This is a genomic window from Sphingobacterium sp. UDSM-2020, from assembly GCF_016132525.1.
Classification (GTDB): Bacteria; Bacteroidota; Bacteroidia; order Sphingobacteriales; family Sphingobacteriaceae; genus Sphingobacterium; species Sphingobacterium anhuiense.
In genome coordinates, this window is sequence record NZ_CP066166.1 from 5,400,427 (window position 1) to 5,861,799 (window position 461,373).

A 461,373-nucleotide genomic window follows, 5' to 3' on the forward strand; every position below is an offset into this window, starting at 1 on the left:
ACTAATAAATGTATTTAGGGGGTCAACATGAGCCAGTATGGCAGTTGAATATGGGCATTAAACGCAATATACCTCCCTAAAATTAATTCGAGTTTGAGGGGTCACTATGCTCCAGTATATCCAACTTATACTTCTCCTTAAATTCCTCAATTTCTTGCTTTTCTTCCGGAGCTTGAAATTCTTTCTTATCACATGCAAATAATGTTACTAGCACGATTGACATTAAAATTATTTTTTTCATTTTATATATTCATGTTTATAATTTGATTTACCACAATTTGATTTACAAAATCTATGATGCTGTTAAATATATCTGATTACTGTTTGACTTTTTTAAATGCTAATCACTGATTTTTTTACTGTTCACTATGTAGTGTGGCCTTTTTTTTGACTCCGAAAACGTCTTTCCGAGATACTCTCCAATAAGACCAATAAGTAGAAATTGAATTCCAGCGATAAATAACACACTAAAAACAATAGAAGTCCACCCTATCAAAGTTTTATTATTAAATAGGTACTGATAAATAGCATAGCCGGCATATGTAAAAGAAAGAGTTGAAAAAAAAAGCCCAAATAGCATTGAAAACCTAAGTGGATTTATAGTTGTGGAAGTCACACCTCGCAGGAATAATGATACCTGTTTCTTTAAGGTATATTTTGAAGAACCAATTTTTCTTGAAGGGCATTCAAATAAAATATTGTGATGATTATATCCTATCCATGGAAGAATAAATCTTAAAAAATAAGCTTGTTCATTCATTTGTCTTAAAGAAGTTAATACATTGTATGAAATTAATCTAAAATCGGGACTGTTTGGAATAATTTTTACATCAGAAATTTTATTAATCAAGTTATAGAAAATTATTGAAAAATTTTTCTTTATAAAATTAGATGGATCATTGATTCGAATTGCATTAACTACATCAGCACCATTTTTCCATTTATCAATCATTATTGGAATATATTTCGGTGGATGCTGTAAATCTACATCCATAATAATCACAAAATCACATTCTGCTACCACATCTAATCCCGCTTTAATAGCTGCTTGATGTCCAAAATTTCTTGATAACCTAATATAATCTACTCTATTATCTATAATTGAAAGTCTAAGTATTTCAGATTGTGTATCATCATCACTTCCATCATTGACGAACGTTACTGTATAATCATACGAAGCTATCCAAGTCATTAACTCCATATAAAATATTTTAATATTTTGTACTTCATTATAACAGGGAGTAATTATATTTATTTTTAAAGATTTCATGAAAAGCTGAATTTTGCTAATTTCCTAATTATATTAATGCGTCTTTAATAGTTTTGTCATGAGAAAAAACAACATTAAAATTTTTCAATAAGTTTTAATGTAGCTATAAATATTTTTTAGATAGAAAGTTGTGAAATTATTATAGGACTTTTCAGGAACAAAAATATTTGAAATAGAATAATTTTCATCAATTACAAAATAGTATAATGGATTTACATTCTCAACTAGGTTATTTATAAGACTTTTGCTATCAATAGAATAGATAGGAAATAATATTTGATATTTTTCTTTTACAGCTTTTATTTGCCTATAATTATCAACAGTAACTAATATCATTACATTTTTTTTCCCCCTTAAAATGAATGACTTGTTTAAATTTTCGACTTCCTTTTCAATACACTGTTCGCAATGATCGCCGATTCTCAAAACTAAAGTCTTTGACTCTATTAAATTTTTAATACTATCTATTTTACCAACATCATTTACTATTAAAGAATTAGATTTGATATATAGGGAATTTAATTTAATTTGAAGCTTCAATAAATTAGAAATTCTCAACTTATCATTTTTAATAGTTTTAATTTCATTATAATAATTTATTGAAATTATTATAAATATAACTAAGGTAACTAAGGTAACTATCCATGTAAACTTAAATACTAAATTTGCTTTCATTTGTAATCAATAATTAAAGCGAAATCAATAAGATATTCTTATATAGAATAATCTTTAAACGATTTTCATAATATGGGACAAAAAATTGTTGAAAATTTAAATAATATGTTATTATTTAAGAATCTCAAAACTCATTTAAGATACAATTTCACAATAACAGGATTCTCAATATTTTTAATATTCTTATAAATATTTAATAGTGATTCTGCAGGTTTCCCTGTATTTTTTTTATTTAAATTTATCATTTCTTCTACAATATAACCGGGAAGAACTGTTGTAATAAATTCTTTATTAACATCCATAAAATTACTTATTGGTATCTCATCAATATCATTCAAATATGAAGAAAAAAGAGATAACCATTGGGAATCAATAAAGTAAATTCCTTTTACAACTTTTCCTTTATTAATTAAGTTAAAAAAAAGCTTTTTTTTCAATTCTACTGGAGTTTCAATCAGAAAAGTTTGATCTTCAATAATTTCAGCAAAAGCTCCGTAATCATCTGACTTTCTAGCATCTAACAAAAAAGAAGTATCTGTGTTAAAATAATATTTACTAAAAATTTTATTGTCACTATGAATCTCAAAAATTTCTGGCGTATATATTCTATTAAATAAAATATTAGTTGTGTTATTGTTAAAACAATTAGAATTTTCGAATGATAATTTTTTATTAAAAACCTCAGAAAAATAACAAGTATTAAAAGTAAAGTTCTCGTTCAAAATCACTAATTCAGCATTATTAAATATATCTCTTGGCGAGTAAGAAGATGATCTGTATAACATATACTTTCCATCATTAAAATTTTCAATTTTAGTGAATCCAGAGGGAATATTATGGGATGAAATAAACTGACCTTCCATCGAATATTTGAAAACCCTATTTTTTTTTGTACAAAGAATGTTAATTTGTTTAAGCTTTGAATTAATTGAAAAGTCGTCAATTGATAATAAACCATGTTTATTTTTTGTATCAATTTTAAATAAAAAATGTCCTTTAGAGGAAAAAGCAAAAAATGTTTTTGATAGATTGAAATCTGCAATAAAATATTTTCCCTCAAAATATTTAATCTTATCAACTTGATAAACAGGATTATATTGGTTTCCTTCAAGAATTAAATACTCAATTTTATTAAATAGTTTAGAAATTTTAAAATCTTTTTTGATATTAAATAGTGCTGTATCAATATTAATGATGTTAATAGAATCTCTATTAACATCATTAATCGGTTCATATCTTTGTTCTGATAATTTATGTTTACAGCTAAAAAAAAATGAGATAATAATGAAAAATATAAGGTTCTTGAGCATAAATTTAAATTACTGTACTAAACTTTTATTATCATTTAACTCTGTTAGATATTAATTACAGCTAGTTTGTTTACTAATATCACAAGAATCTGGAGCCGAAGATCTGCATGAAAATTTATTGCCTAATGAAGCAGTAAATGTGGATTTCTTTATGGGAAATGAAATATTAGCTCCAATTTTTATGCAAATTACTTGTTTTAGCTTATACTTAGCTTTTACAGTGCTAATATCATTTGATCCAGCTGTCAGATCTCCCTCCATATCTACATCGCTTGGCATTTCATCTAACCATGGATCGTCGTCTGGTAATGTTTCAGCAGTTTGAGCCATTAGCTTAGACCCTAAGCTTATTTCTGACAAACCATAGTTTAAAAATGAGTTTTGCATATTTAACATTAGTCCTAAGGTTAATGCTGAAATTCCACATGTTTTAATTAGTTTTTTCATAATTATATTTAAATTGTTTATTATTATTTATTTATATTCATAATATCTTTATAATCAGATCTTTTGTTAATAATTTCAATTAATTCTTTCTTTAGTGATTTGGTATTATACCAGTCTTTACTTCTGTTAAATGTGTAATATGAAAAATAAAATAAGTATACCGATAGAGAAATCATTAGTAAAAATTTATTTATACGGTTCTTTTTTGTTAAAAAATAAAATACCAGATAAGAGATAGAAAAACTTGATGCTATTAAAGATAAATATAAATATCTATCTGCTGTTATAGCGAATCGCTTCATTGGAAAAATATGTAATGTCAATATTAGGTTACAAACGAAGAATCCAACTAAAAAAAATACCCAAGGATTTTTTAAGTAACTTATAAAATAAAAAATTGAAATAATTAAAAGTATTGGATAAATCCATAATTTAAGTGGAATTACGTCGCCAATTACATAAGGAAATGGATATATATATGATAAATTAAACGGCAGGAAAGATTTGGCTATATATTCAAACGTTGAATAGGAGAAAAAGATCAATCGTTCTATAATTGTGTAATCTGATTTACCAAAAACATTATTAAAAGCATTTGGATCAGTTGCATAAATTGTTATTATACCAAATATAATTGAAAGTAAAATAAATGGTATTTTATTAACAGCCTTAAATTTAACTTTTTCTTTTGTATAATATAAAAAATCAATAAGTATTAAGCTTAATGGAAAAATGAGAGCTTGTTCTTTAGATCCAAATGATAATAAGAAGCATATTAATGTTAAGACATAAAATCTATTTTTTTTAGTTATAATAAATTCTATATACATTAACATTCCAATTAAATAGAAAAATGAAAATAATAATATTTTTGAAGCAGAAATCCAAGCCACCACCTCAACTGAACACGGGTGTATTAAAAATATTACTGAAGCTAGTAAACTAATTTTGTTAGAGTTGTCAAAGATTGAAAACTTATAAATTGTTGTTTTTATTAGTTTTTTTAACAGTAGAAAAACTAACACGCTATTAAATAGATGAAGAAATAAATTTGAAAAGTGAAATATTGTAGGATTATACTTATCAATACTATATAATGCAATATAATATAACTGATTAATAGGTGAATATTGACCTTTATAGTAATATGAAAATATTTCAAAAATATTTTCATAGTTAAAACCGCTTTCTGTGTAAATATTTCTCACCTGCCATTGATCATCCCATGCTATTTGAAACTGATGATAACCAACAGGAAAATAAATCAAGATTCCGAAGAATAACAAGATTATAATACAAATATTGTTAATGTTAGTAACGTATTTTATCATAACTGAAAAATGTGATATTATTAGCTAACTGTTAGGTTTTGTAAATTAAAATTGGCTCTGTTAGCAATTTTAATAAAAAAAATGTAGAAAACAAGAAAAACGCATAAATTTTTATACATTTATAGAAAATCTATTATCTTAATAATTTTAACCAGTTTTAACCGAGCATATCTAATACTAGAATTCATGAAGATTCATTTAACCATATTTATTTCTATTTTACTTTTTCAAAAAGTTTATAGCCAAAGAATAGAATTTTCAAACTCGATTCCAACACAAACTATCCGAATTATACCTAACCAGTTATATGGAGGTACTGTTTCAGATAATGTAAGCTCCATAGAATATTTCGAACTAGAAGGCAATAACGATAATATTTTGGGACAAATTATTTCTAGAGTATTTAATAAGAATAGAATTATATTAATTCACAATATAGATGGCAATTTATTCATTTTTAATAAAAATGGGAAAATTATTAAAAGGATTAGTAAAGTAGAAGGATTCAAGCAACCAAAGAAGAATCTATTTTACAGAGCACAGATAGAAAATGACAATATAGTGGCATATGGTCCAAGCATTAGAGCTGTTTATGACAATGATGGCAACTTACTAGAAAAACAATTGAATTATAATTTTAATTATGAAAATTCCACGATGTTGATTGGATCTACATTTTTTGAATATGGTAATCCTCAGACGTATGGTGAAAATTATAAAAATAATTTTGCATTAAAAATGAATGATAAGGTTTTAATAAATTACAATGCTCAGGATACTGTTCATTCATTATTTTATCAAAATCTACCAATAGTTAGTAATTCTAATAATTCGGCATATGCTATATATCCCTCTACTTATAATATTTTCGAATTGAATTCCGGAGGAATCGTAAAAAATATAAATTTTTTATTTCCTCTTCAAAACACAATTGATACGAGTGAATTTTACATATTTAAGAATCCTATTTTATTAAGTAACTATCTAAATAAAAAGCCAGAAAAAATTTATGGAATTGGAGATCCAATAATCTATAAGAACTATTTAATTGTAAAATTAGGCTCATTTAAAATCCCCAGTTGGATTGCTATAAATCTAGACAATAATAAAGTTATAGCTCTAAATAAAATTATGCCTGACAAATCTAATGATTTCTTACCTTTTATTGATTTAACTGACTTAAATACAGATGGAGATTATTTATATAGTATTATTTACCCAAATGACATTTCAAAAGCTATTACTTATTGTAAAGAAGAAGGTCATAAAATGCGTAAAGAATATCAAAATTTAGAAAAATCTAAAAATCCTATTGTAGTCAGATTTAAGATTAAATAGTTAATGGTAAAAGAAGCAGTCCTTGGTTTTTATTTATTTCTTTTTATATCAATTTCAGCTAATTGTCAAGTGAAGTTGAAAGGTACAGTCATTGATTCCACTTATAAGAGAGCAATTGAATACGTAACAGTTTCCTCATTTGAGGAAGAAAAGACATTAGTAAATAAAATTACACTAACTAATAATTCTGGAAAATTTGAATTAGATGGACTCCCTATCAATAAAAGATTATTACTAAAATTTTCCGTTGTTGGTTATAAACCTGCTACAGTTGACTTAAAACTTACTTCAACTGTTGCATACGACCTTGGAAATGTTCTTATGGTACAATCTCCAAATTATATTGATACAATCAATATAATACCCCCCATAACTTTGAAAGGCGATACAATTGAATTTAATGCCGATGCTTTTGATTTAGATTCAAATGCTGTTGTTGAAGATTTGCTACATAAATTACCGGGAATAGTTGTTTGGGGAGACAAATCTATTACATATAATGGTATTCCTATTCCAAATATTTTAGTTAATGGAAAACAGTTTTTTGGCAATGATTTATCAATAGCTCTACAGAATATAGATAAAAAAGCTGTTAATAAGCTTCAATTATATGATAAGAGAAGGTTTGAGGAAAAAATAAAAGATCCGGAGAAAAAAGATTTAGAAATTAATATTCTATTAAAAGAAGGGAGAGAGAATATGTTGTTTGGCAATATTGGAGGCGGAATAGGATCAAAAAATAGATTACAATCTCAATTAAATCTTAATAAGGCAAATAAAATATGGCAAAACACTATTGCCTTTTCCGGTAACTCTGTGAATATTACAGTAAATAGTTTAGATCAATTATTGAAAAACACTACGTATAAAGGTATTGGAGTAAATTCAGATTTCTCACCAGATTTTCAAAGGCAAGGAATTACAAAACAAATGGTTTTGGCATCGCGTTCTCAATATGACTTTAATCCTGATGCTAATCAAACTAATAAAAACTTAATAACTGCTAATTTTTTTTCCAATTGGGCTCTAAAAAAAATCAAAGATACAAATACCACTATATTGTTAAACAATAACTATTTAGATCAGAATCTTAAGGAAAACTCTACTTTAAATGTTCAAGATGGAGCAAGTCAATTGTTAGATATAGTTTATACTCGACAACTTAATCCCCCAATTATTGAACAAAAGAAAACAAAAAATTATGGATTTAATTTAAACGTGGAAAATTCAAATAATGAAGTCCATAATACGCAAAACACAATTTATAATTATTCAGGAAATAAATCTCAAAATAATATTACTTCTCTTTTTAATACAAATAACAAATCTTTAGGATTGTACACATATTATCACTCATATCCACTTCTCAGCTCTATCTCAAAAAGAGAAGATAAATCAGCTTTCATAAATAATCTGGAAACTAATGTTAGTCTTAATGTAAAATATTTAGAAAATAGATTCGATGGAATAAATAATGGAATATACAATAATGTTGATAATCCAACCTTAAATCAAAATCAGGAAAGACTTTATGATAATTTTAACTCTATCTCTAATTTTGTATCAAATATCGGGATTAGGTATAAAAAATGGAATTTAGAACAAGAATTTCAATTTAAAGAAGCAAATTGGAATGATAATGTTTATGATAATTCAAAGAAAAATAGCAACTTAACACACATATCAGAATTATTTCAGTATAAATATTCCATAAAAACTAAATTCAACAAAGACTTAATTTTACAGAAATTTCCTGGAAGGTACAGTAAAAATTTATTTTTAAATGCGGCTTTAGGATATAATGTTGTCAGCGACAATAATAGATCAAGTATTAATTACAGAAACTTTTATCAAAGTTTCTCAAATTTTACGCCTTTATTATCATTGAATTATAATAAAAACAAAATTGATAAAGTTGATTACAATTTGTCATTACAATATGCTTATAATCAACTTTATCCCAATGTCAACGATTATAAACCATTTTATGATGATATTAATATAGGATATCGAAATTATGGATATCAGCATCAACTCCGCTCATCAGGTACTCATCAATTAGTCTTAGCTGGCAGCATTAATTCATTAAAAAAATATGGATCCAATTTAAGTGTTGAGGTATCCTTTAAAATTATTGATAATCCTATTTTAGATAGTATTGAACTATTGAATAACCAGTATGCATTATATAAGATTCAAACTGAAAATAATATTAAGGCCTTTAACTCTAAATTATCTTTTAACATAGCCTTTTTATTGGCAAATAATAATACGCTAACTTTAAAATTATTCGGAAATTATGAAAGGGGGAATACCTTCTTATATTTTAATTCTGATCTTCAAGATATGATTCAAGAAAATTATATAATAAATACAGATGTTTTTTTCACTCTTATCAATACACTTCAAGTAGGTTTTAAAAGTAATTTATCCTTATATAGAAGAATAGAAAGCAAGTTCGGTATCATGAGTAACAGTTATAATAGCACATTTTTTAATAATGCAATTGCAGTTGCTTATAATATAAATAAAAGAATAATTTTAAATTCAAATATTGATTATCGCAGTAATTATTTTCGTAAAAACAATTTGACTTCTACAGTATGGAATGCTAGTCTTTCTTATCGGGGTTTAAAGACAAATAATTTAGAAATTAAAATTGCAGTTTTTGATTTATTAAAACAAAACAAGGGTTTTTATTTCATAGAAAACCCATATGAATTTACTTCTGGAAGTAGGAATGTTTTAACAAATTATTTGATGTTTTCTATTTCATATTTCCCGAGAAAGTTTGGGAAACATTAATTTCGGCTGAAGACTTACCATTTTTCAAACAGTGAATAAATATAAAAATATGCTTTATTGATCTCCTCCCAATTTTAGGAGCATTGTAAAGTAGAAAAATTTGCTGTTTTGACCTGATTTTCAATAAACATTTCAGGCGTTAAATCCCCTAAACAGCTATGGGGTCTGAAGGTATTATATTCGTGTCTCCAGTCTTCAATTTTCTGCTTGGCATCCTCCAATGAAAGGAACCAATTGGTATTTAAACATTCGTCTCGGAAGCTTCCGTTGAACGACTCAATATACGCATTATCCGTTGGTTTTCCAGGTCTGGAGAAAACGAGTTCAACTTTTTGTTCGTAGGCCCACCTGTCCATTTCTTTTGAGATAAATTATTCACTTTTTTTTATTTTTTATTGGTGTTCATGATTACTTTGCAATTCTGATCCATTATCCACTTGAATTTTCTTTGGCTTAGCTCCTTTAAACAACCTCAGTTCTTCAAGAACTTCTACAACCTGATAGCCCTTTATACCCTGTCCAACATGGATTGCAATACATTTACGGCTATAATTATCCACTATAGTTAAGCAAGGGATTTTCTTCCCATCAAACAGTGCGTCGGAGACAAAGTCCATGCTCCAGCAGTCATGTAAATTGGAAAATGAAGGTCTTTCAGAGCGATGCGAAGCAGCCCGACAGCGTCTGGGCCGTTTACTTCTCAAGTTCAACCCTTCTTCTTTATAGATGCGATAAATCCTTTTATGATTATCTGGCCATCCCTCACGCCGTAAAAGTATATAAATCCGCCAAAGCCCATAACGTACTCGAGTCTCAGCAATATCTCGTATTCTTAAACGTAGGGAAGTATCTGCACGCTTACAACTTTTGTAATACCACATGGATCTGTTCAAAAGTGAGATATGGCAGGCCCTGCTTAAGGAGACTCGATGATCGGAAATCAAGCCTTTGACTATTTTACGACGCTGGAAAGGCTTCAATACTTTTATTCATCATTGTCTGTTTTCAATGGGATTCATGAGACGCTACGCTTAGTTTTTTTAATACATCCTGCAACATCTGCTTATCCAAGCTCAGATCTGCAACAAGTTTCTTAAGTTGTGCGTTCTCCTCTTCTAACTGACGTAACTTTCGTAGTTCAGAAACCCCTAAACCACCGTATTTCTTCTTCCAATTGTAGAATGTTGCCTCGCTGATACCCAGCTTGCGACATACTTCCTCCACTCGGGTCCCGGTCTCGGACTGCTTGATAGCAAAAGCAATCTGTGCCTCGGTAAACTTCGATCTTTTCATCGTTTTTCCTCCTATTTAAAATTAGTAATTCTGGTCCGAATTCTATACTTTTAAAATGTCCAGTTTTTTGGGAGGAGGTCATTCAAATATAGTAGTTCATTACTTAGCCGACATAACTTCTCTGATTCTTTTTGCAGAAAGATATGGTCTTCGCAAAAAACCAGAAAATATTGCAGTAAGAATTGCGGCCATAAATGTAAATAACATCCCAATAACTAACGTCAAATTTTTAGGATCATTAAAGATGAGTTCAATCAATAAAACTAAGCTTAGCAATAGGAATAATACAAAAGGTATAAAAAAGATTACTTTCGTTAAAATATCCAGCATGTGTACTCGTTTTGTAATATCTACAGTAATGATATCATTTTTAATTTCTATAAGTGGCATGGCATTTCTAATAATTCGATAGTTGATTTTAGTTGAACTATTTTCAAGCGCAATTAAAGAGTCAATTTTAGAAACATCTGTAGTAATACCTGATAATTTTTTAAATACTTCTTGCCGTTTAGCATCATCGATCAATTGATGAAGCTTATCCCCTTCCTTTAATTCAATTGTTGTATCCCATTTTGGATTTTTAGGTTTGAAAATCATTTGATTTAACGGACCATCTGTATTGAGTAATTTATAAATGTAAATAGCTCCAACCACTAAAATTATAAATACTGCTACAGGAATGGTAACTTCTTTTAGGATGTCCATAAGACTTTCAATGTTTTTTATGTTCATTTTCTTAAATTAAAAAGTCAAAATTTGTTGGTGTTCATTATTTTTTTGATAATCGTCATCCCACATTATTTTTAAAAGCATTGAATCAGGAGATCCCATGGAAAGGTGAATATAAAATTCGGCGCTTTCTTGTGGGTTCATAAATGCTAAAGGAAATGCAGTATTAGATATCAAAAAATCTTGATCATCCATTATTAAACGAACTTGATGTGCTCTTGCTTTTCCCTTGTTATAGATCTTAACAGTACACTTCCCCCGATCACCTTTGATAAGACTAGCCCTAACTTCTGCTTTTTTAAGCTCCAATTGTTCGCTTTCAATCTTAAGCAAATTATAAGTATTAATTTTGAGCTCTTGCGCTTTTAACCTTCTATCGTGTAATAAATATCCCATTAAGGAGCCAACTATGGCTAAAATTGATAATATCAAACTTACATTTTCCATTTCCTGATTTATTTAAATCCTTTTAATCCCTTTTTAAAATCGGATATAATATCCTCCAGCAATTTATTTCCATAATCTTTCACAGCTGATTGTATACGATTTTGGTTGAATTCTTGCAATTCTGCAAAACCACCGCTGTATTCACGATTACAATTATTAAATTTTACCCAACTCTTGTCATCATTATGATCAAAGTCTGATTGACCACATGTATCACATAAGAGTGTTACTGTTATTTTTTCTTTCATGGTACTGTTTTTATTTTTGAAGTAATACTGCGTCAGCAACTAAATACTAACGCAGTAAGTGATTTACAAATCGATTAAGTTAAATCAACTAGGTCTGCTCCTGGAGCATAGTTTTTAACTGCAGTGACTCCATTCTCTCTATTTGCCGAGGAAGTGTAACTTTCACTCCTTCCAATAATTTCACCATTCGATGATTTTAAATTGAAAGTATAGTTTAAATAACCATCCTTCCGTTCGTAACGTGAATCGTATGGAGCATTAGTTCGAACAGATGCTACGCCATTTAAACACCCTTGTTTTGAAACATAACTTTCGCTACCTAAAATGATTTGTCCATTAGCAGCTTTTAACCGAAAGTAGTATTGCGAATTCCTTGAACTCACGAATACCTCAAATTTTCCCTTTGACATATTGACACAAAGTTCTATAACAACTATGCAGTATAACTGCACAGTAGAAAAATAAATGAAAAAAAGTTTATTTTCAGCCTTTAAAGCTAAATGAGATAGGTTTTTAAATGAAAAATTGGAGACTTAAATTTTAACTACGCAGGTAGGTCGCGTACTAAAGAATTCGTTTGTATTTTTTACTAACAGAAGCAGACTGACGCAAGCAGTCCAAGATCATTTCATGCTCTTGGGGGAGCAATTGATCGACAATAACATAATCAACTCCTTCAACTGGATACTGTTGCTGAATAATTGCTTTTTCATACATATCAATCTGCTGTCCATAGAGTGCAGTTAATAATGGGAATGAAAACCCGCCTACACCGATGACTCGACCTCGTGTAAACAGATAACAGTTAATACAGCCTTCTGGAACTTCAATACAACCGTGGTCTTCAGCAATGCGATGAGGGAGGAAAATTTGACTAGAGGGTAATGAGGCTAATATAATACGGTCTTCAATCTCTTTAAGCACAATAAAATACTTGTCTTTGCTGGCTGCACCATTTTTAAAATAAAAAGGTGTGAAATATAGAATGGTACCGGCAGTAAGCATAATGAGAGGATTATTTTAACGACTTGGATGCTGCTAAATACTCCAGATGCTGTTGATAGATCCTTTGCTGATCTTCATCCAACTGCGTATTGAAATCTACTTTATAATCAGTAGTAAATACACGTTCCTTTAAAAGATCTTCTAAAACTTCATAATGCTGTGCAGTCATAGTCCAAGGTGAATGTGGTCGATGGGTTACTTCAACAAGCTCTTTGGCGGTGAGATTTCCAAATTGTCGAACCACCTTATCTAGAAATTCAATCTCGATATCGGAGAACTCATCATCATCAAATTTAGCCTTAGCTGAAATAAAAATTTTTCCTTCTTGATCAGGATGAGTACTAATATATTCTTTGAAAATATGCGGTTGTGCTGAATTGACGTCAACATAAATATCTTTGGCAACAGGTCCAAATTTCCAAACCTCAAAATCAAGATTTAAAAATGGCCTCGCACAGTGCTTAATGAATGTCTCTTCCAAAAGGTAAACCATCTTCAACAGTTTGGTTTTTGAAAGATCGCCAATATGTTCAGCGAAATACACTAGTGTATTGCCGATTTTTGCGATCTCATCTGCTGTATAAATATGCGGTTGACTCATGTGAGATTGTTCAATAGTTGTTATTAAATACAAAGTAACTAATTTTAAAGGAAATAACAATAAAAAATGAAGATAAAGCCCCTCCTCTTCGAAGGGGCAATCAGTATGTTTTCATGAAATAGAGTCTTTTTAATGACTATGATGTATGACAGTTTTCACTACAATATTTACAACCGTTTGATTGACGGTAAATAGTTTTTGCTTTTGTCACTGCCGATCTACAACCTGTATGGTATCCTAAATCTGATTTGCTCTTGACTAACGATAGCCAATAGCACCCGTCTTCATGTACCTCATGATCGCCATTATCTTGTGCCCGATCGTTTACGTAATATCTGCTCATCTTTTACTTCTCCTTAGTAACACCTTTGAAAGGCTTACCATCCTGTTTAACATCCATAAATCTTCCTGTTTCTGCATCACGTTTGACCCATTGGTCTGTTCTTGGGTTGTGTACCTGACTGCGGCTTCGCACTGCTCCGTTGCGATGACCATCACCTTTTGGTGGATTTGTTGCCATATTGTTTTTTATTTATTGATAACCTTCATTGATTATCTAAAACAAATTTATTAACCTACTATGCAACCTATCTGCACAGTTTATGTATATTTATATAAATCATCTTAATTTGTGTTATGGCAACCAATAAACAAGCATCTATACGGTATCGAATCATTGACAACTGCCTATCTAATCCGCAGAGAAGATTCTCTTTTGAGGATCTACGTGATTGTTTAAACAGAGAGCTTGCTGAAATCAATGCAAACCATAAAGAAATTAGCATTCGCACACTACGGGAAGATCTAAAACATATGAGAAGCCGTGAAGGTGGAGAAGCGCCAATTGAAACTTATAAAAAAGAAGGCAGATCATACTATCGTTATGCGGACAAAGATTTTAAACTTTATAATCAGGGATTAAATACAGCGGAACTGCAACAACTTAAGAATGCAATAGATACTTTATCTAAAATTGAGGGTCTTCCGCAAATGGGATGGGTGCAGGAACTAAGCACGAAATTGGAAGAAAGGTTTTTCTTAGAAAATTCCGATCAACTTATCATGAGTCATGATCATAACCGGTATCTAAAAGGGATTGAGTATTTAGGTGAATTATTTCATGCTATATTGTATAAAAAGTGCTTAACGATACGATATCAATCTTATAAGACTAAAAAGGAAAGTTGCTTTGAATTATCTCCTTATCACCTACGAGAATATAATAATCGCTGGTTTCTTTTTGGACGAAATCAAAGTTTTAAGAATTTAACAAACTTAGCTTTAGACCGGATAGTCTCAATTGAAGAAAGTAATCATTCATTTATTGAGAATGAAAAATGGAACTTTAATGAATTGTTTGAAGATATAATTGGTGTTTCGTTTTCGGAGAAAGAAACCGAATCTGTTCACATTTGGTGTAGTCCGGAAGCAACTCCATACATTACCTCTAAACCTCTTCACGGATCGCAAACTAAGGTCTACCAAGATGATAATGGCTTAACCATTAGAATTGAAGTGATACCAAACTTTGAATTGGAAACTTTGATTCTTTCTTTTGGTGAAAGAATTAAAGTACTATCGCCCGAAGGGGTAAAAAAAAGGATAGCTGAAAGGGTCAAACAGCTTTATTCAAATTATTTTGATATCACTAATTCAAAATAAAGATTATCCTTCTTTAAACACCTCGCTCCTATGCCATCCTAGATTTTCTTGTGATGGATGGTACTGTTCTATTTTTGGTAATATAAGCTTGGTCCCCTCCAATTTTTTGAGACTATAGGGATGCTCCCCAAGCTCTCGGATATGTTTTGAAACCAGAATACGATAATCTTGATCTACAGCAACTAAGCCACGATCAAAAGCGCGGTGCAGATTTGGACATAATGCAAGTCCATTGGTGACCTTATCATCGTGCGAAATTGAAAAGGGTACAATATGACAAGCATCAATAAAATTGTGATTGTAAGTGGACCGCAGCTGCATACCTGTCATCGCACAGGTATCTTGATACAACTGTGGTATATATCTTTTGAAAAGGTGCGATCTTACAAAAACATCTTCCTCTGTATGAATCGCCAAATGTTTATACTTGACTTCGGGGTCATTAAGAACTAATGCCTGAAGATCGTGATAATACCCATCTCCTATCTGTTTATGCTCGAAATAAGACTGCAATTGGTTAGGGAAATAATGCGCCAAAATAGCATTGCGGATTAACTGTCTTGTTTCAACAGACTGCAGCAAGACGTATAGTTCACTTGAAAGACTTCCATAGGCAACAATGCATGCTAATGTACTAACACTTTTAATATGCGCTTGCATAGGAGCTCCTGTATACGTATGGATATACCAAAAGGAATGTCCATCGACTTGATCGCTCTGTAGATAAAAAAATGGCTGTGTAAAATCCGGCTGATTTGCTGTGGTCACCAACAACCGCCAATTCTCCTGAAAAAGACCAACCAAGTCTGCATTAACAAGAAAATGATTGTCATGATCCAAGCCCAGCCCAATTAACTCAATCAAGGTCAATAGGAAAACTGGTTTATGCGGTGCTTTACCGTATTTGGTAATCCCTTGTTTTAATCTTGTGAATGCTTTTAAATAAATGGATAGGTCGTTCATGTAGGTCAAAGATAGGAAATGGAAAGTAAAATATTGATAGAGTTTCATTACCTTTAAACCACGATGCTGCAAGTAACCTGTGCTATAATTGAACACAATAATAAAGTGTTGATCTGTCAACGTTCTGCGACGATGAAACTACCAATGAAATGGGAATTTCCGGGAGGCAAGATAGAACAAGATGAGTCAAAAGAAGATTGTTTACAAAGGGAAATTAAAGAAGAACTGGGTATGATCATTACCATTGACCGTGCACTGAAGCCTGTAGAGTATCAATATCCAGATTTTTCCATATGCCTCTATCCTTTTATCTGCAGATGGGAATCTGGCCAAGTAGTGCCCACAGAACATAAACAGGCAATATGGGTAGATGCATCTGAATTATTAAACTACGACTGGGCGGAAGCTGATTTGCCGATAGTACGTGAATATTTGAGCTTATGACTTTTGGAATATACGAATCGCTGATAACACAATCCTTAGCAAATAAATTGAAAGAATTGCCTGAAAAGGAATTCTATATAAACAGAACTTCACTTGATAAGGAAGAGGCGATAAGAACATTGTCAATGCATCTGCAAGAGGTAATTGGTAAGGCTTTTCAATCCATTAAATCAAACAATGATCTTTTACTTGAGAAACAAATTGAGATCAGTAATCGCTTGATCTTGTTCTTACATGCGGAGATCACGCAATACGAATTTGAAGAAGATCTTATCGAAGTGAATGGCGGTATACTCAAAGCTGTTTTTGACAAGATGGATTCGCATTATGCCAATTTGGATCTTAGGCTAAAAGAGATTACGCCCGCTAGTCGGTTGACGCAAAGTGAGCTGTTCACTGGTGGCAATATGGGTCTTTCTTTAGATAGTGAATTGAAAAAAGAAATTCGATCAGCAGACCGCATCGACCTATTAGTTTCCTTTATAAAATGGAAAGCAATCGTGATCTTAAAAGATGCTTTCCAAGAATTCACAGCAAGAGGTGGACAATTACGCATCATTACCACCACTTATATGGGTGCGACTGATGCGAAGGCGATACAAGAATTGTCGCTTTTGCCCAACACGCAGATTAAAGTATCCTACAATACAGGGAATGAACGCTTGCATGCTAAAGCGTATCTTTTTTATCGAAATACTGGTTTTCACACGGGATATATCGGCTCTTCCAATTTTTCGAGATCAGCACTTACGGATGGCCTTGAATGGAATGTTAAGGTAACGACAAAGGAGATACCACATATCATTGATAAATTTCAAAAAACTTTTGAATCTTACTGGGAGAATGCGGAATTTGAACTTTACGATGATCAAAAGCACTTTGTACAATTGGACCGTGCGCTGAAAAGAAATAAGCTGGGTAAATCGGATCAGAATGTCTTCACCCTGTTTGATCTTAAACCTTATCATTATCAAAATGAGATCTTAGAGAAACTAAAGGTTGAGCGTAAAGTACACAATAGGTATCGAAACTTGGTTGTTGCTGCTACGGGAACTGGAAAGACGGTGATCTCAGCATTTGATTTTAAAAATTACTTAAAGGATAACCCACACAGTAATTTTCTGTTTATTGCGCATCGTATCGAAATTTTAACGCATGCTCAAAATACATTTCGTAATGTTTTGGTTGACCCAAACTTTGGAGAACTATTGGGTGGTGGCCTCGAAGTCGCTGACAAGAAAAATGTATTTGCATTAATACAAACTTTAGCAAATAGAATAAAAGAGGGCGATTTTTCTGCAGAGTATTATGATTATGTGATCATGGATGAAGTACACCATGTACAGGCGGATAGTTATCAACAGGTGATCAAATTCTTAAATCCAAAGATAATCCTCGGACTGACGGCTACTCCTGAACGAGCGGACGGGAAAAGTATACTAGGTGATTTTGACCAACATATTGCGGCAGAAATTCGCTTACCTGATGCACTGAATAACAAACTGCTTTGCCCGTTTCAATATTTTGCTGTATCTGATTCAGTAGATTTGGATAACGCGAAATGGATTAAGGGAAAGTATGATACGGGAGATTTGACTCGAATCTATACGCAGAGCGATGATCGGGTAAGAGAAATCTTGCACAACCTAAACAAATACTGCAAAGATATACATGAGGTAAAGGCAATCGGGTTTTGTATCAGTATCGAGCATGCACAATACATGCGTGAGAAATTTATAAGCGCGGGTTTACTTGCTGAATCATTAACGAGTGTAAATACAGACAGGCGTCAGGAAATCATGCATCAGTTTAGAAAAGGTGAGATCAACTACCTCTTTGTGGTGGACATCTTCAATGAAGGCATCGATATCCCTGAAATAGATACGGTAATCTTTTTAAGACCTACGGAAAGCTTAACGATATTCTTACAACAGCTGGGTCGTGGTCTTAGACTACATGATCATAAAGACTCCTTAACTGTGCTGGACTTTGTAGGCAATGCAAATCCTAATTATGACTTTGAGTCTAAGTTTAGAGCCTTAATCGGTAAAACGAATACAACGGTACAGAAGGAAATTGAAAACGATTTTATTCACCTACCCTTAGGATGCTCTATAATTTTGGAGAAAAAGGCGAAGGAAGTCATCTTAACTAACATCCGAAAAGCAACTTCTTTAAATAAGCGAGATCTGGTTAGACGATTAGAAAACTATATCAATCAAACGGAACTTCCGTTGACATTGGAAAACTTTCTGTTTATCAACAATATTTCATTTGAACGTTTGTACCTACGCCATACTTGGACATCGCTATGCGAAGAGGCGCGGATTGTTAAAAATGTAGATCGTACGAATGATAAAAACTATCGTGCGATGCTGTCTAAAAAATGGGCGGCGACAAATTCGCTTTCCTACTTTCGGTTTTTACTCGATTTAGCGGAAAAGGATTTTGTGTTAAACGAACTTTCATTTTCAAAAATCGATACGTTATTCCTGACGATGCTGCACTATGATTTTTGGCAAGATGCTTCAAATGAAATATCGCTGTTCAAATCCATTGCAATAATAGGTAGTAACAAAAGTTATGTAGATGAGATGAAAGTCTATTTAAAAATGCGCATCAACCTGATCGATTTTGAAGAACTTGATTGTACGGAATTGGGATATGAACAACCGCTTAAATTGCATGCTCGATATACGCGCGACCAAATATTAGTTGCTTTTGGACTGAGCACGCTAACAAAGAAAAATCCCAATCGTGAAGGTTCAGCTGAAAACAAAGAACTGAATACCGAGTTGTTATTTATAAACCTACAGAAATCTGAACAGGACTTCTCTCCTACCACGATGTATGAGGATTATGCGATCAATGAAACACTGTTCCATTGGCAATCTCAAAATGAAGCTGGTCCTCATACCACAAAAGGAATAGCTTATATCAATCAAAGGGAACTTAATAAGAAGATATTGCTGTTCGTACGTGAGTCTCCAAAAGATAGTTTGGGTAATACTGCAGGTTATGTATTTGTGGGGCTGGGTAATTTTGTCAAACACGTTGGCTCAAAGCCAATGTCGATCACTTGGAAATTGGAAGAACCGATTCCCGAGTACTTATGGACAGCTTCTGCTAAAATGGCTGTTGGTTGATATTAACATGAAAGGTTAAGGATAATAGCAACAAAATAGGCACAATTTTATTAAGACTGTGCCTTATTTTATTTATAAAAACATAGAAATTATATTTTATATTTCAGAATGTCATTGGGATTGATCACGGGTAAAACAAAACCATTCAAGTTCGTTTCACTCATCTTACCGTATATCAAACCACGCAACGTAGAATAAGAAATTCCGACCAAAGTACCTACGATCTGCTTTGTAAAGACCTTTTTGTGTTCTACTTCCACCAAAAAATCCAACATATTTTCGACTTCAAAGATGAAATCATATAAGTATTCAGCAAATCTTATTTCCTCGCAACTAAAAGACACAAGAAGACTTATTTTAAAAGACTTCTTTTCTAAACTATGCTGAACTGTTTGTGCAACATGCATTTCAAAATCTTTATCTCTTAAATCACAATGATTGTCAAAATATTGATTTTGTGGAGTAATTCTCCTCAAATGAATTTTTTCTGATACAACTTCTCCGCTACCCATTTGCAATTTAAAATTAGGCTGATTTAAATTCTCCAGTGTAAGCTGAGTCCTCAAACACATAATCATCTTCCACTTTAGACATCGATTCACGACGAACATAAGTGGTGAAATAAACATTATGTACCCTAGGTTCTACATGGATAATATCACAATTAAGGGCATTTTCTATAGCTGTTATGGTGCGCATAGTAAATGTATGCTGACCGGATAACCATTTAGATACTTCAGATTTTTGCTTATTCATTAAATCCGCTAAGTCTACTGCCTTCAACTGTTTACTAGTCAAAATTTCTTGAATTTTATTAGCGATAGCTAAATTCTTCTTCACTAGTCTGTCAATTGCATCATCTCCATGCTCCGCTAACCAACTATTGATAATTCCATTATCCGATTTAGCTTTCTCTTCTAAATTAGATTTTCTTCTTGAAATCTTCATATTAATAGTATAGTTTATAGTTTTCTTCAAATTTTATATCCATTAAATCATCTTCCCATTCGATGTCACCGACACGAATACTGTCATCAACTAGTTTAGACAATTTATTTGCCAAAATAAATGGCATTCTAACATTTGCACAATCTTGTACAGCAGCAGCTGTCTTTATACCTCCACTGAACAATAGTACTACGTGATCATTCAATCGATGACAATATAGTCGAAGTGGATTTCCCGTTGTAACATCATCTTCCGCATAAGTTGGCTTCTTATTTATACCTGAAGGCGGAAGAGCACTTGCATAATTCTCCTCTCTAAATAAAGAACGCTGTGCACCATACTTTTCTCCAATTTCTCGAAGCCAAGATAAAATATGATTCAATTTTTCAGTTTCTATCGGTGTAAATTTTTTAATAAAAGCCTCAAACAATGATTCCTCATCTTCTTCTCCATTTATCACTAATGAATAATAAGTGACTTTGTCAAATACGTTAATAAACTTTATAGAGGCAAAATTAGACATAATTAGTTAGTTTTCAAACACAAGTTCACTAATAAATGAACTTTTATGGTTTTTTAACATTTATTTATTGAATTACATATATCAAAGATAAGTAAATATAAAATTTCTAAGTAATCGCATGTGAAACAATAAAGTATTATTGCAAAATATTCATTTTCAGATTAAATCTCCTTTGATAAAGCCTGTCTAAAAGACCGCTAACATGGGTTTAAAACATAGATTTCAACCAGGTTCGTAAATAGCAATATTGATATCAAGATAGTGAAGTGCCTCGATAATCATAGCCTTTACAACATTCCAATCCAATCCACCAAGTCCAGAGCCTAAAGGAGGAATAGCGATACTTTGAATATCCTGTTCTTGTATAGCCTTTTTTAAGGCTACTAATCCATCTTGGATATATGAAATCTCCGATGGAGATCTCCAATGCTGTTTAGTTGGAAAATTGACAATAAATTTTTGATTTATTAAATCGCCTTCCTTCAAAACTAGAATCTTCCCGATACTTAACTCACCTTTTTTACAAGCCTCCTTATATATTTTATAGTTTGTAGGATATCGATTTTTAATGTTGAATATCGGACATGATGAAATTTTTTAACTGCTAAGGGTTCTACCCAAATATCTGAAATAATGTTCACTAATAAAAAGAAACCTTTTTTTTAGGAAATTGAAATGACCCACATAATAACACATTGTGATTAATGACAACAAACCAAAACGGGATGGTATATACCATTTAATATATTTAACGAAAATTTTTAGGAATATGAATTATGTCTTTTCAAGTAAAGAATGTTCGAATTAAACAGTTCAAAAGATCTAAATTTTATAACATCGAATATTTTGTTCTATTTGTTTCATAATATCTTCAACATAAGCACCAGTCTCAGGATGATTTTTATTATCATTGAATTCATACAACCCTACATACTTATTCTTCCATTCAGGTTCAACTTTTTCAAAGAAATTCCAAAAAGCAATAACACCAAAATAGGCACCATCCGACGCATCCTTAACTTTTTTTTCTCTCTCTTCCAAATGTGCTTTAATCTCTTTCTTTTTCCAGCCATTATTAACTTTCAACTCTATCGAAGCTAATAACTTAACCTCGTTTTTGCTCCAAATTGTTATATCAGGTTTAACAAGCTTTTTGCCAGGTACAATACTTTTTTCTGAACAGACTAAAACTTCATAGCGTTGCTCGAAATATACTTTAAAAAATAGCATACAAGTCTGCGTAAAAAAATCTGATGCTGGCGGAGTAATATTAGCCCTCAATAATTCCTTCGTATTGTGCACATTGAAGTACCAAAAAGCTGACATTCTATTATGAATGGCTCGTGTTATTTCAGTCTTATCTAGATCAAACTCGTAGCTTTTATATTTTTCAATCAGCTCGCGTTGAATTTCAAATAATTGTTTGAAATGGTTAGAAAATTTATGATCCAATTCAGTCAAGTTTTGCTTCATCTTTTACAATTTATATTCTAATAATTTTATGTTTTATCCTTTAAACAAAAACAGGTTTATTATTCACTAATATCAAAGTTAGATTATATAAAAATACAGATGAAAAACACAGCTTTAATTATCACACAATTATAAGCAATAAAAATATATTGATTTTACAGAAAACCGTAAAGAAATGAAAACAAATATTCTAATAACGCAAAATGACACTGTAAAATACTGTAAAACAAAACTTAGCAAAAACAAACACCCAATAATAAATAAATTAAAACACTGTAAAACAATGATTTATGAGTTATTTAAAAAATAAATTATAAAAATTATTTAATTCATTTAAAAATATATTACATTTGAACATAACTAATTATCAATACTTTACTATGAAGTATATTTTCTTAAACATTCTTATTCTACTCACTATTTTAGGCTGCAGTAGAAATGATTTACAACTAAAAGATGAATCTAACTTAAGTGACATAGAGCTATTAAAAGCAGATTTTCAATCCGACAGCACCGCTTTTTCAAAATCTGCAAACCGGCCTAAGCTCAATTACAGGCAGTCACTTCAAAGAGTATTATACTGGGAGTATGCTACAAAAAAAGGAAAAAGCACCTATATTCCAATTCAACAATATTTACCTAAAGGAAGTATTACAACTTCGGGTCAAAATTTTCTTCCCCATCGTGCATGGCTGGTAATAGAAAGAGATTCTATTGCCAAAAGCAATAATTATAAAATTTTAACACTAATATCAGATAAAAGTGTTGTTAATTATACGAATTTTGAAGGTATATCGTTGCTTGAAGATTATTTCACTGGAACAAGGATAGATGCAATTAAATATGGCGTAGATGAAAATCCTATATCACAGGAGAAGCGTGCAAAATTATATGCACTCGGAGGATGGGGTTCTGTCTGTTCTCCCGAACCCAATAGTAGCATGAGATGTGGTCCTAATTTATCCTGTGAATATATAAAGATTGCTACTGTATGTCCTGGAATGACGGATACTTATTGTGCTCCTCGCTATGAATGGAATTGTGTAAGAAGACTGGGGCCAATAGATCCAGATAATCCTGATCCTACTGGTCCTCCAGATCCCGGCACTTGGCCAAATCTACCTGGTAATGGAAGTGGAAATTCACCTATTAGCCCTTCTGACAAAGAAATCATTGATGCTCTTGATGGGTACCCTTGTGCTCAAGCAGTATTGGCGAAAATACCTAACTTAGAGAATAAAATTTCCTTGTGGCTGAACAAAATGTTTAAAAATAATGTTGACTATAATATAATATTTAGGGTCAGTACTGCATTAGATAATAATGTTGATGCAGTCTGGAACAATAACAATGCTGTTGGAACAACACAAACCATCAGTTTAAACTCGAAAATGCTTAACACAGCTTCGCAGGAATACATTGCTGCGACTATGTTTCATGAAGTCTTGCATAGCTTTTTATTCAATGAAGAAAATAGACTTAAGCAAGAAGGTAAGCTATCACAATTTGGGATTTTATATCCAGGTTGGTCATCTACGGATATAGGTATGCAAAATAAATATGTGAATGAGCATTCAACTATTGCAACTACTCTACAAGATCTTGCTAATGCAATAAAATCATTTAATCCATCAATGAGCAGTTCACATGCCTTAACCCTTGCTAAAGGAGGTATTGTCTCCAATATGATACAACTGGAACAAGATATTAATCAAAATTATAGACATGGTGGCCTTGGTACAAAATGTAATTAAAAAGACGATTTTCTGGCTTATATTGCCTTTAGTATTTATTCCGATCATTGTGTCTGCGCAAGTAAAATACTATATCATACCTGATAAGACAGATGGTTATATTATAAATCAGTATAAGTTATCGACTGAAAAATTATATGGTATCAAAAAAAATGTGGAACTATTCTGCTTGACTTTCCCCATAATGGATACGATTAGAAATGGTGACTTACAAAATCCAAATATTGAATTTAATATTGTGTTGCTATCTGTTCTGCCCGATTTAACAAGTAACAGTGATTGGACAGAAATTAACATAGATAGTTTGAAAAATGATCTGATAACACATTCGCATCTAAAAAGACTTTTCTCTTTAAATACCTATTCTGAATTTGATAAACAATATGGAGATAAGAACAAGTATTTTGATGAATACCAGATTATAAAAAAAATAGACAAAAAATATTATAAATCTAAGCATTGTCTGTTACAGTTTTTTGCTGTCCGCAATAGACCTTCTGTTTTTCAGAATAGTTTTGGTACCATTAATATTAAACAGGAACCTGTCACAATTCTTGAAATGGAGCATATTTTTAAGAAAACATATCCGAAAGATACTTTTCCACTTTATACAATAGGTGAATCACCATACTCGTATTCATCATTCGATTATTTGAGGGATAGGAAAGAGTATTTATCAAAGGTGATTAAATTAAGTAATAATGATCTTGCCTATCAGTTCTGGACTTATACAAATTGGCATAAACACAGGCATGAATTTGAAATCGACCGTGGTATAGACCGCTTTGTATATCTGCCGGGTAATGGTATTATTGGTGGCTCTTTTGATTTCTATTTCTACTTCCATAGAAAGAAGTTACCGATTCAATACAGTGACTTCGTCCAGAATATAAAGGACGAAAAAGTTATGATGGCCGATCAGTTTAAATAAATATATCCTTCACTTGAAATCTTCTGAGTTTCTAGTGAAGGAAAAAAGATGTATATGAAAATGATCAGTATTATAATTAGTGTTTTCAGATTTTGTGTTCACTGTTAAATTACTTTATATGATTATTTCTTAATGTAGAATGGCGATTTCTCCTATTGTATCTCATTTCGATATATTCGGACAGCTATCCGAAAATACAAAATAGCTAGTATTAAACTGGCTATCTTTTTAAATCAGCATCCCCCCTAAAAACCAATTGATTCCAAAAAACTCTTAGTCTTTTTGTTTTAGGTATAACACGGAACCTTTCTTAAGCTTTACTTTTGACACGCACTAGTTCTTTGATGATTCTTTTAGAACCATCTGGAAACTTTCCGACCACATAGCCGTTCTCAACTATTTGAATAGACACCGCTAAAGCTCTATTTTCTCTATTGGCAACTATTGAAGCTTCTCTAGCTATTTTACTTAATAGTACACGATAAAGTCTTTCATGTGTTCGTTTTAAAACTGCTGATTCCATAAATAACCTCCTATTCTCAAGTATACAAAAAAATAGACATAATAATTGAACTATGTGACACAAATAGCCATTATAACAGCACTTTTTTGAAACGTTGATACTTATTATAGTTTTCTTCAGTTTTATTAACACTAATCTTAAAAGAAAATATAGGTATTCTTAAGCTTACTTTTCTAACAAAAAAGCTCCGATAATAAAACACTGTAGCTAACACATAAGTAATAGGCTGATTTAGTACAACTTAAGTTTATTCTTTTTTTATTTCTAATTTGTAAAACACTAAATGTAAGCTTATCTTCGCAGTAACAGTGCACACCACGCTACCCACAGGAGCAGCGTCGCCAGGCGTTTCTTTTGTTTTATAGACCTTTTTTAAACCACCTAATATGTTTGAAAAGAAAGTTTTTACAATAGATGAATAAGATTTTAAATTTTGACCAATTATACTGCTAATAGTTACAATAGGATTAGTTGTATTTTTGCGTCCAGTGATTAAAGGTTATCTGGGTGAATTGACAATTCGATTTATTCTTTCATTCTTAAACAAGAAAGAATATAAAGTAATCAACAATGTTCGCGTATTTCACAATGGTATAATGGCTCAGATAGACCATCTTATCGTATCTAGATTCGGCTTATTTGTTATTGACACCAAAACCTATAAGGGATGGATATTTGGAAATGAAAATGCTTACCAATGGAAGCAGGTCATATTTAATAATACTTTCCGATTATATAATCCGATACGTCAAAATCTAGGTTATACTAAAGCTTTACAGGCTAACCTAAATGAATATCCAGATCTTGATTATTTTCCAATTGTAGTTTTTACCCACGGATCTAAACTAAAGGTCAATAGCTCCTTCCCCGTTATAAAATATTATAACCTGCTCAAGATTATAAAAAGCGTTAAAGATGAAAATGTAAGCCAGGAGATTAGAGTTAATATATGACTTATTGCTCAAAATAAACTGAGACAGACCTCTTATAACACCAAAAAAGGCAACTGATGAAGACTATATTTCTAAAAATAAAAATATCTGCCCTTATTGTGGTAACAGAATAATTTCAAAAAACGGCAAATATGGAAAATTTCTAGGTTGAGCAGATTACCCAAAATGTACTTATACCAAGAAGATTGGACAGAATAATTAGTGACTTAGTCAATTTTTTTTTGTCTATTTTTATAAAATATTTTTATTAAGGTGAACCAGTAATCAGTTTACTTTCTTAGATCCTTATCCACTGGAAAACGATAAATATACTTTTCACTATCAAATATGAAAATCATCTTTTTTTTATCTAAGTAATATATTTAAAATAAGATTTTATCCAAAAGTCCTAAAATTAAAAACATATCCGCTTGCAACCTAAAAAATAAATTAAATTTTGCTTTCTTATTGTTTTAATAAAATTTTTAATATAAATTTAATTAACCAATATAACCTTATAGCCATGATAAAAAAACTACTAACCATTTTAGCGCTGGGTGTTTGTATGAGTGCAAATGCTCAGAGCGATAGTAAAACTCCTAAAGACAACGATAAAGATATAAAAAACTTCATTGGCAAAATAATAGGAACAAAAACTGAAGTTCCAAAAGCCAGTTTTATTTTTGACATTTCAAAAAGTCCAGAATTAAAATTAAATGTACCAGTACCGTTAAAGAACACCATTTATAATCAATTATACTTTGATGGAAAGGTTGCTTCATCAAATGATTTCACACCATTATTCAAAAGTGGCACATGGCTACCTGATCTAGGAATTAACTTAAACTATACTAAATTTCTTTCCACAACCACAAAGTATTATACCTCGGAAATAGAGGAGCAATATAATGGGGACATTTCAAAAGTACCAATAGATTCTGCATCTCAACTATTTTGGCTTTGGTCCAATATAAAAGCAGGTTACAATTACGCTACTTTGGAGACCTACAATAATAATATTTCATTATTAAATAAGGAGAAATTTTCGAGTAAAAGCTTAAATAGTTTAATAGTAAAAGCTGATATGAATTTTTTCTTTTATCCATCAAAAAGAAAATTAAAATTTCTTTCTTTTAATGGTAAAGTTGGCTATGAATACAAAACTAACGACAACAATTATTCTTCTTTAAGATCGGTAAATATTAAAGAATATAAAACAGTGTCTGATGGCAGTGGTAATACAATGGAAGTATCGTCGGATGCTAAAAAAGTTAAAGAGGGAACACTAATTATTAGAAATACGTCAAGTATTAATTATAATATAATGGCCCTAATTTCAACTTCGAAAAGTTTTTACATCGGATTTAGCACATATGGTAAGCAGACTTTAAGAAAAGATCTAAAATCTTTAGATGCTGGCTTCGGAATTACAGTACCAATAACCAAAAATGACAACACGCTAGCAAGTTTCACATTAAAATATGAAATTCCAGACATCAATGATGACATAAGTGATATTGCAATCAAAGAAAAAGGGATACTTGGTTTTTCTATAGGTCTACCACTTAATGTATTTGGCAGGAACTAACAAATAAAGTGAAACAGTTGATTGACCTTTTGTTTATTCAAAAGCGTACTGAAATCCACTTTAGAATTTGGAAATACCGGTTTGTCTGTATCCAGCCTACGAACAGTCAAACACGTAGTTCGTAGGCTGGATACGTATGTTATAGATAGCCCTTGATTTAACAGTTCTATTCTGGCGGGCTTAAATATGCATGCAGTCCAAAAATACAAAGGGATAAACAGTTTCCAGGGACCTGCTACGCCATTCATTTACTGCTGGAAGAACACTTTCGGTAATACGGGATATTTCAGTGGCAGAGATCTCCATGGCATACATTTCGCGGATAAACTCATTTATTTCAGGTGTGCTCATTCCTTTGGCATACATGCTCAGCACGTGTCCCTCAAGCTGTTCAGTGCAGATGAGTTGTCTCTTAGGTACTACTTTAGGCTCGAACGTTCCCGATCTGTCCCAGCCTGTTTCCAATTCAAAAGTGCCGGTATTGAGACCTCGGACTGCCTTTTTTGTCTTGCCATTTCGACGGTTGCTATTACCCGAAGCGTTCTCTTCGTTCAGGTAGTTCTCCAGCTCGCCCTCCACAATCGATTCCAAAAGATGCTCCATTAACGGCGCTAGAACGCCATCATTGGGAGACAAACTTTTACCTTAGTAAAGACCTTGTAAGTGTCCCAAAAAATCAAACAGCTTAAAACTGCACATAAATGTTTAGATTTAAATAATAAGATGAAAAAGACACGTTTTACAGAAACACAGATTGTAAGAGCTCTCAAAGAGGGAGAAGAAGGTAGAAAGACGGATGATATCTGCCGGGAGCTTGAGATTAGCAAAGCGACCTTTTATAACTGGAAAAGTCGTTACGGTGGCATGGAAGCATCTGATGTCAAGCGCCTGAAGGAACTTGAAGAAGAAAATGCACGCCTAAAAAAGATGTTTGCCGAGCTGAGTATGAACCATGATATCCTAAAAGAAGTCATCACAAAAAAAGGTTGGGGCTCCGGCAACAAAAACAGTTAACTCAGGAAATTGTCCTAGATCACGGTTTGAGTGTCGCCGGAGCCTGTAAATTGACAGGTATGTGCCGTTCACAATATTACTATGTTAGCAAGAAAGACGACAGTGCCGTGATGGCAGCATTAGATGATCTGTCCTCCAAACATCCTGTATATGGATTTCGAAAACTATATGCCTACTTGCGCAGAGAAGGTAAGTCCTGGAACCATAAGAAAGTATACAGGGTATATAAGCTACTCAATATGAATAAGAAGAGACGTGTCAAACGTCGGCTTCCCGTTCGGGAGAAACAACCTTTGGAACAACAGGTCAGCATTAATCAAAAATGGAGCATGGACTTTATGAGCGATAGCTTGGCAAGCGGAAATAGATTTAGAACCTTTAATGTAATGGATGACTGTTCCCGTGAAATATTGTGTATCGAAGTAGCTACCTCTATTTCTTCTGTACGGGTCACCCGGGCACTGGAACAAATCATAGACTGGCGAGGTAAGCCGCTCTGTCTGCGTGTAGATAATGGACCCGAATTCACCAGTCATCATTTTGATCTCTGGTGTAAAAATCAAGGCATCGCGATTCAATTTATTCAGCCCGGCAAGCCTATGCAAAACGGTTATATCGAACGTTTTAATCGAAGTTATCGAAAAGAAATTTTGGATGCTTATTTATTTTTCAACCTGGCAGAAGTCAGAGAACATACCCAAATATGGATGCATGAATATAATAACAACAGGCCTCACGAAGGACTTGGCAATCTTACACCAACGGAATTATCAAAAAATATTAGACACAAACAACAAATAAATAAATTAGTAACGTTAATTAGAAAAGTCCAATTCTAGCTGTAGGAAAAATGGGGTACTTACACCTGATCCTAATTAACTTTTACTGTTTTACTATCCTGCACAAACAAAAAAATAGGACACAATAAAAATAACTTGATAATAATGCTTTTCACTATTCTCATAATCTTCATTTTTTAGGTTAGTTAGTATAAAATGACAGTAAAAATTAAAAAAAGATTCTGTCATCTTAAAAATATATCGTTTAGAAAAGTTGACATTAAAAATTAAAGTATGTTTAATTACATTATAATTGCGATTTTTGAATAACAATCCTTATGAAGAAAAAATTCTTGAAAAGTTAAATTATGTTGAATACTAATATTTGATTTACTTCGTGTCAACTCAAATCGTGGTTACAATAGTATTTTATAAATTAGAACCCAATTTAATAGTGGATGAGGGATAAATCCAACAATACAGTTATGAGAATAGAATCCATTTATATCAATGGATCTGACAAGACGAGTGAAATACAATCTTTTTCATTTGTAGCAGATAAGTGTCTTGTTATTTTTAAAAATAGTAATAAGCAATATAGTTATGAGCGCAGTAAAGTACAAATCGTAAAATCGGCTATACAAAGTAAGCGTGCTGAAGATGTTTTTGTGTATTTAACAGAAATTGCGGCTACGATAGGTATCAAGTTGCAAGAGGGCAAAAACATTCTTGCGGAAAGCTATCATCGCATATCTTTTATCCCTGAGTATACCATACTTTCCAATTATTTGAATGGCAAACAGCCTAATAATGGTCCTGTACCCTCCCCGATCGAAATCTTTCCTTTTGGTTTTAATCTCAGCCAAAAGGAAAGTGTAAACAATGCTTTTACAAATCCACTGAGCGTAATCGAAGGTCCTCCGGGAACAGGAAAAACGCAAACAATTCTTAATATTATAGCCAATGCTGTGATGAACGAGCAAAGTGTAGCGGTGGTATCAAGCAATAATGCGGCAACGAAAAACGTGTATGAGAAACTGGAAAACAATGGTCTTCATTTTTTAGCTGCATTACTGGGAAGTAGTCAAAATAAACGGGAATTTATAGAATCTCAGTTGGAAATACCTGATCTATCGACATACAGATTATCGAATGAAAAGCTATTAGATCTACAGCAGAAAAATAGTAATCTTTTTGCACAGTTAACGGAAAACCTGGCTAAAAAGAATGAACTGGCAACGCTGAAGCTGGAAAAGGAGGGCATAGAAACAGAATATCAACATTTTCTCAATAATGTTCGTACAGCAGCGACTTTTACATTGCGGAGCAATATTTCATCCGATAGACTATTAGTTCTTTGGAATTCTATCGTAAATCAAGAACAATCGGGTAAGCAATTTAGCTGGTGGAAAAAATTGGGTTATTTAATACGATATAGAATCACAAATGCAGATTTTTATAAATGCGCTTACGTTGACATGATCAAGATTGTTCAAGAGGCGTACTATCGTACCAGACTCATAGAATTAGAACTTCGAATAGGCTCCATAGAAAATGTGTTGCACCGATTTTCTTTCGACAGTAAGATGAAAGAATACACCGAGATCTCTATGCGCCTTTTTAAAAGCAAACTGTACAAGAGATACAAGGGGACAGAGCGTACACGATATACAGAATCTGAACTTCGTTCTAGATCGGAGAAGTTCATCAACGATTATCCTGTCATCATGAGCACAACCTACTCTTTGAGACGCTGTTTAGCTGAACAGACTGTCTATGATTTTGTCATTATTGATGAATCCTCGCAGGTAGATCTTGCTACTGGAGTATTGGTGCTATCCTGTGCTAAAAGAGCTGTGATTGTCGGTGATCTCAAGCAGTTGCCCAATGTGGTAGATGATAAGATGGCACAAAAGACGGATGCTGTCTTTCAATCTTTTAAATTACCGGAACAATACCGTTATTCTAATCACAGTTTGCTTTTGTCGATAACAGAGCTTTTTCCAGATGTCCACAAAACGCTTTTAAAGGAGCATTATCGCTGCCATCCAAAAATTATTGATTTTTGTAATAAAAAGTTTTACAACAATCAGCTCATCATACTTTCTGATCCTAAAAGTACGCGTGAGCCACTGCTAGTCTATAAAACTGTAGCGGGTAATCATGCTCGAGAAAGAATGAATCAACGGCAGATCGATGTCATCGCGGAAGAAATAATCCCGCAACTCCAACTCGAGTCAGTAAACCTAGGCATCGTAACACCTTATCGAAAGCAAACAGAGGCACTGCAAAGTGCTTTTGAAAGTGAAATGATAAAGGCCGATACAGTAGACAAATTTCAAGGCAGGGAAAATGATGTCATTATCATCTCTACTGTGGATAATGAAATAACTGAATTCACTGACAATGCCAACCGGATGAACGTCGCTATTTCACGGGCTATTGACCAGCTTATCGTACTGGTACATGGAAACGAAAGTGAAAAAGACTCTAATATTTCGGATCTGTTGCGCTATATTGAATACAATAATTTCGTAACAGTAAACAGCAGTTTGCATTCGATATTCGACTACCTGTACAAAGGATATGAAGAGAAAAGAAAAAAAATCTTGTCGCAAAAGAACATAAAATCTGTATTTGATAGTGAAAATCTGATGTATACTCTAGTTAGGGATATTCTCTCTCAGGACAGATTTTCAAAATATGATGTGATCTTGCATTTCCCGTTAAGAAGTCTAATCATGGATTTCTCGCTTTTGACGGATGATGAAGCAAAATATGCCGGTCACCATTTAACACATGTGGATTTTCTGATCTACAATAGCCTTGGAAAAAAGCCAGTCTTGGCCATAGAGGTCGATGGTTATGCATACCACAGCAATGAAGAGAAGCAAATGAGGCGTGATAATATGAAAAACATAATCCTAAAAAAGTATAATCTACCGCTATTGCGTTTTTCGACGACAGGAAGTGGTGAACGTGAACAACTAGTACAAAAACTGAGCGATATAACGAAATAAGGGTATGTTCCTAAGAGATTCGCTATGGGTGAAGCTATCAAGACACGAAGACTAGTAACAACTGTTGAAAAGGCTATCTTGTAGTTTTACAAAATTAGAAGCCTCAACAACAGGTGCCAATACCAGAATTCATACAAAGGAAATCATACCTATAATTCCCTTTTATAATTTTTGCGGTCTTGGGTTTTCTTTATCACCATCATTAGGAACGCCATCATCTGTTGTTTGCATCATTGTCGGATTTCCTTGCGTTGGTTGCGAACTAGAAGGTTGACCAATTCCGAATAAAAAATATAAAATTAAACTCCAAATAATTTAAAAAATTAAAATGTAAATATTTGTTAGCTCCATATGCTCGGACATAAGATTGCTACATGTGCTTTCAGAAATTCTTCTGAATTTTTCAAAAAATAGAAGTGTCACTATCGTTAATCCCTCCCAATTTGGCTAATCGCTATCGTGAATTTTTCTAAACATCAAATCTATTTATTCTCACCAACTACTTGATCTATTATCTGATTTGGAAAACAAAAGTTGTCTTCACCAACTCCTTAAAGTATTATGGCCGAGTGGGTAATGGTGGTACTGTACTTCCCTTATCCCCACCATCACCATCATTAGGATCTCCATCATCTGCTGTTTGAATCGTTGCCGGATTTCCTTGTGTTGGTTGCGAACTAGAAGGTTGGCCAATTCCGAATAAAAAATATAAAATTAAACTCCACATAATTTAAAAATTAAAATGTAAATATTTGGTAGATCCATATGCTCCGTACATAGGATTGCTACATGTGCTTTCAGAAGTCCTACTGAATTTTTCGAGAAGTAAAAGTGTCACTCAAGTTACTCTTTGCTCCTTACCAATTTGGCTAATCACTACCGTAAATTTTTCTCAATTTCAAATCTATTTATTTTCACCAACGACTTGATCTATTATCTGATTTAGAAAACCAAAGTTGTTTTCGCCGACTCCTTTAAGTATTATGGTCGCCTATGTTTTGGTGGAACTGTATTACCTTTATCTCCCCCGTCACCATCGTTAGGATCATTAGGATCACCGTCATCTGTTGATTGCATCATTGTCGGATTTCCTTGCTTTGGTTGCGAACTAGAAGGTTGACCAATTCCGAATAAAAAATATAAAATTAAACTCCACATAATTTAAAAATTAAAATGTAAATATTTGTTAGCTACATATGCTCCTTGCATAGGATTATTCAATCGATATCCATTAAATTCTAGGATATGCGAATCGATAGATAAGGCTTCCTTATAACGTTTAAATGCTTAGATCAAAACTTACATGACTTCATTAGGATCTCCAAATAAAAGACCAATGATAACAAAAAACCATAAAATCCCTCCCGCAATTAATAAGATTAACTGTTTCGCCGAAAAAGATGACTGGTATCCACAGTTGAAACTGCTATCTTGAAATTTCGCAAAATTGGAAGCCTCAACAACAGGTACCAACACAAAAAAAAATATAATGGAAATAAAGCCATACGGATCTGGAAATATTGACGCAATATTGCTAAAAATAACTACAAATAGAATTAATAACGGATCGTAGGTTTTTGTGTACCCCAAGGATTTGGCATAATCTAGAATCCTTTGAGCAAGAGAATAAATAAAGAATACTGAAAATATTGCCCGTACGGCAGGATAGATATCAAGATATTCTTTTTCCCGGAAAAAACGCCATTCTTTGTACATCCACCAAACGGTATAAAGGCCAAAAGTGGCAATACTGAGTAACATATACTGCGTGATGGTCACTAATTTTTGATCTTCTATCGGATAGTTCAATGACAGGCTTTCATTTTCTAAATTTTCATTCATATTGTCTATAAGTCTGGTTAATTATTTTAAACCGTAAATATAATTAATATTTATGATGATGAAATAACATAAAATAAGTTGACAAGAAAGGATGCCATTGTTAAACAGGACTCTTTCTTTTCAGGGTCTCTAACAATTGTTTATCTTGGCTACGAAATGAAAAAAAACAAATTTTGGAATTGGAAAAGCATTCTGTGTTTCATAGTTCTAGGTGCTATAATTTACCATAGTTATTTTAGAGAGGAAAATAAATATTATCAAGTACAACACAGTGAAATCAAAGATTGGGAAAAGGGTAAGCGGGGAGATTGGTCGAATAAAGATAGCTCAGTGCTCGTTTATAGCCTTTTTAAAGATCTTAGATTTATGAATGATTATCTCATGTATTCTTGTATTGAAGTAAGAAATAAACAAGATACCCTATTTTATATCCGAGAAATGCATTATGGTATTGATGAGGTTTTGACAGGCGACAGCTTAATGATCGCCCATCAAAATAATCAAAGTATTCATGGCTGGTGGAAAATAACACCCGGGTTACAGCACCGATTAGATGGTGATAGTCTAGAATGGAGTCAAACTTTAAAGGAAAGGAAAGATATTGCAGCGCAACTGGGCAATGCCAGTAAGTTGAAACATGCGGTCTATAAACTGGAAAAATCTGGCCTAGTAAAAGTCTTTAATAGTGATAATCCTTTAAACCGTCAGAACAAGAAATCTTACGATAACGAGGGAATATACTATGTTAGTCCATTTAGCTTTGCTCCTGTGAGCTTGTACAAGCTAGATTCGATCAGCAAGCTGTTATTAACGGATAATCCACCAAAGACTTTAAAAGCTATCGCGATTCTGGATTAGCATTCGCTATTTTATTTACAAATTGAAGCATTTATTAAAATAATGACAATTCATATTACTACAAGATTTAGATCAAATTTTCACCAATTTTATTTTTAAATTTACCCTAGCTCAATATGAATAAAACCATTCAGGATTACGGATCAATCACAGCTCATATTAACACAAGATTTAAATCAAATTTTCACAAATTAATGAAGACTTTTTTACTGACAATTACGTTCTTAATACTCTTTTCTATAAATAATTACAGCTGGTCCCAGCTATTAAATGATTCCAGAGACTTCAATAACTTATTGTCAATAGGTCAATTATATTCATCTGGTGGAGAGAATTACGAAGATTCTCTCCAAAAATTAAGTACTCCAAGACTTGAACCGATTATTTCTGCATTAAAAGTAATAAATGCAAAAACTGCTGATATTCTTCAAATTGAAATGCTCAAGAAACCTAGTCATGAGATACTTTTATATTGGTATATTATACGAGAGATTCATTATAATCATAATAACGAACAACCCATTGCAGATTCTTTGGTAGTTAAAAAAATATTGTCATCTAAGATTGATCCTAGAAATCTACTGGATAATTATTATAGCAGGATATTATCTGGACTTTCATTTTACTTCAATGAGGGCAATCTTTCCAACTTTAATATTAATTTAGAAAAACTTGAATTAGACAATCCGGAAGAAAAGGCTATCCTATATTTTTGTTTAATAGACAACTTGATTGGCTCGAGGATAAAAGTACTGCAGTATGTCAAGAAAGATAAAGACATCATGAAATTTATCAAAAAAATGCCGAAGATAAATAATAATGAATATTACTGTTATAATAATTTTGATTTTGAAGATTTTGAATGGATGGGATATGACAAATCCAAATCCTATAAAATGACACACTTATCTAATTTTTATAATACTCTCTTGGTTCACTTTTCGTCTTTAATTAAAATTAAGGCATCGAATAAAACAATTGATGTATACCGCAAATCAATCTTATCGGAACCAAAATATTTTCAATTCTCTGAATCGAGTGAAGATCTAAAAAGATGGTACAATAAGAATCAAGTAAAATAGGCAAGGAATCTTCTGAAAAGGAATTGTCTAAGCCAATGTCGATCACTTGGAAATAATTCCCACGTCCTTAAATTTTTACTTGTCATTTTGTTCAAAAAATGATTTCGCCATATTTCGTATTAAATCTCTATTTTCCTGAGAATTATCGATTGCACTTCGAATATGGGATTCTGGGCCATATATTTCTTCATAAATTGTTGTTTTTTTGAATTTAGCATAATCCCCTTTCCTCATTAATAACATGAGCAAAGTATATAAATCATTATTCTCTTTTTTATCCAATTGATCCAATACAATAGGAATCCCTTCTCTAACATTCAGGGATTCCATCGTAAGTAGAGCATTAGTTCCTATAAATCCATCCTTACTTATAACATTGTCCAAAAGATGAAATATGGTATCTCTATGCTGCTTTAAAGCATTCAATTGCCTATCGCTCCACACAAATTCCCTATACTTTCTATAAAAAGTGCCATATAATTGTGGTTCATCTTCCTTTGTTATTCTAAACACCTTATTTATATGTAGATATGAGTTTAAATACACTTTCAGCAGATACATAATCAATCATATAACATAAGCTCAAATTTACGAATGTTGTATAACAAGAAAATTCAATCTGATTAAGATTGAACACAATAGCTGTTAAACTCACCACTAGTTGCATCTGAACTCTCTTCCCTAGCTTTTCCTCCATGTAACTAGTCCATTTTAATTGAAATAATCTTGATATATGGCACCATTTTTATAAATGCCCTCAAATAATGAAGCATAATTTCTATTAACTTTACGACTATAAGCAAATAATAGATGCCCAAAATTGAAATTATTACTATAATCAATGCACCTATAGCGTTGTGTTTTGATCTTGCCAGGAGTATTGATTTACATACTATTTCAACTTCAAAAACAAATGAAAAAGCTATTGGTGGTAGAACACAAGGATTAATAGAGCTACATGAATATGTTACTTGGCAAGCCACACATTTTGGTATTAGACAGATACTCACTTCAAAAATAACAGCTTTTGAAAGACCTTATTACTTTGTTGATGAGCAAATAAGTGGTGCATTCAAATCGCTATACCACGAACATGTATTTGAACAGGATGGTGAAAAAGTAATCATGAAAGATATCTTTACATTTCAATCGCCTATGGGGATATTTGGAAAATTATTTAACAAACTGATTCTAACAGCATATCTTCGCAAATTTCTCATGACGAGAAATAATATGATTAAAGAATTCGCTGAAACGGACAAGTGGAAAAGACTGATCTGATTATTGCACAAAAGACGAAGATGCCTGGTTACATGCTACCAACAAAGAAGCTATCATTTCAATAATGAAACCTTATGATGGAGAACTAGGTAGTCATCAAGTTTTATGAGTAACAGATCCCAAGATGACAAAAACCTAGGCGAGCACCTAGGTTTGAAAATTTACTAAATTTCTGACTTTGGGAGCCCATTAAAGTTTTTATTATGATATACATAAAAATAAATAAATAATTTATAATTCCAAGATATTAAATAAAAAAGCCTTTGGCCCGCAAAACCAAAGGCTTCAATATTCATAAAATGATAAGGTAAATTATTGATCTAAAAATAATATGATTTTTTATATTTTAAATGTGTGAAACAAAAAAAGCTCCAAATGATTATCTGGAGCTTGAATTTTCAGCATTGGGTACTGACTAAATGTATTTGATTTGATTGGAAGCTTCCGACGGCTTCTAAATAAAGGTAATGAATTAATTTTCAGCTGGCAATAGGATTTAAGAATTTATTTTCAAGAGTTCAAAAGCCTTTATTCACAATGAATAGGGATTTTAAATTAATACAAATCTAGTTGATTCAGATCTCCAAAATATTAATCCTGTGATAACGATATACCAATAAGCAATGTCTAAAATCATAAGTCAAGATTATCCATACTAAGGCAACACGCAGGATAATGATGGATATAGGGGATGTCAGGTTGAAATGCATATACAAGAATAAGAGTAAAACAGAACTATAGCTCCTTCTGTACCCTCACGATTTGATGTAACAGGTTAAATAATTTCAGAAAAGTAAGTCTAGGACCTATCATAAAAGAGGCTCTTTTTAGTTTTATTTCAGAAAACAGCATCATTGACAATGTGTTGTAAAGCTATATAATTTCATTTTGAAATAACCTTATATTTATATATATTTAATATCAGTTTCGTTACTTTAACCAAAATAACCTAGGGGTCATATTATAATGGATGTGAAAGGATTTTCATGTAGTTTAGATGAGTTTAATCGCTTTAAATTAGGGGATGAACGTGCTTTCTATAAGATTTTCGAATATTATAAGCCAATCCTGTTCCAACGGTTATGTAGACTATGCCCTTCTCAGGTTGATGCTGAAGAGATCTTGCAAGAAATCTTTATCCAGTTATTTATGAAGCGTCATGATATTCCTGATGTTGAAGCAATTTATCCTTTCTTATATATTGTTGCAAAACGAATGGCTGTTTCTGCATTTAGAAAGGAAGCCGTTCGTCAACGCTTTCAATTAACTCATAATTCCCAATGGCACGAAGCGCATGATCGGTTGGGAAAACAGATTGAAGATAAGGATTTGATTGTGTTTCTAAATGCGGTAGTGGATCAATTACCTAAACAACAGCAAGTCATTTTTCGAATGAGTAAGATCGATGAAATGAGTTATTCGGAAATATCAGATCAAATCGGGATCTCAAAAAATACGGTCAGAAATCATCTTGTGGCTGCCTATCATTTTGTCCGTTTAAGGTTAGAGAATATCTTATTTCTTATATTTTTCATAAAAAATATCTTTTAACTAGTCCATCTTTCTTTTTGGTGCGATTAATCTAATAGCGCACAATAAATATAAGATGTCTAAAGTAGAAGCATATAAAAAACTTATCCGCCAGTTCTATGCAGGTTCCCTTCAGGGAACTGCGAAAGATAATTTTATCAAGTATTTTGAAGATCCAGAGTTTCTGGAAGCTTGGGAAGAGTTGATGAAACAAGATACGGATGAAAATACTTCGCTTAAAGAACCTGATTCATCACAATTATTTGCTCGAATAAAAAACGATGACCGTGTTAAAGATTATCTTACCGATGTCCCTGCAGGTTCATCATTTAAAATAAAAATCTTCAAAAGAATAGCGGCCGCTGCACTAGTGTTATCGGTTGGCATAGTGGCTTTTCTAATCTGGAACCAGAATGAGACAAAGATCGGCCAAATAGCACAGCTCCAACATAGAGATGCCGACTTCAAGGTTTTGCCCGGAACTAATAAAGCTCAAATTATTTTAGAGAATGGATCACGCATTGATCTAGAAAAAATTAAAGGCGATACTGTAATCGCTCACGGTGATTTTGAAATTGTGAAAACAGCGGATGGCTCGATATCTTATCGACCAAAATACCCTGGTAAAGGATCCTCAAAACTGGTGTATAATACTATTGTGACGCCGGGAGGTGGAGAGTATAAATTAATCTTGCCAGATGGAACAAAGGTTTGGCTGAATGCCATGACAACTCTTCGGTATCCGATTCAATTTAATAAAGCTATTCGAGAGATTGAAATGACAGGCGAAGCCTATTTTGAAGTTGCGAAAGTATTGAATGAAGGTAAACGTGTTCCATTTATTATCCATACAGGATCTCAAAAACTGGAGGTATTAGGAACGGTCTTCAATCTGCAGCATTACGGACAAAAGATTATCACCACGCTACTGGAAGGTAAAGTGAAATTAGACTTTAAGGAAAGTGGTCTAGAAGGGCAATATTTAACTCCTGATGAACAGGCTACATTTGATATGGCTAATAATCGGGTAAAGAAAATACAGGTAGATCCTTTTTATTTTTCGGCTTGGAAAGATGGAAAATTTGCTTTTGAAAAGACAGCAATTGAAGAGGTAATGGAAACAATAAGCCGATGGTATGATGTGGAAGTTATCTTTAAGAATCAATTGACAGATTTTCAGTTTTCAGGAACAATTTCCAAATATGAAGATATTAATAAACTGCTTCAAACGATTGAACTTGTCGGAGGCATACATTTCCAATTAAAAGGAAGGAGAATTTATGTAATGAAATAATATCTACACATGTGAAAAATTTCAGGAGCGTTGCGACCGCCCCTGAAGTTTTGTCTTTAAGAAAGACAGGAGGCCGAACAAATCTTAACTTATAAAATCATTATCAACCGTATGCAAAAGTACAAAAAAAATCGGTGTGGGATGCCTATGAATTTTAGGCAGACCTACACCATTAACCCATTGACTATGAAATTGTCAATCGCACTACCCTTATTATTTGCCACAGCTTTACAGGTAAGCGCCCTCACCTATGGTCAGGGTATAAATTTGAAGAAACAAAATGTTAAACTGGAGACAGTGATAAAGGATTTACAAAAGCAAAGTGGTTTCAATATTTTGTATAAAGAATCGCTTGTTTCCAATACAAAAAGAATAAATATCAATTATAATAATGTTCCATTTGAAACTGTACTGAAGGATATTCTTGCTCCATATGAGATCAATTATAGAATTGTTGATAATAACGTTGTGCTGAGCAAAGCATTGCCAAAAACGGCCTCTATGACTGAAATCCAAACTCCTGTAGCACCTATACAACAACGGAAAATTAAGGGGAAAATTTTAGATGCGGCAGGTCTGCCGCTAAGTAATGTTACGGTCACGGAAAAGGGGACGTCAAATAAAACGGGTAGCGCTGAAAATGGGCAGTTTGAAATCCAATTATCTGGTAATCACACAACGTTGCAATTTTCAATAGTCGGTTTCCAGACGCAGGAACTCTCGGTAGAGGGTCAGTCAGATGTGACTGTTTATATGAAACCCGCTATAACCGCAATGGATGAAGTGGTGGTGGTTGGTTATGGAGAGCAAAAACGTGTCAATCTGACCGGGGCGGTTAGTCAGATCTCCGGTAAAGAATTTGAGGACAGACCTGTTACTCAATTAACGCAGGCCTTGCAGGGAACGATTCCCAATTTAAATATTGTATTTGGATCTGGAAAACCTGGAAACAGCGGTACTGTCAATATACGTGGTAACACGTCCATTAATGGCGGGGGCCCACTGATCCTGATCGATGGTATATTGGGTACATTAGATCGTGTCAATCCGAACGATGTTGAATCTGTGACGGTCTTAAAGGATGCTTCTGCAGCTGCCGTATATGGAGCTCGCGGGGCATTTGGAGTGGTGTTAGTAACCACTAAGAAAGGAAGTAAAAATGGTAAATCGATTATTGATTATAGTAATAATATCGGGTTCACCAAACATGCAACTAATACAGATTTCATAACAACTGGGTATTGGAACGCAAAACTTAATGATGATGCGATGTACAATGCACTGGGATATCGCACCACCCGTTATACCGATGAGGATTATGAAGAGCTATTGTCTAGGGTCAATGATCAGGTTGAAAATCCTGACCGCCCTTGGGTAGTTGTCAAAAAAGATGCTAGTGGTCGGGATATATACCGCTACTATGGCAATTTTGATTGGTTCAATTATCTGTATGACGACAGCAGACCTAAGAGCGAGCATAACCTTTCGTTCTCTGGATCTTCAGGAAATACCAGATATGCACTCTCGGGATCGAAGGCTAGCGAACAGGGAATATTTAATATTGATCCTGATCAGTTCGGGAGATACAATTTAAGGGCTAACATCGCCAGTGATGTTAAAAAATGGTTAACGGTAAGCAATAGTACGCACTTTTTCAAATCATCTTATGATTGGGCTGGACTGGAAAATAATTTTAGCACGGTTGCTAATAACGTCAGTAACAGTCCAACTTATCATTATCATGCCATGTATGTACCCCGTAATCCGGATGGGACATTAACTGGATATTCAGGCATCAACAGTTATCCAATTGGCTACGGCTTGCACAATGCTCTTGAAAGTGGCAATATGAGAGGTTATACACGTGGTACTGAGTTTACCAATATGACAGAAGCTGTTGTTAATCTTGGTAAAGGTTTGAGTGTTACGGGTAACTATTCATACCGGGAGTATAGATCTGATTATTCCTACAGACAGACGAAACAATTCTACTCCAAGTATCCGGGCGTAATGGAACTGTCTTCTCTTTCGCAGTTAAATCAGGACAAGCTTCGAGAAAGTATGAGTAAATATGTCTGGCATTTTATCAATGTATTTGCAACCTACAAAAAAGATTTTGCTGATCATCATTTCACAGCAATGGCTGGTTTCAATCAAGAAGATCGTATGTACAAAAGGATTGGCGGAATCGGACAGGATTTACTTTCTGAAAGCTTAAACGATCTAGACTTGGTCATTGGAGAAAAGCAATTCGAGGGCGGAGCAGATGAATGGGCTCTCCGGGGTGGGTTTTATAGATTAAATTATGATTATTTAGGGAAATATCTGTTTGAAATGAGTGGCCGATATGATGGTACTTCACGTTTTCCTAAACATAGTCGTTTTGGATTTTTCCCTTCTTTTTCTGCGGGTTGGCGTATCAGTGAGGAAAAGTTTTTCCAACCATTGAAGAATACGGTCAATAATTTAAAATTACGCTATTCTTACGGATCTTTAGGAAACCAGGAGGTAAGTACTTATGCTTATATTTCATCAATGGGTACTGGTCAGATCTCATACCTTGTCAATGGACAAAAATTGAATGTGGCCAATAACCCTGCTCCTGTTGCTCCAACTTTAACCTGGGAAGAGATTACAACAAGTAATATTGGTTTAGACTTCAGTATGTTTAACAATCGTTTGGATTTTCAGTCAGATTTATACGTAAGGCAGACAAAGGGTATGCTGAGCAGAGGAAAAACGCAACCTGCAGTTTTTGGTGCGGCTGAACCTCAAGAAAATGCTGCCGATCTTAAAACGAAAGGATTTGAGGTTTCTTTACTATGGAAAGATCAATTTGCTGTAGCAGGTAAAACCTTTAATTATTCTATTCGCGGTATGCTATCCGATTACCAAGCTGAGATCACAAAATTTGCCAATGATGCAGGTCTGTTAAATAACTATTATACAGGACAAAAACTGGGTGAAATTTGGGGATACAAATACGATGGTCTTTTCAAAACGACCGAGGAGGCTCAGGCATATGCTCAGATTGTCAATCAAGATCAAATCAACAGAAGACGTGTACAAGCACCTACAGCTGATCTTCGGATGTTGCAAGCTGGAGATATCAAGATTTTGGATCTGAATGGCGACGGAATTATTAACGCGGGCGATAATACCTTGAACAATCCTGGAGATCGCACGATCATCGGTAATGATCAACCTCGATATTCCTATGGGCTCAATTTGTCTGCCAACTGGAATGGTATTGATGCTTCGATATTCCTTCAGGGAGTGGGACGCCAAAATTGGTACCCTAACCTTGAAGCGCAAGCATTTTGGTCCGTGTATGCAAGACCTTATGATTCCTTTATCCCGGCTAATTTTCAAGAAAAAATCTGGTCTCCTGAAAACCCGAATTCCTATTTTCCTTTCTTGAGAGGTTACACTGCCCAGAATTCAGAACTATCTGTTGCTAATGATAGGTATATTCAGGATATCGCGTATCTGAAACTAAGAAACCTGACCATAGGATATACGCTTCCGGTATCGCTGACAGAGCGCGTTCACATCAATAAATTGCGTGTATTTTTTAGCGGAGAAAACCTGCATACTTGGACCAAATTAAAAACCGATTACATCGATCCGGAACAAGTGATGACAGATAATACCGGAAGAAGTTATCCTGTAGGACGAGTATTTTCATTTGGAGTACAAGTTTCATTGTAAATCGTATAAATCAGTTAAATAATGAAAACGAATAACACGTATATAAAAGTTGCTGCATTCGCAGCAGTTCTTCTCTTTAATTCCTGTAACGATAAATATCTTGAGCGTTACCCTTTATCGGAATTAGCTCCCGAGAATTATTTTCGTACAGCATCGGAATTACAAACCTATACCAATGCTTTTTATAATGATTTGCCAGATGCATTAGCGATTCACTATAACAATCCTAATCAAGGTGATGATGAGGCACGAAATACTTTAGCCGCCGAGTTTCAGGGCACACGAACTACGCCATCTAGTGGCGGCGGATGGAGTTGGACCGTGCTGCGCAAAATCAATTTCTATTTAGCCAATTCACATAAATGTGCTGATGAAGGAGCACGTCTGCAATATGATGGAGTAGCTCGATTTTTTAGAGCATACTTCTATTTTGACAAGATTCAGCGATTTGGCGATGTACCGTTGTACGAAACAGTAAACGAGCTAGATGATCCTGCCATGTTTAAAGCAAGGGATTCACGAAAAGTTGTTTTTGCGAAAGTTCTAGAAGATCTAGATTACGCTATTGCACACTGTAGTGACACGAAAAGCGCTCAGCTTATTACCAAATGGACAGCATTGGCCTATAAGTCCAGAATGTGTCTCTTCGAAGGTACATTTCGTAAATATCATGGTTTAGGAGATTGGGAAGCTATTTTGGAAGAGGGAATAAAGGCCTCAGATGAGTTGATGAAATCGAATACCTATAGTATTTATAAAAGCGATGTAAAAACAGCCTATCACGAACTTTTTATTGCTGAAGACGCCATTGCATCTGAGATGATCTTAGCCAGACAATATAATGCTGCGGTACCTTATGTGCATTCGGCCAATTTTTATATCCTGTCAGCATCTTATGGCCGACCAGGAATGGTAAAACAATTGGTAAACAGCTATTTGATGCAAGATGGCTCCCGCTTTACCGATAAGCCCAATTTTGAAAAGATAGGTTTCTACGAAGAGACGCAAAATAGGGATCCGCGTTTATCTCAGACTATCCGTACCCCTGGTTATAAAAGGATCGGTGCTACAACGACATCAGTCCCTGATTTTGCAACATCAGTTACAGGATATCAATATATTAAATACATACTTGCTCCTGCGTTTGATGCAGGTCAGTCGACCAATGACATGCCTATCATTAGATATGCTGAAATATTATTGAATTATGCAGAAGCGAAAGCTGAATTAGGAAACTTGACACAGTCTGATATCGATCGCAGTATCAAACTACTGCGCGACCGTGTTGCAATGCCGAATCTTTTATTAAGTGCTGCTAATGCAACGCCTGACCCCTATTTATTGGCAAGCTATCCTAATGTAACTAAAAACGGACAGACAGGTGCTATATTAGAGATTCGTCGGGAACGTCGCATCGAACTGGTGAAAGAAGGTTTACGCTATCAAGATTTATTACGCTGGAAGGAAGGGGCAAAGCTCGCTCAACCATTTTATGGCATGTATTTTTCAGGAGCAGGCGAATATGATCTGGACCAAGATGGTAAGTTGGACTTAGTTATTTATCAAGGAACTGCGCCAACAAAAAAACCGGGTGTCCAATATCAAAAACTGGGAGAACTGGTATTAGAAAATGGCAGTAATGGTGGTCGCATTGTCAATTTACCTGACATTGATAAGAAATGGATAGAATCAAAAGATTATTACTATCCTATTCCTACCCAAGAGCTTCAACTGAATAATAAACTGGAACAAAACGAGGGCTGGGATAAATTGGGCACTTAGTATTTCTTAATCAATATTTTATGAGTAAGGCCGTTGAGCCTTACTCATACCTTTAATATCAACAAAAAAACAAATATTATGAAAAAAAATATATCATCTCATCTATTACTGATCCTTTGTACAGTGATCAGTACCCAAATTGCAATTGCCCAGGAGCATTTAAACATCGTTTCCTATAATGTGCTTTATGGACTCAAAAAAGATTCGGTCAATATTAATCGATTTATCGATTTTACGAAAGATTGGAATCCCGACGTGATTGCATTGGAAGAAATGAATGGATTCACGCAAAAGACATTGGAACAATTGGGACAACAAATAAAACATGATTATGTACTCCAATCCAAAGAAGAAGGTTTTCCAGTTGCAATAACATCAAAATATCCTTTGGTAAATTTTCGTAAGGTCACGGAAAATATGTGGCATAGTTACCTATATGCTAAAATAAAAGGCGTTCATTTTTTTGTCATCCATTTTTCACCTTTTAATTATCAAAAAAGATTAAAAGAAGTGACGGATGTGTTGGCTCAAGCAAAGGAAATTCCTGCCGGTGAACCGATTTTAATCATGGGCGACTTCAATTCCTTAGACGCATCTGATCAAGAGAAATACGATCATAAAGTTTTGGCAGGTATGCTGGAAAATGAAAAAAAGCACGAGCATATTCGTAATCTCAATAATGGGCAGATTGATTATAGCGTACTCGGTAAATTAAAAGAAGGAGGATTTCAGGATACTTACCGTTTATTGCATCAAAATTTTGAAAGTACTGTACCGACATTTAAAGATGGAAATGGTCAAATGAAACAAAGTGCAACAGGAATACCGAAACGGATTGATTTTATCTGGGCTAACGCACGTGCTGCTAAGATGGTGATTAAAAGTGGCGTTATAAAGAATGAATTTACCCATTATATATCTGATCATTACCCTACTTATGTTGAGCTGGATCTGATGAAATAACATAAAATAAGTTTAAAAGAAAGAATCCCGTGGTTAAACAATTTCGGGACTCTTTCTTTTTAGGGTGTCTTAACACGACGATCTACACATCTTTAAACAACCCCTCCTATGCCATGCCACATTTCCTTGTAACGGATGCTATTTAAGTTTTTGGTAAAAAAAGTTTAATCCCTTCTAATTTTTGAAGATTGTCGGAATCATTAAATACAAAAGCTTGCAGATCGGGATAAGACTGACGTTGGGTCGGAAAGTAATGCACATTAATCGTCCATAAAAATTTTCAATATTTAAATGAAGGAGGTGCATCTTTCATTTTCGCTCCCCATTCTTTATTAGGGTATGGCCCCATTACAAATTCTATTAAGCCACCGTTTACAATATCATCGTGTGCAAACCAAGCCTTATTCCAGTCCTTTCCATTGATCTTAGCAGACTGGATATACTTATTTTGTTTCGACAGATTTTGGGCTTTAATCGTCAATTTATTACCATCTGATAATGTAATCTGAGATTCGTTAAAAAATGGGGTTCCAATGACATATATAGGCATTCCGGGAGTAACGGGGTAAAACCCTAACATAGTAAACACAACAAATGCCGACATACCACCGCCGTCTTCATCGCCAGGCATACCCATCAGATCATTTCTAAACCATTGATGTACCAATTGATGAATTCTTTTTTGAGATTTCCAAGGCTGACCGGCATAATTGTACAAGTAAGGAACATGTAGACTGGGCTCATTTGCCATCGAAAATTGCCCTACGTTACCGGTATGATCGGGTAATTGACTGTAAAACTCAAACTTACTTTTCCCTAGAGGTTCTCTGAACGTCTGATCCAGATTTTCAATAAATTTATCACGGCCTCCCATCAAATCGATCAAATCTGCAATATGATGTGGAACATCCCATCGGTATACCCAACCATTATTTTCCCCATAATACTCACGTGCACCCTGTCCGCCATCATACCGGTAATCAAACGGTTCTATAAAATTCCCATCCTTATCTTTAGGATGAAAAAAGCTTGTTTTGCTATTAAAAACATTTCTATAGTTGAGCGCATGTTTACCATACTTTTCGTGATCTTCTTTTTTTCCTAATTGCGATGCCAGCTGGGCCAGACACCACTCATCGTAAGATGTCCCCAGGGTCACAGCAATGGGTTGACGCTTCTCAAAATGATGTACTTCAGGTACTGTCTCTACCTCTCCAGGTTTCAATGCAGGTATATATCCATGAGTTTTATAAAAGTCATCCAACCAACCCGCGGGCTTTGCCGACCAGGGTGCCAGTGTCTTGTCTTCAATTGCTCCTTTAGCACTTTGATATGCTTTTTCTACATCAAATGAACGAAGTCCTTTGGCATAAGCATCAGCGATCGTAGCCACACCATGGTTAGAATTCATACGTCGCGAATCGCCGGTAATCTCTGGAAAAGTAGGTAACCAAAACTGATCCATCTGCTCGGCCATCCTAACATAGGATTGAATTATATCAGATTCTACCTCCTGATCGATCAATAACCGTAACGGATGGGTAGCTCGGTAGGTATCCCAAATCCAGTCATCGGTATAAAATGGTCGTTCGTCTGTATGCACCTGACCATCAAATGCACTAAAATAACGACCATCTTCTGAGATATTAACGGGTCTTTCATAGCAACGATACACCGAGCTATAAAACAAAGCTTCATCATCTTTGGACAATCCTTTCACTTGAATTTTACCTAAAGCATAATTCCATAGATCACGTCCTTTATTCGCTAGCAATTCCAAATTATAATCCTTTATCTCGCGTCTTAGATTTAACTCCGCTTGTTCAACGCTTATAAATGATATACCATATCGTATTTTTAATAACTCCAATCCGGGTTCAAAATGAAGAATGGCAGCTACCTGATCTCCTGATTTGGAAGTTACCTGGTCATCCAACTGCCCTTGGTCATTTCGTGTTCCTACTTGAAGTGGTTGTTGGTTTACCTCAGCATATAGATAAACTATTGTCTTATTATCCAAGTTCTGAGAAGCTTTAATCTTATTTCCACTCACTGATATTGTTCCAGATTGGGTATTTAAGATGAGTGAAGGTGCATAGCGTTCCCTAAATCTAATTTCATACAATGCCGACTGATGGGATGGTGCATATTTGACATCCATATCCCCGTTCTGCAGATTGGATGTATATAAATAGGGTTTGATGACTTCATTGTCATAGTCTAAGGAATATACATTATTAAAATGTGTTTTGTCAGTTCTGTCTACTGGACTTAGATTAAAAGCAGACCGTCCCCGATGACTGGTCACAATCATAGGTAAGCCATAGAGTTGATCTGTGGTAAAATCTTGTCTTTCAGGATACACCCGAAGCATACTATTGGGTAGATGTATAGTAGGATACGTAGGTACTAGCAAGTGGCTGATATTACCCATGTAAGGATTGACCTGATCAACTGGCGAATCAATTTTATTTCTTGTTGCGCAGCCCATACAAAGCATCGCCAATATATACAGGCGTCCTTTTTTTAATATTGCTATCATATATTTGCTCAAAATGAGGTTGCACAAAGTATATATACTTTGGCAACCTCCATTAAATCATTATAAAACATCTAGGCACTACAGGACAGTCAATTGAATCGTAGAGGCATAATTATACTTGGCTTCGCTCGCATCAATCAGTGCACCTACTCTAAAATAATACGATTTTCCTTTGACGAGTTTGCTATTGTTTGCCACTAAATCGATCTCCAATTGATAGGTTTGATTTTCATCTACTTTCACATTAATATCTTCTTGCTTATTTACGATATTTAATGGCTCTCCAACATTAATCTCTTGATGCGCAAACAGTCCGATACGCTTAACCGGGTTTTCTACCGTTTGTTGCACCTTAAATGTGGCCACCACCTTATCTCCTATTTGCTTAATGACAGCATTTTTGATCCGGATATAAGGCTGTACTTTAAAATCCTTAACCGTACTGCCCGATACCTCAATCTCCTGTTTTTCGACAGGTACAAAATTTCCTCTTACAGGCTGTATCGTATACCGGTTTGCAAACATGAGGTTGTTACGATAAGTGCCCTCGTTTTTAACAACAATGTACTGCGTCTGTGGATTTTTAAATCCGAGTTCAATATATTCGATCTGCGAGCCTCTAATGACATCTTGCTGGATAAGCTCACCAGTCTCCACATCATATAGGCCACCTGATATCGTGGCATTTGGCCCTTCATAATTGTCAATATCACTGAGACCGCAAGCTGTAAACAAAGCAAGTTGCAGTGAGACGAAGGATAAATATAATATTCTTTTCATAGCTTTCATTTTAGATGTTATTGTTGTGGATTTTGGATTACACCATTTCCAGCGACATTTGGAATGTGTCTATAATAGTCCTTTTCTGGAAAATTCTGACTATTGGATCCTGCCACATTTTTGCGGACAAAAATATACTGTGGTTTATTACCTCTCAAATCGATTAAAGGAACCAGTGCCTCTTTTATCTTATTTTTAAACGTGGTATGGAATGTTCTCCTACGTATCAGATCCCAATAGTTTTTATTCTCAAATGCGAGTTCCACCGTACGTTCTCGAAGCACATTTTCTAAATTAAGTGCTATCGCCACCGTATGGCCGGCACGAAATCGGATATCATTTATCGCTTTGGTTGCCAAACTAACGGCATTTTCTTGGGTATATCCGCTTTCCACTACCGCTTCGGCAAAATTGAGCAATACTTCTGCATAGCGCATATCCATGTAATCCGTTGTGGACTGTAGCCAAGTGGTAAACCGCATATTTTCATTCAAGAACTTACGCATCAAGAATCCAGTTCTTGTCATATCCGCAGAGCCATCAAAACCCGAATACTGGTTAGGTTGTTCTTTACCATATGTAAAATAAGTAATGCCTTTATGTTCAAAAGAAGTCCGACTATCGATCAAAGAACCATCTGGTTTCACTATTCCACCATTGATCACAATGGTCTGGCCTTTCCAAGAGGCATTCGGATAGATAATCGAGGCAAAGAATCGCGCATCTTTATTCTTGAAAATTTCATCTGGCGAATCAAAATGGCGATAAGCAACTCCTTCTTTGTACCCCTCAGCCGATGAAACTTGACCATCAGCTCTCGTCACAACCGGTGAAGCATGGCCCGGGTTATCATAACTTTCGTACAAATCGACCATTTCAAGGATTGGATTGGTACGTCCACGATGTGGAAAACCTTCTCCAGTCTGATTCGGTCCATTCCAACCATCAAGATCGTGCGATAGATCGTTACCAACATTCGCATAGCCTTTAATTAGTATCGCTTCTGATGAAGCCACACTAGGATTTACAAACATCTCCTGATAGTTTTTGATGGCTTCAGCTGGGGTAGCAGGAGTTGCTTTATATAGGCTGAATCTACCTGAACTCATCAACGCCATTGATGCGTCTATACAAGCTTTATAATAAGCTGCTGCTTGCGAAGCCTCCATGCCTACAAATTTTAATGAGACCGCTTCTCCAGACAAAGGAGCACTATTCCAATACTTAGCTACTGATGCTGCATGTAGTGCTGCGCGCGACTTAAGGGCATAAGCAGCCCATTTGGTTGCTCGACGCTTACTTTCATCACCATTAGCATGCTCCTCAGGAAGCAACTCGATCGCGCGGTCACATTCACTTAAAACCAGATCCCATGTTTCTTTTTCAGTACTACGGGGTACTTTTAACATCTCGAAGTCATTCGTGAAATCCTGGTTATCCAGTATCAAAGGAACTCCCCCATAACGTTTAGCAAGTGCAAAATAAGTGTATGCTCTTAAAAAAGCTGCCTCTCCTGCCAATACCTGCTTTTCTTTATCGGCCATATTTAAGGTCGGTATTGATTGGATAAGAATATTGATACTCCTATTCAGCTTATAGCCCTTCTCCCACCAGTCATTTCTATATTCATTCCAATTTGGCCACTCTGAGTGTATAGCCTCCATACTATACTGTGCAAGAGAAAGAAAACCCGTATTACCCCGAGCATTGAAACCTTCTCTAGGGAAATAAACGTGATCTTCAATAGGTGCCTGATAATATAAATTGGCTAAGAAAGCTTTAACTCCGTTAGGATCCGATAAAACCGCATCTCCGGGTATCTTATTACGCGGTGTAACATCCAAAAAATCGGAACAGGAAGTCGAAAAAACCAATAATGCTCCACAAAGTATGCTGGATATATGATGATATTTCATAATTCTAAATATTAAAATGTAAGATTAACCCCTAAGTTGTAACTCTTGATTAACGGATAGTTATAACCTGCATTGTAGTCGCCCTCAAAGCGCTCTGGATCAAACTGCTTGATGAATGCGTCGGCAAAAGTGAATAAATTGTGTGCATTTCCATAAACCCTTATCTTTTTGATCAAGCGTTTATTCGCTTCGCTTAAAGGGACGGTATAACCGAGCTCTATACTTTTCATACGGAGATAATTGGCCTTCATACGCCACGCATCGCTCTCCCTATAAGATGAACCCATATATTCAGAGAATCGGTTTGCTGGCCATTTTCCTGCTATCCATTCACTATTTGCATCATAGGGGTCAGCCAGATGCCATCGGTCATAGAAATATTCTGGAAGATTTCCATTATTGAAAAACATTTGTGAAAATACTTCATTATAGCGCATGGTATATAATGATGCTCCTTGCATGACCATATTCAGATCTATATTCTTCCATGCCGCATTCAAGGTAAGTCCATAGAACATCTTCGGGTCACGATTTCTGAAAATAGGCATGAGATCTTTATCGTCGATAACACCATCTCCATTAACATCTTCATAGGTAAAATCACCTGGTAAAATTTGTGAATTACCACGATCTCCGCCATAGACAATAGCCTGATTAATCTGCTCCATGTTTTGAAATTGGCCCGTGTTATTAAATCCCCACTCCAAATCATTCCAACGGTCAGCATATCCATTTCTCCAACGCTCATAACTACTATTAGCCTCCGGTTTATCTACAATCAAGTGTTTAGTACGGGCTAGATTCATATTAATACTCATGCCATACTTAAAATCATTGACCTGATTTTGATGGGAGATGACTAAATCAAATCCACGGGTAAGCTCACTTTCAAAATTTTCGATAGGCATATCGCCTCCAAATGTATTGGGTAGTCCCCCACTTCTCTGAATTAATTTCCCAGTTTTTTCACGTTGATAATAATCGGCTTCAAAAGCTATTTTCCCACCAAACAACGCTCCTTCTATACCGACATCTGTAATCTTAGATTTGATCCAGGTAAAATTCGGATTGATTACTCCTGGAGCTCCCAGCCCACCTACATAGGAACCATTCACAAATTCAGCCCCCTCCTTTGGTCGTGGAGAAAAACCTAAAATATGTTGAAATGCATTTCCTTGGTTCTCACCAATCATCCCATGGGAAGCTCTAATCTTTAGATTATTGACGAAAGGGAGATTATCTTTCATAAATGCTTCTTCAGACAATCGCCATCCGGCCGAAATATTGGGAAAGAAACCCCATCTTTCGCCTGGAGCATAACGATAAGAACCATCGTATCGAAAAGATGCTCCCAATAAATACTTCCCTTTGAAATCATAATTAACACGACCTATGTAGGACATGTTTCGTTCCTCGATTTCATCACCATTATTGGTCTGCCTTCCCGAAGCATAATCCATGACATCAGTGGTATAAAAATCATACTCACGCCACAGGTAACTATGTTTTTTGGTATACTGCTTCATTTCAAATACAGCAGTTGCGCTTAGGTTATGGTGCTCTGCAAAAGTACGGTCATAATTAAGTTGCCCCTGAAACACAAGACGTTCGGCATCATCAATATTATTAGCAATCCTTGGATTATTAAAGACCATGGAAGTGAGGTCTTTATTATAGATTCTATAGTTCTTCCATACGTTCTTATTGTAAACGTTATAACTATCGTAAGAAACAGTACCAATAGCTTTCAAACCTTCAATTCCAGGCACATCATAAGTAAGTGCAATGGACGATTGGAAACTTTTATTCCGATCTTCTGTGTAGCCAGCATAGTCCTTCTGCGACATGATGACTGCATTTTGCTGATTATAAATATTTGCAGGATAATTTGGGTCTCCATTGATAAAAGGGCTTTCGGTTGGATGGCTGATAATTGTTCCTTTATACATCCAGATAAAACCATCTCCTCCAGGGAATTCACGCTTAGATCGACGTCCAGATACCATCACATCGGCCTTAAGTCGCTCACTAAGTTTAGCTGAAAGATTACTTCTGAACGTATAACGATCATAACCCATATCGCCACTTTTGAAGAGTCCACTTTCATTAAAATAACCAACACTTGTAAAATAATTAATAGCATCGGTACCACCTCTTACCGAAAAATCATGTTGATGCTGTGATGCTGTCTTCTTAAAAGTATCGTTATACCAGTTTGTACTCTCATATCCGGGTGCACCTTGACGCCATTTATCCAGTTCCTCCTTAGTTATATGATGAACACCATCTCTAAAAAATATCGCATTATCGTACATTTCTAAATACTGGGCCGCATTTGCCATCTTCGGCACATTGGTCGGTTGCTGTAATCCTACAGTTCCGATATAATTAAATGTTGGTTTTCCACTAACACCTTTTTTGGTCGTCACCAGAATTACGCCATTTGCGGCATTCAAACCGTAAATGGCTGCCGACGCATCCTTTAATATCGATATATTTTCGATGTCATTCGGGTTTAGCTGCTGGAACTCAACTCCTCCATCACGCACAATACCATCAATGACATACAGCGGTTCACCAAAACCTCTGATATTGATACTTGATCTAAATGCTCCCGGTTCAGAACTTTGTTGCCTTATTTGTAATCCCGGTATTTTCCCTTGTAAACTTTGTGCTAAACTTGAGCTGGTCGTGGTATTAATATCTTTGGCCTGTATTGTGGAGATCGCAGCTGTAACATTCCCCTTTTTCTGAGTTCCAAAACCAACTACGACAACTTCCTCCAATCCCATTTGATTCGCTTCCAATTGAATATCGATATATTCACCGTTGATGACCGTACTTTTTGTTGCATAACCGACATTGGTTACCTCCACAATATCTCCTTTGTTTGCTTGGATACTAAATGCTCCTTTTGCATCGGCAGCCACCTGTCGGTTTGTTCCAACAACTTTAATAGTAGCTCCACCAATGGGCGCACCGCTACTATCTGTTACCGTTCCACGTACCTGTTGTTGCATGATAATAAGTCGACTGATTCTATTTAATGGTAAGGAAGATCCTTCAAGTGGCATAACCACCGTTCCGATGAGCAAAGCATATCCCGACATCTGCTTTGTCCACCTGAATATTACATCCCTCGAAGTCCATAACTTTCGATTATTTTCCAAATTGTTCATAAGATTTATAGGTTTTACTCTGGTTAAAGATTGGTGTCCAGTCTGATTAATTCTCATCAATAAACCAGACCAAAGGACTATTAATCCTGCATTTTCCACTTCTAATAAGCGGTTATCAAGACGTAATAAAATAGGTCATCATATCATAAGCCCCTCCTGTTTTTAATTGGTAGCACAAATAAAACAGAAGGGGCTTAATTTTGACTTAATTTTATATTAATTTGAAAAACAAGTAGAAATTAACAAATTAACACACTGACTGTCAGAGAAATATTTTTTTTAAAAAAACACCTAACTTATGGCATTAATAAACATTTTGGGAATGTTTTAAAATTTCTTTAAGTGTTATGGGATAGACTTCCCCATAAAGTTTAAGGTATTCTTGTGCAAAGCTCTCATAAGTTATTCGAGCTTCCTGATGCATACCCGATTTAGACATCAATAGACAAGATATATACATGGCATCTTCATTCATCGAATTAAATTGCATGATCTTATTAGCAATCATAAGCTGCACATCTTCCTTCTCATTTCCTAAAGAAATAGCTTCCAGGTAACCAGTGTAAACCTCTCCCACGATTGTTGAGATCTTACTCTTATATTCATCCATCCATTCATAATTCATATCCTCTAAAAAACTTCCTTTTTGAACGATGTCTGCGATTATCATCATTTTTTTTCGATAGTCTAAACCTGTATTTTTTGATATCTTTTTAAAATAGGCGTAATCGATATGTGCATGCTCCTCATCCAGTTTTATCGCCCAATAACCTGTTTCCTTAGAGATTTCAAGTCCAGCCACATCCGAAAGAATTACTTTTAACTTGCCCATATTGACCAATAGATTATTACGCGCACTCTTTATAGATTTGTCCGACCACAGCAATTCATATAAACGCTCGGAGCTAATGCCCTTTTTGGATGAAAAAGTAAATAGACACATACTAAGAAACAATTGTCTAAGAACTGGGGTAAATTGACGCGTTACTTCCACTCCTTTGTTATCAAATACTCGAAATGACCCGAATAAATAGATATGATTGACCACCTGCTGTTCTACATTTAATTCTTGTTCTATTTTTAAAGATGAGCTCATTTCTTTCTTAACAGGCACGTTCAAGCGACCTGAAATCGTTTTCCTAGCTCTCCACACGAAAAAAATTAAAATTATTACTCCACTGAAAAACAAAAGAAGCCAAATCATACCTTTATTCGTGACGAAACCATTACTAATAGTGGCAGGATCTAAAAACTGCGGTGGAAAATTAAGACTATATATTTTCACCTCCGTTTGTTCGCCATTATCAAATAAAGTAACCGCCAAGAGTTTTTTAGAGCGAGTAGCATAAAAAAGATCTGAATAGGATTTAATATCGCTAAATTTATACGGGATACTATCCGACAATACTTTAACCTCTGTACCATCTAGCCTACCAGACAGCAGTCGAATACTTGTGTCGAATACGTTTTTAGTATGCGTTAAGGTATAATATTGTGATCCAACGATGACCATAGAATTACCAAAAATATATTCTTGATCAATTATGGGAAGGTTGGCAATTTTGCGGATTGTTACATTTACAGGATCAAAAAAAAGCAAATCATAATAATAGTGCGGATTCAACTCTTGCTTACCTGATTTATTTCCATATCCCCCCAAGATATAAGCACCTTTGTCAGTTACTCCAAGACTAGACAAATATCGAGGTGTATAAGCAGTCTCCGTCAATACTACATCCTGCCATTGACCATTTTTCATCGAAATCTTGGATAGCTGATTCTTATATGTAAAGTAGCCGTAACCACCTAAAACATAAATTGAGGAATCGCTCTTACTGAAAAATTTATTAGAATGCCAGTAAGCAGTTGTTTGTCCAGTTGAATATCTTTTACTCCAGGTACGGGTTTCTTCATTAAAAGATGTCAATAACTGTTGGTCTGGAAAATAATTAAAGATGCTGTTTTCCTGATCCACATAAAGAGATTGATTCCCTTGCAAAAGACCCAATGGTCCATCGGCATATACAATACGCTCCTGTTTACCTGTCGCTATAGCATATTTAATAATGTATTCATTGCCAACAATGTAAAGAATTTCTTTTTCTTGATCAAAACACACACTTGCAGCTGGGCTTGTATGTACTAAATTTGACACTAACCATTTGCGATGTAAAGACTGTACCCATATGGGATTAATCGCAATTGCCCTTTCATTGCGGAAAGTATCAGAGAGATGTCCTTCTTCCTGTAAAGCCCATTTATACTGCTCTTTTCCCCCTTGATAAAGTTGAATATCTTTGACATATATGGGGGGTACATCAGTAGTAGAGTATCGTGGCATATTGTTCGCTCCAAAGGAAATCCGCGCTGAAACCTGTTTTGGAAATGATAGAGGCATTTTAAGTTGCTGTCCAGCAATGCTAAAGTGCAAATTCCCTGATTTCAAATCCAACATGATATGCACATCCAGCCATTGATATGCATCGACTATATTATTTTTTAATGCAATTGTATATTCCTGATCACCAACCACTAGACTTAACTTTCTATTTTGCGGACTATAGTCACGGGTGATTAAATCTATATTATATTGATCGTTAAGAATGAGTCGAAATACATAACCAAAATAGGTTTCCTGCCCCGGACGGTACTTCAATGCAAACTTCATATCAAACTTATCCTTTATGGAAAGCATATTTTCGCCAAATAATTCGAGTCCAGTCCGTCTGTTTTGTACCTCTTCGTGGCTAACAAAATACAAACCCTGAGCATAACTCGGTAGTGAACTAGCAGTCAGTATACAAATACATAACAATTTTAATAATATACTATTCATATTTTAATACTCCCATTCCAACTTCGTTCAGCACTTCCTTTAAATCATTCTGCCTCATCTACTCTAACTTTTACAGCTACTTTTTTCACATAAAACTTCAAATAGGTAATCTTAATATTAAATTACACTACTATACCTGATTATAAAAAACTGCTTTTGATTATAATTGGTTTGATTACAGAATTTCCTTTTGTATTGATACCAATTTTTATTTCCCTTTTATAGTAGTTAAACTTAGATAAATTTGCTTGGATACACAATAAAATTATCAAGATCATTAGCTCCTTCATCTTTCAGATATTTCTTATAACATATGAAATTCAAGCGCTTTGATCTCCAATAAGAACTTGTCTCTATAGTCAGAACTAATTGTAGTTAAGTTATAAAATCGATATAGCCATCATAAGAATTTATGATAGTCTTCTAACAGATTTCGCTAGGTCTATACTTTTTAGTTCTTTTTGCCCCCCATTTTAGAATCCTTTCCTACTTCAGTCTTCAATAGTCGGGTTACAGGGGCTAAGTAAGGAGTCCTCAGCTATATCAACCCTACCTCTAGCTAGTTTTATAGCTCGAAAATTAACATTTTCAAGTGATTCATCATCCCTCACGTAAACTATGCCATAACATCCTTTTGACAGTAAGCCTATATTCTTAATTAATTGCTCTACCGATTCTATAATTCCATTATTGTGATTATGATTAATACCAATTAATAAATAATTACTTCCATTCAATTCTTTTACTTTTATAAATTGATTAATGGATTGAAAAGAACCAGTCAATTTTAAAACTTTTTTTAGGAGATCTTCAGTTTGATTAATAGCATGTTCTCGGTCTGTGCTCGGACTTAATGAAATCCAACCCATTGCTTCCATCATATTCTTTCTAAGATTTAATTATAAAAGTCGTGATTATTACCAAACTTTCATACGGCAATTCAACATGCTCATCCACCATGAAGTATATATTTATATAATTGCTCACATTACTCTGTATATTGCTTTAAAACGCTTTTCGCTGACATTACCTTTTCATTCCATATGCTCAATCTATAATAATCTACACCTGAATAGTGAGATGCAACTGTCGAAAGATTTGCAGAGGATACTCTAATCCTGTAAATCCCTTCAGGTAGTATTATATCTTTAACAAGTTCAAAATCTGGACAATTTTTTATCATTAAATGGCCTGATTTAATTTCAAAACTGCATTCTACAATATGATCGTATTCATCCTGAGATTCAAAATCTGGCTTTTTATCAAACACCTCTACTATAACTTTTATTTTACCGCTTCTTTCTGTCCTAATACCCATTACACTTCCTGAAACTTCAATCCTCGAATTAAAGTCGTCTTCATTGATCCAAAGACTATTAGCAATCTCAGTTTCATTTCCATCAACCAAATAAAACTGATCATAATCAGTATTGAGCCAAAACTCAATTTTGTTTTGAAGCTTGCTTACCATACTTGAACTTAACATCAAAATAAATAATATAACCGTTTTCATTTAACAACAACATTCAATTTATCAAAACCTTTTAACATATTCACCTTAAGTTTATTCATTTCAAGCAAGCATTTTAGTTTTATTTAAATGAAGGACCTAAGCTGTTCTTCGTCAGAATTAGAAATATCAGCGGACTGTATTAGGTTCACCATCATAACGGTATTCAAGGCTATCTAACGACACTATATTTCCTTTATTATCTTCACTGTAAAAGATCACCATTTTTCGTTTAAAATATAAGGTTCTCCTATTTTCCCAAGCCGCTGTCCAAACGCAGGAATGCTGTTTAATGGCCTGTAGAAACTTTGCATGAACTGGTTTTTGCGAGCCAATTGATTCAAGTCCAGTAATTGCTCCGTTATGAAGAACAATAAACTGCACCAGGATCGAATCACGTGTGGTTTCTGCCTGAGGTTGCTCTGCAACCAGGCCCATATGGGCAGACAGCTTTTTCAGATAAGCCTCTTCTCCCAGAGATGGTTCAGGTTCCCCTTGTGCACGGTTGCGGATATCTTTGCCAGCAATATCAAAATCAGCTATATAACAAGGTGCTTTAGGATCAAAATCCCTAGGTTTAAAGAAGACCACAAAATTCTTTTGGGGTGTCTCCCAACCCTTTTCAGTCAAATTACTATACCGATATCCTTGGTCTACCAGATGTACAAAATAGCGTTCGCCCTCGGCAAACCGAATACGGTCAACCTTAACTTCCTCTAGACCTTTGGGATTGATATAATACAAAGGAAAGTGATCCTGGACAATAACGCCAGGGTTAAGTGCATCCCAATAGCGATCGCGCCAATGTACAATGACATTTTCGAGCGGTAAACCGGTATACTTCTTGACGATCTCGGGTATAGTCATGCGGTTGGCAAAAAAATCTTCATCGGTATCCACATGTATTGAACCTTGGTACACAATCACGTCAATAAGAGTATCCTGTTCCGATCGCCTAATAGCAGTATACTCTTCTACTACTGTAGAACGGATGGCATAGGGGCTTACCTGTATATTATTGATAAAATAAGCAGGATCATCGGCATGCTGATCGGCTGGTGAAGGCGGATACCACGGCGTGTGGAAATACAGAACGCCTTGATATTTACTCTTCGGATCTCGGCTATAATCAAATACCCGCCCAAACGTAGCCTCCGGGTAATTGAGTAGCTCGTCTTTCTCAATGTGTGCGCCATTTAAGATAAACTCATAATTTTCAAATGTTCCATATTGCTTCGGGTATAACAGCGTGTTGTCCAAGATCCTGTCTCTCAGTCGCTGTGATTGCGCATTAAGGCAACAAACCAGCATGAGCAATAATATTTGGTAATACTTCATATAGGCTGTGATCATGGTTTATTGTTTGTTTGAACAAAGTTATAGCGATATTTAAGACCATCTATCGATTGGATATTTCCCTTTTGATCCTTACTGTAGAAGATCACCATTTTTCGTCTAAACAACACTGGTCTGCCCCCCTGCACGGAAGGCCACCAGATGCAGGCATTTTTTTTGATCGCAGTAAGTATGTCTTCATGGTCAGATTTATCGGGTTCTACGCTCTTTAAATTGGCTATCATACCATCCTTGAGTATGATAAACTGAACGGTGATTGAGTCGGCCTGAGTAGCTGTACTCGGTTTAACTGCAGGAAGCCCCATCGTCGATGATAATTTCTTTAGGTAAAAATCTATTCCGTTCCTAGGCCTTGGCTCAACCTCTACATAATTAAAAATACCATCTTCTTGCACATCAAAATCTGGTACATAACAAGGAAAAACCGTATCAATAGCTAAAAGATCTCCCGTGAATAATCCGGTCTTAGGCATACTCGATTTATAGCTATTGTCGCTAAGATGAACGACGTAGCGATCGCCTTGGGCAAAATGCACACGGTCGACACTCACTCCTTTAAGCGATAAATTACTAATTGTAAATGAATAAAGCGGAAAATTATTTTTGATGATCATACCAATATCGCCTTCGTAAATATACCTGTATTGGGTGTTATGCCAATGGATGATGACCTCTTCAGGTGCTAAACCAGTGTACTTTACGATAAGATCTGGCAAGGAAATGCGGTCAGCAAAATAATCCTCATCGGTATCAACATATATGGAGCCCCGGTACAGGATGCCATTTATAGTGGTATCCTGTGTTGACTTTGCGATCCGCTTATACAATTCCATCTTGATCATGCGAATCTGATAAGGGCTAACCTGAGTCCCATTGATGAAATAAGCTGGTAGATTAGCATCCCGAACTGGAGGCGCATAGCGTTCTTCAGTATGAAAATATACGGCTCCAAGATAACGCCTCCCTTCCAACCTAATCGGATAAGGGAAAATATTATTCAGTTTTGCTTCCGGATTATTAACCAACGCTTGATGCCCAATAACCTTTCCGTTAAGCACAAAGGCATAGTGTTCAAATGCGCCATATTTTTTAGGGAACATGGCTGCGCTATCTGGAGTATTAGTGTATACGGACTGAGAAAAAACCTTTAATCCAGATAGAACTAAAATGAAAAGGAATATATATTTGTTCATTGAATACATTTTATTACCTGTTCGATTTTTATTGCACTGCACTAGCAATCAAATAAGGGTTAAATAATATCTTGTTGGTTAGTTGCATAATGGTCTATCATTAATCTACACCTAAAACAACATTAAAAAGTTATTGATGATTATATTTAAGAAATAAAAACCATTCTTGGCAGAATGGCTTTTCATGATCTTGATAAAAGGTGATGTTTCTTATAGTCAGTTAAAAATGAAAAGATTACCAATTTAGTTCATAATTTGTGCTTCTGCCACCCGAATCTGCTTTAATTAGAATACCTTTATTAACTAAATCTGTAAGATCTCGTAATGCGGTATCAGCCGATACCTTGGTCATCTTTGCCCATTTTGATGAAGTCAGATTTCCTTCAAAATTATCCATTAATTTATTCAACATCATACGTTGCCTATCATTACTGATATGAACATTGTTTTGCATCCAAAAGTGATGTTTTCCCACGACTTTATCTATTATCGTATTCGAAGCAATAATAGCTTCTTTAAGGCAGTTTAAAAACCAAACTACCCAATTGGTAATATCAGAATCTCCTTTTTGCGTTTTCTCTAGAATCGTATAATATTCCTTACGTTCTTGCTTCATTTGCGCAGACATACTATAAAAGCGTTGATTGACACCATCCGCTTTCGATAGTTGCATATCTGTTAATGCACGAGCAATACGTCCATTTCCATCATCAAATGGATGTACAGTCACAAACCATAAATGTACAATAACAGCTTTTAAGACTGGATCTATACTAGAATCCATATTAAACCAGCCTATGAATCTCTTCATTTCCTCTTCGAGACGTTCAGCTTTAGGTCCTTCAAAGTGTACAACTTCTTTTCCCATTCCTCCCGAAACCACTTGCATATCTCCACTTCTCCATTTTGCTACAGCAATCTTGTACAAGCCACTTCTACCGATTGGAAATAATGCGCCATGCCAGCCAAATAATCTTTCTATACTTATGGTCTTATCTGTATTCTGCGTAGCATCTAACATCATCTCTACCACACCATCAATATGTCGGTCAGATTGGATCAAGCCTGAATTATCTAACCCTAATCGAGTAGCTATTGAAGAGCGCACTTGTTCTGGATTAAGTATTTCACCCTCTATTTCTGATGATTTCACGACATCTTGTATAAGTGTTTCTAAGTTTGCTTCGTCTTGTAATTCAAATCCTAGCAACTCTACTTTTCCAATAAGTTTTCCTTGCAGATGTCGAACTTCACTTAATAAATTAAGTATCTTATGGTCTTCCCATTGGAAATCTGTCCAATTATGTCGTTCGTGTATATAGACTGCCATCGCTTCTAAAATATATGCGGTAAATATAAGCATTATTCACCGCAATAAAAGCGGAGATAAACTATTTAATATCCGCACAAAATAAACAGTACAGCTATGTTGAAGTTAGATTTGACTGAACTGACGATGCAATTCCACTTTATCCTTAATTATGTATTAGCTTTTTTAAAGCGACTATAAGTATCTATTTTTAAGCATTTTATTATTAAAATATTCAGTACCGGGTCTTAGTCGTTTAATTAATATTATCTGTTTTCGTTGGTTGGTTATTTGGAAAGTAAAACGACAACAAATCCATTCATTCCATAAGCAAATCAATTACTTTTTCTGGATTAGAATCGTTGTTAATCCAAATGTCTTCTATTGTGGTAGCTTCTTCAATTGATAATCCATTTTCTTTCAGTTTTTCAGATGCTTTTTCATAATTGACATCTAACGCCCTAAAAGCATCATTGATAGGTGCTTTTACCATTTTATTGAAAATGATTAAGTCTACGGGAGGTGATATCCTTTCTGAGATTATTAGTGTAACAGATAGGGCTAATACACCTAATAGAGCTGGAAAAAAGAAACCTTTTTTGAAGTGTATTCTTAATGCTTTCCAATTGAGTATGATGTGGAAAATGGCACATATAATGAAAAATAAACCTAAAATTTCGTGTACAACTTCTGTATAACCATCAAATAAATGAAAAAACATCAATAAGCCAGATATTCCGACTACAAGGAAAACTAAGGAAATAAATGGTGTAATATAGTTTCTGTGCAGTTTCATGATATAAAGGTTTTATTAATTAAATTTGAAATCCTGATTTCAATATCAGTTAACCATTTCACCCTTTTTTCCTGACCGACTGATTTTACCATATTATAGCTAATCCATTTAAGATTTCTATAACCCATCGTTTTGAAAACGCTTTTTATCATTGCTTTCTTAATTAAGTTGCCAATAAGTAGGGAGTACATTATCTTGGGCTTATTCATGGTTGTAATTACTGTCACACCTTTTAAGTTTTTTAAAAGTGGCACTAAACCAAAACCCCTTGGATGGTGGTCGTACACAACTCCTGGAGTAAGAACTCTATCAATAAATCCTTTGGTCATTGCAGGCATCAGATCCCACCAAATGGGAAAAACAAAAATCAGGTGGTCTGCTTTTTCCAGACGTACATTATAGTCTATTACTTGTGGATCCACAGGTTTGTGATCCACAAATGCTTTCAAATCTGCCTTTGACATTACCGGATTAAATCCATCATTATCAAGATGCATCAGATCAACTTCGTGATTTGCATCCGTAAGCCCTTTGGTTACGGCAATTAAAATTGCGTTTCCAAAGCTTCCTTCATAGGGATGATTAAATACTATTACTACTCTCATTTTTTTCTTTGTCAAATTTTACTCTGCAAAGTTGAGAAGTAGCAAATTGTTGGACGATAACAATTGTTAAGAAATGAGCTTATCCTCTGTTTCGTATCCTGCTTAATGAAACAGAAGTTATACCTAAATAGGATGCGATATAATGTTGCGGAATACGTTGAATAATGTGTGGATGTTGCTTAATAAGTTCTTCGTACCTTTTTTGAGGTGAATTTTTCAAATAGGAAAAAAAGAGATTTTGACTTTGTAGAAGTCGTTGAAATAGATGTTCTAGTATATTATCTTTAATATCCGGCAAACTCATTAATGCTTCGTGAAATTCTTTCTGAGTAATAGTTTGTAGCACACAGGGTTCAATAGTTTCTATACTATATTGACTAGGTTTGTTTATCATAAAACTTTCAATAGACGACACACCACTACCTTCAAAGAAAAATTGAGTTGTTATATCTTTTCCGTTATTATTAATCCAAGTTCGTAAACAACCTTTTTCCACGAAAAACATTCTTCTGGAAATTTCACCTTCTTGAAGAAGAGTAGCTTTAGCAGGAATCTCTATTTGTTTAAAAAGATGACTAAGCATACTCCACTTTTCGGTATTTTTTTTAGTTTCGTTCATGATATTTAGTTTTAATAACACTTTAATAGTTCGAAATTTTTACAAATATTTTAACTCATTATAAGTATTCGACTATTTTTATAGGCTTAATACTGAATAATATATGGATGTTCTAAAATAAATTACTCATGGTGTTTATAAGTATTATATTTAAGATAGGAATAAAAGATTTTAAGCATTTAAAGTCGTCTGAATAGTCATTGTTTATTTCTTCACTGAGTTCTGCCAAGCGCTCTAAAATATTTTGAAAATCCATTTGGGAAATAGTTTATAAATATACGCTCTGAACTTTCGATGCTGAATAAGCTCGAATTTCTGTGCTGACAATTTTAACCAAGTCCGCAAATCATGTTTCCATGAGAATAGTTTCAGAGTTTACATTCTCTTGTCTCTTGTAAAAATCATTCATAAAATTACTCCCCCAGTTTTCCATCATATCAACAAGAGGTAAAAGCGATTCGCCTACTTCTGTTAAAAAATATTCAACCTTAGGAGGAAGTACCGGATAAATAATTTTACTTACAACACCATATGCTTCCAACTCTTTTAGCTGTAAGTTCAAAACCCTTTTGCTCGCAAGCGGATGTTTCTTCGCGAGTTCACTCGGTCTTCGTATTCCTCGATTGATGGAATCAATTAAGCATGGCTTCCATTTACCTCCAATAATCTCAAAAGTAATGCTCATGCCACAGCTAAAATCTTTCGGTATTTTTTTCTCGTACATTGCTATTCTATTTTAGGGAATAAATTTACGACATATTTCGTTCTCAGTGACATAGGGATAAAATTATCCCTATAACAATATTTTTTCACTTATTTTTCTGCATGTATAAGGTCAGTACATTTGCTCATAATTAATCATTAAAATTAAAAAAAAATGGAATTATCAAATAGAGACAAAGCTGAAGCTATACAAAATAGCATTGAAACTGAAACTTTGGCAGAAATAGGGTTGATCAGTCCTACCTCCTATAAACAACACAATCCAAATGTAGCAACGGGCTTAAAAGCAATTTTGGGATTGCATGATCAAATGCCAATGGATAAAGTTTACACAAATGTAGTCCGTAAGTTTCAAGATGGAGATTATGGATTTGTTCACGTAGACTATTTCCTTTTTGAACCCACCGTCGCTTTTGATATTCACCGGTTTGAAAATGGAATAAGTGTTGAACATTGGGATAATCTTCAAACAAATCCAAAAAAACTGAATAAAAGCGAAAGAACAATGACAGACGGAAAGACCAAGGCAAAAGATCATCATAAAACGGAGGTTAACAAAGCGCTTGTTAAAGACTTTGTTCAAAACGTTCTTATTAACGGACAAATCGATTTGGTGTCAAATTATTTCAAGGGAGATGAATTGATTCAACATAATCCACATATGGCTGACGGGGTACAAGAATTTTTAAATATGCTGAATCAATGGCAGGAAGATGGGAAACCTCAAATTTATAAGAAAATACATAAAGTGCTTGGGGAAGGAAATTTTGTCCTAGTATTAAGTGAAGGTACTTTTAAAGGAGAACACGTTGCTTTCTATGATCTTTATAGAATTGAAGAAGATAAAATTGTAGAACATTGGGATGTTGTTGAAGCAATACCTGAAACTGGAAAACGAAAAAATGATAATGGTAAATTCTAAGAAACATAGACGCTATAGAATAATTAGTACCTTTTTTGTAGTTCTGCCGACAACTTTTGTAATGTCCGTTTTATCAAGTGTTACTGATGAGGTTTTAGATGAAAATTGGATTGGTGAACTTTTTAAATCATGGTTTTTTTCAATGCCTATAGTTTACGCTTGCGTACTCCTTCTATTGCCACTTGCTCATAAAATTACGAGCAAGATTTTAGATAGAAAAGTAAATTTATAAAATATAGAGTGTTCCTAAAAATTTGTATCGTTTTGGGAACACTCTATTTTGTTTTTAATTATATAAAATTTTTATATTGATTGATGACGATATTTTGCGCTTTCAGATCGTGCATCATATTGTACAATCCAAAAAATGTGCGGTTCAGATAAATAAAATGTTTCGACCCCCTGTTGGTGTTCATCCCTTTTATATTACTCAGTTTCGCATACCGCTGACCTAAATCTGCAATTTCCTGAAAGAAAGTTTCATCAGAAAAATCAAAATTCACGACATTGAAAGGTCTTGTAAATAATTCCAGTAATTCGTAGAATAATTTAGTAAAAAATTCCTGTTCCTCTGCAGTATCCTGATCACTCAAGATCTCAAGCTCATATAATTTTTCTTTGTAAAACTCAGGATTATCCAGATTCTTACGTTCAGCCAATTCAAAGTAAGGTTTGTAAAAGTCATTCGGAATTTCCTTGATGCAACCAAAGTCAATGACAAGTAACTTATTATCTGCGGAAACCAAAAAATTTCCGGGATGCGGGTCGGCGTGCACCTGCTTCAGAACATGCATCTGGTACATATAAAAATCCCAAAGTGTCTGTCCGATCTTGTTCAAATCATCCTGAGAATTATCTAGTTTTGTAAATTCTGAGAAATGCTTTCCGTTCATCCAATCCATCGTGATGATTCTTTCACAGGAAAATTCTGGATAATATGTAGGAAAAGCGAGATTAGGAAGATGAGCACATTTTTCAGAAATTTCCTGACTTCTTTTCAGTTCCAGATCATAATCTGTCTCCTCAAACAATTTATTTTCCACTTCCTGAAAATACGATTCCGACCCCTCTTTTTTGATGTTAAACATCTTCATCGCAATCGGTTTAACCATTTTCAGATCACTTGAAATACTTTCCCTCACGCCAGGATATTGAATTTTGACTGCAAGGTCTTGACCATCTTTCTTGGCTTTATGAACTTGTCCAATGCTTGCTGCATTAACAGATTCATCTGTAAACTCATCAAATAAGTCTTCCGGATTTTTCCCGAAATACTTTCTGAAAGTTTTTTTTACTAAAGCTCCGGAAAGCGGCGGAACAGAAAATTGAGATAAAGAAAATTTTTCTACATAGGCTTGCGGAAGAATATTTTTTTCCATGCTTAGCATCTGAGCAACTTTCAAAGCAGAACCTTTCAATTCTTTTAAAGAATCGTAAATATCGGTCGCATTATCTTCATTTAAAGTTTTTCGAGCTTCGTCTTCATCTTTATCCTTTGTAATTTTATTTCCGTAATATTTGATGTAATTAACGCCAACTTTGGCGCCTGCTTTCAGCAAACTGCTCGTTCTTTCTAACTTTCCTGTCGGTATTTTATGGAGTGTTTTCATTTTTAAAATTTCATTGCTAATAGACGTCAAGAATTTCCATCATGTTGATTGAAAAATAGTAGGATTTTAATGCAGATGTGTCATTTAACTTTTTCTAAATTTCTCTTTGAATAAAAACTTCCCAAGGTCAACTACTTTTCGCAATGGTTCATTATCCATCAATTCAAAACCTGTATCAATTGTTTTTTCAATGAAAATATCTGTTTTTTCGAATGATGGCGAGGTATCTTTTTTCCAAAACTCGATGGCAGAAACCAAATGAAGCCAAAATGCTTCTTCTCTAGCCTTGTCATGAAAATTTTTCACATCATCTTTTGATTCTTTAATTATGCTCCAATCGTTAAAATCGAGTGTTTTGATGAAATTTCGATGCGTTTCTTTGAGTTGATCTGAAATTTTTGCAGCATGTAATTTGTCATTCCCCAGAATCATCAAAACCAACGAACGGTTCATCGTCATGTTTTCAAAAAAGATAAAATATACGTTCAAAAGCTTTTCTTTCGACGTAATCTTACCAGAAATATTAACTTCTGAGGCCAATGCTACGGACTTTTCAAAAAGATTGACCAACATTGATTTTTCAATCTGCTCGAAACTTGTAAAATAATCGTAGAAGTCTTTTTCTTCAAAATCATTGTCCTTTGCAAAAAGGTAAATATTTTTTGGTCGCTCGCCGTGATTCAAAATGTACTCTCCGTACAATTCAAATATTTTATCTGCTGTAATTTGATTTTCCTTTTCCATCTTTGTATGTATATCTTACCATACACAATTTAGTTATATTTTAAACCAACTTAGTAAAATAAGGTGTAATTTTACACTATATAAATGATCCAATAGATGAATAATGGTAAAATATAGGTTTAATCCAATTTAAGGCCGATTTTGGAATTTTAACGGTTTACTCATTATTTGAGCATGAGCAGATCCAACATATGGGTTAGATTGCCGAAAATGTATATTTAATCTATTTATACTTATACATTTCTTTATCGAATCTCGTATGTTGTGTGCCGTAGTTTATCAATAACTACCTCATTGCTGACCGATAGCTTTTTCAAATAAGTTATTTCTCCCCGAGATAGACAGGTTCTCTTTCTACACATTTGAACGGATATCTTTAGCTACGATATCAAAGTCTGCCTCATAGCTATACTGGAGGGGGATGAACATTTCTATATCAGGATTGTTATAATCTTATAATATCATTTGAGCATTTTATCGATATAAATAGATACTCCGTCAATATGCAGAAAACTCGTAAAATACTTAAGATCTTTCCATCGCAGAAGATGTTGCTACCTCTGATCATTTTATGTGTTGTTATTGCATGTACAGATCGAGCAGGTTCTGATAAAAGCAAAACAAATACAACTATGCATAAAGTTGAAACACTGTCACCCACAAGATCAGCAGAAGAGCATACACCTCTTCTTAATATCGATGCTATAAAAAAGGCTTATGCAGCTGTCAATAAAGAACTCGAAGATGGTCAATTGGATTCCACAACATTTAAATATTCGTGCAAAGATGAAAAAAATGGGACGGTGAGTTACTTTACAAAAAATGGTAACCTGAAACTAATTGTCCACAGTTATAATGAGTATGATCATTATGAAGCTGTAGATCGTTATTTTGTACAGGACAGTACTTTATTTTTCACTTACAGTACCAGTACCGCGTGGTCATTTGATGATGGTCCAGAAGGCTCAACAAAGGATAACATCAAAGAAAATCGAACTTATCTCATAGCGGAGAAGCCGGTTAAATGTTTGGAGAAAAATTTCACAATACGATCAAAAGCATCCACTAATCCTGATCCGGAATCAGTTCCTAACCGAGATGTTAATTGCCAATCTGCGGCAATGGTATTAAAACCGTATCACATATTGACAAAATACAGATTTAAATCTACTGCAAATTGCTTGGAATGATCATAAATCTCTTTTATTTAGATATAACAGGCAAAACCAAATCCACTAACTGCTATTCAGTAATTACCCAAAATTAAATATATACATATGATTCGCACCTTCTCTTTCTTAATTCTTGCAGCTATATTAATTACGGGCTGTCAAAATCAAAAAAATGTTTCTGACACAGCTGAAGTTAAACGTGATACGTCAACGTTAATTCCTCTGGAGACTCAACTACAGGCGATTGACACTAATTTTTCCACAGATTCCGTACTATTATCGTTCTCTGTGTTCAACCATTCAGACACGGTACAGCAGTTTTGTAAATGGGAAACACCCTTTGAACCGATGTTAGGAAAATATATGGAGATTGTCGATGAACAGGGAATAGAAACGCAGTTTACTGGTCCTATGGCAAGAAGGGTGATGCCACCTCCTGCAGAAAGTTATATTCTAGTGCAACCACATGATTGCGTCAGTACCGTATATAACCTTGCAAAAAACTATACGATCAAACCAGGAAAATATACTGTTAAATATACTGGCGGAGGTGTGAGTGGTCTACAAGAGGGAAATGAAGTGAAAATTACAGTAAATAGAAAATAATGGGTGGCTATGTCGATTGTGAGGATCAAAACTTATAATACTACGCCCCTCTTTCTTAAATCTTTAAAGCATATTTATTGATCGCATTCATAATATGGCAATCGATGGATTTTTGAATCATGATGACTAGATATCACTTTTAACATAAACAAGCAGTACTTTTTCGCACTGCTTGTCTTGTGATTAGGTCTAATAGAAAAACGATAACAACGTGATCACTAAAATAATTTTGAGAATAAACCTGGTTTTTTCCAAGTCTTTTTGTACTCATCTGCCAAAGCAACATGATCACTATAGCCCAATACAATGTCAAGATGTTGATGCGCTTGCTTCAAATCGCCACTGACATACAAAGCTTTTGCCACTAACAGATGAACTTCTTCGGAGGTATCATCATATGCCCGATCTTCGGTCTCATAAATATGCTTTAATTTATTGGAGTACCTAAGCAAGGGTTCCAGTTGATTGTCAGCTGCAAATAATTTGATACCATATAACAGCCATTGTAGATATTCCGGCGCGTCAAATGTTTCGTCACAATAAGCATCCTGTGCTGTGAAAAAGTCAATTACTGCTGAATACTCCTCCATGAAATAATGACTTTTCATAATCATATACAACGTTTTTGCTTTATCAAAGGCATTAATAATAAATTCCTTCTTATTGGCTAAGTATAATCGAGCGTTATGGTTGACGTTTTTGTAGTCTTCCAGTTCATTGTAAATTTGCATCAGCACATAGGGCGCATGTGCTTCATGGGGATACTGCTCAATAATATGCGTATAATAAGCGATCTTAACATCATATGGTTCGTCGCCATAAATATCGTACAGCAGTCCTTCAACAGTATTTTTCGCGGCTTCATAATCTCTAAAATCATAATCGGAAATATCAGGATTCTCGATATAGTGTTGATAGATTTTAGATAGCAATTCCTGTGCTTCATCAGCAATATGTTCAGTCTCCCCTAAGCCATTCTTGACAACTAAATAATCGGCTTGGTGTTTTAGATATAAATAAAAGTTTGAATCTTCTGCCGTATAAGTATTAAAGAATTTAGTTAACGCAGCTTTTGCATCGACATAATTTTCTTGTTTTATTAACGCATCTAATAAAGTATGATGGAGTTCCTCAAATTCACTATTTTGCAGGCCAATATGGATCACATCGACTGCAGTCCCATAACATCCATTTTTAATAAGTTCTATACTATAGTTATTGCAGCACATGGCCCAATTGTGTCTGCTACCGAGATAGTCACTTTCATAACTACCTTCTTCATAATATGCCTGGAAAGCATGAAAAGATTGTTCATAAAGACCCGATAACATCGCTTGAAACAACGCAAGATCTTCCGGATCTGTAATTTCTTCCGTGATAAATTCGCTAAGTTCAACGCCGTCATTGTACAGGTCCCGAGGCAAATCTTCAAATGTTGGAAGTTCCAGATCGATTGCTCCTGTTACTAAATATTTGGATATAAAATAGCGTCTCCAGGTTATGGAGGCGGATTTAATTTCTAGGGCTTTGCTCAGCAGTGGTAATGCCTCTGCGTGCCGTGCTGCTTCATGTAAATAGGTGCCTGCAAAATGATACAGCGAAAATTTATCGGAATGCGTATCCAACAGCCTCAGTGCGTGATGATAATAAAAATCGGCCTTTATATGCATCCTCTCAAAATGATTACGCTCCACGATTAACTGGAAATAAAACACGTCATCATCGACAAGTCCATTCTTAATCAGCTTATCGAAACGTTGGTGCCATTTCACTAGCCCATCTAAAACATCCTCTTTACTATTTACACCTCTGATCAATTTCAATAAGATGGCCTTTGTCAAGGCCATATCTTCATTTTCAAAAGCTATTTCTGCAAGATACAGGTAGTCGCTATCATTATCGCTGGCAAATTGTTGTATGTGATCTGCTATAACCTGAATGATTGCATCGGGAGATATTAATTTATCTTCCTGTAGCAGATAAATCTTCTTCATCAGAAAGATCGCATTATACTGATCCCGCTGTTCTCTATCTGCTGTAAAATATGTGGTAAAGAAAACCATTGCTTCATCCAATGTTTTCAAAACAGCCGCTTTTTCTCCGACAGATTCATAAATCCTAATTAAGAAATCATAACCAGATGTTGCATAGCTAGTATCTTGAATTAAACATTGTGCATAACCGATATAATCGTTCCTATTTTCGGGCGTGATGTGTCTTTTGGAAAGATGAATATAAGCTAAATTATAATCGTTATTCAATGCATAACTTAGTATATGCTGTAATGCTTCTGAATTTTGGGGCTCAAGGCTTATAATTTTCTTAAGATAAGGAACCGTAAATTGATTCATCGTGTCATAGACAAGTTCCGGGTGACCAGGATATACATAATCGTAATGTGCAATGGCCATTAAAAACAATACCGCTGTATCGTCAGGATGATTTTTAAGATGCTGCTCTCCTTCTTCTATACATAGTGCGAGATCACCTGAATAAAATAAATTTTCTAACTCCTCGATGTTCATCTATATAATTATTTTGTCGTGTTGTTTACTTTTTAAATATCTAATCAAAGTTAGTGTATGAACAACCTTCAAAAAATCCCCGGTTTCAGCTACTATGTAAAAAAGTGAACCAGCCTATCTGTGATACATCGCATAGTTTTCATCTGAATAAATTGTTTTTTAAAGGTGATTGAGCTATCATGAGTGATTTGATCCATTGCAGTTCTGCTTCTAGAAAGAACTTCTTTGAAGCTGAGTTACTTTATGATCGCGATATCATCGAAACGGACATTCTTATTTGTGATTGAAAAATTGCTGGAAAACAAAGAAGGGGCTTTCCAACTTTTTGGAAAACCAGTTCTTTAATTAATTTGGGGATTCTCACACTCAAAAGTAAATTTAATACTTATGACTATATAGTCTTTATTTTAGATGGATTGCAAAATCTTTATATATTTGTGAAAACAGATCATTTTTACTTATAAATAACATCTACTTTATAATATAAAAAAGGTTTTACCTCCTCTAACTTTTTTCGTAAATATTGATGTGTTTTAAAATAATTCTTACTTCCGTTTAATTCTACAAGATCTTTTTCATTAAAATATGTGTAATAATCAATAAAACTTCTAATCTTATCTCCAAATTCCGTATCATTAAATCTAATGATAGAATCATTTTTACTATAATAAACTTCATTTTTATTATTAATAAGTAAAATTCTGTTATCTGGACTAATGAGAAATATTTTATAATGGCCGTAACTTTGGTTATACCCCTTTTTACTTGATATGATTTCACCTTTCTTTTCGAACTTTGATAGAATTTCTTCGTGAAAATTATTCCATTTCTCTTTAGTGAAGACTTTATTAGTACCTCCCCTTATCACTTCATATCTTGGATCAAATATTTTTTCTTGAAAAGTTGAAAAATTAAATAAGTCATCTTGCAATATCTCATCTTCAAATACAATTTTTATATTTTGATGTACTTCTGCTTTTCCTCCTTCTTTAACATTAGAACAACTGTTTAATGATATATTTAAAATAATCAACACCAGGTAAATTCTCATTTTTGAATTTTTAGTTTTTTTCATGCTTTGGATCGTAAATTTAAAAAGGAATTATAGGATTCTTTGATAATTCGATCTATCCAGGTAGTGATCCGAATTTACAAACTAGCCAGTATTAAACCGGCTACTAATCTGCTTAAATAATATTGATTTTCCAGAACTAATAGATCTTGCAAAAACTCTCAGCTTTTTTGTTTTAGACATAGCACTGATCCTTTTTTAAGACTAACTTTGCTTTTCACCTTTTCGAGCTTTTTTATCGTTCGTTTAGAACCATCTGCAAATTTTTCGATGACATAACCATCCTCGACTAGTTGAATATGTAAACCTAAAGCTCTATTTTCTCTATTGGCCCCTATTGAAGCTTCTCGTGCAATTTTACTTAATAGTTGACTGTTCTCTAGTTCTTCCATATTTTTTATGATTGTTGGTTTCATGATAACCTCCTCTTCGCTATCAAATATACCAAAAGCGATCTCCGTAAATAAATAGTTGATGCAACATGGACTACTTAAAAAGCATAGTTTGTTAAATATATTCAACTTTATTGTTAATGTCATCAACAGCAGATAAATGGCCTTTATACATCTATTCATTCAAAAGAAAAAAATAGTAAGGATATTAAAAGCATTATAACGATTGATTATTTAGTAAGTCTACTCATTTTCTAGAAAGTCTGGATTATTATTAAAATTCTTCTGACATCTACTATATTGGTTTATAATAATTAACCTTTTATTTTATTTTTGTAAAATAGAGAATCGATGTTTACCTTTGAACGAACAGTACACGCCACGCTACACATCAGAACAGCGTCCCAGGGCGTGTCTTTTGCTTTATAGACCTTTTTTTAAACACATTCCATGTATGAAAAGAAAGCATTCACGATAGAGGAGCAAGCTCAACAATTAAAAGATCGCGGATTATTTATCTCTGAATCAGATAAAATGAAGTCGGTAGCAAATGCCATAAAGGGATGGTATGAAGCTGATATTAACCTGTAAAGAGTTAGCATTTTTTATATTAAGTCTGGCTTCACATCGTGCTTTCCCGAATTGAGTGTAACCTACATAAGCAGAGGTTCAATAAAGAGCAATATAATTAAATAAATAGTCCAGCTAGAATTACAAAATAGATATCAAAAATGACAGAATTAAATTTTAATACTGAAAGATTATATTTAAGACCAATTTCAGAAAAAGATATAGAAAATATTCACCGTTTACACAGTTTAGCTGAAACCGATGAATTCAATACGCTAGGAATTCCTAAAGATATAGAGGTAACAAGGGAAATTGTTGCGGGCTGGACTTTAGAAAACAAAAGATACGTATTTGCTATTGAACAAAAACAAGGAAACGAATTTATCGGGTTAATCGGAATTACTTTAGGTAAAGAGAAATATAAAAATGCGGAAGTCTGGTTCAAATTGGATCCCAGATTTTGGAATAAAGGTTACGCAACAGAAAGTTTAAAAAGAATAATAACTTTTGGCTTTGACGATTTAAACCTTCACAGAATAGAAGCTGGTTGTGCTGTGGCAAATACGGATTCTATTCATGTATTAGAAAAGGTTGGAATGTTACGAGAAGCGCACACACGAAAATTATTACCCTTAAAATCCGGCTGGTCTGATAATTATGGCTACGCCATTTTATCAACCGATTAATGATTGTTCTGAATGCTGAAAGCAACCATACTACTTGGATGCTTACTGTGAAAAGCAACGGGTGTCGCTATTGTTGCATTTGCAGTGTACTTTTTAATTAGTTCAGTGATCTGGGGGGCGATCACCCCCTAATATTTAGCAAATCGCTCATACTCCGAAGGAATATCATTTCGAAAATAAAAAAGACATGATGCTAATACAGGTAAAAAAAGAAGATTAATATTGGAATAACAAATAAACTCATGGGTATAACTAAAGTATTATGCGGTCTTATTATAAAGGATCAACAAATTTTGATTTGCCGTAGAAAACCCGAGAAATCTCTAGGTGGATACTGGGAGTTTCCTGGTGGGAAATTGGAGGAAGGTGAAACTTATGAGGAATGCTTAGCGAGAGAACTTCAAGAAGAACTAAATTTGAGGGTGACAGTTAAAAATCATTTTAAAACAGTCATCCATCAGTACGATCTAAAGACACTTGAACTGATATCCTATCGCTGCGAAACTGAAGATGCTGTAATCAAATTAGTGGATCATGATCAAATAGAATGGATCAAAGTTCCAGATTTATTAAAATGGAATCTAGCCCCTGCTGATGTTCCTATCGCAGAAGCATTAATAGAGACGTATAAGTTGTCTGAATAATTCATTCTTAGAGACGTACCCAAGTTTATGAACTTAAATTTTAAAGTTAAGCGAAGAGTTTGTAATGCTTTCTTTGACTAAAAAAGATGTTTAGTGCGAATGACGATGATCCCAAAGATGATCATGATGATGCTTATGATAGAAAAGATAACATAGGTAACGGTGAAACCATCACTAACACCAATGTCTTCTGCATAATATATTTCCATATGAGCAGGTACATTTTGGGGATCAACACTCTTTAAATCCTTTACTAAACGAACTTGTTGTTGCTTATAATTAAATTGGAGGATCGGATAATGTACGTATCCGAATCGCTTGTTTTTTACACTGTCTATCCCAATGACATCGGCTTTAATTTTGCTACCAAAGAGCATCAATCTGCTATCTTTAAGTAGACCGAATGCAAGAAACAAACCTAGTAAGAGCAAAATAACACCGAAAGTTTTTTTGATGATCATGCTTGCACATCGTTTATATTGATTGTCTAATAAAACGAAGATAGTATTTTTATTTTAGGTATACTTTAGTTCATGTGTCTGAAAATGGTCGCGACTATAGTAGCCTTAAAAATTTCATTTATTATCTAAAATAGTTCATGATCACAACTGCCTTAAATTATGTCCAAAGCAATGTGTATTAAAATTACTTTAAGTATTGATGCAGTACTAGATCTTCTATCTTTTGTACAGACTTAAGCGAACCGCCTGTTAGTAAAAGTAATCTGTCACTGACATCCATCACATGTGTATAATAATGATCTGAAATGAGTATTCCTTTTAGAGATTTTACAGCTAAAATATGTTGTTTAATCATGTCAATATAGAGTGGACTGAGTCCTGAAAAAGGCTCATCAAGAAGGCAATAATTAGCCTTAGAATAAAGGACCAACAAACACTCAAACAAACGAACAAGGCCGGTGGAAAGATCACCTATTTTAGATAATAATCTCTCCTTTACAATATCGATATCCATAATTGGTGAATCTTCCAAATCAAAATATTGAATAGCACGTAATAAAGTCAAGTGCTTTGGAATAAAACTATACTGAGTTAGATAAGTAATATTCTTGGTTTTATATCCTTGATTAAAGATCTGCCCATCACATTTCATATACGCAAAATCAGGTTTGCAGTTACCAAAAATGCAATTCATCAAGGTTGATTTACCAGTACCATTACGCCCCAGTAAACCAACTATAGTTGACGGTTCAAGTTCAAGAAACAGACCGCTTAGTATCATGCGTCCTCCTCTACTGTAAGAGAGACTATCTAAATATAAAGAACGATCAAGAGGCATAGCAATAAGAAAAGTATAAAATCTAATGAATAAATACTGATAAGCAGCAGTTTTGGAGATTGTTTGATGTTTCTCAAAAACACTTCTTTTGATTTGAAATTAAAAATGTATTCTCCGATAAAAGATAAAACGCTACCAATAGTTTTAAACCAAAAAAAATAAACGAGGACTTGTGGACCATATCGCTCCACTAATTCGCCCATTTGTAAGGTCAGTATTAAAGTTACAAAAAGATTAAAAAGGATTAAAAACCAGAAAAACGATAAGGATAATTTCAGTTTATTGCAATGCATGTTTATTAATTGGTCTTTTAGAAATATATAATCTAAAAATACAGATTAATAATTATAGCATAATGATAAAAAAAGTTAAAATATTAGCTTTTGATCTTCAATTAGATAGTTCAATGACATGTCCTCATTTTCTAGATTTCATTCACATTATCTAATAAACCCGATCAACTATTTTTCAAATGGCAAATGGGCTAACAATTACAATGATTTAGCTTCTACTATTGTCGCAATACACATTAATTAAAGGGAATTTTCTCCATTTGTTAGATTATAATACTTCCTAAAATTTAAGATCAATTGGAGAAGTTGTTCAACTATAAGCAATTCTAATTGCTTATTTTAGCAATGCTAAAAACTAAAAAAGGATCAGATATTATTCCGTGAAAGGTAAATGAGCAATAGTCATATTTATATATTAAGTGGTTTAGGTGTTGACCGAAAAGTATTTTCAAAAATAAACTTTGAGGGTCTTCAGGTAATCCATATCGATTGGATCGCGCCGCTAAAAAAAGAAACTATGGCAGCATATGCTAAACGACTGTCATTGCAGATCAATGATGAACAACCGATACTAGTCGGGCTCTCTTTTGGGGGAATAATGGCTATGGAAATAGCTAAAATAATCAAAGTGCAGAAGATTGTACTGCTTGCCTCTGCTAAAGGTGAATCAGAACTTCCTTTTCTTTACAAAATAATAGGTGCTCTAAAACTTAATTATATTCTACCGAATGCTTTTCTAAAGCAGCACAATAGGTTGGTCGATTATTTCTTTGGTATCAGCTCAATAGAAGATAAACGGATGCTCAAACAGATATTGCAGGATACTGATGTCAAATTTTTAAAGTGGGCGATCAATCAAATCTTAAACTGGAAAAATAACGTGGTCCCTTCCTCTGTTATCCATATTCATGGTAACCAAGATCGTATCATCCCCATTCGTAACATTAAACCAACTTATGTGATTGAAAATGCAGGTCATTTTATGACCATAACTCATGCTCAAGAAATTGAGTTGTTGCTTAAAAAAATATTATAATTTAATGGAATTATAGTCCGAGACTCATACTCTTAATTAATACAAATTTTAAAACCAGCACAGTAACAACCTATTATTAGGCAGACTATAGCCATAAATATGCGACAATTTAAAATATTTTTCTATCTGGTCATTGGACTTTCTGTATTGATTATGATACTCCCCACTTTCTTATTAGAGTTTACTGAGTTTTCTCTGGCCATAAAATGGACCGTTAATTTTTTTGTATTACCGATATTAATCGTGATGATCCCTAGTTGTTCCTTCATTTATTTGAAATTTATGAAGCAACACGAAACCAAAAATTATACAACACAAATACAGACAACCTTAAGGTCAATTTTTAGAGTATTTTTTATGACACTAGGTATGACATTTATTTTTAGTGGCACAGTTGTTTCCTTTATAATTCTTAGCAACGCTTATTTTGAGGGCAGTAAGAGCATAGATATAAGTGGAAAGATTATCGACTACTCGTTAGGTAGCAGGAATAATAAGCATTATATTGAAATTAAAGAAAATCAGTTTGAAAGAATAATTAAACTGCAGGTTCAACAACCATATGAAATCGGTCAAACATTTGAAAAAAGAATGTATATCGGAAAATGGGGACTGTTATTTCTAAAGAAATAGCAAAGCAATGGGTAATCACTAATGTAAAGATAAATCACTCCGTAATTACAGCTGAAATTTAAGACCTGTCAACTACTTATCTTAGATATTTAGGAGATGTATACATATTGAAATTACGTTTCATTCAAGCGTGCTACTACAAAGAAAAAGATAATACCTCATTATAAAGGTACTATCTTCTATAAATCATGAATATGTTTTTTTATGCTTGCTTCTGATCGAGGTTTTGATACACAGCTCGTCCACCGACCCAGGTTTCGAGAACCGGTATATTCCGTAGTTTCATAAACGGATCGGTTACAGAAAGTGGATCTTGCGCTAAGATTACAAAATCGGCAAATTTATCCGCTTCTAACGAACCTAGCCACTTGTCTGCGTAGCATTGCCATGCCGCATCGTAGGTAATGGCTACCAAGGCTTGTTCGGCACCGATACATTCTTTACTGTTTAGCACTTCATGATTCGGATCTTTTTCCATTTTCCGTGTAATGGATTGCTCCATCATACGTAGTGGCCCAAGTGGACTCACCTGATTATCACTGTGCAAGGTGATTCGCATGCCACGGTTTAAAGCAGATTTACAGCGGTCTAGCAGTTGTGTTTTCTGATCTCCAAAAATAACCTGCTGAAAAGCGTAGCCCCAATAGCCCACATGACCGATTAGAAAACTTGGTGATACTTCCAATTGCTGCATCACATCTAGCTGGTCATCGGTAATCAAGGAACAGTGCTCAATACGATGACGTTTACCTTTGATTTTATCTACAGGAATTGCTTGAAATGTCTGAATAGCGTAGTCAACAGCCTGGTTACCGTTGGCATGTACCATCAGTGGCCATTCATTGGTGTCGATAACTGTTGTTATTAATTTTTGATAGGCATTAGGAGCATTGACCGGCGGCTGTTTATCAGACAGGAATGTGCCATTATCTACATAATCATCATCGGGGTAATTATAAATGCCATAATCTACATCGCTAACACAAATATACGGATCGGACTGATAGCCTGTCAACCCTTGATTTGAACCATCAGAAACGACTTTAACATGACCGTAGTAGATGTCTTTATACTCTTGCGGTTGCTGATAGGGTTGAAGATCCCCAATATTACTGTCATCACAAATGAATGCCGCTCCCACACGCACTTTACGACGATGTGTTAGCAAATAAGCGTTCAATAAAAGTTTGAGATGACTGTTCATGCCAGCATCGTAAAGCATGGTAATTCCTCTTTCATTTGCATGACTAAATAGTTCGCCGAAATGCGTGAAGGACTGCTTTAGCATGTCTGCTAATTGATTTTTGGGGATCGTTTTTAGCGCTGGCCCCATTCCCTCCGCTTCCTGGAGCTGTCCTTGTGTTTGCGAAATATAACCTGCCGCATCTCCGTATATGGGTTGGAGTTTTGCCTCATTTTCTGCATAGACAGCATTCATCGCCAGCGTATTTAGATATAGGGTATGCATAGATGCACTCAATACCATCAGCGGATATTGGTCGTTAACCTGGTCCAACCATTCATTGGTAATCGTAACCAATGCTTTTCCATCTACATCAAATGCCATCAATGCAGGATCAAGACCAAAACCTAAATACCAATCTCCACTTTCCGCGGGTTTATTTATAGGTTTGTTTACTTCTAGCTTTATATAATCCTGTCCATACTGATCAATGAGGTCTTGTCCTTTAAAGGGACTTAAGTCTATCCAGCTTGCCATCAGTGCGGTAGGAACAATATGTACATGGGGTTCTATTAAACCGGGCAACAAAGTTTGTCCATCGCCAAGAACCTTTTGAATGAAACCTGGATAATGTTGGCTCATATAATCCTTGACTTCTTGTACTGTGCCTGTGACCTTGACTTGACCAGAGGCAATTCCTATGGCATCAACTGTTGCAACAGAACCATTGATCATGGGCCGTATAATACCGCCACTGATCATCAGCTCCTGTCGGATTTCCTCCTTCTTTTCTGCTTTAGGGAGAGCTTCGTAATTTTTCTGATGAAAAATATCCTCTTTGAGGATTTTTAATACTGGATTGTTACAGGCACAATGCGTGCACGAATACGGGTGAGAATGATGATGTTCCATGAATTTAAGCGTTTTGGTTATATAATGTGTATTTTCCTAAAACACTTGTTAGATTATTTTGTTTTTAAATAATCTAACAATAAAACAAAATCACAAACCTAAAACGAAACAGAACCAATTATTCATTAATCTAAATCAACGCTTTCATATGGACTATTTTGATTTCAAAAAAAAATATTTCTGATAACAGAATTATTATTGAGGATAGCACACTACATATAATGCCAAAAGCGCATGCAATGGAAAAATTAGTTTCCCTACTTGTTTATTTCTTCCACCTTAATTCCTGGTTTCGCATAGGATAAGCGACCTACAAATTCTGGAAGAAAATAACGGTCCAATCCGGCTACAGCCATTGATCCCGCCTTTACATGATCGACAGTACCATCCTCTTCAATAATCAAATCATCCAGTAAAATCTGGACGATTTCGCCGATGACAATCGTTGTTCCATTGAGCGGTACATCCATGATTTCTCGTAACTCCAAGCCTATCCTGACAGTTGATTCTTTGACAAAAGGGGCCCGGAACCCGTCGGTATACAACTCCTTAAAGTTGCACTTTTCAAATTCGGATATCCCTGAAGCATAACTGGCGCTAGTTTGGTGAGCCTGTTTAAACCAATCTGGCAGTACATTGTTCAAGGTATATTGGCCTGTAGCCTGGATATTTTTAAGGGTATCGTTATGCTCGCGTTGGGGTCTCATAACGAGTCCTATCAAGGGCGGGTTGGCTCCTAAGTGAAATGCTGAACTGATAATACTTAAATTAGGTGCCCCATCTATGTTACAGCTGCCCAAAAGATTGACTGGTTTAAAACCGATCAGACTATTGATCAGGCTGATCCGATAGAATTTTTCCATCTCATCGATCTGATTTCTTTTTATTGTTATCATCTTATTTTTTATTAATAATCACTTTCTTATAATACGGACCGGTATCAATCAGTCTTGCTAGAAGATAAGGAATAAACTTATTAAGTTAAAATAATTCAAACAATCAAAATAAAATAGAACACATTAATTCTATGTCAGAGATATGTTTTAATATAATTAATCATTGTATTTCCGGAAGAGATAATTAAGAACAATTGCAGGTTAATTACTTTGTGCAACGACAGGAATAGTTTCGGCATTTTTGTTTAATTCAAGTACAATCACTGTATTATCAGCGTTCGGTAATCGTGCAGGTAAATTTAGCGCTATACTTCCCGTAGCACTTTGTGAAAAAGTTATGGCATCTCCATTTAATATATGGGCTTTTTTGACTTTTACGCCCTTTAAAGCAGGAAGTGTCAGTACATCCTCTTTTCGATTGAAAACATGCACATATAAGATATTACCTTTACGTGTGGAAGCATAGGTATTGTTCGGAATAAATGGACCTCCTTTAGTGCCATAGATACTCTCGCCATAGGTGTTTAACCAATCGCCCATCTCTTTCAATCTATTAATCTGTCTGGCTTCAATACGACCATCCAGCATCGGGCCGACATTAAAAAGGAGATTCCCGTTTCCTGCAGCTGTTTTTGCCAAGGTCTGGATACATTCTTTAGTGGATTTTAGTGCATCATTGGGTTTCCATGCCCACTGGTTCGCAATAGTCATGCAGGATTCCCATGGATAATCCATGTTTAATGCACCTATCTTCTGTTCAGGTGTCGCATAATCTCCGATAGCATCCGAAGACAAGCGTGTATGGTCTTCTCTTGTCCTATCGAAATCACTTATACCTTTTAAACGATTGTTAATGATGACATCGGGTTTCAACTGTTTTAACAAAGCATATACTTCGTGTGCATGTGCATCGGTCCATTCTTTGTCCCAGTTACCGTCGAACCAAAGCATATATGGGTCGTAATTGGTCAAGATCTCCGTTAACTCATCTTTCATAGTTGCAACAAATTTTGCCATGTCGGTCGTTGCGTTGATCTCCTTTGTACCCGCACGTGCATAAGGGTAATGTGGATCGTGCCAATCCAGTACGGTGAAATATACGCAGAATTTTAGACCATGCTTTTTACAGGCTGCAGCCAGTTCGCCCACAACATCACGCTTGAAAGGTGTCTCCATAATATTCAAATCTGAAAATTTGGTTGGCCATAAGCAAAAGCCATCATGATGCTTGGCTGTAATGGTTAAATATTTCATACCTGAATTTTTTGCAGTCTTTACCCACTCTTCGGCATTGAATAATACGGGATTGAATTCTTTATGCAATTGGTCATAGTCCTCAAAGGGAACTTGATTTCCTCGACTCCATCCAATTTCAGTACCACGCAGGGCAACTGGCCCCCAATGGATAAACATGCCAAAACGTAAATCCATGAACTGGTCTATAACGACTTTCGATGTTTTCACAATGGGTGTTACTTTTTCAACTTGAGCAGAGAGCGGTCCGCTAATGGTCAATAACAAAAGAAGGTTTAAAAAATATTTCATATCATCACTTTATTAAGTTCTTTCCAAGGCATGCTTAAACACCGAAAATTAGGTTGAAAAAACAGTTACTCAGCTATTGCGTCATATCAATGGAACAGTGCAAAAGGTTTATATTTCAAAATTAACCCGATATAAACCTGGGCATTGCATCTATATTACCCTGATTTGACTCAATGTTATCCTGACAGATTGATGCAGCAAATCTTTGTCTTGTTTTAGATATTAACAACGACTTTATCGACGTCACGATTTGTTTATAATTTTAAATGCGCCTTTCCTATTTCTTCAAATGAAAAGGCTTTATGGATACTCGTTTTCAAAAGGTTTTCTTTTAATAATAAAATAATTACAATATGCTTATATTCGGAAATTGCACAGATTAAAAAAATACACATCAACACGATGATCAATGGGAATCGATAATTTAATAGCTTTAATTTCAACTTACGCGAGGTTTTCTGAGGCTGATATTGCGATTATCAAGTCAAAATTTACACAACATAAGTTTAAGCAAAAAGAATATATTCTTCAAGAAGGTCAGGTCTCTACGCACCTACATTTTATTGCGATTGGCCTGGTACGCATCTTTTACGTAAAAGATGGCAAAGAAATAACGAGCTACTTATCGAGTGACAATGGTTTTGTTTCCTCCTATTCAAGTTTTATAAACCAGTCAAAGTCTTATGAATACATCCAGTGCCTGGAAAAATCGCAAACGCTGGCCATCACTTACAAGGATATGCAGGAACTTTATGAAATTGTTCCCCAATGGGAAAGAATAGGAAGATTTTTCTCAGAACAGAATGTGTTATGTTTAGCAGATCGGCTGTTAAAACTCCAATCTATTCCAGCCAAAGAAAAGTATCTTGAATTTTTAAAAACATCTTCTGAAAAAATAGTGCAACGGACACCCCTTATCCATATTGCATCGTATCTCGGTATTACTCCTGAATCGTTAAGTAGAATCAGAAGCGAGATTTCTTAACATTTATCAAGGAGAAACAATAAGCGATTAGACATTTTTGTATAAAAAAATACAAAAATGAAAGAGATCGCTAAAAATGTATACCAAATTCCGGTGCTACCAAGAAACAGTATCAACTGCTATATCATTGACGATGTACTGATTGATGCAGGAATAAGAAGTTCAAGCAAAACCATACTACAGGCACTTAAATATAAAAAAATCACCACCCATGCCTTAACTCATGCCCATGCTGACCATCAGGGAAGTTCTGCTGTGCTATGCAACACGTTAAAGATTCCACTCTGGACTTCTGAATTTGAAAAAAATAATGCGGAATCAGGAAATGTCACGAATGAATATCCGGATAAAAGGCATTTTATTGCTCGGTTTCAACAACATTATTGGGCAGGAGAAGGTCATCATGTATCCCGCATTTTAAAGGAGGGCGACACGATTGGTAGTTTTATTGTTATCGAAACTCCTGGACATTCACCGGGGCATATTTCATTTTTTAGAGAGGAAGATCGGGTTTTAATCCTTGGTGATGTGCTTGTGAATATGAATTTAGTAACCACTGTTTCCGGATTAAGCCAACCGCCCGATCTATTTACTAAGGATAGGAAATTGAACCTAACATCTATTCGAAAAATTTATAACCTAAAGCCCAAGATTATTTGTTTTGGACACGGACCTGTTTTATATGATAAGGGAGAATTAGAACAGTTTATGACGAATCATTATTCCTAACAGAAAGTGTCTAATAAACTTATTATCAATAAGCATTGAATGCGTATAGCGAACGGAATTATTAATCATAAACTTAGTCATCGTTCACACTAACCCTCTTCGGTTCGCCAGTCTCGTTTAAAATCATAAACATACAACTATCAACCCCATAAGTACAATGCATATTGTTAAACTTAGTGGATCCTGGAAAATTGTTCATGTGTTTTGGCAATTTAACAACGCAGAACAGCATTAAATATCCATTTGAAATGAATGGTTGTTAAAAGGGTCGGACAGTAAAAGCAGCCTATCGGCGAGATCTCAAATCCCACTGCTTTTCATCTGCTCTAAAAAGGCTCTAGAAGGTGCTCTAGAGCCTTTAATGATCGGAATGGGGTACCGAATTAAAGTTTTTATATTGTGTTACGCTAAATTATACATTTTTTTTACAGATTAAAAGAAACATCATAAATAAATGTCTCTTATACATAAATAAAAAAAATAGTTATAAAGAACCATTGAGACATGAGCTACTGCTTCTACTGCCTAAGGATAAAAGAAAGAGAAGCTTCCGACGTCTTCAAATTAAAAAAATTAATTAGCCCCAATCATAAAAGCGCTAACAAGCCTCGCTCAGACAGCTAGCTAAAAGCTACTTACGACACACCCTCGCAAGTCTATCGTTATAAAAGACAAAATTTAACGATCCTCATACACGAATAGAAATAATCAAAATAGCAATTACATTGCGTCGGGGTTTTGAATCCACGTTCAAGCTATAGCTACGCGATCGCCAGGTTTTTAAAGAGCATTTAAGCCTTGTGCGTATAACTACCTAGCCATGCAGCATCCTACTAACGTATTTTGGTCCAGCGACAGCGAATATCACACACTTTATAACGAATATAGCTTAGCAGTAGGCTCCCCCTTTTCCCCTATTTATATTTGATTGTAGGAACTATACTTAATAACCTTTAAAAACAAGAAGATGAAAAAGATTTTAATGACTCTTTGCGCTATCGGACTAGTGTCCTCTGCTGCATTTGCGGGATCGGGTAAAATGCCGAAAAAAGTTAAAGATGCGGGAATATTCTGTGAGTATACGCTAAATATCTACGACTCCAACGGAAATTTTTTAGACTCGGAAGTCACATTATCCTACCAAGGTAGTGGATCTTGCGGCCGATTTTTCAAAACTATGCGATCGTATTACACATCGCAAGGATATCAACTTAATTAAAAGAACAACTGATTTTACACTAAAAATTACACAAGATGAAAAAGCTATTATTTGCACTTATCGCCACATTTGGACTTTGTGCTTCGAGCATGGCTGCTGAAAAAAGTACTAAACTTGTTTCTAAAGAAACTGCAGTAAAGATCGAAAAGGCATGGAAATGCACAATGTCAGTAACCGTTTATGTGAACGGTGATGCTGTAGGTTACGATGTTTACCATACAACGACCAATGGCTCGTGCCACACGTTCTTTAAAGCCATAAAAAAAATGTACACTGATCAAGGTTTTTCGATGAACTAGAATAACCTTAATTAAAAAGCTTTTCTAATCTGAGCCATAGTGTTATTTTTTCTATGGCTCAGATCATATTTATAGTGCTCTTCGTACGCGCTATAACCGAATCTACAATTAAAATATAATACCCATGATACGTAATGTAATTTTACTGCTTTTAGCGGTAAGCGGAAGTCTAACTTCGAAAGCCCAACAGCTGATGGCGAGTTACGAATATATTCCTTCGCCCGTCGCCACCTTTAAAGAGGATGTCTATTATGACGGAACGGTAAAGATTGCGGTCCGCGACTCGATTTCGCTAAAAAAAGAAACAACCACAGGCCAGTCTGAAGATGAAATGGAGTCGAGTGAGCTTTCTGTTGTGCTGGACGCTGGCAAAATATTCCGTAAAATTGTTATCCAGGATCCTAAACAAAAGGGACTGATAGAAACCCGATCACTGGATAGTAAAAACTATCTGGTAGAAGATCACACCTTTAAAGCGATCAACTGGAATACCGATTACCCGGAAGAGGAGAAATTCGGAAATAAAATGTGTAAAAAAGCGACCGCAGACTATCGTGGTACAAAAGTAGTAGCCTATTATGACCCGTCTATCCCTGTACCGGCCGGACCGTACAAATTTGGAGGGCTTCCTGGTCTTATTGTGATGCTATACACCGAAAGTGCTCATCCGCACTATTGGTTGCTAAAAAAAGTTTCCTATCCTTTCGAAGGTCAGATTCCTGTAGACCGTAACTATATACAAACGTTGCCTAAGATGTCACTGAAAAAATATGTGGAGCAACATGAAAGGAAGATTGCAGAGCAGATGCGCATTATGCGATCCAAGCTTCCTGAAGGCGTAGAATTCAGTACCGAAAATAAAACGAAGACCCGAGGCACAGTAGAGCAGGTGTATGAATGGGAGCATGGTTCGAATTAGCTTGTTGCTGTTATTTTTAATACAGTTTTCACAAAGTTACTGCCAAACCTTGATACGGGGTAAGGTAACTGCACCATCGTCTATCCCAGCTGGTATTCGCGTCAATCTCGTTGCTGAAAATGGTTCTGGAGGCTCGCATTACTCCTTTACAGATGCTAAAGGCATGTTCCTCTTTTCAGGGGTAAGTCATGGAAATTATACACTTCTTTTTCAGTCGCTGGCCTACAAGTCCCTCAGCAGATCCATTCATCTCAATTCAGATACGCTGGAACTTTCAATCGAGCTGGAAGAAAGCAGTATACAGTTGCAGGAGGTATATGTAGCACCAAAAAAATTTATAAGGGCCGGGCGCGATACTATTGAACTTGATGCCAAAAACTATCTGCAGGGCGAAGAACGTACTGTTGAAGACCTGTTGCGCAAGATTCCGGGTATGCAGATCAGTGAAAACGGTACGATCAAAGTGGGTAACAAAGAGATTGAAAAGGTTATGGTGGAAGGAGATGATTTATTTGGAAAAGGCTACAAACTGCTCACGCAGAACCTCACCGTACATCCGATAGAAAAGGTACAGGTGCTGCAGCGATACTCAAACAATAAGCACCTGAAAGGAGTTGAACATTCTGAAAAGATAGCCCTCAACCTGACCCTCAAAAGTGAAAGTAAATCACAATGGGTAGGCAGTATCGATGCGGCAGCAAGTGTAATCCCTACTGAATTTTACAATGCACAGGTTAATCTGATGAATTTTGGAAAAAAAACAAAATATTATCTACTGGGATCGGCCAACAATAATGGTCTGGAGACTCTACGTGGTATAGACCATCTGATCTTGAGCCAGGATCCAAATGAACCTGGTCAGGTAGGTCTCCAGGTTTCAACTCCTTCCCTACTGGAGAACAAACCGAGCTTAAATGAATTTGACCCGCAACGTTCAAACTTCAACAACGACAAGCTCCTCTCCTTCAACGGTATCTTTTCGCCAAGAAAAGACCTAAAGATCAAATGGCTGGGTTTTGGCAATAGTAAGAAAAATATTTTTGTCAGGCGGAGCTTATCCGAATACGCAATTGAAGATGTAAAATTCACAAATCACGAAGATCTTCACTACACCAATTCGGATATTAATTATTTCAGCAAAATTGAGATGCAATATGATCCGAGTAAAAATTCGACCATTACATATATAGGTACATTGGGCAATATCAAAGCTAATGATATCGGCGAACTGACCTTCAATGGTATCGGATCATTGGAAACCATCAAAAAACGAAGCCTCCTTTCAAACCATTTACTGAGCTACACGCAGAAATTAGCCGAACGTGCCGTACTGGTCTCTTCATTCCGCTGGATCAGGCAACGTTCCCCCATCAACTATGCGGTAGACCAGTACCTGTATGGCGATCTATTCGAAGCTGAAGGTATAAAGGCTGATAGTATCAAAAACGTTTGGCAGGATACTGAAAATAATGTGGATTATTATGGAATGATCACCGAGTTAGTAAAGCGCGATGCGAAAGGCAACCCGTTCAGTGCTTCGATAGCGCATGAAATTACGCTTCGTGGCTTCAATTCAGCATTCTATCTGATGAATGGTTCTGGAGAAACTTATCGTCCAAAGGATTTTTTTAATCGGTTGAATTTTGAAGAACACAATACAGCATTATCTGCACAATATACCTGGAAATCCCGAAGGCTGGAGTTGACACCGAGCATCACAGCACGCCTGCTTCACTCTACCTTACAGGACAAGCTTGCTCCACAGGCCCAGTCCAGCATAAATAAATTATGGTCTCCAAAAACGACTATTCTATGGAAAACACATAGCAAGGGGGAACTGCGCAGTGAAGTTTCCTACCAAATGAATATGTCGCAAAATGTTCTTGATGTACTACCCAACTTTGTTTATAAAGGAAACCGGACTTTTTCAAGCGGTTTAAAAGAAAATCCCATCCTGGATATATTTAGTGTCAATGCTGTCTATACTTTAGGTAAAATGACGGATAAACTGTATATAATTTTATCGGGTGGATATAGTCAGCAGTTCGATTACATCGGACAACAGCAAGAACTGAATCCTGACTACAACCGCAACAATCTTGTTCTTTTTAAAAACAGAACGCTGACTTATTTTAATGCGCAGCTGAACTATTTCGTCGCTGGAATAAAAGGTAATATACGACTTACCGGGGATGGTCAGCTGGCGAATTACAAGACGCAGGTCAAAGGACTTCCACCCCTACCGATACAAACGGCAGTTTACCAGGTTAGTCTTGATTACCGAAGCGTCTGGGAGAGTCCGATCAATATTTTTACTGGACTGCAGTTCTATAATTCAATACTTCGAAATGGATCAACAAGAAGCGTTGTCCAGTCTAAGTTTGAAGCGAACATCAATGCCCGCTTGAGTAAAAAAATACGTACATCACTGAAAAACGAATTGTACCGATTCGAAAAAGGGCAGTACAGCTCAGGCCAGTATTATCTGTTCTCGGACTTTTCTCTACAGTATTTTATCCTAAAAAAAATGCAATTGGAACTTACAGCAAAAAACATCTTCAATGTAGATACATTTACGCAATCTGTGCTTTCGGACAGCCATCAGTCCACCCAATCTTATGCGCTACGTCCAAGACAGGTTATGCTTGGTCTAAACCTGAGTTTTTAGCTAGCCTCGGAAAGTATGTACCATACAACCCTATACCAGCGAGATGGGCGAGCGACAGATTGAGCTAATTTTTCGATAGTACGGGTACTTTCCATTATCTTTAAATATAATTATATTCATCTAGTATGCCTTCTTCCAAAATAAATGATATAACTGTCTTTTTACTTACACTGCTGCTGTTTTCCTGCGGTAAAAATAATCGTTCTTCTAGTGTAACAGAAAAGGAAAACAACATTTCAAAAAAAGATTATATCGCCTTTCTTATAAGCACGGATACTTTACCTTTAGTGGCAAAAATAAACGCCATAACATCAGAAGACCGTATCCTTTCAAGAAGTAAAGATAGCGTCGCAATAGCGATGCATTATTTCTTTCAAGCAAAGCTTAACTATTGGGATAACAACTTTCAAAATGCGTCTATCTTGCTGGATAGTATGAAAGTAGGACATCAATCTGGCGATCTCTATTTTTTAAAAAAATGGGCTTCGCTGGAACAACAGACAAGAGGAAGTAATGTCGTAGATGCTGCAGTGATGAGAAAAATACAAGAGCTCCTGCAAAAAGCAGAAAATGCATCCAGTAGGATCACTTACCTTTTTTATGACCTCACCGCTAAGTCATTTTATCAGAATAAAAACGAAAAGGCGGCGGCAATATATGTGGACAAATATTATCACGCTCACCCCTATAAGCAGCACCCTGTTGTCAAACGACGCTACTACGATATGATATTCTTGCTAGCATCCCGACTGGATGATTATGAAAAAATGGCAAAATACAACAAACTGGCAAAACAGCTGGCATTAGCCTCTAACGATAACCTCGCTCTGGCACGTACCTACGACAACGAAGCGCAAATCTACGCCCGCATGGGATTCTATGATGAAAGTCTAAAGATGAGCAGAGCGGTTGTTTCCATTTTAGAAAAAAACAACGATATTCATGATGTAGCTTACAACAATTTAGCCAAAAGCTTTATAAATATCGGTCAATTAGATTCGGCAGTATATTATTATAAAAAAGCGATTGCAATGAATAAGAAGAATATGTCAGATAAACCTAGATATCTTCTTTACAAAGGCTTGTCCGAGGCCTATGTACTACAAGGTGATTACAGAAAAGCATATGAAACCTTAGATATGGCTAGCCAACTCGAAGTAAAAACGATTAAAGAGATCGAAGCGGCTAATATTGCGGAAATAGAAGAGAAATACGAAGCAGAAAAAAAAGACCGTAATATTTTGACTTTAAAGAGTAAAAATCAGCATAGTGAAGACATCATTAGGCAACAGAAATATATGCTGTTCTCAGGTCTAGCTTTGGCAGCTGGATTACTGGCACTTATCTATAACGTATATCAGCAAAAAAGTCTAAAGCAAAAAAACAAATTACTTCACAGTGATAACAGTAGGCTAAAACTGGAGCATAAGCTTTTGCAGACCCAGCTCAATCCACATTTTGTTTTTAACTCCATCGCCAACCTGCAAGGTCTCATCGCAACAGGAGACAGCACAGAATCTGTACGTTACCTCTCTTCGTTTTCCCAATTGCTACGGGATATATTGGAACAGAGCCGGATGGATTTTATAGATCTAAATGAAGAAATTATCTCGCTCGAAAATTATATCCATTTGCAACAGATGCGCTATCCCAACCTTTTCGGCTACCGCATAGATATTGATGAACAACTGGATACCGAAGAGGTGTTTATACCACCTATGTTATTGCAACCCTTTGTAGAAAATGCGATCGAACATGGGTTTAGGAATATTGCTTATAAGGGCGAACTTATTATCCGGGTTGAATTAGAGAAAAATGAAATTATCATAACGATAGATGATAATGGAAGCGGTCTAACACACCAAAAAACATCAAGTCAGAAAAAGAAATCATTGGCGCAAGATATATTGAGAGAACGTCTGCAGTTATTATATAGACTCAACAATCAGCAAGCACGTTTTTTGCTCATTGAAAAAAAAGCCTTTGGCGAACAAGGCATTTGCATTAAAATAAATTTACCCATTATCAAAAATATATAAGGAAACTATGATAAAGGTCTACGTTTTAGAAGACGAAAAAATTATTCTGCGCCATCTGCTGCAGATACTGAATGAAATGCCGGACATCAAGGTGCTTGGCTATACCGAAGGGATCGCTGAAGCGAAAGTGGAAATACCTCTTTTAAAACCAGATGTGATCCTTGCTGACATCAGACTGAAGGATGGCAATAGCTTTCAATTGTTTGATGAAATCGGAACAGAAAATTTTCAGATCGTTTTTTTAACAGCATACGATCAGTACGCCATTGAGGCGCTGAACCTTGGAGCACTTGGTTATCTTTTAAAACCTGTAAACAAAGAGTCCCTACATGATATGCTGGATAAATGCCGACAGCACCGTGGGCAAATGACAATGGATCCGGAACGTGTTACTCTAGCTAAAGATCACTACCTCTCTCCGGAAACCCCATTGAACCGAAGGATCGCACTCAAAAGTCAAGAGTATATCGAAATCGTATCGATGGACGATATCCTTTACTGTAAAAGCGATAAAAGTTACACTTCGTTTTTTCTCACAGATAAAAGAGAGGTGCTGGTCTCTAAAGGGCTCAAGCTTTATGAGAACATGTTGGCCAGATGTGGTTTTCTCCGTTGCCATCAGTCTTATTTAGTAAACTTCTTATATGTAAAAAAATACTATCGGGAGGGTTTTCTCGAAATGACCAATAAAGAAATGATACCGGTATCAATTAGAAAAAAGGAAGAGGTCTTATTGTATCTTGAAAATTTAGCCTGATAGCTGTCTTGCTTCACCTTCTTATGCATTAAAATTAAATGGTACAGGATGCAAAACTGCTATAAGCTATAGGAGTTTTGCATCTGATTGATAATAAATCGTATTAAAATATTTAATACGATTCGATCATGAATGCACGAAATCACCAAGAAATGGATAATACTCAAAAGATTTGAAAGCTCTTCAGATCCTTGATTAGCAATTTATAGTTGCTTTGTTTTATAGATGTAAATATTAATTTGATTATAAGAAAGTATATATCGAGCTACTAACGCTGAAGCTGATAATTATATCTTACAGATTAAGAAATTTAGATTATTTATACATTTTTCACAATAGTGAGATAATTATTATTAATATTGAAAACGTTAAGTTTTAAAGTTATTTCTTTGTATTGGAGATACATAGTTTGATGTTTAATAAGGTTTTAAAAATTCCCTCTTCTAATCAGGAAAGATAATGATCATTAGTCGTAATTGTAATTCATTTTTGATAATAGCTTTAGCTTCTATCGTAGGCTGGGGTCTGGTTGGCGTTTTTATAAGACTTTCCTCTTTGCAGTCTCCATTGCTGATCATATCCATGAGATTTATGATCACTTTTTCTGTTTTATTAATAGTTTTATTGGCCCAAGGAAAAACTAAACAGGTTTTCAAAGATCTTTTCTCTAATAACACAATAATTGTATTAAGTTTAGTATTATTTCTAACTTATCTTTTTGGAACGATTGCCTTTATGCTAGCTCCCATTGGAGAAGTTACATTATTGATTAGCAGCTCTCCTTTTTTTGTTATATTATCTAAGAAATTAAAGGGAATTGTAATTTCAAAAAATGAATATATAGGAACTATCATTGCTATTCTGGGAGTTGCTGTTATTTTTTACCCGCACTTAAGCACCAAATTATCGCTATCGGGATCTTCACTTCTGGGACAAGTTTTTGCTTTATCCGGCGCGCTATTATTTGCTATTTTTGTGATGATTTCCAACACTCAGAATGTTTTAAATAAACAAATAAATACTTTAAGTGTAACTTTGGGAACGTGTCTTTTTGGTGCTTTAATCTTCCTATATATCTTATTATTTGACAAAACGGTTTTCCCTTTGGGAGAGTTAAACGGAGTGAATATTTTGAGTATATTTTCTCTAGGGATATTTTCGACTGCCATCCCCACTTTTGGCTTTGCATATGCGTCTAAAAAATTGCCTCCGTTACTATTATCCAACCTACTATTGATGGAGCCTGTTTTTGCTATTGTTTTTGCCTATTTATTTTTATCCGAAATTCCCAATATCTACATTTACCCAGGTATTTTATTAATACTTCTGGGCCTTTTAAAAGTATCAAGAAAAACGAGTGCAGATAATATTGCTTAAGAAGCAGCATGATTATAAGGAACACCCTTTTGGACTTACAAAGAAGATAGCGATCAAGGATAATGATCATGTTAATGGTTTTTGAGCAATCTACACTCAAAATAACATAAAAAGCCATTGATTCGCATTATGTTTTACTCAGTTTATGCATTTTTGAACAAAATTTAGATCAAGTCTTGAAGTTGCTCCACATGATGACTGGGAATCTGAACAGGCCTGATGCGATCAAAATAGGAGTCGGAAATTAACATCTGAACCGTTTTCTCTATAAAATCCAATTTTACTTCCTTAACCAATATCAAATTTGGTTCTACAGAGAAATAACCATAATCTTTAAATTCACAGTCAAAATCTTGTCTTAGACGAATGATATTATAGAAGTACAAATGATAATATTCTCCATTTAATAAGACATAAATATCGCTTCTGTAACCTTTGCTATACGCTTCATATTGTGCTAATTCACTATTATCTAAACAAAATATTTTATAATTATTCATTTCAATATCTGATTTAACTGCGGCAGTTTTTATTAGCCATCGATCACATACTATAATATTTTTATATGCAGAGTACCATAAAATTAAAAAAACAGTATTTCATTAAATAAGTTTTTAAAATCATCCCATTTCATATTCTTTTTAATGACATTATAAAACAACTTACGGAAATAGAATTGTTATTTTTTTTAAGTAAATAAAAAGTTACATAGACATAAGAAAACCTTCACGATTTAAAAGATAACAATCTGTATATTTATAAATTACGGTTACAGATAAGTAATCCATTGTTTTATTATTACTCCAATCATTATGCGAAAATTTTATAGTTTAGCTTCTTGCGGTTACTTAATTTTCACGCTAACTTCATGTTTTTCGTCTCATTTGACAACTCAAAATCAAATAAGACAAGCAATACCTCAAAGCCGATTTGCAGATGCGCAATCAGTTGGTATGAAAAAAGAAGATATTATAAAAAAATTTGGCCTTCCATTATCAACTTCTGCTGAAGTGAAAAAGGATGTGGGAAACGAAGATTTACACTACGTAGAAGTTTTGGGCGATATAAAATTATTTACTACTATTACTTTCCAGAACGGGATTGCAATAAAACAGAAGGTCGATCAAATAACGTCCAACTATGACGATCGTTTAAAAAAACTTGAAAAAGACCTAAAAATTCTGCAGACACCGAGACTCTATAACTAATAGCCTGATTTATTTTTTCAGAAATATAGATCTATAGTTTATAGTCTATATTACAAAGTTGAAATAACCATTGGTTTAGGTGTACTTTATTGCCTTTTATTTCCATCTTAAGGAATATAAAAATTAATTTAAGTAATTTGAACTTTAAATGTAGAACGCATTTTCATAAAAGTTGCTATTCATTAATCTCATATATTCTATTTAGAAATCTTAATTCTTGTTTTTCAACTTTCTCTTTCAAAAATGCTTTACACATTGCTTCTGTTATCTCTGAATTATGCCCATCCACGAATAAATAAAAACTCCAATCTGTAAATCCAATATTATCGTTTTCAAATTCAATATCCACATCTTCATTTTTAAATCTAAAATCGCAACCATAACCATGAAAAACATATCCTTTAATCTGAGAATTTTTGATGCCAAAATTTCGATTTTGAATAAGTCCTTGGTTTTTTCGCATCAAGATTTCTTTCTCCCCAAAATTTTCCAATATATATCGCAATACTAATTTTAACTTTTCAATAAATTTGGAATAGATGACATCTAGATCTCGCATGTTTATTAGAAAAAAATTACTGTAATTACTTTGTTCCTTTCACAAGTAAAAGTAATAATCTTCTGGCCTTATTCCTAAAAATTAAAGTATTTAAGATTCAGTGATCTGTTAATACTTTTTTCGAATAATCAATCTTATCTGGTCCAAATGAGGGACATGATTAGTGAAGATTATTAAAATGATCCGATTTTAGCGACATCTGAAAATTTCGGGTAAAATATTGCGAAAATCTCCTTATGATTGTAAAATGGAAACCCTAATAGTCTTGGATCTAGACGAAACCCTGCTTTATGCTGTGCAAAATAAACTCGAAAGAGATGAAGACTTCAAGATGGGTTCATATTTCATTTATAAAAGACCTTATTTAGATCACTTCCTTACGTTATTAGCAAGGGATTTCAAATTAGCGATATGGAGTTCGGCAGACGATGTTTATGTAAAACAATTGGTTGAAAGAATCAAACCTGCGCATATTACATTTGAATTTGTCTGGGGAAGATCGCGAACGACAAAAAAACGTAAAAGTGTGACTGATGACTACTACTTTGTAAAAAGATTATCTAAAATCAAGCAAAAAGGATTTAAGTTGGAAAGGACGCTTATAATCGATGATACAGCTGAAAAATCAATGCTAAACTATGGTAATGCAGTCCAGGTAGCTGAATTCACCGGAGACCCTGTGGATGATGAATTGCTACAGTTATCGAATTATCTTCAAACACTGAAAGACGCCGAAAATGTTCGCATAATTGAAAAAAGATTTTGGAGAAATGGATAATTTAAATGGTTTTTCTTCACCGCGTAATAACTCCATTACTGATCATTTAGGCATTGTTCTCCATTCTTCTTGAAGAATACTGTAAACATACGTTCCTTACTTTCACCATAAGACTGAATATTGTAATTTCTTAAAAGCCCTTCTTTAACCGCCCCGATCTTTTCTATTGCTCTTTGTGATTTGAGATTGTTGATATCTATTTTAAATTCTACTCGACGTAGATCTAAGATGTCAAAGGAATAGTCAAGGAGAAGTCTTTTACAAATTGCATTTATACCTGTTCCTTGATATTTTTCGCCAATCCATGTCCATCCGATTTCTAATCTTTTATGCTGAAAACTGATATTTCCAAACATCGTTAATCCGATTGGATCACCGTCTTCCTTCCTGATAATGATGAGTGGGTATAATTCCTTTTCCTGTTTTGCATGAAGACAGAAATTAAAATAATCTGTTAGATCATTTCTGTTTTTTACTCTTGCTCAAAATTCGCCTAGTGCTGTACTATAGCTAATAGATTCTATTGTATCAATATCATGAATGGTCAAAGGGCGCATAAAAATTGACTCGTTTTCAAGAATCAATATAGATGAGAAAAATGTTTCTATATTCATTTTTGTGCTTGTGGCTTATAGTTGCTTATACTAGCCTAATATACATAAGTTCCGCAATACTATTTATAACAGTAGTTTGATTCTTTTAAGTTGGAGTTTTTTTTAAATGGACGGGTTGTTCGTACTTCCTTAAATAGTTAAATGATAAATTCAATATCAAGGAGTACCATCATTGTGAAAACATAATACAAACTGAATGTATTATTTCCAAAAGTGCGATACTTTTAGAAACAATACACTTAGTTTGTGTTGACGGCTATAAAATTAATAGCATGATAAAAATGCAATAATGACTGCCCTAGTCCCAGAAAGGATTTTGAACTAAATTTTTATTCTTATCAATTTCCGACTGAGGTACTGGAAACCAATAATTTTTTTCTGAGAAAAGACGTTTCTGATATACTGACCTTTTGAAAAACGCTTTCGGATTAGCATCGTTATCATCTTTTTCTGTACCAGAAAAATTCATCCCATAAAAATTACCATTAATAGTCTGCTCTCCTATTTTCCATCTACGAATATCGCGATAACGAATTCCCTCATTGTTGAGCTCTACACGTCTTTCTTGACGAATAGCCTGACGTACTTGCTCTTGACTGCTTGGAACGGGTAATGCGGACGGCCCTGTTCCATATTGTGGAATACCTCCCCGCTCCCGAATTAAATTTAAATATTTCAATATGTCGGCGTGACCAGGGTTACTTTCATTTAATGCTTCTGCATAATTGAGATACGCTTCTCCTAAACGATAGAGAATACCTGGCCGATAAGGATTCGTACCGTTGCGAGGGTCATAATCGGGGTGTACTTTTTTTCGTACCAGGTACCCGTTCTGTGGCGCATCATGTGTCGGTCCACCATCCCAGCTTCCTAAATAAAATTCAGTTGTTCGATTTTCTCTCCTAAACCAAGCGCCGTTATACAGCACAGAAATATAAAACCGTGGCTCTCGATGGGTGTACATGTTAAAAGTTCCTTGTAGAGTTACAATACCTCCTCCTTTGGATTCTGCCCATTGTGTATTCCGAATTTCATTGGCAGTTGAAAATCCTTTCTCCCGATACCCTGAGAGGGGATCATTGATGGTACGCCCATTTTCCATATAAAATGCATCAACCAATGATTGGGTGATTCCTAAACCTCCATTGCCTCCTGTCCCACGAGGCTGGGCATGTCGATCGTACTCACCAAAATCTGAATTAGGTCTTGCGAATAGTATTTCTTTATTGCCATCTTGCGGTCTTCTGAACATCATATTCAGATACGACATAAATGGATCTATGCTTCCATCTGCATTATATTCATAATAGAGCTTATGTCCTGAAGCTTCAGCACGATCGATAAGCAATTTACTGGCTTGGGTGGCAATGGCCCACTTATTTGCATCGAATGTTGCATTATAAATGGCCTCTCCTTTATTATTTACAAAAGATTTGTAGGCGCTATTGCCATTAACTAAGGGGCTTGCCGCAAATAAAAGTAATCTTGCTCTAACAGCTAAGCACATAATGGAAGTAGCTCTTCCATATTTTTGTGTATTGGTGTAGCTTGCAGGCAGCACCGCAGACAGGTCTAATAGCTCCTGATCGATCCATTTGACGACATTATCAAATGGCGTTTGACCTAGCATTAACTCTTCTTCACTGCCATTGGGATCTGCCATACCGAGTTGAAAAGGTATTGCTCCGTATGTTTCCAGCAACAGCGAATAATAATAAGCAATCATAAAACGAGCTTCCGCCTTCATCAGGTTTACTTCGTCTTCGGTTACCAATTGTGCGGCATTGGGTTTGACATGTTCTAAAAAGATATAGGCAGAGCGGATTCTTTTAGGTAGCTCGCTCCAATAATTAGGATCCCAATCACTAGTTGGATTCCAATTGCCGGTTTGTTTTGCAAGCAAGGTCCAACCAAACTGTTCCCATCCTGTAGATGGCGCCATATCGTCTGATAGTGGATCCCAGCCGATCGAACGGGTATAGCCCCAATAGGGATCGGGAATATTACTATATATACCGGCAAGCCAATCCTCAGTACGCGTTTTATCATTGAACACCATTTCTAATGTCAATTGATCATCTGGCATCTTATCCAAATATTTTGTACACGAGGTTAGGGCAAAGGTTATAAAAATGATGGATATTAATATCTTAGATTTTTTCATTACAGTATTTTTATAGTAATCAGGCTGTTATTTAAAATTCAATTCCATACCTATTGACATAGACTTCATAATTGGATAGCGCATACCATTATTGACGCCTAGCTCCGGATCCCAAAGCTTAAAATCTGAAATAGTCAATAAATTATTCCCTCTTAAGAAAATACGTAGGTTTTTTATTTGAATGGGATTTATCCAGTTGGAAGGCATATTAAAACCCAGTTCAACATTTCGCAATCTCAAAAAACTCATATCTCGCAACCACCAGGTTGAGGCCATATTATTATTGGAACTTTGATAATCTGACAAACGAGGATAAAAAACATCTTGTCTGGGATCGGCTACTGTCCAACGGTCGGATACGTTATCAAACATGTTTCCCATAGCACCATTGGAACTACCTGGAATAAAATTAGATCCTCCGATAATACGGTCCGTCTTTGAAAGTCCTTGCATAAAGAAGCCAAAGTCAAAAGATTTATAGCGCACATTTGCTCCAAAACCGTATACAATCTGAGGATCTTCTGTACCTCCTATTGCAGTTCTGTCAAATGCATCAATCACACCATCATGGTTTAGGTCCACGTATTTAATATCTCCAGGACGAACAGGGCCAAAAGTATGTTTAGGAATATCACTTTTTAATTGTCCATTAGCGACATCGGCAAAATCCTGTTCCTCAAAAAGACCATCTGCCACTAAACCAAATAACTGTCCGATTGACTTCCCTGTCGAAGAACGGGATGTGCCAATTACTGCTGATGGCTCATCTTGCTCAATGATTTTGTTATGTGCGTAAGTGAATGTACCCCTTACTGATAGAAATAAATCCGGATTTAATGCTTTACTAAATTCAACTGATGCATCTACTCCTTGATTATTCACTTTACCATAGTTTGCCCACGGCGCATTTGTAAATCCACTGGAGCCGGGTATAGACCGACGTTGCATAAAAATATTGCTGCGCTTTTCTGTAAAATAATCGATTTGAAAGTCAAGTGCATTCCACAGTCCCAGTTCAAAACCTAGATTGGTCTTGTTTACCGTCTCCCACGTCAAATCGAGATTTCCCTGATCACCTTCAATTCTGCCCGATCGTCTGAAATCATTATTGATACCCCACGAATAACCCGTGGACTCATTAATCGTGGTAATGTAAGCGAAGCGTCGACCATCCAGCTTGTCATTTCCGACTAAACCGTAGGAACCTCTGAACTTAAGTTTATTGACCGTACTTCTCAAATGTTGCATCCAAGTTTCTTCTGATAGATACCATCCCAATGCAAAAGAGGGGAAGAAACCAAACCTTTTACCCGGAGCAAAATTTTCAGATCCATTATAACCAAAATTGAACTCACCTATGTAGCGGTTAGCGTAGTTGTAGGAAAAACGACCTGCAATACCTTGATTACGGTAAGGCAACAGATCGCCATTATCGTAGTTTCGCTGATTATAGAGTACCATCCCCTCGATGTTATGGTTTCCGAAATTTTGAGCATAGTTGATTGCTCCTTCTAAATACATACTCTTATCTCCCCAATCTGATCCTTTGCTGTAACCTAAGAACTCCTGCCCATAGCTATCTATAACAAGTTTCAAACGTCCCTCTTCATCTCTTCCTATGGCCGGATTGTAATAATCTGGATCTTTACTTCGTACTACGGAAGTACTAGAATAACGATCGAAAGAAAAAAGACCTCTTGCTTTTAACCCTTTTAAAAAAAAGGATAAATCTTGCTCTATGGAAAACAAGGATTCAATTTTGCTATCACTTAATCTTTCATACCCGCGTTGCGTAGCTAGCGCCCAGGGATTGGTACGTCCCGAGGTACGTGGTATTTCTCCGCTAGAGTAAATGGTTGGATGGACGTAAGGGGGAATTGTAAATGCCTCCTGAAAAAGAGCATCAACACTTTGAGGTGCACGATTGCGATCTTGAAGATAACCGCCAATATTCAACCGAAATAAGGTAGTCGGGCTGACATTTATATCTACATTGGAACGTACGTTGTACCGATTTAATTTGGAAGAAGAATCCCAGTCCTGCTTCTTATCTCTTTCTATGATTCCACCTTCTCTATAAAATGAAGTAACTAAGGAATAACGCAGAATATCTGAACCGCCGTTGACACTTAAATTGCCTCGGCTGTTTCCAGCTCTATCTTTTAAGATCTCATCCAACCAGTTAACATCTGGATACAGGTCTTTATCCACACCTTTGCGGATATTATCAATTCGCTCCTGTGAATACAACCCTGTTTCACCACGTTCTTCACGGATACTGTTCATGACCTCTAGGTATTCTGCTGCTCCGACAAATTTTGGTAACTGAATGGGAGAAGTTAATCCCTCTTCAAATCGAAACGAAACATTAGGCTTACCCACTTTTCCTCTTTTTGTATTGACTAAGATGACACCATTTGCTCCCCGAACACCGTAAACGGCACTAGCTGCAGCATCTTTAAGGACTGAGAATGATTCGATCTCTTCGGGATCCATATTATCCAATGATCGTTCGACGCCATCTACTAAAATTAGAGGATTCCGATTCCCGCCAAAGGTACTGATGCCTCTGATCCAAAAATTAGAATTATCATATCCTGGTTCTCCAGAACGTTGAACAGCAATCACTCCGGACAGCTGGCCTGCAAGATTATTGCTTAAAGAACGTGTTGTACCACTTTGTAAACGCTTTGGCTGTATGGTGGTAATGGCTCCTACTACTGAAGCTTTACGTTGGGTACCGAAACCAACAACAACAACTTCATCCAGCGCACTTACACTATCCTTTAAAACAATTCTGTACGAATTTCTATCTGTTAATTCAATCTGTTCAGGTGCATAACCGACCAAACGAACGGAAATATAACGATCTGTAGGTAAAACACTTAAACTAAAGCGTCCGTTATCATCAGTAGATGTACTGCGGTTACTCACATTTCCAGTAACGGTAGCATTTGATAAGCGATTACCACTTTCGGTCAATACCTGCCCTTCAATAATCCTATTCTGAATAACTTGTTCAACTTTTGCTGATTTCTTTAGAATAATGGTGTAGTCTTTCATAACAAAAGATACATTCATCCCGGTAAACAATTTGTTCAGAATACTTTCTAACTTTTCATTATGAAATGATAGTTTTATTTTTTTATTTTCATCAATATCATTAGGTGAATAAACAAATTTAACACCCATCTTTCCATGAAGATCATGCAACGCCTGCTTAATCGTTACATTATTAAATTCAATGGAAATTTCTTTTTGCAACGTTGCTTTCAGACTAGAACTCGTCGTAGTGATGCAGATAGTCAATAAGACCAGATACATCAGGAGTCTGACACCCCGAATATTTTGTTTTGTTTGTTTTGGTTTCAATTGATTCATAAATTAGTTTATTAAAAAAATTGGTGATTTTAATTGTTGACTGTTTATTTGACTGTTACATAGATGACTCCTTTCTTTTCTTTAAAATCAACACTATTTGTGAGTGCGATCATGTGCAGCACATCTTCGATAGTATTGTATCTTGTAAATATTCCGGTAAGTGTTTTAGCACCTGTGTCATCACTCATTTCAATCGATTTGCCGTACCAGGTACCGATTTCGTCCATAACCTGTCTCAGTTTTTCATTTTCAAAATAAAATTCGCCTCTTCTCCATGAATCTATTTTAGCTTTGCTGCTTTGCGAAGAAATCATAATTTTAGGTTGTATTTCTTGAAGAAATGCTTTATCTCCAGGTTTAAGGATAACCGTACCGTCCGAATGATTATGTGCCAACCTGATGCTACCTTCTTTCAACAGTACATTTTCTTCACCTGGTATAGTCGTTGAAACATGAAATTGTGTCCCCAAGACTTCAATGGTTTGTAGCTTAGTTCGGACTGTAAAAGGAACCCACTTATCTTGAGATTGCTGCTTAGAAACGTCAAAATCAACTTCCCCTACCGCCATCACTTCCCTTGAGTGTATCCCAAAATTGGACTGGAATGAAACGGAAGAATGTTTATTGAGGCTAACTTTTGTTTGATCCTTTAAAACAACGGTAAAAGGGGTTTCGGATGGATTATTGATTTCTATAAGTTCGACTTTTTGTGATCGCTCCATATGTGTTAGATCTAAAATATGCCCCTCTCCTTTTTTGTGAAGTGTACTGCCTACTGGTAGTGAGTCGAGAAGATTAATGCGGTGCTCTCTGTTGAAGGTTAATTGAGGAAAATCACGAGCAGTATGTTTACTTCTACTTAAAGACATAATGGTGTCCTTTCCTTGGTACAAGAATAAAGCACCTAATGAAAGAACAAACAATACGCTTGCCGCAACCGCTATCTGATAATGCTTTTTTCGATTGGAAATTTTAATTTTCCGGGTTATGGCAGCGTCAACTTGCTGTTTAATATCTTTATTAATGGATTCATAATCGATATGATCGAGATCGTGAATATCGAGACGGTCATATATTTTTTCAATTAGTTGATCCTCATTTTCTGAGGTTTTACCGGATAAATACTTATTAAAAATATTTATAATAAATACTCTAATTCTAGTTTTACTAGTGGACATATATAAAGTTTATAAGTTGGTCTTTATTATATGTCGTGATTTATAGCAAAACTCCCAAAAAATTAAAAAAATAAAAATAATATTTCCTTCAACTGGTTTTTCAACCATTTGGAGGCTGTTAATAATTGGTTTTGAACAGTTTTTGGAGAAACATTTAATATTTCGCCAATCTCCTTATTGTTCAAGTCATCAAAATATTTGAGTTTAAAAATTTCTCTTCTTTTCTTCGGCAGTTTATCAATCCAGTAATTTAGATGAACTTGAAGTTCCTCTTCTCTAAAATTATGATCTGCCTGATCCACACTTGCCATGTACTCAACAATCGTTTCTAGACTTTCTAGCTTTTTAGTCGATTTCCTAAACTGATCAATAATCTTGTACCGTATAGCTGTATACAGATAGTTACTTACCTGTTGAATTTCTTTTTCATGGCGCTTGACCCATAAATCAATATATACATCCTGCACAATCTCTTTACTGATCAATTCATCATTTAACCTTGAAAAAGCGTGCTGATATAAACCTTTCCAAGTTCTTTCATACAATACATTATAAGCATCCACGTCAGATCTTTTCACCAAAAGATATAATTCTTCTAAAGAATAGAGATTCTCCGTGTACATGATATGAATAAAATAATGGGCCCTTAGTTTATAGTTGTTGCGGGCAAGATAACAAAATCCTATATCACTACAAGTGCTGGATAGTTTTTTATTTAATTTTTAATCCTTCATAAAAAAGGAACATTATTTTTTTATTTGCCTCTCAATTCATGATAAAGCCCTTAATAAACAGATGCTGAAATTCAAAGACCGTAGCATATAATAATTCATTTTTAGGTCATTCAGAGGAAAATGATTTAAAACCAACAGGAAAAAAGGATCATATAAAAAAACCGTTTGGAACGACCAAACGGGTTTAAAAGATATTCGATTGATAACTTTTGCTTATGAACGCAGACGCCCCTGGCCCCTCTTCGAGATCAGCACCAAAAAAAATCTAATTCTCAAATTATGTTTTTCGTTCTTTTCTCTTCTTTGGAATGTAATTACAAGCGCTATGCTCGACATATTCAATTTTATATTCGAATAGAAGTTGAACAGTAATCATTAATTATCCTCCAAAATCGCCACAATCATGTTCTTTAAAAAGTGGTGAAGCTTCTTTAACTGTAAAAAACTTTGATATTCTTTTGTTTTTTAGTTCCAGTTTCTTCCCTTCTAATACCAGCTCATAAACAGGTGCTTTATCTATTTTTGTTAAAATATACGTACGTTCTGATGTTTTTAAAGTTGTTTTATTTCCTTCGATAGAAGCAACGAAATCATCAATTTCAAAAGTGTCTTTTTCATCACAGACATTGGTCCATATCATTTTATTCTTTGTAATGGATAAACTAGCTAAGTCGCATGAATAACAGTTCCCGGAGAATTCTATACCGTATTTCACATACACATTTGTACTTGTGCTATCCAATACATCAATAGGGATTAAGGTTGAAAGATCAGTCGGAAGATCCACTTTAGCTACCGTACTTTTTCGAAGAACAGGCGCACCGGCTGTATCTACTTTTGGAACTATATCAGTAGATTTATCCCCTTTCTTTTCGGCAACTGGTGAGCAAGAAGCGAGTAGAGCCATCGCAAAAGAGAAGTTAATGATTACATTTTTCATGTGTATTGAATAATTTTAAAGTCTTTCATTTATCTTTTTTAAAATTGTCTAAAATATGCCCTTCAATAAATCCCTGCTTTCGGCCATATTAAGCCAATTTGAATAGTAATATCTTTGCTAAAAGACACAAAAAATGAAAACATTATATCCATTCGTCATATCCACCCTAGTTGTTACTTTTGTGGGATGTAATCCGTCTCCTAAAGCAACTGACACGAGTAAAGAGACCACTGAAGTTACGAAGAAAATCATTACACTAACCGATTTCAAAAAGATAAAAGGTGTAGATAATATACAGGATGTACCCTTTCAATTATTTACTAAACTAGATTCTGTTCATTTTTTTATGGCTCCAAGCAAAGATGCTGATCACCTAAAAGTAGCTAAAAATAAACTCGATAATTACTATGGATTTGAGGAGTTTGATGATTTTTACGCGATCCATTTTAGCATTGATAATAACATTTCGAATAGCATTGAAGCTTTTGTTTTGAAGTCAGAATTCACAGCCTCTTTTGATTTGACCTTAGAAGGTAAAGATCTTTATGAGATCAGAAGCAGCTTATTGAAGAAAACTCAAGATTTTAAAAATAAATCATTCCGTAAATTCGGTACGATAGCAGAGGTTTCAGCACAAGAATTTAAAACAGCTTCTAAAAATCGAATTGATGAAGTCTTAGTGAAAAATCCGAAAGTAAAACTGAAAGATGGCAACTGGGTATATACGGAAAATGGAAAAGAAACCACGATTGTGCAGCATGAGAATGTCCATACAGAAGACGGCATGTTATCCAATGAATATATCGGGCAGTCTCCTACACTAAATTTAGAGATCTTCAAAGAAGAATCGCCTGAAGTATACGATATGTACTACTCGTTTTATACGATAAAACCTGAAGTTAATTTTAGAACGTTTACCGGTGGTTATCCACAAATTATTCCAGGTAAAAATTGGATTTCTTATGTCAATTCAAACAATGACGTAGGAAGTGATTTTACCATTAACAAATACGCGGAGCAAGTTTCTGATCAAGAAAACCTGCTGTATATTAATTTTACGAACTTCAAAATTGCAGATCATAAAAAAGCTTTTTGGGCGGATAACGACACTTTTTATGCTGAAGTATTCCCGACAAATTCAGCGCCGGCGAAGGGTAAAAACCAAAAGACAGCTTACATAAAAATTCAGTTGAAGCCGAATCTATTTTAGTTAAGAATATATAACTGCTATTTTCTGATCAGCTGCAGTTGATCCCCTTTTTTCACCATATTAAAGGACATGACTTTTGATATGGTGAAAACCTGGGTTGGGGCTTCACATGTTCCAGATCGGGCAATGCTATCAACCTGCATTTCAATTTGATCTGCTTTGGTGAAATAATATCTTCCAAATATTTGTGTGAAACAATCATTGCCACATTCCCAACTATCATAACTTGTAAATCTTTCTTGATCGAGAAAGTCTACTGCGTAAAAATTGAAAATAAATGCCGTATCTATTCTTTTTGATAAGCGATAGGTTGTATCACCATCTATCGTGACAAGCCCTCCTTCCTGAATGATCCATTTGCTATTTTTTAGATCGTTAGGGAAATTGTTTTTCTTTCTTTCAGCATCTGCACAACTTAGAATCGTTATTGTCAGCAAGAAGCTAAAAAATGTAAAGGAAGCAGTTTTTTTCATTGTCGCTTTATTTTTTTAATATGCAAGCCTTTTCAAGTACAATCATTTCTAAAATTTGTTTGACCATTTTATGATCTTTAAAACAAATCCAGGTATTCTTTCTTTAATGATCTCTTTTGGATCGCTTCAATGAAAGCACTAAAACTGTCCGACACAAGTTCTGTTTCTTCAAACTCAGGTTCTTGACCATAATAGATTTTCCCAAAATTTTCTACTGAAACATGAAGAGCAAAATAGGCATAACCGTTTTTAACAGATAGAATAATAGGTACATGTTGATTCCAAAAATTCTTTACCAATTGTTGATTTTCAACATCTCCATCAAAAGCGTCTAAGGACAGAATTTCAAATTCATTCCATTTGAAATCATTTTCTTCATTTGTCTCATTAAAATCTGTAATGCTGTTAAACCATGTTGTATCGGAGTGGTTCGTGAGCAAGGAGTATGTTTTCAAAAAAGCAAGATAATCATCCGGCAGGTTCGAATATCGTGTCTGAAATCTTTTATTTAAAGTTTCATGATCAGAGTCCTTCGTAATAAAATGTAAGTATTCACTTAATACGTTCATCGTTTCGTTTTCATATTACTAGATTTTTGCAAAGAAATTAAAAGGTCTGCTCAGCTATAAGTTTTGGATTGGCAGCTGCTATACCATCGATCCGGTCTTCATACAATTGGATATTTATTAATTTAACATCATTAAGTATTTTATAAATTTCATCTTTGGTATAATTATATCCCTTCACATCAGCGCTTTCCTTGCCTGGATATTTTTTAATCTCTACGTAATACCGCAATGTGATGGTATTCCCCTTTTGTTCTCCTCTTTCAAAACGAATTTTTCTAACCTGATGAACAGCATGGCCACTGGAACTGATGTTGCCCTGCATCCGAAATTTAAGAGTTTCAGCATTTTTATAGAGCATGTAAATACGAGGAACTAGGCGTTCTGTAACTTCCTTACGGCTCACATAAGTTTGTATTGCACCAGTTTCTGGAATTTCTTTTAATACCCGCTTTGGTTCGGTGTAAATAGTAGAAATCTGCAATTTTTGAACATTTGTTTTACAGCCAAATAACGCTAAAAATGAAGTTACAACTGCCAAATATCTCACGGTCTTATTTCTAATAAATCTATGAATTAAAGATAACAAAAGATACCATTTGAAAATATCCCCGATACTGGTAGTTTTTAGCGTTTTTACTTTTTTCCCAACAACCTATTTATACATCCACTTTAATGATCACTGTATAACGATTGCTACCTGAGCACCTAAATTCTCTAATTCTTGAACGCAGCTATGTATCCATTTTTTAGGACCTTTGTGATACAATATACGTGCTTCCTTACTCATTTGCAGCGCTTCAGCACCCGACAATCGGTACTTCGCTTTTAATAAGGAGACTATTTTCATTTTATTTGGACCGATATCTGTGATATACACCTCAGCCTCCTGCCAATCCGATTCGCTGATCATTTCATTTTGCTCATCTTCTGCCATCTCTGGCATCTCCAGCACATTTTGATAAACTTCGTCCCAAAAATCATTTCCTGAAATACTCAATTCCGTTAATAATGAAAGTAGGCCATTTTTATCATACCTTAGCTCGAAAATGGTTCGTAAAACATTTTGAAAAGTATCAATGTTATCTGCCACTTTAATGGGTTTCCATTTTCCTGCACCATGAAAAGCAAAATAAACGGGAAAATTTTCTTCTGAATCGTTAAAATCGATAAAAAAGGGGTCTGCAAAATAATTACTGGCAATGACTAGCCAGCTTTCCTTAAAATCTCCTTCTTTTTCGCCAATCAAGCTTTTGGATGCAACCGTATTAAAAGCGTATCCATCTTGGAATGCCAGCAGTTGATCTACTACTGGAAAGTTTTCCGGGAGACAGAAATTTTCAATCGAATACGTTTGATTCCAAAAATTTAATAAGGAAGGAAACTGACCAACTTGCTCTAAGAGGCGCTTATTTTCACTTTCAAAAGATGCCTGCTGTTCCGCTGTTAATTCGTTTTCATGTTTATCTTCATTATCAAAAGGAAATTTTCGTTGCATCCAATGCAGTAAATCTCGATCTAATATTTTAAAATACTTTTCTTCCAAGGTGCCATAAGAAGTAAGATATACCTTTTTGTCCTCGTCATTTCTAGAAATTACAGCCACATGCCCACCAGAATCATCGGCCACAGGAATATAATAGGGCAAATACGTCTCAAACTGATGGGTTGTAAAGCGTTCTTTAATAGCTTCCTCATCTTGAAAAACACGTATGCTATCAGACACAATTTCAGAATTAAATTTCTTCTGAAATATTTTAATAAAGCTCTGCCAGTGATTGGGTAATTTCATAGGTATGTTAATTCAGTTGACTTTTCGCATCTTGCAGTATTTTTTCAGCGTTCCGCCTTATCTCTTTGGGTAATAACTTAAAATTTGCATCCTTTTCTTCCCTGTACTGATCTTCTTCCTGAAAAGGAATCCAACCGGTAATCTTTGATTTTAAGAATGTTTTTCCGCCCCCATTTGTGTAAACGATAACTTTCAGCGGTTTAGCATCTAAACCATCTGATTCTTGAAAATAAGTAAGGTAAAACTCAGGAAAACCATCCTTATTTGCATCTCCCACTTCACAGTAGTTAATGAGATAGATCGGTTGTGCCAATCCTACAGCAAAATCTTTAAAGGTAATTTTTGGAATTAATCCGCCATGATCTTCCAGAAAAATTCCTGCGTGCAGATCCTTGGGGTTATCGTTAAGATAAGCGTCCTGTGCAGCTTTGCTTTCGTTTAAAAACCAAACATAACTTCCGCGGTTGGGAACAAATGATTGAACAACCATTACCGGATTTCCGGGCAATGGATTTCCAAAATCTTCAATTATTTCATTGAATTTTTGATCAGAAGGAAAATATACTCCTGTACGTATCTGCGCAAAAGAGGATAAACTTAAAACACAAGCAACAAGTGCTAACAGCATTCTGAAAATCATAAATATCGTATTTGGAGTTTATTATTAATTTTCTTTGTATTCTTTTCCAGAACAAATGTCAATATAGTAATAAATAGTTTGCTCTTCATTCAATTTAACCGTGACCAGTCCATCCGAATTAATGGATTGATAGGCTTTTGATCCAATGTATTGTTTATTTTTATTATCGTAAAGCGCATACAATCCACCCTGTTCTTTTTGAAGCGCATAGATCTGATTTTCAGTACTCAAAACTGATATTTCATGATATTCGGGCTTTATCTCCCAGATATGTTCGTGCCGATTCCACAAGCCTTTAGTGCGAAATTGTTTTTCGTCTTCAATCGGAATAATATATAAATCACCCATGCCTTCGTATGAATTTATTTTCCCAAATTTCCAATTTTTATCCATGTATCTATTTGGTAAAATCATCTTTCTATCGGGCCAGACCAAATTTCCTACTTGATCCATGACCTTAAAATTATACGTATCAATGGTATCAACGACAGTTCCTTTGGTATCAATATATAGCCAATCGAACGCCCAAATAGCATGATCATAATTAAAAATACCCAATAGAAAATAAGGTGAATTAGTTATTGAATACACTAGGGTAGTTTTTCTTATGAAATCGATCTGTTTAGCTGTTGCCTTTGTGATTTCCTTTGGAAATACCTTTTCATATTGTGGAAACGGATAAACAGCATTGGTTTCGCTATCTAATAGTAGTTTAGGAACTTCAGGTGTATAACGTTCTTTATTAATTTCATTGAGCACGATTGTTTCTTTCTCAAATTGCATTGAAAGTGTTTCGACACCTTCCAATCCGTTGTGAATTGGTTTTTTATGGTTGAGTTCATAAAGGGAAAAACCTGCATTAGAAGCTTTAATAAAGCGTTTATTTTCAAGCAATTCAGTGATATTATGTTCAATTTTATTCAAGCGATTTTTTTTGATTTCATACAGGGTACCATTCCAAAAGATGTGGTTTTCATCTACTGGGATAAAATTTAAATAGTAACTGTCGTCCAAATATGGAACATCCTTATGAAGTAAAATTTGCTTAGTTTCTACTACTCCTATTTCAATGTTGTGGTAGTTTTTTTCTTTTTGGATTCCACCCCCCAGAATATTCCATTCCCATTTCCAGATCGGCACCTTCTTGACATATTCCAGGTCTCTTTTGTAAAAAGTTAAACCATTTATAACGTTTAAGTTGATTTCGCTGGCTGAAAAATCCAAAACTATTTTTCCATTTTCGTCTATGGCCGCATATTCATTCTTGTCATTTTCAACAATTGCAAAACCTGTCGGTGTCAATAGGGAGGCCGTACGGAATTTTTGATTTGTGACAGCTTTCAAACTTGTTTTATCTACATAGATAAAATCATTTTGCTTCGTTAAAAAAGGAACACTATTTATGGTCTTCTTTTTTAAAAGAACATCAGGAGAATTGTCCTTTTTTTCTTGTGTACAAGCTGTGATTGAAGTCAACATAAATAGGATACTAAAAGCTATAGTTTTCATGCTTAATAATTTTATTCATCTTATCCATCAATATTAGAAAGAATATAAGATGAATACTATCCCAGTTATCAGCTATATTTTAGCCCAATATATTGTTTCCAACTGGATTTTGAAAAGACAAAGAGCTTAGGCACTCTCCAATTCTTGAAGTTGATCTTTAGAAATTCATCTAAAATATAAATGCCGTTATTTTAAAATAACGGCATTTTGGTTTGAATGTAAATCAGCTTTGAAAATACCCTAGCTTCTTGCAGGCTATTCTTCTATATTTTACATTGACCATTCAAATGGCTTAGTACAAGGATCACACTCAAATTTTAAAACCTTACCTAAACTTTGTGCTTTTCTACCTTTTTTTACGAACACATAGGCCAGATCTAAATATTCTTCCACTTCCTTTCCACTTTCATCCCTTCCTTTTAATATGACAGAATAGTATTTTCCATCGCTATCTTTTTTATAAAAAACTTCATTAACAGTAACTTTTTTAGGTGTTTCATTATCACAGCAACTGCACCATAAAATCACGATTGGTTCTTTTTTAAGGTAGACGACTGCAGCTTCTGCTTGCTTCTGTGTTAAAGCCTGAAGTTGATCTGCTCGCGAAAAAAAAGCAGTACATAACAATACAAAAAGTAAAATGGTCTTTTTCATATGGATTAATTTTATGGAATTCGATAAGCAAATACTATGCCTTTTGAAACTTTAATGTGGGAATAACACGGAAATTGCGATTATATCTAACCCGATATTTTTTAACATGTAACTTTAATTTTTAGCTAACCGACGGCCTCCTTAATTAGTAAGCTCATTGCTTTTCCAGAGGATTTTCAGTAGTCAATAACATACCTTAGAGATGAACAATGATATTCCTCTATCTCACAGTATCATCACATACACCTACTCCGGTATTTTTTCTGTTAAAATTTCATTATCTGCCATGTCATAATATGTGCATGTCATAGAATGCAGTGAAACAGTCCATTTTTCCACACCGGTCTCCGCACAATGTTTGCAAAAAGTGAAGTAATCAGTCTCCCCTTTTTGGTGTATCTTTAAGTAATCCCTAAATTTTAATGGATCACAGACTGCTTTAATTTCTAAGTTCGCATACGAGGGTTTTGAAACGGTCTTAAATTCATTTTCACCGAAATATTCGGTGTGACTATCTCGTACCCAAGTTTCGAATGCTATTACACCTAACTTTTTTATTTCTCGAATATAGTTAGGAAAGTCTGTTCCTGATTTGACTTTGCTATGCGCCTCCTCGATCTGTTCTACTGTAAACATCTTTTTTGTATGTTATTTTCTGTTCTTACTATTCATTTATATCCAAATTCATAATTTAAAGTTATAAACTACTTTTTCAGAGGGCCTATGTGTTTGTAAGTGTTGATAAGCAGTCCTGTAGGAGTTGCTTTAGAGCTTACGAATGCAAGTTCTCGCGCGGTTATACCGTCTCCTAACAATCGTTTACCGTGACCAAGCAAAACAGGATAGGTTATCAATACAACCTCATCTACAAGTCCGGAATCTAACAATGTTGATGTTAACGTGGAGCTTCCGACAATAATCAGATCAGGTCCAGCTGTTGCCTTAAGTGCTGTAATTGCCTGAAGCACATCCGTGCCCAAGCCTTCCACCGGACCCCAGCTTAAACTCTTTGGACTGTGTGTTGCAATATATTTAGTAGCTGCATTGATCGCATTAGCCATTGGAAAATCTCCAGCATTGGGCCAAAATTCACTGAATATGTCATAAGTAGTACGTCCAAGGAGAAGGTCAAAATTTGGTCCATATGCTTCAAAAAGAAGTGCTGCACCAGCTGCGCTTCGATATGCAGTCGTCCACGCTCCATATTCATAATCGCCGTCATGTTCAATCACACCATCAAGCGAAATATGTTCAAAAATTCGAATCTTTCTCATGTCTTTTCAATTTGGTCAATGATTAATCAAAATTAACGTATACGAATTACGCGATCAGGGTGTATTTGCGACAATACAAGGGGGCTTTTAGCCATTCCTTTTGTATTTTTCCATAAGAAACTGATCAGTTGTCTATAACAACCTACTTACAAACTCTTTATCCAATTCTTCATGATATTTAACACCTCAGGAGAAATCGTTTCTTCAATAGTAACATATTCACTCACTTGACCTGTTTTTGCATGCTGAAACAGGTGATTCAATCCGGGCATCGCAATCACTTTAAAATTTTTATTTCCTGCTTTGGTAAGCAACGTTTTAAAACCAGAAAGGTTTTCCTGAGCCGATACCTGTACATCTTTTTCTCCGTTCAAAGCTAAGACAGGTATCTTAATTTTTGTTAAAGTGGTTGCTGGATCATATTTCAAAAAAGAGCGCATCCAAGGCAGAAAGAATCTTGCTGCAAATTCATCAATATTATTATAAGCCTGCGGTCCTGTATAACCAAGCTTAGCCAGGAATGGCTCAGGCTGGCTATTGAGCCATTCTTTCATTTTCTTTGCAAATATTGGCTTGAGTTCCTCATTGTCTGAATAAGTCGCCGAAAGATCAAATAACATATTCAACAGACTGTCAAATCTACTAACCTCTTCCGTATTTAATCCGAGCTGTTCATAATTATTCTTTAACTGCATCGCCATTAATTCCCGGCCTTTAATACCTACTCCTGCCAAACTAACGATGAAGGCTACATCTTTAGACTGCACAGCTGCCATAGGGCCAATAATACCACCTTCGCTATGTCCTATAAGGCCTATTTTTTTGCTATCAATCCCCTGATGTGCCTTCAAGTATTCCATACCGACCAGCACGTCTCCCGCAAAATCCCATGATGTCGCATCCATCACCTCACCTGTCGTTTCTCCAACACCGCGATCATCAACACGTAATACAGCAATACCATTTCTACTCAGATAATCAGCAATGACCCAAAAAGGTTTATGTCCAAACAAAGTTTCATCGCGATCTTGCTGCCCAGATCCTGTAATTAAAATTACAGCGGGTACTTGCTTATTCGTATCAGGTAAAGTCAGAGTAGCACCGTATTGAATTGATTTATCGGTATTGTAATAAATAACTTTTTCTTCCTTGTAAGGGAAAGGAGCCTTGGGCATCTGTGGCCGCTTAATCTCAACTTCCTTTTCAACTCTTTTTAAAACCAATGGTAGTGCGCCTCCTTGCTTCCACTCGCCAACCAATTCAGTTCTACCTGATTTAAATGCACCATAGAAACCTCCGCCTATTTGAGCTGAAAAAGCAGTCACACTGTCATTTGTGACCTTTAACTCAGAAACCTTCAATCCCATAGCACCTTGATCTGGGCTATCAAAAACGGCAACGTACTGATTTTTTAAGCTATCTTTCGATATCCTTAGAAATATACGGATATTTTCTATTTTGCCCTCCCATACTGTTTTAGATGGTAGATCTTGTGCTGCCAATTGATTTATAAAGCACGTAGCTGTTAAGAGAGTGAGAAGTAATTTTAATTTCATAAAGTGGGTGATTGGTATTATAATCAAATATAATTATTTAATTTAAGGGATACTGTCTTTATAATAGCCAATTTATGTCTCGGTATTTATTATGTCTGTAGACTTAGACGGATAAGTATCCCATAGGACACGATTAAAATAAAAGATTGCTAAAGCATTTCCTTGTGTTCCATAAGATAAGCTAATGCTTCTTTAACTGCCTGTTGGCTACTTTTGGGATTAAATCCTAATTCATTTCTTGCTTTGGAAATATCAAAATCTTGCTGCAATCCAGAGAACATGGCGATTTCTTTAGTTGTAATTAAGGGAGGTCTTCCACTTAGCTTTGCTGCAAACTGCATCAATCCGGCAATACCATATAGTATGAACTTCGGGACAGAAACGGGAATACGCAGGTTAAGTTCGGGATAGAGCTTTTGTGCAAGTTTTGTCGTTTCGGTAATGCTCATGCATCTTTCATTAGTGAGGATATACCGTTCTCCAGACCTACCTTTCTCTGCAGCCAGATAACAACCTTCGGCGACATCTTTTACATCGACCCAATTGAGTGCGATATGGGTATCTACAGGAATCCGTTTTTTTAAGATTAACGTCAATACAGCATAGGATACATTCAGCGGAAATAGGGCTTCGCTGCCTATCATCGCTCCAGGCATAACGGAAACCAACTCAATTCCTAACTCCTTTGCCAGCTTGAAAGCAAGCTTTTCGCCGTCATTTTTAGAGTTGTAATAGGCATCTCTCCGGTCGGGATTGTAACCGTTACTTTCTTTTGTTGGCGTATGTGTATAGTTCAAAGCAGCTATGGAACTTACATACACAATTTTCGAAACACCTGCGTCTGCAGCAGCTTCGATGGTATTGCGGGTCCCCTGCAAATTTACATCGTAGATATCTTTCTGTGGATCTTTAGCCCATAGTTTAAATGCGGCCCCCACGGCATAGAAAGTATCAACACCTTGCAATGCGTTTTTAAATGATTGCTTGTCTGTAATATCTGCCTGCACGACTTCACAATCCAGATCGTTGAAGTAATCTAGATTTCTAATATTACGGACGGACGCTCTAACGCGAAAACCTTTATTTATTAATAATCTTACTAAGTTGTTTCCCAAATGCCCGTTTGCTCCGGATACCAATACCAAATCTTTAGTTTTCATGTTCATTGATTTTAAATGATAAAGCAAAGTTCTGCCTTATTCATTTTAAACCACTTCACAAATGTTACTTAATGATCTTTTTACGGATTCGGCTCAAACTTTTAGGATTCATTCCTAAAAAAGAAGCGATATATTGAATCGGAACGTGATGAAGTATTTCTGGTTGTTCGTTCATTAGTTTTAAATACCGTTGCTCTGCCATTAGTGTCGCCAACTCCCTGGATCTTTTTTCATTGTACGATAACGATTGCTGAAACACATAGATGCTAAAGTCTTTGAATGATGGTGTCTGTTGTATTAAAAGATCCAGATCAGATCTGGTAATACGCAAAAGCTCGCATTCGGTGATGCATTCAAGATTTTCGTCTGATCGCGTCTGATTGCTAAAATTTATATAGGACGTGATAAACCCAGGAGGACAGTTGATATGAGTCGTCACTTCATCACCCTTTTCATTATAATGAAACAAACGTACAAAGCCTGATACCACAAAATATAGATAAGCCGGAACCTTCCCTTGCTCTTCGATGATCTGATTTTTAGGATAAAAAACAGGTTCCATAAAACGCCGGCATAATTCTTTTTCCTGATCGGAAAGGATAACATGCTTGGTGATAAGATCAATAAACTTTGCGTGCATGGATTGAAATTTAATAATGATCTGTTTTTTTACGGAAATAGTTTTTACAAGAGAATTGTTTTACTAAGTTATTAATAAGCCAACAGGTTTTCCAATACTTTTTCAGATAACCTTATTTTCGCCTCAGCTGTAAAACCCGCAAATTTATCAGAACTGATAACCCGGTTCTTTTTAGACAATTCGTCAGCATATGGAGCCATTCCATCTGCATCAAAAATTGCATAAGAAGATTCATCAGTAAGCAACCATTGACTAAAAGCTACTTTATCAAAGGTCAATCCTAATGATGTATTGATCAATATTGAATTCTTTTTCTTGATACTAAACTCGGACTCTCCAAGAAGAATTGTATTTTTAGGAAGATGGGTCGTAACAACATCACAAATAGCAAGAAGCTCATGCAGCGGTAAATAAGTAATTCCTTTTTGTTCGGCTTCTGTTTTTCTATTTCTGTTATAATAAAACACTTTCATTCCAAAATGTCCAGCCATTGTTGCGACCATACTCCCGAGGGTTCCCAAACCTATAATACCTATACTTTTCCCCTTCAATTCGGTTGAGTCAGCTTTCCATTGGTATTTTCCTAATCCCTGAAATAAATAGATCAATTGAGCAAAGATAAATTCGGCAGCTCCTTCATCTCCGTAATCTCTTACACCTTTAACCGTTATTCCTAGTTTTCGCGCGGCTGCTATATCAACATTTGCAGCACTCTCATCATACAAACTGCAACAAAGTCCAATAAATTTCAAGGACGGACAAGCTTCTAAAATTTCAGCAGAAATAATTGTCTTCCAACTTAGAAGAATACAATCACTATCACCAATTCTTTGAATAATTTCCTCTTTAGAAACGGGTGTATTATTAAATATGATGATGGACGACTTCGACAATTCGGCTATCTTTTGTACAATAGATTCTTGAATGCCACAATCATCTATAATCGTAATTTGATTAAATTTCATTCATCAAATATAGCGAAATAATACACCAGCAAATTCTTTTAAACAGAATTGTGCAAAAGAGACAGACACTTTGCTTTGACATAGGTTTCTCGTACAACCGATCTTCTTAAGACTAACGGCGGCTGAAATAATATCCACGCACCTTGTTTCCCCGTACTATTTTGCGAAACAGCACCAATCGTCTTTGATTGAATCTGCCAAAGTGATGCAACAGTACCAATAGAAGCACCGGAATACTGATCCAGCACAATACACCGAAGACGATCTTCAAAGCCGCCAGCATGGCATTGAGCAGCGAGGCCGGATACATCGCTATCCCATTAGAAAAATCACCGATATCCATATACAGTGCACTGTCATACAGACTCTGCCATTGCCCTTGATAGGAAGCCCAATTTAAAATAGCGGCGCCAAGTGCTGTTGCTACAAATGTTCTGACTATGATCAAAACCCCTACAATACCGAGAAGCTCATCCATATTCAGACCAGAACCGGCATAAAACCAGATTCCAATATAGAGTATTCCCATCCCTAGCCCCTTTAAGAACATCGGAAAATAAAGATATTCCATATTCATCTGTGGCTGTATGAGCAGATACATCATTAGGCTATAAATAAAGAACACCAGAAATCCAGAAGCAATAAAATACTTCAGTAACCATTTATGCTTAAAACTGATATACCCATATATACCTGCCAATATGATTCCAGGAATCATCCATAGATTCAGCTCCGAATTTAAGAGATTATTGTAGCCGAGTGCTCCTACTGTATATTGCGAAAGCAAAGTAGAAGTTGCCAGATATATCCCCAGCAGCAACAGCAGCAACATACTGTACCAGATGTTGACTCTTGCGGTGAACAGTTCAAATTTGACTAATTTACGTTTTGCCCCCTTTTGCCTAGAAATTACGATTGCTATAAGTAGTAGACATAGCAGAATAGACACTATTATATAAGGAGAATTAAACCATCCCTGTTGCTTCATAAAGGTAAGTGCAAAATCCAAACTCAAGGCTGCAATAGCAAGTAAACCTAAAGAAAGCCAATCAATCTGTGATAAGGGCATCCGAAAGGAGAACCGTTGATTGTGCTGAAAGATCAATGAAAGCGCCGCAATCACCAGCATAACAGCAGACATCAGAAAATAAGGTGCCTGCCAGTTTCCGTCAAACACGACGTCGGCCATGAGGTAAGCTGATAACTGAGACAGACAGATCGAAAGCGGATAAAACATCGCGTAGAATTTGCCGCGATCTCCAGTAGGCGTCAGGATGACCATCATGACCAATAAAAGCTCTATAAAAGGAAAAGTTTTAAAAAAACCAATAAAGAAACCTGCAATAATAACGACCAAAGGATTGTCAGTCGTACCAATACAGTACGATAACAGAGCAAGAACTATCGAACAGAACACAATGATTTCCTTTGAGCGGAAACGCATTTTCACCCGCAGACTAAAGATAATAGCTACTCCCATTCCGATTGTAGTAGCATTACTTGCCATCGCCATATATTCCGTATAGGTCGCAAGCGCCCCTGAGATATCGTTAATACTATTGCTGTAAACGCTATTGATACTGAGTACCGGGATCAGAAAAATAAAAATGAGCAATAACATGAGCGGTTTGGGCACCCAAGCTGCAAACAATCCTTTATTATACATTATCTTAAAGTAACCTCCACATTCATTCCTGCACGCAACAGTTTTAAGTCCTCGGTTTTATTTTCCGAAGTAAATTCTATTCTTACAGGTATTCTTTGCTGTACCTTTACAAAATTACCGGTGGAGTTATCCAAAGGTACTGCCGCATACCGCGCGCCTGTCGCGCCTGAGATCGCCGTGATTTTCCCAACAAACTCCTTTCCCCCCAAAGCGTCTACCTGAATGGTCGCTAAAGCTCCGATCATAACATTTTCCATCTGCTTTTCACGATAATTGGCCGTGATCCAAATGTTATTACTGTCTACGATAGTGGCTACCTGCTGACTTGGACTCAACAGCTGTCCAATATTGATCGTCCTTCTTCCCATGATACCATCATGAGGCGCTGTGATTACGGTATATGAAAGATTGAGCTTAGCCATATTTAATGCATTTTCAGCACGTTTGATCTCTGCATCGTTCATTCCTAATCGGGACTGTACCTCAGTCACCGTGAGCACAGAAGTACTCCGGGAATTCGCAATCGCCTCATATTGCGAAGATACCGCCTCCAGAGCAGCACTGCTCGCTTCATATTCCGTTTTCACCTGGTCGAACTGTTGACGGGTTACCGCCTCGTCTTTCAAAAGATTTTTATAACGGTTAAAATTCTGTTCCGCATTCCACAATCTTGCTTTTGCCGAAGCAATGTTAGCCTGAGCGGCATCGCTGTTGGATTGTGCTGTACCGATATTATTAGTTGCCGTTCTGACCGAATTAGCCGTAACATGCTTAGATGCAAGTGCCGACAAATAGGCTGCTTCCGCCTGCCCCAGTTGAGTCTGAATCTCACTATCATCCAATATAAGCAAAGTATCTCCCTTTTTTACGTACTGATGCTCGATAAAACGAATATCTTTGATATAGGCCGATACCCGGGTATTGATCGGGTTAATATACGATTCGACCTGTGCCGCATTGGTAAAACGGTTATTACCGATATTGAAATAGGCGTGGATCACCCAATAGAGTCCTGCCAATACCAATAATAGCACCAACATGCTGACGATCGTTCCTCTGTTCTTTTTTTTAGGCATTCTCTGTTTTACTTTACTTGATTTAACACCTGTATTTTCTACCGAATCTGTTCCTTGATTCTGATCTTGATTTTGTGACATATTTTTTATCTACTTCGATGGAGTTAGCTTCCAGTTCTTACATTTTCCCGCTTTCTTTCAATAATTTGTAATACGCAAACACAATATTGATTTCCGAGTTGGTGTACTGCAGTTCAGCATCCAACTTCGCATTGCTTGCATCGATCATATCAAGCAGAATGGCCAGCTGGTTATTGTATTTACTTTCCATGATTCTGTAATTCTCCTCTGTTAGATCTTTATTTTTTGCCAATGTTGAGTTCTGGCTACGTGTTTCATTATATTTTATGTAGGCGGCATTAACCGCAACTTCGATCATTTTTTCTGTTTCATTTTCCTGGGCTTTAGCTTTCTCTAATGCATATCTGTTAGCCTGTATCTTTTTCGAAGATTTATAGAGCGAACTGATATCATAGCTTAATGACAAACCTACATTCCAACCATTTGAGTACATATCCAGGGCGGGCGATGTCGTCGTAATTGGTCTTTGCAATTTATTACCTGCAAAAGCGGCTAAAGTGGGCATACGTTCGGTCTTTGTTATCTTCGTTGCCGTTTCGGATAGTTCAACCCCCTTTTTACTCATGAGAACTGAGGGGTGCTGATCAATGTCGTTTTGATAGAACGCTAAAGGAGATGCTTCCAAATTGGTTTGCAATAGCTTTTCATCTGCCAGGAGCTGTATTCCTTCAGGAAGACCCAAGGCAACCAAGAGCTGTTTATTCAAGATCTGCACATTATTCTCGATCACCTGTAAAGCCAGGTTTAGATTAGAGATCTGCAGTTCACCACGGATCACATCATTTCGAGTGACCATACCTTCTTTATAAAACCGGCTGATATTCTGTAACCGTTGCTCGGCCAATTGAATATTTTTACGGTATACGGAAGCCTGATTTTGCAACTTATACAAGTCCAAATAGTAGCCCAAGGCTAGCAACTTGATATTCTGCTCGTTAAACTGATAATTCAGGGTTGCGAGATCTTCTTGTAGCGATTTGGCTTCAATAGTATGTTTGACCATACCACCCTTCCAGATTAACTGAGTCGCTTCCAAGGCATAGTTATTGCCAAAATGTGGCATCTTGACCGTCGTCGAATTGGAAAAATCTTTATCAAGTAGGACACCGTCACCGATATAAAGGGCGCTGGCGCTTAGATTAAGATCAGGAAGCTGTAAATTTTTAGCGACCTCTACGTTCTGTTTTGCTATTTTTATACCTGCTTTGGAAACTGATAAAGTTGGATTGTTTTCCAGAACCAAAGAAAAGAGTTCTTCAACGCTGAGCTTTTTTTGAGTAGCTTCCTGAGCAAATAGTAAGGAGTCTGAAAAAAGCAATCCGATTACCAAAAACAGATAACTGAATGGTTTTATTTTCATTGTGTGCGATACATTTTAGAATTTCACAGCACAAAAGTCGTAAAAAACAACCCTAACAAAAAGGTTGAAAGCGGGGCAAAAGAAGTCCAAATAGTATCAAAACAAGGTAACCTCGTGTTTATTCCGGTAATTTTTGGGACTTAATCCCGTATGCTTTTTAAAAAATTTACCAAAAGCATACTGATCTGAGAAGTTTAATTCCTCGGCAATCCTAGTAATGGTATCCTTTGAACTGAACAGTAAAGTTTTAGCCTCATTGAGTAAGGCTGTAGCAATGAATACGGAAGGTGCTATATCGGTAATTTCCTTGACACAAATCGATAGATACTTGATCGAGATATTGAGTTTTTTGGCATAAAAATCTAACTCCTTTTCCGTTTTATAATAATCTGTAGCCAATTCAAGAAACTGCAAGGTGATTTCCTCTTTTCGTGCATTTCGTTTTCGGTCAAATTGAAGCTGGATTTCTAATGAATCCATCAATTTATAGGTTATGGTGGAAAATATGGAGAGGATGATCTGTTCGTGAAAGAAAGATTGTCTATTCTCCATATCAGTCTGATAAATCATAAGTTCCACCAAACCGGTTAACTGGTCAAAAATCACTTTATCTGGATTGAAGATATTTTGATTTTTCTCCGCATTGATGATCCGGTACACATCGTACCGGCTAAAGTTAAAATGAATCTTTTCCCTGATAGTCTCCCGATTATAGATCAGCATGTATATTTTAAGGTCATCGGTATAATGGCTCAATTTATAGCTGTTATGCGAGGATATCAGTAAAACGTGATCCTCCACATAAGAAACAGATTGGTTATTGATCTCCAAATGAATGGATCCACTTCTGATAAAAATCATGCTAAAATTAGCGGGTCTCAGGATATGGCCCATCTTAGCATTTTCAAAAAAGTCTTTTTCATTTAGTATTCTTATCAATGACATCAGCAAACTCTTTAAGTACTAAGGGACAAACTAAGATAAAATTATTTTATATGCAATATTATCTTTTGACGTTGTCTATCGAATGACCCGTTTACTTTCATTACAGGTATGTTGCAGAAACTATAGCGTAATTTTTAGCTATTTCATATATATGATCAGCATCAGTCACACAGAACTATGATTTACCCAATTATTATTGTACTTTTAAATAGATCAATCCATTATGAAGAATAACACCAAGATCACCAATACAAGTATAGAATCGGCAGGTTTACCAAAAGACGCCAAACATGTTATGGCAGAATATATCTGGAATGGATTTGATGCTAAGGCTACAGAAGTCTCTATCGACATCGAAAGTAATACCCTCGGATTTATAACAAGTATCTGCATTCGTGATAATGGAGAAGGAATTCCCAGGGAAACACTGAACCTTTCATTTGGAAATTTTTTAGATTCACTCAAGAAAAATACCTTAAAACGGAGCTCCTATACGCGTGGAAAAAAGGGAAAAGGCCGTTTTTCTTTCTCACTCTTTGCCACACGAGCAACTTGGAATACCACTGTTAAGACAGATGATGAGCTGATTTCCTATAGCATACGGATAGATCGTGACGCTAAAGAACAGTATGATATCGGGGATATCAAATCAGCGGCTAAACCTGAGGGAACTGGTACAACTGTCAAACTGGAAGGTATCTTTGGACTAACAGCTACTACACTGGAGTCTGAAGAATTTACAGATTTTCTTGCGCAGGAATTTGGTTGGTATCTGCTTCTCAACCGGGATTGGGGGTACCGCATCCTCCTCAATGGGACTGCACTTCATTATCATAACCTGATACAGGAGACCGACAGTACGATATTCACTCTTTATAGTATAGCGGAAAACTCGTACAGCTTCCGTGTAAACTATATCCGATGGAAAGAACAGATCGGAGACCGTTACTATTACTATTTTTTAAACAGCAACAAAACTGAAGTAGCAAAACTGCTCAGTAGTTTTAATAATAATGCGATCGACTTCCACCACTCGGTATATATAGAATCTGACTTCTTTGATCAATTCGAGCAAGCTGATATCGCGATTTCTTCGGAAAGCAATCTCTTCAGTGAAAAAGAACAGCAGGTTATTTATCGTAAATTACTGGCTGAATTACGTGATTTTCTGGAGCGTAAACAGAAAAAATATATTCGCGAGCAGGCCGTCACAGTCAAACTTGAAGAACTGGAGAAGAAAAACCTACTGCCGCGTTACAGCTCGTCGGATATCGATGTAAACCGAAAAAGGATTTTACTATCTCTGATTCAGGAACTGTATATTGCCGATCCACGTGCCTTTGTTGGCATCAAAGCTGACCTCATACGCACTTATCTCGGTCTTCTGGACTTGCTCTTGCAAACAGACCGTAAACAGGATATAGTACCACTTTTTGAAAATGCTATTGCGCTTTCGGAAAAAGAGCGTGATACGATCAGAAAGATACTGGAAAGGTAGATCTGCTGTATTCAATGGGTGAACTTAAAATTTAAGCATTTTCCGTATCCAAATCTGAAATTAAATTCATTTGGACGTTAGACAAGGCTGCGAAATAATTGAAAAATGCTTTTGACTTTCTGTATAATTGTCTTAAACATAAAAAATATTTAAGACAATTATATTTCTATACGAACGATCATATTCAGTATCTATTGATATAACGATTCGCGTATTTGAAGAAGACTTTTTTCTAAATAAGTGGTATCCACTGATTTAGGGAATGAACTCTCGAAATACATTTCATCAATTTCACATTGTATCACTTCCACCTTTCTACATAATTCGTCATATGTCCATCTGCCTGATTTTATTTCGAGCAGTGCTTCACGATTAGGCCGCTTAAGAATGAGTTCTCCCTTTAATAACAGATCTCGCGCAACCTCCATCAGACGTATAGTATGCATCATATTTTTAGCATCATATCCTTGTCCATGTGCGACAGTTCCAGCATAACGCATAACATTACGCTTCTTTTCCCACTCCTTGTATGCCTTAAAATCTTTACAATATGAAGAATAGGCTTCATGATTAACAAAGAGCAATGCTAGGGTCTCCTCTCCTTTCGCAATGGAACTCAAGGTAACTTCATGGCTATCTGCTTTTGCCATTATACCGCGATATAATCCTTGCTCATTCTTATCATAATATAATGCAAACACATTTTTACAATGATTCAATTTAATCAATCCGCAAAAGTGAGACTTTAACTTATGATCCTGTAACCATGATTCTACAGGATAACTTTTTCCGCTACTCATTATGTAAGCAAAATCTAATAAACTTTTCCGCGCTCCTACATGTGGATTATTGATCTTTTTGTTCAAGCCTTTGGCTTTTTTCACCTGCTGCATCGCATATTGAACAAAACTATCTATCAATCCCATATTAAGGAGTTTTTTAAATTGAAAATTTGCCATTAATGGATGGTTTATCAATATGGATGCTGAAGCACTAGCCAGTAGTTCCATTGCTCCCGGATTATTTTTACTGAGTAATTCGACAAATCTGCCTAATTCATAATATACCTCATCATGACTATCGTTATTAATTTGAGCGATATAGCTTAAACCATAGAACATATTTTTTGGTAAGTAAAACACGCCTTTAATATCTGTATCAGATGCCGCTGTATCTAAACCGTAAGCCCTGCTTCCTGTTATTGCTTTAAACAGAATCAGATTTTGATCATGCAGATCTTTAATTGTCATCATCTTCTTTACGAATTAAGTCTATAAAATAACTATTGACCGGTTCTACTGACATTTTTAAAGCAGGTATTGTCATAACAGTATCTTTAAGTTTTTTGAATGTATTTTTCATATAGATACACAGCTTCTCATCCGGAGAGAATATAAAATCTTCTCTAACTGATGCTTTTATCATAATAATCGACTCCAGACTTTTAATAAGATCGGATGGAAGCAATTGCATTAAATCTTTCATTTCCATTGGCGCATAAGATCTGTTTGTTTCAATCCATAGAGCTGATAAAAGACTTCTAGCAATGTAAAGAAATTCTTTCAGCAAGATGTTTGACTGATCAAGCCCTTCCATTTTCCTATGACATAAACCTAAATAATGGTGCATATGCGCACGCAAGTTAGGTGCATAATCCAGTAGTGTTATAAAATCATTTTTAAAAAAACTATAATCTCCATAACAAATTGGGGATTGCAACCATTCATATAATGTACAGTTACTTTTGTAAAGTAGCTTCAGTACTTTGCGAATATCCCAACCATAAATATCAAGATCACCAACAATTGGGTACTTAATATCCTCTTCTATAGAAAATACTGATAGATAATCGTTCTTTCGTCTTTGATAGATAAACCGAATATCGTAGTCACTGTCTAAAGATGGAAAACCCCATGCACGACTTCCTGACTCACATGCATAAAGTATCTTTATATTTTCCTTAATTTCAATCTCTTGAATGATTCCGCATAAATAATGATGATCCATTTTCAATTTTATTTTCCACAAAGGAACATTCCTTTGTACTACATGACAAAGATGAGATCTACCTACTGCAGCTTAACTGCGCAATAAAAATTAACAATATAAAAAACTGAAAATCAAAATAATAAAATATTTAAGATCAAAATAAACCAAGTCGAATCGCAGTAGCTACGCAACTTGATTGCGCAGGAATATAAATCATTTATTCTCTATCAAGCTACTGTATAAGAAAAATTAGAGATAAAGTTCCAAACTATAGTTTAGAGTACGGTTATTACCATAATTATGAGCAATTGTGAAATTGTTGCCAAGCGCACTATTCACTTCATAATAAGTAAAAAGTTGCTACATTTGTCTCAGTGAAAAATTTTTCAATCTTATTGATATTATCAATTTATTTGTTTTCAACAACTGAACTGATTCAATTGTTGAAAATTCCTGTATTAATTTCTCATTGTATAGAACATAAAAATAACAACAGTAAACTGACGTTTGTACAATTCTTAAATGATCATTATAATATTCCTGTAAAAGATAATGACCGGGATACAGATGAAAAACTTCCTTTTGTGAAACATGTCAATTTTTTAAACATCACAGCAATTTCTTCTACCGTGTCATCGGAAGTACCATTAATGACATCAAGCATATTCTTTGAGAAAAAGCTGTTATTTTACCCTGATCAGTATTACTTAAATACTTATACCAGCCATATTTGGCAACCTCCAAAAATTTCTTAATTATTTTCATTTTTTTTATCCTTTATCTGTATTCATTTGTTGTTAGTTAAAACAGCATTTGGTAACGGTCTGGATTTCTTTAATAACCTTTGCTGATCATGCAAATTCGAGGTTATTGGGGAAACATTTCTATATTCTCATTAAATTGACGCTTAAAAAAACAATAAAATGTCAAATGAACAAACGGCTATAAAAGCAACCTACTTTAGTATAATTGGAAATTTTTTACTCGCTCTCTTAAAATGGTTAGCTGGTTATTTTGGAAATTCATACGCGCTTATTGCAGATGCAATAGAATCTACAGCAGATATATTTTCCTCTTTTTTGGTTTTACTTGGATTAAAATATGCAAAGAGGCCGGCAGATGAGAACCATCCTTACGGACATGGGCGCATTGAACCACTTGTAACATTTGCAGTAGTGGGCTTTTTAATTATTTCAGCGACAATCATTGCTTACGAAAGCATTCAAAATATTCGCACCCCTCATGAGTTGCCCAAACCATGGACTTTATTCGTGCTATTGGCGATCATTATCTGGAAGGAAGTTTCTTTTAGGGTTGTCATTAAAAAAAGTAAAGAAACTGGAAGCTCTTCATTACGAGCCGACGCATGGCACCACCGAAGTGATGCGATCACTTCGGTAGCAGCCTTTATCGGCATATCAATCGCTTTGATTTTAGGAAAGGGCTATGAGAGTGCCGATGACTTTGCAGCGCTATTTGCTTCGGGATTTATACTTTACAACTGCTATCTTATCTTTCGTCCTGCCTTGGGAGAGATCATGGATGAAAACCTTTACGATGATATAATCGCTGAGATACGTATCAACGCCGTAAAGGTAGATGGTATCTTGGGTACAGAAAAATGCTTTGTTCGTAAATTAGGCACAAAACATCTGGTTGATTTACATGCAATTGTAAGTGGTGATATCTCAGTAAAAGAGGGCCATCAATTAGCGCATAGGCTTCAGGACTATCTGCAAAAAAAAATGCCCCAACTGGGAAACATTTTAATACATATTGAACCAGATTAACGCTGGCAGTCTGAAAGAAAAATCCAAAGGTCCTATGAATTCATTAAAAACTAGAAACAACTGGATTGAGCCACACGTAAATCAAAGATGATATGTAATATCTTAAACGAAGATTTAAAGGTTTCCTACACTGGTGTTTCGCCACTACTTTCACCTCATTAACAGTAGATTAATAGATGAAATCATTAATTTATAAAACTGTTCATGTTGTTCCTATCATATATTTTGATTCATTTATTATTCTTAAATTTAGGTTATGGAACTAAATAAAGCATTTCAACAAATTACAGAAGATTTCATCTCGCTACTTGATTCTTTAGATGAAAATGAACTGAATACGAAACATAAAGCTGACGATTGGTCGCCTGGACAAATCGGCGATCATATATTGAAGTCTTATGCTTCAGCAGAAGTCATGAACGGGCGTACCGAATCGACTCATCGGAAACCAGATGAAAAGGTAACAACCATTAAAGATACATTTACGGACTTTACAATACGCATGAAATCTCCTCAAGCGATATTGCCTTCTGAAAAACGACTCGACAAACAGCGTTTACTACAAAATCTTCGTGATCGCATTGCCCAGATCGAAACCATAATTAAGGAGAAAAATCTTTCAGATACCTGTATCGATTTTGCCATCCCGGAATATGGTCCATTTACAGTTTTGGAGTGGGCTTGGTTCAATACCTATCATACACAGCGACATGTACATCAGTTAAAAAATGTAATTCAATCAATTAAATCTTAAAATATGACTAATAAAGATCTCATTTTAGCTTATTTTAATTGCTATGAAATAGGTGACCGGAATAGGCTACAAAGCCTGCTGAATGAAGATTTTCAATTCAGTAGTCCTCACGATCCAATGCTTACTAAAGAAGACTATTTCCGAAAGTGCTGGCCATTTCATAAAGAAGCAACTGCATATCACATCGATACCTTCCTGGAAGACAAAAACAGTATTTTTGTCATTTATACCTGCACGACTGATGATGAAAATAAGTTTGAAAATGCCGAATACTTTCAGATCGAAAATGCAAAAATAAAAAAGGTCAGGGTATTCTACGGAACGCTGAATTAGTTAATATTTCTATTAATTTCATCACCCATTACAGTATTCGTTAGCTATACCCTCCTCGCTTAAAATCACCCGCTGATTTTAATCATTGTAAACAGAATATTTTACCCTGTAGCATAAATAAATGCGCAGTGCCATAAGCTTCCATAAATAGTTTTCCTGTCTCATCAGAAGGTTTATCATAACACAGTAAAGTGATACCCCAATATTAAAAGCATATATGTTAATGGAGCCGTTATCCCTATAACTCCTTTCCGCATCAGCTGATGATTAAACAATAATTTTTCCTTTTTTGACTTAAGTCAAAGGTTAAGGTGTGCAATACTTGCAGCTTTGCACTGTAAATAATAATTAAAACAGAAAATTATGAGTGTAACATTAGAAAATGGACTGATCATTACAACGGTTATAAATTGCACTGCTCTTCCTTATGATTAAAGTAGCCGCTCACGTAAAAATATAGCTAGTCCTCTATCCGGGTTAATAGCTGCTGGTTCGATTACCAGACTGTCTATCTTTTTGAAGGAATAAGTTGCATCCTCTCGATGATAACATTAATGATCAATAAAAAATAAGTATAACAATGGAAAATACATTAAAAATGTTTGGTAAAGATGCCAACGAAAGAGTTGAGAATGCTTTAGAGGAACTAAAATCTGGTAAAGGCGTTATCCTCTTAGACGATGAAGATAGAGAAAATGAAGGTGATCTTATTTTCTCGGCAGAAAATATGGACATTCAGGATATGGTGCAGATGATAAGACACTGTAGCGGAGTTGTCTGTCTGTGTCTTACAAATGAAAAGGCTGATGAACTCGATTTACCTTATATGGTCAATGCCAATTCCAGTCTCTTTCAGACTCCTTTTACCGTTTCGATTGATGCTCGCGAAGGTGCAACAACTGGTCTTTCGGCATCTGATAGAATTGCCGCTATTAAAGCGGCATGTGCTGAAAATGCGCAACCTGGAGATTTGGTTCGACCGGGGCATATCTTCCCATTGCGTGCTCACGATTATGGTGTCTTAGGAAGAAATGGTCACACTGAAGGCAGTATCGACCTCATGAAGCTTGCTGGTCTAAAACCAATGTCCGTATTATGTGAACTAATGGAAGATGATGGAACCATGTCGCGTCTGCCACAGATGATCGCCTTTGCTCTAGATCATCATCTAACGATATTATCCATCGCCGATATTATCGAATACCGAAAATTGCAGTTAGTAGCGAATGAATTATAAAGTCTTTTAATACATCAAAAAATCAGCATTAAACAATACCATAATGAGAAAAATACGTTTCGTATTTACCGTTAAACGCAAAGAATTCCTGACACCACATATGATTCGTGTGGTGTTTGGAATCAGTAATGAACAAGCGGTACTTTTAACGCATATAAAGTCCGAATCTAATAATAAAATTTTCATACCGCCTGCCGATAGAAATGTCATTTATTTCCCTGAAAAAGAATCAGAAACAAGACCTGAATTGCTGGCATCAATAAGAACATACACCAATCGCAAAATTGATCTGAAGAAAAAGGAACTGACCATTGATTTTGTCTCCCACGGAGATAATGGACCTGCATCTGCATGGGCATTAAAAGCTAAGCCGGGCGATGCTTTAGGTATCGGTATGAAAGAAAGTATGAAACCCTTAGTGCCCGAAGCCGATTCCTATCTACTTATAGGTGACGCAACAGCATTGCCCGTAATCAGTGCAATTTTAGAAAAATTAAAAACCGGGATTGATGTTAAGGTTATTTTGGAGGTATCTGCTAAAGAAGATCGAATAAATATTCCATCTTCGGCAAATGTAGATATTGACTGGTTATACAACCCGCATCCTGAAAAAGGAAGCAAATTAGCGACTACAGTAAAGACTTTTAAATTCGCAAAGGCAGACCTGCGTAATTATGTGTATTTAGCCGCTGAATATGCTACTGTCAAAGAATTAAGAAACTATTTTAAAACTGACCTAGAGTGGGATCCACAGATGATATACAGCTGCAGCTATTGGAAGTCTGGTGAATCTGAAAGCGCATATCTTTAAAGATACAACACGACAAATAAACAGCGCTACGATCGAGCTTTTATTGGTAAATTTGTCTATCACTGATTTCAAATACATGCAAGAACTATTAGCTTCATATATTAAAAGTAAAATATCCTTAACGGATAAAGATCTAGAGATCATTTTGTCCCATTTTAAGCCGATGAAGCTCAAAAAGAATGAACTCGTACTAACAAATGGACAATCCAGTCAACGGACATTTTTTGTTACACAGGGATGTCTGCGCATTTTCTTTATCAATGAAGAAGGAACCGACTCCACCCGATATTTTGCTTTTGAGAATCAGTTTGCAACAGCATTAGTAAGTTTTATTACTTCCGAACCTTCAGAAGAATTTATTCAGGCTGTTGAAGATTCGGAAGTATATTACATCACACATAAAAGCTTTTATCATCTTCTGGATATCATACCCCTATGGGAAAAATTTTACCGCATATATCTTGAAATTGCTTACGTAACCAATACCAAAAGGTTAATGTCTTTTCTAATGCAGGACGCTTTGGAAAAATATCGGCAGCTCTTAGACGAAAATCCGATTATTGTCCGAAGATTGTCGAATAAGCTTGTCGCTTCCTATCTCAATATTTCCCAGGAGACGCTAAGTAGACTAAAATCAAAAATCTGATCTTCTTTTTTTGACTCAGGTCAATGTTTTAATATATGCTATTGACCAACTTTGTATCACTAATACAAAGACAATGAGCAACCAGGCCCGTACCTTCGAAATATTTTCAGGAATTATTCTTCAGAAGAATAAAATAGCTGAGCATACGTATCATATCAAAATTCAGAGTATGGATTTTTCGCGCATCCACTATATTCCGGGTTTTTCTATTGATATATTTTTATCCAATCCTTATTACAATCCACTGAGCGAAGTGCGAAGATATTCATTCTGGAATTATGAACCGGTCTATCATGTTGCAGACTTTGCCATTAATACCTTTTCCAATGGCAAGGGGGCACAATGGGTTCAAACCGTACAGGAAGGCGATACCATATTTTTCAAAGAACCGTCCAGTGAAATAAGTATGAATGACACAGCAGACCACTACTTTTTAATTGGGGATATTATTGCTTTATCTCATCTATATGAAATAAACAGAGCCTTATCGGTAAGTAAACAAGTAAGTAGTTTTATTTTTGCAGAACATCAAGAAGATATTTTTCCAGATCTCGATCATAGTTTTCCTTTAGAAACGCACATAATTGAATCATTAAATCCGCAGAAAATTATTGAATTGATTTCCCTTAATTTTCCTGAACATAAAACAAATACCATTGCTTACATACTTGGTGATTCTAAAACAGTATCCTATATTTATAATTATTTAAAAGATAATCCAATGTATGACATCAGTACGATTTACATCAAAAGCTTTTGGAACAAAACAATCATTTAACATGTAATAAAGATGATTATAGCAGGTATAAAGAGAGATTTATCAAAATAACAAAATTACCCTACGAAGCTCTGCGACTAGAAGAATAGATTTGAATAGCGAAAGAACTACGATGGCAATGTTACGCGCATATTTAAATTAGATCACAATAAAACTAAAAAAAATCAAGTCAAAATAGCTTTCAAAAGAAAGTAAATAAGCTCAGATGCCACCAATCGACATTTTTTTGTATTTGGACAGAAAAATTAATCAGCTTGAAATGCAATGACTTAATGTTTTTGAGTAAAAAAAAAGTACATAAGTTTTGGAAATATAGATCATTTAAGTACTTTTGCATCACCGAAAGGGAAACGCGCTCATAGCTCAGCTGGATAGAGCATCGGTTTTCTAAACCGACGGTCTCAGGTTCGAATCCTGATGGGCGTACTTAAAATCCTCTTTACTTTTGTAAAGAGGATTTTTTGCTTTATGACTTTTTCACTTGAACATTTCTTTCGATCCACATTTCAAATTTCTCAACAAAGGAGGTTAGAAAATCATGTGTAGAAGTATCTATAAGTTCTCCACTGGCATCAAACAACTTTGCGGCATGGCTGATATACGCTTCCGGTTGTTGTAAAGTGGGCATATTTAAGAATACCAAGGATTGGCGAAGATGATGATTGGCACCGAATGCACCTAATCCTCCCGGGGTACAGCTTATAATGGCCGCAGGCTTACCATCCCACACACTCTTTCCGTATGGTCGTGAACCTACATCCAGTGCATTCTTAAGTACTGCAGGAACCGATCGATTGTATTCGGGAGTGATAAATAATACCGCGTCATAAGGGTTGATTATTTCTCTAAAATTTTGCCAGGCTACAGGTACGTCTTTTTCTAAATCCTCATTGTACAATGGCAATTCTCCAATTTCAATGTCATCAAACTGCATACTGGCTATTTTAAATTGGCCAATAGCTCTTCCTATCTTTTTATTGAAAGATTCCTTTCTTAAACTTCCAACGATGAGTGCAACTTTAAATGGTTTCATAAATGATCATTTGTTTCTTTAATAACGTACAACAGTAGCTTTTGGTTTGCATATAATTCGCTGATTTGTCATGACACAACATGATTTCTAAGTTTAAAAATCATTACATTAGCGAACCATTAAACCAAATATTTTAAGCATTATGATGTCAGATATCTATAGAGAAAAATCACCTTTATCAGAGCAGGATTGTTTCGTAGTATTCGACCGCAGAAAATCATCTTTTACCTTTCCTGTACATATACATCCGGAGTATGAACTGAATTATGTAGAAGGAGCATCTGGAGCACAACGGATCATTGGAGATTCCATTGAAACCATCGGTCACAAAGATTTAGTTCTTATTGCCAATCCGGAATTAAAACACGCATGGAAGGATGGGGAATGCACATCAACAGACATTCACGAAATCACCTTACAATTTCACCCCTCGCTGGTTGAACAGATCTTAGACAAAAAGCAATTTCAAAGCATACAGGAATTATTTAACAGGGCATCCAAAGGAGTTCACTTTGGCACCGCAACTATTGAGAAGGTGCTTCCCTTACTACGCATTTTGACCATGGAAAAAGATGGCTTTTACGCGGTAATGAAACTCTTTATCCTGCTATATGAATTATCCAAAGGAGAAGACCTCAGAGAACTTTCTAGTTCCACAAAAATGGGTATGACCCCAAATGAAATACTCCTACAAAGACTACAGAATTACATTTCTAACAATGTTAGTCACATGATTCGACTACCGGAAGCTGCCAATACGCTTAATATGAGCCGGTCTACATTTGCTAGATTTATAAAATGCCACACGGACATGAATTTCACAGATTACCTGCTCGATTTCCGAATTAATCTGGCCACACGAAAGCTAAAAGAACAAACATCCATCGCAGACGTTGTGAATCTCTGCGGATTTAATAGCATTTCCTATTTTTATAGAGTCTTTAAAAAAGCTAAAGGGGTTACACCCGCAGAATTTAGGGACAACTGTAAAAATCATCAGCTCATTATCTAACAACAACCTAGAAACATAGTTCTGATCATCGAACGATCATCTCCCACATTCCATTGCATACCTGATTCAAAATAGGGTTTATTATGATATAAGCCCTATTAAATAGCCTCCCCCCTTCCGCGCCTTTCCACCAAAGAGCTTAAAATTCAAATAATTTGAGTGTAGAGTGCAAGAGTCAAAAAGACAAAAAGCACATAACCGACTAAATATTAACTCATTAATACTTTTCAAACTCTTAGAAGAATAGTTTTAAAAATGAAGCATAAATAGACCAAAACCCGTTCTATTCGGTTATTTATTCCTCCTTTCTCCCCAATTTATATAAACAAAGAATAAATAGTTCAATCAACTTGAATCTATTGTACAATTTACCAATTGTGTTTTACCGTAGTTTAGCCCCCACTGATTACTAATAAACCAATTAGCAGCTTAAGGATAAATCATTTTACCCTTAAATCCGCCAACATGACAAACAACTAATTATCAACAAGAATATGAGAAAAACCATATTACTATCACTACTTTGCAGCTCTAGCCTATTTGCATGGGCACAGCAGGCTATTCCAGTTAAAGGAACAGTAAAAGACAAAGAAAATAATCCAATTGTCGGAGCAACAATTGTTGTGAAAGGAACCACAGATGGCACAAAGACCGATCAAAACGGTAATTTTTCGATCAGTGTTCCTACTGGAAAACTTCTCCTCATTACCTATGTAGGTATGCAGCGTGCAGAAGTACCGATTAAAGACAATTCGTTTATCAATCTAAGCCTCGTAAGTGACAGCCAACTGGATGAAGTAGTCGTTATCGGCTACGGAACGGTAAAAAAACGAGATCTAACGGGAGCCGTAGCCACTGTTACGGGTAAAGATTTACAGTCTAACCTTGCAAAAAGTGCTTCAGGTGCTTTGCAGGGCCGTATAGCCGGCGTAAGTGTTTCCAATGCTGGTGGCACACCTGGAGCGGGCATGAGTATCAATATTCGCGGTCTAAGCTCCATGGGAAACAATACACCATTATATGTCGTAGACGGTGTATTCAGTGATATTAACCTGGTAGACCCTAACGATATTGCATCATTAGATGTGTTAAAAGATGCTTCTGCTGCTGCAATCTACGGTTCTCGTGCTGCAAATGGTGTGGTAATAATCACAACTAAAGGTGGAAAAAGAGCTTCACCTGCTACACTTGGAATAAACGCCTACACAGGTATACAGAGTCTTCCAAAAAAAATGGACCTGATGGATGGACCACAATGGAAAAAATTTCAAAAAGAAAATAAATATCTCCCAACACAAGCTGAAAGTTTCAATGCCAATACCGACTGGCAGGATGAGGTATTTGACACTGCTCCTATTAATAAGATCAATGTCGATATTTCTGGAGGTGGCGAACGATCGACATATAGTGTATCTGCGGGCTACCTGAATCAAGAAGGGATCCTAAAAACAACGGGTTACAAAGCATTCAATGTTCGTTCAAAGAATACATTTAATTTTTTTAATGATCACCTCCGCATCGGAAATACGTTTCTATTAAAATCAGGTGATCGGAAATATTCGGATTTGACCATTACTGATATCCTTCGCCAAAATCCTTTGCTACCGATCTATGATGAAAATACGCTGGGTGGTTATGCGACCTATGCACCCTGGATGAAAAATTTAGAAAATCCTGTAGGCTATCTAAATCTATACAATAAACATGTTTATCAAACAGATATCATGCTTAATGGTTATGCTGAAGCAGATCTGTTTATAAAGGGCTTAAAATATAGGTTAAACGTTGGGATCAATAGAACTTCTGGAAGAAATTACAACAAGAATGAAGCTTACACCTATGGTACAGCCAAGAATCAATCTTCACTCAATGAAAACGCTTTCTTCAACAATCAATGGTTGATCGAAAATACCATTCACTATGACAATACTTTTGATAAGCATACGATTTCCGCATTAGCGGGTTATTCATCACAGGAAAACTCCAATCGGGGGTTTGGTGCTGGCCGAAAGGATATTCCGATAGGAACTGACGTAATTGGTGCAGGTTCACCAGCCGAACAGTCCACCTCCGGAAATTTAAATGAAGCCGCTTTAATATCTCAATTTGGCCGATTAATGTATAGCTACGATAGCCGGTACCTGTTCACAGCCACAGTACGTCGAGATGGTTCATCCAAATTTGCCAGCGGACAGCGATACGGCGTATTTCCTTCTGTTGCCCTTGGCTGGAATATCATGAACGAAGGTTTCTTTGAAAGCGCTAAAAATACAGTGAATGATTTCAAACTGAGAGCGAGTTATGGCCGATTGGGGAATCAGGAAATCGGTGATTATACAACACAAAATGTAACTACCTACGGTATCAATTATATACAGGGTGGTATGTGGTGGCAGGGTGCTATCCCCGGTAACAGCTGGGTATCGCCTCGGAATTTAACCTGGGAAGAGACTGAAACCAGCAATATCGGTTTAGATCTAGCCTTTTTGCAAAGCAAATTGAACATCAGTGCCGACTATTATATCCGGGATACAAAAAATATTCTTTTAGGAATTAATCAGCCACCTTCTACAGGACTTAGTGGTACACCCACCATGAATGCGGGTACAATCAGAAACAAGGGTTTTGAGTTTTCGGCAACGTTTAAAGATGCTATTGGAGATGTAAATTATAACATCGGCATCAATGCATCTACCGTGAAAAATGAAGTAAAAGCTGTCACAGTGGGTGGCAAACAAGAATTTGAAGGTTATAACCCACAGGGCGAAGGTACTGTATCATGGGCAAAAGTTGGTTATCCTATTGGCGGATTTTGGGCGATAGAAACCAACGGACTCTTCCAGTCGGATACCGAAGCACAAAATTACAAAACCGCAAACGGCACAGTAATCCAGCCCAATGCAATGGCAGGGGATATTAAATTTGTCGATTTTAATGGAGATGGACACATTGATAATAATGACCGCCAATACATGGGCAGTCCTTTCCCTAAGCTTGCGTATGGTATTCGAGGAGGCCTAGATTTTAAAGGAGTTGATTTTGCTTTTTTCTTTGATGGCATGTATGGCAACAAGATCTATAATTACACGCGCGCCCGTATGGAGCAAACCAATGAGGTAAACAACCACTCGGCACGCATCTTAGATTCCTGGACCCCAACAAATACGGATACCGATATTCCGCGCTATACAAGAGAAGATCCTAATGACAATAAGCGTCGAGTTAGTGACCGTTGGATAGAGAGTGGTGCTTTCTTCCGTCTTAAAACCATCGAATTGGGTTACACATTGCCTACACACTGGCTGAGCAAAGCTACATTGAAAAACGGTCGTATATTTTTGGCTGCAGACAACCTGTTTACCGTAACAAAATATAAAGGTTATACACCCGATCTTGGACAAAGTAATGGTGACAATGGAGCTCCGTCGGGTGTACTAACAGCTGGTACAGATCATGGACGTTTTCCGCTGGCACGTACCATTATGTTCGGTATACAAGCTAACTTTTAATGGATAGACGACTTTTAAACAACAACCTTTAATTTCCTAAATACGATATACATGAAAATTTCAATCATAAAATGTTCGATCGTGGCAACCCTTCTTCTGTCGCTAGGGGGCTGTAAATCTGACTTTCTAGACCGCATCAATCCCAACAAACCAGTTGAAGATATCTTCTGGGTCAATGAGGGAGATGCCCAGGCAGCCATGGCTACCATCTACTCACCTATTCGCTCGCAGATGAGCGGATATTATGGTGCCTATAGTGGCTATCAAACGATGAACAGAGCAGATGATGTATGGTTCCTCGCTGGTGAAGAACCATTTACCTGGGAATATATTAACTTCTTAAACTCTGCTGGGACCTCTGCGAGTGACTTTGGCAGTTTGTATAGTGGTATAAACCGGGCTAATGTGTTTTTTCAAAACATATCCAAGGTTCCAATGGATGAAAATAAAAAGAAAGAACTAAGTGCTGAAGCAAGCTTCTTGCGGGGAATGTATTACTTTTTATTGGCGGCTAATTATGGCGATGTACCTCTGTTGCTAATTCCAGCTGGTGATGATCCAGAAGGAACTAATAAACCGGCTTCTCCAGAAGCTGAAGTATGGAAACAGGTCATAACTGATTTTAAAGCAGCCAAAGACAATCTTCCTGTAACCAGACCTGCCGCCGAAGCGGGACGAGTAACAAAAGGTGCGGCAATTGCTTATCTTGGTAAAGCCCTTGTTTACACCAAGCAATATGCACAGGCTGAAACAGAGTTAAAAGCCTTGCTAACCGCACCATACACGTATGATCTGGTTGAAAATTTTGAAGATAACTTTAAAGATAATACCAAGTTAAATAAAGAATCAATCTGGGAACTGGTATATGACAGCAAATTTGGATCAGATGGTCCTTGGGGACAAGAATCGCCAAACAGCCCACAAGGATTTGTTCTGCCAAATTTTGCCGGACCTGATGGCACCGGAGCTTGGTTCAAATTAATGCCAGGTGCTTCTGTCGTGTCAAGCTTTATTGCAGAAGAGCGTCCGGCGGGATCAGACACACGTTTTGACAAAAGGATGTATACCAGCTTTTTTTGGAAATATTCCGATTATGAAACCGGTCTGACAGATGGTGCCTGGTTCGGAAATCAACCTTTTGATCTGATGTGGAGCAATGCAAGCAGCAAAAGACAACGTGGCGAACCGGTGTATCCAACGATTAGCAATAAACCGGGGCGCTTTCTAATCAAAAAATACACGAACTTTTTCTTAAATGCAGCTGGCTCGAACAGCATGTATGATGCAACAAATCGAAATAACAATTTTCGCGTATTCCGATTTGCTGAAGTATTATTATTGCATGCAGAGGCCTGTGCAAAGAATGGGAACTTGATCGATGCAGCCAAGTCGCTGACACGCGTCCGTAGTAGAGCTGGTTTGGGGACAAAAAACTGGACCGGTGAAAACGAACTGATGAAGGAGATCATCAAACAAAATGAACTCGAGTTTTTCTTTGAAGGCCATCGTTTCTTTGACTTAAAACGCTTGTATACTCCAGCCGAAATGAAACAGATCCTGATAACAAATAAAAAACAAGGAGCCAATAATTTTCAACCAAAACATTATTACCTGCCTATTCCGGAATCGGAGATGAATACAAATACAAAAATACAGCAACATCCATTATGGAGATAAGATAGTCAAAAGTAGCTCACAATAAAGTAACCACAGTTTTCTAGCGAACACAGGAACGTCTTCGCTAGAAAACTTAAAAAAAATTCTTCCAGCTTGAAAAATACGATACATGATGGTAACAGGTAGAACACAAAATAACATAGCAAATAAGATCCTAATAATAATCCTCCTGGTCATACTGCTCCCCTCTTGTGCTAAAGATAAAGCTACACCTATAATAATAGCGTCACAGCAGTCACTAAGTTCTAAAATCGATGCCGGTGAGTTACTGATCAATATTTCTAAAAATGAAGATTATATCTTCACTTTTGAAAAGGAGACACTACGGATTCCATTGCAGGATATTTCCAAGATTGAAGCTGAACTTGATCGCTGGCGCACCAAGATTATCTTCCGCGACGGTTCAGAGCTTATTGTACCGACCAAAGGTACTGAACTTGATTATATCGTTGAAAAGATAAAACTCAACCCCTCTGGATACAATCCTTTAGCGGCTTTAGTCGATGTATGGTTGCCAACCTACGGTAGAATAAAAGTAACGGTAAAGGGCAAAAACAGCTCAATCGGAACAATAACACATTTATGTCAGGAAAATGCAATCCGCCAAAGCGTACCTATTCTGGGTCTTTATCCTGACCATGACAATCTGGTTGATCTTACTTATACCGATATGGAAGGTAAGGAACGAGGCAGTACCCAGATACATATACGTACAGCAGCGATTTCACTTGCTGACTTTCCGAAATGGAAAAAAATGAAAGCACTACCCGAAAAAATGGAACCTGGAATGAATTTAATTAACTATCCGGGTATGAGTGAAGCGGATGTATCCCTACCTTATATGTTAGATAGCGAAGGAGAATTACGCTGGCTATTGCTTCTTAAATCATCTCCAGATTTACAGAAACTTTCGACCTCTATCGGGCTCAAACGGACTAAAAAAGGAACTTTTATTGCAGGTGATCAAGCACAGGCACGTGTGGTGGAAATCGATATGTTTGGTAATTTAAAGCGTCAGTGGGATCTTCAAAAACTAGGATATGGATTTCATCATGAAATTACGGAATCGAACAACGGGAACTTCTTAATTACAGTGACAAAAACTGGTGCGCGCCTGCGAAATGGTGAACCACGCGTCAATGACCACATTATCGAGTTAAATCCCGAAAGTGGTACGCTAGTAACCGAATGGGATCTTGCTCATCAGCTCGATACTTCCCGCTACATAAAACCAGATGGTATTACTCCGCCCCTTTTCTCGCAGACACCCAACAACTGGGCCCACAATAATGCTATAGGCGAAATAGGCAATGATTTATTAGCCACGCTACGCTACCAGGGAATTGTAAGTTTTAATCATTCCGGAAGTCTTCGCTGGATCATATCACCTCACAAATTATGGAAAAGCCAATATCAAGCTCTGTTATTAAATCCTATTGCTGAAGACGGCACTCCGGTTACAGACCCCGCAGTTATCAATGGCGACGCACAAATCGACGGCTTTGACTGGCCATGGGGGCCTCATACTCCGGTAGCTATTGCCAATGACCGCATACTGGTATTTGACAATGGTTATGACCGTAATTGGATATCAAACTCCATCCCCTCTAGAACGAATTATAGTCGTATAGTGGAGTACAAAATTGATGTTGCCAACAAAACTGTGCAGCAACTTTGGTCCTATGGTAAGGAACGCGGTGCTAAGGGATTTTCTCTTGCCGTGTCAGGAGTACAATACCTGAAACAAACCGGAAATGTCCTGTTCTGTCCCGGCATGGGTGTGTCCACCTCATTGGGAACAGGGGGCCGCATCATGGAAATAAACCCAAAGACTAAAGAAATACTATTTGAACTTGAAATCGCGGCCAACAGTGGCTTCGCCTTCCACCGTGTAACCCGCATGCCTTTATACCCGGAGAACTACTAAATTGAAAATACTTCTAGATTTTACTGCCTGATGTCGACTATATTTGAAAACCAAAAGAAACAAGTAGCTGAATACCATGAATCTTTACTTAACCGACCCAATTATTGCATTCCTTCATCAAATGGTATTATACAGCGTTGTGAAAATCCAGTAATTACAAAAGATCATATTCCTTTGCATTGGCGTTATGATTTTAATCCACAGACGAATCCCTTTTTTTTAGAACGCATAGGTTTTAACTCGACTATGAATGCGGGTGCACTCTACTGGAAAGAAAAATATCTCCTTTTTATCCGTGTCGAGGGCACAGATAGAAAATCTTTTTTTGCAATTGCTGAAAGTAAAAATGGTCTTGACAACTTTCGCTTCTGGGATCGTCCGATCGCTGTGCCAGATACCGATCCTGACGAAACAAATATTTATGATATACGACTCACTGTTCATGAAGATGGCTGGGTTTACGGAGTCTTCTGCAGTGAAAAATTAGACCCTAACGCAACACCAGGTGATCTCTCAAGTGCTCTTGCTTCTGCAGGCATTATACGTTCAAAAGACCTGATCCACTGGGAACGTCTCCCCAATCTGAGTGCTTCCAGTCAGCAACGTAATGTTGTGCTTCATCCGGAGTTTATCGATGGAAAATATGCACTTTACACAAGACCTCAAGATGATTTTATCCTGGCCAAAAGTGGTGGCGGAATTGGATGGACATTGATAGATGATATCGCTAATGCTATAATACAAGAAGAAAAGATCGTCAATTTCAGACATTACCATACGATCAAGGAAGTTAAAAATGGAGAAGGTCCACCTCCTATTAAAACGACTAAAGGCTGGTTGCATTTAGCCCATGGTGTGCGTAAAACCGCAGCGGGTCTAAGATACGTTTTATACCTCTACCTCACCGACCTGCAAGACCCCAGTCTATTGATTGCGGAGCCAGGTGGATATCTGCTAGCCCCTCAAAAAGATGAAAGAATTGGAGATGTGTCCAATGTTTTATTTTCAAATGGATGGATTGCAAAAGATGATGGAACTGTTTATATATACTATGCATCCAGTGATACACGGATGCATGTTGCCATATCAGATATTGACAGACTACTGGATTACTGTCTTCATACACCAAAAGATGATTTTAGATCATTGGAATCTGTAAAAAAAATAAATCAGCTGATCGACAAAAACCACGCTTACCTCGCTAAAATGATCTAAAAGAAATTTCAAGCCATCGGCCAGGAAACATCAATTTTTTCTTAAAGCCGTCATGAGTTCTCATAATTTTAGGAATTCATGATGGCTTTATCTCAAGGATACACTCATTAATTTCTTTAAAGTCCTCATCTGCTTATACTAAATTGTCCTGATAACGATGTATATGTTAACATCCCTATCGCTGAAAACGGGATAAGGAATAGTAGAAAAAAAATGTATATTTGGTTACCGAAGAAACCAATTTACAAATCAATCACTAGAAAGGAATAGTTAATATTCAATGAAGCTCCAACTCATAGATATACTTATAATAGTCGTCTATCTCATCGCTATGATCGTTATCGGCTTATTATTAAAAAAAAGAGCCTCAAAAAATCTGGACTCCTATTTTCTTGGAGGCAAAAAACTTCCTTTCTACATGCTTGGTCTATCGGATGCCTCTGGCATGTTTGATATTTCGGGAACCATGTGGATGGTCTATCTTGCATTTGTTTATGGTTTTAAAAGCCTTTGGATCCCTTGGCTATGGCCCGTTTTCAATCAGGTATTTTTAATGATATACCTTTCAGTATGGTTACGGCGTTCCAATGTACTAACGGGAGCTGAATGGATCCGAACACGCTTCGGCTATGGACGAGGAGCCAACCTGTCCCATACAATAGTAATCTTATATGCAATAATTGGGGTGCTTGGATTTCTTAGCTATGGTTTCATCGGAATCGGAAAATTCATGGAAGTATTTTTTCCTTGGGAGTATATCTCTCCCTATGTTCCCATTCATCTGGAACCAGAATCTGTCGCCAAAGTTTACGGCATATTTTTTACGACTATTGCAACCTCTTATGTGATGCTTGGAGGCATGCATAGCATTGTTTGGGCCGACGTTGTCCAATTCAGCATCATGACCATTTCAGGAATCATCATTGCGTCAATAGCCATGAATAAAGTAAGTCCGGAAATGCTTGCAGCACATACACCCAAAGGGTGGGACTCTCCTTTTTTTGGATGGAAATTGGATCTTGATTGGGAGGATTTAATACCCTCTATCATGACTAAAATTCAAGAAGATCAATATAGCTTGTTTACGATATTTGTTATGATGATGCTTTTCAAGGGAGTATTTATGAGTATGGCAGGACCAGCAGCTAACTATGATATGCAAAAAATACTTGCCTGTCGCAGTCCAAGAGAAGCCGCACTCATGAGTGGCTCGGTATCGGTCATTTTATTAATTCCCAGATACTTGATGATCATGGGTTTTACAGTACTTGCACTTGTATTTTTTAGTGACGAATTTAAGACAATGGGAAATAATATTGACTTTGAAACCATTCTTCCTAAAGCGATCAATGAATTTGCATACGTAGGGCTCGTAGGTATTTTGCTAGCAGGATTGCTCGCTGCTTTTATGTCTACATTTGCCTCCACTGTAAATGCTGCTCAAGCATATCTGGTAAATGATGTTTTTCTAAAATACATCCACACAAAAGCATCCTCCAAAACTCAAATTAGAGCAAGCTATATCATATCCGTACTGGTTGTTGTTGTCAGCACCATAATTGGCCTTTATCTGCACAATATCAATTCTATTTTACAATGGATCGTCTCTGCATTGTATGGCGGATACATCGCTGCTAATGTTTTAAAATGGCATTGGTGGAGATTTAATGGCAATGGCTTCTTTTCAGGTATGTTTACAGGAATTGTAGCTGCAATGGTGGCGCCCTTGTTTTTTCCAGACATATTGCCTTTGTATTATTTTCCGATATTAATGTGTATTTCGTTGATTGGCTGTATAGCAGGCACATTACTATCCAAACCTACAGAAGATAAAACGCTCATAGACTTCTACATTAAAGTACGTCCGTGGGGTTTCTGGGATCCAATTATAAAAAAAGCACAAGCCCAATATCCCGATTTAAAGCAAAACAAAAATTTCAAACGTGATATGTTCAATATTGTTATCGGTATTGTCTGGCAGTGTTCTTTGACATTAATACCGATGTATATTGTTGTTCAACAAGGATTTCCATTAATAACTAGTATATTGGTTCTAAGTATTACCTCGTTAATATTAAAGAAAAATTGGTACGACAAAATGAATATAGAAGAGAAAGAATACGATGCATTTATGAAAAAGAATTTCACACCATAAAAAACTGAAGATTTTGCCCTCCATACAACTCCTTTTTCATAATAGATCCAATATGAAATATAGTTCAAAACGGAAAATGTATATCTAAAACAATCGAAATATGGCTTCTGGAACACGGTATTATCAGATTTTGGAAATACAAGTGATGTTTGTTTTATCGAAAACATCGATCTCTTTATCATAAAACAAAAAACTAATAAAAATTAAGACACTTAAAATCAGCAAAATCACTGTTCAAAATCTATTTTTACCTTTATTTTTTTAAAATAAATTTGGTAGGAATGTTAAAATTCGTACTTTTGTCGCGGAGAGCTGGCAGAGTGGTCGAATGCGGCAGTCTTGAAAACTGTTGACTGTCATAGGTCCGGGGGTTCGAATCCCTCGCTCTCCGCCAAAAAACAAAAGCCCAAAGTAATTTGGGCTTTTGTTTTTTATGATATTTTGCAAGCTTTTTTATATTACTATATTCTATAGGGATGCCTCTTCCTGGGATCATAAAATAATCCGCCACACTTTCCAAATATTAAAAACGATCGGTATCGAAAGAACAAGCATACTTTATTCTATCAAAGATTCTTTAAATTGCAAGATAAAGAAATCTAGGATTTCAACTTTTTTATTTTTTGGAAAATGGAATTAAAGACAATTTGAAATTGTTTTAATTTCCACTGATAATTTAAACAAACCGATGATATTAGAATTAGCGATATTACATGTAAAAGCAGGTAAGCAGCTTGCATTTGAAAATGATTTCATCACAGCCAGCCAATATATTGCAGCTATTGACGGCTATATAAGGCATTCACTAAAAAAATGTATCGAGGTAGAAAACCAGTATGTACTTCTAGTGGAGTGGAGTTCTTTAGAAGCACATGAAATTGGATTCCACCAGTCTCCGCAATATTTAAAATGGAAAGAGCTGCTTCACGACTATTATGATCCCTTTCCTCAAGTTTTTCATTACGGAGATTTACCTCAAAAAATATGATAAATTATAATAACAAACGTTTTTCTGCTGTAAACAATAGCAATAATGGAGAAACATCCCATGAAACAGTTTTCCACTATAAACAGCTTGACTCTATTGTAACAGCTCAATATAACGGAGGTAAAATCATCCATGGTCAATTGATTGGTCTCGTGAATGAGCAGGGGGAAATTGATATGCGCTATCAACAGGTGAATAAAGAAGGAAAATTAATGACTGGAATCTGTAAATCTAAACCTGAAATCTTACCGAATGGAAAGATAAGATTACATGAACGCTGGCAATGGACTTCGGGAGACCTATCTTTAGGGCAGTCTATTATTGAAGAATTGTAAACCATATCTTGAATACCAATACTAAAACAATAAATAATGAATTTCACGTTCCACCAGATCAATCACATTAAAGTAGCAGAATTAATTTCCGAGGCTGTAGTCATAAAAACGGCAGATGATGCCGTAGATTTAATAGGAAATCTATATTATGAGGATCTCTCTAAAGTAATCGTACACGAAAAAAATTTGATATCAGATTTTTTTGATCTCAAAAATAAAATCGCAGGAGAGGTATTGCAAAAGTTTTCTAATTACCGCATGCAAATCATTATCGTAGGTGATTTTTCAAAATTCACTTCCAAAAGCATAATTGATTTCATATATGAAAGTAATAAAGGAAGACAGGTTAATTTTGTAAAAACACTAGAGGAGGCACTATCACTTCTTGCAAAATAAAAAGCATGAAGGAGTGATTTCGAACTTTCACTGGCAATGCAAGTATTATTCATAAGCTTGAATGAAGCATAAAATTTAAATTTTCTGTTTTTTTAAAAAAAACTGCTTCAGCAACAAAACTGTTAGATATGAAAAAAACACCACCTAATATTTGCGGGCTCGCATAAAAAGCCCTAGCTTTACCTCTATATGAACCGCTTTAGACTACATATCGCAAGAAAATCGCAACGAATCTTATTTGTCGTTGCAACGATTTTTTGTGTACTGTTGACTTCCTGTGCAATAAAAAGTAGCATCAAAAGCTGGGCAGATATAACAAGTAATACAACAAAAGCTCCGATAAAAAATGGAAATCTATTTTCCAGCAACGTAGCTGAAAAATGTATCAATAGTGAAAGCACAAATACACAGATATCACAAGCTGTTTCTTTTCATGTTGGTGATTTTGCTCCACTTGTATTATTTACCCTTGCGTTTATGTTGCTGCTTAACATTGTTATCCGCAGTCAACAAGTACACCCCAATTATGACAATCTGAAACTATCAGGCTCCATTCCTATTTTTATAAGAGATCGCAATCTCCAAATTTAGTACTTCTTTTTACCTTCCTATAATCCTATTGATCATTACTTTTCAATAGGCTAAAACTTCTATTTTATTCTAGACAGCTTGTTGTTATTTCAACGGCTTTTCAAAAACATAATATCATTATGATAAAAGACATAGTGGCAGCTATATGTATGTGGCTTGCCCTTGCATCCGTGCTACCCTTATACGGACAGCAAAAAAAAGAAAACACACTGGGCAGTTTATGGTCTCAGGTGGAAGAAAACTACCCTGGAATAGGTGTTAAAAAAATTGCTATAAATGCGGCCGAGCTAAATGCCAAAGCTGTAAAAAGTACTCATCTTCCACAAGTAAAAACACAATTTCAAAACACCTATGGCACTTATGAAGGAAGTGCCGGAGCTTTCTTTCCGCAGCCCGGTTTTTTTAATGTAAGCGGTAATCCTGGAGCATTAGAAGGAAGCAGTTTAGCAGCAAATAGCTTTGCTTCGGCTACTGTTGAATGGGAATTGTTCACCTTTGGTAGACTTAAAAAAGAAAATGAAGTGGCAGAAACGCTAGTTCAGAAAAAAGTTAGTGAACAGGATGCTTACATCCTAAATCTCAAAAAAGTACTTTCTGAACGCTACATCACATTGCTTTATAATCATGCAAAATTAGAATGGTCTAAAAAAAATACGGAACGCTTAGATGATATCCGTAAAATCAGTTCAGGTTTAGCGGCTTCGGGTCTTAAACCTGCGGCAGATAGTCTTTTGGCTACTTCTTCTTATGTGCAGGCCATGGGTGAGCATGATAAATGGAACGGTAATAAGTATGCTTCCTATATCAAACTCCAAGAACTATATGGTCAAGATACTGTTATGTACAGTTCATCCATTCGGCATTTTTCAGCTCCCATGGAAAGTCAGGATGTAAATGCTAGTCAGGGCATCAACGACAGTCATCCAATATTAGCTGCATTAGGCAAACAGGTGCAATACTATACGCAAAGCGGAGAAGCCCAAAAGAGAGCAGCGATGCCATCATTAAAGCTACTAGGTGGCTATGCTTACCGAGGAACAGGTGTTAACTCCAATGGTAAAAGTTCAAGTGCATGGCAAGACGGTTTTAGAAATAACACGAATAATATGCTTGTCGGTATAGGCATAACATGGAATATAACAAGTTTATATACAAACCGATTAAAAGGTAAAGGATTAAATGAAGAGGCCAACAGCGCTAAATTATTGCAAACGCAATATCACGATGCGATGGAAGCAGATCTATCAGCATCTCAAACAAAAAGCCACTGGCAATATAAGCAGTTACAAAAATCTCAAATCGCCGTTAAACAGGCACAAGATGCTTATGGTATGTACCTAGCCCGTTATAAAAGTGGACTGATCACGCTTAGTGAATTATTACAGATCCGCATTTTACTTGAACAGGCCGAGAATAATCATATCGAAGCCTCCCGTTCGTATTGGCTGTTACTGGCATATGAGTCAGAGCTAACGGCCAATTTCGATTATCTGTTTAATAACCTTTAATATATAGATATGAATCTAATAAGATTTGCGCTCAGGAAACCCATTGCTATCATGGTAGCGGTCATTACGATTGCCTTTTTTTCTTATAGCACAATAAAAAAAATCAATGTAGACATCTTTCCTGAAGTTGAATTACCGGCTATGTATATCGCTATGCCTTATGGCGGATTATCCCCGGCCTATATGGACGGATTTATGGCAAATGAATTTCAGAAGGTGCTCCTATTTGTCAGCGGTGTTAAAAATATAGACTTTAAAAGTGTTCAGGGGCTCAGCCTGATGAAGCTTACCTTTTATCCAGGTACCAACATGGCACAAGTAGCCGGAGAAGTATCTACTTCAGTTTCAAGAGCGATGGGCTTTCTACCTGCTGGTGCAGTACCGCCGATGGTAGTCCGTTTTGATGGAAGTTCATTACCGGTAGGTCAGTTGGTCTTTGAAAGTGACAAACTCTCGATCAATGAAATACAGACACTTGTATTAACCAAAATCAGACCGATGTTTGTCGAAATCCCCGGGATCACCGCACCCGCACCTTTTGGAGGTAATGCGCGTTCAATTGTCGTCGATATTGATCCCGAAGCGATGCAGGCCAGCGGACTAAGTGCCGAAGACATTACAATTGCCATCACCAAAAGCAGTGTTCCTTCTCCTGCCGGAAATATCCGTATAGGCGATGAAAATTTAATGGCTCCAATTAACTCAATCGCTAAAAATCCGGAGGAGTTTTTAAATACACCGATCAAAACCACTGACAACCGTACCATCTATGTCAGAGATGTCGCTTCTGTGTCAGATGGCGCAGATCAAACAGTGGGATATGCATTGGTCAACGGGAAACGCTCCGTATACCTGCCTATCATCAAAAAAGCAGATGCTTCTACACTAGATGCTGTAAATAATTTAAAGTCCTCCATGGATAAATTAAAGAATCAACTTCCGGAAGATGTGGATGTCCGTTACGAATTTGATCAATCCAAATACATTGAGCGCTCACTTTCTAATCTGATACATGAAGGCATACTCGGTGCTGTTTTTACGGGATTGATGATTTTCTTATTTCTAGGAGATACGCGGGGGGCTTTTATCGTAGTACTGACAATACCGATCGCTATACTCTCGGCTGTTATGGTTCTTTACCTATTTGGACAAACCATCAACATCATGACACTAAGCGGCTTAGCCCTATCGATCGGTATTCTTGTCGATGAAGCTACAGTGACGATCGAAAACATCCATCAACATATGGAAATGAAAAAAGGAAAACAGCGCGCTATTTTAGATGCGTTGCTTGAAATATCTGTTCCAAAGCTTTTAATTCTACTTTGCATTTTAGCAGTGTTAACTCCTGCTTTCATTATGACCGGTATTCCTAAGGACATGTTTATTCCTTTATCAATGGCAGTAGCATTTGCAATGATAGCATCCTTTATTGCCTCTCAAACATTCGTACCTATTTTGGCGAATTGGTTAATGAAAAATAAACAGGAAATTGTAAGTAAAACGAATAGAAAAAAAGCTTTTTTTGAGAAATTCAGAGTAAATTATTCTTACAGAATGCGCAAGTGGTCCGCAAAATCACTTGGTCTTTTTTTACTCTATATTGTACTTTCTGGGGGAACAATCGGTTTATTATTAAATTTCGTCGGAACCGATGTCATGCCTGTATCAAATAGCGGTGACTTCCAATTACGTATACAAGCCCCACAAGGAAGCAGAATCGAAAAAACAGAACAGATCGTCAACTCCATTACTGATGCTATCAAAACACAGCTTCCTGAAGATGGCATAGCGATAACTTCTGCTTTCGTGGGCATGCAACCTGCAACATCCCCGATCAATCCTATTTTTCTGTTCACAAGTTCTTCACATGAAGCGGTACTGCAAGTATCCGTAGATCAAAATTTGTATGCTGGATCTATGGAGGACCTGAAAGAAAAAATAAGAACTTCAATAACTCAGAATCATCCACAGATAAAGTTCAATTTTGAACCGATGGAACTGACAGAAAAAATAATGGGACAGGGAGCTATGACGCCCATTGAAATTAAAGTTGGTGCCGGACAGCTTAAAGCAGCAAATACACATGCTTCGAAAATTGAATCGAATTTGAAAGAAATACCTTATTTAAGAGATGTACGAATTGCTGAACCAATCGCCTACCCTACTCTTGAAATTGAAGTTAACCGTGACTTGGCCGGACAGTTTGGATTAACCATGCAGGAAATCACGAAGAGCTTAGTGACCGCCACCTCTTCTACCCGTTTTACAGATAAAAATCTTTGGGTAGATCCGAAATCGGGGCTTGTTTTTCAAGTTCAGGTTCAGATCCCCGAGCATATCATGTCATCAGAAGAAAGGCTTAAATCGCTTCCTTTAAAGAAAGGAAACCTCCGTCCGGTACTTGAAGATATTGCCACTGTTCGCCGAGTAACCGCTCCTGCACAAGTAAACCGCAAAGGTCCTAACCGATATGTCACGATCATAGCAAATGTCTACAATCAAGATTTGGGAACAGCTTCTACAGCCGTAAAAAAAGCTATAAAAGATGCGGGCGAACCTCCACGTGGTGTTAGTATATGGACTGAAGGTACAATGCAACTTCTTGACGACACATTAGGCAATCTTTTGACAGGATTAGCTGTAGCTATTATTGCTATTTTCTTGATGTTATCTGCGTACTACCAGTCTTTTAAAGTTCCTTTAATTATCCTATCAGTCATTCCTGCTGTAATTACGGGGAGCTTAATTGTATTATTTCTTACGAACAGTACTCTTAATTTACAATCATATATGGGTATTATCATGTCCATTGGTGTATCGGTATCCAATGCCGTATTGCTCATTAATCAAGCTGAATATTACAGAAGAAATATGGCCTTAAAACCTACAAACGCGGCAAGATTAGCTGCTTCGTCAAGATTACGTCCGATATTAATGACTGCCGCGGCCATGCTTGCCGGTATGTTGCCTATGGCAATAGGTATTGGAGATGGCGCCGAACAAGTAGCACCTCTCGGTAGAGCTGTTATTGGCGGTCTTATTGCATCTACAATTGTTATTTTACTGCTTCTACCGCATTTCTTTTCTTCGCTCATGTCCAGAACATCAGTTAGTAGCCCATCTCTAGATCCTGATGATGAGACAAGTCAGTATTATTCTAATAAAAAAACATCATCCATATAAAATATCACATCATGAATACGACAATCTCTAAATATAAAATATCAAGTTTAACGGGCTTTGCTTTGCTCCTCCTTACATGTATGTCATGCGGTCAGCAAGAACAAAAAACTAAAAAAGAGAATAAAAAAGCGGACAAACAAATAAATTATAGTACTGTGGCGGTGCAGTTCATAAATCCGGAATATGAGATTTCAGTTCCAGCAGAACTGAAACCTTATGAACAGGTGGCTGTTTTTGCAAAAGTATCAGGATTTGTAAAACAGTTATATGTAGACCGTGGTGATCATGTACGTAAAGGACAGCTATTGGCAATACTAGAGGCCCCAGAAATGGATCAACGATATCTTTCTGACAAAGCTACTGAGCAAAAGATATATAACGATTACCTCTTTGCACAACAAGCATACGATCGTTTGAAAGATGCATCAGCGACAGCCGGTGCTGTAGCGGCAATTGAATTAGACAGAGCAAAGAGTTCTGTTGAAAGTGCACGTGCAGCTTACGAAGCTTCTAAAGCTGGTACGACCCATACATCACAATTACAGCAATATCTGCGTATCACTGCCCCTTTCGATGGCGTCATTACAGAGCGAAATGTTTCCGTAGGAGCATTGGCAGGAACTTCATCCAACCAATCGCTGTTCATGATGGCACAAGGTAATAAATTACGCTTAACTTTGTCACTTCCAGAAAAACATGCGGCTTCTGTTCAGCAAGGTGTCCAAGCGAATTTCACCGTAAGTTCACAGCCTGGAAAAACATTTGCGACAACATTATCCCGTACTTCAGGATTACTGAATCAGCAAGATCGGTCACTTACACTAGAATTTGATGTCGACAATCCATCACGCGAATTACAAGGAGGCGACTATGCGCAAGTTAAATTAAAATTAAAACGTAAGACCCCATCTAGTTGGGTACCTAAAAAAAGTGTTCTAACGACACAGGCTGGCACTTTTATACTTATATTAGACGATCAAGAAATTAAACGCATTCCTGTCAAGGAAGGCGTACATTTGGATACGTTAACGGAAGTATTTGGCCAAATTTCGACAGAAAGTCAGATCATATTAAAGCCATCAGAAGAAATTAAAGAAGGAAAAATAAACAAATAGAAATAAATATGAAAATCCAATTCAATAGGAAAATGATCGGCATGCTCTTGATTGCATGCAGCATTACAGCTATATCCTGCAATTCAAAAACTAAAGACACGCAAAATTCAAAGTCGGACGAAACAGCAGAGGATAGTACAGTGGCTACTACAGCTATCCAAGCAAACGAGGTTAGCTTTAAAGATGAAAATGGAAAAGATATCACCCTAAGCTCACTAAAAGGTAAAGTGGTATTCATTAACTTTTGGGCGACGTGGTGCCCTCCCTGTATTCATGAAATGCCTTCTATCAACACTTTAAAACAATCCTTCAAGGGTAATGATGACATCGTATTTTTAATGGTAGATGTAGATGGCACGATGGAAAAATCAAAAGCATTTATGACCGAAAATAAATATGATTTACAAGTGTATATTCCAAATGGCGATATTCCGCAAGATTTCTTAGGAAATGCAATACCAACTACGGTAATCATTAACAAAAAGGGAGAGATGGTAGATCGTATGGAAGGTGGGCGTGATTACGCAGATCCTGAAATAGCAAAATCTTTGAATGAGCTTATTCAAAGCAATTAATACCTTATTGTAAAAAATGTAGCTCATTATTAATACAGTGAGACCAAAAGCCTTCATCTGTCCACGATGAAGGCTTTTTTTATACTCATTAATTTACTTCTCCCGAAGTGAGCAATCAAAAGAATCCAATGCTCAAGCATAGCAAAGAAATGTTACTTCTATATTAAACAATAAGAAAGCACTTTTGCTAGACTTTTTTACAAAACAGCATGAAATAATCTTTGAACTTAAAAAAATATTGAATTATTATATTTTTTCCTTCATTATATAGATTTATCTCCTTATTTTTATATATGAGCAAAGCAAGTTGTGCTCATTAGTAACCAAATAGACTATAAAATACGCGATATAGATTAAAATTTATAGCTCATAATTTCCTGTTCTTTTACATTAACTATTTTATATGAAAAAAAACTTACCTTTTGCAACATGCACTTTAATTGGATTTTTACTTTTATACAGTATATCGGCTCGCGCCCAAGTGCCCGATAGTACGCAAGGAGAAATTTTAGAAAGTTACCCCAAATTTCAGTTCAAGGGGCTTTTTCAAGGAAGGTTTACAACAAGTCTTAAAAAAAATGTTGATGTAGAAGGCCTTCACCATACAGATGATAAGGGCACCAATAATTCCTTTGCGCTCAAATACATGCGCGCGCAACTCAAAGGACAAATTAGCAGAAGAGTAGAAGTTGTTGCTTTAGCAAATTTTGCTGATTTTAAAAATGATCCCAAGACCCGAGTTTTAGAGAACGCTTACCTACGGTACAGTTTTAATCCCAAAGTTGCCATTACCGTTGGGCAGTTCAGACCTTGGTTTGGATTAGAAGAAACTTATCCCGTGGATATCATCAAATCATTGGAATGGTCTAACCAATATACCGAATTTGGAAAAAATGGTTGGACAAGTTTTCAAATTGGGGCTTCCGTAGGCGGTACATTACCGTTAGGAACCATACCAATGCGTTATGCCGTTTCTGTTGTGAATGGAAATGGAAAAAATCAGGTTTCGGATAAAGATAATGGAAAACAATTTTTAACAAGGATCGTATTTGATCTGGCAAAAAAATATGATTTCAGTATTGGTTTAAACGGTGGTACGGGTACCGTGTTTAAAAGAAATGTACATGCTTTAGCATTTGATGTATCGTCTAAATTTCAGCTTGCACATAAATGGAATATAGATTTTCAGATCGAAGCTAAGCAGGCGATTAATCACAATCTATACTTCAGTCTCGAAGAAACAGAGCGACTACAAGATATTTATCAATACCAAATGCGAGGAGCTTACTTCTTACCGAATATGCGTTATGAAATTGATTATAAAAACCTGAAAGCTATTGAGTTTTCTTGTAGATATGAATACTTAGATACTGATTTCAGACAAAAATCTAATCCCAGACAGTCTTTAGTTCCTATGGTAAGCTTGGAATTTCTCAAAAACTACGGGGCTAGAATACAAATGGGTATGCAGATGGATTATTATAAACATCAAATTGAAAGTACAAACAAATACAATGGTAATTTGTTCATTTTACAAGTACAAAGTCGATTATAACCTTAAACAGAAAATATGAAAGAAGTGGACATTAAAAAGATGGGTATAACCTTTGCTTTCGCATTGATTATTTGGTTTATACCTATACCAAAGGGTGTGTCACCCGAGGCTTGGCACCTATTTGCTATATTTGCGGCAACTATCCTGGGTATCATACTAAAAGCTGCTCCTATGGGTACCATGTGTATGTTGGCCATTGGGTTCACCGCTTTTACACAGGTTCTAGCACCTGGTAATGCCTCTCTATCCATTACCAAATCATTAAGTGGTTTTGGTGATAAAGTAATCTGGCTTATAGGAATCTCATTTTTTATAGCAAGAGGGTTTATTAAAACCGGCTTAGGAAACAGAATAGCATTTATATTTATCAAAATATTCGGAAAAAGTTCTTTGGGATTAGCTTATGGATTGGGGCTTGCAGACGTTTGTCTTGCTCCTGCTATTCCTAGTAATACTGCCCGTGGTGGAGGTATCATCTACCCTATTATGAAATCAATGGCTATTAGTTTTGGATCTCTGCCAGAAGATCCGAGCACTCATAAAAAAATCGGTTCATATCTAACACTTAATAGTTATTACATGAACCTCATTGCCTCATCAATGTTTCTTACCGGAACAGCGAGTAATCCCATGTGTCAGAAATTCGCTGCAGATTTGGGAATAAATATCACTTGGATGTCATGGGCTGCGGCTGGATTTGTACCCGGAATTGTTGCATTTTTTATTGTTCCATTAGTTTTATACAAATTATACCCACCAGAACTAAAAAAAACTGCTGATGCACCTAAAATGGCTACTGAAAAATTAAAAGAAATGGGTGCTATTAAAACAAATGAATGGCTGATGTTACTTGCTTTTTTTATACTGTTGGGATTATGGATTTTCGGAGGATCACTATCCATAGATGCCACAACTACAGCATTTATTGGACTGACACTGTTATTGCTCACATCTGTCCTGACTTGGGAAGATGTAAAATCAGAGAAAGGAGCATGGGACACCATTGTGTGGTTTGCAGTACTTGTCATGATGGCCAGCTCTTTAAATGAACTTGGTTTTATTGGCTGGTTCAGTGATTTGATCAAAACGGAGATCGGCGGATTAAATTGGATTGTTGCCTTTCCTGTCATCATTTTAGTCTATTTCTACAGCCATTATATTTTTGCCAGTGCTACTGCACATGTCGCGGCAATGTACGCCGCTATGCTCGGAGTAGGAGTTTCCTTAGGTATACCAGGTATGCTATTGGCGATGATGCTTGGTTTCGTAGGATCTATATATGGTGTCCTTACACATTATGGACATGGTCCTGCTCCTGTTTATTTCGGTAGTGGCTATGTCGATCTCAAGTCATGGTGGGTAAAGGGTTTTGAAATTGGAGTGCTGTTACTCGTGATCTACATGGCAGTTGGTGGTCTGTGGATGAAAATAATCGGTTATTATTAATTCTTTGCTTATGTTATCAACCCTATCTCGAAAATTAGTAATGTGTTTGACAGGTTTATTCCTATGTTTTTTCCTTATCATTCACTTTTTAGGAAATTTGCAACTGTTTTTACCTTCCGAACAGGCCCATACACAGTTCAATGCCTATTCTCAATTTCTATCTGGTAATATTTTAATAAAAATAGTTTCATATGTACTTTATGCAAGCATTCTGATACATGCCCTGGATGCTTTGGTCATTACCCTTAAAAATAGAAAATCCGGAAAACAGTATCAACGTGATCAAAGACAAAGGGCGAGTAAATGGTATAGTCGCAACATGGGTATTCTAGGTACCATTATTTTAATATTTCTAGTCATTCATTTTCAAAATTTTTGGTACGTCTATAAATTCGGGAGTCCACCAATAGATAGCAATGGTAATAAAGATCTTTATATTTTGGTAGTAACCACATTTAAAGAATGGTGGTATGTGCTCATTTACGTCTTATCTATGGTTGCATTATGCTACCACCTCATTCATGGTGTACATAGTGCCATTCGTACTTTAGGTCTCTTTCATCCAAAATATGTAAAGTGGATCAAAACCTGTGGCATAGCTTACTCCATTATTATAAGTGTAGGGTTTGCTATGATGCCCATCTACATTTACTTTACACAATAGCTAAACCTTTATATGTTAAGAATATGAATTTAGATGCAAAAATCCCCGAAGGTTCTTTAGAGAAAAAATGGGAAAACTATAAAAAAACTGCAAAATTAGTCAATCCGGCAAATCGTAAAAAACTAGATGTCATCGTAATAGGAACTGGGCTAGCGGGAAGCTCTCTTGCTGCATCATTGGGTGAAATGGGTTATAATGTAAAATCATTTTGTTTTCAAGACAGTCCAAGACGCGCCCATTCTGTCGCGGCGCAGGGCGGTGTCAATGCCGCAAAAAATTATAAGAATGATGGCGATAGCATCTACCGGATGTTTGTTGATACTTTAAAAGGAGGAGATTTTCGTGCGCGAGAGGCTAATGTATACAGAATGGCTGAATGTTCCCTCAATCTCATCGATCAAGCCGTTGCTCAAGGTGTCCCATTTGGTCGAGAATATGGAGGCTATCTCAACAATCGTTCTTTCGGTGGTGTTCAAGTAAGCCGGACATTTTATTCAAGAGGACAGACCGGACAGCAATTGCTACTTGGATCTTATCAAGCACTTATGCGTCAAGTCGGAAAAAAAACAGTCAAATTACATGCCCGTCATGAAATGTTAGATCTAGTGATTATAGAAGGAAAAGCGCGTGGTGTAATTATCAGAAATCTCGATACTGGCGAGATTGAACGCCATGCCGCACATGCTGTTGTACTGGCTACTGGAGGTTATGGGAAAATCTATTATCTTTCCACTTTAGCGATGGGTTGCAATGGTTCTGCGATATGGAGGGCGCATAAAAAAGGTGCATTAATGGCCAGCCCAAGCTGGATTCAGATTCATCCGACATCATTACCGCAGTCTGGAGATTATCAATCTAAATTAACACTCATGTCCGAGTCTTTAAGAAATGATGGACGCATATGGGTACCACTTAAAGAAAATGAACAGCGCTCTGCTAATGACATTCCCGAACAAGAAAGAGATTACTATCTGGAAAGAAGATACCCCGCATTTGGAAATCTAGCCCCTAGAGATATTTCTTCACGCGCTGCAAAAGAAAGAATTGATGCCGGATTTGGAATCGGTCCCTTAAAAAATGCCGTTTATCTGGATTTTTCTAAAGCCATTAAAGAACAAGGAATAGACAAAATAAAAGAAAAGTACGGTAATTTATTCGACATGTATGAAAAAATTACCGGTTATAATGCTTATCAAGTACCAATGATGATTTCTCCATCGGCCCACTTTTCAATGGGAGGACTTTGGGTAGATTACGAATTAATGACGACAATTCCTGGGTTATTTGCTTTAGGAGAAGCTAATTTTGCAGACCACGGAGCTAATCGATTAGGAGCAAATTCTCTCCTTCAAGCCTCCGTGGATGGCTATTTTATTGCTCCTTATACCATAGCAAATTATCTCTCAGGTGATATCCACACGGGAAAAATATCAACAGATCATACGGAATTTGAGAAAGCAGAGCAAGAAGTCAGAACACAATTGCAACAATTCAGCAAAAGCAAAGGAACAAAAACTGTGGATTATTACCATAAGACTCTTGGTAAAATACTATATGATTACTGTGGCCTTGCACGAAATGAAGCCGGATTAAAATTCGCAATCTTGGAGATTCAGAAATTACGGGAAGAGTTTTATAGAAATGTTCATATTCCGGGAAATGAGGAAACAATGAATACAGAAATAGAGAAAGCTGGAAGAGTCGCTGATTACCTCGAAATCGGAGAATTAATGTGCTATGACGCCCTGACTAGAAATGAATCTTGTGGTGCACATTTCCGTGAAGAATATCAGACAGCTGAAGGCGAAGCAAAAAGAAATGATGCCGAATATCAATTCATTTCGGCATGGGAATGGAACAACAGATCTGTTCCTATTCTTCATAAAGAACCACTATCATTTGAAGTCATTCAACCTATTGTACGTAGTTATAAATAATTAAAATTCAAGCTATGAAATTACATCTAAAAATATGGAGACAAGAGAATAAAAATGCTGATGGCAAACTTGTAGACTATACTTTGGAAAACCTCAATCCGCATATGTCCTTTTTAGAGATGCTAGATACATTAAATGAAAAGCTCATATTGGCCAATGACACACCTGTTGAATTTGATCACGACTGTCGTGAAGGAATCTGTGGACAATGTGGTATGATGATAAATGGTATTGCGCATGGACCGCTGAAAAATACGACTACCTGTCAATTACATTTAAGGTCCTTCAAAGATGGGGAGGTGGTATTTATCGAACCATTTAGATCTGAAGCGTTTCCCGTAAAAAAAGATTTAAAAGTAGATCGTTCGGCATTTGACCGCATTATCTCTTCAGGTGGATTTGTATCAATCAATACAGGACAAGCGCCGGAAGCACTGACCATTCCCGTAACACATCAAGTGACAGAAGCGGCATTTGATGCTGCTGCCTGTATCGGATGCGGAGCCTGTGTTGCCACCTGTAAAAATGGAAGCGCGGCCCTTTTTACATCAGCAAAAATCAACCATATGGTATTACTCCCACAAGGTAAAGAAGAAAGACTTACAAGGGTCATTGATATGGTAAATCAAATGGATGAAGAACTCTTTGGCCATTGCTCCAATACAGAAGCCTGTGAAGTTGAATGTCCACAAGGTATTTCAGTACTCAATATTGCACGAATGAATTATGAATATAATCGAGCACATCTATTAAAAAAATAAAGAGTGTAAATTCAAATACCAATATTCTGAACTACAGTTAATAAAAAAAATTGACCTAAGAATCGAAAATGGATCAAATAGCAAAACAGCATTTAAATCATTTTATAGGAACCTGGGATACCGACGGTATTATTCTAGAAACCAATAATGCTCCAGAAGTTAAAATCAAAGGGACTGATACATATTGTTGGATTCTAGACAAATCTTTTCTTTTGCACCAGGCAAATGTCATGATAGGAACGTCAAATAGCCTTACCCATGAAATTATAGGATATGACGTCGTACGTCAACATTACAGCATGCAATATTATAACAATCAAGGTCAATCTGGCTTTATGAATGCTATATTAGACAATCACCTTTGGACATTTACCGGAACTAACTTAAAGTTTAAAGGTGGGTTCAGTAAGGAGAACAATGAATTTTCAGGTATTTGGAAACAGCTGACTGATCATAATATCTGGAGCGATTTTATACACATAAAACTGACAAAAAGATAAAGTTGGTATACGGTAAAACATAAAAATATTTTACAAAAAACATCAACTCTCCCCTTTTTTTCTATATTTAAATAAATTATAAAACTCTAAAATATGAAAAAGTACTTTTATACAGATGGCTACACAAACTTTGGACCCTTTACTCTCGAAGAGCTCAAATATAAAAACATTACACCAGAAACAAATGTATGGTATGAAGGAATGGGTGATTGGAGAAAAGCCAGTGAAGTTCCTGAGCTTGCTGCTTTATTTTCTTCAAACATAGCCTCCCCTCCTAATCCTCCTAATCCATTTCAAGCAACTGGACAATCTCCCTTCAACCAGTCAGCCGATCCTCAAAATAAAGCCTATGACCCATTTTTAAATACCGTACCTAAAACATGGTTAGTTGAATCTATTTTAGTTACAATTTTATGTTGTCTTCCTTTTGGAATAGCGGGAATAATAAATGCAGCAAAAGTTGAATCCAGATTCTATGCAGGAGATCTACAAGGTGCACAAAGAGCATCAGATGAAGCTAAAAAATGGACTAAAATTGGTTTTATTGTTTCCATTGTGATGACAGTATTATATGTACTATTGATGATCTTAGGTGTAGTTGGATCTATATTTAATTATGGTAATTAAGAAATATTATCTATGGTCCATAGGGATTATACTTCTATTCATCTTAATTCTTACATATAAGTTCTTTAATCCGATACAGTATGACATTTTTCCTAAATGCCCATTTTATGTCATTACAGGCTACAAATGTCCCGGATGTGGATCACAACGCGCCATACATTATCTTTTAAATTTTGACCTCCAGAACGCATGGAGGCAAAATTTTTTACTGATCATCGCTATCCCCTATATCATCACAGGATTAATCTTTGAATATCAAAAATCACCTACGCCAAAAATGCTTAAATGGCGAAAGATACTATTTGGTTATAAAGCAATTGTAATCGTTTTTATCATTGTAATTGGTTTTTGGATAGTAAGAAACTTATAAAGTAGAAACAGTTACTGTAAGTCGCTTTAATATAAAAAAACATTACGGTAAAAAATACTCATTTCAGATCATCCGTTCTATTTGCATGATTTTAATGAAATCATCTTACTTTAGGAATATGGATAAGATCTTATAATTAACTCCCACTTCCTATCAAGAACTATCTGTGTGTTTTAAAACTCATAAAAAAAGGAGCGTTTTATTAAAAACGCTCCTTTTATGTATGATAATTGTTTAATTACAACTTACGTTTTACTTCAACTTGTTCGTATGCTTCAACGATATCACCTTCTTGAATATCATTATATCCTTGAATATTCAAACCACACTCATAACCGAATGAAACTTCTTTCACATCGTCTTTGAAACGTTTCAATGAAGCTAATTTACCTGTGAAAACAACAACACCATCACGGACGATACGAATATCATTATTGCGGTTAATTTTACCATCCAAGACCATACAACCTGCAATTGTACCGACCTTAGAGATTTTAAATGTCTCACGGATCTCAACGTTAGCAACGATTTTTTCTTCAAATTTCGGAGCCAACATACCTTCCATTGCCGATTTAAGTTCTGCAATAGCATCGTAAATGATTGAGTAAAGACGAATATCAATTTGCTCTTGTTCAGCCAATTTACGTGCACCTATAGATGGACGAACTTGGAAACCGATGATAATTGCATCAGAAGCAGAAGCTAATAAAACATCTGACTCTGAGATAGCACCCACAGATTTGTGAATTACATTCACTTGAATCTCTTGTGTTGATAATTTCAATAATGAATCAGATAATGCCTCGATCGAACCATCCACGTCACCTTTTACGATCACGTTCAACTCTTTAAAGTTACCGATTGCCAAACGACGACCGATCTCATCCAAAGTAATATGTTTCGTAGCACGCATACCTTGCTCACGTTGTAATTGAAGACGTTTATTCGCCACATTACGAGCTTCAGATTCACTCTCCATAGTATAGAACTTATCACCTGCAGTAGGTGCCCCTGCCATACCTAAGATTTGAACCGGTACAGAAGGACCTGCTTCTTTCACACGCTCACCACGTTCATTTGTTAAAGCTTTCACTTTACCACTATGAGAACCTGCTAAAATAGGATCTCCCACACGTAAAGTACCTCCTAATATCAGCACTGTTGTCACAATTCCTCTACCTTTATCCAAAGCAGCTTCAATTACAGAACCAACAGCACGTTTGTTCGGATCAGCTTTTAAGTCAAGCATCTCTGCTTCTAATAATACTTTTTCTAATAAAAGATCTACATTCAATCCAGTTTTTGCTGAAATCTCCTGTGCTTGGTATTTACCACCCCAATCCTCTACTAGTATATTCATTTGAGACAACTGCTCTTTAATACGATCTGTATTAGCACCTGGCTTGTCAATTTTTGTAAATGCAAATACGATTGGCACACCAGCAGCTTGTGCGTGGTTGATTGCTTCTTTCGTTTGTGGCATCACAGCATCATCCGCTGCAATAACAATAATCACGATATCTGTTACTTTTGCACCACGAGCACGCATCGCTGTAAAGGCTTCGTGACCTGGAGTATCTAAGAAAGTGATCTTACGTCCACCGTCCAATTGTACCGCATAAGCACCAATATGCTGCGTAATACCTCCTGCTTCACCACCTGTTACATTTGCTTTACGCACGTAATCTAATAAAGATGTTTTACCGTGATCGACGTGACCCATTACCGTAACAATCGGAGCACGAGAAATCAATGCATCTTCATTGTCAGCTTCTTCAAGATCAGCAATCTCTTCATCTTCAGGTTTGATAAATTCAATTTGGTAACCAAATTCATCAGCAACAATGGTTAAAGTTTCTGCATCTAGACGTTGGTTAATGGAAACAAACATACCTAAACTCATACAAGTCGCGATAATTTGTGTAACAGCCACATCCATTAAGTTAGCAAGTTCGTTTGCCGTTACAAATTCTGTAACACGCAACACTTTTGCTTGCATTTCTCTTTCTAATGCTTCCTCCTCCGCGTTAGTTGCGACATCGTCACGTTTTTGACGTCTCAATTTCGCACGTTGAGCAAATTTACCTGACTTACCAGCACCACTTAAGCGCGCTAATGTAGCCTTGATTTGATCTTGGATTTCCTTTTCAGTAGGCTCTTCTTTTGGTACATTAGGTCCATTACTTCTATTATTGAAGGCTGGACGACCTTTATTTGCACCTGGACCTCCTGGACGGTTATGATGTCCTCCTGGACCTCCCGCTGGACGGTTTTGATTATTTCCTCCTGGACCTCCTGCTGGGCGGTTTTGATTATTCCCCGCTGGATGATTTCCACCAGTACGATTTGGATGATTTCCACCACCTTGGTTTGGACCTCCAGTACGATTTGGATGGGTACCACCACCCTGAGGCGGAGTTCCTGTATTATTCGTACGTTTACGTTTACGCTTATGATCATTACCAGTAGCACTTGAAGAAGATGCTACAGGCTTATCACGATGAGAAGGTCTTGCCGTAGGCAATTCAATCTTACCAATTACTTTTGGACCTGTTAATCTCTCTGCTTTAGCACTAATAACCTCATCTGCAGGATTAACTTTTTTCACTTCCTTTACAGGAGTTTCAACCGGTGCTTTCACAGCAGGTTTTTCATTTTTTGGCTTTTCTTCTACCACTTTCTTCTCTTGAACTTTAGGAGCTTCAGTTTTAACTTCAACTTTTTGAGGTGCAGCAATGACAACCTTAGGTGCTTCTGGCGCTTTCTCTTCTATTTTTTGTGCTTCCACTATCGGAGCTTTAGGAACTTCTACTTTAGGCTCTTCTTTTACGATAGGTTTTGGAGCTGTAGGAGTTGCTTCTTTAACTACCTCAGGCTTCTTCTCCACTTCCTTTGGAGTTTCAGCTTTCACTTCTGGAGTTTCCTCTTTCTTAGGTTTAGATCCTCTTTTCAAAGCATCTAAATCAATTTTACCCACAACCTTCATACCTCCAGTGTGTGTATTTGATGAATTTTCCTTTGCCTCAGAACCCGTTACCTTTTCAACTGGATTCTCTTTTTTATCTGCATTAGATTCTTCTCTTGTATTTACCGCAGCATTTTTTATCAAAATATCTTTTGAAGCTACAGTTTCTTCATAATCGTCATTTTTAGATGATTCTTTAGGAGAAGCGACTGGCGACTCATCACGACGAATTTTGCCAATCACAATTTGTTTAGCTTCATCTTTCACGATCTTGTCACCTTGAAACTCTTTCAACAGCACATTGTACATCTCTCCGGATAGCTTAGTACCAGGTTTGGCGTCGACGTCATACCCTTTTTTCACTAAACAATCTACGGCAGTAGATATGCCAATATTGAGTTCCTTTGCTGCTTTAAGCAGGTTTGTACCTTTTCCTTCAGTCATCTATTATTTTAACTAATTAAATATTTAATACAAAAATATGTTTTTTTTACATCTCTATAACAATTAAATTCGAAATAGAGATGAAAATAAATTATGTGGCTTCATTTTATTCAAATTCAGCCTGTAAAATACGTAAAATGTCTTTTACCGTATCTTCTTCCAAGTCAGTCCTTCTAGACAACTCTTCTTCTGTCAATGCCAATACTGAACGTGCTGAATCTAAACCTACACGTTTCAATGCATCAATTACCCAGCTTTCGATTTCATCGCTGAATTCTTCGATATCCACATCTTCATCAAACTCGTCATTCTCACGATAAACATCGATCTCATAACCGGTCAATTTACCTGCCAATTTGATATTGTGTCCACCACGACCAATTGCCAAAGAAACTTGATCAGATTTTAAATACACTGCAGCCGTCTTATTTTCTTCATCAATCTTGATTGAGCTAATACGAGCTGGGCTTAATGCACGTGTAATGTAAAGTGAATGATTCGTTGTAAAGTTGATTACATCGATATTCTCATTACGCAATTCACGAACGATACCATGAATACGAGATCCTTTCATACCCACACAAGCACCAACAGGATCAATACGATCATCATAAGATTCTACTGCCACTTTAGCACGCTCTCCTGGTTCGCGAACGATTTTCTTAATCGTAATCAAACCATCAAAAATCTCAGGAACTTCCAGTTCAAATAAACGTTGTAAAAATTCTGGAGCAGTACGAGAAATAAGAATCTTAGGATTATTATTCATCATATCCACTTTATAAACGACTGCACGAATGCTATCACCTTTCTTAAAATAATCTGCAGGAATTTGTTCTGTCTTCGGTAAAATTAATTCATTACCGTCATCATCTAACACAAGCAATTCTTTTTTCCAGATTTGATAAACCTCGCCGATCACCAACTCCCCTTCACGGTCTTTATACTTTTTGAAAACTTCGTCTTTCTCCAATTCCAAAACTTTTGAAACCAAAGTTTGACGGGCTGCTAAAATAGCACGACGACCAAAACTCTCTAACGTTATCTGTTCAATATAATCATCGCCAACTTCTAAATCAGCATCAAATTTCTTCGCTTCTGTTAATTCAATTTCAAGATCATCATCTTCCGAAAATTCATCTTCAACAACAACGCGTGTTCTCCATATCTCTAAATCTCCATTATCAGGATTTACGATAACATCACAGTTTTCATCTGTACCAAAACGTCTACGGATCATACTACGAAATACTTCTTCTAAGACAGAAATAACCGTAGGTCGGTCAATGTTTTTAAACTCTTTAAACTCTTGGAAAGAGTCAATCAAATTGATATTGCTGCTCATTTTTATTTAAATGAAATTAACACCTTAGTTGCTTTTATTTGTTCAAAAGGTATAATGCGAGCAACCTGCTCCGCTTTTTTACCTTTTTCTTTTATTGTTTCTTCAATTGTTATCTGTGCATCCTCAACGGCTAACAATGTACCTTCCGTTTTTGTACCATCATTTAACTTCACTTGCACATTGCGTCCAATATTTTTCTCATATTGCCTTTGATTAACAAAATTAGCATCTAGACCCGGAGAAGAAACTTCAAGACGATAAGCTTTCTCTACTGTCCCCTCTTCTTCCAACTGAAATCCGACAAATTTACTAACCTGTACACAATCATCGATACTAATTCCCTGATCACCATCTAGCAAAACTTCCAACACGCTGTTCGGATGAAATTTAACACTTACAATAAACAAATCATCGCGATCTGCTAATTTTTCTTGGACGAGTTCGATAACTCTTTTCTCTACATTTTGCATATTCTTTCGAAAACGAATAAAAATACTGAAATCAATGAATTAAAAAAGGGGGCATACGTTGCCCCCTTCCTCTCAGATAAGACAAAGGTAAATATTTTTTTTCAACTATCAAAATATAGATAAAAAAGATCCATCAAAAATGATCCTCTAACCCTTATCCACAACCGAATTAATTGTTTTTTGCATTTCTGCCATCATGCTTGTCAAAGTCTCCATAGAAGGTTCATTACTAGGTTCCGGAAGCGTTGTACTAATAAACGCTTTTGCTTTCCAAACTTCCATAATATCACTCGCTTCTACCCAATATGGATCGTAGCTCTTATTATCAGAAACTAACTTCAGACCTTTATCTTCTTTAAATTTAAATGCTATTCGCTTGTAGACAACCCCCTCATCTTTTGAAACGACAATATAGGTCTGCCCTGGCTTAATATCATTCCAGTTCTCCACATATTCTGCGACGACAATAGAACCACTAGCCAAAGGACGCATCGAATCACCCTTGATTTCAAAAGCCCGATAGGTTCCTTGATTGAACATCGGTAACGAAAATTTCGGTAACGTTGCAACATATTCCGGATCAGCATAACCATTCATATAGCCAGCGCTCGCTTTTACTGGAACCAACTCGATATTTTCGCGGTCAAGCCCGTCAACGGTAACACTAAGTACCCGCAAATTAGAAGCATTACTTTTAGGAGCCCGTTTCCATTTTTCATTTATCTCATCATTAGCAAGCTCATCCATTGAAAGGTCATAAAACTCTGCTATTTTTTTTAGTAATTCATATTTTGGCTCTGCCCGATCTTCTTCATACGCCCCTACAGAAGCACGTTTTATCTCCATTAAGTCAGCAAACTGCTGTTGTGTAAGCCTTTTCGTTTTTCTTAAAAACTTAAGATTGGAAGCTATGTTTGGCATATTTTTTTAATTTTAATTTTTAATATCTAAAAATATTAGTATTATTGTGCCAATAAAATTAGTAAAAATTATACAAATAACCAAATTTATTAGCTCAAAACATGAAATCACACACATTATACATCATTACGGACAGCAACAGACAGTTCTTAAATGTAGATATCACATCAGACTTTAACCGGGCGATGAACGAAATAAAAAGCAGCTGCAACATTTTCTTTCCCAATGGCCCACACTTAACTCGTGTCGTTTATATGGAAAAATTTGATTGTCAGGAACACGCTGAAAAAAGACAATTTGAATTAAATCACTTTACACGGATGCAGAAGGAGAAGCTCATCAGAAAACAAAATGCGAATTGGAACAACCTATGTCCAACTAATATGGATACTTCCAAAAAAAAATCGGTTGTTTATACTTCATAAACAACCGATTTAAAATTTTTAAGAGAACGTATTAATCACCAAAACCTAGTGAATCACGCGGTCTTATTGCCGCTGCATCATTATGGGTAGATAACACATCAGAAGCATCATCATCTCCAGAAGTTGATAACCCTTCTTCTTGAGTTGTACCACCATTTTGCAGATCTTCCAGACCATCGATTAACATCTCATCATCTACAGCGGTTGAATCTGAGACAACCTCTTCACGAGGCGGACGAGGAGTTTCACACTTATACTTCTTTGTAATTTCCACAGTTGGAGCAGGAAATTTACCCTGCGTATAGCCTAACTGCTTATCCTTATAAACAGATTCCATAAATAAACCAAAAATTGGTAGCGCGGTTTTAGAACCCTCACCGGTCTGCGAATTTTTAAAATGGATATTTCGATCGTCACAACCGACCCACACCGCAGTTACCAGATCTTTGGTAACACCCATGTACCACCCATCTACATACTCCGAAGAAGTACCCGTTTTTCCACCAATCTCATTTTCCTTATCAAAAAGATCATACTCCCATAATGCCTGTGAAGTTCCTCCCGGTTCTTCCATTCCTCCGCGAAGCATATAGGTCATCAGCCATGCATCTTGTTTATCCACTACCTGCTTACGTTCAGGTTTAAAAGTTGCAATCACTTTTCCGTCATAATCTTCTATTCGAGAAACAAGAATAGGTGTTACACGTTCACCGTGATTCATCATTGTAGCATAACCATTTACCATTTCAAAAACTGAAACATCATTTGGTCCCAAACCGATCGACGCCACAGGACTCAATTTACTTTCAATTCCAACTCGATGTGCCGCTTCAACAATTTTATCAGCCCCTACTTTCTCTGTCAGTTGAACTGTAATCGAATTTACCGAACGCGCCATGGCCCAACGCAATGACATATCCCGATAGCTAAAATTCCAGTCAGCATTTTTAGGCTCCCAGACTTCAATTGAATCTCCTTTATCAATCTTAATGGTTACGGGCTTATCTTGAATCTGATCACAAGGTGTCATACCGGATTCCAATGCTGCTAAATAAACAAAAGGTTTGAATGTAGAACCTGCCTGTCTTTTAGATTGATTAACATGATCATATTTAAAAAACTGATGATCGATACCTCCTACCCACACTTTAATTTCAGCAGAATATGGATCCATACTCATCACACCCGTATTTAACATTGTTACATAGTATTTGATCGAATCAACAGTGGACATCTGTACTTTCTCACGCATCCGCTCTCCTTTCCAAGAAAATACTTCCATTTCTTTTTTACGGTTCAAGTAGAAATCAATACTGTCAGTACGTTGATCATATTTTTTTACCAAAAATTTATAATAGTCTGTCTTTTTTACCAAGTTTTCAATAAATCCAGGAATTACCTTACCTGACAAATCACGCCACGGCTCTTCACTACCCCATGCATTCTTCAATCTCCGTTGCAATACCTGCATCTGCTTCGCAACAGCTTCCTCGGCATGTTTTTGAAGCTTTGAGTTGATTGTAGTATAAATCTTTAGACCATCCTTATAGATATCCATATCATTTTCATCAGCCCACTTCTCCAGCCAACGCTCTACCGCTGCCCGTAAATAAGAATCTTCACCCGCATGTATATCTTTGTTCTCCGTACGTAATACCAATGGCTCCTTTGACAACTGATCAACCTGAGTTTGATCAATATACTTTGCCTTCTCCATTTGAGTTAAAACGACATTTCGGCGCTCACGCGATTTGTCTAGATTACGCATAGGATTATAAATTGTTGTTCCCTTCAGCATACCCACTAATACCGCAGCTTCATTGATGCTAAGTTCACTTGCATTTTTACTAAAATAACGTCGTGCAGCCGTTTGGATACCATATGAATTATTACTGAATGAAACGGTATTTAAATACATCGTTATAATTTCATTTTTTTCATATCGTGACTCCAATTTATAAGCGGTCATCCATTCCTTAAACTTGGTTACAATTAAACCAACACCAGGTATTTTACCAAGAAGACCACCCGATTTATTATAGCGTGTACGATATAAGTTTTTTGCCAATTGTTGCGTAATTGTACTAGCCCCTCTTCTATCTCCAGATAAAGTAGAAACAATACCAGATCCGAGACCTAAAAAATCAACTCCGCTATGTTTATAAAAGCGAACATCCTCTGTAGCCACCAGCGCATTGATCACGTTTTTAGATATGCTGTCAAAAGCCACTGGATTACGGTCTTCATCAAAATAACGACCGATCAAAACACTATCTGCAGTATACAATTCGGTCGAGATATTAACACTGGGCATCGTAATATCCTTTTTTGTAGGCGAGTAGCCAAATAGCCCCAAAAAGTTAAGCTGTATAGCACAAACAAGGACGATTAAAAAATATATAGCAATTGCTATATAGCGTATATATTTATTCTTAATACGTTTAAACATATGGTAAAGGTCTAAAAATGTTTTGTGAAAACAAGCAAAAAAAATAGCTTTTACATGTCATAAAGAAGAATTAACGAAATTTAACATTTCATTATTCCAATTCTGATAATTAGGAGTATAAGATTATAGATAGCTACAAAAATTATACCCAAATACCTTTTCCATGTATTTTTGTTTCTTAAATCAATATAATTTATATAAATTTATATTCGAATTAGTCATAGAAAAACATGTTAAAGCAAACCTTACAACAAAAGTTATTACAAAAACTATCTCCACAGCAGATTCAGTTTATTAAACTTTTACAGGTTCCTACAGTCTCTTTGGACGCACGCATTAAAGAAGAATTAGAGGAGAATCCAGCACTTGAGGACGGCAGTTTAGCAAACATGGCCGAACCGAACGAAGAATACCCAGATCGCGATCCAGATGAGAGTTTTGATAGTGAAGAAAGCTTCGACAGCGATGAGTTCAACGTAGATGAATATATCCAGGAAGATGATTATACTGATTACTCCAACAACTATAATTATACTGACGAAGATGATGATAAAAAAGAGATTCCCATTGCTGTACAAGATTCATTTTTTGAGAAATTACAACAACAGCTCGATTTACTAGCCTTAGATGACCGTGATTTCTTAATCGGTCAGCAAATTATTGGAAGTTTAGATGATGACGGATACTTACGTCGTCCAATATTAAGTCTCATTGATGACCTTGCGTTTTCTCAAAATGTTATCGCTACTGAAAGCGAAGTATTAGAAATGTTAAAGGTTATTCAAGATTTTGAACCGGCAGGTATCGGAGCTCGTGATTTACAAGAATGCTTGCTGATACAATTACAAAAGAAAGATCAAAATAATCCAACCATCATTCAGGCAACTAAAGTTGTAAAAAATTATTTGGACGAATTTACCAAGAAGCATTATGATAAACTTGAAAAATCGCTAGGGTTAACCTCAGATGATCTTAAAAATATTGTAAATGAAATTCTAAAATTAAATCCAAAACCAGGTGATTCAGGAGCTGTTGCAGGTAAACAGTTACATGTCATTCCCGATTTTCACATCATTAACAACGATGGAGTACTGCATCTAACATTAAACGGACGAAATGCACCAGAACTACGTGTGAGTCGTTCTTACCAGAACATGTTCGAACATTATGAGAAATCCGATCAAAAGGATAAAAAAATGAAAGAAGCTGTTCAGTTTGTAAAACAGAAACTCGATTCTGCGAAATGGTTTATTGATGCGATAAAACAAAGACAGCAGACATTGCTAAAAACAATGAATGCCATCATGGAGTATCAGTATGACTACTTTTTAACAGGTGATGATGTTAAGCTTAGACCGATGATATTAAAAGATATTGCCGATCGCATAGGTATGGATATCTCGACTGTATCCCGTGTTGCCAACTCAAAATATGTACAAACAGAATTTGGGACATTTCTTCTTAAATCATTTTTCTCCGAAGCTATTCAAACAGAATCTGGAGAAGAAGTATCCAATAAAGAAGTTAAAAAGATCTTAGAAGAATGCATCGCAAATGAAGATAAACGCAAACCTCTTGCTGATGAAAAGCTGACCGAAATCTTAAAAGATAAAGGTTACAATATCGCTAGACGTACCGTTGCAAAATATCGCGAAGCACTCAATATACCTGTTGCACGTTTACGTAAAGAATTATGATAAGTAAAAGGCCACCTATAAAGTAGCCTTTTACTTATCATTTCATCTCATTTTTCTCCTCTATTCAATTAGATTATTATCTTTGTGTTTGAAAATAAAAAAAACAGCAGCAAATCACTTTGTTTTATACTTAGTTTCTTGTCAAGAATAGAATCACTGACATTGGATTTAGCTAAAATGACTGTCGCACGCATATAATATATAAAGTTCTATCCGTAAGAATCATGATTAATCCGTATCTTTTATAGATAGATGCTAAAAATATTATTTTATTAATACGCTATTTTTTACAAGCAAATTAAACTGTTATAATTTAAGTACACACAACCCTTACTATAATATTTTTTTAAAAGACGAATGAGAGCAACAAAAATTGTTACCCTTACAGCCTTACTAGCGACCTTAACCTGTGCCACAAAAGCGCAAGAACGAGATGATAGAGCTACTATCTTAAATTTCAAAGGAATTCAATTCCATAGCAAAGATTCCCTTTTCTACACAAACTTCAGATTTAGAATGCAAAACCGTGCCGGTTTCACAGAAAAATTAGACGGAGAAAAGAACGGCGAATGGGATGCGCGTGTACGTAGACTAAGAATGCGGGTCGATGGTTACATCTACACGCCTAAGATTAGCTACTCATTACAATTAGCCTTTACAAGAAGTGATCAAGATTTCGATGAAACCGGTATTCCAAATATTGTACGTGATGCTGTTGTATTCTATAACTTTACTGACGATTTCTACATCAGTTTCGGTCAAAACAAATTACCAGGAAATAGGCAACGCGTCAATTCATCTGGACAGCTCCAGTTTGCAGATCGCTCCTTAGTGAATACCAGGTTTACCTTAGATCGTGATTTCGGTATGAGTGCCAATCTGAGTAAAAAAATTGGCGAAGTACCTATTAATGCAAAAGTTGCTATATCAACAGGTGAAGGCAGAGCTGCAAGCGGAACAGATGGAGGCTTATCTTACACAGGTAGGGTAGAATTTTTACCATTCGGCAATTTTGAAAATGGAGGCGATTATTCCGAAGGGGACATAGAGCGTGAAGAAACACCAAAACTATCTATTGGGGGAGGTTACAGCTTTAACGACAGAACAACCCGTATAGGCGGTCAAACGGGTAAATATGTTGAAAATCCTTTTACTTTAAAGACCAGCTTTATAGATGCAATTTTTAAATATCAGGGTTTTGCTTATCAAGCCGAGTATATGCGTCGTGATGTCGACAATCCAATGAACATCGATTTACAGGGAAATACCGCCTATGCTTATAAAGGTTTTGGAGTTAATCAACAGATGTCTTACCTGATGAATCATGGATACGAGGTCGTAAGCCGCTATACCTTTGTCCAACCTCACAAAGATATTCGGGCATATGAAAAACAAACAGAAATTATTGAAGCTGGTATTAACAAATATATGAAAGCACATCGCTTAAAATTCAATTTGAGTGGTAATTATACTTTTAAAGATGGTCAATTTGACAATGCCGATCAAAAGAACTCCTGGGGGTTTCTATTTCAGGTTGAGTTAGGAATTTAACGATAAAAAAGGTTCAGTTTTAAACAACTGAACCTTTTTTATCTTTTATTACTCTTCATCCAACTCTTCGAATTTTTGTAAATCAGATTCAGCGCCTACTTTATCACCTAAAGATTCCCGTATTGCAGCACGATACTGATAAAGATCTGAATAGTAAGGATTCAAGTCTATAGCACGATTATAATCCAACAAAGCCTCTTCCTGCTTTCCTATACGTTCGAACATATCTGCGCGAAGTACATAAGGATAAAAGTCATCCTTCATTAAGGCGATCAATTTAGAATAATCGACGATAGCATCTTCAAATTTCCCTAATCTTTCAAAAAGCGAAGCCCGCTCCTCATATATGGCAGTATGTTCAGGATTCAGAGAGGCTGCTTTTCTATAATCCTCAAGTGCGGCGTCATGTTCGTGTAGACATTCCAATAACTTTGCTCGTAAAATATAAGCAGAAACACAATTTTCATCAATTGATAAAGCTTGATTACAATCCTCAAGAGCTTCTATATACAACGTTAATTTGCTGTAGATTGCCGCACGGTAAACATACCATTCTGCTTGATTATCCGCCATATTGATTCCTTGAGAATATAAACGAATAGCTTTTTGATAATCATAAATGTGTACATACTCCAAAGCGAGCTTCGTTAAGACATCTAATCGTTCTGGATCTTGTTCCCAAGTGCTTTCCAATTCCTGAAGTTCCAGCTGATCCATTTTAAGGGTTTCCAAATAGGAAAGATGCTCATGCCACTCTAGCAGACTGTGATAATTGAAATCGAGACGTTTTGCGACCTGATAATCATAAAAAGCTCCCTCATCATCATCTAAACATCGATTCAGTACACAGCGACAGGCATAAAAATAAGGTTCTTTGGGGAAATCGGTAATCGCATTTGAATAAATCTGAATAGACTTATCAAAATCTCCTTTCATAAAATAGCATAATGCCAAATAACTATATCCTAATGCTGTTACCTGGACTTTTTGAGCTTCATATAGATATTTTGTTGCATCATCATGACCGGCTTGCATACTTAGCATACCTTTTAACAAAAGTGACGCAACAGGTTCCAATTCCTTAGCAACGTCCAATTCACTCAAAATATCTCGATACTCTTCTTTTATGTTAATATTAAAATTTAAAAGCTCCCGGATCGGTAAATATGCAAAACTAGCGAGTAAAGTAGTAGTCCCTCCCTTTACATTAAAATCTACTCTAATCCGCTCCTCACTAAATAATTTTCGAAGTATATGTTGAATCTGTTGCATATACAAAGGTACAAGGATGTATAGCAAAACAGAAATATATTTCGCTATTCCATTTATTCTGCAAATGAAAAACAAATATTCCTACAAAACGAAAAGGCTTAAACTATCAGTAGTTTAAGCCAGTTCTATTTTCATAGGGTAGTTTTAGACTAATTCGTCACTATATACATAGCGAATCTCCTCTCTGAGATTATAGCGTGAAGACATTACTTCACCATATGCACCAGCGGTACGTATAGCAACAAGATCTCCTCTTTTCGATAATGGCAATGTGACCTCTTTTCCAAAGCAATCGGAGCTTTCGCAGATAGGTCCTACAACATCATAATTGATAAGTTCTGTTGCATTTGCATCTCCAAGCTTTTCTATTTTATGAAAAGCCTGATATAATGCAGGTCGCATCAATTCAGTCATACCTGCATCTAATATTAAAAAGTTCTTCTTAACACCATTCTTTACATAAAGTACTTTACTGATTAAAGAACCACATTGCGCAACTAATGCACGCCCTAACTCAAAATGGACTTCCTGTTGTGGAGTTCTTTCTAAGAATTTATCAAAAATATCAAAATATGCTTCAAAATCAGGAATTGCATTCGTATCTGGGTTATGATAATCCACTCCCAGTCCACCTCCAACATTTAAAACTTTGATGAAGACACCACGTTCTTCAAACCAATTTTTCCATTCATTCACTTTCACACATAGGCTCTTGAATACATTCATATCTGTTATTTGAGAACCGATATGAAAATGTAAACCAATAAGTTCGATATTCTCACACTTCCGTATCACAGCTGCAGCTCTTTCAAGTTCCGCATTTGTAACACCAAATTTATTCTCATCTAATCCCGTTGTGATATAATGATGGGTATGTGCATCTACATTAGGATTAATACGTAATGCTACTTTAGCTTTTCTTCCCTGAACAGCAGCCAACTCATTGATCACCTCCAATTCCTGAATAGACTCGACATTGAAAGCAAAAATATCGTGCGCTAAAGCAAGATTAATTTCCTTATCAGACTTACCTACACCAGCAAAAGTGATCATTTTTGCATCAAACCCCGCATTAATAGCCTGTTGCACCTCATTTCCACTTACACAATCTGCTCCAAAACCTTTACTTTGGATCATTTCAAGCAAACGGCTGTTGAAATTTGATTTCAAAGCAAAATGCACATGGAATCCACGCTTACTGGAAGCGGCATAAGCCGCATCCAACGTTTCTTCCAAAACGTTCAGGTCGTAGTAATAAAAAGGAGTTTCCTTTCCTACGAACTGACTCTCTATATTTTCGTTTTTCATTTTGGTTATTTCAATTAAAATAAACGGTTGTGTAACGAGCGTAATGCTTCCACTTTATGATCCGTGTCCAACAGAACTGATACATTATAATCCGAACCTCCATATGAAATCATTCGGACCGGTAAGTGTTTTACAGCATCCAATACTCGGGCCGCATACCCATGTGTATTCAAGTCAAAATCCCCTACCACACACACGATGGTTTGATGTTCATCCACCGACACAGTCCCAAAATCTTCGACTTCTTTAATAATATCCTGTAGATTTTTCGTATCGTCTATCGTTACAGAAACAGCAACCTCCGATGTTGTAATCATATCAATTGGTGTCTTATAACGTTCAAATATTTCAAATACACGACGTAAAAAACCATAGGCCAAAAGCATACGTGAAGAATGAATATGAATAGCTGTGATTCCATCTTTAGCGGCTATTGCACGAATACTCCCCTTTTGACCACCTTCTTTACTAATAAGCGTACCTTTAGCCTGAGGATCCATCGTATTCAACAAGCGAACGGGTACATTATATTTTTGAGCAGGAAATACCGATTGCGGATGTAAAATTTTTGCACCGAAATAAGCTAATTCTGCCGCTTCGTCAAAACTCAAATGCGCAATTGGGGTTGTATTTTTTACGATTCTTGGATCATTATTATGCATTCCATCGATATCGGTCCAGATCTGAACCTCTTCAGCTCCAATCGCAGCACCGATTAATGATGCAGTATAATCCGATCCTCCACGACGTAGATTATCTACCTCACCAAAAGAATTACGGCAAATAAAGCCCTGCGTTATAAACAGCGTATTATCAGGATAATTGTCAAGCAAAGGAGTCAATTTCTCTGTTATATAGTCTACCACAGGCTCATTATCCTCGTCAATCTTCATAAAATCTAATGCCGGTAATAATACGGATGGAACATTTATTTCTGTTAGATGAAAATGGAATAAAGCAGTTGACATCAATTCCCCCTGTGCTAGAATGATCTTATCTTCTACAGGAGTAAAAATCTCATGTGCAAAACTTTCAATAAAATTAAAATGCGAATCGATTAAGCTCTTGCCGTTTTTATATCCAGCTTCAGTTTTGAACAATTCCTTAATGAGGTCTTCGTACTTGTCTTTATGCTTCTTTATTAATTCCTTCGCCAAGTTCTTATCATCTGCAAGATATGCTTGACCAATTTCTACTAAAGCATTTGTTGTCCCAGACACAGCTGACAACACCACAACTTGACGCTCAGAAGGGTTTACAATATCTAACAACCCTTTGATGCGCTCTGCACTACCGACAGATGTACCACCAAATTTTAAAATTTTCATACTGAATTACATTATATTTAAATTTTGCCGTGAATATAGGCAATTACTTAGTTTTTTTGCAAAAAAATGCGGCACAAATACATAATGTTTTTGTGCCGCATCATTTTATTATGCGGAAGATTACTTCTTAAGATTCTCGATAATCAATTGTGCCAATTCAACACCGATACGTTCTTGCGCTTCATTTGTTGCGGCACCAATATGTGGTGTCAAAGAAATTTTTGGATGTTTCAAAATCTCCAATCTCGGAGTAGGCTCATTGTCAAAGACATCTAATCCCGCAAAAGCTACCTTACCAGAATCCAAGGCTTCAATTAAAGCAAGTTCATCAATTACACCACCACGGGCAGCATTAACTAAACCAACTTGATCTTTCAACAATGCAAATTCAGCTTTACCTATTGCTGGCTTATCTAAGAAAGGAACATGTAAAGTAATAAAGTCAGAAGTTTTCAATAAATCTTCCATTGACACTTGATCTACTGGTAATTCCACTTCAAATCCTTGAGTCAGGGATAAAGTTAAAGTTTTAGGCCCATCAGCTAGATCATAATACACAATATCCATCCCAAGACCTAATCCAATCTTCGCTGTCTCACGTCCAATACGTCCAAAACCAACCACACCCAATGTTTTCCCTCTCAGTTCAGTTCCGCCTGCATACGCTTTTTTCAAAGCACCAAACTTACTCTCCCCAGATAAAGGCATTTGACGGTTTGAATCATAAAGGAAACGTACTCCATTTAATAAATGAGCAAATACCAATTCTGCAACTGATAAGGAAGAAGCAGCTGGTGTATTCAACACCGCTATTCCTTTGGAGCGTGCGTAGTCGACATCAATATTATCCATGCCGACGCCACCACGTCCGATCACTTTTAGGTTTGGACAAACATCAATTAGGGCTTGTCTAACTTTCGTTGCACTACGTACCGTAATGGCATCGTAAGCTTGTAATTTTTCCGCTAATTCTTCCTGCGGAATATGATTTGTATCTACTTCAAATCCGGCATCCTCCAAAAGTTGTTTTCCAGCTGGATCGATACCATCATTTGCTAATATTCTCATGATATAATTTCGATTTTATTTTTTCAATTCTTCAAACTCTTTCATTGCATCTACCATAGCATTGATGCTTGTTATCGACAATGCATTATAGATTGATGCTCTAAAACCACCAACTGAACGATGACCTTTAATACCGATCAGTTCACGTTCTTTAGCTAAAGCCAAGAACTCAGCCTCTAATTCTGCAGAATCCATGACAAAAGTAACATTCATACGAGAACGATCTTCTACGGCAGCAGTTCCTTTGAAGAATGGGTTACGATCGATTTCATCATACAACGTACGTGCCTTAATAATATTCTCTTGTTCAATAACCGCTACACCACCTTTTGCTTTCAACCAGCGTAGGTTAAGAAGAGATACAAAGATGGAGAAAACAGGCGGCGTATTGTACATTGAATCTGCCGAAATATGTGCAGTGTAATCCAAAATAGATGGAATAACACGTCCCGTTTTACCTAAAATCTCATCTTTAACGATTACTAAAGTAGCGCCTGCAGGACCCATATTTTTTTGTGCTCCCGCATAGATAAGATCAAAATCACTCACATTAATCTCACGGCTCAAAATATCCGAAGACATATCAACGACAATTGGCGCACTTGATGCTGGAACATCAAATACTTCAGTTCCGTAAATTGTATTATTTGACGTATAATGAAAATAAGCTGCATCAGCAGGAACAGTATATTGCTTTGGAATATAGGTGTAATTTTTATCGCTCGATGATGCAACTACCTCTACATTTCCAATCTTCTTTGCTTCTTTAATTGCTTTTGAAGCCCATACACCAGTATCCAAGTAAGCTGCTTTACCATTTTCAGGCAACAAGTTTAACGCTACCATTGCAAATTGTAAACTTGCACCTCCCTGTAGGAACAAAATAGAATATCCTTGCGGCACATTTAACAGTTCGCGAACCAATTTAGTTGCTTCATCCAAAACTGCTTCGAATTCTTTGGATCGATGCGAAATTTCTAAGATGGATAAACCAGTATTATTAAAATCAATTACAGCTTGTGAAGCTTCTTGAAAAACTTCCTTTGGCAGAATGCAAGGACCTGCTCCAAAATTATGTTTCATCGATATATAGTTTGTTTTTTTTATACTTTTCTACGGTTCGACTAAGCAATCGTTTGCTTTCCGAAGATCAAAGGTACAAGTTTTCTTACTTAAATTTCAACAAAAAATCAATATTAATGAAATTTAGAAAAAAGTAACACCGAAATGATAAAAAGATAACATAAAATACTTGAAAAAACATTAAAAATGATATTATGTCTAACCTATAATAAGATCACTTTCCACGCTTGCTCAACCTCTCCTCTTTTTAATAACATCTGTGCATAAAGCTGTAAATGTATCAAACGACTATTTTCATCACCAATAAATGCATTAAGGAGATCGAAAATCTCTGGTTCGTCACGGATAGTATCAATCTCAATATCATCTGGTAATTGTTCAACACGAAGTAACTGCTGTAATTCTTCCTCTGTAAATACAGAAGAAACTTTAACAAACGGTGGTAAATCTGAAAATTGCATATAAAAAAAGCTGACCTTTAAATAAAATTCAAAGGTCAGCTTTATCTAGCATATTCAAAATAGCTATTATAACTTTTCGATCATACGATCCGCAAATTCACTTGTTTTCACAAGCGTTGCATCTTCCATTAAATTATAAAAATCAACTGTTACAGTTTTGGCTTTAATTGTTTCGCTCAATGCTTTAACTATAGCATCCGCCACTTCTTGCCATCCCATATATTCGAACATCATCACACCACTTAAAATTACCGAAGAAGGATTCATTGTATCGGTATTTGCAAACCGGGGTGCGGTTCCATGCGTCGCCTCAAAAACAGCATGCCCAATATTATAATTGATATTTGCCCCAGGAGCAATACCAATACCCCCAACAATAGCAGCAAGGGCATCTGAAATATAATCGCCATTCAAATTCAATGTAGCAATAACAGAATAATCACGCGGATTTAGTAAAATCTGTTGCAGAAAATTATCTGCAATGACATCTTTGATCAACAGTTTACCAGCAGCCAGGGCTTCCTGTTGCTCAGCATTAGCTGCAGCATCCCCTTTCTCCGCTTTAGTCCGTTCCCATTGACCCCAGGTATATGTTTCTTTAGCAAATTCTGTCTCGGCTAATTCATAACCCCAATTTTTAAAAGCCCCCTCTGTAAACTTCATAATATTGCCTTTATGAACCAAAGTCACGGAAGGTAATTTATGCGCTAAAGCATGTTCAATAGCTGCACGTACAAGCCGTTTAGAACCTCTTTCCGAAACCAATTTAATTCCCACCCCCGTATCATTCGAAAAATTATAATCGACATGAAGTTGAGTACGAAGAAAATCTTGAATTTTAGTCGCATCTGCTGTACCCGACGCAAATTCAATACCTGCATAAATATCTTCCGTGTTTTCACGAAAAATAACCATATTAACATATTCCGGATGCTTAACAGGTGATGGAACACCCTCATACCACTTTGTAGGACGTTGGCAAACGAACAAATCTAATTCCTTACGCAAGGCCACATTTAGAGAACGGATACCACCCCCTATCGGCGTTGTTAACGGTCCTTTAATACCCACTAGATATTCTTTCAGTACATCAAGTGTCTCTTCTGGCAACCATGCTCCAGTTTCATCAAATGCCTTCTCTCCAGCCAGTACCTCTTTCCATTCAATTTTCCTTTTACCACCATACGCAACTTCTACCGCACGATCAAAAACCCGAACCGAAGCACGCCAAATGTCAGGGCCTATACCGTCGCCAATAATAAATGGAATGATAGGCTGATCAGGCACCTGTAGCGGTCCATCCAGAGACTTTGTTATTTTACTTGCCATAGTTCAGTTTATTTATCTTTATTGAACATGTTTCCAATTTCTTTACTAATCTTTCTGAAGATCGGAGCCGCTTGCACATCTTCATATTCATCAATATGTTGATTGTCCACCCGACTCGGAAATACAAGGACCACATTTTCATTCTGATGAATACGTTCCAATTTCTTTGCCAAACCGTCTAAAGAATCACGGTAAGATACCTCACCATAACGCGATGAAACATAAAATAAAAATGCATTATCCTCTCTAAATGACTTTAACCCCTGCATATGATCCCAATCATCATAGATCTTATAATTAACAGGAACTGAATTTTTAATTTCTTCCAGAAATATTTTAGTGGCCTCTTCAGTACGTTTATCACACACAAAAGTGACCGAAATTGTAAGCTCCTGTCCTAATTTAAGCACTTTCTCTACCCAATATTCAAATCCGAATTCGGATTGGGCCAAAGGTGGTACGAATACAATAATTTTATTATGTGTAATAAAAGGCTTCTTAAATTGGCACATCATAACATTTGCAGAAGTACGGTTTAAAATACTTTCAGACTTCTCACCAACAATTTTATCTACAAAATTACTTGCACTTGGCCATCCTAATAGAATACAGTCAGCCATCACCTCTTTTGCACTACGGCTAATTCCACTAGGAATATTATAATCAATCGTAGTAGCAATACTTACTTCGGTTTCACTACCAGAGGCATATTTTACAATATTATCCAAATTTTTACGCGCTATTGCCATATTCTTTTCCGCTTGCTCATTATCTTTAACGACGGAAACAATACTTATTGGATAATGTGATTTTTTGCTTCGCATCAATGTAGCAAAATCCAAAAGCGGTTTCATGTTCTCCATATTTGCTAATGGTATCAGAATATGTTCATCATGTTCCTTCACAATATTGATATGGCTTTCGTCCTGATCTCCATCCATTACTATTTTTTTCGATGCCCCTTCTGTCACAATAGTTGCAACAATACAGGTGACCAAAATCAATAAGATTGTACCATTCAACACATTTTCATCGATAATCTCATTTTTATACCCGACCATGATCACAGCAAGAGTTGCTGCGGCGTGTGAACTACTCAAACCAAAAATAACATTTCGCTGTCCTGAGCTATACTTAAAAACCAATTGGGTCATCCATGCGGCTCCCCATTTACCCAAGATGGCAACAACTGTTAATGTTGCCGCAACAATTAAAGCTTCCGGTCCGCGCAGCAGCACACTGACATCCACGATCATACCTACGCTTATTAAGAAAAACGGAATAAAGATCGCGTTTCCAATAAACTCAATACGATTCATCAGGGCGGACGAATGCGGAATTAACTTATTCAACGCTAATCCTGCAACGAAAGCACCAATAATTGGTTCAAGCCCCGCGATTTCAGACAAGAATGCGGCAAAGAAAACAATTGATAAAATAAAAATATAATGCGAAGTTTTTTCACTTTCAATACGTTCGAAAAACCATTTCGCAATGCGAGGAATGACACCAAACATGATAAAAAGGAAAATTGCGAAAGATACACCTAAAGTAACCCAAAATTCCTGTCCGATATTCCCTTGAGAAGCTCCGGTGATTACTGCCAAAATAATCAGAACAGCAGTGTCCGTTAATATAGTTCCACCTATAGTAATAGCTACAGCTTCATTTTTAGAAATACCATAACTATTTACAATCGGATAAGAAACCAATGTATGAGTAGCAAACATACTGGAAATCAAAATACTGGCTAAAATACCATAATCCAAAAGATAAAAACAGACCGGGAAACCGATAGCAATAGGAATAATAAACGTGAAAAAACCGAACCATAAACTCTTATGCTTGGTTTTTTTAAACTCATTCATATCTAGTTCCAGACCAGCTATAAACATAATATAAAGCAAACCTATCGTAGAGAAAAGGTCCACTGCAGAGTTTTTCTCCAACCAGTTCAGTCCATGCGGACCAATGACAACACCAGAAATAATCAAACCTATAATGCCCGGAACTTTAATTGAACGTAATAAAATGGGCGATAATAAAATGATAAATAAGACGAGCGCGAAAATGAGTACTGGACTTTTTAAAGGTGCTTCGAAAGCATGCGATAAGTGATCTAATACGTTTCTATTCATAAATATATAAGCTAAATCTAGTATACATTTGAGTAAGATTTCTGGCAGAAATCCCCTTATCAAACTTCTAAAAGTAAAATATTTATTTCGGAACTACAATTAAAGCACTTATTTATTTGAAAGAAATCGCGCGAATTGGGCTGATCTTAGTGATCAATAGAGAAGGGATAAACAAAGCTAACATTCCAATAATTAGTAGCGAAACATTGATTAAAATGATATCCGTCCAAAACAACTTGACAGCTACATAAGAGATGTAATAGGTTTGCTCATCTAATTTGAAAAAATGAGTATAATCTTGAAAGAAATATAAACCCAATCCTATAAAGTTACCCAACAATAAACCTAAACCAATTAAATAGAGCGCATTATACATAAAAACACGACGAACTCCATTATTATGAAAACCAAGTGCTTTTAAAATACCGATCATAGAGGTACGCTCTAAAATAGTAATCAGCAAAGCCGAGACCATATTGATGATAGCAACTAAAGTCACTAATATAAAAATAATAGTAGTATTCATGTCCAGAAGATCTAACCATTGAAAGATATCTGGCACCTGTTCACGGATGCTTATAGCATGCATATCCATTGGGACCAGATCATCAAGCTCATCAGTTGTTTGTTGTAGCTTTGAAAAATCTTGAATACGAACCTCATAGCCCCCCACAGCTGTACTATCTAAATTATTAAGTTTACGAATTAAATCTAAAGACCCTATTACATAAACCTTATCCAATTCTTCAGAACCTGAGTTATAAATTCCTTTAATCTCAAATTTTCGCTTACGAATAGGCTGTTGAACGAAATACATAATAAAATCATCACCAACCTTTAGCATCAACCTATTGGCAAGATACTTAGATATCAAAATTTGTTCTCCAGGTCCATCTTTTTGTTTTAGATTTAATGTATCACCCTCGACCAATATCTTTTTTAAATAATTTTGATCATAGCTGATATCAACCCCCTTTAATAAAACTCCCTCCACCTCATCGTTAACATTGATAATCCCAGGTTTTGTAGCAAAAGAATTTACACTAACTACATTTGGATGATTTTTAACCGAATCCCACTGTATAGAATCTAAAGCAATGGGTGAGTTTTCATAGGAATTGTTCAGATCGTATCGCAAGACCATGATATCACCAAAAAAACCACGCTGTTTAGCTGTAATTTCCGATTTGAATCCTCGCAATACACCAACAGAGAGAATAATTGCAGCAATTGCCAGAGCTATTGCTCCTATAGTAATGCGCACAATCAATTTGGAAAAAGTTCTTTTTCCTAAAAAAGTGATTCTCTTGGCTAAAAAGTATGGAAAATTCAAGCTTTTAAATTATTTATGTAACTTCGCAAAGTTAAAAAAAAATGTGAAGCAGCCTATTTTATTCCTGTTGTTTCCATCATCTCAGTATTAAAACAACAAAACATAGTCTATTATGCGCATCATATTCATGGGAACCCCGGACTTTGCCGTCGCTTCATTAGATGCACTTGTGCAATCTGGTGAAAATATTGTAGCTGTCATAACAGCACCTGACAAACCAGCAGGTCGAGGACAAAAACTTCATCAATCTGCAGTCAAAGTATATGCTGAGGCTCATAATATACCCGTATTACAACCTGTCAAATTAAAGGATGCTGATTTTCTAGAAGAATTGCGATCTTACCAAGCAGATTTACAAGTAGTCGTAGCATTCCGAATGCTACCAGAAGCTGTCTGGAAAATGCCTCCTTACGGCACGATCAATGTCCATGCATCGTTATTACCTCAGTATCGTGGCGCGGCACCAATTAACCATGCGATCATCAACGGGGAAGAAGTTACTGGAGTATCCACATTTTTATTGCAACATGAAATTGATACAGGAAGTATTTTACTATCTAAAGAAGTTACAATTGCACCAGATGACAATGCCGGAATTTTGCATGATAAACTGATGCATACAGGAGCTGAAATACTGCTCAAAACTATAGCAGGTTTAAAAAACAATACACTTACACCAAAAGCACAGAGCAACTTATTAGCGGAAAGTGAATTAAAACATGCGCCTAAAATATTTAAAGAAAACTGCCAAATTGACTGGAAAAAGGATGTCGACAGCATTTATAACTTGATTCGTGGCCTAAGCCCCTATCCAGCAGCCTTTACCAGCCTAGATAATAAAGTATTAAAACTATATACAGTATCCAAAGAATATGCAACCCCAGATATTGCACATGGAGATTATAAAACGGATGGAAAAACTTATCTTAAATTTGCAGGCAATAACGGCTATATCAGCGTAAAGCAATTACAGATTGAAGGTAAGAAAAAAATGGAAATCATTGACTTCTTAAGAGGGTACCGCTTTTAGTCGCTTTGCTCCTCCTCTTTTGTTACCTCAGCCGTATCCGCGACATATTCCATGATATCTGCTGGCTGGCAATGCAATGCATGACAGATAGAAGCCAAAGTATCCAAACGCAATGCTTTGGCTTTTTGATTTTTAATAATCGAAAGGTTTGACAGTGTGATGCCTACCCTAGCACTAAGCTCATTCAATGACATTTTGCGATCGCGCATTACTTTGTCTAAATGTATAATAATTGGCATAATCAAAATTATATGTTTATTGAAAAACATGTATTTCATAAAAAAGTTTTGGTCATCGAAAATTTAATTTCTTGTAGAATCAAATGTATCATTTTTTTTTAGAAATTTAGTTTTTCAATACTATTCTTAGTCGCAATTCCGTTACACAAGCAAAGCGCATTCATTACCAAATGATTACATATTTATTTAGAAGTTCAAACACTATTATGACCGAATTCAGTCATTTTGGAATAATTTTTGTTGCGTTATAAAGTAAATAAAATTCCTCATAATCAACAAGATATAATCACATATCAACAACAAATATTAAAATAATTCGTTTTTATTTTGTATTTTTGCAAACATTTCAGAGAAGAAAGGTATTAATATAATTAATGAGACAGCTCAAAATTACACAATCGATTACCAATCGTGAGTCACAGTCGTTAGACAAGTACTTACACGAAATTGGTAAAGTAGACTTAATTACAGCAGAAGAAGAAGTTGAATTAGCACAACGTATTCGCGAAGGTGACCAAGTTGCCTTGGAGAAATTGACTAAAACCAACTTGCGTTTCGTCGTATCTGTAGCAAAACAATATCAGAATCAAGGATTAACCTTAGGTGATTTAATCAACGAAGGTAACTTGGGCTTAATAAAAGCAGCTAAGCGTTTTGACGAAACAAAAGGTTTTAAATTTATCTCGTATGCGGTATGGTGGATTCGTCAATCAATCCTTCAAGCTATTGCAGAGCAATCTCGTATTGTGCGTTTACCTTTGAACCAGGTCGGTTCATTAAGTAAAATTAGTAAAGCATTCTCTAAATTAGAACAAGAGTATGAACGCGAGCCTTCACCAGAAGAATTAGCAGACATCCTTGAAACAACAGTCGATAAAGTTTCGGATACATTAAGTAACTCTGGAAGACATGTCTCTATGGACGCACCATTCGTGCAAGGGGAAGAAAATACCCTATTAGACGTATTAGAGAATCATGATCCAGATACAGATAGTTCCCTTATCGATGAATCTTTATCTGAGGAAATCAGACGTTCACTGTCAACGCTGACAGAGCGTGAAAGAGAAATAATTGTATTATTTTTCGGACTTGGATCAAACCACCAGTTATCCTTAGAAGAAATCGGTGAAAAATTCAATCTTACCCGCGAACGTGTCCGCCAGATCAAAGACAAAGCTTTACAACGCTTACGTCATACATCTCGTAGCAAGATCTTAAAATCTTATTTAGGTTAATAGTATTAACAGTATTTCTTAGATGCGCAGCCAAAAACTGCGCATTTTTTGTTCTATTAGACTAACACAGTCATTGCTACTCACTGTAAACGTACTGAACACCATCATTTAATTATATCCTATTTACTTATTTCTTTGACCAGGTGCAAATGGTTTCGCAGATTTGGCTCCAACAGCTTTCTTGGCTTGTCCGGGAGGTACTTTACCGCTATTTCCAGCGGTTCTTGTCGTGTAACAAGAAGTCAAAAATACCATACAAATAAGGGGCAATACTAAACAAATCTTTCTCATAATAATTACGTTTTCTTATAAAAGACTAATAACGTGCCAAATATACTTTTGCAGACATCCCAGCCCATAGAACACGATATAGTAATTTAAAAAATTATCCGATTAAAGATAATTCTCCCAACTTTTTAAATTGATCGATATGATCAAATTCATATTGCATTATTTTACTTGCTATTATTTATAAATTCTTTAAGAAATAGATAGCATATATAACTGAAATCAGGGATTTTGAAAATTATAAATTAGCACGATCTTTATAAAATATAAAACAGACAATTTTAACAATAAAAGCAAATATGCAACAAGCAGTTATCCTTTTTATAGTATCTATTTTTTTATACAGTTGTTCAAAGGAAACTACCGCATCTAAGATAATAACCATTAAAAAAGATTGGTCTGTATTAGACCTTGAATTTGAGAAATCCACAATTGAAGATTTTATTGTATTTGCATCATCAAAAAACATAGAATTTGAAAGAGATTCTTTATTCTCTTATAGTGAATACGATAGTATAGAATTTTCTAAAGATGACGATTATGAACAGAAAATTTGTTTTACAAACGAACAGCTTGGTTTAAAATTTATTTTCTCTCAACAAAATGAAGGTGAGGATAAGCAGAACGCTAATCATACTTTCGAAAAATATGAAATTTCAAATTTTTCAAAAGTTAAATTTGCAAATGGCCTATTACCAAAATTTCCATCAAAGGAACGTGATCGAATTTTCGTCAAAGATTCTTTATTAAACAGCATAGATTTGTATGAAGCCTACAGCAAGAATAATTACATTACTGCTGGAGTACAAAAAATAAATGACTCTATTTCTGAACTAAAAATAATTATTGGATCACAAAAAATAAATTAAACGAATAAAAACAGGAAAGAATCAAACCTAATTTTGTTCTTTAAAACCATTCATAAAGTTGCTATTTTCTTTATTTATAATTTCATCATCAAGAGCAGTAATCGTATGTATTGGAAAAGAAATAAAAACAATCGTCCCAACATTACTGATGTTTTCAAAATAAATTTTACCTCCTACCCGTTGGAGAAGATCCTTACATAATGAAACCCCAAGTCCTGCCCCTGTACCATTAACAGCTTTTCTATGATCCCAACTGTTTCTATTATTAAGCTTTTCAACAGTCGATTCTGGCATATTTATTCCTTCATTTTCTATATATAACAACAATTCATCTCCTTTGATCTCCGAAACCCCTAAAGTAATTTTACCGGCATATTTACAAAACTTGACGGCATTACTAACAATGTTCCTAATGACAAAAGAAAATATATCCCTGCTCATATACAAATAAACATCTTTAGGAAGACGCTCTTCTAAAGAAATATTATTTGACATTAAATCTTTTTGAAATAACAACAAGACATGCTGAATCTGTTGAGAAATATTAAACGTTTCCTTGTTTTCTAAGTTATCACGGAGCTGAGATTCTGCCCATAAAAGCACCTCATCCAACATATTTTGTGAATGAGAGAGTTCTGATCCTAATTGCATTAAAACTTGTTCCATATCAAGTTTTGACATAAGTGATAAGTCAACGGCATTCAACAACATACTCATTGAAACAAAAGGAGTTCTTAAATCGTGTGAAGCAATAGACAATACCTTGATCTTAAAAAGTTCGGAAGCCTTCAATTCTTCATTATACTTTTTAATTTGATCAGCCTGCTCTTCAAGTGCTATATTAGTACCTAAAAGTTTGACTTTTTCCCGCTTTAAAATGCGATTTTTCCGAATCAATTCATAGAGTAAAAATCCGATAATAATTTTACTCACAATAATCCCGGTTATCAGAATTGTAATAATTGTTTGACTTTCCATAATTTCTCACACCCTAATATCTTTCATGATCAAATAATTGATCAATAAAAATACCATTACATGAAGCACTTTTACAAAAAAAGATGTTTTGTGGTTTTTTAAAAAAATCTAAAAATACCTAACAAGTAAATATAAGTATTTTTGAGTTCCAAGTATGCTTCAATATCTATAACAATTTCTTAAATAGCATGAATTCAATAAAAAATACGAAAGGTCTTCTGTATTTATACAGAAGACCTTTGAGATGGTACATTAATAAATTCGAGTTCTCGACAGTAATTACTTTTTTTAAAGTACTATAATGAATATTTATTTTTACTATCGCTAAGCATATGATAAGACTTCATATTATTCTAGAGTAGGATTAAAAGTTCCACCCCAATCTTTATTCTGTGATATTTTAGGATTTTTATCAATCACAGATTGAGCTAATGGAAAAAAGTAATAAGTATCGGGTACAAGATTTACTTTATTTCCCGTATTTGGAACTTGTAAAACACTGTATTTAAACTGATTTTCCTTAAGCTGATAAGTTTTGGCAAGATTTGCGGCCTCATCCAAATCCATTTCAGCTCCATTACTAAGAATAGCAATAGCCTCTACACCATATTTGGTCGTATTATTAAGTATATTCAATTTTCGAGTTCTTCTCAGATCCCAGAAACGGTGTCCTTCAAAACAAAACTCAATATTCCGTTCTGCCAAAATTGCATCTCTCATCTGAGTACGGTCAATAGCGGTAATACCGTAATTTCCGTCACTTCCTGCTTCAATACCTGCACGCATCCTGATCTGTTTTAGAATTGTTAATGCGGTATTAAAATCCCCGGTTTCGTTTGCAGTTTCAGCATAGTTGATCATAACCTCCGCAAATCTCATCAGTACAAAATCCACATCATATTGAGTTTCTACTTCTGTTTGCTTCAGCGATAACTTTGAATTTTTAAGTATAAAAAATCCACTATATCGATTCAGATTTTCTGATGGTGTTTTAGCCTTAGGATTAATACCAAAGTTATCCAGATCTGCGGCTATACCCACAGAGGTATATTGACGTTTCCCTGATTTCCCAGAAACTTCGTAAATCTTGCCATTCCATACAATAGATTTGTCGAACCGAGGATCTCTATTTTCCCAATAAGATTGTAAAAACTGCTCATTCGTTTTAAAATACTTACCTGTCGGATCTGAGAAAGCCTTACCATCTTTCATGGGAAATGACTTGACAAAATCCCATGTTGGAACTGCACCTGCTGCGCCTCTACTTTCAGAACCCGGACGCACTCCATTATCCCAACTCGCCACTTTATTCGGATACGAATTGATTACAGCAAAAACAACTTCAGATCCCTTCTCCTGCAAAGCAATGTTAGCATAGTCTGGAGTCAAATTATATCCATCAGCCTTTAACTTATCATAGGCAGCTTTATTTGCAGCATGCGCTTCTGCCCAATACACATTATTATAAGGGTTAGTTGGATTAAATTGAGGGGAAGCCTTGTACAATAAAACCTTAGCTTTAAAAGATAGTGCAAAATTCCCATCGATTCTACCATAATCTCCTGAACTTTTGGCAATCATAGGCGGCAATAAGGCAATTGCCTGATCTAGATCTTTTATCATTAAATCAAAACATTCCTTCGTTGTGTTACGAGGTGTTTCTAAATCATCTTTCTCCAAATCCTGCGGTACAGTAATATAGGGTACACCACCATGATATCGAACCATATTAAAATACATATATGCTCTCATAAATAAAGCTTGCCCAAGAACAGCATTTTTTACATCTGCATTTAATCCTGCACTTTCGGTTACTTTTTGAATTGCAGTATTAATTCTACGGATAGTGGTATAATCCCAAGATTTATAAGCGGCATTGTTAACTGTGATAGCATCCAAAGGAAAAGATATGCCCATTAACTGCTCTGAATTGGCATCCGCTGAAGCATTCCAATTTCCAAACATGGGATAAAGATTCGTTATATAGGCATTCACAAGATTCGGATCGTTCCATACCTTGCTTTCGTCAAGTGAATTAAGATCTTCAATATCTAACACATTTTTACAAGACGCTACTGTAACTAAAAGTGTTATTAGGGTATAAAATATCGTTTTCATAGTTTTTTCAATTAAAATTTAACATCCAAACCCAAGGTAAATGTTTTCATAACAGGATAGGAATCATACATTTTCTGTTCCGGGTCATGAAACTCGGTCATAGGAGAAAGCACAAATAGGTTTGTTCCATTAAAGAATACATTCACACTGTTTATTTTCATCGACTTTGTAATTGACTGCGGTAAACTATAGGATATATTTAAATCTCTTAGGCGCAAATATGCACCATTACGAATCCAAAAACTCGAAGCACCTGTTCCCGACTCCTGCCAGTTGGAACCCACTACTCTCGGATAATCTGCCTGTGGATTATCTGCTGTCCAAACATCGCCTGCCCAGATAGGATAATACGGTCGAAAAGTACCGCCATGCTGACGAATTCCCCCACCTTCCAAATTACTTATAACACGATCATATGCCAGTACACCTTGCAATAAAGCTGAAACAGAAAAACCTTTCCAGTTTGCATTTAGCCCAAAACCGTAATTGATGCGTGGAGTATTATTTTCGGAAAGCAACGTCAGATCATTATCATCGATCTTACCATCTGGGCTTTCAGAATAATTAGCTCCACGAATATCTTTGTACAAAATCATACCTAAGTATGGATCACGACCATATGTTTTAAACCCACTGCTCTTCAGTGCATCTAATTGCTCCTGTGTTCTAACAAGATCCACAGCTTCAAAGCCGATGATTCGATTTTCAGGTCTTCCTATTCGAGATTCGAAATTGCGCGTTCCCCCCACAGCAAATGCAGGCTCTTCATCATAGACATCCCAACGATCTTTTGCATACCCCATATTAGCTGTGATTCCATAACCTACTTCACCCACACGATCATTCCAATTAACAGATACCTCTCCACCTTTATAACTTCGAGCAGCATAGTTTTCCGGAGCCAATGACCGTCCATAATTATCAGGAATTTTCAAAGTACGCCGTCCTAAAATATCTGTTTCCTTACGATTAAACACATCTATTGAGCCACTTAGTTTATTATTTACAAAACCAAAATCCAAACCGATATTAACACTTTTGGATGTCGTCCAAGTCAGGTTCTGTGTAGGTGTATCACCATAGGCAATACCATTATAGTAACGATCACCAAACATGTAGCCACCCGCAGGCCTATATTTTTCCTGATACAAAAATTGCCCGATCCTTTGCGCATTAACATCAAGATCATTCCCTGTTGTTCCATATGAAGCTCTTAACTTTAGATCACTCACCGTATTTTTAATATCTAAGAAAAACTGTTCTTCCGACACACGCCAAGCAGCTGACATGGATGGAAAAAATCCCCACCGTTTATCACCGGGGAATAAGGGCGAACCATCATATCTAAATGAAAATTCAGCGATATATTTATCTGCGTAGTTATAATTTGCACGTCCGATAAATCCCCTTCTAGAATTAATAGTTTCATACGCATCAGTAGCTCTAAAATTACGATCCGTCGGGTAAATAAACATTTGATCAATACTAACAATTGGATTTTCAGCACGGGATGTTACATAGGTTCCACCAGCTTTAAATTGTTCATAGACCAACAACGCATCAATGGCATGTTTATTAAATTTACGGTTATAATTCAAAAACCAGTTGACCTGATATTCCCACTCCCGCTGAGGAGAATAATCCATAAAAGGCTGTGCCTGACTAAAAGTAAAAATATTCACTTTGTCTTCGGAAGGTGGTGCAGGTATAAACCTATTTCCATCCGGATTCAGAGAAGTAAATGTATAGTTCTTTTGGAAGGTCATAAATCTTTTACGCATATAATCTTCAGCGAGATAGCTACCTACAACTTTTGTAGACAAGCCCTCTATGAGTTTATCCAACTTATAATTCAACGTCATGATTGGGTTTACCTGACGAACTTTACGATCGATATATCGATTCCCAACTACTTGGTCAATCACATTCCAGGCTTGCCAGCTCCCCATGGGTGTCTGAACAGGATATGCTGTTGGAGAATTACTTGGAGATCCATCTGCGTTTAAATAAAACGGATACATTTTAGGCCAATTGAATGTTACGCGATAAAAATCTGACACATCAAAATCATCATCATTAGCGGAAGTACTAAATGGCCAATAAAAACGTTTCGAATTGATTTGATTGGCCGAGATATTAACATCAATCGTAAAATCATCCGTAATCTTGGCACTCACATTACTCCTTAAATTGAATTTTTCATGATCCAATGATTTGTAAGATCCATTTTCTTTACGATAACTGACTAAATTATAATAAGTAATTCGGTCTCCACCACCCGACACTGAGATCGATTGTCTGTGACTAAAAGGGTTTCTCCAGATATTATCATTAACACTATAGTCCTTATCCTTGAAATAATCAAACTCAGCCTGTCCATTAGGTGCTACCCATGGTTCTGTTCTAGAGCCATTTTCCCAAAGAAATTGAGATACCCGATTTTGATAAGTCAGTTCATCAGCCGCAGTCGTAATATCTGCTAAAAGCGTTTGAGTAGGAGCACCAAAACTATAATTACTTTGCACATTAAATACAGGCTCCTGAGCTGATCCCTTTTTAGTTGTGACAACCACAACACCGTTACCCGCTCTTGTCCCGTAGACCGCAGCTGTTGCGGCATCTTTCAAAAAACTCATCTGATCCACTTCATTGGCTTCCAAAGCATCGAATGCCGCTTTATCCCGTACAATTCCGTCAATCACATATAAAGGTTCTGCAAAACTACCACGAATGCGTAGACTTGAGGAAGCTCCCGCCATACCCGAAGTATTCGTAACATTTATACCTGCGGCACGTCCAGCTAAGGCATTAGAAAGGTTAGAAGGCGAAATATTCTTTAATTGTTCGGCATTGACCGAAGCCACTGAACCTGTAATATTTGCTTTTTTTTGCTTTCCATAACCAACTACTACAACCTCTTCTAAACTTTCCTGTTCTTGCTCTAGAGCAACAGTAATAGCAACTTTATCTTTTGAATCAATATTATAGTTACTAAGTACTTTGGTCTTGAAGCCTACAAAACTGATTTTAATTTCGTATCCCTGCCCCTCTGGAATACGGTCAAACGAAAAAGTTCCTGCTGCATTCGTCGTATTCATCTGTTTATACTTCGTAGACAGATTTTCAATACTTACAGTAGCGCCACTGATGGGATTATTACTTCCATCCCTGACAACTCCACTTACAGAAGCTGTTGACTGCCCGTACCCCACATGAAATCCCATACTCAGTAATCCCAACATTCCGAGTCGAAGGGGCCAGTTAGTACGTGGACTTTTAAATCGAAGTAGCAGCACAGTTTGAAACTGATGCTTTTTAGATAAAAAGTTGCTCATAATTTGTTTGGTTTAATTGTTTATTATTGTGGATTGATGTAATTTATACCGGCATGATGTAGGTAGTTAATTTCTCTGATAATTTCTTCAAAGACATTCGTTTTATTCGTAAAAGTTCCGCTGTAAAATTTATTACTGATCAATGATTTATCGTATTGCAACTTGATGTCATAGTTTTGCATCAGAATTGTCAAAACATCCTCTAGGGCTATATTTTTAAACTGTATGATCTGGTTATTTTGAAGAAAATGACCACCTCGATCTGTTCCTATTGTATGAGTCTTTATCTCTTCGACAACCTTTAATTCACGATGATCCAAGGTAATCTCTTCGTGTGGCAAAAAGGTCCGCACTAATTCTTTCCCTCTCTGATGATCCACAGCTTTCACCTCTATTTTACCTTCCATCAATTTGATCTGCGTTTGAGTAGATCGCAATTCATCAACACTAAAAACCGTTCCTAAAGCTGTAGTGACGACACCGGTGGAATGTACACGAAATGGCTTGGATTTATCTTTGGCAACCTCAAATTTTGCTTTCCCCTTCAGGTACAGCACTCTCTCCTGCTGGATACTAAAATCTTCAGCATATTTGATTTCAGACTGCGGATAAAGTGTAATAACAGATCCGTCACTAGCCGTTAATAACATATTGTCATTGCCTGAATTTATGTAATATAGATTACTTATCTCTTCAGTCTGATCTTCAATAACAGCTATTTTCCTAACCTCTGGCGCAGGCTGATTTAAAAATGGATTTAAGCTCACATAAAACCCAAGAATAAAAACAATTACAGCAGCCGCAGCAGATACAATGCGAACTAATTTCCTGTTATATTTTAAAACATTTTGCTTTTTAGCAAAAGCGAATATTTTATCCTTGATTTCCTGCTGATTGGGATAATCTAAATTTTCGTCGGTAAGATCCCATTCTTCTTTAGACAATAGCTGATCAAGAGATTCTCCCAAATGTGCTATGTAATCTTCCAGATAAGCAGCCTCTTCAGCCGAACATTGATTCTTTAGGTATCGATTGATAAGTTCTCTCGTAATCTTCATATAATAAGAATACGGTAGAAACGTCACTTACCCCCAAGCCGATTTTTAAAAAAATAAATGAACGATAAACACAAACATCTTTTTCAAAACTTTTAATGCCAAAGCGATATGATTTTCAACGGTTTTGGGTGTAATCGACAATCTTTCTGCGATCTCTTTATAAGTCAAATTTTCGAACCTGCTCATCATGAACACCTTTCTTCTAGATTCTGGCATTCTTGACACGATGTCCTCATACCGTTCATTCAGTTCCTTTAAGCGATATAACTCTGACGGTGTGGGAACTTGATCAGTTTCAACTTTTATATGCAATAGATCCTGCCTCTTCCTTTCTTCCTTCACAATATCCAAAAGTGTGGTACGAGCGATGCAAAATAGTTGAGCTTCTATTTCTACATGCACTTTCTTTTGAAAAATATTATTCCAAAGCTTGATAAATACACGTTGTACAGTTTCTTCGGCAATATAAGTGGAAGAAGTCTTGCTTAAAGCATATTGATAGACTTTTCGGTTCCATTTTTCATAAATACGCTCAAATTCTGCGGTAGAGATCAAGGTTTGGTTAGACATATCTTAGGTTAGTGCCGAAACTAAGATAGCTATTAATACCAATTATTCATAATTATGTTACAATTGATTAAAAACAAATAAAATCATACACTAAACAGAGTTGTAACGGCTAATAAATTTTATTCAAACCATTATTTAAAGAATTTAGAACCATAAAACATCTAAATGAATCAATTTAATCGCCTTTTAGAATAAAATAAAGATCAATAATTGAATATATATGTATCCATAGAAAAAAATATTCAAATTACATTTTCAATAACAAAGAAACGTAAACATATACTTACGAATTTTTAAAAAGTATCGATTGAAAAGGAAATTGATAGTAGTAGTGACATTTAACTTAATGAAATCATTGTAGATACTAGCAAATTTACTTAAGTTTATATAAAATATATGTTATGAAAATAGCCTTCTTTTCAACCAAGCCATACGATCGAGAATTCTTCGAAAAAGAAAATGAAAAATATGGTTTTGAACTTCATTTTTTTGAAACACATCTAGGACCTCATATCGTAAATGCAATTGAAAATGAAGATGCAGTATGCGTTTTTGTAAATGACAAACTAAATAGAAATGTCATTGAAACTCTTGCAAAAAAAGGAGTTAAGTACATTGCTTTGAGATGCGCGGGATTCAATAATGTTGATTTACAAGCTGCTAAAGATTTTGATATTCAAGTTTGCCGTGTCCCTGCTTATTCACCAGAAGCTGTAGCAGAACACGCAATGGCTATGCTATTGACCTTAAACAGAAAAACTCATAAGGCTTATAATCGTGTGCGTGAACAAAACTTTGCATTAAACGGTTTATTGGGATTCAATCTCTACCAAAAGAAAATTGGTGTGGTCGGAACCGGTAAAATAGGAAAAGCATTTGTTAAAATAGCGCTGGGATTCGGAGCAGAGGTTATTGCGTATGATTTATACCCTGATGAAACGTTGATTAACCTAGGTGTAAAATATGTCGCATTGGAAACACTCTTTATGGAATCTGATATCATATCGCTGCACTGCCCTCTTACAGCAGACAACCATTATCTAATTAACAAAGAATCTATTGATAAAATGAAATATGGTGTCACAATAATCAATACTAGCAGAGGTAATCTGATTAATACCAATGATGCAATACAAGCATTAAAAACTAAAAAGATAGGCCTTCTTGGTATTGATGTATATGAGCAGGAAGAGAAACTTTTCTTTAAAGATTTATCGGCAACAATTATTGACGATGACACCATTCAATTGTTATTGAGCTTCCCTAATGTTTTGGTTACTGCCCATCAGGCTTTTTTCACAGAGGAGGCATTAGAACAAATATCTCAAAGAACACTGAAAAGTATTGATGATCTGATAAAAAAAGGAACAACTGATCCAGAAGTATTACTATAATTGATTAGCTCCTGTAAAAAAATCCCAAGCCGCTTTAGCTATATCTGAAATAATACGTTCGTTCGTTTCCTGATTTTCTTTCGAATGGGTTACAAAGACACTGATCACAAAGTACTCACCGCTTGGAAGTAAAACAACTCCAACATCATTGAGTGCAGCCGTTATTCCAGTTTTCTTATTAGTTCCAGATGAGCCAGTCTTATGTGCTACAACTGTTTGATCAGGAAGTTGTCCTTTCAATTGTTTAAGACCTGTATTAGTAGACTTCATAGTTGTCCACAAAAAATCATACATCGGCATCGAAAGCAAATTATTCTTATTCACATAATAGGTCTGCAAAATTCGATTCATTTCTTTGGGTGTTGACCAGTTCAAAAACTGTTTATCCCAATTACTTTGCATCGTCTTTTCATTAATTTTAATCGATATATCCTTAAATCCTTTTTTTGCGAAATAGCTTTCTACAACCTGAGGTCCGCCGAGAAGTTTTAAAAGAACATCACATCCTACATTGTCACTTAAAGTGATTGTATATTCCAGAATTTCCTTTATCGTAAGCGTTGTTCCGGTAGGATATTTTTCCCGAATTGGACTCCAAATTTCTGGTGTAAGATCACGCTTTGTAATTTCTATCTTTTGATCAAGTTTAAAATTACCCTTATCGATTTCTGTTAACATGACAATCGCCAATGGAAATTTAAAAACACTTTGCATAGGAAGTCGTCTATCGGCATTTACACCCAATGTATCACTATGATTAATGCCGTTTATTGCTACACCAACAACAGCATCTTTGTTCTGCATGATCTGCTGAATATTTTTTCTTAACCCCTCTATACTTTGTGCATGAGCAGTTATAGTAAATAGTAATGAAAAGAATGCAATTTGTAAGAGTTTTCCCATGAGATTTAAATCATTTATGTTCTGATATTTTAGGAAGAATAGATAACAGTTAACCTATCTATATATCCTCATTCATTTTGATTGCTTACTATTAATAATAGTAAGCAATCACAGTCGGTCGACCAACTGTAAAGTTAAAATTATTTTTTACTAATCACTGTTAACATCAAGTCAGGTTATTAAAAAAAATAAGCCGTCTACACGAATGCAAACGGCTTTACTTATTATATATTGAGTTAGCTTCAATAAAATAAAGAAACAACCATCATTTACAACAATCTAATATACAAATAATTAACAAACTCATCGCAAAATTTTCTCCATTTTTTTTCCTTTTGCTAATTCATCTATGATCTTATCAAGATATCTAGCTTTCTGTGTTAGAGGATTTATAATTTCCTCTACACGATAACCACAGATTACACCAGTAATAAGACTGGCATTAACGTTAAGATGTGCATTTTCAAAGAATGTTTCAAAATTTACTTTCTGATCAATTTGATCCTGCAATTGTTGTTCATCAAAACCGGTTAACCATTTTATAACCTGATGCAGCTCCTCTTTTGTCCTGCCTTTCTTTTCAACTTTTTCGAGATAATGAGGATAAACCGATGCAAATATCATTTTTGCTATTCGTTCATCATGTCCAGCGGTACTTTTCATACTATTATTTTATTTGACGATGCTATTCCAGATCCCCAATTGGTTCCCAGAGTTCAATGATATTACCTTCAGGATCTAATACATGAATAAATTTTCCATAATCATACTCCGAAATTTCATCTACGATAGTGACATTATCTTTTTTTAATTCCTCAACCAGCGCAACAAGGTTTTCGACACGGTAATTGATCATAAAGGGCTTTACAGAAGGATTAAAATATTCAGATTCATGAGGAAATGTACACCATGCTGTTGACCCCTTAACCGATGGATCATCAAGGTCGCGCCATTTAAAAGTTGCTCCATATTCACCAGCTTCCAAACCTAGATTTTTGGCATACCAGTCGTTCATCTTTTGAGGATCCTTGCATTTAAAAAACACACCTCCAAGCCCAGTTACTTTTTTCATATTTAGGATTTCAATTAGTGATAAAATGCTAGAAATTATCCCTCATTTTATTAGAATAAATATACGAAAAAATAGGTCCAATAATTATGTTTCGTACTATTTCTTTACTTAGATTGATCTCCGTAATTTATTGCAAGTTGCATACTGCTAGCTCATATTCGTAATTATAAACATTTTTCCATTCTTAAAATATATCCAATAAGTTCTATACTTCAATTTTGAGCAATATAAAGATGAGCACCTAGAAGTTTTATTTAATGCTATCACCAACTATAACCACTTGTTGCAAGAGAATCATTTTTTTAAGAAAAATGAATTCTTACAAATTATGTTAACGCTACAAGAAAATAACCTCAAAAAAAACAAATAATCTATAATTTCTCAAATTATTTTTAAACTACATATCACAGGGAGGCTTCATATTTGCATGCTTCCTCTATCAATCGTTCTATATCGTTTCCACATATAAATGACTGTAAATGTTTAAATTTCGCCTCATCCCAATCATAAATTTTTAAATCAAGCAATGAAGTAATCGTATCCGATTGAAATCTAAACTTAATATGCTTTGCCGGATTGCCAGCAACCACACTATAAGGCGCAACATCTTTTGTAACAACAGCTCCTGAAGCAATAATAGCACCCTCTCCAATCTGAATACCCGGAAGAATCATAGCACGCATCCCTATCCAAACACCATCACCAATTACAGTATCTCCTTTACTTTGATACGATTCTACGATAGATTCAACAAAAGGATATAAACTAAACCAATCAGAACGATGAGTATTATTTCCCCCCATCAATATTACAGCTTCAGCTGCAATACACACATACGAACCAATATATAACTGATCTATTACCCAGGCAGGTTCCCATTGATTTAGACTGTACACATCTCCATACAAATAACGAACTACACATTCTTCAAAATTTCCAGTCCAGGCGTTACTGTAATAACTTGTGTTGCCCTTAATATGAATATTGGGATTGGTATGAGTTTCGTGCAAATATTCAACACGGGACCAATGCTTAATCTGATCTTGTTTTGTACTCATTCTAGAATCTTTTTATGCAATTTATAAAATATTCTCAAATAGGGTACGATATGAATATGATATAGGAAGTAGTTCTCAAAAAAAAGGAGTATCAATAATGATACTCCTTTTAAAGAAATATGTTAAATTTTATCCTGCTAAAGCTGCTTTGACAGCAGTAGTCAGCGAAGTTGTTGGACGACCGATCAAAGTAGATAACTGTTTTTCATCATCATACAAATCACCATTTGCAGCTCCTTTATCAAAACTTGCGATAGCAGTTGCTAATCCTTCAGGTAAACCTGCTTCTATTAAAGCTTTCGCATAATCGGACTCACTTAAATTTTTATATGGAATAACTTTCCCGGTTTGAATTGAAATCTCTTCAGCTAACTCCGCTAAGGTGTAAGCATAGTCACCTGCTAACTCGTATATCTTATTTTGTTGATCTGCACTGGTTAAAATAACCGCTGCCGCTTCAGCATAATCAGCTCTCGTTGCAGATGATATTTTCCCCTCTCCTGCACTACCAAATAATGCACCATTTTGTAAGGCTGTAGGAACAGAAGCGGTATAGTTTTCAGTATACCATCCATTACGCAAAATAGTGAATGGCACACCCGATGATTTCAGAGTTTCCTCCGTTAATAGATGTTCATTTGCCAACACCAATGAAGATGTATCAGCATGTAGAAGGCTGGTATAAACAATCCATTCTACTCCCGCCTCTTTGGCCGCCTTGATAACGTTTTCATGTTGCGCCTGACGTTGTCCAATTTCATTTCCTGATATCAATAATAAATAATTAATTCCTTTCAATGACTCAACCAAAGTATCCGGTTTATTATAATCAAATAAGCGTGCTTCGACACCTAAGTCACCAGCTTTTTGAGTGTCACGCGCTAATGCAACTAAATTGTTGCTTGCAGTCTTTTCTTTTAATTTTCCCACTACCAGACGTCCTAGATGTCCAGTAGCACCTGTAATTCCTATTTTCATAAATCCTATATTGTAATAAATTTTGTTACATTTAAAAGCAAAAAAAACTAACGAAATTTCTTCGCGAAATTTTCCAATGTCAGCCCTTTTAAAGAATTAATCACCAACTGATCGGTATCAGAATAAAGCTGATCTAACTCCTTATTAATCTGTTTACCAACTGGACATTGCGGATTCGTATTCAAATTCTTTTTACCTAGCACTTCCGTATTCTTCACTGCCACATAGATATCTGCCAATGAAATTTGGCTACTTGGCTTATTTAATCGAGAACCTCCCTCTTTGCCCTTACGTCCTATGACAAACCCTGCATCTTGCAATGCACTTAGTTCTTTCCGCACCATCGCAGCATTCGTGTTAATACTACCTGCAATCCAATCCGAGTTCACCCAATTTTCTCCACTATCAGCCAGCAATGTTAATATATGTATAGCTGTTGAAAATCTTGTATTATTCATATCACCAACAAAGTTAGGAATATTTTTTATATTGTAACAAATTTTATTACAATTGAATTTGAAATGACAATTCCACGGAAAAAATCATAAAAATAGCATGAGATCCACAACAAGACTTAGGCCTAGATTATCGTAATGAAATATTATTAGAGATAACCCGTTGTGCATTTTAAATAGTGCTAATTTTTAAATTATTGATATTACTCTTAAAACTCCCAATATTCTTTCGTAATTTGCGAATAGGTTGTTCATTCTAAATCGTTTTGTCGTAAAAACAATTTACTGATTATCAGAGTAATGAATAACTTCTTTATAGCCCTAAATCATAATGCACAACGGGTTTCTTTAATTTATTAAATCTGTTTCAAAGGTCGTACCTCCAGTTTACATTCACCCTGGAATAATGACACCTGATACCGCTCAAACCTTTATCTTACCCAAGTGCATACTGTCTGTATTACCACCACCATAGCTCTCTACAAAAAAGATAAACACTTCATACGTCACTTCCTTTTTATGTTTCGGAATTTTAACATTTTGTTTGCCAGATATTAAGCTGTCTTTCGAGTCGTTCATCAAAAGTGGATATTCCCCCCCATTATCTTCTGCATTATACAGGATTAAAAAGGAATCGTAAGACCTGGTGTTAAACTTCTTCTCCAGATAGACATCATATTCCCAAGTAACCCGAATCACTTGATTTTCTTGATCGAAATCCATCGTATAGGAAGTGATGGGATTCGGGCTTCCTTTGGCAATCATAAATTTCTGCCAGTCAACTACAAAATCGTCTTCTTTCTGAATAAGTGCTTCGTTCAAATTATAAGACATCGCCACATCATATGCCCGCTTAGGATAGCTGTATGCTTTATAACCAATATTGATAATGGGATTTAACATACTAATATGCGACCTCACAATTTTGAAGCGTGTTCTACTGAGCAGTTGCTCAGGTGTAGGTGCCCGTTTTTTAACGCGAGGGAGAGAACGCACATAATTTCCTGTTTTCGTTAAGACAAACACAACAGAACCTGCTTTCCCGGAAACAGTCCCATTAACGCCATTTTTGATGATTGCCATAATTACATGATTAGTTTATAGATAATTAAGATAAATATTAAAACGGAAACATCCTAATACCAGATTTTAATTAATAGCAATTTTTAATCAATTTTTAGACAGTAATCAGTCAATATTTATACAGTCTACACTGAGTGATCACTGAGCAAGTACTGAACAAACACTGAACAAATAATGTTAAAAGTTATAATTTGGTAATCATCTGATCTTCGTTTGCTGCACCTAAAATTAAAGAGAGGAACCTCCGGTTGTGTAACAAAAATATTCTGGCTGAAACTCATTGCACTTAGTAAAACTGATGAAATGGAAGAAATAGGCATGAGCCTGCTCCGGCTCGCATAAAAAAAAAGTTTACTGATTATCAGAGTAATGAGCAACTTATTTATCTTATTTATAGCCCTATATCATAATGCACAACGGGTTAGCGATATATTAAATCAAACTATTTATATTTTTTTATCAAGAATTTTGGCAAAATTACCCAGTTGTTTCAGTTTAAATTGCAATTCGTTGTTCCAAGGAAGTCCATAACAAAGCCTCATACAGTTATTATATTGATCTTGGAGGGTAAACATCCGGCCTGGTGCAATACTTATATTGTGTTTAAGTGCAAATTCGTACAGTTCGGCCGTATCTATATTTTCATTAAACTCAACCCATAATGCAAGTCCTCCCTGTGGACGACTTATTTTAGTTCCTTCCGGAAAATATGAAGCGATAGTATGGGCATAATGCTGAAAGTTGTCGGATAGTGTACTTCGAAGATGTCTAAGATGATTGTCGTACCGTCCAGATTTTAAAAAGTTTCCTACAGCTTCGTGAACCACAGATGTTGAAGATATAGCATGTACGAGTTTTAACTTTAAAATCTGCTCTTTATACTTGCCCGGAGCAATCCAACCTACCCGATAACCTGGTGCCAAAGTCTTTGAAATAGAACTGCACCAAAGCACATTTCCTTCTGTATCATAAGATTTACAGCATTTTGGTCTTGTAGAACCAAAATACAAATCTCCATATACATCATCCTCTATTATTGGAATATGATGCTTTGCTAATAAATGAACAATTTCATTTTTATTACTATCGGGAATACAGCTTCCCAACGGGGTATTATAATTTGGTACTAAGAGACATACATGAATAACTGGTATTATTTTTTTTAAAGATTCGATATCAATTCCTGTAATCGGATGGGTTGCCACTTCAATAACTTGTAATCCTAGACTTATAGCAAGCTGTAAAATACCAGGATAACAGGGGCTTTCTAATGCTAAAGTATCACCCGGTTTAGTTAATGCCATTAAACATAAAGATAAAGCATGCATACCTCCATTAGTCGTTACCAAATCACTTTCTTCTAACTTCCCTCCCCATGCTAATGATCGGACAGCAATCATTCTTCGTAATTTTGAATTTCCTTCTATTGGTTCATATTCAGTTCCACCTTCCTTTAACGCCCTTGTAGCGAGAATAAGTTCTTTTTTCAATTTTGCTAATGGCAACAAATTACCAGAAGGAATACCAATAGAGAATAGTGTCAGATCTGATTTTCCCATATTTGCATATACACGACTAATAAGTTCCTTTGGCTCGACATTGCCAATGCCTAGTGAAGTTTTACTTACTTCCGTTAATGGAATCTTTAGGTAAGGCGCCGGATTAACAAAATAACCCGACTGAGGCTTGGATTGAATAAGAGACTGTGCTTCTAATTCAAGAAATACACGTTTGACAGTATTCACACTTACTCCTTGCTCTTGACTGAATGTTCGGATTGATGGCAGGCGATCACCAGGTTGCAATAAGCCACTTTTAATTTGACTACTGATTTTACGAGCAATTTCATCGTATAAAAAATCTCTTTTCATAATATAAATATAACTGTATCCATTAAATAAATCAAAACTGATACTGTGCTCATAAATAATGTTCATGTACTTTTGATCAAATAAAAATTTAATGAGAAAAACAGCTATAAATTATGAAACAAAGATTCGATCTAACGGTTGGATTAATGGCATTATAGGCGTATTATTATTCAGTGGCTCTCTGCCTGCAACAAGAATTGCGGTATTAGATTTAAATCCTATATTTCTAACAGTTTCCCGTGCCACAATTGCTGGGTTACTTGCTTTAGGCGCATTAATAATTTTTAAAGAGAGAAAACCTACACAAAAACAAATTATTCCTTTGTTTATAGTTGCAATCGGTGTTGTAATTGGTTTCCCTCTTTTAAGCGCTTTAGCACTACAATATCTTACATCCGCAGATTCACTTGTATTTTTAGGACTACTTCCACTTGCAACCGCTAGTTTTGGCGTGCTTCGAGGTGGTGAAAGGCCGAAACCTTTATTCTGGTTATTCTCAATAATAGGTAGCCTTTTTATCATAGGTTATGCTATTGCACAAGGAATAACAACCTCACCACTTGGTAATTCACTGATGTTAGTTGCCGTGATACTGTGTGGATTAGGATATGCAGAAGGGGCGAAACTCTCAAAAACATTGGGGGGCTGGCAAGTAATTTCCTGGGCGCTAGTCTTATCACTGCCATTTATGATACCCCTAGTATTTTTTTACAGACCACTATCATTTGCAAACGTAGATATAAAGGCATGGTTCGGGCTAGCATACGTCTCTATTTTTAGCATGTTTATAGCTTTCATATTTTGGTATAAAGGATTAGCTCAAGGAGGAATTGCATCTATTGGACAGTTACAATTACTTCAACCGTTTCTTGGACTAGCGGTAGCATCAATTTTTTTGAATGAAAAAGTAAGTCTTAATATGATAGGAATAACGATGGCTGTCATACTCTGCGTTGCAGGATCAAAAAAATATGCTAAATAATAAATCCTATTTAAAATAAAATTATGTTTATACCCAATAATTTTAAAATTGAGCATGAAGCTGAGCAGATTGCTTTCATGAAAAAATATAGCTTTGCCACTATAATTACAGTAAAGAATAATATTCCAATTGCCACACAGCTACCTTTTGTTGTAAACGACAATTCAGATAAACTTATTCTTACTGCCCATTTTGCAAAAAATAATGAACAGGTCGCGTATATTTCAAAAAATACTTCGCTAGTTATCTTTACCGAACCCCATGCTTATATATCTCCTCAACATTATGATAAAGTAGAAAGCGTACCTACTTGGGATTATATTGCTGTTCATGCTTATGGAACTGCAAAAATTATAACTGATGAAGAGGCTAAAATCAATGCTTTAGAGCAAATGATTTTATTTTATGAAAAAGATTACTTACAACAGTGGAATAATCTTTCCGAAAAATTCAAAAAGGGAATGATGCAAGGTATAGTGATCTTCGAGTTAGAGGTAAACGAGTTACAAGGGCAGAAGAAATTAAGTCAAAATAAAACAAAAGAAGAACGTCAACGAATTATACATCAACTAAAAAGTAGTCCAAGTAAAATAGATAACGATCTTGCTTCATACATACAGGATACTTTATAATTGATTAATAGATAAATCGACAGGTCGTTACTATGAGCAGTTAGTTTTAAGAAACTAAATAATGAACTCAATTATTAGATTTCTTACATTTTATTAAAAAAAAGGGTTGACTTTCATCAATTTCTTCAATTTCAAATAGCCCAACATGCTTAAACTCGGATTCAATAGCATGCTCATCATAGAAAAAAAGCTTTACTCCTTCGAATACTTCATAACGATCCTTATCAATATATCTTCCTTTTTTGTAACTATTAGCCTTCTTAGAAATTGCCGTAAAAAACATATATCCGTTGACTTTGAGTTGATCATAACAATCCTGAATTAGTTTAATCCTTTCTTGGCTGTCCAATAAATGAATTAAAGCATAACAAAATATACCATCATATTTATTTTGATCAAAAGGCATATCAGTAACAGATCCATTAAAAATCGGCATATCCGATCCATAATGAGCCCTCGCCATCTTGATTGCTGTCTTCGATATTTCTATTCCCGTAACACCCATACCCTTATCTTTAAAAACCTGAGCATTACGACCATACCCTATTCCCGGGATAAGTACATTTTTAACAAGCTCTTTGATAAAAAAATCAGCCGTTAAAACCGCTGCTTTTGCTGGTTCGAAACCCCACATTTCATTTTTTTCAACAAAAGCAGATTCCCAAAATTCTGCTTTTTCTTCTTTATTTTTCATTTCTATAATCTAAATACCTCCGTCACTTGAAAAATAATACGCAATCCCCAAGTGACCAAAAGTAAAGTAAGAAAATTCTGTTAAAACATTACTGTTTAGTGAATTTTGGATTAATAAACTCCCATTCTTTGATATGTGCTGGTTGATGTTGATGATCGACTATAGTATCAAATTTTTTAATTAGTTCTGGATGCTGAGCAGCTAAATCTTGTTCTTCCTTTCTATCATTTTCAAGATCAAAAATCATCCAAGGTGTCTTACCGTAGCCTTTCTTACGGACATCTAATTTAACAGCTTTCCATTTCCCTAAACGGATTGCGATCTGTCCTCCGTTTTCAGGATATTCCCAATATATAAAATCATGATCTTGTTGTTCATCTGTTTTTCCCAAAAGTGTTGGCAATAATGAAATACCATCGGTATTATCAAGTTTTTGACCAGTGACTGCAGCTATTGTGGCCATAATATCATACTGTGCTGATGCAAAATCAGATTTCACTCCCGCCGAAATATTTCCTGGCCAAGATGCAATAAAAGGCACACGGATCCCTCCTTCGAATACATCCATTTTTAGACCTCTTAAGTCACCTACGCTTTTAAAGAATTTTGGATTTACACCGCCATTAAATGTCGTGCCATTATCACTAGAAAACATAATGATTGTATTCTCATCAAGACCTAGCTCCGAGATTCGGTTCATTATTTTACCGACCTGAGCATCCAAATAAGTAATCATTGCAGCATATGTTGCATAAGGATATTTAGTAGCTGCATATCCTTGCTGTCCATAGTAAGGTTTTTCATCAAAAACACCTTTGTACATATCAATATATTCTTGAGGTGCCTGCAATGACACATGTGGTTGCGTAAATGGCAGATAAAGAAAAAATGGCTGTTCCTTATTCTCTGAAATAAATTTGAGTGCTTTTTCAGCCATTATATCAGTTGCATATTCCTTCCCTATATAATAATCAAAATCTGCGTCTGTCGCTGTAGCTGGATTAAGTGCCTTATGCACATCCATTACAGGGTTGTTCAATGTTAATCGCACATCATTTTCCCATAAGTGAGTTGGATAAAAATTGTGAGCTTGTTTCTGATCTAAAACCGAGATATAATAATCAAATCCCTGTCTCAAGGGGCTGCCTGGTGTATTATTCATACCTAATCCCCACTTACCCGCCATAGCTGTACGATATCCAATCTGCTTCAGCATCTTAGGAATGGTTAATGTGCCTTCCGGCAGGGGCATCTGCCCACCTTCAAGACTATCAGGAAATCCACCAAGTTCATAATTACCACGAATATAAGCATGCCCACCATGTTTACCGGTCATAAGCATAGCACGGGATGGTGCACAAACCGGAGTACTAGCATAATGTTGTGTAAAAGTCATCCCCTTCTCAGCCAATTTTAATAGATTAGGAGTTTTTATTTTCTGCTGCCCATAAGGTTCAATCTCACCATACCCCAAATCATCTGCATAAATATATATGATATTAGGTTTAGTACTCCTTTGTGCGTAAATGTTTCCAATAGCAAAAAATAGACTTACTAAGGTGCATATGTTTAAATTTCTAATCATCTTTATGGTTATTTTTTTTTACAAAAACTACACGTGTAATATGTCGTTAAGTATTTAATATAAAAGGTATAATTCAAATTTATTATTATAGTCACAAAATAATAAAAAATGAATGCTTCCACCTAAAATACTTTTACTTTATCAGATATGGTCATCAATAAAAAAATATCAACTTCAATAGTTATTAAAAAAATTAAGAATGAAGCTAAGGAAAAGATGCAAATTATTAAAAGAATAAAGATTATCGAACTAAGTTGGAATATTCAGATCAAAAAAAAATAGCCCTAAGGCTATTTTTTTTTAAATGATTCACTGTTAAAAACATGAATTAGCGATTTCCAGTAGTAATTACAATTTCATTACTATTAACAAGATCATGGTGAGAAATTTTAAAGCCCTTTACTTTTTTCCCATCAATTGAAATACCGTTAATATACCCTGCATCACCTTTACGATCCCTTTTGATAATCAACTTATCTTTACCATGATGATATTTTGAATCTAAATGTATCGTCACCTTATCAAATACGGGGGTCACAACCGTATACTCCGGCCTCCCTGGACATAACGGATATATCCCCATCATATTCATAGATGCCCAAGTAGACATTGTGCCTGTATCGTCATTACCAGGTATTCCTCCTGGCGCATTCTTAAAATGAGTTTCTAAAATCTCCGTTACTAATTTTTGAGTACGCCATTCCTCACCTTCGATTTCCGAAAAGATATGCGGATAAAGCATATCAGGTTCATTAGTTACGTCAAAATATCCTTTATCAAAAGTAGCTTGAAGTTTTTCCACAAAATGACGCTTACCACCCATTAATTTCACTAATCCAGGAATATCATGTGGAATAGCAAAAGTATAATTCCAAGCATTTCCTTCATGGAAACCAGGATTTGGTTCGAAATTAGCACCTTGCAAAGGATCAAAAGGGGTTAGAAATTTACCATCAGGAAGTATAGGTCTAAAAGTTCCATACTCTTTTGAATAATAGTGCTTATAACCTTTTGCCCGCTCAGCAAACATTTTAGAATCCTCTTTCTTACCTAGTGAAGCCGCGAACTGTGAAAGGTTCCAGTCTGCAAGGAAATACTCAATTGAATGAGACACTGAATTATCAAATTTGGCACGTAGTGGTACGTAACCGTATTTTACATAATCAGCATTATCAGGACGAATTTTATTGGTACTATCTATAGTTGTTGCTGATTTATAAAACGCCTCATATGCAGCTTCATGATCATAATCTCGAATACCTTTCATCCATGCATCAACGATAACGGGAATTGCGGGATCTCCATCCATGGTATAAGATTCGCGACCATACAGCTCCCATTTAGGCATCCATCCGCTTTCTTTATAAATATCGATCATAGAACGGATCATCTCTGTTTGTCGGTCAGGAAACAATAGACTCATTAACGGCTGGACATTGCGGTAAGTATCCCATAGAGAAAATACAGTATAACGATTTCCTGACGTTTTTAATGTTTGACGGGTCTCCATAGCGGGATATTGTCCATTAACATCCTGAAGAATATTTGGATGAATTAAAGCATGGTACAATGCTGTATAGAAGACTGTTTTCTGATCTTCAGTACCACCTTCAACTTCGATTTTCGACAAATCTTCATTCCATCTCTTAGAAGCTGCTAATCTTATTTGATCAAATCCGCCTTTGGGTTGTTCTTGATCTAAATTTTGTCTTGCATTTTCAACACTTACGAAGGAGACTCCCACCTGAACTTCAACCTGCTCGTTTTCAGAAGTTTCAAAGCTTAAATAAGCACCAATATCATCCCCGGACATTTCGTTATGATATGCTGTAAAAACTTTATACTTTCCAGCATCCTTATTCCAATCGTTTTCCCAAACTTCTCCTTGCTTCTGAAATTTCCAGTATCCCTTTTCCGAAGGTTTCTTACTCAACCTTAAGACAAAATAAATCGGATATACAGCTTGATTATTAACATAACAAAATGATCCCAATAACTTTGAACCTTCAATCTCTCGATCGTTAACAAATCGCATCGTAGCTCCCGTTTCATTCGTTAACCCTTCACCTAAATTAAGTAAAATATGGCTTTTACCCTTCGGAAAGGTAAATCTGGAAATTCCTGTTCGTAGTGTCGCTGTAGCTTCAGTTTTCACACCATATTTATCTAAATAATTGGTATAATAACCCGGTGCGGCACTTTCATTTTTGTAAGTACTTCCATAATTCCGATAATCGACATCAAGACGGCCGGTTGTTGGCATCAGCAAAAGACTCCCCATATCTGGACATCCTACACCGCTCAGGTTAACATGAGAAAATCCCGTAAAAAACTTATTATTATATTCATAGGGAGTAGACCACCATTGTGCATCCTTATTAAATTTGTTCAAAGATGACCCCATGACATTAAAAGGCGAAACGTTCATCAGCCCCTGCGGAACCTGTGCACCCGGATTAGTCGTACCATAGTTAGTTGTTCCAATAAATGGATTAACATATTCTACTGGTTTTTTTTGCGCCAATGTCGCATGCGAAAGAAAGAGAAAAATAAAACTATGACCGAGACTACGCCAATTTATAGTTTTATTTAAAATAAGTACTGTTTGTCGTTTTGGTAGAGACTCTGTACAAATACGACCAAACTTAAAGGTTTTATATGTACTATTTAACCATGATTTGACAATTCTAAAATCTTTCAAAGTAACTAAGGTTTTTATTTTCATTTATTTTAATAAATTATTATTGCGCCATTTAAATAGGAATGCCACAATCTTTTTTAGCATTTAAATTATCGATCTACGTTATTAATTTGAGAATTACCCTAATCTATCTCCCTCTCACGGCTTACATTTTCATTCAGCTTTCAGATAATTATATCAATTTTAATAATCTACATTTCAAGAAAAGATGACCTTGAACTCTATTCTAATAGGAGTGATAGTAGCATTAGAATAATTTCGTAAAAAACCCACATCAGACGTGTAGACTTACCTGTGAAATATGGATGCGCTCCCATCAAAGATTAAGATTGCACCTATTCTCGTCAAATAAAAAATAAGGATTATCCTAGCTACAATAATACATATAATTAGATGATCATACAATACAGAGTCATCCTTAAACAAAATTCAGCGCATCCTTCATTTTATTTAAGATGGAGCAATATTGTTTTAATCTTTTCTCAAATTTAAATCTTCATTTTTATTAATCAATACGCGTATTTTTATTTCTTGTCTTATGGCAAGCAGTGCTAAACAAAATAAGGTTATAATTGTTAAAACTAAATTGTTTGAAATAGAAACAAGTATAAACGGTCTACCGTTAGGATTTAAAAAATTTATACTAGAAAACAATGGAATTTGCACACTTCACCAATTAAAAAAAAATGAAAATACTAATAAAATTTATGCTTACACTAGGTGTCAGTATAACTCTTCCCTGTATCACGGCCAAAGCTGCTGATAAAATTGCTGTAATAAATAACGTTACGCGAATAATTGAAAAAAATGTCCCTCCTGTCATTTTAAATCAGCACGGAAATATTGATTCATTAATCCAATATTTTCAATACACAACCAAATCATTAAAAGATGACATATCAGGATTAAGTGAAGCACAACTACAATTTAGTCCTGGAGAAGGAAAATGGTCAATAGGTCAATGTCTAGAGCATATCATACGCTCAGAAAGTCTGTTATTTGAAATGGCAAAAAAAGAATTGGGAAAAGCGCCACAGCCTAACCGGAAAAATGAAGTCAAATCAACTGATCAAGGTCTCATAAACATGATGACTGATCGAAGTCAAAAATTTCAGGCACCAAAAGAACTGCAACCCACAGGAAAATATAAAGATAGCAAAGTAGCAATAAAGGACTTTCTAGCAGCTAGAGAGCCTGTTTTATTATACATCAAAAATGCAAATATAGATGACCTTCGCAATCACATCAGTGACTACCCAACAGGCGTAGTTGATGGTTATCAAAACCTACTTTTTATCGCCGCTCACTGTGCTAGACACACTAAACAGATTGAAGAAGTATTAGCAGATCCAAATTTTCCAAAAAAATAAATTATGAAAAACCAAACATATCAAATCGACATTCAAGCACCAGCTTCAGTAGTATTTCACAAAATGCTAGATAAAGAAACCTATAAATTATGGACTTCCGAATTCAACCCTACATCAGATTATGAAGGAGGATGGAATAAAGGTGATAAAATTTACTTTATTGGACAAAATAAAGATGGTAAACGTGAAGGTATGGTAGCTAAAATTTTAGAAAATATCCCTAATGAATTTGTTTCCATTTATCATTACGGAATATTGGATGGAGATATAGAAATCACAGAGGGACCTGCAGTCGAAAGCTGGGCAGGAGGTACAGAGAACTATCATTTTAAAGAAAATAATGGAATAACAAATGTAACTGTTAAAGTAGATACCACAGAAGAATACCTATCTTACTTTGATGAAACTTGGCCCAAAGCCTTATCAAGATTAAAAGAAATTTGCGAATAATACCTATAACTATTCATTATGTTTGAAACAGTTGAGAATTACTATCACAGTAAAAAAGAACCAATAAAAAGTTGTTTACTAGCATTAAAAGAAATTATTCTCAGACTGGATCCGCTTATAACAGAAACGCAGAAATGGGGCATGCCCTGTTTCTGCTATAAAAATAGAATATTTTGTTATCTGTCAATAGATTCAAAAAAAGATATTCCCTATATCATGATGGTAGAAGGCAGACATTTAGATATTCCAGCTCTTCAATCGGGAAATCGTTCTAAAATGAAAGTTTTTTATGTTGATCCCAACGCAGACTTCGATTTAGTTACGATCAATCACATCATGCAAGAAGCACTGAATCTTTATAGAAATGGCTTACTGAAAACAAGTACAAAAAATACATAAACAAAAATCCTCAACAATGTAGCTACCCTATTATAAAGAATAACAATAGGTTAATCTAGGATCATACACTATCAATTCTATGATCACACCCCTCCACCCAAGTACAACCCTAGGATCATACAACACGAAGTATACGATGATACTAGATCCACTAAACATACAGGCCTTCTGTACCTTTTCTATGCACAATATGCCCACATCAAATAACCAATGTAGCTTATTATATACTTATACGTTAAGCTATGATACATCACATAAAATCGTAATGAAATAAAAATTTTACATATATATAGTAATTGTTGGTCTATAAATTGATTGTATTAAGTTATGGCAAGATTTTTAAAAGTAATATTCTTATTAGCTATTATTGCGGTCTTCGGATGGTTGCTATGGTCTAAGTTTGAAAACAAAACTACAAAAGTTACTACACATCAACTTTTGATCGAGCGAATAGAAGCAATGGGCAAGCTTGAATTGGTCAAATATAGATTTAGCGATGTTGTTGAACATAAAAATATTACAACATTCTTACCCGACGCAAGTGTACTACTTATCATAAAAGCAGATGCCGTTGGATGTATCGATTTAACAAAAGTCAAACAAGAAGATATTGAAGTTTTTGGAGACTCTGTTTCTATGCGTTTACCTTTACCTGAAATTTGCTACATAAAGATAGATCATAAATCTTCCCGAGTTTACGACACCAAAATGGCATTCTTTCGAGAAGCTGACCTTGTAGATGAAGCCTATAAAAATGCGGAAAAGGAGATTGCAACCGAGGTAAAAAAATCAGACATATTGCAACAAACCCGAGCAAATGCGCTAAATGTTTTCACCCCTTTACTTAAAGGACTAGGTTTTAATAAAATTAGTTTGTCTTTCGAATAATACATCGATTAACATATTTTAATTGCAATCAATAAACGCGCAAATCGGAAGTTATGATTAAATCATAACTTCATAATTAGATCAAAATTTCACATCAAAAAAAATCGAACGAATTATTTTTTTTAGGAATCAACTTCATAAATAGTCATGATTATTTGACAGTATAGCTATACTGTCAAATAATATACAATTATTAAAGTCGATCAACATTTCTAAAACTTAAAATGAAATCAATCTATTGATATGAACGATCTAAATGCAACGCCATTTGTATATTACAACGTTTATAAGGCGTATTTCGTCCTGCTATTTTTTTAAATCCTAATTTATGATATAAATTAATTGCTGGCTTTAAAATCGTATTACTTTCTAAATACAAATTTTGCGCTCCTAATTCCTTTGCCTGCTTTAATACCGCCTGCCCCAGTAGAAATCCAATATTTTTCCCTTGTGCGCTCGGTGAAACTGCCATTTTAGCCATTTCATAATCATAATCTTCTTGATGCATTTTAATCAAAGCACAAACCCCTACAGGCTTATTGTTATAAAGTGCGACCAATATTACCCCCCCCTTATCCAAAATATAATCTTGAGGATTATTTAACGCTTTATAATCAGCCTCTTCCATTTCAAAATAAGTAGAAATCCATTCTTCATTGAGCGACCTAAAGGCCTCCTGATATTCCGGTTTATACGGAACAATTTCTACAGCTTGACTTTCCCGTATTTTTTTTTGTTCATTTACTCGCTTAAGCAGTGATTTTTGTTCCAAAAGAAACTCCCATTCTTCTATTGCTTCCCAAAGATTATGTGTAGCTTCCTCGATTATCATTTCAATTGCCGCATCGACATCTTGACATGAAACCCGTATCTTATCGTTCAACTTCTTTCCTTTTTCAGTCAAACCTACAACATTTCTACGCTTATCATGTGTTAATAAGTTATCTTCAACCAATCCCGCAGAAGTCATTTCTCTTATTATTTTCGTAACGGAAGGTTGAGAATGTCCAATTTCATTTGCTATTTCAGTTATTGTTTTTTCGCCTTCTTCAGCCAAAATAAAGAAAACAGGAAACCATTTCGGTAAAAATTCCACGTGGTAAAGTTCGTATATCTGTGCAGCATCTTCTGTTACTTTATTGGTCAGCAATCGAAGCCTGCTACCTAAAGCCATTTTACCTGTCTTGTTAAAGAAATCCATTCTATTTGTTTGATTTATAATTTTATACTTGCTTATCGCTAATAACTTTCGCTTTGATTGGGAAAAGAAACTGATTTGACGTCCTCAATATAATGACGGGTAGCTTCAGACATTACCGTATGTAAATCTGCGTATCGACGTAAAAACTTGGGCGAAAATTCATCATTCATTCCCATAACATCCTGTATGACCAGAACCTGTCCATCCACTCCAGAGCCAGCACCAATTCCAATTGTTGGTATTTTTAGCATATCTGAAATCTTTGTTGCAGTATATGATGGAATTTTTTCCAGTAAAATACCAAAAACACCAAGACTTTCCACCAGTAGGCAATCAGAAATCAATTTTTCAGATTCTTTCTCATTACGAGCACGAATAGCATAATTACCATAATTATGAATAGATTGAGGCATTAATCCTAAATGTGACATTACTGGAATTCCAGCTGCTAAAATCTTTTTAATATCTTCTGAAACCTCTTGCCCACCTTCAATTTTTATCGCGTCGGCACCAGTTTCCTGCATCACTCTTACAGCTGCATCTAATGATTTCATAGGATTACCACAACAGGCTCCAAAAGGCATATCAACAATAACCATCGCAGATTTCACTGCCCGAACTACGGATTGCGCATGATAAATCATCTGATCTAAAGTAATTGACAATGTTGTTCTATTTCCGGCCATTACATTCGAAGCCGAATCTCCTACCAAAATAACATCAATACCTGCTTTATCAATTATGGAAGCCATAGTGTAATCATAAGCAGTTAGCATCGATATTTTTTCACCACGATCTTTCATCTCTTGTAGCGTTCTTTTTGTGTTTTTAGATGTTTTCTTTAAATAGTTTGACATATTGATAAAATAAATACTAAACATTATAACCAATTACATAACTGATTATGCAAATGTATTAAAATATTTATTTTTCCAAAATATTTTTTATTTGGCACCTCTTAAATTTTCCATTTCAAAACCTACATATTTAATGATTTACTTAACTTTACAAATCCCCTTCTATCCGTTACGATATTACTCAAACAAAAAACTATAATCAGTACGAGAACTTACCTTCAAAAAATAACAATTATTAATACACAAAAACAAAATGAATACACGTAAAAATAACTTTTATGTCATCACAGGAGGGCCTGGAGTGGGCAAAACCACCTTGATTGATGCTTTAAAGTCTAAAGGATATTCTACGGTTGCAGAAGATGCCCGATCAATCATTAAACAGCAGATACTAAAAAGAGGAGATGCTTTACCCTGGAAAAATAAAGATTTATATGCTTTATTACTGCTTAATGCATCAGTAAAAAGCTATCATGCAATATCCAATAAGAACGATAGCATTTACTTCTTTGATCGCGGTATAGTAGACACCATTTGTTATGCAGAAATGATTAACTTCAAAATTCCTACTGAAATGCTTCAAAATGCCAAAAACCATAAATACAATAGCACTGTATTTATACTTCCTCCTTGGGCACAGATCTATACAACTGACGATGAAAGAAAACAAACATGGGAAGAAGCTTTCTATACATTTGAAATTATGAAAAAAACTTATTTTGATAATGGTTATAATGTAATAGAAGTACCTATAGGAGCTGTTGAACTAAGGGTAGATTTTATATTGAAGCATATATAAACTTTTCCAGATCTCAATATTTCTGAGCAGTTGCTCAAAATAAAAAAATTGATCTCGATCATTTCTCAAAATGAAAAACAATTTCAACGATCAAAATTCATAATAATAAAGCATAATAATAAAGCAGTTACATGTGACCAATCCTTGATACCTATCCAAATTTTGGTTATCTTAGCCATATTGACAACATACAGATATTTTTTTTGAAAAATAGTTTCTAGTCATTTACTTATCGCAACAAAGTATAAGTTGTGTATCTTATTGGCTTTTGCCATCTATTTTAGAGATTATAAAAAATCTCTTCATCTGCATACTCATTTGGAAGTATGGTCTAGAATTAAAAATTCGATTTTAAAGACGAATTATTGCACTCATCTATTTTAGATGAGTATACATGTTAATTATATTATATGACAAATTTTAAAGTTGGAATTATTGGTGCTGGCCCCAGCGGGCTAGCTATGCTACGAGCATTTGAATCGGAACAGAAAAAAGGTAATCCCATCCCAGAAATTAAATGCTACGAAAAACAGGACAATTGGGGTGGAATGTGGAACTTTACCTGGCGGACAGGTGTTGGTAAATACGGAGAACCCCTACATGGTAGCATGTACAAATACTTATGGTCTAATGGTCCAAAAGAATGTCTTGAATTTGCTGATTATACATTCACAGAACATTTCGGTCAAACAATATCCTCCTACCCTCCGCGAGAAGTACTTTTTGACTATATCCAGGGACGTATCAATCAAAGCAACGCCAGAGATTACATCCAATTTAATACCGTTGCAAGATGGGTGGATTATATTGAAGACAAAAAACAGTTTAGAGTTATTTTTGATAATCTAAAAAAGAATGAAACTTTTGAAGAATTTTTCGATTATTTAGTTGTTGGTACTGGTCATTTTTCCACCCCTAATCTCCCTTACTTTAAAGGAATAGAGAATTTCCCTGGCGCAGTTATGCATGCACATGATTTTAGAGGTGCTGACCAATTTAAAGATCAGCGCTTACTCCTTATCGGAAGTAGTTATTCCGCTGAAGATATTGGCGTACAATGCTACAAGCACGGAAGTAAATCTGTGACAATAGCTTATAGAACAAGTCCGATTGGGTGCAACTGGCCTGATGGCATAAAGGAGAAAGCAAAATTATCTCATTTCGAAGATAGTATAGCGCACTTCGAAGATGGCAGTCAAGAAGAGTTTGATGCGGTCATATTATGTACTGGTTATCAACATAAATTCCCATTTTTACCTGATAATATGCGATTAAAAACCAATAATTGTCTATATCCAGATGACTTGTTTAAAGGAGTAATCTTTAATCATAATGAACGTTTAATATTTTTAGGAATGCAAGATCAATATTATACTTTTAATATGTTTGATACCCAAGCTTGGTTTGCACGTGATTACATGTTAGGAAAAATCCCGCTACCACCTAAAAAAGAACGCATTAAAGAAATCAAAAAATGGATGGATGATGAAGCACTTACAAAAACAGGAGAAGATCATGTTGATTTTCAAACAAATTACATCAAAGATCTAATGAGTTATACAAATTACCCAAACTTTAATGTTGACAAAGTGGGCAGCATGTTTAAAAATTGGTTAAAGGACAAGGAAAATAATATTTTAAATTATCGAGATCAAATTTATACATCGGTCATAGATGGAACTCAAGCAGAAACTCATCATACAGCATGGATGGATGAACTTGATGATAGCCTGGAGAAATATCTTGAAGAAAGTAAAGAACCTACTATATAATAAAATTTCTAAACTGATATTTAAATACATTATAATAAAAGGAGGAAGCTAAAACTTCCTCCTTTTATTATAATCAATAGTTATTAAGACTAACATATACGCGTATCAATCCAAAAATTATCACGCATTTTCAAAATTGATTCTGGAGTGACCCGATTTAAAATATAGGATTGTTCTGCGTTTAAAAGGTCCTTTTGATCCTGTTCATCTTCAACAAAAAGCATTCGCAAAATAGCATCATTTTCCAATGCTTCTATATCAGACTCCACTACTTTTGTATCATTCGATAGAAACCAATTTTTAGCTTCTTCCTTATTTAAAAATTTTAAATACATTAAACAAGAATCAAACTCTCCTAATTCTTTTACTACTTTTTCTGGATATTGATTTCGAATGTATTCTTCATATAGTTCACGTCTATTATTACGTAAAGCATAATTTCTTATTACCAATCGATGTGGATCACTCTCTATGCTAAATTTTTGAGGATTTTCTAAAAATCCGTAATGCTTATTGTATCGAACAACACGCGCATTCAAACTTTTTTTATCATTCTCCATAAAAATCTCTTCATTACTTATATACATAACAATCAAATGCTTATAGTGTTTAATTATTGTATACAGGAATTGAAAACAAAGAAATCTGCGAATAAATAATATAATTTAAAAACGATTGTCAATACCACTTACAAGGCTCATCAGTAAGGAAAATTACATCTTTTACAAAAAAGTAAATTCACCTTTAAAAACTATTTCTTTATCTACTAAACTATAATTTTCATCATATTCAGCTTGATAAAAAATGACGTAAATTGGTTGTGTTAAATCTGTAACTGACATCAATTTATCTGCTTCCAAAATATCGATTTTGTCAATAGTACGATTCCCTGTCCAACTTTTAGCAGTACCTTTTGCATTCGGATCAAACCGATGATCTTGAGCTGATGTAAAATACCAGTAACTTGGTACATCATTACTCAACGTTAAAGTTTGATTTGGATTAAATTGCTCATCTGCCATTCCAGTATTTTCAAACCATGAAACTTCATGATCGATAATTCCCAATGCTGCGAGATAAACGTCCTTATCCAATGTTGCCCCTACTAAAAAGCCTTCCATCCCTTCTGACTTTAGTTGAAAAGTGAATGGAGATTTAGCAAGTTTATACTGATCAAAAGTGCTGGAGATTATTTCCCCTCCTTGGATGATACTAACTTCCAGTTGTTGACAAAAACTCATTATCGAAGTAAATAATAAGCCCAAAGTCATAATCAATCTAGTCATGTAAAACGTGTATAATAAAATTTTAAATTAATAACACAAAGTAAAGTAAATCCTTAAAGACTAAAACCCCTGTTTTCCGCTAATTTTGAACGACTAATTAGATTAAAATAAAAAAACACGATTATCATTTAAAAGCTATTTTATAATCTCGTAATTTTAACAATCTTTTTATACACTTACTTCTGTCGTTGCAAAAACCAAAAATAAGTGTCTTTAACACAACACAGCTATTGATGAAATACATTCAACTATTCATTGCGTTCATGTTTACGGCAAATAACCTATCTGCTCAAAAAAAAATTACGATCGGGCAAACTGATCAGATATACTCTACAATACTCAAAGAAAATAGGAAAATAAACATATATCTACCAGAAGGATATAATGTTGCTGATACAATTAAATATCCAATAATTTACATATTAGATGGTGGCATAGAAGAAGATTTTATTCATATAGTTGGAATCGTTCGCTATTATACACAACCCTGGATTGCGCAGTTTCCAAAATCAATTGTTGTCGGTATCGAAAATACGAATAGAAAGAGAGATTTCACATTTGCAGTGTCCAACTTGGACTTCCTGGAAAAAGAAGGTTTTAAAAAAGAGAATTTTCCACAATACGGAAAATCTGAAGCTTACATTTCATTTCTTCAAAAGGAACTACAGCCCTACATGGAAAATAAATATAACGCTAATAAAGACCGTACTGTTATTGGAGAATCATTAGCTGGTCTATTAGCGTCTGAAATACTCTTAAAACAACCTGATTTATTTACTAAATATATTATTATTGCGCCTAGTTTATGGTGGGGAGAGCAAAAGCTCTTATTTGAAACAGCAAATTTATTAAATGCTAACATCAAAAAAACACTTAACGTATATTTAGGAGTTCCAAATAAAGATGAAGATATAAAAATGTATAATGAATCAATAAAGTTTTCACAATCATTAAAGCAAAACAATAATATCAATTTGTTATTTGATTACTTACCAACCGAATTACATGCAACGATCGTACACCAGGCAGTATACAATGCTTTCAAAAAATTATACCCTAAAAACTAAATAATATTAAAATCAATTTGTAATTTTTAGACAGTGCTAGTTCGGTTAACTTTCAATTTTTTATAGCAAGTAATATCCTGAAAATATGTTAAATTTACTAGACTTGCAACATCAATACGATAATTGAGAAAGCGTCAATTATAAATTTCATCTCCTAAAAATCGATTTATGAATACTATTTTGAGAAATTTATTAGCGATAGTGGCGGGTGTGGTCATTGGCAGTATAGTTAATATGATATTTATTACAATCAGTAGTTCTATCATACCTCCACCAGATGGTGCAGATGTAACCACGACAGAAGGACTAAAAGCATCAATGCATATGTTTGAACCAAAACATTTTGTCTTTCCTTTTTTAGCACATGCCATCGGAACTTTAGTCGGAGCATGTATAACAACCTGGTTAGTCAAAGGGAAAAAACTTAGCTTTGCGTTTATAATAGCTGTCTTTTTCTTAGCAGGTGGTGTAGCAAGTGTCTTTATGCTGCCCTCTCCAATGTGGTACACAATACTAGATTTGACTATAGCTTATATCCCAATGGCATACTTGGGGGGAAAATTAGGATTAAGACTAAAATTGCAAAGAAACCACTCCTGAAACTTTTATTATAACTTTTTTATCAGAAAGAAGTGAGCCTTCCTTTATAAACAACTTATGAAAATACGCTATAACAGCATTTCGAATAATGTGAAAGAATTATTTTGATAATGAGCAGGCATATCAATAGCTTCTTTAATACGAACTACATCGACAATTGTAAAACCACATTTCTCGTAATATTGATTCAATCGCTCATTTCCCGCCGTAGTATCCATTCTAATAAAGAATTTACTTCGCTCTCTGGCCAGATCCTTAACAAATGCTATAATCTTAATAACGAAATTCTGACCTCTAAAAAGTGGGTTTGTAGCGATACGGTGAATATAAATTGCCGGATCTTTGTCTTTCTCTTGCCATATAATAGGATCTGAAGTTGTTAACAAAAAGACACAAGCGATCTGATTATTCAGAACAATCTTATAATGTTGTCCATTTTTTATCTCTTCAAGTACAGCTCGAGCTTCAAATCCTTTCCAATTCACTTTTCCTAAAGCATGTTGATAGGCAATTGCCTGCTCATACAATTCCATATGTGCAGACAAATCGTGAGGAGTACTTTTTTCTATAAGCATGCAGTTAAAATACAGTATTCTTTATAAATATAGATGATTAAACTACAATATTGTCCATTCATAAATTTTTTCTGTCACATTATAGTTTTATCTTTGATGCATGACTATTGAAGAACTAAAAGAATATTTTAATACGGTTTCATTACCAAATGAAATACAAATTACCGTGGATATGCATATCTTTGATTTACCTAAATTTCTGCAGGCAAACTTAGCGGCACTTGATCGCTGGAACAGAGAGTTAGAAAAATGTCCTTCCTATGTGCGTTTAATAAACTTAAAGAAAGCTATTGAAAATCAATAACCACAATTACAACATTTTAAGAATTACAAATCGTCTTATTGCTGCAACAAGCTATGTTGAGTTGCAGTAAAAATATTTCTAAAGACAATGTTCATTTCCTGTTCGCGCTGCGCGGCACCTATTCCGCAGCCAGGAAATAATTCCACAGTATTATTTTTAATAGCTGATACAAAACTGCGGCTTGTAACTGCGATTTTCTCATAAATCTCAACGTTTTCAATCCCCAGCAATATATTACCCCAAGATTCTTCTGTCAAACAATAAATTTGACGCTTACGTTCATTAAAATCACATTGCATCTCATCCAAACGTTTAAACAGATTTTTACCTTTGTCCTTTAACCAATCTGCATCTTGAGATTTTAAAATATAATATTTTTCAACAAGATCAATAAATCTATTATACATCCCAATAAAATTGCTCAGCAAGGTTAATTCCGCAAAAGGAATAAACGGATACTGATAAAGAAAATCAGGCCAGGTACTTTCAGATTCATTAATCAAAAAACTGCGAGAGTTTCCCACAAAATGATTTTCAACAGAAAAACTATGGCTAGCCGTGCATTCTAATCCAAAAGTATCCCAATCATAATGAATCAATACATCATCCCGATCAAAAAAGAACGAATGGATCACTTGCTGACCGTTTTTATCGAGCACAGGTTTACCATCTTCCGTAATGATACAATTGGCGGTAAAATGACTTAAATGCGGAGCACCAGTGGCATATTTCCAATGACCATGAATACGATATCCCCCATCCGCTCTTTCTGCATATCCAGATGCTCGTCCACTTCCTCCCAGACAAACTTCCGGATTTTGAAAAATTTCTTTTCCTATTTGCGGATCAATAAAACCGACAAATAAATTAGCTCCCGAACATAAAGTTATTGTCCATGCCAAACCACCATCATGATAGGCCAATTCTTCTAAAAATTTCATTCCATCTAAAAGAGTTAATCCCAGTCCCCCAAGAGATTTCGGAACCCAAATTTTAAACCACTTTTCACGAAATGCTAAATCTAACTGCTTTGCAGTCATCCTTTTTAAAGAAATTGCCTCTTGTTGTTGGTCTTTTATCAGATTAATTTGATCTTGAGTAAGTATCATATGTTAGTTCATGTTTAAGAATTCTCTTCCAGTTAAAATAACCAAAGAAAGCCATCACAAATAAAAATACAGTCAGTGCTGCGAATAGTAGTAAATCTTTATGATAAAGCAAAGGGATCGCCATGAGATTACTAATATTTAATAATATCCAATTTTCTATTTTCCGCTTTGCCAGCAACCACATGCCTGCCCATGCAGTACAAGATACCAAGGCATCCCATAGCGGAACATCTGAATCTGTAGCATGTAACAATCCGAAATAGAAGATGGTAAATCCTATAATACATATCAATAAGACAATAATCCAATCCTTACGTGATGCAGTGGATATGATATGTTGATGGTTACTATTTTGCTGCCAGTAAATCCAACCATAAATACTCATTAATAAGTAATACATGTTCAAGGCAATTTCACCGTATAGTTTTGCGAAATATAAAACGTAAATGGATATCACAATACCAGAAATACCAAAAAGGTAATTAATAGGTTTATTGGACTTTGCAAACCAAACCTGCAATATACCAAAGCCTACTGCTAGCCATTCTGCGAGGGATGTAGCTTTAACCTGCTGAAAAAAATCGTTTAAAATTTGATTTAACTGCATTTAATATGTGTGTAAAATAAAAACAATACACACTTAGGGAGTCGCTATAAATGCACGATTTGTGAAATTAAAATCCCTACGCCAGCATTATCCGGATCAGGTATATAACAACAATTGCTCACTGTGATGAGCAATTGTTGTTATTGGGTATAATCTCAGCCTGTAACAGTAAATAATACTTCAAGCACCCCATAAGTATGGTGAAAAGAAATTAATCTTTAAAATTCTCTAATTTTAATGCTGTATGTGTACGCTTTCTAGTGGCTTCACACAGTTCAACATTATCATTTAATGATTGCCCATGTGAAGGAATCATTTCACGCAATTTCTTGCGATATTCGTCTGCTTTTGCACGTTCAGGAAAACATCTTTTCAGTAATTTAATCATGATAGCGACAGAAGTCGATGCTCCTGGTGAAGCTCCTAGTAAGGCTGCAATAGAACCATCTGCTGCGGATACAACTTCTGTTCCAAATTCAAGAACACCACCATGTTTAGCATCTTTTTTGATTACTTGAACACGTTGACCAGCAACCTCAATTTTCCAGTCTTCTAATTTTGCCGTAGGCATAAACTGCTTCAAAGCATCCAATTTATCTTTTGGACTCTTCATCACCTCAGAAATCAAATATTTAGTCAAATCCATATTATCCCGACCTACGGATAACATCGGTTTAATATTCGACAACTTAATCGATGCAGGTAAATCAAAGTAAGAACCTTGTTTTAAGAATTTAGTAGAAAAACCAGCATATGGACCAAATAATAAGGCCTGCTTGCCATCAATATAGCGGGTATCAAGATGTGGAACAGACATCGGAGGAGCACCGATAGATGCTTTACCATATACTTTAGCGTTATGATCTTTAATAACATCCTCATTCACACAACGTAACCACTGTCCGCCAACTGGAAAACCACCATATCCTTTTGATTCTGGAATTCCAGATTTTTCTAACAGCAATAAAGAATGTCCACCAGCACCAATGAATACAAATTTGGCATTAATTGTTCTTTTCTCTCCAGTTTTCAAATCCTTAACTTCCAACTCCCAAGTGCCATTGTCATTCCGTTCAATGTCGCGGACTTCTTGTGTAAGATGTAATGTAATATTATCTTTTGCATCTAGATGTTGTACCAAATCACGCGTTAGAGCGCCAAAGTTCACATCAGTTCCTAAGATCATTTTCGTTGCCGCAATTTTATCATCAGCAGGACGACCTTTCATCATAAGTGGAATCCACTCATTCAAAACAGCTTTATCTTCGGTATATTCCATGCCTTTAAACAAGTTATTCTTGGATAGTGCATCATATCTTTTACGAAGAAAATCAATATCTTTTTCGCCAAAAACAGCACTCATATGAGGTACTGAGCGAATAAAATCTTCAGGTTTTGTTATGACCCCTTTATCAACTAAATAGGTCCAAAATTGCTTGGAAACCTCAAATTGTTCTGCAATGCTGATTGCTTTATCAATTTTTACAGAACCATCCGCTTGTTGTGGGGTATAATTCAACTCACATAATGCAGAGTGACCAGTTCCAGCATTATTCCATGCATCCGAACTCTCTGCTGCAACAACATCCAAGCGCTCTAAAATCTCCATTTTAATATCTGGGCTTAACTCATTGATAAGTGTGCCCAAAGTTGCGCTCATGATACCTGCGCCAATTAAAACGACGTCTACCTCTTTGGTATTTTTTGTTTTTTTACTCATGTCTTCGTGATTGATGCAAATTTAATATAGATTTTTATATTAACGCAATCCTTTTGTCAAAAAACTGTACTTTTTAAAATCACTTATTCAAAAATACCATACTATTATTAAGAATTCCCTAACACAGCCATTTTTATGAATAGCTGCTAGCATGACAATAGTAGTATTATAAAGACCCTGGGTAATGTTAATTCAAATTATTATTTAGAATTAACGAATTAAATTGATCCGAGTGTTGCGATTGTAGTATACTTTTAACATTTTTGCAAGCACCCTTATTACATATAATACATAAGAATGAAACTACTTGAAGGAAAAACAGCTCTAATTACTGGAGCATCAAAAGGAATAGGAAGAAAAATTGCTGAAGTATTTGCCCAAAACGGTGCAAATGTAGCATTCACATATTTATCATCTGTGGAAAAAGGCCAAGCTTTAGAACAAGAACTTCAGGCTTTTGGAACTACTGTAAAAGGTTATCGTTCAGATGCATCAAAATTTGATGAGGCTGAAAAACTCATCAATGATATTGTTTCAGATTTTGGAACTATTGATGTGGTTGTCAATAATGCTGGAATAACAAAAGATGGTTTGTTAATGCGTATGACTGAGGAAAACTGGGATGATGTGATCAATGTAAATTTAAAGTCAGTATTCAATGTCACTAAAGCAGCTTCTAAAATCATGATGAAAAACCGTAAAGGATCTTTCATCAATATGAGTTCAGTAGTAGGTGTACAAGGAAACGCTGGTCAAGCTAATTATGCTGCTTCGAAAGCTGGTATTATAGGTTTTTCTAAATCAGTGGCGAAAGAATTAGGTTCAAGAAATATTAGATCAAACGTTGTTGCTCCAGGTTTTATACGCACAGAAATGACGGATATTTTAGATCCTAAAATTGTTGCTGGGTGGGAAGCTGGTATTCCTATGAAACGCGCCGGTCAAGCAGAAGATGTTGCAAATGCATGTCTATTTCTTGCATCGGACCTTTCAACATATGTCACAGGACAAGTATTGCCTGTAGATGGTGGTATGGTATAAAAAATATATATAATACAATAAAAAAAGGTTCTTGAAGTGATCAAGGACCTTTTTTTATTGTAAAAGCTTTTATATGTCTATATTTGCACTGAAATTTTAATCGTATGAACTGGGATCGGGTATTTGCTATTCAAAATGAAACAGAATTTAATGAAATTTGCTTGGAAACTTTTCATTTTCAAGTGGAAAAAACAAGCATTTACAGACAGTATGTGCAATATTTAAATAAGAAAATTCATACAATTGATCATTACACGAAAATTCCGTTTCTGCCAATCGAACTGTTCAAATCTCAAAAAATTATAGCTGACAACTTCAGTCCTGAGATGGTATTCACAAGCTCAGGTACAACAGGAATCACCACAAGTAAGCATCTTGTGGCTAAAAAAGAAGTATATGAAAAAAGCTTTCGCACTGCTTTTGAACAGTTTTATGGAAAAATAGACGACATTGCCATTTTGGCGCTACTTCCATCCTATTTAGAACGAACAGGTTCTTCATTGATCTACATGATCAATGATTTAATGCAACATAGTCAACAACCCGAAAGTGACTATTTCTTATACAATCATGAAGAACTTTATCAAACCCTGATAAAATTAAAAGCTAAAGGCACGAAAACCTTGCTATTCGGTGTGACATTTGCACTGCTTGATTTTATTGAAAAATATGAATTGACATTTCCGGAGTTAATCATTATGGAAACTGGGGGAATGAAAGGAAAACGTAAAGAAATGGTCCGTGAGGAAATTCATGATTTATTATGTAAAAGCTTTCAAGTTCCAGGAATACATTCGGAATATGGAATGACTGAATTGCTATCACAGGGCTATTCATATGGTAACGGGATATTCAGACACCCCAACTGGATGAAGATCTTAATTCGGGAAACAAATGATCCGCTAACTCTTGCTGAAAATAAAAAAACAGGTGCTATCAATGTTATTGACTTAGCAAATCGATATTCGTGTTCTTTTATTGCAACCCAAGACCTCGGAAAAATCTATGATGATGGATCTTTTGAAGTCTTAGGTCGCTTTGATCAAAGTGATATACGTGGTTGTAATCTTCTCGTCCAATAAGTTTTATTTTAAGCTGGGATCTTGAAAGGTATTTCCAGCTTGCATATCACCAGAATCATAACCTTTCTTAAACCAAGCTCGTCTCTGAGCTGAGGTACCATGTGTAAAAGAATCGGGTACCGCATAACCTTGAGCTTGTGTTTGTAATTTATCATCTCCAACTGCTTCAGCTGCCGCCATACCATCTAAAATATCATTATAGTCAATCTCGATATCAGATAATTTATTAACATGATGTGCCCAAACTCCTGCATAAAAATCAGCTTGCAATTCGGTCATGACAGAAATTTTATTATTTTCAACTTCACTTAGTTTTCCCCTCATGCTGTTTGTCTGAGGTAAAAGTCCCACTAATTGTTGTATATGATGCCCTACTTCGTGTGCTATTACATAAGCCAGAGCAAACTCACCTTTAGCACCAAATTTGGTCGTCAACTCTTGATTAAAAGTTAAATCTAAATAAATTCGTTGGTCACCTGGGCAATAGAAAGGGCCGTAGGAAGATTTCCCGATGCCACATCCTCCAGTTTCTGTTCCTCCATCATAAAAAAGCAATTCTGTTCCTTTATAAGTTTTCCCCAACTGAGTCTTAAAAAGATTTGTCCACACATCCTCAGTACTAGCTAGGACAATTCTTGAAAAATCAGTCAATTTAGTCTCTTCGGCATTAAGCTCCCGTGGCTGTCCAGTCTGCTCCGTGCCCGTCATATTTTGAGCCTGCTGTAATAATTGAGATGGATCTCCTCCCATTAAAAAACCAATTATTAAAACAATAATTCCACCTACACCGCCCAAAGTTAATTTTTGACCACCTGACATTCCTCTCCTATCTTCGAAGTTGTCACTTTTTCTACCTCCTTGCCATTTCATATTGATATAATTTAAGTTAGTTTCAATTAATATTAAATAAGATACGCATTTTATCGTGTACAGCATCGCAAATTATATTCCAATTATTAAGCATTTTTTGATTTGTTATGTTAACCTTTTATAATTTAGAATTATAAATATTCATTATGTTTGCACCTAAATCATTTGCAACTTATCCAAAATTTAAATGAAACTAGAAAATCAACTATTCGAGAGAGCGGGAAATAAATGTGAATTGAGTCAAGCAACTGATAATTTAACATTATATACATTGCCCCCTGAGTTACAAGCTACAGCTGAAAACACGATTGTTGTTTGTCAGAAATGTGCCGATCAGTTAAATAAAACTACACAATTAGAAGCTGAATATTGGAAATTCCTACCCGATACCATGTGGTCTGAAGTACCATCAGTACAGGTAGCTGCGTGGCGCATGTTAAATCGTTTAAAAAACGAAGGTTGGGCTTCTGATGCGTTAGATATTTTGTATCTGGATGACGAAACGTTAGAATGGGCAAAACAAACAGGAGATCATGAAAATGATGGATATGTCGAGTTTCATTTAGATAGTATCGGTCAACAATTATTTGACGGGGATTCTGTAGTCCTTACTAAAACATTGGATGTAAAAGGATCTTCAATCCGCGCGACTTTAGGTACAGTCGTGAAGAATATTAGACTTGTGTTCGATAATACAGAACAAATTGAAGGAAAAATCGATGGTCAGACGATTGTGATTTTAACAAAATATTTAAGAAAGCAAAACTAAAAAAATAAGGCTACAATCAAATTGTAGCCTTATTTTTTATTTCTGTTTCGGATAATCACGCATATGTGCAAATTCGTAATTTGGATGTAACTTCAAACTATCGATTAAATCACTTAACATTTTCTGTGCTTTTCTTGTCTGAAACATATCATCATGCATCAACAGAACAACGTTATTCTTCGAAAATGAGGTGCCGTTACGTAATCTATTATTTATCTGACGATATATAAAACTCACCGATTCGACTGGCATACCAGAAGGTTTACCCTTTTTCCATTCACAGTCCCATCCCATAGAGCGGTAACCATTTTGGTATAATAAATCGGCCGTACTTGAACCACTTTGCATATCAATACGTTTACGATCTGCAAAGTACCAAATATTACGTCCTGGTAAACGGACAATCTTATGTTTAAGATTCAGTTCTTTTTCATTTTTATCAAAGTCCTCATACGCTGATTCTGCGTTGCTATAAAAATAAGTAAACTTATTATTTGCATGATTGTAACTGTGATTATAACAATCCACCAGCGGATTGTTCATATAACGTTCATAATATTTATGCAACCCCTTACTCATTCGGTCATGCTTTCCAATTAAAAAAGCATTAATCTTAATATTTTTTGCTGTAGCTATTGAATCAATAAATTGACTGCCATTTAAAGGTCCATCATCAAAAGTCAAATAAATATAACGAGGAGACACAGAGTCGGTTAATAATTTCGCCGTATCAACTTCATGATGAAGAATACTCTTTTTACCCTTTACAGCAATTGTATCCTTTTTAATCTCTTTCTCGACAGTATCTTTATTTAAATCATCGATATCATCTATACTATCAACAGTTCCAATAGTAACCGAATCTGTCTTTTTACTCCCACCTTCATTGCACGATTGTAATGCAAGAGATGTTACCGATAATAATCCAAGGAACAACCCCAGATTGAATGCTTTCTTCATGTTATAATTCACTATTAACCCTACACATAAACCACTAAAGCTGCTATTTGATAGCTAATGATTTAAACGATGTAAAAGTAAGATTAAATTTAACAGAAATCCAATTTTATGAAACCTTTTTTCTTTTGGAATAAAAACATTTTTTCATCAAATGAGTTATATTATACTATTTGATCAAAGAAAATGCTTTCAAACCTTCATTTAAATAGGCCAGATAAGTAGTAGCATCATAATCAGCACCTTTTGGTTTAACCAAAACCTGACGGTTTGCAGGATTCATAAGCACATAAAAAGGTTGTGAATTGGATTCAAACTGACTCGATTGTAAATAACTCCACTTACTTCCAATTGTCTTCAACAATTTTCCCGAACTCGTTTTTTGTTGATCTTCAACAGCAAGCTCAGTGCGGTCATCAACATAAAGTTGGATGATAACGACATTATTTGTCAAAAATGAACGAACCTGCACATCTGTCCAAACATTAGCTTCCATTTTCCTACAATTAACACAAGCATGGCCTGTAAAATCAAGCATAACCATTTTATGATGGGTTTTAGCATATTGTAAACCCTCCTCGTAATCAAAAAACACATTTAAGCCCAGCGGTGCATGAAATAAATCTGAATATTTGCGTTTAGAAACGTCTGTTACATGCGATCCACCAATCAATGAGCCTTGATTTAAATCAAAGTCCTGCGTGCTTTGTGGCGGTAAAAAAGCAGCTATTGATTTTAAAGGAGCACCCCATAATCCAGGAATCATGTATACCGTAAACGATAGTACAATAATAGCTATGAACGTACGGATTACTGACAAATGTGGCAGATTACTGTCATGAGAAAATTTGATTTTTCCAAGTAAATACAGTCCCATTAAACCAAATATAACAATCCATAAAGACAAAAAGACTTCACGGTCGAACCAGTTCCAGTGATAAGCTAAATCAACATTAGAAAGAAATTTCAATGCAAATGCCAATTCTAAAAATCCTAAAACAACTTTAACGCTGTTAAGCCAACCACCTGATTTAGGCATGGCTTTCATAGCACTAGGAAATAATGCAAAAAGAGCAAAAGGTATAGCTAATGCAAAAGAAAATCCAAACATACCTACAGCCGGACCTAACAAAGCTCCACTTGTAGCTGCCTGTACCAATAAAGTTCCGATAATAGGTCCAGTACAAGAAAAAGATACTAAAGCTAAAGTTGCTGCCATAAAGAATATACCAGCCCATCCGCCTTTATCAGATTTTGCATCCATCTTATTTATCCATGAACTTGGTAAATTAATTTCAAATGCCCCCAAAAAAGAAGCTCCAAAAGCAACCAACATTAAGAAAAAGAAAAAATTAAAGACACCGTTCGTTGATAAAGCATTAAGGGCATCCGAACCAAAAATCATCGTTACCGCTAAACCAAGAACAACATAAATAACTATAATAGAAATTCCATAAAACAAAGCACGAATAAAAGATTGCGATTTATTTTGATTTCCCTTTGTGAAGAAACTGACAGTGAGCGGTAACATGGGGAAAATACAAGGCATTAATAGGGCAGTAAAACCACCTAATAATCCTGCTAAAAATATTCCAAGTAGAGATTCACTACTTGCATGCTCTTCTGTTGTGATTACAGCCGTAGTTTTCTTAAGATTCTGTGCAGTATCAACAACTACAGAATCAGTCGAAACTTCAGAAATACCACCATCAACGAACTCCAGTTCGTCCATCTTAAGTAAAGTATCTGCCTCCTGAGCATGCGCAAAAGCTGGAAGAAGAACTATTAAAAGTAATAATTTTATGATGAATCTTTTCATAAATATTTTAATTATAATGCCGAGTGACAGGTTACAAATTGATTAAATCTAATTACAATGGGATTTATCCCATTGTAATAGATTCTATTTAAATATAAATAGTGCCTAATACGCGATTAGGCTGAAACAAACTTTATAGCGATTCAGTATTAAAAAGAGATTTTGCTAACCTACTGATAGGTTTAAATCCAGTGAAAGCGAGATCTGTTGAAATATATCCAGCTGCTACAGGTTGTTCTCTTACTAAATCTGTACTCAAATATTTCTTATTATCGTCGCACAATAAGGTGACAACAACAGCTTCTTCCCCTAATTGCTCTTTTAATTTAATTGCTCCAATCACATTCGCTCCTGAAGAAATTCCTACAGCTAAACCCAATTCTTTTGCTAGTTTTTGGGCCATTATAATAGAATCACCATCTGAAGCAGAAACGATCTCATCCAACTCGTCCATTTTCACAATAGCCGGAATAAATTCATCTGAAATACCTTGAATACGATGCGAGCCAACCTTATATCCAGTAGACATCGTTGGACTTTCAGCGGGTTCCAAAGGATGAATCTTTACATGAGGATTTAAGCTACGAAGATGACGGCCTACTCCCATAACCGTTCCTCCCGTGCCAACACCAGCAACAAAAGCATCTGCAACTAAACCTTGCGAGGCTAACTGTAAACCAATTTCACGACCAGTCGTTAATTCATGAGCTTCGGCATTGAATTTATTTTCAAACTGTCTGGGCAAAAACACCCCTCCTTGCTGAGCTAGTTTCTCACTTAATTCAATACTCCCCAAAAAACCACCGTCTTCTTTACTAACCAACTGAATATCTGCACCCATACTTTTTATAATATCGATGCGTTCTTTACTCAACCAATTGGGCATAATAATTTTCACTTGATGTCCTAAAGCTTTACCAATAGCAGAAAAAGAAATACCTGTATTACCGCTAGTAGCTTCTATAATAACATCGTCAGGCTGAATTTGACAATTCATGTAAGCTTTATACATAATATATAGCGCCATACGGTCTTTGATACTCCCTGTAAGATTATAATTCTCGCATTTCACATAAATCCTCCCAGCTTTCCCTTTATATGAGTATTGCAACTCCAGCATAGGCGTGTTTCCTACTAAACACCATAAATGTTTAAATCTACTATCAAGCTCAGGAGACAAACATTTACTAAACATCAATTCGTTATTCATGATTTATTATTTTAAACAATATCAGTCTACAATCATTCGAAGATCTAATATTATCAGCAAAATTGACATAAAACAAAATAATATTCACTACATAAAGATTAAATCAATAAATTTTATCTAAATAATGATATATTTAAGAAATATTACAGAATCAACCAATTCATTACATTCATATCAATAAAAAATACAAAATGATGCTTGATGAAACCGACACTAAACTATTAAGAATTTTACAGCATGACGCTACACTTAGCAATAAGGAACTAGCATTTAGATTGCATAAATCTATCGCCGCTATACATGAGCGTGTAAAAAAACTGAAACAACAAGGCTATATTAAAAAAACTGTTGCTATTCTTGACCGGCAAAAAATAAACATGGGTCTGATATCTTTTTCACAGGTATTCTTAAAAGCACATACAGCCGAGGTTTTAAATGAATTTGAAAAAGAAGTTGCTAAATTTCCGGAAGTTATGGAATGTTATCAGATGGCTGGATCCTATGATTTTATGCTTCGAATAGCAACTAAAGATATGCAGGCCTATCACGAATTTTTAAGGTACCGCTTAGCCGTACTCCCACATGTGAACACCGTACAAACCTATTTTGTTCTATCGGAAACTAAAAGTGAAACAGCTTATCCGATTTAAAAAAATAGTTTTAATTAAAAAAGGGAGAAAACTACAGCTTCCTCCCTTTCAATTAACATATAAAAAACTATTCACTATCTTCTTCCATGTCCCTCACCTCTTTCTGAGTGACGATCGTGGCCTCTTTTATCATTTCTCTTGTCCGATTTTCTATGCTCCGATCGATCTCTATGATTTTCATGTCGCTCGACACGATGATTATCATAACGGTCATTGTGACGTGGACGATCATAATTACTTCTATGGTCTCTTATACTTACCTGATTTCTGCGATGAGCATAATGACCATAATCTCTTCTGTACCGATCGTGATGTCTCCAGGGATCTCTATCATTGACAACGACTTTATAGGTATTATAAAAATTAAAGTTACGGTATCGACTAGGCAAGCTTCTACTGGTTACCCATCTTCTACCATGATAATGCGTATAACGACGATTGATTACATCATAATATACATTGATTTCTGGAATATAATAATACCTTACGTAATCATACCCCACTGGGCCCCAAGAAGGTTGATTACCAATGTTAATACTCACATTAACTTGTGCAGCAGCAGGTTTAACAAAAAACAAACCGCCAACTAAAACCGTCAAGTAAACTAATTTTTTCATACCTGCTCCTCCCTTTATTTATGTTTTTCAATTATTTATAGGTAGGACTCTATATTTTATAATAAGATTAATGAAAGGTTGTTAATATTTGTTAAAACGTTAAAATAAACTCAATATCAACATGTTAAAATATCAATTTAACAATTATAGTCCAGCTAAGAAATTCCTAAATATTTATATAAACACGATTCATTTAAAAAGAAAAAATCATTATTTACTTTTGTCCTATATTTAAATCTTAATATGGTGACAAAACAAAATACAATTTGCCATTGTGGCAATTCACTTCCTTACGAAAATTGTTGCAAAAAAATTCATTTAGACCAAAAAGAAGCTAAAACTGCAGAACAATTAATGCGTGCAAGATATAGCGCATTTGTTGTTCAAGATATTGATTTTTTATATACAAGCTTTCATTCTGAAACACGCAAGTTGCAAAACAAAATAGAAATTGCAAGATGGGCAAAGGAATCAAAATGGATGCAGCTCCGCATTTTATTTAGTAATTCCAATACGGTCGAATTTGAGGCACATTACTTGGATTCGGAGCTAAATTTACAGATTCATCATGAAAGATCCACTTTCAAACAAGTGCATGGAATCTGGTATTATGTCGATGGTAAGTTTATTTCATAAAAAAGGGATCTTATATTTGTTATAAGATCCCTTTTCTGGCTTTTAAAAGACATTAATACTATCCCTCTAATTCCGGTTGGCCATGATCATCTCTGTATGGGGCCTCTTCGTCAAACTCCCCCTCCCATTTAGCAACAACAACTGTAGCTAAACAATTTCCGATCACATTGACCGAAGTTCTGGCCATATCCATCAACTCGTCAATTCCTAATATAGCCGCAATCACAAATGTTGGTAAACCAAATTGATCAGCAGTAGCAATTAATATAATTAATGAGGCTCTGGGAACTGCGGCAACCCCTTTAGAAGTAATCATTAATGTAAATGCGATCATTAACTGCTCTCCAAAAGTCAAATGTATTCCAGCCGCCTGAGCAACAAATATTGCTGCCAAAGATAGATACAATGACGTTCCGTCCAAATTGAAACTATATCCCGTAGGAATAACAAAAGACACAATCTTACGAGGTACTCCAAATTTTTCCATAGCAGACATAGCCTTGGGCAAAGCTGCATCAGAACTTGTAGTCGCAAATGCAATAGAAACAGGTTCTTTAATCGCATTAATAAACTTTAATACAGGGATTTTCAGATAAAGTGCAACAGGCAACAATACAAAAGTTAGGAAACCTAATAATGCTAAATACAAAGTTGCTAACAACATAAATAGATTTTTCAGAATATCTACCCCCAAATGACCAACTGTAAAAGCCATTGCGGCACCAACTCCGATTGGAGCAAAATACATGATTAAGTTCGTAAACTTAAACATTGTTTCTGAAAGGCTTTCCGTGAAATCAACCAATGGTTTTCTTTTCTTTTCATCAACCATTGCTAATCCAATACCAAAAAGAACTGAAAACACCACGATCTGTAGAACTTGATTGTCATACACTGCTTTTACAATATTTTCAGGAAAAAGATCTCTAAAAAATGCCGTAAACTTATAGACAGGGTGAACATGATCTGGTAAAGTTTCTAAAATCTGTGCGTCATTACTTATTTGCGTTTTTGGCAGTTCTTCATGAGGCATATGTGCAACATCAACACCAACCCCAGCTTTAGTCAGATTTATAGCCCCAAGGCCAATAAAAATAGCGCAAGTCGTAGCACAAAAGAAATACAGCATAGACTTCCAGGCCATACGACCAACCTGTTTCAAATCAGAATGACCAGCAATACCATAAACTAACGTTGCAAACAAGATCGGTCCTACGATCGTCTTCACCAACTTAATGAAACCTTTACTTAGCGGTTGCAATGATATGGCAATATTTGGAAAATCTAAACCTACAAAAATACCCAAGATCATACAGGTCAAAATCCAAGTTGTTAGATTCTTCCGAACAAGAGCATTAACAATCAACACAGTAGCAACAATCCATCTTACTGCCATTAAAAATGATGGAGAAAAATTGACCCAACTAAATTCGTAACATATCGCAATAAGTGCAGCAATTGTCACCGAAACAAGGGTAATTAGCCCCATTTTTGATTTATACATCGGCAAACTTTTTATAAGGTAAAGTACAAAAATAAAAAAATACTAGGCTTTCACAAATATTAATATGGCAGATTATAATAACAGCAAATTTATTGGATACTTGAAGACATAAAAAAAGGTAGAATATGTACATATTCTACCTTTTTCAAAATTTTATTTTAAAAGCGATGCTTTTATTCAGCGTGTAACCAGGCTTTCTTTGCTAATAGCTCCTCTTCAGATTCACGAACCTCTTCGTCATCTACACAGCAGTCTACTGGACAAACAGCTGCACATTGTGGTTCATCATGAAAACCAACACACTCTGTACACTTGTCCGAAACAATGTAATATACTTCATCTGATACAGCAGCTTGAGAATCGTCAGCATCTAACGTTACTCCATCGCCAAAATCAATAACTCCATCTAATGCCGTCCCATCTGAGAATTTCCAACTCACTCCAGCGTCATATATTGCATTATTTGGGCACTCCGGTTCACAAGCACCACAGTTAATACACTCGTCTGTAATTTTAATCGCCATTTATAACCTCAAAATTATGATAAAAAACTATTTTTGTACTATCATTTATACAATCAAATCATTTTACACGTTTAAATACTAAGAGTAACTTGGTTTCGCTGATTGTATTAATAACACAAATATAATACAAATTTGTGTATACACGTTTATTAATTTTTACATTTTGACAAAGAAACAACGATTAGAAGGTTTTGCAAAACTTGCGAACTTATTCATTAATGATAATGCAGAGCTACAACATTTAGTTACAACTGCTCATCATAAAAATGCATGGTATACCGCAGAACACGTTAATAAAGCCTTTACTTCTTGGAAAGCAAATTTAAACCTTGAGCTATTAGAAAATTGGCTATCGCCATATCCTGATATTGAAAGTGACAAAATTGTAGGTTTAGTCTTAGCGGGCAATATACCTCTTGTAGGTCTTCATGATATATTATGCGTATTGGTCGCTGGTTTTAAAGCACAGATTAAGGTTTCTTCAGACGATGCTCTTCTAACAACTTACGTGATTCAAAAATTGATAGAAGTTGAACCAAGATTTAAAGATCGCGTGCAACTAGTAGATAGATTAACTGATTTTGATCTAGTGATTGCAACAGGTTCCGACAATTCTTCGCGGTACTTTGAACATTACTTTGGAAAAAAACCAAATATTATTAGAAAAAACAGAAACAGCATTGCCATCATTACAGGTGAAGAATCGCACGAGCAACTAAAAGCTTTAGGCCATGATATCTTTGATTATTACGGTCTGGGATGTCGTTCTGTATCTAAAATATTTATCCCAAAAAATTATGATATAAGTCATTTCTATGAAGGAATTGAATCTTTTAAAGATGTGAACACGCATTATAAATACAATAATAATTACGATTATAACAAATCCATTTATTTAATAAATGGTGACAAGCATTATGATAATGGGTTTTTATTATTAAAACAAGATGACAAAATAGCATCACCCTTAGCTGTTGTTTATTTTGAAGAGTATGATAACTTAGACAATCTTTCCCAGCACTTAAATACATTATCAGACCGCTTACAATGCGTTACATCAGAAGCACCTTTAACGATCAAAACACCAGCTTTTAAATTCGGTGCCGGACAAAATCCTGCTTTAGATGATTATGCTGATGGGGTCAATACACTAGAATTTTTATTTGCAAACCAGTAAGCATAGCCTTATATTCGTGGAAGGATTTTTTGAAATAAAAAGTACTAACTTTGTAAATAGATGTATATAATCAAAGTAAAAGGAGTTGCCAAAATCCCTGACTATGTTCAATTAAGAGATGATTCATTCACTCTTTTAGCATATTTTAGGGTTGATCGCCCCGACAAATCTTTGGACAAAATTGGTCTCGGAGACAAGTCAGCGTACATTATGCAAATGGTAAAGGAATTGCCATTTGGACAAATAAAAAAATTAGAATTATAGTTCAATGTCTGGAAATACAGTAATCACATTAAAAAGCGTCGATATCTACCAACAAAAACATTTGGTCTTATCGAATGTGAATTTGAATATCAATAAAGGCGAATTTCTTTACCTCATTGGTCAATCAGGAAGTGGAAAAAGTAGTTTGCTAAAAATAATCTATGGCGATTTATATATTGGTAACGGAGAAGGACTAATTGCAGGTTTTGATTTAAAAAAACTGCATGAAAATGATGTCCCCTACCTGAGACGTAAGTTAGGAATCGTTTTCCAAGATTTTCATTTATTATCAGATCGCTCTGTAGAAAAAAATTTAGAATTTGCACTTAGAGCCACCGGCTGGAAAGATAAAACGCAAATTGAACATAGAATGCTTGATGTGCTTGAAAAAGTAGGACTTCGCTCGAAATTAAAAAAAATGCCTCATGAACTTTCAGGAGGAGAACAGCAACGTATTGTTATTGCACGAGCACTCCTTAATAATCCGGAAATTATATTGGCCGATGAGCCAACAGGAAACCTTGACCCTGCTACTTCTGAAGAAATTGTATTGCTTTTACGGGATATCGCTTCTTCTGGAACAGCAGTTTTAATGGCAACTCATGATTACCAAATTATCCGTAATATGCCTGCACGCATCATCAAAACCGCTGATGGGGTATTGCTAGATCAAGTAGAAATATAACTGTCAATACTGACAGAAATCCTGATCATCCGACATTTTGTTAGTCCATTCTCCCGGTTACTGACAAGCTGTCGGATTTTTTCATTTTGGCAACAACTTTGACTGTAATTAGATTTTAGAGAAAGAACATTAGTTTCCCACATAGAATTTAGAAGAAATGAGCGAACAAGAGAATAATAACGAGACGATTCAAGATCCTATTGAGGATAATACAACGGAAAATCAAGAAGAGACGATTGAACTTTCTGTTGAAGAGAAATTAAGTGCTGAAGTAGCAGAGGCAAAAGATAAATATGTACGTTTATCAGCAGAATTTGATAATTACAGAAAACGTACAAGTAAAGAACGTGTTGAATTAATTCAATCTGCTGGAAAAGATGTGATCACAAAACTATTATCAACAGTGGATGATTTTGACAGAGCTTTAAAAGCAATGGAAACAGCAACAGATGTTGAATCAATAAAAACTGGTATTGAGATCGTCAATAATAAATTCAGACAAACTTTAGAACACCAAGGTTTAAAAGAAATGGATGTAGTAGGTAAAGAGTTTGATGCTGATTTACAAGAAGCAATAACGGCTATTCCAGCTCCTACTCCAGATTTGAAAAATAAAGTTATTGATGTTATTGAAAAAGGTTACTATTTAAATGATAAAGTAATCCGTCATGCTAAGGTAATTATAGGTCAATAAGATAAAAAAGATGTCAAAAAGAGATTATTACGATATATTAGGTGTAGCTCGTGGTGCAGATGAAAAAGAAATTAAATCTGCCTACCGTAAACTTGCCGTAAAGTATCACCCGGATAAAAACCCTGGTGATCATGAAGCTGAAGAAAAATTTAAAGAGGCTGCTGAAGCATATGATGTATTAAGCAATCCTCAGAAAAAACAACGCTATGATCAATTTGGTCATGCGGGTAGCTCTGCTTCCGGAGGCGGTTATGGTGGTGGCATGAATATGGATGACATATTTAGCCAATTTGGAGATATATTTGGTGGAGGTGGTCATCCTTTCGAAAGTTTCTTCGGTGGCGGTGGCGGAGGCTCAAGAGGAGGCCGTCGTGTTGCTAAAGGAACAAATCTTCGCATTAAAGTAAAATTAACACTCGAAGAAATTGCTAAAGGTGTTGAGAAAAAAGTAAAAGTAAATAAACAAGTAAACTGTCATACCTGCGATGGTAGTGGTGCAAAAGATAAATCATCTTTCCACACTTGTAATACTTGTGGCGGCTCAGGATCTGTTCGTCGCGTAACCAATACAATCTTAGGCCAGATGCAAACGACAAGCACTTGTCCTACTTGTAATGGTGAAGGGGTAGAAATTACCGCAAAGTGTACTACATGTAGAGGTGAAGGATTAGAAAGAGGTGAAGAAACAATTGCGATCAACATTCCGGCTGGTGTAAGTGAAGGTATGCAGCTTTCAATGAGTGGAAAAGGGAACGCAGCTCCTCGCGGAGGTGTTGCCGGCGATCTTATTATCCTCATTGAAGAAATTCCTCATGAAGCATTAAAAAGAGATGGTCTAAATATTATTTATGACCTATATATTAATTTTGTAGATGCTACATTAGGAACAAGCGTTGAAGTGCCAACGATTGATGGTAAAGCAAAAATTAAAATTGAACCAGGAACCCAGGCCGGCAAGATATTAAGACTAAAAGGAAAAGGTATTCCTGAAGTCAATTCTTACCACAAAGGTGATCAATTGATTTACGTGAATATCTGGACGCCTAAAGCGGTATCATCTGACGAAAAAGAGATTTTACAGAAATTGAAAGAATCACCGAATTTCAAGCCACAACCTGGTAAATCTGAAAAATCATTTTTCGAACGGATCAAAGAATATTTCGACTAGAAATATTAAATAATAAAATAATTATAAGACCATATGTCAGCACTGACATATGGTCTTTTTTTGTGTCATAATAAAAACTGACATTTTATCACAAAAAGTTAAATCAATATAAATATCCAAATATATGATAAATTATTTTTTCATAATGTCAATTTTTAAACCTCTGAAAACGTTTAAATTACGATTAACACAATTTATCAATACATTTCTATGACATTGAAAAATCAATTTGGTATCTATATTGATAATATCAATCAAATAGTCAAAAGGTTTGACTATGGATATTGTAAAAACAAACTTTAAAAAAAATGAAAAAATTATTACTTACTCTAACAGCAGTAGCTGGTCTAACTTTTGCATCTCAAGCACAAGAATTTGGTTTCAAAAAAACTGACTTTATTGTAGAAGGTAATTTCTCAGCAAATACAAAAAATAATAAAACAGCTGAAAAGAAAGAAAACTCATTCAACTTCAATCCTTCTGTAGGTTATTTCGTATCTGATAAAGTTGCAGTTGGTTTAGATTTCAACTTTGGAAATTTAAAAGCAACAGACTATTCTGGTACTAACGATACGTACAATAAATCAAGCAACTTTGGAGTTGGTGCTTATGGTCGTTACTACTTTTTAGATTTAGGATCACGTTTTAAAACTTATGCGCAATTGGCCGCTGGTTATCAACAAAGAACTGGAGAAGTTAACAACGGTACAACAACTACAGACATTCCTAAAGTTAAAGGATTTGGTGCTGGCGCTGGTTTAGGGATGAATTACTTCGTTACTGAAAACATCGCGATCAACTTTGGTTTAACAGACTTATTATCTTTTGGTACAGCTAAAGAAGATGGCGGTAAATCTTCAAACGAATTCAATGCTAACATCAACAGTTTTAACAACTTTTTTGATACAGCTAAATTTGGTTTAACTTTCAAATTCTAATCATATTTGAAAATAAAGAAAGAAAGGTCCGTCTCAATATAGACGGACCTTTCTTTTTTAAACGTAGCGCTTGATGATACGCAGCTTATGCGTGTATTTATTCCAATCCCTATTAAATATTCCCTCTTGATCCATCCTATCTATTCGAACACGGGAAGAAGCGTGAATAATGGTTTCAGAGTCCAGCATAATACCAACATGATTTATCCTACCTTCTTCATTATCAAAAAAAGCAAGATCACCAACTTGAATCTCTGACAAAAAGTCAACTGTCTGCCCTAATTCAACCTGTTGATAAGCATCCCTTGGTAAGGAAATACCAAAGGATTGATAAATCAATTGTGAGAAACCGGAGCAATCAATTCCAAATTTAGATCGCCCTCCCCAAAGATAGGGTACCTCCCAGTATTGCTTTGCGAGTATTGCAACCTGCTCGATGAAGTCTTCTTGCTCAAAATGCAGTTCAATTGCATTAAGCTCTACTAAATCATCTGCTCCAATATAAGGAAAATCCTTTCGTACAATCGTTCCATGTAAAAGCTGGATACAAAGATCATTATTGATAAGATGCCCCCCATCAAAACCGATCTTTACCTTATTTAACGACTGGTACTCCTCATACTGATCATCTGTTATTGCTAAAAATTGCCCATTCTGTATCCAACCAACATAAGAGTCCATTTCAGTACGAACTTTTGTCCAGTCCTTTGATTTCGTCAGTATTTCGAAAGCTTCTCCAAACAGCAATTGTGAAACCATTTCACTCCGATGTGATTCCTCCGCCCGCAATGGTACAATTGTTAAATTACATATTCCAAATTCCATATTTCTAAAACAAAAAACCGTATATTCAAGTTATTAATATGTACGAATATAAACTTTAATATCAGAACCATGGATACCAATGTTGTAAAAATAACGAGAATATTAGTTGCTGTGGACGATGAACCATGTTCACATAAAGCGATTTCCTATGCTAAAGAAATGGTTAAAAAATTTGAAGCTTCAGTAGCTTTAGTGACGGTTACCTCTCCCACTTCTCCTGCCAGCTATGGTGCAGATCCGCTGTTAGGTCAACAACCAATCATCATACCCGAAGTATCGGAAATAGAGCAGCAGAATGCTCAAAAATACTTAGAAGAACTAGGACAAGAGTTCGAAGGCGCTAATGAAGTTTTCTTATTCAATAGAATAGGCTCGGTAAAAGAAGAAATACTAGCCACTTCTCATGAGTGGTCAGCTGATCTCATCGTAATGGGATCAAATGGTAGAACAGGGTTTGATCATTTTATCTCGGGCTCCGTTTCTGAAGCTGTAATTAGAAAAGCAACATGTCCTGTGCTCGTTGTACCGGGTAAATGTGAATAAACTAATTCAAATCTAATAGTTCTATAATTATAAAAGCCATTTGCGATATGCAAATGGCTTTTATAATTATAAATTTCTTACTTTATTAAAGTTTGATTAAACGGGCAACAAACATACTATCCGCCTTTTCATAATATCCTTTTAATACTTTATAAGAATGGAGACTATACCCCAGTTCTTTTTGAATATAAGCAATCACCTCCTCATTTTCTTTCTCAAAAACAGAACAAGTGATGTATACCAACGGTTTACCCACTTTCAAATGCAATGAAACATTTTTAGCAATTTCTTTTTGCAATGTGGCAAACTCATCGATCTTCTTTGCATTAAAATAACTAATATTTTCAGGGCTACGACCCCAAGTTCCTGAGCCGGTGCATGGAGCATCTAAAATAACTCCATCAAAAAGCTCAACTCCCAAAATAGGCGTAGTATCTTTCGTTAAATCAACTATTTTTTTTCGATAATCTTTTATACCTGCCCTCTCAAAACGCTCATCTAAATTACGCAGAATGCTCATACGAACATCTGAAACCAATAAATTAGTAGTCGGATGCTTATCTAGAAACAATAAAGCCTTACCACCAGAAGCGGCACAGGCATCCCACCAATTTTCTTTCGGCAAAGCATCCATAAATTTAAGGGTCCGCTGAGAAGAAAGATCTTGCACTTCGATTACACCATCGAGATCCTTAAACCGCTGTAGTGAAGTTCCATTTGCTAAAGCAACAGTTTGTTCCGTTATAAATTTATAGCCGATCTGTTCCGCTTCAAAAATAGCTTTCACAAACTTTTCCTTACCTTTTCTAATCCGAATAAATAAGTCAGGTTGCAAGAATTGATTTTGTATAAAATCAACCTGATCTATCGCAGATGAAAGGTAATTTTTAAAAGGAAAAATGGTATCTAGCTCCAATAATTCTAGTTTTTTTAAAAAAGCTATCTTTTCTTCCAATGATAGGCTTAAATTCCAATCAGGTTCAAATAAAGCGACAAATGGACTTTCTGTTTCACATAAGTACTCCGCAATGATTAATCTTTTTTGTTGAGAAAGCTGCGTTGCCCCCTTACCCAATCGAAAATAATTATAACACAACCGGGAAGTCCATTTTCTGTCCTTTGATCCCATTTGCTTATTAATTTTAAAAAATGAAGTTAGATAACGAGCAAACGGCTCATTCCCTTCATAACCATCCATTGCTCTTTCAAAATTACGAATTTGCTGCTGTACTCTTTTTTCACTAAAATCACTCATCTTTACTTCCTATCAAAACTATTATTACGATACACCATAAATCGAACCCCTCTATTTACATATCCCCATTCAGGAAAGTAATCAAAACTAAAATCACTATTTATTCCAGAATAGGTTTCCTTAACCAAATGTTGCGCGTAGTCATCGCCATACTTAGCAATTAAGCCCCCAAAATAAATAGCGGCATCGTAACCTTTATAAGAAAAATCTGACGGAATTACCTGAAACTTATTCTTATACTTTTGATTAAATCGTCTTGTTCGCTCAGCATTTTCATCCACTAATGTTGATGTCGTCACGGTCAACTCATAACGATCAATATTCGTGTAATCTTCAAAAGATAATTTTGCCCAATTTGGGTGACCATACAACTTAAAAGCATAACCCGACTCACTGCTTTGCACGTCCATATTTGCTAATAATGCTCTAATCTGATTTCTATTTGTAGTCCCACAGACAATATGATTAGTCCCAGCAACAACTAAGTTTTCGTTTAATTCCGCTATAGAAGTCACAACTTTTATTTGCAGACTTTTATTATAACCCAATGCCTCTGATGCAAAGTTATCCAAAAACTGTTTACTATCGCCATCTTGTATATTGTAAACCAAAACAACGTCGCCATAAGCATATTGCTTTGCTACATGCTTCGCCATAATTTCAGAGTGAGCACGAATAGAAGGTGTTAAAGACACTAAATTGGGAATCGCAAACTCGGAAGCCAAAGTTGCCGCTAAAGGTGAAATTTGTAAAATATTTTTTTCTTTAAAGGCTTGTGAAAATGCTCTAATCTCTTTTGGATAAACAGGTCCTACAATTAAATTGGCATTTTTTATAGACGCTGAAGCAGCTAAAGATGTGTTTCTAAAATTATCATCTTCAGAATCTATAACCTTTAAACTAAATTTACTTCCCTTTTCACCCAATTCTTCCAAGCCAAGTTGAAACCCTTGATAAAAATCCAACGCTAAAGCCGATCTTTTAACGTCTTCAGCCGTGGGACGCATACCTGCGATACGGTTTAATTGAAAAGGTAAGAGAAGAGCAATTGATTTTTGATTTTTAAGGTTTTCACTCGCTTTAGCAGCTTCGAGTTTTCTGGCTTCTTCAGCCTGTTCAGCAGCAGTTTTACCGCTATTATTAGAAACAGTACCCTGCTCACCTTTACTAGAAGGTGAGCGAAGTACGCCTGTTTTTTTTGTCGTACAGCTTGCAAGACTTAAAGCCAATGCTACTGCAAGAGCAATTTTATTCCCACTCAATCGTCGCTGGTGGTTTTGAACTGATATCATATACAACTCTATTAATGCCTTTGACGTGGTTGATAATTTCATTTGAAATCTTTGCCAACAAATCATAAGGTAAGTGAATCCAATCTGCAGTCATGCCGTCCAATGAACCTACAGCACGTAAACTAACAACATGCTCATATGTACGCTCATCGCCCATCACTCCTACAGAACGAACAGGAAGAAAAATCGTGCCAGCTTGCCAAACCTTATCATACCATCCTGCTTCTTTCAAATTACGGATGTAAATATCATCAGCTTCTTGTACAATACGTACACGATCTTCAGTGATATCTCCTAAGATACGAATAGCTAACCCTGGACCAGGAAAAGGATGTCTGCCTAAAATAGCTGGATCAACACCCAGTGTTTTACCAACACGTCTTACTTCGTCTTTAAATAAAGTCTTCAGAGGCTCTACTACTTTCAGCTTCATGTAGTCAGGTAAACCGCCAACATTATGATGCGATTTAATAGTCGCAGAAGGCCCCTTAACCGATACCGATTCAATAATATCTGGATAAATAGTACCTTGACCTAACCATTTTGCCTCAATACCTTCAGGTAATTCCTTTTGAATTTCTTTTGCTGCCTCATCGAATACATCGATAAAAGAATTACCGATAATTTTACGTTTTTGTTCAGGATCAGAAACACCAGCTAAACGACCAAAAAATAATTCTTTTGCGTTTATACCTTTAATGTTAAGTCCCATGTTTTTATATGAATCCAAAACCTGTTCAAATTCACCTTTACGTAACAAACCATGATCAACAAAAATACAATGCAAATTTTTGCCAATGGCTTGATGTAATAAAACAGCTGCAACAGTAGAATCAACTCCTCCTGATAATGCCAAAATTACGTGATCGTCACCTAATTCCGCTTTCAGAGAAGCAACACTTGTTTCAGCAAAAGCATCTGGAGTCCACTCTTGAGCACATCCACAGATCTCTACAACAAAGTTTTTCAATAAAACTACACCATCTGTACTGTGGGTCACCTCTGGATGAAATTGAATACCAAAAGTTCTTGTACCGATAATGTGATAAGCTGCTACACGTACTTTATCTGTACTTGCGATAATTTCAAAGTTTGAAGGAACTTCTTTAATAGTATCACCATGAGACATCCATACTTGAGACTGAACCGGTACACCCGCTAATAATTCATTCTCAGCATTCACAAATTGCAAATTAGCACGTCCATATTCACGGATTTCCGAAGGTAATACTTCACCTCCTGATTTTTGAGCGATATATTGTGCACCATAACAAACACCTAATAAAGGAAAACGCTCTTGAATTGATTTAAAATCAATTTGAGGAGCTTCCTCTTGTCTTACTGAATATGGACTTCCCGAAAGGATTACTCCCTTTACAGTCTCGTCAAATTCAGGTAATTTGTTAAATGGGTGAATTTCACAATACACATTAAGTTCTCTTACACGACGCGCGATTAATTGCGTGTATTGCGAACCAAAGTCAAGAATTATAATTTTTTCTGGCATGGCGCAAAGTTACGCATTTGATATGAATTTATAGAAAGGAAATTTGACTTAAATCTTCTCAAAATACTCATTCTGTATAAAACACACCCTATTTTTATTGCAAAAAAATAACAGCTTTTGATCAGGCTTAAATAACATTAATCACTAAAACAGTTTTCCCATGCTGCTTTAAATTTTGAAGAAAATCTATAATCTTCCTTTTCCAAAGTTTCGAGTAGCTGTTTTTTTGCCTCATATTTTGTCTTGATTTTAATGTCCTGAAATAAATCTTTAGACTTATTCTCTTTCCCATCAACATGATATAAGACTGCTAGACCTACCAAAATATCAACCTCTGCAGAATCAGTAACAAGCGCCCGTTCAAACATTTCAATAGCTTTAGATAATTGATTCAATTCAAATAAAGCATAAGCATAGTTACTTAGAATCATTGTTTGATTTGGATTTTTACGTAAAACCAAATCATAATATTCAGCAGCTTTTGGATAATTATTAAGAACATCATAGGTCAGTGCCAATGCAGCATAGATATCTAGATCAGAATTTCCCAGACTAATTACTTTTAATAGGTCATTTTGCGCCTCTTGATATTTCTTTAAATCAAAAAAGATAGCATATCTATTTTCATAATAAACAGGATTATCACGATCCAATTCAATAGCTTTATCCAAATCCTTCTTTGCAGCTTCCAGTTTGTTTAGATCTTGAAATATCAAACCTCTATTATTGTAATACATCGCTGCTTCTGGAGATTTTTTAATTGCGTTCCCAAGAAGGTCAACAGCTCTTAAATTATCTTTTTGACGTTGATAGGCCAAGGCTCCATAAAAGTAAACATCAGCTATAAATCGAGGTTCTTTGATATCTTCTCCACTTACCATGCTATTCTCGAAAAGCTTAAATACATTTATCAATTCATCATCCTTGCGCATTTCATTAAGTAACTTCAAATAATTATTATAATAACGAGCATTATTTTTTTCCAATTGGAGTACCTTTTGATAATCAGATCTTGCCAATTCGGGTTTTAAATCAAAATAATAAGTATTACCTCTTATATCGTAAAACGAATGATTATCAGGATCTAATGCGATACCCTTCGTGGCAGTCTCAATAATAGTTGCGTTTCTTTTCAGTGCAATTAAGATGTAGCATTTCAATTCGTAATAAGCACTTATTGTTTTATCTTGAGCGATAAGCTTATCGATAAGTTTTAAAGCTTCTTCGTGCTTGTTAGATTTGTAAAGTTTCCAGACCAACTGATACATATCTTCACTAGACTTCGTTGAAGTAAAAACTTCACCCTCTACAATATTTTCGATCTCTTGTGCATCAACCACACAGCCAGTTCCTAGCATACATGCTAATAGTAGAGTACTCACTACATTCATTGTTATCTATTTTATATTTTAAATTTACAATTTCTTCTTTATGAATAATCACGATCAATCATCTAAATACATAAAATAAAATCTCCAACAAAAAAGCTTCAGACCTTTCGATCTGAAGCTTTTCAATATGCCGATATGTAAGAATTAACTAATAATTCCAGCCTTAATTAATTCGGCTTCCATCTCTTGTTGTAATTTCAAAGCCTCTTCTCTTGCTTTCTCCGCAAAATCATGTCCTTTTGAAGCATAGATAATACCTCTTGTGCTGTTTACTAAAAGGCCACAATCCTTATTCATTCCATATTGACAGACATCTTGAAGAGAACCTCCCTGCGCTCCAACACCCGGAACTAAAAGGAAATGATCAGGAGCATGCTCACGAATCTTAATAAAACCTTCACCACGGGTCGCACCTACTACATACATCAGGTTTTCAATTGTTCCCCATGTATTCACTTTATCAATGACTTGCTCAAATAACTGCAAACCTGATTCATTCTTAAAATTTTGAAAATCCAGGCTTCCTGCATTTGATGTCAATGCCAGTACAATTGCCCATTTTCCATCAAAATCTAAAAAGGGAGTAACAGAATCATTTCCCATATATGGTGCTATCGTTATGGAATCAAAACCTAATCCCGATTGCTTTTCATCAAAAAATGCCTGTGCATACATTTTTGATGTATTTCCGATATCACCACGTTTAGCATCAGCAATACTCAAACAATCTTTAGGTAAAGCCTCCCAAGTTTTTTGCAAAGACTGCCATCCTTTAATACCGTAACTCTCATAAAATGCGATATTCGGTTTGTATGCGACACACAAATCTGATGTAGCATCAATAATGGCTTTATTAAACGTATAAATTGGATCCTCCTCTGCCAGTAGATGCTCAGGTATTTTTGTAATATCTGTATCTAAACCAACACAAAGAAATGATTTTTTTATCTTAATCTGTTGAATAAGTTCTGCTCTAGTCATACCGGTTATTCTGTACTTATTTTTTTGTTAATTCAATTATAAAATCTGAAACTTCCTGGCGAGAATAATCTGCTAAACCTTCATGTTTAGTAGCAATCTCACCATGTTTATTGATAATCAATGTCGTTGGTATAGAACCACCTAACCATTCTTTAGGAATTTGTGAATTTGGATAATAAACGGGTAGATTTAATTGTTTACCCGCCATAAATTTATTTGCCTTCTCAGATTCTCCTTCAATTTCTACAATCAGAAAAACGACTTCACTATTACCTTTCAATCGTTCATATAACGTAGCAATGGAAGGCATTTCTGCAATGCAAGGAGGACACCATGTGGCCCAAAAATTAATGAATACAACTTTACCCTTTAGATCGTTCATATTCACGATCTCCCCTTTATCATTTTTAAAAGAAATGTTATTCTGAACAGAAATCTGCGAATCTATTTTCTCAGGTTCTTCCAATGTTGGTTTAAATAAACCAATTTTCATTAAGCCTTGTTGAAAATAAGCTCTACTTGTTGGCCACAAAAGCAAAAGAATGATAACGACAAATACTGAATTGCCAATTATTTTTTTTGTTTTCGGATTCATGATCGGCATTTAAGAATCAAACTTTTCTAACTGTTTAAGCAAAGTCGCAAAATCCTTTGGATATGGGGCTTCAAACTCAAACTTCTTTCCATCAATTGTAAAGTCAACATACCGGGAGTGCAAAGCAAAGCGCTTCATAATTGGTAGTTCCTCTTCATTTTTAGCCAAAGAAAACCCACGTTTTTTAATCTGTGACAAGTATACCGGTTTTCCATGATACATATCATCTCCCACAATTGCAGCTTTCTGTGTGGCTAAGTGAATACGAATTTGATGCATACGGCCTGTAATAGGCTTACATTCGACTAAAGTATAGTGGTTAAAATAACGTATTGAATTAAAAATTGTAGTAGCCGCCTTACCTTTGGCGCGATCTATTGACACATTTTTACTTCCTTGATTTAAAATGGGTAACTCAACTTTTAAATCCGTAAATGTATGTGTGCCAGCAATGATAGCATGATATACCTTATTGACACGACGTCTTTCAAATTCAATAGAAACAGAACGGTAGGTCTCAGGATTTTTAGCAATCAGTAATAATCCAGAAGTTTCCTTATCTAACCGGTGACAAATCTGCGCATCTGCGTAATATTTTTTTGCTAATCGTAAAATATTGATCTCTCCTCCTTCACGCTCATCTAGCGAAGCAATGAAAGGGGGTTTATTGATAACAATCAAATTATCATCTTCAAAAACAATTAGATCGGAAAATTTTGGAAATTTAAATAAGCGAGTTTCGTTTTCTCTCATCCTGCAAAAATAGTAAAATCAAAGCAATTTAATCTGCTAATTACCAAACTATCATTTTAAAATCAATAATTAATGACCTTAATTCAACGAATTTCTCTAATTTTGGTTAATTTAAACAAATCAGTAATGTCTGTAAATAAAGAAATAAAACGTATCACTACAGTACAGGTACAGGAAATGAAACATCGTCATGAAAAAATCGCGATGTTAACAGGTTATGATTTCACCATGGCAAAAGCGCTTGACGAAGGTGGCATCGATATCATTTTAGTAGGCGACTCCGCTGCGAACGTATTTGCAGGCTATGAAACAACACTGCCCATCACCTTAGACCAGATGATCTACCACGCGGCATCTGTTGTAAGAGGTACAACTAGAGCAATGGTTGTAGTGGATCTTCCTTTCGGCGAATATCAGGGAAGCATCGATCAAGCCTATTTATCTGCAGTACGTGTCATGAAAGAGTCGGGAGCACACGCCCTTAAATTGGAAGGTGGTCTAGAAATCATTGACAACATTAAGAAAATTATAAATGCGGGAATACCAGTTTGTGGACATCTGGGATTAACACCACAAGCAATTAATAAATTTGGAAATTTTGGTGTTCGTGCTAAAGATGATAATGAAGCCGAAAAATTAAAGGCCGATGCGCTAGCACTACAAGAAGCAGGTTGTTTTGCCATCGTGTTGGAAAAAATACCAGCAGCACTTGCTGCCGAAGTAAGTGCAAGTTTAGCGATACCGACTATTGGTATAGGCGCTGGTAACCAATGTGACGGACAAGTTCTAGTTGTCAATGATATGCTAGGTATGACTAAAGGCTTTAAACCTAAGTTTTTAAGACAATATGCACAATTATATCAAGAAATAACAGGAGCTGTAGGACAATATGTAGCTGATGTAAAATCAGTTAATTATCCAAATGATAATGAACAGTATTAACATATAAACTGTCATGACCAAAGTTATATTAATAGTTGGACTTATTTTATTTTTATTGTACTACATCAGTAAAAAGCTGTCCGCGTCATTTACCGCAACCAATAGTCCAGCTATTATTGTAAAAAATGGTTATCAAAAAATAGATACATCCAAAGTTATCATAGCAGATACATCTCAAAAGGTAATGAAAAATGTAGGCATAGGAGCAATTTTATTGATTATTATGCTTGCGCTGATAATCAAAATAAAGATTTTACTATTCCTATTTCCAATATCAATATACATGATTGGTTACCTTTTTCTTTTTAAGAATCATTTAAAGAAAACGAGCAGTCAAGTAATTTGGTATAATAAGCAAACTGAAGATGTAGTCATTGAATCTATGACAAAAGACCCTTATCACTTTAATTTGTTACGAGATGTTAAGGCAGTGCAACAAATTGAATCAATCCAAAATACAAAAGGATTATTATTTGGGTACTTTAGAATAAAAACACAAAAAGAGATTATAGAGATTCCGTATTTAGTCTTTCAAAATAATCCAAGCAATCATTTATTTTTTGATTCCCTACAAAAGAATTTTAAAATAGATATTCAGAAAAAGATATTTCCGATCATCTAAGACCAGTTATAAATCTGGTCTATAATGAAGATCGAAAGAGCAATTTCTTAAAATGTTTTATAAAAAAAGCTTCTATCCTATTAGGTCAGAAGCTTTTTTTATAAAACTAAAATAGGTTAAAAGTCATCCTCAATTATCTCTGCAACTCGACCGATCTGACCATCCATCAATCGAACCTTGATTCCTCTATGGTGAAATGGTGCAGATGTCAGAAGATCCTTAACAATACCTTCAGTAAGTTCTCCTGATCGCTGATCTTTTTTCAAGATAATGTTAACCAACATACCAGGTTTAATCGTTGCTCTTGTTTTTCCATCCATAATACAAATATCTAAAAATAAAAAGGGTCTTACAAATTAAGTAAGACCCCCTTGTATAAACTTAATATCCCTTACTTGAATAATTTAAAAATGTCATTTCCAAAAATAAAGACCATTAGAGCAAGTAAAATAAAGAAACCTACCATCTGTGCCTTCTCTAAGAATTTTTCACTTAATGGTTTTCCTTGGATCATTTCGATCAACAAGAATACCACGTGTCCACCATCTAATGCCGGTATCGGTAATAAATTCATGAATGCCAGAGCCATAGACAACATACCTACTAATGACCAGAAGCGTACCCAGTCCACTTCAGTACCGAACAACTGCGCAATACCTACAGGACCTGATAAAGCTTTATCGGCACGAATCTCTCCCTTAAATATCTTACCAAATCCTTTTGCATTATCAGTAATAACCGTGAATGCTTTCTTTGCCCCCATTGGCAAAGACTCCATTAAACTATAATGAATCGTAAATGTTTTAATGGTTTGATCCGGATTAACATTAAAACCCAAAATCGCATCAGAAGGCACAACACCTTTTAAAGATTGTTCTTGACCATCGCGTACAATTTTCAATTCAACTGGTTTTCCGACTTTTGCTTTCAATTGGTCCTTAAACTGATCAAAAAACTGAATTGGCGTATTGTCAACTGCAACAATACTATCGCCTTTAAGAAAACCCATTTTAACTGCTTCTGAACCCGGTTGAATAGCTGCAACAGAGGTCATTTTCATCCGTGGTTCTATAAATTTCTCATCTTTTTTATCCGCAATTGTATTTAAAATATCCGCTGGAACATGAATTTTTGTATCAGCACCAGCACGATTTACAGTCAGATCTACTCCTCCCATTAATAGTTTAGAGCTAATTAAATCTGAATAGTTTTCAATCTTAGTGCCATCAATAGCCAAAATACGGTCTCCTGCCTGCAAGCCGATTGACTTCCCAATTTCTCCGGGTACAATACCATTCACCAATTGATCATTCTTGATGTCCGTAGTGCCCATTTTAAATGTTAACATCCAAAATACAACAACACCAACAATGACATTAACAATAATACCACCTAGCATCACGATCAAACGTTGCCAAGCTGGTTTTGAACGAAACTCCCATTCTTGAGGCTCTCCACTCAATTGCTCAGTATCCATGGATTCGTCAATCATACCAGCAATTTTAACATAGCCACCTAAAGGCAACCAACCAATTCCATATTCACAGTCTTTATATTTGAATTTAAATAATTTGACACCCCATGCATCAAAAAATAAATAAAATTTTTCTACTTTAATTCCAAAAGCGCGTGCCGCTAAAAAATGGCCCAACTCATGCAATACGATCAAAATTGACAAGCCCAATATGACTTGTGCCACCATAATTAAAACACCCATGTATCTTCTTCTATAATTATTTACTTAATTGATTATTTCTTGCGCAACTCTCCTTGCAGCATAATCGGACTCAATATAGTCATCTAGACTTGGTCTCGCAAGATAATTTACTTTTTCCAATACAGTCTCGATCACATCACTCATTCCTAAAAAACTAATCTTATCCTTCAAAAATGCATCCACAACGACTTCATTTGCTGCGTTGAGTACACAGGCACTATTCCCTCCCTTTCGTAAAGAATCATAAGCTAATGCCAAATTTTTAAAAGTTTCCAAATCTGGCTTTTCGAAAGTTAATTCTGGATAATCCATAAAATTAAACCGTTCAAAAGTATTCATTAAACGATTTGGATAAGACAGGGCATACTGTATCGGTAACTTCATATCTGGCAATCCGAGTTGTGCTTTTAAAGATCCATCTTGAAACTGTACAAGCGAATGTACAATGGACTGAGGATGTACAATTACATCAACTTGGTCTACTTTCAGATCAAAAAGCCATTTTGCTTCGATTACTTCAAGTCCTTTATTCATTAATGAAGCCGAGTCAATCGTAATCTTAGCACCCATTACCCAATTCGGATGTTTCAAAGCATGTTCCTTTGTTACGGAAGTCAATATCGAACGGTCCTTCCCACGAAAAGGCCCTCCAGAGGCAGTGATATATATTTTTTCAATCGGATTAGCTTCTTCACCAACCAAACATTGGAAAATCGCTGAATGCTCCGAGTCGACTGGCAACATCTTAACTTGATATTGAGAAGCTAAGCTCATCACCAATTCACCCGCAACAACCAGTGTTTCTTTGTTAGCTAGTGCGATATCCTTACCGCAGGAAATAGCCTTAACAGTAGGTCTGAGTCCAGCAGCACCTACAATGGCATTCAAAACAACATCAACCGACTCAAACTGTACCACTTCTTCTAAAGCCTGCATACCTGAGTAAACCGCAATTTGAGTATGTCCTAATTTTGATTTAACAAAATCAACTTGTTCTTCATTGATAATAACAACAGCGTCGGGCAAAAATTCTAATGCCTGCGCTACTAACAAAGTAGCATTTGAACCGCAGGTCAATACTACAACATGAAAAAGATCAGGAAAGGCGCGTACCACATCTAAGGTTTGTGTACCTATACTACCCGTTGAACCTAAAACCGCAATTCCTTTTTTATTCAAAATCAAAATTATTTATTAAAATATATTACTTAAAATACTCGGATCTTCACTACCCTTATATTCTTGAACCATATCTCGGTAAGCAACTGTATAGACAACAGAAGTTAACGGGATAATTAAAAATGAATTTATTAAACTAAATATAATTGCCATAATGGAATACTCCATATAAACACAATAAATATTTAATACGCTAACAAAAGCTAAACTCAATAAAATTAAAAATAAACGAATTATATTTCCTTTCGTAATCGCCAGACTCCAACGCAAAGACTTCATGACACTAATTCCTTTATCAATAATAAAAAAAGGAAAGAATGAGATACGAAGCAATATAAAGAAGGATAAGATTGCTCCTACATTTGGTACGATCTCAAATGATACCACCTCCGTATCTATACCCATATAGATAAGCGGGAAACAAACAATCATAGCAAAAAAAAGAATCAGTATAGAAGCTAATGTAAAAACGACAATTCCACCTAAAAAATTAATTAATTCTGCCCAGGAAGGCCATGTTTTAACAACCCCCACATGCTCTTTATGATCCAATAAATTCAAAATAAATTTAAACAGAAACAATTGTAAGCCTAATAAAGTTACAGCAAATAACAGCATCAAAGGAATTTTGAGAAGTATACTTGAAGTCTCCAAATAAAAAGTTAATTCATGAGCAACAACAAACAATAAAAAAATAGACAATAACAATCCCCCTATTGAGAAATAATGTCCCTTTAGTATATGAATTGATCTGCTTAAAACTTCATTAACAGCAAAAGTGCTCTCCTTGAGAAACTGAATCATCGAAATAAAAATAAATTACACAAAGATGAAATAATTTTTGGTTATCAACAATTTAACAACTCAATATTTCATCTTTTTTTACACACAAAAGATAGCAAAACAAAAAAGCCTTCTCAAATAATATTCTGAGAAGGCTTTAGTTATAGGTACACCTCTATTTAAAGTCCTTTGGAACCGGTTTTTCTAATAAATACTGATAGTAAAAACGTACACGTTCTTTAAAATCATATGCATTTTTAGATCTTTCAAATCCGTGACGACTACCCGGATAAATCATCAACTCGAAAGGTACAGAACGATCGGTCAAAGCATCAACCAATTGCATGGTATTTTGCAAATGAACATTATCGTCCATATCGCCATGCATAATTCTCAAAACACCTTTGTAATTATCCGTATAAGTTAAGACAGAACCATTTTTATATCCCTCTGCATTATCTTGTGGCGTATCCATCCAACGCTCTGTGTAATGGGTATCATACAACTCCCATGATGTCACAGGAGCACCAGCTATCCCAAAGTCAAAAACATCTGCGGCTTTAGTCATTGCTAAACATGTCATATAACCGCCATAACTATGGCCAGTAATCAAAAATTTATTTTTAGCTACCCAAGGTTTTGCTTTAAACCATTTCGCAACAGTAGAATAATCTATAATTTCCCAGTGTCCCAGATTACGATGCATAAGTGCTACGCCCTGTTTTCCAAATTGTCCAGATGCACGATGATCAGCCGACACTTGAATAACGCCCTCATTAGCCCAATATTGACTTCTTGTACCTTTCCATGTATCTTTCACAGTACCTGCGTCAGGACCACCATATATACTGAAAATAACAGGGTATTCTTTCGATTCATCAAAATCCGTCGGATAAGTCACGACAACAGGTAAATCATACTGTCCATCATCAGACTTTATAGTAAAGTATTTTGTCTCACCAAATTTATAGGTATTAAAATCCGATGCTCTACTATCGGCCAGTTCTTTTACAATTTTACCCTTATTGTCAACTAGTGCTACCTTATTAGGTGTGCTTACGTTAGAATAATTAGTTATGAAATAATGTCCGTCAGGAGATACTTTTACATCATGCGAATAATCACCAAATGTCAGTCTTTTCATATTCTTACCTGAAAAGTCAACACGATATAGATCATAACGTGCCGAATTCTCTTTACGCGCCATGAAGTAAACTACTTTTGCCTTCTCATCGATATACTCTAATGAAGTCACCTGCCAATTACCCGATGTAATTGGATTTAATAACTTACCATCTAAAGTATAAAGATAATAGTGAGCCCAGCCTGTCTTATCTGATTTTAATATATAGTGTTTGTTATCGGCCAAATAGGTGATACGCTCTTCATGATCTAAATTAATCCATGAAGATTGTTTTTCATCATAAATTTCTTTCTTAGCTCCAGAGTTAGGATCAACTTGATAAAATTTCAAATTATTCTGATCACGATTCATCCATTGAACCATGATATTTTTACTATCAAAACTCCAATAAGGTTGGCCAAAATATTGATCATCCTTTTCGTTAAAATCAGACCAGGTCACTTCTCCACCAGTAGCATTTACACAACCGACCTTAACTTCTGGATTTGGATCTCCAGCTTTAGGATAACGGGTTTCTTCTAGATAACCGTGTTGACCTTTCGACACATAAATTGGAAACATAGGCACCTTTGTATCATCAAAGCGCATAAAAGCCAACTTCTTACTATCTGGCGACCACCAAAAAGCTTTATAATTAGTTGATCTACCTAAGATCTCCTCATAATACACCCACGATGACCAACCATTGTAGATAACATCTGTACCATCGGTAGTATAACGAATTTCCTTGCCTGTCGTTAAATCAATCGCATACAAATCACTTTTACGTGTAAAAGCAACAAGTTTACCATCAGGTGAAAGTGTTGGGTTTTGCTCTGCAACATCAGGAGAACTTGTCAGTTGCTTAGCTGCTTGACTACCGTCCTGAATAAAAATATCATTTTTTGAAACGTATACTTTGACAGATGATTTGGCAGGAACGACATATAATTCACGTTTCCCACTTTTCAAATCAATTTGATACGTTTTACCATCTTTCGCATCACGTTCTAGATAAGCGACACTGTTTGCCCAACCAGGGTAGAAGTTGACATTTTGTGTTAATGAATTTCGATTTCCCCAAGATTGATCAAAATCCAATCGTTTTTGTTGCGCCTGAACTGTAGATTCTGATACCAGAATAAAAGCCGTAAGACTCAGCGCGGTAATTAATTTACTCATTTAAATATGAAGATTATCTAAGTTTGAGCACTAATATAGGAAATTGCCCCTATTTACAAGAAATTTAAGTTGTAACAAGGTGATTAGACAACTCGAATTTAATTAATCATCAAACAGAGACAATTGATAACCCTCGAAACGGTCATTACTTTCATCTCTAAAATTTGAAATCGAAATCCCCATTAACCGGACCTTTTTATCAAACTCCAGTTTTAGAAGTAATGAAAGTGCAATTTGATACATATCTTCTTGATGTTTAAAAATCTCCAAGATAGAGATACTTCTTGTCAACACCGTAAAATCTGCAAATTTTACTTTTAAAGTCAAAGTTCTCCCCCATTTACCACCTTTTTCAAGTCGTGTATAAAGTCGTGAATTTAAGTCTTCTAAAATTGATTTTAATTCATCTAACTGTCCAATATCACTAGGAAAAGTATCTTCAATACCAATAGATTTACGAATACGATTTGGTACAACTGCTCGATTGTCAATACCTCTCACAATTTGATAAAAAAAATCTCCCGATTTACCAAACCATCGCATCAAATCTACATGTGATTGCTTTTTTAGATCAAGACCTTTAAAAATACCCAAAGAGCGCATTTTATTTGCCGTTACTTTTCCAACTCCAAAAAATTTTTCAACAGGTAGCTCCTCCATAAAAGTTACAATCTTTGAAGGGCCTATAAAAGTTAAACCATCAGGTTTATTCATATCAGAAGCTATCTTTGCCACGAATTTATTAACCGACACCCCAGCAGACACGGTCAAATTAAGTTCGTCTTTTATTTCACGTTTAATTCTCTTAGCAATCTCTAGAGCCGACCCAATATGTTGTTTATCATCCGATACATCTAAAAACGCCTCATCCAAAGATAGCGGTTCAACCAAATCAGTATAACGATAAAAAATGGAACGAATATGATCGGACACCTGTTTGTAAACATCAAATCTAGGACGAGTAAAAATTAAGTGGGGACATAATTTTATAGCTTGTATAGATGACATAGCCGACTTAACACCATATATTCTCGCCTCATAACTAGCAGTGGCTACAACACCACGTCCATCAGGAGATCCACCAACTGCGATAGGCTTACCCCGTAATTCTTCAAAATCGCGTTGATCAACAGAAGCAAAAAATGCATCCATATCTAAATGAATTATTTTCCTCTTCTTATTTAATATTGTATCATCCATCGTTTTTCAAAAAACAAATTTAGATAATATTATACAGAGAAGTCTCAACATTTACTATTTTGAATTCATCATTACCTAATGCAAAAAAATAAATACGCAGATAAAGGATTGACTATATTCAGAATAACCGACTCCTTCCAGCAAATAAATGCATTACTACATAATTACATTTTTAGACAACCAAAACCAGTATTAATTAAGGAATTATAAATACCGATATAAAAAAAGATGGCCTAAAAATTGATTTAAGTATAAACGAAACTTTATTGTTCATCTAAACAATTTTACTTAAGTTTATTATAAAATTAAACTCAGATATGACTAATTCTACAGATACGCAACAAAGAAAAGGAGGTTTTAAAAAATTTTTATTTATCACCATCTTAGTTATTTTAGCAATTGGAGCTAGCATAACATATTATAAATATTACTTCGTTTTCGGAGAAGGTGTTAAATCAGGATATTTAAATTATGCTGTCAAAAAAGGAAATGTTTTCAAAACGTATGAAGGAAAGCTTATTCAAGAGGGTTTTGGACAGATGAAAGCTGGTGGTGTAGCAAGCAATCAATTTGAATTTTCAATTGAAGACGATACCGTTTTTAAACAACTAGAATCAAATAGTGGAAAGTACTTTGATCTGCATTATAAGGAATATCATGGAGCACTACCTTGGCGAGGAAATACGGTCTATATCGTAGATAAAGTAATCAGTATGAAATAAAAGAAGCACTGTTTTGTAAACAGTGCTTCTTTTATTATAACCGTATATTCTAAAGTTATTAAAAAGGCGCATCGTCCGGCATGTCATTCATACGTGAAGGCATTGTAATACCACCAGTCATCCCTCCCATATCACTACCACTAAACATAGCCGAAGGATTCATTGCTGGAGAACTGAATGATGTTGGATTATTAAAACCATCTGCCGCACCAACACCTGTAAATTCATCTTCCAAATCAACAAACTTCACATATTTACCGACAAAACGAAGTGGTACAATTCCAGTTTCACCATTACGGTGCTTAGCAATAATAACCTCTCCTACACCAGCAGTTGATCGACCTTCTTCATCTTCAGTCATACCATAATACTCCGGACGGTATAAAAATAATACCATATCTGCATCTTGCTCAATAGATCCGGATTCACGTAAATCAGAAAGCATAGGACGTTTTGAATTCCCTGGACGAGACTCTACCGCACGGCTTAATTGTGAAAGGGCCAATACCGGAACATTTAACTCTTTTGCAACAGATTTCAATGCCCTTGAGATACTACCGATTTCCTGCTCACGATTACCACCACCTTTTCCTTCGGCCTTTCCATGCATAAGTTGCAAATAATCGACAATGACCATCTGGATATCATGCTGCGCTTTTAAACGTCGGCACTTGGCTCTAAATTCAAATACGTTTAATGCTGGTGTATCGTCAATAATTAAAGGTGCTTCAGTCAACCTTCCAATTCTAGAATGCAGTTGCTGCCATTCATGATCAGCCAGATTACCTTTCTTCAACTTCTCCTGTTCAATTTCTGTTTCTCCAGCTATCAAACGATTAACCAATTGCACTGAAGACATCTCAAGAGAGAAAACGGCTACAGGTTTATTATGATCTACAGCAGCATTACGTGCTACAGATAGAACAAAGGCTGTTTTTCCCATCGCAGGACGAGCCGCAATAATTACTAAATCTGAAGGTTGCCATCCGGAGGTCATACGATCTAATGCTGTTAAACCAGAAGGAACACCTGTTAATCCATCTGTACGATCACGCAACAATTCCAAATTTGATATTGCTTCACGCATGATATCATCCATTTTCCTAGAATCTCTTCTTAAATTATTCTGGGCAATATCAAATAAACTCTTCTCTGCATGATCCAAAAGATCAAATATATCCGAAGTTTCATCATAGGCACTATTAATAATCTCTGTTGAAACTTTGATTAATTCACGTTGAATATATTTTTGCGAAATAATACGCGCATGAAATTCGATATTAGCTGCAGAAACAACACGATCAGTTAATTGTGTTATATAATATGCTCCACCAACCATTTCCAGAGCTCCCATTTTTCGAAGCTCAGCAGTAACAGTTAATAAGTCAATAGGAGATGATTTCTGAAATAAGCTAAAAATAGATTCGAAAATTTTCTGATGAGCGTCTTTGTAAAAAGATTCTGGCTTAAGAATATCAATAACTTCACTTAAGGCATTTTTCTCCAACATCAGAGCTCCTAAAACCGCCTCTTCCAAATCTAAAGCCTGTGGAGGAAGTTTACCTAATCCACTGACTAAATTATTGAGTTTGGTTCTACGCTCTCCGAAATTGGTCTTCTTACCAGTTCCAGTATTACTATCTTCAAAATTATTATCGTTACTCATCTTATATGATATCCAAAAACTTGTGCATGTACGCTAAAAAACTGATAGCGGATAGCAAATGTAAAAAAAATAAGGTAGACATTTTTCAAGAGTTGTACACAGTCAAATTAGTTGTGAAAACAATCACCCCAAAAGCTTTTGATAAACATTGATTTACAACTCAAGTTTTCCACATTTGATGTTGAAAAAAATGTTGATAATAAAAAACAGCATCTAATTAACAAGACATTAAGCAACTGTTAACAACTTCCACCAATGTTAATAAAGTTACGCTATTTATCGCAACAATAGCGCAATCAAAAAAATAATAAATAATTAAAAATGTATTCAAATCGTCACGCTGAATAAAGTATTTGCAAGAAAATTTTGCTATTTTGATTTTTCCTTTTCGATCATATTAAAGCTCAATCAGAATATTGTATCTTTGCTACTATGACAAATGAAGCATCATCATTAAAACCATACAAGGACGCAAAAGACGGTAAAAAAGAGCAAGTTGCAGATATGTTTAACAACATATCCAAAACTTATGACTTTTTAAATCATTTTCTATCCTTAGGCATTGATATCATCTGGCGTAAAAAAGCAATTAATGCTTTAAAATCCATCGCTCCGCAATATATGTTAGATGTAGCAACAGGAACTGGTGATTTCGCGCTGGAATCAATTAAAATATTGAATCCAAAAAAAATAATCGGCGTAGACATTTCGCAAGGTATGCTTGATGTTGCACAGCAAAAGATTAAACAAAAAGGTTTATCTGAGCAATTTGAAGTACAACTTGGTGATTCAGAACAGTTGCAATTTGACGACAACACCTTCGATGCTGTAACGGTTGCATTTGGCGTCCGTAATTTTGAAAATCTAAATCAGGGCTTAGCAGATATCTGTCGTGTATTGAAGCCTGGCGGAAAAGCAATAATATTGGAATTTTCTAATCCTAAAAAATTTCCAATTAAACAATTGTATAATTTTTATTTTAAAAGAATAACCCCAACAATAGGAAAACTCTTCTCAAAAGATTCGAGTGCATACTCGTATCTACCTGAATCTGTAGCTCGATTTCCTGATGGTGAAAAATTTGCGGAAATTACAAAAGCCGTTGGTTTTTCAAACACAATAATTCGCCCCCAGACTTTTGGCGTTTGTACGATATATATTGCCACAAAATAGAGAACCAATTTATTTTATTTTAAAATTAATTCAATGTCAAAAACAGTATTCATTACAGGGGCAAGTTCAGGTATTGGAGAAGCTTGTGCAGAAGTCTTAGCGCGTGAAGGATATAATTTATTACTTTGTGCGCGTCGTTTCCAAAGATTAGAGGAAATTAAGGATAGACTTAATAAACAATATCCACAAATTGCGATCCATATCTTTGAACTTGATGTTCGCAATTATGATGAAGTAAAATCTAAAATTGAGAACTTACCTTCAGAGTGGAAAAATATAAATGTACTTATTAATAATGCAGGATTAAGCCAGGGTTTAGATAGCATGCAAGATGGCGATATCGGCGATTGGGATCGCATGATCGACACAAATGTCAAAGGATTATTATATGTTACAAAAACCGTCATACCGCTATTAGAAAATCAAGAGGGAGCACATATTGTCAATTTAGGATCTATAGCCGCTAAAGAGGTGTATCCAAATGGAAATGTCTACTGTGCCAGTAAACATGCAGTAGATGCACTTAATAAAGCAATGAGAATTGACTTACTTCCGAAAGGAATAAAAGTAACCGGCATAAATCCGGGAATGGTAGAAACAGAGTTTTCAGAAGTGCGTTTTAAAGGTGATATCGAGCGTGCAAAAAATGTGTATAACGGAGTTGACGCTTTAACGGGAAAAGATATTGCTGAAACAATATCTTTCGTGATTAGCAGACCCAAGCATGTTAACATCAACGATCTCATTATTATGCCAACCGCACAAGCAACAGGAACGATTGTAAATAGAAAATAATAAAATTCAGTTTAATATGACTTTAGAAGAAAAAATAAATCAAGATATCAAGACCGCAATGATCGCAAAAGATGCGAACAAATTACGTGGCTTACGTGCTGTCAAAGCAGCTATTTTATTAGCAAAAACGGAAAAAGGTCACAGCGAAGAATTGACAGAAGAAACAGAAATTAAAGTTCTTCAAAAATTAGTAAAACAACGTAAAGAATCCGCGGAAATTTACAAAACCCAAAACAGAGATGATCTGTATGCGATCGAAGTTGAAGAGCAAGAAGTAATTGAAGCATACTTACCAAAGCAACTCAGCAGAGAAGAAGTGGAAGCGATAATCAAAGAAATAATCAGCACAACTGGAGCTTCTACAGTAAAAGATATGGGCAAAGTAATGGGTGCTGCTAACCAACAATTAGCAGGAAAAGCCGACGGAAGGACAATTTCCGAGCTTGTAAAAAGTTTACTAGCTTAATTACATATACTTAATATAAAAAGGGCTATAGTAATATAGCTCTTCTTTTTATGGAATTATTTTGGAAATATAAGACATTCTCTGAATTAACAACAGAAGAATTATATCGCATCCTCAAATTACGTGTTGATGTCTTTGTGAATGAGCAACAATGCTTTTATCCAGAATTGGATAATAAAGATGATCAGTGCGTCCATATTTGGGCAGAAATCAATAATGAAATTGTTGTTTATGCCCGAATTGTACCACCAGGTCTATCTTATCCAGAACCGGCAATTGGCCGAGTTGTAACAAACCCATCCTTTAGGGGTAATAATTATGGGAAAGCTCTTATAAATAAATCGCTTACCTGCATATCTGAAAAGTATGGTAGTACAGCGATTCAGATAGGCGCGCAAACCTATCTAAAGAAATTTTATGAAAGCTTCGGATTTGAACAAGTATCCGATGAATACCTGGATTATGGAATCCCACATATTGACATGATAAAACCTTAAACTTACTAATATGAATCATATTGTTATTATTACTGCCGCAATATTAGGTTCTACAGCCATTATGCTGGGTGCCTTTGGTGCACACGCTTTTAAGAAACTAATTAGCGAAGAAAAACTAACCTCTTTTGAAGTAGGTGTTCGTTATCAAATGTATTCGGCTATTACCTTACTGGTCTTAGGGTTTAATTTACATTTCGACCTTTATAGTGAACGTTTTGTATTTTATAGTATAACGGCAGGAACTTTATTATTTTCTATCAGTATCTACCTCCTGTCTTTTGCTCAATATTGGAATAAAAATTTAAAATTCTTAGGCCCAATTACACCATTAGGGGGACTGTTAATGATCGCTGGCTGGGTTGCGTTAATCATTCGTTTTATTTAACTTTACCTATATTAAGGCAATGATGTCTGCCACTAACCGCTTTAATGAGCTGATGACGTCTACTTTTGCTGATACTTTTTGTATCCGCTAGAATCGTTTATGACAATAAGTAAGTAGACATGTCAACTAAAAGTAACACTTTATCAAAAATAGCACTTAAAGAGAAGACTCTTTCTGTTTTAAAATGGATAGCGATCGCCATTTCAGTTGGGTTTATTGTAGGATCAATCTCAGCTTTCTTTCTCACGAGCCTATCCTGGGTAACAAATTACAGAGATCTTCATCCGGTCATCATGCTAGGATTACCATTAGCAGGTTTAATAATTGGATTACTTTATCATTACTATGGTGGCGCTTCAAGCAAAGGCAATAATCTCCTGCTTAAAGAATATTACCAAAGCGAACAGACCATCCCATTAAGAATGGCACCTTTGGTTTTATTCAGCACCTTGCTTACACATCTTTTTGGAGGTTCCGCAGGAAGAGAAGGAACCGCTGTACAAATAGGAGGTGCAATCGCCGATCAATACTCAAGAATTTTCAAGTTAACTCATGACGATCGAAAGATTTTAATCATTATCGGGATAAGTGCGGGATTTGCTTCTGTTTTTGGAACCCCCTGGACAGGTGCATTATTTGGACTGGAAGTTATAACTGGTGGAAAGTCAAGATTAAAAGCACTTATACCAAGTATCATGACAGCCTTTATTGCCAACTATGCCTGTTCTTTCTGGAATGTATCGCATACCCATTATCACATTCGAGAAAACATCCCCGCACTCAATCCGCAACATCTACTTTATACGGTCATCGCAGGTATAATTTTTGGATTAGTAGCTTATCTATTCACTGCATTCGGAGATATCTTTAGCTACATTTTCAGAAAGATTCAATACCCTCCCCTGCGTCCTTTTATTGGAGGTATTGTCCTTATTTTCCTAATATGGCAGCTAGGAACTACACAGTATATAGGTTTAGGAATTCCTACCATATTAGCCTCATTCGAAAGTCAATTAAATTCTTATGATTTTATTATCAAACTATTACTAACCACTTTCACCCTTTCCGCAGGATTTAAAGGTGGAGAAGTAACACCATTATTTTTTATTGGTGCAACTCTAGGTAATGTCCTATTTGGAATTATTCCGCTACCAATGGGATTATTGGCCGCAATGGGTTTTATTGCTGTTTTTGCAGGAGCAACCAATACACCGCTGGCTAGTATACTGATGGGGGTAGAATTATTTGGGTTTGAAGCCAGTATTTATTTTGCAATTGCCTGTTTTGTCGCCTATTTCTTTTCTGGAGCAAAAGGAATCTATACAACTCAGATCATCACAGGCCCTAAACATCACTTCTATCTCCACATAAAAAAAAGGCAAAATGACATCTACGAACGATTAAGGAATCTATAATAAAAAAGTTCAAGGATTTGTCGCCAATAATCCATCCTTGAACTTTTTCAACTACAATTCTTTAAGGTGTTTGTAGTTAGATTTAATCGTATCCAAAACTTCCTGCATTTTACCTCCAAGCATCAATTTAGACATTGACTTTGCCATTCCTACCATTTGATCAAAATCAACCTTAGGAGGCATAGCTAGCGCATTTGGATTCGTAAAAACATTTAATAAAATTGGACCAGGATGCGATAAAGCAAACTCAATAGCATTCCTAACCTCTTCAGGTTTATGTACATTCATACCTTTAAAACCCATCGCTTCCGCTATAGCGGCAAAATCAGGATTAATCATATTGGTTTCGTTATCAGGTAGTCCGGCAACTTCCATCTCTAATTTGACCATACCAAGAGCCCGATTATTAAAAACAATTATTTTTACAGGCAGTTGATATTGATTAATAGTAGCCAAATCACCAAGCAACATCGACAATCCACCATCACCACATAATGCAATAACTTGCTGTTCTGGATGAGATAAAGCAGCTCCAATTGCCATTGGCATCGCATTGGCCATAGATCCATGGTTGAAAGAACCGAGCATCTGCCGTTTACCAGTCCCTGAAATAAAGCGCGCGCCCCAGACACAGGTCATCCCCGTGTCCACCGTAAATATAGCACTGTCCGTAGCCAGTTCATCAATACAGTGTGCCAAATATTCTGGCTGAATTGTATCCTCCCCCCCTTTTTCTTGCATAAAACTACGCATATTGTCCTTTACTTTCTCATAGATCTTCAGCTGAGCTTCAAGGAAACTTGCATCTTCTTTTTGTTCCAGCAACGGAAGAAGTGCCTGTAAAGTATGCTTGATATCTCCGCACAATCCCATTTCCAATTTTGCGCGTCGTCCTAATCGTTCAACAGCAGTATCAATTTGAATAATCTTATTATTAGTAGGCATAAACTTATCATAAGGGAAATCCGTACCTAATAATAAAATCAAATCTGACTCATGCATACTTTGATAGGCTGCGGCTTGCCCTAGCAGACCAGTCATTCCTATTTCGTAAGGATTATCATGTTGAATCCCCATTTTACCTCTAAAAGAATATCCTACTGGAGCCAAAATCTTTTGAGATAATTGTACAATTTCAGGATGAGCTCCAGATGCTCCAATTCCGCAAAAAACGGTAACGCATTTACTCGCGTTAATAACTTTTGCAAGAGTGTCTAATTCACTATCAGAAGGCCGAATGACAGGATTTACATAAAATAATTGGGTAGACACCGAAGAATCTTCAGCTTTCATTTCTGATACATCCCCTGGCAAACCGATGACAGCAACTCCTTTCTGTCCTATTGCATGCTGTATGGCAGTCTGAATAATTCGAGGAGCCTGTTCCGCAGTAGTTATTAATTGGTTGTAGCAACTGCAGTCATCAAAAAGCTTTACAGTATTTGTCTCTTGAAAATACCCCATACCCATCTCCGAGGTATTAATTGTAGAAGCAATTACAATCATAGGAACGTGTGAACGATGAGCATCGTACATGCCATTTATGAGATGAACGTGACCAGGCCCGCAACTACCTGCGCAACATGCTATTCCATCCAGTTCCGCTTCAGCAGCTGCTGCGTAAGCCCCAACTTCTTCATGACGCACATGAATCCATTTAAGTCGGCCATCTTTACGTATTGCTTCATTAAAAAAATTAAGACTATCTCCAGTAACTGCGTAAACGCGTTTTACACCTGCTTCCACAAGCATTTCAACCAACTGATCTGCTACAATCTTTGCCATATTAAATTATTTAAGTTAAGGGGAAATCAACACCCCCTATACTAAATAACAATGAAAAATAGAATCAGTTTTAAAATATTCTGTTAATAAAGGCTATAATAGCTTACCCGATAATAATAAGCCCGCAACGGTAAAATAAATAATCAATCCGGATACATCAACCAAAGTTGCGACAAAAGGTGCTGAAGCAGTTGCCGGATCTAAACCGAATCTGCGTAGTACAAATGGGATAACCGAACCGGATAATGTACCCCAAAGCACAACAAAAAGTAAAGATAAAGAAACACTTAGTGCAATGTAAACCCAGTAAATACCATAATCATATATCCCCAGTTCTTGCCAAAGTAAAATTCTAAGAAAACCAATAGTACCCAATATACCTCCCAAAATCAGACCAGATGAAATCTCACGTTTCATGACATACCACCAGTCCTTAAGTTTTATCTCTCCCAAAGCCATGGCTCGAATAATTAGTGATGCAGCTTGCGATCCAGAATTTCCGCCACTAGAAATAATTAATGGAACAAATAAAGCAAGAACTACAGCCTTTTCAATTTCTCCGTCAAAGTAAGCCATCGCTGAAGCTGTTAGCATTTCACTTAAAAACAAAATAATCAACCAACCAGCTCTTTTTTGAATCAATTTAAGTAGCGGAGTTTTTGTATAAGCAACATCAAGTTCATCCATCCCGCCAAAACGTTGGATATCTTCCGTATCTCGATCTTTTATCTGATCCAATACATCATCAAATGTCACAATACCGACCAATACACCATTATCCGTCGTGATCGGAAGCGCACTTCGATCATATTTCTGGAAAATCTCAAATGCCTCCTCCATAGGAGTTGCGGCTCTGATAGCAACAAAATTATGATCAATCAGTTCTGAAATTTCAGTATCTGTATCGGCTAATAACAACTCACCTATTTTTAAATCATCAATAAGCACATTCTTTTCATCGACAACATATATAAAATTTAAGGTTTCAGCCTTCTTTCCAAAAAGCTTAATATGCTTAAAAACATGTTCAACAGTAAAATATGGTCTAACTTGGACATACATCGGGGTCATGAGATGTGCAATACTATTTTCATCATAGCCAATCAGCTTCAACGCTAACTGTTTTTCACGTTCATTTAACAAATTAATTAAGTACTTAATCAAATCATCAGGTAAATCAGAAAATAGCTGATTCCTAATATCAGGCTTTAAGTTGTTAAGTAATTCTGTCAGTTCCGATTCTGAGAGGGATTTTGCTAAGCGATATTGAACATCCTTTTCTAAAAAAGAAAATATCTCGAGTTGCAAGTCAAAATCATAATGATTAAATTGCTCATACAAAGCCTCTTTTTCTAATTTACTTAGATTTTCAGCAATATCTGCGGGATGTACTTTTATTTTTTTACTCATAAATAATTACTTTTTTAATCACCGCTAAAATCTAGAAGCTAAATTGCTAAAGTATTTTGTAAATATCTCAAAATTGAAGTTGACCAGGATTAAGCTCAATGGGATCTTTTCCTTGTTGAAATAATCGTGCAGACAGTACACCTTTCAGTTCAATTTGACCATGCTCAACATGTAACCAGCTACCCTCTCGTAAACCCAACACAGCCTGACTGTTGAATTGATGAAATTCTTGGATTCTTGTCTCTCTCGTTTCACCTTTATGTGTAGAGTTAGGATCTGGATCAAGATAATGTGGGTTGAGATTAAAAGGTAAAAACTGTAACGCTTCAAAACTTGGGGGATAAACGATCGGCATATCGTTAGTTGTACCAATTGTCAAGCCCGTTAAATTAGATCCAGCTGAAGTACCCACATAACGTAAACCAGAAGCAACAGCCGATTTAATTTCACTAACAAGATCCAATTCATACAAAGTCTTGAGCAAAAGAAAAGTATTTCCTCCCCCTATAAAAATTGCTTTTGCTTTTTTTATTGCATCCTTTTGATCAGAAAAAGTGTGTAGACCTTTTACCCGAATTCCTTTATCTTTTAAAGCTTTCTGAACATTAGCTGTATATTCATCATAAGAAATACCAGATGGCCTTGCGTAAGGTACAAATATCAATTCATCGGTCTGAATAAAGTCAACCAAATCATTTTTTATATAGGTCAAAAAAGAACTTCCATGGATCGTACTTGTACTGATAACAAGCAATCTAAAATTATTATTCATATCTATCTATCTTACCACTCAAAATTCATTCAAATTTAAAATTTATTATGTTATTTCATCATTAAAAAAGCTAGTGTGAAAATGATTTTAAAAACCTTTACTTTCACACTAGCAACTATCACATGTCAACTGCAATAAATCTCAATTAAGGATGTTAAACCAACCACAAACTACTCTGCTGATTTATCTGAAGTTATTTTTATTTTTTTATCAAGTAAGCGCTTTTCTTCTTTCAACGCCTTATTCAATAAAAACTCTATTTGCCCGTTCACACTCCTAAATTCGTCGGCAGACCATTTTTCCAATGCCTTATATACATCACTATCAATCCGGAGCATGAAATTCTTTTTTTCCGCCATATTATTTATGAATAAAACTATTGATACAGGGTTCCCGTATTTAACACAGGAGATGCCGCCTTTTCCCCGCAGAGTACAACCATCAAATTACTAACCATTGCTGCCTTTTTATCATTATCAAGCTCAACTATATCTTTTTCAGACAATCTTTGCAAAGCCATTTCTACCATACCAACTGCACCTTCAACAATTTTAGCACGAGCAGCAACAATCGCAGTTGCCTGCTGCCTTTGTAACATTGCTCCGGCAATTTCAGAAGCATACGCTAAATGACTGATCCGCGCCTCTTTTATAATAATACCAGCTGGAGCCAAACGATCTAATAATTCTTTTTCTAAGATATGATTAACAGTATCTCCACCTTCACGCAAAGTAATTGTTGCTTGATTATTAGGATCTATTTCCAAATTATCATAAGGAAAACTACCTGCCAAATGCCGCACAGCCGCTTCGCTTTGTGTGCGGACATATGAAGTATAATTTGTCACATCATAAGTAGCCTTATAAGTATCACCAACTTGCCAAACAATAACAGCGCCTATTTCAATAGGATTACCCATTTTATCATTTACTTTTAAAGTTTGTCCCTGTAAATTATCCGATCGTAGACTAACATTTAAAGTAGAGTACAAAGGATTAACAAAAAATAACCCATTTTCTTTTACTGTACCAATATAACTTCCAAAGAAATTCAACACACGTGAATGATTTGGATTAATGATCATCAGACCCTTTAACAAGAACAGTGTGGTTAAAATAAATAAAATCCCCACCGCAATATACCAGGAAGAAGCTTCTGCTTGAAAGAAACATACGATTCCAAGTACAAAAAGAACAATAGCAATTAAAAGAGCTAAATAACCAGAAAGAGGTTTAATTAATTTTTCCATATTTTTTTAAGTTTTGATATTAGTTTGATATCAAATATATAGCATTTCGATTTCATTTCAAAATAAAATATGCCAGATCAAAAAGGATTCTTTATATTCGGCATAAATGTTTATTATCAAGATGTTTAAACAATCATTCTTACCCATTCAAAATAACGATATTGAAGTATTAATATTGGGTTCTTTACCCGGAGACAGGTCGCTTCAAGCCCAAGAATATTATGCACATCCTCAGAATCGATTCTGGAAATTAATCCAACGGATTTTTAATATAACTGACTTTCATTCTTATTCAGAAAAATTAAATATACTGCTAGAAAATAGGATCGGTCTATGGGATGTGTGCGCACAAGCAAAAAGAAAAGGCAGTATGGATCTCGATATCCTTGAGGAAATTCCAAATGACCTCACTACATTCTTTTCCCAGCACCCACACCTCCATACCATCATATTTAATGGACAAAAAGCAAGTAAAGTATTTGATAAACACTTTAAAAAAGCGGATCAATACCAGTATTACACACTACCCAGCACAAGTCCTGCAAATGCACAATACTCTTTAGAAAAATTACTTCTTGAATGGCAACTCATATTTAAAAAAGATTAACAAATATTTACTACAATAAAAGCTTAAAATTCATAACGAATCATTATTTTTGCAGCAACATGTCAGATTTAAAATATAACCAAAGAGGTGTATCCGCAGGTAAAGAGGATGTACACAATGCTATTAAGAACATCGATAAAGGATTGTATCCAAAAGCTTTTTGTAAAATCATTCCTGATATTCTAGGTGGTGATGAACAGTGGTGTAATATTATGCACGCTGATGGTGCAGGTACGAAATCTTCCTTGGCCTATGTTTACTGGAAAGAAACAGGTGATATATCTGTTTGGCGCGGTATTGCACAAGATGCAATCATCATGAATCTTGATGATTTACTTTGTGTAGGCGCTACCGATAATATTTTATTATCATCTACTATTGGTCGTAATAAGAATGTCATTCCAGGAGAAGTTCTTGCAGAAATTATTAATGGAACAGAAGAAATTCTAGCAGAGCTCCGTGAGATGGGTATCGGTATCTATTCAACAGGTGGTGAAACTGCAGATGTGGGCGATTTAGTACGTACTATTATTGTAGATAGTACGGTAACTTGTCGCATGAAACGTGAAGACGTCATTTCTAATCACAATATAAAACCAGGCAATGTAATTGTTGGTTTATCCTCTTCAGGAAAAGCTAACTATGAGACAGAATATAACGGAGGAATGGGATCCAATGGATTAACTTCCGCACGTCATGATGTCTTTAATAAAAATATTGCAGCAAAATATGCGGAAAGTTTTGACCCTGCTGTTCCATATGACTTAGTTTTTTCAGGAAGTCAAAATTTAACCGATAAAATCACAGTTGAAACTGGTGAAGAAATTACAGCAGGAAAACTAGTTCTTTCTCCAACACGTACATATGCGCCGGTAATCAAAAAAATATTAGATCTTTACCGTTCTCAAATTGACGGAATGGTACATTGTTCAGGTGGTGCACAAACGAAAGTATTACACTTTGTTGATGCAGTACACGTTATCAAAGACAACCTCTTCCCTATCCCTCCATTGTTTGATTTGATTCAAAAAGAATCAAATACGGATTGGAAAGAAATGTACAAAGTATTCAACATGGGACACCGCATGGAACTTTATGTACCTGAAGAAATTGCATCAGAAATTATTGCAATCTCCGAATCTTATGGTATTCCCGCTCAAATTATTGGTCGCGTAGAAGCTGCTACTACAAAACAAGTAACAGTTAAATCTCCTTACGGCGAGTTTATTTACGAATAACTAAAACGTCATTAGACTTGGTATTTTATCAAGTCTAATGACTCCTTATAACCATGAAAGATAAACTAATTGTGGGTTGGAAAGAATCATTAGATTTACCGGAACTTGGTATTTTTAATATTGAAGCAAAAGTAGATACAGGTGCGGGATCATCTGTTTTACATTGTGAATCTTATGAAATCAAAATAATTGAAAATCAAAAGTGGATTATTTGCCATATTATCGTTAATTTTAAAACAAGAGAACTTCGCATATTCAAATTTCCTGTTTATCGAGAAAAAATTGTAAAAAGTTCATTCGGTCAAAAAGAAAAGCGTTATTACATATTAACAAAAGCCAAATTATATAATCAGTTTTTCGAAATTAAATTATCTTTTAGAAACCGTTCTTCCATGCGATATCCTATGTTACTAGGAAAAAGTTTCCTATCAAAAAGGTTTATCGTGGACGTGTCAAGATCTAACTTATCTCAAAAATCTGTTGGATAAAAAGAATATTCATAGACAATTGTTTATGAACCAACATTACAATTAAATCATTCTAATCATAGCAAAGTGAAAATCGCTGTATTATCAACAGTTAAAAGCTTATACTCGACACGTCGATTAGTAGAAGCTGCAGAAAAACGTGGACATGAATGCGTTGTCATCGATCATAGCAAATGCTATGTAGGAATTCAACAAGGCAAACCTAGCATCCACTATAAAGGTCAAGATATTTCAGATATTGATGCAATAATTCCTCGAATTGGTGCTTCGGTTACTTTCTATGGTTCGGCCATTGTGAGGCAATTTGAGGTAATGGACGTAATTTCAGCCAATCCAAGTCAAGCAATAACACGATCACGAGACAAACTTCGTTGTATGCAAATTTTATCTGGTGCAGGAATCGGTCTTCCCATTACTGGATTTGCCCGTACTGCATCTGATGTTGACGACCTGATCAGTATGGTCGGTGGTGCACCTTTAGTTATTAAATTACTCGAAGGAACTCAAGGAATTGGTGTAGTATTAGCTGAAACGAAGAAAGCGGCCTCCTCAGTTATAGAGGCTTTCTATGGATTAGGAAATAATATCTTAATACAAGAATATATCAAAGAAGCGAAAGGAACAGATATTCGTGCATTTGTTGTTGGAGGAAAAGTGGTCGGTGCAATGAAAAGAACAGCCAAAGAAGGAGAGTTTAGATCTAACATCCACCGTGGGGGAACAGCAGAAATTATCAGACTTACAAAAAATGAACGTGAGACTGCTATTGCAGCTGCGGCTTCCATGGGGTTAACAGTTTGTGGTGTTGATATGATGCCATCAGACAGAGGCCCTCTCGTACTGGAAGTAAACTCATCTCCTGGATTAGAAGGAATAGAAAAAGCAACAAAAAAAGATATTGCTGGAGAAATTATCATGTATCTCGAAAAACAGTTTGAATTAAAGAAAGCTGCCAAACCAGAGATTCGTAAAAAGAAAAAAAAGCAAAGCGATTTATAAAAATTAAGGTTCCTCTAAAAAAGGAACCTTTTTTGTTTTCGAACTTCATATAATGATATGGAAAATCATCTGTTTAGAATACAATGATAGAAAAGCCCCTAATTTCATTACCAGATTTTGACAATACTAAAACGAATAAATAGGATTATACGGTTACATTTGCCGATTATATTTTAAGATGCTATGAAGTTATTTCGCTACGGACCACTAAATGAAGAAAAAACAGGAATTTTAATCAATGAAGTTCACTATGACACTTCCGATTTTGGAGAAGATTATGACAATAAATTTCTCGCTAATGGTGGGCTCGAAAGATTAGAAGAGTTTGTGATAAATAACCGTACAAGCTTAAAGCCGATTCCTTCCGAAAGTCGTATCGGAACACCGATTGCAAATCCAACTAAAATTGTATGCGTAGGACTTAATTATTCTGACCATGCAAAAGAAACTGGATTAGCTCAAGAACAAGAGCCAATATTATTTTTAAAAGCTATTTCAGCATTAAATGGCCCCTTTGATAACATTATAATTCCAAAAAACTCATACCATACAGACTGGGAGACAGAACTTGCTGTTGTGATCGGAAAAAAGGGCACACATATTTCGACAGCGGAATCAACAGATTATATCGCTGGATATGTCATGATGAATGATGTAACAGAGCGTCATTTTATGAAACATCGAGGTGGTACCTGGGATAAAGGAAAGGGCTATAATACTTTTGCTCCTTTAGGCCCCTATTTTGTAACAAAAGACGAAATTGAAGATGATGGGAATTTAAGAATTTGGTTAAAACTCAACGGTAAATTAATGCAGGAAGGAAATACAAAAAATTTCATTACTCCTGTTAAAGAATTAATTTCCTATATTTCGGATTTCTTTGGATTATTCCCCGGAGATATTATTTCAACCGGCTCACCTGCTGGCACAGGTATAGGACATGTACCGCAACGATTTTTAGTAGAGGGTGATGAAATTGAATATGGAATAGAAGGTTTAGGTGTTGCTAAGAACACACTGATTAACTTCCAGAAAGAACCCAGTTAAAATCATTAAAAAAAAAGCACTTAAAAAATTAAGTGCTTTTTTAATCTACTATGGTAGATTATTTATAATTAATTATTCCGCCAGCCAATTTCTTCTCAGATTTATGTGCAGGTTTGCCATAAACTTCAATAACGCCACCCGCACGCGTTTTAGCAACAATAGAATCTTTTGCATATACCTCTGCTTGACCACCGCCATTGACCGTAACATTGGTTACATCTGTTATCAATTCTTTACCTTCATATTTACCGCCGAAATTAGACACAACATCTTGTGTGATACTTTTTCCAATAAGTGAAATTGTAGAACCTGAGGTAGGCTTAACATCTACCTTTTTAGCCTCCACATAAACAACCACTAAACCACCCTCTGCTGCGGAAACATTTAATTGATCGGCTACTATTTTCTCTTTTTCTCTATTAACGATCTTCGCTCCTTTTTTGGCAGATAAACTATTCAAAGATTGATAGTATACCTTAACACTGATATTATTTCCTTGAAGCGCATTTAAAGTATTCATTTTAATACGTAATGCACCGTTTTTGTTGATAACTTGGATATTCTCAGAATTAGCCCCTTCCGTCACAACCTCATTGGAATTCCCATGAATTAATTCAACCTGAATTTTATCTGTAACATCTACCGAATTAAACGTACCCACGTTCTGCTTTGTCTGAGCAATACCTAATTGCGCAATAAAAAATAAAATAGCACCTAATCCTAATTTTTTCATATCAATATATTCTATTCGTATAACTATCCTGCAAAATATGCACCATTCCTGACTTTAAGATAAAATTTAGCAGATTTTAACAAAAATAAATAAAAAACACAGCCCCAACAAAAAAGCGTACGAAGTGAAATTACCTCATACGCTTTTTAGTACTACTTAAATGTAGACTCAATCGATATTATAACTTGCTATTAACATCAATTGCATTCAATTCTTGGAAAGCTTGTTTCAAACGTGTAACGAAAGCTTCTTCTCCCTTACGTAACCAAACGCGGGGATCGTAGTATTTTTTATTTGGAGAATCAGCTCCTTCAGGATTACCGATTTGACCTTGTAAATAATCATGGTTTTTAGCTTCATACTCACGAACACCATCCCACATAGCCCATTGCATATCTGTATCGATGTTCATTTTGATTGCACCATATGAAATTGCTTCTGCAATCTCCTCAGGAGTTGAGCCCGAACCACCGTGGAAAACAAAATTAACAGGTTTATCAGCAGTTAAATTAAATTTCTCGCGAATGAATTCTTGTGAGTTATGTAAAATAACAGGTTGTAATTTTACATTTCCTGGCTTATATACCCCGTGTACATTACCAAAAGCTGCTGCTACAGTAAATTTATCAGACACCTTTGATAATTCTTCATAAGCATAAGCTACCTCTTCCGGTTGTGTATATAATTTTGAACTATCAACATCAGAATTATCTACACCATCTTCTTCACCACCTGTTACACCCAATTCGATTTCAACAGTCATTCCAAGCGGCTTCATACGTGCTAAGTATTTTGCCGAAATCTCAATATTTTCTTCAATTGGCTCTTCAGACAAATCTAACATATGAGAAGAGAATAATGGTTTACCATGTTGTGCGAAAAACTTCTCACCAGCATCTAATAAACCGTCGATCCAAGGTAATAATTTCTTAGCAGCATGGTCTGTATGCAAAATAACTGCAACACCATAGTGCTCTGCTAATAAATGAACGTGTTGAGCAGCAGCTACAGCACCTAGAATACATGCCTTTAACCCATCATTATTTAACGTTTTACCAGCATAAAATTGTGCTCCACCATTTGACAATTGAATAATCACTGGTGAGTTAACCGCTTTTGCAGTTTCCATTACAGCATTAATCGAGTTTGTACCAGTTACGTTAACAGCTGGTAATGCGAATTTGTGCGTTTTTGCTAATTCAAACAATTCTTGTACTTGATCTCCCGTCAATACACCTTTAAAATCTTTTAGGCTCATATTATAATTTGCTTTTGTTATTTATAATCTCACTATTTATGGACTAAGTTAAAAAAAAAATATTGTTCTACATAATTTATAAAGTGTACTTCTTACACTAACATAATGATCCATGCTCACTAAATAAAGAAGTTTACTCAATAGCATCTATAATTTAATATTCACATATACGATATTGGATATCAATTACAATTTCTCTAAGTTTGAATTAAAATATAGAACAAATATGTTACACGTATACGGAATCAAAAACTGCAACACGGTGAAAAAAGCGATCAATTGGTTAGAAGAACATCAATTGCCTTATACATTTCACGACTATAAAAAGGAAGGCATCTCTGAAAATAAACTCGAGGAATGGGAAAAAGAAATCAGTTGGGAAAAACTGCTGAATAAAAAAGGAACCACATGGAAAAAACTTGATGCAGAAGAACAAGCGACCGTTACAGATGCACACACCGCTAACCAAGTTCTGATCAAAAACACAAGTATGATTAAAAGACCTGTAATTGAAGGTGGAAAGCAAATTTTGCTCGGTTTCGATGAACTAGAATACGCTTCCTCTCTAAAATAATCGTTACAATCCGACTATTTCTTCGAAAAAATTTAACAATACATCTTTTCATACTATATTTAGGCAGAACAATCCCTACAATTAAGTATGAAAAGATTACCCTTATTGTCAATAAGTATTCTGTCCTTATCATTATCAACTCCAAGTTTTGCTCAACAAAAAAGCAATTATAGTTATACTGAAGCATTTGCTCCTTTATTTTTTAATAATAATGGTGATGAATTTCGCTCAGCAAGTGGAAAACCAGGACCAGCTTACTGGCAAAACAATGCTGACTATAAAATTACAGCAACATTAGACGATCGAAAAAATACAATTGCTGGAAATGTTGAAATAAATTATAGCAATAATAGTCCAGATCAGCTGGACTATGTATGGCTTCAGTTAGACCAAAATATGTTCTCCAAAGAAGGTCGAGGTCAAGCCATATCTCCATTAACAAAAAGTAGATATGGTGATGCTAACGCAAGTTTTGATGGTGGCTATACGATATCTTCTGTCACCGATCTAACTGGTAAACCGGTTGATTATATCATCACCGATACCCGCATGCAAATTAGGCTAACTCAAGCCTTAGCAGCAAAAGGTGGTAAAACAGGATTTAAGATACAATATTCATACACAATACCAGAGTATGGTGCCGATAGAACGGGAATACTAAAAGCCGCCAAAGGTAATGTTTTTGCCATCGCACAATGGTTCCCTAGAGTATGCGTTTACGACAACATTCGAGGATGGAATACAATACCTTATACGGGGCCTGGCGAATTTTATCGTGAATTTGGTAATTATCAGGTACAGATAACGGCTCCCGCGAATCACATTGTAGTTTTGGGGGGAGAACTTCAGAACCCACAAGAGGTATTTACGGCAGAACAGTTTAAACGCTATGAAAATGCCAAAAATAGTGACCAGACAGTCATCATACGTTCTGCACAAGAGGTCTCTCAAGCAAACTCAAGACCAAATAAGAAAAGCCTAACGTGGAAATACATTTTAAATAATGCGCAAGATATTGCATGGGCTTCTTCCTCTTCTTTTATATTGGATGCAGCGAGAATTAATTTGGTCAATGGAAAAAAATCACTTGCTATTTCTGCTTACCCAGAAGAAAGTAATGGTAATAATGCCTGGGAACGTTCTACTGAGTATACCAAAGCGGCCATTGAACATTACTCCAACAAATGGTTTGATTATCCCTATCCTGTAGCTGTCAACGTAGCTTCCAATGTTGGAGGCATGGAATACCCTGCATTATCTTTTTGTGGCAATAAAGCACGTGCTGGATCCTTATGGGGAGTAACAAATCATGAATTTGGCCATAACTGGTTTCCCATGATTGTATCCAGCAACGAAAGAGAATTTGGCTGGATGGATGAAGGATTCAACTCTTTCATAAATGAAATTGCAACCGAAAGTTTCAATAACGGTGAATATTTTAAACAAGTTGGAGATCCAAACAGTCAAGCAGTCCGATTTACAGATCCTCGCTTGGAAGCGATAATGAATACACCACAAAGCATGGATGAACGCAATATTGGTATATTGCTTTACTATAAACCTGCTTATGGTCTCAAATTATTAAGAAATGAAATTATTGGCGCAGAACGTTTTGATTATGCATTCAAAAAATACATTTCTGATTGGGCCTATAAACATCCGACACCAGAAGATTTTTTCCGTTCAATGGAAAATGGGACAGGGGAAAACTTAAATTGGTTTTGGCGCGGTTGGTTTCTAAACAACTGGCGTCTTGATCAGGCAATCAATAAAGTAACATACATAAAAAATGACCCTAAATTAGGTTCCGTTATTACGGTTCAAAATTTAGAAAAACTTCCTATGCCTGTAGTAGTTGAAGCCACAACAGTATCAGGAAAGAAAATTCGAAAAAAATTACCTGTAGAAGTTTGGGAAAGAAACCAATCTTTTGACTTCAAAATAGATTCAAAAGAACCTTTAATATCAGTTCAATTAGATCCTGATAAAGTTTTTCCAGACCATGTTCCGGAAAACAATATCTGGACAGCAAAATAAAAAACAGAAAATCTCATATACAATCATATATGAGATTTTTTTATTAAAATAATTTCTTTTAAATACATTACTACTTATATTTATGTATTTTTGGTTATATAAAAAGGAAAAATGAAAACAGCATTCATACATAGTTTAAGCATATTGACACTTCTGGGAATTACCAGTATCTTCAGCAATCTCAAAGCGCAGGAAAAAATAAAAGGAATTGCCATGGAATTGGTCAGTAGTCAAAAAATTGAAGGAGTTTCTATCAAAAATACCCGTACAAATAAAATTGTGCAAACAGATCAAGAAGGCAATTTTATCATTGATGCTCAATTGAATGATTATTTAGCGATAGAGGCTACCGGATATGAAAAAGACACTGTTTTTGTCTATGATTATGGTGTTAAAAGAGTCTATCTAAATAGATTAAATTCAGTAATTGAACTAAATGAAGTCTATATTGAAAGAATGACAGATAGTAGATTAATTGCAGAAATCAATGCAACAAAAATCGCTGGAAAATACTCTGATGTTGGTCAACAACGTGGCGGTATCCGTCTCTCTCCTTCTCGACTATTTAGTAAAGAAGGAAAAAGAGCACGTCAAAACTACAAACTTTTAGTAGAGGAGCAACATAAAAGAGCTATCGATCGTAAATTCACAGATGACTTAATCCAATCCGTAACGCCTCTAAAAAATCCAGATTTGGCACTTTTCAAAGAGCAATACAGACCGACTTACAAATTCATTGAGCAAGCCTCAGCAGAAGATGTTAAGCTGTATATTATAGATGCCTACAAAAAATACAACACGAAAAAAGGAAAATAGTAAATTCAACTTTATTATAAGTTCAAAAAAGCTTTAAACCAAAATATTTCAAAGGTTTAAAGCTTTTTCATTTTTAAAGCCTTTATACGAACATTGAATCATTATCGCGCAGATTCTTTACCATTCTGTGTTCAAACTCCCCATACTTTATTTAAAAATTTCTTTTTTTTATTTTGAACAAGTTTAAATAAGTTAGGCTATGTAAAAATACTTTACAACAGCTTTATAAACATTAATTATCATTATATCAAGAACAGAAACAAAAAAAACTTCCTCTTTTTTCATATAATAAACTATATTTGACTTTGAAAAGACAATCAATAAACATTAAAAAACAACCCACTTAAAATATATTTATGCTTTTTAAAAAATCGATTAGCAAATTAATCGCAGAAGCAGAGCTAAATGGCCAAGGTACATTAAAACGTACACTCTCCAGTTCTGGACTTATTGCATTAGGAGTAGGTGCCATTATAGGTGCAGGCTTATTTTCACTGACAGGTATAGCGGCGGCCGACCATGCTGGTCCTGCTGTAGTACTCTCTTTTATTATTGCGGCTGTAGGCTGCGGTTTTGCAGGTTTATGTTATGCAGAATTTGCATCGATGATCCCGGTTGCTGGATCTGCTTATACCTATTCATATGCTACGATGGGTGAATTTATGGCGTGGATAATTGGATGGGATCTAGTCTTAGAATATGCTTTAGCAGCAGCTACGGTATCTGTTAGTTGGTCCCAATACTTCAATCAACTTCTCTTAACATTAGGCGTCGAAATTCCAACTCAATTTCTACACGGTCCTTGGGAAGGTGGTATTGTCAATGTCCCTGCAATTATCATTGTTTGTTTACTATCACTACTTTTAATGCGCGGTACAGAAGAATCTTCTTTTGTAAATAACATTTTAGTTATTCTAAAAGTTGCTGTAGTTCTAATTTTCATTGTATTGGGTTGGGGATTCATAGATCCAGCGAATCACACACCTTTTATACCTGTCAATCATGGAGAAGAAATGGTGAAAAGTGGCCAGTTAAGCTTCTGGAGTTTTCTGGGTAGCGATGATTTTGGTCATTTTGGTTTTAGCGGTATCCTGAGAGCGGCTGGAGTTGTATTTTTTGCTTTTATCGGTTTTGATGCCGTTAGTACTGCTGCGCAAGAAGCTAAAAATCCTAAAAAAGGAATGCCAATCGGTATTATTGGTTCTTTGATTATCTGTACCTTACTATATGTATTGTTTTCATATGTATTGACTGGATTGGCACCTTACACTGAGTTTAAAGGTGATGCCAAACCTGTTGCCACTGCATTTGCAAAAACAGGTTATACCTTCTTAAACACAGCTTTAATCGTAACGATTATCGCTGGATATACATCTGTAATTTTGGTAATGCTTTTAGGTCAAAGCCGTGTATTTTATTCAATGAGTAAAGATGGTCTATTACCTCGAATATTTTCAGATCTATCAAAAAGACAGACTCCTTGGAAAACAAATTTAATTTTCATGGTATTTGTAAGTATTTTTGCCGGATTTGTACCCGTATCCGATTTAGGCCACATGGTCAGTATTGGTACCTTATTTGCATTTACATTAGTGTGTATAGGGATACTTGTATTACGCAAGACTGAACCAAACCTGGAACGTCCATTTAAAACACCATTTGTACCACTTATTCCCATACTCGGTATTTTAGTCTGTGTATTAATGATGGCATCATTACCTGTTGAATCTTGGGAACGACTAGGCATCTGGATGTTGATCGGTGTAATAATCTACTTTGTTTATAGTAAAAAACATTCGAAAATAAGAAAAGAATATGCCGCAGAGCATAAGACAGAAGAATAACATAAAAAAGGCTGTTTCGATCTCGAAACAGCCTTTTTTATGTTATTCTAATAATTCAATATCCTAAAGAAAGGAAACTTGGATTTAATTTTCTTCTTTTGGTTCTACCTCGGTTACAATATAAACATCCTCATTTTCTTTCTTCATTTTATATTTTTCACGAGCTATCCTTTGCACTTCACGTTGATCAGAGCGGATGTCTGTTATGGTTTCTATAATACTCTCATTTTCTTTCTCGTAAAACGCTTTCTCTCTCTCCAAATTACTTTTTTGATGCTGGTAACTATATTGTGTTGCAAAATCATTACGATCAAAAAAACACATCCAAACAGTAAAAGCTATACCAGCTAAAAAATATTTGTTTCGAATAAGTGCTAAAAATCTATCCATAGTACAAAAGTAATATTTAAGATCTATACATGCTAAATCTCAATTAAATATAAAAACATTTATCTGAAAATTAGCTAAAGTCTAATTATGTACCTATTAATTATGGAAAAACTGCGTGATAATCATCTATTATAAAAGAAACCTGTAACTTTTCTTCATTATAAATGCGCAATCATCATCAAAAAATGAATCACCCATACTGTATCCATAAAACGATAAATCCAATATCATTACTTTTATATAAGCGCAATAATATTGCGGATCTAAGCAAAATTATCTAAGTTTAACCCTATTATTGAATAGAATCGAGCAAATGAAATATTATCTTATAGCAGGCGAATCTTCCGGAGATTTACATGGTGCAAACTTGATCAACGCATTAAAAGTCGAAGATCCAAACGCTACCTTCAAAATCGTAGGCGGCACACAGATGGAAGAAGCTGCAGATCAAAAGGCCTTAATACACACTTCGCAAATGGCCTTTATGGGCTTTGTCGAAGTATTAAAAAACTTAGGTACCATTTCAAAAAATCTAAAAAAGGTAAAAGAAGATATTATTAAAGAAAAGCCTGATTGTGTCATTTTAATTGATTTCCCCGGCTTTAACTTAAAAATCGCAGATTTTGCCAAAAAAAAAGGTATAAAAACATGTTACTATATTTCTCCGAAAGTATGGGCATGGAATCAAAAACGTGTGATTAAAATAAAACGTGTCGTCGATCACATGTTCTGTATTCTTCCCTTTGAAGTCGATTTTTATAAAAAATGGAAAATGCCCGTTGACTATGTTGGAAATCCATTACTAGATGCCATTTCATCTTACAAGTTCAATCCTAATTTCATTGCTGAACAACAGCTCAGCGAACGGCCAATCATCGCATTGCTGCCTGGTAGCCGTAAAATGGAAATAGAGAAGTTATTACCGGTTATGGCAAATTTAACCTACCTCTTTCCAATGCATCAATTTGTAATTGCAGGAGCACCAAATTTTGATAAATCATACTACCAGCAATACATTGGGGATCAAAATATACCAATTGTATTTAATGCTACTTACGATTTATTAAAACATGCTGAGGCAGCAGTCGTAACAAGTGGGACAGCAACATTGGAGACTGGAATTCTTAAAGTACCTCAAGTCGTTGTTTATAAAGCCAATGCACTATCCATATGGATTGCTAAACAGGTCATTAAAGTAAAATTCATTTCGCTGGTCAATTTAATTAATGACTTCTTGTCTGTAAGAGAATTGATTCAAGACGATTGTACCACTTACGATATTGCACAAGAGCTAGATCAATTGATCAATAAAGCAGAATACCGGGCAAGTGTAATGGAAAATTATGAAACATTGGCCCAAAAACTAGGAGAACCAGGAGCATCAAACAAAACCGCTAAATTAATTGTTCAGTATTTGAAGTAGCGCATTAAACCTTCAAAAACGCTATTCGTCAAACAGATGTTGTTTAACATAAAAAACAAATAGCCATGAAAAAAATAATTACAATTTTTGCCCTTGCTTTTTTGGGATTTCAGTCATATGCACAAAGTAATGTTGAGCACATCAGCAAATTAGAAATTGGGAAAAAGGCTAAAAAAGTCTACAATACCAAATCCTCTGACTCGACGATTAATTTGCATATTGACACGTTGATAATGGGTGATAAAGCTTCTTTGATGTTTTACGCAAACAAAAATGTCATTTTGAATGTTGGTCACGCCATTATAGGTAATAATGCTTCTATTTCGGGAACAGATGGAAAAAATAACGGTTCCAATTTTGATATTCAAGCTAATATTCAAAAATTAGGGTCGCTGTATATTATAGCGAAGGGAGATAATGCCTTTAATGGAACAAAAACATTTCCAAATGGTAATGGTGGAAATGTTAAATTGACACTTTCAGAAAATAGCCTTGTACCGCAAAGAGAAAATAAAAAACAACCTAATTATTTGCAGATTGCAAATGAAGGTGGTGGTAAAAATGTCAATGCAACCAGCGATTTAAGATCGATTTATGATCGCGTGAGACAAGCTCCCGCTGGCTTGAGAGGACTTCCTCAAGGTCAGATCTATTCCGGTAGCCCGGGTACAGATGGCAAGACTGAGATTATAACGATTAAATAAGAAAAAGCGAGCAATGCTCGCTTTTTCTTATTTAAAATAATTTTAAAGGCATCCTTTAAGCTTTAATTCATAAGCTACCACAAGTCTAGTCATTCTATCATAGCGGGCCATTCCCTCCTTTTGATTATTATGCTTCAAATAGCCATTATAGAAGATCCCTGAGATTTTATTAGTCCAGCCAGTATAATTGCTCCAAAAAGTAGCTTCCTCCTTCAGATCATCTATTACAAGTTGGGAAAGGCGTTTTTTATAAGTAGCAAACAATTCCTCATCTATTCCCCTAAGCTCCTGTAGCATATACGATGTTGTTTGTAAATAGCTGGAATAGCGGTAAAAAAGCTCTGGATGATTTTTCAATCGCACATAGGCGATAAAATTTGCCTCGTCTTCAAAACCCACACCCTGTTGATGAGCCAATTCATGAACATACGTAAAAGGACTTGAAAAAACAGGCATCGCTGTATTCACATGTGCTTCATGTGTAAAAGGATTAAAATATCCTGACACACCAAAATAGGAGACCCAATGACTATTAAGGGGACCCTTTGCACCGACTAAAGTCGTTGAAAGAAAAGATTGAAAAGTCGTATCCGACTGTACTAATGCTTTCATCTCTCTTTTTATCTTTTCATTCTGATGCTCCCATTGCTTTGGATTTATTTGGGAACGCAAAACATTTGTCGAATCGAGACATGTTTCCAGGACAACAAGATAATCAGCTAACTTTAGACTATCTGTGCTTAAACCTATATTTTGTACAATGGGTATCCGGTAATAGTTCATCCCCCAACTTATGTAAAAAAACAAGTATAAGCCCAAAATTACGTTAATAAGATATACTAGGAATCTACCGGCATAAACATACCTTTTTTTAAATAGGTACTTAACAACTTTAACGATTAGTAGTAAAAGGCAACAAACAGCAAAAAAGTAAAATAAGTCCCCAATACTAAAAGGTAAATAACCAAAAATAGCTTGTGGTAAATATGAAAAAGAAGGATACCACATTCTTGAATAATAGTGCTCAACAAAAAAAGTATTTCCTTCCAGAATAGTGATTATTGCGGTAATAAAACACAGTATTGCAAAACAGATAAGTGGTTTCTTTAGCATAAACGTTGTTTAGATATTAGCTCTCATTTTCAAAATATAGCTTATAATAATTCATCCCCTTATCTTCATCAAATCCTTTTTCAATATATTCTCGTTTACCATGCAAATAAACATGAAAATTTTTATCCAGCTTTAATACGGTCTTATAAGATGCTTCCATTTTTTTAACCGCTTTGTCAGCGATATCAAAACTGCTTTGAAAAGGAGAATCAAATTCATCTTCAAATCCAGATCGGAAGTCATTAAACATTGTTGCTGCAATAGGATTACCAATTACTTCCTCCTCAAATTCCTCTTGATCAAAGGTCTCTTTTTCTTTAAAGTAATTCAATGATTTATTGAGCAGATCAATCTTATCAGCCTTTTCTAACTCAAACATATCATCCAATTTCTCATTTACAAAGTTTTTATAAACTTTCAAATAGTTACCCGTCTGATTAAAATCATCATTACGAATTTTTATCTTTAGAAAATCATCTTTCCAATAAACTGCCTCTGTTTTATTCGTTTGATCGACAACCAGCACCTTATAACCTTCCTCTTCTTCTACATTGACTATGATCACACCCTTATCCAATTTATTTATATTAATTGCTTCTTCCTCATAATCCAATTGAAAACCACCTTGATTCGGATATACTTTTAGATAAGTTTCCTTATTTTCTGACTTAAAAATTCCGACAGCATCATAATTCTCCCCCTCAATCTGTACATTTTTCAATGAAACCACATACACCTCACCAGGTTTGATCTTCGGGTGCATACAAACTTCATATAAGTGTTTTGCAATCTGCTGAGAGTATTCATGAAAAGCTAATTGATCATTAAAGAATTGTTTTGTAAAGTGATAAATTTCATTTAACGCCAGCTCTCCATTGGGATGAAATAAGCGATAAACTTCATTTACCTTTGCAAAAGGACTCATAAAATATTGCATGAGCAGAGGGGGGAGTACATCGTCATTCTCAAGTGGAACTGGTTGCTCTGATAATATATAAAATTCCTCTTGTGACTTATTGCCTACGCGATGGATAGAAAGTTGATCGAATGTAGCATCTTGATGAAAAAACATATTTCTTATTTAAATCTTATTTTTAAAAATTATATAAATCGACAGCGATTTTAAATGTTTCGCAATGTGCATTAACAATATCTTTGATATGCAAAGAATAGCCTCCTCCCATACAAACTTGAACCGGAACCTGATATTGCAAACAATTTAACAGAACAAACTCATCTCTTAATCGACAGCCTGCTGGAGAAAGTTTCAATTTCCCCAATTTATCTGTCGCCAGAATATCAACTCCGGCCTGGTAAAAAACAAAATCTGGTTTGACTTTGTTGAAGAGATTCGGCAGATGCTTGCTAAGCAACTGCAAATATACATCATCAGTTATACCATCCGAAACAGGAAGATCCAAATCAGAATTTTCTTTGATAAATGGAAAATTTTTATCCCCGTGAATCGAAAAAGTAAAAACATCTTGGTCGTCTTGAAATATATGAGCGGTTCCGTTACCCTGATGCACATCGAGGTCGATGATTAAAATTTTTTTTGCCAGCTTATTTTTAAGCAAATAACGAGCGGCCACAGCTTGATCATTCAATAAACAAAAGCCCTCTCCAAAATCATAACCCGCGTGATGCGTTCCACCTGCAATATTAAACGAAATACCATTTTGTTGCGCATATAGTGCGGACTTTATCGTACCATCTACCAGATAACGTTCTCGATCAACTAGACTCCTTGTTAAAGGAAAACCAATTCTCCGAACCATCTTAGGATCTAATGTCAGATCAAATAAAGTCTGCACATAGTCGGGATCATGTGCTAAACAAGCAATTTCAAATGACACAAGTAGAGGTTCAAAAAAATTTTCCGCTTTCACTACCCCTTCGTGTAATAGCTGTAATGGAATCAATTCATATTTTTCCATCGGAAATCGATGGCCTGCACGTACAGGATGAACATATTCGGGATGGAACGCGATCTTTAACAAAGCTGTATATTTAAAACTTCACTAAGATAATAAAAAGGATATTTAATGGTTTTTATTGTGGATAATATTTAAAAATAATTGTTTCCCCCTCTAAAAAATAGCATATTTGATTTCAACTAATTAAATTTATGGAACTTAGCACCAAACCACAATTATCAGCCGAAGAGCAACGTGTATTAGGCTCTTTGATCGAGAAGTCAAAGGTCACCCCAGAATATTACCCGATGTCACTGAACGGTCTCCAAAGTGCCTGCAACCAAAAAACGGCTCGAAGACCTGTGGTACAATATTCCGATGAGACCATTATCAATACCTTAGCCATACTGAAAAAAAAGGGTCTTATCGCGCATGTTGTAGGTGGAGGTAGCCGTGTGACAAAGTATAAACATAATTTTGCCATACAATTTCCATTAGTTCCATCAGAACTAGCAATCATCTGTCTTCTACTACTTCGCGGACCATTAACAGCCGGAGAAATAAATTCAAATTCAGGTCGTCTGTATGATTTTGAAGCCTTGGAAGACATTACAGAACATCTTGAAAAATTAGCATCAGAAGGATTTGTAAAAGCATTAGAAAAACAACCAGGACATAAGGAAGTGCGATATATACATTTACTCGGTGATATCGATTTGGAACAATTTGAGCAAATACATCCCCTATCCGAAAATACGGTACTCCTTCATAAAAGAATTGAAACATTAGAACAAGAATTAGCACAATTGAAACAACAATTTCAAGAACTTTGGGATGAACTGCATTAAAATAGACTGCTTATTTTATCCTTCTTTCAATGTGATATATTAAGAATCGCGAGCGCACAATGGTAAGCTCAACTTCAAAAAAGATCATGTGATGTAAGATAAAAATAAAATCAGTTTACATTATTTAAATCCGCAGCTTCGCTTTACTTTTTATAAACAATATAAAACGGAACAACATGAAATTTGGACAGGTATCAAATCCACAAGAAATAGATTTTACGTTACCCCCTACTTCCCCGGATACGCTAAAATTATTAAAAAAGAATAAAAACAAGGAAGCATTTGCCATCTATGTCGGATGTGCTAAGTGGAATAAATCGGACTTAAAGGGCTTTTATCCGAAAGGAACGAAAGATGAACTTCCCTACTACAGTAGCCAGTTTAACAGTATTGAACTCAATGCAACTTTTTATAATGCACCATCAAAAGAGCAAGTTGAGACTTGGAAAAAAAAGACTCCCACAGACTTTAAATTTTTCCCTAAAATACCGCAATCAATAAGTCATTATAGCCGTTTATTAAACACTGATGAAAAAGTAAAGGAATTTACAGATAACATCGCTCTCTTTGAAGAAAAGTTAGGAATGATCTTCTTACAAATGCATGATAACTATAAACCAAAAGATATGGAACGCCTCCGTGAGTTTCTCTCTAAATTTCCGAAAGGACTAGCACTTGCAGTAGAAGTTCGTAATCAGGAATGGTTTTCCAAAGCTGAAACAGCAACTGCATTTTACAAGTTACTTGAGGAATTTGACATTACAAATGTCTTAGTTGACACAGCAGGAAGGCGCGACCTCTTACATATGCGTTTAACTACTCCATCGGCATTCATTCGCTATGTCGGAGCCAATGATCCGTCTGATTACACCAGATTGGACGACTGGGTTATGGTCATTAAACAATGGCGGGAAGCAGGTCTACAGAGACTATATTTTTTCATTCATCAAAACATCGAACTGGAATCACCACTTTTAGCAAGTTATTTCATCAAAAAGCTGAATAAGGAATTAAAACTTGATTTACATATTCCAGGTAGTGATAAATTATTTTAAAATTATCACTTAGCAGTGCATGATGTAAATTGTAAATCTAATTTAGAATATCATGTAAAAAAAGAGGCATCCTTAAATAAAGGATGCCTCTTTTTGATATTTATTGCAAATTATTTTTTCGCAAAACGGAAGTTCTTTCCAATAAAACGAGCATTTGCACCTAATTCTTCTTCAATGCGTAACAATTGATTGTATTTAGCCATACGATCAGAACGTGAAGCCGACCCAGTTTTAATTTGACCACAGTTCAAAGCAACAGCTAAATCAGCGATTGTTGAATCTTCAGTTTCACCAGAACGGTGAGACATAACCGAAGTGTAGTTTGAATTCTGTGCCAAAGTAACAGCATTAATTGTTTCAGTTAAAGAACCAATTTGATTAACTTTTACTAAGATTGAATTTGCAGTATCTGTATCGACACCTTGTTGCAAGCGTTTTGTATTTGTAACAAATAAATCATCACCAACCAATTGAATAGTAGCGCCAATTTTTTCTGTTAACAATTTCCAACCTGACCAATCATCTTCCTGCATACCATCTTCGATAGATATAATTGGATATTTTTCAGTCAATTCTGCTAAATAAGCAACTTGTTCTTCGGAAGTACGGATAGCACCTTTATCACCTTCAAATTTAGTATAATCGTATTTACCGTTTACATAAAATTCTGAAGCAGCACAATCTAAAGCTAGACAAATATCAGAACCTGGTTTGTAACCAGCTGCTTCAATTGCTTTTAATACAGTTTCAATAGCATCTTCAGTACCATCAAAAGTCGGAGCAAAGCCACCTTCATCACCTACTGCAGTAGATAGACCGCGGTCATGTAAAATCTTTTTCAAGTTATGGAATACTTCCGTTCCCCAACGTAAAGCTTCAGAGAATGAAGGAGCGCCTACTGGCATAATCATAAATTCTTGGAAAGCAATAGGAGCATCAGAGTGAGAGCCACCATTAATGATGTTCATCATTGGAATAGGCAATGTATTAGCATTAACACCACCAATATAACGGTATAATGGTTGACGAGACTCTTGGGCAGCAGCTTTTGCAACAGCTAAAGAAACACCTAAAATAGCATTAGCGCCTAAGTTTCCTTTATTTTCAGTACCGTCCAAATCAATCATGATTTTGTCGATTGCATTTTGCTCAAAAACATCAACACCTGCTAAAGCCTCAGCAATTTTAGTGTTTACATTTTCTACTGCTTTCAAAACACCTTTACCTAAGTATTTTGATTTATCACCATCACGCAACTCTACTGCTTCGTGAACACCTGTAGAAGCACCAGAAGGCACTGCAGCACGTCCAACGAAACCATTTTGTGTCGTTACATCTACTTCGATAGTAGGATTTCCGCGCGAATCCAAAATCTGACGCGCATGTACATCAATAATTAAACTCATTGTAATATTGGTTTAAACTTTTTATATAGTATTTTATACAATACTTAGTGTAATTTTTACACTAAAAAATTATATTCTGATTTAATAATCAAATATAAATAAAATTGAGCTTATTAAAAAACGTAAACCACAATTTTATGGCAAGAATGAATATATAAAGTGCAAAAAAAGAGGTTAGCAAATTGCTAACCCCTATCTTTATACTGATCGATTATTTTTTAATCAACTCAATGAAATCATCAAATAAATAACGTGAATCATGTGGACCAGGTGACGACTCTGGATGATATTGTACCGAGAACGCATTTTTTCCAATTACACGGATACCTTCAATCGATTGGTCATTTAAATTGATGTGCGTAACTTCAACTTTATCTGACTGTTCAATATCTTCTGCAACAACACCAAAGCCATGATTCTGAGAGGTAATCTCACAACGGTTAGCAATAATATTCTTAACCGGATGGTTGATACCACGGTGACCGTTGTGCATTTTTTTCGTACGGATATCATTTGCCAAAGCCAATATCTGGTGTCCAAGACAGATTCCAAACATCGGTTGGTCTGCCGCTAAGATATCTTTTACCGTTTGAATTGCGTAACTCATCGCTGATGGATCACCAGGACCATTAGAGATGAAATATCCTGCAGGATTCCATTCTTGCATTTCTGCAAAAGTAGTTTTAGCAGGGAATACTTTTGCATACACTTCTCTTTGAGAGAAATTGCGAAGAATATTCTTTTTAATACCTAAATCTAATACTGCCACACGTACAGGAGCATCTTCATTACCATAAAAATAAGGTTCTGTAGTAGAAACCTGAGATGATAATTCAAGTCCATCCATGGAAGGAACAGTAGCTAAAGTAGCTTTTAATGCTTCAACATCTAAGTTTTCAGATGAAATAATAGCATTCATTGCACCTTTATTACGGATATGACGCACCAAAGATCGCGTATCAATATCTGAAATACCAACTAAATTTCCCTCTTCAAAATAGCTCTGAATAGATTCGTCGGCCATTTTACGACTATAGTTAATATTATAATTTTTACAAACTAATCCTGCGATTTGAATCTTACTAGATTCAGTATCATCTTCATCAATTCCATAGTTACCAATATGGGCATTGGTTGTTACCATAATTTGTCCGAAATATGAGGGATCGGTAAAAATCTCTTGGTAACCTGTAGTTCCGGTATTGAAACAAATTTCGCCAGTAGTCGTTCCAATTTTTCCCGCTGCTTTTCCGTGATAAACCGTTCCGTCTTCTAAAACTAAAATTGCAGGCAATTTGCTGTAGTTGGTCATTATTTATTAAATATAAAATTGTTTTTCCTAATTCCTTGCTTTATCGAAGTTTTGGTGTATAAAAAAAGCCCTAAATGGGCTAAATAATCAATTAACAATTGATTCAACGATAACGAAATTATCGTTTTTTACAACATTTGCGAAAGCATTTACTTCAATTTTCACAGGAGACAAAGGTATAACAAAATCATCAAAGTAAAAAGACTTTTTTTATAATATTGTGATATTCCAAAAATATATCGCTAAAATCACCAATCTTAATAAGATAATGAAGTGTTTATTAATCACTTTCAATTACATTGCCCGATGCATCGCGAAAATTTCCAATGACAATCATAACAAGATCAATAATATACCAGATACCACATCCGCCAAAGGTCAATAATTGAATAATCCCAGTACCGATCTTACCTACATAAAAACGGTGAACACCAAACGGTCCTAAAAAAATACAAAGTAATAAACAGGCTAACCACCTCTCATCTCTATTTTGATTATTAGATTGCTGGGTATAATACATCGGTTGACGAACACCACATGATGGACATATTTCTGCCTTCGCATTAATAATAGCTCCGCATTCTACACAATATTTTTGTGCTGCTTGATTCATAATATAATTAGTTTAGACACTAAAGTTACAAACTACCGTTCAATACAGGAGCTAAAAAATAAAAAAAGCGATTACATCGTATGTAATCGCTTTTTTACCAAAAAATAATCAATTACAAATTGATTGCTTTCCAGATCATATCCTTCAATTGCAAAATATTTTTTCCTGCAACAGATGATATAAAGATATACGGTAATCCTTCCGGAACTTCTTTTTCCATTTCTCTCTCCAATTCATCATCCAACATATCAGCCTTAGTAATCGCCAATAATTTTGGTTTATCACGAAGTTCTGGATTATAAACTGAAAGCTCATTTAATAGAATATCATATTCCTGCTTTATCGTGCGCTCCGTATCTGCAGGCACCATAAATAATAAGACAGAGTTTCGTTCAATGTGCCTTAAGAATCGATACCCTAAACCCTTACCTTTAGAGGCACCCTCAATAATACCAGGAATATCTGCCATTACAAAAGATTTCCCATCACGATAACTCACGATACCAAGATTAGGAACTAAGGTAGTAAAAGGATAGTTCGCAATTTCAGGTTTCGCCGCTGAAACAACAGATAATAATGTAGATTTTCCCGCATTTGGAAAACCAACCAATCCTACGTCGGCTAATACTTTCAATTCTAGAATAATCCAACGCTCTTGTCCAGGTAGACCCGGCTGCGCAAAACGTGGCGTTTGCTGAGTTGAAGATTTAAAGTGCCAGTTACCTAACCCACCTTTACCACCGGGAGTTAAAATTTGCATCTCTCCATCCTCAGTGATTTCAAATAAAACCTCTCCCGTTTCAGCATCTTTAGCCACTGTTCCTACAGGAACCTCTAAAATTTCATCCTTCCCTGAGGCACCCGTACTTGTAGCGGAACTACCTGATTCACCACTGGAAGCAATGATATGCTTCCTATATTTTAGGTGCAATAAAGTCCATAATTGTGTATTCCCTTTAAGGATAATATGACCTCCACGACCACCATCACCTCCATCGGGTCCACCCTTCATGGTTGTTTTATCTCGATGTAAGTGCGCTGAGCCTGATCCTCCGTGTCCCGATCGACAACACACCTTCACATAATCGACAAAATTAGAACCTTGCGCCATAGAAATAAAATATATTTGTTATTAAAACGTCTCCGCTTTATTATTTAATAATTGTCAATAATAGCAGTCAATTCTCCAAAAATAAAATCGATATCACCAATACCGTTTACTTTGGACAATTTACCTTGTGCTTCATAATATGGTAACACATGAATAGTTTTTGTAAAATATTCATCAATACGTTTTACCAATTTATCAGCAGCATCATCCGCACGGCCAGAAATCTCCTGACGTTTAGCAATGCGTGTTTTTAATTCATCTTCATTTACATCTAAAGCTATAACTACAGAGATAGAAGAATTAATACCAGTTAAAAATGCGTCCAACGCCTCTGCTTGTGCCACAGTACGTGGAAAGCCATCAAAAATAAATCCTTTTGCGTCCGGATTTTTCTTCACCTCCTCTTCCAACATCGCAATCGTAACCGAATCAGGCACTAAGTTTCCGTCAGCAATAATCTGACTGACTTGTTGACCTAGAGCTGTCTGGTTTTGAATATGAGCTCTAAAGATATCACCTGTTGAAACATGAACTAACTGATATTTATCGATAAGCTTCTGCGATTGTGTTCCCTTTCCTGCCCCCGGAGGGCCAAATATTACAAGGTTTAGCATAGTAGTATTTAGAGTAATAGAGTAAAAAAATAAAAGCCTAATCGCTATATTGATTAGGCTTTTCAAATAGTGCGCTCAAAGGGAGTCGAACCCCTAACCTCCTGATCCGTAGTCAGGTGCTCTATCCAATTGAGCCATGAGCGCGTCAACCATTACGTCATCTTCATTGCTGTTCTTCCGTTTTGGTGATGCAAATATAGGCAAAATAGCACTGCATCCAAATTTTTTTTTCAATTTTTATCTAATAGACTGATAATGAAACAAAATAAAAAATCATCAATCAAATACAATTATGCTTAATCATAATCAACAGATATAAAGAGCTCGCACACGGCGAAATTCGATATATATAACCACCAAAGAAGAATTTTTAATCCCTAAATCACCCATTATACGTATTCAAGTTATTTCATCTTTGAAAGGATTATCTTAAAATAATTAAAAAAAGTTTCCCAAAACTCTAAAGCAATTTTTTCAGTTACTATATAAAATGCTGATTGCATTTGAAATACTTTACCTGTACCTCTGTCAACGCATAAACTAGATCTTATTTTAAAAATAGAAGAAAATAAAAACCTTTTAACCAGGAAGACTCGTATAAAAGGAATATGGAATATTCTTTATTCCAAATCACCAAATTCAACATACAGCTGTTTGTGGTTTATAAAACTAACCGGTCGTTTAGTTCCCAGAATCATTGCCTTCGACTTACTCCAAGAAAAAGGAACACGATTCTCCCTTTCCTTCAAAACGAGCAGCTGATAAGACTTATCTGTTTTCATCTGCTTAACATCCGACAACTTAACAGACAAAACCTCATGAAAATCAGGTTTTCTACTGATCAAATGGCTCAGAAATTGTTCTTTCATATTTCCGAATAAGATGTACTGCAAATCTACAGGCCTTGGATTATCTTTATCAAACTGTTTATAATAGACAACCTGCTTGATTTTAAGAGAAATCGAATCTAAAAGCTTAAATCCTCCCCTTTCAAAATGACCTCTATATACATTTGCCTTAAATACTTTGGTCTTATTAACCATTTCTGGCAAAACAAAAACTTCTGGTTCAATCGTATAAACAAATTCTTCAGGAAATGCTAAACGGCTAGTGCGATATTGCTCTAGATCGGCCTTAGAAAATTCAAGCTCCAGAATAATCTGATAGTCGTGTGGCTGATGAAACATAGGTAAATGTTCAGCATATATAGTCTCCATCCCCATCAATAACATTCCATGAATATTAGGCTTATCAGGATAATGAGCTTGCTGGGCAGATATTATTTTGAAAGTGAAAAGTAAAAAAAGCAGACAAATACTTTTATAATTCATTTTGGCGAAATTTAAATATAGCAACAAAAATAGCGGATAGTTAAATAAAGAGTTTAAACGGAGTGTCATATTCCTATTAACCCCAATTAAACTATATGATGAAACCTTCTATTAATAATTTGGAATGGAACAAAAAAAGCTTAGTCGTAATGGACTAAGCTTTCTAGTAGTGCACTCAAAGGGAGTCGAACCCCTAACCTCCTGATCCGTAGTCAGGTGCTCTATCCAATTGAGCCATGAGTGCATTTTGAGCGACTTTTATTTAAAGTCATACCCTTTTGTTTGGTGATACAAATATCGGGACTTTTTTCAATTCTGCAAACTATTTTTAAACTTTTTTAGACAAAAAAAGTAATATTTTTATTATCTTATTGATAGTATTACATTTACAAAGGTTATTTTTTTAATATTTTTTTTCACAAAGACGTACTTATGTCCAAAAAAGAAACGAAACTCAGCAAAATACGTATTGACGACATCAGCATTTCATATATGATAAGACCTAGTAAGACAGATAAAGCTGAAAAAACAGTTATCTTTTTACATGGTTTCCCTTTCAATAAAAATATGTGGCGTGCACAGATGCAACAATTAGACGAACAATTTATCGGAATAGCAATCGATATTAGAGGACACGGACACAGCACGCGAGGTCATGGCTTTTTTAGTGTGGATGTTTTTGCAAAGGATTTAATCCAATTCATCACACATTTAAATTTAAATAACGTTGTACTTTGTGGTGTTTCGATGGGAGGCTACATTGCACTGCGCACTTACGAATTAATAGGAAGTACACTTCAAGGACTCATTTTAAGTGACACCCATTCTTTTGCCGATAACAATATGGCAAAACAAAAACGTTTTGATTCAATCCAAGCTTTACTAAAATATGGAAAACGTCCATTTTCATTAGGTTTTATTGAAACAGTATTTTCAAAAAAGACATTAACTGAAAACCCAGAAGCGATTGAAACAATAAAGAGTGCCATTCGGCGAAACGATCTGCAAAACATTTGTGCGACACAATTAGCATTAGCGGCCCGTACAGATACAACAGCTATGTTAAACACTATAACAGTGCCCACATTGGTCATCAAAGGGAAAGAAGATAAGTTAATCACAGATCTACAGACCAAAACCTTACTTGACAATATTGGCCACGTTAAATTTATTGAATTTACGGAATCAGGTCATTTACCTAATTTGGAAGAGCCCGAAAAATTCAGTGGAGAGGTCAACTCCTTCTTAAACTCGCTCTAGTTACAGACATAAAAAAATGCAGTGGATAAAAATCAACACTGCATTAAATTGGATGTACCAAAAGAAAACATTTCTTATAAACCACGGTATTTACTTTGTTTATATTTAAAGAAATCATTCAAATGTTGTAAGTTTTCTTTTCTTTCCTCCGATTTACGGTAAGAAATAATGGAATCCCATATAAACAAAGCAAACACCAATATTGCAAAAAGAACAGGTATGCTCAAGAAGCTACCCGTAGTACCCTGCATAATTAACCAAGTTGAAACAATAACCGTTAATAAAAATTTCATAATAAATCCTAACATTTCGTATAATTTAAAGTGACTGAATAATACGCTGACTCTACCGCCAGACGTCTGAATAAAACCTGTGATGCCGTATCTTGAAATGGCTAGCCTACTGAAAAATATAAATGATCAGAAAACTAACTGGTGGAGAAGAACCAATATATTGATAAATCAAAATATCAGGTCAATTTTTAAAAAAATCAATAGTGTATGGAGAAGGTAAAACCGGTAAGTTTTAGCAATGATTTATATTTAAAAACTGACAAAAATTAAAAAACTTGTAGTAATTAATTTTACATCAACTTCAAATGTACTAATTTTTTTAGACAAAAACAAATGCTACGCGGAAAATTTTAGCTAAAGAACGAGTTACTTGATTTTGTAAACAGCTATAAAATAAGAGCAAATAAAAAAATGACCTCTAATTACCTCCAGTACTGCAGCCAAATTTTAATAATAACAAATTGCTTTTTTAGACAAACTCTACGATTGAATAATTATAATCTTGAATAATTATAATCTGTCATAAAAATGTACTAAATTTTACAGGCTATTTAATTTAAAAAAAATCATTGTTACTTTTGCTAACACTGTTAACTAAAGTTTTAAAGATGGGTGTATCAGAGCGAAAATTGCGAGATTTAGAAAAAATTAGGTTACAAATAATTGAACAATCCTGGCTTATTGTACAGGAGGAAGGTTGGCAAGCACTATCCATTAGAAAAATAGCAGATGCCATTGAATATAGTGTTCCTGTTATCTATAAGCATTTTGAAAACAAAGATGCTATTGTAGCCTATTTTACAAAAGTCGGTTTTTCTTTGCTGGCAACACAACTTGCATCTGCTGTAGATTCAAGCAGAACCGCAGACCTGAACTTGTATCATCTAGCGACATCTTACTGGAAATTCGCATTCGAAAATAAGAAATACTATGAAATTATGTTCGGTTTGGGTATTCCCCAATGCGAAGTTGTGAACAGTATCAAAGAGATGAAAGTCGCATCAGATGTCATGTTAAATTGTATTTCCAAATGTATTGAAGAGAATCAAGTCGAACAAATTGATCTATTTTTAAAATTCAAAACCTTTTGGTCTATTTTACATGGTATTATTACCATCGAATTCATATCAAATACAGCAACAGATCCAGAAGTAGTATCCCCTATCCTAACAGATGCTATTGAGGGATTTATTATATCATTAAAACACCACAATAAATAACATGAGTTTATTAGAAGATTTAAAATGGAGATATGCCACAAAAAAGATGAATGGCACTCCAGTAGCACAAGAAAAAGTTGATTACATTTTAGAAGCTGCTCGTTTGGCTCCTACCTCTTCTGGGCTACACCCTTATAGAGTAATTGAAATATCAAATCGCGAATTGAAAGCAAAAATTCAACCTATCGCTTACGGTCAATCCCAAATCGTAGACAGTTCACATATTTTAATATTCGCAGCTTACGATTCCTATACTAAAGAACGTGTAGAAGCACCATTTGCGCAACAGGCGGAAGAAAGAGGATTGCCATCAGGATTTGCAGATGATTATAAAAACAATCTTTATACACAATTATCAGCGTTGTCCCAAGAACAGCAATTTAACCATGCGGCACGTCAGGCTTATATTGGTTTTGGATTAGCCGTAGCCGCGGCGGCAGAACAAAAAATTGATGCAACTCCTATGGAGGGTTTTAACAACCAACAGTTAGATGCCTTACTTGAGTTAGACAAATTAGGCCTTAAATCGGTTACAATCTTAGCCCTGGGTTACCGCGATGAAGCAAACGATTGGTTAGTTAACTTAAAGAAAGTAAGACCAAGCCACGAAGATTTCATTATTAAATTCAACTAAAACATATTTTGGGAACTCAATTATTAGGAGTTCCCGATTCTTAAACATACATTATGAAAATAGAAATTTGGTCGGACATCGTTTGTCCATTTTGTTATATTGGTAAAAAAAGATTGGAACAAGCATTAGCTGCATTTCCTCATCGTGATGAAGTTGAGATTATTTGGAAATCTTATCAACTACACCCGCAATTCCCACAAGGTGCAGCTGGTATTCCCGCAGTAGAGTACATTAAAAATGCAAAAGGTCTAACTAAGGAAGAAACTTTAGGTATGATGCAACAGGTTCAGTCCATAGGAAAATCTCTAGAGATTGATTTTGATTTCGAAAAATCACTAATTGTCAATACCCTCAATGGACATCGTCTTATACATTTTGCACAAGAGCATGGTCTTGGTAATATTTTAAAAGAACGCCTACTAAAAGCCCATTTCAGTGAAGGAGTAGACGTTAATGATACCAATATATTAGTAAACCTTGCTGCGGAAGTGGGGATGGACAAAAAAGAAGTCCAAGAAATGCTGCTTTCTGATCGTTTTACTTACGAAGTCACTCAGGATATTCAAGAAGGTGTAAATCTAGGTTTACGTGGCGTTCCATTTTTCGTATTTAATCAAAAGTTTGGTATTGCTGGAGCACAACCTTTAGAAATGTTTGAACAGACACTCCGTCAAGCATATGAAGATGCTAAAACAGTTATTATCATGAATGATAATGAAGGACCTAGCTGCGACAGTGAAACCGGAAATTGCTAATAGTTTACTATTAGCAATTTTGATTGTCAGACATAACCAAAGAGTTAGCTAAACTTCTGCTCCCGAATCCCAAAATCGTGCAAATAAGTTGAACTTATTTCTTAATTTCGTTTCCTATTTAATGCAGAAAAATTGTAGTATAAATGCAGTTAACTAAACTAGAAATAAAAGGATTCAAAAGCTTCGGCGATAAGATTACAATCAATTTTAATGAAGGCGTCACCGCAATTGTGGGCCCAAATGGTTGTGGCAAATCAAATGTCGTCGATGCGATACGTTGGGTTTTGGGAGAGCAGAGTACACGTATGCTCCGTTCAGAAAAAATGGAAAACATCATTTTTAATGGAACGAAAAATCGTAAAGCGGCAAACCTGGCAGAAGTTTCACTCACTTTTGACAATAATAAAAACGTACTTCCAACAGCATTTACAACAGTCACTGTGACACGTAAGCTGTTTAGAAACGGTGATAGTGAATACCGATTGAACGATGTAAAATGTCGCTTAAAAGATATTACAGACTTGTTTTTAGATACAGGAGTTGGAGCAGATTCTTATTCGATCATCGAACTGAGAATGATTGATGAAATCATCAATAATAAAGAAAACTCCCGTCGAAATCTATTTGAAGAAGCATCTGGAATATCCAAATATAAAGTCCGTAAAAAACAAACGCTAAATAAGCTAAGAGATACTGAACTTGACTTGAGCCGCGTAGATGATTTAATGTTTGAGATTACCAAAAATCTAAGATCATTAGAAGGACAAGCTAAAAAAGCAGAAAAATATACGCTTTTAAAAGATGAATACCGCCAGAGTAGTATCAATTTAGCCTATTACCGCATTGCCGATTTTAGCAGTGAACTGGAACGTCTCCAAGGTCAGGAATCCAAATTAAACAAGCAGAGTACCGACGCACAAGAACATATTAATAAAGCTGAAAATGCACTAAAGCAAATCCGAGAAGACAATCTGGAGCAGGAAAAAAATGTTTCCATACAACAGAAAGCCACCCAGGAATTTATTAATAAAATCCGAAATTACGAGTCGGAAAAAAAAGTTAAAAACGAACAGCTTAAGAATCTTCAGGATAAAGAAAGCAGATTGAATTTTGAAATCAACAATGACAATCAACAACTCAATCATGTTCTTTATACGATCAAAAGGTTAAATGAAGAGTTATTTCATGAGCAACAGCAATTGGATAATTTCCAAACAAACCTAGAAAAAGATAAATTTGAAGTCGAAGAGCTAAGAGGTCAGCAACAAACTGCCAAAGGAAAATTAGACAGTTATAACAAGGCCAGTACAACTTTACAGGACAATATCTATAAGCTTGAAAAAGATATTGCTGTTTTAAATATTCAAAAAGAAGCTTTATTACAAGAATCCATCCGAACGGTAACAGATACTGAATCCAAAGAAGCCGAGTTAAATCAATTTAATATTACTGTAGCTGAATTAGAGGGCCGTGTAGAAACGCAACAACAACAGTATGAGACCGCCATACAGATGGAAGAAGAATTGCAATCGCAAATTCAAAATCATACAGCAAATATAAATACCCTTAAGGACGAATTAAATAAAGAGTCAAGGTTAGCAGATGCGAAACAGAATGAATATAACTTAACTAAATCCTTAATTGATAATTTAGAAGGCTTTCCTGATTCAATCCGATTTCTAAAGAAGAATGCAGGTTGGAAAAAACAACCGCCATTATTTTCAGATGTTCTTTTTTGCGAGGAAGACTACCGCGTAGCTATTGAAAATTACCTGGAATCGATCATGAATCACTATGTCGTGGAAACACAGCAAGATGCGGTACAGGCGATTAATCTTTTAAGCGATGCTGCACGTGGTCGTGCAAATTTCTTCATATTGGATGCCATCCCATCCATAAAGACATCTTCATCGATTAATGATGATATCTTAACTCCAGCTTTGAATGTTATTACTGTTGATGACAAATTCAAGCCTCTTTGCGAAGTTTTATTACAAAATGTCTATATTTTGCAACGAGAACGCGACCATGAACTTGAATTACCATTGCCCGAGGGAGATATTGTTATTTTGCAGAAAAATGGTAAATTTTCGAAAAACAGGTTAGGTCTATCAGGTGGTTCTGTGGGATTATTTGAAGGTAAACGAATCGGACGCGCTAAAAACATCGAAATCTTAGCAAAGGAAATCAAAGCTCTTAATGAAAACATCAATAAGCTACAGGATCAAATAGCCGACGAATCCGGACGTTTAGCAGCATTACAGTCTAATTCCCAAAAGGAAATGATTGATGAGCTTCGTTTTCAACTAAACCGTCTAAATAATGAATTGATATCTGTCAAAACAAAACAAGAACAATATCAAACCTTCATTACTAATGCACTAAACCGCAAGAAGGATATTCAAGATAAAATAATAGCTATTGAAAATGATTTACTGATTGTCGAACCTCAAATTCAAGATTTCAAAAACGAACGTGAGCAGCAGGTAGGTGATCTTCAAGAATTTCAGGACAGATTTAATGAAATTTCAGAGATTTTAACTGAAAAATCCGCAAGTTACAATCAAGGAAATCTCGGATACCATCAGCAACAGAATAAAGTTTCAAACATCAATAAAGATCTCGAATTCCGCGAAACGCAGCAGGAGGATTTTCAATCTCGTATCGAACGTAATACAAAAGATCTCGAAGAAGTACAGTTATCTTTAAAAAATACAGCCCAATTTGTAGATGAAGAAGACCAAGATCTGGTGGAAATGTATACGCAGAAGGATGCACTGGAAAAAGGTTTAGAAGAATTAGAAAAGAGCTACTATGGTGTTCGTAAACAAATAAATGAGTTAGAAGAGCAAATTATACAATACCGTCGATCAAAAGAACAAGATGATCTCCTAATTTCTGAAATAAAAGATAAGAAAACAGCACTTCAGATTGATCTTAATACTTTAAAAGAACGCCTTTCTGCAGAGTTTAATATTGAATTAAAAGATCTATTAGAACAAGAAGAAACGCCAACAATCACAGAAGATCAAGATGTACTTGTCGCCAAGTGTACGAAACTCAAAAAACAATTGAATGAGTACGGTTCAATCAATCTTATGGCCAAAGAGGCTTTCGATGAGATGAATGAACGTTATAACTTCATCAATAAAGAAAAATCAGATCTATTGGAGGCAAAAGAATCTTTAATGGCAACCATTAAAGAGATTGATGATACTGCAGAGGTACAATTTATGTTCACGTTCAATAGTGTTCGTGATAATTTCATCAAAGTTTTCCGCTCCCTATTTAACGAAGAAGATAGCTGTGATTTAATCCTTACAGACCCATCTAAACCGTTAGATTCGGATATTGATATTATTGCGCGTCCTAAAGGAAAAAGACCATTGTCGATCAATCAACTATCAGGAGGAGAGAAAACACTCACCTCAACAGCACTTCTATTCTCACTGTATCTTTCGAAGCCTGCACCATTCTGTATTTTTGATGAGGTAGATGCACCATTAGATGATACTAACATTGATAAATTCAATAATATCATTCGTGATTTTTCTAAGAACTCACAATTTATAGTGGTTTCTCACAACAAAAAAACAATTGCGAGCACAGACATCATCTATGGAGTTACCATGGTAGAACAAGGTGTCTCACGTGTTGTTGCAGTTGACTTACGAGATGTCGCTTAAGAAATAACAGATCTTATTATTTACTAGATTTGCTATTATAAAAAAGGGAGTGATACGATGTGTATCACTCCCTTTTTATAATTATTCTAATGAGCTTATTTAGTCGCTACTAGAGAAACCTTAAAGTTTATCTCAGCAGAAATTAAATCATCTTTTTTACCTTCATAACTTACACCCCAATCAGCACGAACGATGTTAAAATCAGCTTCTGTTTTGATTGTTGTAGCATTTGATTCAATTACCTTAGCATCAAATGAGATATTTTTAGTAATACCTTTGATTGTTAAATTACCAGAAATTTTCACATCTTGTGCTGTAGCACCAGCTTCAGCTTTAGTCACAACAAATGTAGCTTCAGGAAATTTAGCAACATCAAAGAAATCCGCAGCTTTTAAATGGCCATCTAATTTCTCTTTGTACTCTCCTTCAAGATCTGTAGAACTAATTGTATTCAAATCCAATGTGAACGTACCACCGGTTAACACACCATTATTCACATTTAATGAACCTGATTTAATCGCAATCGTACCAGTATGTGCACCTGTCACTTTCGTTCCGGTCCATACAACTTTTGACTGTGTTGCATCTACATTAAACACCTCTCCAGCTGGAGTAGCAATTTGTTCTGTCGCAACAGAATCTTGCACTTCCGCTTTTTTTCCTTCTGGATTTCCAGCACAAGAAGACATAATAACAGCTGCGATAGCAGGTAATACTAATAATTTTTTCATAACTAACTTAATCTATTTTATATGTTTAAACACTTGATTAACCAAAGATATTATAAGATCTAAATAAAATCTACTAAAATACTATACAATATCAAATTATGACAATAACATGTTTTAGTGTCCTTTAGGAGCAACATCAACGCGACGAATATCAGCGCCTAATTTCTTTAATCGCTCTTCGATATTCTGGTAACCACGCTCTATTTGCTCGATATTATGAATAGTTGAAGTACCTTTTGCAGATAATGCTGCGATCAATAAAGATACGCCTGCACGGATATCAGGTGAAGTCATTTCAATTCCACGTAAAGGATACATTTTATTCAATCCGATTACAGTTGCACGGTGTGGATCACAAAGTATGATCTGAGCCCCCATATCAATCAGTTTATCAACAAAGAAAAGACGGCTTTCAAACATTTTTTGGTGTATCAATACATTTCCCTTTGCTTGTGTTGCCACAACCAAAACAATACTTAATAAATCTGGTGTAAATCCTGGCCAAGGTGAATCTGATATCGTTAAAATTGAACCATCAATAAATGTATCTATTTCGTATGAATCCTGCGCTGGAATAAAAAGATCATCACCACGCAACTCCATTTTAATTCCTAAACGTTGGAATACGGTAGGAATAATCCCCAATTCTTTGTAACAGACATCCTTAATGGTAATTTCAGAACCAGTCATAGCTGCTAATCCGATGAAAGAGCCAATTTCAATCATATCTGGCAACATACGGTGTGTTGTTCCACCCAAACGCTCCACACCTTCTATAGTGAGCAAATTTGAACCAATACCGGAGATATTAGCTCCCATACGATTCAACATTTTGCATAACTGTTGCAAATAAGGCTCACAAGCTGCATTATAGATTTCAGTTTTACCTTTAGCCAATACTGCCGCCATAACAATATTAGCAGTACCTGTAACAGATGCTTCATCTAACAAGATGTAAGCTCCCTTTAATTGAGTAGCATCGACATTAAAGAAATGATTTTCCGAATCGTAGATAAACTTGGCTCCCAATTTTTCAAAACCCAAAAAGTGAGTATCCAAACGACGACGACCAATTTTATCGCCTCCGGGTTTTGGAATAGCTGCCTTCCCGAAACGTGCTAATAAGGGTCCTACAATCATAATAGAACCTCTTAAGCTCCCTCCTTTTTCTTTAAATTCTGACGATTGGAAATAATCTATATTGATATCCTTAGCTTCAAAAACATAAGTATCCTCATCAATACGATTGACACGTACACCTAATGCTATTAAGAGATCTATTAATTTATTGACATCCTTAATGTTTGGAACATTACTAATTGTGATGGGTTCTTCAGTCAACAATACTGCAGACAAAATCTGTAATGCTTCATTTTTCGCTCCCTGAGGAATAATCTCTCCTTTTAATGGCTTCCCGCCATTGATTTCAAATGCATTCATGCGTACACCTATATCTTTTTATATTTTCCTTTGATGTTATAAGAAAAAAAGCAATTGAAAAGAAATATAAATCACTTCACAATTGCCTTATATCATACTTAAAGTATTAACAATTATCCTCTCTTATAACCGCTGTTACTATTGCTATTATTATTGTTGCTGTTATTATTATTTTGGTAAGGACGTCTATTGTTATTGTTACTACTTCCGCCACCTGAATTGCTTCGTTTTTGGAACGAATTTGTTCCCGAAGGTCTTCTGTTATTTGAGTTATTATTGTTGTTGCTCCGACTATGGTTATTATTAGAATGCCCGGAATTGTTATTAGTAGTTTGTGTCGGATTATTTCCTTTAACTCTATTTCCCGGAGGCGCACTTTTGAAATCTTGTTTGGTCAAAACTGTACCTTCTGGCAATTGCAATACCTTACTTGACAATTCTGCTAAATCTTGAATAATAAATTCGTCTGCTACCGCATCTTTATTCCATGTTGTATACGCCATCTTCATGAAATTGGCAATTGAAAGAGCCATTTTTTGACGTTTTTCTTCATCCGTAATGGAAATTGCCTTATTAATCATTTTCTCCACTGTAAAACCATAATGCTTGTACTTGATATTATGCTGCGGATAGGATAACAATTCTGGCTCATGCTTCACCAATTCTGGAGTTGCTTTAGGATATGGAGAATCCACGTCAATCTGGAAATCAGAAATAATTTGCAAGTGATCCCACAATTTATGCTTAAAATCTGCCACGTCGCGTAAATGAGGATTTAACACCCCCATCATATCAATGACAACTTGAGCATACTTATTTCTTTCTTCTTTTGTAGGTAAATCACAAATATAGTTTACCATATTTTGCACATTCCTACCGTATTCAGCTAGGATTAGCTTCGGTCTTGTGCTGTTGTAGTCAAAGTTCATATAGTGAATTTCAGTACCAATACAACGTTGTATTCTGTACTTTGGTATTAAATTATTGAATAATTCTCAGTTTTGCAAATTTAAGCAACAATTGTTTCTGTCCCAAGTCTTTAAAGAAAATAGTTGCTTTTACTTCTCCCTTTGATCCTTCGAGGTTAACAACCTTTCCGAAACCAAATCTTTCGTGTTCCACTTCCGTGCCAACCTGCAAACTATTTGTGTCGGATGGAGTAAAACCAGCGGAAGGTGTATGCGCTTTGGGTAATATCGAGGTAGTTTTAAAAGGTTTCGGCTTAGGTTTCGAAAAACTATCCGTCTCTTTTTGCTGCCAGGCAATACGCTCACCTTGGAAACTTCCAGATTCTGCAGAAGAACTTTGTCTTGGTTTAAAATCCAGATCCAAACAAGATGGATTCAGTTCATCCAAGAATCTGCTTGGTTCACAGTTATTAAGTGTTCCCCATCGATATCTAGAAGTTGCGTACGAAAGTAATAATTTTTTTTCAGCTCTGGTAACTGCAACGTAAAATAATCTTCTTTCTTCCTCCAGTTCAGTCCTTGAATTAAGTGCCAACTGAGATGGAAATAAATTTTCCTCTAAGCCAACGATGAATACGACAGGAAATTCTAAACCTTTAGACGAGTGTATCGTCATCATTGAAACCGTATCCGCATTTGGATCTTTATCGTTGTCATCATTGGTCAGCAAAGCAATATCCTGCATATAAATGTCTAACCCACGTTCCTCAATATCCTCGCGTTCGGAAAACTCTTTAATACCATTGAGCAATTCCTGTATATGTTCGTACCGTGTCAATCCCTCAACAGACTTATCTTCATATAGTTCCTTTAATATACCTGAATGCTGTGCTATATGCATTGCCGTATCAAAAGCACTATTAGTTTTTGCCAGCGCTTGAAAACTCAAGATCATTTGACCAAATCCTCCAACAGAAGCGGCACTACGTCCGTCCATAAACATTTGAGCATTCGCTACAATATCCCAAAGACGGTATTGATGTTGATCTGCGGCGATCACGATTTTCTCAACCGTGGTATCACCAATACCACGACGAGGATAATTGATCACACGTTTCAACGCCTCTTCATCGTTTGGATTAAAAGTAAGTCTAAAATATGCAATTAAATCTTTAATTTCTTTTCGTTGATAAAAAGAAGTACCACCATATATTTTATAAGGGATATTTATTTTTCTTAAAGCTTCCTCCATTGCTCTAGATTGCGCATTGGTGCGATAAAGAATAGCAAAATCTTTATAATTATAAGATTTTAAAGACTTTTCTTGCGAAATTAACTCTGCAACAATTTTGCCCTCCTCATTATCTGAAAATGCACGGGAAACTTTTATCTTCTCTCCTTCTTCATTATCAGAAAAGACATTCTTTTCCAACTGATTTTGATTGTTAGCAATAACCGAATTCGCGGCGTTAACAATCATTTGAGTTGAACGGTAATTTTGCTCTAATTTAAAAACCTTTACTGTAGGATAATCCTTTTGGAAATTCAAGATATTCTGAATATTTGCACCACGGAAAGCATAAATACTCTGTGCATCATCACCAACTACACAAATATTCTCATTAACAGCAGCTAATCGCTTAACGATTAAGTACTGTGAAAAGTTGGTATCTTGATACTCATCAACCATCAAGTATTTAAACTGATGCTGGTATTTATGCAACACTTCAGGATGCTTATTCAACAAAACGTTGGTTTTGAACAACAAATCATCAAAATCCATAGCCCCTGCACGATAACAACGTTGCGCATACGTCATATAGATTTCTCCTAACTGACCTCTTCCGTTAGAAATATCTTCCGCTTTTAGTGCTTCATTTTTATTATACTCCTGTGGCGATATGAGATTATTTTTCGCTTGAGAAATACGCCCATACACATGATTGACATTATAAAGTTTGTCATCTAAGTTCATTTCTTTCAAAATGGAACGTAGTAAACTTTTCGTATCATCCGTATCGTAAATCGTAAAATTACGCGGGTATCCAATCAATTCAGCTTCTACACGCAAAATCTTGGCAAATACGGAGTGAAATGTTCCCATCCAAATATTTTTAGCCTCAGCACCAACCACCGACATAATACGATTACGCATTTCTTTTGCGGCTTTATTAGTAAAAGTTAAAACTAATATATTGAAAGGATCTACTCCTTTTTGTATTAAATGGGCAACACGATAAGTAATGACACGTGTTTTTCCTGATCCAGCCCCAGCAACTATCATTACTGGTCCATCAGTTTGTTCTACAGCTCCTCTTTGAGAAGGGTTCAATCCTGCTAAAAAATCCAAAGCTTTCTCCTAATATTATATGTTATTTAAAATAGCTTATAAAAGTACGAAAATCATTTGGCGGATAGGCAGTCATCGTCACAAATAATAATTTTTTAACAAAATCTGCATCCTCTTATGAATATGTAAAAGACTGATTTGCACTTCAGCTAATACTCGTTCAATATGCAGTAAGATTTTCATCGGATTTAACTGAGTTTTAATAGAGGGTTTATAGTGTTTTACCTCTATGAACCCTCTATTATCCCTTTAGAATATCTCTAAAAAATAGTACCTTAGTATAAGGCATATATCAGTATATTTCCTATTAAACAGCAGCTTACTAAGGTGATATTTGCAAACTAAAATTTATCGTCTTTTAAAATGAATCAACTATGCTTCTTAAGATGCTGTAGTTCGAGATTTAAAAGCTACAAAAGAGGCAAAATTCAATTTTTTATGGAGCACATCAACAGAATTGAATCCTACTTTTTTAAGCAAATCAAGCTGATAAGTTAAACTCCGCGGTGTATCTTCATGCTCGATATAAGCAAAAACATGGTCACGATAATTTTCGTCTTTCAAACCCGTAAGGTATCTACCATAGTAATTATCATAAATCAATTTTTGAATGGCATCATGATCATGAATCACCAGATCAAAAATCCAGATACTCCCGCCCTCTTTGAGTAAGCTATACAGTTTTTTAAATGCATGCTCCCAATCTTGGTCATCACGGAGATGATGCAAAACCGCCGTTGCAATAATAACGTCATAATGATTTTCTTTTAGCTCGGCAGTTCTAAAGTCACCTTTTAATATCTGAACCTGTCCAGATATGACTTCTTGTACACGTTCTTGTGCTTTTTCCAACATCGGCTGACTTAAGTCAACCAAAGTACACTCAAAATCGGACATCTTTTGCGCTAATTTAACAGGGTAATTACCAGCGCCACAACCAATATCTAGCACGTGATTTAATTCCGGATACACCGCGGCAATACCATCAGTAATCAGTTCCATATTAAACAAGGCATCTAAAGTCGTCTGCTGTCCTGTGTCAAGATTTGAAAACCGTGCTACATCCTGGTCAAACCGTTCTTCAATTTCTTTTAGCGTTGATTTATATTCCATCTTTCTAATTTTTAATATTTTCAAATCTAAAACATTGAATAATACTTTAAAAATACTATTTTAGGCAATTAATAATACCTTTCAAGTATCGATGGAATTAAGACATTTACATTATTTTAAAGCAGTGGCAACGGAGTTACACTTCGGTCGTGCGGCAGAAAAATTGCATATCTCTCAACCGCCCTTAACCCGTCAGATTAAAGATCTGGAAAAAGAATTAGGGGTCATTTTATTTTACCGAAATAATAAACGTGTTGAATTGACAAATGCAGGACGCTATTTTTTACAGGAATGTGATCAACTGATGCAGCAGCTGGAAAAGGCTAAGCTCATGACCAAACAATTACATCAGGCTATTTCAGGAGATTTCAGACTCGGTTACATTAGTTCGACCCCAAAGAAAATGCTGGCTAAGATATTGAAACAAATCAAAAATGATTTCCCCTACTTGCATGTCTATCTGTATGAGACCTCTTCTCAGAAACAAAAAATGGCATTAGAAAATGGGAAACTTGATTTAGGAATACTACGAGCACCTATCTTTACAACTAATCTTCAGGTGTATTCTTTGTTTAAAGATTCCTTTTGTTTAGCAACGCCTAAAAAGTGGGGTAAGGACATTCATGCACTTACTTTAATGCAAGAAGATTTTATTTCGTACAATTCAAGTTATGCTGATGATTACCACAATCAGATCATAGCCTGTGCAAACCGGATCGGTTTCCATCCACAAATTGTACACGAATGTAACACTATGCATTCCATATTAGAATTGGTAGCGAATGGATTAGGTATCGCATTTGTTCCAACTTCAGTTGCAAAACAGAATACCGAATTGCCATTAGAATTTCATGCTTTAAAAGAACAGGATATTCAGACAGAGGTCATATTAGCTTATGACAACAAAAGTCAACATCCCGTTTTACAGCAATTTATTACATTAATTAAAAAATATTATACCGCTTAACGCATAGCTATAAGCTCGGAATTATAAAACTGATCAGTTGATCAAAGAAACATCTGATCTTTTTTACAACTCACGTTCTACTCCTAGGCCAAATAAAGCAAAATCATATTTAACCGGATCCAATGGATCTAACTTTCTCAAATTTTCAGTAAGCTGCATCGCTGTTTTCCAGTTTACCTGATCCAAAGTTATTAATCCAAATTTACGAGCGACACGTTCGACATGAAGATCACAGGGACAAATAAGATCCTTCTGATTTAAACGGTTCCAAATTCCAAAATCTACTCCTTTATCATCATGACGTACCATCCACCGCAGAAACATATTGATCCTTTTAACAGTAGATTTCTGTATTGGAGAACTAATGTGCTTTCTCGTTCTTAATGGATAATCAGGAAGAGAAAAAAAGTAATTTTTAAACTCATCTAAAGACTTTTCTAGTACAACTGTACCCGTATTTTCCTGTCCAATTAAAAATGCATCTTCCAAAGAGGAAAAATGATTATAATGATAACGAAAAAACTGAATAAAATACAGAAGATCGGTATCGTTAAAAGTACGATGCTTAAATCCGAGCAACTGCTTTAAATCAACCTCCTGATGATTCATGATGAAATCATGTGGACTTCCATCCATACGTTCTATCAACTCTGTGCATTTATTAATGATGGTCTTCCGTTGCCCCCAAGCTAATATTGCCGCTATAAACCCCATGATTTCCACATCCTCTTTCTTTTGAAAACGATGTGGAATACAAATCGGATCATTCGGAATGAAATTGGGTTGATTATACTGTTCGACTTTTTTATCCAAAAAATCCTTAATATTAAAATCTGCCATCTATTTAAATAAAAACCATCAGTTCCTCCCGATAAAATTATCAGGAGGAACTGACGGCTAAAACTTTTTAATCTATTATTAAACTAACGCTTGTTCCAGATCAGCAATCAAATCATCAGCATCCTCGATACCAACTGAGATTCGGATCAAATTATCGACCACACCTACTTTCTCACGTATTTCTTTTGGAATAGATCCATGGGTCATTGTTGCTGGATGATTAATCAGAGACTCCACTCCTCCTAGTGACTCAGCAAGTGTAAACACTTTAAATTGCGAAGAAATGCGAAATGTTTCGTTTAGATCAGCACCTTTTAAAACAATAGATATCATACCGCCGAAATCACGCATTTGCTTTTTAGCAATATCATGTCCAGGATGATCTTCAAATCCTGGCCAATAAATTTTTTCCACTTTTGGATGACTTCTAAGATATTCAGCAACTTTACGTCCATTAGCACAATGTGCCTCCATACGTAAATGTAATGTCTTGATGCCACGAAGCGCTAAAAATGAGTCCTGTGGTCCAGGAGTTCCGCCTACGGCATTATAAAAAAAGAATAATTGTTTGTATAACTCGTCTGAATTCATAACTAGCGCCCCCATAACCACATCCGAGTGACCATTAATATATTTGGTAGCTGAGTGCATAACAATATCAGCACCAAGGTCCAAAGGATTTTGTAGGTATGGAGAAGCAAAAGTATTATCAACTACGTAAAGCACTTTCTTTTCCTTAGCAACCTGGCCAATAGCCGCAACATCCGCAATCTTCAATGTCGGATTAGTCGGAGTTTCTACCCAGATTAACTTCGTTTTGTCCGTTATCGCTTCCCGTACAGCATCAGCATCTGAAGTATTTACAAATTTAAAAGTGATTCCATAGGCTTCATAAACTTTAGTAAAAATACGGTAGGAACCACCATATAAATCGTCTCCCGTAACGACTTCGTCTCCTGGTTTCAATAGACGCAAAACACAATCCGTAGCGGCCATACCGCTTGAAAAGGCTAAACCATGCTGACCATTCTCTAAAGCAGCTAAACAGTCTTCTAAAGCTTTCCGTGTAGGGTTTGTTCCTCTTGAATATTCGTAACCTTTATGCTCGCCTGGAGAAGCTTGTTGATAAGTAGAAGTCTGATATATAGGAGTCATCACTGCACCCGTTGTAGGGTCCGACTGTTGACCAGCATGAATCGCTTTAGTTGCAAATTTATATGCCATATTATTTAATATTTATATTAATTCTGAAAAAGTAAATTTATTAAAAATCTAACGGAGATTCATATTTAAAAGTATAATTCAAGTCATTTTGCAAACGATTTGACTTTACTATTTTCTGAAATGAATCACTATTATTAAAAGCAGTTGGTAAATCAAAACCGTATTTCTGTGCTGATGCTTCGACAACATCTTGCTTTAATGGATGATGAGGACATACCACGTTGTAGATTTTATTGTTTAAAGGCTTTACAAAACCCTCACTTATCAGCGACGCAACATCTTCCAAATGAATAAAATTGGCAGGCTGTCCACCCGTAGTGCATTCTTTCTGCTGAAAATATTTAGCAAAAATGCGATTTTGACCAAATAGGCCTCCTAAACGATAAATATGTGTATTTGGGAATACACCAATAGATTTTTCAGCAAGCAGTAATTTGGACTGCAGTTCATCTTCTTCAAAACTATCCTCATCTATTTCTTTCGAAACATCGGGATATATTCCAATTGAGCTTAAAAATATTATTTTACTATAGTGTAAACTGGATAGAAAGTTACTTACTCGAAGGAACCTTTTAGTCAGGTCTTCTATTGTTGATTTATTTGTTGCAGGAACACTCACCAAGATATAATCAAATTCTTTTGGCAAATTAATAGCAGGAGTTAGTGGTTCGTCGAAATTTTGCTTAAATGCAAAAATACCATCGGTTATTAACCGATGGTATTTTTCTGCTATAGTGGTCGATGCCCAGACTTCATGTCCTTCTTTCAACCATAAATTAGCGACAAACTCTCCTACCCATCCACAACCTAATATGAGATAACGCATGAGTGATTGATTATAGATTAATACGCTTTTGCGAATAAAACACGTTTTGTCGAAGGCTTACCTGTAAAAATACAAATACCAGCTTCCTCTTTCGCGTCTAAAGGCACGCAACGAATAGTCGCTTTTGTTTCTTCTTTCACTAGTTTTTCTGTCTCCACAGTGCCATCCCAGTGACAAGATATAAAACCAGCTTTCGTTTCCAAAACTTCTTTAAACTCATCATATGAATTTACTTCAGTAATATGAGAATCTCTGTAATCCAAAGCCTTTTTAAAAATGTTTTCCTGAATTTCAGTCAATAAACCTTCGATTCTATCTGCTAATCCAGCTTGTTCAACAGTCTCTTTGGTCTGTGTATCACGTCTTGCTAATTCAGCAGTTCCATTTTGCATATCACGTGCTCCAATAGCTAAGCGCAATGGTACACCTTTTAATTCCCATTCTGCAAACTTGAATCCAGGTCTTTGCGTATCACGATCGTCATATTTCACTGAAATATTTTTACTTTTCAATTCGCCCGACAAAGCATCGATAAAATTATCAATTGCTTGCTTCTCTTCTGCTGTTTTAAAGATTGGAACAACAACAACTTGGATTGGCGCCAACATTGGAGGCAATACCAGACCTTGATCGTCCGAGTGTGCCATAACCAGAGCTCCCATCAAACGCGTCGAAACACCCCATGAAGTTGCCCATACATGCTCTAATTTACCTTCTTTAGAAGTAAATTTCACATCAAAAGCTTTAGCAAAATTTTGACCAAGAAAATGTGAAGTACCTGCCTGCAGAGCTTTACCGTCCTGCATCAATGCTTCAATACAATACGTGTCTATCGCTCCCGCAAAACGCTCGTTTTCAGTCTTACGACCGCGTATAACCGGCACGCCCAAATATTTTTCAACAAAGTCACCATATACATGAAGCATCTTTTCGGTCTCTTCAATTGCTTCTTCCTGAGTTGCATGCGCGGTATGGCCTTCTTGCCACAAGAATTCAGTGGTACGCAAAAATAATCTGGTACGCATTTCCCAACGAACAACGTTAGCCCACTGGTTCACTAAAATTGGCAGATCCCGGTAAGATTCAATCCAGCCACGGTAAGTATTCCAAATAATCGTTTCAGATGTTGGTCTAACGATTAACTCTTCTTCCAATTTAGCATCTTCATCAACAATAATATTTCCGTTACCATCATTTTTTAAACGGTAATGTGTCACTACTGCACACTCTGTTGCAAAACCTTCTACGTGTGATGCTTCTTTCGAGAAAAATGACTTTGGGATGAACAAAGGAAAATAAGCATTACTGTGACCAGTATCTTTAAACTTTTTATCCAAAACCGCTTGCATACGCTCCCAAATAGCATATCCATATGGCTTTATAACCATACAACCTCTCACAGCAGCGTATTCTGCCAAGTCAGCCTTGATCACAAGGTCATTATACCATTGCGAATAGTCTTCTTCACGACTTGTTATACCTTTACCCATATTATTAATTCAAAAATTATTGTAACATTGTGATTAAGAATTCCGTCTAATAAAGGAATATAAGTTTTAAAAATAAATATTTATTATTTTTGAGAACACGATTAAACCCTTATCTGAAATTTGGGTCTAAGATAGTAAATTAGACTGTATTGTCGAACATAACGACTTAGTATATTATGAAAAAAAATAGTTTTTTACTCGGCGCTATTGTGATTTCAGGAGCCCTTACGCTGGGATCTTGTACTACTAGCAGACCAATCACTCATAGTGATGATGTCTATAATAATAATGCCCAGGCAAGACCAGCTTATCAAAGTCCGGATTACTACTATGCGGATGAAAGTGAAGCTGATCAAGTCCAAGATAACGGATATTATAGTGATGAATATTCTGATGCAGAATATGAAGAAGGAAAATACGAAGACTTGGAATATGCGAATCGAATTAATCGATTTTATTATTCTTCACCAGGTATGACCTACTTTGATCCATTCTTTGATCCTTGGTATGGTATGGGAATGGGATACGGAGGCTTTTATGGTCCTTCATTTGGTTTCGGATATGGTAATGGTTTTGGAGGTGGCAGATGGTCCATTGGCCTAGGTTTTGGTTTCGGCTATGGTTCTGGCTGGGGTTACAATCCATGGTACCCAGGATGGGGCTGGGGCGGCGGCTACGGTGGATATTGGGGTAATGGATATTGGGGCGGCGGCTACTGGGGTGGTGGCTATGGTGGCGGTTACTGGGGTAACCACAGATCACGTGACTTAGCAGCACGTTCACCTTACCGTGATAACTACAACACACGTTCGAGATCAGGTACGCGTTACAGTGATGGTGGAAGAACTACTGGTCGTACACGTTCGAATGCTGTCGTCTCTAGAGATGCGAACGGTAGAATTAGCAGTGTTGGAAGAACACGTTCTTCTGCATCAAGCAATAATCCAAATGATACCAGAGCAGGAAGAACACGTATCGGTTCAAGCAATACCAACAGAGGTGATTATAATAATGGTGTTGGCAGAACACGTTCAACACGTTCCGATAATTACAACAACTCAAATGGTAATGTAGGCAGAACACGTTCTACAAGTTCAACAAGAGTACAACAATCAAACCCAGCGACAAGAAGTACAAGTAGAGATACTTATCAACCTTCAAGAACACGTTCTAGCGAACCGGTTCGTTCATCGCAACCAACGATGCGATCACAATCGAGCGGAAGCTTTAACAGTGGCGGTGGTGCCACTCGTTCATCAGGTGGCGGCGGAGGCGGTGCTACACGCAGTGGTGGAGGCCGTACAAGATAAATATGATTCATAAGAAGAGTGATTGATTTATATCAATCACTCTTTCATTACTACTATATATAAAACTATATGACTATTAAAAAAATACTTTTTGGGAGTGTACTAGCTATAGGTATGGTTGGCACCGCAAAGGCCCAGTCAATGACGGAAGATGTACTTTTGTTTTCTCAAGGAGACAATGGAGGAACAGCTCGTTTCAAGGCTATGGGAGGTGCTTCAACTGCATTAGGTGGTGATATTAGCGCTATAACAGGAAACCCTGCAGGTTTAGGTTTTTATAACCAATCTGATGCTTCTGCAACTTTACGTTACCAATATGGGAAAAATAAGATGGATTATTTCGGTAACAAAACCAATAGCAAAACAGACAATTTTAACCTGGATAACGGTGGTGTTGTATTTCATTTACCAACCACCCGTTACGGCGGAGACTTAACAAAAGGCTGGTTAAATTTTAATGTTGGTATTGCTTACAACCGAACGAATCTTTTTAACAATAAATTAGACTATAGTGGCATGAATAGTGACAATTCGATCACACATGCCTATGCAGATCGCATGTTCGATGAGGATGGAAGTGAATGGGCAAATGACATGAAATCATCCTTTATGTTTGATAAAACTATTGGCAAAGACAAAAACTTTTATTTTCCAATTGCTGAAGATAAAGGAAGCGAACAACTGAATTCAGTATGGACCAAAGGTGGGAAATCTGAAACAGCATTATCTTTTGGCTCCAACTATAGCAATAAATTTTATATCGGAGCAACTTTCAGCCTAACAGATTTCCGTTATGAAAAATCTGCTGTTTTTACAGAATACGGCATAACGAAAGATGCGGCTGGTATTAAAGCATTGAATCCTGAATCAAAATATCTAAAGGCAGATGAAGAGCAGGCAAAATTTGTTGATGTGGACTACGAACTATTTGACCATTACGGCCAAGTGACTCAAGGATCTGGTTTTGATTTTAAATTAGGTATGATCTATAAAGCCACACCTTCTTTAAGTTTAGGATTTACGGCTAAAACGCCTACATTTATGTCAATTACAGATGAATCGACCTCTTATACAGACATTAACTACTTTAAGCCAAATGCCGATAAGTCATTCCATAATTTCGCATCTAAGTATTACGATACCTCGTACGATTATAACTTACAAACTCCCTATAAGCTTTCAGCTGGTCTTACACAATATTTTTCTGCCGGTCTATTAACTGCGGAAGTTGAATTTGTCGATTATGCAAGTATGCGCTATAGAGATGTTTATAATAATAATTCAAACGAGCAGCAGATGAATGCTAATATTAAAAACACATACCAGGCAGCCTTCAATGTACGCGTAGGTGGCGAGGTATTATTTAATCAGATATTAAGCGGAAGAGCTGGTTTCAATTATAATGGTAATCCGTACAAAGATGCTGAGTATAAAACTTATGGCATTTCAGCTGGTCTAGGTGCTAAATTAGGCCGTGGTGTATATCTTGATCTGACAGGTGTTTATAATGCCAACAACTATAAAGAAAATCCTTATAGAATCACTTATGAAGGCGACTGGAATACGGTTAGTCCAAGTGTTGACGTTAAGAATAGCAGAACAAATGTGATGCTAACGATAGGATCAAAATTCTAATTAGCATTACACAAAAAAGGCCTACTTCCTGAGAAATAGGCCTTTTTTTATATATCTATTTTTTAAGCCTTTTCCGCTTTTCGTCTTACAAATAAGTTGTAGTTCTCATGCTTATCTACATAAATCTCCTCCCCTTCTTCAATAAATCCATCCAAAGCCACAGCATCATACCACACTCCCTCTATTTCAATCTTACCAGATGGGCGCAATACAGTCTTTGCTACTCCTTCCTTATTCAATAAATTGGACTTTAAAATAGAAGAGGTATATCCTTCTTCCGATTTTTGCTCTTCCTTTAAAACAAGTCGTCTAAAAACTGGAGTCTTTAACAGATTTTTTCCAAAGATGACCATCAATATAATCGACAGTATCATGGCTCCTACAACTAATAAAAATGAATTAAATAACATACCTGGATAAGCGAGTTTAAAATCTAAAAAATCATTGGCAACAAGACTAAAAGTCAGACCGCAAATAACGAAAATTATTCCTAATATACCGGCAATTCCAAAACCGGGAATAACAAAAACTTCTAAAAGAATTAATACAAGTCCTACTATAAAGACAGCTATTTCCCAATTTGCAGCTAAACCTTGAATATAGAGTGGTGCAAAGAACAGTAATGCCGCTACAATCGCAACAGCAATAGCAAATCCTAAACCAGGAGCTTGCATTTCGGCATAAATACCACCTATTATTAACAAAATCAGTATACCACTTACAGCTGGATTTATTAAAAAACTGATAATATGATCAATTGTACCCTTACGATAGACAGTTTCTTGTACATTGACTATATTTAAGTCTTTATAGATCATATTACGATTGCTAACTTCCCCCTTTGCCAGTCCAAACTTAACAGCCTCACTGCTCGTTAGAGTCAACAATTGCCCATCTTGCTTTATCGACGGCAATGATACATTAGGATCAACAAAAGCTTCTGCCAATTTCGGATCACGATGTTTTACCTCTGCCGTTGCGCGCATCAGTCCTCGCATATAAGATTGGTACTTCTCAGGAAGCACTTCTCCATTAGCATTGACAACACTTGCGGCACCTATACTTCCCCCCGGATGGATATAAATATAGTCACTCGCCAAGGATATCAGCGCTCCTGCAGAAGCTGCATTATTATTAATATAAACAATCGTCTTAATCTTTGAGTCAAGCAATTTTGTCCGGATAGAGTCTGCAAAATTTAGGGCTCCTCCATATGTATTCAATTCCATTAATACATAATCCACCTTTTTACTCTGTGCGCTGTCGTAAACTTGTTTTACTGTACGCCAGGCACTTGGCCCTATATCATCCTTTAATTCAAACACATACACCTTTTGGGCAAAACTTGATGTGAATAATACCAAGCTTAAAAAGACTGTTATTAAAAATGATTTACTAATTTTGCCTTCCATAAATAAGATTATTAAAAAAATAAACAAGCGATTAATACATTTGCTATGTCTAAATATACTATTTCTAACGCATTTTCTCAAACCTTCAGATTTCCGGTCTGGAAAATAGAAATAGATGAAATAAGCAGATTAATTGCTATTGAGTGCCGCGATCCTGAAAATACTATTCCTTACATCACAGTTCTGGATTTTAAAGGTACAGTGTATTTAGATCATTTTAGACTACCAGAAAAGGAATGGACTTTAGCGGCTATCCAAGATCAAGTTGTCGTGTTAAGGAAAGTTTCTGAAAATAGTCCTGTATCTCCAGGTGTTTGGATGCTATTTCATCAGAAACCAGATATGACTTATTTATACCATCAATACCAATATCTTGGGATACTCAATGGTTATGTACATGTTCGTCCACAACATATCACTGTAGGTTTCGAACAGTATTTCTCATTTCTTTCAAAAGAAATTTTAACGACAATACCTTCAGAAATTAAACCTTTTGAAAATGATATAGTCTTTCCTTTGGAATTTAATGCACAAAAACCTTCATTTTTGCAGCATATTAAAAATAATGAAGATCTATGGATCAGTAAATGCAATGATCATTTTCTATGGTCTTATCATGAAAAACGGGACAAAAAATATACCATCAGATTGTTGCTTTCTGATAAAAAACAAGTTCTAGATGAAACGTTAATTATTAGCGATCTGGATTTAAAACTGGTGCAAATCTATTTTCAAATTGGGTGTCAGATTTTTCTTTTAACACACAATAAACAAGAATTTGTATCGTATTTAGTATAATTGTAAAACATGATGAACATTCTATCAAAATCTACCACATATAAAACACTAGCATTCTTATCATTAGCAATGTTAGCGATAAATCATAACAATGTGTCAGCGAGCACATTTACGATTGCAGCAGCACCAGACTCCATCGGAGTTGAAAAAATTGATGGACAAGAATATGTTCTTTTCAAAATTGAAAAAGGCGATAACTATTACCAGTTAAGCAAAAAATATAAAACTACCGTAGGTAAAATAACGGAATTAAATGGGAACAAAACTTTAGCTCTTGGCCAGATTGTCAAAATCCCGACCGGTCGCATGTTTTATGTAACTCCAAACAATTCAAAGAATTCGACGGTTAAAGGCTCCCAAAAAGAACTGATCGATTATAAAGTTGGTGACCAAGAGACTCTGTATGCTATTTCACGTAAATTTGACGTAACTGTTGAAGAAATAAAGAGGGCAAATAATCTGCGGTCAAACAGTATCAGCGGAGGCCAAATATTAAAAATCCCTAATAACAGCAACATAAATATACCTCAAAAACCAGACACGCTATTCATCGGTCCAGATACCACTGCTATAGAAGAACCCGTTATTGCAGCTAACAAATATGGTATTCGCGAGAAAACGGAACGTGGAATTGGCGTTTGGATAGATGGACTGAATGAAAATGGGACCAGTAATTTAGCATTACATAAAACTGCAGCAGTAGGTACCGTGCTTAAAATTACCAATCCGATGACAAGAAGCGTGACCTACGCCAAAGTGGTTGGTAAATTTAATGAAAATGCAGATACACATAACGCCATTGTTGTTTTATCAAAATCTGCGGCCGCTTACATAGGCGCTTTAGATAAGCGCTTTCAAGTCGAAATTACTTACGGAGTTCCTTTAGAGGATTAGTGCTGATCGATTCTTTTCGAATATTATATATTAAATGAATAAAAAACCATATGTCATTGGAATCGCAGGTAGTAGCGGTTCTGGTAAAACATTTTTTCTAAACTGTTTTTTGAAACACTTTAGTCCCGACGAAGTGACGCTTATTTCACAAGACGACTATTACATACCAGCAAATACAAAGACGCAGGAAGAAAATAAATTGTATAATTTTGATCTTCCAACTTCGATTGACCGAAATGCTTTTTATAAAGACATTAGTGATCTATTTGACGGGAAAACAATTTATAAAGAAGAATACACCTTCAATAACCCTGCTATAAAACCAAAGATGCTGGAAATTAAACCAGCACCTATTTTGATTATTGAAGGACTGTTTATATATCATTATACAGAAGTAAATAAGTTAATCGATCATCGGATATTTTTAGATGCAAACCAAGATATCGCATTGGAACGCAGATTACGACGAGATTTAATAGAGCGTGGTTATTTTGAAGATGATGTTCGTTATAAGTGGGTAAACCATGTTTTACCGTCTTACAATGAATACTTATTGCCCTACAAAAATAGTTGTGATCAGGTAATAATCAATAATACGGACGATCCTGAACCGATCTGGAAGATCACAGATGATATCTGCGCGGATTTAAAAGATAAAATTTACAAATAACAATAAAAAGACTGTGTAGAACAGTCTTTTTTATTTTCATTCGTTCCTAAAGGGTTTGTGTATACTTATTATTTACCTATCTTTGCGCCAGCAAACAAATTATACTAATGAGCCATTCTGTAAAGATTAAAAATGCTTTAGTGTCTGTATATTATAAAGACAACTTAGCACCATTAATTCAATTATTAAACAAATACGGTGTTACCTTCTATTCTACAGGTGGCACAGAAGCTTTCATCAAAGATTTAGGTATTGATGTAGTTCCTGTAGAAGACTTAACGAGCTATCCTTCTATTTTAGGAGGTCGTGTAAAAACATTGCACCCAAAAGTATTTGGTGGTATATTAGCGAGAAGACCTTTAGAAAGCGATCAACAGCAATTAGCACAATACGAAATTCCGGAAATCGATTTAGTCATTGTTGATTTATATCCTTTTGAGGAAACAGTCGCTTCTGGAGCTTCTGAAGAGGACATTATTGAAAAAATTGATATCGGTGGCATTTCATTGATTCGTGCGGCGGCTAAAAACTTCAATGATGTTGTTATCCTATCTTCTAAAAATGATTATACAGCTTTAGAGGAAATGTTAGCAAACCAAGAAGGTACAACTACATTGGAGCAACGTAAAGAATTTGCTAAGCTTGCTTTCAATACTTCTTCACATTACGATACTGCTATTTTCAATTATTTCAATAAAGAAAATACGCTTGATATATTCAAACAATCGGAACAAAAAGCTCAAGTGTTACGTTACGGTGAAAATCCACATCAAAAAGGTGTTTTCTATGGTGATTTAGATGCTATGTTTACAAAACTGAACGGCAAAGAATTATCCTACAACAACTTGGTAGATGTAGATGCGGCAGTTGCTATCATTGATGAGTTTACGGAGCCTACATTTGCAATTTTAAAACATACAAATGCATGTGGTGTAGCTTCACGTCCTACAATCAAACAAGCATGGGTGGATGCTTTAGCATGTGACCCTGTTTCTGCGTTCGGTGGTGTTTTAATCACTAATGGTGAAGTAGATGCTGAAACTGCTACTGAAATCAATAATTTATTTTTCGAGGTTCTTATTGCACCTGCTTACTCAGAAGAAGCAATTGCAATTCTTACCGCAAAGAAAAATCGTATTATTCTAGTTCGTAAGGAGGTTGAATTACCATCACAACAATTCAAAACATTGTTAAATGGTGTTATACAACAAGATAAAGACAATACCGTTGAAGGACCTGAGCAAATGACTGCTGTTACTACAGTTGTCCCAACAGCGGCTCAATTAGAAGATTTATTTTTCGCAAACAAAATTGTTAAACATACCAAATCAAATACAATTGTATTTGCTAAAAATGGCACATTGATCACTTCAGGTGTTGGTCAGACATCACGAGTTGACTCATTAAAACAAGCTATTGAAAAAGCAAATGCTTTCGGATTTGACTTAAAAGGATGTTCAATGGCTTCTGATGCTTTCTTTCCTTTCCCCGACTGTGTTGAAATTGCAGCTGAAGCGGGTATTGCAGCAGTTCTTCAACCAGGAGGCTCAATCAAAGATCAATTATCAATCGACATGTGTAATGAAAAAGGATTAGCAATGGTGACGACAGGAGTGCGTCATTTCAAACACTAATCTTCCGATTGAATCATATACAATAGAGGAGACTGTTACCTAATATGGAGACAGTCTCTTTTTTTTATAAATAAAGTCAATCTGCAGAATAAAGCAATTTTCGACAATCTTTAAAAGTGTCATAAAATAGCATATAATAAATAAAGGCGACCAATGGTGGACTGACCCCAAAAAGCTGGACTAATTTACGCAGTGTTTTTGATATAATGAGCTCGGTATTCCACCGGGCTCATTCCATTTAAATTAATCCGTATCCGTTGGTTATTATAATACTTAATATAGCCTTTAATCTCTTTTGCTAGTTGTAAAATTGAAGTATACTTCTTTACATAAAACAATTCTGATTTTAATACCCCAAAGAAGTTTTCAATAATAGCATTGTCCAGACAATTTCCTTTTCTGGACATGCTCTGGGTAATGTTGTTTTCCTTTAATTTTTTCTGATACCTCTGTAACCTATATTGCCATCCTTGATCAGAATGCAATATAGTTTCTGTATGTTCTTTATTATCATTTTTCCTTCTTTTAAACGCTTTCTCAAGCATATCTAGAATTTGTTTATAATTAGCTGAGCTTGATAAATTATAGCTTATAATCTCTCCATTAAATAGATCCATTACAGGCGATAAATATAGCTTATTGCCTGCAACATTAAATTCAGTTACATCAGTGACCCATTTCTGATGTGGTTGTCCTGCTTTAAAATCTCGCTTCAGAATATTCTCTGCAGCTTTACCCACATCGCCTTTATAAGACTTATATTTCTTGACTCTTATTACACTTCTTAGCCCTAAATGCCGCATGATCTTAGCGACAGTCTTAAAGTTGACTGCAGCTTTGAATTTCTTTCTGAGTGTTAAAGTGATTCGTCTGTAACCATATAAGCCCTTGTTTTTATTATAGATCAGTTTAACATTTTCAACCAGGTCCGTATACTTGTCTAAAAAAGAGATACTCTGGGTATGATAATAATAACTACTGCGGGCTAGCCCGGCCAAGTGTAGTAGGTGTTCCAGTTTATGTTGACGCCTCAGCTCCGTTATGATTACGGCTTTTTCTTTTTGGCTTGTTTGCTTTGAGCCAAGGCTTCCAACTTTTTTAGGTAATCGTTCTCTGCACGTAAGTATTCCACTTCTATTCTAAGCTTTTCTACTTCGCTCATAGCGGGATTTATTCCAGGGATAGTAGTTTTCTTGGTCATCTTATTATTAATTGTATCTGACTTCCGCGGCCTACCTCGATTATCCGCTAACCCCGCAAATCCATTACGCTGAAATTTTTTATTCCATTGTAACAGTACAGAAGGATTTGAGATTCGATGTTTAACACTCGTGTCCGCCAAAGATAATCCACTCGACTGATATTCTTGAATTATTTGGACTTTTTCTTCTTTCGTGAATGACTTTTTTGCCACTCCATACAAGCCTTGTTCACCATAGTATTCATAAAGCCTAAGCCAATATTGTAAATTGGATTTACTTAACCCTTCGTTCTTTGCAAGGCTGCAGATGCTCTCTTTACCTTGTAGAATAATAGTTACTAAGCGTAACTTAAACTCGAAATCATATTTCTGTTTTTTGCTCATAAAAATGCCCCAAATAAGTGTCTAACTTTTTGGGGCATGTCTATGGTCGCCTTTATTTATTATATAATAGTAACAGCTTAAATGCTTGGTACGTTTACCAATTCATTTGTATCTGCATTATAGTCGATACCATCAAAATTAAAACCAAAGAGGTTAAAGAATTCGTCACGGTAACCTTGAATGTCAGAAATTTCTGATAGATTCTCTGTACAGGCTTTTTCCCAAAGTGCCGCTACTTCTGCTTGAACATCAGCTCTCATTTCCAAATCATCTACACGGATACGACCTTTTTCATCCAATTGAACTTTACCGTCAGCTGTGTAAAGACGCTCTGCAAATAAACGTTGCATCTGCTCAATTGTACCTTCGTGAATACCTTTTTCTTTCATCACTTTGTATAATAAAGAAATATATAAAGGAACAACAGGAATTGCGGAACTTGATTGCGTTACCAAAGCTTTGTTAACCGAAACATAAGAAACACCGTTAATATCTTTCAATAAATCGTTTAAAGCAGGTACAGTACCTTCTAAATCATCCTTCGCACGGCCAATTGTACCGTTACGGTAAATCGGGAATGTTAACTCAGGACCGATATACGAATAAGCCACTGTTTTAACACCATCTGCTAATACACCAGCTTCTTTTAAATCTTCAATCCAAAATTTCCAATCTTCTCCCCCCATTACTGCTACTGTATTCGCAATATCTTCCTCATTATCAATCGGATTAATCGTGATATCAGAAATCACACCAGTATGAAAATCCACTGTTTTATTTGTAAAAGGAACATCAATCGGTTTCAAAACAGAAGCATATGAAACACCTGTTTTTGGATGTGTCCGTCTCGGAGAAGCTAAACTATAAATTATTAAATCAACTTGACCTAAATCCTGCTTGATTAATGCTATAGTTTGTTTTTTGATTTCATCAGAAAAAGCATCACCATTGATACTTTTTGCATAAAGACCAGCCTCATGTGCTTCTTTTTCAAAAGCAGCAGTATTGTACCAACCAGCTGTACCAGGTTTCCCTTCAGCTGCCGGTTTTTCAAAAAATACGCCAATTGTTGCTGCTCCAGAACCGAATGCTGCTGAAATACGAGATGCAATACCGAATCCTGTTGATGCACCAATGACCAATACTTTCTTAGGGCCATTAGCAATTTCACCTTTAGATTTTACGTATTCAATCTGGTTTTTAATGTTTTTCGCAGTTCCTTCTGGATGCGAGGTTAAACAAATAAATCCTCTAGTTCTTGGTTGTATAATCATAATGATTAATTTTCTTACTCATGTTTTATTAAGGATGCAAAATAAACAAATTTTAGTAACAATTGATGCATAAATAAAGAATATCTTTTCAAGACATATCATATAATCGGTCTTGACATTGTCCTATTCATTAATTACTTTAGAAGTTACAAATCCTGATTCTTATATAAACATGCTCCTTACCACTAAATCAAAAGCACTTTCATTTGGTATATTAGCCTCATTATTTTTTGCTAGCACTTTTGTCCTCAACCGCATCATGGCAGTTTCTGGAGGTGGATGGCAGTGGTCTTCAGCCTTACGTTTTGTATGGATGCTACCGATATTGTTACTTATCGTTATTGTACGTGGAAATTTAAAACAATTATTGATTGAAATGAAGAGAAATCTAGGGCAATGGTTGCTCTGGAGTACACTTGGATTTGGAATTTTCTATGCTCTGTTGACATTTGGGGCAAGCTATGGTCCTTCCTGGTTAGTTGCAGGAACCTTTGAATTTACCATTATTGCCGGTATGTTTATAGGTCATTTCATGCAACGTAAAGAAAATCGACAGCCATTTTCTAAAGCGACCTTATTTTTTTCCTGTATCATCTTCTTGGGTATCCTAGTCATGCAAATTTCTGAGGCTAAATCTACTCCGTTGTCAACAATATTGCTCGGAACTATTCCTGTACTAATAGCCGCAATTGCTTATCCTGTTGGTAACCGTAAAATGATGGCCTTAACAAAAGGCTCTTTGGACACGTACCAGCGTACATTGGGTATGACGCTCGCAAGCATGCCATTCTGGATTATTCTGATGTTCTTTGGCTATCAGGAGCATGGACTTCCCGATGAAAGTCAATTGTTACAGACCTTATTGATAGCCTTATTTTCTGGTGTTATCGCAACGCTACTTTTTTTTAAAGGGACAGAATTAGTACAACACGACCATAAAGGACTTGCCGCCGTTGAGGCGACACAGGCTATGGAAGTGATTTTCACATTAATAGGGGAAATTATCATACTGCAAACTGCCTTCCCAAACAACTTGGCTATCAGCGGTATTTTACTTGTAGTAATAGGTATGTACCTGCACAGCAAAAACCATTAATGATTTAATGTTTTACTAATTTTGTCCAAATTGAGACTATTAGCCATAGCAGAAAAGATCTTATAATAAGTGCCACGATGATCGTATAAATCTTCATGAATGCCCTTCTCGACTACCCTACCCTTTTCCATCACCACTATTTCATTGGAGTCTATAATTTGGGAAATACTATGAGACACAATAATAACCGTACGATCCTTTTTTATAGCATCCAAACTATTTTTTATTTGTTCGGTAGCAATGGCATCCAAATTCGCAGTAGGTTCGTCTAGAAAGATAATCGGAGGATTTTTCAAAAACAAGCGGGCAATTGCTATTCGTTGCTGTTGCCCCCCTGAAAGCAAATGAGCTCCAGAATCGTAACCTTGAGGCAACTCCATAATCTGTTCGTGAATGTAAGCTTCTTTAGCTGCCTTAACAATTTCTTCTTTACTACTCCCTATCTTTCCATATTCAATATTTTCAAAAATAGAACCTTTAAAAATATGGTTGCGCTGAAGAACCATACCGATATTTTTTCTTAAAAATTTAGTATCATAGTTTTTAAGATCAACTCCATCTAATAAAATCCGACCAGCTGTAGGTTCATAAAATTTATCTAAAAGATTTATAACTGTACTTTTCCCTGCACCGCTTAATCCAACAAGTGCTGTGATCTGATTTGGTTTGATTTGAAAAGAAATATCTCTTAGTGCATGGGTTCCGTTAGGATATTCAAATGATACGTCTTCAATCACAATATGGCCTTTGATCTTATCTGGTATAAAAGTACCGCTTCCCTCAATCAAATCATCAGACTCCAATATTTCGAAAAATGATTCCGAGTAAATTAAAGCATCATTTACCTCATCATAGATACGATGCAGTTGACGAATCGGAGCTGAAACATTTGAAAATAACATAATATGAAACATAATCGCTCCAATTGTAATCTGATTGTCCAGCACCAGAAAAGCAGTTAAAACAATAATTGCAACAACTGCTATCTGCTCAATAAAATTCTTTAGACTATCAAAAATGAAACTCGTTTTTCGTGTTTGCATCTGATTTTCCGTCATTTCAAATTGAATCTTCTCATGACGGTCTGCTTCTTCAGGTTCGCGTACAAAAGATTTTATAACCAATATAGAGTCAATTAAATTAATGATTCTATTATTCTTGGATTCTCTATATTTTCGCATCTGCCGTCTAAATCCACTGAGTTTTCCAGCTTGTGTTTGACTGATGTAGAAATAAATTGGTATAACTGCGAGCCCAACCAATCCGACGTACACATTAGCCATAAACATACATACGAGCGCCACGATGGCATTCGCAAATAAAGGAAGGATATCGATAAAGAAATTCTGAACTAAACGTGTCAGCGAGCTAATTCCCGAATCAATCCGTGTCTGCAATTTTCCGCTTTCATTTTCTTCTGACGTATAAAAAGCCATTTTATATGTCAATATTTTTTCTACAATCTGTTGTGAAAAATCTCTTGCAATAAATATACGTAGTTTTTCACCGTAGAATTTCTGTCCAAACTGAATAAAGGAATAGACAATCTCTTTTACCAAAAGAACTGCAGAGATAATCCCGATCAAATGCATACCTCTAGACAGCGGTTCTTTAGCGACCATCAAGTCACTGATAGTATCTACCGTATATTTCAAGATGAAGGCATTAATCTGCGCGGCAAAAGATCCGACCAAGGTTAAAACTAAGGTATAAAAGATGAGGTTTTTATAGGGCTTGGCAAATGGTGTTATCTTCTTGAACAGTAGTGATATGGTCATATATTAAGGCGTAAAAATAAAAACGACAAGAAAATTCGTTGTATTAATCTGACAACAACAATAATACCGAAAATAAAAAAGGGAAATGAATACATTCATTTCCCTTTTTTATTTTATAAGACTAATGATTAACCAAAAACATCATTCAAGATTTTTGCCAAACGTAAACCACCTCTAAGCATACAATTTTCTGCTTTATAAATATTGTTATAAATGTAGTTATAAGATAAGTTTGCGTTGAGCTCAACATCTGCATAGATTTTATCTGAAAGCTGATTTGACTCATACAACCAGCTCGCTAATGTACCACCTTGCACCTGCTTAACTTCATTTTTACTTAAAATATCCAACACTGTTGCATATTCAGTATAACTATATTTTTCACCATCGATCAAATCTGAATCCCATACACGATGTATATTAGATTTTTTTCCGAACCAGCTCACTTCAATTTTATTTCCACCTTGATCTTCGGCTCTACTTACGTGCATCGGCTGATGAGCGTCACCGATTAAATGGATCAGCATGTATAAATTTTGTTTCTTTTTTTCAAGCGGTAAATCTTTTTCTGAAAATGATTTTTCCAATCGCAAAACCGTTTTGTATAAATTTTCTTCATTGGAATTTTCCATTGCTAACTGAAAATCAGCCCAAGGTAGATGCGGATTAGTATTTATAAAATGAGAATTCCCCAATTTTTTAAATTCATCATGCGGATCAGATTTAATAAAATCACCCCAATTTGCCCAATAAGCTAGTTTCTGTTTTCCAATTATTTTTTGAATATTCTTTTTTGCTTTTTTTGTCAGATGACGTTCTGCGACCTCAGCAACGACACGATGTCCAGTAGATCCCCATGCGAATACGGAAGAAATCTGCAAAGTCATTGCGAGTACAATTAGACTTTTTAGTATATTTTTCATAAACAATACAATTTTAGCGCAAAGGTAAAAATTACATCCTCAAATAAAACCCTATTGACGTAATAATTTAACTTTTGAAAATTTCAAACCCATATTGAGCATCACACCAAAACTCATCCAGAGCAATTAATCTTGGTTTGAAAAATGATATCAGATCGGGCCAGTCTTCTTGTTTAAAAATACTCTTTCCCTCCATAGTCATATAGATCATACTTACAGATTTCCCCTGTTCATCTTCCACCTCCAGATCCCAGGTCCATTCCTCTCCTAGTATAGCTGTTAGAATGGTTTTGTACTCTTCAAACTGCTCCATCATAAGTTTACGCATTGATAGGTCACGATGACTCCACTCAATTGCTATTAAAGAAAGGCGTTTATCTGCCTCCATCTTAAAGCGTAGATTTTTAATACCGGTTCTATAGTTTACCCAATTAGTTTTCTCTCCATCAGCAGAGTTATTTAAAGCCATATACTGTCCAAATCGGGTCCAAAAAGTCTCCTTCAACTGTTTTACTTCTTCTCTTGAATACATGGTACTTAATTTTAAAATGACGAAAATACTACTTTTATTTTCATAAATGACTAAACATTCGTCTCCACTTTGGCGTTTTTAATGCATGTACCCATAGGAACAGCTCACAGATTTATGAACAAATCATAATTATTATGGATAAGAAAAAATCACTTCTCATACTCGCCGCTACCGCTGCCGTCACGTTCGCTTACAATGCGTTAAAACCAGTAAAATCCAAAGTCAAAGTCATCGAACCTTTTGACATAGATCGTTACTTAGGCAAGTGGTATGAAATAGCAAGGCTAGATTTTAAATGGGAAAAAGGTCTGTCACAGGTTACTGCTACTTATAACAAAAATAATGATGGTAGCATTGCGGTAAATAATCAGGGATTTCATGACCAAAAAAATAAATGGAAACAGTCAATCGGTAAAGCAAAGCCTATTGATTCATCAAAAAAAGCAGCATTAAAGGTATCCTTTTTCGGTCCATTTTACAGTGGTTATCATGTAGTGAAAATTGATCAAGATTATCAATATGCACTCATTTTTGGAGACAATTTGGATTATATGTGGATATTATCCAGAGAAAAGACAATACCTGAAGATATTAAATTAGCCTATTTGGAATATGCGCGTAAATCTGGTTATGCCATCGAAAACCTGGTTTGGACCAAACAAGATTAGCCAAAAATAGGTTTTAATACACCATAGTCAAGAGTTGGGTCTTGAGCAAAAACTCGAGCCAGCTCTTCACGATCTTCCTCCGTGATAATCCCACCAAGTCCCTTATTGTATAATTCAAGCAAATACAAGGAAGCCTCAAGCTTGTTTTCATAGGTTAAAATTGCACTTCCCACATAAAAATTTAATACTGATACTGCATATTCACCGAAAATGTCAAATCCAAATCCTGTGCCCGACTGTACTGCAAAACGCATATATTTTTCAAAGTCAGATTTCAAAATTTCCTTTAGCTTGTTTTCCATATCCGCAAAAATGCAATATTATAGTGAAATAAAAAAAAGGAGATGAACTTCGTTCACCTCCTTTTTCTGTTCCAATTGGACCTATCGTACGCTTATAGCAACGATACGATCCAATACGCGTTCCGCTTCAGGTGCATCAGCTGCTGCTTTTGCAAACTCAGAACCATAACCTTCAGCGCCAATAACCTGACTACTAGGTCCTTTTCCAATCAAATATACTTTAACTACCTCAGCGCGATCTGTAGATAATTTCTTATTAAAATCCTCATTTCCAGTTTTATCTGTATACCCGCCAATCTTTACAGTTGCTGCAGGAAAAGCTTTTAGAATTGCCGCTATGTTTTCTAATTGAACTCGACTTTCAGGAAGCACTTTAGCCGTACCTGTTTCAAAATTTAAATTATCAAAATTAAACCACTTATCTTTCAGTTCATCCTCGCTCAGCGCTTTGTAGTCTGTTTTTAGAAACTGCACCAACTGATCTTCAATACCACCTTTATAGGCTTTTAACTTTACACCATCCGGCAAAATCACCTCTAAACTTTCGCGAACGACCGGAGTAACAGCAACAACAGTCAAACTTGTGTCTACAGCTGTTGTATTCATGCTATCGGTAACAACTACCTGATCTTTATCACCTTTACAGCCTTTCCCGAATAAGAACCAAAGAACAGCAATAATTACGATGGGTATTAAAATTTTCCAAATTCCTCCACCGCCAGAAGACGGGGTTTCTGTATGTAATGGATCAACAATGGGACCGGAAGGCGGAGGTGGAATAATAGGAACATGATCAATAGGAGGCACAACCGGAGGTGCTGCAGTGACTGGATTATCATGATTTACAGGTGTCGGTGGAACAATAGGTGGTGTTGCAACAGTCAACTCTTCCTCTTTGGAAACAGATTCATTTGTGATCTCTTCTGGGTGAGTAACTTGAGGCTCCTCTTTTGTAACTGGCACTGATACCAATATTGCTTCTACAGGCTTTTCCGTAAGACTGCTATCGTGTAATTCACTATCAGTAGAAGAGGATCTCATTTGATCCGCTTGAGCAAAAGAAGTTCCAAATGCCGCTAATCCTAATCCTGAAGGCAGTGCGGCTGCAAAATTATCCTTATTTTCATTTAATAAACGACTGATTGTACTTACATCCCAATTTGTTCCATTTTGTGTTAAACCCGAAAATACAGCGGGCAATGAGACACTTAACAATTTTTCAACAGTGGATTCATTTCCTCCAACAAGGCCTCCTAATGTCGAAATAACCGAATTAAATTTGTCTCCAAAAATAGATTTCAACAGATCATTGTGATGCGGTTCAATAGGCTCTGCATCTACCAATCCATTGATACGTCCAGTTTCAGTATTGGTTTTTAAAAAATCACCAAAATTAAAATCTCCATAATATTGTTTAGCTTTCTCTACAATTGCTGTTAAACCAGTTCCTGACTCTTTTTGCAACCCCAAGAAAACAGTAGGAACAATTGCTCCAATAGCTGATTTCACTTTTTCTTTATCTTCCCCTACGGAATTACCGAGCTTAGATAAGACTTCATCATTAAAAAATTCTTTAGCAGAATTTAAAAGGTTAATTTCCATAATGTTCAAATTTTAGTTTATCCGTTACTTTAAGTTACACTGCACGATCAAGTGCTATGCTGCAATTTCACCTTGTTGTAACAATTATATATTAAGAATTGTTTTAACACAATATATAATGGTGAATTTTAAAACTTAACATTAAACAAATATGGGTTTGCTATATTAGCCCTTTAATATGATATTAAGACTATAGATACCAAAATCAATTATTATTAAACATGATTAAACGCACACTCGCAACGACATTTTTCTATTTAGCATCTCTATCTATTTTATTTGCTCAAAATAAACCTAAATATATATTCTATATGATCGGTGATGGTATGGGACTAAATCAGGTCAATTCTACAGAAGTCTATTTAGCAGACCTTGAAAATAGAATCGGTTTGAAACCTTTAGTATTTTCTCTTTTTCCTGTCGCTACTTTTGCTTCCACATACTCCCTATCCAATGGCATTACCGATTCGGCTGCTGGTGGAACAGCACTTGCTGTAGGATCAAAAACAAAAAATGGTGTTATTGGAATGGACTCAACACAAACAAAACCTTTAAAAAGCATCGCTTATGCGGCTAAAGAAAAAGGGTTAAAAGTCGGCATCACAACCAGTGTCAGCATTGATCATGCTACTCCTGCTTCATTCTATGCACATCAAACAAGCAGAAATAAATATTATGAAATAGCAACAGATATTCCTAAATCAAACTTTGATTTTTTTGGAGGATCTGGTTTCTTAAAGCCTAATACGAATGCTGCCAAAGAATCTGTAACGCCAATTTTCACATTATTTGAAAAATCAGGTTATACATTAGCTTTTGGAAAATCGGATTATCATCGATTGAAATCAAAAGCAGATAAGATGATCTTGATTAACAATAAAGATACTGATCCAGAATCCTTAAAATTTGCAATCGATCAAAAAGATGGAGATCTCAATCTTAAAGAAATTACGGAAGTAGCAATTGAGTCACTGACAAAAAATAATGATAAAGGTTTTTTCTTAATGGTCGAGGGAGGAAAGATTGATTGGTCTAGCCACAGCAATGATGCGGCAACTACACTGCATGAAGTAGTCGATTTCAATAACTCCGTACAGGTTGCTTATGATTTTTACTTAAAACATCCGGAAGAAACATTAATCATTATTACTGCCGATCACGAAACAGGCGGTATGACCTTAGGAAATGGAAGTAGCAATTTAAACTTCAAAGCCCTCGTAAACCAAAAAGTTTCTCAGGGAGAACTTTCTAAAATAATTACTAAAATACGTATAGAACAACCTAAGACAACCTGGGAGCAAATCAAAAGTATACTAGCAGAAAATCTTGGTTTATGGACAAAAATTAAAGTCAATGAACGTCAAGAAAAAGCTATGTTCCAGGCATATGAGAATAGTTTTATCAAACATGTAAACGCAACAGAAAAAAGCCTGTATGCCAATGATGAAAAACTAGTAGCTGAAGCTGTCAAAACATTAAACGAAGTCGCTAATATTTCATGGGCTTCTGGTAATCACTCTGCAGGTTACGTTCCTGTTTATGCAATCGGAGCTGGCTCTGAACTGTTTACTCACAAAATGGAAAACACGGATATTCCTAAGAAAATCGCACAGGCTGCGGAATTAAGCTTATAATAAGCAACAAAAAAGCGGGGGTAATCAAAAATGATTACCCCCGCTTTTTTATTTTAAATCTTCATCTATTTATCATGCTGTTTATGCATCTGTTTTTTCTCGCTTTTAATATTTAAAAATTCGACTAAAACAGAGAAAGCCATTGCAAAATAAATATATCCTTTTGGAATATGCTGATCAAATGCTTCTGCTGTCAGCGACACCCCGATCAAAAGAAGGAAAGACAAAGCTAGCATTTTCACGGAAGGATAATTATTGACAAACTTACTGATCTGCTCGGAGGATAGTAACATAATAACAACAGCAATAATTACTGCCGCAACCATCACACCTATTTGATCAACCATACCAACCGCAGTGATCACAGAGTCTAATGAAAAAACAATATCTAAGATTAATATCTGAAAAATTGTACTTAAAAAAGTTACACCCTTTATATTGACTTTATGTTCTTCAGTGTGCCCGTCCATTTTATGATGTATCTCGGTCGTACTTTTATAAATTAAAAATAGACCTCCAATAAATAGAATCAGATCCCTACCTGATAATTCCAGATAACGAGACCAATCCGGATTGTCAATACCAAAAGTAGTTGCAAGATTAATAAATGGTTCTGTCAAAGACATGATCCATTTAATTGAAAATAACAGAAGCACACGAGTTACTAATGCCAACATCAAACCTAACTGACGGGCCTTTTTTTGCTGTTCGGCAGGGAGTTTACCGCTAAGAATAGAGATAAAAACAATATTATCTATTCCGAGCACGACTTCCAGTACTGTCAATGTCAGTAGTGAAATCCAAATCTGTGGGTCTGAGATCCATTCCATAAAATATGTTGGGGGTTTTTATAAATTAAATTATTTATAATGTGCTAATGAAAAAACATGGGGACTAAACCGGGTTAATCTTCCCTGGCTATTTAAAAAATCTAGGCTGATGACAAAACAATATCCAGCGATTTCACCACCCAATTTTTCAATCAATTTACTTGCGGCCACTACAGTGCCACCTGTAGCCAGCAAGTCATCATGGATGAGAATTCTACTTCCTTTTGGAAAGGCATCTTCATGCATTTCTATAGTCGCCTGTCCATACTCAAGAGCATAAGACTCTGAAATTGTATGAAAGGGTAATTTCCCCTGCTTACGGATGGGAACAAAAGGAATCTTCAAACGATTGGCCAACATCATTCCAAACAGAAAACCTCTGCTCTCAATACCAGCAACAGCATCAAGTTTACAATCCTTTACCTGTTCTACAAAAGCATCGACCATCTCTTCACACAGCTGTGCATTTTGCAATAGCGGTGTGATATCTTTAAAAACAATTCCAGGTTTAGGGAAATCATATACATCCCGAATGATATGTTTTAATTTTTCTTCAAGCATCTTTAAAAGATTAAATACGGAGCAAGTTTACGCAAAAAATCATCATCTAATAAGATGACCTTTTTTAAATCTTCCAAATTACGAAAATGACCATGTTGATTTCTGTAATTGACGATTGCAGTGCTTTGCTTAAAACTAATATAAGGATGTTTAGACAAAGACCTCACATCCAACTCGTTAATTGTTAATTTTGAAACTGCATGATGAGAACTAATCTTTAAAAAAGGAAGTATAGCCTCAAATGTTTCAACAGGTAGCCCATAAATCTCTTTAATCTGATCAACAGATACAAATCCCCCCAGAGACTCTCTATATTTCACAATCCTTTTGGCAAAAGTTGAACCGATACCTCTTAGCGCTATGAAAGCAGTAGTATCTGCATTGTTTATGTCAACCTCTAAAGATTTTAATTTATTTTCAGCATTATTTGTAAACCAACCTGCACTATTTTTTTCTATACTTTGAACCTGATTTTTAACTGTCGCTGGTTCAATTTCAATATAATCTTTCAATCGTTTAAATGTGGCCGGAGAGATTGAATAGATCTTAGCTAGATCTTCCTTTTTATAAAACCGGCCTCCTTTTTCTCTATAATTGAGTATAACTTGAACCTGCTTCTCTTTAAGTCCCAGTTTTAGCCAACCTGCTTGATCCAAACGATTAGGATCAAATCGAAATAAAATACCTTCAACCTTTTTATCATAAGGATCTTTATCCTTTTGATCCCCTAAAGACCAATATTCATTCGATTGACCAACACCTGTTGTATCATTTTCAACAGATGTAAAAGCCTGAATATTGTAACTTTCTAAATTTAAGTCGGATTTACTAAAAAAATTGGCTATAAAAGGAAAACTGAACAGGAATAGCATCAATATACTCAGTACAAAGAATCCATTCTGTTCAGTTCTTGAGAACTTGAAATATTTAAAAAACTGACGTAGCACAATAATTTAGTTTTCATTTAAAATACATAAAATTTAAATAAAACAAAACCAAATAATCTGAAAACCAGATAAATACTACATCAAAATACCTTATAAACTATTTTTATCTACTTTTTCTACTTTACTATCGTTCTTTAAAGTTTTAGAAATAGCATCGAATGGTCTTGAGACAACCTCATCACCTTTTTTAAGACCCGATAAAATTATAATATTTTTATCGTCCTGAATGCCTGTTTTCACAACGGTTTGTTTAACCAATCCATTGTTAAAGACAAATACATATTCTTTCAAACTGTCTGTGCTTAAACTATCTGCTCCCGTACCATTTCTGATGGTAACAGATTGTATTGGAATAGCCAACCCCTTCTGATGTTTAGTAAAGATCTGTACTGTTGCAGATAGACCTGGTTTAAAAGGAGAGGCACTATTTTCCTTAATTAAATCCTCATATGAGCTCAATTGTATACGCACTTTGACATTAAAGTTTGTAACCTGCTCGGTTGATGAACCAGCAGTCACTGTAGCAATATTTTTAGATGAAGAAGCAATCTCAGTAACAATACCTTTAAATTTGCGATCTTGATAAGCATCAACTTCAATCTCTGCTTCGTTTCCTACACGGACGCGATTAATATCATTTTCATTCACATCTACATTCACCTCCATAGCGTCCATATTAGCTATACGCATGATTTCTGTACCCGCCATCTGTGCCGTTCCAACCACACGCTCGCCTAACTCAATAGATAATAATGACACAACACCGTCACTTGGCGAATAAATTGTTGTACGACCTAAATTATCTTTTGCTTCTTTGACAGTTGCCTGAGATTGGTCTATACCAAATTTCGTAGATAATACAGTCTGTCTTTGTGCTTCAATAGCTGCTAAAGTTGAGTAATATTCTGCCGAGCTTTTGTCCATTTCAGCTGCTGAGATCACTCTTTTATTAAACAGTTCAAGATTTCTCTTGTAAGTTGCTTCAACATTACTAAAATTAGCTTGTTGCTGTTTTAATTGTTGTTGTGCAGCTGCCAGATTTGCTTTCTGAGAATTCAAAGTCGCAATAGATCTTTCATAACCTGATTGCAAAATATCAGGTTTTATACGACAGAGAACTTGTCCCTTTTTCACTAAATCACCTTCTTTAATATTCAGTTCCACAACTTCGCCAGATACCTCAGAGCTCAACTTAACTTCAAATTCTGGTTGAATTTTACCACTTGCAGAAACCAGCTCATTGATATTCATTTCCTTTACAGGATCTACAGCAACTTTAACGATATCCCCTTTTCCGAACCATCCCAATTTGCTGCCAACTAAAACCAATATTAATAGAACAACTGCACTTATTAATATGATTTTTGGTAATTTATTTTTCTTTTTAGCCATTTCAGATTTTCATTAAGGGGTTATTTAATATCAAATTTAATTGGATTTCCAACATAATAATCAATTATTTTATCTTTAAAGATCATATTATACTTTGCTTGGATTAAATCAAATTCAGCTTTATTTCTATTTGTTTGTGCGGTAAACAGTTCAATACCATTCGCCATACCTATATCATAGCGTTCTTTGATCACTTGAAATGCATCTGTCGCACTACTAAAAGCAGCTAAACTAGATTGATAACGCTGTGCTGCGGCAGAAAGGTCTAAAACAGCCTGATTAACGGTTTTATTTAAATTTGTTTCTAAAAGCTGTTGACTTGTTTCTGCCAATTCTAGATTAATCTTAGCTTTTGATACATTTATTCGGTTTTTATTATTGTCAAAAATTGGTACCGACAAAGTCAGTCCTGCCCCAAATGATTTATTTTGATTAAACTGGTCACCAAAAGGAAGATAATCTCCGGTAATTAAATTTCTTCCTTTGGAAGAATAATTGGTACCATAACTCACTCCTAATGAAAGAGAAGGATAATAGCCTCCTTTGGCAATATCAATTTGTTTTAATGCTACTTCCTTATCTAATTGAGCCTTCTTTACCTCTGGATTGAAACTTTTAGCTTTTTCAAAGACATTAACTGCCGAATATTGACCTAGCACATAGTCCACCGCTTCTACTTCTGGTTTAACCAATTTCAACTCTGCTTGTGGAGACATCTCCATCAATTGTTTCAATGTCAATAAAGAAGATTCATAGGCATTTCTAGCATTTACCAAATTAAGCTCATCCGTGGCAACTTGATTTTTAGATTGAGAAAGATCTGCCAAAGTTTTATTACCTACTTGAAATTGGATGGAATCATTTTTCACCTGCTCTTTGGATAAAAGAATCTGCTGTTGGCTCGCAATCGTCAATTCACTGTTTGTGATTGCTTCCAAATAATTAACCAATACAGATAACATCAAATCATATTTTATCTTTTCAATTTGCGTAGCGGACGACTCTAATAGTAATTTATTAGCTTTGATTTGGTTGATCTTCTGAAAACCTTGAAAAATGGTTACATTAGAACTCACAGAAGCGCTAGATGTCCTCGTCCATTCATTTCCTGTGATCACAGTACCCGATACTTGGTCAAATGCAAATCCATTATTAAATCGCTGATTCACACCTATGCTCAAATCGGGATACAAATTGGATTTTGCCTGATAGACGTCCTGCGCCGCTAAATCTTTATTTAAACTAGCCTGCTTGACCTGCAGGTTTCTTTCTAAAGTAATTCGAATAGCTTCCTCTACGGTTATTTGTCCTTGTCCAAACCCCGCATACCCCATCAAGGAAAACATGATGGTCATAAAAGCCATTTTCTTATAATTTTTTCTATCGTCCATAGTAAGAACCTAATAGTTTTAATATTTTTGCTAAAATAAAAATGTATGTATCTCGTTAAAGCACCTTTCTTTCTTAAATTATTATATCCAAAATCAATCTGGAATAAATCAAGGAAAGAAAACAAAATTTACCTCACTTTTGATGATGGTCCTATTCCGGAATTAACTCCATTTGTTTTAGATACTTTAAAACAGTACAACATCAAAGCGACTTTTTTTTGCGTAGGTGAAAATATTAAAAAAAATCCACATTTATTCGAAAGAATTTTGTCTGAAGGCCATCAAGTCGGAAATCATACTTACAATCATTTAAAAGGCTGGAAAACTGACGATGCTAAGTATCTCGAAAACATCCGACAATGTCAAGAGCTTACCAAAAGTAAGCTATTTCGCCCTCCATATGGAAGAGCTAAAAAATCTCAATTAAAAGAACTCTATTCTGCATATGAAATTATCATGTGGGATGTTCTAACTGGTGATTTTGACCTCTCACTTTCGCCCGAACAATGTTTAAAAAATGCAATTAAAAATACCGAAAATGGATCAATTATCGTTTTTCACGACAACATAAAAGCAATACCTCGTGTAGAATATGCACTTCCTAAAACTATAGCTTATCTATTAGAAAAAAACTACCGATTCGAAGTGTTATGATTTGCTTTTTCCAGTACTTTTAGTTCATAGTATTGTGCACTACTAACACTAAAATATCCAAGTGCACCATTAGATATATTAGATATCGGATTCGAGGGAGCTGCAGAACCTGGGTTTAACCCTTTAATATTGGACCAATATGTGTATACATCCTTGGCGATACATTGTCTCAAAACTTGAATTTCGTCTCCAACTTTTATGTCTTCATCTTCATTACTTATTTCATGCTCAACAAATAATCCATCATTAAATTTATCACTAAATACATCGCTAAATTTGAATTCCTCATCATTCAATTTCAACTTATACTTGTAATAGTTTTCTTGATTAGCCGGATCATTAAAACCAAATGAAGCATATATATATTCATCATTAAATCTTTTTTTACGAACTAAACCGATGGAATCTACAGCTACATATTTAGGCATAATACAGGTTGACTCAAAATGGCTTCCATCAGACATTGTAACTGATAAGGCATATCGATCACCTTCTTTGAGAGTCATTCTATCAATGATATAGCTACCATTATTCCTATCAGCAAATTGATAAGAACGGCCACTGCTCATATTTGTTACCTGCACATGCGCCCCTAGCACCGGATCGTTAGGTGATGTATTCGAAAAGTCGACAACACGATTAATGGAGATGATTTGTGATACATTTGCATTATGCAGATCTCCGACAATAACATATTTACCGACTACAGCATCTAACTCTAAATCTATTTTATCTTCACATGAACTTAAAAATACGGCCGTTACCAACACGATACAATTAAAAACAGTTTTTATATTCATCACAATAATTTATTTATTCATTAATAATCAGTTTTTATAGATCAGCACGCTAATGCTTGTTTTGATGATTTAACTTCTTGAGTACCTATCAGTATCTTACTTTTAAAATCATTAAAATTTAAAATTCCAGGTCACAGAAGGAATTATACCGAATAAAGCGATTCGATAAGCCTCCGTAATATTAGCATTATCCTCATTCTCTCTAAAATCAATTAAGTACGCGTTTTTTCTGTTGTATGCATTATATAGCCCAAAAGACCACGATGAGGAATACCTTTTATTAAGCTTGACACCTGGATCGTAAGTTGCAGATACATCAAGACGGTGATAATTAGGCATCCGATAACTATTGCGATCTGTATAATAAAACAAGGTTTTACCGTCTACCTGATATTTTCCAGAAGGAAAAGTAACCGCATCACCTGTGTAGTAAACAAATGTAGAGCCCAAAGTCCATTTATCTGTCAGCTTATACATTGCTACTAAAGCGACATTATGAGTTTTATCTTGTCTGGCATTGAACCATGCTCCATTATTAATCTGATCAAATTGACGCTCACTTTTCGATAGCGTATAGCTCAACCATCCTGTTAATTTTCCTTTATTTTTTTTCACAAACCATTCTACGCCATAAGCTCTTCCTTTACCGAATAATAATTCTCCATCCAACATTTCGTTTGCCTGTAAGTCAGCACCATTCTTAAAATCAATCTGGTTTTGCAGATCTTTGTAATAGGCTTCTACCGAAGCTTCATATTTTGCATTTTCAAAATTCTGAAAATAACCTAGTGATACTTGATTTGCTAACTGTGGTTTGATATTATTGGAACTTAAAACAAATTGATCTGTTGGAAGGCTTGATGTCGTATTCGTCAGCTGATGCAAGTTTTGAGAATTACGATTTAAGGATGCCTTTATACTTTGATTGTCATTGAACATATAATTTAATGACAATCGTGGTTCTACAGTGAGGTAATTTTGAATTATCTGATTTTTCTCATAAATAGTTTTCTCTGTGGCATTTCCATCGGCATCAAAACTATAGATTGTACCTGGCCCTAACATACTATAGTTATTAACACGTATACCGTACAATGCTTTAAATTTATCTGATATAGACCATTCATCTGACACGTAAACAGCCGTCTCCAACCCTTTTCTTGGTTCGATCTCAATTGTGTTTACTGCGGATCCCTCTCCCCCAAAAAGACTGGCAGGACGAATTGTCTGAACAGATGCTTGAACTCCAAACCGGATCTGATGATCATTATTAGGATAATATTGAAAATCTTGTTTAAAATTTAAATTTTCAATCTTTGAAGTGATTTTGAAGTTTGAATTATCTTCAATATTCACGTTGTAATTAAAATCGCTATAGATAAATGTCGTGTTACTAAAGAGCTTATTAGTCCAAACGTGATTCCAGCGTATCGTACCAGTCGCATTACCCCAATTAAAATCAAATAAATCACTATAAGCCATTGCATCTTTTCCAAAGTAACCAGATAGAAACAAGGAATTCTTATTATCAAAACGATAATTTACTTTAGCATTCAGGTCATAGAAAAACAATTTGCTTTTGTTTACATCTTCATCCTTCGATAATTTAAGAAATAAATCGGCATAAGTTCGACGCCCACTAATCATAAAAGACCCTTTGTCTTTTACTATAGGTCCTTCCACTTTAAGTCTAGATGCGATTAAGCCCACACCCCCTTCTACACCAAACTCTTTGTTATTTCCATCAATCATACTGATGTCCATAACGGAGGAAACCTTACCTCCAAAATGTGCCGGCATACCACCTTTATAGAAATTTACATCTTTAATCGCATCAGAATTAAATGTAGAGAAAAAACCAAATAAATGTGACGCATTATATACCGCTGCTTCATCCAGTAGTATTAAGTTCTGATCACCTCCACCGCCACGCACATAAAAAGAACTGCTACCCTCTCCTCCACTTGTCACTCCTGGTAGCAATTGAATTGTTTTTAAAACGTCCTGCTCTCCAAAAACAACAGGAATATTTTTAATATCTTTTATTTCTAATTTGACCAAACCGGTTTGCACACCAGATACATTACCGATCTTACGTCTTCCTGATACCACAACTTCTTCCAGCTTTCTTCCTCCAGGGGTCATATCAATATTGAGTACACTATCCCGCTCAATCTGCAAATTAAAAATTTTTTCATCAAAGCCAACATAGGATACTGCAATAGTCTGACTTCCAGCCGGCAACTGAATGGAGTAGAAACCATAATTATTTGTTCTAGCAATTTGACTAGAATTCAAATCTCGAATCACAGCTCCAATAAGGGTTTCGCCATTTGCGGCATTCTTAATGTATCCAGAATATTGAAATTTGCCTTGAGCAAAAATTTGAGAAAAAAATAAAAAGAATAAGACGAAGAAGGCAGGTCTAAGAGATCGTAACATTATTTTGATTTAGTGTTTACCAAAGATAAAAAAAGCCTTGTGGTTAGCAAGGCTTTGTGTCATAAGTTTATAATTAATTAATAAAGATTTTGGATAACAAAAATAAATCATTTATTCATAATAGCCAATTATTTATTAATTTTTTACAAAAGTATCTTTTTTTATAAAGAACTCATTGAAAAATGCCATCTGATAAATGATTGATTTAGACCAATAATCCCAGTTATGGGCACCTGACCGGGTAATAAATGTATGTGGAATATTGTTGTAATCTAATTTATCATGAATTGCCAGATTTACTTTATAGAAAAAATCTTCCTTACCACAATCTATGATCAGATCCAGTTTATTGGGTTCAAGCAAATGAACCAGATTGATAACTGATTTGTTTTCCCATTCAACAGGATGAGTCACATAGGTCCCGATTCTACTTTTGATATTCCAATTCATAGGAAAAGGACGAATATCCAATCCACCAGAGGTACTTCCGGCGGCACCGTATATATCCTGATGATTAAGCGCTAATGTCATGGCTCCATGTCCTCCCATGCTCAATCCTGTTATTGCTCGTCCTGATCGATCTTTCTTTGTTGAATAATTAGCATCAATGTGAGTTATTAATTCTTGACTAACAAAAGTATCATACTGATAATTTTGATCACCTTTTACGTCCCAATACCAGCTATCAAATCCTCCATCAGGACAGACAACTATGTATTGATAGTTATCAACAAGCTTTTTTACAGCAGGAACATTATTTACCCAATTATCATAACGGCCACCAAAACCATGAAGTAGATAAAGCACGGGATATTGATTTTTCTTCTCATATTTTTCAGGAAGGACTACGACAGCCTTTATTCCCTTTAGCATACTTTTACTATTGATCGTTAATGTATCTACAATTGCGGCATGACCTTTAAAAAGAAATAAAAAAAATAGTGCCACTAACAAATATTTGAGTTTCATGTTCATTGTATTATAATTTTTCAAAAAAATAAAGTGATGATTTAAGTCCAAACGGACGTTCACTGATGGTATAAAATCCTTCTCCGTTTAATCCAAAAGTAATAGCTTCCCCTTGCGGTTCAATCTGATAAGGAATTAATGTGGGTTTCCTAGACAAAACCAGTTCAATTGACTCAGTCCGATTTCTAGTCCAATAAAATATTTGCGTTAAGTTTTTAATTATTATCGCACTACCTGTAGGACTGATATTTGCGGAAGTTGTAAAAGTAAATGGCAATGTTTGAACCGGTGTCAATAGGCTGAAATTCTTTTTCACATTATTAAATATTGAAGCCCTATAAACTGTTGATTGAAAATCTCTTTTCGAAATCACATAAAGCTGATGATCTACGGGATCAACAAATAAAGCTTCTGCATCTCGAGGTCCATTCTTATATCGCAACGTAACGGTACGGATTGTTTTCTTCGGAATATGAATTAACGTATCTCCTTGCTGATATGTTGGTTCAGGAAATATGTGAAGTTTAATATTTTCACGTTCAGCCTTATTATCACCAATATCTGCCAAAATTAAAAATGAATTTCCATTGATGATCACACGCGCGATATCTTCACAGTCCTTTACAGCAACGGATTCCAGTTCATATGTAAATAACAACCTACATTTCTTATCGATCAAATAAACCCGCGCCTCATCTCCACTATCATTGTGCACCCAAAAACAGGATGATTGTTTCGCACTGATAATTCCGGACAATTCATTTAATTTCTTATCAGAAATCTCACCTAACGCTACCTGCGATTTAAAAAGAGGTTTACTGGTTTGGGTAAATGCAATATGAAATTGTAAAAACAAAAAGGAAAAAACAATAACTTTGTTTAATAGGTTCATGCGTTAAAAATACAATATTTTTTAATCAAACAACGTTTTCTATTTACAAATGAAGCATATGATCAAATTTTCAACTCTACTCTGTTTACCTCTTACAGCATTTAGTTTAACATCTTTGGCGCAAACAAATGATTTTACAATTAAAATGAAAAGTGGTATCCAGAAAGAGCAGGCATTGCAGGTAAAATATTATAATAGTGCAGATTGGGAACCTTTTTATGCTAAAATAGAATCTTTCTCCTACGATCCCAATTATAGTTATGAACTGCGAATTAGAAGAACAAAAGTAGCAAATTCAGTTCCTAATAAGCCTAGTTATCGTTATACTCTCCTGAATACAGTACAAAAATCTCAGGTAAACTCGGAGAAAATAATCTTAGAAATCAATGATAAATGGGTAGACTGCCAGGGTGTAGGGCAAATGAAGTGCCTACAGGTGAGGTCTACTCCCAAAGATGATTGGGAATATTTTCACAGTCATATAAACGGATTTGATTACGAAGAAGGTTATATTTATAAATTAATAGTGAAGCGTACCAAAATCGAAAATCCGCCACAAGATGCTTCAGCTTATCAGTATGATCTTGTAAAAATTGTGACGAAAACAGCAAGTAAAAACAAAAGATCTTTACCAACAGCAGCAGTATTCTTATCAAGACATAAGTGGAAATTGATTAGTTTAAATGGAAAAGATGTAGCTAAATATAATGCTCACCTACTTTTTGATGCTGATAAGGGCCGGATATCAGGAAACTCGAGCTGTAATAATTTCTTTGGACCATTTATCATAACTAGTAATACGATTGAATTTCCAAATATAGGAACCACAATGCGGGCATGTATGGGTGATAATATTGAATCTGACTTATATCAAGTCCTTGAAAATAGGGAACTTCATTACGATATAGCGGAGCAGACGTTTAATCTGTATATTAAAAATAAACACGTTGCTATTTTCGGCCTGACAGAAAAATAAGTCTTCAATATATGCTCTTTACAAAAACAAATATATAGGATGATGTGTTTTACAATAAAAAGATCGAAATTATGTCATATACAAAATTCACAAAACTGCATCAGCAGAGTAACTTGCTGATTTTAGGAAATGTCTGGGATGCACATAGTGCTAAAATAGCGGCCTCTGCCGGATTTCAGGCCTTAGGTACCTCCAGTCATGCAATTGCTAATTCACTTGGCTATGCCGATGGAGAGCAAATACCTGTGAATGAGTTATTATTTGTCGTCGAAAGAATAGTGAAATCCGTAAAAATACCTGTTTCTGTCGATTTTGAATCTGGTTATTCAGACAACCCATTTGAAGTTGCCAAATATGTAACACAGCTTTCTGAAATGGGAGTTGTAGGAATCAATTTGGAGGACGGAAAGGTAGTTAAGTCTGGACGCAAGCTCGGTAAAACAGGTATTTTAACAGAAAAAATTGAAGCCATTAAATCGAGCACTAAAAATATATTTATCAATGCTAGAATTGATACCTTTACCACTAAGCATGAAAATGCGCTCGAAGAAACCATTAAAAGAGCTAAAATTTATGAAGAGGCAGGTGCCGATGGTTTATTTGTACCACTAGCAGAAAGTAAAACAGATATTGAAAAAATTGTTAATTCAACACGTTTACCGCTTAATTTATTTCTAACGGATAAACTCGCAAAACCCGCTGTATTAGCAGAACTAGGTGTGAAAAGACTGAGCCATGGTGCAAAAATTTACGAATATTTAGTCGCTCAAAACACGAAACTATTTCATGATTTTTTGGCCAATCCAAAACTTCCTAAATGATATTTTATAAAAGCCATTTATCTTAGTAAAATGGCTTTTATAATTTTACTCCTCACTCAACTGCTGTAGTGCTTCTTTAAATTTAGTTGACTTAAAGTTCATTCCCCCCACATGTTTATTTACCAGTACCCCTTTTCTATCCAGAATAATTGTTGTCGGTATAGATTTCGTTTGCAGATCCAATGGTAGCTCTGTTTTAATTCGGTATACTGGAATACTATACTTTCTTTTTTTCATAAAATTTCCTCCTTTAACTGCATTGTCGTCCATATCTACTGCCATGAAAATGATATTGCTATTTTCCCTCATGTCGAGATAAAGTTGATTCAGTCCCGGCATCTCAGCTAAACAGGGTATACACCATTTTGCCCAATAGTTGATCACAACAACCTTGCCTTTCAGATTGCTTAAATTGATATCTTCACCATCACTATTTTCAAATAAAACATCATAATCTTGCTGCAATCTTGCTGAATAATCTTTTATATTGATGGAAACAATAAAGGAGAAACAGAATAATCCGATCACCGAAATTAACCATCCTATATTTTTTTTACAAACTCGCATAACATCACCTGTAGTCCAATCTCAAAAATAGAATTTTTTATCAACTTTTATGATAGGCCTAACTAAATACTACCCTCACAATCAAAAGATTAATAAAACAAAAGATAACCCTTTGCTATATTCCTTAAAATGTTAATCTTATTTTAATATATAATCGCTATATTCATTTAAACAAACTGATACATGATCAAAAATAATCAGCTTACAACTAACATATCAAACAAATATGCTTACAATAAACAATTACGAAGATTATAAATCCTATGAAGGAAAGCTTTTGGGATTATCAGAATGGCACAAAATTGATCAGCAACAGATCAACAGTTTTGCTGATGCTACTCTAGACCATCAATGGATTCATGTCGATAAAGAAAAAGCGGAATCCGAAGGACCTTTCAAATCTACTATTGCTCATGGATACTTAACGCTTTCACTCATTCCTTACCTTTGGAAGCAGATTGCTGAGGTTAGAAATGTAAAAATGGAGATTAATTACGGTATTGAAAATCTAAAATTTGGTCAAGCTGTTTTAGTTGATAGCGAAGTTCAGTTGCAAGCAAAAGTAAAATCTGTGAACAATTTAAGGGGTGTTATAAAAGTTATTATCGAAGCTACATTATTGATTAAAGATAATGCTAAACCTGCATATGTAGGTGATGTTATATTCCTTTATCACTTCATGTAGTAAATATACAAAGCATCCATGTTTATATAATGGCACATGGATGCTTTGTATATTTAAGAAAAGCTAAGCGGGAGATACCATATTCCGCTTAAGTTTTTTATACATACTTTTAAGCGACGGAGATAAAAAAATAACAATCAAAATAATAATGCTGATGAGTGACATCAATTCATAATAATCCATTGCAAAACGTACAAAAGCCTGATTTTTGACACGTTCTGTCACCAATTTGACTGCTGTTGCATGTTCATGAAACTGAAGACCATTTTTCAGCAACGTTGCACTTTCTTTTTCAAAATAACGCTGTAATATGATATTATTCTGCTGCAGATAGTCTTGAAAAACCATCTGATGTTGATTGGTGTCAAATAATTTGAAGAAATTTTGTAAACCGATACTACTGGTGTAGCCCAAATACCGTATAGCCAGACAAACCGCCGCCGCAGAAACGGCCAAATGTGACTTCACACTCGCTATTGTAAATAAAATAGTAGGGACCATGATCAATCCAACCCCAAATCCGTGGAGCCATAAAGGAATCCAGAAATAATAATCATTCCCTTCGCTTTCAAAAGAAAAAAACATCACCTGATGGAAACTCAATAAAAAACAATAACCTAATATCCAGATCCACTTGACTGCTTTATGGGCAATAATCCAGTACATGGAAAATAACACCCCCATAATAATTCCTAAAATATTAAACCATTGCACATAGGATAAATGGATCGGATCTAGTTTTAAAACCTGAGAAAAATATTGATTGGACACGGAAAGCGAAAATCGTTCGATATACATCATAAAAAGGATCAATAACCCTAAAAGTAAGCGTCGATTTTTAAAAATGGAAATATCAACATACACGCGTTTTAAAATCAACTGACGGATGATAAAGCAAATCAACAAAGCGATTCCCAACAACAATGCAACCTGCATATGCTGATCTGAAAACCAATACACTTCTTGTCCATACACCATCATATAACCAAAGGCAATGATGACACCACTAAAATAGATACTACTTGGCCAGTCTAGTGAAAACAAAGGATAAGGCCTAATATGACGTATTGATTTCATCGAAAGCAGTATCATTAATAAGCCCGGCATAAAGGCTAATGCAGCATAGAGGTATAATACATCGAAATTAAAGGAATCAATAAACTCTGCAGTTACAAAACTATTGAAGGGGGAGCTGCAGAGCAACATTCCGAAAAAGATAGAATAACTTACCTCCTTAGCTCGTTCACTATTTAACCTTGAAAAAATCATCGATATGGATAGGTTTACCGCACTGGCAAATAACATTCCCTGCAGAAAGCGCAATCCATAGACCCAGGTAATATCCGTAATTCGATACATCAGAAAACAATTCAGTATCTGTAATAAATTGAATATAACATAATACTGCTTTACTGGAAAAAAGAGGAAGAAACGTCTTTCTAAGATATAAAAGCCAACAAATCCGGCATAGAATAGAATTATCAAAAACTGAACATCACTGGGCTGACTGCCATAATAACCTGCAGTAACTTGAATATTGGCTCCGGGCAAAAAGAATAATACCATACTCGGCATTAAGCAGCTGAATAATATTAGCTTAATCAACCATTCCGGAACCCATTCCTTAAATATCTCTTTCACTACTTTTTATTTTTAGCAACAGATACATTTACGTTCATGCCGGAACGCAAAATTTGTTCACCCTGCTTCTTTTCCAATTCAATTCGCACTGGAACACGTTGGACTATTTTAACAAAGTTTCCAGTTGCATTATCCGGAGGTAATAAAGAAAAAGAAGAGCCTGTGGCAGGGGAAATTGAAATAATTTTCCCTTTAAAGACTTGATCGGGATAAGCATCAGCGATCACCTCTACCGAATCTTGAATACGCAGATAGCGCAATTGGGTTTCTTTAAAATTTGCAGTCACCCAAGTCGGTGTCTCAGCATTAACAATAAATCCCAATACTTCACCAGCATTGACCATCTGCCCCTCTTCAATACTCCGTTTACCAATCATACCGTCATAAGGAGCACGAACCACTGTGTATCCTACATCCAGATGTTTTCTCCCAGCAGCCGCAGATAGTCTATTCTTTTCTGCACTGACTACTGTTTTTTGTACTTCGACATCTCTCACCCGCTCTTGCGAAGCTTCCAATTTATGCTGAAGTGCAGCCAATTCACTTTTATAAACATCTAAAGTCGCTTTGACATCTTCCATTTGCTGGGCTGTGGCAGATTTTTCTTCATAAAGAAATTTATATCGGTCATACTCGAGCTGTTGCTTCGTTACCCTAGCCTCATTGGCGGCAATAGATTTCCTTAAAGATTCGTGCTCCTCCATTAAGATCTGCTTTTGACTGCTCAATACGTTCATTTCAGCATGCTCTTTATATACAGAAGCATTAGCTTGATCGGCCTCGTATTTATATTCACGTTGATCAATAATCAGCAACGTATCACCACGTTTTACAAATTGATGATCGTGGTAATGCACAGAGACAATATACCCTCCCACTCGGGAGATAATAGGATTGATATATCGCGATACCTGGGCATCATTTGTGTAAGCATAGTTTAACCGAATCCATAATGTGCGTCCTCCCCAGAACAATAATGCACATAGGACAAGAGCTGCGATCCAGTTTGTTAATTTTGTCAACTTAGCATCGGTCAATGACCAACGAGATTTGGGTTTCATTAAATAGTACCTTTTAAGAATTCAATAAAATAATAGTGTTTTTGTATTGCTATTTTAGCAGTTTCGAGTTCAAATAATGTTTTTAGGTGCTCCATGTCTGCGTCTAACAGATCTGTGACAAGAGCTGATGATTTAAAATAACGGTTTTTGATAATACGCGCATTTTCTTTGGCAAGACCTGCATTCTTCAGGCAAACATCTCGTTGTACGCAAGCTAATTTATAATCCAGATGTGCTTGTAAAAGTTGATGTTGCATATTCTCTTCTTCTAGATGGTGCTTTACTTCTTCTCTATCCAATGCAACTTTCGCAATTCTTACGAGATTTTTATTCCGATAAACAGCTGAAATTGGGATCTTCAATTTGAGACCGACAATTCCTAAATTATACCAACTATCATTATATGGGTATAGAAATATCTGTGGATTGGCAAAGGTAAAATTACCGGCAAAACCAAGTTCAGGTAGATAATTTGCTTTAGATTGTTTAATTGCCAACTGTTTAATTTTTACTTCCTGCTCAGACTGCTGCAACACAAAAGCATGGTGTTTAGCAAAAGCCCAGGATTCATCATAACTATCAACCTTTACTATAAAATCATGTGGCATTGGAACGATTGTGGCATCGCCACCAATAATGAAATTTAATCTCTGATTGAATGCTTGAATATCATGGTCAATTTGAACCAGCAACAGTTCGCGTTTAGAAAGTTCCAGTTCCATACGCAATACATCACTGTGGAGTAAAACACCCGAAGTATATAAATTTTTTATCTCTTTTAACTGTGCTTTCTGATCGACAATATCTGATTCAATTAGGGTTTTATCCATATAAGATCTTTCTAGATCTAAAAAGAGATTACAGACATCCAATTTAATACGTGCTTTATCATTTGCCCAAGCAATAGAAGCAAGCTCCTGCTCCAGTTTTCGGGATTCGATTTTCATTAAATCTTTATGCCCATTGTAAAGATTTAGATAAAAGTCAATTCCCGTATCATATAAATAATGAATGACATCGTGTTGACTTGGTTTGCTCAATAGTCCATGATCATAAACTGGCATATTGGTCGCATAACTGGCAGCACCGTGTAACGAAATTTCGGGGAGTAATTCCATTCGCTGTTGCTGGATCGCCAATTTACTTTCTTCAATCTGCAAATAGGACGTTTCTATTTGCTTGGAATTCAGCAATGCCTTACTGATTATATCTTCTAAAGATGTTCGTAACGTATCAGAAGCCTGTACTTCTGAAATAGCAGATAACAACAACCCAATTGTTAGCACCCGCTTTACCATGCTGGTAATAAATATCACTTTCGTTTTTATAAAAATTTTGCGTTGCAAACATAGAGACTATTTGGATAAATAATTTCTTCACAATTGCCAATATATTATGCATAAAAGACAAAATCAAATAAATGATATACCAAACAACTCAATTAAGACACGCTATAAAAGCATAATAATTCTGTTAATGAAAATTAAATTCTATAATAGAAATATATTTGCAAGTCATATTATCTTTTTTTCTAATATAAAGCCCATATGACGTAAAAAAGGTCTACTGAATAACGGTAATGTATTCAGCAGCCCTTTTCCCTATGGTATCATATATTTTTTAGCCAGACCCAACCGTAAAAACCTAACTTATTCCTTGGCTGGCTATAATAAAACAGTTATAATTTAAGAACAGATTTTAATCAAAATCAAAGAAATCTGAAAGAAATGATTTCTTCTTTTTAGGATATTGTTGATGTTTATTATTGTCATCACGGTGACCCTCACGGTAATGTTCACGATAATCGGATCTTTCCCTATTGCTATGCTCTGTACGGAGCGATCGATCTTCATAAGTATTTGAAGATACTTTGTTTTGCTCAGCGGCATAAGACATCAGCTTATCAAGTTCTCCTTTATCCAACCAGACACCTCTACAAATAGGGCAATAATCAATTTCAACCTGATGACGCTCTGTCATCAATAAAGTTTCGTTGCAATTTGGACATTTCATATTTTTCTATTTCTAATTTTTCAATTAATTAAATAGCAATTTACTGAAATTAAGGTTGTGTTCTAGCAACGATGTCCGACATTTCACATTATTTAACAGGATATTTCATTTTGATATAAAAATAGCAGTTATCCGCTGCATTTAGTGTCATTGATATTTTTATATCGTTATCAAAATATCAAGAATAACATGTCTTTTACTTTACAATACCTTTAAAAATGTTCTAAAAAAAGAGAGAAATAAAGCATATCTTTGCAACATGATTAATGTATCCAATCTTTCTCTTCGCTACGGTAAACGCGTATTGTTCGAAGATGTCAATCTAAAATTCACGCCTGGTAACTGTTACGGTATTATTGGTGCCAATGGAGCTGGAAAATCGACTTTCTTGAAAATTGTTTCTGGAGAAATTGATCCTTCTACAGGTTCTGTTGCTTTTACACCTGGCGATAGAATGTCGGTATTAAGCCAAGATCACTATGCTTTTGACGAATTTACAGTTTTGGAAACCGTAATGATGGGTAATCATGAGCTATACAAAATCATGAAAGAGAAAGATGCGATCTATATGAAAGAAGATTTCTCTGATGCTGACGGTGAACGCGCTGGTGAATTAGAAAGCTTATTTGCTGAAATGGACGGCTGGAATGCTGAATCAAATGCCGCAACACTCTTAAGTAGTTTAGGTATTAAAGAAGAATTCCATTATAAATTAGTTTCAGAAATTGACGGTAATCAAAAAGTACGTGTCTTATTGGCGCAGGCTTTATTTGGTAAACCAGATATTTTGATTCTCGATGAGCCTACCAACGATCTTGATATTAATACAATTGCATGGTTAGAAGATTTCTTAGCTTCTTATGAAGCTATCGTATTAGTTGTATCCCATGATCGTCACTTCTTAGATGCTGTATGTACGCATACAGTAGATATTGATTTTGGTAAAATGACGATCTATACCGGTAACTACTCTTTCTGGTACGAGTCTTCTCAATTAGCGTTGAAACAACGTACTGATCAGAATAAGAAAACTGAAGATAAGGTTAAAGAATTGCAGGAATTTATTCGTCGCTTCTCGGCCAATGCATCAAAATCAAAACAAGCAACCTCACGTAAGAAAGCTTTAGATAAGATCAACATTGATGAAATTAAGCCTTCTAACCGTAAATATCCTGCGATCATGTTTAATACCATGAACAGAGAACCAGGAGATCAAACTTTACAGGTAGAAGGATTGAGCAAAACAGTTAACGGAGAAGTTTTCTTCAAAGACATCACCTTCATGATTAATAAAGGTGATAAAATTGCTGTCTTAGGAGCCAATTCACTGATTACTTCTGCATTCTATGATATCCTTACAGGACGTGACAAAGATTTTAAAGGAGATATTAAATGGGGTATTACGATCACTCCTGCAGATATGCCAATGGATAATTCACCTTTCTTCGAAGGTAGAACAGAAAATCTGGTTGATTGGCTAAGAGATTACACAACAAACCCTGATGCTGATGAGCAATTTATTCGCGGTTTCTTAGGTAAGATGTTGTTCTCTGGAGAAGAAGTCTTGAAAAAATGTTCAGTACTTTCCGGAGGTGAGAAGATGCGCTGTATGTTCTCCAGAATGATGCTTCAAGGTGCAAACTTCTTAATCTTTGATGAGCCAACGAATCACTTGGACTTAGAATCCATTACTGCTTTGAACAACGGTATGGTAGATTTTAAAGGTTCCATGTTATTCACTTCTCGTGACCACGAATTAACTGAAACGGTAGCAAACCGTATTATTGAATTAACGCCAAAAGGTATTATCGACAAGTTGATGACTTACGATGAGTATATTAATAGTGAAGTTGTACAAGCACAGCGTGCTGAAATGTATAAATAAGAATTATTATCTATAAAAAAGAGAGGCCTTGATTATAACAATCAAGGCCTCTCTTTTTTCATAATCTATATTAATTTGAATAAACTCCAAAATCCGCTAAATGTGAATAGAAGAAATTACCCCACGAACTTGTTGACTCTATTTTTAGATACTGTGTATTTAGTACCGATGTAAAATCTACATTGATCCAACTTCCTGACACTTGTATCAATTGAGCTGTTTTTACCAACGACCAGCTAGTACCATTTGTACTTGAGTAAATATTAATATCCTTCATCGCCCCGTTTAGGTTATCCCGATTTCTAAAAGCGACTCCTTTTACAGATCTCAAAGCCCCCATATTCACAGAAAAATAATGCGGCTGTGGCGTTTGAGCTGACGACCAAGGCGTATGCCATATTGTACTTCTATTTTTATCTAAAACGTTGCTTGCAGGCGCACCATTTTCTTGACTATCAGCTGCTATGATTGACCAGCCTGTTGTCGGTAACAAGTTATGAACAACAACTTTAGACAAATCAGGAAGATTATTGACAAAACTATATAAGTAACTATAAGTCGACCGGCTACCGTTCTCATGCATAAAACCAATACGAAGCTGATAGTCTCCAGTTAAATCGTAAAAATCTGCCAATGGGCACTCAAATCTAAAGCTGTCAACGCCAATTACTTTAGTCGACCATTGCACAGCATCATAATCCTGATTACCACCATATGGACTTCTATCATGCCAAATCACGACATCTTTCACTGGCTTAGTCGCTGTAAACTTACCTGAAACAATAATTTTATTACTAGCTACAGAAGCTGATAATGATGTAATATCTACAGAGGCTGCTTGGTACCAATCTGTACGTGTTACCGTACTGAATACTTGACTATTATTAAATGTTGCTGTAGTAGCTTGTGTCAGCGAAGTTGTAGAGATGCCATAAGTCGAATTACCACTTCCCATCAATGCCGTACCTAAAGTAGGAGCCAATGTTTTATTCATGCGGTTATGGCTAGCGTTAAGACCATGACCTAGCTCATGAATCATTCCTCCAATCCATACTGTTGCTTTCCACCCGATATCGCCACCTATTCCTAAATTTTTAGCGTCTAAATTCACATAGTCCAGCGCATAACATGTGGTACCCGTTCCATAAAATGGCGGACCTCCTGGATTCGCCGGATCACTATTGTAAGTAGGAATGACAATCAGATTATGCTCGCTTTTCTTTGCAGAAGGATTTAAAGCATAGTAAGCATCCACTTCCGATTTCACTGCGCCACTCCCCCCCTCATAAGGATAAGTTGCTTTTCCAAAATTACCTGGAATGTAGATAATGTTAATTAAAGAATCGTTGATCAGATCCAAACCAAAAGATTTACGACCAAAACCTTCGCGGTCCATATTCGAAGCAAACATTTCCTGCGCATCGAGTAATATCTTACTCAGGCGCTTTCTGAAATTTGGTATAGAATCCAAATCATTCGGCACAAAGTAAACAACATTTAATTTGTAGGGATTGTTGCGCCATTCATTAGTCAGATTAAGCGCTTGCTTTTTGCCTAGACCGGATTCATCCTTGTCATAATTACTCAAATCCTGTGTAATGTCTTTACAAGAGAATACAGTAAGTAGCACTATACTACAGAGTACGTAAAAAGATTTATTCTTCATATTTTATGTTATAATGGTGTTAACCGAATTTATAAAAGACAAATCATTTTAAAAAAAATTATTTAAAAAATATAATATTTTACTTAACGCAAACGATTGTTTTTCGCAATCAACTAAACTATTTGTAACAAAAGCATAGTGAAAACTATTTCACAACCAAAATATTAATTACTATTAAAGAAAAATTACAAGCACATTGATCAGTGATGAGTTCATAAAACTGATTTTTCTTATAGTCAGTGTAGCTTATAATTCATTTAGGCAAGTAAACATAGAATAGATTTAAATTTCTAGTAGGGGTGCTCAAAACCTGAATCATTAATAGCTAGATTTTTTTTTATTCCCCCCTCCTACTTACATCTAAAAAAATTATTGTGATTCTTTTTATCTTCTTATACAGCGGAAAGATATTAATGATATAATCAAACGAAAATAATTACTGCAGGTAGCTTGTATACGAAAAAAATCACAAATTTTTAACAGATCATGATTGACTATTCTATATTGATTTTTTTTAAAAAAACCTTTCTAAACGTAACTTAAAACAACATTCATATTAAATTATAAGCACTCAATTACAGATAGTTAAAAACTAATAATTACTATTATTTAAAAATAAATGCTGTAATGTGAAAACTAAAAAATATATTTGTCTACCAAATCGATAGATTTAATATTAAATATGAAAAGAACATTACTAAATTTTATTATCATCGCGATTATTGGGGTGGCCAAAACTACTCCATCTTTTGCTCAAGGGTCCAATATTATTGAACTCACCGGTCATATTATTGACCAGAACACAAAAGAACCTTTGCCCGGAATTACCATTACAATTCAAGGAACTGTAAACGGAACATCAACGAATAACAAAGGTGATTTTAAACTCAACACAAAGGCAAAATATCCTTTTACATTAAAAGTATCAGGAGTTGGTTTTGAAACAAAAACTTACGAAGTAACAGGTCCAGAATCCAATTTAAATTTAGCATTATTGACGCAAACAATTCTCGGAAAAGAAGTGGTAGTCACGGCATCACGTACACAGGAAAGTATCTTAAAATCTCCTGTTTCAATTGAAAAATTAGATATCAGAGCTATTAGAGAATCTCCTGCTCCTAGTTTTTATGATGCACTTGAAAATGTTAAGGGTGTTCAAATGACCACTTCAAGCATTACTTTCAAAATTCCTAATACCAGAGGTTTCAATATTCCTAATAACTTTAGATTTGTTCAGTTGGCTGATGGTGTAGATATGCAAGCGGCGACATTAGGTGTTCCATTAGGTAATGCCATAGGTCCCACAGAATTGGATATTGCAAGTATAGAAATAACTCCTGGCGCTTCTTCCGCTCTTTATGGTATGAATGCCATTAATGGGATGGCTAATCTATTGACAAAAAATCCGTTTTTATACGAAGGATTAAGCGTTTACTCCAAAAATGGGCTAAATCATACCGGCGGTACTGGTCGAGAATTGAGTAATTTGACAGAGAATGCCGTCCGTTTTGCCAAATCTTTCAATAATAAATTTGCATTTAAAGTCAATCTTAGCTATTTAAGAGGAACTGACTGGTTGTCTAATTCTTATCAGGATCAAAATCCAAACACATTAAACACAGCAAACCCTGGCTTCCCAGAACTTTCGGGAAGTAACAACCCCGCCTTCGATGGCTGGAATATTTATGGTGACGAAAATAATAATGCTGTGACCCTTTCGGGTTTGAACATTAATGGTAAAGCAAACCAATCTCTAATTGTGAGACGTACAGGTTACAAAGAGGAAGATCTTTCAAAGCCTACAGTTGAAAATTTAAAATTTGATGCCGCATTACATTATCGCCTTACTGAAAATGCGGAATTATCTTATAGCTACCGATTTGGTCAAATGGATGGCGTCTTTCAAAGAGGAAATAAAATTCAATTGGATAATGTAAAGGTTCAAAATCATAAATTAGAATTAAAAGGAAATGACTATTCTATAAAAACCTACCTTTCTACTGAAAACACGGGTGACTCCTACAATATTAAACCTTTGGCAGACAATTTAGACCTGACTCATTTATCTAATAATGCATGGCGAGATCTTTATAAAAACTCATTGCAAACACAGTTAAATGAAGGAATATCTTTAACAGATGCTTTAAGAAATGCTAGAATAGTAGCTGACAAAGGTCGTGTAGAACCTGGTACAAAAGATTTTGATGAACTAAAGAATACCATTACTAAAATCAATAATTGGGATCATTTGAATGCAGGCGTTAAAACCGGTACTGCAACAGGTGGTGCTCAATTGAAACAAATGAGCAGAACTTACCACGTTAATGCACAATGGGATTTAAGCCGACACATCAATATTTTCAACTTATTAATAGGGGGTGATGCGACCATTTATGAAGTAGTTCCTGACGGAAACAACTTTGTGGATTTTAAAAGACCTATAGCAGACAGGAGTCAGCCTTTGTCAAATGGTTCTTTTGGTGAAAATGTCTATTACAAAAAAGTTGGGGGTTTTGGACAGATTACAAAATCTCTTCTGGATGAGAAATTAAAACTTTTTGGATCATTACGGGTTGATTATAATCCTGAATTCTCAGCTAAAATTAATCCTAGGATTGCAGCAGTATATACCCTAAAAGAAAAACATAACCTTAGAGCATCTTTTCAAAATGGATATCGCTTTCCTGCTCTATTTGAAGCACTATCATTTGTCAATAACGGAAATGTACGTCGCGTAGGAGGCTTGTCCTATATCAATGAAGGACTTGGATACTTAGATAATTCATATACCCTTCAATCCGTAAATAGTTTTAATGCAGCGGTAAACAAGGATGTCGCAACTGGATTGACAGCTAATGATGCGGCACTTAAAAACCGGGGACTTTTAGCTGTTACAAATTTAAAGGCAACAGAGCCAGAAAGTATCAAGTCTTTCGAAATTGGCTATAAAGCGGTATTGTTTCAAAACAAATTAGCTATTGACTGGGATCTTTACAGCAATGTCTATAATGGATTTTTAGGTCAGGTAGAAGTCGCCGTCCCATCTACAGATAAGATCACAACAGATGCATCTGTTATTGATATGTTAGCTAGTAATAGATCCAAACAAACCCGTTACCGTGTTTATACGAATGCCAAAAACAGTTATAACAATTATGGAAGTTCTCTTGGCATTACTTATAACTTCAGTGGTAACTATACAGTATCCGGCAATATTAACTACAGTGATATTACTAAAAATAAAGAATCTGATTTATTTGTTACCGGATTCAATACTCCTAAGTGGGCATCTAATCTATCTTTCGGAAATAGACAGATTCTGCCAAATGTAGGTTTTAATCTTGTTTGGAAATGGCAGGATGCATTTGACTGGGAAAGCCCGCTTGTGAATGCCCGTGTCTCCGCTTATAATAATATTGATGCACAGGTTAGTTACAAGATGCCTAAAACAACTATTAAACTTGGTGGAAGTAATATATTAAACAATCATTATATACAATATGCAGGTGGACCGACACTTGGCGCTTTATACTATATGGCTATAACTTTTGATAACATCTTAACGAAATAATATTCCCTCCCCCCTTCTATTATAATTGGTTTAATCCTCCTCATTTCTCGATGACGGAGGATTTTTTTAAACTTTATTTTAAATAAAGCCCAAAATACCATACCCATGCTATTAAAATAAGCTGCATCGGAAGTCTTTGTGCATATAAATAATTCATCCCCGGCCCCGTATAATCGGCTTTAAAAATATTGATCATCTTTCTCGAAGAATTAACATTTGCAATGAAAACGACAACAAAAAAGATAATGAGCAATATTGCAGTGGTTGCTCTTAATGAAGGTATCATTAATCCGATTCCAGCGGCAATTTCGAGTACTCCCGTTAAGTATACTAAAAATAATTTTGCAGGAATAAAATCTGGCATCATCATCACCATACCTTTTTGAAATCTAAAATGCGACAAACCAGTGAAAATGATAAAAACAGTCATACCAAGATTACCTGCAAATAAAAAATCCCAAAAACCGTAGACTAATTTTGTGCCTATCAGGGCAAGAAAAAAAGCTGTAAAAAGAATAAGTAATAATTTCATAAGTCGATCATTAGTTTGTCCTAATCTAAATCTTGTTTTAAGTTTACAAGTGCATCACTTGAGAAACAAATAAATTAACGATTTGTTACAATCAAAATGATCTGGTAGATTCAGTTCTTTTCATTAGCACTATTTTTCAGATAAACTTTTACCTGCTTTTTACATTAATCCGAAATCAGGCACAAAAAAAAACAGCCGTATGTATATTTACGGCTGTTTCTATTCTTTTAAGTTTTTAGCTTATTTAGTGTAAGCTTGATGTATCCACTTTGTTCTTACCTTGTTTGATCATCAGCACGAATGGTACACAGGCTATGAATAATATTCCGATGTATAAAAACACATCCATATAAGATAAAACAGTAGCCTGCTTCATGACTGAACCTTCTAATAATTGATAAGCTTTTCCTAAGGCTTCATTAGGGGTAAATCCTTTAGCTATAAAACTAGCCTGCATCTGATTGATACGTTGCTGTACCTCAAAATCAGTTGGATCTAAATTAGCTAATAAATTAACCCGATGGCTTTGACTAAAGCGAGAAATAAATGTCGTAATCAAAGCAATACCAAATGAACCACCCAATTGACGCATCATTCCCGTAAAAGCCGCCCCTTCACCAATACTTTTACCCGATAAGGTCGACAATGATAAAGTCATTACTGGCACGAACAATAGACCTAAACCCACACCTCTAAATATTAAAGGCCAAAACATGTGTTCCGCTCCCGTATCATTTGTCAGACGGCTGTACATCACAAATGAAAAACCAAAGAATACACATAAACCTATCGCGACCATATATTTCTGAGGAACCCCATTCTGAATCATCTTACCAATAAAAGGCATCATGAAACCAGTCATCAGAGAACTCGGAATAAGCAGTAAACCTGCATCTGTTGCTGTCCATCCCAAAATAGACTGGGTGTAAATCGGAATAACAAATGTCGAACCGAACAAGCCGAAACCGAGTATAAAGCTCATCACGACACCAACCTGTAGATTTTTATCCTTTAAAACCCGCAAATTAACAATCGGCCGATCATAGGTCAGCTCTCTCCAGACGAAAAACAGTAATCCTAAAACTGATGTAACCGATAGGATAACAATTGTACTATTGGAGAACCAATCATCCTGCTGTCCATGTTCCAGTACAAACTGTAAAGAACCAATAAACATAATCAAGAAAACCACACCCCACCAATCCACATCTTTAGCAGCCTGTTTTTCACCATATTTAGGACTTTTAACAAATGTAAGCGTCAAAAGAACAGCAATAATACCTAAAGGAACATTGATATAAAAAATATAAGGCCAAGAGAAATGATCTACGATATAACCACCTAGAGGAGGACCTAGCGTTGGCCCAACAATAACCCCCATTCCGTAAATGGCCTGCGCCATACTTCTCTTTGCCGGAGGATAACTTTCGGTAATAATAGTTTGAGCAGTAACTAATAATGCTCCACCACCCATTCCCTGTATAAATCTAAAAAATACCAGTTCCCAAATATTGGTTGAATTGCCACATAAAAACGAAGCAACCGTAAAAATAATAATAGAGGCTGCAAAATAATTTCTGCGCCCAAACTGTTGCGATAGCCAACTTGTCATGGGGATCACGATCACATTTGCGATTGCATATGCTGTAATGACCCAAGCGATATCCGTTAACGTCGCACCCAATGTTCCTTTCATATCATTGAGAGCAACATTGACGATGGTGGTATCCACAATCTCCAATAAAGCACAAAGAACTGCTATAATGGTGATGATGACACGCCGATACCCATATTCAATGAGACTATCCTGATCAAGTGTAGCTGTCATAATCTTATTTTAAGTGAACGTCAACGTCAGCGTTCATTCCTGGACGCAATAAAGCAATATGATCAGCTGTGTTAGCTTTCGTTAATAATATCTTCACAGGAAGACGCTGTACTGTTTTCACAAAGTTACCAGTAGCATTATCCGGAGGAAGTAAAGAAAATTTAGAACCTGTTGCCGGTGAAAATGAATTCACTTCACCTTCAAATTCGATATTTGGATACGCATCAACAGTAACTGCTACCTTTTGTCCAATTCGAATATCATTCATCTGTGTTTCTTTGAAATTAGCAACAACCCAAGTCTCATGATTATCAACAATGTAAAATAATGCTGCTCCAGGATTAACCATCTGTCCAGGTCTTATTTTTACATTAGAAATCTGACCGTCTGCAGAAGCAGTAACTACTGTATACGAAAGATTCAATTTAGCAGCGTCAACAGCTGCTTTAGCACGTTCAATGTTAGCTTGTGCTACTGCGGTTTGTTTACTTGCAACATTTGTTTTACTCAGCACAGCCTGACGTTGTGAATTTGATGCATTTCGTTGTTGTTTTAGAATCTCAACTTGTTTCTCTGCCTCTAACTTAGTTGTTAAAGCTTGTTCATATTGCTGTTTCGTAATTGAATGGTTATTATAAAGATTCGAATAACGATTGAAATCATTTTGAGCTTGTTCTGCACGAATTTGCGCAACATCAATACTTCCAATATTAGAACGAACCGTCGCATCAGAAATCGCTACATTAGCAGAAGTGGCATTCACATCAGCTTTCGATACTTCAAAAGATCCCTCTGCGCCCAACAAAGCAGCTTCAGCTTCTTTTACCTTTATCAGATAATCCTGTGTATCAATCGTAAATAATGTATCTCCCTTTTTAACAATATCATTATCCTTTACATACACTTGTGCAATATAACCACCTACTTTAGGAATGATCGGGTTCATATTTTTATCAACCTGTGCATCATCTGTTGTTTCATGCGACTGACTGTGGATGTATTTATAACCACCATACCCTCCTCCAACTAAGATAAGAGCAATAAGAATGAAGACAAATTTCTTATTTGATGGTTTCTTTTCTTCTTGATTTTCCATTGATATTTATAATTATTTTGTTGTTAATTGACCATTTACTAAAAGTAAATCATAATATTTCTCTACAGTATTAGCTTTAGAAATCGCTAAGTTAATTTTTGATTGCAGCTGTTGTACATCAGCTTCTAATAAATCATCTGTATCCGCCACACCATTATCATATTTATCCTTTACAATACGATAATTTTCATTCGCCTGATTTACTGCCTCTGTATACAATTGATTTTGAGAAATCGTCAAGTGATAATTTTCATTCGCCTGTTGTACCTGAACTTTAATTTTGTCGTTCATCATAACCACATTTTCATCCACTTGGCTTACTTGATTACGGGCGATATTGACATTCTTCTTATTTTTATAAAGTGATCCAATATCATAAGAAACTCCTACACCAACATTCACGGCATTTTTCACTGTTACCAAATTATGTACGTCCAGTGCAGCATAACCACCCGTTAATGCTATTTTTGGCAATGCATTAGATTTCTCAATATTGACCTTATTCAAAGCAATATCATGTTGTGCCTGTAAGGCCTTCAATTCATTCCTATTGGCCAACGCGGTTTGAACATCAGAGAAATCTCCTGCTATAGGTGCCTCATCCAGATTGATCGCAGAAACTTGAGTAGCCTCATCTAGTTTTAAAAAATTAACCAACTGGTAATTTAAAACATTAGCATTTTTTTTTGCTTCCTGAAGAGAAACCTTATAATTAGACAATTGCAATTCAGCTTTTAAAAGATCATTTCGTGGAATGATCCCATTCGCCTCCATAGCTTTAAAATCTGTCACACGTTGCTCAGATCTTTTAATATTTTCTTCCATTAAAAGTGCAGTCTGTTGCGCTTTATACAAATTGATATACAAGCTAATACCTTGTTCAGCCAATTGATCTTTTAACGCTAAAGCTGAGAACTCCTCCATCTTCACAGCATTGCCAGCTGCTGCGATACTGTTTTTAATTTTTCCACCTGTATAGATGGGCATACTTACAGAAGCCTGTCCTAGCATTAACTGATTAGCTTTAATATCCATCGGATCTGAAGATGATGATACAGGTATCCGAAGTTTAACATCCGGAGAAGTCATTGCTAAATATTGTCCGCTCAACTTAGCGTCAGGAAGTAAACTATTCTTTGAAGCATCCAACTCCAATTTTCTTCCTTTAATTTTTGTTTCTGAAGCTTTTGCTTCCAAACTTTGTGTCTGAGCAAGACGGATTACTTCTTGCAAAGTGAGGAGATCACCCTGTTGCGCAAATGCAACCCCCTGTAGACAGAAAAGTAAGAGTGCCAACTTCCCTATTTTAATATTCATATGTTAATAAAGCTTTAATCGTTCTTTGTAAGTGGGTTACTAAAGTTGACTCCATATATTGACTATACTCCTCATCAGTAGTAAGATTTAATTCTGATTTTAGAAAAGATCTGTTCATCTGAAAATTCATGAACGTCCCCATCATTGTGGCATGTATCAAGATTGGATCATTACCTGATCGAAACTCGCCTGCATCTACTCCTTTTTGAAGAATACTTGAAATGACATTTAAATTGTGCTTTTTTAAATTTTTATAGGAATCGGAAAGCATCAACCTTTTTTTCACTCCGGCTTCTATTGCCAAAATATGATAGATCGCCAGACTAGAATTCATATATTTAATATAAGATTTTACCATCTCGTCAAGGATATCCATCACAGGAATAGTCAATTGTAAAATACTCTCATCCATCTTGAATTTTTCAACCCTGTAGGTAAAAAGATCATCTAACAATTTATCTTTAGAACCAAAATAATAATTGATCATAGCGACATTGACCTGGGCTTCATGTGCTATATCACGTACAGATGTACCATCAAATCCACTTGTAGCAAAAAGCTTTTCTGCGACATGCAATATTTCTAATTGTTTTTCACTGAATTCCATTATTGTGATTTTAAAAACCGTGTGCAAATTTAAACAAGCGTTTAATTTAAACAAGCGTTTAAATTAAAATTTACAAAAAGATAACATTAATTCGATATCATTGTAAATAAGATAAATAACATTGATTTACATTAGGTTTTCCATAAAAAAAACCTCACTCAAACAAATGAGAAAGGTTTTTTTATAAAAATATTGAGAATATTTTAATCGTTATTTCTTGTAAAATTGCTAATTAAGTATTGTAAAAATCAATTCTGTCAGGATATCTTTAGTACTCGTATTACCTCCTACATTCATTCCTTTTGATTTTAAATCTGCATCTTTTAATGCTTCGATGATCGTAAATGTTTTTCTTCTATTGTAGTTACGTGCTGCAAGTTCATATTCTTTCATAAAAAAAGGATGAACACCCAGCTCTTTAGCTGCTGTGCTTTTATCAATGATATAATGATATTTTAAAACCTTGGTGAAATATCCAGCTATAGTACCTAGAACTAACACTAAAGGATTACTTTTTGGATTTGCGGCAAAATAATCTATAATCTGATATGCTTTAGATGCGTTACGCTTCGCTAAAGCAGTATTCAGTTCAAAAACATTAAAATCTTTTGAAATACCAATATTTTGTTCAATATCTGCCACAACAATTTCTCTTTCCTTTGGTACATTGAGCATCAGTTTATTCAGCTCATTGACAATTTTAGAAAGTTCTGTACCTAAATATTCTGACAGTAGGGCAGCTGCTTGAGGATGTATATTCCATCCCTGTTCTTTAATATAAGAAATAACCCATGCGGCTACTTTATCGTCATAAAGTTTGTTTGATTCTACGACAAGGCCTTTTTTTTCAATGGCTTTGTATAATTTTTTACGCTTGTCAAACTTGCCATATTTATAATCAAACACCAAAACCGTACTCACTGTACATTGCTCTACATATTTGAGAAGCAATTCGTCATCCTTCCATTTTAGATCCTGAGCCTCTTTAATAATAATCAGTTGGTGATCACTCATCATTGGATAACGCTTGGCAGCATTCACAATTGTCGAGAAATCAGTATCCTTTCCGTAAAGTACAGTTTGATCAAAACCTTTCTGAGCATCATTAAGAACCGTATGCTCTAATGCATCACTTATGACATCTATAAAATAGCTTTCCTCACCGTGCAACAAATAGACCGGTTGAAATTTACGTTTTTTAATGTCTGTTAAAATAGGACTGATATTCATGATGCCACTAAATTACAACTAAAATGACGAACCGTAAAATTTGAATAACGGAATCCTACATCTCTTCTATTTTGAATAATTCAAAAATTAGTATCTTTGTCCTATGTTTAACCCAATTCCGTTAAATTTACCGCCATATCCAGCGAAATTGACAAAAGAGAATGAAACCATTTTCATTTTTGACGATTTACGAAAGAAGAAACTTGTTTTAACTCCGGAAGAATGGGTTCGCCAACATTGGGTACACTTTCTCCATATCAACAAAAAGTATCCTAAATCCTTAATGAAGATAGAAGGTGGCTTACGACTGAATGACCTTCAAAAACGAAGTGATTTACTCATATATAATAATCAAGGAGAAAAAATAGTACTAGCTGAATTTAAGGCACCACATATAAAAATTACACAGGCGACCTTCGAACAGATCGCTAATTACAATTCTATTCATAAAATTCCGTTACTCTTAGTAAGCAATGGATTACAGCATTACTACTGTAAAATTGATTTTGAAAACAAATCATTTGCCTTTATAAAAGAGCTACCGAGTTATGATCAACTTTAAGAGAATTGTAACTCATGTGTAAAACAAATGGCGTATAGTATTTATTATTTAAAATATAGTTTTATATTAGTCTTATAAATTTGAATCACAAAGAATATGAATATAGATAAAAACGAATTCAGAAAATATGCAATCAAGCATCACAGAATTGGAAGTCAACATGTTGATGGATTTATTGCACGTGCGCAAGTAAACACACCTACGAACTTGACTCCATACATCGTAGAAGAGCGTCAATTAAACGTTGCTCAAATGGATGTATTTTCACGTTTAATGATGGATCGTATTATTTTCTTAGGTGATGGTATCAACGATCAGGTAGCAAATATCATTCAGGCACAATTGTTGTTTTTACAATCAACAGATTCCCAAAGAGATATTCAGATCTACATCAATTCACCAGGTGGTAGTGTTTATGCAGGATTAGGTATTTATGACACGATGCAATATATCGCACCAGATGTTGCTACAATCTGTACAGGTATCGCAGCTTCTATGGGTGCTGTATTATTGGTTGCTGGAGCAAAAGGTAAACGTGCTGCATTGAGACATTCACGTGTCATGATCCACCAACCTTCCGGCGGTGCTCAAGGTGTTGCTTCAGATATGGAAATCAATCTTCGTGAGATGATGAAATTGAAAGAGGAACTTTACACTATTATTGCTGACCACTCAGGACAAACTTACGAATGGGTAGAAAAATCTTCTGACCGTGATTACTGGATGAAGGCTTCCGAAGCAAAAGACTTTGGAATGATTGACGAGATTTTACTTCCTAAAAAGGAGATTATTAAATAATAATGGCTAAAAATAATAATAGTGGCGTTCATTGCTCATTCTGCGGAATGAGTAAAAATGATGCCCAAATGCTTATCGCTGGAGATGGAGCTCACATCTGTGACCGCTGTATCAATCAAGCAGGCGAAATTCTAGCGGAAGAATTGAAACAACGTAAGAGTAAAACATTACAAACTGCGTTAAAACTCATTCGTCCCTTAGAGATAAAAGAACACTTAGATCAGTATGTTATCGGGCAGGATGACGCAAAAAAAGTGATCTCTGTTGCTGTATACAATCATTACAAACGTCTAAATCAAAAAGTTGATCAAGATGAAATTGAAATTGAGAAGTCAAATTTAATTGTTGTAGGTGAAACCGGTACCGGTAAAACTTTACTGGCCAAAACGGTAGCAAAGATTTTAAATGTACCTTTCAGTATTGTAGATGCTACAGTATTAACGGAGGCCGGTTATGTCGGTGAAGACGTTGAAAGTATATTAACTCGTTTATTACAGGCGGCAGATTACGATGTTGCGGCAGCCGAACGCGGTATCATCTATATCGATGAAATTGATAAAGTAGCACGTAAAAGTGATAACCCTTCCATTACCAGAGATGTATCTGGAGAAGGTGTTCAGCAAGCATTGTTGAAAATCTTAGAAGGAACAGTTGTTAACGTACCACCTCAAGGTGGCCGTAAGCACCCTGATCAAAAAATGATTGCTGTTAATACAAGCAACATTTTATTCATCTGTGGTGGCGCATTCGATGGCATTCAAAAGAAAATTGCCAATCGTCTTCGTACACAGACAGTAGGTTACAGAATGAATGAGGATGATGCAGAAATTGATTTAAAAAATCTTTATAAATACATCACACCTCAGGATTTAAAAAGTTTTGGTTTAATACCGGAATTGATCGGAAGATTACCTGTATTAACGTATTTGAACCCATTGGACAAAGAGACACTATTAAGTATCTTGACAGAACCTAAGAATGCGTTAATAAAACAGTATAGAAAATTATTTGAATACGAAGGAATTGAATTAAAATTTGATACCGAAGTCTACAACTTTATCGTAGACAAGGCTGATGAATTTAAACTTGGAGCTCGTGGTTTAAGAAGTATTTGTGAGGCTATTATGCTCGACGCAATGTTTGAAATTCCTACGTCAAAGGAAAAGACGAATCAAAAAGAACTGCATATTACGTTAGAATATGCGACGAAAAAATTTGAAAAGTCGGACATCAAAAAATTGCAAGTCGCTTAAATAAGAAATCCCTCGCATACCGCGGGGGATTTTTTTTAACCGCACAAATTTCTTCCCATAGGCCCTCCTTCAAATAGGTTAAATTATTAAATTGAAGAATTATGGCAAAAAGTAAAAAAAACGTAGATAGCCCTATCACACCAGGTTTAAAATCAAAAGAAGAGATTGTTCACAACTGGTTACCACGTTATACAGGAAGACCTTTAGAAGAGTTTGGTAATTATATTTTATTAACAAACTTCTCAAAATACGTCACTATTTTTTCTGAAATGCATGATAATGCACCTATTTATGGTGAAGATAAACCCATGCAAAGTGTTACTGCAGGCGGCATCACTATTATCAATTTTGGTATGGGGAGCCCAATGGCCGCAACCGTCATGGATCTATTGTCTGCTATTGCTCCGAAAGCAGTCCTATTTTTAGGAAAAACAGGTGGGTTGAAGAAAAAAATTGGTGTAGGAGAACTCATCTTACCAATTGCAGCCATCAGAGGAGAAGGTACATCCAATGACTATTTCCCCGCTGAAGTGCCTTCATTACCATCATTTGCATTGCAAAAAGCAATATCAACTACTATTCGCGACCACTCCAGAGACTACTGGACCGGAACAGTCTATACAACCAACAGACGGGTATGGGAACACGATAAAGATTTTAAAAAATATTTAAAAACGATACGTGCTATGGCTGTTGATATGGAGACAGCCACTATTTTCAGTGTCGGGTTTGCAAACAAAATTCCAACGGGTGCTTTATTACTTGTTTCGGACCAACCTATGATTCCAGAAGGCGTAAAGACTGCTAATAGTGATGTTAGTGTAACAGCGAAATATGTAGATGCTCATATCAGTATTGGTATTGATGCGCTTAAGCAACTTAAAAATAATGGATTGACTGTGAAACATTTGAAATTCTAGGAAACAGACATTTTTTGGTATTTTTGCATAAACAAACAGTAAATTTATGTGGTATAATAACATTTTAGAAACAATAGGAAATACCCCTCTTGTTAAGCTAAACAAAATCACCAAAGATTTAAAAGGAACCATCCTAGCGAAGATCGAGACCAGTAACCCTGGCAACTCGATTAAGGACAGAATGGCACTTAAAATGATTGAAGATGCAGAGCAAGCTGGCTTATTAAAACCAGGAGGAACAATCATTGAAGGAACTTCTGGAAATACAGGTATGGGATTAGCCATGGCTGCTGTTGTCAAGGGCTATAAATGTATTTTTACCACAACAGATAAACAATCCAAAGAGAAAGTCGATGCTTTACGTGCCTTTGGAGCAGAAGTGATCGTTTGTCCCACAAATGTGGATCCTGAAGATCCACGCTCCTATTATTCAGTATCGAGCCGTCTGGAACGCGAAGTTCCCAATAGCTGGAAAGCCAATCAATACGACAATCCTTCAAATGCACTGGCACATTATGAACAAACTGGTCCTGAAATATGGGAACAAACTGAAGGAAAAATCACCCACCTTGTCGTCGGGGTCGGTACTGGTGGTACCATTTCAGGTACAGCTAAATATTTGAGAGAGCAAAACCCGAATATAAAGATATGGGGAATAGACACTTACGGATCTGTATTTAAGAAATATAAGGAAACCGGTATTTTCGATAAAAATGAAATATACCCTTACATAACAGAAGGTATCGGTGAAGATTTTTTACCGCAAAATGTTGATTTTAGTTTAATTGATCTTTTTGAAAAAGTTACGGATAAAGATGCTGCATTAATGACTAGAGAACTGGCTCGTAAGGAAGGAATTTTTGCCGGAAACTCAGCTGGATCAGCATTAGCAGGTCTTATTCAATTAAAAGATCGCTTAAAAGAAGGTGATATTGTTGTCGTTATTTTCCATGACCACGGTTCGCGCTATATGGGAAAAATGTATAATGAAGATTGGTTAAGAGAACGTGGATTTTTAGAAGATGAGAAACTCAACGCAAAAAGTATCTTAAAAAGAAGAGGTGAGCAAGCAATTGTAACAGCAGATGTTGAACAAACTGTTTTTGAAGCGTTCAACTTCATGAAAACACTTAATATTTCTCAAATACCTGTAACACAGCAGGGAATGGTGGTCGGGAAAATAACAGAGTCTGATATTTTAAATGCTCTTTTAGAAAATCCAGCTCTGAAATCCTCGTCAGTACAAGAAGTTATGACAAAACCCTTTCCCTTTGTTGACTTAAATACATCGATTGATAAAATATCGGCTTTGATCAATAAAGATACACAAGCTGTACTGGTAGAAGATGAATTCGGCAAAATTAATATCATCACACAGTATGATATTATCAATGCAATATCTGAAGCATAATTAAATAAAATTGTATAAAAAAAGCCTTATTGTTAATAACAATAAGGCTTTTTTTATGATAAGCAATTAAACTATGCTCCCATTGCATTCGCACTTTTGCGGAATGTATATGAGTTGAAAATTTGTCTTCTACCAAATCTTGGACGAGACTCAGCATTAATGAATTTCGTGTACACTGTTTTTGGAACACCAAAATACTCATAAGTACTTTTATCCTGAAATGTAACGCGTAATGTCTGACCCTTAAATTCAAAATCTTCAATAAAAAAGTTATTGATCGTATTGTTATACTCTTCTAAATTTGCTTCATGTGTCTCAGGAGAAATACTAACTAAGAAGTGGTAAGCCTCAATAATTTCTGTACTTTTTAACTCAGCTTCCTCTTTTTGTACTTCATCTTGAAATTTATCCGGATGCCAAGCTTTGATTAAGTCACGATATATCTTTTTTAACGTCGCTAAATCTTCATTTTTTGTAATACCAAAAATCTTTTTGGATTCACCTATTCTTTTCATAATATTTATTTTTCCCTATTCCAACCAAACCATATTGATTTTAGGATTTGCAAAAATACGTCAATTATATTTTAGAATGAACAATTGTATGTTAATTTTTTGTAATTTCATATTTTACATACATAAATTATGTATTTAACTTAGCAATACTGCCGAAAAGTCAAGTATAATCACCGCCCCTATGAGCTCATAACGAGCTTAATCTGTCACAAAAAGATTTCCGTTGTGCATAAATGCATTTACATAAGACATTCTAGAGACTGCTTCAGCTGAGCAGGTCGCATCTACAAAAGCAAGGTTAGCATCATCATTCGCTTTTGGCCATTGTTGTTTTCCTTCATCGTCTAAAGGCAAGAGTTGCTGTGTTGCAAAGCGTAGCGTACGTGAAAGCTGCAATTCGGTCGCATATCCGTATAGCTCTGCTATAAGGTTTGCTTTTTGCAGCATATTACCTGTACCAAATGTGCTCCAATAATCCTGTACATTATCATTTCCGATCAGCACATTTACTCCATGCTTTTTTAATGCTGGAATAGGCATGGGACGTCCTTTAAATGGCACTGAAGAAGCAATACCCACTTTTGCAAAAGCCAATTTCTCAGCAATCTCTTCTACCTCCTTTGCATTCAGTTGTGCTAAAGCAAAGGCATGGCTAATAAATGTTTTCCCCTGTAACTGAGGATTTTCAACTGCTTTATCGATAAGATATTGAATTGTTTTCATTCCCGAAGGACCTGCTTCATGAAGATGAATATCTATTCCTTTATTATTATCCAATGCCAACTGTACAGTAAATTCCATAGGTTTCTCTATGCTTCCATCAATACTGAGTGGATCAAGTCCGCCTATAAAATCAACCCGATCAGACTTCGCTACTTCTTTCATAATAGGAGCAGAATCTGTATAATAAAGCCCGTGTTGCGGAAAAGCAACAAGCTCCGCTTGAAAGGAATCTTTTTGATGTTCGAGCGCTAGCAAAAGATTTTCAAAAGATTGAAGCCCAGAGGTCGGATCTACATTAAAATGGGTTCTCGCATAAGTTGTACCATATCCCAGCAATAAAGCAATGAGTTGCTCGGCACGTGCTGTGGAGGTTGTCAACAATCTGGGAATGATCTCTTGCTCATAAGCAATCATATCTGCAACCGTTTTTCTTTTTGGAGATAGCGCTTGCCATGGTAAACCAAATAAAGTTTTATCGATATGAATATGCATGTCTTTAAAAGCAGGCAACATCAGCCTTCCTTTCATGTCAACAGCTTCTTCAGCTGCATTATTAGCTTTTATAGCTATTATCTTTCCGTTTGCAATTTCAATACAGAAGAGATCAGTAAGAGTACCGATCACCTCCTGGTTTTCATATTCGAATCCGGTCTCTAAACGAACATTTTTTAGTGTGTAATGCCCCTTGGCAATTAATTTATGAGATGGCAACATAAGATCAATGATTATATAACAAATATAAAAATCAACTACTGACCGATTAGGTACAGATTATGCCAACTGTTGTCAAAATTATCCTTGTTCTTTAAATTGAGATGGTGTCATTCCGGTATGACTTTTAAAAAATTTCGAAAAACTGGCGTGATCATAAAACCCTAAATCATATACAATATCCTTAACACTCATTTCCGATATTTTAAGCAAACGTTTTGATTCTAATAAAATACGGTCATGAATCAATGTCGATGCGGCGGTATTAATCACTTTTTTACTAACTATATTGAGGTAATTAGCGGAGATATGTAATTTTTCTGCATAAAAAGCTACCGACCGATTTGATTTAAAATGAAGATCGATGAGCTGTACAAATTTTGAAATAATCGGATTTGAATGATATTTCTCAAAATCATGGAATGTAACCTCAAAAGACTTGCGCAATAACAAACCGATCAATTTGCTACGTGTCTGAATAATTTCCCAAAGAATATTTGTTTCTTGCAATTCCTGTTCTATAGCTCGAAATTCATAAAGTAAAGCTGCATACAGCGATAGAGAAATCTGAAAAACAGGATGTTGCTGATAGTAAAGCGAAGAAAATCGAAGATCGGGAAGAAAACTTTCAAACCATTCACGACTGATCATCAATTGATAACAGACTGTTTCTTCATGAAATTGCCATTGATGAACCTGTCCCGGAAATAAAAAATGAACCTGCTGAGGTTCGATAACATAATTTTTAAAGTCAATGGTATGAGTACCACTCCCTTTCTCAAATAGCAGAATAATTAAAAAATCATGCTTATGCGGTTCAACAATGTGACGAGAACCTCTGATCTCATGAAACAATAAATTTGTAAATCCTGAGGGTGCCTCAGTAAATTCTTGAATATTTAAAACCGGAAAATAATCGTGCTGGTTATCCATTTCTCCTCAAATTTAGTAATTCAATTTACTAAAAACAGAGGAGAATGGATTATAATCAACCATTTTTTTAATCTAGAGATATCTACACCAACTCGCCTTTATGTACCAAAGTCTCCACATCAGAGATCCGTGATACTGCCTCTGCAGAACAACTCGCCTTGATCAACACAAAATCGGCCTGATCTCCAACATTTGGCCATTGTTTTACACCCTTATCATTTAGAGGTAAAGTGCCTCCCGTTGCTATCTTTAAACTTCTTGACAATAAAAACTCAGACGAATATCCGTACAACTGTGCCATCAAATTAGCCTTTTGTAGGACACTTCCCGTTCCAAATGTGTTCCAATGATCCACAATACTGTCATTTCCGGTCATAACCGTAACGTTATACTTATATAAAGTGGGGATCGGCATAATTAAACCACCGAAAGGAATAGTAGAAACAATACCGATTTGAGCACTTCCTAATTTTTCAGCAATCTCTTCTTGTTTTACTTTATCAATCTTGCCTAATACAAAACAATGACTTAAAAAGGTTTTACCCTTCAAAGTAGGGTTCTCATTAACTTTATCAATCAGGTACTCCACTGTTTTCAATCCCGATTCTCCAGACTCATGCAAATGAATATCTATTCCTTTTTGGTTATCCAATGCCAGCTGAACTGTAAAATCTATTGTTTCTTCAATTTGTCCATCAATAGAATATGGATCTACCCCACCGATAAAATCAATATCCATTTGTGCTGCTTCTTTTAAATAAGGAACACTATCTGTATAATATACGCCATGTTGCGGAAAAGCGACGATCTCAGCACTAAAACTTTTATGTTTGTTCTCAAGTGCTTTTTGTAGATTTTTTAGCGACTGCAACTTCGAAGTAGGTTCAATATTAACATGACTGCGTGCAAATCCTGTACCTTTCGACTGTAATAATTCGATCAGTTTCTCTGCTTTGAAAGTTGAATTCTTCAATAAATCGGGAAGTATTTTTTGTTCTAAAGCAATCATGCCCTTCACACCGCCAGCTCCACGTCTTATTGCCTGCCACTTGTCACCATAGAAAGTTTTATCCAAATGGATGTGCATATCTCTGAAAGAAGGCAACATTAGTAATCCTTTTGCATCAATAGCATCTGCGTTGGCTTGATTGGAACCGATTTTTGATATTTTACCATTTTCAACTTCAATATAAAATAAATCCGTCTTAGTACCAATTACATCAGCCTCATCATAAATAAAACCAGTTTCCAAACGTACATTCTTAAATTTCAGCATTTTAATTTTTATTTCTATATGCATTGGATTGATAGATTTAGCGTTCAATGTGCTTAACGGAAGAGATGCGCCAGCAACAGCTATAGCGGCATTTTGTATGAATTGTTTACGGGATAAATGGTTCAAATTATTCACTTTCTTTTTTTGTTATAAAATTACAAGTAAACTAAATCAAAATAGAGGTACGTTTTATAACAATACTTGTCTGATTTATTCCAATTGATCTCGTAAGATTTCCATTGTAAAGTAACCATTAGTAATATCATCTTCCTTTAAGAAATCATGTTGCTCTTCACGAATCTTAACATAATATTTCCCTTTAAATAATGCCGGTAAAAGCTCTTCAATTTCATATACATCATCGACATCGATACCATATTTATCATCAATATGCGGAGAAATATGATGTTTAAAGAAAACCGTTTCTTTTGCGACTTCCTTTGCTTCCTCCAAGTTATAAGCAACAACCATTTCCTTATAATGATACTCTTCCATATCATTGGGTTTATACCCTCCCATATTAACAAAATAGAGTTTCAAGCTTCTATTGTTTACAGGCTCTTCCGAGATTGAAATTTGATAAGATCCGACTTTTGTCACTGCTCGCCAAGCATCAACATGAATCTCCCCTTTTGCCTCGGGCCAATAGGCTTCTATAGATGGAACCAGTTCTCCCAACCGTTCCGCAATACCAAAATAGATATCATGCTGTTCAACATGTCTACTTGATGGCTTACACCCTAACAATAACATAAAAAGATTCATATATTTCCTTCGATAAATTATACTTTTATTATCATTACTTTTATAAGGTACAATTAAAATCTAATGAGAGCAAAAAAATTATTCCTTCTTCTAATCAGCGGCATTCTATTTCCTTACGGCATCAGTGCTCAGAAAATTGATAGAAAATTAGACCGTAAATTAAGAGCATTAACACAGGACTTTCGTGGAGATATTGGTATTTATGTAAAAAATCTTAACACTCAAAAAGAAGTGCTTATTGAGGCTGACTCCATTTTCCCCACAGCTAGTATTGTTAAAGTACCTATACTGGTAGGTATTTTTGATAAAATAGAAAAAGGAGAACTGACACTGGATCAAAAATTCACTTACCGGTCATCACAGCAATATGGTGGTTCAGGTCTGATGCAATTTTTTAAAGATAGTAGTGAAACAGATCTCGCGACTTTGATAGGTCTAATGATTTCTTACAGTGACAATGTCACTTCTATTTGGAATCAGCAACTAGCAGGTGGGGGTTCGACAATAAACCAACTCATGGATCACTTAGGCTTAGTCAATACAAAAGTTAATTCCCGTACTGAAGGTCGCAATGAAATCTGGAAAAAATATGGTTGGGGACAGACTACCCCCAGAGAAATGGCAACCTTAGTAACGCAGATTTTTCAGGGTAAAGTTGTCAGCACAAAAGCATCAGATAAAATGTACCGTTATTTAGGAAATATCTTTTACAACGAACGATCCCTTTCTCAAATACCGCCATATGTAAAGACCGCATCCAAAACAGGCTCTGTTGATGAAGCCCGAGGTGAAGTTGTATTTGTAAATGCCCCTAGTGGTAATTATGTATTTTGTGTATTGACAAACAACATTAAAGATCAAAGCTGGACTAAAAATAATGAAGCTGAGGAACTCACCAGAAAGATCTCACATTTATTATGGAATTATTTTGAACCAAAAAAACCTTATACACCTTAAACTAAAAGCTAAATCATGAATAGAGCGAATTTTGAATATCATCTCGCTGTCGTAATTTTGATTTTTCTACATAGGTTCAAAATATTCTACTAAATTTACTTTATGAGTATCTTAACACAACATTTTGAGACGGTGCATAATACCGCACCATTTTCTAAAATAAATAACGAAGACTATATACCTGCATTTGATCAAGCTATTGCTAGCACCAGAACTGAAATTGATGCCATAGCAAATACCGTTGAACCTGCTACTTTCGACAATACGATTGTTGCATTGGCATTTTCGGGAATGTCTTTAGATCGTTTATCATCTATATTTTTCAATCTACATTCAGCGGAAACCAACGATGAATTAGAACAGATCGCTCAAGACGTTGCTCCAAAACTTGCAGCACTTGGTAATGATATCACGCTTAATTTTGATCTTTTTAAAAGAATTAAGCAGGTTTATGACCATAAAGAAAAGTTGGATCTGACATTAGAGCAAACAACTTTATTAGAGAAAAACTACAAAGATTTTGTTCGCAATGGGGCACTTCTGTCTGATGATAAAAAAGAGCAGCTTCGTGCTATTGATACTGAACTCTCGCTACTAAAATTAAAATACGGAGAACATGTATTGGCCGACACCAATGCTTATGAACTTCATCTTACAGATGAAGCTGAGCTCGCTGGTTTACCGGACGGAGTTAAAGAAGCTGCAGCCGGATTAGCGAGATCTCAGGAAAAAACAGGTTGGATCTTTACCCTAGACTATCCAAGTTATATCCCGTTTGTCACCTACGCCGAAAATCGTGAATTGCGTAAAATAATCAGTATTGCCGCCGGTAAAAAGGCATATCAGGATAATGAAAATAATAACGAAGAAATTGTATTAAAAATTGCGAAACTTCGTTTTCAACGCGCACAACTGCTTGGGTATGAAACGCACGCCCACTTTGTATTAGAAGAACGTATGGCACAGAATCCAGATAAGGTAAACGCATTCTTAGACGATTTATTGACCAAAGCAAAACCAGCGGCGAAAGATGAATTTCAGGAATTACGCTCTTTTGCCAGTGAAACTGATGGTATTACTATTTTAGAAAAATGGGACGGAGCTTATTATGCTGAAAAATTAAAACAAAAGAAGTTTCAGCTTGATGATGAACAGTTAAAACCTTATTTCAAATTAGAAAATGTACTGCAGGGAGCTTTTGAAATAGCAGGAAAATTATTTGGCTTACGCTTCAGTGAAGTGCAAATTATTGACAAGTATCACAAAGATGTACAAACATTTGAAGTAAAAGATGATGAAGATAATTTCATCGCTGTTTTCTATGCAGACTTTTTTCCAAGAAAAGGTAAACGCAATGGTGCCTGGATGACTTCATTTAAGCCACAATATAAAAAAGATGGTAAAAATGAACGTCCACATGTTTCAATCGTGTGTAATTTCACTCCTGCTACTGAAACCAAACCTTCGCTTTTAACATTTAATGAGGTAACAACTTTATTTCATGAATTTGGTCATGCTTTACATGGTATGCTAGCAGATACCGTTTATCCTACGCTTTCAGGAACTGCGGTGTTTTGGGATTTTGTTGAATTGCCTAGTCAGATCATGGAAAACTGGTGTTATGAACAAGAAGCATTGGCGCTATTTGCTAAGCATTATGAAACTGGAGAACCGATCCCAATGAATCTCGTTGAAAAAATTCGAGAAAGTGCCTCCTTTTTAGAAGGTATGGCTACACTTCGCCAACTCAGCTTTGGAAAATTAGATATGGGCTGGCATGGTCAAGATCCGACTACGATCGATAACCTCAAAAAGTTTGAAAATGATCAATTTGCATCGACACAACTCTATCCTGATGTTACTGATAATGCGATGAGTACATCTTTTTCCCATATATTTAATGGCGGTTATTCTTCCGGTTATTACAGTTACAAATGGGCTGAGGTGTTAGATGCAGATGCGTTTGATTACTTTAAACAAAATGGCATTTTTAACAAAGAGATTGCAACTAAGTTTAAAAATACAGTTTTATCCAAAGGTGGCACTGAACATCCAATGAGTTTGTACAAACAATTTAGAGGCCAGGAACCGACGGTAGAAGCTTTATTGAAACGTGCTGGTTTAATGAAGTAAATATTTGTCAATGCATAAAAAAGGATGCTTTATGATCGTAAGGCATCCTTTTTTTATTATTCTTTTTTTAATAGTCCCTATTTTGTAGCCTCAGCTTTTTCGTCAGCTACCGTATTTTTATCGGTGTTATCTTTTGTAGCAGTTACCGTTTTTGCATTATTATCGGGAGCAAGGCTTGGGTGTGTTACCGGACTTTCTTTAGCTTCAGAAGGTGATGCAACAGGTTTAGCTGCTTCCACTGATTTTGTGCTATCAGTAACCTTTGGTGCTACCTTTGTAGCAGCAGCTTTAGCTACTGGCTTTGATGCTGATGCTGGTTTCGAAATATTAGTTGCTTTTGCAGGAGATGGTTTTGACGCTGTTGCAGTTGCGACTTTCGGGGCTTCCGCGACCTTTGCCGTTGCCTTCGCAGGAGCAGTTTTAGGCGTTGACTTTGATGCTGTTGTTGTAGATTTACTTGTAGTTGTGGCTTTCGGAGCTTCCGCTACCTTTGGAGCTACTTTCGCAGGAGCTGGTTTTGCTGCAGGCTTCGATGCTGTTGCTGCAGGTTTACTTGCAGTGGTGGCTTTCGGAGCTTCCGCTACCTTTGGAGCTACTTTCGCAGGAGCTGGTTTTGCTGCCGGCTTCGATGCTGTTGCTGCAGGTTTACTTGCAGTAGTGGCTTTCGGAGCTTCTGCTACCTTTGGAGCTACTTTCGCAGGAGCAGATTTAGCCACTGGTTTTGATGCTGTTGCTGCAGGCTTACTTGCAGTGGTGGCTTTCGGAGCTTCCGCTACCTTTGGAGCTGCTTTCGCAGGAGCAGGTTTTGCTGCTGTTGCTACAGGCTTACTTACAGTTGTGGACTTAGAAGCTTCAGCAACCTTTGGTGCTACTTTCGCAGCAGCAGGTTTAGCGACTGGTTTTGATGCTGTTGCTACAGGTTTACTTGCGGTTACTGGTTTAGGACCTTCAGTAACTTTTGGCTTATCAGCTTCTTTCTTTACTTCGATCTTTTTTTCTGCGACAGCTTTACTATCCTTTTTCTTACTTTTGGAAACTGCATCTTTTTTTAAAGACTTACTATCCTTTGATTTCTTCTTTTTATTCTTATCAGATTTAATTGCATCATCATTCTTATTAGAAGTGACTCGTTTGATCGTTTCATCTACATGAAAAAAGGGCAATTTTTCCTGAATTTCCGAAAGTGTTTCTTTCACTTTTTTATTCAGCTTTTTATATGCCTTTACTAATTTAGATTCCTCTTTTGAAGTCTCTTTTTTAGATGATTTCTTTAATTTGCGCGGTGTTTTCGATTTTTCTGCAATTGTTTTTACATTGCTTACATCAGCTGCGAACTTCTTTTTAGCAACTGGAGTAGACGTTTTTTTATTTGTCTTTTTCGAATTTTTAGATTTTATTTCCTTAGCCATGTAGATTTATTTTTTGATTCAATGAATATTTCACACTTATAACAATTCTGATTAACAATTGTTTGTATATCAATATATGTAAGATACAAAATATATTGTATTCCAAGCGTGTATATTCCTTCATAATTGAAATAATATTTGTATTTTTGTATTCTACATAATTGGGGTCGACCGGAATTGACAGGATGGAGACGGTTATGTAAGCATGCAGTGCGTTGTTAGTAGAGCACTTTAATCGGAACTTTCACAATTACAACTGGCGAAGAAAACTACGCCTTAGCTGCTTAAGTTAGACTTAACATAGCTATTTGTCCCGTTAGATCCTGTTCTTTGGTTTAACATTCGGGGCATCGAACAATAGAACTGGCAGGTGTGATTTTGCTAATCACTTGTAAGACTCAGCAAATACGGCGTACGGTATAGGTCAGCAACTCACCTTCCCTCGCTCGACAATTAAAGAGAAGCTAAGCATGTAGAAAGCGTACACAGTACCATGACTGGACGAGAGTTCGAATCTCTCCGGCTCCACGATTAACAAAACAAGTAGTATCAAAACCCTATAAATAGCAGTATTTATAGGGTTTTGTCGTTTATAAGCCTTCCTGACCATTCCATATTTCTTATTTCCAGCGAGACCAAATCGAGACCAAAAGTTTGTCTAAAATTTGGTCTCGCTAAACAGCACAAATACATAACTAACAATTAGTTACGTAACATGAGCAAACATTGAACATCTTGATAAAATGTGCAAAAGGAAATAACTTAAGAAATATAAAACACCACAACAATGAATGCTACAATTACTATTCACATGTATGCTAGAGCATCACGCGTGAACAAAACAGGCGAATTACCAATCTATGTACGTTTAACCATAAACGGAGAACGGACAGAGTTTACCACGAAGAAGTATGTAGATCCGAAAAAATGGGACGAAAAAGCTATGAAAGTCAAAGGCAATTCAGAAGAAGCCAGGACAATTAATAGCTATCTCGATTCAATAAAGCTCAAGATCAATCAGACGCACCTACAGTTGCAGTACAAATCCGAGCCAATTACCTTAGAAACATTCCTGGATCTATACACCGGTAAAAAAGAAAAAGCCAGGACACTTGTGCCCATCTTCCAAAATCACAACAACAAAGTCAAAGAGTTAATAGGCATTGAATATGCCCAAGGAACACATACCAGGTACGAAACTACGTTGGCCCATATTCAAAAATTCCTCAAGTGGAAATATCGAAAAGATGATATCGACATTCTGCAGATAGACAACATCTTCATCAATGATCTTGATTTTTATCTGCGTACAGAACACAAGTGCGCAAACAACACGGTAATGAAATACATTAAGAATTTCAAAAAAGTAATCCGGATATGCCTTGCAAATGGCTGGTTAGAAAAAGATCCCTTTATCAACTACAAGTCCAAATTCATAGAGATTGAGAAAACATTTCTCACCGAAGATGATTTACAAGCCATCATTACGAAAGAGATTCATAATGATAGACTAGATCTGGTAAAAGATATCTTCCTATTTGCATGCTTCACAGGTCTAGCCTATATCGATGTAAAACAATTAACATCGCATAATATCATCAAGGGCATAGATGGCCAGCAATGGATCAGCACGCACAGGCAAAAAACAGATACTTCATCCAAGATCCCATTATTGGATACCGCCAAGGAGATTCTTGAAAAATATGCAGATCATCCAAAAAGTAACAATGAAGATGTTTTGCTTCCCATCCTCACAAACCAGAAGATGAATGCCTATCTCAAGGAAATAGCAGATCTATGCGGAATAAATAAAGTATTGACATTCCATTGTGCCCGCCACACATTTGCAACAACAATAACGTTGTCAAATGGTGTTCCAATAGAAAGTGTATCCAAGATGCTTGGCCATAAAAGTATTAAAACAACGCAGCACTACGCCAAGATTACGGATAGAAAAGTAGCCAACGATATGGAAAATCTCAAAATACTATTAAACAAAAGTGAGGAAAATTCTAAACTTAAAAGAAAATCTATATAAATAGAAACAGAATAGATACATTTCTAAGATCCAAAAAAGGTTATCTTTAGTTATTTGTCAACTAATTAAAGATAACCTTTTATACATATATGAATCAAACTCTTATAGCCATCACTGAAGAAATTAATATTTATATTAAAAATGCCGAAGAAGACTTTCAACATGATTATTCAAAAATAACAGAAATGTCTATTCAATATATCTCCAGAAGATTAGAAGAGGTCAAACAAAACTTCGAAATAAGTCCTGAGATTACTCCCGATACAGAAATTTTCTACTTCAAGCATATTAAGTGTCACCTCCTTGCCCTAATACAATATTATTCACTCATACAAAAAATAGAACTTGACAAACCTCCCGTAAAAAAGAAAGCTGTTAAAAAATATTACCTCAAGACTTTGTTTAAACTAAAGAAGAAACTCACCCATAACAAGTTCTTCTACAATTATTTTAAATCCAACTCCTCACAATTTGATGATCATTTCTTTCGTAGGACTGATCGCGATCTTTTTATCCCTACTGGTGACTATCTACTCGAAATTGATAAAAACAAGAACACGCCCACAGTGCACATTTTTGTACAGATGGAAGCATACGAAATGCTTAGACATTATCTGAAGAAGAAAATCAAAAAACTTGGTACTAAGGAGATATCAACACCAAAAAGTAATAAGTTGTTAAAATGGACCACCTCAAAAATTGATCTAATAGAATCAATCTATGCGCTCCATGCAGCCGGAGTATTCAATAATGGCAAAGCCGACTTAAAAGATATTGCCGAATACTTCCAACAGATATTTGATATCGACCTGGGTCAGTACAATCGCGTATTTTACGATATCCGATCACGGAAAAATAACAAGACCAAGTTTGTCGATAGCCTTAAAGACGCATTGAGCAAAAGAATTAAAGACACTGACAATGAGTTGTTTCCATAATTATTTACCCCAAGGTGTTACCAACTTGGGGTAAATTCATTTTTATATTTAACAAATTTGCTATTCATCAAATAACCAAATAATTATGGCAATAGAAATCCTTACGCGAGAAGATCTCGCAGCTTTCAAAGCAGAATTGTTAAATGACTTACGCAATCTTTTTTCTGGAAAATTATCCACTCAGAAAAAATGGATAAAGACAAAAGATGTCGTCAAAATGCTTCAGATCTCTCCTGGTACCCTACAAAACTATCGGATCAACGGAACTATCAATTACTCCAAGATTGGCAATACCATCTATTATTCACTTGAAGATATCCAGTCACTATTGAATAGCAGCTCTACAAACCCAAAATCCTAATTCCACTTAAGCACGTTACAAAATGAATTACATTAAGCAACTCACCTATTTTTTCAATAAGGCTACCGCCGACACAGGCCTCACTCCTACCCACTCGAGTCTCTTCATGGCTTTATTCCAACTATGGAACCAAGCCAGATTTACTAAAAGTATCCAAATTGTTAGAGACGAGGCCATGCGCTTGAGCAAGATCAACTCCAAAGCCACCTATCACAAAGCCATGGCCTACCTGCACAAAAACGGATACATCGATTATCAACCTTCTTACAATCCTTTTAAAGGTAGCGCCATTAGTTTTTTTCCTGATCGTATCGTTACAACAGATACAAGAAACGAACCTGTTCAAAATCTGTCCACAAGAACAATAAACGAGCCTTATAATAAACAGTATAGTAATCATATTATTAATCATAATATGATTACTCAATCGCGCGATAAAAAAAATGAGCGAGATGAAAAAAAATCTAGTCAGGTTGTTACAGTACTGTCCAAGTCCAACAAAGAAAAAGATTCCAGTCAAAAAGAAAAAGGTGTTCCTCCGCAACGACTACAGGTCGAGGAGTTCTTCATTTCACAAAAATCAACACTTATCGAAGCAAATCGATTCATCAATCATTACACAGCCAATGGTTGGCTCGTTGGGGGCAAAAGCCCCATGAAAGATTGGAAAGCATCAGCAAAAAATTGGATTTCAAACAGTATTAACTTTAATCATCATGCTAACAATACAAAATCAAACCGTTCACAACAACTCAGTACCACCACAAACAAAAACTATTTCGAACCATTATGATTATAACAAGGTATTTCAATTTTTAGAAAACAAAGGCCAGGAATTATATGGTCCAAAATTTCATTTGCATGAAAAAGACACACCCATTATTTACAAACTAGCGGCCTACTATCTCCAGGACGAATCAATATGTCAAGCTCACGATATTGATTTACAAAAAGGAATTATGTTGACTGGCCCAATTGGTTGTGGAAAAACGTCATTGATGACTATTTTGAGATATCTTCCCCAACAACAGGACAGGTATATGATGAAGAGTGTAAGAGATATTACTTTCGAATTCATCCAAGAAGGATATGATATCATACATCGCTACAGCAGAGGAAAGCTTTATAGTACGGAGTTCCGCAACTATTGCTTTGACGATCTTGGTACCGAAAAAAACATGAAGCACTTCGGCAACGAGTGCAATGTCCTGGCCGAGATCTTACTCTCCAGGTACGATCTCTTTGTCGCCGGAAAGTTGAAGACACATATCACCACCAATCTCTCAGCAACCGAGCTCGAAGAAGCATACGGTAATCGGCTACGATCGCGACTCCGCGAAATGGTCAATCTTATTGGTTTTGATATGAGTGTCCAGGACAAAAGAAAATAAAAAAGTCGTTGGTGTTGCACCAACGACTTAAATTTATTCTATAATAACATTAATACCCGCCATACTGGCTTTATACTTTATTTTTTCAATCAAACCATAATAGCTCCAATTTCTTAGTAGGAACTCGTCTTCTTTCGCAACTTCCTCTTTATTACTTTGATTCACTAATAATAATGTACCAGCTTCAGATTTTACACAAATATCAATTAGCTTTCGACTATATAAATGTAGACGGCTGTCAACGTAACGTCGCTCTTTCTCTTCAAAATGATCTAAACTTTTCAATTTTTTCTTTCTCCCATGTCCGCCCTTATTATATGTTGAAGCTTTTTGTATTCTATGTCTTGCAGCTTGAATCGCCATACGCCTATACAAGAACTCTTCCTTAGTTCCTATTTGATAATTATCCCTATCTACGATTACAGTAATAGGATGCTCAACTGATAGGGATGCTTCAGCGATGACGTGATCCTTCAGTTCATGTTTCTTTTTTGGAAGTTCCAAAGCTAATAACAAAAATAACTTACCCTTAACAATTTGAATGGAGCTAGTACATATTTTAATCTGTCCAACTAATGCTCTCTGTAACAAAACTCTTTTATCAGAACGATCTTTCCCAAGATAAGTTCGAAATGGAATCTTAAAAAGGTTAAACTTAAAATCGCGTCCTTTTTCATCATTATGTAACTTCACTTGTTCACCACCAAAGGGTATTGGCATATCTTTTTTATAATTTCTCAAAGATTTTTCACCCTTCCAATATGCCGCTCTTTCACTACTAAAAACCCTATTCAAAGTCATGTTCATTGCTGAGAGAATATTTGAAGGCAGCTTACCTTTAAAATATAAGGCTAGTATCCGATAAGTTGTATTCATCTTTGATGAAGTAAATATACCATCAGGATCCTTTTTAAAATCGCCCAGTTTAACTTTAACGTCATCACGCAGATAAATTAAATCCTTCATCTGCTCCTGTATATACTGATGCGTCATTACCATGTTCGAGCCACGGTACACAATATCTTGCCATTCGAATAACTTCTTAAAATATTCCGAACGCTCTTCTTTGTCATCACAATCCAAGTAAATTTGGACTTTCCGAGTTAAAATTAGGGTGTCTTTTTCCATAATTATAAGTTTTATTAAGCCATTTTCTTTGCACTTTTGATTTTTGCATGCGCCTGAACAAATAGTCTTTTAACCAAATCAGGGGTTAGCTGCAACGCTTCTGAGATCTGCTCAAAAGATAATTGAAGTTCATATCGCATATAAAATATTTCTGTCTGTTGATCGTCAAACTCTCCCTGCAGCACAATTTTGGAAGGCTTATTTAGAATCTCCATCTTCTGCGAACAATTAAATACCGAACGCAGTATTTCTATTGTCTTTTCGACTTGCAGGCTAACTTCATAATCCGAAATACCTCCTAAATAATAAGCTATTCTTTCATAATTAAAACTGTACTTGAGACAAAGCTTAATAAATAGCTGCTGCTCTTGATTAAGACTAGGCATTAGACCAGATAATTGATCTAATCGCTGTTGCTTTTCTTCTTCAAGTTTTTCCATATAAATCAGATCAATTTCTTCTTCTTCCTCCAATTCATAGCCAACTAGAAACTCTTGATAATTTTCGATTGAATCGAGCCGAAGAAGACTTCTATGAAAACGATTACGCGTTGTATTGTAGAATGACTGGATAGCAGATTTAACCTGAGTTTTTAAGAAGTTTAAAATATTATCATTATCTGTAACTTGATTACGATAAAGCCACAAGCGCAATAATGCTTCCTGTACTATACTTTCAGCGGCACAATCATCTTGTGTAGCTCGGAATGCCCAAACGAAAAGTTTTTTATAAAAAAGCTTATAGAAAAAACTCAAACCACGTTCATCACCATTTTGCAATAATGAAACATGTTTCTCAACTATTCCTTTTACTGAATTTTTAATCATAATCAACGTTTTGGTTAAATACCTATGCTACATCTATTCTTTAATGATGTATAAATTGTATAATTGGTGTGTTCTATGCAGAACTGATTGTTAGTTCATTGGTAGTGATAAGTGAAATTAATTACTGTTATAATAACTTGGAACAAGACAATAGTATCTTAACAACATTTATTACAGCAAGGCCCATCCGTTGTGCATACATTAATTTTGCTTCAGACACTCATATATACTCGGAAAATAGAGATGTCAATATTTTTATAAAAAAAAATACAAATCAATTATTTACACACTATAACATTAGCCTGAAGGTGACTAAATTGTATATTACTATTTAAAAGAATTATTAGTATTTAGTGAGTGACTTTTGTCCTCACTCTGCGGCGCCACAAGAAACCTCAAGTATGTTATTAAATTCAATAGATGTAATAAGAAAGAGTACTTTTACTTCCGATTTCCATAATACGAAATACGACCAATTATCAAAGGGGTACCGCCAAGACCGTTGCGCATGTAAAAGAAATTTAGCGAGCGACTTCTGCCCTCACTCCACGGCATCACAAGAAACCTCAAGTATGTTATTAAATTCAATAGATGTAATAAGAAAGAATATTTCACTTCGGATTTCAATAATTAGACATATGGTCATTTATCAAAGGTTCCGCCAGAAACGTTGTACATTTCAAAGAAATTTAGCGAGTGACTTCTGTCCTCACTCTTCGGCTCCACAAGCAGCCTCTATATTTTTAGTTTTCACATAAAAATTATTCAAATTCAATAGCATATATATTACCAAAACATATTTAAAATGTTAATTAGTAATGATGTATAATAAAATTTCTGATTTTGTACGACCAAGCACATTGTATATTAAAACGCAAAGACCGCCATTGTGTTTTTCAACCATCTTTTCAGTTGGTTCCATTACAAATAACATACGGTTTCCAGTAGGAGGTTGTACATTTTTAATAAAATTTAGTGAGTGACTTTTATCCTCACTCTGCGGCGTCACAAGAAGCCTCAAGTATGTGGTTTAGTATAAATAAGATCTTCTTTAATCCCCCTTTATATTACCTATAATTTAAGGTAAGATTACACCAGCAAGGGCGTTGTATATCAGCAAACTGATTAGCGAGTGACTTTTGTCCTCACCCCATGGCGTCACAAGAAGCCTCTATTTTCTTTTAACATTGATTTATTCTACATATTCATTCGATGAGACCATTTTAATAACTTAATTAAAGTTAAGCAAAGGCACGGCGAAGGGCGTTGTATATAAGTAAACTGATTAGTGAGTGACTTTTGTCCTCACTCCACGGCACTACAAGAAGCCTCCATTTTCTTTTAACACTTATTTATTCTGTATATTCATTCGATGAGACCATTTAAATAACTTAATTAAAGTTAAACTAAGGCACGGCGAAGAACGTTGTATATCAGTAAACTGATTAGTGAGTGACTTTTATCCTCACTCTACGGCGTTACAAGACGCCTCTATTTCCTTTTAACACTTTATTATTCAACATAATTTTTCAATGAGACCATTTTAACAACTTAATTAAAGTTAAACTAAGGCACGGCAAGAGCATTGCGTAATTCAAAGAAGTATACTGAGTGACTTTTATCCTCCCTCCACGGCTCCACAAGCAGCTTCAAAAAATCTCTTTTTAAATATCAACTGTGCTTGATAACGACCAATTGTATATCTTTCTGCTATATATAATGCCTATTGTGATGTTTCTTACTTACAGTATTCAACAGGCCGTTGTATATTTTGATAAAATTTAACGAGTGTGGGTTAACCTCGCTCTACGGCATCACAAGCTGCCTCAATAATATCTATTAATCCTATTTAAAATTTAATCAATACCAATAAGTCAAAGAACATTCAGCAGTTGCTGTTAGTCACAATAATCCGTAACTTTAAACCAAAGATATTTCATTAATTATTATTTACGAGCAGGGTATTGTACCGATTTACCGGTAAAAAACCAGTTCATAACATTCGTTCACCATGAATACTATTTTTGAAGAAAAAAAAGACAAAATGCATATAGGCCATAATATTAAACGGATAAGAGAAATTCAAGGAATCAAGCAGGAAGCTTTTGGACAATTATGCAGAAGCAAATACTCTCAACAACGTATTTCTGATTTTGAAAATATGGTAGCTTTTGACGAACCACTATTAAAAGAATTGGCAGACGCGCTTGGGGTAACACCAGATTTCGTCAAATCCTTTAAAGACGAAAATGTTATCTACAACATACAGAATAATCAAGATAATAGTACAAATAATCAACAATACAATCACCCCAATATACAGAATGACGGCTCAGACAAGCTATTAGCACTATTAGAAAAATTCATTGAGGAAGACCGTATCAAAACACAATCCATTGCTGCATTAAGCAAAGCTGTATTAGATCTTGCCAGCGAAGTAAAAAAGCTCAAAGAAGGAAAGTAGTTTATTATTAATCTAGAGTAGCTAACCATATGGAAAACCTTACACGAGAAGAACTTAAAGCTATTATAAAAGAGTCGATTCGCGAAATTCTTTTAGAAGAAGGAATCTCAATTAAGAGAAATCAAGAAGATAACCCAAATCTTGATGAGTCTATTAACACGTTAGGGCTTTCCAATAAGTTGTTAAAAGCATTTCATTATAAGGACATATATACAATTCGTCAATTGGTTAATCTTGCAATATTTGATATAAAATCATTACGTAATGTTGGAGAAAAAGGCGTAGCAGAAATTTTAAATGCACTTGAAATGCGTAACTTGAAACTACGAATGTAGTTCAAGTTACGCATTTCAATCCTTCAATTTCAATGTAAGAAATTACATAAAACTAGAAAAAATGAGTATATGGAATTAAAAAATATTAATCGAACCTAAAATCATGACTGCTAAGTGCGATAATCTTTATTACCCTGATTTACGAAAATTTTATGAACGACTGATTGTTTTGAGACATAATGCTTACTTCATGAATAATATGATGAATGCAACCCTCAAAAAATACAGTAATGTACCTCCAGAACATTTAATATCAGCGTCGGCGCTTATTATTAGCGATATAACAGGGGAAACCGACAACGGCTGGGAGCTTAATTTCCATACAGGTGTATCCAAAACGGTATTAGCAAAAGAATTTAATAACGAAGTTTCTCGATTAATATCGATAGAATGCTGTTATGTTTTAGCTCAAAGTTTCGAAGCTTTGGAAAAGCTTTTCAAAAATTTTATTTATGAAAAATGTAAATTAGACAATTTATTTTTCGAAGTAATAAAAACAGAAAAATTTAATCCACAGGACAGAAGTAACTACCCGGGAGGTGACTCACTTTTAAAGCTAATCCGTAAAGCAACTAAAGAAGATTTTAATAAATATTCTGAATCCAATAATTACAAATTGAAGTTCTCTGTTTTTTGGAAGACAATTTCAGAGTTAAGACATGCTATTACGCACAGTCAAAATATTATAAAAAAAGAAAAGATTTTTAAATCAAAAGATTACACGAATATAGCCAGACATTTCGCGTCCTTCAGCCCAATAACCCAAAATGAAGTTGAGATAGTATTAGATTACAAAAAAATAGATAGATTACTCAAATCAATAGCAGAGTTTGCATTTCAAGTATTTAAGATACTCTCTAAAGAGAAAGGATTTAAGTGGAAAATGAGTTGAATATTGTCTTTTTATTATTTTAATATATACTTCCATCACTTCTTTAAATAAGTTCAGATGATCAATTTGGTTGATTTACATTCTTAATAAAGCTCTTTGCCTAAAGAAATATAATTTGCCAATAGAATCTAATTTTAATTATTGCCCAACATTTGCCCCACTATCGCACTTTTTGCCCCACTATTGCCCCACTATCTTGTAAGAAATACTTGAACCCGAGGTACCCGTTTTAAGAAGAACTTTAAACTTATCTACCAGTTCTGTTAATTCAGTTGTTGCAGTTCTTTTCGATATATTATTCAACGTCTGATAATCACTATTCGTTATTTTCCCTTTTTCTCTTGCAAACAAAACAGCGTTCACCTGGCGATTATTCAATCCAAGAGCCTCAAGATACTCGGCATTATAAATATCCTTCTTGAATACAACCCAAAAATCTGATCCCTCGACAAGATAACTAGGTTCTGGAAGCCCTCCAGCACTACACAACTCCGTCATCTTGCTAATGCCACGTCCCCAGGACTCCACGTATCCACTACGGAAAAACGCATTCGCTATATCCGGATTAAAGGGCCTCGACGAATGGCTCTTTAATAAATTACTCACCGTCCAGTTTTCCGGAAGATGGCCCTCATTCCATATCATAAGCTTATCAGGATACACACGAATCTGAATCGGTGTAGAACCAGAATAATCTTTATGAGCTATGGCGTTTAGTAGAGCCTCACGAACAGCCTCCTTCGGGTATTCATACGTTTCATTACGATGGATTCCATCATAACTGATCATCGCCTTTATATATTTGGTAAACAATAGATCAATGGTCCCCTCAACTTGCTCAAATAAATTCCCATGGACCTCATCCTGAAAAATAAGGTCCGCTTCTCTCTCAAAATAACCAATCTTCACGTAAGCTCCAGTCACAAATTTTTCAGGATCCACATGAAAAAGTAAAATAGCCGCCCGTTTTAAATAACCATTCTCAATCAACTTCAAATTTTCAAGCAAATGCTCATCATCATCCGTCAAAGTATCTTCAGACAAGCGCTTATTTTTAAAACCACGATTACGAAAAAACACAAGAGTTTCCTTCTTCAGGTCACCGACAGCAACTCGAGGAACTGCTGCACCATCCCACCTAACCCCTTTCTTTTGCAATAGAAATTTATCCAAAGTGGCACCTTTCATTTCCTGTTTCGTACTGCCACTCCTATAATGATATTGTCCCTTATAGTTCACAGCATTAGGATAAGGATCCACGATAATTTCTATGAAATCATCCCCCTCAGTTTCATGCAGATTAACATCGACTAGAATACCCAACACGTCGCGCACCTTATTCGGAATATCTTCTAACAGTTTCTTAGCATCCGCTACACCAACAGTCTTACCACTATCATCTATCCCGATGAAAATAGTACCACCATTCGCATTTGCAAAACCACATATCCATTTCAGATATTCATCCCTCCAGCTCTGCTTGTATTCAATATTTTGAGATTCTGCCATAATCTATTCTAGCTAATTTTCAATATTACTAAAAATCGAGGATTTATAACCATCTAGCCGAATTAATTATGAACAAACAAGTTAACACCGTAAAAAAACTGCCGCATCTCCTTAACCAAAAAGAGATGCGGCAGTATTAAACCAATACAAAAATAAATTTATCTACCCAATGCCTTCCGACGCTCCACCTCAGCCTGAAGACTCTGGAACCATTCCTGGTACACACGAGGCTCATAGATCATTTGTTCCTTACTATCCTTATTCACCTGTCCCCAATAACCATTTCTACTGGTTTCGCTTCCTTCATACATCGAGATCTTAACCTCCGTCACATCATCATTAACAGCCTCCACATAAAACATGGCTTTAGAAGTATTAGCATCTTTAGAAGAGCCAGTCCAAAACCGCTGTGATGCAGCATTTTTGTTTTCAATTCTCTTACTCGCATTGATTAGGCCCGTTTCTTTATCAGCACGGTCCACAATATAACTCTCCGATTGTAGCAAGCTAATAATGGACTTAAATATCAAATCTTGACCAGATTCAAATTGTTTAGTTGTCATCATTTTTACTTCAGCTGGCGATTTAGTCACCATTTGAGTAGCACACGAACTCAACAACGCGATAAAACATAACAATACTGTCGTTTTCTTCATTTCAATATAATTCTAAAAGTTAATATGCGGTGGATACGACCGAATAATCGGCTACAACATCATGCTCATCAAACGTGATGATGAGATCGAAAGATTTACTACTACTACTTTGGCTAGCACGCTGCCCTGCAAAAAAATCCGTAGATCCAGCTTTATTCTCGACAGACATACGATTATAACTCCAAACCTCTTTATTCGATTTGTTTTTAGAAACCAAGTTCGGAGAACCAAACAGCTTAATGATTTCATCTTGAGTGGTCTCCCCTTTAATCACCTTACTTTTTACAGTACCCATGGTGAGGTTACTCTTTTGTGTATTTCCCTCTGTTGCATACTTGTAACTAGTACAAGAGGTAAGTGACAAAACAAATAATGCTGAAAGTAATATTTTATACATAGTTTAAAATTTTGGCAAACATATCCAATACAAACAATTAATAGTTACGGTTATCCGTAGCTTTAAATGATAATATTCCCTTATCATAGCACAAAATAAAACAGGTTCAATGCAGTGTACGTACACAGTTCAAAAACACCTGTGCATATACACTGCACATAAAAAATGTATATTCGTTTTTAAACCAAGTAAAATACCATATGGCCACCAACAAACACGCAATTATTCGATATGAAGCACTCGATAGATGCCTTTCCAATAGAGGAAGAAAATTCTTCATCGAAGATCTAATACTATACATTGCCCAAGCCATCAAAGACTACACCGGTAGCGAAGCATCCATATCCCGAAGACAAATATTTAAAGACATTGATTTTATGCGCAGTGAAGCAGGTTTTCGTTCACCCATAGCATCTTACAAAGAAGGTCGTAAAACTTATTATCGTTACTCTGACTCCAGCTACTCACTAGCAATGCAACAAATCAATCCTGTTGAGGCTGACTTACTAAAAACAGCACTTGATATGCTTGGCCGATTTAAAGGCTTACCACAATTTGATTTCATACAAGAACTTACGCTTAAACTGAAAAAAAGCTTCCAATTAGAAGAACTAGGTGATTATATCCTTTTTGATCAGAATGAGTATCTAAAAAATCTAGACCTATTAGGCAGTTTATTAAACCACATACAAAACAAGCAAACACTGCAGTTATCTTACAAATCATTCAATCAGGATAAAGAAGTAAATTTCATTATACATCCATACTTCCTCAAACAGTATAACAAAAGATGGTTTCTCTTTGGTCAGTGTGAAGGTTATGATACCTGGACTAACCTACCATTAGACCGTATAACAAAATTTATAGCGCTAGACAACGTCGAATACATACCTAACACAGATTCTCCCGATAATTACTTCGAAGACCTGATCGGTGTAAGTAAGCCAATTAATGTCCAGTCCCAATTCATACAAATTAAAATTAACCAAAAACTTTGGCCATATATCGAATCAAAACCTTTACATCCGTCACAAAAAGTAATTAACAAAACTGCCGAGCACACAACTATTCAACTGGAAGTTATTCCAAATTATGAGTTCTATTCACAAATCCTCGGATTTGGAGCTTCCTTAGAAATATTATCTCCTACAGCTGTAAGAGATGCAATAGGTCAAAAACTAAAAGATAACTATGGCTTATATTTCAACTAATTATCTACTGTGCACATTGAGTGCATAGTTTGTGTAAATCTTTGTATCAATATGTCAAATTCAAAATTTGAAGTATTCGTGAGTTCAAGGAATCCGCAATACTATTTTCGATTAAAATCAGGTAATGGTGAAATTATTTTAGGAAGTGAGGGCTACGTTACCAAGCAAGGCTGCCTAAATGGGATTGCATCTGTTAAAGTTAATGCACCTTACGACAGTCGCTATGAAAGAAAGGACGGTTATCAAATTTACTCTTTCAATCTGAAAGCGATTAATGGTGAGATTATCGGTCGTAGTGAAACCTATGTCTCATCAGCTGGAAGAGAAAACGGAATTGCTGCAGTGAAGCGCGATGCTCCAAATGCTACTACAGTTGATTTGACTTAACCACTTATAACATGTGCTGAACGATATAAATTAAGTATAGCACATGTTATTTTTTTTCGATTTTAAATTATTTATCATGGATAACAAAATTACAGTTACAGTATTCTGTCCCACATGTGGTCTCTCAGATTTTAATCATAAAGAAGATGAAACCTATATTCAATGCAATAATTGCAAAAGAGAATATTTAGGAGGTATAGATGAACTTTTAGAATACAATCAACAACAGGTGGATGATGGTACTGCGGCATTAGGTCAGAAATTGTTAGATGATTTTGGAAAAACCCTGGAATCAAAATTCAGGAATAATAAAAACTTTAAATTTAAAAGATGATGGAAAATATAGACTACTCCTTAGTAATTTCACTTGTATCTTTAGCCGGAACAATATTCACTTTTTTATTTTACGATGGCAAAATAAAAAAACAGGAAAAAGAGCTCAATAAATATCAACTTAAAAAGAATCACGAAGAGGAACAGGATATTAAAAAAGCAAATCTGAGAGCGAATATTTATCAAAACGGTAGAAACAAAAAGTTAAAAATATATAATCATGGTCAAGCTAAAGCTAGAAATATAAATGTCAAATTTGACAAAGATTACAAATATTTCATCAGTGAAAATCCTTTTCCAGTCGAATTTATACATCCACAAGGGTTTCAAGAAATAACACTTAGCATACACAAAGGTACCCCAGATCGTTTTGGAGTTGTTATCACTTGGGATGATGATTATGCTTCAGGTAGAACCTTTGAAGATTATATTCAAACATTTTAATTATCCTTATCTTTGCACCACTAAAAAAAGTCAAAATTAGTAAAAATATAATTTGACGTACTATTTTAACCCAACAACAATGATTACCGGAGAATTAAAATCCCAAATAGATAAAATATGGAATGACTTCTGGACAGGAGGAATTTCCAACCCATTGACCGTCATCGAACAGTTCACCTACTTGATTTTCTTAAAACAACTGGATGACAGACAGACCACTATTGACAAAGAAAAACAACTTTTAGGTAGTTCAAAAAAAACCGATATATACACGGAAGAACAAAAAGCATTACGCTGGTCCTACTTCAAAGAGCTAGACCCCGAACGCATGATGGATATCTTCCGTAGACCGCAGACAGATCTAGACAACCTTACAGCGTTCGACTTTATGCGTACCCTAGGTACTGCTGGAGGTAAATTCTCCGAATACATGAAAGGCGCCACCTTCATGATCGAGAGTCCTAGCTTATTGGATAATGTCGTACAACAAATAGACAAATTGCCGTTGAGTAATAGAGATACTAAAGGGGATTTATACGAATACATGTTGAGTAAAATTGCTGATGCTGGCAAAAACGGACAGTTTCGTACGCCTAGACACATCATTCGTATGATGGTAGAACTGATGCAACCAAAGCAAGACGATACCATCTGTGATCCAGCAATGGGTACCGCGGGTTTCCTCGTCAATGCTGCCGAATACATCCAAGAGACACACGAAGACTGGCTGTTAGAAAAATCTTTCCGTGAACATTATTATAGCAATATGTTCAACGGGATGGAGATTGACCCATCTATGTTACGTATAGCTTCGATGAACCTACAATTGCACGGCATCGAAAATCCGGTATTAATTTCGGGTTCTGCATTAGCCGAGCGAAACGATGTTAGCTCGCAATACTCCCTAATCTTAGCTAATCCACCGTTCAAAGGTGCCTTAAACAGCAACGATGTAGAAAGCTCATTGCTGAAGATGACCAATACCAAGAAAACGGAACTCCTATTTTTAAGTCTAATGCTTCGCATGATGACATTAGGCGGTCGAGCGGCGGTTATCGTACCTGATGGCGTGTTATTTGGATCATCGACAGCACACAAAGCGATTCGTCAAGAATTGGTAGACAATCAGCAACTGCAAGCCGTGATATCTATGCCTTCAGGTGTATTCAAGCCATATGCGGGAGTAAGTACAGCAATCCTGATCTTCACCAAGACCAATTCTGGCGGTACCGATAAAGTATGGTACTACGACATGAAAGCTGACGGGTATAGCTTAGATGATAAACGAAATGCCGTCACAACAAATAACATCCCCGATATCATAGCGCGGTACCATGAATTAGCAAATGAACAAAATCGAGTACGTACTGATCAATCTTTCTTTGTGCCTGCAGAGGAAATCCGCACCAATGCATACGATTTGAGCATCAACCGCTACAAAGAAGTCGTGTACGAGGAGGTAAGCTATGAAAAACCAGCTACAATCTTGAACCAGATTGCTCAAATCGATCAGGAGAGACAAATATTGTTAAACGAATTGAAAGGGCTATTGTAGTATGTGGGAGAAAGTTAAGCTGGGAGAGCTCGTGAAAATTAACAAGGGCAAAAAACATACTCCATCAGACAGTGGTGAATTCAGATATATAAATATTGAAGATTTACATAATCCTTCTAATTCAGTCTTTACCAACGAAAAAGGAACATTTGTAAATAAAAATGATGTAATCATAGCATGGGATGGAGCAAATGCAGGGAAAGTTGGTATTCGACTAGAGGGTGTAATTGGAAGTACATTAGCAAAATTAGGACTTAGCAAAAACTCTGTATCTTCAGATTATTTATATTGGTTTCTAAACTCGAAAAATGAAGTCATCAAATCACAAAGAACAGGAGCGACAATTCCTCACGTTAATGGAAGTGCATTAAGAGACCTCGAAATAACCCTTCCTCCATTACATATTCAAGAAAAAGTAGCAGAGATCTTGGATAAGGCAGATGAATTACGTCGTAAAGACAAAAACCTACAATCCAAATACGACGAACTCGCACAAGCTATCTTTATCGATATGTTCGGCGACCCAGTCCGAAATGAGAAAGGTTGGGATAAAGCTTTGCTTAAAGAATTTTATAAAAATGGCGTGAAGTGCGGTCCGTTTGGATCAGCACTAAAAAAAGAAGAATTTAAGCAAAATGGTGTTCCTGTTTGGAATATGGACAATATTCAATCCTTTGAATTCTTAGACTTACCAAGTCTTTTTGTTTCGGAAGAAAAATATATTAGTTTGAAACAATATGAGGTTTTAAATGGCGATATCATTATCTCACGTGCAGGCACTGTTGGTAAAATGTGTGTTGTAGATTCAACATTTAAAAAATCGCTATTAAGTACTAATTTGATTAAATTATCACTAGACGATTGTATGTTAAAATCACTTTTTTTTGTGTGTCTAATGAAGTTTTTTTCAAAACGGTTAGGTCGTCTTAAGACTGGTGGTGAGGAAGGATTTACACATATGAATACTGGCGTCCTTAATAATTTAGAGATTTATGTTCCCCCAATAGCCATCCAAGAAGAATTCGCAAAAAAAATAGAGCTAATCAATCAGCTCAAAGCGCAGACAAATGCAGAGAAGTCCGAAGAACTATTTCAATCGCTATTACAAAAAGCATTCAAAGGAGAGTTAGTAAGTTAAAATCTTACTAACTCGTCATCGCGAGGCACGAAGCGAACTCAAACCTGACCGCACAAACGGTATACCTCCAAAATCGACACCTCGTAACAGTTCGCCATGAAATAGGCTAAGTCCTTACTAAAAAAAGCTCTCAAATGCGAGTTAATGATTGAATCGAGACTGTTTAATGATTTTCATTCTATTTTTTAAAGAAAAGATATGAAGTATATAAATAAAGGAATTTGCATATTTTGCAAAAGTACCAAACCAGATGTTACATTTAACGAGAAGCCTCATACTATGCCTAGGAGCCTTGGTAGCAACAGCATTGGGTTTGATATATGTGACAATTGTAATCACTATTTCGGCCAACCAGACAAACTTTCTAACCCACCTTTAACGATTGAGGTTTGTGTCAAAGAAATTCTTGGTTTAACAAAGTATCTTTTGCAATATCAGCAAAAGTCCCAAAACACGCGACTTAAATCTATCTATTTTGAGTTTTGGGCTACTACAGGTAAGTTGAAAGTAAAAAGCAAATATCGATTTACGCGTGATTTTCAGAAAGCTCTTTTAAACCAATTTAAACGAGGTTTGTACGAAATGTTTTTGCAGGAATATCACAAGGAAACAAAAAAAGGATTAGATGACCGATTTGATGAAGTTAGAAATTATGCAAGATATAATGAAGGAGATATGCCACTTTATCATCTACAGAGTTCAAACGGTATAATCCCTATCCACGAAAATTTTGCATCACCCCAATTTACTTTTACTCAAACTAGAATTAATGATATAGAGAAATTTGGTTTTTGTACATTAATTATTTTTGGTAAATGGTTTTATCTTGAGGTGACATCCCAGGCGGCTGTCAATCGAGAAGAGTACTTAAATAATGAGGCCAAAATAATCGGTTCCGGTTTTGTTTTTAATGGGTTGGTAGAAGTAAAAAGCATTAATGATATTGATTTTATGCTAAGGAAATTGTTGGGTAGATAAATTGGCATATGGAAAACCGTTATAGATAAAGCAATTCCTTCTTCACACCTAACCATATTTTGTTTATCTTTAAAAGCAAACCAAGTATCTTTTTAATGGCATCAAATTTTGAATTTTTAGCAGAAGAGTTTCCACTTATTTACCAAGAAATTACACTGGCAGAACAGAATACCTTCACTGCTCCTCGTTATGCAGCAATGATTTGTCGTTCGACATTAGAAATGTCACTGTTTTGGCTCTATGAAAACGATGTAGACTTTGAAATGCCATTCGATAAATCAATCAATAGCCTACTACATACAGACTCATTTCGTGACAACATAGGAGCATCGGTTCGTGAAGAATTAAATTCCGTCCGTTTATTAGGAAATATTGCCTCCCATGCTGGAAAAGGAAATACTGTAAAATCAATAAAAGATACAGAAGCTTTACATGCACTTAAATGTATGTATAACTTTTTATATTGGATGGCCAAGCTATACGGTAGACGCTTTCCGGCAGAAACTCAATTTGATGAACAATTAATCCCTCATGGCCAGATAGCGGACATTAATGCCAAACAGGTTAAAGAATTAAACACTTCTTTCCTAGAGGCTCAAAAACTAGCCGTTGAAGCTTATAAAGATAAACAGAAAGCTTTACTACAAAATCAAGAGTTACGCAAACAATTAGAAGAGATACAGTCCCAATTAGCAAATAGAAAAGAGGATAGAGAACAAGTCATAGCTGATTTACCAACGCCTCCGGTCTTAATATCTGAGTTTGAGACTCGTCGTTTATTAATTGACCTTTACTTACGTGAAGCAGGTTGGGATAACCTTCAAAAACCGCGCGATTTAGAATTCGAAGTGAATGGAATGCCTTTATCGACTAATCCTTCAGGCAAAGGGTATATTGATTATGTCCTTTGGGATGATAATGCTAAACCTTTGGCGATTATCGAGGCTAAAAGTACACTTTACGACTCCAATAAAGGGCAGCATCAAGCTTCACTTTATGCAGATTGCCTAGAGAAAAGTACAGGACAGCGTCCTATCATATTCTATTCCAATGGATATGAAACGCATATTTGGGACGATCAATTTTATCCTCCTCGCCAGATTTACGGTTTTTACACCAAACAAGAATTACAGACTTTAATTAAAAGACGGACTTCACGAAAAGATATTAGAAAGTTTGAAGTCAATACCACTATCGCTGGTAGACCATATCAACTGGAGGCGGTACAACGGTTATCAGAGCATTTTGTAGCAACCAAAGACAATACATTAAGAGGTAAACATCGTCGTGCATTATTAGTAATGGCAACAGGCTCCGGTAAGACACGTACTGCTGCCGCAATCGTAGATATGTTGACCAAATGCAATTGGGCCAAGCGCATTCTTTTCCTAGCTGATAGAAATGCATTAGTAACTCAAGCAAAGAATGCTTTTAAAGAGCATTTACCTCATTTATCAGCAGTCGATCTTACTAAGGAAAAAGAAACTAGTCATACTAGATTGGTTTTTTCGACCTATCCAACCATGATGAACTGCATTAATAATCAAATGGAGGGCGATAATCGGGATTACGGAGTGGGTCACTTTGATGCTATATTTATCGATGAGGCACACCGTTCCATCTATCAAAAATACCAATCCATATTTGATTATTTTGACGGACTACTAATAGGATTGACAGCTACCCCAAAAAAGGAGTTAGATAAAAACACCTATTCATTCTTCCAACTGGAAGATGATATTCCAACTTTTGCTTATGAATTGGATACAGCAGTAGCTGATGGTTATTTAGTACCCCCTCGCTCCTATTCGGTACCGGTTCATATGGTTCGTGATGGTGTAAAATATAAAGACCTCAGTGATCAGGATAAGGAAGAGTTGGAAGAGAAACTTGGATTGACCGAGGTATCAGATGAAGAACTACAAGAGTTGGAGATCGGCTCATCTCAGATCAATTCATTTCTATTTAATGAAGGTACGGTAGATCTTGTGTTAGACCACCTGATGAATGATGGTCTAAAAGTAGCTTCTGGTGATAAATTGGGTAAAACAATCATCTTTGCACGCAACCACCGTCATGCTGTATATATTGAGGAAAGGTTCAATAAAAATTATCCAGAATATGGCGGCCATTTCTGCAGGGTAATTGATAATTACAATGATAAGGCACAAGACTTATTAGAGAAATTCTGCTACGACAAAGAAGAGCTTGCTCCTCAAATTGCTATTTCGGTAGATATGATGGATACTGGAGTAGATGCACCTAGTGTATTAAACTTAATATTCTTTAAACCTGTAAAATCATATGCTAAGTTTTGGCAGATGGTAGGTCGAGGCACACGCCTACGTCGTGATTTATTTGGACCGGGTGAGAACAAAGAGCATTTCTTGATATTTGACTATTGTCGAAACTTAGAGTTTTTTCAAGAAAACCCTGACGGTCAGCCAGCCAGCACACAAAGACCTTTAAGTCAACTCTTATTTCTCGAGCAATTGAATGTAATCAATCTCATTCAACAAAATCCAGATGCCAATTCACAAGATTTGCATCTAGCTACGGAATATACCGATGGTCTGTATAAAAAAGTAGCGCAATTAGATACCGCTCGATATGAAGTCAGAAAACATTTGGCAGCCGTTCATCAATTCTCGGATAGAGCCAATTGGAACAGTCTTTCAAAATCGGATATATTGACTATTGAAATGGAGTTATCTCATTTAGTTCCTTACACTGATGATACGGATGAAATGGCTAAAAGATTTGATTTAAACAGTTACAAATTACAGGTCGCTATGATAAACAAATCTCCACGTCAAACAACCATTATCCAGAATTTTATGGAAATAGGGAAAAGACTCCTAAAAAAGAGAAATGTTCCTGCTGTGGCTGCTAAAGAAGTTTATATTCGAGAAATGTCTTCAGTAGATTTTTGGCAAGAAGTATCACTATCAAAAGTAGAAAATTTACGAAAACAAATTCGAGACCTCATACATTTACTCAAAGAAGAAAATATTGTTCAACCGATTTACACCAAATTAGAAGATAACCTGATGCGCGAAGATATCGTAGAATACGATATTATTGAAAACTTCAAAAATCTGCAAAGTTATAAAGACCGTGTAACAGCATTTATCAAAAAAAATAAACACCATATGGTAATTGATAAATTGCATAAAAATCATCCTATCAATGCATTTGAATTACAGCAGCTCGAACAATACCTAATAGCCGAAGCTCTAGGTTCAAAAGAAGAGTTTACAAACGAATTTGGTGACCAACCCCTAGGAACCTTTATCCGCTCCATAATCGGTTTGGATCTAGAAGCCATACAATATCATTTCACAAACTTTATTGCCGAAGCAAACCTTTCCGCAAAACAAATCAAGTTTATGGATACCGTTATCCGCTATTTTGTAACGAACGGATATCTCGACACAGCAGATCTAATGGAGCCACCATTTACAGAACTAGACGATAGCGGAGTAATTGGACTTTTTGATGAAAACAATGTTGTTAAACTTATTAGGTTAATTAAGCAAGTCAACCAAAACGCGGATATAGGGGCTTAAAAAGCATATATAATGAACTGGCAGAACGACCGCCTACTTCCGGCGATATCAAATTATTTGTTTGCAGAAATTATTAAATGATAAGTTGAAGCTAAACCAAAGAGAAAAAATAAAAATAAAACCCGCAGTCTGCTAACCAGACTGCTGATTAATCACCTGGGCGTAGAACAGCCAATTGATAACAACATTCAGTATTATAATAATAGGTTTGACCATGATATGCAATATAATTGATGCGATAATAACATCATTGTCGTGTAAAGAGAACTGGCAAATGATTATCATTCCAATTCTAGCTCCAGTAGCAACAATTATTGGAACATACACGCTAACAACATATAAAATTAACAGAGATCAAAAGTCCAGAAAGTTGGAAAATGAGAAAAGTCTAAAGAATGAGAAGAAAGATATTTTAGATAGTATTGATTTAATGGTTCTTTTAGCGAACCAACATTTAGGATCGATTAATTCAATGAAAAATGGTATATCGTTTGATGTCTTCAAAATCAATTCATTAGCAATATTTGCTAACGAACCGCTAATTTTCCTTAATCAAATACCTAAAAGCAAACTTGACCTAATCTTTGACAGACACGAAATAGTCGAACAAGAAAAGCTACTTGTATATGGAAATTTTCTAACTTCACGTCAACTGTTGTTGCAACTCTACAAAAGCCTCGATGCATGGAATGAACAATACCGTATTAAACATGAACAACTGAATGCCAATTTTTCAGACGCCTTATTAAATTTATTGAATTACTTGGAAGTAATATCATTTGATAATCATTGCAACAAAAAGATCAAAACACTATTTACCGACTTTCTCAATGAACATCAGCAATATACTATTTCAGCACGTTTTAAAAATGAATCAGAAATTACTATAGTAGATAGTCTAGTTTACTCTCTCGTTAAAAAAATGAAGGAAGATGGATTCTACTTTGAATTGGAGGATTTCCAGAAGCATTATATAAAGATAGAGTCAATGATTATAAGTATTAAAAGCTTTTGTCACAATAATCAAATTTTTCTAAGTAGAATAGAAGAAGCTATAAATAAGCAGATAGAGCAAATGAGAATTTTTGATTCCACCTTTGAAATGTAGAATTTTGAAAATGAGCAAAACCGTTGAAATCCACACACAGTCAAATATCTTTTAATCCTATGACCAAAGGTAGAGATCAATTTATCCACATATAAAAATATCATTATTTTTACTTTTAATCAAGGGGGTTACCGACATTCATGTCGGTAACCCCTCTTTTATTTTATATAAACAACTGTTTTACACAAACTTAGCTACAACTTATTTTCTATACAATTTCACTTTTTCATCAAAAAAAAACACACAACACACTCATCTTCAATAATATAATAAGGTTTAATCAAAAAAAAAGGAAATAAGGCATTCGTCGATCCTCCTTCAGCAAAGAATGACGCCAATCCAAAGAGGCACTATATGATTCAGCCAGATAATAAAAAGGCATCATATAGAGCCTCTTTGCCCTTCGGGTGCTAAAGCAGATTGTCATCACCCTTGCAGTTCAGTCGTCCTCCTCATAGGCGACTACTCTGTCTGTCACAGCGCATCACATCTGGATCATTACATTCCGTAAGCTACATATCCATTCACCCATCTGTTCAGCCCTGTTCTATCCACCGTCGCCTCGAATTTGGCTCGCCTGCAGATCGCTCGGGCTGCGGCTACCATAGGCAGGCCAACGCTACCATCGTCAATTTGCCTCAGCAAAAAATGCCGCCAGTCTCGTAGGCCCAATAATCCCAAACACATACCAATCATTATAGAGCCTATCGACCCTCCGGGTGCTGCGCAGACTGTCATCATTTTTGCATTTCAGTCATTGACTCATCGCAGCCATTCCGATTCACACGGAGCATCGCTGCGGGGCGCCTACATTCCACTACGTTCCATTAACGGCTACATTTGCTCAGCACCGTGATCACCTTCATGGCTGCTGGCTCATACATACCTAGGCATCCTTGTGTAGGCGAGCTTTCGGCTGTCACCATTTTTGAAAACCCAATACACACCATGCACCACAAACAAAGCAAACAGCCAAAATCCAATCCTACAGCAAAATAAAACTACCCCACCCGTCACAATCAAAAATACCGCCAGCCAAGCTCACCTACATATGCTGTCCCCCAGTGCTGCGCACCTCTCGGTCCACCACCCTCGCTCAACTCGCAGACGGCGAGCAAGTGCATCCGGTCTTGAGCAACCCGCTGCGCTCATTGCAAAAGACCGCAACAACAATGTAATTCTATACTCGAACGGAAATTAACAACCCTTGCGGTACATGCCCTGTCCTCAATTCGTCGTCCAGGCCATACACCTCAATCTCTAAAGCAAGAGGTATATCACCTACGGCTCATACCACTTGCGAAAAACTTGGAGGTACTGCAAATCAGAAAGACAAAAAATGGACGTAAAATTAATTAGAGTGGACTAAACAGCAAGATCAAGCCCAGGTTTTAAGGAAAATCTCCATCCGCCTACGGCAGGATAGTATTTTCCTCAAAAAACTTGCTTTATTAGCCCACTCCAATTGAAAGAACTACTTTCTTTTTTTTCCTTTTTTCTTTTGAAAGCAATTTGATACCTTTCAAAAAACTACTTCAATGAAACTAAAAGTCATCTATAAAATAACGTATCCTAATGGGAAAATATACATCGGAAAAGATCTGACGAACACCTTAAATTACTTCGGAAGTGCCAATAGCGAACTTATAGCAAATGACTTCACCTGGGAACAACAAAAAGATTTCTCAATTAGAAAGGAAGTAATCTGGGAATCATTAACGGATAACATTTCAGAAGTAAATATAATGGAGGTATCATTAATAAGAGAATACAAATCCAATGATCCAACTATCGGATATAATAAGTGGCCAAAATTCAAAAAATTATAAACATCTGTCTTTTTATAGACTATGATATGATCAAGAAAACATAGAAAAATCTCACTAGCATACGAATACAAGCCAGTATGTTAACTATCAACCAAATCAGAGACAATTAAAAGCATAGAAACTATTATGTATATTCGAAGGCATAAAAACTGATAACATGAAATATATATTACTTTTAATTCTCACTTTCAACATTTCAATATCAAACGCTCAAAAACTTTATGTTTGGTGTCCAGAACATGTAGAAGCACCTACAAGAAATGACATTTTGCGTTCTGACACGGTAACTATAGCGTTCTTTGACGCAAGAATCTTAAACAAAAAGTCAAAAATAGAATGCAATAGTGAAACACTAACTGATAGAATTTTTGAACAGATTAAACAGGTGTATCCAAATATTTTCTTTATAAAAGACAATTCCCTTTATAGATCAAAAGATTCAATGAATACAATATTGAAAATAGGCATTTCAGCTTACCATGCGGGGTTTGGCACAGATATTTCAGCAGGTATAGGGATGATAGGTGGTAGCGTTTCTACAATGATATTACCAAAAGGTATGTGGAATGCTTCAACCACTTTCTATACAGAAATAACTGCTCCTAAGAAATCAAATAAAGAAACTATTTCAAACATTGGTAGTCAGGATAATATTTGGGGATATAAATCAGCGAGAAAAGCCCTTAATGAATCGTATACTAAATCCTTGCAACAGTTATTATTTTTTATAGATCAAAACATCTAAAAAATTACCTAAAATAACAAAAGCTCGACATAATGCCGAGCTTTTAATTTGAATAAAGCCACCACAACTCTATTTTTTTCTTTTGGTCAGTGACCCGAGTACTAAAGATACACAAAAACTGACAATTGCACCAATGGAAGCCAGCAAGATAGTTTTCATAATATCTCCCATAATCAATGCCGGGTAAGCCCCCAACAGTAAACCACCAAAAGTACCATGACCAACCGCTGATCTATTCATCATTCACCCCCTCCGCATCTTTATCGACCTTTTTATCATCAACAGTAATCTGGCTAATAGCCGATATCACACCACCCGCAACAGTCAAATAACCACCAACACTAATCAGTGCTGCGGGCAACGCGATAGGAGCTGTTAGAATAACTCCACCGATAGTCGCGACAATAATCCCAACACTTCTAAGCACCTTGAAAAATTTCGGTGTAGGTGCCTGAACTCTCTCCAATACATTCATCATTTCCCCTTTTTTAAAACCTCCAATAAAACCTGAACACCTTTGTCTATAGAAGTATAAACTACATTCCTTAATTTATTAAAAGCAACAACTGACTGTACACCTCTCCCGATTCCAGAAATTCGACTCACTGGAGCAATACACCCTCTCAATTCGGTCTTCGCATCATTAGCTGGATGAAACAAAATTTCACTGCGCCCAATAACATCCTTTACCAACACATGCCACTTAAACTTTTTGCTATATCGCTTGGCCAGTAAATATGTCCCTTCCGGAATACAAGAATTATTGCGGACATTATCTAACCAGGGTAACTCAATAGCATAACACACAAATTCACCTCCGATCCAAATCTCACCATGAGTACCCTGACTATGATATGTCCGCAATAACCGCACAACCATTATACTCCAGTATCTATTGCAACCAAATTCAACGCGTTGAATGCACCGTTATTTAGCGAATAGAAAGAACCATTCACCTGCTGAAGGAATTCAATACCAAACACCAAAAACAACGGCTTAGTTGACCCCGGTACTCCAAGATCATTGCTCAACATCGTCAGAGCCGTATTTACGTTATCATAAGGTAATTCAGCCGTACTTGATTGAGCCAGAACAAAGGTCTCGTTCTCAAAATCTACTTCTACACCAGCAGAAATAAAGCGAAAATGTGTCGTGCCACCTGGGGCGACAATTTGACTATTCGGATTAAAGCTTGCCACGTTTAGATCCATCACACCGCCAAGCCTGTCAATTTCAAATGAATAAGGCGCGTATACTGTTGCAGATAATCTAGCGTTCCCATTGAAATCAAATCCTTGCAAAAGGATCAACTCTCCATCCAATACGTTTCGTTGACCACGATCGCTGACTTGATCTGCTTTGATGACCTTCATCATCAATTTGACCAAACGCGAAATCATACGCGAGTCCTGCGTTTTATTCAGCACAGGGCGAATAGCCGTACATAACGATTTACTTGCCTTACCTGCCCGACCAAACTCTGCAGCATTCTCTCGAGTACGCTGAAATTTTGGGTCGTTTAAAAACCGATCTTTATCGATCCCTCCCTTTTGTCTGGCTAAATAGCCATCCTGACTTTTATAAAAAGTAATATCCCCGATAGTACCTTTTAGTTTAATAATACCTGATTGTCTTGCCATTTCACTTAATTTTTAACCTCACCTCCGCTGCAGCTATTAGTGACTCTATGACAAAACTTAGAAAAACTCCTTCACAATAAAAGGCACCCCATACCAAATGGCATTAGTAGACAATCAATTACCAAAATAGACTATAAAGAATTCGTAAATTGCAACAAGAAATAGCCACCAATACAAACCACAAGTTGTTACCAACTTGATAGAATTAAATATTAGCCAACTGCTCCTGGTCTGCAGTTATCCAGAAGCATAGATAAAGGGTATATAAAGTATTGGTTTATGAAAAGAATTTGTATTTATCCAAAAGACATCGCCAGGATAACTGGGAAAAGTTACCGACAAAGCCTACGTATCTATAACAATATTAAAGGGATCAATGGAAAAGAAACTTATCAACTAATTACCATAGATGAATTATGCAGATATCTCGGATTAGATTATAATACTGTGCGCAATGAATTGTAAAATATTTAAGAAGTACACTTAACAATAACCTGACTAAAAATAAGACAATAACCTGCTCAAAAACATAAACTTAGCAAGCCATATTTACTACATCCAATGCCACATTAACATGTTTATTTCGTATATTTGTTTAGTAATAAGACATAGGGAATTTAGGAAAATGCCTTAGCGAGACCAAATCGAGACCTTGCAAAAGCACGACTTATAAAAGATATTAAATCAGCGAGTTACAGGGAAGGTTCGAATCTCTCCGGCTCCACAAATACAACCGCATTCAGGTAAACTGAATGCGGTTGTATTATTTTAGGAGAAAATATTCGAAAAAATGACTACGTCGGGATCTTAACAAAATTCATTAATGAGAATGGTTACGAAATAAACCAAAGCTTACTATAGTAGAATTGTGGGCTATTTACATAAAATGGACGCTATTTTAGGATACAAGTGTAAACTAAAAAGTAGTCTAATATCCATGTTTATAGAAGCACATAGACGTAAGTTGTACGAATTTATTATCTTTATTAAATGCAAACCGAATTTGAAAAACTTCTAATTGACTCCTTACTTCAAGGCAAAACACAGCCTGAAATTGCGCGCGAACTCAAAGAAAAGGGACATAATCCTTACAGTTTATCATCAATTGAAAAAACACTAAATGATCTTAAGCGTAAGCATAATGCACATACCTTATTTCAATTAGGCGCAATCATTACCTTAAAAAGATACATAAATAAAAAAGAGTAGGTAATTAGCCTACTCTTTTATAATTTGATGCCTCTAATTCAATAAGGCGTTCAATACCTTTTCTTGTAATATCATAGCATTCATAAGGACTTTGCCCAATTTCTGGCTTAAAACTTCTAATAAAACCAGTCCTTTCTAAAATTGCCAATTCATCTTGAAAAGATTCATTTACCATCAAGGGCTGAAGATCTTTGTCTTCTCTTACCAACTGTAATATTTTAACTGCTAACTGTCTCATATTATTGGAATATTGGGAAAGCTGAATTACTTTTATCTAAATATAACAGTTTATCCAGTTAAAAACAACAGTTTAAAAGTACTGTAAATCAAAAATAACATTTTAATAATCCATAAATTACAATCTTTTAATATATAGCAAAGATTTCTTTGGAGCTCTGCTTTACCTCCAAATTTTATTAAATCATACAATGCCTCCCATCATAAAAGAATGACCAATCCCAATCTTATATTAATATTACCCGTAGAACTCGCTTGATGGATCAGGTTAGTTAATTATTTAAATTCACGCTCGTCGGACCATATATGTCAGCTCAGGAACTAAATAGAAATTTTAATACAATTCAATAATTGATAACCGATAAAATACATGGTTTCGTTATATCATTTCGACAAATCGTTTAAATGTATGCCTTATATTGTTGCCTCGGTTCAAAAAAAAAAAGCTCAACAGATGTTGGGCATTTCTTTCTTGAAGAAGATTAAAACTTAAACAAAGTTATAACAGTCGCGGTAGCAGTAATTAATTTTAGTAAGGCTGTTATTTTTTGTTTTATATTCCCTGAAATACAAAAGGCTTAGTATCTAAAAATTTGTCTGATGTCTCTCCTGCATAGATTTGATTTTTATCCAATGCAAGTTTCTTAATTTTTCCATTCTTACTAAAATCCAATTTTTTCAAATCTACCCAGATCGCATTAGGACTTAATGCATCTTCAAAATAATAAACGAGATTTTTTTGATCTGAAACTGTTCTCCATCGGGTTGTTGATAAATTAGGAAAGCCCTCAGTAGAAATACCGTAAGGTACTGAGCACTGTCTAATAACGCTAAATGCACTCGCTACTGCAATTCTAGTATCATCAGTTTGCGGAACAGCTTTAATATAGTATGACGCTCTTACATAGCGATCGGCAGCGCGGTTTGTTCCAGGAAGAAATATACTTCCAGGAATACCTTTCCAATATTCATTTATTGCAAGTTGTTCTTCAAAAATCGGATCATTAGTCATTACAGTATAAGCAGGATCATGGTGGATGACTAATTTTCCGTTAATGTATTCAAGAATAGCATTGTCCCCACTGGCATCTGACATAGAAAGATGCACAGTAGTAAACTTATCTGTTCCTGGGATAAAGTCTGTTACAACAACAAATTCTTCTTTCTTAAAATGTTCGACAGCTTCAGCTACTGTCGCAAAGTTATCTAGAGCATATTGAGCCCATAGTGAAACAGCCAATCCATTTTTCCCGGCAATATCTTTGGAAAATTCGGGATATTTAGAGCTTACTAACCAAAGCATATTAGCAACCAGTCCTTTTTCATTCATACCATCCGATATTGCAATATCCCACGAACTAGTCGTCATGCTCCCGTATTTTGAAGTCCATTTGATTGTATTTTTTCCAGTACTTCCATCGCGCTCGATTCCTCTTGGGAATAGCCATAAGTTAGAAGGAATAGGAATGGAAAAATCCATACTTCTCGCTGTAATAATTGTGTTGTTTGGACCTTTATAAACCACTCTTGTACAAGCTTCTGCTTCTATTGATGAAGCGATTAAAGTTGCGGTTAAAATCAAAGCGCTTCCAATTTGTTTGATACATGTTTTCATGACTACTTATTTTATTAAGATAAAAATGTTTAGTTCTTAGACTACTAAAGAAAAATATATATGACAGCGTCGTCATTAAAATGACTCATTACTGCAATTTAAAAATAATTTTTTTGATTAAAAAGAAATTGCATATAAATTTAAAAAATAATGTTCAGCAAAGGTTATCTTAAATCCACTTTATATATAATAAAAATTAAATATCCGGAAGTAACTATCATTCACTACTACGTAAAATGCTTCTTTAAGTAAATCCAAGTAACTGAGCTTGCGACCGTCTTTTAAAGCACTAGTGCACACAAATAGAAATGAAACTGTATTTTAATAAAAATGAAGCTTTGTTTCAAATTTTACAGATATTTACGGCATTAAGGACCTATTAGAACCCTAAATTGAATAAAACTTATTACAGAAAGAATTACAAATAGAATTTAAACCGAAATTTCAAATATGAAAAAGTATTTATTGCTTTTGTTTACTGTCCTATTATTTGCAAACGTGATGGCGCAAAAGAACACAGATGTTTCCTTTCAATTACAGGGAATAGTCAACATACCAACTTATGATTCTACCAACCGAATGATTTATTTGACTTATCAAAGTAAAGGACAGGCAGTATTAGACAGTACAGTTATTAAAAACAACAAATTTCATTTTAAAAGTACTGCCGATGTAGATGTTCGTGCAACATTACAATTTACAAAGCCCAATACCTCTCCCAATGCTTTAGCAGATCCTAATTCCTTATACTTATATCTTTCACAAAGCATCGTAAATATTAATGCAAAAGGTTACCTAAGAAAGGCAATAATTACAGGTTCAACCACCAACGATGATTATATGGTTTTCAAAAAACCTTATCTAAAGATAGACACTGCTTTAAGATTACTAGGATGGGAGAAGAGAAGAGTAAAACCAGAAGATACGAATCAAAGTAAAATTGTTGATGCAAAAATTGACAGTGTAAAAAACCACAAGCTTGCACAGCTTTCAGAGTTTTTATCAGCAGATATTACCAAACCATATGCGGCTGAAGCTTTGCAAATGTATGTAAACACTGATGGGTCTGCTTTTGACCTCGATAAAGCACAGCTATTTTTCGATCAGCTACCTAAGAAACAAAAAATAACTGTATTAGGTAAGGATATAACAGCCAGTTTAACAAAACTAAAACAAAAGATCGTAACCATCAATATTTTAAAGAATGTTGATTTTTTTGATGGCTATGCCCAAACTGTTACCAATTCTGTTCGTAGAGGTGTAACCCGCATCACTAATTCCGAATACCTATACCAGCTAAATCCGAGCGAAATAAAGCAAATCGGCAATAACCTTAAGGTTAAAGTTACAATCAAAGCGGGCTGTGATAATTACGATAGAATTGGCCGAGTGACTTTAGTCGTTATGCCAAAAGGTGAGAAATTTGACAAGGAAAAGGGTGAACAGTTTGAAATACTACGTATTATGACACCGTTCATGTACCGAAGTCGTCATCCAGACCATATACCTTACGAAGCTCAAATAGATCAGATGATCAGTACGATCAAACAAACCGATAAAGAAATGTATATCGTAACAGAAGTATTTGGAACTACCGGAGCAGGCCAAAGAGAAGTAATCGGATGCGATGGTTCATTATTAACGTTCAACGTATCTGTTGATTTAATAAGCGACAAAAAAACAACCTTATCTTCGGAAAAAGCATTTTCCCTATTAAGCTACTACAGTTTAGATGGAAAGGACAAAACAGCTGGAAAAAATAGTAAAGAGGTAGAATTTGAATTACCTGAAGACACCAAGACGACTGTTCTTTATCTTATTTCATCTGGCCATGGTGCAGCTGAAGGTGGAGAAGAATACAATTGGAGACAGCACATTATTGATGTGGATGCTAAAGAATATATCCGTATAGATATGAACCAGGACTGTACACCTTACGAAATCTATAATACGCAACCAAATGGCATATATTTCGGAAACATCAGTAAAGAACGTCGTTCTTGGTGCCCAGGAGGACCAGTTCCTACTCGTGTTATCAATTTAGGACCACTAAAAAAAGGCAAGCATAGCATAAAGATAGCTATACCAGATGCCGAATTTGAGAAAACAGAAAGTAAATATTTAGTATCTGCTTATTTGATAACCCAATAATATCAATAATAAGCAATACTGCTATACAAAGTCTGTCTCTCAAGATAAGAGACAGACTTTGTACTTAAATAGTAATATTACTTCCGCACTTTCAACAGCTTCTACCTGTTTAAATTCTCATTATAATTATAAAAAATTATTCTACCGCTTTCTATCTCTTAGCAGTAATATATGTGACAATAGTGCTATAGGAACAATAATTGTTGGCAGTAATGCATAGGGAAAACAAAGAACGGCAACATTGGGCTGATCAAAACTAAATTGCTGTATCGGTACCGGGGAGGAAAATATCCCTATAAGGACAATAGAAATCAGCGAAACAATACCAGCATAATTCCACAGTGCAAATATCCAATTATTCAAGATAGATTTCCTGAATAAGGAAATAACCAGAAACACAACACTGAATATCCCTATTATAATATCAAAATTAAAACCTTTAAATGTCATAATCTGAGGAATTAATTTTTCGAGATATAACTGATAAAGATAATACTCAATGACGATCCTAAGCGACTGAATTATCAATAATAACGTGACGTTTACCCGAGCGCTCTTCACTTTCCGATATATAGCAACATTCAACAAAATGCTCCCGATTAAAGCCATTATAAATAATGGTGGATAAGCCCTAAAAATACCTAAAAAAGACAGGCTACCAATGATCGTTGTCAAGATCCCATTCAGGATCAACATCGGCCTATTTCGCCCAATTGCAAAATAAAAAATAACAATGAAAAGAAACGCCAGTCCTAAAAAAAGAAAACCGAACATATTTTATGATAATTTCTATATTTTAAATTATTACTATAAATTTAGTGATACCTTTTTAATAATTCTACTGCTTCAGAATAACGAAATTAAATAAATCTAAAAAAAACTTATCAAATAGTGCTTAAGACATTCAATAATGAATAAAAAATGCATGTTTTTGATTAAATAGTACATTCTTCTAAAAATATCACGTGTTAAATTTGTTACTGGAATGTCTTGCCCTTATGGAGCAAGTTGTAATGTTTGTACATAAATCATACTGATATGATCACCAACTTTTGCAATTATCACACGCATTAAGTCCAAACACAAATTATAAACTTTAAAAATATTGAAATGAAAAAAATAGCATTTCTATTTACATTACTCTTTTATGTAACAATTGTTTGTGGTCAGCAAATCGACTTAAAAGGAGTCTGGAAATTCAAACTAGACCCTGAAGATGTGGGTGTAACAAAAAAATGGCAGTTAACAGACTTCACAGAAACACTAACCTTACCCGGTACCTTAGCTTCCAATAATCAAGGTTATACAATAGATAAGGATACAAAATGGACGGGACGCATTATTGATTCCACCTGGTTTAAATCAGATCGTTATGCAAAATTCCGTAAAAAAGATAATTATAAAACCATATTTTGGTTACAGCCCAATAAAAACTATGTAGGTCCAGCATGGTATAACCGTGCTTTTACGATTTCCAAAGCTATGAGCGATCAGGAACTTGTATTGCATCTGGAGCGTGTTCATTGGGAAACCACATTGTGGATCGATGGCAAACAAATCGGTATGCAAAATGCACTGGGAGTACCCCATGAATATAATTTGGGGAAACTCAAAACAGGGAATCATCACATTAGCATACGGGTTGACAATCGCATTAAAAACATTGATGTCGGTATGAACGCCCACAGTATTTCCGATCATACCCAAACAAACTGGAACGGTATTGTGGGACAATTGCACATACGTGCTATTCCTAAAATTACAGTTACGCAAATAGCAGTATATCCTGATATAGAAAAGAAAGAAGTACGTATCGTACTTCAAACAGATAATAAATCTCAATCTTCTAAAAATACAAACTTTATATTACAGGCATCTTCCAAATTCACGCCAAAAGTCCACCAACCACCAAGTATTGAGATTCGGGAGGTAATAGCTCCGGGGAAAAATAAAACGGAGATGGTCTATCCAATGGGGAATGATTTTTACAAATGGGATGAATTTACTCCATTTTTGTACCAACTTTCTGTAAAAATGCAAGATGAACACAATATGAAAGAATACCAGACCTCGTTTGGAATGCGAAAACTAGAGATATCGGGAACACAATTTAAAATTAATGATCGATTGACTTTCCTCAGGGGCACTTTAGACTGTGCTGTATTTCCACTAACTGGCTACCCTCCTACTGAAATAACCGAATGGAAACGCATATACAATGTAGTCAAAAGTCATGGATTAAATCACGTCCGGTTTCACTCTTGGTGTCCTCCAAAAGCTGCTTTTGAAGCAGCAGATGAACTAGGTATCTATATACAGGTAGAAGGTGGTGGATGGACATTAGTGGGGGGAGGAAACGGTTTTGACAAATGGATATATGAAGAATCCGACCGTATATTGGATACATACGGGAATCATCCTTCATTTATACTGTATACTTATGGAAACGAACCTGATGGAAAAAACCAAGGAGATTTCTTAGGCAAACTTGTCAATCATTTAAAGAAACATGACAACAGACACCTTTATACATCGGGAGCAGGATGGCCCGATATTAAAGAGAATGAGTTTTATAATGCCATGTATCCGAGACTTTATGTATGGGGGGATGGTCTCGAAAGCTACAACAATGCCAATCCGCCTTCCACAGATTTTGATTGGTTGAATATCACAGGAAAATATAAAGTTCCTTATATTTCTCATGAAGTGGGACAATGGTGCGCATACCCTAATTTTAAAGAAATAGATAAATACACAGGGGTGTTAAAAGCACATAATTTTGAAGTTTTTCAAGAAACGCTTCAGGAAAACAAATTAGAACATTTAGCTGATAGCTTTTTGCTTGCTTCAGGTAAACATCAGGCAATGACCTACAAAGCTGATATCGAAGCTGCTTTGCGCACTCCTGGATTTGCAGGCTTCCAACTCCTTGGACTAAGTGATTTTCCTGGTCAAGGTACTGCATTGGTAGGTGTACTCGATGCTTTTTGGGAAGAAAAAGGATACATATCACCTGAAGAATTTAAGACATTCTCTGGACCTACCGTACCTCTGATCAGGCTTCCTAAAATGGTTTACAATAATGATGAAAGTTTAGATGCATCTATAGAAATTGCCCATTTCGGAAAAGATAATATCAAGGATATTGTTCCAACTTGGAATCTCACACAAGTTGACGGTCGTATTATAGCGAGCGGAAATCTCGATACACAGACGATCCCTTTAGGAAATGCGCATATTTTGGGTCATATCAAATATCCCCTTCGAGAAATCCTTGTGCCTATGCAACTGAAACTTACTGTACAGGTAGGATCAAATCGTAACAGTTGGAATATCTGGGTCTATCCTGCTACTTCACCCTCTTATGAAGGCGATGTACACATCACCGACACCTTAGATCAGCAAGCGTATACCATTCTTGAAAAGGGCGGAAAAGTTTTATTTTCACCCAGAGCAGGAAGTATTAAAAAAGGAAATGGCGGAGAGATTGTGATGGGCTACTCCCCTATCTTTTGGAACACAGCTTGGACAAATAAACAACCACCACATGTAATGGGTGTACTGGTAAATCCTAATCACCCTGCTTTACAGCTATTTCCGACAGACTACTATTCTGATTTCCAATGGTGGGGACTGGTTACCAATGCCAATGCTTTGAAACTGAAAGAGCTCGGCGAAGACGTTGAACCCATTGTACGTATTATAGATGACTGGTTTACAAACCAATCGTTAGGACTAATCATCGAAGGAAAAATTGGAAAAGGTAAAATAATAATTTCATCCGCAGATCTACTCCAAAATCGAAACAAAAGATTAGAGGTAACACAAATGAAAAAATCAATATTGCATTATATGAATTCTGTGTCATTCAACCCTCAGAACAATTTTGAAATCGATAAAATCAAAAAACTGTTTCCGTAAAATCTGACTACAAGATTAAGGCTACTTTCACACCAGGTAGCCTTAATTTTTCAATAAAGTTACTGTATTACGCAAATATTGTCTTCCTCAAAAAAATCACTAATTTTACCCAAGAAAAAGAGCAAAAGTGGTTTGTCCAAAGCATATAGCTATAGACCTTATATCAATGAAAATACCCAATAAGAAAGCAAAATATAAAAAACTGGCAATATGGACTGCTGCTTTCGCTGTTATTATAGTGTTACCAGATGCCTCGATGTACTGGCAACAATTTAAATTACGAACTGAAGCACTTCCCGAACCATACAAAGGCTATACAGAACTTGATAGTGTAATCGACGACTATTACGAAATAATAAGGACCGATAGTGAGTTTATCGAACCAGTTTTACAAGCTAACGACAGCACTATAATCATAATCACTGGTGGCCGTACAGAGAAAGCCAGCAACGTATTTATTGAAAATAACTGGTACAAATTTAATCTAAAAGGGCAATTAACTGATTCCCTTAAACTTAAGTTTCGTCAGAATGAAAATCACCATTTTGATACTTTTAATGATTATATCCTTGATACAGACCAGAATACTTACAGGACATGGATCATAAATAACGACAGCAACGCGATTCCTATTAAAAATATCGCTGACGATAGGAGATTTACTCAAAATGAAGTAGAAAATTTACTTTCTCAGCAAAAATATCTTTCAGTTAGCTTCACGGACAGGATTTCCGGTGAGGATAAAAATACTCACAAACTCTTCTTTTTAAAAAATAATACCTGGCATTACCTGATTACTGATGCTCTTTTTTATCATTCTTCAACTTACAACCAGAATGATAAAGAAGTAAAATATACAGTGACGCCTTACGATAGTTCAACGCTATTCCAACGAACATTTGTTCATAAAGAACATTGGAAAGAAAGTTCCTTTTGGAATATATCTAAACACCTGACATGGGGCACAGGGAATGGATCTTCTGGAAATGGCTGGGACGGCACGAGTTATTTCCAAATTACAATGCCTAAAAAAAACATATACTTTAAACAGTTTGTTACAATAGACGAAGATGGAACACTAAGAGAGAGATTCAATTATTTCATCTATAAACCGATCGGCGGTGACTATCTGCTTCTGAATGATATAGAAAACAGAAAGAATTATCTCATACGACCAAAAAGTAAGTTCAACTAATAATACTCATATGAAATCCGCCTTACTTTGCATCATGGGGTTAGCAAGCATTGCTTCTTACGGACAGTCAAAACTTCCCTTTTTTTAGTAGGAACATGGAAAATCAATAGCACAGAGCACTATGAACACTGGGATCAATTAAATGAATCCACTATGAAAGGCTTTTCTTACCAGATGAAGCATGGGCAGATAATCGTTTCTGAATATCTGGAACTTACTCAAGATAAAAAAGGAATAACCTTTATTGCCTCAGTCCTTAATCAGAATAAAGGAAAAGATATACCCTTTAATTTTGTGGAAAAGAAAGAAGGATATACTTTCGAAAACCCGAATCACGATTACCCAAAACAGATCGTTTACACAAACATTTCTAAAAATGAAGTTCAAGTAACAGTTTCGGATATGAAACAAAAAACAAGCACATACCGTATATACAAACAGCATTTAAATCCATAACAATAATAACAAAGCTGTAAAATAATAATATAATCATACTACTACATCTCTTGGTCCCAAACTTATGTTCTTCTCTTAAATGATACACAATAAATGGATGTTTGGAACATAATAAACAACTACTAATACAGAGATTTAAAAGTAAAAATCTTTACCATACATTACACAAGTAATACCATCTTCAACAGATAAAGCATCATTACCATCAGTGTCGTTGATGCTACATATGAAAAATAAATTTCCTGCTTTTGTTTGAAATTCTTTTCTTCAATACTTGAAAGACTCTTAGGTTCATTAAAAGTACCATATCTAATCCTAAGAAATAGGACGTAAACTATGGCCAATAGGAAAAACGTTCCGAAAATAAATATTAATAGAACTGGAAAATTTGGAGCTCCTTTATAATTCCTCCCAAAGGTATCTACAAAAAAATTATAGATCTGCACATGGTGTTCTAAATCAGAAAAAATCCAGAATAATAGAAGTGCTGTAATACTATGAAGGAAAATAAAAAAGAACCAATCAGATTTATCAAATTTTTGTCTTTCAAAAACTGGATACTTTATCTTATTCTTATTTAAAGCTACGAGGTTAGAAATTTGTTTTGAGGCAATTGGATAACAGATAAAACTGATGATACCACTTAATATCCAGAGTAAAAATTGTCCAGAACTCGATTTGGAACCAAAATAGGTATTACCAATATATACTGTTGCAATCCAGAACAATAAAAAGATAAAAACAGATGGAATTGCTATCAATAACAATTTACCGATTTGGAGCTTGTTTTTTGTAGGATCCATGTTAATTAATTCCTTTGTATAGTCCGCTTAATATGTAGTCAACAATAATAACCAAATTCAACAGTTCTCTTTTTATTTAATTTAAATTCGCCCTTCCTATCTTATATCCGTAGTAATTTCATTAAAACTATTAACATTTATAAATTAATCCAACTTGCATTACAATCCGACTTTCTTCCAACCTCCATCTAATCTTTGTGCATCATCTACCATCCACTCATCATCATTCCGAACCAAGATAAAACGATACTGAAAATCAATATGGTCTTTGGTTAAAAGATAGATCTTATTTTTTGTTGACTGCTCACTATCCACAATCTTGTGCGTCGAATACGTATAGTTAGGTGGGTTGGAATAATATAAACCATCTGGTCGATAACCTTTACGAGGTTTATAAGTACAATGTTCCTGAAAAAGTAACTTACATCTTAAACTTGTTTCATTTGTAAAACCATGTACAGCGGCATATATCTCCCATTCAGTCATCGCATTAAAAAACAACAGTAGTTTTTGGGAAGCATCAGTAATATCTTGTGAATTAACCGACTTCTTTTTCTTGGCCAAGGTTCTTTGTTGTTGCTCAAACTGCTCTAGTTGCTCCTTACTAAATAGATCATTCGCAACAATCTCAATCTTTGGATTACCTGCAATTGACATTAAACCTTCAAATGTAACAGCCGTAGCATTAATTCTCAATATATTAAGTTTAGGCAACTGCGCAACAATCTTCAACGTTTCATCATTTAAGTTGGTATGACAGTCCCAAACACAATTCAACTTTTTATGTCCAATAAAATATTCAAATCCCTGCCCAGATACATTCGCCTGCGTAATGAACAAGTAATTTAAATTTGGCAATTCTGCTAAATATTCAAGCGAACGATCTGTTATACGGGTATTTTCAAGCGTAACATTGACCAATTTGCTAAGTTTAGAAATTTCCAAAATATCGTCGTCCTGAACAGGACAATTTATAAAGGAAATCCCTAAAAGTCCTTTAGACTGTGTGATCTGCTTAATATCATCTTTCGAAAGTATTCGATTTTTAAATTCGGCACTACCTTTTAATTTACTTAAATTCTCCATATTGAATCCAGGTTTTTGAACATGATAAACTACTTAAAAGAACCCGACTACCATGTCGTTACAATACTTTTTTTAAGATCTTGATCTGGGAGTTCTCATTTTCACATCAAATTATAACTTAACAGCCTTCGTTGCAATAAAAGTGGGGAGATACTGATCTATTAAGAATCGTGGTCGAGGCTGCGAATCTTCTATAAAATCAGCAATCATAAATCCCGCTCGCAATTGTCCACCGATAAGATCCGCTAAAGTATGACCAAAAACCAATGCTTCCTGTCGTTCAATCTTTCTCTCAATATCGTCAGCATCCAAATCTTTCAGATCTGCATATGGCAACTTGAATTTGGGCCTAATTATACCGTCGGTAATTTCCTGGGGATTTCTATCCCCAATAAATACAACTGGATTAAAAAAACTAGCCAGTAAAAATCCATCTTTTTTTAGCACACGATAAGTCTCCTTCCATACTGGATTTACATCTTCGACATAATGATTTGATATCGGATGAAAGACAATATCAAATGAGTGATCATCAAATATTCTCAGATCTTTCATATTTCCCTGAATCGTTTCCAGAGAAAGTCCATCTCGCTGTGCAACGATTGAATCTTGTCTCAGCTGTTCTTCTGAAAGATCAAAAACAACAACCTTGGCACCTGCTGCTGCCAATATGGGAGCCTGCTGACCGCCAGCTGAAGCAAGACAAAGTATCTTTTTATCCCTAATATCACCTAACCATTGTTTTGGTAAAGGCTCTGGGGTAAGATGTACATCCCATACACCTTGTTTAGCAGCATTAATTAAAGCTGAGCTCACCGGCTGAGACCATTCATTTTGATCCAATGCCTGTTTATTCCAGGCTGATTCGTTATGGCTTAAAAAATCTATTTCCCTATTTGTCATAAAGTTTAATCGTTAAATCTCCTAAAATAATATCAGCATACTATACAATTCCTCTTTTTATATTATTTACAGAATCTTAATGAAACAATATATGTACAAAAAAGGCATCCGATGGATGCCTTTTTTAACACTTCTAATTTTCTACTAACTTTTGGCAAAAATCTTCTTTCCCCCTGTCATAAGCAAAACTGCGGCCAAACCGGCAACTGCACCATAAGCTATTTGCTTTAATAATGAAGGAACCTGAGGTAAAAAATGATGCAAATAATCAATATTATGCTCAAAAATACCACCAGAGACTAAAATCAATGCAATTGTTCCAACTACTGCCAAGACTTTGATAACAACAGGTAAGGAATTAACCAATAAATGTCCTAGCTTAGAAACAGCACCCTCATCATTAGATCTCTTGATCAGCTTATACCCTGCATCGTCCATACGTACAATCAATGCGACAATTCCATAAACACCAACAGTCGCAAATAAAGCAACTACCGCTACTGTTAGAATCTGAATTGTCAGACTCTCATTTAATACAGTTCCCAAAGCAATAATCACAATTTCTACAGATAAAATAAAATCCGTGGTAATCGCTGATTTCACTTTTATTTTCTCAGTTTCACTATTATTTTCTTCACTTTCCACAACCACTTCATGGCCTGTTTTCTGGCGATGAAAAAGGTACTCTATAATTTTTTCAACCCCTTCGTAGGCTAAATAGATACCTCCGATGATTAAAATAAACTTGATGGCAATAGGAAAGAAAACATTCAATAACAGTGCAATCGGAACAATTATAATTTTATTAATAAATGAACCTTTTGTAATAGCCCATAGCACAGGAATTTCACGAGAAGATAGAAATCCTGTGGCTTTCTCAGCATTTACAGCCAAATCGTCGCCTAGAATTCCTGCGGTTTTACTTGCTGCTATCTTACTAGTAACCGCAACATCATCCATTAAAGCAGCAATATCATCCAATATTGCAAATATACCTGAAGCCATATGTATTAAATATTTAGTACGGCAAAATATAAAATGATTTTATATTTCCCGTTTTTTATTTTAAAATAAAAAGACATCTGGTATTACTAGATCTAATAATTTATTAATTGCTTTTTTTTCACCAATTTACAGCATTATTTATCATGCCTTCATATCATGAACGATAGAAACATAAAAAATAAAATTCTCTTTTTTGCGAAAAGAGATGATCGGGTGCGCGCAGTTTTATTGAATGGTTCGCGTGCAAATCCTAGAATTAAGCCCGATCAATACCAAGATTTTGATCTATTATTTATTGTAACCGATATCGAATCTTTTATTGCTGACAAAGATTGGACCTCTTTTATTGGTAAAGTCTTGATACAGCAACTTCCCGATCAGATGTTGTTAGGAAATGATCCTGATCAAGATCGGATAACTTTTGCTTACTTAATGATTTTTGAAGATGAAAATCGTGTAGATCTAACTTTATTCCCTATCGATAAGTTCCACTCACATTTCAAAAGTGATAGTTTAACGGAAGTTTGGGTAGATAAAGATTTACTTTTTCCTAAGATCGCTCCTGCTAATGATCATGATTATCACATCACTAAACCTAGTGAAAGAATGTTCATAGAGACGTGCAATGAGTTTTGGTGGGTCTGCACATATGTTGCCAAAGGACTTGCCCGCCGGGAAATTCTATATGCCAAAGATACGATGGAAACAGTAATCCGTCCTATGTTCATGAATCTAATAGCTTGGCATATCGGGGTTGAAAAACAATTTCAGGTTTCATTTGGTAAATCGGGAAGATTTGCTGAAAAACACCTTGATCCGAAATTGTACCAAAGCATATTGCAAACATATGCGGATGCGTCTACTGATAATAATTGGTTAGCATTAGTACAGATGATGACTCTTTTTAAAGACTTGCAAAAAGACCTAGCACTGCATTTTAAATATAGAAACAATGCGGATGAAGCTAACAACAGTTACAACTATATTTTGAAGATAAGAAATTCGCAGTAGTACCACTTAAAAATTAATCGCACTATGCCATTTTAAAGAATAGGGTCATTACTTTTTACCAAAAGCCCCAAAAGTATTTAACTTTTGGAGCTTGCTTTACATTTCTGCACGTCTTTTTTAGCTTAATCAGCCAGATATCCGAACTTACCTGTTTGAAAATCCTCAAATGCCTGATTGATTTCTGCTCTAGTATTCATCACAAATGGTCCGTGACTTACAATAGGTTCTAAAATAGGCTCTCCGCTCATAATCAATACTACCGCCTCATCTAACGCCTGAACATTAAATTCCTCTCCTTCATTTCCGAACATAACAAAATGGTCTGTTGGAGCCTTATCTTTACCATTTATTAGTATATTTCCTTCAATGACAATCATGGCAGTATTATAATGTGCCGGGAAAGAAAAGGATGCTTTTCCTCCAGCTTCCAACTTAGCATTCATAACATGCATGGGTGTAAAAGTTGAAGCAGGCCCTTTATTTCCCTGATACTCTCCTGCAATCACTTCAATCTCTCCTTGATCAAGTTTCACTTTCGTTTGCTCGTTATTTGCAATAGCTTGATATTTTGGCGTACTCATCTTATCTTTTGCAGGTAAATTGACCCACAACTGTACCATCTGAAAGTCTCCTCCGGTTTTACTCCATTCTGTTTCATGAAATTCCTTATGCAATATACCAGATGCAGCAGTCATCCATTGAACATCACCTTCTTTAATAACTCCGCCGCCGCCAGAACTATCTCCGTGCTCTACACGACCTTTGTAAGCAATAGTCACGGTTTCAAATCCACGATGTGGATGTACTCCTACTCCTTTTGGAATTTCGCTTGGCGGAAAATGGTAAGTTGAGTTATAATCCAGCATAATGAATGGACTCATCCTACTAGCAGAAGCAATACTTGGTATTAAATTATGTACTCGAAATCCATCTCCAACAAAGTGAGCTGCTTGCGGTTTTGCAATAATTTCTACATTTTTCATATTTTTTCCTTTTGTATACCACAAAGTTAGCGGAAGAAAGCCTCAAATTAATTGATGTAGGATAAGAAAAATCTACGCATAATTTTGTACATTTTATATTGTTTTTATTTGGATGTCATTGAAAACCAATTCAAAAACACTATTAAATCGGTAAAAAACACCATATGTAGCCTTGATAATAATCTAAATTTGTTTTAAAATTAGATCATGATTCAGATTGCCATTTTTAGTGATATACACGGAAACCTTCCTGCACTGAATGCAGTACTAGCAGATATTCAATCAAAAAACATTTATTATAAATATTGCTTAGGTGATCTTGTGGACTTTGCTCCCTGGGGTAATGAAGTGATCGAACTGATCAAAAACGAAAAAATCCCCTGCTTAATGGGGAATCACGATGAACGTATAGCTTTCGATCTACCCATTATCCCATTAGAAAAACATGATGCTGAAGAAACTGAGAACCGCATAATTGCCATTAAACACAGTAAGGAAACTATCACACATGAAAATAAATTATTCTTGGGGCAGCTCCCTTACTTAATGCAATTGGACTTTAAGGTCAAACATAAGCACTGGAAGATTCAATTGATTCACGGAAGTCTGGAAAGCAATGAAGCATATCTTTATGCATCAGAACCCAACAGTACTTTTGAAGATATCTTCTTTAAAACTCATGCTGATATAATAGTTATGGGTCATACACATCTCCCTTTCATCAAAGATATTGACAAAAAATGGGCAATCAACACAGGTTCCGTGGGAAGATCAAAAAGGATGTGCAAAGATGCAACTTATCTTTTAGTCGAACTTCATGAAGACCGAATACATACCGAAATCATACAGGTTCCATTTGATATTATTGCGGTAGCTCATGAAATAAAAGCTAGTGGTATACCTGATTTTTATGCGGAATTTCTACTATCTGAATAAACAGCCGTTAAACAAGAAAGGATGTATCACTCTTTTCTTTAACATTTAATAGTTTAATTCTTAATCTCTGACAGCTCAAAATGAACGGGCTGTACTGGGTAATCCTGACTGTCTGTTTTTACTTTACTGATCTTTAGAATGACATCCAATCCTTCATATATTTCTCCAAAGACGGTAAAGTCATGATCTAAACGGGGCTGTCCTCCAATTTTTAAATATGTTGCTCTTTGCTCAGGAGTATATTTTATTTTTTTCTTCACTTCCAGATCATCAAGCTCTTTTGCTGTTATTTTTTTTCCTACGACAAAATAGATCTGATTAAGGAAAGAGGCCTTCTCCGCATTTCCGTCCCTTCCTGCTCCCAATGCTCCAACTTTATGAAATGCTCTTGGATCAAACTCAGCCGCTAGACGAGGTTTTTCTTTGGCCGGATCCGCAGATTCACGCTTCTCAATATCAATATCATGCTCTCCCCCCTGCACTACAAAATCTGAAATAATACGATTGAATAAAGCGTCTTTGTACACTTGAGTCTTGATTGCATTTAAAATTAAATCCCGGTGAGCTGGTGTATAGTCATATAAGACAACTTTAATATTGCCATACGCTGTCTTAAAGAGCAACTGGTGCGTCTGACTTTTGACAACCGTTGCAAAAAATAAACATAAAAGAGAAAGGATGATATTTTTCATATGCTAAAATTTAAATGAAGGTAATTCATTTTTTAATAAATAGTAAAGCAGAAGTTATAATTGTTCAAAAAAACATGAATAGATATCATAATTTGAACTTTGACTAGACAACAATGCCCCCAAACGATGTCCAACTTTATAACTGATTCGATCATTTTATTAAAAGCTAGTTACCGAACAATCACAAATAAGGGAAATTTAATGAACATTTGGATTCAAAAATATACATTTTACCATCAAGACATCAGGTATATACTGTAAACGAAGTAGTTAATATAAACATGAAATGATATAAAGAATTAATTTAACTAAATAATACTATATAATTGAAAAATAATATGATTTGATTTAACATTGCGAAATTTGCAATCATATTATTAATCATTAATACTTCAATTAGAAATACAAGGTTTAAACAATAGATTTATTTGCTCTAAATAACATGAAAACTAAAAATAATAGCATCTCAATATTTTATAATCAAACCATAAAACAGGAATTGATTAGTTTCAGATAGCAAAATGTTTAACTAAGATTGCCCGGTGCTTAATTCCTGTTGATAAACATGAAATCATAAAAACTCATTTAAAACTTTATCAGACGACATTAACATGATAAAAAAATGCAATAAAATATTAATAATCAACATATTAAATACATAAATTAAAACAAATTATTTATACTATTTTAATTTTTAATGCTATCATATTTTATTATAAAACATGCTGTAAATGACAACTTGTATAGTACTTACATACAGCATCAATGAAGCTTAAAAAAATCATTAAAGACATTCTTTACATTATTAATGACTTCAATAACTTTTAATCAAACTCAATTTAAAGCCACGTAACACCATATCTGCGCCTCAGCTGGTCAATTACTAAAAAGAGCTTAAAGCAACTTCAAAAAGCTTCATTTACACCTTAAATTCAAAATGTAAAACCAATATTATTAAATGCCTTTCGCATTTCATTATTCCAATTACAAACCAAGGCTCAAGAACATGGTTGTTAAGTGAGCTTTTTAACAAAACACCTCATATTAAATCACACTTAACATCCTGACAGTGCTACACATAATATATTACATTAGAGAACAGCGTAAGGATATAATTTTCATTCAAAAAAACATATAAAAGAATATATAAGAACACTTTACCACCACTATTTAAACAAACAATTTATCCAAATCAATACTAATTACTTAAGATATATTGTATTTTAAACAGTCTCGATCTATTTCCCAACCTCCCCCCTATCCTTTCAAGGCAGGAAAATTAACTGGTCTTTCTATTTCCGAACGAATACATCACTAGTCTAATCCAGCTACAACTTTTCTCAGATAAACGATGATCAATAAAAGAATTGGAGATTTTTTAAAACAAATAGAAAAGGTATTAAAAATTTATTTTATTCTAAGGAAGAATTTGGTCATTGCTGTATACATAAAATTTGAAGCAAAGCAAAGGGAGACAATTGGATTCGCCTTAAAAATTTCAGAAAAAAGACAAAGCCTTGGTGACTTTGTCTTAGATATTATAATAATGATAATCCTGATTATTTATTTAATGGTATATAAATTAGTTTATATACCGATGAAACAGAGAGCTCAAACTATCAATTTGTATCAATCTCGCTTACTACAAAATGCAAGAGTATTGAACAGCAACTTTAGAATGCGCAGCATCTCCACCAAAGGGAGGATTCATTTTTTTTATAGAAACATCTATTGTTTTTGCAAATGAAAAATGATCATGTATAGCCTTTAATATTTCATGAGCAGCAGATTCTAATAACTTCCTTTTGGGCTTCATGACCCGATGGATGATCTGATATAAAATCTCATAATTCACAGTCTTATCTAAATTCTCGTGGTCATCAATACCTGCATCAAACTTTACGGAAACGTTTACCAGAAATTCATTACCTAATAGTTGCTCTTCTACATAAAATCCAATTGGAGCAAATACGCGAACATCTTCCAAAAAAACGGTTTGTACTATCTTCATACTACAAACCTATATTTTTATTCTGAATAAAACAGAATATGAGTTCAATTTCCTGTCATGTAGAAAGTCTAATTATGCAGACTATCATCCAGCAGGGGATACATATTGTAGAATGACGAATTTTTAAAACTCATATCGACTCACAAACTCCCTCCCTAGTAAACTTACATTTTTCTTAACGAACCTGCATGCGCAATAACATATGAGGCTTTATTCTCTTATTGAGACGGAAAAATTTAATGAACAGATACAAGCTCTACTTCAAAAATTAGTGCAGCATTTCCACCAATTTCTTTCGAAACACTTAATTCTCCATATCCGAGCGCAGATGGAATAAACAAACGCCATTTACTACCTTCTTTCATGAGCTGCAGTGCTTCTGTCCATCCAGCTATCACTTCATTCACTGGAAAAGATACAGGTTTCTTCTTCTTGGCGGTTGAGTCAAAAACAGTTCCATTGATAAGGCGTCCTTCATAAAAACATTTCACACTATCGGTTAGTTTAGGACTCTTACCATTGCCCTCTTCTACGATCTCATACTGCAAACCAGAAGGCAGGCTGACCACAGTATCACGCAATGCATTTTCTTTAAGAAATACTTCACCTTCTACCAAATTTCTTTTTGCCTCTAAGCGTAACTTTTTTAAATATCCTGTCGCGTTAGCCATATTTTTTTCTTTCAAACATAGATAATTTTGTTTTATCTATAATAATAACTGCATCTCATGCGAAACAAAATTATTGATTTCCTATCTGTTGTAAGGAATTATTTTACTTAGGAAAAATATCAATCTATACCTCATCATTCAATTTCCAGTCGAAAACAACTGAAATAGGCCAATGGTCAGACAAAGGTTCGCCATACTGATCGACAAACTTTTCTTTCTCTACTTCATAAACTTTTGGGATTAACGTCAGCTTATCATTACTTCTGAACATGACTTTATCAATTGATTCTGATTCATTATTAATATCCATAATATCAACACATAAAAACAGGGGGTCAATAATTGGAATCACGTGATCACGTTGCAACATGATCCAGCAATCTTCCAGCTTTGTCTTATCCATAAACTCCACCAAGTTATCTTCAGAGAATGAGAAGTGAGAATTAAAATCACCGGCAACTACGATTGCCTTTTCTACTGAAAACTTATTGATGTAAGTAGCCAATTGCAAATAATTAGCCCGCCTAGCCTTTGCTGCACGCGGATGATCCTGAGAATTAGCATGAATATTATAAAAATCTACCTCAACACCTAAGCCTAAATGCACAGTACAATGACTAAAGCCTTTTGGTGTTAAACGATCTGACCCCGTCCTATTCTGCCATTCGATTCGCTTAAAATCGGTTATCGGATATCGGGACAAACTATCCAGGCCATCCCCAAAAATAGCTAACCCCATACTGATGGTACGGTAAGGATGAGAATTACCGCCTTCGTATAAGAAGGTATTGTAATTAAAATCTTCTTGAATATGCACAATGTCAAATTCATTACATAACACACCTATAGTCGCGATACTTGTTGACCGATTTGTTTTGGCTGCCGAAATAACTTGAGGTAAACCTGCAATATTATACGTTATAATAGAAAAATTGCCCGATCTATCATCGGACAATTCATATTCTTGTTCATGGATAAAAACACGGACTTTCTTTCTTATCAAAGATTTCCATAACTCATGTAGATATTGAAAAAACATATATGCTTACAACTAGTCTATTTTCAATGACAAATATAGAACGCCCATATTAAATTACAATAACCCTACGATTAAACTTCATTAAATCATTTTTGTTTACAGCATCTGGTCAATAGCATCCCATAATTTAATACGTTTTTGTAGAGCAATTTTTGAAACCTCTTCCACTTGCTTCCATTTTACAGGATCAGCCTCACACAGCTCCATGATCATTTTCATTGCTAAGGGTCCATGTTCATCTGCATCCAATTCAATATGTCTTTCAAAATAATAGAGCAGTTTTTCCAAATTTGAATTTGGGAAATTAAGTTGGATCTCTTTTAAAATAGAAGAAAACATATCCGGTATCAAATCTTCTCTTCCAAAAGTGAACGCAGCGGCGATTTCATGAGCTGATCCATTTTCAATAATATCAAAAGTAAATGCTAAGAATTCTTTAATATTTGGATGCAAAGCGCTTTCGGCAATAACTTTTAAAATATCACCGCCTTCATAAACATCCTGTAGAAAATTATTAACTTCACTACTGTCCCCCCCTAGTGTATCTAAAGCGTCCAGATACATTTCAAAATGGCTCAATCTACGACCGTCTATATATTCATCGGATTCCTCGGCAACAACAATTTCATTAATTAAATATCTTGTATTCGGAAATTTTGAAGGATACCATGGCGTTGTTGTACAGGTTAATTTCTGCTGTAATGCTTTCAATAACGACATAAAATCCCACACAGCATATATATGCCCTTGCATAAACACTTGAAGATCTTCAATAGTTTTTATTTTATAATAAAGGGGGTGTGCAAGTAATTGATTTCGCTCGGCAGCAATGAAGGCATTAACATTATTGATGTATTCCATATCTTATGATTTGAAAGCAAAAATAGGTTCTCAAAATGGAAACTCTTCTGTTTTAAAAAAAATTGACGTCTTATTTACATATAACCACCTATACTTGTTTAAGCCTAGCTAAAAAATAGAAAAGCTTGAAGTGGGGAACCTCAAGCTTATCGTTAGCCATATATTAACCTATTTTATGAAAAGTATTTGTAATTAAAACGACTGACTTATTAAATTATTGTGCTTCGTTTTATTTTTTTTTATAATTATTATCAAAATTAATATTTGTTAATAACTTCTATCCTCCCTAAATATACCATTATTAGAGTTGATATATTTATAACGATAGCATGGATGATTTTATTATGACTCAAAAAAAAAATGCAAATCCCACTGAATATTAAACTTCTAAGGTATATTTATTGTTGTACAAGAGTAATTCAATTAAAACACAATCGATATGGCAGATTTCAATTTAGAAGACTTTGTAAATATTTTAAACAATAAAGAGGTTTTTCAGTACTTGATTGATAAGAAAGTAATCAAGGAAAAAAAGTTTTTAGAGACATATGAATACGAGAAGGAATTACATGAGCTGCAAATTGAGCTAACGGCGATTCAAAATAAAGTCATTGCAGACAATAAACGTGTTTTGATTATTTTTGAAGGTAGAGATGCCGCTGGTAAAGGTGGCGCTATAGAAAGATTGGTAGAATATTTAAATCCCAAAAAATTAAGGGTAGTCAGCCTCCCTAAACCGACTGCAGAAGAATCTACTCAGTGGTATTTTCAACGCTATTTCAAACAGCTGCCCAATGCAGGGGAAATTGTGTTCTTTGACAGAAGCTGGTATAACCGGGCCGTTGTTGAACCAGTTTTTGGTTTCTGTACTCCGGAACAACATATGCTATTTTTAAAACAAGTTAATGAAGTAGAAGAACTTTTAATACAGGATGGAGTTATCGTCATTAAATTCTTTTTAAGTATATCTAAAGAAGAGCAGGCGAAGCGACTGGAAGAAAGAAGAACAGACGTTTTAAAACAATGGAAAATTGGCCCTCTTGACCAACAGGCACAAGAAAAATGGAGTGATTATACCAGTTACATCAAGACATTATTTAAAACTACCGGCACCAAATTATCACCTTGGATAGAAATTGAAACGGATAACAAGAAAAAAGCCCGTCTTGAAGCGTTCAAAATCATCATTAATCAGATTGCAAATCAAAAGAGAGAAAAAACAGAAGATTTTGTTAAAATCCATAATTAAAGGCTTAATCGGAAAAGAGTACGCTACTTCGTCTCTTTTCCGCTAATTGAACCATCTACTCCTATTACTTTAATTACTTTATCACCTAATCTTGTTATATCTGACTTAAGCCCAACCATAACAGTCATAATATTGATTGGAGTTTCCTGTATTTTATTAAAAGAATGCAAATAACCAACTTCTAAACCAAGGAAAAAACCATTAAATCGATAATCAGCACCAACCCCGAGTTTTCCCGAAAAAGAGAATTTCTTCTGATTTTCAATTTTAGCGATACTGTTGACAGCATCGATCTTCACTCTTGGTTCTGTCAAGAATCCAACACCTGGACCTGCATAAGCATAGGCATTTAATTTCTTTAGCTGTTTACGAATACCCCCAGCTAGGGAGAACATGTAAAAATTAGCATTAGCATCCTCTATCTTATAAGGATACTGATTGTCCTGAATCTTTTGCTTGTAATCAAACGATAATGTATACAAAGCTGGATATAGATAATACTTGGGATTTTTCAATGAAATATCCAAACCTAAACTTCCTGAAAACTTTGGAGACAGAACATCTTTTGTCTTACCTAACGGAAAGCCCATTCCTGTTCCACCAAAATAATACACTTTGCGGTAATGAAGTGTATCTACACCCGACTGGGCAAAAACAGAGCAACACAAGAACAAACAAAATACAGTTGTTAAAATACTCTTCATAAAAAACGAATCTATTATTGTATTACAATAATAGACTCTAAAAGTTTTATATATGATCAATTATATTAAAAATAATTTTTTGACTGCGGTCCCTGACTAAACAATAAATCCACAATGCTCAAATCTGGATAAAATCCATTTTTCTCTTCAAACACTTGATAATAAGGTTTCGGGTTTAATAAGAGACTTTCTTTCTTGGGATGTATACGGTCTCTAAAATCTAACGCATCTGGAACAGATTTAAAATATTCATCTGTAAACGACAATTCACGCTTTAATTTCAATGATTTTAACAAAAGCTCAAGCTGTGCAATATTAAAATCAAAGAGAAAATCGAACTTCTTATTATAAAACTGTGCAAAATCATCTTCATAATATTCAAAATAAGCAGAATTGCGGTATGCTGCTTGAAGACTTAACCAATGTAATCGTTGCCAATCAAACTCATAAGAAATACGTTTTTCCGACATTGGTGAACGTTCCTTTTTACTATGCTGTATAGGCACAATTAATTCCTGTATACCATTTGCTGTTGCAATCCGTGTTCTAGAACGATAAGTTTGTTTTTGAAAATTATCATACTTCTCAATCAATACAGGTAATGCATTTTGTTGGATACAATGAAAATAAGAAACCGGCGGAAGGTAGCAAGTCGTTAATAATAAATGAGTTGACATAAAAAAACGTTGAATTTTACTTTATCTACTGCAAAAATAACTTAAATTAGGGATATTTGCAGGTAAGATTTACAATAGTTACAACGTTTACATGAAACAAAAAGCATTAGCAGCACTTTTATACCTTTTCGCTTTGATGCCATTTTGGTTCATCTATATGATATCTGATGTGTTGTACTATGTATTCTATTATATAATAAGATATCGCAAAAATGTCGTATTCGATAACCTTAGAAATTCTTTTCCAGAAAAAAGTAACGAAGAGATCATTAAAATAGCGAAGAAATTTTATCGTTTTTTCCCTGATATGATTTTAGAATGTCTAAAATTCAAAAACATCAGTCTTATCGAAGTAAAAAAAAGAATCACACTCGTTAATGAACATGAACTAACTCGACACCTCGATCAAAATAGAACAGTTATTGCTGTCACTGCGCATTATGGCAATTGGGAGTATGGTATTCACCGTTTAGGTGCCATTACTGAAGCTCCTACGCTCATTGTATACAAGCCACTTAATAATAAAACCATAGATAATGTTTACAACCAGATTCGCTCTCGATTTGGGGCAATCATGGTTCCTATGAAGCAAATCGTGCGACATCTGGCCAAATTAAGAGGAAAACCGAGTGTCAGCGTTTTTGTAGCAGATCAGGCTCCATTATATTCTGATGCTGACTATTTTTTGCAGTTCCTAAATCAGGAAACGCTTGTTTATACCGGTGTTGAACGAATTTCTAAAATGACAAATGGTCCTGTTGTTTTTTGCCACATCGGAAGAAAAGAAAAAAGAGGATATTATTTTTGTAAATTTACAACATTAATTGAAGATCCATCTTCTTACAGCGACAAGGAAATCACCCATATCCATAATGCTTTTACGGAAAAAATAATCCGTGAAGAGCCACAATATTGGCTTTGGACACACAGAAGATGGAAAAGAAAACGTAGAAAATGAAAAATTATCCTAAAGTAGCAGTTGTTATTTTAAATTGGAACGGGAGATTTTTCTTAGAAAAATTTTTACCTTCTGTATACAACAGCAGTTACCCTAATATAGAATTTGTAATTGGAGACAATGCTTCTACAGATGACTCTTTATCATTTGTAAGTGCTTCATATCCTAAAATTACCATCTTAGAGAACACCGAAAACTACGGTTTTGCGGGTGGTTATAATCATATCCTTTCGCGTGTGGAAGCAGACTATTTTGTATTGCTTAATTCTGATGTCGAGGTTACGCCAAACTGGATAGAACCTGTCATCGAAATGTTAGAAAGGGATAGACATCTTGTTGCTGCACAACCGAAGATACTTGCTTTCCATAATAAAGCAAAATTTGAACATGCCGGCGCCGCAGGTGGATACCTCGATCGGTATGGCTTCCCATTCTGCTGTGGACGTATTATGGACAAGGTAGAGTATGATCTTGGCCAATATGATGATGAAAAAGAAATATTTTGGGCTTCAGGAGCCTCACTATTTATCAAAAGCTGGGCTTGGAAAGAAGCACAGGGATTAGATGAAGATTTTTTCGCCCATATGGAAGAAATAGATCTTTGCTGGCGCTTAAAAAAAATGGGATATCGTATCGGTTATTGCCCCGACTCTACTGTTTATCATGTAGGAGGCGGAACATTAAATGCCAGTAACCCACAAAAGACTTATTTAAACTTTAGGAACAATTTGTTTATGTTGCAAAAAAATCTTCCTATAGGGCAGTTATTTACAGTTATATTTATTCGTTTCTGGTTTGATTTTGCAGCCTTATTGAAATTTATCCTTGATCGCAAGTTTAAAGATGCTTGGGCTGTTAGCAGAGCACATCAGGCTTTCTTCCTGCATATTTTCAAAAACGCTAAAAAGAGAAAAAACCATATACCAACAGAAAATAAGACTGGACAATATAAGAAATCAATAATTACTGATTTCTACCTAGATAAGAAGCAAAAGTTTTCTGATCTGGATCAAGAGAACTTTTTTTAAACGTTTTACTAAGAAGATGTAAAAACGCATAAAAATGCAGCTCTCATCAATAGCTGCATTTTTCATTAATTTATGTTTACAAATTGATCAAACGTACTTTTTATTTGTAAATTCGCAACATGTCATCCATGGATATTGAACAAAAAATAACTTCACTAACGCAAGAGCTAAACCATTATAATTATCAATATTATGTGTTAGCTCAAAGCCTTATTTCAGATTATGATTTTGATCTGAAAATGAAAGAATTGGAAGCCTTAGAAGCACAATACCCTGAATTCGCAGATCCCAACTCGCCTACACAACGTGTTGGTGGTGATGTAACGACAAAATTTGAGACCGTTAGACATCGCTGGCCAATGTTATCATTAGGTAATACTTATAATCAAGATGATCTTCGTGATTTTGATCAACGGGTACGTAAAATAATCGGCGATAACTTTGAATACATCTGTGAATTAAAATTTGATGGTCTGTCCATCAGCCTTACTTACCAGAATGGTAAACTGGTAAAAGCGGTCACGCGCGGAGATGGAACACAGGGCGATGTGGTGACCAATAATATCAAAACAATAAGGAGCATTCCTATTCATCTAAAAAAGGGAAATTATCCCGAAGAGTTTGAAATAAGAGGTGAAATCTTTATGCATAAAAGTGCGTTTCTACGTCTAAATGCAGAGCGGGAAGAGAACGAGGAACAAACTTATGCTAATCCGCGTAATTTTGCTGCAGGAACGATCAAGCTACAGGACTCTGCCGAAGTCGCCAAAAGGCCTTTGGATTGTTTCTTGTACTTTTTATACTGTGAAAATAGAAATAAACTATTCCATAATCATTGGGAAAGCCTCGAAGCTGTCAAAGAATGGGGATTTCACGTTTGTGAACACACGCAGAAATGCCAGACGCTAGATGATGTTTTCTCCTTCATCGATTACTGGGATGATAAAAGACATGAGCTGAGTTATGAAATCGACGGTATTGTCATTAAAGTAAATGACTATGGCGCACAAGAGGAACTGGGATTTACAGCAAAGAATCCACGTTGGGCTATCTCCTATAAATTCAAGGCTGAACGTGTTGAAACACAGCTCGAATCCATCAGTTACCAAGTCGGACGTACTGGAGCAGTAACTCCTGTTGCCAATTTAAAACCTGTTAGTTTAGCAGGGACAACTGTAAAAAGAGCTTCTTTACACAATGCGAATGAAATCGCAAGACTTGACCTTCATGAGGGAGATACTGTTTTCGTAGAAAAAGGTGGTGAAATCATTCCGAAAATACTTGCAGTAAATGCAGATAAAAGATTGCCATCTGCCAAACCTTATACATATCCGACACATTGTCCCGAATGTAATACCGAACTGATTCGTCAGGAAGGCGAAGCCGTTCATTATTGTCCAAATGAAGATGGATGCCCGCCTCAGATTATAGGAAAAATGCAACACTTCATTGGCCGTAAAATGATGGATATAGAAGGATTAGGCGATGAAACTATAGAAACTTTCTATAGGAAAGGGATTCTTAAGAATGTTGTTGATATCTATGGCTTAAAAGATCATCAGGACCAATTACAGCAATTGGAGCGTTTTGGACAAAAATCTATCGACAATATGTTGAAGGGAATTGAGAAGTCCAAAGAAAAGCCATTTGAAAAATTACTCTTTGCATTAGGAATTCGACATGTTGGCGAAACAATTGCTAAAAAACTAGCACAACATTTCAAAACAATCGATGCGATTAAGGCTGCTTCTGTTGAAGAAATAGCTACTGTGCAAGATATCGGGATCCGCATTGCGGAAAGTATACATGAATACTTACATGTACCGGCCCACGAAGATTTAATAGCAAAACTAAAATCTTACGGTTTACAGTTTGAAATTGAAGAGAAAGAAGTAATTTTGGACAGTAATGCATTAACTGGCCAAACATTTCTGATATCGGGTGTATTTACAAATCATTCGAGAGAAGAATTAACTGCACTTATTGAAAGTAATGGGGGTAAAATGGTTTCCAGTATTTCAGCGAAATTAAGCTACCTGGTAGCGGGAGATAAAATGGGGCCTTCAAAATTAGCAAAAGCAGAAAAACTAAACATCAAGATGATCACTGAAGATGAATTATTAGCTTTGATCGCAGATACAACAAGTATATAAATTAAATATTAATCTTTACAAACAACACAATGAACGAGCTTCATGGAGCTGGTGTAGCATTAGTTACACCTTTCAACGCAGATGGAACAGTTGATTTTGATTCTTTAGCACAGCTAATTGACTATCAAATTGACTCAGGTATGAATTATTTAGTCTCTTTAGGTACTACTGGTGAAGTAGCAACATTAACGAAAGACGAACGAAAGCGTATCTGGGATTTCACTGTCAAACAGGTGAATGCTCGCGTACCATTGGTTGCGGGTATCGGAGGAAATAATACGGCAGAGATTGTAGAGCAGATCAAAAATTTTGATCCTACAGGATTCTGTGCTATACTATCCGTATCTCCTTATTATAATAAACCCGTACAGGAAGGAATATATCAGCACTATAAAGCAATAGCTGAGGCTTCTCCCCTACCTATTATTTTATATAATGTACCAGGACGTACAGGAAGCAACATGACTCCTGCCACGACAATACGCTTAGCAAAAGATTTTAAGAATATCGTTGCAACAAAAGAAGCTTCTGGCAACTTTGCTCAGTTTAACGAGATCTTAAGAGATAAACCAGCTGATTTCTTACTGATTTCGGGTGATGATCCTGCAACCTTACCTATGATGGCTTTAGGTGCAGTGGGAATCATTTCTGTTGTTGGAAATGCATATCCAGCTCAAGTTTCAAAATTAGCTGCTTTATGTACTGCAGGTAGTTTTACTGAAGCTAGGACGATCCACAATGCGTTGCTTGAAATAACAGATCTTTGTTTTGTTGAAGGAAATCCTTGTGGGGTTAAATATATCCTACAAGAAAAGGGTATCGGTCAAGATTATGTACGCCTACCTTTAATACCGGTATCAGCAAACATTCAGACTGCTATTAAAGCAGAAATGCAAAAACTAAAATAAAATACCCTACTATAATCATTGTATATTTAAAATCTATTAATTATCTTTGCACTTCCGTAAGTACGGAGAAAAATTAATAAACATAATTATTTAACAAAATGCAACAGTACGAATCTGTAATCGTTCTTACCCCGTTGCTTTCTGAAGATGCTGCGAAAGAAGTAATCGCAAAATTCAAAAACATCTTAGCAGAAGGCGGAGCCGAAATTGTCGCTGAAGACAATTGGGGTTTGAAAAAATTAGCGTATCCAATCCAGAAAAAAACAACTGGGTTTTATCACTTAACTGAATTCAAGGCTCCAGGAGAATTAATCAATAAATTAGAGGTTGAATACAAACGTGATGAGCGTGTAATGCGTTTCTTAACTATTGCTTTAGACAAACATGCTAAAGCTTATAGCGAGAAAAAACGTAGCGGTGCATTCAACAAAAAAGCGGAAACTAAAACTGAGGAGGGATCAAACTAATGGCTAACGAAAATATCCAATACGTAACTGCCCCTAAAGTAGAGGACAATCGTAAAAAGTATTGCCGTTTCAAAAAGAATGGTATCAAATACATCGATTATAAAGATGCTAACTTCTTGATGAAATTTGTGAATGATCAAGGTAAAATTTTACCTCGTCGTTTAACTGGTACGTCATTGAAATTCCAACGTAAAGTAGCTCAAGCGGTTAAACGTGCTCGTCACATCGGCTTGTTACCTTACTTAGCTGATTCATTAAAATAAGGAGGACTAGAGAACATGGAAGTTATTTTAAAACAAGATATCAAAGGCTTAGGTGAGCAAAATGATATCGTAAATGTAAAGCCAGGTTACGGTCGTAATTATTTAATCCCTCAAGGATTTGCTATTCAAGCGACTGTATCAGCAAAGAAAGTTTTAGCTGAAAACATTAAACAAGCTCAGTTCAAACAAGATAAAATTAAGAAAGACGCTACTGAATTAGCTACTAAGTTGGAAACTATTAAGTTATCAATCGGTGCTAAAGCTGGTGAAACTGGTAAAATCTTCGGTAAAGTAAACAGCATTCAAATTGCTGATGCTTTGAAAGCTAAAGGTTTTGATGTTGACCGTCGTCGTATTACTTTCGAAGTAGAACCTAAAGAAATTGGTGAATACTTAGCAAACTTAAACTTACACAAAGAAGTAAAAGTTCAAGTTCCTTTCGAAGTAATTGCTGAGTAATTCTTATTCAGTTTAACATATAGAAAAGGAGATAATTTTGGTTATCTCCTTTTTTTATGACGTAGATCGTGCTTATATTAAAGCAGTCTGTCTATCTACTGGAATAAAAGAGGGTAATCATATTATTTATGATTACCCTCTTTTATATTATGCATATTCCTAGATGAGTTTTCCATATTTCAGTTCAATATGAAATTGCTATGTTAGTTTATAATACCGCTCTTTTTTCATTCATCCATACGATGAAATCTATACAGAGGGATTTCAATAAAATGAGTTCATACACAAAGCTCGGCTATAAAATTCATAATATCAAGATTACAATTTTAACATAAGACCTACTGCTCCACCACCAAACAATGAATTTCTGTTTTTATCTCGTCCCCATACTTTCCATAGGGTTTTCCCCGCCTGTGTAACTGCATCATCTTCTTTACTCACGTAATTAAAGCTAGGGGCTACGAATACGGATAGTTTTTTATTTAGACGTAGCTCCGGAATTAATCTAAAACTAGAATGGTTATTGGATAATAATTTAAATTTGTCTGTAAACTGATTCCGGCTGGATATCTCAGCACGTAGCATAAACCTGTTCCCATGTAAAAAAACCGCTCCTAAACCTGCTTCAAAAGCATAACGGGCAGTGTTATCATCTTTTAATGATGCATGTGCTCCTAAAATGCTATAGAGAACACGACCACCAGATCGGAATTGCACACCTAAATATGCATCTTGATCAATGGCAATAGAAATACTCTTCTCACCATTTTTAATTAAATTTAATAAGCCAATCGGATAGTCGCTGCTATCTGCAATATTAACTAACCCAGCAAGCTGAATACCTTTTACTTTATTGCCAATGTTGGCTATACCTGCAACTTGATTGCTGACAGTACCTTTACTGTGATTAAATCCACCTGCTAGTTGTGTCGCTCCTGCACTTTCTTTCATCATATTGCCTATTCCAGAAATTTGAACTCCTTTCACCGTATCGGCCTTATTTAGTCCTCCTGTTAATTGCACTCCTTTGACATCACCAAATACTTGATTCGATATTCCTGCTACCTGAACACCATTTACATCGCCTCCCACGACATTGAACCCTCCTACTAACTGTAACCCTTCCATATCGTATTGATTGAGATTAAAAACTCCACCAATTTCTAAACCTTTTACCCCCGCAGTAGAACCTCCTAGGATATTTATTGAAAATTTATTAACAATCTGTGAGCGAATAAAACCATGCGAACTTAATCCCGGAGTCATCGATATCTGATATGGACTATATAGAAAAAGTCCGCCAAGATTCATATTTTGAATACTTTGAGCCGGTGATAAAAATACTCGTCCAAAAAAAGATCGATAAAAACCATTGTCTTGCTCATATTCCGTAAAGTAACCAAACTTTCTTTTTTTACTACCAACTTCTGTATCGATGGGAAAAATTACTAAAACACTTGTATCACGAAACATTGCTTTACTTACATTAACAGCAATCAAACTAATTTTTTTCTTAACATCGAGTTCGAAATAACCGTTTTTATCGGTTAAAGTAGAAAGTAGTGCATCGCGATCAAAAATACTAGCGTCAGAAATAGGTGTGTTGGTTCGGATATTTTTGATATAGCCCGTGATAACAACTTTATTTTTATCCTGCGACTGCACTTCAACGTCTACTGCCATACGTTGTGGTGTAAATTGTATAATAATATGCTTGCCAATTTCCTTAAAACTATATTCCTTTCCTAACGTATGATCCAAAAAGCCATATAATGATCCCTTATATGCCGATACTTGAATCACACTATCAATCTGCAGTATATTGCTATTAAAAGAAAACAAAGTACCATGCTTTTCATGCAGCACCTGAAAAATTTGACCTACTGTCATATTCGAATAAGCAGGTATTTGAATCTGGGTCGCTAACTGCTGCTGTGCATCCGCTTTTGAAAAGCTAAACAAAACTAAAAATATGAATAGGTAACTAAACTTTTTTAAAAGTGGCTTCGTAGTGATATGATTGATAAATTTTACCAAAAACATGATTATCTAGTTATATGAATAATTGAATCTTTAATAATAACCTTACATTTAAATGTGTCCGATATGACCTGTAAAATTTGATTTAGACTATTTTGTTTAAATGTTGCCGTTAACAAAAGCTTTTTGTCTGCTTCGCGATCAATAACAATTTTTTGATCATACGCCTTAATTAATAGTTCTACGACACGCTCTAACTTGGTATTTTCGAAGACAAACTCACGATCTACATAGTATTTATAAAACAAGTCTGGCATCTTTTTGACTGATACTTTAGTGGTATCACCATCTTGGATCGTCATCATTTCTTTAGGATGCAAGTAAACCTCTTTATTGCTGTATGAAACTTTAACCAAACCTGTTGCTACAATTACTTCGGTAGCTCCTTCATGACGACGCACATTAAAACTTGTGCCCACAACAGTAATCTGGCTCTTACCTGATTTAATCACAAAAGGATGCTCTTTGTCTTTAACCACATCAAAAAATACCTCTCCTTTCTCTAATTTTACATTTCTCCGTTTACTCATCCATGTTCGGGAATAAACAATTTCTGAGTTCTTATTAAGTGTAACCTGAGAACCATCTGGCAGTGAATCTGAAAGAACAGCGGTAGCACTAAAAAGATTTTTTTCTTGCTTATAGCTATTATTAAATAAATAAAACCCTAATGAACAGATGACCAGCACTCCAGCCGCTGCCCACCAGTTCCATTTCATCATTACTGTTTTATTCTCAGCAACTTCTATTACTCCAGCATCTCTATTTTCTCTAGCGAATTTAAAATTTTCCCAAGCTTGATCGACATCTACCTCTGGTGCTTCAAGTGGTTTAGGTAAACGGTCCCACATATCTTTTATTTTTAAATATTCAGATTTATTCCTAATATCTTGTTCTAACCAGTTTTTGACTCTAATATTTTCTTCATCATTGGTTTCTCCAATGATGTATTTTTCTAGCAATTCCTTATTCATAATATATAAATGATATAAAAAATAATTACAGTTAAATAATCCATCAGCTCAAGACGTAAGTGTCGCAACGCTTTGGTCATATGTCCTTCAACAGTTTTAATGGAAAGATCCAATGTCTGAGCAATATCTTTATATTTCATCTCTTGAAAACGGCTCAGCTCAAAAACAGTACGACTCTTTTCAGGTAGCTTAGCTAGTGCTACTTGTAGTTTTTGATCAAGATCTTTTGCACTTTGATCGACAGCAGGAACAAATTCTTGCCTACTTTGCTGATAAGACTGATATTTCATCTTTCTCTGCTCTTTTTTTAAAAAATTCATACTTTCATTATAGACAGCACGATATAAGTAAGCTTTTAAAGATGTATGTACTTCTTCCTCCCAATTTTTCTCCCATAGACGCAAGAATACTTGTTGTACGATCTCTTCAGCGCTCTCACTATCTCTCAAATAACGAAATGCAGAACGGTGCAATTCCTTATAGTACAAACGAAACAGTTGCTCAAATTTCTTTTCTTTATTTTCTGACATTGATTGAATTTTCCGGATTCATGAAACAATCTACTTTTATTTATGACAACTGAACTGGCCTATACCCTTATACTAATTTCATTTCTTTTTATTGATTCAAATCTAAAATATATAAAACGATAATAATTTAATTTTTTTCAAGGGTATCATGATTTTATGTTGTCATAAAGGAAAGACGAATAATTAATCAATACAAATACGTTTAGAAAAATGAAAACAACATTAAAAACTGCCCTTATGGGATTGACATTATTAGGATTGTCCGCCGCAGCAAAAGCACAAGAAGTTACTTATGGACTTCAAGTTGGAAGCAATTATAACATGACATCTTTTGGTAACAAATCCGTCAAAGATAATAATGGAAAAGTGGGTGTTTCTGTCGCTGGGTTTGCCCGTATTGGAAATGAATTATTCTTTCAACCGGGTTTAGGAGTAAGCTTGTTACGTAAAGAATATACTTTTGACAAGAATGAGAAAACGCCAAAATTCTATCAGATAAATTTACCGCTTCAGATAGGATATAAGTTGATCAATGATGGCGATTTTAATTTACGTGCTATGTTGGGACCACAATTGAATTATGACATTAAAACCGTTAAATCAACAGCAACTACTGATTATAAAAAGTTTTCTTTTGATGGTCGAATTGGATTAGGCCTTGATATTAGCAAATTGACATTAGATGCTTATTATAGTCATGGATTTAGCAGTATTGATAAAACTCTTGGTGCTAAAAACAGAACGGTAGGCATCATGGTGGGCTACAAATTTTAATCAAAATAATTTTAAAATCACGAGCGTTATCCTAAAGAATAACGCTCGTTTTTTTGTAAAACTGATCATTACAATTTAACAATGATTAAAAAAACTATTTATTATCGATCATCTTTATACGGCCTTCTTCCTGTGTTACAAGTTGTTTTTCGATAGCTATGCCAATCGCATAACGCATCGAAAATTCAATTTGCTTACCCATTTTCTGAAAATCAAATTGACGAGCCAAGTATCGGACTAAATCATCTTCAACGATACTTAAATTCTGTTCGACGGCTTCTTGCAATGCTACTATAATTTCCTCTGGGGCTATATCTTCTGAATTTCTTCCTATTCCAGCATTTGACCGATAATAGTTGATATCAACCACACTTTGTTCCTTCCAATAAAATGGCTGACGGTGTTTGGTTACATGCGAAGGAACATCTACTATTATTTCAGATAGAATTCGCTCGATTTTAACACTAGGTTTCGCTTCCCAATGTTCCATAATACGCTTATATAAAAAAGACTTACTTATGGGTGATTCATGATGAATAAGCAACTCCATCTGTCTATGGATCAATGCCCTATTTCCAAGATCTTCTAAACCCTCTGCTCCGATAGCAAATGCTTTTGGCAAATGAGTGCTCTCATAAGGGATCTGTTTAGAAATTATAGGAGAATAATCAATTTCTTCAATATGATATCCATTCTGATGAATACTTTCTGTGACGTTAGCTAAAATATGGTCATGCTCTTCTGTTTTTAATAGCAATGCATTAACTTTTTCCAAAATGGATTCCACTATAAGGTCCGCATTCTCAATCCAATCCAATGTCCAGATTCTAAAAATATTCCAACCTAAACTTTCCAACATTTTTGGTAATACCAGTTCACGGTCGTTGGTAGTTTCCGCTTGAAAATAATTAAGTCCATCTAATAAAATCGATAAAATATAGCGTTTGGGATGTTCGGGGTGAACAATACCTAAATCAACTCTATAGTCAGATGTTCCTATATTGACATTGACGATTAATCCTTCGGCACGTAATCTATTTGCGATATTTTGGGTTAAATTAGCATGATTATCTGTCGTGGTTATTTGGCTAGCATCTAGTACAAGGTGTCCTTTTTCGGCAAAAGTCAGAAAATTTTTCAAACCCGCGACTCCTTCTGAAGCGGTACGATTTAAGTTTATCTGATCAGATCTAAGTGTTGCAAAAACTTTCATTTCCTCTCGAGCCCGAGTTACCGCAACATTCAGTCTTCTCCAACCACCTTCCCTGTTCAACGGTCCGAAGTTCATACTCACTTGACCATTTTCATCTGGTCCATATCCAATTGAAAACAAAATAACATCTCGTTCATCACCTTGAACATTTTCTAGGTTTTTAATAAAAATAGGTTCATCACTTTCCGTAGCCCATGCTTCCAGCTCCGAATCAAGTCGATACAACTCGTTTAGCTTATCTTCTATAAGATTCTGTTGTACTTGACTAAAGGTGACAATACCGACGCTTTGTTTTCGAGTTTTTGCATTCTGAAACCGTCTTGCGACATCTTCAACAATTGCCTGTGCTTCGAATTTATTCTGTCGGGTTTTACCCTTGTCATAATGACCTGATACATGCTGGTAAGTGACACGACTATTTAAATCATCTGCTGATGGAAATGTTAATAATTTATTGTCATAATAATGTGAATTACTAAAAGCAATAAGACTTTCGTGTTTACTTCGATAATGACGTAACAAATATTTTGAAGGGAATGATAAAGAAAGACAGTCATCTAAAATACTTTCAAGGTCCTCAATTTCCATATTTTCCTCATCTACTTTATTCGTCATGAAGAATGATGTTGGAGGCATCTGTTTTGGGTCACCTACTATAACCGCATGTTTAGATCGAGCTAAAGAACTGACAGCTTCACAAGTGGGTAATTGAGAAGCTTCATCGAAAATTAATAAATCAAACTGGTCCGGATTTACCTCAAAATATTGAGCCACTGAAATTGGACTCATAAGCATACACGGAGCTAAACGAGGCAGTAGCGCTGGAATTTGATCGAATAGCTTTCGAATGCTTACACCACGTCCCCGATTTTTAATGGCACGCTGTAAAATTGCTATTTCAGATCCTTGAAGAGCTTCAATAGTATTATTTGGCAACCGTTCATTTAGTCGTAACAATAATTCCTTTTTAGTCAATTCAGTGAAAGAATTTGCAATTTGTTTATACTTTTCGATCTTATCTTCAAATAATCGGACATTAAACATATTAAGTGCTTCATGCGAAGCGATCACTTTATTGGCCAGATTGTAATGAATGATATAATCAAAATGTTCCAAAAGATGTTCTTGTTTAAGATCATCTTTTTCATACAATTCAATAAACCAGTTTAAATCTAATGATATAGCTTTTTCTTTTGTTTTCGAATAATTTGTCCAATTCTTTAAATAATCAATTTGATCAATAATACCAGACATTTTACCTTCGATTTCAGTCAGCCAATCGACCTGAACTGGATAAGACCGAATATCTAATTGCGTTAAAGTTTGAAAATCATTACTCTTAATAAGTAGTTTACCCCATACCTTTGTTAAACTGTGTAAAGTATATTCTTGATTTGGGATCAATTGGGTTGTTTTTGTTTTCGACTTTTCAATCCACTTTTGTACAATATCAGTTACTGTAACATTACTTAATGCTAATAATTGTCCATTAATTATTTTCAGTGTCTCAATTTGCTCCTGCACAAGTTTTAAATTAGTATCTTCTTGCAGGTAAGAGCTGCCTAAGCCTTGATGGATTGCCTCATACTCTTTAGACTCAACTACTGTCCTTATTTGTTGAAAGGCATTGACATAAGCAAAAAATTGATCGAAGGTTTCATCTTCATGTAAAGGTATAGTACTAAAAGCTGACAAACCTTTCTTTACTTTTCTTTTTTTAAACCATTTTGGTAAAAACCAGGTCTGTTTTGCCTCACTCCATAAAGACTCTAATGCTGTCAAATTAGCATCGAGCACGCTTTTGTGGGCATGATTTAATAAAACCTGACGTCTGATCTGATATATTTCAAAATCTGAGATCCATTTCTGTAATCGCTCTTCTTGCGATTTGCTTAATAGCATCTTCCAAAGCGATAAATCCGTCTCAGGAAGTTCCGTTAAGGACTTAATAAGCTGATCGAATAAATACAAATCTGACCAAGATAAGTTCTGAATCGGCATATCAAAATTTGATATGAACTGACGTAGCAATTGTCCATACTCCAACAGAGTATGATTTAATTCTACAGCAGAAGATACAACTTCCTGTTGGATAGCACTTGAGTATTGCACAAGAGCAATACCTTTGAACGGATTCTGACTAGGATTAGCGATAATCTTTGAAACAGAATTTAAATCGATTACCAAATCTTTCCATGTTCGCCATTTCTCATTTGTCAAAGAATCAAAAAATGTTTGAGAGAGATCGATTTTAGCGAACTGATAAGATTCTAAAGTTGTTAATGCTGTAATACTATCGTACAAACTCCAGCCAATAGGTTGCTGTTTATGCAATTGGCTAATATAAATCTGTAACTCTTTTTTAGCATTTATTAAATGATTGGCCTCATCTTGAAAATTAAAATTACCCTTCAACTGTGGCTGTTCCAAAGTTTCTGCAAGCTGTGAAAGTACATCTGATTTTTTTGCTTTATTGGAGTGGAGTTCCAAACAGAAATTGGATAGACCTATTGCTGCCAATCGCTTATATACAACATCTAATGCGGCTTTCTTCGCAGCAACAAACAATACTTTTTTGCCCTGATAAAGTGCATTTGCAATAATGTTAGTAATCGTCTGGGATTTACCTGTCCCAGGAGGACCATGTAAAACAAAACTTTGATTCTGATTAGAAGTGAAAATTGCTTCTAATTGGGATACATCTGTTGCTATAGGCAACGCTAAAGCAGATGGGTTTATATTATCAAAATCTAATGGAACTTCCTCTTTTCCAATATCTAATCGCAATTGGCCATCGATAAGGCTACGAACAATGCTACTTTTTGCAATTTCTTCAGATTGATGTGCAATATCATTCCAAAGAATTAATTTGTTAAAAGAGAAATTACCCAAAATCACCTGATCTACAATATCCCATCCCTTAAGTCCCATGATTGCTCTTCGCATCTGTGCGATCAATTGTGCAACATCGATTCCTTTTCCATCTTTAGGAAGCTCTTCGAGATCCCGGAGATCCAAACCGTGTTCTTGACGAAGAAACTCTAATAAGGTAATATTGATCATCGCCTCTTCTTCGCGGCTTTTGAGGACAAATTTACTGTTGATAGAGCGTCGCGTCAGCTCAACCGGAATTAATATAATTGGAGCAGATCGAACTTGGGCAAGCGTTTTTTTATCCCGCCACTGTAACAGTCCTATAGCTAAGAATAAAGTACTGGAGCCGTTCTCTTCGATCGATAATTTGGCATTGCGAGATATATGAGTCAGAATTGTATCTAAATCATCAGCATGATAATAAGATAATAAACGGTTATGTGCTAATTCTTCTTTTGCCAATTGATAGGCTGGCGATGAAGGATGTAATGAAGGATTCAAGATATTGTACTGCTTCAGTATGGGAGCATCAGCACTAGCACTGATCGAAAAACTTTTACCATCAACTAACAGGTCTTCCAGGTCATGAATATTTACATCCATAATCTGCAACATATTTTTTGTCATACGCAAATTAAGAAGATTGTTGCGCAATGACAGGTCTAACAGCTTTCTTTCCCAGACTTTCTGCTTACTGATGGATTTATTATCATTTCCGTCAAATTCTTTATAAATTTTTCCTACCTCAATCGTTTCTTCTTGCATCTTCAAATCTACTTGATTTCGTATAAACTCATGCTCAAGATCGAAAGAATCATCTATCTTTAATGGCAGCGGTTTGATACCGCTGGCACGCGCACGCTTTATGTCGATGGAAAGAAAGAAATCATTCCTTTCTATCAGGCTCGCTTCCGCAAGATCAATTGCCTGATTAAAGTTAATACTAGCTCCTTTACAAACACTTGTTGACTCAACAACAACAATTTCACTTATTCCTTTAGCAAAACGTTTAGTAATAGCGGTTTTATCTTCGTTAATAATCTGCGCAAATCGATCTTGATGAAGCCAACATCCTACGAAAGCATGTCCTTTAGTAACTATTATTATTGGATTCAAATCAATGGCCTCCAAACATGCTGCGTAGAGTAAACTAATATCAATACAATTACCAAAACGTTTTTTTGCAATAACATCGACCATCCTCAGCCGTTGTCCATTCTCTTCAAAACTAGGCGGTAATGCGCTGTATACTATTTCTTGCGCTTGCAAAGCATGGTATATCGCCCGCATCATTTCAAGAATCCGCGATGGATCTGTAGCCTGGTACCCCTCAAATTTAACAGGTAAATTTTGCTGTTCTAGATAGGCAATCGCCTTACTTTTAACAGCATAAATGTAAGGATGATTAGGTGTAATATAAGATGCTAATAATTCTGGAAGAGTATTAAAACCTCCAAAAAATGATAAGGGTTGCAACGCTATAGATATTACTTCTTTTGTTAATAAATTTTCGTCCTGATAGACTCTAATTTGAAAAGTACTTCGTTCAACCTCACTTAATTGAAGGAAATAAATTGGCTTGACAATAATTTTATCCGTGGGTATCTTAACAGATAATCCGACGGGTAGATAGGCTAATTCATAAGAAAAAGGTTCCATCCACGCTCCCTCAGTATCAATTTCAATTCGGATTTTTTCTAAAATTTGATCACTCTTAGAAGAGAGCATCAAATTGCTCAAAAAAGTAATCTGATTTTGATACATAGAAAGATTTAGAAATTCTGCTACATCTCTTTCTATATAAACCTGTCTCATATTATCCATTCGCATTTTATCTTATTCTCTAATATAAAAAAGATCGTTAACAGTTTAAGTATCTTTTATCTTAAATAATTATCATTTCAGATTATTGCGCAATAAAAACGGGTATTTTCACTGCATGTCGTAATTTATTTACAGTTTCTCCGAAAACAAAATCCTTAACTCCCGTATGTCCATGGCTCCCAACAATTAATAGGTCAGCCTCATATTGTTCACATATCTTCGCAATAGAAGCAACCCGATTATTATAACCCAGTTCAAAATTAACTTGATAAGCTCTATCGGAAAAGAAATGTGCATATTTCTCTAATCTTTCCAGATCTTGTCTAGACTCTAAGTCATCCGTACTTTCTCCCGTATATTTCACGCCTGCACTTTCAACAATATGCACCAAGATAAAATGAGAATTCGTATTAGCTATAGAAAGGGCATACTGTACTGCTTTTGTATCTGAAGTTGAGTAGTCCAAAGCAAGTACAACTTTATTGAACGATATGGGTTCATCAAACTTTAAATCTTCAAATGGGGGGTGGACATCCAATACAATTGCTCTATTTTTATGAAGTATAGGATAAATAAAGGTCATAATCAACAAAACGATCATGCCTGCGGCCCCAAGAATTAATAAAATAGTTAACCAGAGTACATCATATTTAATAATCCATGTTGAGATTTCCTCATATACCAGTTTGATATTAAGTACTGCTATGATAATAGCTATAAGCCATGCCAATATTTGCATATAAGGCTTTATAACGAAATTTCCCATCTTTTCCTTATCACTTACAAAATGAATTAATGGAATAACTGCAAATGCCAACTGCATACTTAATATAACCTGACTAAAAATTAATAAAGAGCCAACTTGAGATTCTCCAGCAATTAATATGACCAATACTGCTGGTATAATTGCTAATAATCTAGTAATAATTCTTCGGAGGGTGGGACTGATCCGTAATCTCAAATATCCTTCCATTACAATCTGTCCTGCAAGGGTTCCAGTTACGGTAGAACTTTGACCTGCCAATATCAACGCTACTGCAAATAATTTAGGAGCGAGATCTGTTCCTAATGTTTTTCCCAATAAGTGATAAGCATCTTCCAGATCTGCTACATCATGCATTCCGTTTTTATGAAAAGCGGCAGATGCGAGGATGAGAATAGCGGCATTGACCAGAAAGGCTAGATTTAAAGCAATTGCACTATCAAAAAAATTATATTTGAGTGCTTTTCTTATGGAATGGTCATCTCTGTCTATTTTTCGCGTTTGTACCAAGGCTGAATGTAAATACAAATTATGTGGCATTACAGTAGCTCCGATAATTCCTATTGCAATATAAAGTGCAGCACTATTGGGTAAGCTTGGAATAAAGCCGGTCATTACTTCACCGAAATCAGGTTGAACTAAAAACATCTCTACCATAAAGCACAGACCAATCATCGTAATTAGACCAATAATGAAAAGTTCCATCTTTCGCATACCTAACTTCTGTAGATACATAATCAAAAATGTATCTGCAAAACTGATTAATACGCCCCAAAGGATATCTATTCCAAAAAGTAAGTTTAATCCGATCGCCATTCCCAATACTTCCGCGAGATCACAGGCCGCGATTGCTATTTCTGCCAAGATATAAAGCACAAAATTCATGCGCTTTGGGTATGTCTCCCGATTACACTGTGCGAGATCTTTTCGTCTCACTATTCCTAGACGGGTACAAAGGCTCTGCAAGAGTAAAGCCATGATGTTACTCATCAACAAAACCCATAATAGGGCATAGCCAAACTGACTTCCTCCGGCTAAATCTGTAGCCCAATTCCCAGGATCCATATAACCTACACTAATTAAATAGGCCGGTCCAAAAAAACTGAGGATTTTTTTTATTTTTGATTTGCCCTTACTGATTTCAACACTTTCGTGCACATCTGAAAGAGATTTTTCATGCTGGTAAGGATCTTTACTCATTAGGATTGCTATGTCGTTAATATGCCATCTATCTCGCGGAAATAAAGATATAAATCCTAAAACGAAAAACTACATTTTTATCTTTTTATTAGAAATCAAAAGACAACTGTCCCTCCTCTTTAGCAGGTTTGGGGAGGTTGCCAAATTTAAATTCTTCTATTGTATCATATTGTTTTCTAATGGGATTAAATCTTCGCAAGAAAATACTAGAACAAAAAAAATCTAAATCTATTGCTTTGAAATTTTCAAAAGCTACTGCAAGCTTATCCTGATCCAACTTACGCCCAACTGTCAAATGAGGTTCAGTACTTTTAAACATTTCCGTATCAAAATCGATACTGGTAATGGCCTGCATTTTATTTTTCAAGAACTGTTTAGATTTTAATGCTGGAGCAATGAAAAAAGCACCATTTTTTGGAAAAGCGCTATATTCATCGAAATAGACATATTGTGAATTTTCATATTTAAGAATCTCTGTGACTTGTTTTTTTATCTTTGATAAAGTCGCACGATCCGCGAGATACTCACAAATTGTAATATGTGCCAATGAGTGACAACTGGAAAACCATCCAATCTTGTTCTTTAAACTTTCTTTGATTGACCTTACCATCTGAATACCCTTTTCACAGGGTTGAAATACCAATGAATATTTTTCTAATTCTGTGACCATTTCCATTCCTTTCTCTAATGATTTTGACTCCTTTTAAAGATAACCATAATAAGGTAAT

420 protein-coding genes, 4 tRNA genes, 1 other RNA gene, 2 pseudogenes and 1 riboswitch are annotated in these 461,373 nt (G+C 35.4%); of the genes and pseudogenes, 190 read left to right on the top strand and 237 right to left on the bottom strand.

Annotation, left to right across the window (positions count from 1 at the left end; all coding sequences use genetic code 11):
• Positions 1 to 82: 82 nt before the first annotated feature.
• The 6 genes from JAZ75_RS22775 to JAZ75_RS22800 form a co-directional block, all read right to left on the bottom strand.
• Positions 83 to 241 (bottom strand): hypothetical protein, encoded by a 159-nt coding sequence (locus JAZ75_RS22775; RefSeq protein ID WP_208698728.1) that lies wholly within the window; start codon positions 239 to 241, stop codon positions 83 to 85.
• 99 nt (positions 242 to 340) lie between these two features.
• Positions 341 to 1,270: a glycosyltransferase family 2 protein gene (locus JAZ75_RS22780; protein WP_208698730.1), complete on the bottom strand. Its 930-nt coding sequence runs from the start codon at positions 1,268 to 1,270 to the stop codon at positions 341 to 343.
• An 84-nt stretch (positions 1,271 to 1,354) separates the two neighbouring features.
• On the bottom strand, positions 1,355 to 1,945 hold the full coding sequence (locus tag JAZ75_RS22785; protein ID WP_208698732.1) for a hypothetical protein: 591 nt from the start codon (positions 1,943 to 1,945) through the stop codon (positions 1,355 to 1,357).
• A gap of 131 nt (positions 1,946 to 2,076) precedes the next feature.
• Entirely contained in the window at positions 2,077 to 3,255 is a 1,179-nt protein-coding gene (locus JAZ75_RS22790) for a 6-bladed beta-propeller (protein WP_208698734.1), read from the bottom strand.
• 51 nt (positions 3,256 to 3,306) lie between these two features.
• Positions 3,307 to 3,702 (bottom strand): hypothetical protein, encoded by a 396-nt coding sequence (locus tag JAZ75_RS22795; RefSeq protein ID WP_208698736.1) that lies wholly within the window; start codon positions 3,700 to 3,702, stop codon positions 3,307 to 3,309.
• Between the two features lie 23 nt (positions 3,703 to 3,725).
• A complete protein-coding gene (locus tag JAZ75_RS22800) occupies positions 3,726 to 5,033 on the bottom strand; it encodes a hypothetical protein (protein ID WP_208698737.1) in 1,308 nt (435 codons plus the stop codon).
• Positions 5,034 to 5,219: 186 nt separating this feature from the next.
• On the opposite strand from JAZ75_RS22800, the gene JAZ75_RS22805 reads away from it, so the two are divergent.
• Positions 5,220 to 6,371 carry a hypothetical protein gene (locus JAZ75_RS22805; RefSeq protein ID WP_208698739.1) on the top strand — a complete coding sequence of 384 codons (1,152 nt, stop codon included), beginning with the start codon at positions 5,220 to 5,222 and terminating at the stop codon, positions 6,369 to 6,371.
• A gap of 3 nt (positions 6,372 to 6,374) precedes the next feature.
• The gene (locus tag JAZ75_RS22810; protein ID WP_208698741.1) at positions 6,375 to 9,176 is read left to right on the top strand and encodes a carboxypeptidase regulatory-like domain-containing protein; all 2,802 of its coding nucleotides are present in this window, start codon (positions 6,375 to 6,377) and stop codon (positions 9,174 to 9,176) included.
• A gap of 74 nt (positions 9,177 to 9,250) precedes the next feature.
• On the opposite strand, the pseudogene JAZ75_RS22815 reads toward JAZ75_RS22810, so the two are convergent.
• From JAZ75_RS22815 to JAZ75_RS22855, 9 genes and pseudogenes are all read right to left on the bottom strand, one after another.
• Positions 9,251 to 10,469, bottom strand: a pseudogene (locus JAZ75_RS22815) (IS3 family transposase).
• A 99-nt stretch (positions 10,470 to 10,568) separates the two neighbouring features.
• Positions 10,569 to 11,201: a hypothetical protein gene (locus JAZ75_RS22820; RefSeq protein WP_208698743.1), complete on the bottom strand. Its 633-nt coding sequence runs from the start codon at positions 11,199 to 11,201 to the stop codon at positions 10,569 to 10,571.
• A 9-nt stretch (positions 11,202 to 11,210) separates the two neighbouring features.
• Positions 11,211 to 11,645, bottom strand: a complete 435-nt coding sequence (locus tag JAZ75_RS22825) for a hypothetical protein (protein WP_208698745.1) — start codon at positions 11,643 to 11,645, stop codon at positions 11,211 to 11,213.
• 8 nt (positions 11,646 to 11,653) lie between these two features.
• Positions 11,654 to 11,893 carry a hypothetical protein gene (locus JAZ75_RS22830; RefSeq protein ID WP_208698747.1) on the bottom strand — a complete coding sequence of 80 codons (240 nt, stop codon included), beginning with the start codon at positions 11,891 to 11,893 and terminating at the stop codon, positions 11,654 to 11,656.
• Between the two features lie 74 nt (positions 11,894 to 11,967).
• On the bottom strand, positions 11,968 to 12,303 hold the full coding sequence (locus JAZ75_RS22835) for a YegP family protein (RefSeq protein ID WP_208698749.1): 336 nt from the start codon (positions 12,301 to 12,303) through the stop codon (positions 11,968 to 11,970).
• 154 nt (positions 12,304 to 12,457) lie between these two features.
• A complete protein-coding gene (locus JAZ75_RS22840; RefSeq protein ID WP_208698751.1) occupies positions 12,458 to 12,898 on the bottom strand; it encodes a hypothetical protein in 441 nt (146 codons plus the stop codon).
• A 10-nt stretch (positions 12,899 to 12,908) separates the two neighbouring features.
• Positions 12,909 to 13,499: a Panacea domain-containing protein gene (locus JAZ75_RS22845; protein WP_208698753.1), complete on the bottom strand. Its 591-nt coding sequence runs from the start codon at positions 13,497 to 13,499 to the stop codon at positions 12,909 to 12,911.
• A gap of 136 nt (positions 13,500 to 13,635) precedes the next feature.
• A complete protein-coding gene (locus JAZ75_RS22850) occupies positions 13,636 to 13,842 on the bottom strand; it encodes a hypothetical protein (protein ID WP_208698755.1) in 207 nt (68 codons plus the stop codon).
• A 3-nt stretch (positions 13,843 to 13,845) separates the two neighbouring features.
• The gene (locus JAZ75_RS22855) at positions 13,846 to 14,019 is read right to left on the bottom strand and encodes a hypothetical protein (RefSeq protein ID WP_208698757.1); all 174 of its coding nucleotides are present in this window, start codon (positions 14,017 to 14,019) and stop codon (positions 13,846 to 13,848) included.
• A 116-nt stretch (positions 14,020 to 14,135) separates the two neighbouring features.
• Here JAZ75_RS22855 and JAZ75_RS22860 point away from each other — a divergent pair, with 116 nt between their 5' ends.
• Positions 14,136 to 15,161 carry a helix-turn-helix transcriptional regulator gene (locus JAZ75_RS22860; RefSeq protein ID WP_208698759.1) on the top strand — a complete coding sequence of 342 codons (1,026 nt, stop codon included), beginning with the start codon at positions 14,136 to 14,138 and terminating at the stop codon, positions 15,159 to 15,161.
• Between the two features lie 3 nt (positions 15,162 to 15,164).
• On the opposite strand, the gene JAZ75_RS22865 is transcribed toward JAZ75_RS22860, so the two are convergent.
• Positions 15,165 to 16,172 carry an HNH endonuclease gene (locus tag JAZ75_RS22865; RefSeq protein WP_208698761.1) on the bottom strand — a complete coding sequence of 336 codons (1,008 nt, stop codon included), beginning with the start codon at positions 16,170 to 16,172 and terminating at the stop codon, positions 15,165 to 15,167.
• 15 nt (positions 16,173 to 16,187) lie between these two features.
• Here JAZ75_RS22865 and JAZ75_RS22870 point away from each other — a divergent pair, with 15 nt between their 5' ends.
• Together JAZ75_RS22870 and JAZ75_RS22875 are read left to right on the top strand one after the other, a co-directional pair.
• On the top strand, positions 16,188 to 16,568 hold the full coding sequence (locus JAZ75_RS22870; RefSeq protein ID WP_208698763.1) for a (deoxy)nucleoside triphosphate pyrophosphohydrolase: 381 nt from the start codon (positions 16,188 to 16,190) through the stop codon (positions 16,566 to 16,568).
• A complete protein-coding gene (locus JAZ75_RS22875) occupies positions 16,565 to 19,714 on the top strand; it encodes a DUF3427 domain-containing protein (protein ID WP_208698765.1) in 3,150 nt (1,049 codons plus the stop codon). The genes JAZ75_RS22870 and JAZ75_RS22875 overlap by 4 nt, the downstream gene beginning before the upstream one ends.
• A gap of 89 nt (positions 19,715 to 19,803) precedes the next feature.
• Here JAZ75_RS22875 and JAZ75_RS22880 read toward each other — a convergent pair whose 3' ends face one another.
• The 5 genes from JAZ75_RS22880 to JAZ75_RS22900 form a co-directional block, all read right to left on the bottom strand.
• Positions 19,804 to 20,226 carry a hypothetical protein gene (locus tag JAZ75_RS22880; RefSeq protein WP_208698767.1) on the bottom strand — a complete coding sequence of 141 codons (423 nt, stop codon included), beginning with the start codon at positions 20,224 to 20,226 and terminating at the stop codon, positions 19,804 to 19,806.
• A gap of 13 nt (positions 20,227 to 20,239) precedes the next feature.
• A complete protein-coding gene (locus JAZ75_RS22885; RefSeq protein ID WP_208698769.1) occupies positions 20,240 to 20,662 on the bottom strand; it encodes a helix-turn-helix domain-containing protein in 423 nt (140 codons plus the stop codon).
• A gap of 1 nt (position 20,663) precedes the next feature.
• Positions 20,664 to 21,185, bottom strand: a complete 522-nt coding sequence (locus JAZ75_RS22890) for a hypothetical protein (protein ID WP_208698770.1) — start codon at positions 21,183 to 21,185, stop codon at positions 20,664 to 20,666.
• A 222-nt stretch (positions 21,186 to 21,407) separates the two neighbouring features.
• Complete coding sequence (locus JAZ75_RS22895; RefSeq protein WP_208702583.1) at positions 21,408 to 21,779, bottom strand: macro domain-containing protein; 372 nt, start codon at positions 21,777 to 21,779, stop codon at positions 21,408 to 21,410.
• 228 nt (positions 21,780 to 22,007) lie between these two features.
• The gene (locus JAZ75_RS22900; protein WP_208698772.1) at positions 22,008 to 22,658 is read right to left on the bottom strand and encodes a hypothetical protein; all 651 of its coding nucleotides are present in this window, start codon (positions 22,656 to 22,658) and stop codon (positions 22,008 to 22,010) included.
• A gap of 380 nt (positions 22,659 to 23,038) precedes the next feature.
• On the opposite strand from JAZ75_RS22900, the gene JAZ75_RS22905 reads away from it, so the two are divergent.
• Both JAZ75_RS22905 and JAZ75_RS22910 read left to right on the top strand, forming a co-directional pair.
• Positions 23,039 to 24,412, top strand: a complete 1,374-nt coding sequence (locus tag JAZ75_RS22905) for a hypothetical protein (protein WP_208698774.1) — start codon at positions 23,039 to 23,041, stop codon at positions 24,410 to 24,412.
• The gene (locus tag JAZ75_RS22910) at positions 24,384 to 25,343 is read left to right on the top strand and encodes a hypothetical protein (RefSeq protein WP_208698776.1); all 960 of its coding nucleotides are present in this window, start codon (positions 24,384 to 24,386) and stop codon (positions 25,341 to 25,343) included. Before JAZ75_RS22905 ends, JAZ75_RS22910 begins: the two co-directional genes overlap by 29 nt.
• A gap of 310 nt (positions 25,344 to 25,653) precedes the next feature.
• Here the strand turns inward: JAZ75_RS22910 and JAZ75_RS22915 are convergent, their stop codons facing one another.
• Entirely contained in the window at positions 25,654 to 25,866 is a 213-nt protein-coding gene (locus tag JAZ75_RS22915; RefSeq protein ID WP_208698777.1) for a hypothetical protein, read from the bottom strand.
• Between the two features lie 488 nt (positions 25,867 to 26,354).
• Between JAZ75_RS22915 and JAZ75_RS22920 the strand changes: the two genes are divergently transcribed.
• Entirely contained in the window at positions 26,355 to 26,819 is a 465-nt protein-coding gene (locus tag JAZ75_RS22920; protein WP_232789456.1) for a nuclease-related domain-containing protein, read from the top strand.
• A gap of 502 nt (positions 26,820 to 27,321) precedes the next feature.
• Positions 27,322 to 28,386 (top strand): hypothetical protein, encoded by a 1,065-nt coding sequence (locus JAZ75_RS22925; RefSeq protein WP_208698781.1) that lies wholly within the window; start codon positions 27,322 to 27,324, stop codon positions 28,384 to 28,386.
• A gap of 180 nt (positions 28,387 to 28,566) precedes the next feature.
• On the opposite strand, the gene JAZ75_RS22930 is transcribed toward JAZ75_RS22925, so the two are convergent.
• The gene (locus JAZ75_RS22930) at positions 28,567 to 29,022 is read right to left on the bottom strand and encodes a transposase (RefSeq protein ID WP_410528615.1); all 456 of its coding nucleotides are present in this window, start codon (positions 29,020 to 29,022) and stop codon (positions 28,567 to 28,569) included.
• An 87-nt stretch (positions 29,023 to 29,109) separates the two neighbouring features.
• Between JAZ75_RS22930 and JAZ75_RS22935 the strand changes: the two genes are divergently transcribed.
• A protein-coding gene (locus tag JAZ75_RS22935; protein ID WP_208702585.1) for an IS3 family transposase occupies positions 29,110 to 30,239 on the top strand; the annotation gives its coding sequence in 2 pieces (ribosomal slippage) (positions 29,110 to 29,371 and positions 29,371 to 30,239; 1,131 coding nt in all).
• Positions 30,240 to 30,664: 425 nt separating this feature from the next.
• Entirely contained in the window at positions 30,665 to 33,199 is a 2,535-nt protein-coding gene (locus JAZ75_RS22940) for an AAA domain-containing protein (protein ID WP_208698785.1), read from the top strand.
• 559 nt (positions 33,200 to 33,758) lie between these two features.
• On the opposite strand, the gene JAZ75_RS22945 is transcribed toward JAZ75_RS22940, so the two are convergent.
• From JAZ75_RS22945 to JAZ75_RS22955, 3 genes are all read right to left on the bottom strand, one after another.
• Positions 33,759 to 33,926 (bottom strand): hypothetical protein, encoded by a 168-nt coding sequence (locus JAZ75_RS22945; RefSeq protein WP_208698788.1) that lies wholly within the window; start codon positions 33,924 to 33,926, stop codon positions 33,759 to 33,761.
• A 254-nt stretch (positions 33,927 to 34,180) separates the two neighbouring features.
• Positions 34,181 to 34,357, bottom strand: coding sequence for a hypothetical protein (locus tag JAZ75_RS22950; protein WP_208698790.1), 177 nt, complete (start codon positions 34,355 to 34,357; stop codon positions 34,181 to 34,183).
• A 141-nt stretch (positions 34,358 to 34,498) separates the two neighbouring features.
• Positions 34,499 to 35,041, bottom strand: a complete 543-nt coding sequence (locus JAZ75_RS22955; protein WP_208698792.1) for a hypothetical protein — start codon at positions 35,039 to 35,041, stop codon at positions 34,499 to 34,501.
• 156 nt (positions 35,042 to 35,197) lie between these two features.
• Between JAZ75_RS22955 and JAZ75_RS22960 the strand changes: the two genes are divergently transcribed.
• Both JAZ75_RS22960 and JAZ75_RS22965 read left to right on the top strand, forming a co-directional pair.
• On the top strand, positions 35,198 to 35,899 hold the full coding sequence (locus JAZ75_RS22960; RefSeq protein ID WP_208698794.1) for a hypothetical protein: 702 nt from the start codon (positions 35,198 to 35,200) through the stop codon (positions 35,897 to 35,899).
• A 116-nt stretch (positions 35,900 to 36,015) separates the two neighbouring features.
• The gene (locus JAZ75_RS22965; protein ID WP_208698796.1) at positions 36,016 to 36,981 is read left to right on the top strand and encodes a hypothetical protein; all 966 of its coding nucleotides are present in this window, start codon (positions 36,016 to 36,018) and stop codon (positions 36,979 to 36,981) included.
• Between the two features lie 75 nt (positions 36,982 to 37,056).
• On the opposite strand, the gene JAZ75_RS22970 is transcribed toward JAZ75_RS22965, so the two are convergent.
• Entirely contained in the window at positions 37,057 to 37,494 is a 438-nt protein-coding gene (locus JAZ75_RS22970; protein ID WP_208698798.1) for a hypothetical protein, read from the bottom strand.
• Positions 37,495 to 37,791: 297 nt separating this feature from the next.
• On the opposite strand from JAZ75_RS22970, the gene JAZ75_RS22975 reads away from it, so the two are divergent.
• The 6 genes from JAZ75_RS22975 (at position 37,792) to JAZ75_RS23000 (ending at position 47,542) form a co-directional block, all read left to right on the top strand.
• Positions 37,792 to 38,262, top strand: a complete 471-nt coding sequence (locus tag JAZ75_RS22975; protein WP_208698800.1) for an SRPBCC family protein — start codon at positions 37,792 to 37,794, stop codon at positions 38,260 to 38,262.
• Between the two features lie 966 nt (positions 38,263 to 39,228).
• Entirely contained in the window at positions 39,229 to 39,813 is a 585-nt protein-coding gene (locus JAZ75_RS22980; protein ID WP_208698802.1) for an RNA polymerase sigma factor, read from the top strand.
• A 55-nt stretch (positions 39,814 to 39,868) separates the two neighbouring features.
• Positions 39,869 to 41,086, top strand: coding sequence for a FecR family protein (locus JAZ75_RS22985; protein WP_208698804.1), 1,218 nt, complete (start codon positions 39,869 to 39,871; stop codon positions 41,084 to 41,086).
• 186 nt (positions 41,087 to 41,272) lie between these two features.
• Complete coding sequence (locus tag JAZ75_RS22990) at positions 41,273 to 44,797, top strand: TonB-dependent receptor (RefSeq protein ID WP_208698806.1); 3,525 nt, start codon at positions 41,273 to 41,275, stop codon at positions 44,795 to 44,797.
• Positions 44,798 to 44,818: 21 nt separating this feature from the next.
• The gene (locus tag JAZ75_RS22995; protein WP_208698808.1) at positions 44,819 to 46,579 is read left to right on the top strand and encodes a RagB/SusD family nutrient uptake outer membrane protein; all 1,761 of its coding nucleotides are present in this window, start codon (positions 44,819 to 44,821) and stop codon (positions 46,577 to 46,579) included.
• 78 nt (positions 46,580 to 46,657) lie between these two features.
• On the top strand, positions 46,658 to 47,542 hold the full coding sequence (locus JAZ75_RS23000; RefSeq protein ID WP_208698811.1) for an endonuclease/exonuclease/phosphatase family protein: 885 nt from the start codon (positions 46,658 to 46,660) through the stop codon (positions 47,540 to 47,542).
• A gap of 280 nt (positions 47,543 to 47,822) precedes the next feature.
• Here JAZ75_RS23000 and JAZ75_RS23005 read toward each other — a convergent pair whose 3' ends face one another.
• The 14 genes from JAZ75_RS23005 to JAZ75_RS23070 form a co-directional block, all read right to left on the bottom strand.
• On the bottom strand, positions 47,823 to 50,084 hold the full coding sequence (locus JAZ75_RS23005) for a GH92 family glycosyl hydrolase (RefSeq protein WP_208698813.1): 2,262 nt from the start codon (positions 50,082 to 50,084) through the stop codon (positions 47,823 to 47,825).
• A gap of 78 nt (positions 50,085 to 50,162) precedes the next feature.
• Entirely contained in the window at positions 50,163 to 50,864 is a 702-nt protein-coding gene (locus JAZ75_RS23010) for a DUF3823 domain-containing protein (protein WP_208698815.1), read from the bottom strand.
• A gap of 17 nt (positions 50,865 to 50,881) precedes the next feature.
• Positions 50,882 to 52,780, bottom strand: a complete 1,899-nt coding sequence (locus JAZ75_RS23015; protein WP_208698817.1) for a RagB/SusD family nutrient uptake outer membrane protein — start codon at positions 52,778 to 52,780, stop codon at positions 50,882 to 50,884.
• Between the two features lie 11 nt (positions 52,781 to 52,791).
• The gene (locus JAZ75_RS23020; RefSeq protein WP_208698819.1) at positions 52,792 to 55,959 is read right to left on the bottom strand and encodes a SusC/RagA family TonB-linked outer membrane protein; all 3,168 of its coding nucleotides are present in this window, start codon (positions 55,957 to 55,959) and stop codon (positions 52,792 to 52,794) included.
• A gap of 304 nt (positions 55,960 to 56,263) precedes the next feature.
• Positions 56,264 to 58,795, bottom strand: a complete 2,532-nt coding sequence (locus JAZ75_RS23025; protein ID WP_208698821.1) for a hypothetical protein — start codon at positions 58,793 to 58,795, stop codon at positions 56,264 to 56,266.
• Between the two features lie 491 nt (positions 58,796 to 59,286).
• A complete protein-coding gene (locus JAZ75_RS23030) occupies positions 59,287 to 59,676 on the bottom strand; it encodes an Imm7 family immunity protein (RefSeq protein ID WP_208698823.1) in 390 nt (129 codons plus the stop codon).
• Between the two features lie 107 nt (positions 59,677 to 59,783).
• Positions 59,784 to 60,308, bottom strand: a complete 525-nt coding sequence (locus tag JAZ75_RS23035; RefSeq protein WP_208698825.1) for a hypothetical protein — start codon at positions 60,306 to 60,308, stop codon at positions 59,784 to 59,786.
• 126 nt (positions 60,309 to 60,434) lie between these two features.
• The gene (locus tag JAZ75_RS23040) at positions 60,435 to 61,658 is read right to left on the bottom strand and encodes a hypothetical protein (protein WP_208698827.1); all 1,224 of its coding nucleotides are present in this window, start codon (positions 61,656 to 61,658) and stop codon (positions 60,435 to 60,437) included.
• A complete protein-coding gene (locus tag JAZ75_RS23045) occupies positions 61,655 to 62,854 on the bottom strand; it encodes a hypothetical protein (RefSeq protein WP_208698829.1) in 1,200 nt (399 codons plus the stop codon). The genes JAZ75_RS23040 and JAZ75_RS23045 overlap by 4 nt, the downstream gene beginning before the upstream one ends.
• Before the next feature lie 235 nt (positions 62,855 to 63,089).
• Positions 63,090 to 64,217, bottom strand: a complete 1,128-nt coding sequence (locus tag JAZ75_RS23050) for a Fic family protein (RefSeq protein ID WP_208698830.1) — start codon at positions 64,215 to 64,217, stop codon at positions 63,090 to 63,092.
• Positions 64,218 to 64,482: 265 nt separating this feature from the next.
• Positions 64,483 to 64,959 (bottom strand): DUF4405 domain-containing protein, encoded by a 477-nt coding sequence (locus JAZ75_RS23055; protein WP_208698832.1) that lies wholly within the window; start codon positions 64,957 to 64,959, stop codon positions 64,483 to 64,485.
• The gene (locus JAZ75_RS23060; RefSeq protein ID WP_208698834.1) at positions 64,956 to 65,564 is read right to left on the bottom strand and encodes an NAD(P)H-dependent oxidoreductase; all 609 of its coding nucleotides are present in this window, start codon (positions 65,562 to 65,564) and stop codon (positions 64,956 to 64,958) included. Before JAZ75_RS23060 ends, JAZ75_RS23055 begins: the two co-directional genes overlap by 4 nt.
• A gap of 79 nt (positions 65,565 to 65,643) precedes the next feature.
• Entirely contained in the window at positions 65,644 to 66,183 is a 540-nt protein-coding gene (locus JAZ75_RS23065) for a Crp/Fnr family transcriptional regulator (protein ID WP_208698836.1), read from the bottom strand.
• A gap of 346 nt (positions 66,184 to 66,529) precedes the next feature.
• A complete protein-coding gene (locus JAZ75_RS23070) occupies positions 66,530 to 66,907 on the bottom strand; it encodes a winged helix-turn-helix transcriptional regulator (protein ID WP_208698837.1) in 378 nt (125 codons plus the stop codon).
• A gap of 153 nt (positions 66,908 to 67,060) precedes the next feature.
• On the opposite strand from JAZ75_RS23070, the gene JAZ75_RS23075 reads away from it, so the two are divergent.
• Positions 67,061 to 67,828 (top strand): ester cyclase, encoded by a 768-nt coding sequence (locus JAZ75_RS23075; RefSeq protein ID WP_208698839.1) that lies wholly within the window; start codon positions 67,061 to 67,063, stop codon positions 67,826 to 67,828.
• Complete coding sequence (locus JAZ75_RS26270; RefSeq protein ID WP_208698841.1) at positions 67,815 to 68,060, top strand: DUF2798 domain-containing protein; 246 nt, start codon at positions 67,815 to 67,817, stop codon at positions 68,058 to 68,060. Before JAZ75_RS23075 ends, JAZ75_RS26270 begins: the two co-directional genes overlap by 14 nt.
• A 58-nt stretch (positions 68,061 to 68,118) precedes the next feature.
• Here the strand turns inward: JAZ75_RS26270 and JAZ75_RS23085 are convergent, their stop codons facing one another.
• Positions 68,119 to 69,438, bottom strand: a complete 1,320-nt coding sequence (locus JAZ75_RS23085) for an ABC1 kinase family protein (RefSeq protein ID WP_168125938.1) — start codon at positions 69,436 to 69,438, stop codon at positions 68,119 to 68,121.
• A gap of 84 nt (positions 69,439 to 69,522) precedes the next feature.
• Positions 69,523 to 70,182, bottom strand: a complete 660-nt coding sequence (locus JAZ75_RS23090; protein ID WP_168125937.1) for a TetR/AcrR family transcriptional regulator — start codon at positions 70,180 to 70,182, stop codon at positions 69,523 to 69,525.
• A gap of 503 nt (positions 70,183 to 70,685) precedes the next feature.
• Here JAZ75_RS23090 and JAZ75_RS23095 point away from each other — a divergent pair.
• Together JAZ75_RS23095 and JAZ75_RS23100 are read left to right on the top strand one after the other, a co-directional pair.
• Positions 70,686 to 71,372 (top strand): hypothetical protein, encoded by a 687-nt coding sequence (locus tag JAZ75_RS23095; protein WP_208698843.1) that lies wholly within the window; start codon positions 70,686 to 70,688, stop codon positions 71,370 to 71,372.
• An 87-nt stretch (positions 71,373 to 71,459) separates the two neighbouring features.
• Complete coding sequence (locus JAZ75_RS23100; protein WP_208698845.1) at positions 71,460 to 71,960, top strand: protease; 501 nt, start codon at positions 71,460 to 71,462, stop codon at positions 71,958 to 71,960.
• Between the two features lie 218 nt (positions 71,961 to 72,178).
• On the opposite strand, the gene JAZ75_RS23105 is transcribed toward JAZ75_RS23100, so the two are convergent.
• The 3 genes from JAZ75_RS23105 to JAZ75_RS23115 all read right to left on the bottom strand — a co-directional run bounded on the left by JAZ75_RS23105 (position 72,179) and on the right by JAZ75_RS23115 (position 75,973).
• Entirely contained in the window at positions 72,179 to 74,485 is a 2,307-nt protein-coding gene (locus JAZ75_RS23105; RefSeq protein ID WP_208698847.1) for a hypothetical protein, read from the bottom strand.
• A gap of 454 nt (positions 74,486 to 74,939) precedes the next feature.
• Complete coding sequence (locus JAZ75_RS23110) at positions 74,940 to 75,560, bottom strand: hypothetical protein (protein WP_208698849.1); 621 nt, start codon at positions 75,558 to 75,560, stop codon at positions 74,940 to 74,942.
• 158 nt (positions 75,561 to 75,718) lie between these two features.
• Positions 75,719 to 75,973: a hypothetical protein gene (locus tag JAZ75_RS23115; protein ID WP_208698851.1), complete on the bottom strand. Its 255-nt coding sequence runs from the start codon at positions 75,971 to 75,973 to the stop codon at positions 75,719 to 75,721.
• Between the two features lie 426 nt (positions 75,974 to 76,399).
• Between JAZ75_RS23115 and JAZ75_RS23120 the strand changes: the two genes are divergently transcribed.
• From JAZ75_RS23120 to JAZ75_RS23130, 3 genes are all read left to right on the top strand, one after another.
• Positions 76,400 to 76,540 (top strand): hypothetical protein, encoded by a 141-nt coding sequence (locus JAZ75_RS23120; protein WP_168125929.1) that lies wholly within the window; start codon positions 76,400 to 76,402, stop codon positions 76,538 to 76,540.
• Between the two features lie 140 nt (positions 76,541 to 76,680).
• Positions 76,681 to 77,205, top strand: coding sequence for a GNAT family N-acetyltransferase (locus JAZ75_RS23125; RefSeq protein WP_208698853.1), 525 nt, complete (start codon positions 76,681 to 76,683; stop codon positions 77,203 to 77,205).
• A 242-nt stretch (positions 77,206 to 77,447) separates the two neighbouring features.
• Positions 77,448 to 77,849 carry a (deoxy)nucleoside triphosphate pyrophosphohydrolase gene (locus JAZ75_RS23130; RefSeq protein WP_208698855.1) on the top strand — a complete coding sequence of 134 codons (402 nt, stop codon included), beginning with the start codon at positions 77,448 to 77,450 and terminating at the stop codon, positions 77,847 to 77,849.
• Between the two features lie 77 nt (positions 77,850 to 77,926).
• On the opposite strand, the gene JAZ75_RS23135 is transcribed toward JAZ75_RS23130, so the two are convergent.
• Together JAZ75_RS23135 and JAZ75_RS23140 are read right to left on the bottom strand one after the other, a co-directional pair.
• The gene (locus tag JAZ75_RS23135) at positions 77,927 to 78,310 is read right to left on the bottom strand and encodes a hypothetical protein (protein ID WP_132771168.1); all 384 of its coding nucleotides are present in this window, start codon (positions 78,308 to 78,310) and stop codon (positions 77,927 to 77,929) included.
• A gap of 184 nt (positions 78,311 to 78,494) precedes the next feature.
• Positions 78,495 to 79,091 (bottom strand): ATP-binding cassette domain-containing protein, encoded by a 597-nt coding sequence (locus tag JAZ75_RS23140; protein WP_021190181.1) that lies wholly within the window; start codon positions 79,089 to 79,091, stop codon positions 78,495 to 78,497.
• Positions 79,092 to 79,832: 741 nt separating this feature from the next.
• Between JAZ75_RS23140 and JAZ75_RS23145 the strand changes: the two genes are divergently transcribed.
• Positions 79,833 to 80,477, top strand: a complete 645-nt coding sequence (locus JAZ75_RS23145) for an alpha/beta hydrolase (RefSeq protein WP_208698857.1) — start codon at positions 79,833 to 79,835, stop codon at positions 80,475 to 80,477.
• 122 nt (positions 80,478 to 80,599) lie between these two features.
• On the opposite strand, the gene JAZ75_RS23150 is transcribed toward JAZ75_RS23145, so the two are convergent.
• Complete coding sequence (locus tag JAZ75_RS23150; RefSeq protein ID WP_156169672.1) at positions 80,600 to 80,746, bottom strand: hypothetical protein; 147 nt, start codon at positions 80,744 to 80,746, stop codon at positions 80,600 to 80,602.
• Positions 80,747 to 80,834: 88 nt separating this feature from the next.
• On the opposite strand from JAZ75_RS23150, the gene JAZ75_RS23155 reads away from it, so the two are divergent.
• Positions 80,835 to 81,110, top strand: a complete 276-nt coding sequence (locus JAZ75_RS23155) for a hypothetical protein (protein ID WP_132771165.1) — start codon at positions 80,835 to 80,837, stop codon at positions 81,108 to 81,110.
• A 202-nt stretch (positions 81,111 to 81,312) separates the two neighbouring features.
• Here the strand turns inward: JAZ75_RS23155 and JAZ75_RS23160 are convergent, their stop codons facing one another.
• The 3 genes from JAZ75_RS23160 to JAZ75_RS23170 all read right to left on the bottom strand — a co-directional run bounded on the left by JAZ75_RS23160 (position 81,313) and on the right by JAZ75_RS23170 (position 85,646).
• The gene (locus JAZ75_RS23160) at positions 81,313 to 83,205 is read right to left on the bottom strand and encodes an amidohydrolase (RefSeq protein WP_208698859.1); all 1,893 of its coding nucleotides are present in this window, start codon (positions 83,203 to 83,205) and stop codon (positions 81,313 to 81,315) included.
• Positions 83,206 to 83,462: 257 nt separating this feature from the next.
• Positions 83,463 to 84,101 (bottom strand): flavin reductase family protein, encoded by a 639-nt coding sequence (locus JAZ75_RS23165; RefSeq protein WP_132771163.1) that lies wholly within the window; start codon positions 84,099 to 84,101, stop codon positions 83,463 to 83,465.
• Positions 84,102 to 84,302: 201 nt separating this feature from the next.
• Positions 84,303 to 85,646: an alpha-L-fucosidase gene (locus JAZ75_RS23170; protein WP_132771162.1), complete on the bottom strand. Its 1,344-nt coding sequence runs from the start codon at positions 85,644 to 85,646 to the stop codon at positions 84,303 to 84,305.
• A 409-nt stretch (positions 85,647 to 86,055) separates the two neighbouring features.
• Between JAZ75_RS23170 and JAZ75_RS23175 the strand changes: the two genes are divergently transcribed.
• The 9 genes from JAZ75_RS23175 (at position 86,056) to JAZ75_RS23215 (ending at position 96,638) form a co-directional block, all read left to right on the top strand.
• Positions 86,056 to 86,631: a Crp/Fnr family transcriptional regulator gene (locus tag JAZ75_RS23175; RefSeq protein WP_208698861.1), complete on the top strand. Its 576-nt coding sequence runs from the start codon at positions 86,056 to 86,058 to the stop codon at positions 86,629 to 86,631.
• A 57-nt stretch (positions 86,632 to 86,688) separates the two neighbouring features.
• Complete coding sequence (locus tag JAZ75_RS23180) at positions 86,689 to 87,360, top strand: MBL fold metallo-hydrolase (RefSeq protein ID WP_208698863.1); 672 nt, start codon at positions 86,689 to 86,691, stop codon at positions 87,358 to 87,360.
• A 967-nt stretch (positions 87,361 to 88,327) separates the two neighbouring features.
• Positions 88,328 to 88,579 (top strand): hypothetical protein, encoded by a 252-nt coding sequence (locus tag JAZ75_RS23185; protein WP_208698865.1) that lies wholly within the window; start codon positions 88,328 to 88,330, stop codon positions 88,577 to 88,579.
• A 35-nt stretch (positions 88,580 to 88,614) separates the two neighbouring features.
• Positions 88,615 to 88,878 carry a hypothetical protein gene (locus tag JAZ75_RS23190; RefSeq protein ID WP_208698867.1) on the top strand — a complete coding sequence of 88 codons (264 nt, stop codon included), beginning with the start codon at positions 88,615 to 88,617 and terminating at the stop codon, positions 88,876 to 88,878.
• Positions 88,879 to 89,002: 124 nt separating this feature from the next.
• A complete protein-coding gene (locus tag JAZ75_RS23195) occupies positions 89,003 to 89,797 on the top strand; it encodes a GLPGLI family protein (RefSeq protein ID WP_208698869.1) in 795 nt (264 codons plus the stop codon).
• Positions 89,784 to 92,465, top strand: a complete 2,682-nt coding sequence (locus JAZ75_RS23200; protein WP_208698871.1) for a carboxypeptidase-like regulatory domain-containing protein — start codon at positions 89,784 to 89,786, stop codon at positions 92,463 to 92,465. Before JAZ75_RS23195 ends, JAZ75_RS23200 begins: the two co-directional genes overlap by 14 nt.
• A 125-nt stretch (positions 92,466 to 92,590) precedes the next feature.
• Entirely contained in the window at positions 92,591 to 94,504 is a 1,914-nt protein-coding gene (locus JAZ75_RS23205; RefSeq protein ID WP_208698873.1) for a histidine kinase, read from the top strand.
• Positions 94,505 to 94,511: 7 nt separating this feature from the next.
• Positions 94,512 to 95,261 carry a LytR/AlgR family response regulator transcription factor gene (locus tag JAZ75_RS23210; protein ID WP_221197848.1) on the top strand — a complete coding sequence of 250 codons (750 nt, stop codon included), beginning with the start codon at positions 94,512 to 94,514 and terminating at the stop codon, positions 95,259 to 95,261.
• A 459-nt stretch (positions 95,262 to 95,720) separates the two neighbouring features.
• Positions 95,721 to 96,638, top strand: coding sequence for a DMT family transporter (locus tag JAZ75_RS23215; RefSeq protein WP_208698875.1), 918 nt, complete (start codon positions 95,721 to 95,723; stop codon positions 96,636 to 96,638).
• A 164-nt stretch (positions 96,639 to 96,802) separates the two neighbouring features.
• Here the strand turns inward: JAZ75_RS23215 and JAZ75_RS23220 are convergent, their stop codons facing one another.
• Complete coding sequence (locus JAZ75_RS23220) at positions 96,803 to 97,138, bottom strand: hypothetical protein (RefSeq protein WP_208698877.1); 336 nt, start codon at positions 97,136 to 97,138, stop codon at positions 96,803 to 96,805.
• Between the two features lie 312 nt (positions 97,139 to 97,450).
• On the opposite strand from JAZ75_RS23220, the gene JAZ75_RS23225 reads away from it, so the two are divergent.
• Entirely contained in the window at positions 97,451 to 97,846 is a 396-nt protein-coding gene (locus JAZ75_RS23225; RefSeq protein ID WP_208698879.1) for a hypothetical protein, read from the top strand.
• 175 nt (positions 97,847 to 98,021) lie between these two features.
• Here the strand turns inward: JAZ75_RS23225 and JAZ75_RS23230 are convergent, their stop codons facing one another.
• Positions 98,022 to 98,405 carry a DUF6896 domain-containing protein gene (locus tag JAZ75_RS23230; RefSeq protein ID WP_132846005.1) on the bottom strand — a complete coding sequence of 128 codons (384 nt, stop codon included), beginning with the start codon at positions 98,403 to 98,405 and terminating at the stop codon, positions 98,022 to 98,024.
• Between the two features lie 247 nt (positions 98,406 to 98,652).
• Between JAZ75_RS23230 and JAZ75_RS23235 the strand changes: the two genes are divergently transcribed.
• Complete coding sequence (locus tag JAZ75_RS23235) at positions 98,653 to 99,183, top strand: HAD family hydrolase (protein WP_208698881.1); 531 nt, start codon at positions 98,653 to 98,655, stop codon at positions 99,181 to 99,183.
• Positions 99,184 to 99,218: 35 nt separating this feature from the next.
• Here the strand turns inward: JAZ75_RS23235 and JAZ75_RS23240 are convergent.
• The 6 genes and pseudogenes from JAZ75_RS23240 to JAZ75_RS23265 all read right to left on the bottom strand — a co-directional run.
• Positions 99,219 to 99,644, bottom strand: a pseudogene (locus JAZ75_RS23240) (GNAT family N-acetyltransferase); the annotation flags it as partial.
• 451 nt (positions 99,645 to 100,095) lie between these two features.
• The gene (locus JAZ75_RS23245; RefSeq protein ID WP_168125917.1) at positions 100,096 to 101,961 is read right to left on the bottom strand and encodes a RagB/SusD family nutrient uptake outer membrane protein; all 1,866 of its coding nucleotides are present in this window, start codon (positions 101,959 to 101,961) and stop codon (positions 100,096 to 100,098) included.
• A gap of 27 nt (positions 101,962 to 101,988) precedes the next feature.
• Positions 101,989 to 105,342, bottom strand: a complete 3,354-nt coding sequence (locus JAZ75_RS23250; protein ID WP_208698883.1) for a SusC/RagA family TonB-linked outer membrane protein — start codon at positions 105,340 to 105,342, stop codon at positions 101,989 to 101,991.
• 44 nt (positions 105,343 to 105,386) lie between these two features.
• Entirely contained in the window at positions 105,387 to 106,520 is a 1,134-nt protein-coding gene (locus tag JAZ75_RS23255) for a FecR family protein (protein ID WP_208698885.1), read from the bottom strand.
• Between the two features lie 62 nt (positions 106,521 to 106,582).
• The gene (locus JAZ75_RS23260) at positions 106,583 to 107,143 is read right to left on the bottom strand and encodes an RNA polymerase sigma factor (protein WP_021190203.1); all 561 of its coding nucleotides are present in this window, start codon (positions 107,141 to 107,143) and stop codon (positions 106,583 to 106,585) included.
• Positions 107,144 to 107,633: 490 nt separating this feature from the next.
• Entirely contained in the window at positions 107,634 to 108,194 is a 561-nt protein-coding gene (locus JAZ75_RS23265) for a hypothetical protein (RefSeq protein ID WP_208698887.1), read from the bottom strand.
• A 133-nt stretch (positions 108,195 to 108,327) separates the two neighbouring features.
• Here JAZ75_RS23265 and JAZ75_RS23270 point away from each other — a divergent pair, with 133 nt between their 5' ends.
• A complete protein-coding gene (locus tag JAZ75_RS23270; RefSeq protein ID WP_208698889.1) occupies positions 108,328 to 109,404 on the top strand; it encodes a hypothetical protein in 1,077 nt (358 codons plus the stop codon).
• A gap of 17 nt (positions 109,405 to 109,421) precedes the next feature.
• Here JAZ75_RS23270 and JAZ75_RS23275 read toward each other — a convergent pair whose 3' ends face one another.
• The 17 genes from JAZ75_RS23275 to JAZ75_RS23355 all read right to left on the bottom strand — a co-directional run bounded on the left by JAZ75_RS23275 (position 109,422) and on the right by JAZ75_RS23355 (position 125,761).
• Positions 109,422 to 109,877 carry a hypothetical protein gene (locus JAZ75_RS23275; protein WP_208698891.1) on the bottom strand — a complete coding sequence of 152 codons (456 nt, stop codon included), beginning with the start codon at positions 109,875 to 109,877 and terminating at the stop codon, positions 109,422 to 109,424.
• A gap of 77 nt (positions 109,878 to 109,954) precedes the next feature.
• The gene (locus tag JAZ75_RS23280) at positions 109,955 to 110,446 is read right to left on the bottom strand and encodes an SMI1/KNR4 family protein (RefSeq protein WP_208698893.1); all 492 of its coding nucleotides are present in this window, start codon (positions 110,444 to 110,446) and stop codon (positions 109,955 to 109,957) included.
• Between the two features lie 37 nt (positions 110,447 to 110,483).
• Positions 110,484 to 110,984 carry a hypothetical protein gene (locus JAZ75_RS23285; RefSeq protein WP_410528616.1) on the bottom strand — a complete coding sequence of 167 codons (501 nt, stop codon included), beginning with the start codon at positions 110,982 to 110,984 and terminating at the stop codon, positions 110,484 to 110,486.
• A 138-nt stretch (positions 110,985 to 111,122) separates the two neighbouring features.
• Entirely contained in the window at positions 111,123 to 112,235 is a 1,113-nt protein-coding gene (locus JAZ75_RS23290; RefSeq protein WP_208698897.1) for an SMI1/KNR4 family protein, read from the bottom strand.
• A gap of 7 nt (positions 112,236 to 112,242) precedes the next feature.
• Entirely contained in the window at positions 112,243 to 112,875 is a 633-nt protein-coding gene (locus JAZ75_RS23295) for a hypothetical protein (protein WP_208698899.1), read from the bottom strand.
• 24 nt (positions 112,876 to 112,899) lie between these two features.
• Positions 112,900 to 114,384: a hypothetical protein gene (locus JAZ75_RS23300; protein ID WP_208698901.1), complete on the bottom strand. Its 1,485-nt coding sequence runs from the start codon at positions 114,382 to 114,384 to the stop codon at positions 112,900 to 112,902.
• A gap of 270 nt (positions 114,385 to 114,654) precedes the next feature.
• Positions 114,655 to 115,038 carry a hypothetical protein gene (locus tag JAZ75_RS23305; protein WP_132771139.1) on the bottom strand — a complete coding sequence of 128 codons (384 nt, stop codon included), beginning with the start codon at positions 115,036 to 115,038 and terminating at the stop codon, positions 114,655 to 114,657.
• A 246-nt stretch (positions 115,039 to 115,284) separates the two neighbouring features.
• Positions 115,285 to 115,674, bottom strand: a complete 390-nt coding sequence (locus JAZ75_RS23310; protein ID WP_208698904.1) for a DUF1398 domain-containing protein — start codon at positions 115,672 to 115,674, stop codon at positions 115,285 to 115,287.
• A 68-nt stretch (positions 115,675 to 115,742) separates the two neighbouring features.
• A complete protein-coding gene (locus JAZ75_RS23315; RefSeq protein WP_208698906.1) occupies positions 115,743 to 116,312 on the bottom strand; it encodes a dihydrofolate reductase family protein in 570 nt (189 codons plus the stop codon).
• 146 nt (positions 116,313 to 116,458) lie between these two features.
• Complete coding sequence (locus JAZ75_RS23320) at positions 116,459 to 117,868, bottom strand: alpha/beta hydrolase family protein (protein WP_208698908.1); 1,410 nt, start codon at positions 117,866 to 117,868, stop codon at positions 116,459 to 116,461.
• Between the two features lie 149 nt (positions 117,869 to 118,017).
• Positions 118,018 to 119,028: an NAD-dependent epimerase/dehydratase family protein gene (locus JAZ75_RS23325; RefSeq protein WP_208698910.1), complete on the bottom strand. Its 1,011-nt coding sequence runs from the start codon at positions 119,026 to 119,028 to the stop codon at positions 118,018 to 118,020.
• Positions 119,029 to 119,092: 64 nt separating this feature from the next.
• Positions 119,093 to 119,668: a Crp/Fnr family transcriptional regulator gene (locus JAZ75_RS23330; protein ID WP_208698912.1), complete on the bottom strand. Its 576-nt coding sequence runs from the start codon at positions 119,666 to 119,668 to the stop codon at positions 119,093 to 119,095.
• A gap of 71 nt (positions 119,669 to 119,739) precedes the next feature.
• Complete coding sequence (locus JAZ75_RS23335) at positions 119,740 to 120,633, bottom strand: NAD(P)-dependent oxidoreductase (RefSeq protein ID WP_183914851.1); 894 nt, start codon at positions 120,631 to 120,633, stop codon at positions 119,740 to 119,742.
• 112 nt (positions 120,634 to 120,745) lie between these two features.
• The gene (locus JAZ75_RS23340; RefSeq protein ID WP_208698914.1) at positions 120,746 to 122,299 is read right to left on the bottom strand and encodes a hypothetical protein; all 1,554 of its coding nucleotides are present in this window, start codon (positions 122,297 to 122,299) and stop codon (positions 120,746 to 120,748) included.
• Positions 122,299 to 123,456 (bottom strand): HlyD family secretion protein, encoded by a 1,158-nt coding sequence (locus JAZ75_RS23345; RefSeq protein ID WP_183914854.1) that lies wholly within the window; start codon positions 123,454 to 123,456, stop codon positions 122,299 to 122,301. Before JAZ75_RS23345 ends, JAZ75_RS23340 begins: the two co-directional genes overlap by 1 nt.
• A 37-nt stretch (positions 123,457 to 123,493) precedes the next feature.
• On the bottom strand, positions 123,494 to 124,816 hold the full coding sequence (locus tag JAZ75_RS23350; RefSeq protein ID WP_208698917.1) for a TolC family protein: 1,323 nt from the start codon (positions 124,814 to 124,816) through the stop codon (positions 123,494 to 123,496).
• 96 nt (positions 124,817 to 124,912) lie between these two features.
• Positions 124,913 to 125,761, bottom strand: a complete 849-nt coding sequence (locus tag JAZ75_RS23355; RefSeq protein WP_132771129.1) for a helix-turn-helix domain-containing protein — start codon at positions 125,759 to 125,761, stop codon at positions 124,913 to 124,915.
• A gap of 223 nt (positions 125,762 to 125,984) precedes the next feature.
• Here JAZ75_RS23355 and JAZ75_RS23360 point away from each other — a divergent pair, with 223 nt between their 5' ends.
• Entirely contained in the window at positions 125,985 to 127,259 is a 1,275-nt protein-coding gene (locus JAZ75_RS23360; RefSeq protein WP_208698919.1) for an ATP-binding protein, read from the top strand.
• 191 nt (positions 127,260 to 127,450) lie between these two features.
• Here JAZ75_RS23360 and JAZ75_RS23365 read toward each other — a convergent pair whose 3' ends face one another.
• A complete protein-coding gene (locus JAZ75_RS23365; protein WP_232789306.1) occupies positions 127,451 to 128,512 on the bottom strand; it encodes a DNA polymerase beta superfamily protein in 1,062 nt (353 codons plus the stop codon).
• Entirely contained in the window at positions 128,499 to 129,266 is a 768-nt protein-coding gene (locus JAZ75_RS23370; RefSeq protein ID WP_208698921.1) for a DNA polymerase beta superfamily protein, read from the bottom strand. Before JAZ75_RS23370 ends, JAZ75_RS23365 begins: the two co-directional genes overlap by 14 nt.
• A gap of 356 nt (positions 129,267 to 129,622) precedes the next feature.
• Here JAZ75_RS23370 and JAZ75_RS23375 point away from each other — a divergent pair, with 356 nt between their 5' ends.
• The 9 genes from JAZ75_RS23375 (at position 129,623) to JAZ75_RS23415 (ending at position 136,023) form a co-directional block, all read left to right on the top strand.
• The gene (locus JAZ75_RS23375; RefSeq protein ID WP_021189467.1) at positions 129,623 to 130,003 is read left to right on the top strand and encodes a hypothetical protein; all 381 of its coding nucleotides are present in this window, start codon (positions 129,623 to 129,625) and stop codon (positions 130,001 to 130,003) included.
• 168 nt (positions 130,004 to 130,171) lie between these two features.
• The gene (locus JAZ75_RS23380; protein ID WP_208698923.1) at positions 130,172 to 131,038 is read left to right on the top strand and encodes a cation diffusion facilitator family transporter; all 867 of its coding nucleotides are present in this window, start codon (positions 130,172 to 130,174) and stop codon (positions 131,036 to 131,038) included.
• Between the two features lie 256 nt (positions 131,039 to 131,294).
• Entirely contained in the window at positions 131,295 to 131,792 is a 498-nt protein-coding gene (locus tag JAZ75_RS23385; protein WP_208698925.1) for a DinB family protein, read from the top strand.
• A 3-nt stretch (positions 131,793 to 131,795) separates the two neighbouring features.
• Positions 131,796 to 132,125 carry a nuclear transport factor 2 family protein gene (locus JAZ75_RS23390; protein WP_208698927.1) on the top strand — a complete coding sequence of 110 codons (330 nt, stop codon included), beginning with the start codon at positions 131,796 to 131,798 and terminating at the stop codon, positions 132,123 to 132,125.
• Between the two features lie 580 nt (positions 132,126 to 132,705).
• Positions 132,706 to 133,362 (top strand): 3,4-dihydroxy-2-butanone-4-phosphate synthase, encoded by a 657-nt coding sequence (gene ribB, locus JAZ75_RS23395; protein ID WP_208698929.1) that lies wholly within the window; start codon positions 132,706 to 132,708, stop codon positions 133,360 to 133,362.
• A 43-nt stretch (positions 133,363 to 133,405) separates the two neighbouring features.
• Positions 133,406 to 134,173: a siderophore-interacting protein gene (locus tag JAZ75_RS23400; protein WP_208698932.1), complete on the top strand. Its 768-nt coding sequence runs from the start codon at positions 133,406 to 133,408 to the stop codon at positions 134,171 to 134,173.
• Between the two features lie 76 nt (positions 134,174 to 134,249).
• On the top strand, positions 134,250 to 134,819 hold the full coding sequence (locus JAZ75_RS23405; protein ID WP_132771120.1) for a Crp/Fnr family transcriptional regulator: 570 nt from the start codon (positions 134,250 to 134,252) through the stop codon (positions 134,817 to 134,819).
• 73 nt (positions 134,820 to 134,892) lie between these two features.
• Positions 134,893 to 135,597: a hypothetical protein gene (locus tag JAZ75_RS23410; protein ID WP_208698934.1), complete on the top strand. Its 705-nt coding sequence runs from the start codon at positions 134,893 to 134,895 to the stop codon at positions 135,595 to 135,597.
• A 352-nt stretch (positions 135,598 to 135,949) separates the two neighbouring features.
• A tRNA-Arg gene (locus JAZ75_RS23415) sits at positions 135,950 to 136,023 on the top strand.
• 40 nt (positions 136,024 to 136,063) lie between these two features.
• Here the strand turns inward: JAZ75_RS23415 and JAZ75_RS23420 are convergent.
• Positions 136,064 to 136,630, bottom strand: coding sequence for an NADPH-dependent FMN reductase (locus JAZ75_RS23420; protein WP_208698936.1), 567 nt, complete (start codon positions 136,628 to 136,630; stop codon positions 136,064 to 136,066).
• A gap of 142 nt (positions 136,631 to 136,772) precedes the next feature.
• Here JAZ75_RS23420 and JAZ75_RS23425 point away from each other — a divergent pair, with 142 nt between their 5' ends.
• The 23 genes from JAZ75_RS23425 to JAZ75_RS26275 all read left to right on the top strand — a co-directional run bounded on the left by JAZ75_RS23425 (position 136,773) and on the right by JAZ75_RS26275 (position 164,679).
• Entirely contained in the window at positions 136,773 to 137,642 is an 870-nt protein-coding gene (locus JAZ75_RS23425) for an AraC family transcriptional regulator (RefSeq protein ID WP_132845586.1), read from the top strand.
• Positions 137,643 to 138,136: 494 nt separating this feature from the next.
• Complete coding sequence (locus JAZ75_RS23430; RefSeq protein ID WP_208698938.1) at positions 138,137 to 141,151, top strand: SusC/RagA family TonB-linked outer membrane protein; 3,015 nt, start codon at positions 138,137 to 138,139, stop codon at positions 141,149 to 141,151.
• A 51-nt stretch (positions 141,152 to 141,202) separates the two neighbouring features.
• Positions 141,203 to 142,828 (top strand): RagB/SusD family nutrient uptake outer membrane protein, encoded by a 1,626-nt coding sequence (locus JAZ75_RS23435; RefSeq protein ID WP_208698940.1) that lies wholly within the window; start codon positions 141,203 to 141,205, stop codon positions 142,826 to 142,828.
• A gap of 109 nt (positions 142,829 to 142,937) precedes the next feature.
• Complete coding sequence (locus tag JAZ75_RS23440; protein WP_208698942.1) at positions 142,938 to 144,755, top strand: aryl-sulfate sulfotransferase; 1,818 nt, start codon at positions 142,938 to 142,940, stop codon at positions 144,753 to 144,755.
• A gap of 30 nt (positions 144,756 to 144,785) precedes the next feature.
• Positions 144,786 to 145,970: a glycosidase gene (locus JAZ75_RS23445; RefSeq protein ID WP_208698944.1), complete on the top strand. Its 1,185-nt coding sequence runs from the start codon at positions 144,786 to 144,788 to the stop codon at positions 145,968 to 145,970.
• Between the two features lie 280 nt (positions 145,971 to 146,250).
• Positions 146,251 to 148,125 carry a sodium:solute symporter family protein gene (locus JAZ75_RS23450; protein WP_208698946.1) on the top strand — a complete coding sequence of 625 codons (1,875 nt, stop codon included), beginning with the start codon at positions 146,251 to 146,253 and terminating at the stop codon, positions 148,123 to 148,125.
• Between the two features lie 306 nt (positions 148,126 to 148,431).
• Positions 148,432 to 148,519 (top strand) — tRNA-Ser (locus JAZ75_RS23455).
• 294 nt (positions 148,520 to 148,813) lie between these two features.
• The gene (locus JAZ75_RS23460) at positions 148,814 to 149,113 is read left to right on the top strand and encodes an antibiotic biosynthesis monooxygenase family protein (protein WP_208698948.1); all 300 of its coding nucleotides are present in this window, start codon (positions 148,814 to 148,816) and stop codon (positions 149,111 to 149,113) included.
• Positions 149,110 to 149,448, top strand: coding sequence for a n-acetylglutamate synthase (locus JAZ75_RS23465; protein ID WP_208698950.1), 339 nt, complete (start codon positions 149,110 to 149,112; stop codon positions 149,446 to 149,448). The genes JAZ75_RS23460 and JAZ75_RS23465 overlap by 4 nt, the downstream gene beginning before the upstream one ends.
• A gap of 36 nt (positions 149,449 to 149,484) precedes the next feature.
• A complete protein-coding gene (locus tag JAZ75_RS23470) occupies positions 149,485 to 149,844 on the top strand; it encodes a DUF4180 domain-containing protein (protein WP_208698952.1) in 360 nt (119 codons plus the stop codon).
• Positions 149,845 to 150,033: 189 nt separating this feature from the next.
• Positions 150,034 to 150,435 (top strand): hypothetical protein, encoded by a 402-nt coding sequence (locus tag JAZ75_RS23475; protein ID WP_208698954.1) that lies wholly within the window; start codon positions 150,034 to 150,036, stop codon positions 150,433 to 150,435.
• Between the two features lie 119 nt (positions 150,436 to 150,554).
• A complete protein-coding gene (locus JAZ75_RS23480) occupies positions 150,555 to 151,943 on the top strand; it encodes a TolC family protein (RefSeq protein ID WP_208698956.1) in 1,389 nt (462 codons plus the stop codon).
• Positions 151,944 to 151,952: 9 nt separating this feature from the next.
• On the top strand, positions 151,953 to 155,129 hold the full coding sequence (locus tag JAZ75_RS23485) for an efflux RND transporter permease subunit (RefSeq protein ID WP_208698958.1): 3,177 nt from the start codon (positions 151,953 to 151,955) through the stop codon (positions 155,127 to 155,129).
• An 11-nt stretch (positions 155,130 to 155,140) separates the two neighbouring features.
• The gene (locus tag JAZ75_RS23490) at positions 155,141 to 156,244 is read left to right on the top strand and encodes an efflux RND transporter periplasmic adaptor subunit (protein WP_208698960.1); all 1,104 of its coding nucleotides are present in this window, start codon (positions 155,141 to 155,143) and stop codon (positions 156,242 to 156,244) included.
• Between the two features lie 8 nt (positions 156,245 to 156,252).
• Entirely contained in the window at positions 156,253 to 156,819 is a 567-nt protein-coding gene (locus JAZ75_RS23495) for a TlpA family protein disulfide reductase (protein WP_208698962.1), read from the top strand.
• A gap of 403 nt (positions 156,820 to 157,222) precedes the next feature.
• Positions 157,223 to 158,374, top strand: a complete 1,152-nt coding sequence (locus JAZ75_RS23500; RefSeq protein ID WP_208698964.1) for a porin — start codon at positions 157,223 to 157,225, stop codon at positions 158,372 to 158,374.
• 15 nt (positions 158,375 to 158,389) lie between these two features.
• The gene (locus tag JAZ75_RS23505; RefSeq protein ID WP_132771106.1) at positions 158,390 to 159,820 is read left to right on the top strand and encodes an anion permease; all 1,431 of its coding nucleotides are present in this window, start codon (positions 158,390 to 158,392) and stop codon (positions 159,818 to 159,820) included.
• A gap of 10 nt (positions 159,821 to 159,830) precedes the next feature.
• Entirely contained in the window at positions 159,831 to 160,484 is a 654-nt protein-coding gene (locus JAZ75_RS23510; protein WP_132845567.1) for a succinate dehydrogenase cytochrome b subunit, read from the top strand.
• A 23-nt stretch (positions 160,485 to 160,507) separates the two neighbouring features.
• Positions 160,508 to 162,421 (top strand): fumarate reductase/succinate dehydrogenase flavoprotein subunit, encoded by a 1,914-nt coding sequence (locus JAZ75_RS23515; protein ID WP_183914901.1) that lies wholly within the window; start codon positions 160,508 to 160,510, stop codon positions 162,419 to 162,421.
• Between the two features lie 14 nt (positions 162,422 to 162,435).
• On the top strand, positions 162,436 to 163,182 hold the full coding sequence (locus tag JAZ75_RS23520; RefSeq protein ID WP_208698966.1) for a succinate dehydrogenase/fumarate reductase iron-sulfur subunit: 747 nt from the start codon (positions 162,436 to 162,438) through the stop codon (positions 163,180 to 163,182).
• Between the two features lie 68 nt (positions 163,183 to 163,250).
• A complete protein-coding gene (locus JAZ75_RS23525; RefSeq protein ID WP_208698968.1) occupies positions 163,251 to 163,682 on the top strand; it encodes a DUF1579 family protein in 432 nt (143 codons plus the stop codon).
• A gap of 93 nt (positions 163,683 to 163,775) precedes the next feature.
• Complete coding sequence (locus JAZ75_RS23530; RefSeq protein ID WP_183914907.1) at positions 163,776 to 164,309, top strand: CD225/dispanin family protein; 534 nt, start codon at positions 163,776 to 163,778, stop codon at positions 164,307 to 164,309.
• A complete protein-coding gene (locus tag JAZ75_RS26275) occupies positions 164,299 to 164,679 on the top strand; it encodes a DUF2752 domain-containing protein (protein WP_132771102.1) in 381 nt (126 codons plus the stop codon). The genes JAZ75_RS23530 and JAZ75_RS26275 overlap by 11 nt, the downstream gene beginning before the upstream one ends.
• Positions 164,680 to 164,917: 238 nt before the next feature.
• Here JAZ75_RS26275 and infB read toward each other — a convergent pair whose 3' ends face one another.
• The 4 genes from infB to JAZ75_RS23555 all read right to left on the bottom strand — a co-directional run bounded on the left by infB (position 164,918) and on the right by JAZ75_RS23555 (position 170,824).
• On the bottom strand, positions 164,918 to 168,088 hold the full coding sequence (infB, locus tag JAZ75_RS23540) for a translation initiation factor IF-2 (protein WP_208698970.1): 3,171 nt from the start codon (positions 168,086 to 168,088) through the stop codon (positions 164,918 to 164,920).
• A 106-nt stretch (positions 168,089 to 168,194) separates the two neighbouring features.
• Complete coding sequence (gene nusA / locus JAZ75_RS23545) at positions 168,195 to 169,433, bottom strand: transcription termination factor NusA (protein WP_021189504.1); 1,239 nt, start codon at positions 169,431 to 169,433, stop codon at positions 168,195 to 168,197.
• Between the two features lie 2 nt (positions 169,434 to 169,435).
• Positions 169,436 to 169,903 (bottom strand): ribosome assembly cofactor RimP, encoded by a 468-nt coding sequence (gene rimP, locus JAZ75_RS23550; protein WP_021189503.1) that lies wholly within the window; start codon positions 169,901 to 169,903, stop codon positions 169,436 to 169,438.
• A gap of 147 nt (positions 169,904 to 170,050) precedes the next feature.
• Entirely contained in the window at positions 170,051 to 170,824 is a 774-nt protein-coding gene (locus JAZ75_RS23555; protein WP_132771100.1) for an XRE family transcriptional regulator, read from the bottom strand.
• A 101-nt stretch (positions 170,825 to 170,925) separates the two neighbouring features.
• Here JAZ75_RS23555 and JAZ75_RS23560 point away from each other — a divergent pair, with 101 nt between their 5' ends.
• Positions 170,926 to 171,249 (top strand): GIY-YIG nuclease family protein, encoded by a 324-nt coding sequence (locus tag JAZ75_RS23560; RefSeq protein WP_132845561.1) that lies wholly within the window; start codon positions 170,926 to 170,928, stop codon positions 171,247 to 171,249.
• A gap of 31 nt (positions 171,250 to 171,280) precedes the next feature.
• On the opposite strand, the gene JAZ75_RS23565 is transcribed toward JAZ75_RS23560, so the two are convergent.
• The gene (locus JAZ75_RS23565; protein ID WP_208698972.1) at positions 171,281 to 173,698 is read right to left on the bottom strand and encodes a penicillin-binding protein 1A; all 2,418 of its coding nucleotides are present in this window, start codon (positions 173,696 to 173,698) and stop codon (positions 171,281 to 171,283) included.
• Between the two features lie 230 nt (positions 173,699 to 173,928).
• Here JAZ75_RS23565 and rpoN point away from each other — a divergent pair, with 230 nt between their 5' ends.
• Together rpoN and JAZ75_RS23575 are read left to right on the top strand one after the other, a co-directional pair.
• The gene (rpoN, locus tag JAZ75_RS23570; RefSeq protein ID WP_021189499.1) at positions 173,929 to 175,395 is read left to right on the top strand and encodes an RNA polymerase factor sigma-54; all 1,467 of its coding nucleotides are present in this window, start codon (positions 173,929 to 173,931) and stop codon (positions 175,393 to 175,395) included.
• A gap of 357 nt (positions 175,396 to 175,752) precedes the next feature.
• Entirely contained in the window at positions 175,753 to 176,946 is a 1,194-nt protein-coding gene (locus JAZ75_RS23575; protein WP_208698973.1) for a porin, read from the top strand.
• Positions 176,947 to 176,994: 48 nt separating this feature from the next.
• On the opposite strand, the gene JAZ75_RS23580 is transcribed toward JAZ75_RS23575, so the two are convergent.
• The 9 genes from JAZ75_RS23580 to JAZ75_RS23620 all read right to left on the bottom strand — a co-directional run bounded on the left by JAZ75_RS23580 (position 176,995) and on the right by JAZ75_RS23620 (position 188,266).
• The gene (locus JAZ75_RS23580; protein ID WP_208698975.1) at positions 176,995 to 178,218 is read right to left on the bottom strand and encodes a tetratricopeptide repeat protein; all 1,224 of its coding nucleotides are present in this window, start codon (positions 178,216 to 178,218) and stop codon (positions 176,995 to 176,997) included.
• Positions 178,219 to 178,362: 144 nt separating this feature from the next.
• Complete coding sequence (lysA, locus tag JAZ75_RS23585) at positions 178,363 to 179,526, bottom strand: diaminopimelate decarboxylase (protein ID WP_208698977.1); 1,164 nt, start codon at positions 179,524 to 179,526, stop codon at positions 178,363 to 178,365.
• 14 nt (positions 179,527 to 179,540) lie between these two features.
• Positions 179,541 to 180,854, bottom strand: coding sequence for an aspartate kinase (locus tag JAZ75_RS23590; protein WP_132845463.1), 1,314 nt, complete (start codon positions 180,852 to 180,854; stop codon positions 179,541 to 179,543).
• A gap of 120 nt (positions 180,855 to 180,974) precedes the next feature.
• Positions 180,975 to 181,922: a D-2-hydroxyacid dehydrogenase gene (locus JAZ75_RS23595; RefSeq protein WP_021189495.1), complete on the bottom strand. Its 948-nt coding sequence runs from the start codon at positions 181,920 to 181,922 to the stop codon at positions 180,975 to 180,977.
• A gap of 15 nt (positions 181,923 to 181,937) precedes the next feature.
• Entirely contained in the window at positions 181,938 to 183,005 is a 1,068-nt protein-coding gene (gene serC, locus JAZ75_RS23600) for a 3-phosphoserine/phosphohydroxythreonine transaminase (RefSeq protein ID WP_132771094.1), read from the bottom strand.
• A gap of 203 nt (positions 183,006 to 183,208) precedes the next feature.
• A complete protein-coding gene (locus JAZ75_RS23605; protein WP_021189494.1) occupies positions 183,209 to 183,466 on the bottom strand; it encodes a hypothetical protein in 258 nt (85 codons plus the stop codon).
• 66 nt (positions 183,467 to 183,532) lie between these two features.
• Complete coding sequence (gene icd / locus JAZ75_RS23610) at positions 183,533 to 184,795, bottom strand: NADP-dependent isocitrate dehydrogenase (protein WP_208698979.1); 1,263 nt, start codon at positions 184,793 to 184,795, stop codon at positions 183,533 to 183,535.
• Positions 184,796 to 184,803: 8 nt separating this feature from the next.
• Positions 184,804 to 186,933 (bottom strand): cation:proton antiporter, encoded by a 2,130-nt coding sequence (locus JAZ75_RS23615; RefSeq protein WP_208698981.1) that lies wholly within the window; start codon positions 186,931 to 186,933, stop codon positions 184,804 to 184,806.
• A 112-nt stretch (positions 186,934 to 187,045) separates the two neighbouring features.
• Positions 187,046 to 188,266 carry an ABC transporter permease gene (locus JAZ75_RS23620; protein ID WP_132845460.1) on the bottom strand — a complete coding sequence of 407 codons (1,221 nt, stop codon included), beginning with the start codon at positions 188,264 to 188,266 and terminating at the stop codon, positions 187,046 to 187,048.
• Positions 188,267 to 188,378: 112 nt separating this feature from the next.
• Here JAZ75_RS23620 and fmt point away from each other — a divergent pair, with 112 nt between their 5' ends.
• Positions 188,379 to 189,296: a methionyl-tRNA formyltransferase gene (gene fmt / locus JAZ75_RS23625; RefSeq protein ID WP_208698983.1), complete on the top strand. Its 918-nt coding sequence runs from the start codon at positions 188,379 to 188,381 to the stop codon at positions 189,294 to 189,296.
• On the opposite strand, the gene JAZ75_RS23630 is transcribed toward fmt, so the two are convergent.
• Positions 189,293 to 189,574 (bottom strand): helix-turn-helix domain-containing protein, encoded by a 282-nt coding sequence (locus tag JAZ75_RS23630; protein WP_410528617.1) that lies wholly within the window; start codon positions 189,572 to 189,574, stop codon positions 189,293 to 189,295. The genes fmt and JAZ75_RS23630 overlap by 4 nt on opposite strands.
• Positions 189,575 to 189,909: 335 nt before the next feature.
• On the opposite strand from JAZ75_RS23630, the gene JAZ75_RS23635 reads away from it, so the two are divergent.
• Positions 189,910 to 190,770 carry an RNA polymerase sigma factor RpoD/SigA gene (locus JAZ75_RS23635; protein WP_021189489.1) on the top strand — a complete coding sequence of 287 codons (861 nt, stop codon included), beginning with the start codon at positions 189,910 to 189,912 and terminating at the stop codon, positions 190,768 to 190,770.
• 123 nt (positions 190,771 to 190,893) lie between these two features.
• On the opposite strand, the gene JAZ75_RS23640 is transcribed toward JAZ75_RS23635, so the two are convergent.
• Entirely contained in the window at positions 190,894 to 191,061 is a 168-nt protein-coding gene (locus JAZ75_RS23640) for a hypothetical protein (protein ID WP_156169556.1), read from the bottom strand.
• A gap of 296 nt (positions 191,062 to 191,357) precedes the next feature.
• Here JAZ75_RS23640 and JAZ75_RS23645 point away from each other — a divergent pair, with 296 nt between their 5' ends.
• On the top strand, positions 191,358 to 191,927 hold the full coding sequence (locus JAZ75_RS23645; RefSeq protein ID WP_208698985.1) for a hypothetical protein: 570 nt from the start codon (positions 191,358 to 191,360) through the stop codon (positions 191,925 to 191,927).
• Positions 191,928 to 191,954: 27 nt separating this feature from the next.
• Here the strand turns inward: JAZ75_RS23645 and JAZ75_RS23650 are convergent, their stop codons facing one another.
• The 5 genes from JAZ75_RS23650 to JAZ75_RS23670 form a co-directional block, all read right to left on the bottom strand.
• Positions 191,955 to 192,905, bottom strand: coding sequence for a sensor histidine kinase (locus JAZ75_RS23650; protein WP_208698987.1), 951 nt, complete (start codon positions 192,903 to 192,905; stop codon positions 191,955 to 191,957).
• A 348-nt stretch (positions 192,906 to 193,253) separates the two neighbouring features.
• The gene (locus JAZ75_RS23655; protein WP_208698989.1) at positions 193,254 to 195,023 is read right to left on the bottom strand and encodes a RagB/SusD family nutrient uptake outer membrane protein; all 1,770 of its coding nucleotides are present in this window, start codon (positions 195,021 to 195,023) and stop codon (positions 193,254 to 193,256) included.
• A gap of 11 nt (positions 195,024 to 195,034) precedes the next feature.
• Complete coding sequence (locus tag JAZ75_RS23660) at positions 195,035 to 198,358, bottom strand: SusC/RagA family TonB-linked outer membrane protein (protein WP_208698991.1); 3,324 nt, start codon at positions 198,356 to 198,358, stop codon at positions 195,035 to 195,037.
• A gap of 23 nt (positions 198,359 to 198,381) precedes the next feature.
• Positions 198,382 to 199,416, bottom strand: a complete 1,035-nt coding sequence (locus JAZ75_RS23665) for a FecR family protein (RefSeq protein WP_208698994.1) — start codon at positions 199,414 to 199,416, stop codon at positions 198,382 to 198,384.
• Between the two features lie 45 nt (positions 199,417 to 199,461).
• The gene (locus JAZ75_RS23670) at positions 199,462 to 199,986 is read right to left on the bottom strand and encodes a sigma-70 family RNA polymerase sigma factor (RefSeq protein ID WP_208698996.1); all 525 of its coding nucleotides are present in this window, start codon (positions 199,984 to 199,986) and stop codon (positions 199,462 to 199,464) included.
• Positions 199,987 to 200,387: 401 nt separating this feature from the next.
• Between JAZ75_RS23670 and JAZ75_RS23675 the strand changes: the two genes are divergently transcribed.
• Positions 200,388 to 201,380 (top strand): 2-hydroxyacid dehydrogenase, encoded by a 993-nt coding sequence (locus JAZ75_RS23675; protein WP_021189481.1) that lies wholly within the window; start codon positions 200,388 to 200,390, stop codon positions 201,378 to 201,380.
• On the opposite strand, the gene bla is transcribed toward JAZ75_RS23675, so the two are convergent.
• From bla to JAZ75_RS23715, 8 genes are all read right to left on the bottom strand, one after another.
• Positions 201,375 to 202,283: a class A beta-lactamase, subclass A2 gene (bla, locus tag JAZ75_RS23680; RefSeq protein WP_208698997.1), complete on the bottom strand. Its 909-nt coding sequence runs from the start codon at positions 202,281 to 202,283 to the stop codon at positions 201,375 to 201,377. The genes JAZ75_RS23675 and bla overlap by 6 nt on opposite strands.
• Before the next feature lie 303 nt (positions 202,284 to 202,586).
• Positions 202,587 to 202,946: a DUF2200 domain-containing protein gene (locus JAZ75_RS23685; RefSeq protein ID WP_021189479.1), complete on the bottom strand. Its 360-nt coding sequence runs from the start codon at positions 202,944 to 202,946 to the stop codon at positions 202,587 to 202,589.
• A gap of 22 nt (positions 202,947 to 202,968) precedes the next feature.
• Positions 202,969 to 203,355: a VOC family protein gene (locus JAZ75_RS23690; RefSeq protein WP_021189478.1), complete on the bottom strand. Its 387-nt coding sequence runs from the start codon at positions 203,353 to 203,355 to the stop codon at positions 202,969 to 202,971.
• Positions 203,356 to 203,759: 404 nt separating this feature from the next.
• Positions 203,760 to 204,413 carry a CatB-related O-acetyltransferase gene (locus JAZ75_RS23695; RefSeq protein ID WP_208698999.1) on the bottom strand — a complete coding sequence of 218 codons (654 nt, stop codon included), beginning with the start codon at positions 204,411 to 204,413 and terminating at the stop codon, positions 203,760 to 203,762.
• Positions 204,414 to 204,542: 129 nt separating this feature from the next.
• Positions 204,543 to 205,391: an SDR family oxidoreductase gene (locus tag JAZ75_RS23700; protein WP_208699001.1), complete on the bottom strand. Its 849-nt coding sequence runs from the start codon at positions 205,389 to 205,391 to the stop codon at positions 204,543 to 204,545.
• A 47-nt stretch (positions 205,392 to 205,438) separates the two neighbouring features.
• Positions 205,439 to 205,849, bottom strand: coding sequence for an Rrf2 family transcriptional regulator (locus tag JAZ75_RS23705; RefSeq protein ID WP_021189475.1), 411 nt, complete (start codon positions 205,847 to 205,849; stop codon positions 205,439 to 205,441).
• A gap of 420 nt (positions 205,850 to 206,269) precedes the next feature.
• Complete coding sequence (locus JAZ75_RS23710) at positions 206,270 to 206,929, bottom strand: DUF6266 family protein (RefSeq protein WP_208699002.1); 660 nt, start codon at positions 206,927 to 206,929, stop codon at positions 206,270 to 206,272.
• Between the two features lie 446 nt (positions 206,930 to 207,375).
• A complete protein-coding gene (locus tag JAZ75_RS23715; RefSeq protein WP_208699004.1) occupies positions 207,376 to 208,800 on the bottom strand; it encodes a PLP-dependent aminotransferase family protein in 1,425 nt (474 codons plus the stop codon).
• Between the two features lie 91 nt (positions 208,801 to 208,891).
• Here JAZ75_RS23715 and JAZ75_RS23720 point away from each other — a divergent pair, with 91 nt between their 5' ends.
• Entirely contained in the window at positions 208,892 to 209,782 is an 891-nt protein-coding gene (locus tag JAZ75_RS23720) for a DMT family transporter (protein WP_208699006.1), read from the top strand.
• 23 nt (positions 209,783 to 209,805) lie between these two features.
• Positions 209,806 to 210,414 carry an FMN-binding negative transcriptional regulator gene (locus tag JAZ75_RS23725; protein WP_183914949.1) on the top strand — a complete coding sequence of 203 codons (609 nt, stop codon included), beginning with the start codon at positions 209,806 to 209,808 and terminating at the stop codon, positions 210,412 to 210,414.
• A 67-nt stretch (positions 210,415 to 210,481) separates the two neighbouring features.
• On the opposite strand, the gene JAZ75_RS23730 is transcribed toward JAZ75_RS23725, so the two are convergent.
• From JAZ75_RS23730 to JAZ75_RS23740, 3 genes are all read right to left on the bottom strand, one after another.
• Positions 210,482 to 211,108, bottom strand: coding sequence for a class I SAM-dependent methyltransferase (locus tag JAZ75_RS23730; protein WP_208699008.1), 627 nt, complete (start codon positions 211,106 to 211,108; stop codon positions 210,482 to 210,484).
• 88 nt (positions 211,109 to 211,196) lie between these two features.
• Positions 211,197 to 212,693: an arylsulfatase gene (locus JAZ75_RS23735; protein ID WP_208699009.1), complete on the bottom strand. Its 1,497-nt coding sequence runs from the start codon at positions 212,691 to 212,693 to the stop codon at positions 211,197 to 211,199.
• A 328-nt stretch (positions 212,694 to 213,021) separates the two neighbouring features.
• Positions 213,022 to 215,418: a GH92 family glycosyl hydrolase gene (locus tag JAZ75_RS23740; RefSeq protein WP_208699011.1), complete on the bottom strand. Its 2,397-nt coding sequence runs from the start codon at positions 215,416 to 215,418 to the stop codon at positions 213,022 to 213,024.
• A 662-nt stretch (positions 215,419 to 216,080) separates the two neighbouring features.
• Here JAZ75_RS23740 and JAZ75_RS23745 point away from each other — a divergent pair.
• The 4 genes from JAZ75_RS23745 to JAZ75_RS23760 all read left to right on the top strand — a co-directional run bounded on the left by JAZ75_RS23745 (position 216,081) and on the right by JAZ75_RS23760 (position 218,501).
• The gene (locus tag JAZ75_RS23745; RefSeq protein WP_132771071.1) at positions 216,081 to 216,764 is read left to right on the top strand and encodes a DinB family protein; all 684 of its coding nucleotides are present in this window, start codon (positions 216,081 to 216,083) and stop codon (positions 216,762 to 216,764) included.
• 3 nt (positions 216,765 to 216,767) lie between these two features.
• Positions 216,768 to 217,214, top strand: coding sequence for an SRPBCC domain-containing protein (locus tag JAZ75_RS23750; protein WP_168125892.1), 447 nt, complete (start codon positions 216,768 to 216,770; stop codon positions 217,212 to 217,214).
• 18 nt (positions 217,215 to 217,232) lie between these two features.
• Positions 217,233 to 217,613, top strand: a complete 381-nt coding sequence (locus JAZ75_RS23755; protein WP_132845423.1) for a DUF1801 domain-containing protein — start codon at positions 217,233 to 217,235, stop codon at positions 217,611 to 217,613.
• Positions 217,614 to 217,940: 327 nt separating this feature from the next.
• Complete coding sequence (locus JAZ75_RS23760) at positions 217,941 to 218,501, top strand: DUF4230 domain-containing protein (protein ID WP_021190778.1); 561 nt, start codon at positions 217,941 to 217,943, stop codon at positions 218,499 to 218,501.
• 235 nt (positions 218,502 to 218,736) lie between these two features.
• On the opposite strand, the gene JAZ75_RS23765 is transcribed toward JAZ75_RS23760, so the two are convergent.
• On the bottom strand, positions 218,737 to 219,702 hold the full coding sequence (locus JAZ75_RS23765; RefSeq protein WP_208699013.1) for a helix-turn-helix domain-containing GNAT family N-acetyltransferase: 966 nt from the start codon (positions 219,700 to 219,702) through the stop codon (positions 218,737 to 218,739).
• Positions 219,703 to 219,740: 38 nt separating this feature from the next.
• Positions 219,741 to 220,559, bottom strand: a complete 819-nt coding sequence (panB, locus tag JAZ75_RS23770; protein WP_208699014.1) for a 3-methyl-2-oxobutanoate hydroxymethyltransferase — start codon at positions 220,557 to 220,559, stop codon at positions 219,741 to 219,743.
• A gap of 253 nt (positions 220,560 to 220,812) precedes the next feature.
• On the opposite strand from panB (JAZ75_RS23770), the gene JAZ75_RS23775 reads away from it, so the two are divergent.
• Positions 220,813 to 221,358 (top strand): AAA family ATPase, encoded by a 546-nt coding sequence (locus tag JAZ75_RS23775; protein ID WP_208699016.1) that lies wholly within the window; start codon positions 220,813 to 220,815, stop codon positions 221,356 to 221,358.
• A 410-nt stretch (positions 221,359 to 221,768) separates the two neighbouring features.
• Positions 221,769 to 223,130, top strand: a complete 1,362-nt coding sequence (locus JAZ75_RS23780) for an NAD(P)-binding domain-containing protein (RefSeq protein ID WP_208699018.1) — start codon at positions 221,769 to 221,771, stop codon at positions 223,128 to 223,130.
• Between the two features lie 89 nt (positions 223,131 to 223,219).
• Here JAZ75_RS23780 and JAZ75_RS23785 read toward each other — a convergent pair whose 3' ends face one another.
• Both JAZ75_RS23785 and JAZ75_RS23790 read right to left on the bottom strand, forming a co-directional pair.
• The gene (locus JAZ75_RS23785) at positions 223,220 to 223,690 is read right to left on the bottom strand and encodes a hypothetical protein (protein WP_132772755.1); all 471 of its coding nucleotides are present in this window, start codon (positions 223,688 to 223,690) and stop codon (positions 223,220 to 223,222) included.
• A 162-nt stretch (positions 223,691 to 223,852) separates the two neighbouring features.
• Positions 223,853 to 224,416 carry a hypothetical protein gene (locus JAZ75_RS23790; protein WP_208699020.1) on the bottom strand — a complete coding sequence of 188 codons (564 nt, stop codon included), beginning with the start codon at positions 224,414 to 224,416 and terminating at the stop codon, positions 223,853 to 223,855.
• A 233-nt stretch (positions 224,417 to 224,649) separates the two neighbouring features.
• On the opposite strand from JAZ75_RS23790, the gene JAZ75_RS23795 reads away from it, so the two are divergent.
• Together JAZ75_RS23795 and JAZ75_RS23800 are read left to right on the top strand one after the other, a co-directional pair.
• A complete protein-coding gene (locus JAZ75_RS23795) occupies positions 224,650 to 225,483 on the top strand; it encodes an alpha/beta hydrolase (RefSeq protein WP_208699022.1) in 834 nt (277 codons plus the stop codon).
• A gap of 168 nt (positions 225,484 to 225,651) precedes the next feature.
• Positions 225,652 to 226,083 carry a hypothetical protein gene (locus tag JAZ75_RS23800; RefSeq protein ID WP_208699024.1) on the top strand — a complete coding sequence of 144 codons (432 nt, stop codon included), beginning with the start codon at positions 225,652 to 225,654 and terminating at the stop codon, positions 226,081 to 226,083.
• A 68-nt stretch (positions 226,084 to 226,151) separates the two neighbouring features.
• Here the strand turns inward: JAZ75_RS23800 and JAZ75_RS23805 are convergent, their stop codons facing one another.
• The gene (locus JAZ75_RS23805; RefSeq protein ID WP_208699025.1) at positions 226,152 to 226,658 is read right to left on the bottom strand and encodes a GNAT family N-acetyltransferase; all 507 of its coding nucleotides are present in this window, start codon (positions 226,656 to 226,658) and stop codon (positions 226,152 to 226,154) included.
• Between the two features lie 100 nt (positions 226,659 to 226,758).
• On the opposite strand from JAZ75_RS23805, the gene JAZ75_RS23810 reads away from it, so the two are divergent.
• Entirely contained in the window at positions 226,759 to 226,962 is a 204-nt protein-coding gene (locus JAZ75_RS23810; RefSeq protein WP_021190787.1) for a DUF6965 family protein, read from the top strand.
• Positions 226,963 to 226,997: 35 nt separating this feature from the next.
• Here the strand turns inward: JAZ75_RS23810 and JAZ75_RS23815 are convergent, their stop codons facing one another.
• From JAZ75_RS23815 to JAZ75_RS23825, 3 genes are all read right to left on the bottom strand, one after another.
• Positions 226,998 to 228,071: an acyl-CoA dehydrogenase gene (locus JAZ75_RS23815; protein WP_208699027.1), complete on the bottom strand. Its 1,074-nt coding sequence runs from the start codon at positions 228,069 to 228,071 to the stop codon at positions 226,998 to 227,000.
• Positions 228,046 to 228,678 carry a nicotinamide riboside transporter PnuC gene (gene pnuC / locus JAZ75_RS23820; protein ID WP_132772764.1) on the bottom strand — a complete coding sequence of 211 codons (633 nt, stop codon included), beginning with the start codon at positions 228,676 to 228,678 and terminating at the stop codon, positions 228,046 to 228,048. The genes JAZ75_RS23815 and pnuC overlap by 26 nt, the downstream gene beginning before the upstream one ends.
• 211 nt (positions 228,679 to 228,889) lie before the next feature.
• Positions 228,890 to 230,398, bottom strand: coding sequence for a malate:quinone oxidoreductase (locus JAZ75_RS23825; protein ID WP_208699029.1), 1,509 nt, complete (start codon positions 230,396 to 230,398; stop codon positions 228,890 to 228,892).
• A gap of 297 nt (positions 230,399 to 230,695) precedes the next feature.
• On the opposite strand from JAZ75_RS23825, the gene fabG reads away from it, so the two are divergent.
• Together fabG and JAZ75_RS23835 are read left to right on the top strand one after the other, a co-directional pair.
• The gene (fabG, locus tag JAZ75_RS23830; protein ID WP_021190791.1) at positions 230,696 to 231,439 is read left to right on the top strand and encodes a 3-oxoacyl-[acyl-carrier-protein] reductase; all 744 of its coding nucleotides are present in this window, start codon (positions 230,696 to 230,698) and stop codon (positions 231,437 to 231,439) included.
• A gap of 104 nt (positions 231,440 to 231,543) precedes the next feature.
• Entirely contained in the window at positions 231,544 to 232,521 is a 978-nt protein-coding gene (locus tag JAZ75_RS23835) for an acyl transferase (RefSeq protein WP_208699030.1), read from the top strand.
• Positions 232,522 to 232,524: 3 nt separating this feature from the next.
• Here JAZ75_RS23835 and JAZ75_RS23840 read toward each other — a convergent pair whose 3' ends face one another.
• Positions 232,525 to 233,391 carry a neutral zinc metallopeptidase gene (locus tag JAZ75_RS23840; RefSeq protein ID WP_208699032.1) on the bottom strand — a complete coding sequence of 289 codons (867 nt, stop codon included), beginning with the start codon at positions 233,389 to 233,391 and terminating at the stop codon, positions 232,525 to 232,527.
• A 187-nt stretch (positions 233,392 to 233,578) separates the two neighbouring features.
• On the opposite strand from JAZ75_RS23840, the gene JAZ75_RS23845 reads away from it, so the two are divergent.
• Positions 233,579 to 234,160, top strand: a complete 582-nt coding sequence (locus tag JAZ75_RS23845) for a PhnA domain-containing protein (RefSeq protein WP_208699034.1) — start codon at positions 233,579 to 233,581, stop codon at positions 234,158 to 234,160.
• Between the two features lie 36 nt (positions 234,161 to 234,196).
• On the opposite strand, the gene JAZ75_RS23850 is transcribed toward JAZ75_RS23845, so the two are convergent.
• From JAZ75_RS23850 to JAZ75_RS23860, 3 genes are all read right to left on the bottom strand, one after another.
• Positions 234,197 to 235,120: a polysaccharide deacetylase family protein gene (locus JAZ75_RS23850; RefSeq protein WP_132772798.1), complete on the bottom strand. Its 924-nt coding sequence runs from the start codon at positions 235,118 to 235,120 to the stop codon at positions 234,197 to 234,199.
• 166 nt (positions 235,121 to 235,286) lie between these two features.
• Positions 235,287 to 236,936 (bottom strand): protein-disulfide reductase DsbD family protein, encoded by a 1,650-nt coding sequence (locus JAZ75_RS23855; protein ID WP_208699036.1) that lies wholly within the window; start codon positions 236,934 to 236,936, stop codon positions 235,287 to 235,289.
• Between the two features lie 133 nt (positions 236,937 to 237,069).
• Positions 237,070 to 238,146 carry a PLP-dependent cysteine synthase family protein gene (locus JAZ75_RS23860; protein ID WP_165902507.1) on the bottom strand — a complete coding sequence of 359 codons (1,077 nt, stop codon included), beginning with the start codon at positions 238,144 to 238,146 and terminating at the stop codon, positions 237,070 to 237,072.
• Positions 238,147 to 238,337: 191 nt separating this feature from the next.
• On the opposite strand from JAZ75_RS23860, the gene JAZ75_RS23865 reads away from it, so the two are divergent.
• On the top strand, positions 238,338 to 238,796 hold the full coding sequence (locus JAZ75_RS23865) for an Lrp/AsnC family transcriptional regulator (RefSeq protein WP_021190798.1): 459 nt from the start codon (positions 238,338 to 238,340) through the stop codon (positions 238,794 to 238,796).
• A gap of 74 nt (positions 238,797 to 238,870) precedes the next feature.
• Here the strand turns inward: JAZ75_RS23865 and JAZ75_RS23870 are convergent, their stop codons facing one another.
• A complete protein-coding gene (locus JAZ75_RS23870; RefSeq protein WP_021190799.1) occupies positions 238,871 to 239,413 on the bottom strand; it encodes a hypothetical protein in 543 nt (180 codons plus the stop codon).
• 243 nt (positions 239,414 to 239,656) lie between these two features.
• Between JAZ75_RS23870 and JAZ75_RS23875 the strand changes: the two genes are divergently transcribed.
• A complete protein-coding gene (locus tag JAZ75_RS23875; protein WP_208699038.1) occupies positions 239,657 to 240,049 on the top strand; it encodes a YchJ family protein in 393 nt (130 codons plus the stop codon).
• A 58-nt stretch (positions 240,050 to 240,107) separates the two neighbouring features.
• Here JAZ75_RS23875 and JAZ75_RS23880 read toward each other — a convergent pair whose 3' ends face one another.
• Both JAZ75_RS23880 and JAZ75_RS23885 read right to left on the bottom strand, forming a co-directional pair.
• The gene (locus JAZ75_RS23880; RefSeq protein ID WP_132845391.1) at positions 240,108 to 241,553 is read right to left on the bottom strand and encodes a dicarboxylate/amino acid:cation symporter; all 1,446 of its coding nucleotides are present in this window, start codon (positions 241,551 to 241,553) and stop codon (positions 240,108 to 240,110) included.
• Positions 241,554 to 241,726: 173 nt separating this feature from the next.
• Complete coding sequence (locus tag JAZ75_RS23885; protein ID WP_021192235.1) at positions 241,727 to 242,077, bottom strand: 4Fe-4S dicluster domain-containing protein; 351 nt, start codon at positions 242,075 to 242,077, stop codon at positions 241,727 to 241,729.
• A gap of 163 nt (positions 242,078 to 242,240) precedes the next feature.
• On the opposite strand from JAZ75_RS23885, the gene JAZ75_RS23890 reads away from it, so the two are divergent.
• From JAZ75_RS23890 to JAZ75_RS23910, 6 genes are all read left to right on the top strand, one after another.
• The gene (locus tag JAZ75_RS23890; protein ID WP_208699040.1) at positions 242,241 to 243,254 is read left to right on the top strand and encodes an acyl-CoA reductase; all 1,014 of its coding nucleotides are present in this window, start codon (positions 242,241 to 242,243) and stop codon (positions 243,252 to 243,254) included.
• Between the two features lie 60 nt (positions 243,255 to 243,314).
• Positions 243,315 to 243,518 (top strand): fructose-6-phosphate aldolase, encoded by a 204-nt coding sequence (locus JAZ75_RS26065; RefSeq protein ID WP_132772807.1) that lies wholly within the window; start codon positions 243,315 to 243,317, stop codon positions 243,516 to 243,518.
• A 4-nt stretch (positions 243,519 to 243,522) separates the two neighbouring features.
• The gene (locus tag JAZ75_RS23895; RefSeq protein WP_021192237.1) at positions 243,523 to 244,203 is read left to right on the top strand and encodes a cell division ATP-binding protein FtsE; all 681 of its coding nucleotides are present in this window, start codon (positions 243,523 to 243,525) and stop codon (positions 244,201 to 244,203) included.
• Between the two features lie 157 nt (positions 244,204 to 244,360).
• Positions 244,361 to 244,897 carry a nucleotide exchange factor GrpE gene (locus JAZ75_RS23900; protein WP_021192238.1) on the top strand — a complete coding sequence of 179 codons (537 nt, stop codon included), beginning with the start codon at positions 244,361 to 244,363 and terminating at the stop codon, positions 244,895 to 244,897.
• Positions 244,898 to 244,907: 10 nt separating this feature from the next.
• Positions 244,908 to 246,065 (top strand): molecular chaperone DnaJ, encoded by a 1,158-nt coding sequence (gene dnaJ / locus JAZ75_RS23905; RefSeq protein WP_021192239.1) that lies wholly within the window; start codon positions 244,908 to 244,910, stop codon positions 246,063 to 246,065.
• 308 nt (positions 246,066 to 246,373) lie between these two features.
• The gene (locus tag JAZ75_RS23910) at positions 246,374 to 247,003 is read left to right on the top strand and encodes an outer membrane beta-barrel protein (RefSeq protein WP_031289748.1); all 630 of its coding nucleotides are present in this window, start codon (positions 246,374 to 246,376) and stop codon (positions 247,001 to 247,003) included.
• 57 nt (positions 247,004 to 247,060) lie between these two features.
• Here JAZ75_RS23910 and JAZ75_RS23915 read toward each other — a convergent pair whose 3' ends face one another.
• Positions 247,061 to 247,828 (bottom strand): C40 family peptidase, encoded by a 768-nt coding sequence (locus JAZ75_RS23915; RefSeq protein ID WP_208699041.1) that lies wholly within the window; start codon positions 247,826 to 247,828, stop codon positions 247,061 to 247,063.
• A 69-nt stretch (positions 247,829 to 247,897) separates the two neighbouring features.
• Between JAZ75_RS23915 and JAZ75_RS23920 the strand changes: the two genes are divergently transcribed.
• Positions 247,898 to 248,371, top strand: a complete 474-nt coding sequence (locus tag JAZ75_RS23920; protein WP_132772813.1) for a universal stress protein — start codon at positions 247,898 to 247,900, stop codon at positions 248,369 to 248,371.
• A gap of 85 nt (positions 248,372 to 248,456) precedes the next feature.
• Here the strand turns inward: JAZ75_RS23920 and JAZ75_RS23925 are convergent, their stop codons facing one another.
• From JAZ75_RS23925 to JAZ75_RS23955, 7 genes are all read right to left on the bottom strand, one after another.
• Positions 248,457 to 249,626, bottom strand: a complete 1,170-nt coding sequence (locus JAZ75_RS23925; protein WP_208699043.1) for an RsmB/NOP family class I SAM-dependent RNA methyltransferase — start codon at positions 249,624 to 249,626, stop codon at positions 248,457 to 248,459.
• Between the two features lie 2 nt (positions 249,627 to 249,628).
• Entirely contained in the window at positions 249,629 to 250,918 is a 1,290-nt protein-coding gene (locus JAZ75_RS23930) for an ABC transporter substrate-binding protein (RefSeq protein WP_208699045.1), read from the bottom strand.
• Positions 250,875 to 252,425 (bottom strand): glutamine-hydrolyzing GMP synthase, encoded by a 1,551-nt coding sequence (gene guaA / locus JAZ75_RS23935; protein WP_132772818.1) that lies wholly within the window; start codon positions 252,423 to 252,425, stop codon positions 250,875 to 250,877. Before guaA ends, JAZ75_RS23930 begins: the two co-directional genes overlap by 44 nt.
• Before the next feature lie 137 nt (positions 252,426 to 252,562).
• Positions 252,563 to 253,816 (bottom strand): tetratricopeptide repeat protein, encoded by a 1,254-nt coding sequence (locus tag JAZ75_RS23940; RefSeq protein ID WP_132772820.1) that lies wholly within the window; start codon positions 253,814 to 253,816, stop codon positions 252,563 to 252,565.
• Between the two features lie 144 nt (positions 253,817 to 253,960).
• Positions 253,961 to 254,797 (bottom strand): orotidine-5'-phosphate decarboxylase, encoded by an 837-nt coding sequence (pyrF, locus tag JAZ75_RS23945; RefSeq protein WP_132772822.1) that lies wholly within the window; start codon positions 254,795 to 254,797, stop codon positions 253,961 to 253,963.
• A gap of 16 nt (positions 254,798 to 254,813) precedes the next feature.
• Positions 254,814 to 255,392, bottom strand: coding sequence for a TlpA family protein disulfide reductase (locus JAZ75_RS23950; RefSeq protein WP_132772823.1), 579 nt, complete (start codon positions 255,390 to 255,392; stop codon positions 254,814 to 254,816).
• A 9-nt stretch (positions 255,393 to 255,401) separates the two neighbouring features.
• Positions 255,402 to 256,145, bottom strand: a complete 744-nt coding sequence (locus JAZ75_RS23955) for an RluA family pseudouridine synthase (RefSeq protein ID WP_021192251.1) — start codon at positions 256,143 to 256,145, stop codon at positions 255,402 to 255,404.
• 126 nt (positions 256,146 to 256,271) lie between these two features.
• On the opposite strand from JAZ75_RS23955, the gene panB (JAZ75_RS23960) reads away from it, so the two are divergent.
• Together panB (JAZ75_RS23960) and JAZ75_RS23965 are read left to right on the top strand one after the other, a co-directional pair.
• A complete protein-coding gene (panB, locus tag JAZ75_RS23960; protein WP_021192252.1) occupies positions 256,272 to 257,087 on the top strand; it encodes a 3-methyl-2-oxobutanoate hydroxymethyltransferase in 816 nt (271 codons plus the stop codon).
• A 13-nt stretch (positions 257,088 to 257,100) separates the two neighbouring features.
• Positions 257,101 to 257,709 (top strand): hypothetical protein, encoded by a 609-nt coding sequence (locus tag JAZ75_RS23965; RefSeq protein ID WP_021192253.1) that lies wholly within the window; start codon positions 257,101 to 257,103, stop codon positions 257,707 to 257,709.
• A 116-nt stretch (positions 257,710 to 257,825) separates the two neighbouring features.
• Here the strand turns inward: JAZ75_RS23965 and JAZ75_RS23970 are convergent, their stop codons facing one another.
• The 6 genes from JAZ75_RS23970 to dinB form a co-directional block, all read right to left on the bottom strand.
• The gene (locus tag JAZ75_RS23970; protein ID WP_021192254.1) at positions 257,826 to 258,029 is read right to left on the bottom strand and encodes a YwbE family protein; all 204 of its coding nucleotides are present in this window, start codon (positions 258,027 to 258,029) and stop codon (positions 257,826 to 257,828) included.
• A 71-nt stretch (positions 258,030 to 258,100) separates the two neighbouring features.
• Positions 258,101 to 259,426, bottom strand: coding sequence for an RIP metalloprotease RseP (gene rseP, locus JAZ75_RS23975; protein ID WP_132772828.1), 1,326 nt, complete (start codon positions 259,424 to 259,426; stop codon positions 258,101 to 258,103).
• A 24-nt stretch (positions 259,427 to 259,450) separates the two neighbouring features.
• The gene (locus tag JAZ75_RS23980; protein WP_132772830.1) at positions 259,451 to 260,605 is read right to left on the bottom strand and encodes a 1-deoxy-D-xylulose-5-phosphate reductoisomerase; all 1,155 of its coding nucleotides are present in this window, start codon (positions 260,603 to 260,605) and stop codon (positions 259,451 to 259,453) included.
• 15 nt (positions 260,606 to 260,620) lie between these two features.
• A complete protein-coding gene (locus tag JAZ75_RS23985) occupies positions 260,621 to 261,409 on the bottom strand; it encodes a hypothetical protein (RefSeq protein ID WP_021192257.1) in 789 nt (262 codons plus the stop codon).
• A gap of 154 nt (positions 261,410 to 261,563) precedes the next feature.
• Positions 261,564 to 263,693, bottom strand: a complete 2,130-nt coding sequence (locus tag JAZ75_RS23990; protein ID WP_208699047.1) for a S9 family peptidase — start codon at positions 263,691 to 263,693, stop codon at positions 261,564 to 261,566.
• A gap of 102 nt (positions 263,694 to 263,795) precedes the next feature.
• A complete protein-coding gene (gene dinB / locus JAZ75_RS23995; RefSeq protein WP_208699049.1) occupies positions 263,796 to 264,893 on the bottom strand; it encodes a DNA polymerase IV in 1,098 nt (365 codons plus the stop codon).
• 317 nt (positions 264,894 to 265,210) lie between these two features.
• On the opposite strand from dinB, the gene JAZ75_RS24000 reads away from it, so the two are divergent.
• Positions 265,211 to 265,615 carry a hypothetical protein gene (locus tag JAZ75_RS24000; RefSeq protein ID WP_132845372.1) on the top strand — a complete coding sequence of 135 codons (405 nt, stop codon included), beginning with the start codon at positions 265,211 to 265,213 and terminating at the stop codon, positions 265,613 to 265,615.
• 58 nt (positions 265,616 to 265,673) lie between these two features.
• Here the strand turns inward: JAZ75_RS24000 and dnaB are convergent, their stop codons facing one another.
• Positions 265,674 to 267,281: a replicative DNA helicase gene (gene dnaB / locus JAZ75_RS24005; protein ID WP_132845370.1), complete on the bottom strand. Its 1,608-nt coding sequence runs from the start codon at positions 267,279 to 267,281 to the stop codon at positions 265,674 to 265,676.
• A 432-nt stretch (positions 267,282 to 267,713) separates the two neighbouring features.
• Here dnaB and ubiE point away from each other — a divergent pair, with 432 nt between their 5' ends.
• The 6 genes from ubiE to JAZ75_RS24035 all read left to right on the top strand — a co-directional run bounded on the left by ubiE (position 267,714) and on the right by JAZ75_RS24035 (position 272,012).
• On the top strand, positions 267,714 to 268,454 hold the full coding sequence (ubiE, locus tag JAZ75_RS24010; RefSeq protein ID WP_132772838.1) for a bifunctional demethylmenaquinone methyltransferase/2-methoxy-6-polyprenyl-1,4-benzoquinol methylase UbiE: 741 nt from the start codon (positions 267,714 to 267,716) through the stop codon (positions 268,452 to 268,454).
• A gap of 33 nt (positions 268,455 to 268,487) precedes the next feature.
• The gene (locus JAZ75_RS24015; RefSeq protein ID WP_208699051.1) at positions 268,488 to 269,249 is read left to right on the top strand and encodes an SDR family NAD(P)-dependent oxidoreductase; all 762 of its coding nucleotides are present in this window, start codon (positions 268,488 to 268,490) and stop codon (positions 269,247 to 269,249) included.
• Positions 269,250 to 269,265: 16 nt separating this feature from the next.
• Entirely contained in the window at positions 269,266 to 269,715 is a 450-nt protein-coding gene (locus tag JAZ75_RS24020; protein ID WP_021192262.1) for a GatB/YqeY domain-containing protein, read from the top strand.
• Positions 269,716 to 269,765: 50 nt separating this feature from the next.
• Positions 269,766 to 270,212 (top strand): GNAT family N-acetyltransferase, encoded by a 447-nt coding sequence (locus JAZ75_RS24025; protein WP_208699053.1) that lies wholly within the window; start codon positions 269,766 to 269,768, stop codon positions 270,210 to 270,212.
• 10 nt (positions 270,213 to 270,222) lie between these two features.
• A complete protein-coding gene (locus JAZ75_RS24030; protein WP_021192264.1) occupies positions 270,223 to 270,597 on the top strand; it encodes a DUF423 domain-containing protein in 375 nt (124 codons plus the stop codon).
• 6 nt (positions 270,598 to 270,603) lie between these two features.
• Positions 270,604 to 270,666: riboswitch (Fluoride riboswitch) on the top strand.
• Between the two features lie 50 nt (positions 270,667 to 270,716).
• Positions 270,717 to 272,012 carry a voltage-gated chloride channel family protein gene (locus tag JAZ75_RS24035; RefSeq protein ID WP_208699055.1) on the top strand — a complete coding sequence of 432 codons (1,296 nt, stop codon included), beginning with the start codon at positions 270,717 to 270,719 and terminating at the stop codon, positions 272,010 to 272,012.
• A 51-nt stretch (positions 272,013 to 272,063) separates the two neighbouring features.
• Here JAZ75_RS24035 and JAZ75_RS24040 read toward each other — a convergent pair whose 3' ends face one another.
• The 5 genes from JAZ75_RS24040 to JAZ75_RS24060 all read right to left on the bottom strand — a co-directional run bounded on the left by JAZ75_RS24040 (position 272,064) and on the right by JAZ75_RS24060 (position 277,228).
• Positions 272,064 to 273,797 carry a thiamine pyrophosphate-dependent enzyme gene (locus JAZ75_RS24040; protein WP_208699057.1) on the bottom strand — a complete coding sequence of 578 codons (1,734 nt, stop codon included), beginning with the start codon at positions 273,795 to 273,797 and terminating at the stop codon, positions 272,064 to 272,066.
• A 93-nt stretch (positions 273,798 to 273,890) separates the two neighbouring features.
• On the bottom strand, positions 273,891 to 275,207 hold the full coding sequence (mgtE, locus tag JAZ75_RS24045; protein ID WP_208699059.1) for a magnesium transporter: 1,317 nt from the start codon (positions 275,205 to 275,207) through the stop codon (positions 273,891 to 273,893).
• A 67-nt stretch (positions 275,208 to 275,274) separates the two neighbouring features.
• A complete protein-coding gene (gene pepE / locus JAZ75_RS24050; RefSeq protein WP_232789307.1) occupies positions 275,275 to 275,979 on the bottom strand; it encodes a dipeptidase PepE in 705 nt (234 codons plus the stop codon).
• Between the two features lie 170 nt (positions 275,980 to 276,149).
• Positions 276,150 to 276,338, bottom strand: coding sequence for an Arc family DNA binding domain-containing protein (locus JAZ75_RS24055; RefSeq protein ID WP_183915009.1), 189 nt, complete (start codon positions 276,336 to 276,338; stop codon positions 276,150 to 276,152).
• Positions 276,339 to 276,355: 17 nt separating this feature from the next.
• The gene (locus JAZ75_RS24060; RefSeq protein ID WP_021192269.1) at positions 276,356 to 277,228 is read right to left on the bottom strand and encodes an SPFH domain-containing protein; all 873 of its coding nucleotides are present in this window, start codon (positions 277,226 to 277,228) and stop codon (positions 276,356 to 276,358) included.
• A 121-nt stretch (positions 277,229 to 277,349) separates the two neighbouring features.
• On the opposite strand from JAZ75_RS24060, the gene JAZ75_RS24065 reads away from it, so the two are divergent.
• The 5 genes from JAZ75_RS24065 (at position 277,350) to JAZ75_RS24085 (ending at position 281,607) form a co-directional block, all read left to right on the top strand.
• Positions 277,350 to 277,835, top strand: coding sequence for a DNA-deoxyinosine glycosylase (locus JAZ75_RS24065; protein ID WP_208699061.1), 486 nt, complete (start codon positions 277,350 to 277,352; stop codon positions 277,833 to 277,835).
• A gap of 59 nt (positions 277,836 to 277,894) precedes the next feature.
• Positions 277,895 to 279,073, top strand: a complete 1,179-nt coding sequence (locus JAZ75_RS24070) for an AIR synthase related protein (protein ID WP_132772853.1) — start codon at positions 277,895 to 277,897, stop codon at positions 279,071 to 279,073.
• A gap of 53 nt (positions 279,074 to 279,126) precedes the next feature.
• A complete protein-coding gene (locus JAZ75_RS24075) occupies positions 279,127 to 279,561 on the top strand; it encodes an ATP-dependent zinc protease (RefSeq protein ID WP_021192272.1) in 435 nt (144 codons plus the stop codon).
• A gap of 66 nt (positions 279,562 to 279,627) precedes the next feature.
• Positions 279,628 to 280,560 (top strand): 30S ribosomal protein S6--L-glutamate ligase, encoded by a 933-nt coding sequence (rimK, locus tag JAZ75_RS24080; RefSeq protein ID WP_021192273.1) that lies wholly within the window; start codon positions 279,628 to 279,630, stop codon positions 280,558 to 280,560.
• Positions 280,561 to 280,743: 183 nt separating this feature from the next.
• The gene (locus tag JAZ75_RS24085) at positions 280,744 to 281,607 is read left to right on the top strand and encodes a fumarylacetoacetate hydrolase family protein (protein ID WP_021192274.1); all 864 of its coding nucleotides are present in this window, start codon (positions 280,744 to 280,746) and stop codon (positions 281,605 to 281,607) included.
• A 58-nt stretch (positions 281,608 to 281,665) separates the two neighbouring features.
• Here the strand turns inward: JAZ75_RS24085 and JAZ75_RS24090 are convergent, their stop codons facing one another.
• A complete protein-coding gene (locus tag JAZ75_RS24090; protein ID WP_132772856.1) occupies positions 281,666 to 282,340 on the bottom strand; it encodes a head GIN domain-containing protein in 675 nt (224 codons plus the stop codon).
• A gap of 178 nt (positions 282,341 to 282,518) precedes the next feature.
• Positions 282,519 to 283,598 carry a class II fructose-bisphosphate aldolase gene (gene fbaA / locus JAZ75_RS24095; protein WP_021192276.1) on the bottom strand — a complete coding sequence of 360 codons (1,080 nt, stop codon included), beginning with the start codon at positions 283,596 to 283,598 and terminating at the stop codon, positions 282,519 to 282,521.
• Between the two features lie 226 nt (positions 283,599 to 283,824).
• Here fbaA and JAZ75_RS24100 point away from each other — a divergent pair, with 226 nt between their 5' ends.
• The 4 genes from JAZ75_RS24100 (at position 283,825) to JAZ75_RS24115 (ending at position 288,869) form a co-directional block, all read left to right on the top strand.
• A complete protein-coding gene (locus JAZ75_RS24100; protein WP_208699063.1) occupies positions 283,825 to 284,172 on the top strand; it encodes an ArsC family reductase in 348 nt (115 codons plus the stop codon).
• 87 nt (positions 284,173 to 284,259) lie between these two features.
• Positions 284,260 to 286,209, top strand: a complete 1,950-nt coding sequence (locus JAZ75_RS24105) for a M1 family metallopeptidase (protein ID WP_208699066.1) — start codon at positions 284,260 to 284,262, stop codon at positions 286,207 to 286,209.
• Between the two features lie 111 nt (positions 286,210 to 286,320).
• The gene (locus JAZ75_RS24110) at positions 286,321 to 287,025 is read left to right on the top strand and encodes a hypothetical protein (protein WP_021192278.1); all 705 of its coding nucleotides are present in this window, start codon (positions 286,321 to 286,323) and stop codon (positions 287,023 to 287,025) included.
• A gap of 356 nt (positions 287,026 to 287,381) precedes the next feature.
• Positions 287,382 to 288,869 carry an amino acid permease gene (locus JAZ75_RS24115; RefSeq protein ID WP_208699068.1) on the top strand — a complete coding sequence of 496 codons (1,488 nt, stop codon included), beginning with the start codon at positions 287,382 to 287,384 and terminating at the stop codon, positions 288,867 to 288,869.
• Between the two features lie 84 nt (positions 288,870 to 288,953).
• Here JAZ75_RS24115 and JAZ75_RS24120 read toward each other — a convergent pair whose 3' ends face one another.
• Positions 288,954 to 289,259, bottom strand: coding sequence for an FtsB family cell division protein (locus JAZ75_RS24120; protein ID WP_132772861.1), 306 nt, complete (start codon positions 289,257 to 289,259; stop codon positions 288,954 to 288,956).
• A 313-nt stretch (positions 289,260 to 289,572) separates the two neighbouring features.
• Between JAZ75_RS24120 and lpxB the strand changes: the two genes are divergently transcribed.
• Both lpxB and JAZ75_RS24130 read left to right on the top strand, forming a co-directional pair.
• On the top strand, positions 289,573 to 290,682 hold the full coding sequence (lpxB, locus tag JAZ75_RS24125) for a lipid-A-disaccharide synthase (protein ID WP_208699070.1): 1,110 nt from the start codon (positions 289,573 to 289,575) through the stop codon (positions 290,680 to 290,682).
• A gap of 65 nt (positions 290,683 to 290,747) precedes the next feature.
• Positions 290,748 to 291,386, top strand: coding sequence for a hypothetical protein (locus JAZ75_RS24130; protein WP_132772865.1), 639 nt, complete (start codon positions 290,748 to 290,750; stop codon positions 291,384 to 291,386).
• 42 nt (positions 291,387 to 291,428) lie between these two features.
• On the opposite strand, the gene JAZ75_RS24135 is transcribed toward JAZ75_RS24130, so the two are convergent.
• Genes JAZ75_RS24135 through JAZ75_RS24145 form a run of 3 tightly spaced genes read right to left on the bottom strand, consistent with a single transcriptional unit; the run spans position 291,429 to position 294,499 of the window.
• On the bottom strand, positions 291,429 to 292,499 hold the full coding sequence (locus tag JAZ75_RS24135) for a DUF3810 domain-containing protein (protein ID WP_208699072.1): 1,071 nt from the start codon (positions 292,497 to 292,499) through the stop codon (positions 291,429 to 291,431).
• Between the two features lie 16 nt (positions 292,500 to 292,515).
• A complete protein-coding gene (locus JAZ75_RS24140) occupies positions 292,516 to 293,571 on the bottom strand; it encodes a nucleoid-associated protein (RefSeq protein ID WP_208699074.1) in 1,056 nt (351 codons plus the stop codon).
• Between the two features lie 22 nt (positions 293,572 to 293,593).
• Positions 293,594 to 294,499: a histone deacetylase gene (locus JAZ75_RS24145; protein WP_232789308.1), complete on the bottom strand. Its 906-nt coding sequence runs from the start codon at positions 294,497 to 294,499 to the stop codon at positions 293,594 to 293,596.
• 128 nt (positions 294,500 to 294,627) lie between these two features.
• Here JAZ75_RS24145 and JAZ75_RS24150 point away from each other — a divergent pair, with 128 nt between their 5' ends.
• Together JAZ75_RS24150 and JAZ75_RS24155 are read left to right on the top strand one after the other, a co-directional pair.
• Positions 294,628 to 295,263 (top strand): YceH family protein, encoded by a 636-nt coding sequence (locus tag JAZ75_RS24150; protein ID WP_132843394.1) that lies wholly within the window; start codon positions 294,628 to 294,630, stop codon positions 295,261 to 295,263.
• 176 nt (positions 295,264 to 295,439) lie between these two features.
• Positions 295,440 to 296,318 carry a DUF72 domain-containing protein gene (locus tag JAZ75_RS24155; protein ID WP_208699076.1) on the top strand — a complete coding sequence of 293 codons (879 nt, stop codon included), beginning with the start codon at positions 295,440 to 295,442 and terminating at the stop codon, positions 296,316 to 296,318.
• 110 nt (positions 296,319 to 296,428) lie between these two features.
• Here JAZ75_RS24155 and eno read toward each other — a convergent pair whose 3' ends face one another.
• The 8 genes from eno to JAZ75_RS24195 all read right to left on the bottom strand — a co-directional run bounded on the left by eno (position 296,429) and on the right by JAZ75_RS24195 (position 302,949).
• On the bottom strand, positions 296,429 to 297,724 hold the full coding sequence (gene eno, locus JAZ75_RS24160; protein WP_021192290.1) for a phosphopyruvate hydratase: 1,296 nt from the start codon (positions 297,722 to 297,724) through the stop codon (positions 296,429 to 296,431).
• Positions 297,725 to 297,935: 211 nt separating this feature from the next.
• Entirely contained in the window at positions 297,936 to 299,036 is a 1,101-nt protein-coding gene (carA, locus tag JAZ75_RS24165) for a glutamine-hydrolyzing carbamoyl-phosphate synthase small subunit (RefSeq protein ID WP_132843390.1), read from the bottom strand.
• Between the two features lie 280 nt (positions 299,037 to 299,316).
• Positions 299,317 to 299,649 (bottom strand): TM2 domain-containing protein, encoded by a 333-nt coding sequence (locus tag JAZ75_RS24170; RefSeq protein ID WP_132843389.1) that lies wholly within the window; start codon positions 299,647 to 299,649, stop codon positions 299,317 to 299,319.
• Positions 299,650 to 299,761: 112 nt separating this feature from the next.
• Positions 299,762 to 300,760 carry a GTPase ObgE gene (gene obgE, locus JAZ75_RS24175; protein ID WP_132843387.1) on the bottom strand — a complete coding sequence of 333 codons (999 nt, stop codon included), beginning with the start codon at positions 300,758 to 300,760 and terminating at the stop codon, positions 299,762 to 299,764.
• Between the two features lie 44 nt (positions 300,761 to 300,804).
• Positions 300,805 to 301,374 (bottom strand): adenylate kinase, encoded by a 570-nt coding sequence (locus tag JAZ75_RS24180; protein WP_132772880.1) that lies wholly within the window; start codon positions 301,372 to 301,374, stop codon positions 300,805 to 300,807.
• Between the two features lie 70 nt (positions 301,375 to 301,444).
• Positions 301,445 to 301,518 (bottom strand) — tRNA-Arg (locus JAZ75_RS24185).
• A gap of 476 nt (positions 301,519 to 301,994) precedes the next feature.
• Positions 301,995 to 302,705: a hypothetical protein gene (locus JAZ75_RS24190; RefSeq protein ID WP_208699079.1), complete on the bottom strand. Its 711-nt coding sequence runs from the start codon at positions 302,703 to 302,705 to the stop codon at positions 301,995 to 301,997.
• 170 nt (positions 302,706 to 302,875) lie between these two features.
• Positions 302,876 to 302,949 (bottom strand) — tRNA-Arg (locus JAZ75_RS24195).
• A gap of 188 nt (positions 302,950 to 303,137) precedes the next feature.
• Here JAZ75_RS24195 and JAZ75_RS24200 point away from each other — a divergent pair.
• On the top strand, positions 303,138 to 303,965 hold the full coding sequence (locus JAZ75_RS24200) for an alpha/beta fold hydrolase (protein ID WP_208699081.1): 828 nt from the start codon (positions 303,138 to 303,140) through the stop codon (positions 303,963 to 303,965).
• A gap of 74 nt (positions 303,966 to 304,039) precedes the next feature.
• Here JAZ75_RS24200 and JAZ75_RS24205 read toward each other — a convergent pair whose 3' ends face one another.
• Positions 304,040 to 304,273, bottom strand: a complete 234-nt coding sequence (locus JAZ75_RS24205; RefSeq protein ID WP_021192296.1) for a hypothetical protein — start codon at positions 304,271 to 304,273, stop codon at positions 304,040 to 304,042.
• Positions 304,274 to 304,866: 593 nt separating this feature from the next.
• On the opposite strand from JAZ75_RS24205, the gene JAZ75_RS24210 reads away from it, so the two are divergent.
• The 4 genes from JAZ75_RS24210 (at position 304,867) to smc (ending at position 310,553) form a co-directional block, all read left to right on the top strand.
• Complete coding sequence (locus tag JAZ75_RS24210) at positions 304,867 to 305,478, top strand: TetR/AcrR family transcriptional regulator (protein WP_021192297.1); 612 nt, start codon at positions 304,867 to 304,869, stop codon at positions 305,476 to 305,478.
• 1 nt (position 305,479) lies between these two features.
• Complete coding sequence (locus JAZ75_RS24215) at positions 305,480 to 306,112, top strand: nitroreductase family protein (RefSeq protein WP_132843383.1); 633 nt, start codon at positions 305,480 to 305,482, stop codon at positions 306,110 to 306,112.
• A gap of 53 nt (positions 306,113 to 306,165) precedes the next feature.
• Positions 306,166 to 306,867 carry a DsbA family oxidoreductase gene (locus tag JAZ75_RS24220; protein ID WP_208699084.1) on the top strand — a complete coding sequence of 234 codons (702 nt, stop codon included), beginning with the start codon at positions 306,166 to 306,168 and terminating at the stop codon, positions 306,865 to 306,867.
• Between the two features lie 143 nt (positions 306,868 to 307,010).
• Positions 307,011 to 310,553: a chromosome segregation protein SMC gene (gene smc, locus JAZ75_RS24225; RefSeq protein ID WP_132772886.1), complete on the top strand. Its 3,543-nt coding sequence runs from the start codon at positions 307,011 to 307,013 to the stop codon at positions 310,551 to 310,553.
• Between the two features lie 95 nt (positions 310,554 to 310,648).
• Here smc and JAZ75_RS24230 read toward each other — a convergent pair whose 3' ends face one another.
• The 5 genes from JAZ75_RS24230 to JAZ75_RS24250 all read right to left on the bottom strand — a co-directional run bounded on the left by JAZ75_RS24230 (position 310,649) and on the right by JAZ75_RS24250 (position 317,095).
• On the bottom strand, positions 310,649 to 311,284 hold the full coding sequence (locus tag JAZ75_RS24230) for a YceI family protein (protein ID WP_183915049.1): 636 nt from the start codon (positions 311,282 to 311,284) through the stop codon (positions 310,649 to 310,651).
• 114 nt (positions 311,285 to 311,398) lie between these two features.
• The gene (murA, locus tag JAZ75_RS24235) at positions 311,399 to 312,724 is read right to left on the bottom strand and encodes a UDP-N-acetylglucosamine 1-carboxyvinyltransferase (protein ID WP_021192300.1); all 1,326 of its coding nucleotides are present in this window, start codon (positions 312,722 to 312,724) and stop codon (positions 311,399 to 311,401) included.
• A 113-nt stretch (positions 312,725 to 312,837) separates the two neighbouring features.
• Positions 312,838 to 313,653: a DUF4290 domain-containing protein gene (locus JAZ75_RS24240; RefSeq protein ID WP_183915051.1), complete on the bottom strand. Its 816-nt coding sequence runs from the start codon at positions 313,651 to 313,653 to the stop codon at positions 312,838 to 312,840.
• 52 nt (positions 313,654 to 313,705) lie between these two features.
• Positions 313,706 to 315,982 carry an ATP-dependent helicase gene (locus JAZ75_RS24245; RefSeq protein ID WP_208699085.1) on the bottom strand — a complete coding sequence of 759 codons (2,277 nt, stop codon included), beginning with the start codon at positions 315,980 to 315,982 and terminating at the stop codon, positions 313,706 to 313,708.
• Between the two features lie 381 nt (positions 315,983 to 316,363).
• The gene (locus JAZ75_RS24250; RefSeq protein ID WP_208699088.1) at positions 316,364 to 317,095 is read right to left on the bottom strand and encodes a class I SAM-dependent methyltransferase; all 732 of its coding nucleotides are present in this window, start codon (positions 317,093 to 317,095) and stop codon (positions 316,364 to 316,366) included.
• Positions 317,096 to 317,186: 91 nt separating this feature from the next.
• Between JAZ75_RS24250 and JAZ75_RS24255 the strand changes: the two genes are divergently transcribed.
• Positions 317,187 to 318,062, top strand: a complete 876-nt coding sequence (locus JAZ75_RS24255; protein ID WP_183915058.1) for a LysR family transcriptional regulator — start codon at positions 317,187 to 317,189, stop codon at positions 318,060 to 318,062.
• 63 nt (positions 318,063 to 318,125) lie between these two features.
• On the opposite strand, the gene JAZ75_RS24260 is transcribed toward JAZ75_RS24255, so the two are convergent.
• The 4 genes from JAZ75_RS24260 to proS form a co-directional block, all read right to left on the bottom strand.
• Positions 318,126 to 318,902 carry a TIGR02757 family protein gene (locus JAZ75_RS24260; RefSeq protein WP_208699091.1) on the bottom strand — a complete coding sequence of 259 codons (777 nt, stop codon included), beginning with the start codon at positions 318,900 to 318,902 and terminating at the stop codon, positions 318,126 to 318,128.
• Between the two features lie 78 nt (positions 318,903 to 318,980).
• Positions 318,981 to 320,126: a cystathionine gamma-synthase gene (locus JAZ75_RS24265; protein WP_132843367.1), complete on the bottom strand. Its 1,146-nt coding sequence runs from the start codon at positions 320,124 to 320,126 to the stop codon at positions 318,981 to 318,983.
• Positions 320,127 to 320,166: 40 nt separating this feature from the next.
• Positions 320,167 to 320,952, bottom strand: coding sequence for a GDP-L-fucose synthase (locus JAZ75_RS24270; protein ID WP_208699093.1), 786 nt, complete (start codon positions 320,950 to 320,952; stop codon positions 320,167 to 320,169).
• Positions 320,953 to 320,969: 17 nt separating this feature from the next.
• Positions 320,970 to 322,442 carry a proline--tRNA ligase gene (proS, locus tag JAZ75_RS24275; RefSeq protein ID WP_021192306.1) on the bottom strand — a complete coding sequence of 491 codons (1,473 nt, stop codon included), beginning with the start codon at positions 322,440 to 322,442 and terminating at the stop codon, positions 320,970 to 320,972.
• Positions 322,443 to 322,618: 176 nt separating this feature from the next.
• Between proS and JAZ75_RS24280 the strand changes: the two genes are divergently transcribed.
• Both JAZ75_RS24280 and JAZ75_RS24285 read left to right on the top strand, forming a co-directional pair.
• Positions 322,619 to 323,752 carry a hypothetical protein gene (locus JAZ75_RS24280; protein WP_132772897.1) on the top strand — a complete coding sequence of 378 codons (1,134 nt, stop codon included), beginning with the start codon at positions 322,619 to 322,621 and terminating at the stop codon, positions 323,750 to 323,752.
• A gap of 69 nt (positions 323,753 to 323,821) precedes the next feature.
• A complete protein-coding gene (locus JAZ75_RS24285) occupies positions 323,822 to 325,387 on the top strand; it encodes an OmpP1/FadL family transporter (protein WP_132772899.1) in 1,566 nt (521 codons plus the stop codon).
• A gap of 62 nt (positions 325,388 to 325,449) precedes the next feature.
• Here JAZ75_RS24285 and JAZ75_RS24290 read toward each other — a convergent pair whose 3' ends face one another.
• A complete protein-coding gene (locus JAZ75_RS24290; protein WP_208699095.1) occupies positions 325,450 to 326,799 on the bottom strand; it encodes an NfeD family protein in 1,350 nt (449 codons plus the stop codon).
• A 45-nt stretch (positions 326,800 to 326,844) separates the two neighbouring features.
• Between JAZ75_RS24290 and JAZ75_RS24295 the strand changes: the two genes are divergently transcribed.
• The 4 genes from JAZ75_RS24295 (at position 326,845) to purH (ending at position 330,795) form a co-directional block, all read left to right on the top strand.
• The gene (locus JAZ75_RS24295) at positions 326,845 to 327,597 is read left to right on the top strand and encodes a hypothetical protein (protein WP_208699098.1); all 753 of its coding nucleotides are present in this window, start codon (positions 326,845 to 326,847) and stop codon (positions 327,595 to 327,597) included.
• 9 nt (positions 327,598 to 327,606) lie between these two features.
• Positions 327,607 to 328,491, top strand: coding sequence for a LysM peptidoglycan-binding domain-containing protein (locus tag JAZ75_RS24300; RefSeq protein ID WP_232789309.1), 885 nt, complete (start codon positions 327,607 to 327,609; stop codon positions 328,489 to 328,491).
• Between the two features lie 34 nt (positions 328,492 to 328,525).
• On the top strand, positions 328,526 to 329,161 hold the full coding sequence (locus JAZ75_RS24305; RefSeq protein WP_021188441.1) for a uridine kinase: 636 nt from the start codon (positions 328,526 to 328,528) through the stop codon (positions 329,159 to 329,161).
• A gap of 107 nt (positions 329,162 to 329,268) precedes the next feature.
• Positions 329,269 to 330,795, top strand: a complete 1,527-nt coding sequence (gene purH, locus JAZ75_RS24310) for a bifunctional phosphoribosylaminoimidazolecarboxamide formyltransferase/IMP cyclohydrolase (protein WP_132843359.1) — start codon at positions 329,269 to 329,271, stop codon at positions 330,793 to 330,795.
• Between the two features lie 185 nt (positions 330,796 to 330,980).
• On the opposite strand, the gene JAZ75_RS24315 is transcribed toward purH, so the two are convergent.
• From JAZ75_RS24315 to fabV, 3 genes are all read right to left on the bottom strand, one after another.
• On the bottom strand, positions 330,981 to 331,922 hold the full coding sequence (locus JAZ75_RS24315) for an IS3 family transposase (RefSeq protein ID WP_208702594.1): 942 nt from the start codon (positions 331,920 to 331,922) through the stop codon (positions 330,981 to 330,983).
• A complete protein-coding gene (locus JAZ75_RS24320) occupies positions 331,841 to 332,380 on the bottom strand; it encodes a helix-turn-helix domain-containing protein (RefSeq protein ID WP_208699100.1) in 540 nt (179 codons plus the stop codon). Before JAZ75_RS24320 ends, JAZ75_RS24315 begins: the two co-directional genes overlap by 82 nt.
• 77 nt (positions 332,381 to 332,457) lie before the next feature.
• On the bottom strand, positions 332,458 to 333,654 hold the full coding sequence (gene fabV, locus JAZ75_RS24325; RefSeq protein WP_132772906.1) for an enoyl-ACP reductase FabV: 1,197 nt from the start codon (positions 333,652 to 333,654) through the stop codon (positions 332,458 to 332,460).
• 172 nt (positions 333,655 to 333,826) lie between these two features.
• Here fabV and JAZ75_RS24330 point away from each other — a divergent pair, with 172 nt between their 5' ends.
• Positions 333,827 to 334,750 (top strand): multidrug resistance efflux transporter family protein, encoded by a 924-nt coding sequence (locus JAZ75_RS24330; RefSeq protein WP_208699102.1) that lies wholly within the window; start codon positions 333,827 to 333,829, stop codon positions 334,748 to 334,750.
• Here the strand turns inward: JAZ75_RS24330 and JAZ75_RS24335 are convergent.
• From JAZ75_RS24335 to JAZ75_RS24345, 3 genes are all read right to left on the bottom strand, one after another.
• Entirely contained in the window at positions 334,747 to 336,528 is a 1,782-nt protein-coding gene (locus tag JAZ75_RS24335) for an ABC transporter ATP-binding protein (protein ID WP_132843355.1), read from the bottom strand. The two genes, JAZ75_RS24330 and JAZ75_RS24335, sit on opposite strands and share 4 nt — an antisense overlap.
• 128 nt (positions 336,529 to 336,656) lie before the next feature.
• Positions 336,657 to 337,451, bottom strand: a complete 795-nt coding sequence (locus tag JAZ75_RS24340; RefSeq protein WP_208699105.1) for a S1/P1 nuclease — start codon at positions 337,449 to 337,451, stop codon at positions 336,657 to 336,659.
• A gap of 67 nt (positions 337,452 to 337,518) precedes the next feature.
• Positions 337,519 to 337,983, bottom strand: a complete 465-nt coding sequence (locus JAZ75_RS24345) for a DUF4268 domain-containing protein (protein WP_208699109.1) — start codon at positions 337,981 to 337,983, stop codon at positions 337,519 to 337,521.
• Between the two features lie 134 nt (positions 337,984 to 338,117).
• On the opposite strand from JAZ75_RS24345, the gene JAZ75_RS24350 reads away from it, so the two are divergent.
• Entirely contained in the window at positions 338,118 to 338,651 is a 534-nt protein-coding gene (locus tag JAZ75_RS24350) for a lipocalin family protein (RefSeq protein WP_168125849.1), read from the top strand.
• On the opposite strand, the gene JAZ75_RS24355 is transcribed toward JAZ75_RS24350, so the two are convergent.
• Together JAZ75_RS24355 and JAZ75_RS24360 are read right to left on the bottom strand one after the other, a co-directional pair.
• Positions 338,648 to 338,953, bottom strand: a complete 306-nt coding sequence (locus JAZ75_RS24355; protein ID WP_208699111.1) for a hypothetical protein — start codon at positions 338,951 to 338,953, stop codon at positions 338,648 to 338,650. The two genes, JAZ75_RS24350 and JAZ75_RS24355, sit on opposite strands and share 4 nt — an antisense overlap.
• A gap of 81 nt (positions 338,954 to 339,034) precedes the next feature.
• Positions 339,035 to 340,555: an OmpA family protein gene (locus tag JAZ75_RS24360; protein ID WP_208699114.1), complete on the bottom strand. Its 1,521-nt coding sequence runs from the start codon at positions 340,553 to 340,555 to the stop codon at positions 339,035 to 339,037.
• Between the two features lie 221 nt (positions 340,556 to 340,776).
• Between JAZ75_RS24360 and JAZ75_RS24365 the strand changes: the two genes are divergently transcribed.
• Complete coding sequence (locus JAZ75_RS24365; protein WP_208699116.1) at positions 340,777 to 342,189, top strand: alkaline phosphatase; 1,413 nt, start codon at positions 340,777 to 340,779, stop codon at positions 342,187 to 342,189.
• 65 nt (positions 342,190 to 342,254) lie between these two features.
• Here the strand turns inward: JAZ75_RS24365 and JAZ75_RS24370 are convergent, their stop codons facing one another.
• The 5 genes from JAZ75_RS24370 to JAZ75_RS24390 form a co-directional block, all read right to left on the bottom strand.
• Positions 342,255 to 343,019, bottom strand: coding sequence for a TerC family protein (locus JAZ75_RS24370; RefSeq protein WP_208699118.1), 765 nt, complete (start codon positions 343,017 to 343,019; stop codon positions 342,255 to 342,257).
• A gap of 30 nt (positions 343,020 to 343,049) precedes the next feature.
• On the bottom strand, positions 343,050 to 343,580 hold the full coding sequence (locus tag JAZ75_RS24375) for an adenine phosphoribosyltransferase (protein WP_132843339.1): 531 nt from the start codon (positions 343,578 to 343,580) through the stop codon (positions 343,050 to 343,052).
• A gap of 2 nt (positions 343,581 to 343,582) precedes the next feature.
• The gene (locus tag JAZ75_RS24380; protein WP_208699122.1) at positions 343,583 to 344,527 is read right to left on the bottom strand and encodes a ComEA family DNA-binding protein; all 945 of its coding nucleotides are present in this window, start codon (positions 344,525 to 344,527) and stop codon (positions 343,583 to 343,585) included.
• Positions 344,528 to 344,617: 90 nt separating this feature from the next.
• Positions 344,618 to 345,919, bottom strand: coding sequence for an efflux RND transporter periplasmic adaptor subunit (locus JAZ75_RS24385; protein WP_208699124.1), 1,302 nt, complete (start codon positions 345,917 to 345,919; stop codon positions 344,618 to 344,620).
• Between the two features lie 20 nt (positions 345,920 to 345,939).
• A complete protein-coding gene (locus JAZ75_RS24390; protein WP_208699126.1) occupies positions 345,940 to 347,310 on the bottom strand; it encodes a TolC family protein in 1,371 nt (456 codons plus the stop codon).
• 45 nt (positions 347,311 to 347,355) lie between these two features.
• Between JAZ75_RS24390 and JAZ75_RS24395 the strand changes: the two genes are divergently transcribed.
• Positions 347,356 to 347,964 (top strand): polysaccharide deacetylase family protein, encoded by a 609-nt coding sequence (locus JAZ75_RS24395; protein ID WP_183915092.1) that lies wholly within the window; start codon positions 347,356 to 347,358, stop codon positions 347,962 to 347,964.
• On the opposite strand, the gene JAZ75_RS24400 is transcribed toward JAZ75_RS24395, so the two are convergent.
• The 4 genes from JAZ75_RS24400 to JAZ75_RS24415 form a co-directional block, all read right to left on the bottom strand.
• On the bottom strand, positions 347,943 to 348,764 hold the full coding sequence (locus JAZ75_RS24400) for a DUF4249 domain-containing protein (protein ID WP_232789459.1): 822 nt from the start codon (positions 348,762 to 348,764) through the stop codon (positions 347,943 to 347,945). The two genes, JAZ75_RS24395 and JAZ75_RS24400, sit on opposite strands and share 22 nt — an antisense overlap.
• 111 nt (positions 348,765 to 348,875) lie before the next feature.
• Positions 348,876 to 351,206, bottom strand: a complete 2,331-nt coding sequence (locus JAZ75_RS24405) for a TonB-dependent receptor domain-containing protein (protein ID WP_132772934.1) — start codon at positions 351,204 to 351,206, stop codon at positions 348,876 to 348,878.
• Between the two features lie 135 nt (positions 351,207 to 351,341).
• The gene (locus tag JAZ75_RS24410; RefSeq protein ID WP_232789310.1) at positions 351,342 to 352,175 is read right to left on the bottom strand and encodes an alpha/beta hydrolase; all 834 of its coding nucleotides are present in this window, start codon (positions 352,173 to 352,175) and stop codon (positions 351,342 to 351,344) included.
• A gap of 10 nt (positions 352,176 to 352,185) precedes the next feature.
• On the bottom strand, positions 352,186 to 353,067 hold the full coding sequence (locus tag JAZ75_RS24415; RefSeq protein ID WP_208699131.1) for a hypothetical protein: 882 nt from the start codon (positions 353,065 to 353,067) through the stop codon (positions 352,186 to 352,188).
• Positions 353,068 to 353,125: 58 nt separating this feature from the next.
• On the opposite strand from JAZ75_RS24415, the gene JAZ75_RS24420 reads away from it, so the two are divergent.
• Both JAZ75_RS24420 and JAZ75_RS24425 read left to right on the top strand, forming a co-directional pair.
• Complete coding sequence (locus JAZ75_RS24420; RefSeq protein WP_208699134.1) at positions 353,126 to 354,043, top strand: DUF4377 domain-containing protein; 918 nt, start codon at positions 353,126 to 353,128, stop codon at positions 354,041 to 354,043.
• A 71-nt stretch (positions 354,044 to 354,114) separates the two neighbouring features.
• Positions 354,115 to 354,864, top strand: coding sequence for an isocitrate lyase/phosphoenolpyruvate mutase family protein (locus JAZ75_RS24425; RefSeq protein WP_132772940.1), 750 nt, complete (start codon positions 354,115 to 354,117; stop codon positions 354,862 to 354,864).
• A gap of 45 nt (positions 354,865 to 354,909) precedes the next feature.
• Here JAZ75_RS24425 and JAZ75_RS24430 read toward each other — a convergent pair whose 3' ends face one another.
• The gene (locus tag JAZ75_RS24430) at positions 354,910 to 355,431 is read right to left on the bottom strand and encodes a TlpA family protein disulfide reductase (protein ID WP_208699137.1); all 522 of its coding nucleotides are present in this window, start codon (positions 355,429 to 355,431) and stop codon (positions 354,910 to 354,912) included.
• Positions 355,432 to 355,657: 226 nt separating this feature from the next.
• Here JAZ75_RS24430 and JAZ75_RS24435 point away from each other — a divergent pair, with 226 nt between their 5' ends.
• Positions 355,658 to 356,116: a MaoC family dehydratase gene (locus tag JAZ75_RS24435; protein ID WP_183915107.1), complete on the top strand. Its 459-nt coding sequence runs from the start codon at positions 355,658 to 355,660 to the stop codon at positions 356,114 to 356,116.
• Positions 356,117 to 356,179: 63 nt separating this feature from the next.
• Here JAZ75_RS24435 and JAZ75_RS24440 read toward each other — a convergent pair whose 3' ends face one another.
• From JAZ75_RS24440 to JAZ75_RS24455, 4 genes are all read right to left on the bottom strand, one after another.
• A complete protein-coding gene (locus JAZ75_RS24440) occupies positions 356,180 to 357,757 on the bottom strand; it encodes a hypothetical protein (protein WP_208699139.1) in 1,578 nt (525 codons plus the stop codon).
• On the bottom strand, positions 357,757 to 358,818 hold the full coding sequence (locus tag JAZ75_RS24445) for an HlyD family secretion protein (protein ID WP_208699142.1): 1,062 nt from the start codon (positions 358,816 to 358,818) through the stop codon (positions 357,757 to 357,759). The genes JAZ75_RS24440 and JAZ75_RS24445 overlap by 1 nt, the downstream gene beginning before the upstream one ends.
• Positions 358,818 to 360,116 carry a TolC family protein gene (locus tag JAZ75_RS24450; RefSeq protein WP_208699144.1) on the bottom strand — a complete coding sequence of 433 codons (1,299 nt, stop codon included), beginning with the start codon at positions 360,114 to 360,116 and terminating at the stop codon, positions 358,818 to 358,820. The genes JAZ75_RS24445 and JAZ75_RS24450 overlap by 1 nt, the downstream gene beginning before the upstream one ends.
• A gap of 400 nt (positions 360,117 to 360,516) precedes the next feature.
• Complete coding sequence (locus tag JAZ75_RS24455; RefSeq protein ID WP_208699146.1) at positions 360,517 to 360,831, bottom strand: zf-TFIIB domain-containing protein; 315 nt, start codon at positions 360,829 to 360,831, stop codon at positions 360,517 to 360,519.
• Between the two features lie 259 nt (positions 360,832 to 361,090).
• Between JAZ75_RS24455 and JAZ75_RS24460 the strand changes: the two genes are divergently transcribed.
• Positions 361,091 to 362,716, top strand: a complete 1,626-nt coding sequence (locus JAZ75_RS24460) for an ABC-F family ATP-binding cassette domain-containing protein (protein WP_132773672.1) — start codon at positions 361,091 to 361,093, stop codon at positions 362,714 to 362,716.
• Between the two features lie 70 nt (positions 362,717 to 362,786).
• Here the strand turns inward: JAZ75_RS24460 and JAZ75_RS24465 are convergent, their stop codons facing one another.
• On the bottom strand, positions 362,787 to 364,382 hold the full coding sequence (locus JAZ75_RS24465; RefSeq protein ID WP_183915260.1) for a discoidin domain-containing protein: 1,596 nt from the start codon (positions 364,380 to 364,382) through the stop codon (positions 362,787 to 362,789).
• A 682-nt stretch (positions 364,383 to 365,064) separates the two neighbouring features.
• Here JAZ75_RS24465 and JAZ75_RS24470 point away from each other — a divergent pair.
• Positions 365,065 to 367,953: a TonB-dependent receptor gene (locus JAZ75_RS24470; RefSeq protein ID WP_208699148.1), complete on the top strand. Its 2,889-nt coding sequence runs from the start codon at positions 365,065 to 365,067 to the stop codon at positions 367,951 to 367,953.
• Positions 367,954 to 368,026: 73 nt separating this feature from the next.
• On the opposite strand, the gene JAZ75_RS24475 is transcribed toward JAZ75_RS24470, so the two are convergent.
• The 6 genes from JAZ75_RS24475 to holA form a co-directional block, all read right to left on the bottom strand.
• A complete protein-coding gene (locus tag JAZ75_RS24475; RefSeq protein WP_021188461.1) occupies positions 368,027 to 368,485 on the bottom strand; it encodes a membrane protein in 459 nt (152 codons plus the stop codon).
• A 244-nt stretch (positions 368,486 to 368,729) separates the two neighbouring features.
• Positions 368,730 to 370,313, bottom strand: a complete 1,584-nt coding sequence (locus tag JAZ75_RS24480) for an MDR family MFS transporter (protein ID WP_021188462.1) — start codon at positions 370,311 to 370,313, stop codon at positions 368,730 to 368,732.
• 4 nt (positions 370,314 to 370,317) lie between these two features.
• Complete coding sequence (locus JAZ75_RS24485; protein WP_021188463.1) at positions 370,318 to 371,409, bottom strand: HlyD family secretion protein; 1,092 nt, start codon at positions 371,407 to 371,409, stop codon at positions 370,318 to 370,320.
• 12 nt (positions 371,410 to 371,421) lie between these two features.
• Positions 371,422 to 372,726, bottom strand: coding sequence for a TolC family protein (locus JAZ75_RS24490; protein WP_208699150.1), 1,305 nt, complete (start codon positions 372,724 to 372,726; stop codon positions 371,422 to 371,424).
• Positions 372,716 to 373,333: a TetR family transcriptional regulator gene (locus JAZ75_RS24495; RefSeq protein WP_132773680.1), complete on the bottom strand. Its 618-nt coding sequence runs from the start codon at positions 373,331 to 373,333 to the stop codon at positions 372,716 to 372,718. Before JAZ75_RS24495 ends, JAZ75_RS24490 begins: the two co-directional genes overlap by 11 nt.
• 228 nt (positions 373,334 to 373,561) lie before the next feature.
• On the bottom strand, positions 373,562 to 374,563 hold the full coding sequence (gene holA / locus JAZ75_RS24500) for a DNA polymerase III subunit delta (protein ID WP_208699152.1): 1,002 nt from the start codon (positions 374,561 to 374,563) through the stop codon (positions 373,562 to 373,564).
• A gap of 103 nt (positions 374,564 to 374,666) precedes the next feature.
• Here holA and JAZ75_RS24505 point away from each other — a divergent pair, with 103 nt between their 5' ends.
• From JAZ75_RS24505 to JAZ75_RS24525, 5 genes are all read left to right on the top strand, one after another.
• Positions 374,667 to 375,125 carry a type I restriction enzyme HsdR N-terminal domain-containing protein gene (locus tag JAZ75_RS24505; protein WP_132773684.1) on the top strand — a complete coding sequence of 153 codons (459 nt, stop codon included), beginning with the start codon at positions 374,667 to 374,669 and terminating at the stop codon, positions 375,123 to 375,125.
• Positions 375,126 to 375,221: 96 nt separating this feature from the next.
• On the top strand, positions 375,222 to 375,923 hold the full coding sequence (gene clpP, locus JAZ75_RS24510) for an ATP-dependent Clp endopeptidase proteolytic subunit ClpP (protein WP_132773685.1): 702 nt from the start codon (positions 375,222 to 375,224) through the stop codon (positions 375,921 to 375,923).
• Positions 375,924 to 375,925: 2 nt separating this feature from the next.
• Positions 375,926 to 377,176 (top strand): ATP-dependent Clp protease ATP-binding subunit ClpX, encoded by a 1,251-nt coding sequence (clpX, locus tag JAZ75_RS24515; protein WP_132773687.1) that lies wholly within the window; start codon positions 375,926 to 375,928, stop codon positions 377,174 to 377,176.
• 101 nt (positions 377,177 to 377,277) lie between these two features.
• A complete protein-coding gene (locus tag JAZ75_RS24520; RefSeq protein WP_021188870.1) occupies positions 377,278 to 378,096 on the top strand; it encodes an AMP nucleosidase in 819 nt (272 codons plus the stop codon).
• Positions 378,097 to 378,142: 46 nt separating this feature from the next.
• Positions 378,143 to 379,507 (top strand): pyridoxal-phosphate dependent enzyme, encoded by a 1,365-nt coding sequence (locus JAZ75_RS24525; protein ID WP_208699155.1) that lies wholly within the window; start codon positions 378,143 to 378,145, stop codon positions 379,505 to 379,507.
• Positions 379,508 to 379,578: 71 nt separating this feature from the next.
• On the opposite strand, the gene JAZ75_RS24530 is transcribed toward JAZ75_RS24525, so the two are convergent.
• The 5 genes from JAZ75_RS24530 to JAZ75_RS24550 form a co-directional block, all read right to left on the bottom strand.
• Positions 379,579 to 380,022, bottom strand: coding sequence for a KTSC domain-containing protein (locus JAZ75_RS24530; protein WP_132773691.1), 444 nt, complete (start codon positions 380,020 to 380,022; stop codon positions 379,579 to 379,581).
• A 198-nt stretch (positions 380,023 to 380,220) separates the two neighbouring features.
• Positions 380,221 to 381,459: an amidohydrolase gene (locus JAZ75_RS24535; RefSeq protein WP_208699157.1), complete on the bottom strand. Its 1,239-nt coding sequence runs from the start codon at positions 381,457 to 381,459 to the stop codon at positions 380,221 to 380,223.
• A 78-nt stretch (positions 381,460 to 381,537) separates the two neighbouring features.
• The gene (locus JAZ75_RS24540) at positions 381,538 to 382,389 is read right to left on the bottom strand and encodes an AraC family transcriptional regulator (RefSeq protein WP_208699159.1); all 852 of its coding nucleotides are present in this window, start codon (positions 382,387 to 382,389) and stop codon (positions 381,538 to 381,540) included.
• A gap of 82 nt (positions 382,390 to 382,471) precedes the next feature.
• On the bottom strand, positions 382,472 to 383,800 hold the full coding sequence (locus JAZ75_RS24545) for an amidohydrolase (protein WP_232789311.1): 1,329 nt from the start codon (positions 383,798 to 383,800) through the stop codon (positions 382,472 to 382,474).
• Positions 383,801 to 383,875: 75 nt separating this feature from the next.
• Positions 383,876 to 384,430 carry a DUF1543 domain-containing protein gene (locus tag JAZ75_RS24550; protein ID WP_208699161.1) on the bottom strand — a complete coding sequence of 185 codons (555 nt, stop codon included), beginning with the start codon at positions 384,428 to 384,430 and terminating at the stop codon, positions 383,876 to 383,878.
• Positions 384,431 to 384,493: 63 nt separating this feature from the next.
• Here JAZ75_RS24550 and JAZ75_RS24555 point away from each other — a divergent pair, with 63 nt between their 5' ends.
• Entirely contained in the window at positions 384,494 to 385,387 is an 894-nt protein-coding gene (locus JAZ75_RS24555) for a serine hydrolase (protein ID WP_208699162.1), read from the top strand.
• 102 nt (positions 385,388 to 385,489) lie between these two features.
• Positions 385,490 to 387,520 carry a M3 family metallopeptidase gene (locus JAZ75_RS24560; RefSeq protein ID WP_208699165.1) on the top strand — a complete coding sequence of 677 codons (2,031 nt, stop codon included), beginning with the start codon at positions 385,490 to 385,492 and terminating at the stop codon, positions 387,518 to 387,520.
• 77 nt (positions 387,521 to 387,597) lie between these two features.
• On the opposite strand, the gene JAZ75_RS24565 is transcribed toward JAZ75_RS24560, so the two are convergent.
• On the bottom strand, positions 387,598 to 388,929 hold the full coding sequence (locus JAZ75_RS24565) for a hypothetical protein (RefSeq protein ID WP_208699167.1): 1,332 nt from the start codon (positions 388,927 to 388,929) through the stop codon (positions 387,598 to 387,600).
• A 163-nt stretch (positions 388,930 to 389,092) separates the two neighbouring features.
• On the opposite strand from JAZ75_RS24565, the gene ssrA reads away from it, so the two are divergent.
• From ssrA to JAZ75_RS24595, 6 genes are all read left to right on the top strand, one after another.
• Positions 389,093 to 389,460: a transfer-messenger RNA gene (gene ssrA / locus JAZ75_RS24570) on the top strand.
• A 256-nt stretch (positions 389,461 to 389,716) separates the two neighbouring features.
• Positions 389,717 to 390,967 carry a site-specific integrase gene (locus JAZ75_RS24575; RefSeq protein ID WP_208699169.1) on the top strand — a complete coding sequence of 417 codons (1,251 nt, stop codon included), beginning with the start codon at positions 389,717 to 389,719 and terminating at the stop codon, positions 390,965 to 390,967.
• A gap of 89 nt (positions 390,968 to 391,056) precedes the next feature.
• A complete protein-coding gene (locus JAZ75_RS24580; protein ID WP_208699171.1) occupies positions 391,057 to 391,905 on the top strand; it encodes an RteC domain-containing protein in 849 nt (282 codons plus the stop codon).
• A gap of 85 nt (positions 391,906 to 391,990) precedes the next feature.
• On the top strand, positions 391,991 to 392,266 hold the full coding sequence (locus JAZ75_RS24585) for a helix-turn-helix domain-containing protein (protein WP_208699174.1): 276 nt from the start codon (positions 391,991 to 391,993) through the stop codon (positions 392,264 to 392,266).
• A 22-nt stretch (positions 392,267 to 392,288) separates the two neighbouring features.
• Positions 392,289 to 393,059: a transcriptional regulator gene (locus tag JAZ75_RS24590; protein WP_208699176.1), complete on the top strand. Its 771-nt coding sequence runs from the start codon at positions 392,289 to 392,291 to the stop codon at positions 393,057 to 393,059.
• Positions 392,983 to 393,657: an ATPase gene (locus JAZ75_RS24595; protein WP_232789312.1), complete on the top strand. Its 675-nt coding sequence runs from the start codon at positions 392,983 to 392,985 to the stop codon at positions 393,655 to 393,657. Before JAZ75_RS24590 ends, JAZ75_RS24595 begins: the two co-directional genes overlap by 77 nt.
• A 33-nt stretch (positions 393,658 to 393,690) precedes the next feature.
• On the opposite strand, the gene JAZ75_RS24600 is transcribed toward JAZ75_RS24595, so the two are convergent.
• Positions 393,691 to 394,785 (bottom strand): hypothetical protein, encoded by a 1,095-nt coding sequence (locus JAZ75_RS24600; protein WP_208699179.1) that lies wholly within the window; start codon positions 394,783 to 394,785, stop codon positions 393,691 to 393,693.
• A 14-nt stretch (positions 394,786 to 394,799) separates the two neighbouring features.
• On the bottom strand, positions 394,800 to 395,612 hold the full coding sequence (locus tag JAZ75_RS24605) for an RNA polymerase sigma factor (RefSeq protein WP_208699181.1): 813 nt from the start codon (positions 395,610 to 395,612) through the stop codon (positions 394,800 to 394,802).
• Positions 395,613 to 397,623: 2,011 nt separating this feature from the next.
• Here JAZ75_RS24605 and JAZ75_RS24610 point away from each other — a divergent pair.
• The 3 genes from JAZ75_RS24610 (at position 397,624) to JAZ75_RS24620 (ending at position 399,303) form a co-directional block, all read left to right on the top strand.
• A complete protein-coding gene (locus JAZ75_RS24610; protein WP_208699183.1) occupies positions 397,624 to 398,076 on the top strand; it encodes a helix-turn-helix domain-containing protein in 453 nt (150 codons plus the stop codon).
• A 29-nt stretch (positions 398,077 to 398,105) separates the two neighbouring features.
• A complete protein-coding gene (locus JAZ75_RS24615) occupies positions 398,106 to 398,411 on the top strand; it encodes a DNA-directed RNA polymerase subunit alpha C-terminal domain-containing protein (protein ID WP_208699185.1) in 306 nt (101 codons plus the stop codon).
• A 103-nt stretch (positions 398,412 to 398,514) separates the two neighbouring features.
• The gene (locus JAZ75_RS24620; RefSeq protein WP_208699187.1) at positions 398,515 to 399,303 is read left to right on the top strand and encodes a hypothetical protein; all 789 of its coding nucleotides are present in this window, start codon (positions 398,515 to 398,517) and stop codon (positions 399,301 to 399,303) included.
• Positions 399,304 to 399,483: 180 nt separating this feature from the next.
• Here JAZ75_RS24620 and JAZ75_RS24625 read toward each other — a convergent pair whose 3' ends face one another.
• The 3 genes from JAZ75_RS24625 to JAZ75_RS24635 form a co-directional block, all read right to left on the bottom strand.
• Positions 399,484 to 400,812: an ATP-binding protein gene (locus JAZ75_RS24625; RefSeq protein ID WP_208699189.1), complete on the bottom strand. Its 1,329-nt coding sequence runs from the start codon at positions 400,810 to 400,812 to the stop codon at positions 399,484 to 399,486.
• Between the two features lie 158 nt (positions 400,813 to 400,970).
• Positions 400,971 to 401,468 carry a hypothetical protein gene (locus JAZ75_RS24630; protein WP_208699191.1) on the bottom strand — a complete coding sequence of 166 codons (498 nt, stop codon included), beginning with the start codon at positions 401,466 to 401,468 and terminating at the stop codon, positions 400,971 to 400,973.
• 19 nt (positions 401,469 to 401,487) lie between these two features.
• The gene (locus JAZ75_RS24635) at positions 401,488 to 401,865 is read right to left on the bottom strand and encodes a hypothetical protein (protein WP_208699193.1); all 378 of its coding nucleotides are present in this window, start codon (positions 401,863 to 401,865) and stop codon (positions 401,488 to 401,490) included.
• Between the two features lie 200 nt (positions 401,866 to 402,065).
• On the opposite strand from JAZ75_RS24635, the gene JAZ75_RS24640 reads away from it, so the two are divergent.
• The 11 genes from JAZ75_RS24640 (at position 402,066) to JAZ75_RS24690 (ending at position 415,162) form a co-directional block, all read left to right on the top strand.
• Positions 402,066 to 403,076, top strand: a complete 1,011-nt coding sequence (locus JAZ75_RS24640) for a helix-turn-helix transcriptional regulator (RefSeq protein WP_208699195.1) — start codon at positions 402,066 to 402,068, stop codon at positions 403,074 to 403,076.
• A 51-nt stretch (positions 403,077 to 403,127) separates the two neighbouring features.
• Positions 403,128 to 403,463, top strand: a complete 336-nt coding sequence (locus JAZ75_RS24645) for a YegP family protein (RefSeq protein ID WP_208699197.1) — start codon at positions 403,128 to 403,130, stop codon at positions 403,461 to 403,463.
• A 76-nt stretch (positions 403,464 to 403,539) separates the two neighbouring features.
• Complete coding sequence (locus JAZ75_RS24650; protein ID WP_208699200.1) at positions 403,540 to 403,797, top strand: hypothetical protein; 258 nt, start codon at positions 403,540 to 403,542, stop codon at positions 403,795 to 403,797.
• Complete coding sequence (locus JAZ75_RS24655; RefSeq protein ID WP_208699202.1) at positions 403,794 to 404,240, top strand: hypothetical protein; 447 nt, start codon at positions 403,794 to 403,796, stop codon at positions 404,238 to 404,240. Before JAZ75_RS24650 ends, JAZ75_RS24655 begins: the two co-directional genes overlap by 4 nt.
• Positions 404,241 to 404,319: 79 nt before the next feature.
• Positions 404,320 to 405,795, top strand: coding sequence for a class I SAM-dependent DNA methyltransferase (locus JAZ75_RS24660; RefSeq protein ID WP_208699205.1), 1,476 nt, complete (start codon positions 404,320 to 404,322; stop codon positions 405,793 to 405,795).
• Between the two features lies 1 nt (position 405,796).
• Positions 405,797 to 406,933, top strand: a complete 1,137-nt coding sequence (locus JAZ75_RS24665) for a restriction endonuclease subunit S (protein ID WP_208699206.1) — start codon at positions 405,797 to 405,799, stop codon at positions 406,931 to 406,933.
• Between the two features lie 198 nt (positions 406,934 to 407,131).
• Positions 407,132 to 407,911, top strand: coding sequence for an HNH endonuclease (locus JAZ75_RS24670; RefSeq protein WP_208699207.1), 780 nt, complete (start codon positions 407,132 to 407,134; stop codon positions 407,909 to 407,911).
• A gap of 95 nt (positions 407,912 to 408,006) precedes the next feature.
• On the top strand, positions 408,007 to 411,480 hold the full coding sequence (locus JAZ75_RS24675) for a DEAD/DEAH box helicase family protein (protein ID WP_208699209.1): 3,474 nt from the start codon (positions 408,007 to 408,009) through the stop codon (positions 411,478 to 411,480).
• A 274-nt stretch (positions 411,481 to 411,754) separates the two neighbouring features.
• A complete protein-coding gene (locus JAZ75_RS24680; RefSeq protein WP_208699212.1) occupies positions 411,755 to 412,588 on the top strand; it encodes a hypothetical protein in 834 nt (277 codons plus the stop codon).
• A 1,538-nt stretch (positions 412,589 to 414,126) separates the two neighbouring features.
• Positions 414,127 to 414,417 carry a GIY-YIG nuclease family protein gene (locus tag JAZ75_RS24685; protein WP_208699214.1) on the top strand — a complete coding sequence of 97 codons (291 nt, stop codon included), beginning with the start codon at positions 414,127 to 414,129 and terminating at the stop codon, positions 414,415 to 414,417.
• A 157-nt stretch (positions 414,418 to 414,574) separates the two neighbouring features.
• Entirely contained in the window at positions 414,575 to 415,162 is a 588-nt protein-coding gene (locus JAZ75_RS24690) for a hypothetical protein (protein WP_208699216.1), read from the top strand.
• A gap of 69 nt (positions 415,163 to 415,231) precedes the next feature.
• On the opposite strand, the gene JAZ75_RS24695 is transcribed toward JAZ75_RS24690, so the two are convergent.
• From JAZ75_RS24695 to JAZ75_RS24710, 4 genes are read right to left on the bottom strand one after another with little or no spacing between them, the layout of a single operon-like run.
• Positions 415,232 to 415,405, bottom strand: coding sequence for a hypothetical protein (locus JAZ75_RS24695; RefSeq protein ID WP_208699219.1), 174 nt, complete (start codon positions 415,403 to 415,405; stop codon positions 415,232 to 415,234).
• Positions 415,395 to 415,637 (bottom strand): hypothetical protein, encoded by a 243-nt coding sequence (locus JAZ75_RS24700; protein WP_208699221.1) that lies wholly within the window; start codon positions 415,635 to 415,637, stop codon positions 415,395 to 415,397. The genes JAZ75_RS24695 and JAZ75_RS24700 overlap by 11 nt, the downstream gene beginning before the upstream one ends.
• Complete coding sequence (locus tag JAZ75_RS24705; RefSeq protein ID WP_208699224.1) at positions 415,637 to 416,041, bottom strand: DUF5675 family protein; 405 nt, start codon at positions 416,039 to 416,041, stop codon at positions 415,637 to 415,639. The genes JAZ75_RS24700 and JAZ75_RS24705 overlap by 1 nt, the downstream gene beginning before the upstream one ends.
• The gene (locus tag JAZ75_RS24710; protein ID WP_208699226.1) at positions 416,041 to 416,802 is read right to left on the bottom strand and encodes a hypothetical protein; all 762 of its coding nucleotides are present in this window, start codon (positions 416,800 to 416,802) and stop codon (positions 416,041 to 416,043) included. The genes JAZ75_RS24705 and JAZ75_RS24710 overlap by 1 nt, the downstream gene beginning before the upstream one ends.
• 279 nt (positions 416,803 to 417,081) lie before the next feature.
• Here JAZ75_RS24710 and JAZ75_RS24715 point away from each other — a divergent pair, with 279 nt between their 5' ends.
• Both JAZ75_RS24715 and JAZ75_RS24720 read left to right on the top strand, forming a co-directional pair.
• Positions 417,082 to 417,267 (top strand): hypothetical protein, encoded by a 186-nt coding sequence (locus JAZ75_RS24715; protein ID WP_208699229.1) that lies wholly within the window; start codon positions 417,082 to 417,084, stop codon positions 417,265 to 417,267.
• A 525-nt stretch (positions 417,268 to 417,792) separates the two neighbouring features.
• Positions 417,793 to 418,011 (top strand): helix-turn-helix transcriptional regulator, encoded by a 219-nt coding sequence (locus JAZ75_RS24720; RefSeq protein ID WP_132773706.1) that lies wholly within the window; start codon positions 417,793 to 417,795, stop codon positions 418,009 to 418,011.
• A gap of 4 nt (positions 418,012 to 418,015) precedes the next feature.
• On the opposite strand, the gene JAZ75_RS24725 is transcribed toward JAZ75_RS24720, so the two are convergent.
• Positions 418,016 to 418,249, bottom strand: coding sequence for a hypothetical protein (locus JAZ75_RS24725; protein WP_132843291.1), 234 nt, complete (start codon positions 418,247 to 418,249; stop codon positions 418,016 to 418,018).
• A 552-nt stretch (positions 418,250 to 418,801) separates the two neighbouring features.
• Entirely contained in the window at positions 418,802 to 419,863 is a 1,062-nt protein-coding gene (locus JAZ75_RS24730; protein ID WP_208699231.1) for a linear amide C-N hydrolase, read from the bottom strand.
• Positions 419,864 to 420,313: 450 nt separating this feature from the next.
• Here JAZ75_RS24730 and JAZ75_RS24735 point away from each other — a divergent pair, with 450 nt between their 5' ends.
• The gene (locus JAZ75_RS24735) at positions 420,314 to 422,014 is read left to right on the top strand and encodes a peptide-N-glycosidase F-related protein (protein WP_208699233.1); all 1,701 of its coding nucleotides are present in this window, start codon (positions 420,314 to 420,316) and stop codon (positions 422,012 to 422,014) included.
• Between the two features lie 141 nt (positions 422,015 to 422,155).
• On the opposite strand, the gene JAZ75_RS24740 is transcribed toward JAZ75_RS24735, so the two are convergent.
• The gene (locus JAZ75_RS24740; RefSeq protein ID WP_165902445.1) at positions 422,156 to 422,788 is read right to left on the bottom strand and encodes a hypothetical protein; all 633 of its coding nucleotides are present in this window, start codon (positions 422,786 to 422,788) and stop codon (positions 422,156 to 422,158) included.
• 336 nt (positions 422,789 to 423,124) lie between these two features.
• On the opposite strand from JAZ75_RS24740, the gene JAZ75_RS24745 reads away from it, so the two are divergent.
• The 3 genes from JAZ75_RS24745 (at position 423,125) to JAZ75_RS24755 (ending at position 427,586) form a co-directional block, all read left to right on the top strand.
• Positions 423,125 to 425,935, top strand: a complete 2,811-nt coding sequence (locus tag JAZ75_RS24745; protein WP_208699235.1) for a sugar-binding domain-containing protein — start codon at positions 423,125 to 423,127, stop codon at positions 425,933 to 425,935.
• A 166-nt stretch (positions 425,936 to 426,101) separates the two neighbouring features.
• Positions 426,102 to 427,130 (top strand): hypothetical protein, encoded by a 1,029-nt coding sequence (locus tag JAZ75_RS24750; RefSeq protein WP_208699238.1) that lies wholly within the window; start codon positions 426,102 to 426,104, stop codon positions 427,128 to 427,130.
• Positions 427,131 to 427,157: 27 nt separating this feature from the next.
• On the top strand, positions 427,158 to 427,586 hold the full coding sequence (locus tag JAZ75_RS24755) for a DUF6265 family protein (RefSeq protein WP_232789313.1): 429 nt from the start codon (positions 427,158 to 427,160) through the stop codon (positions 427,584 to 427,586).
• A gap of 161 nt (positions 427,587 to 427,747) precedes the next feature.
• Here JAZ75_RS24755 and JAZ75_RS24760 read toward each other — a convergent pair whose 3' ends face one another.
• From JAZ75_RS24760 to JAZ75_RS24775, 4 genes are all read right to left on the bottom strand, one after another.
• Entirely contained in the window at positions 427,748 to 428,389 is a 642-nt protein-coding gene (locus tag JAZ75_RS24760; RefSeq protein WP_208699241.1) for a hypothetical protein, read from the bottom strand.
• A 159-nt stretch (positions 428,390 to 428,548) separates the two neighbouring features.
• On the bottom strand, positions 428,549 to 429,475 hold the full coding sequence (locus JAZ75_RS24765; RefSeq protein WP_208699243.1) for an NTF2 fold immunity protein: 927 nt from the start codon (positions 429,473 to 429,475) through the stop codon (positions 428,549 to 428,551).
• A 111-nt stretch (positions 429,476 to 429,586) separates the two neighbouring features.
• Complete coding sequence (locus JAZ75_RS24770) at positions 429,587 to 430,378, bottom strand: class I SAM-dependent methyltransferase (protein WP_208699245.1); 792 nt, start codon at positions 430,376 to 430,378, stop codon at positions 429,587 to 429,589.
• Between the two features lie 144 nt (positions 430,379 to 430,522).
• Complete coding sequence (locus tag JAZ75_RS24775; protein ID WP_132843274.1) at positions 430,523 to 431,383, bottom strand: DUF808 domain-containing protein; 861 nt, start codon at positions 431,381 to 431,383, stop codon at positions 430,523 to 430,525.
• A gap of 156 nt (positions 431,384 to 431,539) precedes the next feature.
• Here JAZ75_RS24775 and JAZ75_RS24780 point away from each other — a divergent pair, with 156 nt between their 5' ends.
• Positions 431,540 to 432,394: an aminoglycoside 6-adenylyltransferase gene (locus JAZ75_RS24780; RefSeq protein WP_208699247.1), complete on the top strand. Its 855-nt coding sequence runs from the start codon at positions 431,540 to 431,542 to the stop codon at positions 432,392 to 432,394.
• A gap of 122 nt (positions 432,395 to 432,516) precedes the next feature.
• Here the strand turns inward: JAZ75_RS24780 and JAZ75_RS24785 are convergent, their stop codons facing one another.
• Positions 432,517 to 433,377: a pirin family protein gene (locus tag JAZ75_RS24785; RefSeq protein ID WP_208699249.1), complete on the bottom strand. Its 861-nt coding sequence runs from the start codon at positions 433,375 to 433,377 to the stop codon at positions 432,517 to 432,519.
• A gap of 207 nt (positions 433,378 to 433,584) precedes the next feature.
• On the opposite strand from JAZ75_RS24785, the gene JAZ75_RS24790 reads away from it, so the two are divergent.
• A complete protein-coding gene (locus tag JAZ75_RS24790) occupies positions 433,585 to 434,313 on the top strand; it encodes a metallophosphoesterase family protein (protein ID WP_208699251.1) in 729 nt (242 codons plus the stop codon).
• A 53-nt stretch (positions 434,314 to 434,366) separates the two neighbouring features.
• On the opposite strand, the gene JAZ75_RS24795 is transcribed toward JAZ75_RS24790, so the two are convergent.
• The 5 genes from JAZ75_RS24795 to JAZ75_RS24815 all read right to left on the bottom strand — a co-directional run bounded on the left by JAZ75_RS24795 (position 434,367) and on the right by JAZ75_RS24815 (position 439,587).
• Positions 434,367 to 435,005, bottom strand: coding sequence for a peptidylprolyl isomerase (locus JAZ75_RS24795; protein WP_132843266.1), 639 nt, complete (start codon positions 435,003 to 435,005; stop codon positions 434,367 to 434,369).
• Positions 435,006 to 436,647: 1,642 nt separating this feature from the next.
• A complete protein-coding gene (gene folB, locus JAZ75_RS24800; protein ID WP_208699253.1) occupies positions 436,648 to 437,016 on the bottom strand; it encodes a dihydroneopterin aldolase in 369 nt (122 codons plus the stop codon).
• 236 nt (positions 437,017 to 437,252) lie between these two features.
• Positions 437,253 to 437,687, bottom strand: coding sequence for an FKBP-type peptidyl-prolyl cis-trans isomerase (locus tag JAZ75_RS24805; RefSeq protein ID WP_132843262.1), 435 nt, complete (start codon positions 437,685 to 437,687; stop codon positions 437,253 to 437,255).
• A gap of 124 nt (positions 437,688 to 437,811) precedes the next feature.
• Positions 437,812 to 438,726, bottom strand: coding sequence for an endonuclease (locus JAZ75_RS24810; protein WP_208699255.1), 915 nt, complete (start codon positions 438,724 to 438,726; stop codon positions 437,812 to 437,814).
• A gap of 96 nt (positions 438,727 to 438,822) precedes the next feature.
• Positions 438,823 to 439,587, bottom strand: coding sequence for a DUF3050 domain-containing protein (locus JAZ75_RS24815; protein WP_208699257.1), 765 nt, complete (start codon positions 439,585 to 439,587; stop codon positions 438,823 to 438,825).
• A 439-nt stretch (positions 439,588 to 440,026) separates the two neighbouring features.
• Between JAZ75_RS24815 and ppk2 the strand changes: the two genes are divergently transcribed.
• Entirely contained in the window at positions 440,027 to 440,836 is an 810-nt protein-coding gene (ppk2, locus tag JAZ75_RS24820; protein WP_132843256.1) for a polyphosphate kinase 2, read from the top strand.
• Positions 440,837 to 440,859: 23 nt separating this feature from the next.
• On the opposite strand, the gene JAZ75_RS24825 is transcribed toward ppk2, so the two are convergent.
• Positions 440,860 to 441,540 carry an outer membrane beta-barrel protein gene (locus JAZ75_RS24825; RefSeq protein ID WP_208699259.1) on the bottom strand — a complete coding sequence of 227 codons (681 nt, stop codon included), beginning with the start codon at positions 441,538 to 441,540 and terminating at the stop codon, positions 440,860 to 440,862.
• Between the two features lie 65 nt (positions 441,541 to 441,605).
• Entirely contained in the window at positions 441,606 to 442,217 is a 612-nt protein-coding gene (locus tag JAZ75_RS24830; RefSeq protein WP_132843245.1) for a WbqC family protein, read from the bottom strand.
• A 91-nt stretch (positions 442,218 to 442,308) separates the two neighbouring features.
• On the opposite strand from JAZ75_RS24830, the gene JAZ75_RS24835 reads away from it, so the two are divergent.
• The 7 genes from JAZ75_RS24835 (at position 442,309) to rplI (ending at position 448,453) form a co-directional block, all read left to right on the top strand.
• Positions 442,309 to 443,175 (top strand): lysophospholipid acyltransferase family protein, encoded by an 867-nt coding sequence (locus tag JAZ75_RS24835; RefSeq protein ID WP_208699261.1) that lies wholly within the window; start codon positions 442,309 to 442,311, stop codon positions 443,173 to 443,175.
• Positions 443,172 to 444,203: a glycosyltransferase family 2 protein gene (locus tag JAZ75_RS24840; protein WP_208699263.1), complete on the top strand. Its 1,032-nt coding sequence runs from the start codon at positions 443,172 to 443,174 to the stop codon at positions 444,201 to 444,203. Before JAZ75_RS24835 ends, JAZ75_RS24840 begins: the two co-directional genes overlap by 4 nt.
• 119 nt (positions 444,204 to 444,322) lie before the next feature.
• On the top strand, positions 444,323 to 446,356 hold the full coding sequence (gene ligA, locus JAZ75_RS24845; protein WP_208699265.1) for an NAD-dependent DNA ligase LigA: 2,034 nt from the start codon (positions 444,323 to 444,325) through the stop codon (positions 446,354 to 446,356).
• Between the two features lie 29 nt (positions 446,357 to 446,385).
• Positions 446,386 to 447,264: a 4-hydroxy-tetrahydrodipicolinate synthase gene (gene dapA / locus JAZ75_RS24850; RefSeq protein WP_132843240.1), complete on the top strand. Its 879-nt coding sequence runs from the start codon at positions 446,386 to 446,388 to the stop codon at positions 447,262 to 447,264.
• A 98-nt stretch (positions 447,265 to 447,362) separates the two neighbouring features.
• Positions 447,363 to 447,731 carry a 30S ribosomal protein S6 gene (rpsF, locus tag JAZ75_RS24855; RefSeq protein ID WP_021191489.1) on the top strand — a complete coding sequence of 123 codons (369 nt, stop codon included), beginning with the start codon at positions 447,363 to 447,365 and terminating at the stop codon, positions 447,729 to 447,731.
• Positions 447,731 to 447,994, top strand: a complete 264-nt coding sequence (gene rpsR / locus JAZ75_RS24860) for a 30S ribosomal protein S18 (RefSeq protein WP_021191490.1) — start codon at positions 447,731 to 447,733, stop codon at positions 447,992 to 447,994. The genes rpsF and rpsR overlap by 1 nt, the downstream gene beginning before the upstream one ends.
• Positions 447,995 to 448,009: 15 nt before the next feature.
• Positions 448,010 to 448,453, top strand: a complete 444-nt coding sequence (gene rplI, locus JAZ75_RS24865; RefSeq protein ID WP_021191491.1) for a 50S ribosomal protein L9 — start codon at positions 448,010 to 448,012, stop codon at positions 448,451 to 448,453.
• 318 nt (positions 448,454 to 448,771) lie between these two features.
• On the opposite strand, the gene JAZ75_RS24870 is transcribed toward rplI, so the two are convergent.
• The 3 genes from JAZ75_RS24870 to JAZ75_RS24880 are packed head-to-tail and all read right to left on the bottom strand — an operon-like array spanning position 448,772 to position 451,997.
• A complete protein-coding gene (locus JAZ75_RS24870) occupies positions 448,772 to 450,496 on the bottom strand; it encodes a hypothetical protein (protein WP_208699267.1) in 1,725 nt (574 codons plus the stop codon).
• A gap of 2 nt (positions 450,497 to 450,498) precedes the next feature.
• Positions 450,499 to 451,467, bottom strand: coding sequence for a FecR family protein (locus JAZ75_RS24875; protein ID WP_208699269.1), 969 nt, complete (start codon positions 451,465 to 451,467; stop codon positions 450,499 to 450,501).
• The gene (locus JAZ75_RS24880) at positions 451,464 to 451,997 is read right to left on the bottom strand and encodes an RNA polymerase sigma-70 factor (protein ID WP_208699271.1); all 534 of its coding nucleotides are present in this window, start codon (positions 451,995 to 451,997) and stop codon (positions 451,464 to 451,466) included. Before JAZ75_RS24880 ends, JAZ75_RS24875 begins: the two co-directional genes overlap by 4 nt.
• Positions 451,998 to 452,207: 210 nt before the next feature.
• Here JAZ75_RS24880 and JAZ75_RS24885 point away from each other — a divergent pair, with 210 nt between their 5' ends.
• Positions 452,208 to 452,771, top strand: a complete 564-nt coding sequence (locus JAZ75_RS24885; protein ID WP_208699273.1) for a porin family protein — start codon at positions 452,208 to 452,210, stop codon at positions 452,769 to 452,771.
• Between the two features lie 94 nt (positions 452,772 to 452,865).
• On the opposite strand, the gene JAZ75_RS24890 is transcribed toward JAZ75_RS24885, so the two are convergent.
• The 3 genes from JAZ75_RS24890 to JAZ75_RS24900 form a co-directional block, all read right to left on the bottom strand.
• Positions 452,866 to 458,682 (bottom strand): DUF4011 domain-containing protein, encoded by a 5,817-nt coding sequence (locus JAZ75_RS24890; protein WP_208699276.1) that lies wholly within the window; start codon positions 458,680 to 458,682, stop codon positions 452,866 to 452,868.
• Between the two features lie 82 nt (positions 458,683 to 458,764).
• The gene (locus JAZ75_RS24895; protein ID WP_132843230.1) at positions 458,765 to 460,645 is read right to left on the bottom strand and encodes an Nramp family divalent metal transporter; all 1,881 of its coding nucleotides are present in this window, start codon (positions 460,643 to 460,645) and stop codon (positions 458,765 to 458,767) included.
• An 88-nt stretch (positions 460,646 to 460,733) separates the two neighbouring features.
• A complete protein-coding gene (locus JAZ75_RS24900) occupies positions 460,734 to 461,315 on the bottom strand; it encodes a 2'-5' RNA ligase family protein (protein ID WP_208699278.1) in 582 nt (193 codons plus the stop codon).
• Positions 461,316 to 461,373 lie beyond the last annotated feature (58 nt).

What these genes read in the sequence shown, in the direction of transcription:
- JAZ75_RS24210 (WP_021192297.1), top strand. Translation starts at nt 304,867, where the DNA reads ATGGGTGTATCAGAGCGAAAATTGCGAGATTTAGAAAAAATTAGGTTA.
- JAZ75_RS24495 (WP_132773680.1), bottom strand. Translation starts at nt 373,333, where the DNA reads ATGGAATTCAGTGAAAAACAATTAGAAATATTGCATGTCGCAGAAAAG.
- JAZ75_RS23165 (WP_132771163.1), bottom strand. Translation starts at nt 84,101, where the DNA reads ATGATAACAATAAAAAGAAATCAGATCGATGAGATGGAAAAATTCTAT.
- JAZ75_RS23005 (WP_208698813.1), bottom strand. Translation starts at nt 50,084, where the DNA reads ATGATAGCAATATTAAAAAAAGGACGCCTGTATATATTGGCGATGCTT.
- JAZ75_RS23805 (WP_208699025.1), bottom strand. Translation starts at nt 226,658, where the DNA reads ATGCTTATAGAAAAAAGTACTCCTCACGATTTGTCTGCACATATGGAA.
- rplI (WP_021191491.1), top strand. Translation starts at nt 448,010, where the DNA reads ATGGAAGTTATTTTAAAACAAGATATCAAAGGCTTAGGTGAGCAAAAT.
- JAZ75_RS23145 (WP_208698857.1), top strand. Translation starts at nt 79,833, where the DNA reads ATGAGCAATAGTCATATTTATATATTAAGTGGTTTAGGTGTTGACCGA.
- JAZ75_RS24285 (WP_132772899.1), top strand. Translation starts at nt 323,822, where the DNA reads ATGACTATTAAAAAAATACTTTTTGGGAGTGTACTAGCTATAGGTATG.
- JAZ75_RS24055 (WP_183915009.1), bottom strand. Translation starts at nt 276,338, where the DNA reads ATGGCGGAAAAAAAGAATTTCATGCTCCGGATTGATAGTGATGTATAT.
- JAZ75_RS23825 (WP_208699029.1), bottom strand. Translation starts at nt 230,398, where the DNA reads ATGAGTAAAAAAACAAAAAATACCAAAGAGGTAGACGTCGTTTTAATT.
- JAZ75_RS23575 (WP_208698973.1), top strand. Translation starts at nt 175,753, where the DNA reads ATGAGAGCAACAAAAATTGTTACCCTTACAGCCTTACTAGCGACCTTA.
- JAZ75_RS24565 (WP_208699167.1), bottom strand. Translation starts at nt 388,929, where the DNA reads ATGGCTAAGGAAATAAAATCTAAAAATTCGAAAAAGACAAATAAAAAA.
- JAZ75_RS23280 (WP_208698893.1), bottom strand. Translation starts at nt 110,446, where the DNA reads ATGAACGTATTAAGTGAATACTTACATTTTATTACGAAGGACTCTGAT.
- JAZ75_RS23385 (WP_208698925.1), top strand. Translation starts at nt 131,295, where the DNA reads ATGGAACTAAATAAAGCATTTCAACAAATTACAGAAGATTTCATCTCG.
- JAZ75_RS23715 (WP_208699004.1), bottom strand. Translation starts at nt 208,800, where the DNA reads ATGAAAAGAGATTTTTTATACGATGAAATTGCTCGTAAAATCAGTAGT.
- JAZ75_RS24060 (WP_021192269.1), bottom strand. Translation starts at nt 277,228, where the DNA reads ATGGAAAAATTAATTAAACCTCTTTCTGGTTATTTAGCTCTTTTAATT.
- JAZ75_RS23110 (WP_208698849.1), bottom strand. Translation starts at nt 75,560, where the DNA reads ATGAAAAAAACTAAAAATTCAAAAATGAGAATTTACCTGGTGTTGATT.
- JAZ75_RS23095 (WP_208698843.1), top strand. Translation starts at nt 70,686, where the DNA reads ATGCAGAAAACTCGTAAAATACTTAAGATCTTTCCATCGCAGAAGATG.
- JAZ75_RS24345 (WP_208699109.1), bottom strand. Translation starts at nt 337,983, where the DNA reads ATGTATTCAAGAGAAGAAGTAAAACAGTTGAAGGAGACTTTTTGGACC.
- JAZ75_RS22780 (WP_208698730.1), bottom strand. Translation starts at nt 1,270, where the DNA reads ATGAAATCTTTAAAAATAAATATAATTACTCCCTGTTATAATGAAGTA.
- JAZ75_RS24455 (WP_208699146.1), bottom strand. Translation starts at nt 360,831, where the DNA reads ATGAAATGTCCAAATTGCAACGAAACTTTATTGATGACAGAGCGTCAT.
- JAZ75_RS24405 (WP_132772934.1), bottom strand. Translation starts at nt 351,206, where the DNA reads ATGTTACGATCTCTTAGACCTGCCTTCTTCGTCTTATTCTTTTTATTT.
- JAZ75_RS24355 (WP_208699111.1), bottom strand. Translation starts at nt 338,953, where the DNA reads ATGGAAAACAAGCTAAAGGAAATTTTGAAATCTGACTTTGAAAAATAT.
- JAZ75_RS22955 (WP_208698792.1), bottom strand. Translation starts at nt 35,041, where the DNA reads ATGAATGAAAATTTAGAAAATGAAAGCCTGTCATTGAACTATCCGATA.
- JAZ75_RS23225 (WP_208698879.1), top strand. Translation starts at nt 97,451, where the DNA reads ATGCGAAAATTTTATAGTTTAGCTTCTTGCGGTTACTTAATTTTCACG.
- JAZ75_RS24410 (WP_232789310.1), bottom strand. Translation starts at nt 352,175, where the DNA reads ATGAAACTCAAATATTTGTTAGTGGCACTATTTTTTTTATTTCTTTTT.
- JAZ75_RS24615 (WP_208699185.1), top strand. Translation starts at nt 398,106, where the DNA reads ATGGAAAACCTTACACGAGAAGAACTTAAAGCTATTATAAAAGAGTCG.
- infB (WP_208698970.1), bottom strand. Translation starts at nt 168,088, where the DNA reads ATGACTGAAGGAAAAGGTACAAACCTGCTTAAAGCAGCAAAGGAACTC.
- icd (WP_208698979.1), bottom strand. Translation starts at nt 184,795, where the DNA reads ATGGCAAGTAAAATAACAAAGTCTCTGGATGGACCGCTACAGGTGCCT.
- JAZ75_RS23490 (WP_208698960.1), top strand. Translation starts at nt 155,141, where the DNA reads ATGAATACGACAATCTCTAAATATAAAATATCAAGTTTAACGGGCTTT.
- JAZ75_RS23875 (WP_208699038.1), top strand. Translation starts at nt 239,657, where the DNA reads ATGGTGACAAAACAAAATACAATTTGCCATTGTGGCAATTCACTTCCT.
- JAZ75_RS23235 (WP_208698881.1), top strand. Translation starts at nt 98,653, where the DNA reads ATGGAAACCCTAATAGTCTTGGATCTAGACGAAACCCTGCTTTATGCT.
- JAZ75_RS22820 (WP_208698743.1), bottom strand. Translation starts at nt 11,201, where the DNA reads ATGAACATAAAAAACATTGAAAGTCTTATGGACATCCTAAAAGAAGTT.
- JAZ75_RS23085 (WP_168125938.1), bottom strand. Translation starts at nt 69,438, where the DNA reads ATGAAAACACTCCATAAAATACCGACAGGAAAGTTAGAAAGAACGAGC.
- JAZ75_RS23250 (WP_208698883.1), bottom strand. Translation starts at nt 105,342, where the DNA reads ATGAATCAATTGAAACCAAAACAAACAAAACAAAATATTCGGGGTGTC.
- JAZ75_RS24150 (WP_132843394.1), top strand. Translation starts at nt 294,628, where the DNA reads ATGGAACTTAGCACCAAACCACAATTATCAGCCGAAGAGCAACGTGTA.
- JAZ75_RS23595 (WP_021189495.1), bottom strand. Translation starts at nt 181,922, where the DNA reads ATGAGAATATTAGCAAATGATGGTATCGATCCAGCTGGAAAACAACTT.
- JAZ75_RS24810 (WP_208699255.1), bottom strand. Translation starts at nt 438,726, where the DNA reads ATGTTTTTTCAATATCTACATGAGTTATGGAAATCTTTGATAAGAAAG.
- ribB (WP_208698929.1), top strand. Translation starts at nt 132,706, where the DNA reads ATGGAAAATACATTAAAAATGTTTGGTAAAGATGCCAACGAAAGAGTT.
- JAZ75_RS22965 (WP_208698796.1), top strand. Translation starts at nt 36,016, where the DNA reads ATGAATAAAACCATTCAGGATTACGGATCAATCACAGCTCATATTAAC.
- JAZ75_RS22940 (WP_208698785.1), top strand. Translation starts at nt 30,665, where the DNA reads ATGAGAATAGAATCCATTTATATCAATGGATCTGACAAGACGAGTGAA.
- JAZ75_RS23035 (WP_208698825.1), bottom strand. Translation starts at nt 60,308, where the DNA reads ATGAAAACGGTTATATTATTTATTTTGATGTTAAGTTCAAGTATGGTA.
- JAZ75_RS24895 (WP_132843230.1), bottom strand. Translation starts at nt 460,645, where the DNA reads ATGAGTAAAGATCCTTACCAGCATGAAAAATCTCTTTCAGATGTGCAC.
- JAZ75_RS24675 (WP_208699209.1), top strand. Translation starts at nt 408,007, where the DNA reads ATGGCATCAAATTTTGAATTTTTAGCAGAAGAGTTTCCACTTATTTAC.
- fabV (WP_132772906.1), bottom strand. Translation starts at nt 333,654, where the DNA reads ATGATTATACAACCAAGAACTAGAGGATTTATTTGTTTAACCTCGCAT.
- JAZ75_RS22810 (WP_208698741.1), top strand. Translation starts at nt 6,375, where the DNA reads ATGGTAAAAGAAGCAGTCCTTGGTTTTTATTTATTTCTTTTTATATCA.
- JAZ75_RS24300 (WP_232789309.1), top strand. Translation starts at nt 327,607, where the DNA reads ATGATGAACATTCTATCAAAATCTACCACATATAAAACACTAGCATTC.
- JAZ75_RS24830 (WP_132843245.1), bottom strand. Translation starts at nt 442,217, where the DNA reads ATGTCAACTCATTTATTATTAACGACTTGCTACCTTCCGCCGGTTTCT.
- JAZ75_RS22985 (WP_208698804.1), top strand. Translation starts at nt 39,869, where the DNA reads ATGTCTAAAGTAGAAGCATATAAAAAACTTATCCGCCAGTTCTATGCA.
- JAZ75_RS24775 (WP_132843274.1), bottom strand. Translation starts at nt 431,383, where the DNA reads ATGGCTTCAGGTATATTTGCAATATTGGATGATATTGCTGCTTTAATG.
- JAZ75_RS24665 (WP_208699206.1), top strand. Translation starts at nt 405,797, where the DNA reads ATGTGGGAGAAAGTTAAGCTGGGAGAGCTCGTGAAAATTAACAAGGGC.
- JAZ75_RS22790 (WP_208698734.1), bottom strand. Translation starts at nt 3,255, where the DNA reads ATGCTCAAGAACCTTATATTTTTCATTATTATCTCATTTTTTTTTAGC.
- JAZ75_RS23380 (WP_208698923.1), top strand. Translation starts at nt 130,172, where the DNA reads ATGTCAAATGAACAAACGGCTATAAAAGCAACCTACTTTAGTATAATT.
- JAZ75_RS24070 (WP_132772853.1), top strand. Translation starts at nt 277,895, where the DNA reads ATGTCAGATTTAAAATATAACCAAAGAGGTGTATCCGCAGGTAAAGAG.
- JAZ75_RS24445 (WP_208699142.1), bottom strand. Translation starts at nt 358,818, where the DNA reads ATGAAACCCAAATCTCGTTGGTCATTGACCGATGCTAAGTTGACAAAA.
- JAZ75_RS24460 (WP_132773672.1), top strand. Translation starts at nt 361,091, where the DNA reads ATGATTAATGTATCCAATCTTTCTCTTCGCTACGGTAAACGCGTATTG.
- JAZ75_RS24770 (WP_208699245.1), bottom strand. Translation starts at nt 430,378, where the DNA reads ATGACAAATAGGGAAATAGATTTTTTAAGCCATAACGAATCAGCCTGG.
- lpxB (WP_208699070.1), top strand. Translation starts at nt 289,573, where the DNA reads ATGAAATATTATCTTATAGCAGGCGAATCTTCCGGAGATTTACATGGT.
- JAZ75_RS24765 (WP_208699243.1), bottom strand. Translation starts at nt 429,475, where the DNA reads ATGGAGAATTTAAGTAAATTAAAAGGTAGTGCCGAATTTAAAAATCGA.
- JAZ75_RS23650 (WP_208698987.1), bottom strand. Translation starts at nt 192,905, where the DNA reads ATGGAAAGTCAAACAATTATTACAATTCTGATAACCGGGATTATTGTG.
- JAZ75_RS24795 (WP_132843266.1), bottom strand. Translation starts at nt 435,005, where the DNA reads ATGAAAAATATCATCCTTTCTCTTTTATGTTTATTTTTTGCAACGGTT.
- JAZ75_RS24595 (WP_232789312.1), top strand. Translation starts at nt 392,983, where the DNA reads ATGCTAACAATACAAAATCAAACCGTTCACAACAACTCAGTACCACCA.
- JAZ75_RS24420 (WP_208699134.1), top strand. Translation starts at nt 353,126, where the DNA reads ATGATCAAATTTTCAACTCTACTCTGTTTACCTCTTACAGCATTTAGT.
- JAZ75_RS23640 (WP_156169556.1), bottom strand. Translation starts at nt 191,061, where the DNA reads ATGAGAAAGATTTGTTTAGTATTGCCCCTTATTTGTATGGTATTTTTG.
- rpsF (WP_021191489.1), top strand. Translation starts at nt 447,363, where the DNA reads ATGCAACAGTACGAATCTGTAATCGTTCTTACCCCGTTGCTTTCTGAA.
- JAZ75_RS23350 (WP_208698917.1), bottom strand. Translation starts at nt 124,816, where the DNA reads ATGAAAATAAAACCATTCAGTTATCTGTTTTTGGTAATCGGATTGCTT.
- JAZ75_RS23760 (WP_021190778.1), top strand. Translation starts at nt 217,941, where the DNA reads ATGGCAAGATTTTTAAAAGTAATATTCTTATTAGCTATTATTGCGGTC.
- JAZ75_RS24115 (WP_208699068.1), top strand. Translation starts at nt 287,382, where the DNA reads ATGCTTTTTAAAAAATCGATTAGCAAATTAATCGCAGAAGCAGAGCTA.
- JAZ75_RS22875 (WP_208698765.1), top strand. Translation starts at nt 16,565, where the DNA reads ATGACTTTTGGAATATACGAATCGCTGATAACACAATCCTTAGCAAAT.
- JAZ75_RS24085 (WP_021192274.1), top strand. Translation starts at nt 280,744, where the DNA reads ATGAAGTTATTTCGCTACGGACCACTAAATGAAGAAAAAACAGGAATT.
- JAZ75_RS24265 (WP_132843367.1), bottom strand. Translation starts at nt 320,126, where the DNA reads ATGGCATATAAATTTGCAACTAAAGCGATTCATGCTGGTCAACAGTCG.
- JAZ75_RS23665 (WP_208698994.1), bottom strand. Translation starts at nt 199,416, where the DNA reads ATGAAGATTACGAGAGAACTTATCAATCGATACCTAAAGAATCAATGT.
- JAZ75_RS22900 (WP_208698772.1), bottom strand. Translation starts at nt 22,658, where the DNA reads ATGAAGCAAAACTTGACTGAATTGGATCATAAATTTTCTAACCATTTC.
- JAZ75_RS24470 (WP_208699148.1), top strand. Translation starts at nt 365,065, where the DNA reads ATGAAAAGAACATTACTAAATTTTATTATCATCGCGATTATTGGGGTG.
- JAZ75_RS23090 (WP_168125937.1), bottom strand. Translation starts at nt 70,182, where the DNA reads ATGGAAAAGGAAAATCAAATTACAGCAGATAAAATATTTGAATTGTAC.
- JAZ75_RS24475 (WP_021188461.1), bottom strand. Translation starts at nt 368,485, where the DNA reads ATGAAATTATTACTTATTCTTTTTACAGCTTTTTTTCTTGCCCTGATA.
- JAZ75_RS24340 (WP_208699105.1), bottom strand. Translation starts at nt 337,451, where the DNA reads ATGAAAAATATACTAAAAAGTCTAATTGTACTCGCAATGACTTTGCAG.
- fbaA (WP_021192276.1), bottom strand. Translation starts at nt 283,598, where the DNA reads ATGAGCCTAAAAGATTTTAAAGGTGTATTGACGGGAGATCAAGTACAA.
- JAZ75_RS23075 (WP_208698839.1), top strand. Translation starts at nt 67,061, where the DNA reads ATGGAATTATCAAATAGAGACAAAGCTGAAGCTATACAAAATAGCATT.
- JAZ75_RS23970 (WP_021192254.1), bottom strand. Translation starts at nt 258,029, where the DNA reads ATGGATGGAAAAACAAGAGCAACGATTAAACCTGGTATGTTGGTTAAC.
- JAZ75_RS22865 (WP_208698761.1), bottom strand. Translation starts at nt 16,172, where the DNA reads ATGAAACTCTATCAATATTTTACTTTCCATTTCCTATCTTTGACCTAC.
- JAZ75_RS23070 (WP_208698837.1), bottom strand. Translation starts at nt 66,907, where the DNA reads ATGTACGAGAAAAAAATACCGAAAGATTTTAGCTGTGGCATGAGCATT.
- JAZ75_RS26275 (WP_132771102.1), top strand. Translation starts at nt 164,299, where the DNA reads ATGGTAATTAAGAAATATTATCTATGGTCCATAGGGATTATACTTCTA.
- JAZ75_RS24610 (WP_208699183.1), top strand. Translation starts at nt 397,624, where the DNA reads ATGAATACTATTTTTGAAGAAAAAAAAGACAAAATGCATATAGGCCAT.
- proS (WP_021192306.1), bottom strand. Translation starts at nt 322,442, where the DNA reads ATGGGTAAAGGTATAACAAGTCGTGAAGAAGACTATTCGCAATGGTAT.
- JAZ75_RS24040 (WP_208699057.1), bottom strand. Translation starts at nt 273,797, where the DNA reads ATGGCAAAGATTGTAGCAGATCAGTTGGTTGAAATGCTTGTGGAAGCA.
- JAZ75_RS22845 (WP_208698753.1), bottom strand. Translation starts at nt 13,499, where the DNA reads ATGAGTCAACCGCATATTTATACAGCAGATGAGATCGCAAAAATCGGC.
- JAZ75_RS24090 (WP_132772856.1), bottom strand. Translation starts at nt 282,340, where the DNA reads ATGAAAAAATTAGGATTAGGTGCTATTTTATTTTTTATTGCGCAATTA.
- JAZ75_RS23670 (WP_208698996.1), bottom strand. Translation starts at nt 199,986, where the DNA reads ATGTCTAACCAAACCTTGATCTCTACCGCAGAATTTGAGCGTATTTAT.
- JAZ75_RS23555 (WP_132771100.1), bottom strand. Translation starts at nt 170,824, where the DNA reads ATGCCAAACATAGCTTCCAATCTTAAGTTTTTAAGAAAAACGAAAAGG.
- JAZ75_RS23520 (WP_208698966.1), top strand. Translation starts at nt 162,436, where the DNA reads ATGAAATTACATCTAAAAATATGGAGACAAGAGAATAAAAATGCTGAT.
- JAZ75_RS22995 (WP_208698808.1), top strand. Translation starts at nt 44,819, where the DNA reads ATGAAAACGAATAACACGTATATAAAAGTTGCTGCATTCGCAGCAGTT.
- JAZ75_RS24525 (WP_208699155.1), top strand. Translation starts at nt 378,143, where the DNA reads ATGTGGTATAATAACATTTTAGAAACAATAGGAAATACCCCTCTTGTT.
- JAZ75_RS22950 (WP_208698790.1), bottom strand. Translation starts at nt 34,357, where the DNA reads ATGTGGAGTTTAATTTTATATTTTTTATTCGGAATTGGTCAACCTTCT.
- JAZ75_RS24875 (WP_208699269.1), bottom strand. Translation starts at nt 451,467, where the DNA reads ATGAATAAGGAATTGCTAGAAAAATACATCATTGGAGAAACCAATGAT.
- JAZ75_RS24180 (WP_132772880.1), bottom strand. Translation starts at nt 301,374, where the DNA reads ATGCTAAACCTTGTAATATTTGGCCCTCCGGGGGCAGGAAAGGGAACA.
- JAZ75_RS22835 (WP_208698749.1), bottom strand. Translation starts at nt 12,303, where the DNA reads ATGTCAAAGGGAAAATTTGAGGTATTCGTGAGTTCAAGGAATTCGCAA.
- JAZ75_RS23330 (WP_208698912.1), bottom strand. Translation starts at nt 119,668, where the DNA reads ATGCACGCAAAGTTTATTGATCTTATCACCAAGCATGTTATCCTTTCC.
- JAZ75_RS23895 (WP_021192237.1), top strand. Translation starts at nt 243,523, where the DNA reads ATGTCTGGAAATACAGTAATCACATTAAAAAGCGTCGATATCTACCAA.
- JAZ75_RS24530 (WP_132773691.1), bottom strand. Translation starts at nt 380,022, where the DNA reads ATGAAAAGAATAGGTGAATCCAAAAAGATTTTTGGTATTACAAAAAAT.
- JAZ75_RS23955 (WP_021192251.1), bottom strand. Translation starts at nt 256,145, where the DNA reads ATGAGAGAAAACGAAACTCGCTTATTTAAATTTCCAAAATTTTCCGAT.
- JAZ75_RS24200 (WP_208699081.1), top strand. Translation starts at nt 303,138, where the DNA reads ATGTCCAAAAAAGAAACGAAACTCAGCAAAATACGTATTGACGACATC.
- JAZ75_RS24230 (WP_183915049.1), bottom strand. Translation starts at nt 311,284, where the DNA reads ATGAAAAAATTATTAGTATTACCTGCTATCGCAGCTGTTATTATGTCT.
- JAZ75_RS23245 (WP_168125917.1), bottom strand. Translation starts at nt 101,961, where the DNA reads ATGAAAAAATCTAAGATATTAATATCCATCATTTTTATAACCTTTGCC.
- JAZ75_RS23800 (WP_208699024.1), top strand. Translation starts at nt 225,652, where the DNA reads ATGAATACTATTTTGAGAAATTTATTAGCGATAGTGGCGGGTGTGGTC.
- JAZ75_RS24760 (WP_208699241.1), bottom strand. Translation starts at nt 428,389, where the DNA reads ATGGATCCTACAAAAAACAAGCTCCAAATCGGTAAATTGTTATTGATA.
- panB (WP_021192252.1), top strand. Translation starts at nt 256,272, where the DNA reads ATGTCTGTAAATAAAGAAATAAAACGTATCACTACAGTACAGGTACAG.
- JAZ75_RS22885 (WP_208698769.1), bottom strand. Translation starts at nt 20,662, where the DNA reads ATGAAGATTTCAAGAAGAAAATCTAATTTAGAAGAGAAAGCTAAATCG.
- JAZ75_RS23050 (WP_208698830.1), bottom strand. Translation starts at nt 64,217, where the DNA reads ATGCTTATATTTACCGCATATATTTTAGAAGCGATGGCAGTCTATATA.
- JAZ75_RS22840 (WP_208698751.1), bottom strand. Translation starts at nt 12,898, where the DNA reads ATGCTTACTGCCGGTACCATTCTATATTTCACACCTTTTTATTTTAAA.
- JAZ75_RS23790 (WP_208699020.1), bottom strand. Translation starts at nt 224,416, where the DNA reads ATGACTAGATTGATTATGACTTTGGGCTTATTATTTACTTCGATAATG.
- obgE (WP_132843387.1), bottom strand. Translation starts at nt 300,760, where the DNA reads ATGGCGCAAGGTTCTAATTTTGTCGATTATGTGAAGGTGTGTTGTCGA.
- JAZ75_RS23765 (WP_208699013.1), bottom strand. Translation starts at nt 219,702, where the DNA reads ATGGATTTCTTTAACAAGACAGGTAAAATGGCTTTAGGTAGCAGGCTT.
- JAZ75_RS22910 (WP_208698776.1), top strand. Translation starts at nt 24,384, where the DNA reads ATGGTGGCCTTGGTACAAAATGTAATTAAAAAGACGATTTTCTGGCTT.
- JAZ75_RS23910 (WP_031289748.1), top strand. Translation starts at nt 246,374, where the DNA reads ATGAAAAAATTATTACTTACTCTAACAGCAGTAGCTGGTCTAACTTTT.
- JAZ75_RS23795 (WP_208699022.1), top strand. Translation starts at nt 224,650, where the DNA reads ATGAAATACATTCAACTATTCATTGCGTTCATGTTTACGGCAAATAAC.
- JAZ75_RS24400 (WP_232789459.1), bottom strand. Translation starts at nt 348,764, where the DNA reads ATGAATATAAAAACTGTTTTTAATTGTATCGTGTTGGTAACGGCCGTA.
- JAZ75_RS24155 (WP_208699076.1), top strand. Translation starts at nt 295,440, where the DNA reads ATGAAATTTGGACAGGTATCAAATCCACAAGAAATAGATTTTACGTTA.
- JAZ75_RS23190 (WP_208698867.1), top strand. Translation starts at nt 88,615, where the DNA reads ATGAAAAAGCTATTATTTGCACTTATCGCCACATTTGGACTTTGTGCT.
- JAZ75_RS24885 (WP_208699273.1), top strand. Translation starts at nt 452,208, where the DNA reads ATGAAAACAACATTAAAAACTGCCCTTATGGGATTGACATTATTAGGA.
- dinB (WP_208699049.1), bottom strand. Translation starts at nt 264,893, where the DNA reads ATGGATGATACAATATTAAATAAGAAGAGGAAAATAATTCATTTAGAT.
- JAZ75_RS23150 (WP_156169672.1), bottom strand. Translation starts at nt 80,746, where the DNA reads ATGAAGGAACAACTAGGGATCATCACGATTAATATCGGTAATACAAAA.
- JAZ75_RS24335 (WP_132843355.1), bottom strand. Translation starts at nt 336,528, where the DNA reads ATGACCATATCACTACTGTTCAAGAAGATAACACCATTTGCCAAGCCC.
- JAZ75_RS23735 (WP_208699009.1), bottom strand. Translation starts at nt 212,693, where the DNA reads ATGATTAGAAATTTAAACATATGCACCTTAGTAAGTCTATTTTTTGCT.
- JAZ75_RS23300 (WP_208698901.1), bottom strand. Translation starts at nt 114,384, where the DNA reads ATGAAAACTATAGCTTTTAGTATCCTATTTATGTTGACTTCAATCACA.
- JAZ75_RS24685 (WP_208699214.1), top strand. Translation starts at nt 414,127, where the DNA reads ATGAAACTAAAAGTCATCTATAAAATAACGTATCCTAATGGGAAAATA.
- JAZ75_RS22825 (WP_208698745.1), bottom strand. Translation starts at nt 11,645, where the DNA reads ATGGAAAATGTAAGTTTGATATTATCAATTTTAGCCATAGTTGGCTCC.
- JAZ75_RS23360 (WP_208698919.1), top strand. Translation starts at nt 125,985, where the DNA reads ATGAAGAATAACACCAAGATCACCAATACAAGTATAGAATCGGCAGGT.
- JAZ75_RS24520 (WP_021188870.1), top strand. Translation starts at nt 377,278, where the DNA reads ATGGCAAAAAGTAAAAAAAACGTAGATAGCCCTATCACACCAGGTTTA.
- JAZ75_RS23500 (WP_208698964.1), top strand. Translation starts at nt 157,223, where the DNA reads ATGAAAAAAAACTTACCTTTTGCAACATGCACTTTAATTGGATTTTTA.
- JAZ75_RS23815 (WP_208699027.1), bottom strand. Translation starts at nt 228,071, where the DNA reads ATGATACTTACTCAAGATCAAATTAATCTGATAAAAGACCAACAACAA.
- JAZ75_RS24220 (WP_208699084.1), top strand. Translation starts at nt 306,166, where the DNA reads ATGAAAATAGAAATTTGGTCGGACATCGTTTGTCCATTTTGTTATATT.
- JAZ75_RS24815 (WP_208699257.1), bottom strand. Translation starts at nt 439,587, where the DNA reads ATGGAATACATCAATAATGTTAATGCCTTCATTGCTGCCGAGCGAAAT.
- purH (WP_132843359.1), top strand. Translation starts at nt 329,269, where the DNA reads ATGAGCCATTCTGTAAAGATTAAAAATGCTTTAGTGTCTGTATATTAT.
- JAZ75_RS22830 (WP_208698747.1), bottom strand. Translation starts at nt 11,893, where the DNA reads ATGAAAGAAAAAATAACAGTAACACTCTTATGTGATACATGTGGTCAA.
- JAZ75_RS24015 (WP_208699051.1), top strand. Translation starts at nt 268,488, where the DNA reads ATGTCAAAAACAGTATTCATTACAGGGGCAAGTTCAGGTATTGGAGAA.
- pyrF (WP_132772822.1), bottom strand. Translation starts at nt 254,797, where the DNA reads ATGACTAGAGCAGAACTTATTCAACAGATTAAGATAAAAAAATCATTT.
- JAZ75_RS24785 (WP_208699249.1), bottom strand. Translation starts at nt 433,377, where the DNA reads ATGAAAAATGTAGAAATTATTGCAAAACCGCAAGCAGCTCACTTTGTT.
- JAZ75_RS24870 (WP_208699267.1), bottom strand. Translation starts at nt 450,496, where the DNA reads ATGTTTTTGGTAAAATTTATCAATCATATCACTACGAAGCCACTTTTA.
- JAZ75_RS23370 (WP_208698921.1), bottom strand. Translation starts at nt 129,266, where the DNA reads ATGGATCATCATTATTTATGCGGAATCATTCAAGAGATTGAAATTAAG.
- JAZ75_RS23565 (WP_208698972.1), bottom strand. Translation starts at nt 173,698, where the DNA reads ATGTTTAAACGTATTAAGAATAAATATATACGCTATATAGCAATTGCT.
- JAZ75_RS24480 (WP_021188462.1), bottom strand. Translation starts at nt 370,313, where the DNA reads ATGACAGCTACACTTGATCAGGATAGTCTCATTGAATATGGGTATCGG.
- JAZ75_RS22915 (WP_208698777.1), bottom strand. Translation starts at nt 25,866, where the DNA reads ATGGAATCAGCAGTTTTAAAACGAACACATGAAAGACTTTATCGTGTA.
- JAZ75_RS23700 (WP_208699001.1), bottom strand. Translation starts at nt 205,391, where the DNA reads ATGAAAATAGGAATTACAGGTGCTACTGGACATCTAGGACGTCTGGTA.
- JAZ75_RS23010 (WP_208698815.1), bottom strand. Translation starts at nt 50,864, where the DNA reads ATGAAAAGAATATTATATTTATCCTTCGTCTCACTGCAACTTGCTTTG.
- JAZ75_RS22805 (WP_208698739.1), top strand. Translation starts at nt 5,220, where the DNA reads ATGAAGATTCATTTAACCATATTTATTTCTATTTTACTTTTTCAAAAA.
- JAZ75_RS23740 (WP_208699011.1), bottom strand. Translation starts at nt 215,418, where the DNA reads ATGAAAATAAAAACCTTAGTTACTTTGAAAGATTTTAGAATTGTCAAA.
- JAZ75_RS23495 (WP_208698962.1), top strand. Translation starts at nt 156,253, where the DNA reads ATGAAAATCCAATTCAATAGGAAAATGATCGGCATGCTCTTGATTGCA.
- JAZ75_RS23850 (WP_132772798.1), bottom strand. Translation starts at nt 235,120, where the DNA reads ATGAAGAAAGCATTCAATCTGGGGTTGTTCCTTGGATTATTATCGGTA.
- JAZ75_RS23430 (WP_208698938.1), top strand. Translation starts at nt 138,137, where the DNA reads ATGAGAAAAACCATATTACTATCACTACTTTGCAGCTCTAGCCTATTT.
- JAZ75_RS23420 (WP_208698936.1), bottom strand. Translation starts at nt 136,630, where the DNA reads ATGAAACCATTTAAAGTTGCACTCATCGTTGGAAGTTTAAGAAAGGAA.
- JAZ75_RS23200 (WP_208698871.1), top strand. Translation starts at nt 89,784, where the DNA reads ATGGTTCGAATTAGCTTGTTGCTGTTATTTTTAATACAGTTTTCACAA.
- ligA (WP_208699265.1), top strand. Translation starts at nt 444,323, where the DNA reads ATGTCATCCATGGATATTGAACAAAAAATAACTTCACTAACGCAAGAG.
- JAZ75_RS24170 (WP_132843389.1), bottom strand. Translation starts at nt 299,649, where the DNA reads ATGAATCAAGCAGCACAAAAATATTGTGTAGAATGCGGAGCTATTATT.
- JAZ75_RS23660 (WP_208698991.1), bottom strand. Translation starts at nt 198,358, where the DNA reads ATGAGCAACTTTTTATCTAAAAAGCATCAGTTTCAAACTGTGCTGCTA.
- JAZ75_RS24590 (WP_208699176.1), top strand. Translation starts at nt 392,289, where the DNA reads ATGAATTACATTAAGCAACTCACCTATTTTTTCAATAAGGCTACCGCC.
- JAZ75_RS22860 (WP_208698759.1), top strand. Translation starts at nt 14,136, where the DNA reads ATGGCAACCAATAAACAAGCATCTATACGGTATCGAATCATTGACAAC.
- JAZ75_RS22905 (WP_208698774.1), top strand. Translation starts at nt 23,039, where the DNA reads ATGAAGTATATTTTCTTAAACATTCTTATTCTACTCACTATTTTAGGC.
- JAZ75_RS24575 (WP_208699169.1), top strand. Translation starts at nt 389,717, where the DNA reads ATGAATGCTACAATTACTATTCACATGTATGCTAGAGCATCACGCGTG.
- JAZ75_RS23785 (WP_132772755.1), bottom strand. Translation starts at nt 223,690, where the DNA reads ATGGAGAATGATAAAAAAAGTTTGAATGCGCGTGTTGTTCGATACAAT.
- JAZ75_RS24505 (WP_132773684.1), top strand. Translation starts at nt 374,667, where the DNA reads ATGTTTAACCCAATTCCGTTAAATTTACCGCCATATCCAGCGAAATTG.
- JAZ75_RS23460 (WP_208698948.1), top strand. Translation starts at nt 148,814, where the DNA reads ATGATATTAGAATTAGCGATATTACATGTAAAAGCAGGTAAGCAGCTT.
- JAZ75_RS23120 (WP_168125929.1), top strand. Translation starts at nt 76,400, where the DNA reads ATGTATGAAAAGAAAGCATTCACGATAGAGGAGCAAGCTCAACAATTA.
- JAZ75_RS23445 (WP_208698944.1), top strand. Translation starts at nt 144,786, where the DNA reads ATGTCGACTATATTTGAAAACCAAAAGAAACAAGTAGCTGAATACCAT.
- JAZ75_RS24540 (WP_208699159.1), bottom strand. Translation starts at nt 382,389, where the DNA reads ATGGATAACCAGCACGATTATTTTCCGGTTTTAAATATTCAAGAATTT.
- ubiE (WP_132772838.1), top strand. Translation starts at nt 267,714, where the DNA reads ATGACAAATGAAGCATCATCATTAAAACCATACAAGGACGCAAAAGAC.
- JAZ75_RS22850 (WP_208698755.1), bottom strand. Translation starts at nt 13,842, where the DNA reads ATGAGCAGATATTACGTAAACGATCGGGCACAAGATAATGGCGATCAT.
- JAZ75_RS24035 (WP_208699055.1), top strand. Translation starts at nt 270,717, where the DNA reads ATGTCAACTAAAAGTAACACTTTATCAAAAATAGCACTTAAAGAGAAG.
- JAZ75_RS24630 (WP_208699191.1), bottom strand. Translation starts at nt 401,468, where the DNA reads ATGAAGAAAACGACAGTATTGTTATGTTTTATCGCGTTGTTGAGTTCG.
- JAZ75_RS23615 (WP_208698981.1), bottom strand. Translation starts at nt 186,933, where the DNA reads ATGAATAGAAACGTATTAGATCACTTATCGCATGCTTTCGAAGCACCT.
- JAZ75_RS23100 (WP_208698845.1), top strand. Translation starts at nt 71,460, where the DNA reads ATGATTCGCACCTTCTCTTTCTTAATTCTTGCAGCTATATTAATTACG.
- JAZ75_RS24030 (WP_021192264.1), top strand. Translation starts at nt 270,223, where the DNA reads ATGAATCATATTGTTATTATTACTGCCGCAATATTAGGTTCTACAGCC.
- JAZ75_RS22870 (WP_208698763.1), top strand. Translation starts at nt 16,188, where the DNA reads ATGCTGCAAGTAACCTGTGCTATAATTGAACACAATAATAAAGTGTTG.
- JAZ75_RS23690 (WP_021189478.1), bottom strand. Translation starts at nt 203,355, where the DNA reads ATGAAAAAAGTAACTGGGCTTGGAGGTGTGTTTTTTAAATGCAAGGAT.
- pepE (WP_232789307.1), bottom strand. Translation starts at nt 275,979, where the DNA reads ATGAATAATAATTTTAGATTGCTTGTTATCAGTACAAGTACGATCCAT.
- JAZ75_RS23060 (WP_208698834.1), bottom strand. Translation starts at nt 65,564, where the DNA reads ATGAGAGTAGTAATAGTATTTAATCATCCCTATGAAGGAAGCTTTGGA.
- JAZ75_RS23270 (WP_208698889.1), top strand. Translation starts at nt 108,328, where the DNA reads ATGAAAACATTATATCCATTCGTCATATCCACCCTAGTTGTTACTTTT.
- JAZ75_RS24535 (WP_208699157.1), bottom strand. Translation starts at nt 381,459, where the DNA reads ATGTTGCCATCTCATAAATTAATTGCCAAGGGGCATTACACACTAAAA.
- JAZ75_RS23410 (WP_208698934.1), top strand. Translation starts at nt 134,893, where the DNA reads ATGAGCAACCAGGCCCGTACCTTCGAAATATTTTCAGGAATTATTCTT.
- JAZ75_RS23915 (WP_208699041.1), bottom strand. Translation starts at nt 247,828, where the DNA reads ATGGAATTTGGAATATGTAATTTAACAATTGTACCATTGCGGGCGGAG.
- JAZ75_RS23345 (WP_183914854.1), bottom strand. Translation starts at nt 123,456, where the DNA reads ATGTCACAAAATCAAGATCAGAATCAAGGAACAGATTCGGTAGAAAAT.
- rimP (WP_021189503.1), bottom strand. Translation starts at nt 169,903, where the DNA reads ATGCAAAATGTAGAGAAAAGAGTTATCGAACTCGTCCAAGAAAAATTA.
- JAZ75_RS23000 (WP_208698811.1), top strand. Translation starts at nt 46,658, where the DNA reads ATGAAAAAAAATATATCATCTCATCTATTACTGATCCTTTGTACAGTG.
- JAZ75_RS23180 (WP_208698863.1), top strand. Translation starts at nt 86,689, where the DNA reads ATGAAAGAGATCGCTAAAAATGTATACCAAATTCCGGTGCTACCAAGA.
- JAZ75_RS24705 (WP_208699224.1), bottom strand. Translation starts at nt 416,041, where the DNA reads ATGGTTGTGCGGTTATTGCGGACATATCATAGTCAGGGTACTCATGGT.
- JAZ75_RS24825 (WP_208699259.1), bottom strand. Translation starts at nt 441,540, where the DNA reads ATGAAGAGTATTTTAACAACTGTATTTTGTTTGTTCTTGTGTTGCTCT.
- JAZ75_RS24320 (WP_208699100.1), bottom strand. Translation starts at nt 332,380, where the DNA reads ATGAGCAAAAAACAGAAATATGATTTCGAGTTTAAGTTACGCTTAGTA.
- JAZ75_RS24600 (WP_208699179.1), bottom strand. Translation starts at nt 394,785, where the DNA reads ATGGAAAAAGACACCCTAATTTTAACTCGGAAAGTCCAAATTTACTTG.
- JAZ75_RS23135 (WP_132771168.1), bottom strand. Translation starts at nt 78,310, where the DNA reads ATGATCATCAAAAAAACTTTCGGTGTTATTTTGCTCTTACTAGGTTTG.
- JAZ75_RS23705 (WP_021189475.1), bottom strand. Translation starts at nt 205,849, where the DNA reads ATGAATAATACAAGATTTTCAACAGCTATACATATATTAACATTGCTG.
- JAZ75_RS23425 (WP_132845586.1), top strand. Translation starts at nt 136,773, where the DNA reads ATGATGTCAGATATCTATAGAGAAAAATCACCTTTATCAGAGCAGGAT.
- JAZ75_RS24720 (WP_132773706.1), top strand. Translation starts at nt 417,793, where the DNA reads ATGCAAACCGAATTTGAAAAACTTCTAATTGACTCCTTACTTCAAGGC.
- JAZ75_RS23065 (WP_208698836.1), bottom strand. Translation starts at nt 66,183, where the DNA reads ATGAACGAAACTAAAAAAAATACCGAAAAGTGGAGTATGCTTAGTCAT.
- JAZ75_RS23170 (WP_132771162.1), bottom strand. Translation starts at nt 85,646, where the DNA reads ATGAAATATTTTTTAAACCTTCTTTTGTTATTGACCATTAGCGGACCG.
- JAZ75_RS23340 (WP_208698914.1), bottom strand. Translation starts at nt 122,299, where the DNA reads ATGTATAATAAAGGATTGTTTGCAGCTTGGGTGCCCAAACCGCTCATG.
- JAZ75_RS23255 (WP_208698885.1), bottom strand. Translation starts at nt 106,520, where the DNA reads ATGTCCACTAGTAAAACTAGAATTAGAGTATTTATTATAAATATTTTT.
- JAZ75_RS23685 (WP_021189479.1), bottom strand. Translation starts at nt 202,946, where the DNA reads ATGAAAAGTACCGCTGGACATGATGAACGAATAGCAAAAATGATATTT.
- JAZ75_RS24295 (WP_208699098.1), top strand. Translation starts at nt 326,845, where the DNA reads ATGTCTAAATATACTATTTCTAACGCATTTTCTCAAACCTTCAGATTT.
- JAZ75_RS22990 (WP_208698806.1), top strand. Translation starts at nt 41,273, where the DNA reads ATGAAATTGTCAATCGCACTACCCTTATTATTTGCCACAGCTTTACAG.
- JAZ75_RS24390 (WP_208699126.1), bottom strand. Translation starts at nt 347,310, where the DNA reads ATGGACGATAGAAAAAATTATAAGAAAATGGCTTTTATGACCATCATG.
- JAZ75_RS23990 (WP_208699047.1), bottom strand. Translation starts at nt 263,693, where the DNA reads ATGAGTAAATTAATTACCGCGCTGAGTCTTACGGCTTTTATTCTGGTA.
- JAZ75_RS24385 (WP_208699124.1), bottom strand. Translation starts at nt 345,919, where the DNA reads ATGGCTAAAAAGAAAAATAAATTACCAAAAATCATATTAATAAGTGCA.
- JAZ75_RS24780 (WP_208699247.1), top strand. Translation starts at nt 431,540, where the DNA reads ATGAACGATAGAAACATAAAAAATAAAATTCTCTTTTTTGCGAAAAGA.
- JAZ75_RS23485 (WP_208698958.1), top strand. Translation starts at nt 151,953, where the DNA reads ATGAATCTAATAAGATTTGCGCTCAGGAAACCCATTGCTATCATGGTA.
- JAZ75_RS24305 (WP_021188441.1), top strand. Translation starts at nt 328,526, where the DNA reads ATGAATAAAAAACCATATGTCATTGGAATCGCAGGTAGTAGCGGTTCT.
- JAZ75_RS23215 (WP_208698875.1), top strand. Translation starts at nt 95,721, where the DNA reads ATGATCATTAGTCGTAATTGTAATTCATTTTTGATAATAGCTTTAGCT.
- JAZ75_RS23655 (WP_208698989.1), bottom strand. Translation starts at nt 195,023, where the DNA reads ATGAAAACGATATTTTATACCCTAATAACACTTTTAGTTACAGTAGCG.
- JAZ75_RS26270 (WP_208698841.1), top strand. Translation starts at nt 67,815, where the DNA reads ATGGTAAATTCTAAGAAACATAGACGCTATAGAATAATTAGTACCTTT.
- JAZ75_RS23675 (WP_021189481.1), top strand. Translation starts at nt 200,388, where the DNA reads ATGAAAATAGCCTTCTTTTCAACCAAGCCATACGATCGAGAATTCTTC.
- JAZ75_RS23530 (WP_183914907.1), top strand. Translation starts at nt 163,776, where the DNA reads ATGAAAAAGTACTTTTATACAGATGGCTACACAAACTTTGGACCCTTT.
- JAZ75_RS23810 (WP_021190787.1), top strand. Translation starts at nt 226,759, where the DNA reads ATGACTATTGAAGAACTAAAAGAATATTTTAATACGGTTTCATTACCA.
- JAZ75_RS24680 (WP_208699212.1), top strand. Translation starts at nt 411,755, where the DNA reads ATGATTATCATTCCAATTCTAGCTCCAGTAGCAACAATTATTGGAACA.
- JAZ75_RS23985 (WP_021192257.1), bottom strand. Translation starts at nt 261,409, where the DNA reads ATGATTCAGTTTCTCAAGGAGAGCACTTTTGCTGTTAATGAAGTTTTA.
- JAZ75_RS23365 (WP_232789306.1), bottom strand. Translation starts at nt 128,512, where the DNA reads ATGATGACAATTAAAGATCTGCATGATCAAAATCTGATTCTGTTTAAA.
- JAZ75_RS24110 (WP_021192278.1), top strand. Translation starts at nt 286,321, where the DNA reads ATGAAAACAGCATTCATACATAGTTTAAGCATATTGACACTTCTGGGA.
- JAZ75_RS23320 (WP_208698908.1), bottom strand. Translation starts at nt 117,868, where the DNA reads ATGAAATTAAAATTACTTCTCACTCTCTTAACAGCTACGTGCTTTATA.
- JAZ75_RS23440 (WP_208698942.1), top strand. Translation starts at nt 142,938, where the DNA reads ATGATGGTAACAGGTAGAACACAAAATAACATAGCAAATAAGATCCTA.
- JAZ75_RS24190 (WP_208699079.1), bottom strand. Translation starts at nt 302,705, where the DNA reads ATGAATTATAAAAGTATTTGTCTGCTTTTTTTACTTTTCACTTTCAAA.
- JAZ75_RS23580 (WP_208698975.1), bottom strand. Translation starts at nt 178,218, where the DNA reads ATGCAACAGATTCAACATATACTTCGAAAATTATTTAGTGAGGAGCGG.
- JAZ75_RS23175 (WP_208698861.1), top strand. Translation starts at nt 86,056, where the DNA reads ATGGGAATCGATAATTTAATAGCTTTAATTTCAACTTACGCGAGGTTT.
- JAZ75_RS24135 (WP_208699072.1), bottom strand. Translation starts at nt 292,499, where the DNA reads ATGCTAAAGAAACCACTTATCTGTTTTGCAATACTGTGTTTTATTACC.
- JAZ75_RS24690 (WP_208699216.1), top strand. Translation starts at nt 414,575, where the DNA reads ATGAAATATATATTACTTTTAATTCTCACTTTCAACATTTCAATATCA.
- JAZ75_RS23840 (WP_208699032.1), bottom strand. Translation starts at nt 233,391, where the DNA reads ATGAAATGGCAAGGAGGTAGAAAAAGTGACAACTTCGAAGATAGGAGA.
- JAZ75_RS23355 (WP_132771129.1), bottom strand. Translation starts at nt 125,761, where the DNA reads ATGTCATTGATAAGAATACTAAATGAAAAAGACTTTTTTGAAAATGCT.
- JAZ75_RS24740 (WP_165902445.1), bottom strand. Translation starts at nt 422,788, where the DNA reads ATGTTCGGTTTTCTTTTTTTAGGACTGGCGTTTCTTTTCATTGTTATT.
- JAZ75_RS23880 (WP_132845391.1), bottom strand. Translation starts at nt 241,553, where the DNA reads ATGTATAAATCAAAAATGGGGCTAATTACCCTTGTTTCGGTGACAATT.
- JAZ75_RS23745 (WP_132771071.1), top strand. Translation starts at nt 216,081, where the DNA reads ATGAAAATACTAATAAAATTTATGCTTACACTAGGTGTCAGTATAACT.
- JAZ75_RS23015 (WP_208698817.1), bottom strand. Translation starts at nt 52,780, where the DNA reads ATGAAATATCATCATATATCCAGCATACTTTGTGGAGCATTATTGGTT.
- mgtE (WP_208699059.1), bottom strand. Translation starts at nt 275,207, where the DNA reads ATGAGTAAAAAAATAAAAGTACATCCCGCAGATATTGCTGAAAATCTA.
- JAZ75_RS23325 (WP_208698910.1), bottom strand. Translation starts at nt 119,028, where the DNA reads ATGAAAACTAAAGATTTGGTATTGGTATCCGGAGCAAACGGGCATTTG.
- JAZ75_RS23315 (WP_208698906.1), bottom strand. Translation starts at nt 116,312, where the DNA reads ATGAGAAAGATTCGAATTTTTGAACATATTTCGCTTGATGGTGTGATT.
- JAZ75_RS24120 (WP_132772861.1), bottom strand. Translation starts at nt 289,259, where the DNA reads ATGGATAGATTTTTAGCACTTATTCGAAACAAATATTTTTTAGCTGGT.
- JAZ75_RS24100 (WP_208699063.1), top strand. Translation starts at nt 283,825, where the DNA reads ATGTTACACGTATACGGAATCAAAAACTGCAACACGGTGAAAAAAGCG.
- JAZ75_RS23885 (WP_021192235.1), bottom strand. Translation starts at nt 242,077, where the DNA reads ATGGCGATTAAAATTACAGACGAGTGTATTAACTGTGGTGCTTGTGAA.
- rseP (WP_132772828.1), bottom strand. Translation starts at nt 259,426, where the DNA reads ATGGGTGTTTTAATTATGGTGGCACAAGTCATATTGGGCTTGTCAATT.
- JAZ75_RS24290 (WP_208699095.1), bottom strand. Translation starts at nt 326,799, where the DNA reads ATGGAAGGCAAAATTAGTAAATCATTTTTAATAACAGTCTTTTTAAGC.
- JAZ75_RS24435 (WP_183915107.1), top strand. Translation starts at nt 355,658, where the DNA reads ATGCTTACAATAAACAATTACGAAGATTATAAATCCTATGAAGGAAAG.
- JAZ75_RS24395 (WP_183915092.1), top strand. Translation starts at nt 347,356, where the DNA reads ATGTATCTCGTTAAAGCACCTTTCTTTCTTAAATTATTATATCCAAAA.
- JAZ75_RS24580 (WP_208699171.1), top strand. Translation starts at nt 391,057, where the DNA reads ATGAATCAAACTCTTATAGCCATCACTGAAGAAATTAATATTTATATT.
- ppk2 (WP_132843256.1), top strand. Translation starts at nt 440,027, where the DNA reads ATGGCAGATTTCAATTTAGAAGACTTTGTAAATATTTTAAACAATAAA.
- JAZ75_RS23295 (WP_208698899.1), bottom strand. Translation starts at nt 112,875, where the DNA reads ATGATTTTCAGAATGCTGTTAGCACTTGTTGCTTGTGTTTTAAGTTTA.
- JAZ75_RS24560 (WP_208699165.1), top strand. Translation starts at nt 385,490, where the DNA reads ATGAGTATCTTAACACAACATTTTGAGACGGTGCATAATACCGCACCA.
- dapA (WP_132843240.1), top strand. Translation starts at nt 446,386, where the DNA reads ATGAACGAGCTTCATGGAGCTGGTGTAGCATTAGTTACACCTTTCAAC.
- JAZ75_RS23560 (WP_132845561.1), top strand. Translation starts at nt 170,926, where the DNA reads ATGAAATCACACACATTATACATCATTACGGACAGCAACAGACAGTTC.
- JAZ75_RS24020 (WP_021192262.1), top strand. Translation starts at nt 269,266, where the DNA reads ATGACTTTAGAAGAAAAAATAAATCAAGATATCAAGACCGCAATGATC.
- JAZ75_RS22775 (WP_208698728.1), bottom strand. Translation starts at nt 241, where the DNA reads ATGAAAAAAATAATTTTAATGTCAATCGTGCTAGTAACATTATTTGCA.
- JAZ75_RS24000 (WP_132845372.1), top strand. Translation starts at nt 265,211, where the DNA reads ATGACTAATTCTACAGATACGCAACAAAGAAAAGGAGGTTTTAAAAAA.
- JAZ75_RS24555 (WP_208699162.1), top strand. Translation starts at nt 384,494, where the DNA reads ATGAGAGCAAAAAAATTATTCCTTCTTCTAATCAGCGGCATTCTATTT.
- JAZ75_RS23130 (WP_208698855.1), top strand. Translation starts at nt 77,448, where the DNA reads ATGGGTATAACTAAAGTATTATGCGGTCTTATTATAAAGGATCAACAA.
- JAZ75_RS24645 (WP_208699197.1), top strand. Translation starts at nt 403,128, where the DNA reads ATGTCAAATTCAAAATTTGAAGTATTCGTGAGTTCAAGGAATCCGCAA.
- JAZ75_RS24490 (WP_208699150.1), bottom strand. Translation starts at nt 372,726, where the DNA reads ATGAATATTAAAATAGGGAAGTTGGCACTCTTACTTTTCTGTCTACAG.
- JAZ75_RS23845 (WP_208699034.1), top strand. Translation starts at nt 233,579, where the DNA reads ATGAAACTAGAAAATCAACTATTCGAGAGAGCGGGAAATAAATGTGAA.
- JAZ75_RS24375 (WP_132843339.1), bottom strand. Translation starts at nt 343,580, where the DNA reads ATGCTTGAAGAAAAATTAAAACATATCATTCGGGATGTATATGATTTC.
- JAZ75_RS24715 (WP_208699229.1), top strand. Translation starts at nt 417,082, where the DNA reads ATGAAAAGAATTTGTATTTATCCAAAAGACATCGCCAGGATAACTGGG.
- JAZ75_RS23925 (WP_208699043.1), bottom strand. Translation starts at nt 249,626, where the DNA reads ATGAGTGATTTTAGTGAAAAAAGAGTACAGCAGCAAATTCGTAATTTT.
- JAZ75_RS24790 (WP_208699251.1), top strand. Translation starts at nt 433,585, where the DNA reads ATGATTCAGATTGCCATTTTTAGTGATATACACGGAAACCTTCCTGCA.
- JAZ75_RS23230 (WP_132846005.1), bottom strand. Translation starts at nt 98,405, where the DNA reads ATGCGAGATCTAGATGTCATCTATTCCAAATTTATTGAAAAGTTAAAA.
- holA (WP_208699152.1), bottom strand. Translation starts at nt 374,563, where the DNA reads ATGAATATCAGTCCTATTTTAACAGACATTAAAAAACGTAAATTTCAA.
- JAZ75_RS23755 (WP_132845423.1), top strand. Translation starts at nt 217,233, where the DNA reads ATGTTTGAAACAGTTGAGAATTACTATCACAGTAAAAAAGAACCAATA.
- JAZ75_RS24745 (WP_208699235.1), top strand. Translation starts at nt 423,125, where the DNA reads ATGAAAAAAATAGCATTTCTATTTACATTACTCTTTTATGTAACAATT.
- JAZ75_RS24485 (WP_021188463.1), bottom strand. Translation starts at nt 371,409, where the DNA reads ATGGAAAATCAAGAAGAAAAGAAACCATCAAATAAGAAATTTGTCTTC.
- JAZ75_RS24890 (WP_208699276.1), bottom strand. Translation starts at nt 458,682, where the DNA reads ATGGATAATATGAGACAGGTTTATATAGAAAGAGATGTAGCAGAATTT.
- bla (WP_208698997.1), bottom strand. Translation starts at nt 202,283, where the DNA reads ATGGGAAAACTCTTACAAATTGCATTCTTTTCATTACTATTTACTATA.
- JAZ75_RS24735 (WP_208699233.1), top strand. Translation starts at nt 420,314, where the DNA reads ATGAAAAAGTATTTATTGCTTTTGTTTACTGTCCTATTATTTGCAAAC.
- JAZ75_RS23195 (WP_208698869.1), top strand. Translation starts at nt 89,003, where the DNA reads ATGATACGTAATGTAATTTTACTGCTTTTAGCGGTAAGCGGAAGTCTA.
- JAZ75_RS23865 (WP_021190798.1), top strand. Translation starts at nt 238,338, where the DNA reads ATGATGCTTGATGAAACCGACACTAAACTATTAAGAATTTTACAGCAT.
- JAZ75_RS23045 (WP_208698829.1), bottom strand. Translation starts at nt 62,854, where the DNA reads ATGAACAAATATATATTCCTTTTCATTTTAGTTCTATCTGGATTAAAG.
- JAZ75_RS23125 (WP_208698853.1), top strand. Translation starts at nt 76,681, where the DNA reads ATGACAGAATTAAATTTTAATACTGAAAGATTATATTTAAGACCAATT.
- JAZ75_RS23525 (WP_208698968.1), top strand. Translation starts at nt 163,251, where the DNA reads ATGGATCAAATAGCAAAACAGCATTTAAATCATTTTATAGGAACCTGG.
- JAZ75_RS22980 (WP_208698802.1), top strand. Translation starts at nt 39,229, where the DNA reads ATGGATGTGAAAGGATTTTCATGTAGTTTAGATGAGTTTAATCGCTTT.
- JAZ75_RS23920 (WP_132772813.1), top strand. Translation starts at nt 247,898, where the DNA reads ATGGATACCAATGTTGTAAAAATAACGAGAATATTAGTTGCTGTGGAC.
- JAZ75_RS24700 (WP_208699221.1), bottom strand. Translation starts at nt 415,637, where the DNA reads ATGAATGTATTGGAGAGAGTTCAGGCACCTACACCGAAATTTTTCAAG.
- JAZ75_RS23470 (WP_208698952.1), top strand. Translation starts at nt 149,485, where the DNA reads ATGAATTTCACGTTCCACCAGATCAATCACATTAAAGTAGCAGAATTA.
- JAZ75_RS23930 (WP_208699045.1), bottom strand. Translation starts at nt 250,918, where the DNA reads ATGATATCAGTTCAAAACCACCAGCGACGATTGAGTGGGAATAAAATT.
- JAZ75_RS24260 (WP_208699091.1), bottom strand. Translation starts at nt 318,902, where the DNA reads ATGGCAGATTTTAATATTAAGGATTTTTTGGATAAAAAAGTCGAACAG.
- clpX (WP_132773687.1), top strand. Translation starts at nt 375,926, where the DNA reads ATGGCTAAAAATAATAATAGTGGCGTTCATTGCTCATTCTGCGGAATG.
- JAZ75_RS24250 (WP_208699088.1), bottom strand. Translation starts at nt 317,095, where the DNA reads ATGGAATATAAATCAACGCTAAAAGAAATTGAAGAACGGTTTGACCAG.
- JAZ75_RS24465 (WP_183915260.1), bottom strand. Translation starts at nt 364,382, where the DNA reads ATGAAGAATAAATCTTTTTACGTACTCTGTAGTATAGTGCTACTTACT.
- JAZ75_RS24370 (WP_208699118.1), bottom strand. Translation starts at nt 343,019, where the DNA reads ATGGAATGGATCTCAGACCCACAGATTTGGATTTCACTACTGACATTG.
- JAZ75_RS24330 (WP_208699102.1), top strand. Translation starts at nt 333,827, where the DNA reads ATGCTCCTTACCACTAAATCAAAAGCACTTTCATTTGGTATATTAGCC.
- JAZ75_RS23695 (WP_208698999.1), bottom strand. Translation starts at nt 204,413, where the DNA reads ATGAGTACAAAACAAGATCAGATTAAGCATTGGTCCCGTGTTGAATAT.
- JAZ75_RS24725 (WP_132843291.1), bottom strand. Translation starts at nt 418,249, where the DNA reads ATGAGACAGTTAGCAGTTAAAATATTACAGTTGGTAAGAGAAGACAAA.
- JAZ75_RS23160 (WP_208698859.1), bottom strand. Translation starts at nt 83,205, where the DNA reads ATGGAACATCATCATTCTCACCCGTATTCGTGCACGCATTGTGCCTGT.
- JAZ75_RS24350 (WP_168125849.1), top strand. Translation starts at nt 338,118, where the DNA reads ATGGATAAGAAAAAATCACTTCTCATACTCGCCGCTACCGCTGCCGTC.
- JAZ75_RS24900 (WP_208699278.1), bottom strand. Translation starts at nt 461,315, where the DNA reads ATGGTCACAGAATTAGAAAAATATTCATTGGTATTTCAACCCTGTGAA.
- folB (WP_208699253.1), bottom strand. Translation starts at nt 437,016, where the DNA reads ATGAAGATAGTACAAACCGTTTTTTTGGAAGATGTTCGCGTATTTGCT.
- JAZ75_RS23590 (WP_132845463.1), bottom strand. Translation starts at nt 180,854, where the DNA reads ATGAAAATTTTAAAATTTGGTGGTACATCTGTCGGTAGTGCAGAGCGC.
- JAZ75_RS24880 (WP_208699271.1), bottom strand. Translation starts at nt 451,997, where the DNA reads ATGTCAGAAAATAAAGAAAAGAAATTTGAGCAACTGTTTCGTTTGTAC.
- JAZ75_RS22975 (WP_208698800.1), top strand. Translation starts at nt 37,792, where the DNA reads ATGCCCAAAATTGAAATTATTACTATAATCAATGCACCTATAGCGTTG.
- JAZ75_RS23750 (WP_168125892.1), top strand. Translation starts at nt 216,768, where the DNA reads ATGAAAAACCAAACATATCAAATCGACATTCAAGCACCAGCTTCAGTA.
- fmt (WP_208698983.1), top strand. Translation starts at nt 188,379, where the DNA reads ATGCGCATCATATTCATGGGAACCCCGGACTTTGCCGTCGCTTCATTA.
- JAZ75_RS24255 (WP_183915058.1), top strand. Translation starts at nt 317,187, where the DNA reads ATGGAATTAAGACATTTACATTATTTTAAAGCAGTGGCAACGGAGTTA.
- JAZ75_RS24430 (WP_208699137.1), bottom strand. Translation starts at nt 355,431, where the DNA reads ATGCGAGTTTGTAAAAAAAATATAGGATGGTTAATTTCGGTGATCGGA.
- JAZ75_RS24650 (WP_208699200.1), top strand. Translation starts at nt 403,540, where the DNA reads ATGGATAACAAAATTACAGTTACAGTATTCTGTCCCACATGTGGTCTC.
- JAZ75_RS24640 (WP_208699195.1), top strand. Translation starts at nt 402,066, where the DNA reads ATGGCCACCAACAAACACGCAATTATTCGATATGAAGCACTCGATAGA.
- JAZ75_RS23965 (WP_021192253.1), top strand. Translation starts at nt 257,101, where the DNA reads ATGACCAAAGTTATATTAATAGTTGGACTTATTTTATTTTTATTGTAC.
- JAZ75_RS23435 (WP_208698940.1), top strand. Translation starts at nt 141,203, where the DNA reads ATGAAAATTTCAATCATAAAATGTTCGATCGTGGCAACCCTTCTTCTG.
- JAZ75_RS23900 (WP_021192238.1), top strand. Translation starts at nt 244,361, where the DNA reads ATGAGCGAACAAGAGAATAATAACGAGACGATTCAAGATCCTATTGAG.
- JAZ75_RS22795 (WP_208698736.1), bottom strand. Translation starts at nt 3,702, where the DNA reads ATGAAAAAACTAATTAAAACATGTGGAATTTCAGCATTAACCTTAGGA.
- JAZ75_RS24805 (WP_132843262.1), bottom strand. Translation starts at nt 437,687, where the DNA reads ATGGCTAACGCGACAGGATATTTAAAAAAGTTACGCTTAGAGGCAAAA.
- JAZ75_RS23290 (WP_208698897.1), bottom strand. Translation starts at nt 112,235, where the DNA reads ATGAAATTACCCAATCACTGGCAGAGCTTTATTAAAATATTTCAGAAG.
- JAZ75_RS23210 (WP_221197848.1), top strand. Translation starts at nt 94,512, where the DNA reads ATGATAAAGGTCTACGTTTTAGAAGACGAAAAAATTATTCTGCGCCAT.
- JAZ75_RS24280 (WP_132772897.1), top strand. Translation starts at nt 322,619, where the DNA reads ATGAAAAAAAATAGTTTTTTACTCGGCGCTATTGTGATTTCAGGAGCC.
- JAZ75_RS22945 (WP_208698788.1), bottom strand. Translation starts at nt 33,926, where the DNA reads ATGTGGAGTTTAATTTTATATTTTTTATTCGGAATTGGCCAACCTTCT.
- JAZ75_RS23105 (WP_208698847.1), bottom strand. Translation starts at nt 74,485, where the DNA reads ATGAACATCGAGGAGTTAGAAAATTTATTTTATTCAGGTGATCTCGCA.
- fabG (WP_021190791.1), top strand. Translation starts at nt 230,696, where the DNA reads ATGAAACTACTTGAAGGAAAAACAGCTCTAATTACTGGAGCATCAAAA.
- dnaB (WP_132845370.1), bottom strand. Translation starts at nt 267,281, where the DNA reads ATGAGTAACGATAATAATTTTGAAGATAGTAATACTGGAACTGGTAAG.
- JAZ75_RS23275 (WP_208698891.1), bottom strand. Translation starts at nt 109,877, where the DNA reads ATGAAAAAAACTGCTTCCTTTACATTTTTTAGCTTCTTGCTGACAATA.
- JAZ75_RS24710 (WP_208699226.1), bottom strand. Translation starts at nt 416,802, where the DNA reads ATGGCAAGACAATCAGGTATTATTAAACTAAAAGGTACTATCGGGGAT.
- JAZ75_RS23710 (WP_208699002.1), bottom strand. Translation starts at nt 206,929, where the DNA reads ATGGCAATCATCAAAAATGGCGTTAATGGGACTGTTTCCGGGAAAGCA.
- JAZ75_RS24205 (WP_021192296.1), bottom strand. Translation starts at nt 304,273, where the DNA reads ATGTTAGGATTTATTATGAAATTTTTATTAACGGTTATTGTTTCAACT.
- JAZ75_RS23860 (WP_165902507.1), bottom strand. Translation starts at nt 238,146, where the DNA reads ATGAATAACGAATTGATGTTTAGTAAATGTTTGTCTCCTGAGCTTGAT.
- JAZ75_RS24585 (WP_208699174.1), top strand. Translation starts at nt 391,991, where the DNA reads ATGGCAATAGAAATCCTTACGCGAGAAGATCTCGCAGCTTTCAAAGCA.
- JAZ75_RS24835 (WP_208699261.1), top strand. Translation starts at nt 442,309, where the DNA reads ATGAAACAAAAAGCATTAGCAGCACTTTTATACCTTTTCGCTTTGATG.
- JAZ75_RS24365 (WP_208699116.1), top strand. Translation starts at nt 340,777, where the DNA reads ATGATTAAACGCACACTCGCAACGACATTTTTCTATTTAGCATCTCTA.
- JAZ75_RS23140 (WP_021190181.1), bottom strand. Translation starts at nt 79,091, where the DNA reads ATGATACTAAGCGGTCTGTTTCTTGAACTTGAACCGTCAACTATAGTT.
- JAZ75_RS24840 (WP_208699263.1), top strand. Translation starts at nt 443,172, where the DNA reads ATGAAAAATTATCCTAAAGTAGCAGTTGTTATTTTAAATTGGAACGGG.
- JAZ75_RS23465 (WP_208698950.1), top strand. Translation starts at nt 149,110, where the DNA reads ATGATAAATTATAATAACAAACGTTTTTCTGCTGTAAACAATAGCAAT.
- lysA (WP_208698977.1), bottom strand. Translation starts at nt 179,526, where the DNA reads ATGAAAAACGAAAATATAGAGAGTCAGTTCGTAGGAAAGGAAACTCCT.
- JAZ75_RS23310 (WP_208698904.1), bottom strand. Translation starts at nt 115,674, where the DNA reads ATGTTTACAGTAGAACAGATCGAGGAGGCGCATAGCAAAGTCAAATCA.
- JAZ75_RS24065 (WP_208699061.1), top strand. Translation starts at nt 277,350, where the DNA reads ATGTTTAAACAATCATTCTTACCCATTCAAAATAACGATATTGAAGTA.
- JAZ75_RS22925 (WP_208698781.1), top strand. Translation starts at nt 27,322, where the DNA reads ATGATAAAAAAACTACTAACCATTTTAGCGCTGGGTGTTTGTATGAGT.
- JAZ75_RS23305 (WP_132771139.1), bottom strand. Translation starts at nt 115,038, where the DNA reads ATGAAAAAGACCATTTTACTTTTTGTATTGTTATGTACTGCTTTTTTT.
- JAZ75_RS23775 (WP_208699016.1), top strand. Translation starts at nt 220,813, where the DNA reads ATGAATACACGTAAAAATAACTTTTATGTCATCACAGGAGGGCCTGGA.
- JAZ75_RS23335 (WP_183914851.1), bottom strand. Translation starts at nt 120,633, where the DNA reads ATGAAATTTAATCAAATTACGATTATAGATGATTGTGGCATTCAAGAA.
- guaA (WP_132772818.1), bottom strand. Translation starts at nt 252,425, where the DNA reads ATGCCAGAAAAAATTATAATTCTTGACTTTGGTTCGCAATACACGCAA.
- JAZ75_RS24635 (WP_208699193.1), bottom strand. Translation starts at nt 401,865, where the DNA reads ATGTATAAAATATTACTTTCAGCATTATTTGTTTTGTCACTTACCTCT.
- JAZ75_RS24215 (WP_132843383.1), top strand. Translation starts at nt 305,480, where the DNA reads ATGAGTTTATTAGAAGATTTAAAATGGAGATATGCCACAAAAAAGATG.
- eno (WP_021192290.1), bottom strand. Translation starts at nt 297,724, where the DNA reads ATGAGTTTAATTATTGATGTACATGCGCGTCAGATTTTGGATTCGCGC.
- JAZ75_RS22890 (WP_208698770.1), bottom strand. Translation starts at nt 21,185, where the DNA reads ATGTCTAATTTTGCCTCTATAAAGTTTATTAACGTATTTGACAAAGTC.
- JAZ75_RS24075 (WP_021192272.1), top strand. Translation starts at nt 279,127, where the DNA reads ATGAAAGATAAACTAATTGTGGGTTGGAAAGAATCATTAGATTTACCG.
- JAZ75_RS23205 (WP_208698873.1), top strand. Translation starts at nt 92,591, where the DNA reads ATGCCTTCTTCCAAAATAAATGATATAACTGTCTTTTTACTTACACTG.
- dnaJ (WP_021192239.1), top strand. Translation starts at nt 244,908, where the DNA reads ATGTCAAAAAGAGATTATTACGATATATTAGGTGTAGCTCGTGGTGCA.
- JAZ75_RS24625 (WP_208699189.1), bottom strand. Translation starts at nt 400,812, where the DNA reads ATGGCAGAATCTCAAAATATTGAATACAAGCAGAGCTGGAGGGATGAA.
- JAZ75_RS23020 (WP_208698819.1), bottom strand. Translation starts at nt 55,959, where the DNA reads ATGAACAATTTGGAAAATAATCGAAAGTTATGGACTTCGAGGGATGTA.
- JAZ75_RS23055 (WP_208698832.1), bottom strand. Translation starts at nt 64,959, where the DNA reads ATGAAACTGCACAGAAACTATATTACACCATTTATTTCCTTAGTTTTC.
- JAZ75_RS22855 (WP_208698757.1), bottom strand. Translation starts at nt 14,019, where the DNA reads ATGGCAACAAATCCACCAAAAGGTGATGGTCATCGCAACGGAGCAGTG.
- JAZ75_RS23510 (WP_132845567.1), top strand. Translation starts at nt 159,831, where the DNA reads ATGTTATCAACCCTATCTCGAAAATTAGTAATGTGTTTGACAGGTTTA.
- smc (WP_132772886.1), top strand. Translation starts at nt 307,011, where the DNA reads ATGCAGTTAACTAAACTAGAAATAAAAGGATTCAAAAGCTTCGGCGAT.
- JAZ75_RS24130 (WP_132772865.1), top strand. Translation starts at nt 290,748, where the DNA reads ATGAAAAAAATAATTACAATTTTTGCCCTTGCTTTTTTGGGATTTCAG.
- JAZ75_RS23720 (WP_208699006.1), top strand. Translation starts at nt 208,892, where the DNA reads ATGAGAAAAACAGCTATAAATTATGAAACAAAGATTCGATCTAACGGT.
- JAZ75_RS23855 (WP_208699036.1), bottom strand. Translation starts at nt 236,936, where the DNA reads ATGAAAAGATTCATCATAAAATTATTACTTTTAATAGTTCTTCTTCCA.
- JAZ75_RS24605 (WP_208699181.1), bottom strand. Translation starts at nt 395,612, where the DNA reads ATGATTAAAAATTCAGTAAAAGGAATAGTTGAGAAACATGTTTCATTA.
- JAZ75_RS22960 (WP_208698794.1), top strand. Translation starts at nt 35,198, where the DNA reads ATGAAAAAAAACAAATTTTGGAATTGGAAAAGCATTCTGTGTTTCATA.
- JAZ75_RS23155 (WP_132771165.1), top strand. Translation starts at nt 80,835, where the DNA reads ATGACACTAGGTATGACATTTATTTTTAGTGGCACAGTTGTTTCCTTT.
- JAZ75_RS24450 (WP_208699144.1), bottom strand. Translation starts at nt 360,116, where the DNA reads ATGGTAAAGCGGGTGCTAACAATTGGGTTGTTGTTATCTGCTATTTCA.
- JAZ75_RS23635 (WP_021189489.1), top strand. Translation starts at nt 189,910, where the DNA reads ATGAGACAGCTCAAAATTACACAATCGATTACCAATCGTGAGTCACAG.
- JAZ75_RS23515 (WP_183914901.1), top strand. Translation starts at nt 160,508, where the DNA reads ATGAATTTAGATGCAAAAATCCCCGAAGGTTCTTTAGAGAAAAAATGG.
- JAZ75_RS23505 (WP_132771106.1), top strand. Translation starts at nt 158,390, where the DNA reads ATGAAAGAAGTGGACATTAAAAAGATGGGTATAACCTTTGCTTTCGCA.
- JAZ75_RS24240 (WP_183915051.1), bottom strand. Translation starts at nt 313,653, where the DNA reads ATGAACTTTGACTACAACAGCACAAGACCGAAGCTAATCCTAGCTGAA.
- JAZ75_RS24550 (WP_208699161.1), bottom strand. Translation starts at nt 384,430, where the DNA reads ATGAATCTTTTTATGTTATTGTTAGGGTGTAAGCCATCAAGTAGACAT.
- pnuC (WP_132772764.1), bottom strand. Translation starts at nt 228,678, where the DNA reads ATGCAGTTAAATCAAATTTTAAACGATTTTTTTCAGCAGGTTAAAGCT.
- JAZ75_RS23835 (WP_208699030.1), top strand. Translation starts at nt 231,544, where the DNA reads ATGAACTGGGATCGGGTATTTGCTATTCAAAATGAAACAGAATTTAAT.
- murA (WP_021192300.1), bottom strand. Translation starts at nt 312,724, where the DNA reads ATGAATGCATTTGAAATCAATGGCGGGAAGCCATTAAAAGGAGAGATT.
- JAZ75_RS24105 (WP_208699066.1), top strand. Translation starts at nt 284,260, where the DNA reads ATGAAAAGATTACCCTTATTGTCAATAAGTATTCTGTCCTTATCATTA.
- JAZ75_RS23475 (WP_208698954.1), top strand. Translation starts at nt 150,034, where the DNA reads ATGAACCGCTTTAGACTACATATCGCAAGAAAATCGCAACGAATCTTA.
- JAZ75_RS23405 (WP_132771120.1), top strand. Translation starts at nt 134,250, where the DNA reads ATGCAAGAACTATTAGCTTCATATATTAAAAGTAAAATATCCTTAACG.
- JAZ75_RS24660 (WP_208699205.1), top strand. Translation starts at nt 404,320, where the DNA reads ATGATTACCGGAGAATTAAAATCCCAAATAGATAAAATATGGAATGAC.
- JAZ75_RS22785 (WP_208698732.1), bottom strand. Translation starts at nt 1,945, where the DNA reads ATGAAAGCAAATTTAGTATTTAAGTTTACATGGATAGTTACCTTAGTT.
- JAZ75_RS23605 (WP_021189494.1), bottom strand. Translation starts at nt 183,466, where the DNA reads ATGCAATTTTCAGATTTACCACCGTTTGTTAAAGTTTCTTCTGTATTT.
- JAZ75_RS24025 (WP_208699053.1), top strand. Translation starts at nt 269,766, where the DNA reads ATGGAATTATTTTGGAAATATAAGACATTCTCTGAATTAACAACAGAA.
- JAZ75_RS23630 (WP_410528617.1), bottom strand. Translation starts at nt 189,574, where the DNA reads ATGAAATACATGTTTTTCAATAAACATATAATTTTGATTATGCCAATT.
- nusA (WP_021189504.1), bottom strand. Translation starts at nt 169,433, where the DNA reads ATGAGCAGCAATATCAATTTGATTGACTCTTTCCAAGAGTTTAAAGAG.
- JAZ75_RS23870 (WP_021190799.1), bottom strand. Translation starts at nt 239,413, where the DNA reads ATGAAAAAATTAGTTTACTTGACGGTTTTAGTTGGCGGTTTGTTTTTT.
- JAZ75_RS23185 (WP_208698865.1), top strand. Translation starts at nt 88,328, where the DNA reads ATGAAAAAGATTTTAATGACTCTTTGCGCTATCGGACTAGTGTCCTCT.
- carA (WP_132843390.1), bottom strand. Translation starts at nt 299,036, where the DNA reads ATGACCAACTACAGCAAATTGCCTGCAATTTTAGTTTTAGAAGACGGA.
- JAZ75_RS23730 (WP_208699008.1), bottom strand. Translation starts at nt 211,108, where the DNA reads ATGAAAAATAAAGAAGAAAAAGCAGAATTTTGGGAATCTGCTTTTGTT.
- JAZ75_RS22880 (WP_208698767.1), bottom strand. Translation starts at nt 20,226, where the DNA reads ATGGGTAGCGGAGAAGTTGTATCAGAAAAAATTCATTTGAGGAGAATT.
- JAZ75_RS24695 (WP_208699219.1), bottom strand. Translation starts at nt 415,405, where the DNA reads ATGATGAATAGATCAGCGGTTGGTCATGGTACTTTTGGTGGTTTACTG.
- JAZ75_RS23220 (WP_208698877.1), bottom strand. Translation starts at nt 97,138, where the DNA reads ATGAATAATTATAAAATATTTTGTTTAGATAATAGTGAATTAGCACAA.
- JAZ75_RS24655 (WP_208699202.1), top strand. Translation starts at nt 403,794, where the DNA reads ATGATGGAAAATATAGACTACTCCTTAGTAATTTCACTTGTATCTTTA.
- JAZ75_RS24415 (WP_208699131.1), bottom strand. Translation starts at nt 353,067, where the DNA reads ATGAACCTATTAAACAAAGTTATTGTTTTTTCCTTTTTGTTTTTACAA.
- JAZ75_RS23950 (WP_132772823.1), bottom strand. Translation starts at nt 255,392, where the DNA reads ATGAATCCGAAAACAAAAAAAATAATTGGCAATTCAGTATTTGTCGTT.
- JAZ75_RS24730 (WP_208699231.1), bottom strand. Translation starts at nt 419,863, where the DNA reads ATGAAAACATGTATCAAACAAATTGGAAGCGCTTTGATTTTAACCGCA.
- JAZ75_RS24670 (WP_208699207.1), top strand. Translation starts at nt 407,132, where the DNA reads ATGAAGTATATAAATAAAGGAATTTGCATATTTTGCAAAAGTACCAAA.
- JAZ75_RS26065 (WP_132772807.1), top strand. Translation starts at nt 243,315, where the DNA reads ATGTATATAATCAAAGTAAAAGGAGTTGCCAAAATCCCTGACTATGTT.
- JAZ75_RS23115 (WP_208698851.1), bottom strand. Translation starts at nt 75,973, where the DNA reads ATGAAACCAACAATCATAAAAAATATGGAAGAACTAGAGAACAGTCAA.
- JAZ75_RS24425 (WP_132772940.1), top strand. Translation starts at nt 354,115, where the DNA reads ATGTCATATACAAAATTCACAAAACTGCATCAGCAGAGTAACTTGCTG.
- JAZ75_RS22800 (WP_208698737.1), bottom strand. Translation starts at nt 5,033, where the DNA reads ATGATAAAATACGTTACTAACATTAACAATATTTGTATTATAATCTTG.
- rpoN (WP_021189499.1), top strand. Translation starts at nt 173,929, where the DNA reads ATGTTAAAGCAAACCTTACAACAAAAGTTATTACAAAAACTATCTCCA.
- JAZ75_RS23780 (WP_208699018.1), top strand. Translation starts at nt 221,769, where the DNA reads ATGACAAATTTTAAAGTTGGAATTATTGGTGCTGGCCCCAGCGGGCTA.
- rpsR (WP_021191490.1), top strand. Translation starts at nt 447,731, where the DNA reads ATGGCTAACGAAAATATCCAATACGTAACTGCCCCTAAAGTAGAGGAC.
- JAZ75_RS23725 (WP_183914949.1), top strand. Translation starts at nt 209,806, where the DNA reads ATGTTTATACCCAATAATTTTAAAATTGAGCATGAAGCTGAGCAGATT.
- JAZ75_RS24750 (WP_208699238.1), top strand. Translation starts at nt 426,102, where the DNA reads ATGAAAATACCCAATAAGAAAGCAAAATATAAAAAACTGGCAATATGG.
- JAZ75_RS23030 (WP_208698823.1), bottom strand. Translation starts at nt 59,676, where the DNA reads ATGATGGAAGCAATGGGTTGGATTTCATTAAGTCCGAGCACAGACCGA.
- panB (WP_208699014.1), bottom strand. Translation starts at nt 220,559, where the DNA reads ATGTCAAACTATTTAAAGAAAACATCTAAAAACACAAAAAGAACGCTA.
- JAZ75_RS23390 (WP_208698927.1), top strand. Translation starts at nt 131,796, where the DNA reads ATGACTAATAAAGATCTCATTTTAGCTTATTTTAATTGCTATGAAATA.
- JAZ75_RS23260 (WP_021190203.1), bottom strand. Translation starts at nt 107,143, where the DNA reads ATGTACACGGAGAATCTCTATTCTTTAGAAGAATTATATCTTTTGGTG.
- JAZ75_RS24360 (WP_208699114.1), bottom strand. Translation starts at nt 340,555, where the DNA reads ATGGAAATTAACCTTTTAAATTCTGCTAAAGAATTTTTTAATGATGAA.
- JAZ75_RS24140 (WP_208699074.1), bottom strand. Translation starts at nt 293,571, where the DNA reads ATGTTTTTTCATCAAGATGCTACATTCGATCAACTTTCTATCCATCGC.
- JAZ75_RS24270 (WP_208699093.1), bottom strand. Translation starts at nt 320,952, where the DNA reads ATGCGTTATCTCATATTAGGTTGTGGATGGGTAGGAGAGTTTGTCGCT.
- JAZ75_RS23940 (WP_132772820.1), bottom strand. Translation starts at nt 253,816, where the DNA reads ATGAATGTAGTGAGTACTCTACTATTAGCATGTATGCTAGGAACTGGC.
- JAZ75_RS23450 (WP_208698946.1), top strand. Translation starts at nt 146,251, where the DNA reads ATGAAGCTCCAACTCATAGATATACTTATAATAGTCGTCTATCTCATC.
- JAZ75_RS23400 (WP_208698932.1), top strand. Translation starts at nt 133,406, where the DNA reads ATGAGAAAAATACGTTTCGTATTTACCGTTAAACGCAAAGAATTCCTG.
- clpP (WP_132773685.1), top strand. Translation starts at nt 375,222, where the DNA reads ATGAATATAGATAAAAACGAATTCAGAAAATATGCAATCAAGCATCAC.
- JAZ75_RS23040 (WP_208698827.1), bottom strand. Translation starts at nt 61,658, where the DNA reads ATGATCACAGCCTATATGAAGTATTACCAAATATTATTGCTCATGCTG.
- JAZ75_RS23265 (WP_208698887.1), bottom strand. Translation starts at nt 108,194, where the DNA reads ATGAAAAATGTAATCATTAACTTCTCTTTTGCGATGGCTCTACTCGCT.
- JAZ75_RS24620 (WP_208699187.1), top strand. Translation starts at nt 398,515, where the DNA reads ATGACTGCTAAGTGCGATAATCTTTATTACCCTGATTTACGAAAATTT.
- JAZ75_RS23480 (WP_208698956.1), top strand. Translation starts at nt 150,555, where the DNA reads ATGATAAAAGACATAGTGGCAGCTATATGTATGTGGCTTGCCCTTGCA.
- JAZ75_RS23645 (WP_208698985.1), top strand. Translation starts at nt 191,358, where the DNA reads ATGCAACAAGCAGTTATCCTTTTTATAGTATCTATTTTTTTATACAGT.
- serC (WP_132771094.1), bottom strand. Translation starts at nt 183,005, where the DNA reads ATGAAACATAATTTTGGAGCAGGTCCTTGCATTCTGCCAAAGGAAGTT.
- JAZ75_RS23025 (WP_208698821.1), bottom strand. Translation starts at nt 58,795, where the DNA reads ATGAATAGTATATTATTAAAATTGTTATGTATTTGTATACTGACTGCT.